The 454,585-nt window shown below is 60.7% G+C and carries 435 protein-coding genes, 6 tRNA genes, 1 other RNA gene and 5 pseudogenes (1 of these 447 cut by a window edge); 213 read left to right on the plus strand and 234 right to left on the minus strand.

Annotation, left to right across the window (positions count from 1 at the left end; genetic code table 11):
* The 4 genes and pseudogenes from FGU65_RS15955 to FGU65_RS00020 form a co-directional block, all read right to left on the minus strand.
* Positions 1-114: pseudogene (locus FGU65_RS15955) on the minus strand (IS5/IS1182 family transposase); the annotation flags it as partial.
* A 57-nt stretch (positions 115-171) separates the two neighbouring features.
* Positions 172-1,202: pseudogene (locus FGU65_RS15835) on the minus strand (IS630 family transposase).
* A 203-nt stretch (positions 1,203-1,405) separates the two neighbouring features.
* On the minus strand, positions 1,406-3,214 hold the full coding sequence (locus FGU65_RS00015; RefSeq protein ID WP_301662353.1) for a B12-binding domain-containing radical SAM protein: 1,809 nt from the start codon (positions 3,212-3,214) through the stop codon (positions 1,406-1,408).
* A gap of 333 nt (positions 3,215-3,547) precedes the next feature.
* Entirely contained in the window at positions 3,548-6,523 is a 2,976-nt protein-coding gene (locus FGU65_RS00020; protein ID WP_301662354.1) for a PAS domain S-box protein, read from the minus strand.
* A gap of 381 nt (positions 6,524-6,904) precedes the next feature.
* On the opposite strand from FGU65_RS00020, the gene FGU65_RS00025 reads away from it, so the two are divergent.
* Positions 6,905-8,656, plus strand: a complete 1,752-nt coding sequence (locus FGU65_RS00025) for a sensor histidine kinase (protein ID WP_301662355.1) — start codon at positions 6,905-6,907, stop codon at positions 8,654-8,656.
* A 61-nt stretch (positions 8,657-8,717) separates the two neighbouring features.
* On the opposite strand, the gene FGU65_RS00030 is transcribed toward FGU65_RS00025, so the two are convergent.
* From FGU65_RS00030 to ppdK, 3 genes are all read right to left on the minus strand, one after another.
* Positions 8,718-10,976, minus strand: coding sequence for a PAS domain S-box protein (locus tag FGU65_RS00030; protein WP_301662356.1), 2,259 nt, complete (start codon positions 10,974-10,976; stop codon positions 8,718-8,720).
* A gap of 220 nt (positions 10,977-11,196) precedes the next feature.
* Positions 11,197-11,814 carry a LysE family translocator gene (locus FGU65_RS00035; RefSeq protein WP_301662357.1) on the minus strand — a complete coding sequence of 206 codons (618 nt, stop codon included), beginning with the start codon at positions 11,812-11,814 and terminating at the stop codon, positions 11,197-11,199.
* Between the two features lie 173 nt (positions 11,815-11,987).
* A complete protein-coding gene (gene ppdK, locus FGU65_RS00040) occupies positions 11,988-14,792 on the minus strand; it encodes a pyruvate, phosphate dikinase (RefSeq protein ID WP_301662358.1) in 2,805 nt (934 codons plus the stop codon).
* A 650-nt stretch (positions 14,793-15,442) separates the two neighbouring features.
* On the opposite strand from ppdK, the gene FGU65_RS00045 reads away from it, so the two are divergent.
* Positions 15,443-17,689, plus strand: coding sequence for an efflux RND transporter permease subunit (locus FGU65_RS00045; protein WP_301662359.1), 2,247 nt, complete (start codon positions 15,443-15,445; stop codon positions 17,687-17,689).
* A 564-nt stretch (positions 17,690-18,253) separates the two neighbouring features.
* On the opposite strand, the gene FGU65_RS00050 is transcribed toward FGU65_RS00045, so the two are convergent.
* The 14 genes from FGU65_RS00050 to FGU65_RS00115 form a co-directional block, all read right to left on the minus strand.
* Positions 18,254-18,817 (minus strand): hypothetical protein, encoded by a 564-nt coding sequence (locus FGU65_RS00050; protein ID WP_301662360.1) that lies wholly within the window; start codon positions 18,815-18,817, stop codon positions 18,254-18,256.
* Between the two features lie 73 nt (positions 18,818-18,890).
* Entirely contained in the window at positions 18,891-21,518 is a 2,628-nt protein-coding gene (locus FGU65_RS00055) for a fasciclin domain-containing protein (RefSeq protein ID WP_301662361.1), read from the minus strand.
* A gap of 245 nt (positions 21,519-21,763) precedes the next feature.
* On the minus strand, positions 21,764-23,104 hold the full coding sequence (locus FGU65_RS00060) for a fasciclin domain-containing protein (protein WP_301662362.1): 1,341 nt from the start codon (positions 23,102-23,104) through the stop codon (positions 21,764-21,766).
* Between the two features lie 281 nt (positions 23,105-23,385).
* Positions 23,386-24,561 (minus strand): fasciclin domain-containing protein, encoded by a 1,176-nt coding sequence (locus FGU65_RS00065; RefSeq protein WP_301662363.1) that lies wholly within the window; start codon positions 24,559-24,561, stop codon positions 23,386-23,388.
* Between the two features lie 342 nt (positions 24,562-24,903).
* A complete protein-coding gene (locus tag FGU65_RS00070) occupies positions 24,904-25,722 on the minus strand; it encodes a fasciclin domain-containing protein (RefSeq protein ID WP_301662364.1) in 819 nt (272 codons plus the stop codon).
* A 672-nt stretch (positions 25,723-26,394) separates the two neighbouring features.
* On the minus strand, positions 26,395-27,519 hold the full coding sequence (locus FGU65_RS00075; RefSeq protein ID WP_301662365.1) for a fasciclin domain-containing protein: 1,125 nt from the start codon (positions 27,517-27,519) through the stop codon (positions 26,395-26,397).
* A 303-nt stretch (positions 27,520-27,822) separates the two neighbouring features.
* Positions 27,823-28,539 carry a fasciclin domain-containing protein gene (locus tag FGU65_RS00080; RefSeq protein ID WP_301662366.1) on the minus strand — a complete coding sequence of 239 codons (717 nt, stop codon included), beginning with the start codon at positions 28,537-28,539 and terminating at the stop codon, positions 27,823-27,825.
* A gap of 174 nt (positions 28,540-28,713) precedes the next feature.
* The gene (locus tag FGU65_RS00085) at positions 28,714-30,144 is read right to left on the minus strand and encodes an aldehyde dehydrogenase family protein (RefSeq protein WP_301662367.1); all 1,431 of its coding nucleotides are present in this window, start codon (positions 30,142-30,144) and stop codon (positions 28,714-28,716) included.
* 57 nt (positions 30,145-30,201) lie between these two features.
* A complete protein-coding gene (locus FGU65_RS00090) occupies positions 30,202-31,269 on the minus strand; it encodes an MFS transporter (protein ID WP_301662368.1) in 1,068 nt (355 codons plus the stop codon).
* Position 31,270: 1 nt separating this feature from the next.
* Positions 31,271-33,163 (minus strand): beta-CASP ribonuclease aCPSF1, encoded by a 1,893-nt coding sequence (locus tag FGU65_RS00095; RefSeq protein ID WP_301662369.1) that lies wholly within the window; start codon positions 33,161-33,163, stop codon positions 31,271-31,273.
* Positions 33,164-33,183: 20 nt separating this feature from the next.
* A complete protein-coding gene (gene psmB, locus FGU65_RS00100) occupies positions 33,184-33,828 on the minus strand; it encodes an archaeal proteasome endopeptidase complex subunit beta (RefSeq protein WP_301662370.1) in 645 nt (214 codons plus the stop codon).
* Positions 33,829-33,976: 148 nt separating this feature from the next.
* A complete protein-coding gene (locus FGU65_RS00105) occupies positions 33,977-34,837 on the minus strand; it encodes a CBS domain-containing protein (protein WP_301662371.1) in 861 nt (286 codons plus the stop codon).
* Positions 34,838-34,848: 11 nt separating this feature from the next.
* A complete protein-coding gene (locus FGU65_RS00110; RefSeq protein ID WP_301662372.1) occupies positions 34,849-35,277 on the minus strand; it encodes a universal stress protein in 429 nt (142 codons plus the stop codon).
* A gap of 36 nt (positions 35,278-35,313) precedes the next feature.
* Positions 35,314-36,369 (minus strand): amidohydrolase family protein, encoded by a 1,056-nt coding sequence (locus FGU65_RS00115; protein ID WP_301662373.1) that lies wholly within the window; start codon positions 36,367-36,369, stop codon positions 35,314-35,316.
* Positions 36,370-36,402: 33 nt separating this feature from the next.
* Here FGU65_RS00115 and FGU65_RS00120 point away from each other — a divergent pair, with 33 nt between their 5' ends.
* A complete protein-coding gene (locus tag FGU65_RS00120; RefSeq protein WP_301662374.1) occupies positions 36,403-36,561 on the plus strand; it encodes a preprotein translocase subunit Sec61beta in 159 nt (52 codons plus the stop codon).
* Here the strand turns inward: FGU65_RS00120 and FGU65_RS00125 are convergent.
* From FGU65_RS00125 to FGU65_RS00140, 4 genes are all read right to left on the minus strand, one after another.
* On the minus strand, positions 36,558-37,310 hold the full coding sequence (locus FGU65_RS00125) for a coenzyme F420-0:L-glutamate ligase (protein ID WP_301662905.1): 753 nt from the start codon (positions 37,308-37,310) through the stop codon (positions 36,558-36,560). The genes FGU65_RS00120 and FGU65_RS00125 overlap by 4 nt on opposite strands.
* Positions 37,311-37,530: 220 nt before the next feature.
* Positions 37,531-38,004: a cupredoxin domain-containing protein gene (locus tag FGU65_RS00130; protein ID WP_301662375.1), complete on the minus strand. Its 474-nt coding sequence runs from the start codon at positions 38,002-38,004 to the stop codon at positions 37,531-37,533.
* A 117-nt stretch (positions 38,005-38,121) separates the two neighbouring features.
* On the minus strand, positions 38,122-39,375 hold the full coding sequence (locus FGU65_RS00135; protein WP_301662376.1) for a glycosyltransferase: 1,254 nt from the start codon (positions 39,373-39,375) through the stop codon (positions 38,122-38,124).
* A gap of 134 nt (positions 39,376-39,509) precedes the next feature.
* Entirely contained in the window at positions 39,510-40,517 is a 1,008-nt protein-coding gene (locus FGU65_RS00140; protein WP_301662377.1) for an MBL fold metallo-hydrolase, read from the minus strand.
* A 294-nt stretch (positions 40,518-40,811) separates the two neighbouring features.
* Here FGU65_RS00140 and FGU65_RS00145 point away from each other — a divergent pair, with 294 nt between their 5' ends.
* From FGU65_RS00145 to FGU65_RS00155, 3 genes are all read left to right on the plus strand, one after another.
* The gene (locus FGU65_RS00145; RefSeq protein ID WP_301662378.1) at positions 40,812-42,356 is read left to right on the plus strand and encodes an FAD-dependent oxidoreductase; all 1,545 of its coding nucleotides are present in this window, start codon (positions 40,812-40,814) and stop codon (positions 42,354-42,356) included.
* A 2-nt stretch (positions 42,357-42,358) separates the two neighbouring features.
* The gene (locus FGU65_RS00150) at positions 42,359-43,900 is read left to right on the plus strand and encodes an FAD-dependent oxidoreductase (RefSeq protein ID WP_301662379.1); all 1,542 of its coding nucleotides are present in this window, start codon (positions 42,359-42,361) and stop codon (positions 43,898-43,900) included.
* A 239-nt stretch (positions 43,901-44,139) separates the two neighbouring features.
* Positions 44,140-44,406, plus strand: a complete 267-nt coding sequence (locus FGU65_RS00155; protein ID WP_301662380.1) for a DUF1922 domain-containing protein — start codon at positions 44,140-44,142, stop codon at positions 44,404-44,406.
* Between the two features lie 149 nt (positions 44,407-44,555).
* On the opposite strand, the gene FGU65_RS00160 is transcribed toward FGU65_RS00155, so the two are convergent.
* The 18 genes from FGU65_RS00160 to ehaB are packed head-to-tail and all read right to left on the minus strand — an operon-like array spanning position 44,556 to position 55,444.
* Positions 44,556-45,326 carry a formylmethanofuran dehydrogenase subunit C gene (locus FGU65_RS00160; protein ID WP_367652330.1) on the minus strand — a complete coding sequence of 257 codons (771 nt, stop codon included), beginning with the start codon at positions 45,324-45,326 and terminating at the stop codon, positions 44,556-44,558.
* Positions 45,323-47,023: a formylmethanofuran dehydrogenase subunit A gene (locus tag FGU65_RS00165; RefSeq protein WP_301662382.1), complete on the minus strand. Its 1,701-nt coding sequence runs from the start codon at positions 47,021-47,023 to the stop codon at positions 45,323-45,325. Before FGU65_RS00165 ends, FGU65_RS00160 begins: the two co-directional genes overlap by 4 nt.
* On the minus strand, positions 47,020-48,309 hold the full coding sequence (locus FGU65_RS00170; RefSeq protein WP_301662383.1) for a formylmethanofuran dehydrogenase subunit B: 1,290 nt from the start codon (positions 48,307-48,309) through the stop codon (positions 47,020-47,022). Before FGU65_RS00170 ends, FGU65_RS00165 begins: the two co-directional genes overlap by 4 nt.
* Positions 48,299-48,688, minus strand: coding sequence for a molybdopterin dinucleotide binding domain-containing protein (locus FGU65_RS00175; RefSeq protein WP_301662384.1), 390 nt, complete (start codon positions 48,686-48,688; stop codon positions 48,299-48,301). The genes FGU65_RS00170 and FGU65_RS00175 overlap by 11 nt, the downstream gene beginning before the upstream one ends.
* On the minus strand, positions 48,685-49,290 hold the full coding sequence (locus tag FGU65_RS00180; protein ID WP_301662385.1) for a 4Fe-4S binding protein: 606 nt from the start codon (positions 49,288-49,290) through the stop codon (positions 48,685-48,687). Before FGU65_RS00180 ends, FGU65_RS00175 begins: the two co-directional genes overlap by 4 nt.
* A 7-nt stretch (positions 49,291-49,297) precedes the next feature.
* Complete coding sequence (locus tag FGU65_RS00185) at positions 49,298-50,389, minus strand: hydrogenase large subunit (RefSeq protein ID WP_301662386.1); 1,092 nt, start codon at positions 50,387-50,389, stop codon at positions 49,298-49,300.
* Complete coding sequence (locus FGU65_RS00190; RefSeq protein WP_301662387.1) at positions 50,386-50,844, minus strand: NADH-quinone oxidoreductase subunit B family protein; 459 nt, start codon at positions 50,842-50,844, stop codon at positions 50,386-50,388. The genes FGU65_RS00185 and FGU65_RS00190 overlap by 4 nt, the downstream gene beginning before the upstream one ends.
* Positions 50,844-51,227: an EhaM family protein gene (locus FGU65_RS00195; RefSeq protein WP_301662388.1), complete on the minus strand. Its 384-nt coding sequence runs from the start codon at positions 51,225-51,227 to the stop codon at positions 50,844-50,846. Before FGU65_RS00195 ends, FGU65_RS00190 begins: the two co-directional genes overlap by 1 nt.
* Positions 51,224-51,466, minus strand: coding sequence for a hypothetical protein (locus FGU65_RS00200; RefSeq protein ID WP_301662389.1), 243 nt, complete (start codon positions 51,464-51,466; stop codon positions 51,224-51,226). The genes FGU65_RS00195 and FGU65_RS00200 overlap by 4 nt, the downstream gene beginning before the upstream one ends.
* Positions 51,463-52,308, minus strand: coding sequence for a respiratory chain complex I subunit 1 family protein (locus FGU65_RS00205; protein WP_301662390.1), 846 nt, complete (start codon positions 52,306-52,308; stop codon positions 51,463-51,465). Before FGU65_RS00205 ends, FGU65_RS00200 begins: the two co-directional genes overlap by 4 nt.
* Before the next feature lies 1 nt (position 52,309).
* The gene (locus tag FGU65_RS00210; protein ID WP_301662391.1) at positions 52,310-52,516 is read right to left on the minus strand and encodes a hypothetical protein; all 207 of its coding nucleotides are present in this window, start codon (positions 52,514-52,516) and stop codon (positions 52,310-52,312) included.
* Between the two features lie 4 nt (positions 52,517-52,520).
* Complete coding sequence (locus FGU65_RS00215) at positions 52,521-53,189, minus strand: proton-conducting transporter membrane subunit (RefSeq protein WP_301662392.1); 669 nt, start codon at positions 53,187-53,189, stop codon at positions 52,521-52,523.
* Positions 53,182-53,784 carry an EhaG family protein gene (locus FGU65_RS00220; protein WP_301662393.1) on the minus strand — a complete coding sequence of 201 codons (603 nt, stop codon included), beginning with the start codon at positions 53,782-53,784 and terminating at the stop codon, positions 53,182-53,184. The genes FGU65_RS00215 and FGU65_RS00220 overlap by 8 nt, the downstream gene beginning before the upstream one ends.
* Positions 53,784-54,248: an EhaF family protein gene (locus FGU65_RS00225; protein WP_301662394.1), complete on the minus strand. Its 465-nt coding sequence runs from the start codon at positions 54,246-54,248 to the stop codon at positions 53,784-53,786. The genes FGU65_RS00220 and FGU65_RS00225 overlap by 1 nt, the downstream gene beginning before the upstream one ends.
* Positions 54,245-54,493, minus strand: a complete 249-nt coding sequence (locus FGU65_RS00230) for an EhaE family protein (RefSeq protein WP_367652331.1) — start codon at positions 54,491-54,493, stop codon at positions 54,245-54,247. Before FGU65_RS00230 ends, FGU65_RS00225 begins: the two co-directional genes overlap by 4 nt.
* A complete protein-coding gene (locus FGU65_RS00235; protein WP_301662395.1) occupies positions 54,490-54,720 on the minus strand; it encodes an EhaD family protein in 231 nt (76 codons plus the stop codon). The genes FGU65_RS00230 and FGU65_RS00235 overlap by 4 nt, the downstream gene beginning before the upstream one ends.
* Positions 54,717-54,962, minus strand: a complete 246-nt coding sequence (locus FGU65_RS00240) for a DUF2109 domain-containing protein (protein WP_301662396.1) — start codon at positions 54,960-54,962, stop codon at positions 54,717-54,719. The genes FGU65_RS00235 and FGU65_RS00240 overlap by 4 nt, the downstream gene beginning before the upstream one ends.
* Positions 54,959-55,444, minus strand: coding sequence for a [NiFe]-hydrogenase-3-type subunit EhaB (gene ehaB, locus FGU65_RS00245; RefSeq protein WP_301662397.1), 486 nt, complete (start codon positions 55,442-55,444; stop codon positions 54,959-54,961). Before ehaB ends, FGU65_RS00240 begins: the two co-directional genes overlap by 4 nt.
* 314 nt (positions 55,445-55,758) lie before the next feature.
* Between ehaB and FGU65_RS00250 the strand changes: the two genes are divergently transcribed.
* The gene (locus FGU65_RS00250) at positions 55,759-56,814 is read left to right on the plus strand and encodes an AI-2E family transporter (protein WP_301662398.1); all 1,056 of its coding nucleotides are present in this window, start codon (positions 55,759-55,761) and stop codon (positions 56,812-56,814) included.
* A gap of 28 nt (positions 56,815-56,842) precedes the next feature.
* A tRNA-Leu gene (locus tag FGU65_RS00255) sits at positions 56,843-56,927 on the plus strand.
* A 323-nt stretch (positions 56,928-57,250) separates the two neighbouring features.
* On the opposite strand, the gene FGU65_RS00260 is transcribed toward FGU65_RS00255, so the two are convergent.
* From FGU65_RS00260 to FGU65_RS00270, 3 genes are read right to left on the minus strand one after another with little or no spacing between them, the layout of a single operon-like run.
* Positions 57,251-57,829: a YeeE/YedE thiosulfate transporter family protein gene (locus FGU65_RS00260; protein WP_301662399.1), complete on the minus strand. Its 579-nt coding sequence runs from the start codon at positions 57,827-57,829 to the stop codon at positions 57,251-57,253.
* A complete protein-coding gene (locus FGU65_RS00265; protein ID WP_301662400.1) occupies positions 57,826-58,329 on the minus strand; it encodes a YeeE/YedE thiosulfate transporter family protein in 504 nt (167 codons plus the stop codon). Before FGU65_RS00265 ends, FGU65_RS00260 begins: the two co-directional genes overlap by 4 nt.
* 13 nt (positions 58,330-58,342) lie before the next feature.
* Positions 58,343-59,707 (minus strand): MBL fold metallo-hydrolase, encoded by a 1,365-nt coding sequence (locus FGU65_RS00270; RefSeq protein WP_301662401.1) that lies wholly within the window; start codon positions 59,705-59,707, stop codon positions 58,343-58,345.
* Positions 59,708-60,115: 408 nt separating this feature from the next.
* On the opposite strand from FGU65_RS00270, the gene FGU65_RS00275 reads away from it, so the two are divergent.
* The 7 genes from FGU65_RS00275 (at position 60,116) to FGU65_RS00305 (ending at position 64,884) form a co-directional block, all read left to right on the plus strand.
* Positions 60,116-60,967, plus strand: coding sequence for an EFR1 family ferrodoxin (locus FGU65_RS00275; RefSeq protein ID WP_367652332.1), 852 nt, complete (start codon positions 60,116-60,118; stop codon positions 60,965-60,967).
* Between the two features lie 651 nt (positions 60,968-61,618).
* A complete protein-coding gene (locus FGU65_RS00280; protein ID WP_437344430.1) occupies positions 61,619-61,789 on the plus strand; it encodes a hypothetical protein in 171 nt (56 codons plus the stop codon).
* A gap of 21 nt (positions 61,790-61,810) precedes the next feature.
* Positions 61,811-62,167, plus strand: a complete 357-nt coding sequence (locus tag FGU65_RS00285; protein ID WP_301662403.1) for a NifB/NifX family molybdenum-iron cluster-binding protein — start codon at positions 61,811-61,813, stop codon at positions 62,165-62,167.
* Positions 62,168-62,451: 284 nt separating this feature from the next.
* Complete coding sequence (locus FGU65_RS00290) at positions 62,452-62,787, plus strand: NifB/NifX family molybdenum-iron cluster-binding protein (RefSeq protein WP_301662404.1); 336 nt, start codon at positions 62,452-62,454, stop codon at positions 62,785-62,787.
* On the plus strand, positions 62,784-63,650 hold the full coding sequence (locus FGU65_RS00295; RefSeq protein ID WP_367652333.1) for a nucleotide-binding protein: 867 nt from the start codon (positions 62,784-62,786) through the stop codon (positions 63,648-63,650). The genes FGU65_RS00290 and FGU65_RS00295 overlap by 4 nt, the downstream gene beginning before the upstream one ends.
* Positions 63,647-64,516 (plus strand): ATP-binding protein, encoded by an 870-nt coding sequence (locus FGU65_RS00300; RefSeq protein WP_301662405.1) that lies wholly within the window; start codon positions 63,647-63,649, stop codon positions 64,514-64,516. The genes FGU65_RS00295 and FGU65_RS00300 overlap by 4 nt, the downstream gene beginning before the upstream one ends.
* Complete coding sequence (locus FGU65_RS00305) at positions 64,516-64,884, plus strand: DUF134 domain-containing protein (RefSeq protein WP_367652334.1); 369 nt, start codon at positions 64,516-64,518, stop codon at positions 64,882-64,884. The genes FGU65_RS00300 and FGU65_RS00305 overlap by 1 nt, the downstream gene beginning before the upstream one ends.
* Before the next feature lie 127 nt (positions 64,885-65,011).
* Here FGU65_RS00305 and eif1A read toward each other — a convergent pair whose 3' ends face one another.
* Entirely contained in the window at positions 65,012-65,329 is a 318-nt protein-coding gene (gene eif1A, locus FGU65_RS00310) for a translation initiation factor eIF-1A (RefSeq protein ID WP_301662910.1), read from the minus strand.
* 533 nt (positions 65,330-65,862) lie between these two features.
* Here eif1A and FGU65_RS00315 point away from each other — a divergent pair.
* The 6 genes from FGU65_RS00315 (at position 65,863) to FGU65_RS00340 (ending at position 69,866) form a co-directional block, all read left to right on the plus strand.
* Positions 65,863-66,123 (plus strand): RNA recognition motif domain-containing protein, encoded by a 261-nt coding sequence (locus tag FGU65_RS00315; protein ID WP_301662407.1) that lies wholly within the window; start codon positions 65,863-65,865, stop codon positions 66,121-66,123.
* A 175-nt stretch (positions 66,124-66,298) separates the two neighbouring features.
* Complete coding sequence (locus FGU65_RS00320; protein ID WP_301662408.1) at positions 66,299-66,811, plus strand: DNA-deoxyinosine glycosylase; 513 nt, start codon at positions 66,299-66,301, stop codon at positions 66,809-66,811.
* Positions 66,812-66,935: 124 nt separating this feature from the next.
* Positions 66,936-67,946: a hypothetical protein gene (locus tag FGU65_RS00325; protein WP_301662409.1), complete on the plus strand. Its 1,011-nt coding sequence runs from the start codon at positions 66,936-66,938 to the stop codon at positions 67,944-67,946.
* Positions 67,946-68,779, plus strand: coding sequence for a mechanosensitive ion channel family protein (locus FGU65_RS00330; RefSeq protein WP_301662410.1), 834 nt, complete (start codon positions 67,946-67,948; stop codon positions 68,777-68,779). The genes FGU65_RS00325 and FGU65_RS00330 overlap by 1 nt, the downstream gene beginning before the upstream one ends.
* 59 nt (positions 68,780-68,838) lie before the next feature.
* Complete coding sequence (locus FGU65_RS00335) at positions 68,839-69,018, plus strand: hypothetical protein (RefSeq protein ID WP_301662411.1); 180 nt, start codon at positions 68,839-68,841, stop codon at positions 69,016-69,018.
* 20 nt (positions 69,019-69,038) lie between these two features.
* Positions 69,039-69,866 (plus strand): ATP cone domain-containing protein, encoded by an 828-nt coding sequence (locus tag FGU65_RS00340; protein ID WP_301662412.1) that lies wholly within the window; start codon positions 69,039-69,041, stop codon positions 69,864-69,866.
* Positions 69,867-69,878: 12 nt separating this feature from the next.
* On the opposite strand, the gene FGU65_RS00345 is transcribed toward FGU65_RS00340, so the two are convergent.
* Both FGU65_RS00345 and FGU65_RS00350 read right to left on the minus strand, forming a co-directional pair.
* Positions 69,879-70,811 carry a metallophosphoesterase gene (locus tag FGU65_RS00345; protein WP_301662413.1) on the minus strand — a complete coding sequence of 311 codons (933 nt, stop codon included), beginning with the start codon at positions 70,809-70,811 and terminating at the stop codon, positions 69,879-69,881.
* Positions 70,812-70,875: 64 nt separating this feature from the next.
* Positions 70,876-71,550, minus strand: a complete 675-nt coding sequence (locus tag FGU65_RS00350) for a DUF2238 domain-containing protein (protein ID WP_301662414.1) — start codon at positions 71,548-71,550, stop codon at positions 70,876-70,878.
* 282 nt (positions 71,551-71,832) lie between these two features.
* On the opposite strand from FGU65_RS00350, the gene FGU65_RS00355 reads away from it, so the two are divergent.
* The gene (locus FGU65_RS00355) at positions 71,833-72,645 is read left to right on the plus strand and encodes a PHP domain-containing protein (RefSeq protein WP_301662415.1); all 813 of its coding nucleotides are present in this window, start codon (positions 71,833-71,835) and stop codon (positions 72,643-72,645) included.
* Between the two features lie 6 nt (positions 72,646-72,651).
* On the opposite strand, the gene FGU65_RS00360 is transcribed toward FGU65_RS00355, so the two are convergent.
* The 10 genes from FGU65_RS00360 to FGU65_RS00405 all read right to left on the minus strand — a co-directional run bounded on the left by FGU65_RS00360 (position 72,652) and on the right by FGU65_RS00405 (position 83,691).
* Positions 72,652-74,040 (minus strand): MFS transporter, encoded by a 1,389-nt coding sequence (locus tag FGU65_RS00360; protein ID WP_301662416.1) that lies wholly within the window; start codon positions 74,038-74,040, stop codon positions 72,652-72,654.
* Between the two features lie 26 nt (positions 74,041-74,066).
* Positions 74,067-75,617: a cryptochrome/photolyase family protein gene (locus tag FGU65_RS00365; protein ID WP_301662417.1), complete on the minus strand. Its 1,551-nt coding sequence runs from the start codon at positions 75,615-75,617 to the stop codon at positions 74,067-74,069.
* 544 nt (positions 75,618-76,161) lie between these two features.
* Positions 76,162-76,836: a uracil-DNA glycosylase family protein gene (locus tag FGU65_RS00370; protein WP_301662418.1), complete on the minus strand. Its 675-nt coding sequence runs from the start codon at positions 76,834-76,836 to the stop codon at positions 76,162-76,164.
* Positions 76,837-76,839: 3 nt separating this feature from the next.
* Entirely contained in the window at positions 76,840-78,366 is a 1,527-nt protein-coding gene (locus FGU65_RS00375) for a DEAD/DEAH box helicase (protein WP_301662419.1), read from the minus strand.
* Positions 78,367-78,610: 244 nt separating this feature from the next.
* The gene (locus FGU65_RS00380) at positions 78,611-79,738 is read right to left on the minus strand and encodes a sugar-specific transcriptional regulator TrmB (protein WP_301662420.1); all 1,128 of its coding nucleotides are present in this window, start codon (positions 79,736-79,738) and stop codon (positions 78,611-78,613) included.
* Complete coding sequence (locus FGU65_RS00385; protein ID WP_301662421.1) at positions 79,722-80,708, minus strand: homoserine dehydrogenase; 987 nt, start codon at positions 80,706-80,708, stop codon at positions 79,722-79,724. Before FGU65_RS00385 ends, FGU65_RS00380 begins: the two co-directional genes overlap by 17 nt.
* A complete protein-coding gene (locus tag FGU65_RS00390) occupies positions 80,708-81,196 on the minus strand; it encodes an amino acid-binding protein (RefSeq protein ID WP_301662422.1) in 489 nt (162 codons plus the stop codon). The genes FGU65_RS00385 and FGU65_RS00390 overlap by 1 nt, the downstream gene beginning before the upstream one ends.
* A 111-nt stretch (positions 81,197-81,307) precedes the next feature.
* Complete coding sequence (locus FGU65_RS00395) at positions 81,308-82,024, minus strand: DUF169 domain-containing protein (protein ID WP_301662423.1); 717 nt, start codon at positions 82,022-82,024, stop codon at positions 81,308-81,310.
* 73 nt (positions 82,025-82,097) lie between these two features.
* Positions 82,098-82,910: an NAD(+)/NADH kinase gene (locus FGU65_RS00400; protein ID WP_301662424.1), complete on the minus strand. Its 813-nt coding sequence runs from the start codon at positions 82,908-82,910 to the stop codon at positions 82,098-82,100.
* A 4-nt stretch (positions 82,911-82,914) separates the two neighbouring features.
* Positions 82,915-83,691 (minus strand): bifunctional fructose-bisphosphatase/inositol-phosphate phosphatase, encoded by a 777-nt coding sequence (locus tag FGU65_RS00405; RefSeq protein ID WP_301662425.1) that lies wholly within the window; start codon positions 83,689-83,691, stop codon positions 82,915-82,917.
* A 90-nt stretch (positions 83,692-83,781) separates the two neighbouring features.
* Between FGU65_RS00405 and FGU65_RS00410 the strand changes: the two genes are divergently transcribed.
* Together FGU65_RS00410 and speB are read left to right on the plus strand one after the other, a co-directional pair.
* Complete coding sequence (locus FGU65_RS00410; RefSeq protein WP_301662426.1) at positions 83,782-84,159, plus strand: translation initiation factor IF-5A; 378 nt, start codon at positions 83,782-83,784, stop codon at positions 84,157-84,159.
* Between the two features lie 26 nt (positions 84,160-84,185).
* Positions 84,186-85,049, plus strand: coding sequence for an agmatinase (gene speB, locus FGU65_RS00415; protein WP_301662427.1), 864 nt, complete (start codon positions 84,186-84,188; stop codon positions 85,047-85,049).
* On the opposite strand, the gene FGU65_RS00420 is transcribed toward speB, so the two are convergent.
* Positions 85,040-85,717 carry a hypothetical protein gene (locus FGU65_RS00420; protein WP_301662428.1) on the minus strand — a complete coding sequence of 226 codons (678 nt, stop codon included), beginning with the start codon at positions 85,715-85,717 and terminating at the stop codon, positions 85,040-85,042. The genes speB and FGU65_RS00420 overlap by 10 nt on opposite strands.
* Before the next feature lie 375 nt (positions 85,718-86,092).
* On the opposite strand from FGU65_RS00420, the gene FGU65_RS00425 reads away from it, so the two are divergent.
* The 16 genes from FGU65_RS00425 (at position 86,093) to FGU65_RS00500 (ending at position 101,949) form a co-directional block, all read left to right on the plus strand.
* Positions 86,093-86,668, plus strand: coding sequence for a flagellin (locus FGU65_RS00425; protein ID WP_301662429.1), 576 nt, complete (start codon positions 86,093-86,095; stop codon positions 86,666-86,668).
* 13 nt (positions 86,669-86,681) lie between these two features.
* Positions 86,682-87,245, plus strand: a complete 564-nt coding sequence (locus FGU65_RS00430) for a flagellin (protein ID WP_301662430.1) — start codon at positions 86,682-86,684, stop codon at positions 87,243-87,245.
* A 625-nt stretch (positions 87,246-87,870) separates the two neighbouring features.
* The gene (locus FGU65_RS00435; RefSeq protein ID WP_301662431.1) at positions 87,871-88,671 is read left to right on the plus strand and encodes a hypothetical protein; all 801 of its coding nucleotides are present in this window, start codon (positions 87,871-87,873) and stop codon (positions 88,669-88,671) included.
* Positions 88,672-88,674: 3 nt separating this feature from the next.
* A complete protein-coding gene (locus tag FGU65_RS00440) occupies positions 88,675-89,175 on the plus strand; it encodes a flagellin (protein ID WP_301662432.1) in 501 nt (166 codons plus the stop codon).
* A 1-nt stretch (position 89,176) separates the two neighbouring features.
* Positions 89,177-89,638: a flagellar protein FlaF gene (locus tag FGU65_RS00445; protein ID WP_301662433.1), complete on the plus strand. Its 462-nt coding sequence runs from the start codon at positions 89,177-89,179 to the stop codon at positions 89,636-89,638.
* Between the two features lie 9 nt (positions 89,639-89,647).
* Positions 89,648-90,388, plus strand: a complete 741-nt coding sequence (gene arlH / locus FGU65_RS00450; RefSeq protein ID WP_301662434.1) for an archaellum protein ArlH — start codon at positions 89,648-89,650, stop codon at positions 90,386-90,388.
* Between the two features lie 6 nt (positions 90,389-90,394).
* Positions 90,395-92,257, plus strand: coding sequence for an archaellum flagellar ATPase motor FlaI (gene flaI / locus FGU65_RS00455; protein ID WP_301662435.1), 1,863 nt, complete (start codon positions 90,395-90,397; stop codon positions 92,255-92,257).
* A 1-nt stretch (position 92,258) separates the two neighbouring features.
* The gene (gene arlJ, locus FGU65_RS00460; RefSeq protein WP_301662436.1) at positions 92,259-93,857 is read left to right on the plus strand and encodes an archaellar assembly protein ArlJ/FlaJ; all 1,599 of its coding nucleotides are present in this window, start codon (positions 92,259-92,261) and stop codon (positions 93,855-93,857) included.
* A gap of 2 nt (positions 93,858-93,859) precedes the next feature.
* Positions 93,860-94,999: a hypothetical protein gene (locus FGU65_RS00465; protein WP_301662437.1), complete on the plus strand. Its 1,140-nt coding sequence runs from the start codon at positions 93,860-93,862 to the stop codon at positions 94,997-94,999.
* 39 nt (positions 95,000-95,038) lie between these two features.
* Positions 95,039-95,848 carry a DUF8579 domain-containing protein gene (locus tag FGU65_RS00470; RefSeq protein ID WP_301662438.1) on the plus strand — a complete coding sequence of 270 codons (810 nt, stop codon included), beginning with the start codon at positions 95,039-95,041 and terminating at the stop codon, positions 95,846-95,848.
* 67 nt (positions 95,849-95,915) lie between these two features.
* On the plus strand, positions 95,916-96,278 hold the full coding sequence (locus FGU65_RS00475; RefSeq protein WP_301662439.1) for a response regulator: 363 nt from the start codon (positions 95,916-95,918) through the stop codon (positions 96,276-96,278).
* A gap of 2 nt (positions 96,279-96,280) precedes the next feature.
* The gene (cheB, locus tag FGU65_RS00480) at positions 96,281-97,303 is read left to right on the plus strand and encodes a chemotaxis-specific protein-glutamate methyltransferase CheB (protein ID WP_301662911.1); all 1,023 of its coding nucleotides are present in this window, start codon (positions 96,281-96,283) and stop codon (positions 97,301-97,303) included.
* A gap of 5 nt (positions 97,304-97,308) precedes the next feature.
* A complete protein-coding gene (locus tag FGU65_RS00485) occupies positions 97,309-99,273 on the plus strand; it encodes a chemotaxis protein CheA (protein ID WP_301662912.1) in 1,965 nt (654 codons plus the stop codon).
* An 11-nt stretch (positions 99,274-99,284) separates the two neighbouring features.
* The gene (locus FGU65_RS00490; protein ID WP_301662440.1) at positions 99,285-99,893 is read left to right on the plus strand and encodes a chemotaxis protein CheC; all 609 of its coding nucleotides are present in this window, start codon (positions 99,285-99,287) and stop codon (positions 99,891-99,893) included.
* Between the two features lie 17 nt (positions 99,894-99,910).
* Positions 99,911-100,402, plus strand: a complete 492-nt coding sequence (locus FGU65_RS00495; protein ID WP_301662441.1) for a chemotaxis protein CheD — start codon at positions 99,911-99,913, stop codon at positions 100,400-100,402.
* Complete coding sequence (locus tag FGU65_RS00500; protein ID WP_301662442.1) at positions 100,387-101,949, plus strand: ligand-binding sensor domain-containing protein; 1,563 nt, start codon at positions 100,387-100,389, stop codon at positions 101,947-101,949. The genes FGU65_RS00495 and FGU65_RS00500 overlap by 16 nt, the downstream gene beginning before the upstream one ends.
* A 71-nt stretch (positions 101,950-102,020) precedes the next feature.
* Here FGU65_RS00500 and FGU65_RS00505 read toward each other — a convergent pair whose 3' ends face one another.
* On the minus strand, positions 102,021-103,793 hold the full coding sequence (locus FGU65_RS00505; RefSeq protein ID WP_301662443.1) for a ribosome biogenesis/translation initiation ATPase RLI: 1,773 nt from the start codon (positions 103,791-103,793) through the stop codon (positions 102,021-102,023).
* A 6-nt stretch (positions 103,794-103,799) separates the two neighbouring features.
* Complete coding sequence (locus FGU65_RS00510) at positions 103,800-104,162, minus strand: EMC6-like membrane protein (protein ID WP_301662444.1); 363 nt, start codon at positions 104,160-104,162, stop codon at positions 103,800-103,802.
* 380 nt (positions 104,163-104,542) lie between these two features.
* On the opposite strand from FGU65_RS00510, the gene rqcH reads away from it, so the two are divergent.
* On the plus strand, positions 104,543-106,429 hold the full coding sequence (gene rqcH, locus FGU65_RS00515) for a ribosome rescue protein RqcH (RefSeq protein WP_301662445.1): 1,887 nt from the start codon (positions 104,543-104,545) through the stop codon (positions 106,427-106,429).
* Positions 106,426-107,451, plus strand: coding sequence for an mRNA surveillance protein pelota (locus FGU65_RS00520; RefSeq protein WP_301662446.1), 1,026 nt, complete (start codon positions 106,426-106,428; stop codon positions 107,449-107,451). Before rqcH ends, FGU65_RS00520 begins: the two co-directional genes overlap by 4 nt.
* A 15-nt stretch (positions 107,452-107,466) precedes the next feature.
* Here the strand turns inward: FGU65_RS00520 and FGU65_RS00525 are convergent, their stop codons facing one another.
* Positions 107,467-108,198, minus strand: a complete 732-nt coding sequence (locus FGU65_RS00525; protein WP_301662447.1) for a peptidylprolyl isomerase — start codon at positions 108,196-108,198, stop codon at positions 107,467-107,469.
* A 346-nt stretch (positions 108,199-108,544) separates the two neighbouring features.
* Between FGU65_RS00525 and FGU65_RS00530 the strand changes: the two genes are divergently transcribed.
* The gene (locus FGU65_RS00530; protein ID WP_301662448.1) at positions 108,545-109,972 is read left to right on the plus strand and encodes an ATP-binding protein; all 1,428 of its coding nucleotides are present in this window, start codon (positions 108,545-108,547) and stop codon (positions 109,970-109,972) included.
* 41 nt (positions 109,973-110,013) lie between these two features.
* The gene (cyaB, locus tag FGU65_RS00535; protein WP_301662449.1) at positions 110,014-110,541 is read left to right on the plus strand and encodes a class IV adenylate cyclase; all 528 of its coding nucleotides are present in this window, start codon (positions 110,014-110,016) and stop codon (positions 110,539-110,541) included.
* Here cyaB and FGU65_RS00540 read toward each other — a convergent pair.
* Together FGU65_RS00540 and FGU65_RS00545 are read right to left on the minus strand one after the other, a co-directional pair.
* The gene (locus FGU65_RS00540; RefSeq protein ID WP_301662450.1) at positions 110,531-111,172 is read right to left on the minus strand and encodes a metallophosphoesterase family protein; all 642 of its coding nucleotides are present in this window, start codon (positions 111,170-111,172) and stop codon (positions 110,531-110,533) included. The two genes, cyaB and FGU65_RS00540, sit on opposite strands and share 11 nt — an antisense overlap.
* A 2-nt stretch (positions 111,173-111,174) precedes the next feature.
* On the minus strand, positions 111,175-112,284 hold the full coding sequence (locus FGU65_RS00545) for a TIGR04013 family B12-binding domain/radical SAM domain-containing protein (RefSeq protein ID WP_301662451.1): 1,110 nt from the start codon (positions 112,282-112,284) through the stop codon (positions 111,175-111,177).
* Between the two features lie 213 nt (positions 112,285-112,497).
* Between FGU65_RS00545 and FGU65_RS00550 the strand changes: the two genes are divergently transcribed.
* The 7 genes from FGU65_RS00550 (at position 112,498) to uvrB (ending at position 121,874) form a co-directional block, all read left to right on the plus strand.
* Positions 112,498-113,235 carry a helix-turn-helix transcriptional regulator gene (locus tag FGU65_RS00550; RefSeq protein WP_301662452.1) on the plus strand — a complete coding sequence of 246 codons (738 nt, stop codon included), beginning with the start codon at positions 112,498-112,500 and terminating at the stop codon, positions 113,233-113,235.
* Positions 113,236-113,899: 664 nt separating this feature from the next.
* Positions 113,900-114,136 (plus strand): ChaB family protein, encoded by a 237-nt coding sequence (locus tag FGU65_RS00555; protein ID WP_301662453.1) that lies wholly within the window; start codon positions 113,900-113,902, stop codon positions 114,134-114,136.
* Positions 114,137-114,392: 256 nt separating this feature from the next.
* Positions 114,393-114,797 carry a PRC-barrel domain-containing protein gene (locus FGU65_RS00560; RefSeq protein WP_301662454.1) on the plus strand — a complete coding sequence of 135 codons (405 nt, stop codon included), beginning with the start codon at positions 114,393-114,395 and terminating at the stop codon, positions 114,795-114,797.
* 195 nt (positions 114,798-114,992) lie between these two features.
* Positions 114,993-115,382 carry a PRC-barrel domain-containing protein gene (locus FGU65_RS00565; RefSeq protein WP_301662455.1) on the plus strand — a complete coding sequence of 130 codons (390 nt, stop codon included), beginning with the start codon at positions 114,993-114,995 and terminating at the stop codon, positions 115,380-115,382.
* Positions 115,383-115,582: 200 nt separating this feature from the next.
* Positions 115,583-118,390, plus strand: coding sequence for an excinuclease ABC subunit UvrA (uvrA, locus tag FGU65_RS00570; protein ID WP_301662456.1), 2,808 nt, complete (start codon positions 115,583-115,585; stop codon positions 118,388-118,390).
* Positions 118,387-119,937, plus strand: coding sequence for an excinuclease ABC subunit UvrC (uvrC, locus tag FGU65_RS00575; protein WP_301662457.1), 1,551 nt, complete (start codon positions 118,387-118,389; stop codon positions 119,935-119,937). Before uvrA ends, uvrC begins: the two co-directional genes overlap by 4 nt.
* Entirely contained in the window at positions 119,934-121,874 is a 1,941-nt protein-coding gene (gene uvrB / locus FGU65_RS00580) for an excinuclease ABC subunit UvrB (RefSeq protein WP_301662458.1), read from the plus strand. Before uvrC ends, uvrB begins: the two co-directional genes overlap by 4 nt.
* Positions 121,875-121,890: 16 nt before the next feature.
* On the opposite strand, the gene FGU65_RS00585 is transcribed toward uvrB, so the two are convergent.
* From FGU65_RS00585 to FGU65_RS00610, 6 genes are all read right to left on the minus strand, one after another.
* Positions 121,891-122,076 carry a PspC domain-containing protein gene (locus FGU65_RS00585; protein WP_301662459.1) on the minus strand — a complete coding sequence of 62 codons (186 nt, stop codon included), beginning with the start codon at positions 122,074-122,076 and terminating at the stop codon, positions 121,891-121,893.
* A gap of 50 nt (positions 122,077-122,126) precedes the next feature.
* A complete protein-coding gene (locus tag FGU65_RS00590; protein ID WP_301662460.1) occupies positions 122,127-123,383 on the minus strand; it encodes a RecQ family ATP-dependent DNA helicase in 1,257 nt (418 codons plus the stop codon).
* Positions 123,384-124,306: 923 nt separating this feature from the next.
* Positions 124,307-125,161 carry an N-formylglutamate amidohydrolase gene (locus FGU65_RS00595; protein WP_301662461.1) on the minus strand — a complete coding sequence of 285 codons (855 nt, stop codon included), beginning with the start codon at positions 125,159-125,161 and terminating at the stop codon, positions 124,307-124,309.
* A gap of 82 nt (positions 125,162-125,243) precedes the next feature.
* The gene (locus tag FGU65_RS00600; protein ID WP_301662462.1) at positions 125,244-125,870 is read right to left on the minus strand and encodes a ferric reductase-like transmembrane domain-containing protein; all 627 of its coding nucleotides are present in this window, start codon (positions 125,868-125,870) and stop codon (positions 125,244-125,246) included.
* Positions 125,871-125,902: 32 nt separating this feature from the next.
* Entirely contained in the window at positions 125,903-126,442 is a 540-nt protein-coding gene (locus FGU65_RS00605) for a DUF6141 family protein (protein WP_301662463.1), read from the minus strand.
* Positions 126,443-126,499: 57 nt separating this feature from the next.
* Positions 126,500-126,994 (minus strand): peroxiredoxin, encoded by a 495-nt coding sequence (locus FGU65_RS00610; RefSeq protein ID WP_301662464.1) that lies wholly within the window; start codon positions 126,992-126,994, stop codon positions 126,500-126,502.
* Between the two features lie 165 nt (positions 126,995-127,159).
* Here FGU65_RS00610 and FGU65_RS00615 point away from each other — a divergent pair, with 165 nt between their 5' ends.
* From FGU65_RS00615 to FGU65_RS00630, 4 genes are all read left to right on the plus strand, one after another.
* Complete coding sequence (locus tag FGU65_RS00615) at positions 127,160-128,479, plus strand: hemolysin family protein (protein WP_301662465.1); 1,320 nt, start codon at positions 127,160-127,162, stop codon at positions 128,477-128,479.
* A gap of 222 nt (positions 128,480-128,701) precedes the next feature.
* Complete coding sequence (locus FGU65_RS00620) at positions 128,702-129,421, plus strand: ABC transporter ATP-binding protein (RefSeq protein WP_301662466.1); 720 nt, start codon at positions 128,702-128,704, stop codon at positions 129,419-129,421.
* The gene (locus tag FGU65_RS00625) at positions 129,418-130,866 is read left to right on the plus strand and encodes a hypothetical protein (protein WP_301662467.1); all 1,449 of its coding nucleotides are present in this window, start codon (positions 129,418-129,420) and stop codon (positions 130,864-130,866) included. The genes FGU65_RS00620 and FGU65_RS00625 overlap by 4 nt, the downstream gene beginning before the upstream one ends.
* A gap of 70 nt (positions 130,867-130,936) precedes the next feature.
* A complete protein-coding gene (locus FGU65_RS00630; protein WP_301662468.1) occupies positions 130,937-131,395 on the plus strand; it encodes a GyrI-like domain-containing protein in 459 nt (152 codons plus the stop codon).
* Between the two features lie 60 nt (positions 131,396-131,455).
* Here the strand turns inward: FGU65_RS00630 and FGU65_RS00635 are convergent, their stop codons facing one another.
* The 4 genes from FGU65_RS00635 to FGU65_RS00650 form a co-directional block, all read right to left on the minus strand.
* Positions 131,456-131,968 carry an FKBP-type peptidyl-prolyl cis-trans isomerase gene (locus tag FGU65_RS00635; protein ID WP_301662469.1) on the minus strand — a complete coding sequence of 171 codons (513 nt, stop codon included), beginning with the start codon at positions 131,966-131,968 and terminating at the stop codon, positions 131,456-131,458.
* 15 nt (positions 131,969-131,983) lie between these two features.
* Positions 131,984-135,199, minus strand: a complete 3,216-nt coding sequence (locus FGU65_RS00640) for a tetratricopeptide repeat protein (protein ID WP_301662470.1) — start codon at positions 135,197-135,199, stop codon at positions 131,984-131,986.
* Positions 135,200-135,492: 293 nt separating this feature from the next.
* Positions 135,493-135,879: a rubredoxin gene (locus FGU65_RS00645; RefSeq protein WP_301662471.1), complete on the minus strand. Its 387-nt coding sequence runs from the start codon at positions 135,877-135,879 to the stop codon at positions 135,493-135,495.
* A gap of 115 nt (positions 135,880-135,994) precedes the next feature.
* The gene (locus FGU65_RS00650; protein WP_301662472.1) at positions 135,995-138,289 is read right to left on the minus strand and encodes a PAS domain S-box protein; all 2,295 of its coding nucleotides are present in this window, start codon (positions 138,287-138,289) and stop codon (positions 135,995-135,997) included.
* Between the two features lie 410 nt (positions 138,290-138,699).
* On the opposite strand from FGU65_RS00650, the gene FGU65_RS15840 reads away from it, so the two are divergent.
* Positions 138,700-139,989, plus strand: a complete 1,290-nt coding sequence (locus FGU65_RS15840) for a GNAT family N-acetyltransferase (RefSeq protein ID WP_367652335.1) — start codon at positions 138,700-138,702, stop codon at positions 139,987-139,989.
* 2 nt (positions 139,990-139,991) lie between these two features.
* Here the strand turns inward: FGU65_RS15840 and FGU65_RS15960 are convergent, their stop codons facing one another.
* Complete coding sequence (locus tag FGU65_RS15960; protein ID WP_301662473.1) at positions 139,992-140,480, minus strand: DnaJ domain-containing protein; 489 nt, start codon at positions 140,478-140,480, stop codon at positions 139,992-139,994.
* Between the two features lie 42 nt (positions 140,481-140,522).
* Complete coding sequence (locus FGU65_RS00670; RefSeq protein WP_301662474.1) at positions 140,523-140,927, minus strand: DUF126 domain-containing protein; 405 nt, start codon at positions 140,925-140,927, stop codon at positions 140,523-140,525.
* A 36-nt stretch (positions 140,928-140,963) separates the two neighbouring features.
* Between FGU65_RS00670 and FGU65_RS00675 the strand changes: the two genes are divergently transcribed.
* Both FGU65_RS00675 and FGU65_RS00680 read left to right on the plus strand, forming a co-directional pair.
* On the plus strand, positions 140,964-142,142 hold the full coding sequence (locus FGU65_RS00675) for a proteasome-activating nucleotidase (RefSeq protein WP_437344426.1): 1,179 nt from the start codon (positions 140,964-140,966) through the stop codon (positions 142,140-142,142).
* A gap of 1 nt (position 142,143) precedes the next feature.
* Positions 142,144-142,596, plus strand: a complete 453-nt coding sequence (locus tag FGU65_RS00680) for a DUF5804 family protein (protein WP_301662476.1) — start codon at positions 142,144-142,146, stop codon at positions 142,594-142,596.
* Between the two features lie 399 nt (positions 142,597-142,995).
* Here the strand turns inward: FGU65_RS00680 and FGU65_RS00685 are convergent, their stop codons facing one another.
* Positions 142,996-144,234: a proteasome-activating nucleotidase gene (locus FGU65_RS00685; protein WP_301662477.1), complete on the minus strand. Its 1,239-nt coding sequence runs from the start codon at positions 144,232-144,234 to the stop codon at positions 142,996-142,998.
* Positions 144,235-144,291: 57 nt separating this feature from the next.
* On the opposite strand from FGU65_RS00685, the gene FGU65_RS00690 reads away from it, so the two are divergent.
* From FGU65_RS00690 to FGU65_RS00730, 9 genes are all read left to right on the plus strand, one after another.
* Positions 144,292-144,789: a multiprotein bridging factor aMBF1 gene (locus FGU65_RS00690; protein ID WP_301662478.1), complete on the plus strand. Its 498-nt coding sequence runs from the start codon at positions 144,292-144,294 to the stop codon at positions 144,787-144,789.
* 379 nt (positions 144,790-145,168) lie between these two features.
* Complete coding sequence (locus FGU65_RS00695) at positions 145,169-145,960, plus strand: 2-amino-3,7-dideoxy-D-threo-hept-6-ulosonate synthase (RefSeq protein WP_301662479.1); 792 nt, start codon at positions 145,169-145,171, stop codon at positions 145,958-145,960.
* Between the two features lie 5 nt (positions 145,961-145,965).
* Positions 145,966-146,751, plus strand: coding sequence for a 2-amino-3,7-dideoxy-D-threo-hept-6-ulosonate synthase (locus FGU65_RS00700; RefSeq protein ID WP_301662480.1), 786 nt, complete (start codon positions 145,966-145,968; stop codon positions 146,749-146,751).
* The gene (locus FGU65_RS00705; RefSeq protein WP_301662481.1) at positions 146,748-147,734 is read left to right on the plus strand and encodes a 3-dehydroquinate synthase II; all 987 of its coding nucleotides are present in this window, start codon (positions 146,748-146,750) and stop codon (positions 147,732-147,734) included. The genes FGU65_RS00700 and FGU65_RS00705 overlap by 4 nt, the downstream gene beginning before the upstream one ends.
* Complete coding sequence (locus tag FGU65_RS00710) at positions 147,724-148,563, plus strand: prephenate dehydrogenase/arogenate dehydrogenase family protein (RefSeq protein ID WP_367652336.1); 840 nt, start codon at positions 147,724-147,726, stop codon at positions 148,561-148,563. The genes FGU65_RS00705 and FGU65_RS00710 overlap by 11 nt, the downstream gene beginning before the upstream one ends.
* Positions 148,560-149,357, plus strand: a complete 798-nt coding sequence (locus FGU65_RS00715) for a prephenate dehydratase (protein ID WP_301662482.1) — start codon at positions 148,560-148,562, stop codon at positions 149,355-149,357. The genes FGU65_RS00710 and FGU65_RS00715 overlap by 4 nt, the downstream gene beginning before the upstream one ends.
* Complete coding sequence (gene aroA / locus FGU65_RS00720) at positions 149,348-150,616, plus strand: 3-phosphoshikimate 1-carboxyvinyltransferase (RefSeq protein WP_301662483.1); 1,269 nt, start codon at positions 149,348-149,350, stop codon at positions 150,614-150,616. The genes FGU65_RS00715 and aroA overlap by 10 nt, the downstream gene beginning before the upstream one ends.
* Entirely contained in the window at positions 150,613-151,965 is a 1,353-nt protein-coding gene (aroE, locus tag FGU65_RS00725) for a shikimate dehydrogenase (RefSeq protein WP_301662484.1), read from the plus strand. The genes aroA and aroE overlap by 4 nt, the downstream gene beginning before the upstream one ends.
* Positions 151,962-152,969 carry a chorismate synthase gene (locus FGU65_RS00730; RefSeq protein ID WP_301662485.1) on the plus strand — a complete coding sequence of 336 codons (1,008 nt, stop codon included), beginning with the start codon at positions 151,962-151,964 and terminating at the stop codon, positions 152,967-152,969. Before aroE ends, FGU65_RS00730 begins: the two co-directional genes overlap by 4 nt.
* A gap of 284 nt (positions 152,970-153,253) precedes the next feature.
* Here FGU65_RS00730 and FGU65_RS00735 read toward each other — a convergent pair whose 3' ends face one another.
* Together FGU65_RS00735 and FGU65_RS00740 are read right to left on the minus strand one after the other, a co-directional pair.
* Positions 153,254-153,883, minus strand: coding sequence for a type I 3-dehydroquinate dehydratase (locus FGU65_RS00735; RefSeq protein ID WP_301662486.1), 630 nt, complete (start codon positions 153,881-153,883; stop codon positions 153,254-153,256).
* 43 nt (positions 153,884-153,926) lie between these two features.
* Positions 153,927-154,739 (minus strand): pyrroline-5-carboxylate reductase family protein, encoded by an 813-nt coding sequence (locus FGU65_RS00740; RefSeq protein ID WP_301662487.1) that lies wholly within the window; start codon positions 154,737-154,739, stop codon positions 153,927-153,929.
* Between the two features lie 120 nt (positions 154,740-154,859).
* Here FGU65_RS00740 and FGU65_RS00745 point away from each other — a divergent pair, with 120 nt between their 5' ends.
* Together FGU65_RS00745 and tpiA are read left to right on the plus strand one after the other, a co-directional pair.
* Positions 154,860-157,424 (plus strand): U32 family peptidase, encoded by a 2,565-nt coding sequence (locus FGU65_RS00745; RefSeq protein ID WP_301662488.1) that lies wholly within the window; start codon positions 154,860-154,862, stop codon positions 157,422-157,424.
* 32 nt (positions 157,425-157,456) lie between these two features.
* A complete protein-coding gene (gene tpiA, locus FGU65_RS00750) occupies positions 157,457-158,125 on the plus strand; it encodes a triose-phosphate isomerase (protein WP_301662489.1) in 669 nt (222 codons plus the stop codon).
* Positions 158,126-158,127: 2 nt separating this feature from the next.
* On the opposite strand, the gene FGU65_RS00755 is transcribed toward tpiA, so the two are convergent.
* The gene (locus FGU65_RS00755) at positions 158,128-158,682 is read right to left on the minus strand and encodes a CBS domain-containing protein (protein WP_301662490.1); all 555 of its coding nucleotides are present in this window, start codon (positions 158,680-158,682) and stop codon (positions 158,128-158,130) included.
* 152 nt (positions 158,683-158,834) lie between these two features.
* On the opposite strand from FGU65_RS00755, the gene FGU65_RS00760 reads away from it, so the two are divergent.
* Complete coding sequence (locus FGU65_RS00760) at positions 158,835-159,098, plus strand: hypothetical protein (protein ID WP_301662491.1); 264 nt, start codon at positions 158,835-158,837, stop codon at positions 159,096-159,098.
* A gap of 55 nt (positions 159,099-159,153) precedes the next feature.
* Here FGU65_RS00760 and FGU65_RS00765 read toward each other — a convergent pair whose 3' ends face one another.
* The 3 genes from FGU65_RS00765 to rnpB form a co-directional block, all read right to left on the minus strand.
* Positions 159,154-159,720, minus strand: a complete 567-nt coding sequence (locus FGU65_RS00765) for a DUF7504 family protein (protein ID WP_301662492.1) — start codon at positions 159,718-159,720, stop codon at positions 159,154-159,156.
* Between the two features lie 6 nt (positions 159,721-159,726).
* Positions 159,727-161,013: a PAS domain-containing protein gene (locus tag FGU65_RS00770; protein ID WP_301662493.1), complete on the minus strand. Its 1,287-nt coding sequence runs from the start codon at positions 161,011-161,013 to the stop codon at positions 159,727-159,729.
* 303 nt (positions 161,014-161,316) lie between these two features.
* An RNA gene (gene rnpB, locus FGU65_RS00775) (RNase P RNA component) lies at positions 161,317-161,639 on the minus strand.
* A 111-nt stretch (positions 161,640-161,750) separates the two neighbouring features.
* On the opposite strand from rnpB, the gene FGU65_RS00780 reads away from it, so the two are divergent.
* The 5 genes from FGU65_RS00780 to FGU65_RS00800 all read left to right on the plus strand — a co-directional run bounded on the left by FGU65_RS00780 (position 161,751) and on the right by FGU65_RS00800 (position 166,964).
* Positions 161,751-162,308 carry a hypothetical protein gene (locus FGU65_RS00780; RefSeq protein ID WP_301662494.1) on the plus strand — a complete coding sequence of 186 codons (558 nt, stop codon included), beginning with the start codon at positions 161,751-161,753 and terminating at the stop codon, positions 162,306-162,308.
* A 61-nt stretch (positions 162,309-162,369) separates the two neighbouring features.
* Positions 162,370-162,927 (plus strand): TIGR00296 family protein, encoded by a 558-nt coding sequence (locus tag FGU65_RS00785; protein ID WP_367652344.1) that lies wholly within the window; start codon positions 162,370-162,372, stop codon positions 162,925-162,927.
* A 9-nt stretch (positions 162,928-162,936) separates the two neighbouring features.
* Positions 162,937-164,388 (plus strand): tRNA guanosine(15) transglycosylase TgtA, encoded by a 1,452-nt coding sequence (gene tgtA, locus FGU65_RS00790; protein ID WP_301662495.1) that lies wholly within the window; start codon positions 162,937-162,939, stop codon positions 164,386-164,388.
* Entirely contained in the window at positions 164,375-166,009 is a 1,635-nt protein-coding gene (gene arcS / locus FGU65_RS00795) for an archaeosine synthase subunit alpha (protein WP_301662496.1), read from the plus strand. Before tgtA ends, arcS begins: the two co-directional genes overlap by 14 nt.
* Positions 166,010-166,274: 265 nt before the next feature.
* Positions 166,275-166,964 (plus strand): DUF5591 domain-containing protein, encoded by a 690-nt coding sequence (locus FGU65_RS00800; RefSeq protein ID WP_301662497.1) that lies wholly within the window; start codon positions 166,275-166,277, stop codon positions 166,962-166,964.
* A 35-nt stretch (positions 166,965-166,999) separates the two neighbouring features.
* Here FGU65_RS00800 and FGU65_RS00805 read toward each other — a convergent pair whose 3' ends face one another.
* The 6 genes from FGU65_RS00805 to FGU65_RS00830 all read right to left on the minus strand — a co-directional run bounded on the left by FGU65_RS00805 (position 167,000) and on the right by FGU65_RS00830 (position 172,078).
* Positions 167,000-167,359, minus strand: coding sequence for a CorA family divalent cation transporter (locus tag FGU65_RS00805; protein WP_301662916.1), 360 nt, complete (start codon positions 167,357-167,359; stop codon positions 167,000-167,002).
* Between the two features lie 346 nt (positions 167,360-167,705).
* Positions 167,706-167,777 (minus strand) — tRNA-Gly (locus tag FGU65_RS00810).
* A gap of 63 nt (positions 167,778-167,840) precedes the next feature.
* Positions 167,841-168,509: a potassium channel family protein gene (locus FGU65_RS00815; protein ID WP_301662498.1), complete on the minus strand. Its 669-nt coding sequence runs from the start codon at positions 168,507-168,509 to the stop codon at positions 167,841-167,843.
* Positions 168,510-168,558: 49 nt separating this feature from the next.
* Positions 168,559-169,293 (minus strand): PrsW family intramembrane metalloprotease, encoded by a 735-nt coding sequence (locus tag FGU65_RS00820; protein ID WP_301662499.1) that lies wholly within the window; start codon positions 169,291-169,293, stop codon positions 168,559-168,561.
* A 44-nt stretch (positions 169,294-169,337) separates the two neighbouring features.
* Entirely contained in the window at positions 169,338-170,831 is a 1,494-nt protein-coding gene (locus FGU65_RS00825; protein ID WP_301662500.1) for a TrkH family potassium uptake protein, read from the minus strand.
* 281 nt (positions 170,832-171,112) lie between these two features.
* Positions 171,113-172,078: a DUF7544 domain-containing protein gene (locus tag FGU65_RS00830; RefSeq protein WP_301662501.1), complete on the minus strand. Its 966-nt coding sequence runs from the start codon at positions 172,076-172,078 to the stop codon at positions 171,113-171,115.
* Between the two features lie 133 nt (positions 172,079-172,211).
* Between FGU65_RS00830 and FGU65_RS00835 the strand changes: the two genes are divergently transcribed.
* From FGU65_RS00835 to FGU65_RS00870, 8 genes are all read left to right on the plus strand, one after another.
* Complete coding sequence (locus tag FGU65_RS00835; protein WP_301662502.1) at positions 172,212-172,844, plus strand: precorrin-2 dehydrogenase/sirohydrochlorin ferrochelatase family protein; 633 nt, start codon at positions 172,212-172,214, stop codon at positions 172,842-172,844.
* Positions 172,841-174,106 (plus strand): glutamyl-tRNA reductase, encoded by a 1,266-nt coding sequence (gene hemA / locus FGU65_RS00840; protein ID WP_301662917.1) that lies wholly within the window; start codon positions 172,841-172,843, stop codon positions 174,104-174,106. Before FGU65_RS00835 ends, hemA begins: the two co-directional genes overlap by 4 nt.
* Positions 174,085-175,068, plus strand: coding sequence for a porphobilinogen synthase (gene hemB / locus FGU65_RS00845; RefSeq protein ID WP_301662503.1), 984 nt, complete (start codon positions 174,085-174,087; stop codon positions 175,066-175,068). The genes hemA and hemB overlap by 22 nt, the downstream gene beginning before the upstream one ends.
* A complete protein-coding gene (hemL, locus tag FGU65_RS00850; protein ID WP_301662504.1) occupies positions 175,055-176,302 on the plus strand; it encodes a glutamate-1-semialdehyde 2,1-aminomutase in 1,248 nt (415 codons plus the stop codon). The genes hemB and hemL overlap by 14 nt, the downstream gene beginning before the upstream one ends.
* Positions 176,287-177,171, plus strand: a complete 885-nt coding sequence (gene hemC / locus FGU65_RS00855) for a hydroxymethylbilane synthase (RefSeq protein ID WP_301662505.1) — start codon at positions 176,287-176,289, stop codon at positions 177,169-177,171. The genes hemL and hemC overlap by 16 nt, the downstream gene beginning before the upstream one ends.
* Positions 177,168-177,905: a uroporphyrinogen-III C-methyltransferase gene (gene cobA, locus FGU65_RS00860; protein WP_301662506.1), complete on the plus strand. Its 738-nt coding sequence runs from the start codon at positions 177,168-177,170 to the stop codon at positions 177,903-177,905. Before hemC ends, cobA begins: the two co-directional genes overlap by 4 nt.
* A gap of 790 nt (positions 177,906-178,695) precedes the next feature.
* A complete protein-coding gene (gene ilvD / locus FGU65_RS00865) occupies positions 178,696-180,339 on the plus strand; it encodes a dihydroxy-acid dehydratase (protein WP_301662507.1) in 1,644 nt (547 codons plus the stop codon).
* Positions 180,340-180,477: 138 nt separating this feature from the next.
* Positions 180,478-181,059, plus strand: coding sequence for a carbonic anhydrase (locus FGU65_RS00870; RefSeq protein WP_301662508.1), 582 nt, complete (start codon positions 180,478-180,480; stop codon positions 181,057-181,059).
* On the opposite strand, the gene FGU65_RS00875 is transcribed toward FGU65_RS00870, so the two are convergent.
* Positions 181,056-181,400, minus strand: a complete 345-nt coding sequence (locus FGU65_RS00875) for a hypothetical protein (protein WP_301662509.1) — start codon at positions 181,398-181,400, stop codon at positions 181,056-181,058. The genes FGU65_RS00870 and FGU65_RS00875 overlap by 4 nt on opposite strands.
* 17 nt (positions 181,401-181,417) lie before the next feature.
* Positions 181,418-182,341, minus strand: a complete 924-nt coding sequence (locus tag FGU65_RS00880) for a flavodoxin family protein (RefSeq protein WP_301662510.1) — start codon at positions 182,339-182,341, stop codon at positions 181,418-181,420.
* A 122-nt stretch (positions 182,342-182,463) separates the two neighbouring features.
* Here FGU65_RS00880 and carA point away from each other — a divergent pair, with 122 nt between their 5' ends.
* Both carA and carB read left to right on the plus strand, forming a co-directional pair.
* Positions 182,464-183,516, plus strand: a complete 1,053-nt coding sequence (gene carA / locus FGU65_RS00885; protein WP_301662511.1) for a glutamine-hydrolyzing carbamoyl-phosphate synthase small subunit — start codon at positions 182,464-182,466, stop codon at positions 183,514-183,516.
* Positions 183,517-186,687 (plus strand): carbamoyl-phosphate synthase large subunit, encoded by a 3,171-nt coding sequence (gene carB, locus FGU65_RS00890; protein ID WP_301662512.1) that lies wholly within the window; start codon positions 183,517-183,519, stop codon positions 186,685-186,687.
* Positions 186,688-186,747: 60 nt separating this feature from the next.
* Here carB and FGU65_RS00895 read toward each other — a convergent pair whose 3' ends face one another.
* The 5 genes from FGU65_RS00895 to FGU65_RS00915 form a co-directional block, all read right to left on the minus strand.
* Positions 186,748-187,293, minus strand: coding sequence for an HdeD family acid-resistance protein (locus FGU65_RS00895; RefSeq protein ID WP_301662513.1), 546 nt, complete (start codon positions 187,291-187,293; stop codon positions 186,748-186,750).
* An 850-nt stretch (positions 187,294-188,143) separates the two neighbouring features.
* Complete coding sequence (locus FGU65_RS00900; protein ID WP_301662514.1) at positions 188,144-188,398, minus strand: hypothetical protein; 255 nt, start codon at positions 188,396-188,398, stop codon at positions 188,144-188,146.
* 654 nt (positions 188,399-189,052) lie between these two features.
* Entirely contained in the window at positions 189,053-189,934 is an 882-nt protein-coding gene (locus FGU65_RS00905; RefSeq protein ID WP_301662515.1) for a glycine betaine ABC transporter substrate-binding protein, read from the minus strand.
* A gap of 212 nt (positions 189,935-190,146) precedes the next feature.
* Positions 190,147-190,992, minus strand: a complete 846-nt coding sequence (locus FGU65_RS00910; RefSeq protein WP_367652337.1) for an ABC transporter permease — start codon at positions 190,990-190,992, stop codon at positions 190,147-190,149.
* Entirely contained in the window at positions 190,976-192,265 is a 1,290-nt protein-coding gene (locus FGU65_RS00915) for a quaternary amine ABC transporter ATP-binding protein (RefSeq protein WP_301662517.1), read from the minus strand. Before FGU65_RS00915 ends, FGU65_RS00910 begins: the two co-directional genes overlap by 17 nt.
* A gap of 511 nt (positions 192,266-192,776) precedes the next feature.
* On the opposite strand from FGU65_RS00915, the gene FGU65_RS00920 reads away from it, so the two are divergent.
* The gene (locus FGU65_RS00920; protein WP_301662518.1) at positions 192,777-193,964 is read left to right on the plus strand and encodes an argininosuccinate synthase; all 1,188 of its coding nucleotides are present in this window, start codon (positions 192,777-192,779) and stop codon (positions 193,962-193,964) included.
* Between the two features lie 13 nt (positions 193,965-193,977).
* Here FGU65_RS00920 and FGU65_RS00925 read toward each other — a convergent pair whose 3' ends face one another.
* Positions 193,978-194,382 (minus strand): pyridoxamine 5'-phosphate oxidase family protein, encoded by a 405-nt coding sequence (locus FGU65_RS00925; RefSeq protein ID WP_301662519.1) that lies wholly within the window; start codon positions 194,380-194,382, stop codon positions 193,978-193,980.
* Positions 194,383-194,597: 215 nt separating this feature from the next.
* On the opposite strand from FGU65_RS00925, the gene FGU65_RS00930 reads away from it, so the two are divergent.
* A complete protein-coding gene (locus FGU65_RS00930) occupies positions 194,598-196,094 on the plus strand; it encodes a methanogenesis marker 14 protein (protein WP_301662520.1) in 1,497 nt (498 codons plus the stop codon).
* An 11-nt stretch (positions 196,095-196,105) separates the two neighbouring features.
* On the plus strand, positions 196,106-196,342 hold the full coding sequence (locus FGU65_RS00935) for a hypothetical protein (RefSeq protein ID WP_301662521.1): 237 nt from the start codon (positions 196,106-196,108) through the stop codon (positions 196,340-196,342).
* Between the two features lie 397 nt (positions 196,343-196,739).
* Here the strand turns inward: FGU65_RS00935 and argF are convergent, their stop codons facing one another.
* The 4 genes from argF to FGU65_RS00955 are packed head-to-tail and all read right to left on the minus strand — an operon-like array spanning position 196,740 to position 199,986.
* Positions 196,740-197,663, minus strand: a complete 924-nt coding sequence (argF, locus tag FGU65_RS00940) for an ornithine carbamoyltransferase (RefSeq protein WP_301662522.1) — start codon at positions 197,661-197,663, stop codon at positions 196,740-196,742.
* Positions 197,660-198,952, minus strand: a complete 1,293-nt coding sequence (purD, locus tag FGU65_RS00945; protein WP_301662523.1) for a phosphoribosylamine--glycine ligase — start codon at positions 198,950-198,952, stop codon at positions 197,660-197,662. The genes argF and purD overlap by 4 nt, the downstream gene beginning before the upstream one ends.
* A gap of 27 nt (positions 198,953-198,979) precedes the next feature.
* Positions 198,980-199,492, minus strand: a complete 513-nt coding sequence (gene pyrE, locus FGU65_RS00950) for an orotate phosphoribosyltransferase (protein ID WP_301662524.1) — start codon at positions 199,490-199,492, stop codon at positions 198,980-198,982.
* A complete protein-coding gene (locus tag FGU65_RS00955) occupies positions 199,486-199,986 on the minus strand; it encodes a CDP-2,3-bis-(O-geranylgeranyl)-sn-glycerol synthase (protein ID WP_301662918.1) in 501 nt (166 codons plus the stop codon). Before FGU65_RS00955 ends, pyrE begins: the two co-directional genes overlap by 7 nt.
* Positions 199,987-200,128: 142 nt before the next feature.
* On the opposite strand from FGU65_RS00955, the gene tes reads away from it, so the two are divergent.
* Positions 200,129-201,592: a tetraether lipid synthase Tes gene (tes, locus tag FGU65_RS00960; RefSeq protein WP_301662919.1), complete on the plus strand. Its 1,464-nt coding sequence runs from the start codon at positions 200,129-200,131 to the stop codon at positions 201,590-201,592.
* 71 nt (positions 201,593-201,663) lie between these two features.
* Here tes and FGU65_RS00965 read toward each other — a convergent pair whose 3' ends face one another.
* The 13 genes from FGU65_RS00965 to FGU65_RS01025 all read right to left on the minus strand — a co-directional run bounded on the left by FGU65_RS00965 (position 201,664) and on the right by FGU65_RS01025 (position 211,540).
* Positions 201,664-202,599, minus strand: a complete 936-nt coding sequence (locus FGU65_RS00965) for an ornithine cyclodeaminase family protein (RefSeq protein ID WP_301662525.1) — start codon at positions 202,597-202,599, stop codon at positions 201,664-201,666.
* 43 nt (positions 202,600-202,642) lie between these two features.
* Positions 202,643-203,341, minus strand: a complete 699-nt coding sequence (locus FGU65_RS00970; protein WP_301662526.1) for a roadblock/LC7 domain-containing protein — start codon at positions 203,339-203,341, stop codon at positions 202,643-202,645.
* Between the two features lie 6 nt (positions 203,342-203,347).
* Positions 203,348-203,695: a roadblock/LC7 domain-containing protein gene (locus tag FGU65_RS00975; protein WP_301662527.1), complete on the minus strand. Its 348-nt coding sequence runs from the start codon at positions 203,693-203,695 to the stop codon at positions 203,348-203,350.
* Positions 203,689-205,074, minus strand: coding sequence for a Ni/Fe hydrogenase subunit alpha (locus FGU65_RS00980; RefSeq protein WP_301662528.1), 1,386 nt, complete (start codon positions 205,072-205,074; stop codon positions 203,689-203,691). The genes FGU65_RS00975 and FGU65_RS00980 overlap by 7 nt, the downstream gene beginning before the upstream one ends.
* A complete protein-coding gene (locus FGU65_RS00985) occupies positions 205,071-205,988 on the minus strand; it encodes an NADH-quinone oxidoreductase subunit B family protein (RefSeq protein ID WP_301662529.1) in 918 nt (305 codons plus the stop codon). The genes FGU65_RS00980 and FGU65_RS00985 overlap by 4 nt, the downstream gene beginning before the upstream one ends.
* A gap of 10 nt (positions 205,989-205,998) precedes the next feature.
* Entirely contained in the window at positions 205,999-206,562 is a 564-nt protein-coding gene (locus tag FGU65_RS00990) for an isoprenoid biosynthesis enzyme family protein (RefSeq protein WP_301662530.1), read from the minus strand.
* Positions 206,562-206,804, minus strand: coding sequence for a 4Fe-4S dicluster domain-containing protein (locus tag FGU65_RS00995; RefSeq protein WP_301662531.1), 243 nt, complete (start codon positions 206,802-206,804; stop codon positions 206,562-206,564). Before FGU65_RS00995 ends, FGU65_RS00990 begins: the two co-directional genes overlap by 1 nt.
* A gap of 1,054 nt (positions 206,805-207,858) precedes the next feature.
* Entirely contained in the window at positions 207,859-208,050 is a 192-nt protein-coding gene (locus tag FGU65_RS01000) for a hypothetical protein (RefSeq protein WP_301662532.1), read from the minus strand.
* On the minus strand, positions 208,047-208,838 hold the full coding sequence (gene minD, locus FGU65_RS01005; RefSeq protein ID WP_301662533.1) for a cell division ATPase MinD: 792 nt from the start codon (positions 208,836-208,838) through the stop codon (positions 208,047-208,049). Before minD ends, FGU65_RS01000 begins: the two co-directional genes overlap by 4 nt.
* A gap of 48 nt (positions 208,839-208,886) precedes the next feature.
* Complete coding sequence (locus tag FGU65_RS01010) at positions 208,887-209,447, minus strand: hypothetical protein (RefSeq protein ID WP_301662534.1); 561 nt, start codon at positions 209,445-209,447, stop codon at positions 208,887-208,889.
* A 16-nt stretch (positions 209,448-209,463) separates the two neighbouring features.
* Positions 209,464-210,069 (minus strand): hypothetical protein, encoded by a 606-nt coding sequence (locus FGU65_RS01015; RefSeq protein ID WP_301662535.1) that lies wholly within the window; start codon positions 210,067-210,069, stop codon positions 209,464-209,466.
* Positions 210,070-210,209: 140 nt separating this feature from the next.
* A complete protein-coding gene (locus FGU65_RS01020; RefSeq protein ID WP_301662536.1) occupies positions 210,210-210,455 on the minus strand; it encodes a hypothetical protein in 246 nt (81 codons plus the stop codon).
* Between the two features lie 626 nt (positions 210,456-211,081).
* A complete protein-coding gene (locus tag FGU65_RS01025; protein ID WP_301662537.1) occupies positions 211,082-211,540 on the minus strand; it encodes a hydrogenase maturation protease in 459 nt (152 codons plus the stop codon).
* 98 nt (positions 211,541-211,638) lie between these two features.
* Here FGU65_RS01025 and FGU65_RS01030 point away from each other — a divergent pair, with 98 nt between their 5' ends.
* Positions 211,639-212,433, plus strand: a complete 795-nt coding sequence (locus tag FGU65_RS01030; RefSeq protein WP_301662538.1) for an ATP-grasp domain-containing protein — start codon at positions 211,639-211,641, stop codon at positions 212,431-212,433.
* Between the two features lie 647 nt (positions 212,434-213,080).
* Here the strand turns inward: FGU65_RS01030 and FGU65_RS01035 are convergent.
* The 9 genes from FGU65_RS01035 to FGU65_RS01075 all read right to left on the minus strand — a co-directional run bounded on the left by FGU65_RS01035 (position 213,081) and on the right by FGU65_RS01075 (position 219,857).
* Positions 213,081-213,365 carry a UPF0058 family protein gene (locus FGU65_RS01035; RefSeq protein WP_301662539.1) on the minus strand — a complete coding sequence of 95 codons (285 nt, stop codon included), beginning with the start codon at positions 213,363-213,365 and terminating at the stop codon, positions 213,081-213,083.
* Between the two features lie 62 nt (positions 213,366-213,427).
* On the minus strand, positions 213,428-214,660 hold the full coding sequence (gene dnaG / locus FGU65_RS01040) for a DNA primase DnaG (RefSeq protein ID WP_301662540.1): 1,233 nt from the start codon (positions 214,658-214,660) through the stop codon (positions 213,428-213,430).
* A 239-nt stretch (positions 214,661-214,899) separates the two neighbouring features.
* The gene (locus FGU65_RS01045) at positions 214,900-215,220 is read right to left on the minus strand and encodes a DUF167 domain-containing protein (RefSeq protein WP_301662541.1); all 321 of its coding nucleotides are present in this window, start codon (positions 215,218-215,220) and stop codon (positions 214,900-214,902) included.
* A gap of 199 nt (positions 215,221-215,419) precedes the next feature.
* Complete coding sequence (gene pyrC, locus FGU65_RS01050; protein ID WP_301662542.1) at positions 215,420-216,691, minus strand: dihydroorotase; 1,272 nt, start codon at positions 216,689-216,691, stop codon at positions 215,420-215,422.
* On the minus strand, positions 216,688-217,602 hold the full coding sequence (locus tag FGU65_RS01055; protein WP_301662543.1) for a DUF2156 domain-containing protein: 915 nt from the start codon (positions 217,600-217,602) through the stop codon (positions 216,688-216,690). Before FGU65_RS01055 ends, pyrC begins: the two co-directional genes overlap by 4 nt.
* Positions 217,603-217,606: 4 nt before the next feature.
* Positions 217,607-218,035, minus strand: coding sequence for a GNAT family N-acetyltransferase (locus tag FGU65_RS01060; RefSeq protein ID WP_301662544.1), 429 nt, complete (start codon positions 218,033-218,035; stop codon positions 217,607-217,609).
* 100 nt (positions 218,036-218,135) lie between these two features.
* A complete protein-coding gene (gene hypE, locus FGU65_RS01065; RefSeq protein WP_301662545.1) occupies positions 218,136-219,131 on the minus strand; it encodes a hydrogenase expression/formation protein HypE in 996 nt (331 codons plus the stop codon).
* Between the two features lie 160 nt (positions 219,132-219,291).
* Positions 219,292-219,630, minus strand: a complete 339-nt coding sequence (locus tag FGU65_RS01070; RefSeq protein ID WP_301662546.1) for a hydrogenase maturation nickel metallochaperone HypA/HybF — start codon at positions 219,628-219,630, stop codon at positions 219,292-219,294.
* Positions 219,630-219,857, minus strand: a complete 228-nt coding sequence (locus FGU65_RS01075; RefSeq protein WP_301662547.1) for a HypC/HybG/HupF family hydrogenase formation chaperone — start codon at positions 219,855-219,857, stop codon at positions 219,630-219,632. Before FGU65_RS01075 ends, FGU65_RS01070 begins: the two co-directional genes overlap by 1 nt.
* A gap of 292 nt (positions 219,858-220,149) precedes the next feature.
* Between FGU65_RS01075 and FGU65_RS01080 the strand changes: the two genes are divergently transcribed.
* The gene (locus FGU65_RS01080) at positions 220,150-221,364 is read left to right on the plus strand and encodes a phosphoglycerate kinase (RefSeq protein ID WP_301662548.1); all 1,215 of its coding nucleotides are present in this window, start codon (positions 220,150-220,152) and stop codon (positions 221,362-221,364) included.
* Between the two features lie 15 nt (positions 221,365-221,379).
* Positions 221,380-222,348 (plus strand): 6-phosphofructokinase, encoded by a 969-nt coding sequence (pfkA, locus tag FGU65_RS01085; protein ID WP_301662549.1) that lies wholly within the window; start codon positions 221,380-221,382, stop codon positions 222,346-222,348.
* A 579-nt stretch (positions 222,349-222,927) separates the two neighbouring features.
* Here pfkA and FGU65_RS01090 read toward each other — a convergent pair.
* Positions 222,928-223,012, minus strand: a tRNA-Ser gene (locus tag FGU65_RS01090).
* 39 nt (positions 223,013-223,051) lie between these two features.
* Positions 223,052-224,173 carry a hypothetical protein gene (locus tag FGU65_RS01095; RefSeq protein WP_301662550.1) on the minus strand — a complete coding sequence of 374 codons (1,122 nt, stop codon included), beginning with the start codon at positions 224,171-224,173 and terminating at the stop codon, positions 223,052-223,054.
* Positions 224,174-224,201: 28 nt separating this feature from the next.
* Here FGU65_RS01095 and FGU65_RS01100 point away from each other — a divergent pair, with 28 nt between their 5' ends.
* Positions 224,202-225,188: an archaeosine biosynthesis radical SAM protein RaSEA gene (locus tag FGU65_RS01100; RefSeq protein ID WP_301662551.1), complete on the plus strand. Its 987-nt coding sequence runs from the start codon at positions 224,202-224,204 to the stop codon at positions 225,186-225,188.
* Here FGU65_RS01100 and FGU65_RS01105 read toward each other — a convergent pair.
* The 3 genes from FGU65_RS01105 to FGU65_RS01115 all read right to left on the minus strand — a co-directional run bounded on the left by FGU65_RS01105 (position 225,178) and on the right by FGU65_RS01115 (position 228,088).
* The gene (locus FGU65_RS01105; RefSeq protein WP_301662552.1) at positions 225,178-226,416 is read right to left on the minus strand and encodes an ornithine cyclodeaminase, nickel-pincer nucleotide-dependent; all 1,239 of its coding nucleotides are present in this window, start codon (positions 226,414-226,416) and stop codon (positions 225,178-225,180) included. The genes FGU65_RS01100 and FGU65_RS01105 overlap by 11 nt on opposite strands.
* A gap of 98 nt (positions 226,417-226,514) precedes the next feature.
* On the minus strand, positions 226,515-227,102 hold the full coding sequence (locus tag FGU65_RS01110) for an NTP transferase domain-containing protein (RefSeq protein WP_301662553.1): 588 nt from the start codon (positions 227,100-227,102) through the stop codon (positions 226,515-226,517).
* Positions 227,090-228,088, minus strand: coding sequence for a pyridoxal phosphate-dependent aminotransferase (locus FGU65_RS01115; RefSeq protein ID WP_301662554.1), 999 nt, complete (start codon positions 228,086-228,088; stop codon positions 227,090-227,092). Before FGU65_RS01115 ends, FGU65_RS01110 begins: the two co-directional genes overlap by 13 nt.
* Before the next feature lie 195 nt (positions 228,089-228,283).
* Between FGU65_RS01115 and FGU65_RS01120 the strand changes: the two genes are divergently transcribed.
* The 4 genes from FGU65_RS01120 (at position 228,284) to FGU65_RS01135 (ending at position 232,136) form a co-directional block, all read left to right on the plus strand.
* Positions 228,284-228,463 (plus strand): ribbon-helix-helix domain-containing protein, encoded by a 180-nt coding sequence (locus FGU65_RS01120; protein WP_301662555.1) that lies wholly within the window; start codon positions 228,284-228,286, stop codon positions 228,461-228,463.
* Between the two features lie 11 nt (positions 228,464-228,474).
* Entirely contained in the window at positions 228,475-229,602 is a 1,128-nt protein-coding gene (ftsZ, locus tag FGU65_RS01125; RefSeq protein ID WP_301662556.1) for a cell division protein FtsZ, read from the plus strand.
* A gap of 339 nt (positions 229,603-229,941) precedes the next feature.
* The gene (locus FGU65_RS01130; protein ID WP_301662557.1) at positions 229,942-230,802 is read left to right on the plus strand and encodes a coiled-coil protein; all 861 of its coding nucleotides are present in this window, start codon (positions 229,942-229,944) and stop codon (positions 230,800-230,802) included.
* Positions 230,803-231,011: 209 nt separating this feature from the next.
* Positions 231,012-232,136: a DUF373 family protein gene (locus tag FGU65_RS01135; RefSeq protein ID WP_301662558.1), complete on the plus strand. Its 1,125-nt coding sequence runs from the start codon at positions 231,012-231,014 to the stop codon at positions 232,134-232,136.
* A 222-nt stretch (positions 232,137-232,358) separates the two neighbouring features.
* Here the strand turns inward: FGU65_RS01135 and FGU65_RS01140 are convergent, their stop codons facing one another.
* The 9 genes from FGU65_RS01140 to FGU65_RS01180 form a co-directional block, all read right to left on the minus strand.
* Positions 232,359-232,811, minus strand: a complete 453-nt coding sequence (locus FGU65_RS01140; RefSeq protein WP_301662559.1) for a hypothetical protein — start codon at positions 232,809-232,811, stop codon at positions 232,359-232,361.
* Between the two features lie 220 nt (positions 232,812-233,031).
* Positions 233,032-233,307, minus strand: coding sequence for a DNA-binding protein Alba (gene albA, locus FGU65_RS01145; RefSeq protein ID WP_301662560.1), 276 nt, complete (start codon positions 233,305-233,307; stop codon positions 233,032-233,034).
* A 15-nt stretch (positions 233,308-233,322) separates the two neighbouring features.
* Positions 233,323-234,339: an aspartate-semialdehyde dehydrogenase gene (asd, locus tag FGU65_RS01150; protein WP_301662561.1), complete on the minus strand. Its 1,017-nt coding sequence runs from the start codon at positions 234,337-234,339 to the stop codon at positions 233,323-233,325.
* Between the two features lie 1,159 nt (positions 234,340-235,498).
* The gene (locus FGU65_RS01155) at positions 235,499-235,672 is read right to left on the minus strand and encodes a ferredoxin family protein (protein ID WP_301662562.1); all 174 of its coding nucleotides are present in this window, start codon (positions 235,670-235,672) and stop codon (positions 235,499-235,501) included.
* Positions 235,673-235,747: 75 nt separating this feature from the next.
* On the minus strand, positions 235,748-236,506 hold the full coding sequence (gene dapB / locus FGU65_RS01160) for a 4-hydroxy-tetrahydrodipicolinate reductase (RefSeq protein ID WP_301662563.1): 759 nt from the start codon (positions 236,504-236,506) through the stop codon (positions 235,748-235,750).
* A complete protein-coding gene (dapA, locus tag FGU65_RS01165) occupies positions 236,499-237,374 on the minus strand; it encodes a 4-hydroxy-tetrahydrodipicolinate synthase (protein ID WP_301662564.1) in 876 nt (291 codons plus the stop codon). Before dapA ends, dapB begins: the two co-directional genes overlap by 8 nt.
* A 10-nt stretch (positions 237,375-237,384) precedes the next feature.
* Positions 237,385-237,573, minus strand: a complete 189-nt coding sequence (locus FGU65_RS01170) for a 30S ribosomal protein S17e (protein WP_301662565.1) — start codon at positions 237,571-237,573, stop codon at positions 237,385-237,387.
* Between the two features lie 11 nt (positions 237,574-237,584).
* Positions 237,585-238,136: a thiamine-phosphate synthase family protein gene (locus tag FGU65_RS01175; protein ID WP_301662566.1), complete on the minus strand. Its 552-nt coding sequence runs from the start codon at positions 238,134-238,136 to the stop codon at positions 237,585-237,587.
* Positions 238,137-238,176: 40 nt separating this feature from the next.
* Positions 238,177-238,725: an HD domain-containing protein gene (locus FGU65_RS01180; protein ID WP_301662567.1), complete on the minus strand. Its 549-nt coding sequence runs from the start codon at positions 238,723-238,725 to the stop codon at positions 238,177-238,179.
* Positions 238,726-238,823: 98 nt separating this feature from the next.
* Here FGU65_RS01180 and FGU65_RS01185 point away from each other — a divergent pair, with 98 nt between their 5' ends.
* Complete coding sequence (locus FGU65_RS01185; RefSeq protein WP_301662568.1) at positions 238,824-239,006, plus strand: hypothetical protein; 183 nt, start codon at positions 238,824-238,826, stop codon at positions 239,004-239,006.
* On the opposite strand, the gene priL is transcribed toward FGU65_RS01185, so the two are convergent.
* Together priL and FGU65_RS01195 are read right to left on the minus strand one after the other, a co-directional pair.
* On the minus strand, positions 239,003-240,013 hold the full coding sequence (priL, locus tag FGU65_RS01190; protein ID WP_301662569.1) for a DNA primase regulatory subunit PriL: 1,011 nt from the start codon (positions 240,011-240,013) through the stop codon (positions 239,003-239,005). The two genes, FGU65_RS01185 and priL, sit on opposite strands and share 4 nt — an antisense overlap.
* The gene (locus tag FGU65_RS01195) at positions 240,013-240,756 is read right to left on the minus strand and encodes a DNA polymerase sliding clamp (protein WP_301662920.1); all 744 of its coding nucleotides are present in this window, start codon (positions 240,754-240,756) and stop codon (positions 240,013-240,015) included. Before FGU65_RS01195 ends, priL begins: the two co-directional genes overlap by 1 nt.
* 213 nt (positions 240,757-240,969) lie before the next feature.
* On the opposite strand from FGU65_RS01195, the gene FGU65_RS01200 reads away from it, so the two are divergent.
* The 4 genes from FGU65_RS01200 (at position 240,970) to FGU65_RS01215 (ending at position 244,214) form a co-directional block, all read left to right on the plus strand.
* Entirely contained in the window at positions 240,970-241,551 is a 582-nt protein-coding gene (locus FGU65_RS01200; RefSeq protein WP_301662570.1) for an RlmE family RNA methyltransferase, read from the plus strand.
* A 4-nt stretch (positions 241,552-241,555) separates the two neighbouring features.
* On the plus strand, positions 241,556-242,434 hold the full coding sequence (moaA, locus tag FGU65_RS01205; protein WP_301662571.1) for a GTP 3',8-cyclase MoaA: 879 nt from the start codon (positions 241,556-241,558) through the stop codon (positions 242,432-242,434).
* Positions 242,435-242,518: 84 nt separating this feature from the next.
* Positions 242,519-243,031: a hypothetical protein gene (locus tag FGU65_RS01210; RefSeq protein ID WP_301662572.1), complete on the plus strand. Its 513-nt coding sequence runs from the start codon at positions 242,519-242,521 to the stop codon at positions 243,029-243,031.
* A 10-nt stretch (positions 243,032-243,041) separates the two neighbouring features.
* Positions 243,042-244,214, plus strand: coding sequence for a M20/M25/M40 family metallo-hydrolase (locus FGU65_RS01215; protein WP_301662573.1), 1,173 nt, complete (start codon positions 243,042-243,044; stop codon positions 244,212-244,214).
* 553 nt (positions 244,215-244,767) lie between these two features.
* Here the strand turns inward: FGU65_RS01215 and FGU65_RS01220 are convergent.
* Both FGU65_RS01220 and FGU65_RS01225 read right to left on the minus strand, forming a co-directional pair.
* Positions 244,768-244,944 carry a hypothetical protein gene (locus tag FGU65_RS01220; RefSeq protein WP_301662574.1) on the minus strand — a complete coding sequence of 59 codons (177 nt, stop codon included), beginning with the start codon at positions 244,942-244,944 and terminating at the stop codon, positions 244,768-244,770.
* A 39-nt stretch (positions 244,945-244,983) separates the two neighbouring features.
* Positions 244,984-246,153 carry a glycosyltransferase family 39 protein gene (locus FGU65_RS01225; protein ID WP_301662575.1) on the minus strand — a complete coding sequence of 390 codons (1,170 nt, stop codon included), beginning with the start codon at positions 246,151-246,153 and terminating at the stop codon, positions 244,984-244,986.
* Between the two features lie 246 nt (positions 246,154-246,399).
* Between FGU65_RS01225 and FGU65_RS01230 the strand changes: the two genes are divergently transcribed.
* Both FGU65_RS01230 and FGU65_RS01235 read left to right on the plus strand, forming a co-directional pair.
* On the plus strand, positions 246,400-247,044 hold the full coding sequence (locus FGU65_RS01230) for a hypothetical protein (protein WP_301662576.1): 645 nt from the start codon (positions 246,400-246,402) through the stop codon (positions 247,042-247,044).
* 192 nt (positions 247,045-247,236) lie between these two features.
* A tRNA-Arg gene (locus FGU65_RS01235) sits at positions 247,237-247,308 on the plus strand.
* Positions 247,309-247,574: 266 nt separating this feature from the next.
* On the opposite strand, the gene FGU65_RS01240 is transcribed toward FGU65_RS01235, so the two are convergent.
* A complete protein-coding gene (locus FGU65_RS01240) occupies positions 247,575-248,876 on the minus strand; it encodes an STAS domain-containing protein (protein WP_301662577.1) in 1,302 nt (433 codons plus the stop codon).
* A 151-nt stretch (positions 248,877-249,027) separates the two neighbouring features.
* On the opposite strand from FGU65_RS01240, the gene FGU65_RS01245 reads away from it, so the two are divergent.
* Complete coding sequence (locus tag FGU65_RS01245; protein ID WP_301662578.1) at positions 249,028-249,258, plus strand: ferredoxin; 231 nt, start codon at positions 249,028-249,030, stop codon at positions 249,256-249,258.
* 670 nt (positions 249,259-249,928) lie between these two features.
* On the opposite strand, the gene FGU65_RS01250 is transcribed toward FGU65_RS01245, so the two are convergent.
* The 4 genes from FGU65_RS01250 to hxlB all read right to left on the minus strand — a co-directional run bounded on the left by FGU65_RS01250 (position 249,929) and on the right by hxlB (position 253,335).
* Positions 249,929-250,462 carry a DUF421 domain-containing protein gene (locus tag FGU65_RS01250; protein WP_301662579.1) on the minus strand — a complete coding sequence of 178 codons (534 nt, stop codon included), beginning with the start codon at positions 250,460-250,462 and terminating at the stop codon, positions 249,929-249,931.
* A 104-nt stretch (positions 250,463-250,566) separates the two neighbouring features.
* On the minus strand, positions 250,567-251,604 hold the full coding sequence (locus tag FGU65_RS01255) for a M42 family metallopeptidase (RefSeq protein WP_301662580.1): 1,038 nt from the start codon (positions 251,602-251,604) through the stop codon (positions 250,567-250,569).
* Positions 251,605-251,612: 8 nt separating this feature from the next.
* Positions 251,613-252,719: a pyridoxal phosphate-dependent aminotransferase gene (locus tag FGU65_RS01260; RefSeq protein WP_301662921.1), complete on the minus strand. Its 1,107-nt coding sequence runs from the start codon at positions 252,717-252,719 to the stop codon at positions 251,613-251,615.
* Positions 252,720-252,735: 16 nt separating this feature from the next.
* Positions 252,736-253,335: a 6-phospho-3-hexuloisomerase gene (gene hxlB, locus FGU65_RS01265; RefSeq protein WP_301662581.1), complete on the minus strand. Its 600-nt coding sequence runs from the start codon at positions 253,333-253,335 to the stop codon at positions 252,736-252,738.
* A gap of 515 nt (positions 253,336-253,850) precedes the next feature.
* Between hxlB and FGU65_RS01270 the strand changes: the two genes are divergently transcribed.
* From FGU65_RS01270 to FGU65_RS01290, 5 genes are all read left to right on the plus strand, one after another.
* Entirely contained in the window at positions 253,851-256,478 is a 2,628-nt protein-coding gene (locus FGU65_RS01270) for an ATP-dependent helicase (RefSeq protein WP_301662582.1), read from the plus strand.
* Positions 256,475-257,191, plus strand: coding sequence for a metallophosphoesterase (locus FGU65_RS01275; RefSeq protein WP_301662583.1), 717 nt, complete (start codon positions 256,475-256,477; stop codon positions 257,189-257,191). Before FGU65_RS01270 ends, FGU65_RS01275 begins: the two co-directional genes overlap by 4 nt.
* Before the next feature lie 558 nt (positions 257,192-257,749).
* Positions 257,750-258,688, plus strand: coding sequence for a hypothetical protein (locus tag FGU65_RS01280; RefSeq protein ID WP_301662584.1), 939 nt, complete (start codon positions 257,750-257,752; stop codon positions 258,686-258,688).
* Between the two features lie 41 nt (positions 258,689-258,729).
* The gene (locus FGU65_RS01285) at positions 258,730-259,701 is read left to right on the plus strand and encodes a hypothetical protein (protein WP_301662585.1); all 972 of its coding nucleotides are present in this window, start codon (positions 258,730-258,732) and stop codon (positions 259,699-259,701) included.
* Positions 259,702-259,840: 139 nt separating this feature from the next.
* Positions 259,841-260,983: a PQQ-dependent sugar dehydrogenase gene (locus FGU65_RS01290; protein ID WP_301662586.1), complete on the plus strand. Its 1,143-nt coding sequence runs from the start codon at positions 259,841-259,843 to the stop codon at positions 260,981-260,983.
* Between the two features lie 9 nt (positions 260,984-260,992).
* On the opposite strand, the gene FGU65_RS01295 is transcribed toward FGU65_RS01290, so the two are convergent.
* From FGU65_RS01295 to FGU65_RS01330, 8 genes are all read right to left on the minus strand, one after another.
* Positions 260,993-261,589 carry a DUF2179 domain-containing protein gene (locus tag FGU65_RS01295; protein WP_301662587.1) on the minus strand — a complete coding sequence of 199 codons (597 nt, stop codon included), beginning with the start codon at positions 261,587-261,589 and terminating at the stop codon, positions 260,993-260,995.
* A gap of 148 nt (positions 261,590-261,737) precedes the next feature.
* Positions 261,738-262,049, minus strand: a complete 312-nt coding sequence (gene encB, locus FGU65_RS01300; protein WP_301662588.1) for an encapsulin nanocompartment ferritin-likeEncB family encapsulin nanocompartment ferritin-like cargo protein cargo protein — start codon at positions 262,047-262,049, stop codon at positions 261,738-261,740.
* 154 nt (positions 262,050-262,203) lie between these two features.
* A complete protein-coding gene (locus FGU65_RS01305; RefSeq protein WP_301662589.1) occupies positions 262,204-262,593 on the minus strand; it encodes a nucleotidyltransferase domain-containing protein in 390 nt (129 codons plus the stop codon).
* On the minus strand, positions 262,563-262,991 hold the full coding sequence (gene hepT / locus FGU65_RS01310) for a type VII toxin-antitoxin system HepT family RNase toxin (protein ID WP_301662590.1): 429 nt from the start codon (positions 262,989-262,991) through the stop codon (positions 262,563-262,565). The genes FGU65_RS01305 and hepT overlap by 31 nt, the downstream gene beginning before the upstream one ends.
* Before the next feature lie 86 nt (positions 262,992-263,077).
* Positions 263,078-263,392, minus strand: a complete 315-nt coding sequence (gene encB / locus FGU65_RS01315) for an encapsulin nanocompartment ferritin-likeEncB family encapsulin nanocompartment ferritin-like cargo protein cargo protein (protein ID WP_301662591.1) — start codon at positions 263,390-263,392, stop codon at positions 263,078-263,080.
* Positions 263,393-263,514: 122 nt separating this feature from the next.
* Positions 263,515-263,739: a type II toxin-antitoxin system HicB family antitoxin gene (locus FGU65_RS01320; RefSeq protein ID WP_301662592.1), complete on the minus strand. Its 225-nt coding sequence runs from the start codon at positions 263,737-263,739 to the stop codon at positions 263,515-263,517.
* A gap of 140 nt (positions 263,740-263,879) precedes the next feature.
* Positions 263,880-264,077: a hypothetical protein gene (locus FGU65_RS01325; protein WP_301662593.1), complete on the minus strand. Its 198-nt coding sequence runs from the start codon at positions 264,075-264,077 to the stop codon at positions 263,880-263,882.
* 56 nt (positions 264,078-264,133) lie between these two features.
* Positions 264,134-264,421 (minus strand): DUF7557 family protein, encoded by a 288-nt coding sequence (locus tag FGU65_RS01330; RefSeq protein WP_367652338.1) that lies wholly within the window; start codon positions 264,419-264,421, stop codon positions 264,134-264,136.
* A 242-nt stretch (positions 264,422-264,663) separates the two neighbouring features.
* On the opposite strand from FGU65_RS01330, the gene FGU65_RS01335 reads away from it, so the two are divergent.
* Complete coding sequence (locus FGU65_RS01335) at positions 264,664-265,014, plus strand: DUF3467 domain-containing protein (RefSeq protein ID WP_301662594.1); 351 nt, start codon at positions 264,664-264,666, stop codon at positions 265,012-265,014.
* Positions 265,015-265,067: 53 nt separating this feature from the next.
* Here the strand turns inward: FGU65_RS01335 and FGU65_RS01340 are convergent, their stop codons facing one another.
* Positions 265,068-265,544 (minus strand): hypothetical protein, encoded by a 477-nt coding sequence (locus tag FGU65_RS01340; protein ID WP_301662595.1) that lies wholly within the window; start codon positions 265,542-265,544, stop codon positions 265,068-265,070.
* A 20-nt stretch (positions 265,545-265,564) separates the two neighbouring features.
* Positions 265,565-265,957, minus strand: a complete 393-nt coding sequence (locus FGU65_RS01345; RefSeq protein WP_301662596.1) for a type IV pilin domain-containing protein — start codon at positions 265,955-265,957, stop codon at positions 265,565-265,567.
* A 276-nt stretch (positions 265,958-266,233) separates the two neighbouring features.
* Between FGU65_RS01345 and FGU65_RS01350 the strand changes: the two genes are divergently transcribed.
* On the plus strand, positions 266,234-266,626 hold the full coding sequence (locus FGU65_RS01350; RefSeq protein WP_301662597.1) for a type IV pilin domain-containing protein: 393 nt from the start codon (positions 266,234-266,236) through the stop codon (positions 266,624-266,626).
* A gap of 200 nt (positions 266,627-266,826) precedes the next feature.
* Positions 266,827-267,237, plus strand: coding sequence for a hypothetical protein (locus tag FGU65_RS01355; RefSeq protein ID WP_301662598.1), 411 nt, complete (start codon positions 266,827-266,829; stop codon positions 267,235-267,237).
* Here the strand turns inward: FGU65_RS01355 and FGU65_RS01360 are convergent.
* From FGU65_RS01360 to thiD, 6 genes are all read right to left on the minus strand, one after another.
* Positions 267,208-269,043, minus strand: coding sequence for a hypothetical protein (locus FGU65_RS01360; RefSeq protein WP_301662599.1), 1,836 nt, complete (start codon positions 269,041-269,043; stop codon positions 267,208-267,210). The genes FGU65_RS01355 and FGU65_RS01360 overlap by 30 nt on opposite strands.
* Positions 269,044-269,155: 112 nt before the next feature.
* Positions 269,156-269,542, minus strand: a complete 387-nt coding sequence (locus FGU65_RS01365; RefSeq protein ID WP_301662600.1) for a type IV pilin domain-containing protein — start codon at positions 269,540-269,542, stop codon at positions 269,156-269,158.
* Between the two features lie 325 nt (positions 269,543-269,867).
* Complete coding sequence (locus FGU65_RS01370) at positions 269,868-270,314, minus strand: hypothetical protein (RefSeq protein WP_301662601.1); 447 nt, start codon at positions 270,312-270,314, stop codon at positions 269,868-269,870.
* A gap of 1 nt (position 270,315) precedes the next feature.
* Positions 270,316-270,594 (minus strand): hypothetical protein, encoded by a 279-nt coding sequence (locus tag FGU65_RS01375; RefSeq protein WP_301662602.1) that lies wholly within the window; start codon positions 270,592-270,594, stop codon positions 270,316-270,318.
* Positions 270,595-270,610: 16 nt separating this feature from the next.
* Positions 270,611-271,051 carry an Lrp/AsnC family transcriptional regulator gene (locus FGU65_RS01380; RefSeq protein WP_301662603.1) on the minus strand — a complete coding sequence of 147 codons (441 nt, stop codon included), beginning with the start codon at positions 271,049-271,051 and terminating at the stop codon, positions 270,611-270,613.
* A 171-nt stretch (positions 271,052-271,222) separates the two neighbouring features.
* Positions 271,223-272,029 carry a bifunctional hydroxymethylpyrimidine kinase/phosphomethylpyrimidine kinase gene (gene thiD, locus FGU65_RS01385; RefSeq protein WP_301662604.1) on the minus strand — a complete coding sequence of 269 codons (807 nt, stop codon included), beginning with the start codon at positions 272,027-272,029 and terminating at the stop codon, positions 271,223-271,225.
* Positions 272,030-272,116: 87 nt separating this feature from the next.
* Between thiD and FGU65_RS01390 the strand changes: the two genes are divergently transcribed.
* On the plus strand, positions 272,117-273,454 hold the full coding sequence (locus tag FGU65_RS01390; RefSeq protein ID WP_301662605.1) for an AIR synthase-related protein: 1,338 nt from the start codon (positions 272,117-272,119) through the stop codon (positions 273,452-273,454).
* Here FGU65_RS01390 and FGU65_RS01395 read toward each other — a convergent pair.
* From FGU65_RS01395 to FGU65_RS01440, 10 genes are read right to left on the minus strand one after another with little or no spacing between them, the layout of a single operon-like run.
* Complete coding sequence (locus tag FGU65_RS01395; RefSeq protein WP_301662606.1) at positions 273,451-274,167, minus strand: class I SAM-dependent methyltransferase; 717 nt, start codon at positions 274,165-274,167, stop codon at positions 273,451-273,453. The two genes, FGU65_RS01390 and FGU65_RS01395, sit on opposite strands and share 4 nt — an antisense overlap.
* Positions 274,142-275,158, minus strand: a complete 1,017-nt coding sequence (locus tag FGU65_RS01400) for a DNA polymerase III delta subunit-related protein (protein ID WP_301662607.1) — start codon at positions 275,156-275,158, stop codon at positions 274,142-274,144. The genes FGU65_RS01395 and FGU65_RS01400 overlap by 26 nt, the downstream gene beginning before the upstream one ends.
* Positions 275,145-275,876, minus strand: coding sequence for a 4-phosphopantoate--beta-alanine ligase (locus FGU65_RS01405; protein WP_301662608.1), 732 nt, complete (start codon positions 275,874-275,876; stop codon positions 275,145-275,147). The genes FGU65_RS01400 and FGU65_RS01405 overlap by 14 nt, the downstream gene beginning before the upstream one ends.
* Positions 275,873-276,736, minus strand: coding sequence for a pantoate kinase (locus FGU65_RS01410; RefSeq protein ID WP_301662609.1), 864 nt, complete (start codon positions 276,734-276,736; stop codon positions 275,873-275,875). Before FGU65_RS01410 ends, FGU65_RS01405 begins: the two co-directional genes overlap by 4 nt.
* Positions 276,718-277,857 carry a bifunctional phosphopantothenoylcysteine decarboxylase/phosphopantothenate--cysteine ligase CoaBC gene (coaBC, locus tag FGU65_RS01415; protein ID WP_301662610.1) on the minus strand — a complete coding sequence of 380 codons (1,140 nt, stop codon included), beginning with the start codon at positions 277,855-277,857 and terminating at the stop codon, positions 276,718-276,720. The genes FGU65_RS01410 and coaBC overlap by 19 nt, the downstream gene beginning before the upstream one ends.
* Complete coding sequence (locus tag FGU65_RS01420) at positions 277,854-278,723, minus strand: class I SAM-dependent methyltransferase (protein ID WP_301662611.1); 870 nt, start codon at positions 278,721-278,723, stop codon at positions 277,854-277,856. The genes coaBC and FGU65_RS01420 overlap by 4 nt, the downstream gene beginning before the upstream one ends.
* 2 nt (positions 278,724-278,725) lie before the next feature.
* On the minus strand, positions 278,726-279,769 hold the full coding sequence (locus tag FGU65_RS01425; protein ID WP_301662612.1) for a 60S ribosomal export protein NMD3: 1,044 nt from the start codon (positions 279,767-279,769) through the stop codon (positions 278,726-278,728).
* Between the two features lie 4 nt (positions 279,770-279,773).
* On the minus strand, positions 279,774-280,067 hold the full coding sequence (locus tag FGU65_RS01430) for a DUF424 domain-containing protein (protein ID WP_301662613.1): 294 nt from the start codon (positions 280,065-280,067) through the stop codon (positions 279,774-279,776).
* Between the two features lie 48 nt (positions 280,068-280,115).
* Complete coding sequence (locus FGU65_RS01435; protein ID WP_301662614.1) at positions 280,116-280,946, minus strand: TatD family hydrolase; 831 nt, start codon at positions 280,944-280,946, stop codon at positions 280,116-280,118.
* Complete coding sequence (locus FGU65_RS01440; RefSeq protein ID WP_301662615.1) at positions 280,918-281,271, minus strand: dihydroneopterin aldolase family protein; 354 nt, start codon at positions 281,269-281,271, stop codon at positions 280,918-280,920. The genes FGU65_RS01435 and FGU65_RS01440 overlap by 29 nt, the downstream gene beginning before the upstream one ends.
* Positions 281,272-281,441: 170 nt before the next feature.
* Between FGU65_RS01440 and FGU65_RS01445 the strand changes: the two genes are divergently transcribed.
* From FGU65_RS01445 to FGU65_RS01460, 4 genes are all read left to right on the plus strand, one after another.
* Positions 281,442-281,741, plus strand: a complete 300-nt coding sequence (locus tag FGU65_RS01445) for a hypothetical protein (RefSeq protein ID WP_301662616.1) — start codon at positions 281,442-281,444, stop codon at positions 281,739-281,741.
* Positions 281,742-282,128: 387 nt separating this feature from the next.
* Positions 282,129-283,745, plus strand: a complete 1,617-nt coding sequence (locus FGU65_RS01450) for a S41 family peptidase (protein WP_301662617.1) — start codon at positions 282,129-282,131, stop codon at positions 283,743-283,745.
* An 87-nt stretch (positions 283,746-283,832) separates the two neighbouring features.
* Complete coding sequence (locus FGU65_RS01455; RefSeq protein WP_301662618.1) at positions 283,833-284,099, plus strand: antitoxin VapB family protein; 267 nt, start codon at positions 283,833-283,835, stop codon at positions 284,097-284,099.
* A 30-nt stretch (positions 284,100-284,129) separates the two neighbouring features.
* Positions 284,130-284,522 (plus strand): type II toxin-antitoxin system VapC family toxin, encoded by a 393-nt coding sequence (locus FGU65_RS01460; protein ID WP_301662619.1) that lies wholly within the window; start codon positions 284,130-284,132, stop codon positions 284,520-284,522.
* Between the two features lie 311 nt (positions 284,523-284,833).
* Here the strand turns inward: FGU65_RS01460 and FGU65_RS01465 are convergent, their stop codons facing one another.
* Entirely contained in the window at positions 284,834-288,013 is a 3,180-nt protein-coding gene (locus tag FGU65_RS01465; RefSeq protein WP_301662620.1) for an LAGLIDADG family homing endonuclease, read from the minus strand.
* A 10-nt stretch (positions 288,014-288,023) separates the two neighbouring features.
* Complete coding sequence (locus FGU65_RS01470; protein WP_301662621.1) at positions 288,024-288,992, minus strand: replication factor C small subunit; 969 nt, start codon at positions 288,990-288,992, stop codon at positions 288,024-288,026.
* Positions 288,993-289,135: 143 nt separating this feature from the next.
* On the opposite strand from FGU65_RS01470, the gene FGU65_RS01475 reads away from it, so the two are divergent.
* From FGU65_RS01475 to FGU65_RS01485, 3 genes are read left to right on the plus strand one after another with little or no spacing between them, the layout of a single operon-like run.
* Complete coding sequence (locus FGU65_RS01475) at positions 289,136-289,840, plus strand: hypothetical protein (protein ID WP_301662622.1); 705 nt, start codon at positions 289,136-289,138, stop codon at positions 289,838-289,840.
* Between the two features lie 10 nt (positions 289,841-289,850).
* Positions 289,851-290,612, plus strand: coding sequence for a metallophosphoesterase (locus FGU65_RS01480; protein ID WP_301662623.1), 762 nt, complete (start codon positions 289,851-289,853; stop codon positions 290,610-290,612).
* Entirely contained in the window at positions 290,560-293,289 is a 2,730-nt protein-coding gene (locus FGU65_RS01485; RefSeq protein WP_301662624.1) for a DEAD/DEAH box helicase, read from the plus strand. Before FGU65_RS01480 ends, FGU65_RS01485 begins: the two co-directional genes overlap by 53 nt.
* Positions 293,290-293,295: 6 nt before the next feature.
* On the opposite strand, the gene FGU65_RS01490 is transcribed toward FGU65_RS01485, so the two are convergent.
* Complete coding sequence (locus FGU65_RS01490) at positions 293,296-293,850, minus strand: TATA-box-binding protein (RefSeq protein ID WP_301662625.1); 555 nt, start codon at positions 293,848-293,850, stop codon at positions 293,296-293,298.
* A 117-nt stretch (positions 293,851-293,967) separates the two neighbouring features.
* Between FGU65_RS01490 and FGU65_RS01495 the strand changes: the two genes are divergently transcribed.
* The 8 genes from FGU65_RS01495 (at position 293,968) to FGU65_RS01530 (ending at position 309,874) form a co-directional block, all read left to right on the plus strand.
* Positions 293,968-295,653 (plus strand): AMP-binding protein, encoded by a 1,686-nt coding sequence (locus FGU65_RS01495; protein ID WP_301662626.1) that lies wholly within the window; start codon positions 293,968-293,970, stop codon positions 295,651-295,653.
* A gap of 116 nt (positions 295,654-295,769) precedes the next feature.
* Positions 295,770-295,854 (plus strand) — tRNA-Leu (locus tag FGU65_RS01500).
* A 955-nt stretch (positions 295,855-296,809) separates the two neighbouring features.
* On the plus strand, positions 296,810-296,956 hold the full coding sequence (locus tag FGU65_RS01505) for a hypothetical protein (RefSeq protein ID WP_301662627.1): 147 nt from the start codon (positions 296,810-296,812) through the stop codon (positions 296,954-296,956).
* On the plus strand, positions 296,946-297,290 hold the full coding sequence (locus FGU65_RS01510) for a hypothetical protein (RefSeq protein ID WP_301662628.1): 345 nt from the start codon (positions 296,946-296,948) through the stop codon (positions 297,288-297,290). Before FGU65_RS01505 ends, FGU65_RS01510 begins: the two co-directional genes overlap by 11 nt.
* Positions 297,287-300,166 carry an MTBMA_p00010-related P-loop-containing protein gene (locus FGU65_RS01515; protein WP_301662629.1) on the plus strand — a complete coding sequence of 960 codons (2,880 nt, stop codon included), beginning with the start codon at positions 297,287-297,289 and terminating at the stop codon, positions 300,164-300,166. The genes FGU65_RS01510 and FGU65_RS01515 overlap by 4 nt, the downstream gene beginning before the upstream one ends.
* A gap of 585 nt (positions 300,167-300,751) precedes the next feature.
* On the plus strand, positions 300,752-303,502 hold the full coding sequence (locus tag FGU65_RS01520) for an ATP-dependent helicase (RefSeq protein ID WP_301662630.1): 2,751 nt from the start codon (positions 300,752-300,754) through the stop codon (positions 303,500-303,502).
* Positions 303,481-306,645 (plus strand): site-specific DNA-methyltransferase, encoded by a 3,165-nt coding sequence (locus FGU65_RS01525; RefSeq protein ID WP_301662631.1) that lies wholly within the window; start codon positions 303,481-303,483, stop codon positions 306,643-306,645. Before FGU65_RS01520 ends, FGU65_RS01525 begins: the two co-directional genes overlap by 22 nt.
* Positions 306,646-306,652: 7 nt before the next feature.
* A complete protein-coding gene (locus tag FGU65_RS01530) occupies positions 306,653-309,874 on the plus strand; it encodes a DEAD/DEAH box helicase family protein (protein WP_301662632.1) in 3,222 nt (1,073 codons plus the stop codon).
* A 9-nt stretch (positions 309,875-309,883) separates the two neighbouring features.
* On the opposite strand, the gene FGU65_RS01535 is transcribed toward FGU65_RS01530, so the two are convergent.
* Positions 309,884-311,011, minus strand: a complete 1,128-nt coding sequence (locus FGU65_RS01535; RefSeq protein WP_301662633.1) for an ORC1-type DNA replication protein — start codon at positions 311,009-311,011, stop codon at positions 309,884-309,886.
* A gap of 182 nt (positions 311,012-311,193) precedes the next feature.
* On the opposite strand from FGU65_RS01535, the gene FGU65_RS01540 reads away from it, so the two are divergent.
* The 4 genes from FGU65_RS01540 (at position 311,194) to FGU65_RS01555 (ending at position 313,625) form a co-directional block, all read left to right on the plus strand.
* Entirely contained in the window at positions 311,194-311,448 is a 255-nt protein-coding gene (locus FGU65_RS01540) for a hypothetical protein (RefSeq protein ID WP_301662634.1), read from the plus strand.
* Positions 311,445-311,861 (plus strand): FxLYD domain-containing protein, encoded by a 417-nt coding sequence (locus FGU65_RS01545; RefSeq protein ID WP_301662635.1) that lies wholly within the window; start codon positions 311,445-311,447, stop codon positions 311,859-311,861. Before FGU65_RS01540 ends, FGU65_RS01545 begins: the two co-directional genes overlap by 4 nt.
* A gap of 226 nt (positions 311,862-312,087) precedes the next feature.
* The gene (locus FGU65_RS01550) at positions 312,088-312,555 is read left to right on the plus strand and encodes a hypothetical protein (RefSeq protein WP_301662636.1); all 468 of its coding nucleotides are present in this window, start codon (positions 312,088-312,090) and stop codon (positions 312,553-312,555) included.
* Positions 312,556-312,584: 29 nt separating this feature from the next.
* Entirely contained in the window at positions 312,585-313,625 is a 1,041-nt protein-coding gene (locus FGU65_RS01555) for a serine/threonine-protein kinase (protein WP_301662637.1), read from the plus strand.
* 158 nt (positions 313,626-313,783) lie between these two features.
* Here FGU65_RS01555 and FGU65_RS01560 read toward each other — a convergent pair whose 3' ends face one another.
* Complete coding sequence (locus tag FGU65_RS01560; protein ID WP_301662638.1) at positions 313,784-314,029, minus strand: hypothetical protein; 246 nt, start codon at positions 314,027-314,029, stop codon at positions 313,784-313,786.
* Positions 314,030-314,142: 113 nt separating this feature from the next.
* Between FGU65_RS01560 and FGU65_RS01565 the strand changes: the two genes are divergently transcribed.
* The 11 genes from FGU65_RS01565 (at position 314,143) to FGU65_RS01615 (ending at position 324,964) form a co-directional block, all read left to right on the plus strand.
* Positions 314,143-314,646 carry a hypothetical protein gene (locus FGU65_RS01565; protein ID WP_301662639.1) on the plus strand — a complete coding sequence of 168 codons (504 nt, stop codon included), beginning with the start codon at positions 314,143-314,145 and terminating at the stop codon, positions 314,644-314,646.
* A gap of 513 nt (positions 314,647-315,159) precedes the next feature.
* Positions 315,160-315,669: a restriction endonuclease subunit S domain-containing protein gene (locus tag FGU65_RS01570; RefSeq protein WP_301662640.1), complete on the plus strand. Its 510-nt coding sequence runs from the start codon at positions 315,160-315,162 to the stop codon at positions 315,667-315,669.
* Positions 315,669-316,946: an N-6 DNA methylase gene (locus FGU65_RS01575; protein WP_301662641.1), complete on the plus strand. Its 1,278-nt coding sequence runs from the start codon at positions 315,669-315,671 to the stop codon at positions 316,944-316,946. Before FGU65_RS01570 ends, FGU65_RS01575 begins: the two co-directional genes overlap by 1 nt.
* Before the next feature lie 180 nt (positions 316,947-317,126).
* Positions 317,127-318,095, plus strand: a complete 969-nt coding sequence (locus tag FGU65_RS01580) for a hypothetical protein (RefSeq protein ID WP_301662642.1) — start codon at positions 317,127-317,129, stop codon at positions 318,093-318,095.
* Between the two features lie 17 nt (positions 318,096-318,112).
* The gene (locus FGU65_RS01585; RefSeq protein ID WP_301662643.1) at positions 318,113-319,042 is read left to right on the plus strand and encodes a hypothetical protein; all 930 of its coding nucleotides are present in this window, start codon (positions 318,113-318,115) and stop codon (positions 319,040-319,042) included.
* Positions 319,039-320,682 (plus strand): hypothetical protein, encoded by a 1,644-nt coding sequence (locus FGU65_RS01590; RefSeq protein ID WP_301662644.1) that lies wholly within the window; start codon positions 319,039-319,041, stop codon positions 320,680-320,682. The genes FGU65_RS01585 and FGU65_RS01590 overlap by 4 nt, the downstream gene beginning before the upstream one ends.
* On the plus strand, positions 320,676-321,392 hold the full coding sequence (locus FGU65_RS01595; protein ID WP_301662645.1) for a hypothetical protein: 717 nt from the start codon (positions 320,676-320,678) through the stop codon (positions 321,390-321,392). Before FGU65_RS01590 ends, FGU65_RS01595 begins: the two co-directional genes overlap by 7 nt.
* 6 nt (positions 321,393-321,398) lie before the next feature.
* Positions 321,399-321,947 (plus strand): CHAT domain-containing protein, encoded by a 549-nt coding sequence (locus FGU65_RS01600; protein WP_301662646.1) that lies wholly within the window; start codon positions 321,399-321,401, stop codon positions 321,945-321,947.
* A gap of 459 nt (positions 321,948-322,406) precedes the next feature.
* On the plus strand, positions 322,407-323,426 hold the full coding sequence (locus FGU65_RS01605) for an exonuclease/endonuclease/phosphatase family protein (protein ID WP_301662647.1): 1,020 nt from the start codon (positions 322,407-322,409) through the stop codon (positions 323,424-323,426).
* 219 nt (positions 323,427-323,645) lie between these two features.
* Positions 323,646-324,185: a hypothetical protein gene (locus tag FGU65_RS01610; RefSeq protein WP_301662648.1), complete on the plus strand. Its 540-nt coding sequence runs from the start codon at positions 323,646-323,648 to the stop codon at positions 324,183-324,185.
* Between the two features lie 50 nt (positions 324,186-324,235).
* Positions 324,236-324,964, plus strand: coding sequence for a hypothetical protein (locus FGU65_RS01615; RefSeq protein ID WP_301662649.1), 729 nt, complete (start codon positions 324,236-324,238; stop codon positions 324,962-324,964).
* Positions 324,965-325,342: 378 nt separating this feature from the next.
* Here the strand turns inward: FGU65_RS01615 and FGU65_RS01620 are convergent, their stop codons facing one another.
* The 5 genes from FGU65_RS01620 to FGU65_RS01640 all read right to left on the minus strand — a co-directional run bounded on the left by FGU65_RS01620 (position 325,343) and on the right by FGU65_RS01640 (position 329,981).
* Positions 325,343-327,844 (minus strand): SMP-30/gluconolactonase/LRE family protein, encoded by a 2,502-nt coding sequence (locus tag FGU65_RS01620; RefSeq protein ID WP_301662650.1) that lies wholly within the window; start codon positions 327,842-327,844, stop codon positions 325,343-325,345.
* A gap of 440 nt (positions 327,845-328,284) precedes the next feature.
* Positions 328,285-329,247, minus strand: a complete 963-nt coding sequence (locus FGU65_RS01625; protein WP_301662651.1) for an ArdC family protein — start codon at positions 329,245-329,247, stop codon at positions 328,285-328,287.
* A 3-nt stretch (positions 329,248-329,250) separates the two neighbouring features.
* Positions 329,251-329,400: a hypothetical protein gene (locus tag FGU65_RS01630; protein ID WP_301662652.1), complete on the minus strand. Its 150-nt coding sequence runs from the start codon at positions 329,398-329,400 to the stop codon at positions 329,251-329,253.
* Positions 329,400-329,717 (minus strand): hypothetical protein, encoded by a 318-nt coding sequence (locus FGU65_RS01635; RefSeq protein WP_301662653.1) that lies wholly within the window; start codon positions 329,715-329,717, stop codon positions 329,400-329,402. The genes FGU65_RS01630 and FGU65_RS01635 overlap by 1 nt, the downstream gene beginning before the upstream one ends.
* Positions 329,718-329,981, minus strand: coding sequence for a hypothetical protein (locus tag FGU65_RS01640; protein WP_301662654.1), 264 nt, complete (start codon positions 329,979-329,981; stop codon positions 329,718-329,720).
* A 134-nt stretch (positions 329,982-330,115) separates the two neighbouring features.
* Between FGU65_RS01640 and FGU65_RS01645 the strand changes: the two genes are divergently transcribed.
* Positions 330,116-330,298: a helix-turn-helix domain-containing protein gene (locus FGU65_RS01645; RefSeq protein ID WP_301662655.1), complete on the plus strand. Its 183-nt coding sequence runs from the start codon at positions 330,116-330,118 to the stop codon at positions 330,296-330,298.
* A gap of 355 nt (positions 330,299-330,653) precedes the next feature.
* Here the strand turns inward: FGU65_RS01645 and FGU65_RS01650 are convergent, their stop codons facing one another.
* The 3 genes from FGU65_RS01650 to FGU65_RS01660 all read right to left on the minus strand — a co-directional run bounded on the left by FGU65_RS01650 (position 330,654) and on the right by FGU65_RS01660 (position 333,635).
* Complete coding sequence (locus tag FGU65_RS01650) at positions 330,654-331,532, minus strand: AAA family ATPase (RefSeq protein WP_301662656.1); 879 nt, start codon at positions 331,530-331,532, stop codon at positions 330,654-330,656.
* Between the two features lie 171 nt (positions 331,533-331,703).
* Positions 331,704-331,985, minus strand: coding sequence for a hypothetical protein (locus FGU65_RS01655; RefSeq protein ID WP_301662657.1), 282 nt, complete (start codon positions 331,983-331,985; stop codon positions 331,704-331,706).
* Between the two features lie 480 nt (positions 331,986-332,465).
* A complete protein-coding gene (locus FGU65_RS01660; RefSeq protein WP_301662658.1) occupies positions 332,466-333,635 on the minus strand; it encodes a tyrosine-type recombinase/integrase in 1,170 nt (389 codons plus the stop codon).
* Between the two features lie 356 nt (positions 333,636-333,991).
* On the opposite strand from FGU65_RS01660, the gene FGU65_RS01665 reads away from it, so the two are divergent.
* The 6 genes from FGU65_RS01665 to FGU65_RS01690 all read left to right on the plus strand — a co-directional run bounded on the left by FGU65_RS01665 (position 333,992) and on the right by FGU65_RS01690 (position 339,167).
* Entirely contained in the window at positions 333,992-334,444 is a 453-nt protein-coding gene (locus tag FGU65_RS01665) for an integrase (RefSeq protein WP_301662659.1), read from the plus strand.
* A 349-nt stretch (positions 334,445-334,793) separates the two neighbouring features.
* Positions 334,794-335,405, plus strand: coding sequence for a hypothetical protein (locus tag FGU65_RS01670; RefSeq protein ID WP_301662660.1), 612 nt, complete (start codon positions 334,794-334,796; stop codon positions 335,403-335,405).
* A gap of 1,062 nt (positions 335,406-336,467) precedes the next feature.
* Complete coding sequence (locus FGU65_RS01675) at positions 336,468-337,013, plus strand: nucleotidyltransferase domain-containing protein (protein ID WP_301662661.1); 546 nt, start codon at positions 336,468-336,470, stop codon at positions 337,011-337,013.
* Positions 337,010-337,429 (plus strand): HEPN domain-containing protein, encoded by a 420-nt coding sequence (locus FGU65_RS01680; RefSeq protein WP_301662662.1) that lies wholly within the window; start codon positions 337,010-337,012, stop codon positions 337,427-337,429. The genes FGU65_RS01675 and FGU65_RS01680 overlap by 4 nt, the downstream gene beginning before the upstream one ends.
* 182 nt (positions 337,430-337,611) lie before the next feature.
* A complete protein-coding gene (locus FGU65_RS01685) occupies positions 337,612-338,658 on the plus strand; it encodes an XRE family transcriptional regulator (RefSeq protein ID WP_301662663.1) in 1,047 nt (348 codons plus the stop codon).
* Positions 338,659-338,663: 5 nt separating this feature from the next.
* On the plus strand, positions 338,664-339,167 hold the full coding sequence (locus FGU65_RS01690) for a PIN domain-containing protein (protein WP_301662664.1): 504 nt from the start codon (positions 338,664-338,666) through the stop codon (positions 339,165-339,167).
* A 532-nt stretch (positions 339,168-339,699) separates the two neighbouring features.
* On the opposite strand, the gene FGU65_RS01695 is transcribed toward FGU65_RS01690, so the two are convergent.
* Positions 339,700-339,879 (minus strand): hypothetical protein, encoded by a 180-nt coding sequence (locus FGU65_RS01695; RefSeq protein WP_301662665.1) that lies wholly within the window; start codon positions 339,877-339,879, stop codon positions 339,700-339,702.
* Positions 339,880-340,221: 342 nt separating this feature from the next.
* Between FGU65_RS01695 and FGU65_RS01700 the strand changes: the two genes are divergently transcribed.
* A complete protein-coding gene (locus FGU65_RS01700) occupies positions 340,222-340,623 on the plus strand; it encodes a type II toxin-antitoxin system death-on-curing family toxin (RefSeq protein WP_301662666.1) in 402 nt (133 codons plus the stop codon).
* On the opposite strand, the gene FGU65_RS01705 is transcribed toward FGU65_RS01700, so the two are convergent.
* The gene (locus tag FGU65_RS01705; RefSeq protein ID WP_301662667.1) at positions 340,624-340,788 is read right to left on the minus strand and encodes a hypothetical protein; all 165 of its coding nucleotides are present in this window, start codon (positions 340,786-340,788) and stop codon (positions 340,624-340,626) included.
* Between the two features lie 525 nt (positions 340,789-341,313).
* Here FGU65_RS01705 and FGU65_RS01710 point away from each other — a divergent pair.
* Entirely contained in the window at positions 341,314-342,345 is a 1,032-nt protein-coding gene (locus tag FGU65_RS01710; protein WP_301662668.1) for a hypothetical protein, read from the plus strand.
* 112 nt (positions 342,346-342,457) lie between these two features.
* A complete protein-coding gene (locus FGU65_RS01715; protein WP_301662669.1) occupies positions 342,458-344,275 on the plus strand; it encodes a PAS domain S-box protein in 1,818 nt (605 codons plus the stop codon).
* 17 nt (positions 344,276-344,292) lie between these two features.
* On the opposite strand, the gene FGU65_RS01720 is transcribed toward FGU65_RS01715, so the two are convergent.
* The 3 genes from FGU65_RS01720 to FGU65_RS01730 all read right to left on the minus strand — a co-directional run bounded on the left by FGU65_RS01720 (position 344,293) and on the right by FGU65_RS01730 (position 351,021).
* Positions 344,293-345,999, minus strand: a complete 1,707-nt coding sequence (locus FGU65_RS01720) for a solute carrier family 23 protein (protein ID WP_301662670.1) — start codon at positions 345,997-345,999, stop codon at positions 344,293-344,295.
* 563 nt (positions 346,000-346,562) lie between these two features.
* A complete protein-coding gene (locus FGU65_RS01725; protein ID WP_301662671.1) occupies positions 346,563-350,498 on the minus strand; it encodes a glycosyl hydrolase in 3,936 nt (1,311 codons plus the stop codon).
* 34 nt (positions 350,499-350,532) lie between these two features.
* A complete protein-coding gene (locus tag FGU65_RS01730; protein ID WP_301662672.1) occupies positions 350,533-351,021 on the minus strand; it encodes a hypothetical protein in 489 nt (162 codons plus the stop codon).
* A 65-nt stretch (positions 351,022-351,086) separates the two neighbouring features.
* Here FGU65_RS01730 and FGU65_RS01735 point away from each other — a divergent pair, with 65 nt between their 5' ends.
* Complete coding sequence (locus FGU65_RS01735) at positions 351,087-351,953, plus strand: CPBP family intramembrane glutamic endopeptidase (RefSeq protein ID WP_301662673.1); 867 nt, start codon at positions 351,087-351,089, stop codon at positions 351,951-351,953.
* Between the two features lie 20 nt (positions 351,954-351,973).
* On the opposite strand, the gene FGU65_RS01740 is transcribed toward FGU65_RS01735, so the two are convergent.
* On the minus strand, positions 351,974-353,677 hold the full coding sequence (locus tag FGU65_RS01740) for a sensor histidine kinase (protein WP_301662674.1): 1,704 nt from the start codon (positions 353,675-353,677) through the stop codon (positions 351,974-351,976).
* Between the two features lie 484 nt (positions 353,678-354,161).
* On the opposite strand from FGU65_RS01740, the gene FGU65_RS01745 reads away from it, so the two are divergent.
* Positions 354,162-355,142: a cation diffusion facilitator family transporter gene (locus FGU65_RS01745; protein WP_301662675.1), complete on the plus strand. Its 981-nt coding sequence runs from the start codon at positions 354,162-354,164 to the stop codon at positions 355,140-355,142.
* Positions 355,126-356,565: a phenylacetate--CoA ligase family protein gene (locus tag FGU65_RS01750; protein ID WP_301662676.1), complete on the plus strand. Its 1,440-nt coding sequence runs from the start codon at positions 355,126-355,128 to the stop codon at positions 356,563-356,565. The genes FGU65_RS01745 and FGU65_RS01750 overlap by 17 nt, the downstream gene beginning before the upstream one ends.
* A gap of 324 nt (positions 356,566-356,889) precedes the next feature.
* On the opposite strand, the gene FGU65_RS01755 is transcribed toward FGU65_RS01750, so the two are convergent.
* Positions 356,890-357,651 (minus strand): hypothetical protein, encoded by a 762-nt coding sequence (locus FGU65_RS01755; protein WP_301662677.1) that lies wholly within the window; start codon positions 357,649-357,651, stop codon positions 356,890-356,892.
* A gap of 124 nt (positions 357,652-357,775) precedes the next feature.
* Between FGU65_RS01755 and FGU65_RS01760 the strand changes: the two genes are divergently transcribed.
* The 19 genes from FGU65_RS01760 (at position 357,776) to FGU65_RS01850 (ending at position 376,136) form a co-directional block, all read left to right on the plus strand.
* A complete protein-coding gene (locus tag FGU65_RS01760; protein WP_301662678.1) occupies positions 357,776-359,389 on the plus strand; it encodes a PAS domain S-box protein in 1,614 nt (537 codons plus the stop codon).
* Positions 359,280-359,936, plus strand: coding sequence for a PAS domain-containing protein (locus tag FGU65_RS01765; protein ID WP_301662679.1), 657 nt, complete (start codon positions 359,280-359,282; stop codon positions 359,934-359,936). Before FGU65_RS01760 ends, FGU65_RS01765 begins: the two co-directional genes overlap by 110 nt.
* A gap of 512 nt (positions 359,937-360,448) precedes the next feature.
* Positions 360,449-361,441 (plus strand): TIGR03557 family F420-dependent LLM class oxidoreductase, encoded by a 993-nt coding sequence (locus tag FGU65_RS01770; RefSeq protein ID WP_301662680.1) that lies wholly within the window; start codon positions 360,449-360,451, stop codon positions 361,439-361,441.
* Positions 361,442-361,491: 50 nt separating this feature from the next.
* Entirely contained in the window at positions 361,492-361,884 is a 393-nt protein-coding gene (locus FGU65_RS01775; RefSeq protein ID WP_301662681.1) for a cupin domain-containing protein, read from the plus strand.
* A gap of 277 nt (positions 361,885-362,161) precedes the next feature.
* Positions 362,162-364,078, plus strand: a complete 1,917-nt coding sequence (locus FGU65_RS01780; RefSeq protein ID WP_301662682.1) for a sensor histidine kinase — start codon at positions 362,162-362,164, stop codon at positions 364,076-364,078.
* Entirely contained in the window at positions 364,075-364,455 is a 381-nt protein-coding gene (locus FGU65_RS01785; protein WP_301662683.1) for a response regulator, read from the plus strand. Before FGU65_RS01780 ends, FGU65_RS01785 begins: the two co-directional genes overlap by 4 nt.
* On the plus strand, positions 364,455-366,011 hold the full coding sequence (locus FGU65_RS01790) for an ATP-binding response regulator (protein WP_301662684.1): 1,557 nt from the start codon (positions 364,455-364,457) through the stop codon (positions 366,009-366,011). Before FGU65_RS01785 ends, FGU65_RS01790 begins: the two co-directional genes overlap by 1 nt.
* A gap of 53 nt (positions 366,012-366,064) precedes the next feature.
* The gene (locus FGU65_RS01795; protein WP_301662685.1) at positions 366,065-366,931 is read left to right on the plus strand and encodes a metallophosphoesterase family protein; all 867 of its coding nucleotides are present in this window, start codon (positions 366,065-366,067) and stop codon (positions 366,929-366,931) included.
* A gap of 385 nt (positions 366,932-367,316) precedes the next feature.
* Positions 367,317-368,456 (plus strand): FIST signal transduction protein, encoded by a 1,140-nt coding sequence (locus tag FGU65_RS01800; RefSeq protein WP_301662686.1) that lies wholly within the window; start codon positions 367,317-367,319, stop codon positions 368,454-368,456.
* A gap of 23 nt (positions 368,457-368,479) precedes the next feature.
* Complete coding sequence (locus FGU65_RS01805; protein WP_301662922.1) at positions 368,480-370,075, plus strand: PAS domain S-box protein; 1,596 nt, start codon at positions 368,480-368,482, stop codon at positions 370,073-370,075.
* A gap of 98 nt (positions 370,076-370,173) precedes the next feature.
* Positions 370,174-370,413 carry a hypothetical protein gene (locus FGU65_RS01810; protein ID WP_301662687.1) on the plus strand — a complete coding sequence of 80 codons (240 nt, stop codon included), beginning with the start codon at positions 370,174-370,176 and terminating at the stop codon, positions 370,411-370,413.
* Positions 370,414-370,432: 19 nt separating this feature from the next.
* On the plus strand, positions 370,433-371,437 hold the full coding sequence (locus FGU65_RS01815; RefSeq protein ID WP_301662688.1) for a GNAT family N-acetyltransferase: 1,005 nt from the start codon (positions 370,433-370,435) through the stop codon (positions 371,435-371,437).
* Positions 371,438-371,498: 61 nt separating this feature from the next.
* Positions 371,499-372,212, plus strand: a complete 714-nt coding sequence (locus FGU65_RS01820; protein ID WP_301662689.1) for a DNA alkylation repair protein — start codon at positions 371,499-371,501, stop codon at positions 372,210-372,212.
* Positions 372,213-372,298: 86 nt separating this feature from the next.
* On the plus strand, positions 372,299-372,586 hold the full coding sequence (locus FGU65_RS01825) for a hypothetical protein (RefSeq protein ID WP_301662690.1): 288 nt from the start codon (positions 372,299-372,301) through the stop codon (positions 372,584-372,586).
* Positions 372,502-372,816, plus strand: coding sequence for a DUF6790 family protein (locus tag FGU65_RS01830; RefSeq protein ID WP_367652346.1), 315 nt, complete (start codon positions 372,502-372,504; stop codon positions 372,814-372,816). Before FGU65_RS01825 ends, FGU65_RS01830 begins: the two co-directional genes overlap by 85 nt.
* 145 nt (positions 372,817-372,961) lie before the next feature.
* On the plus strand, positions 372,962-373,216 hold the full coding sequence (locus FGU65_RS01835; protein ID WP_301662923.1) for a DUF3303 domain-containing protein: 255 nt from the start codon (positions 372,962-372,964) through the stop codon (positions 373,214-373,216).
* A gap of 204 nt (positions 373,217-373,420) precedes the next feature.
* The gene (locus FGU65_RS01840) at positions 373,421-375,106 is read left to right on the plus strand and encodes a PAS domain S-box protein (protein ID WP_301662692.1); all 1,686 of its coding nucleotides are present in this window, start codon (positions 373,421-373,423) and stop codon (positions 375,104-375,106) included.
* A 54-nt stretch (positions 375,107-375,160) separates the two neighbouring features.
* Complete coding sequence (locus FGU65_RS01845; RefSeq protein ID WP_301662693.1) at positions 375,161-375,337, plus strand: hypothetical protein; 177 nt, start codon at positions 375,161-375,163, stop codon at positions 375,335-375,337.
* A gap of 61 nt (positions 375,338-375,398) precedes the next feature.
* On the plus strand, positions 375,399-376,136 hold the full coding sequence (locus tag FGU65_RS01850; RefSeq protein WP_301662694.1) for a formate dehydrogenase accessory sulfurtransferase FdhD: 738 nt from the start codon (positions 375,399-375,401) through the stop codon (positions 376,134-376,136).
* 6 nt (positions 376,137-376,142) lie between these two features.
* Here FGU65_RS01850 and FGU65_RS01855 read toward each other — a convergent pair whose 3' ends face one another.
* The 5 genes from FGU65_RS01855 to FGU65_RS01875 all read right to left on the minus strand — a co-directional run bounded on the left by FGU65_RS01855 (position 376,143) and on the right by FGU65_RS01875 (position 381,658).
* Positions 376,143-378,773 carry an aminotransferase class V-fold PLP-dependent enzyme gene (locus tag FGU65_RS01855; protein WP_301662695.1) on the minus strand — a complete coding sequence of 877 codons (2,631 nt, stop codon included), beginning with the start codon at positions 378,771-378,773 and terminating at the stop codon, positions 376,143-376,145.
* 69 nt (positions 378,774-378,842) lie between these two features.
* Positions 378,843-379,730 carry a hypothetical protein gene (locus FGU65_RS01860; protein WP_301662696.1) on the minus strand — a complete coding sequence of 296 codons (888 nt, stop codon included), beginning with the start codon at positions 379,728-379,730 and terminating at the stop codon, positions 378,843-378,845.
* A gap of 104 nt (positions 379,731-379,834) precedes the next feature.
* Entirely contained in the window at positions 379,835-380,389 is a 555-nt protein-coding gene (locus tag FGU65_RS01865; RefSeq protein ID WP_301662697.1) for a hypothetical protein, read from the minus strand.
* A gap of 83 nt (positions 380,390-380,472) precedes the next feature.
* Positions 380,473-380,991 (minus strand): nitroreductase family protein, encoded by a 519-nt coding sequence (locus FGU65_RS01870; protein WP_301662698.1) that lies wholly within the window; start codon positions 380,989-380,991, stop codon positions 380,473-380,475.
* Positions 380,992-381,082: 91 nt separating this feature from the next.
* Positions 381,083-381,658, minus strand: coding sequence for a flavodoxin family protein (locus tag FGU65_RS01875; protein WP_301662699.1), 576 nt, complete (start codon positions 381,656-381,658; stop codon positions 381,083-381,085).
* Between the two features lie 95 nt (positions 381,659-381,753).
* Here FGU65_RS01875 and FGU65_RS01880 point away from each other — a divergent pair, with 95 nt between their 5' ends.
* The gene (locus tag FGU65_RS01880) at positions 381,754-382,068 is read left to right on the plus strand and encodes a DUF1894 domain-containing protein (RefSeq protein ID WP_301662700.1); all 315 of its coding nucleotides are present in this window, start codon (positions 381,754-381,756) and stop codon (positions 382,066-382,068) included.
* A gap of 16 nt (positions 382,069-382,084) precedes the next feature.
* Here the strand turns inward: FGU65_RS01880 and FGU65_RS01885 are convergent, their stop codons facing one another.
* The 6 genes from FGU65_RS01885 to FGU65_RS01910 all read right to left on the minus strand — a co-directional run bounded on the left by FGU65_RS01885 (position 382,085) and on the right by FGU65_RS01910 (position 389,948).
* A complete protein-coding gene (locus tag FGU65_RS01885) occupies positions 382,085-383,383 on the minus strand; it encodes a hybrid sensor histidine kinase/response regulator (RefSeq protein WP_301662701.1) in 1,299 nt (432 codons plus the stop codon).
* A gap of 31 nt (positions 383,384-383,414) precedes the next feature.
* A complete protein-coding gene (locus FGU65_RS01890; RefSeq protein ID WP_301662702.1) occupies positions 383,415-385,688 on the minus strand; it encodes a hybrid sensor histidine kinase/response regulator in 2,274 nt (757 codons plus the stop codon).
* Positions 385,689-385,700: 12 nt separating this feature from the next.
* Positions 385,701-388,085 (minus strand): methyl-accepting chemotaxis protein, encoded by a 2,385-nt coding sequence (locus tag FGU65_RS01895; protein WP_437344427.1) that lies wholly within the window; start codon positions 388,083-388,085, stop codon positions 385,701-385,703.
* A 140-nt stretch (positions 388,086-388,225) separates the two neighbouring features.
* The gene (locus FGU65_RS01900) at positions 388,226-388,774 is read right to left on the minus strand and encodes a chemotaxis protein CheW (RefSeq protein ID WP_301662704.1); all 549 of its coding nucleotides are present in this window, start codon (positions 388,772-388,774) and stop codon (positions 388,226-388,228) included.
* Positions 388,771-389,235, minus strand: a complete 465-nt coding sequence (locus tag FGU65_RS01905) for a chemotaxis protein CheW (RefSeq protein WP_301662705.1) — start codon at positions 389,233-389,235, stop codon at positions 388,771-388,773. The genes FGU65_RS01900 and FGU65_RS01905 overlap by 4 nt, the downstream gene beginning before the upstream one ends.
* A gap of 71 nt (positions 389,236-389,306) precedes the next feature.
* On the minus strand, positions 389,307-389,948 hold the full coding sequence (locus FGU65_RS01910; protein ID WP_301662706.1) for a bacteriorhodopsin: 642 nt from the start codon (positions 389,946-389,948) through the stop codon (positions 389,307-389,309).
* Between the two features lie 110 nt (positions 389,949-390,058).
* On the opposite strand from FGU65_RS01910, the gene FGU65_RS01915 reads away from it, so the two are divergent.
* Positions 390,059-390,850 carry a flavodoxin family protein gene (locus tag FGU65_RS01915; RefSeq protein ID WP_301662707.1) on the plus strand — a complete coding sequence of 264 codons (792 nt, stop codon included), beginning with the start codon at positions 390,059-390,061 and terminating at the stop codon, positions 390,848-390,850.
* A 4-nt stretch (positions 390,851-390,854) separates the two neighbouring features.
* Here FGU65_RS01915 and FGU65_RS01920 read toward each other — a convergent pair whose 3' ends face one another.
* The 3 genes from FGU65_RS01920 to FGU65_RS01930 form a co-directional block, all read right to left on the minus strand.
* Entirely contained in the window at positions 390,855-391,151 is a 297-nt protein-coding gene (locus tag FGU65_RS01920) for a hypothetical protein (protein WP_301662708.1), read from the minus strand.
* Positions 391,152-391,393: 242 nt separating this feature from the next.
* A complete protein-coding gene (locus FGU65_RS01925) occupies positions 391,394-391,954 on the minus strand; it encodes a hypothetical protein (protein ID WP_301662709.1) in 561 nt (186 codons plus the stop codon).
* 77 nt (positions 391,955-392,031) lie between these two features.
* On the minus strand, positions 392,032-392,328 hold the full coding sequence (locus FGU65_RS01930; RefSeq protein WP_301662710.1) for a hypothetical protein: 297 nt from the start codon (positions 392,326-392,328) through the stop codon (positions 392,032-392,034).
* Between the two features lie 488 nt (positions 392,329-392,816).
* Here FGU65_RS01930 and FGU65_RS01935 point away from each other — a divergent pair, with 488 nt between their 5' ends.
* The 5 genes from FGU65_RS01935 to FGU65_RS01955 all read left to right on the plus strand — a co-directional run bounded on the left by FGU65_RS01935 (position 392,817) and on the right by FGU65_RS01955 (position 398,655).
* Positions 392,817-394,052, plus strand: coding sequence for an IS110 family RNA-guided transposase (locus tag FGU65_RS01935; RefSeq protein WP_301662711.1), 1,236 nt, complete (start codon positions 392,817-392,819; stop codon positions 394,050-394,052).
* A 241-nt stretch (positions 394,053-394,293) separates the two neighbouring features.
* Entirely contained in the window at positions 394,294-395,556 is a 1,263-nt protein-coding gene (locus FGU65_RS01940) for an IS110 family RNA-guided transposase (RefSeq protein WP_301662712.1), read from the plus strand.
* A 920-nt stretch (positions 395,557-396,476) separates the two neighbouring features.
* Positions 396,477-396,740, plus strand: a complete 264-nt coding sequence (locus FGU65_RS01945) for a hypothetical protein (RefSeq protein WP_301662713.1) — start codon at positions 396,477-396,479, stop codon at positions 396,738-396,740.
* A gap of 104 nt (positions 396,741-396,844) precedes the next feature.
* Positions 396,845-397,474 (plus strand): DUF47 domain-containing protein, encoded by a 630-nt coding sequence (locus FGU65_RS01950; RefSeq protein WP_301662924.1) that lies wholly within the window; start codon positions 396,845-396,847, stop codon positions 397,472-397,474.
* 5 nt (positions 397,475-397,479) lie between these two features.
* Entirely contained in the window at positions 397,480-398,655 is a 1,176-nt protein-coding gene (locus FGU65_RS01955) for an inorganic phosphate transporter (RefSeq protein WP_301662714.1), read from the plus strand.
* An 8-nt stretch (positions 398,656-398,663) separates the two neighbouring features.
* Here the strand turns inward: FGU65_RS01955 and nth are convergent, their stop codons facing one another.
* The 3 genes from nth to pyrH all read right to left on the minus strand — a co-directional run bounded on the left by nth (position 398,664) and on the right by pyrH (position 400,169).
* Positions 398,664-399,323 carry an endonuclease III gene (gene nth / locus FGU65_RS01960; RefSeq protein WP_301662715.1) on the minus strand — a complete coding sequence of 220 codons (660 nt, stop codon included), beginning with the start codon at positions 399,321-399,323 and terminating at the stop codon, positions 398,664-398,666.
* A 9-nt stretch (positions 399,324-399,332) separates the two neighbouring features.
* Positions 399,333-399,407, minus strand: a tRNA-Pro gene (locus FGU65_RS01965).
* Between the two features lie 57 nt (positions 399,408-399,464).
* Positions 399,465-400,169: a UMP kinase gene (pyrH, locus tag FGU65_RS01970; RefSeq protein ID WP_301662716.1), complete on the minus strand. Its 705-nt coding sequence runs from the start codon at positions 400,167-400,169 to the stop codon at positions 399,465-399,467.
* A 45-nt stretch (positions 400,170-400,214) separates the two neighbouring features.
* Between pyrH and FGU65_RS01975 the strand changes: the two genes are divergently transcribed.
* The 4 genes from FGU65_RS01975 (at position 400,215) to FGU65_RS01990 (ending at position 403,363) form a co-directional block, all read left to right on the plus strand.
* Complete coding sequence (locus FGU65_RS01975) at positions 400,215-400,361, plus strand: hypothetical protein (RefSeq protein WP_301662717.1); 147 nt, start codon at positions 400,215-400,217, stop codon at positions 400,359-400,361.
* A gap of 60 nt (positions 400,362-400,421) precedes the next feature.
* Positions 400,422-401,435 carry an AmmeMemoRadiSam system radical SAM enzyme gene (gene amrS / locus FGU65_RS01980; protein WP_301662718.1) on the plus strand — a complete coding sequence of 338 codons (1,014 nt, stop codon included), beginning with the start codon at positions 400,422-400,424 and terminating at the stop codon, positions 401,433-401,435.
* Positions 401,416-401,910 carry a Mut7-C RNAse domain-containing protein gene (locus FGU65_RS01985; RefSeq protein ID WP_301662719.1) on the plus strand — a complete coding sequence of 165 codons (495 nt, stop codon included), beginning with the start codon at positions 401,416-401,418 and terminating at the stop codon, positions 401,908-401,910. Before amrS ends, FGU65_RS01985 begins: the two co-directional genes overlap by 20 nt.
* 298 nt (positions 401,911-402,208) lie before the next feature.
* On the plus strand, positions 402,209-403,363 hold the full coding sequence (locus FGU65_RS01990; RefSeq protein ID WP_301662720.1) for a glycosyltransferase family 4 protein: 1,155 nt from the start codon (positions 402,209-402,211) through the stop codon (positions 403,361-403,363).
* Positions 403,364-403,516: 153 nt separating this feature from the next.
* Here the strand turns inward: FGU65_RS01990 and FGU65_RS01995 are convergent, their stop codons facing one another.
* Positions 403,517-404,572 carry a hypothetical protein gene (locus FGU65_RS01995; protein WP_301662721.1) on the minus strand — a complete coding sequence of 352 codons (1,056 nt, stop codon included), beginning with the start codon at positions 404,570-404,572 and terminating at the stop codon, positions 403,517-403,519.
* A gap of 415 nt (positions 404,573-404,987) precedes the next feature.
* Here FGU65_RS01995 and FGU65_RS15965 point away from each other — a divergent pair.
* Both FGU65_RS15965 and FGU65_RS02000 read left to right on the plus strand, forming a co-directional pair.
* A pseudogene (locus FGU65_RS15965) lies at positions 404,988-405,344 on the plus strand (HEAT repeat domain-containing protein); the annotation flags it as partial.
* A 69-nt stretch (positions 405,345-405,413) separates the two neighbouring features.
* A complete protein-coding gene (locus FGU65_RS02000) occupies positions 405,414-408,341 on the plus strand; it encodes a HEAT repeat domain-containing protein (RefSeq protein WP_437344431.1) in 2,928 nt (975 codons plus the stop codon).
* A gap of 9 nt (positions 408,342-408,350) precedes the next feature.
* On the opposite strand, the gene FGU65_RS02005 is transcribed toward FGU65_RS02000, so the two are convergent.
* Both FGU65_RS02005 and FGU65_RS02010 read right to left on the minus strand, forming a co-directional pair.
* Positions 408,351-409,046 carry a flavodoxin family protein gene (locus FGU65_RS02005; protein ID WP_301662723.1) on the minus strand — a complete coding sequence of 232 codons (696 nt, stop codon included), beginning with the start codon at positions 409,044-409,046 and terminating at the stop codon, positions 408,351-408,353.
* 57 nt (positions 409,047-409,103) lie between these two features.
* Positions 409,104-409,547 carry an FxLYD domain-containing protein gene (locus FGU65_RS02010; RefSeq protein ID WP_301662724.1) on the minus strand — a complete coding sequence of 148 codons (444 nt, stop codon included), beginning with the start codon at positions 409,545-409,547 and terminating at the stop codon, positions 409,104-409,106.
* Between the two features lie 204 nt (positions 409,548-409,751).
* Here FGU65_RS02010 and FGU65_RS02015 point away from each other — a divergent pair, with 204 nt between their 5' ends.
* The 3 genes from FGU65_RS02015 (at position 409,752) to FGU65_RS02025 (ending at position 412,155) form a co-directional block, all read left to right on the plus strand.
* Entirely contained in the window at positions 409,752-410,846 is a 1,095-nt protein-coding gene (locus FGU65_RS02015; protein WP_301662725.1) for a PAS domain-containing protein, read from the plus strand.
* 38 nt (positions 410,847-410,884) lie between these two features.
* Positions 410,885-411,382 (plus strand): peptide-methionine (R)-S-oxide reductase MsrB, encoded by a 498-nt coding sequence (gene msrB, locus FGU65_RS02020; protein ID WP_437344428.1) that lies wholly within the window; start codon positions 410,885-410,887, stop codon positions 411,380-411,382.
* 149 nt (positions 411,383-411,531) lie between these two features.
* Positions 411,532-412,155 (plus strand): class I SAM-dependent methyltransferase, encoded by a 624-nt coding sequence (locus FGU65_RS02025; RefSeq protein WP_301662726.1) that lies wholly within the window; start codon positions 411,532-411,534, stop codon positions 412,153-412,155.
* 10 nt (positions 412,156-412,165) lie between these two features.
* Here the strand turns inward: FGU65_RS02025 and FGU65_RS02030 are convergent, their stop codons facing one another.
* From FGU65_RS02030 to FGU65_RS02040, 3 genes are read right to left on the minus strand one after another with little or no spacing between them, the layout of a single operon-like run.
* On the minus strand, positions 412,166-412,432 hold the full coding sequence (locus tag FGU65_RS02030; protein ID WP_301662727.1) for a Rho termination factor N-terminal domain-containing protein: 267 nt from the start codon (positions 412,430-412,432) through the stop codon (positions 412,166-412,168).
* 60 nt (positions 412,433-412,492) lie between these two features.
* A complete protein-coding gene (locus tag FGU65_RS02035; protein WP_301662728.1) occupies positions 412,493-414,196 on the minus strand; it encodes a PAS domain S-box protein in 1,704 nt (567 codons plus the stop codon).
* Positions 414,186-416,579, minus strand: a complete 2,394-nt coding sequence (locus tag FGU65_RS02040) for a PAS domain-containing sensor histidine kinase (protein WP_301662729.1) — start codon at positions 416,577-416,579, stop codon at positions 414,186-414,188. Before FGU65_RS02040 ends, FGU65_RS02035 begins: the two co-directional genes overlap by 11 nt.
* A 347-nt stretch (positions 416,580-416,926) precedes the next feature.
* Between FGU65_RS02040 and FGU65_RS02045 the strand changes: the two genes are divergently transcribed.
* Positions 416,927-417,112 carry a hypothetical protein gene (locus FGU65_RS02045; RefSeq protein WP_301662730.1) on the plus strand — a complete coding sequence of 62 codons (186 nt, stop codon included), beginning with the start codon at positions 416,927-416,929 and terminating at the stop codon, positions 417,110-417,112.
* Between the two features lie 11 nt (positions 417,113-417,123).
* Here the strand turns inward: FGU65_RS02045 and FGU65_RS02050 are convergent, their stop codons facing one another.
* The 4 genes from FGU65_RS02050 to FGU65_RS02065 all read right to left on the minus strand — a co-directional run bounded on the left by FGU65_RS02050 (position 417,124) and on the right by FGU65_RS02065 (position 422,037).
* Positions 417,124-419,286, minus strand: a complete 2,163-nt coding sequence (locus FGU65_RS02050; RefSeq protein WP_301662731.1) for an amino acid permease — start codon at positions 419,284-419,286, stop codon at positions 417,124-417,126.
* A 48-nt stretch (positions 419,287-419,334) separates the two neighbouring features.
* A complete protein-coding gene (locus FGU65_RS02055) occupies positions 419,335-420,021 on the minus strand; it encodes a phosphoribosyltransferase (protein ID WP_301662732.1) in 687 nt (228 codons plus the stop codon).
* Entirely contained in the window at positions 420,018-420,668 is a 651-nt protein-coding gene (locus FGU65_RS02060; RefSeq protein ID WP_301662733.1) for a hypothetical protein, read from the minus strand. Before FGU65_RS02060 ends, FGU65_RS02055 begins: the two co-directional genes overlap by 4 nt.
* Before the next feature lie 151 nt (positions 420,669-420,819).
* Positions 420,820-422,037, minus strand: coding sequence for an FprA family A-type flavoprotein (locus FGU65_RS02065; RefSeq protein WP_301662734.1), 1,218 nt, complete (start codon positions 422,035-422,037; stop codon positions 420,820-420,822).
* Positions 422,038-422,123: 86 nt separating this feature from the next.
* On the opposite strand from FGU65_RS02065, the gene msvR reads away from it, so the two are divergent.
* The gene (gene msvR, locus FGU65_RS02070; RefSeq protein ID WP_301662735.1) at positions 422,124-422,921 is read left to right on the plus strand and encodes a transcriptional factor MsvR; all 798 of its coding nucleotides are present in this window, start codon (positions 422,124-422,126) and stop codon (positions 422,919-422,921) included.
* A 13-nt stretch (positions 422,922-422,934) separates the two neighbouring features.
* Here msvR and FGU65_RS02075 read toward each other — a convergent pair whose 3' ends face one another.
* On the minus strand, positions 422,935-424,926 hold the full coding sequence (locus FGU65_RS02075; protein WP_301662736.1) for a monovalent cation:proton antiporter family protein: 1,992 nt from the start codon (positions 424,924-424,926) through the stop codon (positions 422,935-422,937).
* A 186-nt stretch (positions 424,927-425,112) separates the two neighbouring features.
* Between FGU65_RS02075 and FGU65_RS02080 the strand changes: the two genes are divergently transcribed.
* Genes FGU65_RS02080 through FGU65_RS02090 form a run of 3 tightly spaced genes read left to right on the plus strand, consistent with a single transcriptional unit; the run spans position 425,113 to position 427,686 of the window.
* Positions 425,113-426,756, plus strand: coding sequence for an NAD+ synthase (locus tag FGU65_RS02080; RefSeq protein ID WP_301662737.1), 1,644 nt, complete (start codon positions 425,113-425,115; stop codon positions 426,754-426,756).
* Between the two features lie 43 nt (positions 426,757-426,799).
* A complete protein-coding gene (locus tag FGU65_RS02085; RefSeq protein ID WP_301662738.1) occupies positions 426,800-427,114 on the plus strand; it encodes an SHOCT domain-containing protein in 315 nt (104 codons plus the stop codon).
* Positions 427,111-427,686: a class I SAM-dependent methyltransferase gene (locus FGU65_RS02090; protein WP_301662739.1), complete on the plus strand. Its 576-nt coding sequence runs from the start codon at positions 427,111-427,113 to the stop codon at positions 427,684-427,686. The genes FGU65_RS02085 and FGU65_RS02090 overlap by 4 nt, the downstream gene beginning before the upstream one ends.
* A gap of 14 nt (positions 427,687-427,700) precedes the next feature.
* On the opposite strand, the gene FGU65_RS02095 is transcribed toward FGU65_RS02090, so the two are convergent.
* Together FGU65_RS02095 and FGU65_RS02100 are read right to left on the minus strand one after the other, a co-directional pair.
* On the minus strand, positions 427,701-427,883 hold the full coding sequence (locus FGU65_RS02095; RefSeq protein ID WP_301662740.1) for a hypothetical protein: 183 nt from the start codon (positions 427,881-427,883) through the stop codon (positions 427,701-427,703).
* Between the two features lie 193 nt (positions 427,884-428,076).
* Positions 428,077-428,703, minus strand: coding sequence for a 3-keto-alpha-glucoside-1,2-lyase-like domain-containing protein (locus FGU65_RS02100; RefSeq protein ID WP_301662741.1), 627 nt, complete (start codon positions 428,701-428,703; stop codon positions 428,077-428,079).
* 221 nt (positions 428,704-428,924) lie between these two features.
* Between FGU65_RS02100 and FGU65_RS02105 the strand changes: the two are divergent.
* A pseudogene (locus FGU65_RS02105) lies at positions 428,925-429,107 on the plus strand (DEAD/DEAH box helicase); the annotation flags it as partial.
* 121 nt (positions 429,108-429,228) lie between these two features.
* Here the strand turns inward: FGU65_RS02105 and FGU65_RS02110 are convergent.
* Positions 429,229-429,501 carry a hypothetical protein gene (locus FGU65_RS02110; RefSeq protein ID WP_301662929.1) on the minus strand — a complete coding sequence of 91 codons (273 nt, stop codon included), beginning with the start codon at positions 429,499-429,501 and terminating at the stop codon, positions 429,229-429,231.
* A 33-nt stretch (positions 429,502-429,534) separates the two neighbouring features.
* Between FGU65_RS02110 and FGU65_RS02115 the strand changes: the two genes are divergently transcribed.
* From FGU65_RS02115 to FGU65_RS02125, 3 genes and pseudogenes are all read left to right on the plus strand, one after another.
* The gene (locus FGU65_RS02115; RefSeq protein WP_301662742.1) at positions 429,535-429,873 is read left to right on the plus strand and encodes a RecQ family zinc-binding domain-containing protein; all 339 of its coding nucleotides are present in this window, start codon (positions 429,535-429,537) and stop codon (positions 429,871-429,873) included.
* Between the two features lie 12 nt (positions 429,874-429,885).
* A pseudogene (locus FGU65_RS02120) lies at positions 429,886-430,125 on the plus strand (RQC domain-containing protein); the annotation flags it as partial.
* A 38-nt stretch (positions 430,126-430,163) separates the two neighbouring features.
* Positions 430,164-430,487, plus strand: a complete 324-nt coding sequence (locus FGU65_RS02125; protein WP_301662743.1) for an HRDC domain-containing protein — start codon at positions 430,164-430,166, stop codon at positions 430,485-430,487.
* Between the two features lie 45 nt (positions 430,488-430,532).
* On the opposite strand, the gene FGU65_RS02130 is transcribed toward FGU65_RS02125, so the two are convergent.
* The 4 genes from FGU65_RS02130 to FGU65_RS02145 form a co-directional block, all read right to left on the minus strand.
* Positions 430,533-433,964 carry a PAS domain S-box protein gene (locus FGU65_RS02130; RefSeq protein WP_301662744.1) on the minus strand — a complete coding sequence of 1,144 codons (3,432 nt, stop codon included), beginning with the start codon at positions 433,962-433,964 and terminating at the stop codon, positions 430,533-430,535.
* Positions 433,965-434,101: 137 nt separating this feature from the next.
* A complete protein-coding gene (locus FGU65_RS02135; protein ID WP_301662745.1) occupies positions 434,102-434,842 on the minus strand; it encodes a ZIP family metal transporter in 741 nt (246 codons plus the stop codon).
* A gap of 20 nt (positions 434,843-434,862) precedes the next feature.
* Positions 434,863-437,259 carry a Lon protease family protein gene (locus tag FGU65_RS02140; RefSeq protein WP_301662746.1) on the minus strand — a complete coding sequence of 799 codons (2,397 nt, stop codon included), beginning with the start codon at positions 437,257-437,259 and terminating at the stop codon, positions 434,863-434,865.
* A 105-nt stretch (positions 437,260-437,364) separates the two neighbouring features.
* Positions 437,365-437,736 (minus strand): SpoIIAA family protein, encoded by a 372-nt coding sequence (locus tag FGU65_RS02145; RefSeq protein WP_301662747.1) that lies wholly within the window; start codon positions 437,734-437,736, stop codon positions 437,365-437,367.
* A gap of 76 nt (positions 437,737-437,812) precedes the next feature.
* Between FGU65_RS02145 and FGU65_RS02150 the strand changes: the two genes are divergently transcribed.
* Entirely contained in the window at positions 437,813-439,423 is a 1,611-nt protein-coding gene (locus FGU65_RS02150) for a DNA methyltransferase (RefSeq protein WP_301662748.1), read from the plus strand.
* A gap of 24 nt (positions 439,424-439,447) precedes the next feature.
* Here the strand turns inward: FGU65_RS02150 and FGU65_RS02155 are convergent, their stop codons facing one another.
* From FGU65_RS02155 to FGU65_RS02165, 3 genes are all read right to left on the minus strand, one after another.
* Positions 439,448-440,791 carry a hypothetical protein gene (locus FGU65_RS02155; RefSeq protein WP_301662749.1) on the minus strand — a complete coding sequence of 448 codons (1,344 nt, stop codon included), beginning with the start codon at positions 440,789-440,791 and terminating at the stop codon, positions 439,448-439,450.
* Positions 440,792-441,128: 337 nt separating this feature from the next.
* On the minus strand, positions 441,129-441,476 hold the full coding sequence (locus FGU65_RS02160) for a hypothetical protein (protein ID WP_301662750.1): 348 nt from the start codon (positions 441,474-441,476) through the stop codon (positions 441,129-441,131).
* Between the two features lie 492 nt (positions 441,477-441,968).
* The gene (locus FGU65_RS02165) at positions 441,969-442,244 is read right to left on the minus strand and encodes a hypothetical protein (protein ID WP_301662751.1); all 276 of its coding nucleotides are present in this window, start codon (positions 442,242-442,244) and stop codon (positions 441,969-441,971) included.
* 124 nt (positions 442,245-442,368) lie between these two features.
* On the opposite strand from FGU65_RS02165, the gene FGU65_RS15850 reads away from it, so the two are divergent.
* From FGU65_RS15850 to FGU65_RS15860, 3 genes are read left to right on the plus strand one after another with little or no spacing between them, the layout of a single operon-like run.
* Positions 442,369-443,127 (plus strand): ApeA N-terminal domain 1-containing protein, encoded by a 759-nt coding sequence (locus FGU65_RS15850; RefSeq protein ID WP_367652339.1) that lies wholly within the window; start codon positions 442,369-442,371, stop codon positions 443,125-443,127.
* 60 nt (positions 443,128-443,187) lie between these two features.
* On the plus strand, positions 443,188-443,577 hold the full coding sequence (locus FGU65_RS15855; RefSeq protein WP_367652340.1) for a hypothetical protein: 390 nt from the start codon (positions 443,188-443,190) through the stop codon (positions 443,575-443,577).
* Positions 443,502-443,675 carry a hypothetical protein gene (locus FGU65_RS15860; RefSeq protein ID WP_367652347.1) on the plus strand — a complete coding sequence of 58 codons (174 nt, stop codon included), beginning with the start codon at positions 443,502-443,504 and terminating at the stop codon, positions 443,673-443,675. Before FGU65_RS15855 ends, FGU65_RS15860 begins: the two co-directional genes overlap by 76 nt.
* A gap of 373 nt (positions 443,676-444,048) precedes the next feature.
* On the opposite strand, the gene FGU65_RS02180 is transcribed toward FGU65_RS15860, so the two are convergent.
* Both FGU65_RS02180 and FGU65_RS02185 read right to left on the minus strand, forming a co-directional pair.
* Positions 444,049-444,561 (minus strand): class I SAM-dependent methyltransferase, encoded by a 513-nt coding sequence (locus FGU65_RS02180; RefSeq protein ID WP_301662753.1) that lies wholly within the window; start codon positions 444,559-444,561, stop codon positions 444,049-444,051.
* A 117-nt stretch (positions 444,562-444,678) separates the two neighbouring features.
* Positions 444,679-445,227, minus strand: coding sequence for an Hsp20/alpha crystallin family protein (locus FGU65_RS02185; RefSeq protein WP_301662754.1), 549 nt, complete (start codon positions 445,225-445,227; stop codon positions 444,679-444,681).
* A gap of 169 nt (positions 445,228-445,396) precedes the next feature.
* Here FGU65_RS02185 and FGU65_RS02190 point away from each other — a divergent pair, with 169 nt between their 5' ends.
* From FGU65_RS02190 to FGU65_RS02210, 5 genes are all read left to right on the plus strand, one after another.
* Positions 445,397-446,083: a methyltransferase family protein gene (locus FGU65_RS02190; protein WP_301662755.1), complete on the plus strand. Its 687-nt coding sequence runs from the start codon at positions 445,397-445,399 to the stop codon at positions 446,081-446,083.
* A 108-nt stretch (positions 446,084-446,191) separates the two neighbouring features.
* The gene (locus FGU65_RS02195; protein ID WP_301662756.1) at positions 446,192-446,833 is read left to right on the plus strand and encodes a class I SAM-dependent methyltransferase; all 642 of its coding nucleotides are present in this window, start codon (positions 446,192-446,194) and stop codon (positions 446,831-446,833) included.
* 5 nt (positions 446,834-446,838) lie between these two features.
* Positions 446,839-448,587 carry a radical SAM protein gene (locus tag FGU65_RS02200; RefSeq protein WP_301662757.1) on the plus strand — a complete coding sequence of 583 codons (1,749 nt, stop codon included), beginning with the start codon at positions 446,839-446,841 and terminating at the stop codon, positions 448,585-448,587.
* Positions 448,588-448,916: 329 nt separating this feature from the next.
* Positions 448,917-449,510 (plus strand): HD domain-containing protein, encoded by a 594-nt coding sequence (locus tag FGU65_RS02205; RefSeq protein ID WP_301662758.1) that lies wholly within the window; start codon positions 448,917-448,919, stop codon positions 449,508-449,510.
* 47 nt (positions 449,511-449,557) lie between these two features.
* Entirely contained in the window at positions 449,558-450,364 is an 807-nt protein-coding gene (locus tag FGU65_RS02210) for a potassium channel family protein (protein ID WP_301662759.1), read from the plus strand.
* Positions 450,365-450,371: 7 nt separating this feature from the next.
* On the opposite strand, the gene FGU65_RS02215 is transcribed toward FGU65_RS02210, so the two are convergent.
* Positions 450,372-450,638, minus strand: coding sequence for a hypothetical protein (locus FGU65_RS02215; protein WP_301662760.1), 267 nt, complete (start codon positions 450,636-450,638; stop codon positions 450,372-450,374).
* A gap of 725 nt (positions 450,639-451,363) precedes the next feature.
* Between FGU65_RS02215 and FGU65_RS02220 the strand changes: the two genes are divergently transcribed.
* The 3 genes from FGU65_RS02220 to FGU65_RS02230 all read left to right on the plus strand — a co-directional run.
* Positions 451,364-452,548: a DUF354 domain-containing protein gene (locus FGU65_RS02220; protein WP_301662761.1), complete on the plus strand. Its 1,185-nt coding sequence runs from the start codon at positions 451,364-451,366 to the stop codon at positions 452,546-452,548.
* Between the two features lie 108 nt (positions 452,549-452,656).
* Positions 452,657-453,601 (plus strand): glycosyltransferase family 2 protein, encoded by a 945-nt coding sequence (locus FGU65_RS02225; RefSeq protein WP_301662762.1) that lies wholly within the window; start codon positions 452,657-452,659, stop codon positions 453,599-453,601.
* Between the two features lie 3 nt (positions 453,602-453,604).
* Positions 453,605-454,585, plus strand: partial view of a hypothetical protein gene (locus FGU65_RS02230; protein WP_301662763.1) — the 5' portion only. 954 nt of this gene lie beyond the right edge of the window; 981 of the gene's 1,935 nt are visible here — the first part of the coding sequence; the start codon lies at positions 453,605-453,607; the stop codon falls past the right edge of the window.

Genomic DNA, 454,585 nt, shown 5'->3' on the forward strand with positions numbered 1-454,585 from the left:
CAGCAAGAGAACCAGCAGTTGGTGCTGGGTGTAGGTTTTCTTCGAGTATTTGCAGGAATAGAGCGGAATGTGGGACGCCTTGACGGCAGACAGAGCTGCCTCGGTTAATCTGATATACTGGGACGATAACACTAAGAGTAGCTCCTTGCTTTTGTCTTTGGTCGGATATAGTTACTCGCTCAACAGCTTTGAAGCATACTTCGGACTCAGGAATTTCTTCACCCATTTTTCCCAATAGGTTCGCTTCGCCGCCAGTTTCTCAAATGCTCGTGCAATCGTGGCAGTCATGTGCTCATAGCCCGTAACGAACGTCGCCGAGACCTCCCGCTTGATCGCCCGCCAGACCTGTTCAATGGGATTGAGATCCGGGGAATACGGTGGAATGTGCACAAGACGGATGTTGTTGCCGGCGGCGTACTGCCTGACGAGAACAGCATGATGGGAGCTGAAATTGTCGAGGACGATGATGAGCCGTTTGCCGGGATTCGCTCTTCTGTACGCTCTCAACACCTCCCGGATGTCCTCCTGTTTGGAGCGCTCCCGGAAGGTGATGATGGAGGTGCCGTTGACGGCGAGGACGGCAAAGGTATTTGCCCGGATCTTTTCGGTATTCTTCACGAACGGCGGGTGGTCGAACGACCACATCCGCCGGGTATTGGCCGTGGTTTGCGGAGAACACTCATCCAGGAACCCGATGACCGTATGCTTGCTCATGCGCGGCATTTTTTTTTGAGAATCTTCTCTGCATCTCCGGGCCTGCGGTGATCGCGCGGGTAGGGTTTCCCGTAGTGCATGCCAAACGATTTCAGGATCCGCCTGACCTGATCCTGGCTGTAGTCTATGCCGAAGTGAGACTGGATCAGACGCTGCGCTTCGACAGTCGTCCAGTGATCCTGCTCCTGCAACAACTCCAGCAACTCGGCTTTCTGCTCGTCCGTGAGTTTTGAAGGATGGCCACCGGCATAGCGCGGAACCAGTCCCTCAAAACTGTCGGCGTTCCAGCGCTCCTGCCAGTTGTAGCCCGTCTGGCCGGAGACACCGACAGCGTCAGCTGCTTTGACGACACTCATTCCCTTATACCGCAGCCGGATAAACAGAAGGCGCGGCAGCACTTCAGGCAATCCTTTGTGGTGTTTGATCCGTTTCTTCAAAACAGAAAAGGGAACGTGTTTCACGATCGCGATCTGCTCCTGCCCGGTCATGAAGGCTCAGGTACTTCAAGGTTCAAAAGGGTAGCGCCAAGAACTATAAACAAGGAGCTCCCATTCTCATAACAACTTCGCTGAACTCACCGGGCAAGCCCAAGTACGATTTCTACAAAGCCAATTCTACAGAAATTTCGTTACGCTACCGAACTATAGGCTCTAACGCAGCAGATGAGGGTTGTTTGAAATTCTCTCGATTATTATTTAATTGGGCACGCATTGCTGTCAAATCCAAGTTCTTTCATTTTTTTGGTAAAATGTTGATGTAACAGTTCTCTTGTGACATTAACCCCACATTTGCATGTCTTATTCAAGCTAACAGCGCTATTGCAAAATGGGCAAATTATTCTTGATCCTTGAATGAGTTGATTAAATGAATTATTTCTTTGAGAAAAGGGCTCGTCATTCGAAGAGATGAATTCATGGATGTTTTGAATGTAATAATGAAATATGTCAGAATTATTGAAAAAATATCGAATTCCAACCTGATGTTTTGTGAGCACATCAAGATCAATACTATTCTTGTTAAATTCTCTTATTAACATCTCAAACGCCTCTTGGAAAGCGCAATTGTCTATTCTTGATGTCAAATTATGAAGGTCCCTCATCTTTTCATTGTAGTCCTTGAATTCGTCTATTAGTGCGATGGTAAACTCTGTAATTTCCAAGCCAAATTCTTCTGGATGTAAAGAGATATATGAAGGTGAAACCAATGTAAATGGAGATATTGAAGCTGCTGTGATGAAATTAGAGTTCTCATTAATGAACTTTACTGTTTCTGCAATGTCATCAGCTGTCTCTCCAGGGAAGCCAACCATAAAATATGCATGAATGTCTATGTGATTTGAAGATAATTGGCCAAGAACTTCTGTGATATTCGCAGGATGAATTTTTTTCATTTTCTCTAAAATTTTCCTGCTACCACTTTCAATACCTATACTTAATTTTTCAAAGCCCGCCAAGCCAAGTTTTTTTATTAAGTTTCTAGGTAGTTTGTCAATTTTTGCTCTTCCAGAGATGTGTACAATGACATCATCTTCAATAATTAAATCACACAGATCTTCTAAGATACTTGGATCCCCATTGATTAGAAGGCCTGATACCTCAAATCTGTTAATACCATATTTTGAAATATTCATAAGAATCTCATCAAAAATTTTTTCTGCGGACTTCGTCCTAAAACCTTTAAAATAGTATCTATCCGAACAGAATGCACATTTTCCAATACAACCTCTTGAGAACTCTATTGGGAGGGTTTTTTTCAGTAAGTATGTGTTGGTGTGCTCGATATAATCATCAAAATATGGCGAAGGTAATTCGTCAAGAGTCTTTATTTGCTCGACACGGGAAAAGTAAACGTCTTGGTTTCCATTTCGGTAATAGAAACCTGTTGATTCGGGGGTATGTGTTTTTTTTGATGGAATTTGCTTATCATAAGATAATCGGTTGTTCATCCAATTAACAATACTTTTCTCGCCTTCACCGATAAAAACCGCATCAATGAAATTAAATTTGAAGTAGACGTCCCTCATTAACATTGTTTGAGGGCCTCCAAGGATGATGTCAATGTTAGGCTGCATCTCCTTTAATTTTTTTGCTGTAAAAAGTGATAGCGTTTCATTGAAGTACATGAGTGAAAAGCTAACTACATCAAATGAATCGATCAATATCGAAGCATAATGTGTTGCCAATCTATCAAAAAGATATATTTCAGGGAAAATTTTATCTTTTAATAGCGCTTGTTGCGTAACAACGCTGGAAAATAGATTCCGATGTTTGATTGCAATTTTTAAATCGTTGCACTGAGCTTCAGGACAAATTTCAGTGATATCTTTATTGATTAATACATCAAAATCATAGCATTTTACCTGGAAACCTTCTTTGAGGAGCGAGCCTGCGATCGAAGCAGAGCCAATGGGAGGATGAACCGACTGATTTTCATTGAAAAAAGCATTTCCCAGTGACAAAGGACAATTAATAAGTGCAATATTTTTATCATCATTATTCATTGTCAAAAGCTCTAAAACCATTGTTTTAGTAACAGGACTACACGCTACTTCCCAGTATCAAACCTAGAAGAAGATTTACACTTTGATGATTGGGTATTATTGGAGTTAATGTACTCCAATACAATTGGTGTTTTCAAGGTAATCCTCTTTGCTCATATCAGCACCAACTGTACACTTATTTTTCTCCCTTATATGGTTTACTAAATTTCACTGCTATTGAGATATCTTGAATTAATTAACGGCTTTTTCCAATTCCTCTACAGGAGGTTCCCGGCGGAAGAGCGAGTGTCTTTTGAAAACGCGGTTCTAGGAAGATTAACGAGCAGAAGGTGCTCAGGTGCACTCCGTAGAGGTGCAGTACCGGCCTTTCGGCACGACGATCTCGAACCGCGCGCCGGCACCCTCGACGCCGGCCTCGCGGATGACGCAGTCGTTCAGGTGCAGAATCTCCTGCGCAAGGAAAAGCCCGTAGCCGGTATTCTTTCCAAACCCCCGTCTGAAGATCTTCTCCTTGATCGATGCGGGCACACCCTCCCCGTCGTCCTCAAATGTCAGGAGACCGGTGTCCCCGTCTTGCCGGAACGAAACCCTGATCCTGGTCACACGACTGCCGTGACGGATTGCATTGTCGATGAGACTGAAGAAGACCTTTTCAAGCAGCGGATCCGCGAAGATCCTGAGATCGCCGGTCCCGATCTCCAATGCAATGCCGCTTAATTCCGCCTGTACTGCAGCCCGATGGATCAGGGTCTGAACCGGCTGCCATTCCGGTACTTCCACACCGATATTTCCATAGTCCCGGGTGAAGGATATCTGTGCCTGGATTGTCTTCGAAGCGTGCCGGATACTCTCCAGACTCTGGGAGATGCCGGGATCGCTGCCGTAGCTTTCCTCCAGCAACTCCAGGTATGCCGAGAGAATGGTGATCTGGTTTAAGATGTCGTGCCGGGTGATGCCGGCAAGCAGGTTTAGCTTCCGGTTTGCCTCTGCCAGCATCTCCTGGTACTGCCGCTGCTGCGTTACGTCGCGGACAATGCCGGTCATCCGAAGCGGCTCTCCGCCGGGACCTGTTGCAATCACCTTTCCGACCTGGCTGATCCAGCGTCGTTGCCCCTCTTTGCCGGAGATACGGTGATCCTGCTCGTAGACCGCACCCCTGCCCTCCAGGTGTCGCTGCAGCGCATCGTTGATCGGCGGGAGCGTCGCCGACGGGAGAGTATACCCGCCGTTAGCCGTTCCCCCATCCGTTCCCTCCTCAACGAGGTTTAAGATCTCCATGGCCCGCCGGTTCAGGGCCACGCTTCCCGAAGCGAGATTCCAGTCCCAGACTCCTACGTCCGCTCCCTCGAGAGCAAACTGCAGGCGTTCCTTTGCCTCCCGGAGCTCTGCCTCTGCCTCTTTGAGCGGTGTGATGTCGGAGGCGATGCCGAGTGTACCGATGATCGTGCCCGCCGTATCCCGCAGGGGTGCAATCTGCACGGAAAACGAGGTGTCGGCGAACTCTGTTTCAAATCTGACCATGTCGCCGGAGAGTGCCTGGTGGTGGCAGGCAAGTGCGGTATGAGCGCCCGGGTAATCTCGGTAAAACTCCTGAAGCGGCATTCCGACGACCTGATTGGGCGCAAGGCTGAGTGATGCCAGGGCCGCACCGAGGGATGAGGTGAAGATGAGGTCGGTATCGGTCGTCCAGAGGGTGACCGGCAACTGGTTGAGCAGAAACCGCAGTTTCTCCTCCCGCTCCCGGAGGGTGTCCTCAATCTTCTTCTTCTCCGAGATGTCGAGCGCAATCCCCTGGGTGCCGGTGATCCGCCCTTCGCTGTCCCTGATGGCGGTCACGTTCGTGATCACCGGAAAGACTCTTCCCGTCCCCCGCCGGGCGACGAACCGGCATTCAAAGTTGGTGATGGGTGTTCCGGTCGTCAGCAGGTCATCAAACACCCTGAGCCCTGCCGGGAGGTCGTCCGGGTGAATGTTCGGCATGAACGGCTGATTGAGGATAGCCTCTTCGGTGACCTCGAATGCCGCAAGACCGCTCTGGTTCATGAAGATGATGTTGCCATCAGTGTCCGCCTTGTAGACGATATGCGGCAGGTGGTCGGCGAGCTGGCGGTACTCCCGTTCGTAGCGGCGGATCTCCTCATCTCTCCGCCGCTCTTCGGTGACGTCGCGGAAGACCAGGACGACGCCGATGATCTCTCCTCCACCGTCGCGGACGGGTGCTCCCGAGTCGGCGATCAGCCGTTCGGTGCCGTCCCGGGCGATCAGGGCGGTGTGGTTTGCAAGGCCGATGATCTTCCCGGATTCGAGGACTTTTTCAACCGGGTTTTCGCAGGGTGCACGGGTCTCCTCATTGATGATGACAAAGACCTCCGAAAGCGGCCTTCCTGATGCAGCCTCCTCGCTCCACCCCGTCAGTTCCTCGGCCACGCGGTTGATCAGAACGATGCGCCCGTCGGTGTCGGTGACGATCACGCCGTCGCCGATCGATCTGAGGGTGACTTTGAGGCGCTCCTTCTCGGCGAGAACCTCTTTCTGTGCCTGTTTCCGCCGGGTGACGTTTTCGATGATGCAGACCGACCGGTAGTATTCGCCGTCCTGGTTCCTGATGGCGGAGGAGTTGATGCGGACGTTCCGGGTGCCCCCGCCGTTTCGGATCATTCTGCACTGCAGGTTCCGGACAGAACCCCGGTCGAGTGTGGCCGACAGGGTTTCGCGGGTGCTTGGAAAGGAATCGGTATGGACAAATGCGTCGATAGGCTTGCCGATGATCTCTTTCCGGGTATAGCCGAGGACGTCAGTGATCCGGGAGTTGCACTCAACGATGGTGCCCGACCGGTCAACTGAGAGGATGAGGTCCGGAGCAGTCTCGAAGATTGTCCTGAAGTTCTCTTCGCTGCTCTTCAGTGACCGTTCCGCCCTCCGGCGTTCGACGGCTCTTCGTATTTTGTGAGCGAGTTCGGCGAACTGGGATCCTGGCCTGCCGCCTTTCTGCACGTAGAAATCCGCTCCGGCGTTGAGCGCCTCGATGACCACCTCTTCCCGGCCCCTGCCGGTGAAGATAAGGAATGGCGTATCTATACCGGCAGCGCGAATGCGCCGCAGAAACTCAATCCCGTCGATATCGGGCATCTGATAATCGGAGACGATGGCGTCGAAACGTCCTGTTCGGATATCTTTGAGCGCATCTGTTGCGGAGACCGACGACGTCACCCGTATCTGCTCCCGCTGCTCCAGGTAGATCCGGGTTATATCGAGCAGGCTCTCTTCGTCGTCGACGTGAAGAATATGAATCGGTACCCCGTCTTCCATTGCCCATCCCCGATATGCGTTCCAGTAGGTATCGTTACTGTTCCACACGATAAACGTTCCGGGATATTCGGGGCGGATTTTTGAAAACAATTCCCTTGAAAGTTTTCAATGCCGCTGAAACAACTTCTTTGCAGTTGCAGTGGTTGAGAAAGTTTGATATGTCCGATATATCTGAAACCCCTCCAAACGCCGCTTCCCGGGTATCTTTCGGGAAGCTGTTCTCCGTGCTGGAATCCCGGTTTTGTGAGGGAGTGCCTAGTAGAGAACCATCCTAACCGAAAGGTATTCCTTTTTGATCAGGTACATATGTAAGAACGAATGGTGCCGTCCTCTCCTCCGCCGGGAGCATCAGCAGGAGATGCAGCCGGAGTATCCGCCGCCATGCTGGCCGTTGTGATAGTCGTCGCCCTGCTCGGGATGACACTGTACGAGGCAATGAAGGAGTTTTTTCTTCCCGATATCTCAAAGTGGGAGTCTCACCTTATCACGATTTTCTTTGTGACGGCCATGGCTGCGGTTCTCGGGTATGCCCTGATCAGAAACCAGCGTGCCGTCCACACCCGGCAGCGGGAGATGGCGGATGCCCTGCAGCGCTCACGGGACTTTTACCTGACGATCTTCGACCAGTTACCAAATCCTATCTGGCGGACGGATGCCCTTGGTGCTGTCAACTACGTCAACGATGCCTGGCTTGGCTTCACCGGGCGGATGCGTGCGGAGGAGCTCGGTGACGGGTGGGCGGCAGGAGTACACCCGGAAGACGTCGAGCGCTGCCTGCAGACGTTCCGGGAGAAGTTTGCAGGGCGTTTTCCGTTCAGGATGGAGTATCGGCTGCGCTACCGTGACGGAACGTACCGATGGATTCTCGACCACGGAAAACCCGTCTATGAGATCGACGGCGCCTTCGGCGGATATATCGGCACCTGCTATGATATACACGACGAGAAGACGGCGAAGGAAGAGGTTGAGCGGCATATCAAACAGTTCTTCATCTTAAACCAGATCACCGGCGTGAGCACCTCCGCTCTCACTCTTGAGTCGATGCTTGCGGTAATCCTCGATAAAACACTTGGACTGCTGGAGTTTTCAGGCGGTGCGATCTACCTGCTCTCCGAGGATGCATCTGCTGCAGAACTTCGGACCGCAAAGGGGATCCCGGAAGGGCTCATAAGCAAGACGATTTCGGCACGGCACGAGCCGTCGTCGCGGATATACCTGGATGGGAAAGCGATGTATGCAGAGGACTGGCCGGCGCTCATTGATTACGGCCGATCGCTTGAGGCACTGGAGGTGATGGGCGTCCGGTCGGCTGCTGCGGTGCCCCTGGTGGCGCAGGGAAGGGTGATCGGGGGCCTGTACGTCTTCGATACCGAAGAGCGGGCCTTCACCCCGGAGATCCGGGTCACCCTGGAATCCATCGGCCGGGAGATCGGCGGGGCGATCTGGAAGGGTATCCTGCAGCAGAAACTGGAGGGTGAGATCGCGAAGGCAAACCTCTACCTCGACATCATCACCCACGACATCAACAACGTCAACTCCGTGGCGCTCGGGTATGCTCAGTTGATGATCGAGACCGCGGACGGAGACGACGTCCAGTTTGCACGCCGCGTGGAGCAGAGCATCCAGCAGAGCATCGAGATCATCAACAACGTATCCACGATCCGGAGAATCCATGAGGAGGAGCCGAAGCTCACGCCGGTCCCCCTCGACGGCGTTATCAGAAACGCCGCAGCCCGCTTCCCGGGAGCCTCAATCCTGTATGAATCGTCCGGGATGATGGTGTATGCCGACGCCCTCCTCGGGACGGTCCTGAATAACCTGATCGGGAATGCCGTCAAGTTCGCCGGATCTGAGGTCGAGATCGTCATCAGAGTGGATGACCGTGGCGATGAGGCGTGCGTCTCGGTCGAGGATACCGGCCCGGGCATCCCGGACGCCATGAAGCCCAATATCTTCAACCGTTTCCGGAGGGGCACGAGCAAAAAGAGCGGCAAGGGGCTTGGCCTTTATATATCGCGGATGCTTATTGAGCGCTACGGCGGCAGGATATGGGCAGAAGATCGAGTTGCCGGCCATCCCGAAGCGGGAGCGGCAGTCCGGTTCACTCTGCGGCGTGTAACGGCCGCCGCGTAACCGCTTGCTGTACGCTCTGGGAGCACTCTTCACCCGGTCGGTCACCCTGTGCAGGGCACTGTCACGCCAGTTCGTTTCTGCGGAGGAACTCCCGGATCTTCCTGCTCTCGACCCATCCGGCGTCAAGTTCCCTGATGAGTGCGTTGATCCGCCGGACCTGCTCGCGTAACTTCTCTGCCGTCTCCTGATCCTCCATCAGATCCGCCCGTGCCAGGATCACCTGCAGGGGGTGGCGGACGTGATCGCCGAGGATGGCAAACTGCTCCATGTTCTGCTCGATGCGGTGGATCGCCGAAACCCGCTCGGTGATGTCCTGAACCAGCACCACGTAGCTGTGTGGAATTCTCCCATCCCCGGAGATCATTCTGGTGATCAGGACATCGAAGTGGCGCGTGCCTGACCTTGACGTCCGGTAGAGGTTATGCTCCCTGATTCTGTCGAAGTCGAACTCTGCGATGTAGTGCACCGTCTCGCCCTGCTTCAGTCTGTGGCGTTCCGCCTCCGGGAGGTTCGGGTCGGAAAAAAGGTTGAACCGCTCAAGTTCCTGCTTATCGAGAACACCGAAGATGCGAAGCCCCGCCGGGTTGATGTCGACAAAGTGGCCTTCGGCGTTGTAGGATCCGATGGCTATCGGAGACTCTTCAAAGATGCTCCGGAACCGCTTTTCACTCTCCTGCAACGCCTCTTCTGCCTTTCTTCGGTCGGTGACATCATGGATGATCGAGTGCAGGAGTCTGCGGCCGTGGATGACCACAACCCCGGAGTAGACGTCTACATCCCTCAATTCGCCGTCTGCGAGCCGGTGCCGGAGCACAAAGTGGCGTTTCTGGCCGGTACGAGCCTTCTGCACCTCTGCGAAGGTCTCTTCAGGCGTGAGCGTGTTGATCTCGGTGATCTTCATAGCTGTCAGGACGCCGTGGGGGTATCCGTAGTACCCGCTCGCAGCCGGGTTTGCATCCACGATATCGCCGGTCTCCGGATCGATGATCAACATCGCCGCATGGCTCGTAGTGAAGATCGTCCGGTAGCGCTCCTCGCTCTCCGCCAGTCTCTGTTCGGCGTGAACCCGTTGGGTTATGTCGGTGATATATCCCTCTATGGCGGCGATCTCCCCGTCTGCACCGATGATCCCACGCCCCTGTTCCCAGACCCATTTTTCGTCGCCGGCCCGGGTGGTCAGGCGGTAGATCGTCTGGAAGGGTTTCTGTTCTGCGAGGGCTGCCTGCACCTCCTGCCAGACCTTGTCGCGGTCGTCCGGGTGGATCAGGTCGGCGTATGCGACTCGCCGGTTTTCAACAAGATCTTCGGGTGCGTAGCCGGTGATCGCGACAACGGCATCGCTCAAAAACTCCATCGTCCAGCTGCGATCGTTTCTGCAGCGGTAGGCCATCCCGAGGAGGTTTGAAAGCAGGGTGGAGAGCCGCTGCTCGCTTCTCCTCAGCGCTTCGACTGCCTGCTGCCGGTCGGTGACGTCATGCAGGTGCTCGATGATGAAAGCGATCTTGCCCTGTTCATCGGTTACCGGGCTGCTCCGGCATTCAAGGTGCATTCCGAGTTCGGGGACGTACTTCTCGACCGTCGCCGGTCTTTTGCTCCTGATGGCGATCTCCGTTGCACAGGCGGTGCAGGGTGTGGTTCGGCCGATGAGTTCGTAGCACTTTTTTCCCCGCACTTCGTCCGGGTTTTTGCCGAGCATCTCGTACCCGATTCGGTTATAGCGTATGATAGTGCGGTCGGGGAGCTGGACGCCGACAATATCCCCGAGTGCGTTAAAGATGCCCTCAAGGAGGGTGTTTGCTTCTTCCAGGCGGCGCCGGTCTTCTTCCCTGTGGGTGACGTCCTGCCAGACAACGATGGCGCCGGATCGGCCCTGCCGCCCGGCGATCGGCACGGCAGACGCGATGACGAACAGCGTTCTCCCCTCCCGGTCTGTTGCCGCCAGCCGGATACCCTTGACGATCTCTCCTCCGAGTGCCCGTGATTCAGGCAGTTCATCTGCTTCAACCGGCCGGCCGTCTGCACGCCGCAGAGCAAACTTTTCTGCAACCTCCTGAGCGGTTAGCCCGGTCAGAGATTTCCTTGCGAGGCCGTCGATGACCGCAGGGCTTGTTTCGAGTACCCGGCCGTCGGCACCGTAGACGATCACCCATTCTCCGGTAGCCGCGAAGGCAGCGTTGAACCTCGCCGCTTCGTCTGCAAGGTCGCGGTTCTGCCCTGCCAGTGCATCAATCCCGGCGGCGATCTCATCCAGTAACCGGGGGTCGTGCCGCCTCTTCGCCTCTTCCAGAAGCCCTTTCAGGTGATCGCCTGATGCATGCATGCAATGATACACGTATCTTCAATCCGCCTATTTACCCCTTTCCTTCATCTCCTATCGCGGCAATGGCGGACGGAAAAAAGAGGGATCCGAAAACCCCGGCTATGATCCGGCGCCTCCGTCGGGATGGCAGGGTGCTTGAGCGCGATCGTGCCGTTCCATCCATCGCCTGGTGTTTCTTTGCCTCGCTTCTGCGAGGGACTCTTGAGCGCCGGGACGGGTGTCACGGCAGGAGCGTCGAGAGGTAGTATCCCCCGAATGTCATCAGAAAGATCCCGCAGACCGCGAGCGTCAGGCGGTATCCGTGCTGCCCGAGGAAGAACCGGCCGCGGTGGATGCTTGCCGAGACGAGGGTGAGCCATCCGAGATCTGCCGTCCAGTGGCCGAACAGGAACGCAGCGGCAACCGGCCAACCGCCGCCGAGTGCCCCGATCAGGAGCGCGCTCCCGATCGAGAACCACCAGATCCAGAAGTAGGGATTCGAGACCGATGTCATTACGCCGGCGATGAAGGGGTGCGCTGCGGCGTCATGTCCTGACCCCTCCGGGATCGATGCCGAGCGGCTCTCCCGCACCGTCAGCAGCCCGAAGACCACAAGAGCCGTCCCGCCGACTCCGGCGATGAGACTGGTATAGGTGCCGATCACCGCGGCAAGCCCTGCGCAGATGAGCACCACCATCCCGGCCTCGACGACGATGTGGCCCAGGGTCACCCGCGGCCCTGCACTCCACCCACCCCGGAGAGCCGCGTTGATCGTGGCGATGAGCGTCGGTCCCGGTGCAAGCGCCCCGGTCAGGCCGATGAGAAACCCGAGGACGAACGCCCCCGGAATGTCATACATGCTGCCTCCGCCCGGAGCCTGCCCGGGATGCGTGTTCTCTGCCGATGCCGGATCATGCTCGTTCCCTGTAGTACTGATCCGCTGCAGGATAATGATTTGCCGGCCGGTGGATGGACCGGAGAAGCGGTCACGGGGAGAGGCGTGTCGGAGCCGGCAAAAAAAGATGTGGTGATTTACAGGGCGCCGATGCACTGATACCCGCGATGCGACGGGTATTGGAGCCCTGCCGTCCTGTCCAGAATCGCCGCATGGGCGGCTGCCAGGCGGGCGATTGGTACCCGGTAGCCCGAGCAGGACACATAGGACAGGCCGATCCGGTGGCAGAACCCGATTGAATCCGGATGGCCGCCGTGCTCACCGCAGATGCCCACCTTCATCCCCGGCCTGGCATCCCTGCCCCACATGACAGCGAGTTCCATCAGACGGCCCACACCCTTTACGTCCAGCACCTCGAACGGGTTGTCCTGCAGGATGTGCCGTCTGTTATACATCGGCAGGAACTTGTTCTCGGCATCCTCGCGTGAGAACGAGAAAGTAGCCTGGGTCAGATCGTTGGTGCCGAAGGAGAAGAACTCGGCTTCCTCGGCAAGGTTTTCGGCCCGCAGGCAGGCGCGTACGACTTCCAGCATGGAGCCGAACTTCACGTCCAGCTTCACGTGATGTGCCCTCTCGACATCAGCCCGGATCTCCTCGACGCAGTCTTTCACCTGTTTCAGCTCCTGGGCCGTGCAGACCTGGGGCACCATGATCTCGGGGTGTACTGCAATGCCGGATTTCTGGCATTCTGCCGCGGCTTCCAGGATTGCCCGGATCTGCATGGCATAGATCTCCGGGAAGGTAAGGCCGAGCCTGACTCCCCGGTGGCCCAGCATGGGGTTGACCTCGTGCAGTGCGCGGACCTTTGTGAGCATGGCCTCCTTCTTCTGGATAGCCTCTTCGACCAGCACCGGCTCGGCCGGCATCTGCACCGTCGGATGCACGTCCCTGCTGCGGTACATAAACTCCACCGCATCCGAGAGCACCCGGATGCCGCGCAGGACAGTGCGGAGATGACGCAGTTCGTCCAGTTCATCGATGAGCTGCTGTTCGGCGGGCAGGAATTCATGGATCGGAGGGTCAAGGAGCCGGATGGTCACCTGCCGTGGAGCCATAACCGTGAAGATGCCTTTGAAGTCTTCGCGCTGGATCGGGAGCAGCCTGTTCAGGGCGGCCTGGCGCTCTTCCCGGGTGTCGGCTACGATCATGTCCACGACGATCGGGAGGCGATCGGTATCATTGAACATCCGCTCGGTTCGGCAGAGGCCGATACCCATGGCACCGAACTTCAGCGCCGTTCTCGCATCCTCGGGTGTATCGGCGTTGGCCATCACCTGGAGTCTCGCCGTTTCGTCCGCCCAGGAGAGGAGGACGGTGAGTTCCGGCGAAAACTCCTGCTCGATCATGGGAACCTCTCCCAGGAAGACGTTCCCCGACGTGCCGTCGATGGTGATAAGGTCCCCTTCATGGAATTCGTGGTCGCCCACGATCGCTCTCTTCAGATGGACGTCCACGGAGATCCCTTCGGCACCGGCAACGCAGGGTTTGCCCATACCCCGCGCGACGACGGCCGCGTGCGATGTCTTCCCGCCCCTGCTCGTCAGGATGCCGCGTGAAGCGAAGAACCCGTGAATATCTTCGGGTTTCGTCTCTTCCCTGACCAGGATGACCCGCTCCCCCGTGCGCCCCAGTTTTTCAGCCCGGTCGGCGTCGAAGACAGCAACCCCTACCGCTGCGCCGGGGGATGCAGGAAGTCCCTGTGCCAGGGGTTCTGCCTCCGCTGTGGTATCCAGCTGCGGGAACAGCAGTTGTTCGAGCATATCAGGCTGCACCCGCAGGATTGCGTATTCTCTCTCGATGAGCCCGGACTGTGCCATGTCGACTGATGTTCTGACGAGTGCGGCGGCATTCATCTTGCCGTTCCTGGTCTGCAGACAGTACAGGACCCCTTTCTGAATGGTAAACTCAAAGTCCTGGACTTCCCGGTAATGGTTCTCCAGTCGGTGACGCAGGTCGACGAGCTGGTCGTAGATCTCCGGCATCTCGTCAGCGAGCGCTGCCACCGGCTTGGGCGTCCTGACCCCGGCGACAACATCTTCGCCCTGGGCGTTCACAAGATACTCGCCGAAGAGGGCGTTCTCACCGGTGCCCGGATCGCGGGTGAACGCAACTCCGGTGGCTGAGTCCTCGCCCATGTTGCCGAAGACCATGGCCATCACGTTCACTGCTGTTCCGTCGGCCATATCCGGCGTAATCTTAAACTCCCTCCGGTAGTCCATAGCGCGTTTTCCCATCCAGGAGCCAAAGACCGCTCTGATGGCGATCTCGAGCTGCTCGTAGGGATCGGACGGGAAGGGTCTGCCGGTGCTCTTTTCAACGGCGCTCATGAACCGTTCCGTTATCTCAATGAGATCGTTGCAGGAGAGATCTTCGTCCCGCTCTGCTCCTGCCTTTCTCTTGACAGCCTCGAACTCGGTATCAAAATCCTCTTCCGGCACACCCAGTGCGATTTTACCGAAGAGCTGAATAAAGCGGCGGTACGCGTCGTATCCGAACCGTGCATTTCTGGTCTCGGCAATCAGCCCCTGAAGCGTCTTCGGGTTAAGCCCGAGGTTCAGGATGGTGTCCATCATGCCCGGCATCGAAAGTGCAGAACCGGAGCGGACTGATATGAGGAGCGGCGTCTCCCCTCTGCCGAACTGCCGGCCGGTCTCGGCTTCGAGATCTGCAAGTGCATGATGCACCTGTTCAAGCATTCCTTCCGGAAGCCTGCGCTCCGGGTCGTCCAGGAAGGCTCTGCAGGCTTCGGTGGTGATGACGAAACCGGGCGGTACGCTGATTCCGATCTGTGTCATCTCGCAGAGGTTGGCGCCTTTGCCCCCGAGCAGTTTTTTATTCGTACCATCGCCTTCGGCGAAGGTGTAGACCCATTTCATGCTCATGTTTCCCTTGTGCAGTGGTTATTGCAGTGATTCGGTGACGTCTCTGTATGCTGTTCTTCTCGACCAGTGAAGTTCCACATAACCGTTTATAATCGCCCCCAAATATACTTTTGCTAATATATATTTCGTTAAATATTTGATTTTCGGCGATATTTGTCCGTCTCAGTCCGGATAATTTCATTTTTCCCTCCGATGGAATAGGATACGAACCGGATCTGGTATACCGTATTGAGAGCGTTCCCGGATCGCATCCGGACTTTTTCTGGGTGCCATCCTCCCGGGCGCCGGCCCTGGGTGCGCAGAGCCCGGGCCTTGAACGAGCCGGAAATCTGCTTTTTCCCGGGCAAAAACCGGATCGTGAGTGCCCGGACGCACCCGGGATCCCCTCGTGTCAGGCCGCGCATGGTCAGGCGGAGAGCCCGCCAGCGGATCCCTTCTGCTGCATGGCATCTTCCCAAGACGCAATGCGCATGGAAACGCAATCCGGGCATGAAAATTGTTTCTGGCGGCGGATGGCCGATGCAGTGATAATGCCCGGTGCAGCGGCGTCGGCAGGACCCTGCCTCCGGCGCCGTCGTGATGTTGTCTCGTTCGCAACAAACTCTTTATGGGTGTCAGGAGTGAACTATACAGGCAAGCGGAGGGAGAGCGTGAAGACACCATTTCATCTGATAGCGGATATCATCAACCGGCGGCCCGCGGTGGTCGCCGCAGTGTTCATGCTTGTCTTTATCATCGCGCTGTACGGCATGGGCCTCACGACGATGCAGACGGGAAGCGACACGTACCTCGATAAGGACACCCCACGTGGGGCTCTGCTCGACACCTATATGGATACGTTCAAATCCGATGCGGTGATGTTGCTCATCGAGTCGGATACCGTTCTTGAGCCCGAGACACTCGCGTACCTCGACCGCCTCCAGCAGGACATGCTGCGCGTCCGGCATGTCACCGGGACGTCCAGTATCGTTGATATGGTCAAACAGGCCAATGGAGGTGAACTTCCGCGATCCCAGGCCGAGATCATCAGCGCAAAAGAGCGGGTTCCGGCCGATCTTCTCGAGCGGTACGCACCGTCGAACCTGATGACGGTCGGCATCGTCACGCTTGAGCCGGGCCTGACCGAGGAGGTCAAGACGCAGGTGCTCGATGAGATGGAATCCCGGATCGTGCTCTCCGATATGCCCCCCGGTGTCCAGGTGACGGTCTCCGGCGACGCTGCATTCAACAAGCAGATGAGCGAAGAGATGGGCACCGGCATGGGCGTCCTCATCGGTGCGGCTATGCTGCTCATGGTCCTCGCCGTTGCTCTCCTCTTCGGCCACGTCCGCTACCGGTTCCTGCCGGTCTTCGTGGTTGCATCCGGGTTGATCCTGACGTTCGGGATCATGGGGCTCGCGGGTATTCCCATCAGTATGGTGGTCATCGGCGCCTTCCCGGTGCTCATCGGCATCGGCATCGATTACGCCATCCAGTTCCAGTCGCGCTTCGATGAGGAGATGCAGACATCGACCCTTCCGGAGGCGGTTGTGGCCACCGTGGTCAATTCAGGTCCCGCCATCCTCTACGCCATGATCGCAACGTCGCTCGGCTTCATCGCCATGTGGATCGCGCCGGTGCCGATGGTTGCCGACTTTGGTCTGATCTGCGTTATCGGTGTGGCCTGCTGTTACCTTGCGGCGCTCGTCATTGTGCCCACGTTCGGCACGCTGGTCAAATACCGGCCGAAGGAAAGCACTTCAGCCGTTACGGGCGCGGGCATGGAGGCATACGACCGTCTCCTTGGGAATCTTGCCGGAAGAATCGCAAAAAACCCCATCCCGCTCATTGTCATCTTCGGGCTGGTTGCTGTTGCAGGCGTTCAGCTCGACAGCCGGATTCCCATCAACGCCGACGAAGAGACCTTTGTCCCGTCGGATATGCCCGCGGTGGTCGATCTGCATAAAGTCTCGCGGGTAATGGGCTCGACCGAGAGTATGCCGATATTCGTCCGCGGCTACGGGGTGACGAAGCTCGATACCCTCGAGTGGATGAAAGACTTCCAGGACTACGAGATAACGCACAACGATAAGATCACCTCCGCCACCAGCATCGTCACCTACGTCCTGCAGTACAACAACGGCACGATGCCCGCGACCGACCAGGAGGCTGCGGCGGTGCTGGAGCGTATCCCTGAGGAGACCCGCGACCAGTACCTCAGCGGCAACACCGAGGCCGTCATAGAGTTCGGGCTTGTATCGATGGAGAATGAGGTCGCCCTCTCGCTGGTGGAGCGGGTGAACAGCGATCTGTTATGGATGAGCCCGCCGCCCGGCATCACCGCAGTGCCGACCGGCATGCTGGAGATGTTCACCAACCTGATGAACGATATCGCGGAGAGCAAGATTACGATGACCGTCCTTGGGTTCGGGCTGATCCTGCTCTTCCTGATCGTCGTCTACCGAAAAATTACTGCCATCTCTCCGATCATCCCCATCATCTTCATCGTCGGCTGGAACGGTGCGATCATGTATCTCCTCGGGATCGACTACTCGCCGATGACGGCCACGCTCGGTTCGATGACGATCGGTGTCGCGTCCGAGTACACCATCCTGATCATGGAGCGCTACCAGGAGGAGCGTGGGCGGGGCAGGGAGAAGATCGATGCCATCAGGCAGGCGGTTCAGAAGATCGGAACGGCCATCACTGTCTCCGGTATGACGACGGTCTTCGGGTTCTCCGCACTCCTGCTCTCGTCATTCAATATCATCAAGAACTTCGGTGTCGTAACAGTGATCACGGTCGGTTTCTCACTGATGGGAGCAATCCTTGTCATGCCGGCCGTCCTCTCTCTGATGGGCAGGTTCTCGCAGGGCACATCTGCATCGGCGGCACACGAGGAGCCCGGACCCCTGTAACACATTTTTTGTTTTCATCCCAAGTTTGCCATTTGGTTTCTCGAGGTGCTTCATGCCCCTAAAATGTCCAGGATGGTCAGAATAGGAGGTAGTCCCCCAGGAAACACCTGATACCCTCGTGTCGGTGATTGCTCTTTTGCGGCTCTGCGACATTCGAACATTGCGGACCGTAGCGGCAATCGCGTCGGGGGAGGGGTATCAGGGGAGGAGGCCGGCCCCCTCGCCTGGCCCCACTCCCACGAAGACACCTGCATCGGTCCGCTTTATCCCGGAGGAGTGACCACAAAGGGAACGAGCAGGAGCCCACAGTCGGTCGGACTCTTTGAAATGCCTTTTCAAGAGTATTCCGGGGCACTCCCGAATAGAATTTGGCAGTTGAGTTACATTTGCGAGTGAAATGCACACTTTATTATCAGAATGCGAAGTCTGCCTGAAATGCAAGGTCCAAAATGAGGAAGTTTCGGGAGATATTTTTCCAAATACCTGGAACTGTCAAATTCTATTCCGGCACAATCTGAGAAATTTGAGTAAACTGGCAAACGTAGGTTTCATTTCCCCGGTTCGCTATGGACGTCTCAGCCGGAAGATGATCGCCAGCAGGACTGCGCCGCAGAGACCGATGAGCGCCGTCCATGATTTCTGCGGCGACTTCGTGAGGGCGGAGGGTGAATCGCCGGCTGCATCGATCGTTGTGTTTTCGAAGAGTGCGTACATGCCTGACTGGGTCACTGCCGCTTCAACGCTTCTGTTCGATGCATCAACGCGTACCGGGATCTTCACCCAGCCCGATGTGGTGTTGTACTTCCTGACGGAGAGGTTGTCACCCCCTTCTGCCTTCCAGTCGCCCGCACTGATGATGATCTTCAGGGTTGCCGGCGGATGGAATGTCAGATCTTTGGGCAGAATTCGGTATCCGTACCCCGTGAACGTACCGGCGGTCGACCCGGCGGTCGCGAGAACCTCCGGCTGGCCGACCGGCTCAAGCCGGATCGCCTCACCCGATATGGTTTCATCGTCCGTTGTCAGGACACCGGCAGCCGGTACGGAGACTGTTGCAGTGTCGTCATCGGCGCGGACGAGTATCATCTCCCCGGATGCATCGGCCGTGGCCGTAGCCTGGGCAACCATGATGATGCCAAGGAGAATGCATGCCGACAGGAATGTGCACTTCCGGATACTTCGTATAATTCTCATAAAAAAGTTAGGCTGTGAGAGCACCCAGTGTGCCGGGCTCCTGCATAAAGAGCCAGTACCCCTTCATCGGCATCATCTGCTGCTCTCTACCCTGTGCATTGTTGACGATCACGGTCTCGTAGCTCTGGTTCCGGGCGTCATATCCGAGCAGATAGACCCAGTCCTCTTCCACTGACTGTAACGTCTCATTTACGGTATGCGGCTCGGTGTCCGAGAGGCCAATGCCACTCCAGCCCTGCGTGAGGTTTTTGGACGCCGGAACGTTTACCGGATACGAAGTGAAATTTACGGTGACGTTTGTTGTCTCATTCGAATAGACCCAGTAGGCGTCGAGTACTTCCAGGGTCGTATCGTTGTCGAGCGTCTCCCATCCGCCGGCCTGGGTGAACCGGTAGACCTCTCTGCCTGCCGTGTCTACGTTTTGGAAGACAGCCTCTATCGTGTCGTTCCCGTCGGCAAGTTCTTTCGGAATAGCGATGAAGTTCCATCCCTCGTAGAGCTGGAGTTGCTCCGTCATGTTCATCGTCTGGTTCATCGTTTCATTCATTGTCTGGTTCTGCGTCATATTCCGCGTCTGGTTCTCTGTCACGTTCTCCGCGGTCTGGTTTGCGGTGACGTTGACGGCCGCGGTCACCGGCGGGTCGAGGGGCGTGTGGTCGTTGTTGACGAGCTGAACTGCAAAGGTGTGGTTGCCGGCCGTGACGTTCTCCCACGTATAGGACGTGTTGGTGCTCACGGCATACGAGCCGTTCTCCGGCACCGCAGGGCTGCCCTGCTGTGTCGGGAGCGGCTCGACGTCCATGTAGTAGTGGACGTGGCCTTCACCGGTCACGGCCGATTGTCCCAGGCTGTCGACGAGGCTGAAGTTCGCGACCTCGATCGCGACCGTCACGTTCCCGGCACTCACGCCCGACCCGTTCTCGGGCATCGTAATCGTCACGTTCGGCATCCCGGTCACGTTGCCCATGGTCTCGTTCCCGGTCATGTTCTCCGAGATCCGGCCTCCAGTCACGTTAAATGGCTGAACGACGACCTCTCCCATGACTGTCTCCGGTCTGTCACTGCCGGGGAACTCAAACGCCCCCTTCTTTCCCGCATCGACATGGAGCATCGCGTAGAGCGTCTCCGTCGCGTTTTCAGTCTCGATCTGCACGGTGACGTTCTCGTTTACTCCTCTCGATATCAGGGCCTTCCCGATGATGGGGCCGGGTGTGTCGTTCTGCTCGGCGTGGATCACTACCCAGTTGTCCCGCTTGGCGATGGCCTCAGAGATGACGACGGAACCGTTTTCGATTGGCTGGTCGGTGACGGTTATGTTGGGTGTGATAGTATCCATCGTCTGGTTCTCGGTCATATTCTGCGTCTGGTTCTCGGTCATATTCTGCGTCTGGTTCTCGGTCATATTCTGCGTCTGGTTCTCGGTCATATTCTGCGTCTGGTTCTCGGTCATATTCTGCGTCTGGTTCTCGGTCATATTCTGCGGGATCAGCACCTGGTCGATGACGTGAACGACGCCGTTGCTTGCGTTCAAATCTGCCTGGACGACGGAAGCGTTGTTCACCATCAGGTCGCCGGTGGACTGGTTCCGGCTGATCGTCAGGTTCTGCCCGAGCAGCGTCTGCAGCATGACCGTTGCATTCTGTGTCTGGTTCATCGTCTGGGTCATGTTCTGCTGCTGCGTCATATTCTGCGTCATGTTCGCTGTCTGGTTCCGGGTCATGTTGTTGGTCTGGTTCATCGTCTGGTTCTGTAGCATTTCCATCAGTTGCTGTGAGGTATAGTTCCCCTCCACGACGTGATACTGCAGGACTGCGGTGAGGTTCGCGGTGTCGTTGCCGAGTGCCTCAAAGGCCGCGTCGTTCGGTGCGAAGATGGTATACGGCCCGGCGGCCGAGAGCGTTCCGGTCAGGTTGGTGGTATTGATTGCGTCATAGAGCATCGTCAGGTTCTGTTCCTGCTCGATCAGGTCGACGATGGTCATGTTCCGGGTCACGTTGTCCATGGTCTGGTTCTGAGTCACGTTATCCATCGTCTGGTTCTGGGTCACGTTGTCCATGGTCTGGTTCTGAGTCACGTTGTCCATCGTCTGGTTCTGGGTCACGTTGTCCATGGTCACGTTGTCCATGGTCTGGTTCTGAGTCACGTTATCCATCGTCTGGTTCTGGGTCATGTCGCTGATGGTCGGGAAGACGGTCAGGGTATCCTTTGGCATCATCTGCCCATCGGTCGCAGAACCGTAGACGAAGGTGACGTTATCTCCGTCATTTACCCGTTTTTGGGCAGCACCGGCGGTGAACTGCTCTCCGTTGAGGAGGTACGTCCAGTTCATCATCGTGCCGTTGACGACATCGTTCTCAATCCCGTCAATCGAGGCGATGTGGAGATATCCCCGCTCTGGTGGCAGTGCATGGATGACTGTATAGTTAAAACCGCCTGCTTCGGAGGCTGCCTGGAGTGCACCGAGCACCGATATATTGCTGACAATATACGGCTGTGATGAATTTACCGGTGTTATGGTAAAGTTTCCACTGCTGTTCAGGGTGACATTCTCTTCTCCTAGGGACGCTGCCAGCGTTGCAGCAGGCAATGCCACGAGGAGGAGAAGGCACAGATACAGTACAAAGTGTCGTCTCATCTAGCTCCCCCCTGTGAGGGCTTGGGGGGAGTGTCGAAGAACTATTTATAGATTTTTATAATTGCATCACTATCTATTTTTTGTGAAGGTAATTGTCATGATTGGCGCGTAATTTGGCTTTATTTGGGCAAAACGCTTTAAGCAGGAATTGTGGAATCCGTGTGGTTTCTGCGGCTTTGCTGCCTGAAAATAAGTGGGATGACTCCGCTCCCCTGAAGAGGAGCGATCACCCGCTGCTGCAGAGACTAGACCGTCTGGTTGGCCGTTGCAGTCTCGGTCTGGTTGGCAGTTGTCTGATTCTGCGTCATGTCCTGGGCGGCCTCTGCTGCTCCCGTTGGCTGCAGTGTGACATTTTCAGGGATCAGAACCGTGTCGATGGTGTGAATGACGCCGTTGCTGGCATCGATGTTGGCCATCTCGACAGTGGCGTTCTCGACCATGATATCTCCGTTGCTCACGGTTACGACGATGTCCTCACCAAGGAGCGTCTCCAGGGTGGTCGAACCGGATGCAGTCGTGTTGTTTGTCGCGTTGGCGCCTGCTGCCATACCAATGATCTCGTCTGCCGTATACTCCCCTTCTACGACGTGGTACTGCAGGACGGTAGCAAGTTTCTCGTTGTTGTTGAGCAACTCAGAGAGGTCTTCCGGTGTCAACTGACCGAATGCATCGTTCGTCGGAGCGAAGACGGTGTACGGACCTCCGGTATCGAGTGTCTCGGTCAGGTTGGCGTTGCGGCTGGCCGTTCCCAGCGTGGACAGGTTGTCATCCTCGGCGATAACATTGACAATACTCATCCCGGTCTGATTCGCCTGCCCGGTCACATTTTCAGGCGGCATCAGCACCGCATCAATGACATGGACGACGCCGTTGCTGGCATTGATATCCGCCATGACGATCGTGGCGTTCCCGACCATCAGGTCACCGGTGGACTGGTTCTGGCTGACCGTCAGGTTCTCACCGAGCAGCGTCTGCAGCATGACCGCCGCCTGTTGCTGCGCCGTCACGTTCTCCATGGTCTGGTTGCCGGTGACATTCTCCATCGTCATGTTTGCTGTCTGGTTCGCTGTCTGGTTCTGGGTTACGTTCTGCTCCTGCGTCATGTTCGCGGTCTGGTTCTGCGTCATGTTCGCGGTCTGGTTCATCGTCTGGTTCTGCAGCATCTCCATCAGCTGCTGTGAGGTGTAATTGCCCTCGACGACGTGATACTGCAGGACTGCCGTGAGCCGGTCGGTCTCGTTCATCAGCTGGTCGACGGTCTCGTTGCCGAGTGCCTCGAAGGCCGCGTCGGTCGGCGCAAAGACAGTATACGGCCCGTCCTGGCTGAGCGGTTCGGTCAGGTTGGTGGCATTGACGGCCGCCGCCAGGGTCGTCAGGTTCTCCTGCTGCCCGAGCACGTCTGCAACCGTCATGGCCGCGGTTGCGTTGCCCGCAACGGTCTGATTCTCCGTTGCATTCGTAGGCATTGTGGTTACGTTGCTTGCATTGCTTGCATTGTCCGTCGTGGCGTTCTCTCCGACCATCGGGCCGTCGAATAGTGCAGCCGATACTGTGGCGGATGCCATAAGCAGGAGAAGAATACTCATTCCTGCCAAGAGATATGATTTCATGCTTGTCCCCCCTGTAAAGGTCATCGGGGATTGCCCTGTTAATATATAAATGCTACTATATTTCTGGTGTGGCTGTAAATTCTTGTTTATGGACGCTATGTGTTCCAGAATTCGAGAGGTCGCCAGGTTGATTTTTGGAAGGTTCGGCAACTGCTATAATTCCGGCAGTGACTCATCCGAAGTTTAAAAGAGTGATCCGGGGAAGGTATATCCCCTGCAGGAACCGTTGCTCCATGTTCCGGATGTTTTTCGAGCCTCTACACCGTACGGTTAATGTACGTCAGTGTGGACTGGTTGCCGACGATGACGACGCCAGCTGCCGCTGGCTGCCCATCCTGTGCGGACTGATTGTCGAGAGTCACATTATACGTCGTAAGGTTCTGGAAGATACCCCCTGCCGTCTGGTTGGAGTCCTGCGGCGAGGTATCGTTGACGATGACGAGTGTGGACTGGTTGCCGACGATCACGATGCTCTCATTATCCATTGTCTGGTTCTGGGCTGCAGCACCCCGGATCATGGTCATGCCGGGAGGAAGCAGCACCCGATCGATGGTGTGAATGACGCCGTTGCTGGCATTGGTATCCGGCTGGACGACGGAGGCATTGTTGACCATCAGCATGCCGGTGGACTGGTTGCGACTGATCGTCAGATTCAGCCCGAGCAGTGTCTGCAGTTCTGTTGCATTCTGCGCCTGAGTCATCGCCTGGGTCATATTCTGCTGCGGAGTCATATTCTGGGTCTGGTTCGCTGTCTGGTTCTGGGTTACGTTCTGCTGCTGCGTCATATTCTGTGTCTGATTCGCCGTCTGGTTCTGTGTCTGATTCATCGTCTGGTTCTGTGTCTGATTCATCGTCTGGTTCTGTGTCTGATTCATCGTCTGGTTCATCGTCTGGTTCTGGGTCATGTTCAACAGCTGCTCGGAGGTATAGTTACCCTGAACAGTGTGATACAGCAGAATCTGGCGAAGCACAGTCGTGTTATTGAGGAGCTGATTGATGGTGTCGTTGCCGAGTGCCCCGAAGGCCTCGTCGTTCGGTGCGAAACAGGTGTACGGGCCACCCGTCGAGAGCGTCTCGGTCAGGTTGGTGGCATTGATCGCGGTTGCAAGGATCGTCAGGTTCTGATTCTGGTTGATCACATCGACCAATGTATTATTCTCTGTCTGATTCTGCGTTACATTCTGCTGGGTCATGTTCTGTGTCTGGTTCACCGTCTGGTTTTCGGTTACGTTCGCCGTGGTTGCGTTGGCCGCGGTCTGATTCGCGGCGGCCGTTTCCGTCTGATTGGCGATGGTGAGCTCCTGGCCGACGATTGTTATCGCCTCATTGTCCATAGCGGCATCCTCTTCTCCCATCGGCGCTGCCATGACGATGGCAGGTGCAGCCAGCAGGAACAGAATGCACGTACTCAACAGAAAGACTGATTTGTGCATACAAACCCCTCCTTAGGGGAGTGTGGGGGATGCTTGTTATAGTATAAAAGTGTTATTATATTGCAAATTTTTGGATTTTTATCGACTCTTTTCTGTGTTTGACTGGAAAATTGCCGCCTAAATCTCGGTGTGGATCTGGAAATGCTCTTTGCCGCCGGATACGGCCTTCAGATATGTCTTTTCAGGCAGAATCCCGCGTATGTGGACTGAAGGTATACTCTCCGCAGGAAGTCGCCAAATGGTAGAAGACGTTCAGTGCGGTGTATGCACAAAAAAGTGGAAGCGAACACCGTCCCTGAGTGGACGGTGGATGTCATGAGATCAATCTGGCAGCAGCCCGGATCAGGATACCCGGTTAATCCAGGTCATCACACCCCCGTCCATTGAGAGTGTCGGCCCGTTGTATGATGACTGGTTCTCCGCAGTCATGTTATCCACGGTCTGATTTGCCGTGGTCATGGCACTGAGGGTCATGTTCTCCGGGATCAGCACCGTGTCGATGATGTGAATGATGCCGTTGCTGGCATTGATGTCCGGCTGGACGACGGAGGCGTTGTTGACCATCAGCATGCCGGTGGACTGATTGAGGCTGATCGTCAGATTCTGTCCGAGCAGCGTCTGCAGTTCTGTTGCATTCTGCGCCTGGGTCATCGTCTGGGTCACGTTCTGCTGCGGAGTCATGTTCTCTGTCTGGTTCTGGGTCATGTTGGTGGTCTGATCCGTTGTCTGATTCATCGTCTGGTTCTGGGTCATGTTCAACAGCTGCTCGGAGGTATAGTTACCCTGAACAGTGTGATACAGCAGAATCTGGCGAAGCACAGTTGTGTTATTGAGGAGCTGATCGATGGTGTCGTTGCCGAGTGCCCCGAAGGCCTCGTCGTTCGGTGCGAAACAGGTGTACGGGCCACCCGTCGAGAGCGTCTCGGTCAGGTTGGTGGCATTGATCGCGGTTGCAAGGATCGTCAGGTTCTGATTCTGGTTAATGACGTCGACCAGTGTATTGTTCTCTGTCTGATTCCCGGTCATATTGTCGGGCATCATAGTCACATTACTTTCGTTCCCCATAGTGGCATTCTCTTCCCCCATCGGCGCTGCCATGACGATGGCAGGTACGATCAGCAGGACCAGAATGCACATGCTCAGAAAGACCAATTTGTTCATACAGACCCCTCCATAGAGGCTCATGAGCAATCTACGCCATACTATAAAAATATTATTATATCAAAGGCTTGATGAATGAGATTTCACGATCCTGTCGGCGCTCGGGAAGACTTCACTCAGATGGCCCGGGATCTACCGCGGTCACTGAAGTATACAACCATTGGTTCCGGAAAAGCCGGGGGTAGTGCCCTACGAAACAACTGATATTACCTTTGTTGGGATCGCACCCGGGTGTTCCCGATTGATTGCACCCCGGGGCACGGCTTTCCATTGGGTATCGCCATGACTGCCCCCGCCCCTGGGGGAGGGGGGAGGAGGCCGGAGGTCGGGCGAGGTGGGGGGTGAGGCGTGAGGATCTTTGCGTAAAACAGGGGAGGGGGGAGGCTCCACCCCCATGGCGATAGCCACCACGGTCCACGGCATGGGGAGACGCCCGGGAAAAAGGTCGTCCCCGGGACAAGCCCGGTTCGGCACCAATCCCGTCAGGGAAGAATGACAGCCGGAAGAGAGATTCACCAAAGCCCGATAACGGATATCTTCTCCCCAGGTTATTTTTTGTCATGAACGCCTGTTGGTGGATAGCGGAATTCGGTCGGGTTCTTTGAGATCAAGTATCAGGTATATGCTGGAGCACTACCAAAATTGGGAGGGTAGGCTGCCTTACCCGTCAGGCTAACCGGTTCTGTTAATGATCGTCAGATCCCCGGAATCTTCGGATATGATCGCCGAAGATTGATCTGCTGGTGTTGCACCCGGTTCGGTCAGAACTGCTGCGGTTACATTTTCAGGCGGCATCAGCACCGCATCAATGACATGGACGACGCCGTTGCTGGCATTGATATCCGCCATGACGATCGTGGCGTTCCCGGCCATCAGGTCACCGGTGGACTGGTTCTGGCTGACCGTCAGGTTCTGCCCGAGCAGCGTCTGCAGCATGACCGCCGCCTGCTGCTGCGCCGTCACGTTCTCCATGGTCTGGGTGCCGGTGACATTCTCCATGGTCATGTTTGCTGTCTGGTTCTGGGTCATGTTCGCTGTCTGGTTTGTGGTCTGGTTCCCTGTGGTCACGTTCTGCTCCTGCGTCATGTTCGCGGTCTGGTTCATCGTCTGGTTCTGGGTCATCTCCATCAGCTGCTGTGAGGTGTAATTGCCCTCGACGACGTGATACTGCAGGACTGCCGTGAGCCGGTCGGTCTCGTTCATCAGCTGGTCGACGGTCTCGTTGCCGAGTGCCTCGAAGGCCGCGTCGGTCGGTGCAAAGACGGTATACGGCCCGTCCTGGCTGAGCGGTTCGGTCAGACCGGTCGCATTGACGGCCGCCGCCAGGGTCGTCAGGTTCTCCTGCTGCCCGAGCACGTCTGCAACCGTCATGGCTGCCGCGGTCTCGTTACTCTCATCGACGACAGTAACTGAAATATTCAGGGTGTACGCTGCCTCTGCAAGCGTGTGGTTCGCGGGTCCGTACGAGTAGGTTACGGTGTCTCCGCTGTTTACCCGTTTCTGAGCAGGTCCTGCCTGCATCTCATCTCCGTTCAGCCAGTATGTCCATGAAACCGGAGTGTCGTTCTCCATCCGGTTTTCAATGCCCGCGACTGAGGTGACGAGGAGATACCCCATTTCGGCGGGCATTACATTGGTGACGGTATAATTCGGATCACCGTCCAGGGATGCAGCGTGAAGAGCGCCGAGCGCTGAATGCTGATGAACGATGTACGGCTGCATTGTGTTGGCCGGCACGATGGTATAGTTCTCCGTACTGACCAGCGTGGCGTTCTCATCACCGATGGAAACGGCCATAGCAGAAACAGGAATGGCCAGAAAAAGGATACATCCAAGGTACAGAAGTCTCGTGTGGTTCATTAGGATCCCTCCGACAGGGTTCGAGAGAATCTACAACATTTTATAAAATTGTTCCTATAATTCATCATTTGAACGGGATACCATCTCCCGGGTTCACCCATGCTGCTGCCGCGGAACGGCGATGGATATCTCTGGAGACGAACGCGTCGACCAGACCGCTCATTGCCTTCAAAAACCGGATCTCACGGAAAAAGAGGTTTTTTGGGTTGGAGTCGGACAGGAGTGTGGAATTCCTCTCGTTCAGGCTGTCATTCCGGTCTCATTGCCCGCCGTCTGGTTCTGCGTCATGTTTGTCTGGCCGGTCACGGTCGCGTTCTGTGGGATCAGCACCTGATCGATGATGTGGACGACGCCGTTGCTGGCGTTCAGATCCGCCTGGACGACGGAAGCGTTGTTCACCATCACCTGCCCGTTCTCCTGTGTGATCGTCAGGTTCTCACCGCCCAGGGTCTGCAGTTCCGTTGCGTTCTCGGTCTGGTTGTCGCCTCCGAAGAGCCCGCTGAGGAAGCTGAAGATATCCCCGTCGTCGGTCTGGTTGCCGCCGGTCATGTTCATCAGCTGCTCGGCGGTGTAATTGCCCTCCACGACGTGGTACAGCAGAATCTGCTCGAGCTCTGTCTGGTTGCTGAAGAGCTGGTCGATGGTCTCGTTGCCGAGCGCCTGGAATGCCTCATCAGTCGGAGCAAAGACCGTATACGGCCCTCCGGTCTGAAGCGGTATGGTCAGGTTTGCCGCGTCGAGTGCGGTCGCAAGCATTGTCAGGTTCTGTTCCTCTCCGATCACCTCAGCCACAGTCATGTTGCCGGTCTGATTCTCCGTCATATTCTCGGAGACGATGGTCACGTTGCTTGCATTGTCTGCCGTGGCATTCTCATCACCCATCGGAAGCGCCGTTGCAGCGGCAGTGAGCCCGAAGGCAAAGAGAATGCATACGCATACACAAAGGATTAATCTCATACTACTCCCCCCCTGCAGGCGGGGGATGGATGCTGTGGTATATAATACTAATCGATCTTTACCTGTGGTTCCGGTGCAGCATGACGGCTGGACAAAAACACCCCTTTCGCAGCCGACAGCCGTTATCTCTCTCCGCAGCCGCCGTGCACACGCTTCCCGGAATATGCGAGGCGTTCACGGCCTGATCAGCACCGTCTTCTTCTCCAGGTAGTCTTCGAGAGCCTCATAGCCGTTCTCCCGCCCAAGACCGCTCTCCTTCATGCCGCCGAACGGTACCTCCGGCGGAATACGCAGGTGCTGGTTTACCCAGATGATGCCGGCCTTCAGCCCGGAGCAGGCCTGGTCGACGCAGTCAAGGTTCTTCGTCCATACAGACGCACCGAGCCCGAAACGGCTTTTGTTTGCCAGCGAAAGAGCCTCATCCAGGTCGGTCACGGAGACGGCGGGGAGAACCGGGCCGAAGACCTCCTCGGCAAGGAGCACCGAGTCCTGCGGCACATCAGTTATCAGCGTCGGTTCGTAGAAGTATCCTGCATGAAAATCCTCTCCGTGCGGGACACTGCCTCCTGTACGGATGGTGCCTTCGTTCCCCTCCCGTGCCGCCTCCACAAGATCGACTATCCGCTGCTGCACCGCCCGGTTGTTCATCGGCCCCATGGCCACGCCCTCCGTCATCCCGCTGCCAATCCGCATCGATCGAATGCGCTCCGTCAGGCGGTCGGTGAACTCCTGCGCGATCTTCTCATCGACATAGAGCCGTTTTATCGCCGTGCAGGTCTGCCCGCAGTTATAGAACCGTCCCCGGGCGGCGCCCTCTACCGCCGCAGGAATATCGGCGTCGCTGCAGACGATCATCGGGTCGCTCCCCCCGAGTTCCAGCGTCACCCGCTTCATCGCCGGTGCCGCGTCCTCCATGACCCGGCGCCCGGTAGCAATCTCGCCGGTGAACGAGATCTTTCTGATCGCCGGATGCCGGGCAATCGCCCGCCCGACCGTCTCTCCCGGGCCGGTGACGATGTTCAGGACGCCCGCCGGCAGCCCTGCCTCGCCAAGGATGCCTGCGAGAGCCAGACAGGTGAGCGGAGCGGTGCTGGCGGGCTTCAGAATCATGGTATTCCCGGCAGCCAGCGCCGGCCCTACCTTCCATCCCATAATGAGCGCCGGCATATTCCAGGGGATGATCGCGGCGCAGACGCCGAGTGGAACTCTCGATACCAGGGCATGCCCGTAGCCCGGCAGATTTGCGTACTCGCCGTGGTTCGATGCCGCGATTCCGTGGTAGTACTCCAGAGTGTATGCAAATCCGTTGATCTCGTCGATCGCTTCGCGGAGGGGTTTCCCCTGCTCGGCGGTCAGCAGCGCTCCGAGGCTCCTGTTCTGTCTGCGCACTTCCTGTGCAGCGACAAACAGAATTCTACCGCGTTCCCGTGCCGGGATGGTTGACCAGGCCTCAAACGCCGCGGTGCCTGCCTCGACCGCTCTGTCAATATCCTCCACGCCGCCGAGGGGGACGGTATCGATCACTGTACCGGTTGCGGGATTCCTGACCGCGAAGGTTTGGCCACTGCACGAATCACATCGGTTCCCGTCGATCAGCATCTGCATACAGAAATACTATGTGCGGAGGTACTATATGCCAAAGCCGCCCCGGTGCTGCAGGGGTCACCCGCGGTACCGGCACCGGCACCGGCCGATGGTCAGTGCCGTGCTCGCGACGATGATCGCCAGGACGATGAACGACGCGAGAAAGCTCGTCGTCTCAGCGACCAGCCCGCCGAGAAACGGGAGGAGCGTGAATCCGGCATACGTCGAGGTGTTGAAGAGCCCCACCGCAACACCCTGCCTGACCTGTGTCCGGGCGAGGAACGAGAGTGAAGCGACGATCACGAACCCGGCGGCGGCGCCGATGATGGGAAATGCCCAGGGCGTCACGTAGCAGCCCGCCACGGCAACGGCCATGGCGACGGCGGATATCCGGATCGTCGGGACCGGTTCGACGTGCATCCGCGAGGCGACCAGGATGGTGACGATCGTGGCGATGTTCATCAGTCCGATCTGGATGCTGAGCAGCGCCGCGTTCTCACCGGTGTACTCGGGGTAGAGTGCGGACACCGCCCCGGTGACCCCGATGAGAACGACCGCGGCGAGATAGAGCCAGATGTAGTTTCTCATAACGCCTGAAAGATTGGCGTTCAGTGCAGTGTTGCTGCTCTGTTCGCGAAGAAGAGCGCTCATCAGGATTGGAGCGACGGCGATGCCGGTAAAGAGAAATACCCCGGCGAGCGGGGACGCGGCGAAGCTGTCCAGCCATCCCGTGCCGAGCAGCCCGACAACGAGCCCGAGGTTCAGTGCGGCCATGAAGTAGCCGCTCATCGCCTCATGGTCCTCTGCCGAGTTCGTCCACGCGAGTGCCGCCGAGACAAACAGCCCTGCAGCGATCCCCTCGACCCCGCGGGCGACGACCATCGGCAGCCCTGACGGGAAGAGAATGATGGCGATGCCGCTTGCGACTGTCAGCAGGAGGCCTGCCCTGATCAGCGGCACCCGGCCGATCCGGTCGCTGGCAAGGCCGGCGGGGAGTACCGTAAGAAAAGCCCCGAAAAAGTATGCCGAAAAGATTGCCCCCTGAAGTGCCGCTCCTTCGGCAAAGGCAGGGAGTACGGGGACGATGGCGTTTGAGAGCGCCATCACCGCGAAGACTCCGAGAAGGAGCGACAACCGCTGCAGCATATCAGATCATACGGTAGGTCTCAAGGTTCAGGGGCGAATGCGTTTCGATATGGTGTCGCTTGTAGATCGAACTTGCAAGGTCGATCGTCTTGTTCTCGTCGCCGTGGATCGTGAAGATCTTCTCGGGGCGTGGCTGAAGGTGGGAGATATAGTTCATCAGCTGACGGCGGTCGGAGTGTCCCGAGAACCCGTCGATGGTTGCGATCTCGAGGTTGATGACGATCGTCTCGCGCCATCCGAGCGGGATCTCGCGCCATCCCTTCTGGATGCGCCGGCCGAGCGTTCCGTCTGCCTGGTATCCGACAAAGACGAGAGCGTTCCTCTCGTCGGGCCCGAGCGCCTTGAGGTATTCCATCACCGGGCCGCCGTTCAGCATACCGCTCGTGGTGATGATGACGCAGGGGTCGCCGCTGATAACCTTCTCCCGAAGGTCGGGCGAGTCCACCTGGACGAAGCAGTCCGCAAGGAACGGATTGAGGCCTTCCCGGAAGATCTGGTTGCGCAGATCGTTGTTCAGGTACTCGGGGTAGGTTGTGTGAATCGCCGTTGCCTCGCGGATCATCCCGTCGAGATAGACCTTCACTGCCGGGATCCTCTGCTTCCGGATCCCCTCCTCGAGGGCAAGCATCGTCTCCTGCGAACGCCCGACTGCGAATGCGGGGATGATTACTTTGCCGCCCCGGTTCACCGTGTTGATCACGGTCTCGTAGAGCTTCTCCTCGGCATCCTTGCGCTGCGGCTGTATATCATTCGAGCCGCCGTAGGTGCTCTCCATGAAGAGCGCCTCGAGGCGGGGGAAGGATGAGACCGCCGGGTTGAAGAGACGCGTCTTCTGATAATTGAAGTCGCCGGTGAATGCGATGTTGTAGAGCCCCTCGCCGACATGGAAGTGAGCAACGGCGGATCCGAGGATATGGCCGGCGTTGTGGAAGGTGAGTTTAATGTCGGGGGCGATATCGGTGACGCTTCCGTAGTTTAAGGTGATGGAATGCTCGATATACTTCTTAACGTCGCTTGATGTGTACGGGATCTTATCGCTCTCTTTTCGCACCACATCGATGTAATCGAGCTGCAGCATCGCCGAGAGATCTCTCGTCGGCGGCGTCGCGTACACCGGACCTTCGTATCCGTATTTGAAGAGCAGCGGTACCAGAGCGCAGTGATCGAGGTGGGCGTGCGTGAGCACCACCGCATCGACGCTGGTCAGCGGATAAATCTCGGGGACATAGATATATGGTGTCCCGTTATTGATGCTCCCCGGTTTATCCCCGCAGTCGATAAGCACCTTGCTCTCCGGTGTGGAGATGAGAAATGCCGCTCTTCCAACCTCGCGACAGCACCCGAGCGTGGTCACCCGGAGCCACTGGTCTTTGCTGGTGACTTCACGGTGGATTCGCCTTCCGATTGTCCGCAGGAAGGTTTTTCGGTCGTCTTTCACGGAACGCAAAAATATCCGTATCTGTTTTACCGTCGAGCTCTCGATCGGCGGTGTGCGAACCACCTTCGGTGTCCAGCCTATCTGCTTGGTGATCTCGCGAAGTGTGGCGCCGTTTTTCCCGATGACGACGCCGGGTTTCTCCGCCTCGATCAGCACTTCTCCTGTTTCGGGGTCGAAGAAGAGATCGGTGATGCCTGCATTATCCGGGACAACCGCCCGGATTTCGCCTGCAGCACGCTCTGGATCCTCGAGAATATTCGGGCGCACGACGATGCGCTTGCGTAGGTCACGTGCAAGGATCTTTATCAGATCCGCCTGGTCGGCGAACTGCTTGGGTTCATCGGTATAGATGACGAGCTCAGGGCCTTCGAATTCAACTTCGGAGACCGTGATCCCGCTGGGTATGATCTTGTTGATCTGATCCTTGAGTTCTTTAAGTCTGTCCTCTATTAACATCACTATCGTCCAAAAAAGATTCAGGTGGTCTGACGCGCTACAGACGGTGTCTGCAGCCCGCGTTCGGTTGATTCTTCATATTTGTCTTTCGTTATTACAACTACCATGATGTCTTCTCCGGAGCCGGCATCACGACGCATGGCGGTCTTCACGGCACGCACTGCAAGATCTTTTGCCTCTGCCTCGCTCATGCCGTGTCTGTACTGGTCCTCGAGAATGCCGTATGCAAACGGAGAACCCGACCCTGTGGCTACGATCTCCTCCTCTTTCGTGGCGCCTCCCATGGCGTCGACCGAGTAGACTGCAGGGCCTTTGTCATCAAAGCCGCCGACGAGGAGCTGAACATAGTAGGGATAGTATCTGTTCTGGTTCAGGTAATTCGAAAGCAGTGTTGATACCGCACCGACGGACATGGACTTGCCGCGGCGGATCTCGTACAGGCTGGACTCAACCTGCATGAGGCGGACGAGCTGTTGGGCATCGCCCACCCCGCCTGCAGTTGTCATTCCGATTCCTCTGGCGATCTGGTAAATTTTCTTGGCACGTTTGCTGGCGATGAGATTTCCCATCGTCGCGCGCATCTCTGTTGCCAGAACGACGCCGTCCTCAAAGATGAGACCTACCGTAGTCGTTCCCTTATAAACCATCTCGGAAATATCAGGCATGAAATACCCCCTAAAAACTCTAAAACGCTCTAAATTGGGTAAAAGCGCTTCAGCGTATACAAGGACATTATAAAACTTAAATCTTGTTGTCGACCTGTGTCACAACACACGATGAAAGATTACATTCATTGTATAAGAGTATTGTCCCTTAAAAGTTTTGTTGGCGATCCTGCCCGGGGAGCAGGATCCGTATCAGATCGCGATCAAAGAGCATTGCAACGAGACGCTTGTTGCCGTTGACAACCGGCAGCTGGTCGACCCGTGCCCGCTTCATCTTCAGTGCGCACTCGCTGACCTCGGCATTGAGCGGTACGGCGAGGACGTTTTTGACCATGGCGTTCTTGACCGGTATCGGCAGGAGCTGGATCCGCGATATGCCGTAGCTGATGGTATGCATATCGCGGATGCTCTCCCACGTCCATTCATCGTCATCCGTTCCGTTGGAGAAGTCGCTGACTTCGACGGCGTCTTCAATGCGGGAATGGCGGATAAGGTCGCGTTCCGAGATGATCCCGGTGAGCGTTCCATCTTCTGTGAGGATGGGGATTGCGTCGTACCCTGACACCTCGAGGATCCTCCCGACGAGTGTCAACGGTGTGTCTTCCCAGAGCGCATACGTCTTGCTCACGTAGGCTTCCTTGATCGAATCCCCGATCCGCAGCTGCGCGATCGCGCCGATCAGATCGGCCACGCTGATGATCCCGATCATCTCACCGTTGTCGATTACGGGGAGCCTGCGGATGTTATGCCGCACCATCAGCTGGGCAGCCTCGGAGAGCGGAGCGTCCGGCCTGATGACGACGGGGTTGGGCGTCATCAACAGTCCGAGCTGCGATTCGTCGGCCTTGCGCAGGAGATCCTTTCTGGTGATGATGCCGACGAGCTGCCGGTCTTTTAAAACCGGTACGCCGCTTATCCCTGTCCTTTTCAGGATCCGAAGAACATCGTCTCTGTTGCCCGGGATCTCAACGCAGACGACGTCGGTGATCATATGATCCCGGACAAGCATCTGATCGGATTTTATGCTCTCACCACCATCGTCGTGATACTGCTGTGCCTCACGACATAGTCAGTAACACTGCCGAGAAGCAGGCGATCGACCTCACTCTTCCCGTGCGAGCCGAGGAGAATGAGATCGACGGCGAGTTCCTCTGCAAGGGCGATGATCTCCGAACCGGCATGCCCCTGCCGTATGTGCGTGTTTAAAGAGACCCCTGCCGCTGTAGATTTCTCCTGGCTTTCGTTCAGGAGGTCTTCCCCTTCTTTCTGCAGAAGGCTGTACATAATCTCGAGCGTGTTGTCCATCGGCAGTGACGAAAAGAGACCCGACTCGACGACGTAGAGCGCATGGAGCTCGGCACCCCACACTTTCGCCTCCTCGATGGCTTTTGCAAGAGCCCGTCCCGCCGGTTCCGAACCGTCGACTGCAATCAGTATTTTACGAACCATGAAATCCCCACAAAACGGCCGTTCCGTATTAAATCTCTATCTCATGGTTAAAACATTTTGTTCGACAGCGGCAGGTGATAGTCGCCGAACAACCGTTGCGATGGGATCTCTGGTGAACCGGATATTGGCATCCCTCGCATTGATCACAGTAAAATTGGCAGATTTTCCCTCCTGGAGAAAATACGTCTGGCCGCTCAGCCGGGATCCCGCAACGGCGGCACGCAGGATCTCCTCCGGTGGGACGCGGTAAACACTTGAGATGAATGCCATCTCTCCGAAGATATCCGGGTGAACGAACATGACATTGTCCGTTCCGAGGTATACCCGGCACCCGAGGGCGAGCATTCGCTGCACCGGGGGGTGGGCAGGCCTTTCGGCGACGCCCAGGATCCAGTTTGAGCGGGCGCAGATGGCGATGGGAATGTCGCGGTCAGCGCATTCCCTGAGTTGTTTCTCTGTCGCGTGGGTGCAGTGCACCAGCAGGTCGGGGTCGAAGGCAAGGGCGGCATTGACATCGTGGGGGTCGCGCTCGCCGGCGTGAAAGGCAACGAGTTTGCCTTCCGCGCGTGCCCGGGCGACCTGCCGCTCGGCATCCTTCACGTCGCGGACACTGCTGATCCCGAGGCCGTCGCCTATCTTCTCGCCCCCGTCCCGTCCGAAGATGAGCGGCCGGCACGCGAGCCCTGCTGCAGCCTCCCGGAGAGCTGCGACACCGTCGGAGCCCCCTTCGCGAAAATCGGCAAATCCTGCCGTCCCTGATCGCTGCATCGTCTCGATGCTCGCACGCATCGCCGCCACCAGGCGGTCTCGTGGAGTCTCTGCAAGGATCCGGTGTTTGAGGCCGTTCGGCGGCGTGACGAGCTCGGTGAGGCTGCCGGTGCAGGGGCAGTCCATGGCGACCGTATCGCCGCAGTGTGTATGGGCGTTGAAGAAGGCGGGGATGATCCAGACGTCCGATGCTCCGGCGGCGGGCTCTATCGATCTGATGATGCCCTTCTCCACCGTGATACTGACAGTCTCAGGACGGAGTTCGTCGCCGAGGAGCGCAAGGCCGGTGACGGTGCATGAATGCGACTGCATGGGTCTTACCATTCTTTTTATATCCAGAGGGATAAACACATCTATATGGCAAAAAAGTCAGGCGGGAGATTGGTGTCCTCGGCCGGTCTGGTCAATTATTATGACAGCGAAGACCGGCGCGCGGTTCATATCAGTCCGGTTGCGGTGGTCGTTGCCACGGCAGCCGTCGGCGTCGCAGTCTTTATTCTGAACGCCTTCTTCTAATCTCTTTTTGCAGTCTCCTTCAGCGCGCAGCGGATAATGTCTTCGGCTGCTGCGAAGTAGATGTCGTCATGTCCCTTCCAGCGCCCGCAGTTCCTGAAGATAACGGCCGGGACGCCCTGATGGCTCTCTCCCATAACGAAGTTTGCGAAGGCGGCGATCTCGTCGACCACTGCCTCTTCGGTGATCTCAAGCACGTGCCCGAAGAGATCGGTATCCCCCCGGTAATCGTTGATCGCCGTCATTCCGCTCCACCCGATCGCTATCCCGGTCTGCCCGCGCCGGAACGCCCTGCCGCAGGTGTCGGTGATGATCACGCCAATATCCCTTCCGTTGATCCTGTGGACGCCGTCCCGGATATCGGCCGCCGCCGCCATGGGGTCGGGCGGCAGGTAGATGATCCTGTCGTCCTCGATGTTGCTGTGATCGACGCCTGCGCGGACACCGATGTGGCCGCACGGCACCGCAGAGAGGATGAAGGGGTATTCGAGCAAGATCTCGGTGGAACTGTCCAGAACCGCCTGTACAAACCTCGGATCTTCGCGTGTCCCGGCTGCAATTCGCTCTGCCCGCTCGCCCGGGACGATCTCGTCGAGGCGGCGGGTGTAGCCCTTTGCCTTGGAATACACCGATGAGGCGATGCAGAGAATGTCTCCGTCCTCAAAGGTTGCCCGTTCGCAGATCAGGCGCGGCAGATCGTCTCCCTTCTGTATCAGGGGCAGCCCCCGGACGCCGAGTACCTGGATATCCATGTCTGTCACGATGACAATGTCGAACTGCAATCTTAAAAAAGCCCACGTCTTCCGGAGAGGTATTCCGGCCGCTATTGGGTCGGCTTCTCGTGTTCCCCGGCCTTGCGGTGCGCCCGCGGTCGAATCGCGGCGGCGATCCCGGATGCGGCAATCCCGCGCCGAAACACAGGGAGGATGAGCACTCCCGCGACATGCTTGAAAAAAGAGCCGGAGCCGTTCATCACTGCACGATGAAGTCCCCCGTCATCGTTGTCGGGTGGACGTCGCAGCGGAAGAAATAGGTGCCGGGCCGCTCCGGCGCGGTGAAGGTATAGGTCGTCAGGGCGGGGCCGGTGATGGTATCACCGACGAAGATACTGCTTTGTGCTGCGTCGGTCTCGTACACCGCAAGATTATGCTGAATGCCGGCATCCCGGTTATCGAAGTTTACCGTCACCTCCGCTCCCGCCGGAACGGTGATGGTGTTTTTATCAAAGGCACTATTCTCTGCAATAAGATCCATGCTCACGCCCAGATCCTCGGTCCCGTTCATCGTGGGTGTCTGCACCGGTGTTGTCGCTTCCATCGTCGGTTCCGTGGTCTCCGCAATCGTCGGTGTGCCGTTCCCTTCGGGGGTCGTACACCCCGCCCCGATGAGTGCCGCAGCGAGAAGGGCGGCGAGGAGAAGGGTGTCATACGCATGCAACCGGGTCATGGTCGCACTCACGGCAGGTAGGAGCAATAAGTCTTTTCCCGGATTGTCGCCGCTGATCCTCATCCGTGAAAAAGACCGGGCAGGGTGACCGTCCTGCAGTCACCGGCAGGGCAGTTTTTAGCCCGGGTTCCCGTCGGTCAGAAAGGAGCCGACACCCGAGGCGATCCGAAAGTCTGCCTCGAACGATCCGATCAGGTCGATGTACTCCTCCAGCGACCGCGTCAGGAGGAACTTCTGCCGGACGGTCTCTCTGGCTGCCTGTCCCATCTTTTCACGCAGTTCGGGGTTTTCGAGTATCTCAACGATCCGTTCTGCCGCCTCCTCGGCGGACGAAACTAAAAATCCGTTCACGCCGTCCTGGATCTGGTACCGGATCCCGCCGGTGTTGCCCCCGATAACCGGTGTGCCCTTCCACATTGCCTCCGATACTGTCAGGCCGAACCCCTCGCGGATTGATTTCTGCAGGACGACCGCCGCCCTCCGCTGCAGGGCGTTCACCAGCGCCCCATCCTGACGGCTTAATATAATGATCCGCTCTTCCCGATGGCTGATAAGGGATCGATAAACCTCTGCGCCCTCCGGATCGTCGGTCGCCATGCCCCCGAGAAGGACGAGTGTGCAGTCCACCCTCTTTCTGGCAATCTTATATGCCTTGATGACGCCTTCCGGATCCTTCCAGCGATCGAATCGCGATATCTGCACGACGAGCGGGAGATCGGTGGGAATGCCGTAGTGTTCGAGGCGTTCGTCGACCTCCTTCTCGCTCATCTCCCGGTTTACAATGGAGAGGGGGTCTATCGCCGGCATGAAGAAGACCTGCGGTGTTCTGAGGTTCTGGTGGTAGTCCCTGCAGCTGAAGATCGCGGCATCGTACTTCTCGATGAACGGAACCAGATAGTTCCAGACGTTCCGGTTCGGCGACGAAAGGTCGATGTGGCAGCGCCAGATCCAGGGGCTCTTCTTCCGGTAATGCTGAATCAGCGGCAGGGGCTGCGGGTCGTGAATGATGACGATGTCGTGGTCGAGATGGTTTCTGGCGGCGTTCTCGCAGATTACCTGCTCATAGATCTGCTTTTTGCGCGTCGTCAGGTTTATCTCGTCCCCCTGCAGGGCGTTATGAAACTTCTTTGTCACGCTGAAGAAGTCCGGCGGCCCGTGCACGACCCGCCACCCGGTCTGGATCCCGAGACTGTTCATCAGAAGCGTCAGCGACGAGAGGATCTGCGACACCCCTCCGCCCGAGTACGTCGAGTTCATGTGGATGACGTGAAGGTCATGGATCGCCCGGGCCTTCTCCTCTATCCGCCGGATCGCCTCTGTTCCGGCGAACGGTTCGTAATCTTTGATGGTGATAAGCCTGTTCCAGTCCATTGATTCCTGCCTCCGGGTCTGCTTCCCGCGTTGTATACACTCAGCAGTACTTTTCCCGCGTGGATACACGAAAGGTGTCGGCGATCCTTTTTATGCATACCGGCCGGCGGCACTGCCGCAGCCGATACGGTGTTCTATCCATCTCTCCCCGGTCGAGCGAAACGATCGGCAAATACCTCTTCGCCGAGATGCCCGGCGACGGTTGTGACGTCGGCGCGATCGTAGATGCCTTCCATCCGCTCGCGAAAACGGGTGTCCCGGGTGACGTGATGGTCGAGCAGGACGGTCGCTTCCGGGCACTCGCGGACGATCTGCCGGACGTTTGCGATGCACCGGTCAAGGTTCCTCCTGTTCAGGAGATGCCCGAGGAGGTAGGTCGCCGGACCGTCGAGAAGGATGCAGTCAGGTGATTCAGCGATGATCCATGCGGTATAGTCCTCGAGAATCGGCCCCATAAGGTCGGACGTATAGAGGACCTTCCGGGCTGCATGCTCGACCATTAGTGCCACCACAAACCCTGTCGACGCATACTCGCTACCGTGAAAGAGAGGCGCAGAAAACCGCAGAACGGTATCACCGATGCTGAATCTACGGCAGTCGCAGAAGACCACCTTCTCGTCCGGCGGCAGCACCCACGGCTGCGCTGCCCAGCGCCGGGAATTGCGGCGGTACTGCTCACGCCGCCGTGCGGTGTTCCCGTCGATATGAGTGGGTGTGAACGGCAGCATCTCCAGGGGATCCGGGAACGTATGCTCTGCCGGATGCTCTTCCCTGAAGGCGCCGCCGAACGATGCGGCATGCCATCGCAGAAACTCCCGTGCGCGGTGCCACTGCGAACGGTTGACGTAGGTGTTCGGGGATTTGACGAAGAGGTTTTTCCCGGCATAGATCTCTGCTTCCTGCAGGTAGTGATCGTGGTGGTAGTGCGTTACGGCGACGTGTGTCGCCCTGCCTGCGGCGGCCCGGATAGCCTTCCAGGCGTCCTCGAGCCGCTCCTGCTTCACGGCATCGGGCGCCGGGAACCCCTGCTGCAGGATCGATGCACCCGGATCGATCAGCAGTGCAAGATCCGGTGTCTCCACAAGGGTGCAGAACGATTTTGCCCCGAGGCTGTCCGCCCAGATAGGGGTGACCTGGATCATCGACTCGTCTCTCCTCACCCCGGCGTAAAGTAGGTTTCGGAGCCGTTACGTCAAGTACGCGTGAACCGTTTTTCATGGTACATCCCCGGTACCATGCATGCACGTTACTCCATGCCGGGGCGGCCGGCATGCGCAACCGTTAAGTACCCGACCTGTCCCCAGGGGGAGTACGCCAGGACGGTCACAGCGTAACCCTGCGGTACCAGCTACTGCCGGGCTCGGCCTCGGACGAATCGACTATCAGTGCTTCTCCCCCTGCAGGTGGCCGGCATATGGCATGGAGGAAGCGTGAGAATGACAGATCCTGGAAGAGAAACACCTGAAATTCCCGGCCGGGCCGAATCGCTCTGGATTGCCACCACCCCGGAGACCGACTATCCGCCGCTGCCCGGCGGTCTGGAGGTCGACGTTGCGATCATCGGGGGCGGTATTGCCGGGCTCACGACGGCTCTCCTCCTCAAGGAGGCCGGCCGGTCGGTCGCCGTGATCGAGGCGGGCCGGATCGCCGCCGGCGTGACCGGGCACACGACCGCAAAAGTCACCTCGCTGCACCGTCTCATCTACCGGCATCTCATCGACCGCGTCGGCGAGGAGAAAGCCCGGCTGTACGGAGAGGCAAACCAGGCCGCAATCGAGACGATCGACGCATTTGTCCGGAAGTACGGGATAACATGCGATTTTGCCCGCAGACCTGCGTATACGTTTGCCCGGATGAAACAGTCGCTCGACAGCATACACGGCGAGGTCGATGCGGCGAAACGGCTCGGGCTGCCCGCAACGTTTGTCGACGATCTGCCGCTGCCGATCAACTCCCCGGGTGCCGTCCTGTTTGATAACCAGGCGGAGTTTCACCCGCGCAAGTACCTCCTCGGCCTTGCCGGGCAGATCGACGGTGACGGGAGTTCCATCTTCGAGCAGACCCGGGTGGTTGATGTGAAAGAGGGCAACCCCTGCACGGTCGTCACGGACCGGGGAGAGGTGACGGCGGGCGATGTCGTTCTTGCCACGCATTTTCCGATAATCGACAAGCCAGGTTCGTATTTTGCCAGGATGCGGCAGGAAAGATCCTACATTCTCGGTCTTCGCATTGACGAGCCGTTCCCGGACGGCATGTTCATCAGCGCGGAGGGGGCTGTAGTCTCGCTGCGTTCGCAGCCGACGCAGAGTGGCGATCTCGTTCTCATCGGCGGCGGCAACCATGCCACCGGCGTGGTCGGGCATACCGAGGCACGCTACCGGATGCTCGAAGGCTACGCCCGGACGATCTACACCGTCCGGTCGGTCGAGTATCGCTGGTCGACGCAGGACACCATGCCGGCCGACCGCATTCCCTATATCGGCCTTCTCGCGGAGGGGCACGAGCACCTGTACGTGGCGACGGGGTTTGGCAAGTGGGGGATGACGAACGGTACGGCGGCCGGGATGATCCTCACGGACCTGCTCCTCGGGAGCCCGAGCCCCTGGGGTGAGGTCTTCGATCCCGCGCGGTTTGAAAAGCGGCCACAGCCGAAAGAGGAGATCCGTGAGTGGCTCGGGGCCGCCGGTGGGACGGTCGAGATACCCGGGGATATTCTGGATGCAGCACTTTCACAGCTCGGGAACGGCTCGGGAATTGTACTGCAGCATAACGAGCAGAAAGTAGCGGTCTACCGGGATACGGAGGGCAGAATTCATTCGCTCGATCCTACCTGCATGCATATGGCCTGCCAGGTCTCCTGGAACGACGCCGAGCGTTCCTGGGACTGCCCCTGCCACGGTTCCCGCTACGATGCTCTCGGCAGGGTGATCGAGAGCCCGACGGTGAACGATCTGAAACAGAAGGAAATCAGGAGGATATGACGATGCCTGACCATATGAGCGGGGAGACCATCCCCGGAAAACATGAATCGCTCTGGATGGCGACGACGCCCGAGACAGGGTATCCGCCGCTGCCCGGAGACCTGCAGGTCGATGTTGCGATCATCGGCGGCGGTATTGCCGGGCTCACGACGGCTCTCCTCCTCAAGGAGGCCGGCCGGTCGGTCGCCGTGATCGAGGCCGGCCGGGTCGCCGCCGGGGTGACCGGGCACACGACCGCAAAAGTTACCTCGCTGCACCGGCTCATCTACCGCTACCTCATCGATCACTTCGGGAACGACGGGGCACGGATGTATGCCGATGCCAACCAGGCCGCGATCGAGAAGATTGAGGCTCTTGCACGGCGGCACGGCGTATCCTGCGATTTTTTCCGCAGACCCGCATACACGTTTGCCGAATCGGACGGATCTCGGGAGAAGGTCATGGACGAGGCCGACGCAGCGCGGAGCCTCGGCCTGCCTGCAGCCTTTGTCGACGACGTTCCTCTGCCGACTGAGACCTTCGGCGCCGTCCGGTTCGACGGCCAGGCCGAGTTCCACCCGCGCAAGTACCTGCTCGGTCTCGCTGAACGGATCCATGGAGGCGGGAGTTATATCTTCGAGAGAACCCGTGCGCTCGACGTGAAGGAGGGGGAGCCCTGCAGGGTGGCGACCGAGAACGGGTCGGTGACGGCGGATGATGTCGTCCTCGCAACCCACTACCCGTTCCACGACGGACCGGGGTTCTACTATCTACGGACATACCCCTCGCGTTCGTACGTCCTCGGGGTGCAGATCGACGAAGCGTTCCCGGATGGTATGTTCATCAATGCGGAGAGCCCCACGCATTCTCTCCGCACGCACTCCGGTGAAGGGGGTGAGTTCCTCCTGGTGACCGGCGCCGAGCACCGGACCGGGCAGGGAGGGGATACCCGGGAGCATTATCGGGCGCTCGACGCCTATATCCGGTCGGTCTATACCGTCCGGTCGGTCGCGTACCACTGGTCGACCCAGGACTACATCTCGGTTGACCGGGTACCCTACATCGGCCCGGTCGCCCCAGGACACGATCATCTCTTTGTGGCGACGGGATTTGGGAAATGGGGGATGACGAACGGCACGGCGGCGGGGATGATCCTCGCCGATCTGATCCAGAAGCGATCCAGCCCCTGGGCGGATGTCTTTGCCCCCTCCCGCTTCAAACCCCTGACCTCGGCGAAGGAGTTTGTTGCACACGGTATCGATGTGGCGGAAGGACTGATCGGTGAACGCCTCGCCCGGCCGCTGTCGGACGTCTCCGCCCTCTCTCCCGGCCGGGGAGGGATCGTTGCAATCGACGGGCACAAGACGGCGGTATATCGGGACGCCGCCGGCAGGCTCTACGCGGTCGAGCCGGTCTGCTCACATATGGGGTGCATCGTCTCCTGGAACGAGGCGGAGAAGTCCTGGGACTGCCCCTGCCACGGCTCCCGGTATGACGTCGACGGCAACATCCTCCACGGCCCTGCGACAGAAAGGCTGAAGCAGCGGGATATCAGTGACCGCTGAACAGATACTGGAGATCCTCCCAGTGCCCGGTAGTGCCTTGAGAAACACCTGAAACTCCTCGTGCAGGCGAGAGGTCGGGGCGTCTACGGTCGCTCCCGACCAAGATGGCGCAAGGGCAATCGCGTTTGGGGAAGGGGATGCGGGAGGGGGCTTTTTCTCCTCCGTGCTGACGGCGTAAAGCCCAAAAGCGGCAGAAAACAACAAGATTTTTATTCCTCCAGCCGTACATTGGCATGATCATGTACATCGTGACCCGATGTCCGGGCTGCCAGGCGTTCACATATCTGGACAGCTTTCAGCGCTTCAAACTCTGCCATATCTGCGGTGAGGTGATCGACGGCACCCGGGCTCCCGAATACCTGGAGGTCAGCGATCATCAGGATGCCGAACAGATCATCGGCCAGCTCGAGGCTTTCCTGAAAAAGACCGGCAGGCCTGACCTCTCAAAACAGGAACTCGAACATTTACGGATGCAGTATGCGGAGTGGCTGAGAAACCGGCTGTAATCACCAGAGGCGTCCGCATCCCGGGCAGATGATACTGACCCGTCGTCCGCAGTGGGGACAGGAGAGGCCGGTGCGCTCGTTTGAGATCAGCGGCCTTCCGCATTTCTTGCAGTGGATCGGAGCTTCGAAACCGCACTCGTGCCTGACCATTAATCCTGATATGTGCAGTCCTTCACGATAAGGTTTCCTTTTCCTCGATTGGCAATATCGCCCGTGAATGACAGAAACTCTCGCCCGTCGCGGATCTCTGTCCCCATCTTTCTGAACGTGGGAAGCATGTCGTACGCAATGCCGTAGATCACGCATACCCCGCCGCTCATATTGCCGCACGGCCGCCGGCAGTCTCCCTTGATGATGAGGGTGCCGTCGTGGAGCTCCACACCCGCCATATCGCCTGCATTGCCGTGGATGATGACCGTCCCCCCTGCAAGGTTTTCCGCTGCGAAGTCGCCGGCATTCCCGAAGATCTCGACCGTTCCTCCGGTCATTCCCTTTCTGCCGCCGCGATACCCGGCGGCGCAGTAGTCCGCGGCGTTGCCGCGGCAGATGATGGTGCCGCCCTGCATCTCCCGACCGAGCCATCCGTCCGCATTTCCGCCGATCTCGATAACCCCGCCGCTCATGAAGTTCCCGCAATGCATCCCGATATCACCGTCGATAACGATCCGGCCGGCATCCATATACTCGCCGACTCGTTTCATGCGGGATGTGTCCCCGGACAGAACGATCTCGACATCCTCGGGACGGTCCGCGGCTCCCTCAATGGTGACTGCGAAGACCTCGTCGAGCGGCAGTTCCCTGTTGCCCCGCCAGACCTGGATCTCGGCGCCTTCGAGGAACGACGCGGGGGTGATCGTCTCAGCCTCAATCGGGATCGTCGGTTTCTTCCGCGGCCTGACCGCCAGGGAGACGCGCATCATAGCTCGGCCTCCGTCTCGATGCAGAGGTTCCGCTTCAGGTACTCGTCCTGGACCGGGTAGTTGCTCATCCGGACGGTGTAATAGCGGTCGAACTTCGCGATGAAGTCCGGATCGTTTGCCATATTGTACTCCTCAGAGATCTTCGGTTTCACCCAGATGGTCGTGTTGTTGCCGTCGACCAGGCATTCACCGCGCCGGGAGACGACCCGGCCGCGCTTGATCGTGTACTCGGTTTTGCCGAACGCTTCGATGACCTTGCGGTAGTCGACGGCAGGATCGACCTCATCGGCGCGTACCGGGTAGATCGCAACATCGGCTTCGGCTCCCACGCCCAGATGTCCTTTCCCGATATCGACGATCCCGAGGGCTTTCGCCTGCGCAGCCCGGGTCATCACCGCTATTTCGTACCAGTCCATCTCCCGCTCGATCGCGGGGAGCGGCACCCGGCTCTCCGTATCGGGATGCACCGTCGCAAACTCCTCGTCCCGGTACTTCTTGCTCATCAGAAGCGCGATCACTTCCGGGTAACGGACGAACGGGGCGCCGTTCGGGTTATCCGTGGCCATGATACACTGCCACGGGTCTTTCACGAGGAGGCCGAGCTCGAGGCCTATCGCCCACATCACCGCGTTGACCAGGTTCTTGCGGCGGTAGAGGACCGGGATGATCCCTGACCCCGTCTCGAGCTCAACGTCGTGGTTGCTCCATTTGTCGTGGTGGAGCCGGTAGAGGTTGAACTCCATCGGCCCGTCGGCGGTCATCGTGGTGGTCTTGCCGAACATCACCTGCCCCATATCGATGACGATCTGGGGGCGCATGTTGACGACGTTCGCAACCGGTTCGCTCTTCGAACAGAAGTCGCTCCATCCCGAACCGCCGTAGGAGTGGAACTGGACGTGTGTCGCGTAGAGCGTCTGCCGCTTCTTGTTTAAGTCCGGGATGAGCCCGAGGGTGCCCATCGTGCAGGTGTAATTGCCGGGCTTGCCGAGGTTGTTGCAGTGGAGGTGGACCGAATGGGGCAGGCGGAGCATCTCGTTCGCCTTGACGACCGCCGTGATGATCTCGGACGGGGAGACCTCAAAGTTTGGGACGGGGTTGTGGATGCAGGTCACGTCTTTGCCCCAGCCCCATGCCTCGGTGCCGCCGGGGTTCGTGAGTTTGACGGCGAACCCCTTCACCGCCGTGAGGAACCATCCGATGATGGCGGCGACACGCTTTGTGTCGCCGTCCCTGATCGCTTCCAGGATCGACCAGTTCCCGTCGAAGAGGGCGTTGGCCATCGTGTCCTGCAGGGGGGTGTAGAGGAACTCCTCATGGGTATGCCGCGCCTCAAGCGGCGCCATCGCCCCCTCGAGCAGGGTGGTGTAGCCCATCCTGCTGTAGCGGTAGCTGTTCCCGTAGGTGGTCGGCACGCTGTAGCCGGATGTGGCGTGCATGTACCCGTGCCGCGCCGTTCTCCCGGCCCGCATATCCTCCGGGCTCATGTACCGGCCGAAGTTCACCTTGGTGCCGCAGATATGCGTGTGCGAGTCGATGCCGCCGGGGAGCGTGAGCGCTCCGCGGGCGTCGATGACCTCCGCCCCACCACCGACATCCTCGACGATCCTCCCGTCGCGGATGGCGATGTCCATCGTCTCGCCGTTGACGCCGCTTATCGGATCGATGACGTATGCGTTTTTAATCAGGATCTCGCTCATGGCTGGCGCACCTCCTGGATCCGGGCGTAGACGCTGCCCAGAATCTCTTCGTCGCTCGGATAGGCCGTCTCCAGCACCTTCTTTGTCCGGATCGGGACGCCGTCCATCCGGTATGCCGTTCCGGCTGCGTCGATGCCGGTGATGCCCACCGGGATCTGGACGTCGCAGAAGGCCGTGGTGGCGTTCGCATACGGGTCGATCTGCACGACCGGGATCTCGGCGAGATGTTCGATGCAGGGGCGGGGGAAGTGGGCGGCAGGGTCGCTGGCGACGATCAGGCAGGCATCGCACTCTTTCCGCGCCAGGATGTCGACCGCCGTCGTCTCGCCCGGGTTGTAGAAGGCGATGCCGCGGGAGAAGTCGATGCCGAAGGGGTACCCGGTCATCCAGGTGTTCACCTCGTTCGAGCCGTAGACGTTGTAGTGCCCGCGCATCGCCGAGATGGTGAACTTCGTATGCCGATTGAGTTCGTCCACGAGCTCGATGGCGTTGCGGATGTTCTTGTACTTCCCCGCGGTCATGGTGAGCCCGAGGCCGAAGTAGACCGCACCGAACTTCGCCTTCTTGCAGAGGTCGACGATCCGGAAGAGCTGTTCGCGCTGGACGCCGCCGACGGTGCGGGGAAGATCGTCTCCCTTGCCCCGGACGATGGCGCGCAGGGCAGAGAGCACTGCATAGTCGCACCCGGGTTTGATCTGGACGAACTCGTCGGCGAGGTTCGTTGTCTGGGACTTCCTGACGTCGACGACGATCACCTTCCGGTCGCGGAAGGAGTTCTCCAGGAAGAACCCGTTTGCATACCGGGTATACCGGGAGAGGTGCCGCGGGTGAGCGTCGATGGGGTTGCACCCCCAGTAGATGATGATATCGGCGCGGTTCTTCACCTGGCCGAGCGTGCATCCCGGGTGCCCGACCTCCTGGATGGCCAGGATTGACGGGCCGTGGCAGACCGACGACGTGTTATCGATGACGCCCTTGAGGAGCTCCGCCATATGCACCCCGACGCACTGCGCCTCGCCGTGCGTCCCGCTCCACCCGTAGAGGAGCGGGCGGTCCGCGTCGAGGAGCATATCGACGGTGTAATCGATCGCCTCGTCGTAGCTGATCTCCTTCCACTCCTTCCCGACCCGCCGGATCGGGCTCTTCATCCGGTGATCGCCGAGGAACTTGCTGGTTCCGAGCGTACAGGCATTGTCGGTGGCGACGATCTTGCCGTCTTCCACCGTCACCTCGATATCGTCGCAGAGGCAGCCGCAGAAGGGGCAGACGGTGTCCTTAATGATCATACGGCAGCCCTCCCAGTTCCTCCATCAACTCGTATATTGTCCTGCGGGGCTCATCGGTCGCATCGACCGTCACCTCCGTCGATTTGAAGTCGGGCATGCCCGTCGAGTGTGTCTCGCCGCCGATGATGTGATTTGCATACGGCCCGTAGGGCACGAAGATCGTGCCGGGTTTGATAAGGTCGTCGGCGGCGGCCGTGAGCACGACCCTGCCATACGGGCTTGCGACAAGGACATTCTCCCCTTCGTCGATACCGAGTTCCATCATGTCGAAGAAGTGCATGAAACAGGTGCTGGTCTCGTCCCGGTAGGCGACGGACCGTTTGTTCTCCACGTTCGCGCCCTGGTCGACCGTCCGCCCCGTGTTCATCATGACCTTCATGCGCCTCTCTCCTGGATGCCTTCGACCATCCGGGCGACGCGGATGGCCTTGTTCGGGCAGTTGTTTTCGCAGGTCTTGCACCCGGTGCATTTCTCTTCGTGGATCACGCGCACCCGTCCGCCCTCGATCTTCATGATCACCTCGTCGCTCGAGGCGGTGCCGGTCGAGGCGAGACTCGGGTCGGCCTGCTTGTTGACGGGGCAGGAGACCGCGCAGTTGCCGCAGCGCATGCAGAGCGTATCGTCGACGGTGAGGCGGTACCACGACCGCAGGTCAGTAGCGTCGTTCCGCTTGGCGTCGAGCACCCGGCCGCTCCAGAGGACGTCCTCCGGGCAGGCCTCAACGCAGAGGCCGCACCGGATGCAGTGTCCCCGGTGGATCATCGGTTTCCAGTGATCCGTGTGGCGCAGGACCTCGATCGCCCCAGGTGCCGGGCAGATCATCATGCAATTGTAACACGCCGTACACTCGTTGCCGGTCGGTAGCGGGTAGTCCTTGAAGTAAGGGGGGGTTACCAGCGGAGCGGTCTTTGCAAACAGGAATGTGCGGAGCCACTCCATCCGCAGGAATTCGCGCAGGTACCAGATGATTGACGTGCTCATTCCTCTCTTACCTCTCGTTGCAGGCGATGCAGGGATCGCTGCTGATGAACGTCGACGTCACGTCGGCGACGGACGTCGCATCGGTGATCATATAGTGGGCGCAGGCCTCGATGTTCATGATGGACGGTGTTCTGATGGCGATATCGAGTATCCTGCCGTACTCGTCGGACTTGATGTAGTAGGTCAGTTCACCGCGGGGCGCTTCACCCCGGTAGGTGATCTCGCCTGCACCGCAGAAGCCGCCGCCGCGGATACTGTCGCCTTCCCCGAGCCGGTCAACACACTTCCGGATGAGATCGATGCTCTGAAAGACCTCCTGAAAGCGGATCATAATCCTGGCGAAGTTGTCGCCTTCCGTCCTGCTGATCGGGGTAAACCCGAGTTTCTGGTAGGTCGGGTGGCAGAGCCGGAGGTCGGACTCCGGCAGGCCGCTCGCTCGCGCCGTCGGGCCGACGGCATGCGCCTCTATCGCCCGCTCGCGGCTCATGATACCGATCCCCTTGCTCCGCAAAGCGATCAGCGGCCCGGTCTCGAACATCCTCACGTAGCGATGCATATCTGCTTCCACCTTTACGAGGTCCGCGAGGAGCGCGGCCTTGTCAGCCTCCGTGAGATCGAAGCGCACACCGCCCGGGATCATGTAGGCGGTGTTGATCCTCGAGCCCGTGATCCGCTCGAGGTTGTCGAGGACGGTCTCGCGGACGTTTAAGAGGTACATGCCGAGGGTCTCGTGTTCGATCGTGTAGCAGTATGAGAAGTTTGCGAGGATGTGGCTCGCCACCCGGTCGAGTTCGTTAACGATTACCCGCAGGTATGCGGCTCGCGGCGGCACCGCGATCCCGCTGATCCCCTCCATCGCCTCGATGAAGACCATGTTGTGGACGACCGAACAGATGCCGCAGACCCTTTCAGCCAGGAACATCACCTCCTGCCAGGGGCGTCCCCGCATGATCCGCTCGATCCCTTTCTTCATGTACCCGAGTTCCACCTCGGTCCGGAGCACGCGCTCGCCGCTCGTCTCACACTTGAGGCGGACCGGCTCCTTCCAGCAGGGGTGCACGGGACCGAGGGGGATGGATACGTCGACGTTCTTCTTCATTTCTGCTTCTTCTCCTCGTAGTCGTTGAACAACGTCGGCGCAAGCGCGAGTATGGCGTTTAAGATCTCCGTCGGCCGGGGCGGGCATCCCGGTACCTGGGCCGCAATGGGGATGTACTTGGCGACCGGCGGTTCGATGTAGGAGTGCCACCGGTTAAAGACGCAGCCCGAGATGGGGCAGTTGCCGATGGCAATGGCTACCTTGGGTTCGGGGATCTTCTCCCAGATGTCCTGAAGTTTGTCCACCCACTGGGGCGTCATGGACCCGATGACCAGCAGGACGTCTGCTTCACGCGGGTTGTTGTGCACGTAGATCCCGTACTGCTCGATGTCGTAGCGGGGTGCGAGGCATGCAAGCACCTCGATGTCGCACCCGTTGCAGGAACCGACATCGACGTACGCGACGTGGATCGATCGTGAGCGTACGGTGTTTTTGATCTTCTGGAGGATGCTCATTATCGGATCACCTCCCGTATTCTGGCTAATCCTTCGTCGATTGCTGAATTTTCCTGTGTGCCGGATGCGATATGCGTCCGGACGTCCTCATAGATACTCTGCATCGCCTCGGGCGCGACCAGGGGAATGAAATCGGTGAAGAGCTCGCATCCGAGTTTCCGGGCGACGGGATCGTCCGTATCGGCATGCAGGAGCCCCATCTCGTAGCGGGCCTCGAGGTTCTCGAGGAGCGACATATCGAACGTCCGGATCAGGATCATCCGCATCTTCTGCTCGCCGATACCGAGCCTGCGGGCGATCTGCCTGACCACCATATCGTGCCGGGTGCTGGTCAGGATGTTGTACTTCATCTGCCGGAGGTCCTTTTCGTACAGGTACTTCATGCGAGGCCGCCTCCCAGTGCGTAGACCACAAAACCGAGAACACTTGCCCAGAGCAGAGCCATCTCGGCGTTCTTGAGAGCAAGGGTCTCGCGCTGCCAGGTGATGACTGCAGCGGCAGCGAGCACGGCGATGCCGATACCCGCCTGCACCAGGACACTTGCGTTGCCGGCCGCCTGAGCCAGCATGACTGCTATATAAAATACGGCCCCGAGCGTGATAAGCGTGCGTATCAGATTCATGCAAGAATCACCCCGAGAACGATGATATAGACCGCAATGGCTCCCGTCACCAGGCTCTGCACCGTGACGGTGTCATACGGGGAGAGCATGGGCGAGACCGCGCAGATGAACGAGAGCGAGACCAGGATGAGCAGCATCAGGAGCAGCGCCGCCAGCAGCGGCAGCTGCCCGATGAAAATCAGCACAAAGGCGTAGAGGAGGACATAGGTCTTGATGGCGTAGCCGACCTCGAGCCCTGCACGCCAGATGCCGAAGTGCTCGGTCATGTTCCCGCTGACGATCTCCTTGGCCTCGATGATCGCAAAGGGGCTGTAGTGGAGTTTTGAGAGGATCACCAGGTACATCGCAATTGCCGCCGGGAAGGCGGCGATGAGCAGGGGGCCGTGCACCTGCTGGTACGCGATGATGTCGGAGAGCATCAGCGAGTGCGTGAAGAAGTAGATCAGGCCGACCGTTGCGAAGAGCGGCAGCTCGGATGCTGCGGAGATGACCGACCGGATCGCGCCGAACTTGCCGTAGGGAGAGCCCGACGAGAGGCCGAGCCCGTGCTCCACGATCTTGTGGAGGAGGTAGATGCCGAAGAGCAGCAGGATGCTCCCGCCCGAGAGCAGGATGAAGAGGGCTGCACTCCAGATGCCGATGGCGACCAGAACCACCGCAACAAAGAGCGTCTGGCTCGCGGTCTTCGGTATCCAGGTCTCTTTGAACGAGAACTTCAGGGTGTGCAAAATCTCCTGCCAGATCGGCGGCCCCGGGCGTCCCTGGACGCGGGCGATGACCTTCCGGTGTATGCCGTGGAAGAGCAGGCCGATGAACAGTGCAAAGATCAGGTATTCAATCATATCAGTATCCTATGAACGGGATGTCCGCAACTCCTTCCGACGCGCTCCACCACAGTGCCAGAGCGATGACGAATACCGGGAAGGCGAGGACGATCAGGATCTCGGCGAGCCAGACCGCAAGGTAGCCTATCGCCGCGAAAATCGCCGCGGCGACGCAGACGATGCCTGAGACCGTCGCAATTGTCAGCGCACTCTGTTTTCGTTTCATTGCATCACATCGATATGACGATCTCCACCACCCGCAGGAAGACGAGCAGTGAGCTGACGTGCACCATCAGGATGAAGGGCGCTCCCTGGGCACGGGTGATCTCCGCCTTTGCTATGTAGAACGGTGCCATCCCTTCGCCCATCACCCCGAGCACCAGGAAGATCTTCGCGATCAGCGGCACCGCGACGGCGGCGGTGTAGAGCTCCCAGAGGCTCAGGGTGCCGGTCGTCGCCAGCACGATCGCCGCTCCCCCGAAGAGCGGCACCGTGGCGAGCATGGCGACGATCCCATACTGGAAGGCAGCGTTCAGGACGTGCTTGTTCTTGTATGCCGCCACGATGCCGATGTTGGTGATCCCCACCATCGAGACGAAGAGGGTGAAGTTGAAGACGTCACCGCTCACGACGGCGCCGAGGGTGGCGAGCCCGCAGGCTATCGCCATGAACCGCTGGAACCGGAGGAGGCCGGGGTCGATCTCTTTTGTGTAGTAGGCGTCGCCGCCGAAGGCGATATCGACCATCTTCTCCGGCCTGCTGACGATGGCGAGTGCGGTGAAGATGAGGGCGAAGGCGAAGAGCGCGGCGGTGTAGACGCTGAAGTAGTTGACGATATCGCCGAACTCCAGGACGAAGAGTTCGCTGCCCCCGATGTTCGTCACCGGCAGGTTAAACATGCTCTCCCCCCCGCATCGTTCCGATAAGCGACATCTTTGCCATCACCTTGACGAGGATCGCCCCGCCGGCGATCATCACCGCAAAGAACCAGTACGCCGGCAGGAGCATGAAGATAAAGAACGCTCCGATCCAGAAGACCCAGGCATACCCGCTCACCGTCTCGATGATCGCGAACTGCTCGTTCTGTCCCCGGCACAGGAAATAGAAGATCGCCCCGACTGCGGCTACTGCCCCGCCGGTGAACCCGGAGAGGATGATGCCGTAGGCGACCAGGATCAGCGCCATGATGCCGGGGGCGCTCTCCATCACCTCAATCCGGAAGGGCGGCGCGGTCGGTGGTGTCCGGAGGTCCTCTTTGGCGAGGTAGACCTCCGAGACCGCCAGCAGTTCCGAGATCCCGACCACGAGCCCGGGGAGGATCAGCGCCTCGGCAAGGTCGGTAGCGACGAGAGCGATCAGGGCGAGTGCCAGGATCTCGGCAAGGTCGGTGAGCAGGATCCGGTGCAGGTCGTCCCGCTCCCGCATAAGGGCGTAGAAGCCGATCAGCACCCCGGCAAAGACGACGAGCAGTCCGAGGACGTAGACCTGATCCATCACTCCTCCCTCCGAAAGAGATATGCGGCGATGGCGAAGGCGACAAAGAGAATACTCGTCTCAACGACCGTGTCAAGTCCCCTCGTGTTGTAGAGGATCTCGTCGGTGATCCCGCCCGGGTGCGAGACGATCGTCGTGCCGAGGTGCATCGTCGAGTCTGCGAGGAACGCGGAGAACGGCGTTAAGTATGCCGTGACGTAGCCGAGGTACGGTGAGTTCTCCGGGTACTGCGCCGCGACGTCGGTCGTGCCGAACGGCTCGCCGCCGCGGTCGTACGGGTGGAGGCTGCTGCTCGGATCGAGGGTCTTCGGGTAGAGCTGGTCATCGTCGTAGCCGATGAACGGCAGCGTGACGATGCCGATGATGACGCCCCCCACGACCAGCAGTGCATAGAGGGCCGAGAGGTTCTCGTAATCGGAGAGCACCCGGGAGATCCGGCTGATGACAAGACCCGGCCGTGTCATACCGATCCCCTCCGCTCAATGACCCGCACGAGGACGAAGGTCGCGATCGCCGTCACGGCGATGAAGGTGAGCAGCGCCAGCGTCTCGTCGAATGAGAGCATGATCAGGAGCAGTCCGAACGCCGGGATCTCGAGGCTGATCAGCCGGCTGACGTACGACCGCGGCCTCGGAAACGCGGTGCCGGTGATCCCGATGAGGAGCACGGCGCAACCGAGGAGGAACTCCGGGCTCATGGCCATGCTCATACCGCATCCCTCATGCAGACGAGCAGAATGATGATCGTCGTGACCGGGATGATCAGCCCGACGGCGATCGCGACGTCGAGGTAGCCCCTGTCCACCAGGAAGGGTATCACGCCTCCCGCGATGATCGCGATGGAGATCAGTTTATTCAGGGAATCCGTCTGCACGACGGCACTCACGGCTCCGATGAGGGCGACCGCCCCGTAGAGGATAGCAAGGAGGTCGTTCATCTGCCGCCGCCTCCGCCTTTTGCATAAGTGCTTGCGATGGCATTCGACTCCAGCGTCGATCCGACGAAGTACGCGGCCGCGGCAACAAGGGAGAGGGGGTGATCGAGCAGCAGCACCAGCGACCCTGCGATGGCGAAGTTCATGACGTTGAGGTAGGGGAGTTTCCTGCCGGTTTTCCGCTCGGCGACTACTCTGACGGCGGCGAAGACGGCGATGATCCCGATGAGCGGGAGGGCGATCATGTCCGCCACCCCCAGAGCCGGGCGAGGAGCGCGCTCGCGTGGACATGCGAGAGTCCCTGGATGGTCAGAATGGCGAGAACCGTCCCTGCAATGAAGTCGGACGCGGCAAAGCCCGCCTGCATGAAGCCGTAGATCACGAAGGTGGCGAGGACTGCCCCGGTCGTCCCGGCGTATCCCGGGTCGTGGCAGATGCGGTTGCCGATGAAGACCAGCACCGCAGCTGCAAGGCCGCCGGGGATGCCGGCGACGAGGAGGCCGCATGCTGCGAGCAGGGTTCCGGCCGAGGCGTCCGGCGAACAGACGATGTTCCCCATCATATAGCCGCCGTGGATGGATCCTCCACCGTCCCGGATATCCCTGGCAATTGCGGATGCTCCACTGACTCCTCCTGTCCGGGGTAGCTGAAAAAGAATGTCGACCGTTACGAACAGGACCCAGCTGATTATCGTCGCTGCCAGGATGTGAATGAGTTCATCCAGCATCAGTACTCCTACTATGGGAAAATACGTGCGGTCTATTCCATAAAGGTTTTCATGGTACCAAGTTCTCCGTTTCGTTCCGGCCGATAGGGTTTTGCACGTTCACCGAATGGAGCCGGCGGATCTCTGGCGTATAGTACTAGGTATATAATTCACAAACCATATTTGTATCCCTCTTTATTTTGTCCGATAGCGGGTTGGAACGTCTTCTGATGTCCCTGAATACACCAACCCCGCATCCGGCGGAAAAGCGTTTTTCCCGGCAGAGATCCGCGTGCGTTATGTAGGTTTCCGACAAAACTCTTCCGGAGAGTGCTATGTCACCCGGTCTGTCGCGCATCGATCCCCTTGTTCTTCTCTTCGTCATCGTCATCGTCGCTGCGGCGGCCGTTGCCTTCTGGCCGCTCCTTGATGTCGTTATTGTGGGCCTCTCCCTGGCCGTGGTGCTCCTGCCCGTGCACCGCGCTCTCTCCCGTCGTCTGCCCGGGGCAGTGGCGGCAGGGCTGGTGGTGGCGGCCGTCGTCCTGATACTCCTCCTGGGATCCGGTTTCATGGCTGCTGTGCTCGCCCAGAACGCCCAGTATCTCGATCACATCCTGCAGACGATCTTCGACTGGGTGTGGGCACCTGCGGCGGAGCAGGCCATCCCACTTCCGATTCCGCCTGAGCAGATCGCCGGATGGGTCGGCGAACATGCCGACACGCTGCAGGCCGGCATCGCCGGATTTGCGGAGGCTGCCCCACTTTTCATCGTCAAGATCTGCGTCTTCTTCCTCACCCTCTACATCGGCCTTCTGAAGGGCGACACGGTCAGGGACAGGCTGGTCGGCCATCTCCCGACGGCACTTAAGCGCGATATCGGCCGGCTCTCGACGGTCACGGTCGACACACTCTATGCCATCTATGTGGTTCACGTGGCGACTGCGGTCATCACGTTCTTTCTCGCGCTGCCGTTTTTCTACTTCCTCGGCTACGGCCATATCCTCTTTTACTCAGTGATGGCGGCAGTTTTTCAACTGGTGCCGATCATCGGCCCGTCTCTTGTCATGCTCTTCCTCGGCGCCTTTGCTCTCTCCCAGGGGGATGCGCGGGGGGCACTGCTGGTAGCGCTGGTCGGGTATCCTATCGTCTGCGCACTGCCCGATATCTACTTCCGCCCGCTGATGATGGGGCGGCGTGCCAGCATTCACCCGGTGATCATGTGGATAGGGTTCTTCGGCGGCCTCGCCGCCATGGGTATTGTCGGATTCATCCTCGGCCCGCTCTTCATGGCGCTCCTGGTCGCCGGGTACGGGATTGCCGTCCGCGAGCTGACGAGGGCCCGGACTCTTCCCGGTGAGCGGGATCCGGTGTCCAATCTGACAAAATTATAAATTTCCCGCCCATCCACTCTATAGGTGCGCGAGGGTTGCCGAGCCAGGTCAAAGGCGCAGGGCTTAGGACCCTGTCACGAAGGTGTTCGAGCGTTCGAATCGCTCCCCTCGCATGCAGCTACAACGATACTCCGTTTTACGATTACATCCAGAGGTCAATGGGCGGCGATTCCGCATTCTTTGGCCTGCTCTTTATGTTCGTACTAGTATAGGTGCTTGTGACGTTCGCTGTAGTAATCTCGGTGTAGTATTGCGCCGACTAACTCCGTCATGATATCCCGGACCCTTGGCGGGGTGCGATCTGGTTCGTGGTTCCAACGGCGGTATGACTCGAGTGCGCATTCAGGTTCCACTCCCGCATCTGCAGACCGACGGGAGCCGCCGTCGGAGGTATGAAAAGGAAAAAAGAACCGGGTTTTAAACTACTGTCCGGAGATCAGAGACCCAGGTACTCGATCCCGGAGAGGATGGCGACGATCAGAATGACCATCGGAACAATCACCGCCCGGGGATGGACGCCGAAAAGTTCGGGTATCGTCGTGTCGGGAATTTTTCCCCGTTGCAGAACCGATGCATCCAGACGGGGGTAGAGTTCGGCAAAGATCGCGGCACCTATGAGAATTCCGACCACCCCTCCGAAGAGAGCGTCGAGCGCTCCCGATCCGACTGCACCGGCGACCGTTCCGGGGCAATATCCGAGGACAGCAAACCCGCACCCGAAGATGATTCCTCCGAGCACCGTGGTGCCTATCGATCCCGGCTTGATGCTGAGGCTGGCAAGACCAAGGTGTATCAGCAGATAGACGCCCACCATGCCGACAGCCACCGCAGAGAGCATCACCTTTACCACGGTGAAATCATAGAGGAGGAGTTGCCCGATGATGACGTCGTACCTGGTGACGCCCCCGAGCTGGAGGAAGACCCCGAACGCAACACCCATCACCAGCCCCAGAAGCCGTTGCAAGGACTGATTCCGGCGAAGGCGCTGCAGAGCGCCGCCGTCACGCTCTCTCATGGGGCGATCACCCCGTAGAGCAGAAAGGCGACGATGATTCCGCTTACAAAGAAGACGACGACAGCGATCCAACTTGCTATCGCCAGTTGCAGTGTCCCGGAGATCCCGTGCCCGCTTGTACAGCCTCCCGCCCATCGGGCACCAAGGCCCATCAGAACGCCCCCGACAAGCGCGACTGCGAGCCGGAGAAGGCTGCTCGATCCGAATGCTGCCTCAAATGTCGAGGGGACCCAGATGAGAGCGAACTCACCCTGCATGATCGCTGTGATGAAGGCTCCGATGACAATGCCCAGAACAAGCATCCATTCCCAATCGATCTGCGGGACGAATTTCCTGTAGTAGGACTTTTCAAGCACCGCATCGCCGCGGATAGCCCGTTCTATCATCCCGCTCGTTCGGGCATAGGCCGTCGAACAGCCGAGAGGTCTGCCCGAGAGGAGGAAGGTAAACCAGCTGAGAATGCCTATCCCCAGGCCGGCGAGGTAGGGAGTCCAGTCCATGCGACCACCCCCTTCAGACATATCCTGCCGCATAATGCCCGGTAATCCCGCCAGCCGCATTATATACCCTGGTAAATCCCTTCTGTTTGAGGATGCTGCATGCCAGGCTCGACCGGTGCCCTGTTCTGCACATCACGATGACGGGTTGGTCGGGGTCGAGGTCGGTGAACCGCGTTCTCAGGTCGGGAGCAGGGATATTGATAGCCCCCTCGACATGTCCCTCCATATACTCCGCCGGGGACCGTACATCAACGACCTGTACCGCTTCCTGTTCGAGCATCGCGCGGGTCTGTACGGGCGAGATCAGGGGGATGTAATCGGTGGCGCATCCGGCCATGACCCAGGCATGGGTCCCTCCCTCGAGGTAGCCGACGGTCCGGTCAAGTCCGACCCGGCGGAGCATGGTGACTGCGTCGCGGCACTGTGCGGGATTGTCGGCAACGAGCAGAATGTCTCTGTCGGGTGGGAGCGTCCATCCTGCAAACGTGGAGAAGTTGCTGGCGATATCGATGTGGTAGCTCCCGGGAATGTGCTGCCCTCCGAACGCCGTGTAATCGCCGACGGTGAGCACGATGGTGTCGTCCTGTTCCGCCCGGACCCTGAACTCTTCCGGGGCCATGGGACGGATCTCCGGGAGCGTCCTGGTGAGTGGCGGACCCTGGCGGTTGATCTCGCTGCACCGGCTGAAATGATCGGGTGCCGGGGGCATATCCTCGGTGAGGGATCGGATGAACTCTTCTCTGTCGGCGATAGTCAGAGCCTGGTTGTACTTCCGCTCGTAGCCGAGGGTGGAGAACCGCATCGCGCCCATCGCCCTGCCGCAGAGGGAACCCGCACCGTGGGAGGGGAACACCATGCAGGAGTCGGGCAGGCTGAGGATCTTCTCGTGCAGGTTCTCATGCAGGATGCCTGCAAGGTCGCGTGCCCTTCCGGGGAAGAGATCCGGCCGTCCCACATCACCGACAAACAGCGTGTCTCCGGGGAATATAGCAACCGGATCATCCCCCCGGGAGCGATCCGTGACCACGTAGGTCACGCCGTCCGGTGTATGCCCGGGGGTATCCCGGACCTCAAAGAGGATATCCTCGATCTCGAATCGGGTGCCATCCGCAACCGGGATGTGCTCGAACTCGCAGTTGCCTGATGCCGGTGCGTATATCCCTGCCCCGGTGATATCGGCGAGATCCATATGTCCTGAGACGAAGTCGGCGTGGAGATGCGTCTCCAGGACATGCGTGATCTCGAGACCGAGATCCTTGGCGGCATCGAGGTACCTGCCGACATCGCGTGCCGGATCGACGATTGCGCACGTTTTGCTAGCTCCGATGAGATAGGAGCTGTGCGCGATCCCAGGAATGAATAACTGTTGGATGAACATGCTGAACCACCAAATCTTCTACGAGCAGAGGATTACCCGAGGACCAGATAAATGCATCCTGAAACACCGATGAAGAAAAGTACCGTCAGAAGAATCGCTGCCCTCAGGGAATCCGTGATCCGGCAGCCTCCGGCGCCATCAGGAAGGCGTTCACCCGGTGGTTCGGGAAAAGAAACGAATTGGAGGCACAGAAGGCCACAAGGAGGTCAGGGCCTTCGAAGAAGAGAAATCGCAGATCTCTCTTCCTGGTGTGCTTCAAGCCTCTTTTTCGATAGTTCGTCGTTTATGAATCATGCATCTCTCTTTGGAATCCGCTGCGACGGCTTTGAGCATGACGGGATGTTCTCCTGCTCCCGTTTGCCGGTTCCCTGCAGAAAGTCTATACCTCTCCACGCAAATACGATTCTTATGGACGACCTTCCCGGCTGCGATGCCGGCAGCGGGTGCCGCATGAAGACCGCCATCTACTACTTCACCGGAACCGGCAACTCACTTGCAGCAGCACAACGGATCGCGGCAGATCTCGGGGACGCGGTTCTCATCCCTATCGCATCGCTGCAGAGCACCTCGGGTGAGATCACTCCGCAGGCAGACCGGGTCGGAATCGTCTGCCCGGTCTACGACTGCGGGGTGCCGGTCATGGTTGCAGAATTTGCAGCGAGGCTCGACCTGTCACGGGCAGCGTACACGTTCGCGATCGTCACGATGGGCGGCATGGGTGTTTCGGCCCTCCACCAGCTGAACGGGATCTTCCGGGAACGCCAGGGCAGAGGACTCGATGCCGGGTTTGCGGTCAGGATGCCCGGAAATTTCCCGCCGCTCTACCGGCCGCCTGCCGGCAAAAAGTGCGATAGAACCCTTGCGGCAGCAGATGAACGGCTCGGAGCGATCGCAGAGGCGATCGGCTGCGGCCGTGCCGTCCCGCCGCGGTTTGCCCCGTTCTCTACGCTGGCGAAGGCCATATCCTACGGATCGTTTGCAAAGAGCGTTCACGAGGCGGACAAGGACTTTTCGGTATCGGATGCCTGCACCGGATGCGGCACCTGCGCCAGGGTCTGTCCGGCGGGCAACATCACACTCGAACGCGGTCGCCCGGCATGGAACCACCGCTGCGAGCTCTGCTGCGCCTGTCTCCATTTTTGCCCGGTCGAGGCGATCCAGCTCCACGTGATGCGGGGCACAGAAGGACGCGGGCGGTACCGGCATCCGGACCTGACGGTCGCGGATATGCGGGTGCAGCGGGAGGGCGGCACCTTCTGAGGGCGGTTGCATGCGGGGTTTTGATCGCGGCAAACGAACCGGAATGCCGGGCGGCACCCGCGCCAGAGGATCCGGGAAGCAGTGATGACGATCTCATTCGTCCCCGTACTCCGGCACCTGCGCCGACTGCTCCTGCCGAATCGTCACCGGAGGCGCGTCGCAGGGGATCGTAACCCGCGGTCTGATTCCCTTTGTCCGGCTCTTTTTTTGACGTCCACGGTCTGGCAGGGCAGCATGAAACATTTCGGGTGCATCCTCTGCGGGCCATTTGCGTGGACACCTGCCCGAGGGGTGCCGTCGGGTACGCGTCGGCGGGGAAATGACGTGAGGGTAACTATCAGGCGCTTGACAACCCGCACCGGTGACAGCCACGTTGCGGCCTCGGAGGAGCCCGGGCTCCATGCAGAGGGCGTGCGCCAGATTCTGTGAAGTTCCCTGTGTACGAGCATCTTACCGGGTCGATGAACAATTCCGCGGTGTGCAAGCGCCCGGTTGCGCACGTGAAAGGCTCTATCCAGCCGCTGAACCACCCAAACCTTTATGCTATTATGCGCATACGTGTACTATATCTCATACAGATGAGGTGAATGAAGTATGCCAGGTTTTGATGGTACCGGACCCGCTGGACAGGGTCCGATGACAGGACGGCGCATGGGACGGTGCGTCCCGGCGCAGGTACAGACCGGAAGCGAACAGGGTTCTGGCGCACAGGCCGCTCCCCAGGCCGCCCAGGGCCCGGTGTACGGCCTCGGCAGAGGCGGACAGCCACGGGGCTGCGGCAGAGGTTTCGGCGGCGGGCGACGGCGAAGGTGCTTCTGGTAAATTGCAGACGGTGATCAGTCAATGAAGATTGCAATTGCCAAAGAGGGTACCCGGGTCTCCGAGCACTTCGGACACTGCGAAGGGTACGCGATATACCGGATCGAGAACTCGACCCTTGTCAGGGAGGACGACCTTGCAAGCCCCGGCCACGAGCCCGGACGGCTCCCGGCGTTTCTGCACGAGCACGGGGTCGACCTCGTGATTGCGGGCGGAATGGGGCCTCGCGCCGTCGAGATCTTTACCCGGAACGGCATTGAGGTCATCCTTGGTGTCAGCGGCGCCGTTGACAGCGCTGCAGAGGAATACGCCGCAGGAAGTCTCGCAGCGGGTGAAAGCTCGTGCCATCACGGGCATGAGAGCTGCGACGGAACGCATTAAACGAAGGTATGCGGCCATGCCGGGAACCTTGCGCTGCCTCGATCCGATGCTCGCCCGGTTTCTGTGTGGATGGCGCAGACTGCACGTATCCCCAAGACTCGGGTCCGGCCCCGGCCCCGGAATGCTCGCGGTCGAACCGATGGATCGATTATCAGTGTCTTTGGACACATCCGACGGGTGTTCCCGGAGGCATCTGATCAATACTATTATTACCACGCACCGTCGAATCAGACGGTTATTACGCTCATACGTGTACAAAAAACGAACGAGGAGTTGAATTCAGTATGAAGATCTGTGTTACAGCACGTGCCTCCGGAATCGAGGCACCGGTAGAAGAGCGATTTGGAAGAGCACCCTACTTTGTCTTCGTCGATACGGAGACCGGTGAGGCGCAGAGTATAGCGAACGGTTTTGCCGATGCAGCAGGCGGGGTCGGGCCTCGCGCCATGCAGGTTGTCGTCGATGGCGGAGCAGAGGTTCTGATCACCGGGCAGATGGGCGGGAATGCCGCGAGAGCGCTGCAGGCATCCGGCATCAAGGCCTATACCTACCGTGGCGCCGGCCGTGTGGCGGACGCAGTAGAAGAGTATTCCGCCGGGAACCTCCAGCCGCTGCTGTGAGTGATGCAGCGATGAAGATCGTCGTTGCCAGTGGGAAAGGGGGCACCGGGAAAAGCACGGTGACCGCGAACCTTGCGTACTCGCTTTCGCTGACACGGGATGTGGCGGTCGTCGACTGCGACGTGGAGGAACCAAACCTCCATCTCTTCTTTCCGTCGGCGTCGACGGATCTGCCGGTTACCGCCACCATCCCCGAGGTTGACCGGAGTCGCTGCACGTTCTGCGGTGAATGCGGAAAGTTCTGCCGTTACGGCGCGATCAGCGTGCTCAGCGATGCAGTTCTGATCTTCCCCGAACTCTGTCACTCCTGTGGCGGATGTGCGGCTGTCTGCCCGCAGGGCGCCATACGGGAAGTCCGGCGCCCTATTGGTATGATCCGGTGTTCCCGTCCGCTGCCTGCACTGACGCTCATCAGCGGGTTTTTGCAGGAAGGTGAGGTGCAGGCGCCTCAGGTGATCCATATGGCCAAGATGCTGGCAGATGGCCACCCGCTCATCCTGTACGACTCGTCGCCGGGGATCGCCTGCCCGGTCATCGAAACAATGGATGGGTCCGACGTCTGTATTCTCGTCACCGAGTCAACCCCGTTCGGCCTGCACGATCTTCGCCTGGCCACGGAGGTGGCGGAGAGGCTCAATCTCCCGTCGGGTGTTGTGATCAACCGGAGTGACGGGAGGGACGAGGCCATCACGGAATTCTGCCACGAGCACGGACTGCCGGTTCTCATGACGATCCCCTTCGACCGGGAGATCGCCGCCGTCCAGAACACCGGCGGCCTGATCAGCCGCGATCTGCCGGGCTGGAACGAGCGTTTCATCGACCTCTTTGCGAAGGTCTCGGAACTTGCCGGGGTGAGGGCATGATCCGGCTTGCCGTGATCAGCGGCAAAGGCGGCACCGGGAAGACGATGGTGACGGCCGCTCTGGCAGACGTCAGCCCGGCAGCGCAGGTGCTTGCCGACTGCGATGTGGATGCATCCAATCTCGAACTGCTCTTTGAACCCAGGCGGATAAGCACGGAGCCCTTTATGGGGCTGGAGGTGGCCGGGATTGATCCTGACAGATGCCGTGACTGCGGCATCTGCGCAGACCGGTGCAGGTTCGGCGCGATTGTCCGTCGGGATGATGCCTGGCAGGTCGATGCCATACACTGCGAGGGGTGCGGCGTCTGTGCGTATGTCTGCCCGATGGGGGCAATCACCATGGGACCCCGTGTGTGTGGTGAGATCTACACCTCGGAGACGGACCGCGGGTGCCTGGCGCATGCCCGGTTGAATCCGGGGGCAGGCAACTCCGGTCTGCTCGTACACGAGGTGAAAAAACGCGCGAACAGCATGGCAGACGGGTGCACGCTCCAGCTCATCGACGGCCCTCCGGGGATCGGCTGTCCGCTGATCTCGACGGTCAGTGGAATGGATGCGGTGCTCATCGTCACCGAACCGAGTGTCTCCGCACTGCACGACCTCGGGCGGCTGGTGACGGTCTGCCGCCGGTTCGACGTCGACATCTTCGTCGCGATCAACCGGTTCGATCTCGCGGAGAAGGTCACGGAGGAGATTCAGACGTACTGCGAGAAGGAAAACCTGACGGTTGTCGGCATGATCCCGTTCGATCCACAGGTGGTTGAGGCCGTCAGGCATAACCGGCCGGTGACCCGCACGGACTCTCCTGCGGCAGTGGCTGTGAGAGATCTCTGGGAGACCCTCTCGCGGGAACTGGGTATGGAATGATGCCTCCGGAAGGAACGGGATATTGCCGCAGGCAGCGCGGGAGACCGCGGGTACAGCGGACGATAGAGGGTGGGAGCACATACCGGTGCTACGCTCCCCTCTGCCGCACGAACGGGCAGGAGCACGAGGTGGTACTCCTCCTCCCTGAAGAGGTCGAGGTGCTCAGGCTCGTCGACCTCGAGGGTCTTGAGCAGGAGGCGGCGGCTACCATGCTCGGCGTTTCCCGCAAAACAGCCTGGCGTGACCTGCACGAAGCGCGGCGCAAGGTCGCCGATGCTCTGGTGAACGGGAAAACCATCGGGATTGCCGGATGCGCCCGCCAGAAGCGCGGTGCCTGTCCGCATGAGATCGAGACCGAGGACGTCTGACCCGATCGGTCACGGTTGCAGGCAGGTGGTGTTCCCTCAGGCCTGTTGCCACTTTTTCTCTGCAGAATTTAGCGTGCATGCGTTTCTGCATGGACGGCGGTAATCGTATTCTGCACGCAAAAAAAAGTTATTTGCTTAAGTAGTTGTTCTTCTGAAGCCACTCTACCTGCGGCTTAATGTACCGGTAGATGATATCGCATTTCTCGTCCTGGAAATCCCACGGAACGACGATGAGGAGGTCACCCTCGCGTATCCAGAGCCTCTTTTTGATTTTTCCTTTAATCCGTCCGATTCGCGTGACACCGTCCTCACACTTGACGCGGATATGGTTTGCTCCAAGCATCAGGTCTGCCCGGGCGAAGATCTCTCTCTCCCGTTTTTTCGGTAATCTCACTCGGACGATCTCGGTATTTGCATTGTTTGTGTGACCTCTCTTTACAGCCAGTTCATCAACTCCGTTTTAAATACCATAATCATTCTGTCTGTTTGTCTCCGTTGCACGGGTATATCAATGGGCCGAGGCATTAATAAATTAACTGTCGCTCTCCCGTGCCGGACGGCAGCTGATCGCGCCTGAATTCTGCAGCCGGGGCGACGGTGGATGTGACGCCCGATCGCCGTACACTGCCTCCCCCGGGATCTCCCTCTTTTGGCACCCCGGCGCGGGAAGCGAACGGGAATGCAGGTCCGGTCGTCTTTGCCTACTGTCGCTCTTCTCCGGGACATTTCTGCGGTGTTCCCGGCGTTCAGCGTGGATTCACGTGCGGCGTGCCCCTGGAGAGCAGCGCGCGACAGGTGTCTGCCGGAAGGGTGGTGCGCTGAAAACCTGCAAATCTGTCCTGAAAACTCATTTAGAGAGGTCTCCTGGCGCATCGGCACGTCCGGCGGATCGAGCGCTCTTGCAGGAGGAGAACCAAAACCTTTTCACTGAATATACCGTATGCATTGGGCGGAATTACGTTCCAGAGGAGATCCGTAATGGAAACCAATAAACTGTACGTTGGAAATCTAACCTATTCAGTCAATGAAGAACAGCTACGCGAGCTCTTTTCGCAGTATGGCGACGTCAAAGATGTCCGTGTTATCGAGCGCAAAGGCTTCGGATTCGTTGAAATGGGCAGCCCCGAAGAGGCTGAGAAAGCAAAAGAAGCGCTGAACGAGACGGTCTACGAAGGACGCACGCTCCGGATAGACGAAGCCCGTCCGCAGCAGCCGCGAAGGGAGTTTCGCAGATTTTAAGGTAGCAACCCGATACCGACAATACGTATCCGCCGGAGCAGCAGACCTCCATCGATGAGTATGGAGAAACCTCCGGTGAGGGATCCGTTTCGGAAGGAGCGCGGTTGCCGGAAAGGCACGGCCGGCTCCGAAATCGAACGGTTCAAGGATGCAGGGGCGTTCGTAAGCGGGAGCTATGGCTGACGCACCTGAAAGACAATCCGGGCTGCCGGCGGAGATTGGAGATTCACCAACTATTCTGATTCTCGGGAGCTTCCCGAGCGTTCAGGCTCTTCGCGAGGGCCAGTATTATCGGCACCGCCAGAACCAGTTCTGGCGTATCATGCATGATCTCGCCGGCATACCTCTTGATCTTCCCTACCACGAGAGGATCGCCCTGCTCCAGGAGCAGGGGATTGCTCTCTGGAATATCATTCACTCCTGTGTCCGTGAGGGAAGTATGGATCACCGGATCTCCCGGCCGAAGCTTGCAGACCTCCCGGGACTGCTGGAGCGCCATCCAACAATCAGACATATCGCGCTCAACGGAAGGAAGGCGGACGACCTGCTGAAGAGGGGATTTCCTGAAATTGTCGAGCGATACGATCTTCGCCGGTTGCCGTCGACGAGCCCCGCGTACGCGCAGATGCACTACGACGAAAAACTTGCGGCATGGAGCGTGGTTCGGGACTGGATCGCCGAGAGGTGACCTGCCCTGCTGCCTGCTACCCGATCAGTCCGTGCGCGATGAAGGGTGTGATCACCGATCCGCGGAATATATTTAGAACGCCGTTTCGGAACGGCTAAATGGAAAGCCCCGACCATAGTTCAGTATGGCGGAGGAGGGCGGAGCAGACGCTCCATCTGCGGTGCTGTTCAGGGCGGAGATTGCCAGGGTTCACGAGGCGGTCAGTGCATACACCGGTGAGAGCCCCTCCCACATCGCGGTGATTGCAGAACCTTTTGCAGGACAGCAGGTGATGATGGAGCAGATCACCCGCTATTACCCGCACAGGGTTACGCATCTGCCGTTCTATTCGGTCGCCCGGAACACCGACTTTCTCGATACGATGCGCAGGACCGAGGAGATCGTCCTCATGGAGCGGTGCCACTTTCTGGCGCTCCGGCGCGTCGGCGGGTTTGCTATGCTCGATGCGTTCCTGGATTTCCTCTCGATGTCTGAGAAGCTCTTCATTACGGGCTGGAACGCCTTTACGTGGTCATACCTGAATGCCGTGGTAGGGATCGAGAAGAACTTCCCCATCGTCATCCGGCTGCCCCGGATCGATGACGAAACTCTGAAGGCAATGATCCTCTCACGCTACGACCACCCGATCCGGTTCGTGGACGATACGCCGGTGCAGGAGAAGAAGCGCGTCTCGATACAGCAGCGCCTCGTCAGCGTACCGTTCCTGGATGCTCCGGTTCAGATCCCCTGGATTGCTGTCGATACAGAGAATACAGGCTCTGGTCGGGGCGATGCCGGCGATGCGGTCTTCAACCGGATCAACAATCTGGCGCAGGGGAACTACGGTGTCGCGCTCCGGATCTGGGAGCGGAGCATCGAGGAGAACACCGTTCTCATGAGCCGGATCCCCGCCCTTCCCTGCACTGTATCGCTCACCATCGACGAGGCGTTCCTGTTGACGATCATTCTTTCGATGGAGTCTATCAGCAGCGCGGATCTTGAGGCGATCGCGCACCCGGAGATCGACCTTGCGCTGGTGCTCTACCGCCTCCGGATTCAGGGCCTCGTCGAGGAGGAACGGGGATACTATCAGGTTAAACCGGAGGCGCTGCACTGCGTCAGCGCGTACTTAAAGAAGATCAGGATGGTGTGGTAATGATCGAGTTCGTCCCATCCGAGATCACCGACCTGCCCCTACGGGATATCGACCTTGGGACGGTGTTCTTCATCCTCTATGTTCTGGTCATCGCCTATCTCCTCGTGAAGGCGGTTGCCTACATCCTCAAAAGGATTGCCGAACGCCCCGGACAGCGGCGCATGGTCTTCACGATGCTGATCCCGCTCACCAGGCTGATCATCTACGTATCAGCGCTCTATCTCATCCTGCAGGCCATCTTCAACCCGACCGTCTCCGAGATTGTGGCACTCGCAGTGATCTTCGGCGCAGCCGTCGGGTTCGGGCTGAAGGATATCTTTGCCGACATCCTCGGCGGGATCGTCATCTCGTTCGAGCGGCCGTACCAGATCGGCGATAAGATCTCAGCCAAAGGGCATTACGGTGAAGTGGTGGACATCGGCCTTCGGGCGACCCGGATCCTCACACCCGACGACACCCTCGTCTCCATCCCGAACGTTGCCGTCTTCTCTGAAGCAACCGCGAGCAGCAATGCGGGAAAGACCGAGATGATGGTTGTCGTCGACCTCTTCATCGATCACGGAAACGACCCGGAGCTTGCCATGGCGATTCTCAAGGATGCGGTGGTCACCTCAAAGTACGTGTATGTATCGCCCACCTGCCCGTTCACCATTCTTCTGGAGGATTTCCCCTTCTACAAGCGTGTCAGGGCAAAGGCATACGTCAACGATCTCCGGTATGAGTTCGAGTTCCGGTCCGAGGTGACGCGGCGGACGTGGCGGGAGTTCCGGCAGCAGGGGATCGCTCCGCCCCGCCTCTCCGCCATCCCGCCGGATGAGCAGGCGTCGGACTGACCCGGCCGGCTCTGTGAGTCCCGCAACACTCAATACCTCTCTTTGACCACTTCTTCTGCATGGTTGAGTATGCACCCGGCATCACGGGCACCGTACATTTTTCCCGGCAGGAGCGGGCATATTACGTCGAACTCTTCGACGCCGAAGGCATTTCTCTTGGAAAGACCGGGCTGTACCCTTCGGAGGCAGGAGCGCGGGAGGCCGGGCGGCGGCTGGCGGCAAAGCATGCTGCCGGATGATGCCGGGAGATCGGACACGGATGAAATACGTCACCAAAATGAACGGCACGCTCCAGCCCTTCGAGAAGAAGAAGGTGGAGCGGACACTCCGGAACCTGGGGATCGCACCGGACGATGCGGAGCAGATCGCCGCTGAGGTCGAAGGAGAGGTCTATGACGGCATGAAGACCTCTACGCTGCTGCGGATGATCCGGGCGCGGGCACGGGCGTACCGCCCCGCCGTCGCCTATCGGACAAACCTCCGCAGGGCACTGGCGCTCCTCCGCCCCAAACCCGACTTTGAGGTGTACATCCAGGCGCTGCTCCGCGATCATGGATACGAGGTGGAGCCTGCCCGCATTCTCCCGGGACGATGCGGCGAGCATGAGGTGGATGCGATAGCCCGGAAGGACGGCACCGTGTACTTCATCGAGGTGAAGCACCACTTCAACCACCACCGGATGACCGGACTTGACGAAGGGCGGATCGCCCGGGCGATCATCGAGGACGTTCAGGAGGGGCACCGCTGCGGCAAAAACTCTTTCACCATCGACACGGCGATGATCGTCTGCAATACGAAGCTCTCCGGGCATGCAAAACGGTATGCGACATGCTGGGGGATCGAACACATCGGCTGGGACCATCCCGCCGACCGGAACCTCAGGACGATGATCGAGGAGACGGGGTCGTACCCGGTCACTATCCTCACCGGGGTGACGCCGGCGGTCCGGAGGCAGCTTGCGGCAGCGGGATTTTTCACGGTCCGGCAGCTGCTCGCCGCAGATCCGGAAGGGCTCGTCAGGAGCGCCGGGCTCACCCTGCGTCAGGCTGCACTGCTCGCCGAGCGGGCTGAGGCCGTCCTCACCTGAACGGCGGGCGCCTCACCCGACCGTCACCGTTGCGGCATCGTCGGCGAGCAGGCGGCGCTGTTCCTGCGTCGGGTTGATCAGCACTATCTCGGGCGGGCTGTTAAAGCGGAGATCGATACCGGCAAGGGTTGAACCGCCGATACCGCGGGTGATGTAGGTCGGCGGCGCCCCGTCGTTCAGGATGAGGCCTCTGACCTCGATGATCTGGTGCTCAGCGAGCTGCTGGACAACCGGGAACATAAACTGGCCGCCGTGCGTGTGGCCGGCGAGGATGAGGTCGGCATCCCAGTCTGCCCTGCAGTCGGGGACGTGGATGAGGTACAGGGTGAAGGCGTCGGTCTCGGGAACCGCCGGCGGATCAGCCATCCCTGCCCAGGCGTCGTCCACGCCGACGAGCAGCATCTCGGTGCCGTCGACGTCCAGGGTTACATACTCGTTGCGCAGCACCTGCACTCCGTTCGCTTCGAGTGTCCGGGTGAGTGCGTCGGCAAACGCCGGATCCGTCTCGTCGTCCAGCAGAGAGCCGACATCATAGTCCGCTGCGGTGAGCGTCAGGCCGCGTGCCGCCATCGTCTTCCGGATGCCGCCGATGGCGTCGACGCCCGCCCGGTAGTCGTGGTTGCCGAGCACGGCATAGGCCGGGGCATCGATACCGGCCCATATCTCCTGTATGGCAAAATTGGTCTCATCACCGTTTGCAAAATCTCCGCCTATCAGGACGAGGGAGGGTTTCAGGAGATTGATCCGGTCGATCACTCCCCTGGTATACTCGAGATTGCCTTCCTGCAGATGGGGGTCGGCGATGAAGACCATGCCCTCCGGGCAGCCCTCGATGGTGAGGACAGTAACCTCGACATCACGTGCTTCCCAGGTCATGTAGCCGAATGCGGAGGAGAGGATGACGAGTGCAAATGCTCCAAGATAGGGGATATTTTGTCTGCTCAACTTCACTCCTTTTGTATTGGCTTTCATATATATTTATATTACAGGTTGGCGCACTCTCTGGTTTTTAGTTCTTCTCTGCATGGAAGGGTGCCTCGGACCCATCGGCCGGCAGCAGGGTGTCCCGCTCCTCCGGGGCAGGGTGCAGAAATCTTTCGGCTACGGCCTCCTTCGGCACCCGGCGCAGGTAGGCGTCGCCGAGCACGGCGACAACGAGGGCTCCGATGCCGTCCACCATGAGGTCCACCATGGTATCGCTGTTTCCCTGCTGCAATGTCATGCCGAAGATCTGGTCGGCGGCGAACTCGTAGATCTCCCACACCGCTCCCATGGAGATCGTGAAGAAAACGGCAAAGAGCACGATCGCCCCCCGCGGAAGACGCATCCGATAGATCTGATCGGCGAAAATGGCGATGGCAAACCCGATGATCGTGAGCGTGACGGAGGATACGAGGTGGGCGATCTTGTCGTAGCAGGGTGCATAGAGCAGATAGAGTTCTCCGACGTGACCGGCGACGTGCAGATAGATGGAGAGCGCTATGAGCAGCGTCAGCTGCCAGGGGAGGCGCATGCCCAGATTTCTGTTCAGGATGGAGGGGATGAGCGTCAGGGAGAATGCAGCGAGCGAGGCGAGGGTCAGGAAGAGATCCCCGAGGCTCACGCTGATCCCGACGTTGAGGAGGATCAGGGACTGCACAAAGTATGCGATGTACATGCCCGGAGATGCAGCTCGATGCAGCACGGTACCGGATGTATATGCCCTGCATGGGATAAGGATGGCGGCTGCCTGGGGGATATGGGGCGCATGATCGTTGCCGGTGCAGGATCGGAAGATCCCCGGCATGCCGGGACTGCACCTGCCGGGGTGTCCTGTTGCAGCTCCGGTTCCCGCGCGGCGGTTCGGCGGCGGGTACAGGGCATCCTCTCGAACTCTATAGGGTTGCCGCAAACGATCGTATTTATTGGGGTATAACTATACTAATATAGAGTGACCCCAAAGCCTGCTATAGGTTCGGATGAGTGGATGACGTACTGCGCGCGTACCGATCCCGGGCTCTGCAGCGAGGAAGTGTACACGCGGGAAACGCCGTATCCTGATGGAATGCTGCTGGACATGCACGTCCATTCCTGCCACTCGATTGATTCGATGACGGATATCGGTGCGATCGTTCGGACCTGGCAAAAGAGGCGCATCCTCTCCCTGGTCTGCGACCACGACAGCATCGAAGGGTCGCGCAGGGTATACGGTGAGATCCGGCGGTACGAGCCGGATATCCCGTTGCTGCTCGCAGAGGAGATCACCACAGAGGAAGGCGAGATAATCGGGGCGTTCCTCACCGAGGAGATCCCTCCCGGTCTGAGCGCTGCCGAGACACTGGACCGTATCCAAGACCAGGGCGCCGTTTCGATCGTTCCCCATCCGTTCTGCACCTTCCGTTCCACTGCCATCCGGCGCGAGGTGCTCCAGGAATGTATCGGCCGGATAGATGTCGTTGAGGGCTATAACGCACGGAGTCCCGTGCCCGAGGAGAACGAGATGGCGCAGGCATATGCCCGGGGGTGCAGCAAACCGGTCTCGGTCGGGTCGGATGCCCACATCCCGGTCGAGCTCGGCAGGACGTATGCCCGGCTGCCGCCGTTCGAAGGACCGAAAGATTTTGTCCGGGCGGTCTCCGCGGCAGAGATCGTCTTTCAAAAGACGCATCCGGCTGTTCACTCTGTTTCGAGAATGGTGAAGAGCGCGAAACGGGCGGTCGGCGATGAGCAGTCCTCGATCCGTCCCCGGCGCCGCGCCGCACTCCCGGAGTGGCCGGGTATCGTGAAGACTCTCCTGTAATGGTCTTCATTCCGTACGCCGGGAAGCGGCCGCACGCCCCGCGAGCACCGTGACGACCAGAGCGATGACGGCGAGAACCAGAAAGATCAGAAATATCTGCCGCATGCTCGCAACGAGTAGAGATGCACTCTCGGCTGCAATCGCTGCTCCCCCGAAATACAATGAAAAGACGATGATGGTGACGGCCATGCTGATGGTCATGCCGAGGAGACGCATCGTTTCGATGAGTCCGGACGATGCGGCGTACATCTCCGGAGCGGTTGTGCCGATGGCGGCGCTGTAGATGGGGGGCTGATAGAATGCAAGGCCCGCCGAAAGCAGGGCAAGGGCTGCGAAGACAACCACGAGGGATGTCGTGGCTGAAAGGCCGGTTAACGGGAACAGAGCGGTCGCGGAGATCACAACGCCGCCGGCCGCGACTGCGTGGGGGCGTGTCCGGTCGGCGAGTTTTCCTGAAGATCTGACCAGGACTGCCGTAATCAGTGTGGAGACGAGGAGAACAAGGCCGACCGTATCCGGAGAAAACCCCCTGATATACTGCAGGTACAGGCTGAAGAGGTAGATGCCGGCGAAGGTGGCGATGCTGTAGATCAGCATCGATGCCGCCGAGCGGGCGAAGGCTCTGTTCCGCGCCATGAACCGGAGGTCGAGGATCGGACTTTCACTCCGGAGCTCCCAGACGACGAAGACGATGAGGAAGATGCCGCCGAGGAGGAGCGCGAGGACGCCCGGCGTAGCCGGGAGGCTTGAAAAGCCGACCATGACCAGGAGCAGCATGACGACGTTCAGCATGATGCCGGGAACGTCCAGATGTCTTCCGCTGGAGAGCGCACACTCGCCGGTCAGCCTCGTGCGGATGAGCCAGATGACGAGGAGTTCTACCGGGACGGTGGCGAGAAAGATCGCCCGCCAGGAGACGTACGCGGTGAGAATCCCGCCGAGAAGAAACCCGAGGGCGAACCCGGTATAACTCGCGGCGATATTCGTGCCGAGAGCCGTGCCGCGTTCGCCTTCGGGAAGCACGAGGCTGAGCAGGGCGAACGACGTGCCGAAGATCATCGCCGCCCCGATGCCGGTGAGAAAGCGCGCTCCGATCAGGACCTGGGCAGAGGGGGCGAATGCCGCGAGCAGTGCGGAGACGGCGTAGACGTACATGCCCGTGGTGAAGACCTTTTTTACGCCGTAGATGTCGGCGATCCTGCCGAAGGGCACGAGGAACATCGCTGCGGCGAGGAAGAAAGCCGTCGGAACCCAGCTTAAGGTGGCCGGATCGATGGCGAAGTCGATGCCGACCGTCGGGACGGCGACGAAGAGCCCGGCAACCATGAACGGCGCCAGCGACGATCCCAGTGCTGCGGTGAGGAGGGCGCTACGCCTGCCGGCAGGAGAGGTCATCGGATACGTGAGCGGCGTTTCTCCTATTAATAGTCTCTGTGTCCTCGTTTCGGCATCGGTACGAGGCTATCTGCAGCAACACGGCCGGTGCCTGCTCTGCCGTTTTCATGGAGCCGGGAGAGATATGCATCCGCAACCCCGGCATGCGCATCCCGCGTCTCCTTCTCCATCCGGTTCAGCGTCCCGAGAAGGACACGCATGCGGGGGTTGGCCGCGATCTGCTCCTGGTGTGTCTCGATGAACTTCCAGAAGAGCCCGTCCCAGATCTCTTCCCATTCTCCGCCGGGATAATTGCTCATTCTCCTGATATAGTGCGAGCCGCTGATGTAGGGTTTTGTGGCCATCAGTCCGCCGTCCGCGTACTGCGACATGCCGTACACGTTCGGTACCATGGCCCAGTCGTATGCATCGATGAAAACCTCCATAAACCACCGGTAGGCCTCATCCGGATGGATTCCGGCGAGAAGCATGAAGTTGCCGAGTACCATCAGTCGTTCGATGTGGTGTGCGTACGCCGATTTCAGCACACGCTGCACGACCCTGTCGACGGGCACGACTCCTGTTGAGGCTGTGTAGAGTGAACGCGGCACCGGGTGGGGCTGACCGAATACATTGGACGATCGCTGCCGGTCGCCCTCTCTGATGTAGACCGCCCGGATAAATTCCCGCCACCCGATGATCTGCCTGATAAAGCCCTCAAGAGAGTTTATCGGAACAGGGTGCTCCCGGGCATACGCCAGTGTCCGGTCGACCACCTGCCGGGGGGTCAGCAGACCGGTGTTGAGAAGCGGGGAGAGAACTGAGTGGAAGAGCACCGGTTCATCTGCACGCATCGCGTCCTCATAATCACCGAAGAGAGCAAGCCGGTCTCCGAGGAAGTCTGCCAGCCAGCGTTCCGCGTCTCTATGGGTGACGGGGAACCAGAATTCGTCCAGGTCTCCGGGGTTGCCCGGGTAGCGCTCTTCAATGACCGATCGTGCGTCCCTGACGTAGCGGGTCTCGGGAATGCGGGGCAGCGGAGGAACCGGTACTTCGTCCGGGAGGGGCTTTCGGTTTGCAGGATCAAAGCTCCATCTGCCGCCGATCGGCTTGCCGTCCTCGATAAGAATGCCGAACCGTCTGCGCTGTTCCCGGTAGAATGCCGTGAGCGAGTACCTGTCTGACTGGCCGAAGAACGTGTCGATGAAATCCCTGTCGGTCAGAAAACCCGGGCTGTCCCGGATGGTAAGGTCGATGCCCCGTCTCCGAAGCGCTCCTGTAAGCCGTTCTTCAAGGGTTCTGTCACAGGGGTCGGCGATGGTGATCGTGTTGGCTGAGCGGGCAGCGAGAGCATGAATGAGGTCGGTCTGTGTTTGTCCGTGCTGGTTCCGGATGAAATGAATCGTATGTCCCTGCTCTTCCAGATACTCCCGGTAGGCCTGCATCGATGCACTGTGCAGAAGCAGTTTCTTTTTGTGATACCGGAAGTCCGAGAAGAATCGGTCGTCCTCTACCAGATAGACGTTCGCCTCCTCCGTGAGTGCCGGATGTTCCCGAAAGAGCTGGTGTGGGAATACTATCGCTGCCTGATCCTTCATGGTTTACACCCCGTGCGCCTGGTTGCCGGGTATGGGAGAAGCGGTGCAATGAAGGTTACGGGACGAACGGATGCGTGCCCGGAATCGGCAGTTGACGCTGCGCTGCAGGGCGGTCTCCGCGACGGACGGCAGATTTCAGGGGTGCATTGTCTTCGGCCTCGCGTATGCTGTTATTGCAGCCGGAAATCCCTTAATAGCCCTCTCTGTGGGTTTCCTGGCGCTGCTCTCGACAGTCCTGGACCGCTACACCGCCGTTCGCTACGATTGCCTGATGAGAGGGGGCATGCCTGCGGGTAGGTGCATGCCCGGAGAAGCGGGTGGTATGTGATCTCCTTCTTCGCCACGACCCTGCCAGGGTACTCTGCCCGGAATACCTGGGAGGAAACAAAACGGCGCTGCATATGGGGTTTATCGAGGGTTTCTGAAGATCGAAAGCAGCTCGTCGCCGATCGTGCGTTCGAGGATCCGGCGCTCGATGCGCTGGTGCGGGAATGCATTGCAGAACCGAGCAGCACCTCCCCGGTTGTTCAAGGAAATGGCTGCTCTACGGAGGGCAGGCGAGCCGGCTAATCATGGCAAAAGCCTCTCTGATTGCCTGCCGGTCGTTCCGGACGCTCGGGTAGGGCGAGACGATCACGCACCGTCCGTCGGCCCGGATCGGGTGCCTTCGCTGGTGCAGCACGGCTTCGGTGATGGTTCTGCAGTCTGCAAGCGCCGCTGCATACGGTTCCAGCGATCTGAGCGCCTGCAGGGCGGTCGCGCCGAGGATGCAGATGGTCTCCGGGTCGAGCGCCTCTATCTCCGGTTTGAGGATCGTCCGGGCACTTTCTGCTATCAGCGATACGGGAATATGGGGGTGGGCATCCTTGTTGAGGATACACTTGACGGCATCCGTCAGAAAGAAGCCCTGATCCCTGAACGCCTCCAGGCACTCCTTTTTTGTTGCTCCTGCTATCCCGAGGCAGCGAAAGATCTCACGGCTGATCCCGGCGATCGGCGTCTGCTCCGGGTTGTAAAAATAGCGGTATCCGGCTGGCCGGTCGACGTTCCGCCACGGGGGCGCCTCGGCGATGAAGAGAACCCGGATCCCGTCCTGCGGTAGCCAACGGCCGTAGGCGTCGTAGCGGGCAAACGGGATCGGGTCAGGGCGGATCCGCTCTCCGGCATATGCCCGACAGACCTCCCGCACCGCCTCCGCATCAGGGATGCCCGGCTGCATCGCCTATTGCGGTCTGCCCTGCGCCGGCGTAATCTCGATCTCGTTGCCCCGTATCGTCCGCCCCTGCATCACCGCGATGACATGCTGGGCGTATTCTTCGGGCACCTCGACGAAGGAGTAGGCATCGTGAATGCGGATTGCCCCGATGGCCTTCCCGGGGACGTCGGTCTCCCCCGCGATCGCACCGACGATGTCTCCCGGGCCTACCTGCTGGTTTCTCCCGACATTGATGTGCAGCCGCACCATCCCGGGCTCCCCTCCGGTATCCGCACCGCGCAGTTCGCGAACGGCGGGAGCCTCGGTCCTTGGTTCGAGCTCGAACTTCAGGAGCGCTGCAGCGATCTCAAGGGAAGTGTACTCCTCTTCCATCGCCTGCTCGACGATCCGGATGTACTTCTCGATGCCCCCTTCCTGGATGGCGGTCTTCACCTTATCGAGGAAGACCCGCGTCTTCGTTGCTTCGACGTCGGTCAGCGTCGGCACCGGGATCCGGGTGATCCGGATCTTCGCAAACTTCTGGATCTCGCGCAGTTTGTAGATCTCCTTCGGGGCGACGAAGGTGATCGCCATCCCGGCTCTGCCGGCCCGTGCCGTCCTGCCGATGCGGTGGACGTAGTACTCGGTATCCTGCGGGACGTCGTAATTAAAGACCAGGTCGACGTTCTCGACGTCGATGCCGCGTGCCGCGACGTCGGTTGCCACGAGGATATCTATCGCGCCGCCCCGGAACTTTGCCATCACGCGGTCTCGCTGCACCTGTTTCATGTCGCCGTGGAGACCCTCTGCGGAGTATCCCCTGGTCTGCAGGTGCTGGATAAGGTCGTCCACCTTCCGCTTGGTGTTGCAGAAGATGAGCGCGAGGTCGGGGTTATGGATGTCAAGGAACCGGGAGAGCACCTCCAGTTTGTCGCGCTCCCGCACCTCGATGTAGGTCTGTTCGATCTGCGGCACCGTCAGCTCGCGGTGGGTGACCCGGATGAACTCAGGGCTGGTCTGGAACCGCTGTGAGATCTCCAGGATCGGTTTCGGCATCGTCGCCGAGAAGAGCACTGTCTGGCGGTCAGCCGGCGTCTCATCGAGGATGGTCTCGATATCTTCCCGAAAGCCCATGTCGAGCATCTGATCCGCCTCATCAAGGACGGTCATCTTCACGTGATCGAGCGAGAGCGTGCCCCGCTCGATGTGGTCGATCATCCGCCCCGGCGTCCCGATGACGACCTGGACACCCTGCCTGAGCATCTTCAGCTGCCGCTCGATAGGCTGGCCGCCGTAGACGGGAAGGACCGTGATGCCCCTTTTGTACCTCAGGAGCCGTGAGAATTCCTCCGCCACCTGGATGGCGAGTTCCCGCGTCGGGCAGAGCACGATGGCCTGGATGGTCCGGGCGGCGGGGTCTATTCTCTCGAGGAGCGGTATTCCGAACGCTGCGGTCTTGCCCGTTCCTGTCTGTGCCTGGCCGGTAACGTCTTTTCCGGCGGATATCGGAGGGATGGCGACCGTCTGTATGGGAGTCGGTTCTTCGAATCCCATCTCTTCTATAGCCTGTATAACTTCTGGGGAGAGATTAAAATCCTGAAACTGCATAGTGATTCCATGCCTTTCTGTATGGAAAGTGGTATTCTGATTGCGTGCATTTCGTGCGATGCGCCCCGGTATCGGAAGAAAATGCTGCACATTCGCGAGCGATCACGCCGGGTCGTTCACATAACTGAAGGTGCTAATGGGGTCTGATATATAATAAAATATATCGGTGATACCGGTATTTGGGACTTCCTCACACCTCCCACTCGATCTCGCCGCAGACATCCTTTCTTGGGTCGAGGAGAACCGCGTGAGGAAGGCCGGCCAGCGAAACGGCGCCGAGTGCGCCGATAACGCCTCGCCCGCCGATGAGCGTGACGCCATGGGCGTCGGCCACGGCTTTTGCGGTCATCGGGTCTATCACCGACTCGCGCACGTCCCTTCCGTACCGGCGCATCTCTCTCGGGATGATAAATCCCTCCTTGATCGCAAGCCCCCATTCCGGTGAGGCACTCTCGCCCGCGACGAACCGGGACGCCGCTTCGGCAATTCTGCCGCCGATCGCCGGTTCTATCGCGAGCTCGATGTAACTGCATGAGTTTCCCGCCGTCCGCTCCCGGATCTGCGGGTTCAGCATGGCCACCCGGTGGCCGATGGGCAGCACCCCCTTCATGCTGCTCATATGCTGGAGGAGTGCGAGTGCCAGGGCGAACGTCGCCCCCTCCTCCCGGGTATCCGTGTCGTCGATGCCGATGATCACGTAGGTGAGCGCCCGGGTGACGACATCCCCTTCGACGACCGCTCCGCTGCGATGCACGGTCACGCCGCAGACCCCGTCGGCGAGGGACATCATGTCGGTCAGCGAATACGCAGGCCCGCCGATGCATTCGATATGCTGGACGATATGGTCGCCTTCGCGCCGGATCCCCGCGATCCCGACCGCAGGTGCAGGGTCGAGCCCGATCGCAACATCATACCTGCCGAGGCGCGCCCGTTCGCGCAGGAGCGTCCCGTCCCGGTATACCCGGTCGAGGGACCCGCCTGCCCGCGAGTGATGGAAGGCGCAGAAGGCCGCGCACCCGCCGCTCATGCACTCGTGGTATATCTCGACGGCGTCGCCGTCGATGGTCGTGAAGATGCGGCGGCAGGCGCTGGAGGGCATGGTGCTGCTTGCCAGGTACTGCGCTGCGTGCCTGCCGCGCTTCTCCTCGCGCAGGATCACGCACCCCTCCTCTACGAGGCGGTTGATCCAGTCCTGGGCGGTGCTCCGCGGGACGGCGATCCCGTCTGCGATATCCGTCACCGTAAAGTAACCCTGTTCGAGCGTCAGTTGACGCATCAGCCGTAAGTACTGTTTCCGCCGTTCAAGAACCCTGGACATGCCTGCTCTGGATGGCGATCAGATCGCCGATGACGGCGCTGGCAGTCTCCGTCGAGCCTGCCCCCTTGCCGATGAGGGTAATCTCTCCTGCCATATCCGTCTCGACGGTGACTGCGTTGAGCGTTCCTTCCACCACGAGAGGATGGGTCTTTGGGATGATCCGCGGGGAGACCCGCAGGATCTTCTCGGAGGGCGCGATCTCGCCGATGAGGCGTATCGTGCTCTCCTGCTCCTCGGCAAGACGCAGCGCGTCGGGGGTGAGCTGGTCGATGCCGGTGACCTCGACGTCGTCGAGCACCGCCTTCTGCCCGAAGACGGTGTTTGCGAGGATGACCAGTTTGATCGCCGCATCGATCCCTTTGACGTCGTAGGTCGGATCCGCCTCAGCATACCCGAGTTCGCGCGCCTCGAGCAGCGCCTGCTCGTATGTCAGCCCCTCCTCGGACATCCTGGTCAGGATGAAGTTGCAGGTGCCGTTCAGGACACCGTACAGCCGCTGCATCGTGTTGCCGGCGAGCCCCTCCTGCATGGCGTGGACGAGCGGGATGGCGCCGCAGACGGTCGCCTCGTAGCGGAGCGCGACCTGCTGCCTGGCCGCTGCGTCCTGCAGTTCTGCATAGGCGAGTGCAATCGGCCCCTTGTTCGACGTGACGACGTGCTTGCCCCGCTCGATCGCGGTTCTGATATGGGTGAGCGCGGGCTCGCCGGTCACGGCGTCCGTCGGGGTCACCTCGACCAGGCAGTCGTAGTCGGCATGGATCGCGATGTCGGGGGCTGCAACGCCGCTCTCTCCGCAGAGCCCGGTCTCCTCTTTCCGGGCAAGCGCGGCCTCGATATCGATCCCTTCCGGCCGGATGAGCCCGCTCCTGGAATCAGCAAGGGCGGTGACGACGATGCCGAGATCCTTCTCTGCAAGTGCTCGTGCGATGCCGCGGCCGACGGAACCGAAACCGAGAATGGCGATCCGCATCAGACCGCCTCCAGCGGTTCGATCATGAGGATCTGCTTCTGGCCTGCAACGCTGCGGAGGATATCGAGCGCCCGGTGCATATCCGCAAGGTCGACGGAGCGGACGGTGATCCGTGCGGAGGAGGGTTCGTTGATTGCGGGCATCACGAGCGAGATCTCCGTGACCTCGGCAAACCCGGTCTGATCGATGCGATCGACGGTGTCTGAGAGATCCGTGTGCATCAGATGCCCTATCAGGATCAGGGAGCGCTGATGGAGAAGCCGCTGCTCCCCGATGCGAACGACGCTGACACCCTGCTCCTTCAGCAGCCCGAGGAGGGTCTCCAGCCTTCCCTCCGGCAGTTCCAGGACGATCTGGACGTCGAGGGTCTCCGCCGTCGAGAGGGTATCACGCTGGTGAATCACCGCAATGATATTCCCGCCCACCGCTGATATCGGCTTGAGGGCAGCCACCAGCTGACCGGGCGTATCCTTCATCTCGAGTTTCATGGATACACGCAAAAAAATCCACCTGTCACAATCGTTGACCCGCCGTGATGATAAGCCTTTTACAATAGAATGCGTGCATCGCGGAGGCGGGAGAAAAATGTGATGCCCGGTTCAGCGCACGGAACCGGGTGCGCCGGTCACGATGCTGACCGCCTCGGCGAATGCGGGGAGCATCTCTCCCGGGATGCCCATGACCATCTCGTCGTCCGCGATGCCTGAGAACTTCCGTGACCCGTCGCAGCCGAGCGAGTAGTTGGCAAGCCCGGTCAGGTAGGGCTGCGCCGTCGCGTCCGCACAGACGGACTGGATGCCGGACATCGACGAGACGATGCGGCCGCCCATTTTGTAGAGCGCGGTCTGCGCAAGTTTCAGCATGGCACGCGGGGGCGCGACGATGAGCACCGCGTGGGGGTCGAACGGCGTCTTCTCGAGGGGCGCGTACACCGTTGCGTAGGTGGCGGTGTCGGGGACGTGCGGGATGGCGTTGATCGTCCGCATGCAGGCGGCCCAGCTCTCGAACTTGCCGAGTTTGTAGTAGAACTCTCCGCTCTTGAGGCTCGGCGTGAGCTCCTTCAGGCCGAGCGCCCAGGCACCGCCCATACAGGTGTGCTTGTCGGCGGTCGCGTAGAAGATGGCCCCGTCTTTTCTGGCCATGCTGACCATCTGGCAGTGGCGGACGGTATCCTCGATCGGTTGTACGCCTTCCGGTATCCCCTCGGGGCCCTTGGCCAGTTTCACCGCCACCGGCGATCCGGTGAGGTCAAGGCCGGTCTTGAGCGTTTCAGCAATTGCAGCGTAGGGAAGCTGCATCCGCATCTGATCTTCCATTGCTCGGTATGCCTCCTTTGTCAAACAGTCCTTCTGCCGCACGATAAAACTACTCTCCGTGACAACCCGCCTCTCAAAGGCGGCGGAGTTTCTGTTCGACCCTCTCAAAGAACGGTTTTCCGATCCTGACAAAGCATGCCGGCACGTCGGCCATCCTGACCGATATAACGGTGTTTTTGTCGAGTTCGTAGGTGCTCTGGCCGTCGACCACGAGATGGGCGGGCTTCTCGGTCTCGAGCTGGATGTCGAGGGTGCGGTCGCTGCTGATCAGGTGCGGCCGGGAGGAGAGCATGTACGGGGCGAGCGGTATGACGAGGAACCCATTGATGCGGGGGTCGATGATCGGGCCGCCGGCGCTCATGGCGTAGGCGGTCGAACCGGTCGGCGTGCTGATCAGGATGCCGTCTGCGCGGAACCGCTCTGCGGTCTTTCCGTCGACGGCGACGGAGAAGCGGAGCATCTTTGCAGGCCGTTCGGTGACGATGACCGCTTCGTTAAGCGCGGTGCCGAGCTCCTCCCCCTGCATGGAGAGCGTGATCCGCATCCGGCGCTCGACGGGAAATCCGTCCGTCAGCGTTGCGAAGAACGCCTCGGCCTCCTCGGGTTCGAGGCTGGCGAGGAACCCCACCTCGCCCCAGTTGATGCCGAGGATGGGGATCTGCCGGCGCATCCGGTGGACGGTGAGCAGCACCGACCCGTCGCCCCCGACAACGACCGCCAGGTCGGCGTCGAACTCTTCGAACGGCACTCCTCTCTCCCCAAGAAGCCTTCCCGTCCCTGCCTCGAAGAGGACGGTGTGGCCGAGCTCCTTCAGGTGCTGCGCGAGGGATGCGGTGAAGGCGAGTGCCTCGTCGTCATCGATCCGCGATATGAGTACAATCCGCATCGGTCTACCTCAGATACTCGATGACCTTGTTGTGGATCACGCTGTTGGTGGCGACGAGGCAGTACCCGGTGGTGACGTCCTCGCCGAATCGGAGAGATCCTCCCTCAAGGCCGGTCGCTCTCCCGCCGGCCTCTTCGCAGACGACGATCCCTGCGGCGGCGTCGGTGACCCGCAGCGTCCCCCGGAAATCGATGAACCCGTCGATCCGGCCTGCTCCGACGTAGCAGAGTTCGAGTGCGGAGGCGCCGAAGAGCCGCCACCTGCGGAGCTTGCGGCCGAGGTGCAGCACCGGCGCCGGATCGAAGCGCCGCCCGTAGACGCTCATGGCGCTCTCCTCCAGCAGGCACGTCCGTGAAACCCGGATCGGCTCTCCGTCGAGGAAGGCGCCCATGCCCCGCACTGCGGAGAAGGTCTCGCCGGTAGCGAGGTTCCGGACGTATCCCTTCTGCAGGATGCCATCATGAGCGTACGCAATGGAGAGCGCGTAGAAGGGGATCCCGATGACGGCGTTGTAGGTGCCGTCGATGGGGTCGAGATAGATCGTGCCTGCCTCCCCGTCCATCCCGACAACCCCGGCTTCTTCGCTGACCAGCGTCCTGCAGAGCGGATCTTCTCTGAGATACGCGATAACGGCGTCCTCGGCGACCTGATCTATCCTCTTTGTCGGTGTCCCGTCCGCGCCCATCTTCACCGCATCGCCGCCCGCAGGTACGCCTGTCAAATCCGCTACGGCATCAGTGACGCTCTCTGCTATCTCCTCGCACGCCCGAATGAACTCCATGAAATCACGCGATACAACTATTTTCTTACGGTGTATTTATGTAATGCAATCAAGATAAATTAATAACGCGATTATTACGAGTGTGACTCTATGAAGGAACAGACCGAAGTTGGAAAACTGAAAGAGGGCCGCTACGTGGTCGTCGAGGATGAGCCCTGTAAGATTCTCTCTATCTCCACCTCAAAGCCCGGGAAGCACGGCGCAGCCAAGTCCCGTATCGACTGCATGGGTATCTTCGACGGCGTGAAGCGCTCCATCGTCCAGCCGGTATCGGCAAAGACCTACGTGCCGATCGTCGAGCGGAAGACCGCCCAGGTCATCTCGATCGCAGGCAACACCGTCCAGTTCATGGATGTCAAGGACTTTGAGATGTTCGAGATGAACGTCTCCGACGACCGGCTTGCAGGACTCGAGGCTGGCAAGGAAGTCCCGTACATTGCATCGATGAACAAGAAGAAGCTGGAATAAGTACTCGCGCAGCTGATGGATACGGCATGCATCAGCTGACCCACCATCATTTTGCAGACGCCGAGACAGCCTACGAGGACGCGCAGTACGTCATCTTCGGCGTGCCGTACGACGGGACGACCTCGTTCCGCCCCGGGACGCGCTTCGGGCCGCGTGCCATCCGCGAGCTCTCCTACAATTTTGAGTCCTACGACCCCGCGACCGGGGTCGACCTGGCAGAGGTTCCCTTTGCCGATATCGGCGACATCGAACCCGCCCGGCTGCCCGAGCTGGTCGTCGGCCAGGTCCGGGAGGTGGTAGCCGACATCGTCCGCGACGGCAAGGTGCCGGTCATGCTCGGCGGCGAGCACACGGTGACGGTCGGCGCCGTCGAGGCGCTCGCGCCGGACTGCTACGTCGTCTGCGACGCCCACCTCGACCTCCGCGACGAACTCTACCAGACCCGCTACAGCCACGGCTGCGTCACGCGGCGGATCTACGATGCCGGTGTCCGGGAGGTCGTCATCATCGGGGCGCGGAGCGGGTGTGCCGAGCAGTACGCCTTCGCGGACCGGGTGACGGTCTACACGGCCGATGACATCCGGGAGCGGGGCATCGCCGCCGTTCTCGACGAGGTCTCCCGTGCGGTCGCCGGAAGGCGGGTGTATCTCTCGATCGATGCCGACGCCATCGACTGCTGCGCAACGCCGGGTGTCGGGACGCCGGAGCCGTTCGGGCTGACGCCGTACGATATCAGGGATGTGGTGCGGGCGTTCGCTCCGCATGCAGTAGGATTTGATTATGTCGAGGTCTGCCCGATCGACGCCGGCCAGACCGCGGCGGTGGCGGCGCAGCTCGTCCGCGAGTTCATCGCCCGCCGCTGGCGGCATGACCGGCCCGGTCAGACGTAACTCGTCGGCACCTGGACCAGGATGTCGTACGAGGTTATGCACTGCGTGTTGATGACGAGGTAGTAGTTGCGGTAGCCCTCGTAGAACTTGCAGTTCCACTGCTCCTTCCGGTAGGCGGTGCTGTTCGTAGAGTCGTAGTTCGCAAAGTCCTGCCGGTTCAGGTTGATGACCTTGACGAACCGGTTCGGGTCGTCCGCGTCCATGACCTGGAGGTTGAACAGCGGCGACTCCTCGTTCATCGGGACGATATTCGCGTAGTCGAGCCGCCAGTAGGGGGTGGGGATGTGGAAGATGCTCGACGTGCCCGACCATTGCCCGGCGATGGAGGCATAGGTCGTCCAGGTGGTGTTGGGCATGTTCCCGGACGGCGGGGGGGTCATGCCGGGCATCTTCTGCGTGAGATCGACGTGGTAGGTCGACGGGTCGACGAATGAGAGGCTCTGCGCGACGCCGTTCCAGGTCGGCGTGGGGGTGGGGGCGACCGTCGTCGCCGACGCGGTGATCCGCCCCTCCCATGGCGGTGTCACCGGCACGGCCACGGTCGGCTCCGGCTCTGGCGTGCCGAAGAGGTTGAGCGGCTCACCGGTCGCTATCGGTTTGACGACCAGCGCCATGACCGCGATGATGCCGATGGCGAGGAAGACATAGACCAGATCCTGTTTCTCCATTCCCACGTTCCCCCGGGTACCCAGCTCTTTGATCTGGTATCATAAATACCTTGTATATACTCTTTCTGATACCGAACATGCCGCTTCCGAACGGTTTTGGACATTCTGCCGCTCCACGGCGCGGTGCGGGAGCGAACCCGGGGAGTGTGCCCGGGAGGTCTGCGCAGACGATGACCCTGCCCCGCACCGCACGCCATTCCCGTACGGTATGCCGCTCAACAGATTTGTATGAACTCCCTTTTATGAAAAAAACTTGAGTGTGCACCGCATCTCTGTTAGAAACCTATATATGTATGTTTGTGTATATACTCCAATTAAACCGAAATGGTCCGAATGAAGACTTCATTCGGCCTCCGGAACAGGAGGTAACGTGTAATGAGTAAAATCGTTCGAAATGAGGATGCATTCACCGGCCTCGAGGCGGCAATCGTACTGATTGCGTTCGTCGTCGTCGCGGCGGTGTTCTCGTATGTGGTGCTGGGCGCCGGGTTCTTCACGACCCAGAAGAGCCAGGAGGTCGTCCACACTGGTGTTGCGCAGGCGAGTTCTTCGATGGAGATATCGGGGCCTGTTGTTATCGGCGCAGATAATGCGAATCAGGTACAGAATATAACATTCTATCTCCAGCTGGCAGCTGGTGGAACCTCGGTTGATATGTCTAAGGTTACGTACACCGTTGCGACGAATGAGACTATCGAGACATTCACTAATTCCACCGTATGGTATACGTGGTATATCTCAGGTCAGGAAAATTCAGCTCCCGACGACTGGCTCCTCGATGAGTTCGAATTTGTCAGAGTGACGCTGGGAGAGAATACGACCAATGTGCCTACGATTCGTACAAATCAGGAATTTGATGTTGAGATCAGGCCGGATTCAGGAGCTTCGTATCCACTTGAGAGGAATGCCCCGCCCTATCTGTCGAGCGGCAAGTACTATGAGGTATACTAAGCAGGTGATTTGAATGTGGAAGATTAAAAGTGAAGATGCATTCACCGGGCTTGAGGCGGCGATCGTGCTGATCGCGTTCGTCGTCGTGGCGGCGGTGTTCTCGTATGTGGTGCTGGGCGCCGGGTTCTTCACCACGCAGAAGAGTCAGGAAGTTGTTCACACGGGTGTGCAACAGGCAAGTTCCAGTCTGGAGATCATCGGCAGTGTGTACGGCCTCGCAGCAGATTCATCTGACCTTGACTATGCAAGGTTTACTATTGGAAACACTGCAGGCGGTACTGCTCTCGATGTCACCCAGATGCTTATAACGTATATTGATAATGAAACCCACCAGGTCATGACATACACGGCTGATGGTGCTGAGATCTCCGGAAACCAATGGAATGTGACTGCAAGGTATAATCATGATACGGACTATCTGCTTGAACCAGGTGAGCAGTTTGTCATCATGGTTGCACTTGGTAGCCCCGTTCCCAATCAGCCGTTCTCCCTGAATTTGCAACCGGCAGTGGGAGCAGTTTATCCCATCGAAAGGATTGTCCCGCCTGCAATTGAGGATGTTAACATTCTCAACTAATTATTTTCACTTTTTATCCTCATCCGCTTCAGATCATCGTTGGGATCAGGGAGTAATGCGTTAATTGATGAACGGACTCGTGTTATGCCCCGAGATGGAATGTTGAAGCTGGGTTAGTGAGAGAGTTCAAGATTCTTGTTTTGTTCTCTTAAGTTGCCATCTCTTGCTTCTGGTCGTTGCGGCATGCTGAAGGGATGGATGAGATACAGCACTGCGGGGCAGCCTTACTCCATGCACAGGGATTTGTGTGCTGCTGCATATGAGATAGTTCTTGTAAACGAAGCGGGATGGAGTGTAGTGACCACCATTTCTGCGTTAACGAGCTAAACTGCACAGAATTTACGAATCTATCTGATCGACTTGGAATGAAGGATTGGTTTTTCCCTCCCCCTCTGTGTTATCCTGCTAGAAATCAGAGAGATTCGTCGTGAAGAATGATTGCTCGGCCATCCTGATCATTTGCCACATCGCATCCTCCACCGCCTCATACAAGAAAGCATGATCACTCACTTGCACCCCCCCAAAACTCCTCCTCCAAAACCCCCCTTTTACCCAAAATCCCCGCACACCCCAATATCGCGCCTGCAAAGTTTTATTTACCATGTTGTTGATATAATCTTCTCATATGGGGGTAGATCAGGCACAGATAGATAAAATCCTCAGCGGAGCATCCACTGAGGACCCTGAGGTCCGGCTCGACAACCTCGAGAAGGAGCTGGACTTCATGAAGACCTCAATAAAGCGCCTGCTCATCGATATCAGGGAACGGATGAACGAGCTCGACAACCCGTTTTCGAACGCCGGACTGAGTGGATTTCCGGCCGCTCCGCTGCCGCGGGGCGGCGGCGACCTCGAGATGGACGATGCGTGGAAGGAGGAGGCGCCCGCTGCCGGCAGGCACGAGGCGGACGAGCCGCTGCTGCTTGCTGAAGAGTCCGTGACCGCGGGCATGCCCTTTTCGGAGCCGTTCAGGCTTCCTGTCGCGGGCGACGGGATCAATCCCGCACCCGAAGCGCAGAAGGCAGAGGAGAAACCCCAGGAGAAGCTCAAGCTCCAGAAGGTGCACCAGCTCTTTGAGTGGGCGCACAAGAGCTGCAGGAAATTCGGCCACGAGCGGTTCGAGATGATGATCGACGCCTACCGGACGATGGGCTACGTCGCGGACGACTCCTGCGACCAGATCAAAGAGATCACCCGGATGATACCCCCCTCCCGCGGCGACCTCGAGGAGATCGGTCCGAACGAGTTTGTCTCCGAGCTCTACGTCTTAAACAGGATCCTCGATCCTACCGACTCCTCCCTCGACCGTGAGATGATCGAGGTGCTGATGCTGCAGCGGCAGGTGTCCGGTGAGGCGAAAGGGAAGATAACGTCCAAGGATAAACATACCGGTGATGAATGGCTCGAGATGCTGGACAGGATATGATGAATGTCGAGCGAAACCTTCACCACCGCAATGTTCCTGATGGCCGCGATCATCTCGGCCGGCGTCCTCATTAACGCCATCTTCCCGGTCATCTACACCCTCTCCGACACCATCGCATCCTCGACGCATCAGGCCGACGAACGGCTCCGGGTCGACGTGAAGATCGTGACGACCTATGCGAGCGCCGGCTCGCAGCAGGCCGATATCTGGATCAAGAACGTCGGGACGCAGCGGATTGCGGAGGCCGATCTCGAAGACAGCGACGTCTTCCTCGGGGCGGCCGGGACCTTCGATCGGCTCTCCTATGCCGCCGTTGTGGCGGAAGGGAAGTGGACGTACGAGATCGAGGACAGCAATGCGAATGGCTACTGGGATGCCGGCGAGACCCTGCACATCACCGGGCAGACGAGCGATCTCCCCGATACCTCCGGGGACGTTGCCTACTTCCAGTTCGTCCTGATGACGGGGCTCTCGCGGTCGACCGAATTTACGATGAGTGGGTGATATGAGCGTCGGGTCACTCGTTGCATCGGGGATCGGCATCCTCATGCTGATCATCACGGCCTACATCCTGGTCGGAGGCACGCTCGGAACGGCGGAGCTCGTCGTCATGGCTCAGGGAGACCTTGCGGTCCAGCAGGAGATACGGATGCGGACGAACATCGATATCAGTGCCACATCACTGGATGAGGTGGGAAAAGCGCTCTACGTCGAGGTCGCGAACAGCGGGAACGAACCGATCGTGAATTTTGAGCATATGGACGTCTACCTCGTCACCACCGGCTCTCCTGTCTACTGCTCCTACGGGACCGACTGGAGCGTCGTTGGCATCAGCCCGGACAGCATCCACCCGGGCCAGCTCGATCCCGGCGAGGTTCTGAACCTCTCCGTGACCTATGCCGCCGACGCCCCGACCTGGGTGCAGGTCACGACCGGCAACGGCGTCTACGACTCGGCATACATCTAGGTGAATGAGATGCTCGCACGCGACAGTGAAGGACAGCAACCCGCCGGCGTTGACCGGACGATCCTCTCGACCGGGAATACGGAGCTTGACAAGAAGATCGCAGACGGGCTGCCGCTCCAGTCGCTCTCGCTGATCGAGGGTGAGAACGATACCGGCAAGAGCGTGCTCACCCAGCAGATCGTCTGGGGCGCATTGAAGCAGGGGTTCAACGTCGACCTCTTCTCGACCGAGAATACCAGCAAAAGTTTCCTCTCGCAGATGGAGTCGATGAGCCTCGATATCTCCGAGTACTTCGCCTGGGGCTACCTGCGGGTCTTTCCGATGCACGTCGTCGGCTTTGAGTGGACGCCTGAGAAGATGCAGGGGACGCTCGAGCGGATGATCAGTTTCATCGAGCGGAGCCGCGCCGAGGTGATCGTCATCGACTCCCTGACGCTCTTCACCGAGTACGCCCCGCAGGACACGGTGCTCACCTTCTTCACGAACTGCAAAAACCTCGTCGACCACGGCAAGACCATCCTGATCACCCTCCACACCTACGCCTTCGTCGAGGACGCACTCGTCCGGATCCGGTCGATCTGCGACGCGCACCTCTTCATGAAAAAAGCGCTCGTGGGCGGGAAGTACGTGATGATGCTCGAGGTCGTCAAGGTCCGGGGAGCGCGCAAGACGACCGGCAACATCGTCAGCTTCGAGGTGCACCCCGGCTACGGCATCAAGATCATCCCGGTATCGGTCGCAAAGGTGTAAGACGCCATGACCTCCTCCTCTCTCACGGCATCGGTGACGCTCCCCTTCGAGCCGGAGTTCATCGACGAAGGCAACGACTGCTACAACAACGTCGAGTCGTGCGCCCTGTACCGGATGCTCCCGGCGAATGCGCGGGAGTACGTGAAGGGGAGCCCGCACCTCCTCGAGTATCTCCACATTCTTCCGGTCAACACCGTCGGCATCCCGCTCTTCCTCTCGGAGCTGAAACGCGACCTGAAGTCGATGGAGAACCCGAACGTCATCTACCCGGTCAACGAGTCGACCTTCGTCCATATCTTCCCGGACCCGAACGACGTGCGGAACTGGCATATTCCGATCGAACCCTCGTTCCTGCACAGCGTCAGGGACAGCCTTCCCCTGGTGGAGGCGCGGATCATCGAGATGATCGACGCGCTCGAGGAGGAGCCGGTCACCGAGAAGGCGCGGATTGAAGTGCTGAAAAACTTCATCGGCCAGGTCGTCTACGTCAAGCAGCCCGACGAGGTGATCGACGAGTCCCGCCTCGCGGGAGGGAAGCCGAAAGACCTGAAAGAGCGGATACAGCAGTTCCTGATGTCGGATATCGGGTCGGGCGGAAAGGTGTCGAAGCAGCAGGCCGCGTTGCCGCAGATGGCCGACGGACGCTTCATCCTCTCCCAGCAGGAGTACCGGGCGCTCGAGTACCTCATGATCCGCGACAAGATCGAGCTTGGAACCCTCAAGCCCTTCCTGAACGATCAGTATATCGAGGATATCACCTGCAACGGCGTCGGCCCGATCTTCATCGAGCATAAGATCTTCAAGGGATTAAAGTCGGTTATCGGGTTCCAGGACTCAGAGGAGCTCGACAGGTTCGTCATCAAGCTTGGGGAACGGATGAAAAAGCCGCTCACCTACCGGAATCCGGTCATCGACGCGACCCTCCCGGACGGGTCGCGTATCAACATCGTCTACGGCACCGAGATCAGCAAGCACGGCAGCAACTTCACGATCCGAAAAGTGAACGAGGTTCCCTTAAGCATCCTGCAGGTGATCGAGAGCGGCGCCTGTGACTATATGATGGCGGGATACCTCTGGATCTGCCTCGAGTACGGGATGTCGATGTTCGTGAGCGGAGAGACCGCGAGCGGCAAGACCACATCGCTCAACGCCCTGACGACCTTCCTGTCGCCCGAGAACAAGATCGTCACCATCGAGGATACGCCCGAACTGACCGTTCCCCACAAGAACTGGACGCGCGAGGTTGCAAAAGGAAAAGGGAAGGGAGAGGGCGAGGGATCGGAGGTCACCATGTTCGATCTTCTGAAAGCCGCCCTACGTCAGCGCCCGAACCAGATCCTCGTCGGTGAGATCCGTGGTATCGAGGGGAGCGTCGCCTTCTCTGCCATGCAGACCGGCCACCCGGTTATGAGCACCTTCCACGCGTCGTCGGTGGAGAAGCTGATCCAGCGTCTCTGCGGAGACCCGATCCTTATTCCGAAGACCTACGTGGACAGCCTGAACCTGGTGATCATCCAGAGCGCGGTAAAACTCCCGGGCGGCGGGACGGTGCGCCGAATGCTGAGCATCAACGAGCTTGTCGGGTACGATCCGGAGACTGAAGGTTTTTCGTTCCTTGCTGCATTTGTCTGGGACCCGATAACGGACTCGTTCACGTTCACCGGAAAGGGCAGCAGTTATCTCCTGGAGAACAAGATCGCCACGACGCTCGGCATCCCGGAGCATAAACGCGCCGAGATCTACAACGAGGTCGAGAAACGGGCAAAGATCCTTGAACGGCTGCATAAAGCGGGGTATACCCAGTTCTGGGATCTCTACCACATGACCACGAAGATCAAAAAACAGGGACTGCTCACGATCGAGGTCTGAGATGTTCGAGAACGTCACCGACCGGCTCCGCGAGGCGAACAGCGGCCAGATACCGTTCGATGACCAGATCCGGTCGCTGCGCGCCCTGCAGGACCGGCTCCTCGAGAACAAGAAGATGGGTCAGGACCTCCTCTTCATGTACACCTACATGGCGGCGATCACCACGGCGGCGGTCACCCGGCCGGAGATATTCGCCTATACCGCCGAACGGTTCGAGTACGTCCCGAGCCGCTACATCGCCCGGGTGCAGCGGCTGGTCAGTGGCTGGAGTTACAGTTACGCCGAGGCTCTCCGGGTTATTGCTGAAAAGTGCAGGAACGTGACGCTCCAGAGCATGCTGAACCGGTACGCAAACTCCATCGATTCGGGTGTGCCGGACGAGGATTTCATCGTCACCGAACTCTCCACCGTCCGGGAGATCTACAGAAACACCTTCGAGCAGGGCGTCGAGCTCCTGAAGAAGTGGGGTGATGCATACCTTGCGATGCTCCTTTCGGGGACGCTCGTTGCGATCATCATCATGATCTCGGTTGCGATCTACGCTCCCGACGGGATAGAGTCGGCGCTGAGTACGTCGTATGCGATCATCATCGCCATCTCCGGCTTCGGCCTCGCCATTATGTACCGGGCGGTTCCCGACGATGCGAAGACGCACGGCCTCGCGGATATCTGTTCGCGGGAGCAGGGGATGATACGCAGGATGGAGCGGACGGTTCTGCCCCTCACTGCGGCGATATGCCTGATCCTGCTCATCATCGGGGTGAACGCGGGGATCATCTTCCTCCTCGTGGGGCTGCTCCTGATGCCGCTCGGCATCATCGGCTACATCGACGACGCCAACGTCGTCAGCAGGGATGAGGACTTCTCCACCTTCATCCGGAGTCTCGGGTCGGTCATGGGCGGGAAAGGCATCACGACCGGCGATGCACTCCGCGAGATCGACAAGAAATCTCTGGAACACCTGGAGCCGTTCATCAACTCCGTCTCCTCCAAGCTCAACCTCGGCCTCGACGAGGCGGGCAGCTGGAAGAAGTTCATCGGTGAGTGCGGGAGCAACCTCATCTACAAGTACATGAACATCTTCCGCGACGCCGTCGCACTGGGCGGATCGCCCGACCGGATCGGCAAGATCGTCGGCTCCTCGATGCTGGAACAGGTCCTGCTGCGGCGAAAACGCGATATGCTGGTGAAAGGGTTCGTGGTGCTGCTGGTCCCGATGCACGGTGCCATGGCCGGGATCTTCATCTTCCTCTTCGAGATCCTGCTCACGATGTCCAAAGCGGTGCAGGCGGTGCTGGACACGTTCAATGAGGCGACATCGGCGATAAGCGGCGGCTCATCATCGATCGGCGGCAGTATGGCGGGCGCGATGAACTTCTTCACCGACTTTCCCGAAGCGGAGATGTCGGCGTATGTGGTGACGATCCTCATCCTGCTGACCCTCAGCAACACCCTTGCCGGGAAGATCGTCGCCGGTGGAGACCGGTACATGTACTACTTCTTCGGCAGTCTGCTCTGTACCATTACAGGAATTATTTACGTTATCGCCCCAATTATGGTTGGGATATTCTTCAACATACCCAGTTTCGCAGGTGTCTGATTATGCAGGAGAAGCTCCGTCGCCCAATCCTCTTTCTGGTTACCGTTACTGCAGGTTCTGCGCTGATCTTCATCGATATCCCGCCGGTGTACGTCATCGGTGGCACCGTCGTCGTCGGTGTGTGCGTGCTGATTGGGACGGGTGCGCTGCCGCTTGCCGAGATCCGCCCCTCGCAGATACGTGCCTCGCTGAAGGCCTGGATGGACCGCAGGCGGCGGTCGCCCCGGAAAGCCGCCAGAAAGCCCTCCCGTTTCTCCGCGAAGCTCCCCACTCTTCCGGATGTGCGAAGCATGCTTGCGGCATTCTTTGCATCCGTCCGGAGCACCGTCGCGAAGGGCCGTGCCCCCGAGCACGTGAAGAAGGCGGAGATGAGCAAAATAGACGCTATGCTCGATCAGACGCTCGCCGACTCCGTTCCGGAAGAGGGTGGGTCGGGCTCTCGGGGTTCCGGTGGGGCTGCCGGCGATCCCTTAAGCGCCCTCGACGACCTCGATACCGAATCGTTCGACGATCTCGACGTCGACGGCGAGGTCTCGCGGATTGCATCGAAGTTCGCCACAGAAGAGGTGTCGGCCCTCTCGGAGGAAGAGGAGCTGGCTGTTGCGGATATCCTGAAGGCGCACCAGGATGACCTTGACGATCTCGACCTTCCTGCCGGCCTGGATCTCGGGGACGAAGCAGCAGGCGGCGAAGGTCCGGGTGCGGCGGTCAGACCCACCCTTCAGGCTCCTCCCGCGGAGACGCTCCCGGAGGATATTATGGGGGGGCTCGATGCCGGTGCAGACCTCTTAAGCGATGATCTCAGTGCTCTCGATGACCTCGATCTCGACGCCATCGAGATCGAGGGCGATGGGGACGAAGCCTCCGGCTCTTCTGCTCCTTTTGCCGCACCCGAAGACCTCGAAGAGGCGGAGGAGGAAGAGGACGAAGAGGAACCGGAGGAAGAACTCGACATGGTCACCTTCGCCTCGGGCGGCCTTGCCGACGACGATCTCATGGCGGAACTGAAGGCTGATACGAAGAAGCGCAAAGTCGTTGAGGACGTCAGCCTGCTCCGCAACCTGAAGGGGACGAAGTACAGTGCACAGGAGCTCGCCGATGAGATGGAAGAACTCTTGCGGGCGATGAAACCAAAACAGTGATGATGCAGTGAAGGCGAATCTGATCCGGGGGGTCGAGCCGTGGCAAAGGAAGTTCCAATAAAGATAGAGCACAACGGGGCATGGGTTCAGACAAAGATGGGCATTGCAGAGGACCGGATAGTCATCGGCGATCCGGTTGCGCGCGATATCCCGTACAAATCGGTCGTCGATCTTGAGCAGAAGAAGAACCAGGTCATCATAACCGCCGGGAGCAGCCCTGAAGAGGTCTACCGTATTGCATCGGTCGAGAAGGTTCTGCAGGTGCTCAAGAAGTTCATCATCATGTCCTGCAACGCCTACCGGCTGAATGCATACTTCATGTCGCCGGCGATACGCGGCGGTGTCCTCGTCAAGGATGCGCAGTGGGAGAAGGGGGCGATTGCCGTGGTGAAGACCGGGATATGGTTCGTCAGCCAGACCAATCAGGTCTGTATTCCCCTCGATGAGGTGGCCAGCATCGACCTCACCTCACGTGAGATCCAGGAGAAAGATCTGAACGTCGTCAAGATCGACCATCTCATCGACAACGAAGTCGTGACGAGTTTCGTCCTCTGCCCGCTGACGACGCTGCAGGTCCTCTACAATTTCCTGAAAGAGGCAACCCAGGACTCGGAGCCTGCCGAAGCGCTCGATCCCGTAACCTCGCAGGTGGCGATGCTGGTCTACAGCGGGATGGACTCGCATGCCATCGAGAATATGCTCCAGATCTCGCAGAAGGAGCTGGACGCCATTTATGAAAAGCTGCTTGCAATGGGCGTTGCAGAGGTTCTCTGCATCCGCAAAGAGATTCAGCTGACGGCGAAAGGGGTGAGGTACATCTCTGATTCCGTAAAATCTTCAACAAACTGATTTTGAAATAATTATCTAACAAGAACTTCTATATAGCGCATATTACAAATAATGAATACGGTGAGCAATGGGAAGGATTCTGATTGTCGATGATACAATGTTCATGAGAACCCTTTTAAAGAATATTCTGTTCTCAGGCGGCCACGATATCGTCGGGGAGGCTGGCGACGGCGCAGAAGCCATCGCAAAATACCAGGAGCTTAAGCCGGATCTCGTGACGATGGACGTCGTGATGCCGAAGGTCAACGGTATCGAGGCACTGAAAGCGATAAAGGGTGCCGATCCATCGGCAAGGGTGATTATGTGTACAGCAGTCGGCCAGGAGCAGATGGTGAAGCTCGCGATAAAGAGCGGTGCGAAGGGATATATCGTCAAGCCGTTCCAGGCTCCGAAAGTCCTTGAAGAAGTGAAGAGCGTTCTCAGTACATGAGCATGATTCGGGTTCTGGTCGTCGACGACTCACTCTTCATCAGGACGCTGGTGAAGGATATGCTCAAGGACGACCCGGGTATCGAGGTTGTCGGAACCGCCGTCAACGGCATCAATGCGCTCGAGAAGATCCGCGAGCTCGCTCCTGACGTCGTTACGCTCGACATCGAGATGCCGCGCATGAACGGGCTCGAGGTGCTCGGTGCGCTCAGGGAGATGCGCCGGAGACCGAAGGTCATCATGTTATCAACGCTGACCTCCCGGAACGCCGATATGACGCATCAGGCTCTGCGGCTTGGCGCCGACGATTTCATGCTCAAACCGCGGGATATCAATCAGGTCCGCGGTGTCGAGCGGGAGCTCGTCGAGAAGATCAAGAGCCTTGTTGCCGTGCCGGTCTTCTCTGGCCCGGCGAGAGTCTCGGAGACCGATGCGGAGGCGGTTCTGCTTATCGGGTCGTCGGCGGGAGGGCCGCATATGCTCGATCAGGTGCTCTCCGGGCTCCGGGCCGAGATCCCTGCGGCGGTTATTGTCACGCAGCATATGCCCGAAGGGTTCACCGCGCCCCTGGCGGAGCGTCTCAACCGGGTATCGCCGCTCTCCGTGAAGGAGACGGTGAACGGGGAGACGCTGAAGAATGGTACTGCCGTCATCTCAAAGGCGGGCTACCATACCATCGTGACGAGCCTGCTTGGGAGGGGCGGGAAGAACCACGGCCGCATCGTCCATTCCCGGGCTGCACCGGTGCATGCCGTACGGCCTGCAGTCGACAAGACATTCGTCTCTGCCGCCAATGTCTTCGGCCCCTGTATCGTCTCCGTCCTGCTCAGCGGGATGGGGCACGACGGCGGAGAAGGGATGCTTGCGATCAAAAAAGCCGGGGGAGCGACGATGGTCTGCGCCGAGGAGGACTGTCTCGTCTACGGCATGGCTCGTTCGGCGCTTGCCCGTGACTGCGTCGATGCCGTCGTCCCGCTGAAGGATCTGGCTCGTGAGATTACGAAGAGACTACAAGAGGTTGTGTGAAGAACATGCTCGATGAGGAGATCTACCGGAAACTGTTTGTGGAGGAGTCGCGCGAGAACCACGAGACCATCGTCAATAGCCTCCTCGCCCTTGAACACGGTGAAGATGCGGCGGCAATCGACGAGATCTTTCGGTCGGCGCATACGCTGAAGGGCATGTCGGCATCCATGGGTTTCGACGATATGGAGCGGCTCTGCCATTCGATGGAGGATGTCTTCCAGCTCGTCAGGAACGGACAGCGTACAGTGACGCCCGCCCTCACCGATCTCCTCCTCCGGTGCACGGACGTGATCGAGGTGATGCTCGACGAGATCGAGGGCGGCGGCGATCCCTCATCCGAGACAGCGGAGATCCTCATCAAAAGCCTGAAGGCTTTCAGTGATAAAGGCACGGACGAAGCAGCCTTTGATGCGTTGCCTGACGGCGGCGGCGCGGATGCGGAGCCTGCCATGATACCGGTGGCTATGGAGGATCCCGATGCCGATGCGTCTCCTGTGTATACGCTCCGCATCACCCTCGATCCTGCGTGCGGGATGAAAGATGTGCGGGCACTGGTCATTCTGCAGAACCTGGAAGAACTCGGGAGTATTCGTGCGACGACGCCGTCGCGCGACCTGATCGAAGACGGCATGTTCGGCGAATCCTTCTCTCTCCGGATTGCGAGCGATGCCGGCGAAGAGGCGCTAAAGACGGTTGCTTCCGGCGCTGATGTCACCGCTGTTGAAGTCTCTTTGTATGAACAGGAGGCGGCCGCCGCCGATGCCGATCCCCGGCCAGATCTCGAATTTGAGGATATTCAGGCGCCGCAGAAGCCCGGAAAGAGCGAGAAGGCACGGGAGATCAAGAATATCCGGGTGGATATCCATCGCCTCGACCAGATGATGAACCTCGTCGAGGATCTCGTCATCAACCGGGGTCGTCTTGAGCAGATTGCGCGCAAACACGGCATCAAGGAGTTTGACGAGGCTCTCAGCATGGTCGGCAGGTCGGTCTCGGACCTCCAGAACCTGATGATGGGTATCAGGATGATCCCGCTCGAGCGGATCTTCAACCGGCTTCCCCGGGTCGTCCGCGATGTCGCGAATTATGACGGGAAAGAGGTTGAATTCATCGTTGACGGAGGCGATACGGAACTTGACCGGAGCATGATGGACGGGCTGAACGATCCGCTCCTGCATATCATCCGCAACGCCGTCAATCACGGCATCGAACCCCCGGATGTCCGTGAAGCAAACGGGAAACCGCGCAAGGGTCTCCTGAAACTGGTCGCCCGGCGCGATAAGGACAATGTCATCATCGAGATCGAGGACGACGGCAGCGGGATCGATCCCGAGAAGCTCCGGCACTCCGCCGTCGAGAAAGGGCTCATGACCGCCGAGGCGGCGCGGACTGCACAGAAGGAGGAGCTTATCGGCCTGCTCTTCCAGCCCGGCTTCTCCACGGCCGAGAAGATCACCGATATCAGCGGGCGGGGTGTCGGGCTCGATGTCGTGAAACGGGCAATTGAATCGCTCAAAGGGACGATCCGGGTCGACTCCACGCTTGGGAAGGGCACGACGTTCGAGCTCGTGCTCCCGCCGACCATGGCGATCGTCGATGTCATGATGGTGCACATCAACGATCGGCGGTGTGCGATACCCGTCAGCAATGTCGTGGAGGTCGCCACCGGTCGCCAGGACGCGATCCACCATATCGGCTCGACGGAGACCATCCTGCTCCGGGACAGTCTTCTGCCGATGCACCGGCTCGAGGATATGTTCGGGGCATCGTCAAAGGGCAGCGATACGCTGGTGGTTTTGCAGAATGACGGGAAAAAGTGCTGTATTGTTGTTGATTCCGTCGAAGGGCAGCAGGAAGTGGTTGTGAAACCCTTGAGCCGCCTGGTGGGAAGCTGCCGCGGGATCAGCGGTGTTACCATCCCCGGTGATGGGGATGTGGTGCCGGTTCTCGATGTGAATACAATGGTGTAGGTGAATCTTCAATGGAACTTGATATCTATCAGACGGATGCTCTGAACGAGCTTGGAAATATCGGCGCCGCCCACGCTGCAACGACACTCTCGCAGATGCTGATGAGCCCGGTCGAGATGACCGTCCCGCAGGTGAAGGTCGTCGATATTGCGGACGTCTACCAGTACATCGGCGATGAAATATCTGCCCTGGTAGTCTTTCAGATCCAGGGTGATCTGGCCGACGGCGGCTACCTCGTCGTCAGCATGCCGAAAGGAGCGGTCATCCAGCTGACAAACCAGATGCTCGGAACGACCGATCTCGACCGTGACCTGACCGAGATGGACCAGAGCGCCGTCATCGAGATCGGCAACATCATGATATCGGCGTTTCTGGATGCGACCGCCGAACTGCTCGGAATAATCATGCTCCCGTCGCCGCCGGCACTCGCCGTCGATATGGCGCATGCCGCGTTTGAGTCGATCATCGCACAGATGGCTGCCGACGTCAACGAGGTCGTGATCTTCAGCACGGAGCTGAAGACCGATGCCCCCCCTGTGTACGGAAGCATTTTCCTGCTCCCGAACCCTGCATTACTCACCGAGATACTCAGGCTTCTTGAAGAGCTTATCGCAACGTAACGCCGGTTTTGAAGCTCATGGACAGACGCTTTTCTGTTGAGGGAAACGCGGTGATCATCGGTATCGGTGATTACCGCGTCGGGTCGTTCCCCATGGCGACGGTCGGACTCGGTTCGTGCGTCGCACTGATCCTGTACGACGCGCGGCGGTCGATCGGCGGGCTCGCACATGTCATGCTTCCGGCGAGCCGCGGGGAGACCGATCGGCCGGGGAAGTTTGCAGATACCGCTCTTGCCGTGGTGCTGCGCGAAATGGAGGATCTCGGCTGCGTGAAGACGTCCATCGTTGCAAAACTCGTCGGCGGAGCGAGCATGTTTGAGTATTCGGCTGCGAACCTGAATATCGGCGAGAGGAATGTCGAGGAGATCCGCGCGCTTCTGCAGTCGCGCCGGATCCGGATCGAAGCCGAGGAGACGGGCGGCAAGGTCGGACGATCGGTGATGTATCGCCCCGGCGACGGGGGTCGGATCACCGTCAAAAGGGCTGATGGCAGATGTGTCGACCTCTGACTCCTCTGTTTCTTCTTCTTTTGTGCGTTCCTGCGGTTGCCGGCGCTCCTCTCCTCTTCATTCCCCAGTCCGATCAGCTGATCGTCTCCGAGAATGTCAAGGATATGGTCAACGGGCATCACGGTGAGGTTATCTTTGCCACGGACGCCGGCGTTGCGATCTACGATTCTGCCGGGGAATGGCATTCGGCGCGGATGAACCGGAACAGCAGCGTGGGTCTCCTGAGCGATATGGTGACCGCCGTCGAGTACGATCACTCCGGCAGACTCTGGATTGGGTTTCCCGATGGCCTGCAGGTCTATGACGGTGTTCTGTTTCAAACGATTCAGGACCAGCAACTCCTAAAGAACCTCTGTATCAACGACATCATCTGCCGGGGCGATGAGGTCTGGGTTGCGACAGGGCATTCCGGACTTCACCGCTACGCGAACGATACCTGGACGTGGTTCAAGCCCTACGCTGAGACGGAGCTCGGGTGCCGCGAGATCCTGAGCATGGCGGTCGACCCGGCCAGCGACTCGCTCGTGGTCGTTTCCCGGGGGGAAGGGGTCTGGGTGTTCCGGAACCGGTCGGAGGCGGCAAAGTTTGAGGAGGTGGCCGATGCGGGCGGAGCACGCCTCCTGATGCAGCAGGTGCGCCCCGACCCCTTCGGCGGTGTGCTCCTTGCGAACGAGACGGCCGTCTGGCGATATACGGCCTCCGAAGGGCTTGAAACGGTTCTCACCGTCGACGATCTCGGAGAGCGGCAGAACCGGATCAACGACGTTGTTGCAGACGCTCACGGGCTGCTGTACGTCGCGACCGATCGGGGCATCTTCGGCTGGGGCAGGGACGGCATCGAGCTGCACCTGACGGCAGGGGACGGTATCGGGTCGGATATTGTGAAGGCAGTCTTCCTCGACTCGGCGGGGAGGTGCTGGTTCGTCGTCCCCGGAGCAGTCGGGTACCTTCCACCCGCCCGGGAGACGCAGCCGATCGGTATCGCGGCCCCGCCCGAAGGTGCGGCACCGGCGGCCGGGCAGGGCCGCGTCCCGGTGCCTGCCGTTACGGCTGCGGCGGTGACCGGAGCCGCGCGCGAGGTGGTGGCTTCCGCTCCTGTGCAGGAGGCGGCCGGTCTTCCCGCCGGTGCAGCAGAACCCTGCCTGCCAGTTCTCCAGGGTCTCGAAGCGCTTGCGGGCGAGGCTGTCGGGGACTCGGTGACGACGCTGCAGCGGTCGATCAATGCCCTCTGCATCCGGCTGCTCGGAACGCCCCTCCTCCCGGAGGTGCCCGAGGAGGCCTCCCCGGTGGTGGAGATGGCCCGGAACGGCACGGCCAATCAGACGCCGGGATATATCGAGGGGATCGGTGACTCTGTCCGGGGGATCTTCTCCGCAGACACCAACGAAACCGGGCAACTCAACGGTTCGGGGGTGCACAATCTCATCGACCGCTACGCCCCGACGGGCATGGGCGTCAGCAAGGACGACCTTCACGGCCTGATCAACCGGAGCCAGGACGATCTCCGCGCTCTCAATCGGAGCAGCGGTGCCACGCCGCCGTTCTGACGGCGGAGGTTCCCCGCCCGTTTTCTTTTGTAAAAGTGATTGCTCTCCGGCTCCGGAGAGCCGGTATCGGTTCAGCTCTTCGAGATATCGGCGTAGTAGTAATCGCCGGCGGCGACCTGCTCCCGGTCGAGGTAGGAGCCGGGTTTGTTGATCCGCGGCCTGCCGCTCTTGTCCCGGCGGAAGGTGATGCCGAGCTGGTGGAGGAACGTGTTCATGCCGTCGGCCATCGAGAACGGCCCCGCAGCCTCACCGTGGATGCCGGGTTCGCCGTCGAAGACCAAAATCCGGTCACTGATCATGTCGATCAGGTAGATGTCGTGGTCGATGACGAGGGTGCTCGAGTTGCGGCCCTCCGCGTGTTTGCGGATCAACCGTGCGATCTTCACCCGCTGCTCGACGTCGAGGTGGGCGCTGGGCTCGTCCAGGATGTAGAGGTCGGCGTCGCGGGAGAGGCAGAGCGCAATGGCAAGCCGCTGCAGCTCGCCGCCGGAGAGGGAACTTGCCGTCGACTGGAGGATCGGTTTGAGGCTGAGCGGCTCGATGATCTCGTGCTGGTAGTAGGAGGTATCGAACCTCGTCGTGCACTGCCGCAGGAGCATCTCGACCGTTGCTTCCGTGTCCCCCTTGATGTACTGCGGCTTGTACGAGATCCTGACCTGCTGATCCATCGCTCCGGTATCCGGCTCCAGGACCCCGGCCAGAAGCTGCGCGAACGTACTCTTGCCGATACCGTTCGCACCGACGAGGCCGAGCACCTCGCCGCACCGGATCTCTCCCCCGCCGATATGCAGGGAGAAGGTATCGTACCGCTTGGTCATCTCCGGGAACTTTAGCAGCAGTTCCCGGGTGACGTCGCTCTCGTGCGCCCGCTGGTCGAAGGTCACCGCGTATTCGCGGAACCTGACGTTCTCCTCCGGGAGGTATCCTTCGAGGTACTGGTTGATCCCGACCCGCACGCCCTTCGGGTAGGTGATGATGCCGTACACCGACGGCTGGCCGTAGGCGATGTGCACGGTATCGGCCAGCATATCCAGGATGGCGAGGTCGTGTTCGACGATGATCACGGGGCGCTTTTCGGCGAGCTCCCGGATCAGGTTCGCCGCTGCCATCCGCTGATAGATGTCCAGGAACGGCGTGATCTCGTCGAAGAAGTAGAAGTCCGCTTCCCGCGCCAGGCAGGCGGCCAGCGCCACCCGCTGTAGTTCACCGCCCGAGAGGGCGGTGATCGGCCGGTCGAGGATCGGCCGGAGCGATAATCGGTCGATGTAGGAGTCCAGTGCGCCGCGTTCATCGGTGGTGGCGAGAAGCTGGCTGACGGTGCCGGAGAAGACCTTCGGGATGTGGTCGATATACTGCGGTTTGAGCGCTACCTTGACGTTCTTCTGTGAAACCGTCTGGAGGTAGTCGAAGAGCTCCGAGCCGGCGTACTGCTTCAGCACATCCTTCCACCCGACCGCACCGTCGGGCTCGCCGAGGTTCGGCACCAGATGGCCGGAGAGGATCTTCACCGCGGTACTCTTTCCGATACCGTTCGCTCCGAGGATGCCCGTCACCTTTCCTTCAATGGGGATGGGGAGGCCGTAGAGAATGAACCCGTTCGTCCCGTAGCGATGGGTGGGCTGATCCAGTTTCTCCGGGAGATTGACGATATCGATTGCCTCAAAGGGGCACTTTCTGACACAGATGCCGCAGCCGACGCAGAGCTCTTCGGAGATGACGGCCTTGTTATCTTCACCTATCAGAACAGTCTCATCACCGGTCCTGACACGGGGGCAGTACAGGATGCACTCCGTTCCGCATTTGACCGGGTGACAGCGATCTCTATGGACAACTGCAATGCGCATGGCTCTTCACAGCACGGATGATGTCAGCAGGAACGTCCACGTCATAAACCAGAGAGTGAACGTCATGAAACCCTGGTAAAACCAGTCTTTCCCCCGCAGTTCCATATAATCTACTCTGGTCAGCATAAAGATGTGTTTCTGAAAAACAATGCCTGCAAGCAGAAGGATCACCCCGATGATGGCGGTGGGCTGGAGGCCGGTTGCCATATCGACGTCGCCGGAGAGGTAAAAGGACAGGCCTCCGGCGATAATGCCCATGAAACAGGCAACAACGGTACGTTTGATGCGGTTCTGATGCTCGGCCTGTTTTTCTGCGCGGGTTTTCCCCGCTTTCTTCTCGGTCTTTGCCTCTATTGCCTCATCGCTCATTGTGACACCAGTGGAAGATGATTCCTGCAGCAGGATGCATGATATATGAGAACCGGCCCGCCCGGTGCCGATGCTCCCTCCGGCAGGTTTGAAAGTTTCATCCGCGGACGGACAATATCACTATAGAATAGGGGTCTCTCCGGTTATAAAGGTGAGTCACCTGCAGGATTTTGTTCCGCACCCGCCCGGCTCCGGCAACACGTTTCCGGGAGCAGAATCAACAGGGGCAGCTTCCACGCTCTCCTGCGGTGCCGAAAGCTGCTCTGGGAAAGAAGAGGGGCCTTGGGAGAGGCGTCACCCCCGGTTTTTCACCTGCACCCGCATGCACCTGCCGGGTCAAACGCTTTTTTAGGAACCGGGTCGTACAGTATTCGGAACCAATGGCAACACTTCAGGGAATGAGCGGGGTGGATCTCCGGGCAGTCGCTATGGAGCTCAACGCCCGAACACCGCTCTGGATCGGAAAGATCTATCAGTTCGACGAGAAGACGATCGGCATCAGGCTGAACGGTGAAGACCGCACGAAATATCAGTTCCTGGTGGAGGTGGGGAGGCGTGCTCATTTGACGGCCGCATTCCCGATTCCGCCGAAAAACCCCCCGAGTTTTGCCATGCTGCTGCGCAAGCATCTTGCGGGCGGTCGGGTTCTCGGGTTCGAACAGCTCGGGATGGAACGGACGATAGCCATCGATATCGGGAAGAAGGATACGACATACCACCTGGTCTTCGAGCTCTTCGACGAAGGGAACGCGGTGCTCTGCGACGAGACGTGGACGATCGTAAAGCCGCTCTGGCACCACCGGTTCAAGACCCGTGAGGTCGTCCCCGGCGCACACTATGCCTTCTCCGGAACGGACTGCTCCTCAATGGGGGTCGACGAGTTCCGATCGGTGCTCGTAGGGTCGGACCGCGATATCGTCCGGACGCTTGCCGTCGCCTGCATGCTCGGCGGCCGGTACGCCGAGGAGGTCTGCAGGCAGGCCGGCATCGACCGGGCGCTCCCGGCGGCGGAGGCGGATCCCGCGGCGGTGCACGCCGCCCTGGGCAACCTTCTCGGTGCGGCCGCCGATGCGCCGGAGCCGGTGATAACCTCCTCGGGGTGCTGGCCGATTGCTCTCGGAGACGAGCCGGTCGTCGAACGGTTCACGACCTACAGCGAAGCGCTCGATGCATTCTATCCGCAGACCAGAAAAGAAGAGGCGAAGGCGGAGAAACCGCGGCTCTCGCAGGAGGAGATCATCCGCAGACGGCAGCAGGAGGCTATCGTCGGCTTCGAGAAGAAGATCGAACGGTACGAGCGGATCGTCGAGCGTCTCTACGAGAATTATACCCTGGTTGCCGACGTCATCGGCACGCTCGATCAGGCCAGCAGGCAGCACTCGTGGCAGGAGATCGAGACGATCCTGCGGTCGAGCGGCCATCCTGCGGCCCGGGCGGTCCGTGCGGTGCATCCGGCGGATGCGGCGGTCGATCTCGACCTCGGCGAGCCGGTCAAAATCTTCGTGCACGAGACGGTGGAACAGAACGTCGGCCGCTACTACGACCTGATCAAGAAGTTCAAGAAGAAGAAGGCGGGTGCGATCGCCGCGATGGAGCGGCAGATCGTACGGAAACCCTCCCGGAAAATACAGATAACCGTTCAGAAGAAACGGTGGTTCCACCGGTTCCGCTGGTTCTCCACCTCCGACGGCGTGCTGGTTATCGGCGGCAGGGATGCATCCCAGAACGAGGAACTCGTCAAGCGCTACATGGAGGGTGGGGATACCTTCGTCCACGCCGACGTCCACGGCGGCAGCGTCGTCATCGTCAAAGGGCCGACCGCAGATATGGATGAGGTCGCCCGGTTCGCCGCCTCCTACTCAAACGCCTGGAAAGCAGGCCACTTTGCGGCGACGGTCTATGCTGCACGCCCCGATCAGGTGAGCAAGACCGCGGAGTCGGGTGAGTTCGTCGCACGCGGTGCTTTTGTCGTCCGCGGCGAACGCACCTACTACCGGAGCGTCCCGCTCGGTATCGCCATCGGCCTCCAGCTGGCGCCGGAGGCGGCCGTCATCGGCGGACCGCCTTCCGCCGTCACCGGGCGGGCGAAGGTCTCGGTCATGCTGCAGCCGGGCACGTTTGAGCCGAACGATACGGCAAAAAAGGTCGTACGCGCACTCCGGCAGCAGCTGGGCGAGGATGAGTGGAAAAGCCTGAAGAATATCCTGAATTCCGAAGCGGTGGCGGCATTCGTGCCTCCCGGCGGGTCGGATATCGTCGAATCATGAAAGCGGAGTATCTTGAGATCAAGCGTTCTTATGGCGAGATACGGCTCTTCCCGGAGACGCTCGACGACATCTGGCATCTTCGGCACCTGATCGGCCCCGGCGACCTCGTCTTTGCCACGACCTTCCGGAGCGTCGAGTCGGCGAGCGACAAGCTCCGCCCCGAGAAGGCGGAGAAAAAGCCGGTCAGACTCGGCATCCGGGTAGAGAAGGTGGAGTTTCACCATCATGCAAACCGGCTGCGGATCACCGGGGTCATCGAGAGCGGCGTCGACCTCGGTTCCCACCATACCCTGAACTGCGAGCCCGGGTACGAGATCTCGGTCATCAAGCACTGGCGGCCGGTCGACCTCGAGCGGGTTGAGCGGGCGGTTGCGGCCTCGGTCTACGGGGTCGTGCACATCGTGAGTGTTGAGGAGGGAGAGGTGGAGATCTTCCGGCTCCGGCAGTTCGGCCCCGAGCATGTGACGACGATAACCCTCGGGCGCAGCAAGGGGGCCGATCAGGAGAGCCGTTCGACACTTTTTGAGAGGACGCTCGAGTACATCGGGGACGTGACCGGGCCGCTGGTTGTTGCAGGTCCCGGTTTTGTGAAGGATGACTTCGCACGGTTCGTCCGCGCCCAGGCGCCTGATCTCGCCGAGCGGATGGCGGTGATCGAGACCCGGCGGGTCGGGCGGGGCGCGGTCCAGGAAGTGGTGGGGCTCGGCGTCCTCGAACGGCTCACCGGCGACCTCCACCTGGCCCGGGAAGTTCGGTTGATGGACGAGGTGCTGACGCGTATCGCGACAAACGACGCGGTGTCGTATGGTGTCGGTGAGGTCGAGCGGGCGATCGACTACGGTGCCGTCGAGACGATCCTCGCCGTCGATGCGCTGCTCCGGGACGAGCGGGTGCAGTCCGTCATCGAGCGGGCGGAGTTTCTCAACGCAGCGGTCGTCGTGATGAGCACGGAGTTCGAACCGGGACAGCGCCTCGAGGCACTCGGCGGTCTTGCGGCGCTCCTGCGCTATCGGATCGAGTAAAAATAGATTGAGGAATTATTCCTCTGGCTCTTCGCTTTCTGTTTCTTCCGGTGCTTCTTCCACAGCCGCCGGCGCCGCCGGCTTCTCCGGCCGCTTGAAGACCTCTTTCATCACGATCTCGTTGACATCCTCCATCCACTCGAAGATCTCGCGGATGAGCGTGCCTCTCCAGACCATCCAGCGGCGGTCGTAGGCGATGGCGGGCGGGAGGAGGAACTCGGCCGTGCCGTCGGCGATGGTGAACTCGATGTCGTCTCTTCCCGTATAGAGCTTGATCAGGCCGCGGATCTGCTCTTCAGGAGCCTCGACCTTCTCCTCGATCGTGTAGTGGTAGGTGAGCGTCTTTCCTGCGAGCGGGTGGTTGAAGTCGACGACCGCCCTCTTGCCGATGACGTTGACGACGACACCCTCGCGGTTCTCGACCTCGATCCGCATGCCGACCTTCGGTTTCTCACGGAACTGCGATGTCGGGAAGGAGCGGACGGCAGACTCATCGTGCTCGCCGAACGCCTTCTCCGGCGGCACCTCGGCATCGCCTTCGTCCCCGACCTCTTTGCCGATCAGGGCCTCTTCAAGCCCGACGATCACGTGGTGGCTGCCGACCCGGATGGTCACCGGCCCGTACTCGGCCTGCGGGTTGTGGATCCCCTCTTCTTTTGCAACCTCGTCTGAGGTGGTATCGAAGACATTGTCCCCGAAACGTCCGGTGTACTTGAGTTTGATAAAATCTCCTTCTTGAATAGCCATTGTATTCACCTGAATCCGGATACCCTCTCGAAGGTTTCGGCGAACGCAGAATCCCCCGGGTATCACGCAGTTTCAATTGTTCCATTTCATTTGTTTCGAATGGTATTTATAGGTGATTCTCCCCGGGGCCGGATGCTGATGGAAAAGCGTCCGTTTGCCCGAATGGTGAACATATGCAAGACATCCCGGAAGAGCGCCTGCCGGGATTGTGCGGAGCGGGACACGGGATGCCGCCGCCGGCACCGGCGGGACGGATCCCGGCAATGCACTACATTGAAGTAGGCGCAGGATCACGGTGGGCAGAAAACCTGGAGGGGATGCAGGTATGGAGCCGGTGGTTTTGGAGGTGCAGAGGAGCCGATATGCACCGTGCCCGCCGGAGAAATTCGCCGGGCGCACGACGGAGCGAAGACGGATCCGGGAGATACTCTCCGGGCCGCCGGACGCAGGCCGGGCGCTGGTGGTATCGGGTGCGGCCGGCGCGGGGAAGACCTCGCTGCTGCACTGGATTGTCCACGAGGCCGGGAGGGATAGGGCAGTTCTCGGCTGGTTCTCTCCGACGGAAGGGCTGATCTTCTCGGCCTGGCGGGAGGTCCTGGCCGGGATGCGGGGATCCGGGTTCCGGAGCGCGGAATCGGAACCTGCCCTGAAGGCTCTTGCCGATCACCTCGACCGCTACACCGCGCCGGTTCACCCGGTCGGCATGCTTGCCCGGGTCGGCGAGGAGGTGATCGGCGTCTTTGCCGACATCGGCGCCGCAGGGTTCGATGAGGTCGTATCAGCATCTCTCGCTGCGTTTGAACGTGTCGGCGACGCAGCACGGCAGAGCGGCGGAAGACTGGTGCTTCTCCTGGACGACCTGCAGTGTGCATCGGAGCCGGACTTCCGGCTGGCGCTCGAGCTCATGCGGCATCTTCCCGCGGGTATCGTCATAGTGGTGGCCTGGGAGGGCGGCGACGGCGACGACGGGCGATACCGGGCACTGCAGTCTGCGGGCGGAGAGGCGATGCCGCTCTCCACGCTGGACGGCTCCGGTGTCCGGGAGGTTGCCCGGCGGCGGTTCGACATCGTGATTGCGGAAGAGACCGCGGAGATGCTTGCCCGCGAACTGTGCACCCCGTTTGGCCTTATCGCTCTCTTCAGCCTCCTCCTGATACGGAAGCGGGCGCCGGACCGGGAGTCCGTCGCCGCCCTTCTCCCTGAGATCGCAGACCCGGCGGCACGGGTGTACATCGAGGCGGAACCGGTCTGGCAGCAGCGGGCACGCACCCTGAGTATCCTGAACCCGCCCGTCCCGGGCGTTATAGCGGCATGCATACTGGAGACCGAACGGCTCAGCCTGCAGCGGATTTCTGCAGAGCTTGAGCAGAGTCCCTTCTTCCGGCGGGCAGGCGCGAACACGTACGACTTCGCGCACCCGCTGCTCCGGGAATGCTGCAGAGCGATGGTGTCGGAGAGGGAGCAGACCGACCTGCACGCCGATGCGGTGCGATGCTTCGAGCGGTTCGCTGACCGGCTCTCTGACCGGCAGCATGCCCTCGTATCGCTCGCAGTTCACCTCATCGGTGCGGGGGAGTATGCCAAGGCATTCGCCCTCTGCCTTGAGCTCGGGCGGCGCTACTGCGAGATCGGGGCGTACGCCGCCGCCCGGAGGCTGACCGATCAGGCGACTCTGGCCGCAGAGAAGGAAGGCGATACCGGTTCACTGGCTGCGGCACACGAGCAGCAGGAGAGTATCCGGCGTGCCCGCAGCGGGGCCGGGGAGATGTGGTGATTTATAAATGCAGGGCAAACATCTACAGACGTGATCGAAGTATGCTGGAAGTTGAACTGAAATATCCCGTACCCGACCTCGCGCCCATCCGCAGGCAGCTCTCTGCATGGAACGCACGCCCGTGCGGCAGACAGCACGAGCGGGACGTCTACTACAACGCACCGCACCGCGACTTTGCAGAGACCGATGAGGCTCTCAGGGTCCGGTACACCGGCGGAGACTGTTTTGTGACCTATAAGGGTCCGAAGATCGAGCTCAAGGGCACCAAGGCCCGTGAGGAGTACAATCTGCAGGTCGAGTCCGGTGCCGCATGCGAGGAGATCTTCGGGCGCCTCGGCTTTCAGCCGACTGCGGAGGTGAACAAACTCCGTGAGATCTTCGAGCTCGACGATGCCACGGTCACCCTCGACGAGGTGGACGGGCTCGGCACGTTCATCGAGATTGAGGTGCTTGCGGAAGAGAATGAAGAAGACGCTGCCGACCGGGTCACTGCACTGGCAAAAGAGCTTGGTGTAGAGGGTATGCCGCTCTACACATCGTATCTGGAGCTGATCCTCTCTAAACAGTGATCAGCTCGATGCGGATATCTTTGGGTTCCGCTCCGAAGTGGATCAGTGCGCCGTAGCCCTCTGAGGCGGGACCCGGGTTGACGATCTTGACGCCGTCGACCTCGGTAACTCCCCGTGCCTCGTGGATGTGCGCACAGCAGACGAGATCGAAGCGCTTCATATGTTTTCGAATACTCTGGCTCCCGACAGGTTTGTCCCCGACGTTGTCCAGGGTCTCATAGGGCGGAGCGTGGGCAAGCAGCACATTGTGGACGTTCGGTTCCATGACGCCGACGATACGTGTCAGCAGAGCATCGATCTCTTCTTCGCTCAGTTCGAATGGTGTGCCGAATGGTGTCGCGTTTGAGCCGCCAAGACCTGCGAGTGTGACCTTTCCGAGCGCCATCCACGAGTTGTGGAGATTAACGGCATCGGAACGTTCGATTACGTCGATGATCTCACGGGGATCGCAGTTTCCGGGAACCGCAAGGCACGGCACGTCAATGTTTGAGAGTACCGATTCGACAGGTTCGAGCGGGCCGAAATTGGTGATGTCGCCCGCAATAATGACTGCATCGTAGTCATAACCCTGGAAATTCTGCAATTTTCCATATTGACCATGCAGATCTGCTAGGAGTAGCACATCCATCATGGTTATAGATGTGAACTGCGGCTAAAAAACCTTATCTCATGTTCCATCCACGAACCCGTAATTTTCCCTTTTAAGGCGAGTTGGCCGAGGATCTTTTGCGTTTCGGGGAGGAGGGGGTGGGGGCGGGCATCGGCGAGCGGCGTGCCCGGCAGCGGGATGAAGCAGTGGACGTGCGCCTTCCCGACCCGTGTTGCCGCACGGACAAGATCGACCGTCGCCTGTTCGTCTTCCTCGGATTCGCCGGGCAGACCCACGATAAAATCAACCACCGGGGTAAACCCGTGCTCTCTGCAGAGGTCGAGGGCGCTATGGACGTCGGCTACCGTATGCCCGCGCCGGATCTCTCTGAGGATCCGGTCGCTTCCCGACTGGGCGCCGAAGTGCAGACGGGTGTTGGCGCAGTAGCGGCCGACCAGCTCGAGCGACGTGTCGGTGACGAACTCGGGGCGCACTTCTCCCGGGAACGTGCCGAAGTAGATGCGGTTCTTGAGTCGTGAGAGCAGTTTTTCTACCTTGTCGAACCGGGGATGGATGCCGTCCGAACCGTAGGCGAATGCATTCGGGGTGACGAAGCGAACGTCGCGGAAGCGTGAGGTTGCCGCCGCGATCTCGTCGATGGAGCGGTGGCGCATGCACCTGCCGAAGAGCCGGGGCGTCTGGCAGTACCCGCACCCGAACGGGCATCCCCTGCTGATCTCGGTGTATCCCTTCACCCGGGTGAAGGGCGGGTGCGCATCGAGGAGGACGGTGTGGTCGGCGGGGGTGTAGCCTGCCCTGGTGGCCACACCGGGTGGGACTTCCGTGCCCTTCTCGAGCGACGCGAGCAGCCGCGGGAGGGTATACTCCCCCTCGCCGACGATCACGTAGTCGGCGTACTCCGCGACCTCACGGTAGCAGGCGGATGCATGCGGGCCGCCGACGACGGTGATGCAGTCCGCATCCGCTATCTCCTCCCGGTAGAACCGTTCGGAGATGGAAGTGAGGCTGTAGCAGGTGATATCGCCGGTCGGTTCGTTCACCGCATCGAGCAGGTATCCCGCCTGCTCACAGGCCGCGTAGAGAGCCGCGTATGAGTTGTTCGCTGCAGGGATATGGCGCCAGTGTACATGCATGGATCCGATACGCCTTCGTGCATACCTCCGTACGTACCACATACGGTGTGCAGAGCCAAAAGATCTGGCATGCCGGGGCGGCACCTCCGCCGGGGCATTCGTCACGATGCGCAGGTTTCCGGCAGAAAGAAGGCCTCGGATCATCTTGATGGCGAAGGTTAATGGACAAGCTCTCCAAATAGTAAACGACGGACAATGAATACTTCTGAGGCCATGAAACTTTTTTCGAGCAGGCGGAAGATCGAAATACTGGATGCACTCTTCAACGGGGATTCGATAGACAGCATCAAGAAACAGATGCCCGCGTCGACCTACTCTGTTACGATGCACAGTCTGGCATCTGCCGGGTATGTCGAGGAGATCCGGGGCGATGCTGTCCTCACTGACCGCGGTCGTGCCTGCCGGATCCTTTTTGCGCAGCTCAACGAGAGCCTGGATACGCTGCTTCGGCTTCATGACGCCTTCCCGGAGCACTCGATTCGTTTTCCCGATCCGTTTTATGCCCGGCTCCATGAACTGCAGGGTTTCCGGGTGATAACGGCAGAGCCCAAAAACGTCCTGAAACCCCAGAAGGTCTTCTTCGACTATCTCGGGCGATCGAAGCACGTCATGGGGATAACACCGTTTCTCTTTCCCGATTATATCGATTTCTTCAGCCGGATGGCGGAGCAGTCAACCCGCATCGCGCTCGTGGTGACACCGGGAGTCTACGAGGGCATCTCATCGTCCGAGGCTATCGGGCGGGAGAACGTCGCGATTTACGTTGCGGATGACGTCCCTCCCATCGCCGCTGCCGTAACGGATCAGTTCGTCTCCATCGGTTTCTTCTACCGGTCGGGAAGCTACGATTTTACCCGGGATCTTATCGCGACATCCCCGGAGGCAAAGAGGTTCGGGCATGACCTTATCGGGCATTACATGGGCAGGTCTCGGAAGGTGACACCGCCCTGATTGAAGACCGCCCCCTGGCAGCCTGCCGGGTTCCCGAAGGGCGGATGGGTAGTGCCCTACGAAACAACTGATACTCCCTTTGTTGCGATCGCATCCCCGATCGATTGCACCCCGGGGCACGGCTTTCCATTGGGTATCGGCATGACTGCCCCCCGCCCCTGGGGGAGGGGGAGGAGTCCGGGTGGGGTGGGGTTGACGATGTCTGTGGATCTTCGCGGGAGACAGGGGAGGGGAAAACCCCTCCCCGTCGGCCCCACCCCGGGGGCGCTTAGCCGCCACGGTTCACGGCATGCGGGCATGCGTGAGAAAAAAGGCCGAACTTCGGGAACCGGCCAGGTCCGGCACCAATCCCGTCAGGGAAGAATGACAGCCGGAAGAGAGCTTCACCAGAGCCCGATACTGGAAATCTTCTCCCCATGTTCTTTTTTGTCATGAACGCGGGTTGGCGGGTAGCGTAATTCGGCCGGATTCTCTGAGATCACGTGTCAGGTATATGCTGGAGCACTACCGGCCGGGTTGCCCGTAAACGTCATCCTGAAAGAGGGATCTGCAGGTTCTGCATCAGATCCTCCGACCGATGGAGTGGTACACCCGGGATCCGCACCTGAAACCTTTTATAATGCGCTGAGAATACCTGCCACTGTCTGACCGAAGGTGAAACACCATGCCGTATGAGAAGAACAGCGAACTGCCGAAACTGGTGCAGGAGGAACTTCCGGAGCATGCGCAGGACATTTACCGGGAGGCCTTCAACAGCGCATGGGAGCAGTATGCCGATCCAGGCGAACGAAGGGATCCGAGTGAATCGCGTGAGGAAGTCTCCCACAAAGTCGCCTGGGCTGCCGTCAAACAGAAGTACGGGAAGGATCCCAGGACCGGTGAGTGGAAGAAGGAAGCGTAGGGAGAACCAGATCTTTGCCGGGTCCCGGGTGCGTTCCCACGCCGGGGTGGCTCCCCGTGACGTGATGGTCTCCCCAGGGCCGGCGCTGCCGCCCCGCGAAGGAGGATAGCAGAATGGAGAGGTATTCCTGGGCGTGGCTGCCACAGGGACGGTCTTTGCGGCTGTATATGGATACTATTATATACTATATACTATAATTTCCGCCCCTTGTGTGAGGCGGAAACGCTTCACCTGACCTAGATGGAGTGAGATGAGTATGAGGGGAGCTGCAACCGAAACCCGGGAAGAAGCGGTGCCTGAATGGAAGGTTCTTTCGGCAAGCACCATAAAGAGCGATAACGTCAGAAACCCGCAGGGTGAAGACCTCGGCAAGATCGAGGAGTTGATGATCGACATTGAGGAGGGGCGGATCGCCTATGCTGTCCTGTCGTTCGGCGGGTTCCTCGGGCTTGGCGACAAGTACTTCGCCATCCCGTGGGAGGCGCTTCGCATCGCCCCGCACGAGCACAGGTTCATCCTCGACGTCCCGAAAGAGCGTCTCGAGAATGCACCCGGATTCGACAAGGACAACTGGCCTTCGGCGGCGAACCGCGAGTGGCTGACCGGCGTCTACTCCCACTACGGTTACGAGCCGTACTGGGAGCGGCGCCGCGAGCGGTAATCTCCGTTCTTCGCGGCACCACCGAAGCAGAGAATGCCACTCTGCACCCCATTTTTGACGCCTGCCCTGAGACTTTGCACACCGGTGAGATGAGCTCGCCATCGGGCAGAAGATACATTTAAATGTGTCCGGATGCTGTAACTCTCGTTCGTAGGCAGGACTGCATGCGCTGTCCTGCATTCAGGTGGTATTGATATGACGGCAATGAGCATGGAAACGGCGGTGCATCCGCAGGTCATCACATCACGATCGATCACCGGGAAAACGGTGAAAAGCCCTGATCAGCAGGCTCTCGGCACCGTGCATAATCTGATCCTCGATATGAAGAGCGGGCGGGTGGCATTTCTGGTCATCTCAACAGGGGGGATCCTTGGGATCGGCGAGAAGTTCATTCCGGTGCCTTGGGAATCGTACTCCGGGATGCCTGATGAAGACTCTGTCACGGTAAATGTTACCCGGGAGACGCTTGAGAGCGCCCCGAATTACGACCGTGATTCCTGGGAAGGAATACACGATCTTGGGTGGCTGGCACGGGTGTACCAGTACTACGGATTCCGGCCGTACTGGGAGCCTGCGACGATCTAAAATCCCGTCCCGACGCATGGCCTCTGGACGGGCAGGCGGTTCTTCACCGCATCTCCCCTGCCGCTGATCCGGGGATGCGGTGAAGAACCGTAGTTCTCGTTGAATTCTCTGTATTATGTCCCCATTTTTCCGATACAAAACACTTTCGCGCCCCGTCAATACCACTATTATCTTCCGGCGACAACAGTACTGATAGCAGAATGAAGAGTATTGTCATCAAAGGTGCACGGGAGCACAACCTCAAGAATATCACCCTCGAGCTCCCGCGGGACACCCTGATCGTCGTCACCGGCGTCTCGGGGAGCGGGAAGTCGACGCTGGCATTCGATACCATATACGCCGAGGGGCAGCGCCGCTACGTCGAGTCGCTCTCTGCGTACGCCCGTCAGTTCCTCGGTCTGATGAACAAGCCCGATGTCGACAGCATCGACGGGCTCTCTCCCGCAATCTCCATCGAGCAGAAGACCACGTCAAAAAACCCCCGGAGCACCGTCGGGACGGTCACCGAGATATACGACTACCTCCGGCTGCTCTTCGCCCGTATCGGGACGCCCTTCTGCCCGGTTCATCATATCCCCATCGAGGCGCAGTCGCCCGAGAAGATCGCCGACCGGATCGCCGCGGAGATGCACGGCATGGTCACGATCCTCGCCCCGATCATCCGACAGAAGAAGGGTACCTACCAGCAGGTCTTCAAAGACCTCCAGAAAGAGGGCTATATGCGTGTCCGGGTGAACGGCGAGATCCACCGCACCGACGATGAGATCACGCTCGAGCGTTACCGGAAGCACGACATCGAGATCGTCATCGACCGCCTGACGGTCGACGACCGCAGCCGCCTCGTCGAGGCCTGCGAAAGCGCCCTGAAAAAGTCGGAGGGGCTCATCATCGCCGTCGACGAGGAGGGGCGCGAGGGAGTCTACTCGTCGCTGATGGCCTGCCCGGTCTGCGGGATCGCGTTTGAGGAGCTGCAGCCCCGGATGTTCTCCTTCAACAGCCCGTTCGGCGCCTGCGAGGAGTGCAACGGCCTCGGGATAAGGATGGAGTTCGACCCGGACCTCATCATCCCGGATACGGAGAAGTGCATCGCCGACGGTGCGGTCGCGCTCTACCGCAACTTCCTCGACGGCTACCGGGGTCAGTACCTCGGCGCCGTGGCGAAGCACTTCGGGTTCGACGTCTTCACGCCGATCAAAGACCTCACCGAGCGGCAGTACAACGCCCTGATGTTCGGTTCGCACGAGCGGATCCGCTTCTCCATGGAGATGAAGAACGGGGATGCACGCTGGTCGCACGCCGGGACGTGGGAGGGGCTCGCCCCGCAGGCGCAGCGGCTCTACCACCAGACGCAGTCCGAGTACCGGCGCAGGGACCTCGAGCGGTTCATGCGGATCACGCCCTGCCCGGCCTGCGGCGGCAAAAGGCTGAAGGAGAAGGTGCTCGCCGTCAGGATCGACGGACACTCCATCGTCGACGTCACCGACCTCTCCATCACCCGGGCAGCGGAGTTCTTCCGGACCCTGACCCTCACCGAGAGCCAGCACGAGATCGCAAAGCAGGTCTTAAAGGAGATCGTCGACCGCCTCGCCTTCCTCGAGACGGTCGGCGTCGGCTATCTCACCCTCTCCCGGAGCGCCGGGACGCTCTCGGGCGGAGAGGCGCAGCGGATCCGGCTCGCCACGCAGATCGGCTCGAACCTGACCGGCGTCCTCTATGTCCTCGACGAGCCCTCGATCGGGCTTCACCAGCGGGACAACCACAAGCTGCTGGAGACCCTCCGCCGCCTCCGCGACCTCGGCAACACCCTCGTCGTGGTGGAGCACGACGAGGATACTATCCGGAGCGCCGACTACGTCGTCGATATGGGCCCCGGCGCCGGGCTGCACGGCGGGGAGATCGTCGCCGCGGGAACGCCGGATGCAATCGCGGCCGATCCCGCATCGCTCACCGGCCGCTACCTCGCCGGCGACCTCCGGATCGCGGTGCCCCCCTCGCGCCGGGAGAGCGAGCGGCTCATCCGCCTCCGCGGCTGCCGGGAGAACAACCTCAAGGACATCGACGTCGACATCCCGATCGGGGTGCTGACCGTCGTCACCGGCGTCTCCGGGAGCGGGAAGTCGACGCTCATCTACGAGACGCTCTACCGCGCCCTGATGCAGAGCCTCCACGGCTCCCGGGAGAGCCCGGGCGACTTCGACGAGCTCGTCGCCGATGAGGAGCTTGACAAGGTGATCGTCATCGACCAGAGCCCCATCGGGCGGACGCCGCGGTCGAACCCGGCCACCTATACCAAGGTCTTCGACGAGATCCGGAAGATCTTCGCCGCGACGAAGGAGGCGCAGGTACGGGGCTACAAACCCGGCAGGTTCTCCTTCAACGTCAAGGGTGGGCGGTGCGAGGCCTGCCAGGGTGAAGGGCTGATCAAGATCGAGATGAACTTCCTCCCCGACGTCTACATCGAGTGCGAGGAGTGCAAGGGCACCCGCTACAACCGGGAGACGCTCGAGGTGAAGTACCGCGGCAGGTCGATCGCCGATGTCCTCGCGATGAGCGTCGAGGAGGCGATGGACCTCTTCGAAAACATCCCCGCGATCCGGAACAAACTGGAGACGCTCTCCCGGGTCGGCCTCGGCTACATCAAGCTCGGGCAGAGTTCGACGACGCTCTCAGGTGGCGAGGCGCAGCGGATCAAACTGACCCGGGAGCTCTCGAAGCGTGCCACCGGCAGGACGATCTACCTCCTCGACGAGCCGACCACCGGGCTACACTTCCACGATGTGAAGAATCTGATCGCCGTTCTCGACGACCTCGTCGCCCGGGGGAACACTATGGTGGTGATCGAGCACAACCTCGACGTCATCAAGTCGGCAGACTACATCATCGATCTCGGCCCCGAGGGCGGCGAGCGCGGCGGCGAGATCGTCGCGGCCGGGACGCCTGAAGAGGTGGCCGCGGTTCGCGCGAGCTACACCGGAGAATATCTGAAAAAGATGCTTGCGGGGCAATGATAGATCTTTCGCGCATTCCGACCGATCCCGGCTGCTACCTCTTCTCCGATGAGGTGGGAGCGGTCATCTACATCGGCAAGGCGAAGAACCTGAAAAAACGGGTGTCGAGTTACTTCCAGAAGCGCGACCTCGACGCCAAGACCCGCAGGATGGTGAGCGCAGCGGCCGACGTCGACTTCATCGTCACCGATACGGAGGTCGAGGCGCTGCTGCTCGAGAACACCCTCATCAAGAAGCACCGGCCGAAGTTCAACATCGACCTGAAGGACTCGAAGAGCTACGCCTATATCGGCGTCTCGCACGAGCCGTTTCCCCGGATCTTCATCAGCAGGAGCCCGGAGGGGAACGGCTCGTTCTACGGCCCCTTCGTCTCGGCGCGGGAGCGCGACGAGGTGCTGCGGCTCCTGAAGGCCACCTTCCGGCTGCGCTCGTGCCGCCGTCTCCCGAAACGTGCCTGCCTCCGGGCGCATATCGGCTCGTGCAGCGCTCCCTGCATCGGGAATATCGGCGAGGAGGAGTACGCAGAGCGCGTCCGCCGTGCCGAGGCCGTCCTGAAGGGCGACATCGTCTGGCTCATCCAGCACCTCCGGGTCGAGATGGCGGAGCACGCCGCCCGGGAGGAGTACGAACAGGCGCTGGAGCTCCGTAACCAGATCGAGGCGCTTGAGCGGCTGACCGAGCGGCAGCATGTCCTGCGGCAGAAGCAGTATGACGAGGATGTGATAAACTTCATCGAGAGCGACGATACCGTCTCCCTGATGCTCTTCAACGTCTACAAGGGAACGCTCGCGGAGAAGCACGAGTTTACCTTCGAGTACGGCGACGGGTTCCTCGAGGAGTTCCTGACCCGCTACTACGCCGAGCACGAACCGCCGAAGGAGATCATCCTCCCGGAATCGGTAAACGATGCGGTCGCCGCATACCTTTCGCACGTCCGGGGGAGCCGCGTGCGCCTGACCGTCCCGCAGCGGGGTGCGAAGAGGAAGCTCCTCGATCTCGTGCGAAAGAACGTCGAGATCGGGTTCTTCGGTGATAGGATCAAGCTTGAGGCGCTTCAGGGCCTCCTCGACCTTCCCGACCTCCCGGCCGTCGTCGAGTGCTTCGACATCTCCCACCTCGCCGGAACGGCGATGGTCGGATCCATGGTGCAGTTCCGGGGCGGCCGCCCCGACAAGCGGAATTACCGGAAATTCCGGATCCGGACGGTGGAGGGGGTCGACGACTTTGCGGCGATGGCCGAGGTGGTGCACAGGCGCTACGGGCGCCTGAAGGCTGAGGGTGCTCCGCTCCCCGACCTGATCATCGTCGACGGCGGGAAGGGGCAGCTCTCCGCCGCGGTTGCGGAACTCGAGGATCTCGGTCTTGCGATTCCCATCATCGGGATCGCCAAGCGCGAAGAGGAGATCTACGTCCCGGGCGTCTCCGATCCCCTCCCTCTCGACCGGCGGGAGAAGGCGTCGCTCTACATCCAGGAGATCCGGGACGAGGCGCACCGGTTTGCGATTGCCTACCACAAAACACTCCGTAAAAAGGCGCTGATATCATGACCGCATTCAACCTGAAAGCCGATTTTACCCCGACAGGCTCGCAGCCCGAGGCCATCGGGAAACTGGCCCGGGGACTTGAGGACGCCGAGCAGTTCCAGACGCTCCTCGGCGTCACCGGTTCCGGGAAGACCTTCACGATTGCCAACGTCATCAATGAAGTGCAGCGGCCGACTCTGGTCATCGCGCACAACAAGACGCTCGCCGCCCAGCTCTACAACGAGTTCCGGGATTTTTTCCCTGAGAACCGCGTGGAGTACTTCGTCTCCTACTACGACTACTACCAGCCCGAGTCCTACATCCCCCAGCGGGATATGTACATCGAGAAAGACGCCCAGATCAACCCGAAGATCGAGCAGATGCGGCTTGCGGCCACCGCCTCGCTCCTCTCCCGGCGGGACGTCATCGTCGTCGCGTCGGTCTCCTGCATCTACGGTCTCGGCAACCCCGAGCACTTCTACAACATGGGATTCGAGGTCACGGTGCGCGGCCGGCTGCGGCGGGACGACCTTCTCCGGCGGCTCGTGGATATCCAGTTCGAGAGGAACGACATCGAGCTCGCGCCCGGGCGGTTCCGGGTGAAGGGCGACACCGTGGACATCGTCCCCGGCTACTTCAACAACATCATCAGGATCGAGCTCTTCGGCGACGAGGTCGATAGGATCAGCGAGGTCGACCGGGTTACCGGCCAGCGGCTCGAGACGATGGACTATTTCTACGTCTACCCGGCCAGGCACTTCGTCGTCCCGGAGCACGAGAAGATGCGGGCGATCGCATCGATCCGGCAGGAGCTTGAGGAGCACCTTCCCCGCCTCGGGATGCTGGAGGCGCACCGCCTGGAGCAGCGGACGCTGTACGACATGGAGATGCTCGAGGAGACCGGCAGCTGCAAGGGGATCGAGAACTATTCGCGCCACTTCGACGGCCGGGCGCCGGGCGAGAAGCCCTACTGCCTGCTCGACTACTTCCCGGAGGACTTTCTGATGGTGATCGACGAGAGCCACCAGACGCTGCCGCAGCTCCGCGCCATGTACCACGGCGACTACTCGCGGAAAAAAGCGCTCGTCGAGTACGGGTTCCGCCTCCCCTCGGCCTTCGACAACCGGCCGCTGAAGTTCGAGGAGTTCGAGCGGTATATGCAGAGCACCATCTTCGTCTCGGCGACGCCGGGCGACTACGAACTCGGCCGCTCGACGGTGGCGGAGCAGATCATCAGGCCGACGGGCCTTGTCGATCCGGCCGTGGAGGTGCGGCCGATCGAGGGGCAGGTGCAGGACGTCATCAGCGAGATCCGCGTGACGATCGAGCGGGGCGACCGGATCCTCCTCACGACGCTGACGAAGAGGCTCGCGGAGGAGCTGAGCGAGTACCTGGCGGCACAGGGAATCAGGACCCGCTACCTCCACTCCGAGATCGACACCCTTGAGAGGACCGAGATCATCCGCCAGCTCCGCCTCGGGAAGTACGATGTGCTGGTCGGGATCAATCTTCTCCGGGAAGGACTCGACATCCCGGAGGTCGGGTTCATCGGTATCCTGGACGCCGACAAGGAAGGGTTCCTCCGCGACGCACGGAGCCTGATCCAGATCATCGGGAGAGCCGCCCGGAACGTAAACTCCCGGGTCGTCCTCTACGCCGATGTGATGACCGACTCGATCCGGCGGGCGATGGCCGAGACCAACCGGCGGCGTGCGATCCAGCTCGCCTACAACCGGAAGCACAATATCACGCCGCAGACGGTCCGAAAACCGATCCGCGAGAAGGTTGTGGAGATTACGGACGTCAAGCACGTCCCGAAGCGTGAGATCCCGAACCTGCTCATCGAGCTCGAGGCGGAGATGCGCGATGCGGCGGAAAGGCTCGACTTCGAGCGGGCAATCGCGCTGCGCGACACCATCAAAAAGCTGCGGGAGAGCGCGGCGCCGAGTCTCCCGCAGTGATCGGGAGGAGACCGCCCTACTCCTCCGGAAGAATGAGCCAGAGCAGGATGTAGGCGATGATACCGGGGAGGAATCCCGTAAAGACGGTGACGATGACCCAGATGATCCGCAGGAGGTTTGCATCGATGTTGAAGTACTCCCCGATCCCGCCGATGACACCGGCAACCATCCGGTCGTTTTGAGAGCGTGTCAGCTTTGCCATATGCACCCTTTCTGCGGCCCGGGGATATCAACCCTTCCCCGCAGGGTGGGTTATCCGGTGGAGCGGGAGGGTGCGGTTGCGGGGTGTTCAGCGCCTCTGCGGCTCCGTCTCCCCCTGCAGGTGTCACAGGTGCCGCACCGCTCGTCTGCAGCCTTCTCCCCAAAATATGCGAGGAGACGGGCACGCCGGCAGGCCGTCGTCGTGCAGTAGTCGACGAGTTCGTCGAGTTTTTTCAGCGCAATCTCACGTTGCAGTCCGCCTGCGTACTCGGTGGTGATCAGCCTCCGCACCCGCCGCACCTCTTCCTCGGCGTAGAAGAGCATGCAGTCGCTCTTTTTGCCGTCCCTCCCTGCCCGGCCTGTCTCCTGGTAGTAGGCTTCGAGGTTCTTCGGGATGTCGTAGTGGATGACGAACCGCACATCCGCTTTGTCGATCCCCATCCCGAATGCGGTGGTTGCACAGATGATCACTGCCTCGTCAGCGCAGAACTGTTCCTGCGTCTCGGACCGCCGCTTCGCCCCGAGTCCGGCATGGTAGGGGAGTGCGGAGAACCCGTCGTCCCGGAGCTTCCCGGCGAGCGTTGCGGACCGCTCCCTGGTCGCGCAGTAGATGATCCCACAGTCCGTGGGATGGCGCTTCAGGTATCGCGTGACCTGCCGGTAGGCGTTGCTTTCCTTCCGCTGCACCGTGTAGCGGAGGTTTCTGCGGTTGAAGCTCCCGACGTAGACCTGCGGGTCACGAAGATCGAGCTGCCGGATGATATCCTCCCGGACGTCCGGAGTCGCGGTCGCCGTCAGGGCAGCCACCGGAACGTCCGGGAACTGCTCTTTGATCCGGCGCAGGCCACGGTACTCCGGCCTGAACTGGTGTCCCCACATCGAGATGCAGTGCGCCTCGTCGACGGCTATGAGTGAGATGGGAACGCTGGCGGCGGCGTCGAGGAACTCTTTGCTTACGGCGCGTTCCGGGGAGAGGTAGAGGAGCGATATCTGGCCATCGGCGAGGTCGGCGGTGATCTGCCTGACCTTCGGGAACGGAAGCGAGCTGTTCAGGGCTTCCGCGGCGATCCCTCTGCTCTGCAGTTCATCCACCTGATCCTTCATGAGCGAGATGAGCGGGGAGACGACCAGTGTGGTGCCCTCGCCGAGGAGGGCGGGCAGCTGGTAGCAGAGCGACTTGCCCCCTCCGGTCGCGAGGACTGCCAGGACGTCCCGCCCACTGAGAAGGTCACGTATGATCTCCTCCTGGTAGGGCTGGAACGCACGGTGTCCGAAGTAACGCTCGAGGATCAGGTGGACAGAATCCATCGCTATTTATATAGGTGCCCATAGGTGATAGTCTCTTCTGCCCTGAAAACACGGTGATTTCAGGGGTTTATTCGGCGAAGAAACCCTGTTTTCAAGACTTCGCTCCCCTGCCCCTGAGCGGGTTTGAGATGGCCATTTCAGGGTGATTGACAGGGTTTCGTCACCCGGTTGACAGATTTGTCATACTGTAGATGATGGTCGATACACCAGACCGAGATGGCAATCGCATTGTGGGAGGGGTACCAGGGGAGGAGGCCGGTCCCCATACGCGCTACCGTAGCCTCTGGGTGCACTGCATTCCTGTTGCTATCGGCGGGGTCCAGGCAATTGATGAGGCCGAATCTATTGCTCCGGATGGCCGCAATCCGGGGTATTCGGGGGCACGGCTTTCCCCTGGGTATCGCCATGACTGCCCCTGCCCCTTGAGGGGCGGGGGAGGAGGCCGGAGGCCGGGTGGGGTGGGGTTGATGATGTCTGTGGATCTTCGCGGGAGACAGGGGAGGGGAAAAGCCATGCCCGGCACCAGCCCGGTCAGGGGAAGAACGCGGTATACGCTTGAATCCCGAGGTTATCCCAATACTCTCTGGCAGGAGGGGGAGACCCCCTCCCGCACCCTCCCCCCGCGCGATACCCCTGGAAATGTCGTGCTTCTAGGTTCTGCCTCTGATGCACCTCACGTACTGATACATCGAGAGGAGTGCGTCGATCCGGATCGATTATTCCATCCACGAATCCTTTTGGGATGTGCTCCCCGTATCGAAGGGTAGCGCTCATGGGGCCGGCCTCCTCCCTTGTCCCCACCCCCACGAAGACACTCACCACGGTCCGGTGTTTCCGGACGTGTTATCGCGGGTCCGGGATCCGGAGCGGTGGTTTCTCGATACAAGCAACAGGCATGTGCCGGCCTTGCGCCTGTTCCGCGTTCAGCCACCCCCGCGGCCATGGGCTGCATCCTGTACACCCGTCCCCGCCTCCTCCGGCAGGCTCTGCCAGAACTGCTCGAGCGCCGAGAAGATACGCTTTCGGAGCCCCCGGATCACTGCTTCATCGGGCTGCACCGTTGCGAGGTCGCTCGATGCATCGTCCTCGTAAAGTCTGCGGTTCATCTCGATCTGCACCCAGGGGATGCGCCGGTGCCGGTAGTGCGCCTGTGATATGAACCCGCCGCGGAACGGTTTGTTGAGCGCGATCTCGCCTTCGCCGCCGAATGCATCGCGGAATGCGTCGGCGAGCGCTGCCAGCAACTCCGGCGGGCAGGTCACGGTGCCGTGCCGTGTCGGCCGCCCCTTCTCATCTCCGCCGTTGCTGAGACAGAAGAGCGGCCGCGGGCCGGGAGGCTCCGTCGAGAGGGGCGGCGGGTAGGGGAGCATGCTGTGGCAGTCGAACGCCAGGCGGACACCCCCGGCGTCGAGCGCTGCGTCCAGCGACTGGTGGTATGGGTAGTAGTAGCGCTTGAGGAGTGTCAGGATCAGGTTTCTGTCGGGGTAGAGTCCCTCCCGGTAGACCGGCACCCCTTCCGACGTCACCCTTTTGACGATGCCGTCCGGGTTCATGAACGGTGCATAGTACGGCGCCCGGTTCATGTCGACGATCACCCGGGCGATATCCGTTGCGATGCAGGCTGCGACCCGACCCTCAAAGCCGTAGATGCGCCGGGTAAGGGGGTCGCCGGTATACAGGATGTCTCTCCTGGTGATCGCAACGCGGTCCTGCACTTCCGGGGGTATCACCTCCCCGCTGTGGGGGATGGAGAGCAGAAAGGGGTACTGCAACGTCATGGCGACTCCGGATCCGTTGTGACGAGAATGACACCGGCACCTGAAAATATCACCGGTGCGGACGAGGAAGGGGGATCCTCGATCAGGTGCCTGACCCGGCCGTCGCCTGCCGCTTCTTCTGCGATCGCATCCTCTGCAGGCGCCGCACGATGAAGACCACGATCACGGCGGCAAAGAGGCCGTTAAAGACGACGAATATCCCCGGATTTGCAAAGTCGGTACCGCTCAGATTTCCATGGACGATGGCAAGGAAGAGTGCCGCATACATCAGGCCATGTACCCATCGCCAGTACTGCCGAATCGTCTGCCGGAGCAGCACCCCGGCAACGGCGATGTAGAGGAGGTAGAGAGCCGGCCTCCCGGCAAGCGTCCAGAATGCCGTCCAGGAATCGAAGACCGGGATGAAGACGGCCGGGTTTGCGGTCTGGAGCGCAAGAGCCACGGGATGGAGCGTCGGGAAGAGGATCCCAAAAGCTGCAAACGTATGGTGCACGGCGAGAAAGGGTCGTCCAAAGACCCTTCGGATGTCGCGGAGGAACGCCGTCAGGATGGTCGCGATGCCCAGCGCGAGAAATCCCCAGAGGGCAGAGAGCCGGACAAACAGGCTGAAGGGATCGGGTGAAGGATTCGTAAGCACCACCGCGGTGACGCCGGCATAGAGTGCCAGAATGAGGACGGAGAGAACCCATCCCATGCGGGTCAGAGGCATACCTCCGGAAGGTGGTTGTGAGGAAATAATGGTTATGCCCGGCCACCGGAGCTCCGGGAGCGCGCCTCCCCGATCGCCCGGGCGAGTTCCTCGGGCCGCTGCGACCCGAAGAGGACCCGTTTCCCGCTCTTCAGCAGAATCTCCACGCCGCGGGTGCCGCTGACGTTGTACGCTTTGCGCCCCCGCCCACCGTAGCGGATCCCCCAGCCGCCGAATTCGAGGAGTGGCCGGTACTCTTTCGCCTCGATCGTCGCCACCTCGTCACACTCAATCCGGCGGAAGGAGAGATGCAGGGGCAGAAAACGGTAGTACAGGCCGCTTCCGCGCACCTCCACCGTGAGGGAGAGCAGGGCGAAGAAGAGCGGAAACCCAACGCCGAATATCACCCAGATGAGAAAGAGCACGCTGTCCGGAGCAGGATTGTTGCCGACCGGGATGCCCAGAACGACCTGGTATACGATGCTGAAGAGCGAGAAGGCTGCAAGAGCAATGAGAAAGAGCCAGAGGAGCGGCTGGCGGAAGCGCTGCACCTCGCGGAAGCGGATCTCGTTGTTGTCTGTATCCTGCGGCATAGGCATGGTTTCTGATCCGGGGACGCTTACTCCTTTCGTCCTGACCGCTCATCCCGGCTATATCTTCGGGACGTTGATCTCCTCCACCCGGCTCTCCTCCTCTTCACGCAGGAGCGCGATCACCTCCTGCAGGTCCGGGACGCCGCCCGGTTCTGAGCGCTTTGCATAGATGATATGCTGGAACTCGTCAACGACGACCGTCGCACGTTCTGCGACGCCCCGTTCGCTGTCGAAGACGCCGTAGTCCTGGGCGACACCCCCGTGCGGCCAGAAATCGGCAAGCAGGGTTGTCATCTCGAGATCGATCGCCTTTGCCCATGCCCTCTTGCAGGGGACGGAGTCCACGCTGATGCCGATTGCGATGGCGCCGAGTGCGTCGAATTCCTGCCAGTTCTCCTCAAGCGCCCGCATCTGGCGCGTACAGGTCTCTGTCCATGCAAGCGGATGAAACGAGAGGACAACTCTTCTTCCCCGGTACCCGGAGAGGGTAAAGATCTCCCCGTGCTGATCCTTCAGTGAAAAATCGGGCGCCGGCTCACCAGTGTCTATCATGCTACGTGCACCTCACGTATCCCACGCCAGCACCTCATATAATACCTTTGCAGAGCCGGTCGCGGGCAGCACAGCATACAAAGAAACACTATATACGGTAAAGGACAACCGTCCCTGTAACCGCCGTGGCCAGGGCGTGAATCCCTGCCGGAGGAGATCCGTACCATGCCGATCATCACCAACAGCATCATTATTCTCCTGCTGATCCTTGCCAACGGCATCTTTTCGATGGCCGAGTTCGCCATCATATCGTCCCGCAGTCTGCGGCTGCAGCGGCAGGCGGAGGCTGGGGATGCCGGAGCAGCGGCTGCGCTCGAGATCATAGAAGACCCGACGCCGTTCCTCTCCACCGTTCAGGTCGGCATCACCGTCATCGGGATCCTCGCCGGCGCCTTCGGCGGGGCGACGATAGCAGGCGAGCTCGCCGCAGTCCTGGCAGCCTATCCGGCGATCGCTCCCTACAGCGATACGATTGCCATCGGCATCGTGGTCATCGGCATCACTTACGTAACCCTCGTCATCGGCGAACTCGTGCCCAAGCGGGCGGCGCTGGCGAACGCCGAGAGGATCGCATCGCTCGTCTCCCGGCCGATGCGCCTTCTCTCGATCATCACCTCTCCGATAGTCCGGTTCCTCAGCATCTCGACCGAGGCGGTGCTGTTTCTGATCGGTGTCCGCAAACCGGTCGAACCGCAGGTGACCGAAGAGGATATCAGGGTCATGATCGAGCAGGGTACGCGGGCCGGCGTCTTCGAGCCGGCCGAGCAGGACATGGTCGAGCGGGTCTTCCGGCTTGCTGACCGGCGGGTCAGTGCGCTGCTCACGCCGCGCCCTGAAGTAACGGCCCTCGACATTACCGATCCAGAGGAGGAAAACTGGCGGATCATGATCGAGAGCGGCCACTCAAGTTTCCCTGTCTATCGTGAAGATCTCGACGACATCCTCGGGATCGTCTCGGTTCAGGATGTCTGGGCACGCATGGCCTCGGGCGCGAAACCTGATCTCAAAGCGGTGCTCGGGCAGCCGCTCTTCGTGCCCGAGAGTATTCCGGCGCTGAAGGTGCTTGAGCAGTTCAAGCAGTCGGGGACGCAGTTTGCGCTCGTCACCGATGAGTACGGGAGTATCCAGGGCGTGATAACACTTCACGACATTCTGGAGGCGATCGTCGGCGACATCCCCTCCGCAGAGCAGCCGGTTGAGCAGGAGGCGGTGCAGCGTGCCGACGGCTCGTGGCTCCTCGACGGAATGCTCCCGATCGATGAGTTCCGCGACATCTTCGGTGTCGGGCTGCTGCCCGGTGAAGGGCGGGGCTACTACCAGACCGTCGGCGGTTTCGTCATGACGTATCTTGAGCGCACCCCGGTCTCCGGCGATGTATTCGAGTGGAACCATCTCCGGTTTGAGGTGATGGATATGGACGGTTTCCGGGTCGACAAGGTGCTTGTCCGGCCGCTCCCGGAACCGGGTGAACCGGGGGAGGAGTGAGCAGGAAGGCCGGGAGTTCTGAGGCCGCCCGGAGGGGGACGGGACTTCACTGTCCACGGGACGCTCCTCTTCTGCCCCGCTGCCGTCTGTGAAGCGATTCTCACGGGAACGTGTCCCGACATCAATATCCACTGGATGCTCAATATATTGTTTTCGCTTGGTATTACGGGAATATGGCTAACTATTTATTATTTAACGGCTAAAAGTGGCTTGATTAGTCGTATGGCGGCGATCAGTACCAATGATCTGACAAAGAAGTATGGAGCCGTTGAGGCGCTCTCCGGTCTCTGCATCGAGGTCGCCGAAGGCGAGTCGTTCTGCCTGCTCGGGCCGAACGGCGCGGGCAAGTCGACGACGATCAGCATACTGACCGGCTCTATCGCGCCTACGTCGGGAACTGCGGAGGTGATGGGCATCGATGTGGCGAGCGACCCCATCGGCGTGAAAAAGGCGGTGGGCATCGTCCCGGAGACGGAGTATCCGCCGAGTTTCCTGACGGTCAGGGAGTACCTGGAGCTCGTCTGCAGCATCCGGAATGTGCCCGATCCGGATTCCCGGATCGAGCACTGGATTGAGTTCTTCGATCTCGGGTCGAAAAGGGATGTGCTCTGCAAGGATCTCAGCAAGGGCATGAAGAAGAAGGTGATCGTATCTGCTGCACTGGTACATGAGCCGAAGGTGCTCTTCCTCGACGAGCCTTTTCTTGACCTGGATCCGCTCGTGCAGCGCGCCATGAAGGACTACCTCCGCTCCTACGTGCGCGAAGGCGGGACGGTATTCCTCTCCACCCATATCCTCGAGATCGCCGAGAAACTCTGCGACCGGGCCGGCATCCTGTACGACGGCAGACTGATCGCATGCGGGAAGCTCTCGGAGCTCAAGGCGTCCCAGGAGAGCCTGGAAGATGTCTTCATGCGGCTGGTGCACGAGGAATCCCGATGAGCGCCCGTCTCTTCCGGCTGCTCCTCAAAGAGGAATACCGGGCTCAGTCGTCCATGTTCAGAAGCTCGCTGCTCATGTACCCGGTTTTCATATTTGTCCTGGCAGGGCTCATGGGTCTGATGCTGATGCCTCTGCGCATGTCGCTCTCCACCTACGAGCTCGTTACGCTGGCACAGGCCTCGGTGCTCGGCTCCGGCATGCTGGTCGGGGGCATGGCGCTGTTTCAGGAGGCGATACTGGAGCGCCGCATGCCGGGCGTGCGGCTGCTGCTCAACATTCCGGCCACGCTGCCGATATCCAACAAACGCGTCTTTGCTTTTTTCTATTTCAAGGATGTCCTCTACTACATCTGCATGAACGTGCTGCCCGTCGTCTTCGGCCTGTACGCCTCCACCCTCGTCACCGGCCTGCACGTCGATCTGCCGCTGGCGGCGCTGACGTTCGTCCTGTCGTTTCTTCTCGGCGTATCAATAAGTTTCGCCCTCTCCACGGTTGTCGTGCGGAGCAAAACCCTGTTTGCTCTGATAGTACTCGCCATGATCGGGCTTCTGGTCGCGGCGACGTTCGGGCAGGCGAGCGTGCTCGCCGGCATCGGCCGGTTCATCCCGACCGTCGGGGCATATGCCGGCGGGTCGGCGACCGATATCGTGCTGGCGCTGACAGTCTTTATCGTTCTCTCCGCGGTATCGCTCTGCTGCATCCGGGAAACGCCGCGCCCGACCGAGAAGCGGTATACCAGCAACTTTAACGGCGTGCAGGAGAGGTTCCGGGCGGTCGGGCGCTACTCCGCGCTGGCTGCCAAAGAATGGATCGATCTTTCGCGGAGCGGAGGCCTCGGATCCGTGCTCTTCTCCTTCGTGTTTCCCCTCCTGTTTCTCTGGGGCCTGCTCTGGATGCTCTCAAGCGCGCTGGTCTTCATGAGCGACGGCGAAGCGATCAGCCTGCCGTTTACCACGGTCTTCTACGCCATCATCATCGGGTTCTTCGCATCCCTGGTCTACGGGTGGCTGAACAATATCGACAACAATGCAAACTACCGGCTGCTGCCCGTCACCATGACCGACGTGATCAAGGCGAAGCTCATCCTCTTCGTCGTCCTCAATACCGCCGTCTCCGTGGTCTATCTCGCCCTGATCGCTCTTTCCAGAGGTGAACTTGCGCTGCTGCCGGTCAGCCTCTTCATCATGTTCATGGTCTCCGGGTACACGGGCGTGCTGACAGCCTACATGACCGGCATCTTCACAAACAGCCTGATGTTCGATTACCGGGTGATGACCGTCTACGCGCTGGGCGTGGCGCCGGTTCTCATTGTGCTCATCGTTTTATCGTTCTCTCCCGGGATGCTGCCTGCCGAGCTCGGCCTTGCCGCCGGGCTGGGCATTGCAGCATACCTGCTCCTCGGCAGGATCGATAGGAAGTGGGGGCGGGTCGAGTTTCGGGCATGACCGGCTCCTCCACAGCGGGAAACCAGCACCCTTTATCTGGCGCAGAGCACTACCGCCGGAGTGAAGCGCTATGGACGAGATCACCATCATCGACGTGCCGGAGCAGACGGTGCTCGGGGTTCGGAAGACCGGGCACTACCGGATGATCGCCGAGTTTCTGCCTGTAATTGCCGTTTCCGCAATGGAGCGGGCCATCCCTCTCCTCGGCCCGCCCGTCTTCGTCATGCATGAAGTCAGACCGGAGGACGCGATGAAAGCGGATGCGGCAGGAACGGCGGATGTGGAAGTTGCCTTTCCGGTGCCGGAAGGCACCATGCCGGGCTCCGCAATGCAGGTCTGCACGCTTCCCGGCGGCAGGATGGCCAGAACCTTCCACCGGGGGGCCTACGATGCGTGCGAACCCACGTATCTGCGGCTGTATGCGTGGCTGGAAGAAAAGGGACTTGTCATTACGGGGCCGATGCGGGAGGTGGAGCACAACGACCCGCGAGAGGTTCCTCCTGAGGAGATCCTGATTCCGGTAGGATAACCTGCGCTCCTGCGGGACAGGCGGCGCGGTGCAGGCCGCAAAAAAAGGTGCCTGAAGAGATCAGGCGATCTCGACGAGCTCGATGGTGAACGTCAGATCTTTCCCCGCCAGCGGGTGGTTGGCATCGACGGTGATAGTCGAGTCGGTGACGTTGACCACCGGGACGTTCATCGCTTGACCGCTGGAGGTCGTGATCGTCACCTTCTGGCCGACCTCGACGGTGCCGTTGACCTGTTCGCGGTCGAAGTCGATGAGCAGGTCATCGCGGTACGCGCCATACGCCTGGTCCGCCGGGATGGTGACGGTCTTTGATTCTCCGACGGCCATGCCGGGAACCGCCTGGTCAAAGCCCGCGATCATCTCCCCGGCACCGACGGTGAACTGCAGCGGCTCTCTCCCTTCCGAGGTATCGAAGACCGTGCCGTCCGCAAGCGTGCCGGTGTAGTGCACCTGCACCAGATCTCCGGCCTCTGCCGTCGCCGTCTCACCGGTGCCCGTGCAGCCGCTGACCGATACGAATGCTATCATCAGGCATGCAAGCAGCCCGATAGATGTGAGTGTATTTCTGTGCATCTTTTCATCTCCGTCTCATGCCTGATCATCCAGCCTGGTTCCTTCGTTGAGCGCGACCGCCCGGGAGAAGCAGTCGGCGGCGTCGCGGTATCGTCCGAGGCGGTCAAAGACCCTGCCCTTCCGGTACCACGCCTGCGCGTGGTCCGGGTTTGCCGCGATCACCCGGTCGAAGCAGGCCAGCGCCGCCTCGTTCTCGCCGAGATGGGAGAGTGCGATCCCCTTGTTGAAGACGATGTTGGCGTCGTCGGTGCCGAGGACTGCGGCGCGGTCGAACGCCGCAACCGCATCGGCGTATCTCCCGAGTGTATCAAGGAGCATGCCCTGTGCGTTCCAGACGACGGCGTTCTGCGGGTCGATCTCAAGCGCCGTTTCGTAACTCTTCAGGGCGTCGTCGAACCTCCCGTTCTTCTCCAACACCATCCCGCGCATAAAGAGAGCAGCCGCGTTCTCGGGCTGGAGGACGATGATCTTGTCGATCGGCTTGATTGCGTCGGCGTATCGGCCGAGGCGGATAAGCGCGGTGCTCTTGGCATAGAGCGTGTCGATGTTCGTTGGTTCCTCTTCGAGGATGGCGGTGTACTCGGCAAGCGCCTCCTGGTACTTGCCCGCCTTCTCGCGTGCATCTGCAAGGGCGCGGCGTGTCGCGAGGTCCCCGGGATCGGCGGTGAGCACTTTCTCATAGCAGGCCTCGGCATCCGCGTATCGACCCAGCCAGACAGAGATCTCACCCCGCTGCTGCCATGCTGCCCGGTCACCGGCGTTCAGCTCGATGATGCTGTCCGAGCATTCGAGTGCGTCGTCGCAGCGCCCCATATGCACCAGCGCGCTCGCCAGAACGTGCCAGGCCTCCAGATTTTTATCGTCCTCCTGCAGCACCTGGGCATAGGACTTGATCGCGTCGGAGTACTTCCCGACCTTCTCCAGCACCTTCCCGAGCGCCATCCGTGCGTTCAGGTCGCCCGGAGCCTGTTCCAGGTACTGTTCAAATCCGGCGGCAGCTTCCTCATGTTTTCCAAGGTGTTCGAGCGACGACGCCCTGGTCTTCCGTGCGGCCGCGTTCGCGGGGTCGGCAGCCAGTACACGGTCGCAGCACGCGACCGCACGCTGGTACATGCCCAGGTGGAAGAGAGCATTTGAGAGCGCGAACTGTGCGCCGACATCGTCCGGCTTCTCCTGTACGATCCGTTCGAACGACTCTGCGGCACGGGCGTAGTCGCCCAGGTGCAGCATCGATTGTCCGCGGTGCAGCCAGGCGAAGAGGTTGCCGGGTTCTGTTTCGGTAACCTTCTCAAAGCATTCGGCAGCTTCATCGAACCGGCCGAGCGTGGTGAGCACCATGCCCGTGTTCAGGAGGAACCCCGAGTCTGCCGGGGCAGCCTCGAGGAGCCGGCGGTAACAGTCGAGCGCACGTTCGAATTTGCCCTGTTCCTCACATATCCTGGCCTTCCGGAGAAGCATTCCCGTATCGTCGTCATCGACCTGCAACACCCGCTCGATGCAGGTGAGTGCGTCGCCGTACCGACCGAGGCGTTCGAGGGCGGAGGCCTGCTCCTGCAGGCTGCCGAGGTCGTCGGGGCTCCTCTCCAGCACTTCTTCGAAGCACTGAAGGGCTTCAGCATAGCGTCCCAGCAGGAGGAGAGCCTTGCCCTTGCTCTTCAGAACTGCACCGTCGCCCGGATTGATCCGCAGCAGCGCATCGAAGGTCTCGATGGCATCGCGGTACCGGGAGCGGTGCATCAGTGCCGACCCGCGCTCCTGCAGTGCGATGACGTTCTCGGCGTCCTCCTGCAGGACGAGGTCGAGGCAGCCGAGCGCCTCGTCGTACCGGCCGAGGTTCATCAATGCATCGGCCTGCATGGCACGGGCGACTGCGTTCTGCGGCTCCGCATCAAGGACTGCTGCGAAGGCTTCGTCCGCCGCGTCGTACCGCCCCAGATGGAGGAGGGCTATGCCGCTGTCGAGCTGTGCACGGGTGTTCTCCGGTTCGGCATCGAGGACACGGGCAAAACTCTCCTGCGCCTCGTCGTACCGGCCGAGGTTGAGGAGCGCAACGCCGCGGTGGTAGAGCATGGTCGTGTTCCTGATATCGAACCGGGACGGTTTTGACCGGGGGGCGGCCGACTCGTCGCGCTCAAAGAGGCTCAGGTCGCCGCCGTTGCCGATCCAGCGCATGCTGCTGTCCGTCTTCTCCGCCACCCTGTCGAACGACTCTACCGCCTCTGCGTACTCTCCGAGCTGGAAGAGGGAGATGCCCCGGTTGTACCAGACGTGGTGCAGGTTCTGGTCGTGCTTGAGCACCTGATCAAAGGCCTTCACCGCACGGTCGTACTGGCCGAGGGTATCGTAGACGAGCCCCATCGTGTAGCGGACAAGCACCTGATCCGGGTCGAGCAGGGCAACTTTATCAAAACAGGCGGCGGCCTCCTTGTAGTCTCCTGCCCTGAGGAGATCGACGCCGCGCTGGTACCAGGCCGGCACGTCTTCAGGATCGACGGTATGTATCTTCTCGTAACACTGAGCTGCATCCCGGAACCGGCCCGCACCCTCCAGTGATCGTGCCTTCAGAAACAGGGCGTGCAGATTCCCGGAATTCTCCTTCAGCACCGCATCGCAGCAGGCAACTGCATCGTCGTACGCACCGAGGCGCTCAAGAGCGGCTCCTCTGCGGAGGACGGAATCGGTGTCGTCCGGGTTCGCCCGGACGAGCCGGTCGTATGCGGCTGCTGCTTCTCTGTAATCCCCTGCCTGCTCAAGCAGCAGTGCGAGGCGACGGCGGGCTCCGGTATCATCCGGATCAGCGTCGAGCGCCTTCTCAAATGCTTCGGCCGCTTCTCTGCGCCGGCCGAGCCGTTCGAGCAGATCCCCCCGCAGGTACCATGCCGCCGTATCTGAGGGTTCGCGCTCGACCACGCGGCCGATGGCATCAGCAGCCTCTGCATAGTTGCCGACCCTGCTCTGGACGTGCGCAAGTGTCCGGAGCGCCCCTGTGTCCTCCGGGTTCTTCTCAATTGCATTTTCGAGGCACTTTGCAGCATCTTCGTATCGACCAAGGCAGGAGAGCGCCCATCCGAGAGAGTGCCATACGGCAGCGTTCTCGGGATCGAGTTTGAGGGCTTTCTCATAGCTTTTTGCTGCTTCAGAATAGTTGCCGGCCTCGAGCTGGGTGTTTCCTTTATGGATCCATGGGTTCGGGTTCTTTCCCTGCCCCAGAATGTTTCCGAAGATATCCATATGCTCTGCTAACCCCTGACCGTTTGCTAGTACTTGGGTACACCTGCATCCTTAATACCTCTGTGGATTGTCTGACAGCGCGGCCGGGAGAGTACGGACGCATGCGATCTTCTCCGGGCGGCGGGTCTGAATGAAGAGGCGATCGGAGTGCTTCCGCCCTTCAGCGGTATGCAATATATCCGGCATCGCCGGGCGGCACGGAGGTGTTTTCAGCAGCACAAATCCGGCGCGGTTGTGGGCTCCGGCAGAGAATAGAACGGCCGGGGAGGGGAATGATTCCTCTCCGGGCCGGTTCAGAGATCGAGGATCGGTTCGAACTGCGCTTTGCGAACCGGTCCGTAGAACTCGGTGATCCGCGGGTCTATGCCGCAGACCGGGCAGCTGTAGTCCTCGGGCAGGTCTTCGAAGGCTGTACCCGCAGGGATTCCGCGCTTGGGCTCTCCCCGTTTCTGGTCATAGACGTAGCCGCAGACCTTGCAGACGTATCGGGTCGGTTCCCAGGGTACAAAGCCCCACTTTCCGACAGGCCCTTTCCCTGTCGCGCCGCAGACCGGGCAGACGTAATCGTCGGGCAGGTCTTCGAAGGCTGTGCCCTCCGGAATACCGCGGTGCGGTTCGCCCCGCAGGGGCGAATAGATATAGTTGCAGACTCTGCAGCGATACCGCTTCACTTTCTCCATTGTATATCCCTCGGAGTGGATGCGTGACCCTTGCCTTCCTGCCTGATAATGGTTGCCCCTGCCGGCATGGAACGGGGAAGACTTCATTGCGAAGGGGGTGGTTGCTCTCCGGTGTTTACGGAGATCCGGCGTGGTCGCGTTCTGCCGGAGAGGTCGCCTTTCCGGGGCTGTGCATCCCGGCGTGCCGGTACGAACCGTTCGGAACGTACATCTCAAACCGTGCCCCTGCACCGGGCGTGCCGGTCTCTTTGATGAAGAGATCCGTTATGGAGAGGATCTCGCGTGCCAGGAACAGGCCATATCCTGTGTTATTCCCAAAACCCCGTTTGAAAATGCTGTCTTTTTTGTCCGCAGGCAGGCCGTTCCCGTCGTCCTCGCAGATGATCGTCAGGCCGTCGTCGTCGATCCGGGTGTACACCCGGATCCTGCTGACCTGATCCCCGTGCCTGAGAGCGTTATCGAGGAGGTTATAGAATACCTTTTCAAGGAGCGGATCGGCAAATATCTCGAGGTCATCAAGCCTGATGGAGACCTGCACCCGGCCTGCATCGAGCGATGCCAGCGCACACTCGAAGGTCTCCTGAAGATTCTGCCAGGTCGGGAACTGAACGCCGATATCCTGGTAATCGGTCGTGAAGGCGATCTGCCGGTGTATGGTCTTTGCAGCCCCTTCCATCTTCGTGATATAGTCAAGCAGGAGCGGATCGGTGGAATGCTCCCGGGAAATATCCAGATAGCCGAGCAGGATGGTGAGCTGGTTGTGAACGTCATGCCTTGTGACACTGTTTAAGAGGTTGAGCTTCCGGTTGATCTGCCGGAGCACCTCTTCCGCTCTCTTTCTCTCGGTGATGTCGATCACCGTCGAGACCACTGCGTCGACCTGGCCGTCCTGCCCGTAGATCGGGTTCAGCTCGTAGACCTGCTCCGTATCGCCGGTGATGGCCGGGACGGTATACTCTCCCTGGAGGTGGCATCCGGTTGCAAAGACGGTCCGGAGTTGCCGTTCGATCGGCTCCATGATCTCGGGCGGCATTCCGAGGTCATGCCACGTCTTTCCGATCATATCGTCGGGTTTCAGGCCGCGCTCTTCGGCACCCTTCGAGCAGGCGTAGAGATATCGCAGGTCTCGGTCGTAGACGTAAAACTGGACCGGTGTCACGTCGAAGATCGTGTCGAGAAGGCGTTTCCGCGTCTCTATCTCTGCGATCAACTCTTCCCTCTCTTTTTCGGCACGCTTCATCTCGGTGATGTCCCGGATTGACTCGATAGCGCCGATGACGGCGCCGTCGCCGTCGTACAGGGGCGTTGCCTTGCCCCAGAGGATCCGGCCATCCAGTTCCGGCAATGGCTCGGCCGATTCGGCTACCAGCAACCCCGCTTCCTGCCGGATCATCCGGTATCTTCCGAGCCCGTCCTGATCCGGCAGGAGCACGAGATCGATCAGCATGGGACGCCGTTCTCCGTAGAACGGGAGCGCATATGCATACTCTCCTCTTCCGACGATCTCTGCGGCCGCAACGCCGGTCATCTCCTCGATGGCTTTGTTCCAGGATATGACCCGCGAGCCGGTGTCGATAGCGAAGGTGGCCTCCGGCAGGTGGTCGATGATGGTAGAGAGACGCCGCTCCGACTGTATGAGCGCTTCTTCGGCAGTCTTTCGTTTTGTTACGTCCCGTCCGACCGACTGGTACTCGATCAGGCGTCCGGCGGCGTCGAAGATCGCCCGGTCGTTCCAGTGCTGCCACCGAACCGAGCCATCCGGCATAACGATCCGGTGTTCGATAGAGGAGACGGGATTGTCCGGCGTCAGAGAGGCGAAGTAGTCGCGGAGGTGGTCACGTTCCTCAGCCGGAACCTCCGGGGCGAACCGGTGCCCCACTATCTCGTCGCACCGCTTCCCGAAGTATCTGCAGTAGGCTTCGTTGACGAAGAGGATGACCCCGTCGGGGCGGAACCGGGTGATGAGTTCCGTCTGGCTCTCGACGACGGCGCGGTAGCGCTCTTCGCTTGCCTTGAGCGCCGCCTCCGTCCACCCGCGCCGGGACGCCTTGTGGATCATCTGTTGCAGTTCGGCGAAGATCGAACGGGGATCGCCCCCTTTCTCGAGGTAAAAGTCTGCACCGCTGTTGAGCGCTTCGATCGCAACGTTCTCTCTGCCTTTGCCGGTGAAGATGATAAATGGTGTCGTGTCGTCCTGTGACCGGAGCGCCTGCAGAAACGCGATGCCGCTCATCTCCGGCATGTCGTAATCGGATACGATGACATCGAAGTGCTGTCCCTGCAGACGTTCGAGTGCCTCCCGTGCAGAGGATGCGCACACGATTGCGTACTTTCCCCCTCGCTCGAGGAATAGACGGGTAACGTCGAGCAGGGGGGGCTCGTCGTCTACAAGAAGCACTGATATCTGCATGGTCACTCCGGGCGTCTCTTCCGGGCAGAAGAGTTCCTGATCCCTTCTCTCTGCTCAGACGGCAGTGCCTGTCCGGGTATTCTACCAACCGCATGCAGGAAAATAGCAACCGGAATTTTCATCGTACGCTACTCTTTATAGTGTCGGTTTTGAGTTATTAAGTAGTTATTGCTTATCTCGGAAACAAAGGGAAATTTTCCCTTTTTATTGCAATTACCGGTCAAATCCGCACGATGCCGAGCAGCCCTCTCCGGCTTGGGCGGGGAGGCTTCCTCCCCGTGAGACCCTTCCCGTCGGCAGGCCCGGAGGGAACGAGTATCGCCGTTGCTGCCGACCCATATGCGGATCAGCGGATGGGTATGTATTAATCGGAGGTTGCCCCATCAAAAGATACGCATAAGGAGATCGTGATGTTTGAGAGGGTACTGGTTCCGACTGATTTCTCTGATTACTCCCGGAGGACGGTGGAATGCATCGGGCAGATCCCCGGTGTACGGGAGGTGATCCTGTTGCATGTCGTCGATGAGGATCGTGCGATGACCCGGACGTGGATCTCCGGACATCTCTTTGAAGAGCCGCTGGAATACATCGATCGGGAACTGCAGCGCCAGAGAGAGTACGTCAGCGGTCTCGGCCTGACGGCGATCCCGGTCATTGATGTCGTAAAAGATGGGGATGTCGCCGAGGCAATCATCTCACGCGCTACAGACGAGCAGATCCCTCTGATCGTCTGTGGAGCCAGAGGTAAGGGGATCATCCAGGGGTACTTCCTTGGCAGCGTCTCTTCACGCGTCCTCACCCGGAGCAGGGCGGATATTCTGATCACCCGCTACTGGAATGGCGGTATGGAAGCATGCCGGACGAACATCTTTTCGCGAGTGCTCTGCCCGGTCGATTTCTCCAGACCGTCCCGGATGGTACTGGACTTTGTCAAAGGAATCGACCGTGCATCGGAGATTATCCTGGTTCATGTCATCAGGAGTGCGGAGACACGGGAGGAGCTGGTGTCTGCCATCGAGAATTCAGAGGCGCGGCTCCGGGAAATGGCGCTCGGGCTGGAGCGTGACGACCGTGCGGTAAAGATACTTGTCCGGTTTGGAAATCCCGCTCAGGAGATCACCGACTGCGCCGAGGAAGAAGACGTCTCTCTCATTCTTCTGGCCCGGTATGGGGAGCAGGACTACTTCCGGAACATTCCGCTCGGAAGTACGGCCGCCGAAGTGGCGAAGCGTGCCCGTCGGCCGGTCTTCGTCAAGTATCCGATCATCTCGCTGACGGTGCAGGCCAGGGAACTGGATGCGGCGGAGTTTTCGAAGGCCGAGAAGCTCTGGGAGCAGTATCACCAGCAGAAAGCAGACCCGGAGATGGACAGGATATTCGGGGTGTTTCTGGACGGCAACCTCGTCAACGTTGCGCGATGCCGGCGGCACCCCGACGGTATGGAGGTCGACGGTGTCTTCACACCCGAAGAGTTCCGGGGGCGCGGGTATGCCAGGCGAGCGGTTGCGGCGCTGGTTGCGGCCTGCGGGGATGCGGTGCTCTACATGCATGCGACGCGTGAACTCGTCTCGTTCTACGGCATATTCGGCTTTGGTCCCATCAGGGAGGATGAACTGCCGCCCAGCATCCGGGAGCGCTACGTCTTTGCCCTCGGCAACATGGAGGGCTCAAACGTCTGCCCGATGAGGAGGGAGCCCTGAAACTATTTTTTTCGTGCTCCATTGCCCCGGGTGAGGGGTGCGAGGAGCGCTTTGAGCAGAAGAACGAATATCATGAAGAACGCTCCGACGAGGAGCATCACCAGCGCAGCGACAGCTATGAGAGTGCCTCCACCACCTGTCCCTGTCCGCGAAAACCCCTTTCCGGGTTTATAATAGTAGGTGTATTGCCGTGACGTTGTCTGCTGGTATCCAGGGGACTCCCCGTCTCCGGTGTACGCGGTCCGGGCCTGTCCGGTTGCAAGGAGCATGTCGTACTCTGCCCGCTTTGCCGGGTCGGAGAGGGTTTCGTACGCCTCCTGTATCTTCAGGAATTTTTCGGCGGCATCTGGTTCGGAGCTCGTATCCGGGTGATACCGTTTCACGAGTCTGCGGTAGGCAGACCGGATCTCCCGCTCGTCAGCCCCGTGTGTCACCCCGAGCACGGCGTAGTAGTCTTCCACAACCATCTGGCGTCTGCCTCTTTCGGGCATCAATCTTCCGGTCGCCTCTCCGCTCTCCAGCTCCCGGGGCGGTTATTCTGTATCGCCGCAGATGAGCTCGCCGGAATCGCCTTCCACGGTCACTTCGGTGCCGTCCTGCAGGTCGGCGAGATCGAGCGGCAGCCGGTCGATCATTGGTATCCCGGCGATGATTGCCCCGACGGCGATGATGGGTTCCGCCTCGACGTTGATGATGGCTGCCGGGGCGGTGCCGTTCTGCTGCAGCGCGTAGATGATGTACGATCCTACCGTGGAGCCTTTCCCGTAGGGGAACGCCAGTACCCGCCCGGCGACCGTCTTTCCCTCGAGCGGGTGCCCTTTCTCAACCACGATGCCGGTATCCGGGTTCACGCCGGAGAGGAACGATATCGGTGCGGGACTGACGAGGAGCTCTCCTCTGCCTGACCCCTTCGCTATGCTTCTTCCCTTCAAGATCATACGACCACACTAATAAGAGGTTAGAGAGCCAACTATATGAGTACCATGGACGAAACCATTGGCAGCAACCCTGGCAGTGAGCACGATATGCTCGCTCTCCAGATCCAGGATCTCAAGGCGCAGATCCTGGATCTGAAACTCAAGAGCGAGCTGGCGGAGAAGGAGCTCGCCCAGCTTCGCAAAGAAAACAGCCAGCTGAAGCGTGTGCCTCTGTTTGTTGCCGTTGTGGTCGATGTACTGGAAAAAGGTGAAGTATATCTCCGGCAGCAGGGCAACAATCAGGAATACGTCACGGCGGTGAACGAAAAACTGCACCGCACACTCAAACCGGGCATGAAGGTTGCAGTCAACAACACCCTCTCCATCGTCAAGATCATCGGGAACATCTTTGACTCCCGCATCCGGGTGATGGAGCTTGAAGAGCAGCCGGACGTTACGTTCGAGAACGTCGGCGGCCTTGGGGAAGAGATCGAGGAGGTTCGCGAGGCGGTCGAGTATCCGCTGACGAAACCTGAGATCTACGAGCGGATCGGTGTCGAGCCCCCGAAGGGCATCCTCCTTCACGGTCCGCCGGGCACCGGCAAGACGCTGATCGCGAAAGCGGTCGCCCACAACTCAAACGCTCGCTTCATCAGGATGTCGGGCAGCGAGCTCGTGCACAAATACATCGGTGAAGGAGCACAGCTCGTCCGCGAGCTCTTCATCCTGGCACGGGAACGGGCTCCCTCCATCGTCTTCATCGACGAGATCGATGCCATCGGCAGCATGCGGACGCACGACGGCACGAGCGGCAGTGCCGAGGTGCAGCGGACGCTGATGCAGCTCCTGGCCGAGATGGATGGGTTCGGCAATCGCGGCAACGTGCGGATTATGGCTGCGACCAACCGGATCGACATGCTGGATCCGGCGCTGCTGCGGCCGGGACGGTTCGACCGGATCATCAGTGTGCCGCTTCCGGACGAGGGGTCACGGCGTGAGATCCTGAAGATCCACACGGCAAAACTGACCTTAAGCGACGTCGACCTCGAGGCGATCGTCGGCCTGACCGGTGGCGCAACCGGTGCCGAGCTGCAGGCCATCGCCCGCGAAGCCGGTATGATGGCGGTTCGCCGCGATGCGGAGGCAGTGGAGCAGTCCGACTTCCTTGCTGCGATCAAGAAAGTGCGGCGCGAGGAGCGGCAGACATTCACCCCGGATACCCGGATGTATCTCTGATATGGATGTGCTGTTGATCCAGGCGGAGGGGGTCGATCTCTACACGACTCTTGTAAAATCAGAGACGAGCCGGGGAATACTCCGGTTCTACCACCCCACCCGCCTGGACTACGGTGTGCTTATCAGGACTGCGTCCCTCGGAAGCAGCCTCTCTCTTATTTCCGAGATCCGATGGTATATCCGCCGGTACGTCGAGGAGGTGCTCTTTTTGATGCCAGAAGGGACATACTGTTCGCTCGATCTGGTGCAGCAGGTGTACAAGCGGAACATCCGGCTCCGGGCGCCGTGGCAGCACCGCAGCCTCTACGCCATCAGGGACGGTCGCCTCGTCCAGTCGCTGCCGATTGCGCCGGGCAAAGAACGGAGCGATTATGCCGAACTCCTCGAGGGCATGGACGACGTGCTCGAGGTCTGGTGTACCGACCCCGAGGCTGAAGACCGAGCGACTCTTTGATCCCGGCATTCCTGGGGTTTTTCGTGTAGGGAACTTGGCTTCTGCTCTTTGCCCTATTCTCGACCGACATTCTGTGCAAGATCTCTACGATTCCGGAAAACCCGGCCGTGGGGAGAATCGCCATGGGGGTGAGGCCAGAGGAGGGGGCCGGCCCCCCTCCCCTGAAACCCCTCCCCCGGTGCGATAGCCCACGAAGGACACTGCTCCGGGGTTTGTATGCCGTGTTGCTTCTCTGGAATCTGTTCTCCGAAATTCCGAAGCATGGAATGTACCTTCTGGGGAATGCACCCGGATATGGTTGCCGTCTCGGCCAGCCGCCCCTTCGGGAAACCTCGGGCAAAAAATCTCTCAGTCGTCTCTCTGAGCGGAAATTTAAAAGAAAAAAGATAGTTTCGTATCTCAGGCAAACATCGCACCGAACGAGGTGTGGATGTGGTGTTTGTCGAAGTCCAGCGAGAGCTTGTCGATCGCTTTGAGGAAGTCCTCCTTCGTCACCGTATCGTGTTCGCTCCGGATTGCAAACATTCCTGCCTCCATACAGATTGCCCGGAGATCCGCACCGTTCTTCCCCTCGGTCAGGCGCGCCACCTCGGAAAGATCGACGTTCTCGTCGAGGGTCATGGTTTTGGTATGGATCTTCATGATCGAGAGCCTGCCATGGAAGTCGGGGAGCGGGATCTCGATCATCCGGTCGAACCGGCCCGGCCGGAGGAGGGCGCGGTCAAGGATGTCAATCCGGTTGGTGGCGCCGATGATCTTGACGTCGCCCCGGTTCTCGAAGCCGTCCATCTCGGCCAGGAGTTGCATCAGCGTCCGCTGCACCTCGCGATCACCCGAGGTTGTCGAATCGTTCCGGTGCGCTCCGATGGCGTCGATCTCGTCAATGAAGATGATCGACGGCGCCTTCTGTTTGGCGAGGTCGAAGAGCTCGCGAACGAGCCGTGCGCCCTCACCGATATACTTCTGCACCAGTTCGGAGCCGACGACCCGGAGGAAGTAGGCGTTCGTCTTGTTTGCGACTGCGCGTGCAAGCAGCGTCTTGCCGGTGCCGGGCGGGCCGTAGAGAAGGACGCCCTTCGGCGGCGCGATCCCGATCCTGTCGAAGAGCTCGGGGCGCGTCAGCGGGAGTTCGACCGCTTCCTGGATCTCCACGATCTGCTGGTCGAGACCGCCGATATTCTCGTAGGTCTCGTCCGGAGACTCCACCAGTTCCATGCCGTAGACCTGCGAGTCGTAACTCGTGGGAAGGACGTCGACGATGGCAAGGGACTGCTGGTTTAAGGTGCACCGTACGCCCGGCTTGAGGAGATCCGGGTCAATGAGCTGGGATGTCCGGACAAGGAACCGCGGGCCTGCGCTGCTCCGCACAATCACCCGGTTACTATCCACGACGTCCGTAACCGTGCCGATGACGAGAGGCGGGCTCCGGAGCTGCTCGATCTCGCTCTTGAGTTTCCGGAGTTCCCTCTCGTACCGGATCTTCTGGGTCTCGATATAGCGTTTCTCCGATTCCATCTGTCGGAACTGTTCGCGCAGCTCCAGGTTTCGATTTTCGAGGTTGGTTATCCGTTCAAGCAGATACTGGTAGAGATCTTCACCGGTATCCTTGTCTGGTGCTTGCCGAGCTATATCTCCCATAGGTCTCCTCGATTAATTATATAGGGTAAAATGGATATAAAGTTCTTTGCGAGAATCATGCAATGTGAATTATGCGGCGCTCCTATCCATGGACCGTCAAAGACGGTGCAGATCGAAGGTGCAGAACTCTGTGTATGCGTCAGATGTGCAAAATACGGAACCGAAGTCCAGCAGTCACGGCGCGGGGGAGCCCCTGTGTATCGAGCAGGAAAGCCAGTTGCTTCTACGCCGCAGCCCCGGAGAAGACCGCGGGATGTCTTCGACCTGATTGAGGGCGAGATAGTCGACGATTACAGCACCCGCATCAGAACAGCCCGGGAAATGAAGGGCTGGTCGACGCAGGATCTTGCGCACGAGATAAAAGAGCGTGAGGTTCTGATCAAGAAGATCGAGAAGGGCGATCTCATTCCGGAGGATGCCGTCCGGAAGAAGATCGAGCGGGCGCTTGAGATCAAACTTGTAGATTCTTCGGTCGACGAGGCCGAATCCCGTAGTAGCGGCAGGGTGACGACGACCATCGGCGACGTCATTTCCTTTAAAAAGATCCGCAAGTAACCGATACCGAGAGCGGTACGAGCGGATACGGGCAGGGGCGTCGCCCTGATCCGGTCGGGAGACGCGGCCGCGTCTCCCGTCGCCGATCCTCCGGCTGCGGGGCTCAGGTTTTTATATCAGAACCGCCTACGATACTAGCGATGCGTGGTGAATGTTTTTTCGCCGGTGAGGGCTTTTATCTCAACGAGTGACCTCTCCGTCCACCGTGCAGGTGTTATCGACCTATTTCTCACAATGACCTTCTCCGTTACCGGAGGGGCATTGCAGTACGCGTTTTTCCCCTATTTTAGCTTTAGCGCTTTTCGCGCTTATTATCCCTGGCGCTGATGCGTTCCGGAAAAATCGGAACTTTCGGCGGCCTTTGGGAGGAGTTGTGCTTATGAGAGGAAAAGAAATTCGTATGGAACGTATCATGGATCGGAATACCGGAAAGACCATCATCGTACCGATGGATCATGGTGCTACCCAGGGTCCGATCCCGGGACTGATTGACACAGGAAGGACTATCGACCGCGTGGCGGAGGGTGGGGCGAATGCGGTGATCGGGCATATCGGGCTTGCCCTGCATGGCCATCGCGGACACGGGAGGGATGTCGGGCTCATCCTGCACCTCTCGGCAAGCACCGCGATCGGCCCGGACCCGAACGACAAGGTGCTGGTGAACACCGTCGCCAATGCCCTGAAGATGGGTGCCGACGGTGTCTCGGTGCATATCAATGTCGGTGCGGATTCGGAGGCCCGGATGCTCGAAGACCTTGGCCGCATCGCCGTTGAGTGCATTGAATGGGGGATGCCGCTCCTCGCGATGATGTACCCGCGCGGCAGGAAGGTCGCAAGCGAAAACGGGCTTGAGGACGTCAAGCTCGCCGCCCGGGTAGCCGCGGAGCTCGGCGCCGACATCGTGAAGACTGTCTACACCGGTGACCCGGACTCGTTCCGCGAAGTGACGCAGGGGTGTCCGGTGCCGGTGGTCGTCGCCGGAGGGTCGAAGACCGACGATCTGGCCATCCTGGAACTGATTCAGGGGGCGATGGAAGGGGGTGCGGCAGGCATCTCCATCGGGAGGAACGCATTCCAGCACCCGAGGCCTGCAGACCTGATGCGTGCCGCCGCGCTGATCGTACACGGAGGGCGGTCCGCTGCAGAGGCGATCGAGACGATACGGGAGTGAGAGAGATGATTGGAAAAGAGATACGTCTGGAACGGATTATGGATCGAAACACGGGGAGATCCGTGATAATCCCCATGGATCACGGGTTCACCCTCGGCCAGATCGAGGGGCTGCGGGATATGACCCGGATCGTCTCCGATGTCAGTGAGGCGGGTGCGAACGCCATCGTCCTGCATAAAGGGATGGTGAAGGGCGGCCACCGGAAACACGGCAGGGATATCGGGCTCGTCGTCCACCTCTCGGCGAGCACGTCCTTAAACCCCGACCCGAACGACAAGGTGCTGGTCTGCACCGTCGAGGAGGCTGTCGCCCTCGGTGCGGATGCCGTCTCGATCCACATCAACCTCGGGGCGCCGCATGAATCCAGCATGATCGAGTCGGCGGGGATGGTGGTGAAAGAGTGCAACCGGTGGGGAATGCCGCTGCTGATCATGATCTACCCCCGCGGCGAGGGGATCGATCCGACCTCCCCGCAGGCGATCGGGCACTGCGTCCGGGTCGCCGAGGAGCTCGGCGCAGATATCATCAAGACAAACTACACCGGCGACCCCGAGTCGTTCCGGCAGATCACGGATGCCTGTTCGGTTCCTGTCATGGTCGCAGGGGGCGAGAAGGGAGGAGACGTTGAGACGCTCTCCACCATCCGGGAGGCGATCGGCGCAGGGGCTGCCGGTGTCTGCATGGGGAGAAACGCCTTCCAGCGGGAGAACGTGCGGCAGTTCGTCCGGGCGATCTGCCGGGTGGTGCACGACGGCGCCGACCCGGAGCGGGTGCTGGAGATGGAGTCATGAAGCGGTTCTGGGTAGATCTCCGGCCTTGGGAGAGCGATCTCGCGACGACGGCAATCGAGAGCGGAGCGGACGCTCTGGTGGTCGAGGATGCCGGGCGGGTGCGCGAACTTGCACGGGTAACGACGATCGCGCCCGACGGCGATCTTATGCCCGGCGAAGACGTCTTTGAGGTGACGATCACCGATAAAGAGAGTGAGGACGAAGCGGTCCGCCTTGCCGGCAGGGGCTTTGTGATCGTCCGGACGCAGGACTGGACGGTGATCCCGCTCGAGAACCTGGTCGCGCAGTCGGACCGGATCATCGCCGCCGTGAGAAACAGGGAGGAGGCGGCGGTGGCGCTGACCGTCCTTGAGCGGGGCGTCGCCGGAGTCCTGCTGACGACCGATGATCCGGCAGTCATCCGGGACGTGGCGTCCCTGGTATCCACCGGTCGCGGGAACGTTGCTCTCGTTCCCTTCACAGTCACCGGTATCCGGCCGGTGGGGATGGGTGACCGCGTCTGCGTCGATACCTGCTCCCTCCTTGCGGACGGACAGGGGATGCTCGTCGGCAACACCTCCTCGGCATTCCTGCTCGTGCACCCGGAGACGCTGGAGAACCCGTACGTGGCGCCGCGCCCGTTCCGGGTCAATGCCGGTGCAGTCCATGCCTACATCATGCTCCCGGATGGGAAGACGGCATACCTCGCAGACCTGAAGGTCGGCGATCGCGTCATGGTCGCGGAGAGCGCAGGCAAGGCGACCGACGCAATCGTCGGCAGAGTGAAGATAGAGCGCCGCCCGCTCCTCCTTGTGGAGGCCGAGACCGGAGAAGGCCGCGCAACGCTCGTCCTGCAGAATGCCGAGACGATCCGGCTCGTCGGCGAGGGCGGCGAGGCAGTATCGGTCGTCGATCTCCGAGAGGGCGACCGCATCCTCGGGTGCACCGCCGAAGGCGGCCGGCACTTCGGTATGCCTGTGCAGGAGACTATTCGTGAGAAGTAAACCCATGCAGGTCGGCATCATCGGCGGCACCGGGAAGATGGGCAGGTTCTTTGCAGACGTCTTCTCGTCCGCCGGATGGGACGTCAGCGTCTCGGGGCGGAAGACGGCCCTCACGAATCGCGACGTCGCGGAGCAGGCAGATGTCGTGATGGTCTCGGTTCCCATCAGGGAGACGGTCCGGGTCATCGCGGAGATCGCGGCGCACCTCTCGGAGCGGCAGATCCTCTGCGATCTCACCTCGCTGAAGGCAGAGCCCGTCCGCGCGATGCTCACGTCGCCTGCCCGCGTCATCGGGCTGCACCCGATGTTCGGGCCGGGGGCTGAGTCGCTCCGCGGCCAGACGATCATCGTCACCCCGGCCCGGTGCGAGCCTGAGGATCTCACCCTCCTGCTCGACGTCTTCGAGCGGCAGGGAGCCTCAATCACCATCACCACCCCCGAAGAGCACGACCGGATGATGGCGGTCATCCAGGGGCTGACCCACGTCTCCACCCTTGCCGCGGCGGAGACGATCCGGAGGGAAGAGGTGGACGTCGCAGAGTCGCTCACCTTTACGAGCCCGATCTACCGCATCCAGATGGGGCTGATCGGACGGCTGCTTGCCCAGGACCCCGATCTCTACGGCGATATGCTCCGGATGAACCCGGCCGTTCCCGGCGTGCTCGCCGCATTCGAGGACGCCGTCCGCGATCTGCGCTCCGTGGTGGAGAGCGATGACCCTGCCCGGTTCCGCGAGTATTTCGCAAGAAACGCCCGGCACTACGAGACCTACGGCAGCGACGCCACCCGCGAGACCGATGACCTGATACGCTGCGTGGTGAGCAGATGACTCTCGTAACCCTCGGGCCTGCGGGCACGTTCAGCCATGAACTCGCAATGCGCCTCTACGGCGACGACTGCACGCTCCTCCCCACCATCGGGAGGATCATCGAGACGGTTGCACGCGGTGGGACGGACGGCCTCGTGCCGCTGGAGAACAGCGAGGCAGGCGGCGTCGGCCCGACCCTCCAGGGGCTCCGTGACGAGGCGGTCTTCATCACCGAAGAGATCTATATGCCTATCCGCCACCACTTTGCGGCACGGGGCGATCCATCGGCGATCACGACTGTCTTTGCGCACCCGCAGACGCACGAGCAGTGCAGCGATTTCCTCGACCGGCTCGGCGCCGACGTCGTGCATACCAGCAGCAACGCAGCGAGCGCCCGTGCGCTGCTGGAACACGACGATGCGGGCGCCGTCGTCTCTCTGAGCGCGGCGGAGATATACCAGATCCCGGTCGTCAGGCAGGATGTGCAGAACAGCAGCCGGAACGTCACCCGGTTCGTCCGGATAGCGTCGGCACCGCGGGACGGTGCCGGGTGCACCAAGTGCAGCATCCTCATCGATCCTTCGGCCGACCGTGTGGGGCTCCTCTACGATCTGCTCGGCGTCTTTGCGGCCCGGTCCGTGAACCTGACCCGGATCGAGTCGCGGCCGTCCCGGCGCGGTATCGGAACGTACGTCTTCTTCATCGATTTTGCGGTCACATCGGGCTGCGGCGATGTGCTCGCCGAGCTGCACGGCATGACTGCGGTGAAGGAGCTCGGGTGTTACACCTGCCGGGAGGTGCCGGAATGGAGGTGACCCTCTCGCGCCGCCCGGCGGTGGATCTTCGCTTCTCCGCGCCGCCCTCCAAGAGCTATACGCACCGTGCACTGATCGCCGCCGCACTTGCCGCCGGGGAGAGCCGGGTCACCCGCCCGCTCGACGCCGACGACACCCGGCTGACCGCTGGCGCCCTGCAGCGCCTCGGCGTCCCGGTAGACTGGCGCGACGGCGGGATCGCCGTTACGGGGTGCGGCGGCCGCCTGCCGCCCGGCGATCCGGTGACCCTCGATCTCGGCAACTCCGGGACGAGCCTGCGGCTGCTCACCTCGGTCGCCCTCCTCTCTCCGCGGCCGGTGGTGCTCACCGGGAATGCGCGGATGCTGGAGCGGCCGCTTGAGCCGCTTGCGGAGGCTCTATGCGCCCTCGGCGGCAGGGTGACCTCCCTCGGCAGGGTCGGCTATCCGCCGATCCGGGTGGAGGGCAGGCTGCAGGGCGGGGCGGCCGTCGTCGACGGGAGCATGAGCAGCCAGTTCATCTCGTCGATCCTGATGGCCGCTCCGTTTGCAGAGGAGGATGTCGAGCTCTCCATCCCCGACGTCCCGGCGTCCCGCTCGTACCTCGATGTAACGGCGGACGTGATGCAGGCCTTCGGCGTCTGGATCGAGCGGGATGGGTATACCCGGTTCCGGGTGCGAAGCGGCAGCACCTACCTGGGGCGGGAGTATGCGGTTGAGGGTGACTACTCCTCGGCATCCTACTTCTTCGCCGTCGCCGCCGTCTGCGGCGGCAGGGTCACGGTCGATACCCTCAACCCGGCGTCTGCGCAGGGAGATCGGCGGTTTCTCGAAGCGCTCAGTCGGATGGGGTGCCGGGTGACCGCCGGAGATGGGAGCGTAACGGTCGAGCGGAGCGGCGACCTACGTGGGATTACGATCGATATGTCCACCGCACCCGATACGGTGCAGACGCTGGCTGCCGTTGCGGCAGTGGCGGCCTCTCCGACGACGATCACCGGGATCGGTCACCTGAAGTACAAGGAGAGCGACCGCGTCGGCGTCACGGCGGAGACGCTGCGCCGGATGGGAGCGGGCGTTACGGTCGGCAGTGACCGGATGACGATCGAGCCCGCCCCTCTCCGCGGCGTGACTGTCGACCCGCAGGACGACCACCGGACCGCGATGGCCTTTGCCGTCCTCGGGCTCGGCTTCGGCGGCGTGACGATCACTGATCCGGCCTGCGTGAGCAAGTCGTTCCCGGGATTCTGGGATGCCCTCCGGGAGGCTGGTCTGTTGTGAAGGTCGTGCTGACCGGGTTTCGGGGCACCGGGAAGACCACCGTCGGGCGCCGTCTTGCCGAGCACCTCCACCTCCCCCTCATCGATACGGATGCCTGCATCGAGGAGCAGGCCGGGATGCCCATCCCGGAGATCTTCCGTTCCCGCGGCGAGGCCGGGTTCCGGCTGCTCGAACGGGAGGTCATTGCATCGCTCCGGAACGAAGATTGCGTGATCGCCACCGGCGGCGGAGCGGTCTGCGACCCCGCGAACGTCGAAGATCTCAGGTACAACGCGACGATCGTCCTGCTGACGGCAGACCCGGGTGTCATTGAGGAGCGGATCCGGGGAAGCGATCGGCCCGCCCTCACGGATCTTCCGGCTGCGGGCGAGATACGCCACCTGCTCCAGGTGCGCCGCCAGGCCTACCGGAGCAGTGCCGACGTCTGCATCGAGACCGGGAACGCCGCATCTCCGGAGATCGCCGCCTGGATTGCCCGCACCCTCGCGGAAGGCACGGTGAGTGCCGGGAACCGCAGGGAGGCGGCGCTGCTCGCGCGGGAGATGGGGATCGGCGACGCGGTCGCCGGCGACCCTGCGACCCGGCTCTGTGGAATTGCCGGGAACCCCTGCGCGCACAGTAAGAGCCCGGGGCTCTACAAACGCCTCTTTGAGAGGTTCGGGATGAACTACCGCTATACCCGGTTCGAGTGGCACGATATCGGGACGATCGTCAGGCTTGCACGGCTGCTGGACGTCCGCGGCATGAGCGTCACCATTCCCTTCAAGGTCGATATCGTCCCGTATCTCGACGAGGTATCGGAAGATGCCGCCGCCATCGGCGCGGTCAACACGGTCGTGCAGTGCGGCGGGGTGATGCAGGGGTTCAACACCGACTGGCTGGGTATCAGGATTCCTCTCCGGCACCGCGCCGGCGGGCGGGCGGTGGTGCTCGGCGCCGGCGGGGCTGCCGCCGCTGCCGTCTACGCCCTCCAGTCCCTGGATATGGAGGTGACCGTCCTGAACCGGACGCCGGAGAAGGCGCGCACTCTCGCAAGCCGCTACGGTTGCGCCGCAGGCGGTCTCGACGCCTTCGAAGGGCGCGACGTCGACGTCGTCGTCAACACGACGCCGGTCGGGATGGAGGGCGATGCCCGGAGTCTGCTTACCGTAGAGCAACTTGAAATGGGAATGACGGTCTATGATTGTGTATACACGCCGCCAGAGACGCCGCTCCTCCGTGAGGCTGTCCGGGCAGGGTGCGAGACGATCGCCGGCACCGAGATGTTCGTGCACCAGGCGGTCGAACAGTTCCGGCTGATCACCGGCATCGCCGTGGAGCCGGCGCTGGTCCGGGAGATGATGGAGTGAACACCTACGGAAGAAACTTCAGGGTCACGACCTTCGGGGAGAGCCACGGGAAGGCACTCGGGGCGGTCATCGACGGGTGCCCGCCCGGAATCGCCCTTGCGGAGGCGGATATCCAGCCCTACCTCGACCGCAGGCGGCCGGGAACGAGCGATCTTGTCTCCGCCCGCAGCGAGGCCGACCGGGTGGAGATCCTCTCCGGAACGTTCGAGGGGGTGACGACCGGGACACCCCTCGCCCTCATCGTCTACAACAGCAATCAGCGGTCCGGCGACTACGATGCGCTCCGCGATCTCTTCCGCCCCGGGCACGCGGATTATACCTACCACGCGAAGTACGGCATCCGCGACCACCGCGGCGGCGGGCGCAGTTCCGGCCGGGAGACACTCTCCCGCGTTGCCGCTGGAGCCGTGGCGGTGAACATTCTTGGATGCTGCGGTATCCGCGTTGCAGGATCGATCCGTGAGATTCACGGAAAGACCGGGCACGCCGAGATGGAGGCGGAGATACGGAGCGCCCGCGACCGGGGAGATTCGGTCGGCGGGATCGTTGAGGTGATTGTCACCGGGTGCCCGCCGGGGCTTGGCGATCCGGTATTCGGGAAGCTCGACGCGGCAATCGCCGCAGCCCTGATGGGCATCGGTGCGGTGAAGGGCGTCGAGATCGGCGACGGTTTTGCCGCGGCACGGGCATCCGGGAGCGAGAACAACGACCCGCTGACGCCGGAAGGCTTCGCCAGCAACCACGCGGGCGGCATCCTCGGCGGGATCAGCACCGGGCAGGAGATCGTTGCCAGGATCGCCGTCAAACCCACGCCGTCGATAAATCTTCCGCAACGGACGGTCGACGCCGCAGGGGCGGAGCGGGAGATCCGGATCGGCGGGCGGCACGACCCCTGCATCGTGCCGAGGATCGTGCCGGTTGCCGAGTGCATGACGGCGCTCGCCGTCCTCGACGCCTTCCTCGAGCGGGAGAAGTATCGGGGCTTTCTGGAAAAAGAGGAATGAGGGTCCGGCGCTTGTGTGGAAAAAGTGGATGGAGGGAGGATGATATGCGGGTGTTCTCCTCCCCATGCTTTTTATCCACAGCGATGCAGAGAACATGCGTCGGACCGTGAGGGGAATCTTCACGGGGGTGGAGCCAGCCCCTTCCCCTGATACCCCTCCTCCAATGCGATTGCCGTCACGGTCTGATTTTCGAAGCGATTTCAGTGCTTGTTACCAGAAAGCGGCTCTTCTGTAAAGAAATGCCGGATCGGTATCAGTAGGCCTTATTCGGCACCGGCTTGCAATTACCGGAGCATCTCCAGGAGCTGCTTGAGCTCCTCCACGTGGTACTGGCCCCGTGCGGTCGGCGTGCCGACGTGGCAGTAGGCGAGCTCCGAACCGAAGAGCGGGAGGAGGGCGCGGGCGCATCGGAACTGCTCCCCTACAATACTCACGCAGATCGGCTTTGGCGCTTCGCTGGTGTATGCCAGGAGGTCGAGGAGTTCCGCCTGCGACCGGAGCCCTACCGCAATCTTCGGGATATCCCCGAACAAACGGAGTTCGAGAGCGATCTGCTCGAGTTCAAACCGGGTCGGCATATCCGGGCGGTGGAGCGACGCGATGATCTGCACGCCGTGGGACATGATCTTCGGTGCGTGCTCGCGGTACCGGGTCTCGATGTCCACCAGGTCGACGTGCCGCACCAGGGGCTCGATGATCGCGAACCAGTCGTCGGACGTCCCCTCAAACCGTCCTCCTTCGTCACGGCTCCGCAGGGTGGCGATCAGCGGGAGGACGGTCCGTGCCCGTATCAGTTCGACGGTGCCCGCGAGGTCGCCCTCCATCATATCAAGGCGAAGTTCGATGAAGTTCGCCTTCGCCGAGACTGCCATGTCGAGCATATCGGGTTCCTGAATGGAGGCGACGATCTTCATGGTTCTCGGGAAGGTATACGGTCAGGATGCATAATAAGTCTGTTCATCCACCAAAAGACAGCAGTGCAGCGTTCCGGGCGAGCATCCGCTCGAACATGGCATCGAGAACCGGTGGAAGGTCGGTCTGCAGGGCTGCAACCCCTGCCTCGGTGATCCCTCCCGGAGTGGCAACCCGGCGGATCAGGTCTTCAAGACTTGTTCCGGTCGCCTCGAGGTACGCCGCGGTCCCGATCAGCGTCTCCCGGACCAGCCGGCCGGCGTCTTCCCGGGTAAGATCGCTTCCGCGGACGGCGGCGTGGAGCAGTTCTTCAGAGATTGCCGCGATCAATGCCGGGCCGCAGCCGGATATGACGGTTGCTGCCGCTAGGTTCTCCTCGCCGACCCTGACAACGGATCCTATCGCAGAAAAGAGCCGCTCCACCCGTTCTGCCTCCGTCGTGCGCGTCCTGCTCTCATGCGCGATCAGGGTCGTGCCCCTGCCGACTTCCGAGAGGATGCTCGGCATCGCGCGGGTGACGGGGCCGGGATATGCATCCTCCAGGGTTTTGAGGTCAGGCGCTGCGGCGATGGAGACGAGGTGCTCGTCGCCGCGGAGAGCCGGGATGATCTCGTCAAGGACGCGTTGCACGTCGGGCGGCCTGACGCAGAGAACGACGAGATCGCAGCGCCGGGCAAGGCCGGCGTTGTCGGCGGCGAGGGTTATGCCCGGATAGCGGGTTCTGAGCGCCTCGGCGGCGGTGAGGCTCCGGGAAGTGACGACGAGCTCTTCCTGCTCAAGGGCGCCGGACGCGAGAAACCCCTCCGCCAGCATGCTCCCCATATGTCCGTAGCCGATGATGCCTGTCTGCCGGTTCATGGATGTACTGGAGCGGCTCTCCCGATGAACCCCTGCTTTTGCTCTCGTGCCGGGCACAATCATATAGTCCCCTCCGGCTCCACATATCTGGTACTCACGAGAGGCTGGGAACGAACAGAGATGTCCGGAGAACAGATACGAAGAGAGGGTGCGCTCCCCGAACTGCTTGCCCCTGCGGGTTCGCCCGACGCGCTCGCCGCAGCGGTGGCTGCAGGCGCCGACGCCGTCTACCTGAGCGGGACGCGGTTCGGGGCACGCCGGTACGCCGCAAACTTCCCCGAGGACGGTCTCGCGGAGGCGATCGCGTACGCGCACCTCCGGGGGGTGCGTGTCTACGTCACGGTCAACACGCTGATCCGGGATGCCGAGCTCGCCGACGTGGCCGCATACCTCGTCCGGCTCTACGAGGTGGGAGCCGATGCGGTGCTGGTGCAGGACAGCGGCGTGGCTGCCCTCGCCCGGCAGATCGTCCCGGATCTGCCGGTTCACGCCTCCACCCAGATGACGGTCCACAACCGCGAGGGGGTCGTATGGGCGGCTGAGCACGGCTTTTCCCGCGTCGTCCTGGCCCGGGAGATGCCGCTCTCCGATATCGAAGCCATCGCCCGGGATGCCCGAACCCACCGGGTCGGCCTTGAGGTCTTCGTCCACGGCGCCCTTTGCTACTGCTACTCGGGCCAGTGCCTTCTCTCATCGGTCATCGGCGGGCGGAGCGGGAACCGGGGGATCTGTGCTCAGCCGTGCAGAAAACCCTACGATCTCCTCGTCGGGGGAAAAGACGATTACGGCAGGCCGGTCGACCTTCGGCAGGTCCCCCTCGCGGACGCCTACCTCCTCTCCACCCGCGACCTTGCGGTCTACCCGAATCTCGATGCGGTCGTGGCGGCTCCGGTCGCGTCGCTCAAGATAGAGGGCAGGATGCGGTCGCCCGAATATGTCGCGACGGTGGTGGATATCTACCGGCGGGCGCTCGACGGCATCGCCGCCGGCGGGTGGCGGCCAGGTGAGGAAGACCGACAGAACCTTGCGCTGGCATTTACCCGGGGGTTCACGGCGGGGTATCTCCTCGGTGATCGGGACGTGATGGGGCGCGATCTCCCCGGCAACCGCGGCATCTTCGTCGGGACGGTGACGGCGTTCAATCCCCGCAGGAAGGAAGTGACCGTGCGGCTTGCAGGAACCCTTGTGCCCGCTCCGGGCGACGGGCTCGCCGTATGTCTGGTCCGCTCCGGCAGTGAGGAGGGGATGGTGGTGCGGACGTCGCCGGTGGTGCAGGGTGACCGGATGATCCTCGCCGTTCCCTTCTCCATCGAATCGGGATCGCGGATCTCCCTGACCAGACGGGCGGCGCTGGAGGAACACGCCCGGCAGATTGCAGCCCGTGAGCCTCCGGCTATCCCCCTGGATGTGAGTGTCTCCTTTGAGGATGCAGCGCCCGTGCTTGCGGGGAGCATACGCGCTCCGGACGGGCGGGAGCTCCGGTTCCGGATGCGAGGTCCTGCCCTGGAGCCCGCCCGGAGCCGTCCGCTTACCGCAGAGCAGCTCGAAGCCCAGTTCACAAAGACCGGTGGGACACGGTTTGTGATCCCGCACCTGCGGCTCGACTACCCGGGCGGGCTCTTCGCCCCGCTCAGCGAGCTGAACCGCCTGCGGCGGGAGTTTCTCGACCGGGCGGCGGCGACGCTCGCAGCATCCTTCCGCCCCGGTCAGGAGTCTTCCCGCCGCGCTGCAGAGCGGCTCGGAGCGATCCTCCCAGAGCTCGCGGCCGCTCCGGCGCGGCCGCAGCGCCGCCAGAAGCCGACCCTCTCGGTCTACACCGCAACGCTCGACGAGGTGCGGGGTGCGGTGAGCGGCGGCGCCCGGACGGTTTTCTTTGAACCTGCCGCTCACCCCGGTGATGCGTCGGCGCTGCTCATCGAGGCCGCCGGTATCTGCCGGAACAGCGGGGCACAGCTCGTCTGGAAGTGGCCGTCGATCACCGACCGGCGGTTCCTGGATGCGGCCGCGCCCCTTCTCCCGTCCCTTGCGGCGGCGGGCATTGCCGGGGTGATGGTGAGCGGCGTCGGGGCGGCGGTGGCCGCCACCGGAGCAGGTGCTGCCCTGCCGCTCTACGGCGCGGCGGGCCTGAACGTCTGGAACCACCGTACGGTCGCCGCCCTCGCGCCCCTCTTTGCCCACCTGACACTCTCGCCGGAGCTCTCCGGTGGCGACCTCGCCGGTCTCGTTGCCCGCTCGCAAAGCCTGCCGTCCTGCCCGCGCCTCGAGATCATCGTGGAGGGGAACCTCGAGGCGCTGGTGACCGAGGATCGCCTGCTCGCCCTTGCGTCCGGGACGGATGAGACCTTCCGGGGACTTCGGGACAGCAGACGCCGCGTCTTCCCTATACGGGCTGACGCCGCAGGAAGGACATATCTTGCAAACGCGGTCGAGACATCGCTGATCGATCATGTCCCCGACCTTCTTGCGGCCGGATACGACTCGCTCGCCATCGACGCCCGCGGTCGCACCGGCCGCTACGCGCAGGAGATGGCCGGGATCTACCGCTCTGCCATTGAGGCGGGATCTGTGACCCGCAGGATGAAGGAGGAGGTGAAACGGCGATCGTGCGGAGGGATCACAGCCGGCCACTTCCTCCGTGGCGTGCAGGAAGCGGAGAGTTCCTCTCCGGAAGAGATCGTTTATTAAAACGTGCGCCCTATCAGTCAAAAGTGATCGATATGGTGTCACCTCTGATTCTGATCAATCTGAAGACCTACCAGGAAGGCATCGGCGGCAGCGCCCACCGGATCGCCACCGCTGCAGAGAATGTCGCAAAAGAGAGCGGCGTGACCATCGGCGTCGCGCCGTCATTTATGGATCTTCGTCCCCTGAGCACGCACTTCTCGATTCCGGTCTACGCGCAGCACATCGACGGGATAACCCCGGGCGCCCATACCGGCTACATCCTCCCTGAGGCGGTGAAGCTCGCCGGGGCGCACGGGACGCTGATCAACCACTCCGAGCGGAGACTCACCCTCGCCGACATCGAAGCCGCCGTCGCGGCTGCAAAACGCCTGCAGCTCGAGACGGTCGTCTGCACAAACAACGTCGCCACCAGTGCTGCGGCGGCGGCGCTCGCCCCCGATTACGTGGCCATCGAACCGCCCGAACTGATCGGCAGCGGCGTCTCGGTCTCAAAGGCTGACCCGGAGATCATCAGGCGGTCGGTGGAGGCCGTGCGGGGCGTCCGTGATGACGTACAGGTTCTGACCGGCGCCGGGATCCAGTCCGGCGACTGCGTAAAGATCGCGCTCGACCTCGGAACGCAGGGCGTCCTGCTGGCATCCAGCGTCGTCAAGGCGGACGATCCTGCGGCGGTCCTCCGCGAACTGGTCTCTCTCCTGTAGGATCAGACGATCAGCGATATCAGGTCGTGCTTGGTGATGACACCCTGCACCTTTCCTTTATCGAGCACGATCACCGCGTGATTCTGCTGCAGGATATGCACGACCGTCTCCACCGGCATGGAGTGGGGCACGGTCGGAAACCCGGGTTCCATGAAGTCCCTGACGTCATGTGCGTGCGTCTTCTGCAGCCCGCCGCTCTCCATGGCGTTGATGATGGCGGACTCGGAGATGCACCCGACCGGCACGCCGCTTTCGATAACCGGCAACTGAGAGATGCTGTTCTTTCCCATAATCTCCACCGCGCGGCTGATCGGGTCGCTCGGGGAGACACAGAGGACAGGGGTATGCATGATGTCCGCCGCTGTGAGCGTGGAGTTCTCTGCGGATTTGAGAACATCCACGATCTTGATGAGGGTGCTTGTCCTCGGATCGACGCTCCCCGCCTCGATGCGGGCAACCATCGACTGGCTGATCCCTGCCAGTCGTGCAACGTCTGCCTGCTTCAGTCCGAGCTGCATCCGTTTCGCTTTGAGTTCTGCCGGTGTGGGAATGTCCATTCTATTATCAATAGTAATCTCAGTATCTAAAGGTTATGTATCTATATGCATATCAGGCCACCCTGATGCGTGATGCGGCAGCCGGCGGCACAGCGTGACCACTGGCATTCTCTGCGCAGTATATTTATATGGCCGGGGAGGAATGAGCATCTATGGCCGTGAATACGGAAGAGCAGCAGAAGGTTCTGCAGCAGGTGCACGACATACTCTCCGCCTACGGGTCGGTTTCGGCCGTCAGGGGCGAGCTCGCCACCCGGGGTTTCGTCGTCAAGGCCGAGCACGGCGACGTCGTCTCGATGGAAAACGCCGATGCTGAGATCTTCGTGCTGATCCGGGCGGGCGAGGCCGGGCAGGTCGCCGGCAGCCACGTGACGACGTTCGATGAGATCGAACTGAAGCCGCAGGGAAAGAGTTGATGATCTGCCGCCGGGTGTCCGGCACCCGGCCGCTGTAGGTGCTCCGTTCCGGCGATCACGCCTGCACGTCGTCGCCGATTGTGAGCACCTCGTCAGTGAACGACGTCAGGTGTGAGAACAGGACCGGATCGAGGCCGGTTTCCACCGCAAGGATAATTCCCCTGACCTCCATAAGGCGGAGTTTGCTCGTGAGGAAATGAATGAATTTGATGAGGCTGTCGGATGATGCATGAATCAGCATTGCATTGATCGAATCGATGAATATCAGGACGTCTTCTCCGGAATATTTCTTCAGCATCTCCGTTATGGCGATGCCGAGATCGGTAAAATTCCCCGGGTGGCTGATAAATCTGGTATTTCCCGGAACATCCGGGACAGAACCCACCGCATACTTCGTGATGCAGTCGATGAATGCGACCCGTGAAATGTCGACATCCCGCTTCGCAAAGAGATCGGTGAGGTACCGGGACGGCATATTTGCGCCGACGTAGATGATGGTGATGCCCTGCCCGGTAACCTCCCGGACAAGGGCGATGTTATTCTCTTTTATTCTGGTTGCGGAAGAGAGTGCCAGGACAATCCTCTTCTCCCCGTCGTCGAGCCGTATCTGATTGACCGACATTCCTCTTCACCTGGACAGGAACGCCCTGAATGCCTCGGGAATCTCTTTTCGTTCCTGTGCGACGGCACGATCGAGGTCGCGGAGGTTGTCGACGATCCGGTCGGCATGTATGATCTGAACCTTGATCGCCGTCTCGATGACATCGCGAGCGGTTTCGTCGTCATGGATCTGCTGGAGGATATCTGCGAGGTTGTCGCGGATCAGTTCGACCGGCTGCTTCAGGCGGAGTGCCGCTTCTGTCACGTAGGCAAGGAGAGCCTGTTCCGCCTCTTTTCGATTGCGGATGTCGATGACGTTCTCGACGAGGTACGGGTGCCCGTCAACCGTCATCCGTGCGACGGTCTTGATGACCGGGATCTCTTCGCCCTGCAACGTAACGACAACCCGTTCTGCGTGATCCACGCTCTGTCCAAGGTCGCTGATGGGGCACGACCCTTTCTGTGCAGGACAGATGAACCGGTGGCAGATATGGCCGATGATCTGATCCCCGGGAGCGCCGATCAGATCCGCAGCGGCCGGATTTACGTATTCTATCGTGTGATCCTCCTCATCGATGACGGCGACGCCTGCCTGGAGACTGTCCAGGATTGTCTGGAGGCGTGTCTCGGAAGCCTTAAGGGCGGCATCTGCCTGTTTTCTCTCTGAGATGTCCGAAAGCGCGATGATGTAGCCTCCCGTGGTCGGTGCCGCCGCAACGGTCATCATCGCGTCGAAGACGCTGCCGTCCTTTCGAGCAGCCCGCATCTCGAAGGAAGATGGTGCACTGCTCCCGTGGGAGTCCAGACCCGCAAGCATGGTGCCGACCCGTTCCCGCTCTTCGGGCGCCACGAAATTCTCCCAACCAATGGTTCCGGCGGTCTCGTCCTCGGAGTATCCCGTCACATTTGCGAGCTCGCTGTTGATGCGAGCGACGGTGCCGTCGCGCCCGACGAGCATCGTGGCAGTGCCGGTAGACTCAAAGAGTGCACGATACTCTTTCATGTCGTTCTTGAGGTGTCCTGCCAGGTATGCAACGACCGCTGCGATGCCGACGAATACTGCGGCACGGATGGCGGCAGCGGCAAGCGCTGCAACGTCGGCGTTGCCGAGGAGCAGGACGAGCGCACAATACGCGATTGCCAGCACGAGGGCAAAGACCACACCCTGACGGGGGTACCAATAGGCAGCAAGCACTATCGGAAGATAGTACAGGTGGGGGAAGACATTCGTGATTCCTGCCTGCAGGGAAACTACCGTAGCGGCGATGGCAACGGCAGCGGTGATCAGGAGGATGTACGGGTAGATCGATGTCAATGCACCCGTTTGTTGATTGTGACCGGATGACATCATGAGATATCGGGATGAAGGTGTATTTAGCGTTTGCTCATCCTTCCCTTAAATCTCCGAAATTTTCCGGTGTTTCTCACGGAGAATCTGTGTCTGCTGAAGTCCATCGGGCGTCCTGTGCTTCCCGGCAAGGGAGTGCGTGATGATCACAATGCCCCGAGATCCTGATCGTCAGCAGCAGTCAGCGTGGCATGAGAATAGGTTGTCTTCTGCTTCTGGTTACGGAATAAACAGTGTAGAAGAAACGATCGGTGATGCAGAAGATACAAGGAGTGGGAGGAGTAAGCCTCCTTCTGTTCGTGGCGGCATTCAGCTCAGCGCCATACCTGGGCGGATACCAGAGAATCCATATGCCCTGTTTTGGCTTGCACCCGCAGGGATTCACCGTTTCATCGCATCCCATCGCTACGTTCAACGAGTTAGGTATCGCCCCGTGGGGCTCGGTCGTTTCATAACTGACGATGGGCCGTGTCGTTTCTGTGTCATTGCCGTGACTCTCGCCACCCGCACTTGCATGCGGCTGCGTCTCCGGTCGGTGGGAGGACTTTCCTCAGCAGCATCGTTGTGCCACCGTCGGCCGCCCTCTCCCTCTCCCCCAGTATATTGGACGTGTGGCTACATATGCTTGACGGAGGCGGGGGGGTTACCTCAGGTAAGCGAAAGGTATATAAACTATTATTTAAGTCTTACGTTCCGATCCAATCATGGCCATCCGAGCAGGACCCGATGCCGCAGCAGAGCTCGAGATCGCCCTCGTCCTTGGAGCGTTCATAGCCGTTACATCCCTCTTCTCATTCCTCTCGCTCGGTACGGGGGCAGCCTCCCTTGCGGGAGCAGGCGATGCCGGCTACCCGGTCGTCGCCGCGGGCAGTCCGTGCCTGGAGGCTGTCTGGGATATTCGCTCTGCCGGCGGCCAGAACGCCGACACCCTCACGCTGACCGTCGCCCCGACCGAACCGGGAATGCCGGTCGATATGGCACGTGCGACGGTGACCGTCATGACGCCCTGCGACCTCGAGACGCTCACCTACTCGGCTGCCGCCGCACCGGAGCCGGGAGCGTGGACGGTCGCCGCGCAGGAGAACGGCAACGGCGATGCCGTCCTCGAGGCAGGCGAGATATTCACGCTACAGATCCGTCTCCCCTCTCCGCTGCCCGACGGTGCGGATGTGCGGGTCATTATCCGCCCGGAGAGCGCCGGCCCGACGGTTCTCACCCGTACGATCCGGACGGTCGATGGCAACGCCCCCGTCCCGGCATGAAAGCGGCGGTGTGGTTCCAAAAGCATATGAACACGCAGCCGTATACGACCTTTTGATAGCTATGTTGATCGATGAGGAGGGGCGGATCGCCCTGCAGACCGCCCGCAGGGCTATTGAACACGCCGTTAACGGCGAAACGTACGCACCGGATAATCTCCCTGGCATCTTCGACGAAAAGCGGGGCGTCTTTGTCACTATTAAAAAGCGCGGTGACCTCCGCGGGTGTATCGGGTTACCGTACCCGGTCAAATCGCTCGGAGAGGCGCTTGTCGAGGCTGCGGTCTCGGCGGCCCTTCAGGACCCGCGGTTCCCGCCGGTCTCCGGGCGGGAGATCCCGGATATCGACCTTGAAGTGACGGTGCTCACGGCGCCCGAGCCGCTCGCATGCCCGCCGGTGGACCGACCCGAGCACGTTGTAATCGGGAAGCACGGCCTGATCGTCAGCGGCCTCGGGACCAGCGGCCTTCTGCTCCCGCAGGTTCCGGTCGAATACAACTGGGAGACCCGGGAGTTTCTCGATTACACCTGCAAGAAAGCGGGACTGATGGCAGGGTGCTGGAAGCGGAGCGATGTCAACGTACTTACATTCGAGGGGCAAATATTTGAGGAAGAGGCGTGAAGAAAACGAATGACAATAACCTTTGAAGTAATCCACAAAGATATCGGCGGCCGCGTAGGCAAGGTCAAAGTCGGATCGAAGACCGTCCGGACGCCGGCGCTCCTCCCGGTGGTGAACCCCCACCTGCCCCTGATCACCCCCCGCGAGATGCAGGAGATGGGCGTCGAGGCGCTGATCACCAACGCGTACATCTTCAACCGGAGCACTGAGTTTCGCGACAAAGCCCTTGCCGAAGGCCTCCATGCGGTGCTCGACTTCGACGGCGTGATCATGACCGACTCCGGGTCGTTCCAGCTCTCGGTCTACGGCGAGGTCGAGGTCAGCAACGAAGAGACGCTCGCATTCCAGCAGGCCATCGGGAGCGAGATTATCGTTCCGCTCGACATCCCGACGCCGCCGGGCACGGACCGGGAGACGGCACGGCAGGAGCTCGCCGTCACCCTGGAGCGGATGCGGGAAGGGCAGGCGCTCTTCCCGGACGCCAACCTCGCCGGCCCGGTGCAGGGGGGCATCTACACCGACCTCCGTCGGGAGGCCGCTGCAGCGGTGCAGGACCTCGGGTTCACCTTCTGCCCGATCGGCGCGGTCGTTCCCCTGATGGAGTCGTATCGCTACAAAGAGCTCGTGCAGGTCGTCCTTGCTGCAAAGAGCGGCCTCTCTCCCGGAACGTGCGTCCACCTCTTCGGCGCCGGGCACCCGGCGATGCTCGCACTCGCCGTCGCGATGGGCTGCGACTTCTTCGACTCCGCGGCCTACGCCCTCTTTGCCCGCGAGGGACGCTACATCACGACGCACGGCACCCTGAAGGTGGACGAACTGGCGGAGCTCCCCTGCGCCTGCCGGGTCTGCCGCAGCCATACTGCCGAAGAACTGAAGAGATCCCCGGAGCGCGAGCGGCTGCTCGCCCTTCACAATCTCCACGTCACCCTCGCCGAGATCGCCCGGATCCGGCAGGCGGTGCAGGACGGCACTCTCTGGGAGCTCGTCGACGAGCGATGCAGGAGCCACCCCCGGCTCCTCGCCGGTTACCGTGAACTCCTGCGGCACGCAGAAGAACTCGAACCCGCCGACCGGGTCTCCAAACGGCGGTTCTTCTACCGGGGCAGCGAGAGCTGCCGCCGCACCGAGGTGCTCCGCTATCACCAGACGATCCCGCGGATCAGTCTCGGCGGGCGGGTGCTCATCTCCTTCGACGGCAAGGAGGTGCCCGGGTTCGATACGGTGCTCGGGTTCAAACCTCCCTTCGGCCCCTACCCGACCGGGCTCGCCGAGACCTTCCCGGTCGGGCAGAGTGAGATCCCGGACTGGGACGAGGCTATGGTCCGGTCGGGGTGTGCCGGGATACGAAGCCTGATGGCAGGCCACCCGGAGAGCTGGTTCGCGGTCCGGTGCGGCCCGGCATGGGCGCCGGTCGTTGCCGAGGAAGTGCCGGGAGCGGAGGTGCAGCGTGAGCAGGTATGAGGGCCGGAAGCGCGACGGCCTTGCGCGGATTGGCATCTTCGAGCACGAGGGCGTGACCCTCACCCTCCCGGCGGCGGTTGATGCGGACGGCCTCTTCCCGAACCTGCAGCGCCGGGCGCTTTCGAACGTGCCCCTCGACGCCGGCCCGGCGTTCGCTGCCCGCTACCACGAGCCCGGCAGCGATCAGCCGGCCAGCGTTCATCCTGCCGCCCCGGCTGCGGCGGCGTCGGGCGACTGCGTGATGGCGGCAGGATGGCACACGGCGCTTGCAAACCCCAGGAAGTACGTGGAGTGGCTCGTCGCCCTGAAGGAGCGGGTCGTCCCCGACACCGCCTGGTACGCACCGGCGGCGGCGCTCCCCCGGGCGGCCGCCCTGCTGGTCTACACCGGGTTCGATCTCTTCGACTACCGTGCAGTTGACCTTGCGACCGCCCGGGGCGTCTTCTGCACGCCCGAAGGGGAGTTTCCGGCATCGATGATGGAGTCGGGCGTCTGCGGCTGTGCGGGGTGCCGGGACGGCGACCTCAAACGCCACAACCGACAGGCACTTGAGCGCGAGATCGCCCTCGTCGCCCGGTTCGTTGAGGCCGGGCAGCTCCGCGAGCTCGTCGAGTCCCGGTGCAGGCTGGATGCCGCGCAGGTCGGGATCCTCCGGTTCCTGGACCGGCAGTATGCCTTTCTGGAGCGCCGCCTCCCGATCGCCCGCGACGTCACCCTGCGGGCGAACTCGGCGGAGTCGCAGAACCGGGCGGAGGTTCGGCGGTATGCCGAGCGCGTCATCGACCGGTTCGCCCCGACGCGGACCGACGTTCTGGTCCTCCTCCCCTGCTCGGCAAGGAAGCCCTACTCCCTCTCCCAGAGCCACCGGCGCTTTGCGGCCGCGGTTGCAAGCCGCGGCCACGAGGTGATCGTCACCTCGCCCCTCGGCGTCGTGCCGCGGGAACTCGAGCGGGTCTACCCCGCCGGCCACTACGACGTGCCGGTGACCGGCTACTGGGACCGGGAGGAGTGTGCATTCATCGCCGATATCCTCGTCCGCTATCTCGCAAAGAACGCTTACGGCCGCGTCATCGCGCACCTGGAGGGCGGGGCGCTCACGGTTGCGGAGATGGCGGCCGAAGCCCTCTCGCTCGACCTCGAGGTCACCTGCAGCGGCCACCCGACGAGCGGTGCGTCCCTCCGGGCGCTCGACGAGGCGCTCCGCGGTGAGAGGAAGATGCAGGCCGACATGGTGCGCGGCACCCTCGCCTGGCAGTTCGGCACCGATGTCGATATGAAAGGCCTGCGGGTGCGGAGCAAAGGCCCCCGGGTCTCGGTGCTCAGAGGCAAGCAGCAGGTCTTCAGCATCGACCCCGGTACCGGGCTCTTCCGGCCGACCTTCGAGGGATGGCAGCTGATTCCTGACCGCTACCGGGTGACGATCGACGACTTCGTGCCGCAGGGCGACGTCCTCGCCCCGGGCGTCGTCGCCGCCGACCCGGCGATCCGCGAGGGCGACGAGGTGCTGGTGCAGGGCGAGCGTGCACTGGCAACGGGCAAAGCGATGATGGGCGCCGACGAGATGGTTCAGGCAAAGCGCGGCGTCGCCGTCAAGGTGCGGAAAGTCCGAACACTCGAGTGAGGGTGGCGGCGACCTCTCCCTCCGCCGTTTTTCCGGGTGACGACCTGCACGAAACCCCGCTTCCGGCAGAACATTCCCGGAGCCTGTGCGAATATCCGCGCCCCGCCTGGTATACGCCGGTTCCTGCTGACCTGCAGCTCTGGTATATACCTGTATCTCCGTTCCGCAAAGGAGCCGGGTGGCAAAATATGGGATTTCCGCCAAAAAGCGGAATGCTTTTTCATCATCCGCCGCCGATCTTCTCAGGCAGATGAGCAGATCAGGCATGGATCGAAGGTCGGCCGTGCGGGTCACCGGAGTGGTTACCGACCGGCACGGCAACGAGATCGAGATATTCGATCCGCCTTTCTACCGTGCAGAGTTCGAGGCCGCATACCGCTATATCATCGACGAATACCGGGTAGAGGCGAGAGATGTCGGGATATTTATCCCCTGCGCCGTCAGGAAACCCTACAGCCAGAGCCCGAGCCACAAACTCTTCCGAAGGATCATCGACGAGGTTCTCTCGCCGGAGGAGTATCATATCGTTATATTCGGGACGTGCGGGACGGTCCCTGCGGAGCTCGAACTGATGTACCCGTTCCGCCACTACCACTACATGCTCGGCAGGGTCGCCGACGAGAGAGTCCGGCGGGACTTTCACCGGATCGAGGTCTACCGGCTCTGCGGCTACCTCGAAAAGACCCGGTTTACCTATAAACAGCGGCTTGCCTACTGTATCGGCCCGTTCAGAAAGGCGATGGCCGAGGCCTCGGCGGCGACCGGCATACCCGTCGATCTGCTGCCGTCCGACCCGATGATTGGGCGGATGTACGATATCGACTGTCCGTTCCCCGAAGGAAGCCTCTCGATGCAGGCGTATATCGATGAGTTCCGGGCAGGAATCGCGCGGCTTGCACGGACACGACCGAAGCCTGCAGTCCGGGTGGAAGAGGCGTCTCGGGTGACAGTGTAATTCTTCCCCGTTCCCGTGCTTATGGCGAGAACGTCTCATCTCCTCCACCGGGCGTGATGTATCACCTCGGCCGTCCGGAGGAGAACGAACGTGGCCAGCGCCGTAACGACCATCAGGCCGATGAGAATCCAGAAGGTGTAGGGCAGACCTTTCAAGGGGTGCTCGACGTTCGTCCCCCAGGCGCCGCCGATGATCGCCGGGATGGTGAGTGCAATGGTGATCTCGATCAGCACCTTCACGAGCTGGTTTAGGTTCAGGGAAACGATGGAGGGGACTCCCTCCGGCATCGTCCGGTGAACCTCGGTGGTGAAGAGGGCATGCGCGACGAGGTATCTCCGACCGCTCCAGGAAGCCGGTGATTGCGGTTCGGAATCTGGGTGTGCATCCCGCGCCAGACCCGCCTCGGCAGGCGAGAGGCGAGCGGCCCTGCATTCCCAGCGACCCGGAGCACCGTCCGGAGCGAATCGACGTTCGTTGCGACGAGGAGCAGATGGCCGAGCCCGAGATACGCAGTATTCATGGCGGCATCCCTTCCGGTCGGCGGTATAAAAACGTGTTCTCCGGCTCCGGGTTGCCCGGCATGGGGGCGGCTATGCGCCGCGAGGGTGAGATGAGCGCCGTCTCTCCGACCAGCAGCTCCCGGGCTTGAACGCTGCAAAGGGACATGTGCAGAGCGTCTGCGAGGGTAGACGGTACCGGGAAACGAGGTTTCAGAAGAGGGAGGTGACGAATATTTTCGAATGCGCCGACCGGGACTCGAACCCGGGTTTAGGCGTTGGCAACGCCTAGTGATAACCACTACACTATCGGCGCACACGTCGTGTGCCTTACAACATGGCATTCGGTAGATAATAAGCGTATCGAAATAGACCCGGGTCAGATGATAATATTCTCGGCGGTCTCGCAGAGGCGCGAACAGATCTCTTTGACGAACGCGCTCCTGGTGACGATGATCAACTCATCGTCCTCCTTTAGGACCGGGTTATCCTCCGAGAGCAGGAACCGGTCGTCGCGGTAGACGCCGACGACCGCGCTTGCATCGGGGAGTTTGAGATCCGACGTATGAATGCCCTTGATTCGCTTTTCAACGATGATGCTGATGAAACGGACGTCGCCGCGGAGAAGCGTGGAGAGCTCGGTGGTGTCGACGCCCCGGAGTGCATCCGCGATGATGACCGACCCGATCTGCGGCGGGTTGATGACGTGGTGGAACCCGAGTTTCTTTGCAACCGCCAGGAACTGTTCGTCGTCTGTCCGGAGAACGATCTCGGGGACGCTTGACTTGCGCGCGATCAGGCCGATGATGATATTGTCCTGATCGTGATCGGTGCAGGCCACGACTGCGTCGGCGTCATCGATCTCCGCCTTGTCGAGGACGTCCGGCCGGGTTCCCTCGGCGTTGATCACCGTGCAGTCGAGCGTCTCCGCAAGTTCCCGCGCGCGCCCCGGGTTGCGGTCGATCAGGACGACTTCATTCCGCTCCCGGATCAGCCGCTGCGCCAGGTGCTGTCCGAGCGGGCTTGCGCCAACGATGATGACTCTCATGCAGATCCGTCCCTCAGATGTTCATAGAACAGGGATGTTGCTCATATACCTATCGCCGCCCCTGCCGAAGCGCTCTGCCGATGTTGCGGTTGACCAGGATCCACATGCCGGGCACCAGCACCAGGACGAAGATCAGCATAGCGACGGCAAAGACCTCTGCTGAGATGAGCAGGAAGTTGAAGACCCCGTGGAGCACCATTGCGAGGACGAGGCCGCGGACGACGATCCCCTGCCGCTGCTCGGGCGGCGAGAACTTCGCCCTGCCGAGGGCGTAGCCCCAGATGCTGGCGAAGAGCGCGTGTGCCGGCACCGAGAAGAGTGCGCGGATGATGACGGTGCCGAGCGCCGCTGCCGGCGAGAGGGCGTAGGCGGAGAAGATGTAGATGACATTCTCCAGCGAGGCGAACCCGAGCGCTGCAGCAGTCGCATAGACGATGCCGTCCATCGGTTCGTTGAACTCCCTGTCCCGGTACACGAACCGTCTGACCACGAAGTACTTGCCGTACTCCTCGACGATCGGCGCGACGATCGCGGCCAGGAAGAGGGGCGATGCGACCAGGACGGCTATGAGCCCCTCGATGAAGGCGACCGGGAACGTGACGGCAATGCCGAGGAGAAACATCCGGAGGATAAGATATGCCGGTTCCGGCTCATACCGATCCCGCTGGTAGAAGTACCAGACCCAGAAGATGCCGGGCCCGAGCGCCAGCGTAAACAGCACCAGGAGATCGAGTTCGAGCTGCACCATATACCTGCACCGCGATACTGCTACCAGGTTCGTCATTGGAGAAGAGGTTTTCCCGCCGGAACCGCTTTCACGGGCACAGCTCACCTGACAATCCTCACCGGTTCCGTGGATGCCTGCCCGGATGACTCCACCGTCGTGGTCGTGCGGCCCGGGCGCTTCCACCAGGTCTTGGGCATGAAGAGGATGAAGAACGGAACGATCTCGATCCTGCCGAGCAGCATGTCGAGGATCAGGATGATCTTCAGCGTCTCCGGCATCGCGGCGCCGGTGATCCCGGTGGAGAGGCCCACGGTCCCGAGTGCACTTGAGACCTCAAAGACGGCATCGCTCATGGGGACTCCGTGGAGCATGACGACGAAGGCCGAGACCACGACCACACCGAAGTAGAGCAGCACGAAGGTGATGAGGTAGTGGATGCGTGTCTCGTCGATGATATGCCCCCCGATCTTCAGGGGGGTGACGGCCTCGCTGGGCAGGAAAAATCTGGCGAAGACGAGCTCGATCAGCCGGAACAGCACGACGATGCGGACGATCTTGATGCCGCCTGCGGTCGAACCGAGCCCGCCGCCGATCCACATCAGCAGCGTCAGCACGGCCTTCGCCGTGTCGGGCAGGCCGCCGATATCGACGGTCGAGAACCCGGCGGTCGTCAGCGCGGAGACCGCCTGAAAGGCCGATGCGGATACGACGGCCGCCGGCGACCCGGCCGGATGGGTGAGGATCAGGGCGACGGTGCCGGCCGCAAGAATGAGGACGAAGTAGCGCAGCTGGATACTCGCCAGGATGATGCGGGGATTTCTGAAGAGCCGTGGGTAGAGGGCAAAGTTGACTGCCCCCAGGATGCATGCAACCGCCACGGCGGCCGGAACGGCTGATCCGGCGAATACGGCGATGCTCTCCGGGCGGGTCGAAAAGCCGCCCGTCGAGACCGTGGTGAGCGCCTGGCAGACTGCGTCGAAGAGCGGCATGCCGGCGGCGAGCAGGAGCGTGAATGCAAGGAGGGTTATCCCGACGTAGACCGAGCCCAGGATTCTGGCGGTTCCGGCGACGTTTGGCCGGAGGCGGGTGTCCCCGACGTTTGCATCGAAGAGCCGGAACGCACTTGTCCCCGGCCGCACGAGGATCAGAAGCGCCAGGACGACGATCCCGATCCCTCCGGCCCACTGCGCCCATGAGCGGGTGAAGAGAAAGAGGCTGCTGACACCCGCCGGAGCGACCGACAGGCCGGTTGTCGTCAGCCCGGAGACGCTCTCAAAGATCGCATCGAGCGGGGCAAAACCGTTGGTGATCGCGAGCGGGACCGCGTTGATGAGCGAGGAGAGCGGAAAGACGAGTGCTGCGACCACGATCGCCTCCTTCGGCCGGAGTTCCGACTCGGGCAGGAGGCGGACGATGACGGCGCCGGCACCGAACGTCACTGCGGCGCTTGCCGTGTAGATCGCCGCTGCAGAGAGATCGCCAAGGATAACCGCAGCCAGGACGGGGACGGTCATGACACCGGCGATCATCAGCAGGAGATAGCCGGTATACTTCAGAACCGCCCGGGGGCTTACCGGAGAGACCAGTTCGTACATCCGCTCCGTGCGATACTGGTGCGCCTGGTTAATCAAAGGTTGCCCTTGCTCTGCTGCATCCGGCCGAGATGCCGCCGAAAGTCTGTGTTCTGCCGGAACGGTGATTGTGGTGCCTGGATAGCAAAACTCACTGCTGTTTGGCCTGTGAAATTCTGGCGGTTGTGGAATAGGTGGAGCGCTCCCCTCAATCGCGACGAACCCGGCCGGGACTGCATTGCGGGTGGTCTCCCGGGCGAGGTTTTCACGTGCCTGTTTCCTGAGAGGAAGCGCAGAGAAAAAGGTTACTCAGCCGCCGGAGGCGACGGCGGCCTGACAAGGTCGTATGCCGGCGCCAGCCGTCCGAGCACGAGCAGGGAATAGTGCCGGAAGAAGGCGACGAATGGCACCTGGATGAGCAGGGAGACCGGGATGTAGATGATGAGGAAGAGAGCCGTAAGGGCGATGATCGCCGGGAGGTTTGCCGCGATCCAGTCGGGCTCCGGGATGCCGGTGCTGTAGAGTGCAAGCGCTGCCAGGACGAACGGAATGGCGATGATGACCAGGGCAATCAGGAGCAGGATGAAGAGGATGATCGCAGCGACGATGTTCAGGATGACCCTGACGACGACGTAGGCGACCGTCTGCCACGCCTGCGATGCCATGGCCGGCCAGAGGCGTCTCCACCCGGCAAGGACGCCGCAGTCGTCACGGATCATGATCGGGACGACGAAGTCGATCGTGAGGCCGAGGATGAGCGCGAAGACGAGGATGACCGGCAGGAGCAGGAGGATTGCCCCGATTATCGCGAGGAAATTCGGCACGCCGAAGGCTGCACCTCCAAAACCGGCGAGGAACACCGCCGCCAGGATGAGGATCAGCAGCAGGACCAGAGCGGCCTGGAAGAGAAAAAGCCGTGCCCCTTTGCCGAGCCGTTCGCGGAAGAACCTTGCGAGCGTGAACTCTCCGGTCGTCAGGCAGTCGACGAAGACGAACTGGACGGTCGCGCTGATGAACCCGAAGACGAGCGCCAGGACGATGATGAGGGCGACGGCGCCGACGACAAGAGGCAGCATATCCGGCGAGATGCCCGGCATGCCCTGCGGTGCGGGAGTGCTGTAATTGAAGTTTGGGGAGCTGAAGCCTCCCCCGACAAAGAATGCGATCACGGCAAGCCGGAGCCAGACCCCCCATCTGACCGGCCAGAGTAGATCTTTCGTCCGCTTCAGCGTCTCATCCAGTGTATCGAACGCAAATATGTCTTCCGCCATGGAAATCAGCAGGAGATTCATTTTATTCAGTACACTTAAGGATTCTGGTACGTTTCCCGCGACGGGCGGTTCACCTTCGCCGGAGGGCAGAATCCAACACCTTAATGTGGACGTTTCAACAGATGTACACAGAATGATCCCGCTCATGCTCGATCTCGCAGGCCGGACGGTGCTGATCTTCGGGGGGGGGGATGTCGGGGTTCGAAAGGCTGCATTCTTTCAGCATGAAGCTAAGGTCACGGTGATCAGCCGTTCTTTCTCCCCGGCATTCGACGGCCTTACGATACGGCGGTGCCGGATGGAGATAGCAGACCTCAGGGAAGATGAGCTCGTGCGGATGCTGACGGGTGCGTTTCTCGTTGTGACGGCGACCTCCGACCCGGCTCTCAACGACCGGATCGGCAGCCTCTGCAGGGAGAGAGGAGTTCTCTGGAACAATGCAGCAGGTGAACAGGGCGACGTGCTGGTGCCCTCCATCGTCGCGGGAAAGCACTATCTGCTTGCCGTCACCACCTTCGGCATGAGCCCCGCAGTGCCGCGATACCTGCGGCTGCGCCTGGAGAGAGAATATGCGGAACTGGACGGGATGATCGCGTTGCAGAGGGATCTCCGCGCGATGCTGAAGGATGCCGAGCCGGTGCAGGACCGGCGATCGGCGACACTCTGGTCGGTTCTCTGCGACGAGGATATCTGGGCGGCGCTTGCATCCGACTACAATCGAGCATTGCACCTTGCAGAGGAGAGATACCTGGCGTGCCCGAGATGACCTTTGCGCCGCTCGCCCTGGCCGGGCTGAGCCACCACACCGCCGATATCCCTGCGCTTGAGCGGTTCCGCTTTCCGGACGAAGAGGTGTTCCTGCAGCGGGCCAGGGAGCACTTCAAGGGCGTCCTGCTTCTCCAGACCTGCAACCGCGTGGAGGTTCTCGTGCAGGGCGATGGACGGATGCTCGCCGAATTCCTGCACGAACAGGGAAAATCCGGTTTCTTCGTGCTTGAAGGGGCGGCGGTTCCCCGGCATCTCCTGGGACTGGCGGCCGGCGTCGACTCCCTGATCGTGGGCGAAGACCAGATCCTCGGGCAGCTCAAACGGGCGCTCGCTCTCTCGCAGAGCACCGGCACCTGCTGCAATCTGATCGAGCTCTGCGTCACCAAAGCCGTGCACGTCGGTGTCCGGGTGCGCCGCCTGACCGATATCAACCGGGGCGCGGTCTCCATCGGGTCGGCGGCGGTGGGGCTCGCCGAGCAGCTGCTCGGGACACTGAAAGACCGGCATATTCTGGTCGTCGGCACGGGGGAGATGGGGATGCTGGTGGCGCAGGCACTCGCCGCCAAGGATCTCACCGCCATCTACGTGACCAACCGGACACCCGAACGGGCTGAGATCCTCGCAGGCAAGATCGGCGGAAAAGCGGTCAAGTTCGACGATCTCTACCGGTATATCGCCCTTTCGGACGTCGTGATCTCCTGCACCGCCGCCCCGCACCCGGTCATTCACGCTCCCGAGATCGGAAAGGTGATGGAGGAGCGGCTCTGGCCGCTCGACGTCAGTCCGCGCCACCTGATCCTCATCGACATCGCCCAGCCGCGCGATATCGAGGAGGAGATCCGGTCGATCGAGGGTGTCCACCTCTTCACCATCGACGACCTCCGGCAGGTCAGCGATGCGACTCTCTCCTCCCGGAAGGCGGAGGTCGACCGCGCCCACGCAATCATCGCTGAAGAGTTCGACCAGTTCGTCATGCAGATGAAGCGGTCTGCGGCCGACGAGACACTCGGCCTCCTCTACACCTGGGCTGAGGCGATCCGGACACGGGAACGTGACCGTGCGCTGCACCGCCTCGGGACGGCCGACCCGCGTATGGCATCGGTGGTGGATGACCTGACACGGTCGATGACGAAGAAACTCCTCTCCGATATGACCGTCGCCATCCGGGCGAGTGCCGAGTGCGGCGATCTGACAACTGCAGAAGCCCTTGTACGGGCGATAACCCAGGGTGAACCGTTATGTTTCCGAACCGACGAATGAGACGCCTGCGACGAAGGAATATTCAGCCTCTCCTTCGGGAGACCCGCATAGCAAAAGCGGATCTGATCGCGCCGATCTTTGTGGACGAATCGATCGACGAGCCCGTTCCCATCGGGTCGATGCCGGGGCAGTACCGCCACCCGGTCGGCGGCCTTGCCGCGCACGTGCAGAAGCTCAGGGACGCAGGACTCCGTGCGGTGATCCTCTTCGGGATTCCGGCGCAGAAAGACGATGCCGCGAGTGAGGCGTATGCAGCCGGAGGCGTCGTCCAGCGTGCGGTCAGGGCGATCCGGGAGGCGGTGCCGGAGATGGTTGTCTGCACCGATCTCTGCGCCTGCGAGTACACCGAGCACGGCCACTGCGGCATCATCGGCGAGACGTGCGACGGCACCGATCTTTTAAACGACCCTTCGCTCGACCTGATGGCGCGGATCGCCGTCAGCCAGGCAGAGAGCGGTGCAGATATCGTCGCACCGTCCTGCATGCTCGACGGGATGGTGCAGGCGATCCGGACGGCTCTCGATGCGGCAGGCTATGCGGATGTCCTGATCATGTCCTACTCCACCAAATTTGCCAGCGCCCTCTATGGGCCTTTCCGTGACGCCGCGGACTCCGGGTACAGTTTCGGCGATAGGAGCACCTACCAGATGAGCCCCGCCAACGCCCGCGAGGCGTTCCGCGAGTCGGAGATCGATGCGGCCGAGGGGGCGGACATCCTGATGGTCAAGCCTGCAGGGCTGTACCTGGACGTGCTCGCTGCGCTCCGGCCGCTCGGGCTCCCGGTCGCCGCCTACCAGGTGAGCGGCGAGTACGCGCAGATCAAGGCCGCGGCACAGCGCGGCTGGCTTGACGAACATGCCGTGGTGATGGAGAGCCTGACCTGCATCAAACGGGCGGGGGCGGATCTGATCATTACGTATTTTGCAGAAGATGCTGCGAGGTGGCTTGATGAAGAGCAGTGATTTTTACAAACGAGCAGAAATGCTGATGCCGGGCGGCGTCAGCAGTCCGGTCCGTGCGATTAAACCCTATCCGTTCTACACGGTCGGCGCTGCCGGCGCAAAACTCGTCACGGCGGACGAACGGGAACTGATCGACTGCTGTCTCGGGTTCGGGCCGCTGATCCTCGGACACGCCCACCCGGGCGTTCGCGAGGCGATTGAGAAGCAGCTTGCGTCCGGGTGGCTCTACGGTACGCCGACACCCCTTGAGCTTGACCTTGCCGAGCTGATCATCAGCGATCATCCGGGACTCGAGATGATCCGGTTCGTCTCATCCGGCTCCGAGGCGACGATGGCCGCCATCCGGCTCGCCCGGGGATTTTCCGGGAAGAGCGATATTGTGAAGGTCGAGGGGGGTTTTCACGGAGCGCACGATGCTGTCCTGGTGAAGGCCGGGTCGGGTGCCACGACGCTCGGGGTACCGAACTCCGCCGGCGTGCTCCCCGACCTCGTCAGCCATACCCGGCAGGTGCCGTTCAACGACCCTGAAGCGCTCGAGGCGATGCTTGCAAAAAATGACGATATCGCGGCATTCATCCTCGAACCGGTGATGGGAAATATCGGGCTCATCCTGCCGGATGACGGCTACCTTGCGGCGGTCCGGGAGATCACGGCGGCGCACGACGTCCTCCTCATCTTCGACGAGGTGATCACCGGATACCGGGTCGGCGTCGGAGGAGCGCAGGTCGCCTACGGCGTGAGCCCCGATCTCTCGACCTTCGGCAAGATCATCGGCGGCGGCCTGCCGATAGGCGCCTTCGGCGGGCGGCGCGATATCATGGAGATGGTTGCGCCGTCGGGCCCGGTCTACCAGGCCGGCACCTTCAGCGGCAACCCGGCGAGCCTTGCCGCAGGGCTTGCCACCATCCGGTACCTCCACATGCACCGTGACCTGTACGGGGCGATGGAGGACGCCGCCCGGGCGATAGACGAGGCTGTATCCGGGCGCGGCAGCGGAACATTCGTGCGGCTGGGCTCGATGTTCAAGTACTTCTTCAGGGAAGCCCCGCCCCGGAACTACCTGGAGGTGCAGGAGTGCGATACTGCTGCGTTCGGGAGGTTCTGGGCGGGCATGCTCAGTGAAGGCATCTTCCTCCCCCCCTCGCAGTTTGAGACGAATTTCCTCTCCACGGCGCATGCCGGCCGGGAGATCGAAGAGATTACGGCGGCGTACAGAAAATGTCTATCAGAATAGGTACCCGGGGCAGCGCCCTGGCGCTGGCGCAGACGGAACGGGTCTGCAGGATGCTCGCCGAGCGGGACATCGCCGTTGAGACGTTTGTCATCACGACGGAGGGGGATACGACGACCGGCGTTCCCCTCCACGAGATCGGCGGGCAGGGTGTCTTTGTCAGGGCACTCGACGATGCGATCCTCCGGGGCGAGATCGACATCGCGGTTCACAGCATGAAAGACATCCCCGCCGCCAGGCCTCCCGGGCTCGCCCTCGGAGCCGTGCTGGAGCGTGATTCCCCGGCGGACTTCCTTGCATACCTCGGGCAGATAGAGGACGTCCGCACCGTCGGGTCGTCGAGCACCCGGCGGTGTGCGCAGATCCTGCGGTTCGACCCGTCGGTGGAGGTCAAGCCGCTCCGCGGCAACGTCGACACACGGATCCGGAAGATGCGGGAGCGGCAGTACGACGCTATCATCCTCGCGGAGGCCGGACTCGAGCGGCTCGGGTATACCCTTCCCGGCGACCGGCTTCCCGTCGATACCTTTGTCCCGTCCCCGAACCAGGGGGCGATCGCCGTCGTCTGCCGGGAAGACCCATCGCTTGTGGAGATGCTTACGTTCCTCGATCACGCGCCCACCCGGTTCGACGTCGAGGCTGAGCGGGCAGTCATGGAAGAGGTTGGCGGCGGGTGTTTCACGCCCCAGGGAATCTACTGCCGGGACGGCAGCCTGATCGGTGAGGTGCTCGCGCTGGACGGCAGCCGCTGGGAGCGCGTGGAGCAGCACGTGGAGACACTTGAGGAGGCGCGGGAGTGCGGCAGGGATCTTCGGGCGCTTGCGGAGCACCTGATCCGGGAGGCGCGCGAGGCGCTGGGGTTGTCGTCATGACGGGTAAGGCATATCTTGTCGGTTCGGGTCCCGGGGCTCCGGGGCTGCTGACGCTGCGGGCACGCGAGGTGATCGATGCGGCGGACGTGGTGCTCTTCGACCAGCTGCCGGGGGAGGAGATCCTCGCATCGCTCCCCGCCGGCGCAGAGCTGATCGACTGCGGGAAGTACGGCAGCAGCCATACGCTGGAGCAGCGCGAGATCGAGGATCTCATGGTCGCACGGGTGAAGGAGGGTAAGACGGTCGTCCGCCTGAAGGGCGGCGATCCCTTCCTCTTCGGGCGCGGTGGGGAGGAGGTTGAAGTCCTGCGGGAGCACGGCATCCCGGTCGAGGTGGTCCCCGGGATCACGAGCGCCATCGCCGTCCCGGAGTGTGTGGGTATCCCGGTCACCCACCGGCGCTACGCCTCGCAGGTGACGTTCATCACCGGGCACGAAGACCCGACCAAGCCGGAGTCGGCCCTCGACTGGGAGGTGCTCGCCCGACTGAAGGGGACGCTGGTCATCCTGATGGGGGTGAAGAACCTCCCCATGATCGCGCCTGCACTCATCGCGAACGGAAAAGACCCGGCAACACCCGTCGCGATCATCGAGCGCGGGATGCGGCCCGACCAGCGCGTCACCACAGGGACGCTCGCCACGATCGTCGATCGTGCCCGCGCCGCCGGTGTCCGTCCGCCGGCCGTCATCGTCATCGGCGGCGTCGTCGAGCTCTACGAAGGGTTTGCGGAGTAGGCGGCAGGATCTCTTTTTTGTTGGTTTTGTTCTCTTCTGTCTCACCTTTCTCCGACAGGAGAGGGCTTGAGCGCCCTTTTGCCCCCTTCTCCTCGTGCGATAGTCGGGCAACTGGCAGTGTTCGCGGCATCGCGTTCGCTCTACGGTGTGCTGGATCTTGGGGAGTATCTCCTTTGGGGTAGGGCCAGGAGAGGCGTCTCCCCCAAGCGCTAACCTTCGATACGGGTATTCAAGCGTATATCACGTTCTTCCCCTTAGGAGGCTTGTCTCCGGGACGACCTTTTTCCCGGGCGTCTCCCCATGCCGTGGACTCTGGCGGCTATCGCCGTTGGGGTGGGGCTGACGGGGAGGGGTTTCCCCCTCCCCTGTCTTACGCAAAGATCCGTACACCTCACCCCCCACCTCAGCCGGCCTCCGGCCTCCGGCCTCCTCCCCCGCCCCTGGGGGCGGGGGCAGTCATGGCGATACCCAGGGGAAAGCCGTGCCTCCGAATACCCGGATTGTGGCCATCCGGAGCAATGGATGGAACCTCATCAATTCCCTGAACCCCGCCGATAGCAACAGGGATTTCGGTGCACCCATAGGATACGTTAGCGCGTATTGGGAGACCCCCTCCCCCGATGCGATAGCCAACCCGACCCCCTGCATTGGGCGAGCTCGCTCCCGCCGCATCGTCGGCTCCCCCTCCCCACCCCCACTACAGACGCATTATCCTGGCGCCGCCGATCTGGTGCAGCGAGATATTATACAGGCGCACGTCCCACGTATCCTCCAACGGATATGATGGCATATGCGGAGTGAGACTGTCCGGAAGGGCTACCAGAGGGCTCCGAACCGGTCGCTGCTGCGATCGCTCGGGGTGACGGACCGTGAGATGAACCTCCCGTTCATCGGTGTGGCGAACGCCTGGAACACGATCGTCCCCGGGCACATTCACCTCAGGTCGATCGCCGGGAAGGTGAACGAAGGGATTGCGGCAGCAGGCGGCGTGCCGTTCGAGTTCGGCACCATCGGTATCTGTGACGGCATTGCGATGGGGCATGAGGGGATGCGCTACTCGCTCCCGTCGCGGGAGAACATTGCGGACTCCATCGAACTGATGGTCGAAGCGCACCGGTTCGACGGTCTCGTCTGCGTCGGCACCTGCGACAAGATTGTTCCCGGCATGCTGATGGCCGCCGCCCGGTGCAACATCCCGGCGGTCGTCGTCACCGGCGGCCCCATGCTCCCGGGATACCTGGGCGGCCGCGAGCTCTCGCTCATCGACGTCTTCGAAGGCGTCGGCAAGGTCGCCGCAGGCGCCATGAGTGAAGAAGAACTCTGCGACCTCGAGTGCGCAGCGATGCCGGGGTGCGGGAGCTGCCAGGGTCTCTACACGGCGAACACCATGGCCTGCATGACAGAGGCGGTTGGAATGAGTCTCCCCGGGTGCGCCGCCATCCCTGCCGTGGATGCGGCGAAGCTCCGGATCGCGCGCGAGAGCGGTGAGCGGGTCGTGGAACTCGTCAGGGAGAACGTCCTGCCGCGGGATATCATCACCCTCGCGAGCCTGAAGAACGCCATCCGCGTGGATATGGCGCTCGGCGGGTCGACGAACACCGTCCTCCACCTGATGGCGGTCGCCCGCGAGGCGGAGGTGCCCCTCGATCTTGCGACCTTCAACGCCATCGGCGAGCAGACGCCGCACATCTGCCACATGCAGCCGGCAGGACCGCACTCGATGCTGGCGCTCCACCGGGCGGGCGGCATCCCCGCGGTCTTTAAAGAGCTTGCAGCGTACGTCGACGACTGCCCGACCGTCGCAGGGAAATCCGTCGCCGTCATCGCCCGGGAAGCAAAGAAGGCTGGCGACGATGTCTTAAAGGCCGTCGAAGCGCCGGTCAGTCCCGCCGGCGGCCTGAAGATCGTCTCGGGCTCGCTCGCCCCGGACGGCGCCGTCGTCAAGTGCGCGGCGGTGCCGGAGTCGATCTGGCGGCACCGCGGCCCGGCACGGGTCTACGACGGCGAGCAGGCGGCGATGACCGCGATCCTCGCTCGGGAGATCAACGAAGGTGACGTCGTGGTGATCCGCTACGAGGGGCCGCGAGGCGCTCCCGGGATGCCGGAGATGCTCTCGCCGACCTCGGCGCTGATGGGGCTTGGGTATACCCGGGTGGTGCTGGTAACCGACGGCCGGTTCTCGGGCGGCACCCGCGGACCCTGTATCGGGCACGTCGCTCCCGAGGCGGAAGTCGGCGGACCGATCGCGCTGGTCCGCGAGGGCGACCCGATCGAGGTCGACCTCTACGAAAAGCGGCTCGATCTCCTCGTCGATCCGGAAACCCTTGAAGAAAGGCGGCGTTCCTGGGTGCCGAGATCCCGCAGCCTCACCGGCGTGCTGGGCCGCTACGCCCGGACGGTCGAGCAGGCGAATCTCGGCGCAGTTCAGCGGTAACTCCGCCATCTCTCATAAATTTCTGTTTTTTCCATGCCCTGGCGATGCCGCAGGGTTTATGTAGCCGCTCTCGAAAAGGGAACTGATAGGCACGCCTGATACGAAGTGTCTGTTCTACCATTGATAAGGAGAATCCTGATGATCGATAGATTTCTCGAAGGCAACAAGAAGTTCCTTGCAGAGGACTTCAGTAAGGATCCCGATCACTACGGCAGCCTGGTCTCCAGTCAGAGCCCGACCGTCCTCTGGATCGGGTGCTCGGACTCACGTGTCAACCCCGAGCGGATCACCGGAGCAAAGGCCGGCGAGATCTTCGTCCAGCGCAACATCGGCAACATCGTCCCGGTGCACGACTGGAACTTTGCCACGGTTCTTGAGTACGCCGTCAATCACCTGAAGGTCGACGACATCGTCGTCTGCGGCCACTCCGACTGCGGCGCCATGAAGGCACTGGATAAAGAGAGCAGCGATGCATACATCCCGCTCTGGCTCAACAACGCCGTCGAGGCGAAAAACCGGGTGGATGCGCGAATACAGGCGCCGGTGACGGAGGAGGAGAAACTGGAGCGCAAGCGGCAGATCGAGCTCGAGAATATCGCGGTGCAGCTTGAGCATCTCCGCACCTACCCGCCGGTCCGGCAGGCAGAGAGCGAAGGCAGGGTCACCGTCCACGGGCTGTACTTCGACCTCGCCACCGGCGAACTCGAAAAGGTGTATTAAGCCTCTTCCAGGGCATAATCAATCTCTTCTTTTATCAGGGGATACGAGATCCTCCCGATCGAGGTGAGCCGCCCGTTCACCAGGATCATCGGGATGGGCGGTTGCCGCTCCTCGAGGAGCTGCCGGACATGATCCGGCATCGCTTCGTCGATGACGGTCAGCTGCACCGCGACCCGGTCGCCGTACTCCTTCTCGATTTCGTAGCGCAGTGCCGAGACCGCGTCCAGCATGCGGTTCGACGGATAACAGACCTCAAGCCCGCAACTGCGGGTCTCATCGCAGGGAAACGGGCCGCACTCGGACTCGGAGAGTCCGACGATCTCAATGGTTACGTCAGCCATACTCATTTCATCCTATTTCACCCTATATGAGCCTTCGTCTCACCGGAAACCTTCAGCAGCGACGCAACGGCCGCCCGCACCCGGTCTTCGAGCCCCTCGATCGCCCTGACGTCCTGCCGGGTATCCATCCGGTCGACCGTGATCTCCTCTGCAGGATGGATGCCGATGTTCCGCATGAACGCGCCCGTGACCGATCTGACACATTCGAACGGCTCGGGGCCCGGGCGTCCTGCGACGGCGATCAGAAGGCCTTTTGCGGCGATGGGGGTCGATAGAAGCGTCCGGCGGGCGTGGAGCGCCTGACCCCGGTCGATGACGGCCTTGAGGGCCGCCGGAACGGTGTTCGTATAGACCGGCGTCGCGATGATGAGGAGGGACGCCTCCTCAATGGCCTTGATAATGGCCGGCATATCATCCTCGACCGGGCAGACGCCCTGGTTGTAGCAGGCGTAGCATCCCGAGCAGGGCCGGATATCCATCTCGTGGACCGGGAAGATATGCACCGAGCGCCGTTGCCGTGACGCTTCGTCGGCGCACCATCCGGCAAGGGTTGCAGAGTTCCCGAACTGCCGCGGGCTGCCCTGGAGGATGACGACGTCGTAGGCCGCGCCGGGGAGTGCCCGGCGGACAGGCGGCAGCGCTTTCGTGTAGTGCTCCGGGCGCGCCTTGATATCGTAGATGAGCCGTCCGAAGACGATGTTGGCCACCTCGTCGGTGGAGAAGAGCGTATGCGGCGGCTGTTCGTACGAGTTGATCACGTAGTGGTAGACGGATTGCCCGGCGTAGTGGATCTCCACGGTGTAGCGCCGCATGCCGGGATATACGCCGCCGAGGTCTTCAGTCAGAAGATCGATGACGAATGTCCCGATCGGTGTCTCAACCGTCCGGCTCTCTGCCGGCTTGCTGCTCCCCTCCATGCATCGCAGTGCGCGGTCATCCATATGAACCTGCCGCACGTCTTCATCCGGCAGAACCATCGACCGGAAGGCGGACGGGATGCGGGGGTGCGCCGATCCGTCACTACCGTTAATAAGGTTCCAAAGACCAACTAATATGGTAATTCATGAAGGCGGTTCTGGGTCTTGAAGACGGCACTTTTGTAATTGGGAATGGTTTTGGTGTTGAAGGGAGTTGTTCGGGAGAACTCGTCTTCACCACACAGATGGGCGGATATATGGAGTCCCTGACGGATCCGAGTTACGCCGGCCAGATCCTGATGTTTACTTTTCCGACAATCGGAAACTATGGCGTAGATGCACAAAATTTTGAGAGCCAGCAGGTCCGCGCTCTCGGCTGCGTCGTGCGCGAGGCCTGTGAGAAGCCCTCGGTGCAGCCCCCGCTCGCCCGTTTCTTTGAGGAGAACGGGCGGATGGGCATCTCCGGCGTGGACACCCGGATGCTGACGATCAAGACGCGGATGAACGGGACGCTGCGGGCGTCGCTCATCGTCGGCGACGACAATCCGGAAGAAGCGATCGAGCGTGCACGGGCGGTGCCGGAGATATCGGATATCGACCTGATCGGCAGCGTCTCCTGCCCTGAGCCCTACCGGATCGCGGGCACGGGGAAACGGATCGCGGTCATCGATCTCGGGATCAAACGCCACATCCTTGTCAGCCTCGCTGCGCGCGGGGCGGATCTCTGCATCTTCCCCCACGATGCCACGGCCGACCAGGTGATGGCGTGCAAGCCCGCCGCGCTCTTCATCAGCAACGGCCCCGGAGACCCCCGGAGGGCGGTGCATGTCATCCGGCTCATCCGCGACCTCGCCGGTGAACTGCCTGTCATCGGCATCTGCATGGGCATCCAGGTGACGGCGCTCGCGCTCGGTGCGGAGACCTACAAGATGAAGTTCGGGCACCGCGGCACGAACCAGCCCGTCCGTTACAAGGACGGAAGCATCTATATCACCACGCAGAACCACGGGTTTGCGGTCGACGCGGATACTCTTCCCGAGGGGTGCGCAGTCTCCTATACCAACGTCAACGACGGCACGACCGAGGGGTTCGAGAACCGGGACCTTGACATCACCTGTGTTCAGTTCCATCCCGAGGCGCACGGCGGCCCGCTGGATACGGAGCTGCATTTCTTTGACAAAGTCTACCGGGGGATCTAAATGCCGAAGAAGTCTCATATCAAATCGGTCCTTCTCATCGGCTCGGGGCCGATCCAGATCGGCCAGGCGGCGGAGTTCGATTTTTCGGGCTCCCAGGCCTGCCGGGCGCTCCAGGAGGAGGGTGTGAAGGTTATCCTGGTGAACTCGAACCCGGCGACGATCCAGACCGACCCGGATATGGCCGACGTCATCTACGTCGAGCCGATCAAGGCCGAGATCATCGCCGGGATCATCGAAAAAGAGAAGCCAGACGGGATCCTCTCCGGCATGGGCGGACAGACCGGCCTGAATATGACGGCCGAACTCGCGGAGATGGGTGCGCTCGAGGGTGTCGAGATCCTCGGGACACCCCTTGAGGCGATCTACCGCGGCGAGGACCGCGAACAGTTCCGCGACCTGATGAACGCCATCGGTGAGCCCGTTCCGAAGAGCATGATCGTTGAGAGCATCGACGAGATCGATACGGCGCTTGCCGAGGTGGGGCTGCCCGCCATCATCCGGCCGGCCTACACCCTCGGCGGATCCGGCGGCGGCGTCGCCCACACGCCTGAGGAGATGCGGCAGATCCTCGAGCTCGGTCTCTCCCGGTCGCGGATTCACCAGGTCCTCGTCGAGGAGAGCGTTGCCGGGTGGAAGGAGATCGAGTTCGAGGTCATGCGCGACTCCGCCGATACCTGCATCATCGTCTGCGGTATGGAGAACGTGGACCCGATGGGTATCCATACCGGTGAATCCGTCGTGGTTGCACCGATCCTCACCCTGCGCGACGACGAGTTCCAGATGATGCGCAGCGCCGCCATCAAGATCATCCGGGCGCTCGACGTGCAGGGAGGGTGCAACATCCAGTTCGCGTACCGGGACGGCGATTACCGGGTCATCGAGGTGAACCCCCGTGTCTCGCGGTCGTCCGCCCTCGCATCCAAGGCGACCGGCTACCCCATCGCCCGGGTCGCGGCCAAGATTGCTATCGGCCTGCGGCTCGACGAGATCACGAACACCGTTACGGGCGTCACCCCGGCGTCTTTCGAGCCCGCGATCGACTACGTCGTGGTGAAGGTGCCGCGCTGGCCGTTCGACAAGTTTAAATCGGCCGACCGGACGCTCACGACCGCGATGAAGAGCACCGGCGAGGTCATGTCCATCGGCCGGACGATCGAGGAAGGCTTTAAGAAGGCGCTCCGGTCGCTCGACGCCGACGGGAAAAGGCACACCAGCCAGAGCGAGATCCGGATGATCCTCACGCAGCCGACCGATGAACGGTTCGCCTGCCTCTTCGACGCTTTCCGGGAGGGTTTCTCCCTTGAGGAGATCGCCAGGATGACCGCCATCACCCCGTTCTTCCTCGAAAAGATCCAGAACATCGTTCTGATGGAGCAGAACCTGCGCGACTCCTTCGAGCCCGGGATGGTTCGTGAGGCGAAACGCTACGGGTTTACGAACGAGGAGATCGCCGAGTTCTCGGGCAGGGATCCGGTTGAGATCGCTGCGGCCGCGGGATCGCCTACCTACAAGATGGTGGACACCTGTGCCGCGGAGTTCCCGGCGACGACGCCCTACTTCTACTCCACCTGGGATGAGGGCTGCGAGATCACGAAGAACGGGACGAAGAAGGTGCTGATACTGGGTTCGGGCCCCATCCGGATCGGTCAGGGGATCGAGTTCGACTACTGCACCGTTCATGCAGTGATGGCGCTCCGTGAGGAGGAGGGGGTCGAGGTGCATATCGTCAACAACAACCCGGAGACGGTCTCGACCGACTCCGACACCTCCGACCGCCTCTTCTTCGAACCGATGCAGCTTGAGGACATCATTAACATCCTCAAGAAGGATGACTACTACGGCGTGATGGTGCAGTTCGGCGGCCAGAACTCGGTGAACCTTGTGATGCCGATTGCCGAGGAGATCGAGCGGCTCGACCTGGCGGTGCGGGTCCTCGGCACCAGCCCCGACGCCATGGATGTCGCGGAGGACCGCGACCGGTTCAGCCAGCTCTTAACGAAGCTCGCGATCCCGAGCCCGCCGAACAGCTCGGCGTACTCGGAAGAAGAAGCACGCGATATGGCCGCGAAGATCGGCTACCCGGTGCTTGTCCGACCGAGTTACGTCCTCGGCGGGCGGGCTATGGAGCTCGTCCACGACGAGGCGGAGCTTGAGACCTACATCAAGGAGGCGGTCCGGGTGAGCAGGAAACACCCGGTGCTGATCGACTCGTTCCTCCAGAATGCCGTGGAGATCGACGTCGACGCTGTCTGCGACGGCACCGACGTCCTCATCGGCGGGATCATGGAGCATATCGAGGAGGCGGGCGTCCACTCCGGGGACTCTGCCTGCGTCATCCCGCCCCAGTCGCTCTCCGATTCGGTCATCCGGCAGGTGCGCGACCATACCCGCAGGCTCGCCCTCGGCCTCGGTGTCGTCGGGCTGATCAACATCCAGTATGCGGTCAAGGATGACGTGGTCTACGTGCTGGAGGCGAATCCGAGGGCGAGCCGGACGGTGCCGTTCGTCTCCAAGGCGACCGGGATCCCGCTTGCCAAAGTGGCGGCGAAGGTGATGATCGGCAAAAAGCTCGCCGAGATCGGCATCACCGAACGCGAGATCAACCATGTGGCGGTCAAGGAGGTGCTGCTCCCCTTCAACAAGCTTCCCGGTGTTGATACGGTGCTTGGCCCGGAGATGAAGAGTACCGGCGAGGTCATGGGGATCGACTACGACTTCGGGCGGGCGTACTACAAGGCCTGCACGGCCGCCGACAACACGCTCCCGGTCAGGGGCAACGTCTTCATCTCGGTGACCGACGAGCAGAAAGAAGAAGTGATGCCGATAGCGCAGAGGCTCACCGCGATGGGTCTCTCCCTCTACGGCACCAGTGGGACGGTTGAGTTCCTCGGCCAGTGCGGCATTGAGGCGAACCTGGTGCGCAAAGTGCAGGAAGGCTCCCCGAACGTCATCGACCTGATGCGCAACGGCAGCATCAGCCTCATCATCAACACCCCTGCCGACAAGGCATCGCGCCAGGACCATCTCCAGATCATGCGGATGGCCGTCGATTACGGCATCCCCTACATCACCACCCTGCAGGCGGCCCGTGCCGCCGCGATGGCGATCGACGCGATCAAGCGCCAGGAAATAACCATCGAGCCCCTGGGCCACTACCTCAAAGCGCAGTGAACCGTGCCGGAGGGAAGCTTTTCCCCCCTCCACATACCGGCACTGGTCTTTTTTCAGACTCTATGCCGTTGCCGATGCTGCCCCTCCGCTTCCGGAGGTAAACCCGTAGATGATCCCGAGGATGCCGAAGATCACTGCATAGATGCCGAGCACCCAGATGATCGTGACTGCGCCGAGGAGCGGGTAGAAGAGCAGAACGGCGCCGAAGATCACCGACACGATGCCGAGGAGCACGAGAAGCAGCCGTGTTCCCATGCCCGCCGGGGCGAACGCGGCGATGAAGTCGCCGATGCCGGTGACGATTGCCCAAAGCGCGATGATGATGACGATAAGGGCTGTAAACTGTGCCGGGAAGACCAGCGTGAAGATCCCGATGAGTATCCCGATGATGCTGAGCAGTATGATCGGCCATCTGGATCCGCCGGCCAGTTCCGGTGCGGCGGCTCCTGCGACGAGTGCAAACGCCGATACGATGATGGCAAAGAAGCCGAAGAAGTAAACGAGAAACTCGAGAACGACTGCCGGCCATATGATGGCGGCGATCCCGAAGAGGAGCGCGATGAGTCCTCTCAGGACATAGTACCATTTCATACTGTTTCCGTTCATGGTTACCCTCCAGTACAGGGCAGCATACAGCGCTTGCACTATTTATATATGAGGGGAGCCTTCGCCGGCAGGGAGGCGGCGGGATGCGGGGTGAAACTGAGCCGACCCGGATGCGCCGGACCGTAGGGGCAATCTCCATGGGGAGGGGGCAGGGGAGGAGGCCGGCCCCATGAGCGCTACCCGTAGCTCAGGGGATTTGCGCGTATACCGCGTTCTTCCCCTGACGAGGCTGGTGCCGGACCGGGCTTGTCCCGGGCGTCTCCCCGTGCCGTGGATCGTGGCGGCTAATCGCCCCCGGGGTGGGGCTGACGGGGAGAGGTTTTCCCCTCCCCTGTCTCCTGCGAAGATCCCCAGACAGCATCAACCCCGCCCCACCCGGCCGCCGGCCTCCTCCCCCGCCCCTTAAGGGGCGGGGGTAGTCATGGCGATACCCAATGGAAAGCCGTGCCCCCGAATACCCCGGATTGCGGCCATCCGGAGCAAGAGATGGAACCTCATCACGTGCCTGGATCCCGCCGATAGCACCAGGAATTTCGGTGCACCCAGAGGGTACGGTAGCGTATATGGCGGCCGCCCCCCTTCCCTGGGATCCCTCGCCCTGCACGACCTCCTTCACGGTCCGGTGTATCTGACCTCCCGTGCCATTCATACCTCTGAAGCGTATGCCCGCTCCGAACTGCTCCTGATCGCGGTCGGACCTGCGTCTTCTTAAGCCTCTGTTCGTGCAGTGAGCCTCCGCAGGGTTCCGGACGGAGGTGGGGCGTCATCCCCGTAGTGCGGCGGCCGCCGGCGATGAAAACGGATCCGGCGCGGTCTTCTCACGGGGAGAGGCGTTCGGGAAATATCCCGTTCAGTTCGCATCCAGAAAAAGTGAGGCATACCTCTCTGCAAGCAGGGAATCGAGCGTGGGTTTGTCGTCGTCCAGCCACGCATAGAATCCCGACATATAGGGTGCGGGCGTCCGCTTACCCTGAAACACCAGGTCGCCGGCGGCGTCGCGGACGACTTTCAGGTAATCCTCCTTTCCTTTCGGTTTGAAATAGATGACGGGCGTGTATGCCGGAATATCAAACGCGATCACCACTCTGCTGAACCGTCGGGTCACGTCGTCGGCATACAGGACGGTGTCTTTTATCCTGATCTTCCTGTCGTAGCACCGCTTCGACGCCGGACTCCTCCAGTGTGCCCAGCATAATCTTCTTTGAAAGCGGGTTTATAGCCGATGCGATTGCGTCTATCCCATCTTCTTTGTAGGAGAGCATGACACTGATGACTGTATTCCTGTTGCCGTCGTGGATCTCTTTGTAGTCGAAGGGATCTCTGGGGCGAATATTGGTAAGATCAATCAGTTTCGGATGAGGGGCAGGTGTTTCTGGACGCTTTCGCAGCGACCCCTCGTAGGAGGGCTTCTGTGAGGGTCGAAATTCGGAAGGATTTGCTCCGGATTGCTGATATATAAGCGTTGCTTGACCGGTGCTGTTTTGCACAAATCCTCCCGGGATCTCCGGGTGCTAGTACTCGCGTGCACTCGTTCATTGACACCCGCAATCGGACGGCAATGCTGATTGATCTCAGCCGGCCTCCTCCAGACTATACCACCCATATTCTGCCGCAGGTTTACAGTGAGATTGTCCGGGTGCTCCTTTACCGATGCGATTGCCGTCACGGTCTCCTGTACGTTTGCCGCGTCACCGCAGACCGGGCACGGGGTGAAGGACTGCCGAGACCCTCGTGTGTTCCGGCAAAGCCGAAAAAAAGGTTATTCTGTGCCGATCCAGGCGTTCACCTGGTCGGGGTGGGCGTTGACCCACTCTTCAGCGGCATCCTCTTCGGACGCACCATTCTCGATCGAGAGCATCACCGACTCCATGTCGGCGGCCGTCCAGCTGAACCGGGTCAGGATATCGTAGACACCGGGCTGATCTTCCTGCAGTCCCTGGCGTGCGAGGGTTGCGATGTACTCTTCACCGCCGTAGACCCCCTTCGGGTCATCGAGGTACTTCAGATCCCAGCGGGCGAACTTCCAGTGCGGCGTCCATCCGGTCACAACGATCCACTTCTCGTCCTGGACGGCGGAGCGGAGTTCTGCAGCCATGCCGGCGCTGCTGCTCGATACGAGCTCGTAGTTGAGGCCGTACTCGGTGATCGCCTCTTCGGTGTTCTGCATGATCCCCGCACCGGGCTCGATGCCGGTGATCTTGCCATTGAATTTGTCCTTGACGCTGTTCAGTTCATCGATGGAGTCGATCGTCACGTAGGTCGGGACGACGAGACCGATCTTGGCGCCTTCGAGGTTCTTGCGGACGAAGACGATATCGTCACCGTACGTCTCCCAGTAGTTCGCCTGCGTGGCGGGGAGCCATGCGGAGACCGTACAGTCGACGTCACCTTTCGCAACCGCCTGGTAGAGCGGTCCTGCATCGACGGCGACTATCTCGACATCGTATCCGGCCTTCTCAAAGACCTGCTTGAGCACATTGGTGCTGGCAATCTCCGAATCCCAGGTTACGTAGCCGATACTGACTGCGCCCTTGGGTTCGTTCTCTGTCGTCGCCTGCTGACCGGTGCAGCCTGCAGCCAGAATGCTCAGGACGAGCAGGCACCCGGCCAGCGCAACGAGATTTCCTTTTTTGAAAAACATACATTCACCTCGTAGTTTGTTAGCCCGCCCCAGATCCGTCTGGTCGCCGGGGCAGGGCGAATCGCGTGCAGAACCGCCTGCACGATGAAAAAGGATGCTCCGGCATGCTGCCGGGGATATGGAATAAACCTTTCTCTTGACCGTTCTGCACGGGACGTCAAAAAGGTCAGAATTGACCTGATTCTACATTAGGTCCTGACCTTATAAAGGGGTTATGGGGAGGTTTTATTGGGGAGAATATTCTGGGTGACCCGGTCGAGGATGATCGCGATGATGACAATGGCAAGACCCGCCTCGAATCCGCCCCCGATATCCACGCGCTGGATCCCTTTCAGCACCTCCAGCCCGAGACCCGCCGCACCGATCATCGAGGCGATGACCGTCATCGAAAGGGCGAGCATGATGCACTGGTTGACGCCCGCCATGATCGTCGGGAGGGCGACGGGGAGCTGCACTTTGATGAGTTTCTGCCAGGGAGTCGTGCCGAATGCATCCGCAACCTCGATAAGATCGGTCGGGATCTGCCGGATCCCGAGGTTCGTAAGCCGCATGGCGGGCGGCATTGCAAAGACCACGGTGGCGATGATCCCCGGCACATTCCCGAGGCCGAAGAAGATAACGGCCGGAATCAGGTAGACGAAGGAGGGCATCGTCTGCATGAAATCGAGCCCCACCCGGAGCACGGCGTTGAGATGGTCATTGGTTGCCGCGAGGATCCCGAGTGGGATGGCGATGGCGAGCGCCAGCAGGGTCGCGGAGATCACAAGAGCAAACGTGAGCATCGCGAGATTCCAGAGCGCGAGATCCCAGATCAGCAAAAGCCCGATCGCCGTGAGGACGGCGATCTTACTGTCCCGGCGGGTCAGGAAGTAGACCGCGATCGCGGCAAGGACGATGAAGATCGGTGCCGGGATGAGGAGCAGAAGGTCCTGGAACCCGTCGACCAGGAACTTGAGCCCTGCGCTGACGCCGTCCAGCAGCCAGCCGAAATAATCTTCTAGCCAGTCGACCAGCGCCTCCACGGCATCGCCGAGAGGAAGTTTAGGCAGCGTCTGCATCTGCATCCACCTCCTTCTCCGTCAGGACGGTCTGCTGCACCGAAGCCTCCGGTGCGGCAGACCACCCTCCTTCAATCTCCTTGCGTGCCAGGGCGGCGAGCACCGAACCCCGGACAATGATGCCCCGGATCTTTCCGAAGACGTCGACGACGCCGATCGGATATTTGCTGTCGGCGATCACCGGGATGATCTCTGCGACGGGTGTATCGCAGGTGACGGTGGGAACGTCGGTTATCAGGACATCTTCCAGCATTTTCCCGGTCTTGAGTGCGTCGACGACGTCGTCGATCAGTGCGAGCCCCCGGATCTGCCGCTGCCGGTTGACGACGAAGATGCTGGCGATGTCGTGCTCCTCCATAAGGTGCAGGGCGACTCGCGGCCCGGCGGTGCTCGGTGCCACCGGTTCCGGGCGTTTCATGACGTCGCTCGCCGTCAGCACCTTGGCCATATCCACGTCTGCGACGAACTTCTCGACGTATGCATTGCTCGGGTTTGTCAGGATATCCTCGGACGTACCGATCTGGACGATCTCACCGTCTTTCATCAGGGCAATCCGGTCGCCGAGTTTCAACGCTTCGTCGAGGTCGTGCGTGACGAAGATGATGGTCTTGCTCAGCCGCTCCTGCAGTTCGATGAGCTCGTCCTGCATGTCCCGCCGGATAAGCGGATCGAGTGCAGAGAATGCCTCGTCCATCAGGAGAATGTCCGGGTCGCTCGCGAGCGCGCGTGCGAGTCCGACGCGCTGTTTCATACCGCCCGAGAGCTGGTCAGGCATGCTCTCTTCGTAGCCGGCGAGCCCGACAAGGGCGAGGGCTTCCCGTGCTTTCTTGTGCCGCTCTTCCTCGGGCATGCCCTGCACCTCAAGCCCGAATCCGACGTTTTCGAGGATGCTCCGGTGGGGGAGCAGGGCGAAGTTCTGGAAGATCATGCCGATCTTCCGCCGCCGCGTCTCTCGCAGTTCTTCCGGCGACATGGCTACGATGTTGCTGCCCTCGATGAGGACCATGCCGGCAGTCGGTTCAATGAGCCGGTTGAGACACCGCAGCAGGGTCGATTTTCCGCATCCCGATAGCCCCATCAGGACGAATATCTCACCCGGATAGACCGAGAAAGAGACGTCCTTCAGGGCGAGGATGTGGTCGGTCTTCTCTTTGATATCCTGTTTTGAGCAGCCTGACTGCAGAAGCTGTAAGGCCTTCTCGGATTTCGGACCAAAGATCTTCACCAGGTTCTCGACCTGCACCGTTGGTCTCTCTTCTGTCAAATTTTCCATAAGATCCTCTCAAAAAAATTGGATATCATATGTAAGTGTATACAACACCAACAGATATGGTTTCTATTCATGCCTCTTTATAATTTTTGGTTTCCGAATTCTGGCATTTATGGGCGGATTTTTTAAAAAATGGATTTTTTGCAGGGGTATTCCAATTCATTGTCCAGTCTGTCCCTGAATCTCTGTATTTGCCGATATTTCGGCATTAGGCCTGATATGCGAGGTATTCTGGATGTTTTAGCAGCGGCAGGGTGACGCAGAGTCCCTTGGCCGCCCGAGAGGAGTTCTGCGCGTGATGCAGCGGTGTGCGGCTGCAGTGGATCTGCTCTCGTTTTGCATCCGGCCGGGCTCAGTTGGCCGCTCTCCCGCCGGTTTTCCGGAAGAATTATCGATGGTGCAGGATACGCACTGATTCGCGATACCATTCATTTATTGGGAGAAAGATCCTACTACTGTGGACTGTATCGTTCTGCTACAGATATACATCCAGCGCGACGTGGGAGTTTGGAAAATGGAAAAGGGTAAAGTCGTCCTTGCTTTTTCGGGAGGTCTCGACACCTCCATCTGTGTCCCCCTGCTGCGGGAGCACTACGGTTTCGATGAAGTCGTCACCGTCGCCGTCGATGTCGGCCAGCCCGAAGAGGATATTCAGCGAGCGACCACGAAAGGTCGGCTGCTCGCGGATCAGCACTACACGATCGATGTCAAGGAGAGGTTCGTCGATGAATACATCTTCCCCTCGATCAAGGCGAATGGTTCATACGAGGGCTACCCGATGGGTACAGCCCTTGCCCGGCCACTGATCGCCGAAGAGATCGTCAGGATTGCAGGAGAGGAGGGTGCCCGGTGCATCGCACACGGGTGCACCGGAAAAGGGAACGACCAGCTGCGGTTCGATTTCATCTTCAGGGCGGCAGGCTACGAGATCATCGCACCGATGCGGGAGATGAACCTGACCCGCGAGTGGGAGATCCGGTATGCGGAGGAGCACAACATCCCGGTGACCGTGGTCAAGGAGAAACCCTACAGCATCGATGAAAACTGCTGGAGCCGGAGTATCGAAGGTGGAAAACTGGAAAACCCATCCTTCCACCCGCCCGATGACATCTACGCCTGGACGGTCTCGCCGAAGGATGCTCCCGATACGATGGAGGAGGTCTCGATCGAGTTTGAGAAGGGTGTCCCCGTAGCCCTCGACGGCGAGAGGCTCACCGGACTTGCCCTGATCAAGCGGCTGAACCTGATCGCAGGGAGGAACGGTGTCGGCAGGAACGACATGATCGAGGACCGGATCCTTGGTATCAAGGCACGCGAGATCTACGAGCACCCGGCGGCAACGGTGCTCCTTGCGGCGCACGGCGATCTTGAACGCCTCGTCCTGACCCGCAGCGAGCTGGCGTTCAAGCGGATCGTCGACGACCGCTGGTCCGAGCTTGGATACATGGGTCTCGTCCACGAGCCGCTCTTCCATGCCCTGAACGCTTTTGTCGATACGACGCAGGAGCGTGTCACCGGGACGGTCGACGTCGGTCTCTACAAAGGCAGTGTCCGGGTGCTGGGACGCAGTTCCGCATCGATGCTGTACTCCGACGATCTCGTCTCCTTTGATACCGTCTCGATCGACCAGAACCATTCTGTCGGGTTCTCGACCTACTTCGGTCTCCAGGCCCGGCTCTGCAAAAATCTGAAAAACAGGTGAAGAAACCGGGTGCTTACAGCACCTGCTTTCCTGCTTCTTTTCCGGGCGTGCACTCGTACACGTCGGTGATCGACATAACGATGAGCGATTTTGCCGGATAGGCGTCGCTTTTTGCCTTCATCTGGCTGCGGAACTTCTCATACGCCTCGCCCGACGTCTGAATCTCTGCAGTCCCCTTGGCCTGAAAACACCGTTTGGTGTCGGGATCCCAGAAGTAGAGCGCCATCTTCGGGTTTTCTTTCAGATTTTCGAGCGTCTTGACCATGTAGTTATCCATGATCCAGACCGTCTCGTCGTCGGCGAGCTGTACCGATGCCATCGGAGCAACGTTCGGGACACCGTCCTTCGACGCCGTTGCCATCGGGAATACCTTTGTCTTCGCAAAGACTGCCTTCATATCGTCGTTTAATGCAACCATACGTATACCACCTTCGATATGACCGGAGCGGCTCTCCCGGAGCCCGCCCTGTCATCCACGTAGTGGTTACTCGTTCACGGTATATATAATTCCGCTGGTCGGCTCATCCCGTCACGCTCCTATTTTACAGGTGAAAGATAGAAAGAATGCCGCAAAAAAACGCTTCTCTTTCAGCGATGGAAAAATATAAAGGTACGGACAGAGAAACGACTACTATGTGTGCCCGCTTTTTGGAGCGCTTTTTCAAACCCAAACCGCATATCGTAGAAAGCCCGTCTCCACCGTCTGTTTCCCATGGGGCGGGCATGACGTTCCCTGAGTACAAGGTAAAGCCGTATTTCATTGTAGCCTCCGTTGAGATGGGAAACACGACGACGAAATGCATCCTTACCGGGACGAACCTCGAGACCGGCCGGACATATATCATCAACAAGACGGTGACGATGAGCCGCGACGTCAGGCCACCGAAGCCCGGGGAGGAGGTCTTCGGCAGAACGCTGGACGGCACCGAACTGACCCGCGAGTCGGTGACCGAGCTCGTCCGCGACACCCTTATCCGCTGCCATAAGGAGGCAAACCTCTCCATCAAGGACGACCTCGACTTCGTGGTGCGGAGCACGGGTGTCGTAGCGGCGATGGACTCGCCGGACCAGGTCGGCGATTTTGTCATCGCGCTTGCCAACGGGTGTCTCGAAGCGGGGGTGCCGCCCCGGAAGATGACGCCCCCGATGTCGATCGAGAACCTCCCGAAGAAACTGCAGGAGCACAGCTACGCCGACCGGGTCGTCTTTGTTGGTGCGGTTGCGGGCGTCATTCCCCCGGTGGGCTGTACGGGTGTGGAGATGGTGGCAAACGAGATGGAGGGCGAACTCGCCATGGCTGGCATCAAAGAGGGAGCAAAGTGGACGCCGGTCGATTTCCGGAACCCGTGCCTCTCGATCGACTTCGGCACCACCCTCGACGGGCGGATCACGAGCGATGTCGCCCCGGACGAGCCCAATCCCTTTGCAAAGACCATCGGAAACTTCTGCGGCCTTGCAGGAGCGATCCCCGATGCGATAGTCCGGGGGACCGGGCTCGTCAAGGACAGGACCGGGACGGCGCTCGACCTCTTCGGTGACCGGAGCATCAAAGGGAGTTTTTCAGGCGGGAAGAACGCCCTCGTCCAGAGATACGCCGACCGTATCCACGAACACATCGATATCCGGATCGTTCCTCCCGATCGTGATCGGTTCGGGCGGGTTCCAGTCTGTGCGGCGGCAGCCATGGAGTCGGGCGTGGCGCTCATCGGTTGTGACTGTGGCGTCAACGGCAGCGAAATGAGTACACTTAAAGAGATCGGCCACGAAATCTATGAGAGCCATGGTATCGGCGTCCTTACGCAGGTCGTCGATCACGTCTGCGCCCGGATGGCGCTTCGCCTCATCGATGTGACCGTCGAGCAGGGGATGGTTCCGCCAAACTCATCGATCGGGTTCACCGGTCGGGCTGCAATATCAGGCCGGAAACCGGAATATATCCTGGACGGGGTTGCCGAGAGAAACCTCTACGAAAACCCGGTCGACCACCTTGTCTTCGTCGACGACGGCCTTGCCCGGGGCGCGGCGCTCATGGGACGCTGTATGAACTCAATCGGAAAACCGAAAGATCCGCTTGGAGGGGTTCGCGGAGGCCGCTGCATCATGGCCAGGCGGATCAAGATAGGAAAGTAACGGTGATACGGATGGCAGAAGAAGAGCTCTTTGATCTGATCGTTCCGCCGGGTGTGCCCCGGTTGATACTCATGGATATCGTGAAACAGTTTGATGTCGAGGTCGTGAGACGCCCGCAGAAACTGCACTTTGCAAACATGGATGGAGACGCCCGTGAGCTGCTGGCGTTCCGCGGCAAAAGGGAAGTCGTCGAGAGCGTGCAGGACTACCTCTACGCACAGCTCCGTGACTACGTGAAGGAAGAATAACATCCGGCCGGTTGTTCCTCCGGGATGCATCAACTTTTTTCTGAACACTGCCACGGATTTTTCGATACTTCTGCAAAGAGCCGGGTAATCGGATCGTGACAGACGTACGCTCCAGAGGTATGAATGGCATGGGAGGTCAGATACACCGGACCGTGGAGGATGTCGTACCGGGGAGGGGGCTGACCCCCTCCCCTGCCCCACCCCCATGGAGATTGCCCCTGCGGTCCGGCGCATCCGGTTCGTTCAGGTACCCTATTTCTTTCGGGGGTGTATCTCCACGGTCTAGCCATATCTCGATCTCCTGATAGAACCCCGAGTCGAACCGCCGGAGGCCATCCCCGTCACGACGTCGCGCCGCTTCCCCAGCAGCCAAAAAAGATATTGAAACCGTATCGCCCTATTCTCTGCCGCCGGTACCGATCAGGTCGACCAGCAGTGCTTTCTGGGCGTGGAGGCGGTTTTCAGCCTGGTCCCAGACGATGCTCTGCGGGCTCTCGATGGCCTCGTCGGTGATCTCCTCGCCCCGGTGAGCGGGCAGGCAGTGCATGACGACGGCATCCGGCGACGCGCGCTGTATAAGCTCTGTGGTTATGGTGTACCCGGCGAACGCCCGGAGCCGGGCGGCACGCTCGGCCTCGTCGCCCATCGAAACCCAGATGTCGGTGTAGAGGATGTCGGCGTCCGCTACGGCCGCAGCCGGGTCGTGGCCGATGCTGATCTTCGCCCCGGCACTTCGCGCCTGCTCCACGACAGCGTCTTTCGGTTGATACCCGCGTGGGCTTGCCACCGCGATCTCCATACCGGTCAGCGCGGAGGAGAGCAGGAGCGAGTTGCAGACGTTGTTTCCGTCGCCGATCCAGGCAAGCCGCAGCCCTTCGAGCGAACCGAACCGCTCTCTGATGGTCAGGATGTCGGCGAGGACCTGGCAGGGGTGCAGCTTATCGGAGAGGCCGTTGATAACCGGAACGGCCGTGTAGCGTGCGAACTCCTCGATGACTTCATGATGGTACGCCCGGATCATCACGGCGTCGACGTAGCGTGCGAGGACCCTCGCGGTATCCCGGATCTCCTCGCCGCGCCCGAGCTGCATGTCATGGGGGTTGAGAAAGAGCGCGTGCCCGCCGAGATCGGTCATCCCCACCTCAAAGGAGAGCCGTGTCCGGGTGGACGCCTTCTCGAAGATCATGGCGAGGCTTCTGCCCTGCAGGAGAGCGTGCTCCGCTCCCTCTTTCTTGAGAGCCTTCAGGCGCTCTGCCTCGCCGATGAGCCGGTTCAGGTCGTCCGCGGTCAGATCGGCGATCGAGAGAAAGTCTTTCTTCATAGGATCTCCTGCATGTGCCTGCACCGCCGGTCGAGGACCTCCTGTGTCCCGATATCCTTTCTGTGGAAGGCGCGGCCGTCTACGGCACAAGCCGCACCCTCCGCGACACGCTCCGCCTCTGCAAGCGTATCGGCGATGCCGACGAAGGCCAGCGTCCGGGAGGTCAGGGTGCGGAGCGTGCCCTCCCGCTCCTCCACGTTTGCATAGTAGGTGAGAGCGCTCCCGGTATCGCCGATGGAGAGGGGCTGGCCGGATACCGGTGCGTCCGGGTAGCCCTCCGGGACGAGGTATTTGCAGACCGTCGCCTTCTTCGCGAACGTTGCGTCCGATGCTGCGAGGTTCCCCTCCACGATCCGGCAGAGCAGCTCCGGAAAGTCCGACTCGAGGAGCGAGAGGACGTTCATCGCCTCGGGGTCGCCGAAGCGCGCGTTGAACTCGATGACTTTCGGGCCTTCCCGCGTGTTCATGAACTGCCCGTACAGGATTCCCCGGTAAGGAGCGGCGTGCGCCTTCATCGCGGCGACGGCATCCTTCATGATCTGCAGTGCTTTATCGTAATCTGCCGCCGTTACGAAGGGAAGCCGGTGGTCGGGCATCGAGTAGGATCCCATGCCTCCGGTGTTCGGGCCCATATCCCCTTCATAGGCGCGCTTGTGGTCCTGGACGAGCGGCATCGGCGCCAGGTGGGTGCCGTCGACGAACGCCTGGAGCGTGAACTCCTCGCCGATAAGCCGTTCTTCCAGAACGACGTCTCCTCCGAGCTGGTTCACGTACTCGACGGCTCCCGCCCTGTCCACGTGTTCGCCCATGATCCGAACGCCCTTCCCCCCGGTCAGCCCGATGGGTTTGATGGCAAGGTCGCCGTCGTGCGACTCGATGAAATCGCATGCCGCCGCAGCGTCGTGGAATATCCGGTACTGCGGACACCCGGCAATCCCGTGCTCCTCCATCATCCGCCTGCAGAACGACTTGTCGGTCTCAAGCCGTGCCGCTATCCTGTTCGGGCCTACGCAGGGTATCCCGGCCTCCTCGAGCGCATCTGCGATCCCTGCCTCGAGCGGAGCCTCAGGGCCGATGATCGCAGTATCGGCTCCGCATTCTGCGGCGAACTCTCTGATGCGCTGAACGTTGGTCTCTTTTTCTATCAGCACCCGCTCGGAGAGCCGGGCGATCCCGGGGTTCCTCCGTGCCATCGCAGAAAAAATCTGTACGTCGCTGTTGCAGGAGAGTGCTCTGGCGATAGCATGCTCTCTGCCACCACCACCTACAACAAGAATTTTCATATCCATCTATTTGGTCTCCCTGCCGTTTAATGGTTATTCGTCCAGAACCTCGCTGATCCGCACCAGCGCGGAGAGCGTCACCCCATGGGATGCGAACGTTTCAAAGGCGCCTGCTTCGCGGTCTACGACGGTCACCACGGTATCGATACGGGCACCGGCAGAGCGGAGCGTCTCCACACCATAGAGGGCACTCCCGCCGGATGTCGTCACATCCTCGACGAGCAGCACCGTTTTGTCCCTGACATTGCCGATAATGGCGCCCGATTTTCCATGCTCCTTCTCCTCTTTCCGGATTACCGCAAAAGGCTTGCCGCTTGCAAGCGACACCGCTACGGCGACCGGGACGGCTCCTACCGCGACGCCGGCAACGACCTCAAACTCCTGGGTCTCTGCAATTGCCTTCCCAATCGCTCCGAGAATTACCGGATTGGTCGTCGCAGTCTTGATATCGACGTAGTATCTGCTCCGTGCACCCGAGGCCAGTACGAAGTCTCCGAACTCTATTGCTCCCGAATCGATCAGCATTTGTGCGATAGCGTTTACCATGGTACGTCCTTCACTCCTGTGAGATATCCGATAATGTTTGCCGCCCGGTGAAGCAGTGGTGTCAGAATGAGAATCCAGATCGCTATAGGCACTGTTATGGTGTTAAAAAACCATTCCGGGTTCCCGATCAGAACGAGGAGGAATGCCCCGATCACCAGGTCATACTGGTCCGCGACAGGCCACTTCTCTCCCCGCTCCTTCCCGAGCCGGCGTTTGAGGAAACTCTTGGCGAGGTCTCCGAGCAGTGCTCCGGCGGCGAGGAGGCTCACCGAGAGGAGTGTCTGCTCCGGAAGAAACGTCCAACCCATAGCACTTCGCAGACTTATCTCGGCGACCCCTGCAAGGATGCCTATCAGTACACCGGCGAAGAACCCACGGTACGTCTTGCCGTTGCCAAAGATTCTCCGACCGTCGGAGAAGTTCCTGCCAAGGTCGATGGGCCTTCCGCCGCCGAAGAGTGCGGCCGCAGAGTTCGGCACGTATGCCGGTATCATTATCCATATCGCCGCCAAGAGAGAAACCACAATGTAAGCGATATCCATACTTCCGGTCGCCAATACTCTAGTATAAAGAGTAAATATAAAGATTAAGGTATCGAAATATGAGATACAGATGGACTACGGCACAGGTGATACGATGATTCTCAAGACGACAAAGAGCCTCTGTCCGGTATGTCGTGCAGTTCTGGATGCAGACGTAGTGGAGGAGGACGGAAAGGTCTGGCTGGTGCGGACGTGCCCTGAGCATGGCCTGTATCGGGGTCTGTACTGGTCGGACTCAGAAATGTACAAGCGATTCGAAGAGTACGAGGTTATCGGGAATGGTGTGGCAAACCCCCAGAAGACCGCAGCTCCGGAGGAATGCCCCCACGCCTGTGGGCTCTGCAACAACCACCGTTCGACCACCCTGCTCGCCAATATCGATCTGACCAACCGCTGTAACCTCAACTGTGATTTTTGTTTTGCAAACGCCCGTGCATGCGGTTTCGTCTATGAACCGTCGTTTGAGCAGATCGTCGATATGCTGCGCCTGCTGCGTGACGAGAAGCCTGTGCCGGCACCTGCAGTCCAGTTTTCGGGTGGAGAGCCCACGATGCGCGACGACCTTCCGGAGATCATCCGCACGGCGAAGGGTCTCGGGTTCCAGCAGGTGCAGATCGCGACAAACGGATTGGTGCTCGCAAAGGACGCTGGTTACGTGCAGGAACTCAAAGATGCCGGCCTGAGCACGGTCTACCTCCACTTCGACGGCGTCTCGCGGGCAACCAACCCGCTGCTCCCGCACAGCGAGAAAGCGCTCCAGAACTGTGCAGAGGTCGGTCTTGGGGTTGTGCTGGTGCCGACGGTCATTCGCGGAAGGAACGATCACGAGCTCGGGGAGATCATCCGGTATGCCGCCGAGCATATCGACGTCGTCAGGGGCGTTAACTTCCAGCCGGTGGCGTTCACCGGGGCCGCGAGCGACGACGACGTCGCAAATGAGCGTATCACCATCCCGGACCTTGCCGACTGCATCGATGAGCAGACGGGGGGCATCATCAAAAAGGACTTCTTCTACCCTGTCCCCTGTGTCGTTCCCGTCTCCGAACTCGTGGAAGCCTACACGGGCAAGCCGCAGCTCGTCTTCACGGCGCACCAGCACTGCGGCGCCGCAACCTATGTCTTTGTCACCGACGAGGGCATGATCCCGGTGAACAAGATGCTCGACGTCGATACGTTCTTCTCATCCATCAAGAAGATGGAGGCGAAGCTCCGGAAGGGCGGTTCGATCAATAAGTACGTCACGCTGGTCGAGGGAGTTCGCGACCTGCACGTCTCCGTGAAGAAAGGGGAGAGCGGCAACACGACGGAATTCTGGAAACTGATCGCAAAGGCGCTCGTCAAGCACAACTTCGAGGCCCTGCGAGAATTCCACTGGAACGCCCTCTTCATCGGCACGATGCACTTTATGGACAGTTTCAATTACGATACCCAGCGCGTGCAGCGCTGCTGCATCCACTATGCAACCCCCGACGGGCGCCTCATCCCCTTCTGCAGCTACAACAGCGGCCCGGTCTTCCGGGAGCAGGTCTGGAAGGCGTTTGCAAAAGACGCAGAGTAGGAGGTTCCGGTTCCCGTCTGTTTTTTGCCCGGACAAACCGGGCACTCCCGGCATCCGTCATCCGGCAGCTTTCAGGGAAACGGCAGGTCGATGCCGTCGGCATGCCGCATGGCAACGGCTGCGATGGCCAGGTCCTGGACGGCAATTCCCGTCGAGTCGAAGATGGTGACCGCCCCGGACGAAGAGCGCCGTTTCATTCCGATCACCACCTCGCCGAGCGTTCCGGCGATCTCGCCGGGGGTGTAGTGCCCTTCCCTGAGAGGGACATTGATCTCTCCCGAATGCACTGCCTGCTCTGAATCGTCCACGTACACCTCAGCCCGGCGGAGGAGGGCAGGGTCGAGTTCCTGTTTACCGGGGGCATCCGCGCCGATGGCATTGATGTGCGTCCCGTCGGCTATCCATGCCGCATCGACGACCGGCACGGTGGACGGCGTGGTGGTCACCAGGACGTCGCAGTCGCATGCCTGCCTGATGGGCACGCTGCGGGCGCTGTAGTCGGGGTACCTTGCTGCAAATGCCTCCGCATGCTTCTCTTTCCGCGTCCAGACCTTCAGTTCCTCGATCGCCAGCTCGGCGGCGATCGCCTCGACCTGTGCTTCGGCCTGTCTGCCGGTGCCGACGAGGCCGAGCGTCACCCGCCGTTTCGGCGAAAGATACTTTGCCGCGACGGCTCCGGCCGCACCGGTGCGCATGGCGGTGAGTTCCGTGGCATTGATGATCGCCTGCGGAAGGCCGGTTGCAGGATCGAGAAGAACGGTGAGCGCCATCACCGTCGGCAGACCCCCGGATCGATTCAGCGGGTGCACATTGACGACCTTCACCCCGGCGATGCCGAGTGCCGGCAGATAGGCGGGCATCGTCCGGAAATCCCCGGTATCGAAGGTTACGTAGATCTTCGGCGGCATCTGCACGTTGCCTCTGCCGTGTTCGGCAAACGCCATCTCGATCGCACGGTTCACATCGGGTATGGAGATCCGCCGCCACGGCCCGGCATAGTATCGCATACGAGTACTCATGCAGCGGAAGAAGAAAAATGAGTCTGGTTCGCTACGGCCTTACGAGATCTTCCTGGATGCGCCGTATCGCCAACCGGATGAGCCCGAGATGAGCATCCGGCTCTGTCAGGACACAGATGAAGAGTTCACCGTAGGGAGCGGTGATCAGTTTTCCTTCCGGGGATTCGAGGATGATCTGCGTGAGGTCACCCATCGCCATGTCGCTGACGATTCTGATGCCGGCACGGAGCAGGTCCTCGGCGACGGCGGCGATCTGCTCGACATCGGCGTTTCCGAATGACTGGAGCGCAAACCCCTCATGAAAGACCGAAACCGCAACGACGCCGGGCTGTTTTCCGATCTGCTCCAGCCGCTCCGCGCTCATCATCATCTCGATGTCCACCGGCTCCGGTTCAGGTTCCGGCTCCTCCACTGTCTCCCTGGCAACGGCGCAGCCGGCATCACAGCAGTAGTCCCATGCCTCGTCGAGCTCATCGGGCGTATATACCGCCATTTCACATTCGATCGTCGGCAGGCTCCGGATGCGTTCTATGGCCTCATCGCCCTGCTGGATCGAGATCCCGTCGTCATCTTCAAACCTGGCAGCAATCGGGTGCCCCGTCTCGACGACGAGGAACCCGGCGCCTTCAGGGTCGGTGATCCAAAGCCTCCCGGTAAATCCGGGGGTGATGCTCATGAGATTCTCGAGCGGCCCCTGCATCTTTCCAAGCAGTCTCCCATCAGGCAGCATCAGACTTCACAGAGCAGCGGTTATCCGGTCGCGGTTCTTTTTCAGTTCGTACCTGATCCTGCCGACGTTGACGTTTGCGTTCGCGACGATGGCGATCAGCTCGTCCTCGGAGAGCGGTGATAACAGGATGGGGCCGTTCTCGAGCTCGACGAGCATCTGGCTCATCTCCCCTTTCCCGAGCTCGATGCTCATTGCCTCCGACGTACCCATGCCGGTCGACGCCATCGCTCCGAGCGCCTCGATGTCGAGATCGCCGGCGGTCACACTCTCGATGACGAAGCCGTCCCGGCCTGCAACAACGGCGGCCGTCACTCCGTCAAGCTTCAGGAATTCTCCAAGAATCTGTTTTAACATTGGTATCTCCTCGTTTGGGATTGTTCAACCTCGATCCTGATAGGCATCCGGCCTATGGCGTGGGTGGCGCACGAGATGCAGGGGTCGTAGGCACGGATCACCATCTCGATCCGGTTTGCGGCGCTCTCGGTCACGGCACCGTTTTCTACGACACGCCGGGCCATATCCTCGACGCCCCGATCCATCGCGTAGTTGTTCTGGCAGGTCGCCACGATCAGGTTGCAGTGCTCGATCATGCCGTTCTCATCCACGGAATAATCATGGACCAGCGTGCCGCGGGGTGCCTCGATGATCCCGACGCCGCGCCGGTTCTTGACAGCCTGCACCGGTGTCCTGACATCCTCGCCGGTAATGCCGCCGTCCGAGAGGAATGAGACTGCCTTTTCGCAGCAGGCCATGAACTCGATGTACCGGGCGATGTTGTAGGCGAGGGTGGTCTGGGTATGCCTGCCGAAGGCCCCGCGGTACTCGGCGAGCGCCGCATCGGCATGCTCGCTTCCCATCTTCTCGATGATGTTGAGCCGGGCCAGCGGCCCGACCCGGTAGTAGTCGCCGGAGGTAAACCGGGCAAACTTCAGGTACGACCACGGTTCGGAGTACTCGTCGATATAGTCTGTGTACTCAGGACCCGCAAACGACCCGAGCCGGCTTCCGTCACGTCCGATCATCTCCACGGCGCCGTTGTAGGTCGAGAAGACGCCGCCGTCGCTCATGCCCATGAACGCGGTATCGACGGAGCCGTAACGCTGGTCGACATCGTCCAGCAGCCCGCGCGCGATCTCCCAGCCTTCCCGTGCTATGCCGAGCGACTCCTCCGCCATGGCAAGGAGTTCGGTCCGCCTGCTCTCGGAGAGCGGCATCGACATGCCGCCGGGAAGAGCATTCCCGGGGTGGATGGGCTTGCCGCCGATCGCTTCGCTGAGCCTCTGGCCGAATTTCCTGACCGCGATCGCCTTCTTCGCAATATCAGGCGACCGCTTTGCAAGCCCGAGCACGTTGCGCTCTTCTGCCGGCGCCTCGTGGCCGATGAGGAAATCGGGAGCCGCGAGCATGAAAAAGTGGAGCGCGTGCGAGTGGATGAACTGCCCGAGGTTGAGCAGTTCCCGCAGGTTTCTGCCGGTCGCGGGGGGCTCGACACTGAAGATCTGATCCGTCGCCTTCGCCGCGGCGAGGTGATGGGCTGACGGGCAGATCCCGCAGATCCGGGGGGTGATGCGCGGCGCCTCCTCGACGGCGGCGCCGATGAGGAATTTTTCAAATCCTCGCAGTTCGACGACCTGGAAGTGGGCGGATTCGACCTCTCCGGCATCGTTGAGGTAGATCTTAACCCCTGCATGCCCCTCGATCCTGGTGACCGGGCTGATGGTGATCTCTTTCATCCGCTCCTCTCCTTGACAAGGTCCCGTATCTTCGAGTTCTCTTTGTCCTCCATGATCAGGCTCCCGATGGTGAATGCATACATCGTGTGGGCGACGTCGTAGAACTCCTTCTCGACCTCTTTCTGCGGTTTGTCCGTCAGGTCGGAGATGCGCCGCAGCATCATGTTGTAGATGTCGCGGCAGGGTTCACGGAGAACGTCGAGGGACGGGCCGTTGCACCCGGTGCACGGCACGTTGTTCTTCGGGCATGCCGCCCCGCATCTCCCGAAGGTCACGCTTCCGAGACAGAGATATCCCTGCCCGAGCAGACAGTGCTCCCGGTCAGGTATGCCCTCGTGGCGCCTTTTGAGCGACCAGTTCTCAACAGGCCCCATCTTCCGGTCGCACTCCGCGCAGACGGACTTCCTGGAGAGAGCGAGGGTGTCGCCGGCGATGATCGCCGGGATGATCTGCCGCAAAAAAGCCTCTTTTGGCGGGCAGCCGGTGATGTAGTAGTCGATCTTCGTTATATCGCCGACCGCGAACGCCCGGTACAGGAACGGCGGCACGTCGTTGGGTATGACGCCGTCGTCATCTGCCGTCGCGGTTTCACGGTAGACGTAATTGAAGAGCTCGTCGTTGCTGCTGAGCATCGAAAGTCCCGAAACCCCGCCGTAACAGGCGCATGTCCCGAAAGCCACGACCTTCTTCGCCCGTTTCCGGAGCAGTTTCAGGCGTTCGTGGTTCTCTTCGTTTCTGATGGCGCCGGTCACGAATGCGATATCAATGCCCTCGGGCGGTTCCTTGACGTCCATAATCACCGGTGAGTAGACGATATCCGCCTGCGCTACGAGGTCGAGGAGCATCTCGTGGAGGTCGAGGACTGCTATCGTGCATCCCGAGCATCCTGCCAGTTCTTCGATTGCTATCTTCACGGAATGCACCTCATTTCAGGATGAGCTTTTTGAGACAGGCGTTCGGCCCGGTATGGACGATCTCAAGTTTCGCCCTGCGGCCGGTGATCTCTTCGATGGCTCCTACGACATATCCGAAGAGCGTCTGGCAGAGCGGGCCGCCCTGCTCCTGTCCGTTTCGCCGCAGCGTCTGGCGCACGATACAGTCGTGGAAGACGAGATAGATGAACGTCTGCCCGTCTTCCTCAATGATGAAGTTCTCTTTGTCTTCGGGCTTCCAGACCTCGAAGGTATACTGCCCCCGCAGGAGGTCTGAGAGCTCGTGCAGCGCTTCTTCCACATCATCGCGTTTCTGGAAGTATTTGGCGATCTCGTGGCCGAACTTTTTCCCCGCCCGATAGGTGACCGCATTTGCCCCCCGGCCTGCGATCTCCTCGAGGGACCGGATGATCAGTCCGTTGAGTTTCATCACGCCATGGAGCGTCTCTTCCATCTCGCTTGGGCGCGGCGTGCATTCGAGGGGAATGTCTTCGGAGCGATAGACGATGTCGGTGTGAAAACTCTCGTGCAATTCGTCGATATAGGATGCCGTCATCATATCACCCTGTTCAGCATTTCACAGACCCGCATGTCGATGTAATGCCTCCGTGCCGGGTATATGCCCCGGTGCTCAAGTGCCTGAGCCGGGCAGATCTCGTGACAGGAGAGGCATCCCATGCAGTTCTTCGGTTTGACGGGGACACTTACCCCGTCCCGGAGTTCATAGACATCCATGGGACAATCCTTGACACAGAGACCGCATCCGACACACGCGTCGGTATCTACACGTATATCCATCCTTGTAGCCTCATGATCGATTCAATCACTTTGATATAATCAAGCCACGACATATAAATATGATGGTTTCTGTCTGGCTGTCTTCAATCATTTTCTCATAATATCTCCGTTTTTATGTCGGGTTTGAAGGTGCGGGCTATCCAATGCACGGCACGGATCCGTTCGTGGGTGGTGTCCTGAGAAGCACCTGGTGACTCCTCGTGCGGGTTGCAGGCAGGTCGCGGTGCCACTTTGCCGCCCTCCCGGGTTTGGGGGGGCGCAGTGGCAATCACATGCAGGGGAGGGGGATGCCCCATATACGCTACCGTAGCCTCTGGGTGCACCGAAATTCCTGGTGCTATCGGCGGGATCCAGGCACGTGATGAGATCCCATCTCTTGCTCCGGATGACCGCAGTCCGGGGTATTCGGGGGCACGGCTTTCCCCTGGGTATCGCCATGACTGCCCCCGCCCCGTGAGGGGCGGGGGAGGAGGCCGGAGGCCGGGTGGGGCGGGGTTGATGAGGTCTGTGGATCTTCGCGGGAGACAGGGGAGGGGAAAACCCCTCCCCGTCGGCCTCACCCCGGGGGCGCTTAGCCGCCACGGTCCGCGGCATGGGGAGACGCCCGGGAAAACGGTCGTCCCCGGCACCAGCCCGGTCAGGGGAAAAACGCGGTATACGCTTGAATCCCCGTATCGAAGGGTAGCGCTAATGGGGGCACACACCTCCCCCGGTCCATCCCGACGAAGACACACCTCATGATCCGGTATTTGCACAGTAGATTCGGGCAGCGGAGGGAGGCGGAGCCGTCCCTGAACAGAGCAGGGTATCACGATTCATCGCCCAGGTCTGTGGCCGATATGGCTACAGCAATGGTTTTCGGTAATGAATACAGGATTGATCGCGGCAGGATACGTTCGGTTAGATTTCCCAAAAGAAATTTTTTAATCCAATCCTGGAGCACTATCGCACTCTTCGGAGCAGATCTCCGAGATGTTCTCCCGACGTCGGCACCGGGCAGAAAGTAAAAAAAAGACGTTCATGCCGCTTCCCCGGCAGGAGCGGTTCACCTGGCTCATCTGAAATTGATGTTTTTAGTGGCAGAGATGAGCATCTCCAGATCCTGATTTGAGAACTCCAGATTCTGTCCGAGCTGGTCAAGTTCATCCTGCTGCTGTTTGATGCGCCGGTACATGACGTACATCATGAAGAGCTGAAAAAGAACGACGAGGGCGAAGAAGACGAGCAGTAAGCGCTCAAGAGTCATCGTTTCCCTCTGAAGAGTGCTCTGGCCAGCCGGTCGACGAATCCCTCCCGTGCGGGTGTATCCGGTTCCTCCGCGGGACTCTCAATGCCGGCGAGATTCGCAGAGATGCGTCGGAACGCCCGGGATGCAGTGGAAGAGGGATATTTGACGACGATCGGAAGACGGCCCGCAGATGCGCGCCGGACGTTCGGGTCTTCGGGAATGATGCCGATGATCCGAACGCCGAGCAGTTTCTCCATCTGCGCCCGGCTCATCTCGCCGTTGCTTGTGGTCACCCGGTTCAGGATTGCTCCTTCGACGCGCCCTCCCACCGTCTCGGTCAGGATCTTTGTCTTCAGTGCATCAACGATGGAGGAGATCTCCGGATTGACCACCAGAATAACCCCGTCTGCGACGGTCAGCGGAATGACACCGTCTCTGCTGATGCCTGCCGGTGCATCGATAAGCAGTACGTCGAAGTCATTGACGATATCGTTCATGACGTCCCGCAGGCGGTCCGGGTTGGAGTTCTGGAATCCCTGCAGCGAAAGGCCGCTTGGAACCACTTTTACACCGAGCGGCCCGTCATAGATGGCATCTTTGACTGCCGCTCTCCCCCCGAGGACTTCGTGAAGCGTTACCGGAAGGTTCTCAAGCCCCAGAATGAGCCCGAGGTTGGCCATCCCGACATCTGCATCCAGAATACAGGTCTTTTTACCGTACTGCGCAAGCATCGGGCCGAGGTTTGCCGTAACCGTTGTCTTCCCTGTCCCCCCTTTCCCGGATGCAATCGTATATACCTGAACCATTCAACCACACATTCCCTGTCGTGTATCTTTTGGTCTTGCCGACATCAATTACACCCATCTCTGGAGGGCATCACCAACATCGTTCTTCAGCAGTTCCAGGGCGTCTCCGGGGATCTGCCGCATCGTTCGAGCGACACCGATCACCGTCTCTCCTTTGTGGGGGACGCCGATAAGCGTGACTTCCTTCTCATCGGGCGTCTTCCCCTGAAGGTAGAGATAACTGAATTCCGCCGCCTCCTCCTGCGGGTCCGGGCGGGTCGACCCGATGACGAGGCCGTCCGACGAGGCGAGTGTGAAAGATGTGAGACTATACTTCTCGCCGATGGCCGAGAGGTGAGCCTGCATGCTCTCCGCACCGGCCAGATCGATCTCGGATCGCACCGTGCTCTGTGACTCGGCAGGAACCGGATCTGCATAGCCCAGGTGTTGCTCAAGGGAAGACTTCACCTGCGGCTGAAGGGTGACCCTCTGGTGGAGATCCACGATCATCGCAAGATCCGTGCGGAGGTTCACGATCCAGTACAGGCATCCGGCAACGGCGATCACCAGAATGACTGCCGTTATCGCTACAAAGGTCAGAAGGAACAGAGTGTATCCTGTTGGGTCCATAGACGGGTATCAACTCCTACGCATCGCTGTCCTGAATAAGGTGCTCCAGATCGATTCTCCGGAGCAGATCCTTACAATCCGTCCTGAACGAACCGTTGAGGGTTTCGAGATCCATGGCCTCGATCATCTGGACAAGGGCGTCGAGCTCTTCATGCTGCCCCTGGTCGGCCGCGACCGGTCGACCGGTACTCCCCTGCGACGTGCGCTCTGTTGGCGCAGTGGGAGGTGCTGGCTGCGTGCGACGCTCCGGGCGTGCGGGGGGTCTCTCTGTCGCTCTGACCCTGCCGCCTCTCGTCCCTTTCTCTCCTCGCACGGCAGCCCCTATCTCGAAACTCCGGTTGAACTCCCGCGTCAGTTTGATCTGTTCGGATGTAAGGATATTCAGTTCTGCAGTCGCCTCGCGGTCCCACTTTTCCTTTGCGTCGTCCAGTGCATGCTGTCCTTGTTTTGCACCGCACCCGGCGAGCAGCACCTGCCCCCTATCGTATACTAGAATGGTGCTCTCACCTCCGAGTGCTATGGTGCAGTACCCCGTAAACTGCGTCTTCTGCAGTTCGTCCGTCAGTGAACGGATGGTGACTGACTTATAAATGCGGTGGAACTTTCCGCGCGGCAGCTGCATACAAACACTTCACGCCACTGTTATTTAACATACCGCGTATTTATATTTTTGTCGTTATTGGTATCTCTCCAGAAGTGGATGTCGGCAATATTCTGTAACTACAGGAACGCAAAAAAGTATCCGGGTGCTGACGGGTTTTATCACTTCGTCTCACCGTGCACACCTCCGGATGCTTTTCTGGTCTCCTCGTCGACTGTCGGACAGCCCGTGACGTCGACCGCCACCACCCTGGCCGGTGTCCCGCGTTCGCGTACGATGCAGAACACGTCCGGAAGGCTGCTCTTCTGCAGCCCGAGCGTGTCGCGGCACGCCTGAAAGGGCTCGCCGAATACGCGGACGTCCCTGTGATGCACGGCGTGCCGGCACTTCGTGAGGCGACCGAGCATGCCCCGGGCGCGGTGCAGACTGCTCTCCCGTTCGTGCCCTGGTCTGCTGCACCCCGGTTGCCCCTTTCCCGCTCTGGCGATCTGCAGCCATCCTGCTGCTGCTCTTTCGGTCCAGGTGCCAGTACCTAAACCAATTCAAAAAAAACTGGCGATCTGCAGCCATCCCGCTGCTGCTCTTTCGGTCTTTTAGAACCTCACAGGCCCGATTGAATTCCTGCGCCAGTTCGATCTGTTCGGGTGTAAAGATATTCAGTTCTGCGGCTGCTCCGGCCGCCCCCTGTCCCTGCACGGTATCCAGTGCAGCATCTCCTCTCTCTATGCCGCACTCGGCGAGCAGCACCTGCCCCCTATCGTATACCAGAATGGTGCTCTCACCTCCGAGTGCTATGGTGCAGTACCCTGTAAACTGCGTCTTCTGCAGTTCGTCCGTCAGTGAACGGATGGTAACTGATTTATACATGCGGTGGAACTTTCCGCGCGGCAGCTGCATACAAACACTTCACGCAGCTGGTATGTAACACGCCCCACGTTCATAGTTCTATCGCTCGTGGGACCGCCCCAGAAACGTCTCCCCGATATCGGGTGACGATGTGGATACGCCGAGACATCAGGGAAAGGATACAGCGTTACTCCTTCATCTCCCGAAGTACGCATGCATATGCTGCCCGTACTCCCTCTTCCACCGCGGGATCGAGCCTGTCTGAGTATTCCTCCACCGAACCGACCTCGATACCGACCGTCACCACCTCGGTCGGTATCCCGAGTTCGCGTGCGACTGCGATGACGTCTCCAAGGTCGATCTCATGCAGCGCGAGCGTGCCGCCGCGTGCCGGAGGGTTCCCCCGAAAGATGCGGACGTCGCCGATGCGGTTGCCGATCCCGACCATTGCATCCACAACGACGACCTTTGTACATTCCTCCATGAGCGGTATCAGCCCGAGCCCCCCGACGCCGGCGTCTACCGCATCAATATCAGGGTTGTTCTCATGCAGGAGGTTCAGCACTGCGATTCCTGCCCCGTCGTTTCCCATAAACGGGTTTCCGCAGGCGATGACGCGCTTATGGGGGTCAGTAGCGGTGTTCATCTTCACCACCGGTTTTATTGTGCCGGGTAGAAAAAGGTACGTACGAACCGCCCGGGAAGCGTCAGCACTCCTGCAGCGGAGAGGCGAACGTGAGAACCATGATCTACATTGTACCGAAACCGACCGATACGCCCGATGACAACTCCACCGGGCAGGTAATCCATGAGCTTGAGAAGGCCGGGGCAGCATATCGGATACTCGACCTCGACGACGTCGACCCCTTGAAGAGCGGGCTTGCGCACGAGGTCATCTGGGCGTGCGGCATCAGACAGAACGGCCACCATTTCGAGACGCTGAACGTTTTGTCGCTGGAGAACCGCGTCGTCAATACGCCGGAGAGCATCGTCACCTGCGCCTGCAAGGTGATGACGTCGGCGCTGCTGATCCGCCACGGCGTCCCGACGCCCACCACCCTGTTTACCTCTTCGCCGGACCGTGCGCATGCGTTCATCGGGGAATATGGAAAGGCTGTATATAAGCCCCTGTACGGATTTGACGGAAACGGCATCCGGCTTGTCACCGACGGAGGTGACCTTGGGGAGCCGCCGTGGTACCTGCAGGAGTACGTCTGGAACGACCGTGATTTCCGGGTGTTTGTCATCGACGGGGAGGCCGTCGGCGCGATAGAGCGCGTCTCCGACAGCCTGACGCACAACATCCACCAGGGAGGGATCGGAAGGCCGGTCGAGATTGATGAAGAGATGCGCTCCGTCACCGAGGCTGCCGCCACCGCCATTGGGATCGACTACTGCGGCGTGGATCTGCTCCGTGACGGTGACGGATATACCGTTCTTGAGGTGAACGGGACGCCGAACTGGCACTGCATGGCGGCACCGATACCCCGGCTGCTTGCCGCATTCCTGATGGAGAAGGAACGGGAGATGCGGGCCTGAGGGGCGTGCCCCATATACGCTACCGTACCCTCTGGGTGCACTGAATTCCTGTTGCTATCGGCGGGGTTCAGGCAATTGATGAGGCCGAATCTATTGCTCCGGGTGACCGCAATCCGGAGTATTCGGGGGCACGGCTTTCCCCTGGGTATCACCATGACTGCCCCCGTCCCTTGAGGGGCGGGGTTGATGATATCTATGGATCTTCGCGGGAGACAGGGGAGGGGAAAACCCCTCCCCGTCGGCCCCACCCCAGGGGGCGATAGCCGCCACAGTCCACGGCATGGGGAGACGCCCGGGACAAGCCCGGTCCGGCACCAGCCTCATCAGGGGAAGAACGCGGTATACGCTTGAATCCCTTTGTCGAAGGGTAGCGCTAATGGGGGCCGGCCCCTCCCCCGGTGCGATCGCCGCTACGCTCCCGGATGTTTCCTGGAACATTGCCGATTGCCGCCACGTGTCGTCGGGATTTGGGGGGAGGCGGACGTCGGGCGGATCCGGTGCCTTTGCATGCGGTCTTCTCCGGCTTCCGGGGTTCGGGACGAGCGCAGCGCCCGGGGTGCCGGGAAGGAGCTCTCCTGAAAAACGTTACAGAGATCCGTCGGCGAAGAGGGTTGTTGGGTGAGCGTTTGAAAAAGATATTCTAATATTTATTGAAGATATTCGATCTCTTTGAGCGTTTTTTCCGCAAGTTCCCGCATGCGCGCCGAGATTCTTCCTGATGACGAAAACTCCACGTCTTTCATTGCGTTTGCAAGCTCTGTTCCGAGGACGAATATGGCATATTTATGCTCCATCTTGCTCTTATGAACCTGCGTCGGGTCGATCTTCAAAGAGTAATACTGTGAGAATTTTAGTTCAGGGTTCATCATTTCAAAAAAGTCTTTAATTTCCGTAAGAATCCCATGTAACGTTATAAGCTCTTCCTTGTGCATATTCCGTCCCTGAAATAAAAATTGTAAATATAAACATATATAAATTTGCACTAGCCAATCAGTCACCCTATCTTTATAAGCCTGAGAGAGAGCGGGCGCTTGATGATGCCTTTGAAGTCTCGTGCAGCGACGTATTCCAGGTTTTTACTGCCGAGCAGATCGAGCATCCTCTGATCGACCACCCGGTCGATGACAAGCCCTTCGATGTTTCCATTCAGGTCCTCAAGCACGCTCTCCACGTCCGCCGCATTCGATTCCTTCATGACGGTAAAATCGGGGGTGAGGAAGCGTGCACGCTTTCTGTCCCTGACGTCCGCGATATGGTCTCCGAGTGTCGGTGTCGTCTTTGGCGCTTCTTTTCCCCGTGCCTGCTGCGGGGCGGGGTTCGCAGGAGGAGCCTCCTCCTCGACCGGGACCCGGATCTCGGTGACGATCGTCTTTGCCGGCACCGCCGGTTCCGACCCTTCCCGCTCGATCGCCTCGACGGTGAGCTCGGCCGGCACTTTGTTCCGGAGCGCCTTGACGATCTCTTTGCGGCTCAGCCCTTCGACGCTTTTGCCCCGCGGGCAGTATGCCACAAAGTCGATGTCGGCGATCTGCAAGAGTTCGCGCAAGATCAACTCGCCGCCGCGGTCGCCGTCGAGGAACGCCGTCGCGGTCTTGCGGGAGCAGAGATCGATGATGATATCCGGGACGTTCGTCCCCTCCACGGCGACTGCATTCTTGATGCCGTAACGGAGGAGGTTGATGACGTCCGCCCGTCCTTCGACGACGATGATCGCATCGGAGTCGATGACGTTCGGGCCTGCCGGCACCTTCTCGTTGCCGAGCAGCTCGAGTTTCTCGATCCTGATGACCTCCCGCACCTCGTCGAGCAGGTCGTTGCTGTTGATCTCGCCTTCGTCGAAATTTTCGAGGAGCAGCTCTTTTGCCCGGTTGACGATGTTGCGGCGTTTCGTCACCCGGATATCCTCGATTCTGTCGACGGCTACGCGGGCTGCGCAGGGGCCGACGCGGTCGATGGTCTCAAGGGACGACGCGAGAAGCGCCGTCTCTGCGCGGTCGAGCGAGGAGGTGATGAGGATCTCGCCCTTCGTCTCACCCCGTTTTGTGGTTATCTGGACATCTATCCTTCCGACACGCCCCGTCCGCTGAAGATCCCGCAGGTCGAGGTCTTCGCCGAGTAAACCTTCGGTCTGGCCGAATATGGCACCGACCACATCAGGTTTATCGACCACCCCCTCTGTCTGCAGGATAAGGTGAATAAGATACTTGGTAGTTTCCGGTGAATACATGTGAGCACCCCCGCCATGCGGGAACGTAATTGCCATATGTCATGCAAAGATTCATATGCCTGAGCATAGGTCAAGCTATATATCTATAATGAAATTACTTAAAGTCAGTGGCCTCCCCATCAAACGGACTGGGGGCGTTACATGACAAAAATACCGGAGATCCTGCAGTATTTTTAAATACTTGCTGAAATATATTGGTGTTGCTTATACTGCGCCGCGCAGCATATCTCTTCGGGTTCTCAGGTGCCGAGAAGCGGTTTGAGAACGGCGAGCACATCAGCGCGCGCCTTCCCGATGATTTGAATGCTCTTCTGGGACGATGTGGCTCCCGAGGCTATTGCTACGGACGATTGCGGGATGCCGATTGTATCGGCTACCACTCTGACGATCTCTTTATTCGCTCTTCCGCCGACGGCGGGTGCCGCAATCTGGCAGCGGATACTTCGCCGCCACTCGTTATAGCCTGCAGGGAAAACAGTCTTTTTTGCACCTGCGGAGACGTCGAGTGCGATACGTACGCCCGTATCCGTTTCGGTTACTGCGTCTGCAAAGGAAGTCATACGACCATCTGAGATGTTTCAGAAGTGTCGCCCGACACTAACAAGCGTGGATCACCGGTGGCTGGTGCCGTACCTCACCCGCTTTTACCCATATGCCGGGCGTGCCTGTCGCGCACCTGGGTTGTCCCGTGGTTCATGTCCAGGCATCTCGCCAGATGATCACCCGGGGACCTATAAAGTGCGCTATATCGGCTATGTACTATAGGTCTTCTGAGGTATTATATCCAGCCCCCGGATGCCAGCGGGGGAGGGCGGCGGCAACTGCGCCGTCATGGTATGCGCGCACCCCCTGCACGATGACTTCGGCCGGGAAGACGGCATCGTATCCTGCGTACGGCGACCACCCGCACCGCGAATGGAGCTGATCCGGGTCGACCTTCGCTATTGATTCCGGATACAGGGCGTAGTCGGCACGGTCCCCGGGCGCAAAACCTGCGCGCGGGATGCCGAGCAGGTCGGCGGGTTTCCAGGAAGTCTTTTCGATCACTGATGGCAGGGGGATACGCCGCTTGCGCGCCTCCGCCACGAGCAGCGGAACCATCGTCTCGACGCCCGGGATGCCCGAGGGTGCGGCGGCAATCCCGCGGCTCTTCTCTCCATGCGTATGCGGGGCGTGATCGGAGGCGATGACATCGATCTTCTCCCAGCGCGACCAGAGGCGTTTTCTCTCGCGCTCGCTCCGAAGCGGTGGGTTCACCTTCCCGGCGGCATCGTCGGGGTCGAAGGCTTCCCGGGAGAGGAAGAGGTGGTGCGGCGTCACCTCCACAGACCCTCTGGCTGCGTCCACGGCGTCGGCGGTGCTGAGGTGGCAGAAGTGGAGGCGGAGACCCGGCGGCGCCAGTCTGCCGACGGCTGTGACCGCCAGGACCTCGCCGGCCGCCGGACGCGCCCTGTCGTGGCCGGTGAGCGTTGCCAGCGGCCGGTCGCCCGCGACCTCCTCGGCATGAACCGTGGCAAGCCCGCCGAGCTGCCGTATCCGCTCAAACAGAGGTGCGAGGATCTCCGGCGGGAGCGCTTCACCGTAGCTTGAGGGGGCGGCGAAGGTCTCGCCGAATGCCAGCGCCCCTGCGCGCCACATCCCCGCAAGATCGGCATCGCCGGTGACGCCGGCGTTCACCGCAAACCCGCAGACGGCCTGCCTGTGTGCCTCTTCCACCCGCGAGCGCAGGCGCTCTGCGGTGGTGATCGGAGGGATGGTGTTCGGCTGGTCGACGACGACCGTCACCCCGCCGGCGACGGCGCTTGCTGTTCCTGTCGCAAAATTCTCTTTGTATGCCTGCTCGCCGCCCCGCATGTGGACGTGCATGTCGACGGCGGCCGGCAGGCAGAGCAGACGGCTGCAGTCGACGGTCTCGGCCGCCCGGAGCGGAGCGCCGACGTGCCTGACGACGCCCCTATCGACGGAGACGTCTGCGACCCGTCCGTCCGGGAGGGTCACGTTTTTGAGGAGAAGGTCTACCGGTTCTGTCATCCGAGAATCGCCTGTATATCCTCTTTTCGCGCATAATGCACTTCAACCATGTGGTGGGGCTTGTAGCGCATCTTCGCCTCCCGCAGTCCGGGCACGCCCATGTCGCACTCGCGGTCGAGGCAGAGGTACCGGTCGGTGAGGGCGGCTGCGGTCTCGGCGTTGATCGCCCGGTAGATGCCGCGGTAGGCTTCGGGAAGCGCTTTTTCAAAGTGCACGACCGCCGTTCTCTCGTTCAGGTGCCCAACAACCGATATCGCGCCGATGCTCTCACCGACCCTGATGATCGTCCCGCAGAGGTGCAGGTCGAAGAAATGCTCCATCGCAAAGAGGACAGCTTCTCTTTCGTACGAGAGTATCGGCACCGAATCGCAGTCCTTCCACTCACACCAGACGATAAGGAACTCAAGCACCTCATCGATATTCTCCCGCGTGATCGGCTCGACCCTGTAGGAGAACGCTCTCCTGAATTTGTTGAGGTTCCTGCGGATGTTGAGGTACTCCCCGCCGGGGAGCAGGGCGAGGTCGTCCGTTTTATAGATATAGTCGAAGAAGTCCCGGTCCGGGTGCAGGGGGAGCGCGGGGTAGACCTCCCGGATCCACGCGGTTGAATCCGGGTCAAGCGTCAGCAGCGGTCTTTCGCCGCCGGTGCGTGCGGCAAGCTCCACGACCGCCTCGATGAGGTCGCGGTTCTTCGGGCCTATCGGTGCGCGGTACGTCGTCTCGCCGCCGATGGTGCTCGAGATCATGATCGCATCCCCGGCGACGGCGTAGCGGTAGTCTGCGTAGTGGTTCCAGCAGACCATATTCGCGAAGGTATTGTCGCTATGCACCTGGGGGTAGCGTGCGTAGTGTTCGCAGAATATATCCCGATCTTCCAGAGTTACCGGCTTGAAGTCTTTCTCCGACAGCATTCTCTCACCGCTCACCATAGTAGCGCATGGGGACATATCCCTCGAGTCTTCCGAAACCCAGCGGCAGATAGAACTCGTCCGTCCCGGGTTCGGCGATCAGGCCGATCCAGCCGAGACCTGCAGCAGTACATTCGTTCAGCAGCGTTGATACCACCTTCGATCCGATCCCCCTGCCCCGGTATTCGGGCAGGACAACGAGATCCTGGATGTAGCCGTCCGAGACGCCGTCGGATATGATCCTGCCCATCCCGACGGCCCGATCGGTTGCAGGGTCGATGGCGACGGCAAATGCGAAGCTCCCCCGGATGAGCGCGGCCAGAGCCGCCGGGTCCCACTCCTCGCTCCACCACCCGCCGGCACGGTAGAGATCGGCTATCGTCTCTTCATCCCATGCGGTCACGATTCGTATCTCGATATCCGTCTGCTGCTCCATGGGTTCTCCATCTCCGGTCTCTGATCCCTTCCGTATGCCATAAAACAGGTAGTGGTCGCCGTGCACCGTGTGCTGATAAAAAAGGGTGCTGAGGACTTCTTTAGCAGACCCGGGGAACCGGGTCGCCGACCGGCGGTTCGATGAACCTCTCTCCGCCGATGGCCGTCCGCATGACGACGCTCTTGCCCTCGACGACCGTCCCGATGATCGCCGCGTCCCTGCCGTAGGGGTGCGACCGGAGCGCCGCAAGCACGGCCTCGGCGTCGCCCGGTGCCACGCCCATGAGCACCTTCCCTTCGTTCGCCACCTCGAGGGGATCGATGCCGAGCATCCCGGCAGCGCTCCGGACGTTCTTTCTGATCGGCAGATGCTCCTCCTCGATGACGATGCCCGTGCCGCTCTTGTGCGCCATCTCGTTGATGGCGTTGGCGAACCCGCCCCGGGTCGGATCCTTCATCGCATGGATATCTCCCGCTGCCAGCGCGTCTTCGATGAGCGTCCAGAGCGGGGATACGTCCGAGCGGATCTGGCCGCCGAAGTCGAACCCCTCGCGGTGCGCCATGATGGCGATCCCGTGGTCGCCGAGCGTGCCGCTGGTGATGATGGTGTCGCCGACGATGAGGCCGTTGTCGCGCACGACCGTCTCGGCGACGCCGATCCCTGCGGTGTTGATGACGATGCCGTCGAGCGCGCTGCGCTCCAGCACCTTCGTATCTCCGGTGACGAGATTTGCACCGCACTCGCCGAGCGCCTCGTCCATCGAGGCTACAATCCGCTCAAGGTCGGCGACGTCGAATCCTTCCGGGATGATCATGCCGCAGGAGAGCGCGATCGGTCTGCCGCCCATCACCGCGAGATCGTTGACCGTCCCGCAGACGGCAATCCTGCCGATGTCGCCCCCCGGGAAGAATATCGGAGAGACGACGTGGCTGTCGGTGGTGAATACAATGTTCTGGCCGTTCAGCGGAATTACCGCTCCGTCGTCCAGCGATTCAAGGCCGATTCCGCCGGCGTTGTTGTGCTTCAGGTTCGTGATGGTCGCAAGAAGTTCGCCCATCACCTCGCCGCCGGCACCATGCATGAGGTTTACTTTCATGTCACATTCACTTCTCAGAGAGAGCTGTATCGATGGTTTTGGGATGTGCCGTCCCGGGTCTTCTCTCGCGACGGTCGGTTCGGCTGATGCGAATTGTTTGGCCGATAATCAGATAAGATACACGCTTTGTACGTCGGAGGCTTCTGCGGTGCCCGCACCGTCAGTCTGCGACCTCTATCTCGATGTTGGTGACTACGACTTCCCTGCCGTCGACGATCTCAGGCAGCTTTCCACACTCCGGGCAGACGAACCGTTCGTTCCCCTCGTAGCCGCAGGGGCACCTGCTCCTGGTCTCGACATCGCGGCAGTCGAGCCGCGCGCCGGTAAAGAGCGGGTCCTCCTCGATGATAACGTCGAAGAGGAACTTCACCTGCTCGGGGTTGACCATCGCCATCGCGCCGAAATCGACGTGGACACAGGTCACCTGCGCTGCCTGGTTCTCAAGAGCTGCACGCCGGGCGGTCGAGTAGATGTCGTAGGCGATGCTGTACTCGTGCATTACTCCTCCATCATCGCCGCATAAACCTGACGGAAGATCTCGCGGGTCTCAAGCCCCTCCTCCCGGGAGAGTTTCTGGATGGCGAACCCGACGTGGACAAGCACGAACTCCCCGACCTTGACATCCACCAGGTCGAGCCGGACCTCCTGCTGCAGGTCGCCGAAGTCCACAACGCCGATATTTTCCTCTTTTATTTCCAGCACTTCAGCGGGCATTGCGATGCACATAGCAGTTCCTCATAAGTACTTTGGATGATGCGGACAAAAAAGGTTGGCACTCCTGCAGAAGGTGCAGCCTGCAGGCAAATCCTGCATTTTTTTCCGGACACTCCGGTGTCCGGTACGGTGCCGGGAATACTCGGCCGCTGCACCGGGCGGAACAATACCATTATATGATGCACCCGCACTGCATCGGTTGTTCTGCAGCGGGAGTGCGGGATGCCCCCGGGCATGGTCGGGAGAAGATAGGTCTGCTGCGGCGTCTGCACCCCGCTGCCCGCGAACGATGCCGGAAGTGGTGATGATGCGAAGGAAAACGGTTCGGGATATTGATGTGAGCGGCAGGCGGGTACTGGTCAGGACCGATTATAACGTACCGATGGATGATCACGGCGTCATCTCCGACGATATGCGGATACGGGTGACGCTGCCCACGATACGCTATCTGCAGGAGAGAGGAGCGCGGATCATCATCTGCTCCCACCTCGACCGGCCCGGCGGGAAGGTGGTGGAGAGCCTCCGGCTTGCTCCGGTGGCCCGGCGGCTGTCGGAGCTGCTCGGCGAGCCGGTCATGCCTCTCCGGGAGGTTGTCGGAAGCGGGGTGGAGAGCGCGGTTTCGGAGATGCAGCAGGGGGATGTCGTCATGCTGGAGAATCTCCGGTTCAATCCCGGGGAGAAGGCGAAGGATCCGCAGTTCGCAGAGGATCTTGCGCGTCTTGCGGATATCTACGTCAACGACGCATTCGGTGTCTCGCACCGGGCTGCGGCATCGCTTGTGGGCGTCCCGCAGCACCTGCCGGCGGTGGCGGGGCTGCTGCTGCAGAAGGAGCTTGATGCCTTCGCCGACGTTCTGGAACAGCCGGAACGGCCGTTTGCAGCGGTGATAGGCGGTGCCAAGGTGAGCGACAAGCTGGGCGTTCTGGAGAACGTCCTCACCCGGGTGGATCACCTGCTTATCGGGGGAGGGATGGCGTCGACGTTCATCCGGAGCGAGGGGTACGGCACCGGAGCTTCACGCGTCGAAGCGGAGCAGCTGGACGCGGTCCGGCAGATCGAGAAGAAGGCGCAGGCGCAGGGCGTCGATCTCCATCTCCCGAGCGACGTCGTGGTGGCCGATTCGTTGAAGGCGGACGCGCAGGTCCGCACCGTGCCGGCGGCCGAGATCCCCGACGGCTCCATGATCGTCGATATCGGCCCCGCCACCATCGATGATTTTGCGCGGACGCTCTCGCGGTGCCGCACCGTCGTCTGGAACGGGCCGATGGGGGTCTTCGAGAACCCCGGATCCGCTGAGGGGACGCGCAGAATCGCCGCCGCGATCGCATCCATCAATGGAACGACGGTTATCGGTGGCGGTTCGACCGCTGAAGCGGTAGAAAAGTTCGGGTTTACAGACCGGATGTCGCATATATCGACCGGAGGCGGCGCCGCACTTGCACTGCTGGCGGGAGAGCGCCTGCCCGGCGTGGAGGCGCTCCCGGTGCGGGAAGCGGAGACGATCGGGACGGCGGCCTGATCTCTGGGAGAGATGATGAAGCGGATCGGGGTCCTGACGAGCGGCGGCGACGCGCCGGGCATGAACGCCTGTATCCGTGCGGTGGTGCGCACCGCACTCGCAAATGAGCTGGAGGTCGTCGGGATTCGCCGGGGGTATGCCGGGCTCATCCGGGGAGAGACGGTGCCGCTTGACCGGAGGGCTATCCGGAACACCATCCACATCGGCGGCACGATCCTCGAGACCTCCCGCAGCCCGGAGTTCCGGACGCCGGAAGGTCGGACCCGCGCTGCAGCGAGTATCGAGGAGGCGGGTCTCGACGGGGTGGTGCTGATCGGGGGCGACGGGACGTTCCAGGGCGGCAGCCTTCTTGCGGAGGAGTGGGGGATACCGGTGGTCGGTGTGCCGGCGAGCATCGACAACGACGTCTACGGGACCGATTACTGTATCGGATTCGACACGGCGGCGAACTGCGCCCTCAATGCGATCGACCGGATCCGGGACACGGCACGTTCCCACGATCGCCTCTTCTTTGTCGAGGTGATGGGCCGGGAGAGCGGGTTCCTTGCCCTGGAGAGCGGCATTGCCGGCGGCGCCGAAGAGCTGATCATCCCGGAAGAATCTTTCTCGCCTGCTGACGTGAGTGCCCGCCTTCGGGAGGGGTTCCGTCGGTTCGGCAAGAAGAGCGCCATTGTGGTGGTGGCTGAGGGGGAGATGCCCGGGAGGAGCTTTGAGATCGCCCATGAGATCCGGGAGCACCTCGGCTACGAGTCCCGTGTCGTCGTTCTCGGGCACCTCCAGCGGGGAGGGCCTCCCACGGTCCGCGACCGCGTTCTCGGTAGCATGCTCGGTGTGGCGGCCGTCACGGCACTCCTTGATGGCCGGAACGGGTGTATGGCGGGAGAGGTGAAGGGGGAGATCGCCTATACCCCACTCGGGGAGACGGGGCGGGTGAAATCGCTCGATCCAGACCTGATGCGGATATTTCCGCTCCTTTCGGAGTAGGGGTGCGGGTGCTCCAAAGTATTATCAGGTCTTATGTCGACGATGCTGCCCTTGCGGTTCCGGGTCGTCGGGGAACCGGGAGTCGAGCGTATGAATGGTACGAAAATTGTCATTGCAGGACTGGTGCTGGTCGGCATCGCCGCCGCAGCCTGCGCCGTGATGAAGGTCAGGCGTGCAGGGTGCCCGTACTGCTCCTGATAGAGGCGGGGGAGGGTGGAACCGTCCCCTACTGCGATTACAACAAACCCGAATTGCCGCTATTTTTTGATGGTATCCGGGATTTCCGGGGCCGGATACCGGCGCTGCAATTCATTGAACCATATCGTCCTGATTGCCGAGAAACGGGAAATTCGTCGGGTTACAACGGCGATATGAGCCGGGGTAATCCCCGGGAGGGCGTCTACCATACCTCGCGGTGAGATCGGCTGTCTACGGGTTTTCGGTGATGGTCGAAATTCCGGCGGATCCGGATCTAATTCGGGGTATTTAAGCGGTACTTGATCGCAATGGCTGCCGATCGATCCTGCGGCGCCGTTTTATTGACGGATAGAGCAGTATACAACATTCAGAAAAATCGAGCGCCGGGAGGGAGATTTGAACTCCCGAGGTGCCGAGCACCAGAGGCTTTCAAGGCCCCCGCCTTTCCGGACTAGACTATCCCGGCTCGCCGTATACTGTTTGCGCTCCGGCTAAAAATAGGTATTCACCTCTGCCTGACAAAGAGCAGGACGAGGAGTGCAAAAACGCCGAGGATCGCCGGCAGGGGCGTCGCCTGCGGTGTCGTGGCCGGTGCGCCGCCGAAGGCCGCCGGCACCGTCTGGCTTGTCTGGACGGTATCGGCGTTCTCGACGGTGAGCCGGACGGTGCCGCTATCGGTGTAGCTCATCGGGTAGACTTTGACGTAGACCGTTCCGCCTCTCGCGGTGAAGGTTGCCTTCTCTCCCTCGACCATGCCTTTCTCATTCACTTTATGAATCGTCGCGTCCTCGTCGGCATACTCGATGACCCAGTCGATGCCGGGAGAGGTCTCGACCGTCACCGTGCCGGTCTTCGTATCGACGGCGAAGTACGCAGGCGCGTCCCGTGAGGCGCTGGCGGTCGCGGTGATGGCGGTGGACGAAGGCGTCGTGGTGGGGGCGGCGGTCGTGGTGGGCGCCGCCGGCCCGCCGGTCACCAGGAATTCGGCCGCCGTGATGAATCCTGCAGCGTCTGCAAAGCGGACCTGGTACGTCCCGCCCTCCCGGATCGGCACCGTGAGCGCAAAAGCTCCTGCCTCTGTGGTCTGGATGTAGGTCGGGCCGAAGACGTTCTCACCGTCGTGACGCACCTCGACCTGGACGCCTGCGTTCCCGACTCCCGGGAGGCTGCCGGCAATATCCAGTGTCCCGTCGTAGGCCTGGGTCGCTGGCGACGTGACGGTGATCTCGTCTGCCCGGTTGACGATGGTGACCCAGCGAAGCGTGGTCGAACTGCCGCCGAAGGTAGTCTTTGTCGGATCGACGATCTCGACGGTGTACTGACCGCCGCGGAGCCCCGCCGTCCCGAAGATTGCGGTAAACGTACCGTCCTGCTGGACGACGACGGTTCGTCGGGCTATCTCCTGCTTCGTCCCTGTTGCATAGTAGAGGACGATCTCGGTCGAAAAGCCCGGGTTCAGGGTCGGTTTCGAGAGTCCTTCGACGTTGGCGGTGCCGGTGACCACGAGCGGTTCGCCCGCCTCCACGCGATCGGGTACACTGATCGCAACGTATGCTGCGGATGCGGAGCTCACGATCAGCAACATGCTGATAAGGGTTGTGAGTGAAAGCCATGCGATCCTTTTCATAATCATAGAATGAACGGATATGGTGTTAATGATATCCAAAAACGTTGAGAAACCTCTGGCGTGCTGGCGCGGAAAGGATCTTTTTGAAGGGCAGGTTCTCGAAACGCTGACCGTTATCTTCAGGACTGCCGGGTGCTCCTGGAACCGGTGCACAATGTGCGGCTACCGGCACGAGCGCTACCCGCCGCTTTCGGAGGAAGAGCTCACCGGCCGGCTTCTCGCGCAGCTGGCCTGGGTGAAAGAGTCATACGCCGATGACGACTACCGGATGGTGAAGATCTTTACGTCGGGAAGTTTCTTCGATCCGGCCGAGGTTCCGCCCGCAGTCCTGGACGCTGCCGCGGCGGCGTTCCGGGGGAAGGTGGTCGTCGCGGAGAGCCGGCCGGAGTTTGTGCAGGACGAGGTGCTGCGGCAGTTCGCGGACGGGCTCGACGACGGCACCTGGACAACACCCCTTTTTGTAGCGATGGGGCTTGAGACGACGGACGACGCCATCCGCGAAAAGAGCATCGACAAGGGGTTTTCCTACGCCGATTTCCTGCAGGCGGCAGCGGCGGCACGCAGCGCCGGAGCGGGCGTTAAGGCATACCTGATGATGAAGCCCCCGTTCCTGACCGAAGCGGAGGCGCGGGACGATATGATCCGCTCCATCGCAACGGTCGCCCCCGTCGCCGACCTGATCTCCATGAACCTCTGCACCGTCCAGAGCAGGACCGAGGTCGAGCGGCTCTGGAAGCAGCATGCCTACCGGCCGCCGTATCTCTGGAGCGTCCTGGATGTATTGATCCAATCGCCGGTCCATATCCTCTGCGACCCGGTCGGCGGCGGACAGATCCGCGGGCCGCACAACTGCGGTGCCTGCGACGGCCCGATTGTAAAAGGGATCGCCGAATTCTCCCTCACCGCCGATAAAGAGCTCCTCCGCGTGCTTGCGGAGACGGAGTGTCCCTGCAGGCAGGAGTGGGAGTTCGTGCTTGAGCAGGAGCAGCCGTTCTGCATGCCGCTTACGCGGTAGCCTCTCCACTCTGCTCTTCGAGCTGCTTTGCCAGCAGTGCCAGGAACGCTCCCGCATCGCTGACGACACCGATCGCCTGCGTCGTGCCGCGGTCCATCAACTTCGTCACCGATGCCGGGTTGATGTCCACGCAAACGGTCTTGACGTACGAGGGGAGGCAGTTGCCGACGGCGACGGAGTGGAGAAGCGTTCCGATCATCAGCACCATGTCGACGTCCCGGATCTCTTCGCGCATGGCGTCCTGGGCCTCTATGACGTCGGTGATAACGTCCGGCAGGGGGCCGTCGTCCCGGATGGAGCCTGCAAGCACGAACGGTATGTTGTTCTGCACGCATTCGTACATGATGCCGCCGGTGACGATCCCCTGCTCGACCGCTTTCTGGATCGAACCGGCGCGCATGATCTCGCTGATCGCGTAGATGTGGTGCTTGTGCCCGCCCGTCACCAGTGTGCCGCTCCTGAGATCCATGCCGAGCGACGTGCCGAAGAGGTTGTACTCGATGTCGTGCGTGGCAAGGGCGTTTCCTGCAAACAGAACGTCGATGTAGCCCTCGCGGATCATCGACGCAAGCGCCTCCGTCGCACCGGTGTGGACGATCGCCGGGCCGCCGACGATGGCGATCCTGCCGCCCTTTCGCTTCATCGCCAGGATCTCACGGGCGAGTTTGCCGATGATCGTCTCGCTCGGCCGTTCGGAGGAGACCTTGCCGTGCATGAACTCGAAGGTGCTGATCTTTCTCGGCCGTTCCGGATAGATGACGCGGACGCCGTTCTCCCCGATGACGATGGCATCGCCCGCCCTGAGCTTTGAGAGGGGTGTGCAGACGGCGCGCATCGCCTCCTCTTCAACGACGATCAGACAGTCCATCTCGATCCCCTCGACCGGCAGCCACGCGTCCCGGTACTTGACGAAGGTCGTGTGGTTGGTGGTCGAGTAGAACCCTTTCGGCACGATCCTGTCACCCTCTGCCGGTTTGAGGGTTACATCGCTGATCTCGGGCGACCGCGCTCCGAGGCGGTGCAGCTCGGAGAGGATCAGATCGAGCTGCCGGTCGTCGGGTGCGGTGACTCTGAGCCGCGCGTAGCTCGGGTCCTTCTTGTTCTTCCCGACATCGAAGATCAGGATCTCAAAGTCCCCGCCCATATCCATTATTTTGTCGAATACGAGGGTCATAACTCCCGAATCGATGATATGACCCTCAAGTTCGATCTCCCGGCAGAGTTCCATACAGACATGTCGGATATACTTCGATATGACTGTTTCTCTCTAATAATCGGGAAAGCAGGGAAATTATCCGTGTATGGGCGTGCCCGGGAAGAAACTTCTCAGCAGAGGAACGACTGCACCCGTGCAAGTTCGTCACGGGTGTTGATATTGAAGGCGAGCCGGCGATCGCAAAGGAGGATCTGCACCTCGTCCTGCGGCTCGCCGAGCGCCCCCGCGTCGACGATGTTGATGCCTACGGGACAGGCGGCCACGCCCTCAACCGTTTCGATGTACTCCGTCCTGCACCCGTGCTCGCGGCAGAGGTCGCGGGGCACCCAGACGGAGCAGGCCGGCATCATTGATGCGCGGTAGCGCTCCTCGATCGCGCGAACGATCTCAGTCGTCAGGCAGGGAAGATCGGCGACGCAGGTGAAGGCCGGGCCGGTAAGGTCGAGGGCAGCGGCTGCCTCCTGGAGATCTTCGATATACCCGGCGCCGCCGGCCTCGTAAAGGTCGATGCCGCGCGCACGGCACCAGTTCCTGGTATAGGGCGTCCGCGGCGATGCGATGACAGCCGTCTCGTGACCTGCGGCCGCAAACGCATCGAGGACGTAGGCGATCATCGGCTTTCCGCAGATGGTAACAAGCGGTTTTTCACCCATTCCGAGGCGGGAGCCGACGCCCCCTGCCATGATCAGGGCAAGCATGCCTCGAGCGCCTCGATGAGCTCCCTGTTCTCTTCACGGGTGCGGACCGCGATCCTGATATGTTCCGGAAGTCCGAACGACGAGCAGTCCCTGACGAGGATATTGCGGGAGAGGAGCCGCTCTGTCATCTCGTTCGCCGTGGTCGGGAGCGCGATCAGAATATAGTTGGCGGCGGGTGTGCCATATGCAAGGCTCAGCCGGTCGAGCTCGCCACAGAGCCGGGAACGCTCCCGGGCGATGGCCGTACGCGATTCTTCGAGATCGCCGTAGCGGGCGAATGCCTCGATGGCGTAGGCCTCCGCAAACGCGTTGACCGTCCAGGGCATTCTGGCGACTTCTATCCGCTCGATGAGATCGGGGTCCCCAAACCCGTACCCGAACCGGATCCCGGGGACGGCGAAGCTCTTGGTGAGGGAACGCAGGACAAAGAGGTTCTCGTGCCGGAGATCGACGAGGCTCTGCCCCGGGTCAGAGAGCTCGATGAACGCCTCGTCCAGAAAGAGATGGGTGCCGGATGCGGCGGCATCCTCGAGCAGCCGGACGACCTCCTCGCGCCTGCGGAGCGTTCCGGTCGGGTTGTTCGGGTTGCAGCAGAACCGCACTACCGCTGCGGACGGGTCGGCGGCCTTCTCTGCTCCCGCAAGCCGCGCAGCAAGGTCGTACTCCCCGAATGTCGGGTTCTCGACGAAGAAACGGTCGCCCGTATCCAGGACGACCGCAGCAAACGTCCGGATCAGTTCGACGGACCCGTTTCCTACGGCGATCTCGGAGATGTCTCTTCCAAACGTCCTGCCGATGACCGTCTTTAGTCGCTCGTAGCGATCGTCCGGATAGTCCCCGAGGACTGCAGGATCGGGTTTCCAGTCGACGTCGGGAGGGTACGGGTTGAGATTCGCGCTGAAATCGAGCAGCTCTCCCCTTCCTTTGAACGTATGCCACAGGACGGTACCGCCGTGCACCGCCTTCTTCGGAAATTGTGATTTCATAAATCCGGCTCTTTGCAGGTAAATTGTGGATTGCTATGCATAAAACCGTTTTGAGATGCTGCGGATTAATTTAAGAAGGTTTTTATACTATCGGGATGTTATTTGGGATTGTCTGATGTTGTCAGATATAAAGATGACCATAGTCTGACAGAAAGCAGACAATTGTCTGCTTTATGCAAGACATGAGAGATTGAGATGATGGACCGAATCACGATCCGACTGCCCAGGCAACAGGTTGAGATGCTCGAGAAGCTGGTAGAGGCCGGGGAGTTTCCTACCGTTTCAGAGGCCGTACGGTATGCCGTCCGGGAGCTTGTCGAGAAGCATGGCAACCGTGTCCTCCGCGAGATCGACCAGGTTTCATTCGAAGTTTAGGGGGTTTATCCATGCAGACAATCATTAATGAGGCTTTGAAACACGCAGAACGCGAGAAGTTTATGAGAAACACCATGGACGACGACGGCGACGACATGATCGGTCAGCCGCGTATCGTCATCGTCGGGTGCGGCGGCGCCGGGAACAACACGATCAACCGCCTGTATCATATGCAGGTCAACGGCGCCGAGACGATTGCTATCAACACGGACAAGCAGCACCTGGACATGATCCAGGCGGACAAGCGCGTCCTTGTGGGAAAATCGCTCACCAAAGGTCTCGGTGCCGGCGGCTTCCCCGATGTCGGAAGGCGTGCAGCCGAGATGGCGCGCCCGACGCTCGAGAGCCTGCTTGCCGACGCCGACCTGGTCTTCATCACCGCGGGCATGGGCGGCGGCACCGGTACCGGCACCGCCCCGGTCGTAGCACAGATCGCCAAGGAGCAGGGAGCCATCGTCGTCGGGATGGTCAGCTATCCGTTCCAGGTCGAGAAGGCGCGGCTCCTGCGCGCCGAGGAGGGTATGGAGGCTCTTGCCGCGTCCGCCGACTCGGTTATTGTTCTCGACAACAACCGGCTCATCAAATACGTGCCGAACCTCCCGCTCGGCCAGGCCTTCTCGGTCATGGATCAGCTCATCGCCGAGACCGTCAAGGGTATCAGCGAGACGATCACCGAACCGTCGCTCATCAATATCGACTACGCAGACGTGCGTGCCATCATGAGCAAGGGCGGCGTCGCAGTGATGCTCGTCGGCGAGAGCAAACAGCAGAACAAGGCGGAGAGCGTCGTGCACGAGTGCCTGAACCACCCGCTCCTCGACATCGATTACCGTGGAGCGACCGGCAGCCTCATCCATATCACCGGCGGCAACGACCTGACGCTGCAGGACGCCGAGGAGATCGCAAGTTCCCTCACCTACGAGCTTGACCCGCATGCCGATGTCATCTGGGGGGCACGGGTCAACAGCGAGTACGAGGGCAGAGTCCGGGTCATGGCCATCATGACCGGTGTCAAGAGTGCGCAGATCCTCGGGCAGCAGCGCACGTTCGAAACCGCGGCAACGAGGCACAGCACGTCCTCCTCACGCCGCGCATCGTCGATGGACGCCCCAAGCGGCCATCTCATCGACTTCCTCTAACCCACCTCTCTTCTTTTTCCTTCCGTGAACCGAATGTACGCCCGGCGAAATACTTAATAGGGCAGATGACATTTGAATAATAGAACGTTCCTGTAAAATCCCGCCATACGGGGGGTTACGGGCGTCGGCCGGCGCAAAATCTAACACGCCGGGTCCGCCGCCCGAGGTACCGGGGGTTGAACATCATGAGCAGACAGATGAACATCGGCCGTGGACACGACTGTCCGGCGAACCGTCTTTTGTTATGTTGTTGTAGCACTGTGAGAGCCTCCGGTATCGAAGAAACCCCGGCGTGGCGGGCATGCCAGACAGGTACCGAATGTTGAGGATTGGTAGTGGATGTTGAACGATCTAGTTGATAAGAGAAAGAAATTTCTTGCAGAGTCTGAACAGCACAAAACCCGTAGAAACGAGCTGAACGCGCTCGCAAGCAAATATGCCCGTGAGCGGAACGTGCTCAACAACCAGACTCGCGAGTTCGTCGAGGAGGCGCAGAAGCACAAGGAGCTCCGGGACAAGAACAACGAAGAAGTCCAGGCGTTAAAAGAGCAGCGCAACGAGCACAATGAGAAGGCGAACGAACTCTTCGAAGAGATCGAAGCCTTCAAGAAAGAGCACGGCAGCCTGAAGAACCGGGGTATCAAGGAGCTCCAGAAGCAGATCGAGCACCTCGAGTTCAAGCAGCAGACGGAGGTCTACAGCACCGACAAAGAGCGGGAACTGATCGAGAAGATCAAGCACCTGAAGGCCGGCGTGAAAGAGCAGGAGGCCGAGCTTGAGCAGAACAAAGAGATGCGCACGAAGCTTGCCGATGCCCGTGAGTTCCGCAGGCTCGCCTCGGAGATCCACAAGGAAGTCACCGAGAAGGCCGAACTTGCACAGCAGCACCACGACCTGATGGTCGAGTCGTATCGCAAGGCCGACAAGTCCCGGGAGTCCGCCGACCAGTTCCACCAGCAGTTCGTCGAGGCGCAGGAGTCTGCCGACGAGGAGCACAAGCTCTTCATCGCCTGCCAGAAGGAGCTGCGCGACTACGACAAGGTGATCTCGGGTCTCCGCCAGAAGACCAAGAAGACGAAGGTCACCAAGGAGCAGAAGGCGGTACGGAAGGAAGCCGAGCGGATCTTCCAGCAGTTCCGCGGCGGCGAGAAGCTGACGACCGACGATCTGCTTCTCCTCCAGCGTGCAAAACTCATCTAATCATACCTTTTTTGGATTTGCGGTTTTTAAAAGCCTGCACTGCGCGGGTGATCGTCTGCTCGCAGCCGCCTCTTGCGCCGATACGTGAAGGAAGATTCCCCTCACCGATGCTGCGCCTCATCGCTCACCTCCGGAGGATGCAGTCGCGGCGGCCCGGTTTTCCCGACACTTGAAAATCATTTAATAGATTTGCAGCGATCTTTATTGAGATGTCACGAGACCGGACGCTCATCCTCTGCGTTGATCGCGATGATGATATCGGGTATAAGGCCGGGATAGCAGGTCCGGTCGTCGGGAGGGAGGCGTGCCTCAAAGCAGCGAACGCGCTCGCTCTTGCCGACGCCGAAGACTCCGACATAAACGCGATATTCGAGACTATCAGGCTCTACGACGATCTCTATGGCCGGGGCGAGGAGGTTGTCGTTGCGGTCATCAGCGGCAACCACCTCAATATGCTTGAGGGCGACCGGCGGATTGCGACCGATCTCGATACGATCCTTGCGGCCACCGGTGCCACTTCCAGCGTCCTGGTCACGGACGGTGCCGAAGACGAATACGTTCTCCCCATTATCCAGTCCCGGGTTCCGGTGAGCAGCATCCGTCGGGTCGTGGTGAACCAGATGCCGAACCTGGAGGGGACCTACTATATTCTTAAACGGCTGCTCGACGATCCCAAGATTGCACGGATCGTCCTGGTGCCGCTCGGCCTTGCCATGCTCCTCTACGCGGCCGCCTACCTGCTCGGGTATCCCGAGTTCGCCGTCATCGTCGTGGTCGGCGTTATCGGCACCTATCTCCTCTTCAAGGGGTTTGGTTTCGACGAGATCTTCCACTACTTCGTGACGTCGCTGCAGGCATCCCTTCGAGGAGGGAGGTTTACGTTCGTCTCCTATATTGCAGCGATATTGATGGTGATCGTGGGTATCATCATGGGGTTGACGAGCCTTCTGACCCTGTACAAGACGTCGGGGATCTTCTTCTATGTCCTGACGTTCATCTACGGTGCAATCATCTGGTTCACTGCAGCGGGCCTGGTTGCCTCGCTCGGGAAGATCGTCGACATCCTCCTGAACGAACGTGAGAGCATCCGAAGGGTCGTGGCACTGCCGTTCTTTGTTCTGGCGCTCGGTGCCATCGCATACGGTGCAAGCATCTATACGCTCTCCATCAGCGAGATCCCGCAGTTCCCTATCACCGAGGATGTGGGCATCCGCTACATCGTCTTTGCAACGATAGGCGGACTGTTTCTGGCCTTCTTCGGGGTCTATCTCCAGTCGCTTCTCGGCAGGTGGGCCGGAGAGCACGGCGCCAGACATCTTGAGAACGACGCATAACGCTCCCGGTCATGTGCACGTGCCGGGGTGCACTCTTTCTCCCGGATTCTATGAATCCGGCAGGCGTTTTTCGGGTCGTGCTCCGGGACACACAGGGTGACAGCGTACCGTAGGGCACTGCGGTTCCCGGGACCGGGGAAGTGGCTCGTGGAGATACACGACTTATCAACCAGCCTCTGCAATGAACGAAAAAGAGAAAGCGTCAACCGGAACGGCCATGGGTCAGGTGGCGGCGAAGTATCCGATACCGCCCGGCACTTCCCGCACATGTGTAAAGCGCCTGGTCTCCTGCGGTGTGGTGACGGTGAGATCCGGTATCTGCACCGTGAACGTATGCTTCGGGAACCAGTAGGTGCCACCGCCGTAGTCGTCCGATGCATTGCTCACGATAACGACGGCACGGTTGAGGTCGAGCCGCTGAACCCGGGCATTCTCAAAGTCCAGCACTTCAAGTACCTTCCGCCTGAGATCCGATTTGCCGAGCAGCATAACAAGCAGGCTGATCCCATCGTCTATGGTGTAGTCGACGGTGACGACGGCGTGCTCCTCTGCAAGGTTGATAGAGACGTTTTCTATGGAGATGTAACTGTATCGCGCCGAATCATCGTTTGCAAAGGCTGGAGCAGCCAGTACGGCGAGGAGCATCAGTACGATGACAGGTGCCGCCCATCTCATGCTTCAGTACGTTTGAGAGCAGCCGATAAATCCTTTATGGTATCCCTGAAGAAATGGTGTGGGATCTACCGTCGGCGGTGGGGGGATGTCGACAGAATAGGGGTGAAAGAGGCCGTAGCGTGGGTTGCCGTTCGGTGAATGTGTTCCCGGGCCTATACTCTTCTCGGAGCCCGGGATCGTCGCTGAAGTGCAGAATATAGGATGACGTGTCCCGACCTGCTCACCGTGCCTGAATGAGTACAATCTCGATGCTCGATACGTTGGTCTTGCCGGTATCGGTATCGATCATCTCGGTGGATGTGAAGATCTCCTTCTTACTGACGTTCTCGAGAAACCGGTTCAGGGCGATCTCGGCCGTATCGACCGCCCGCGAGATTGCCTTGCCGCGTGCTTTGATTGCAACCTCGCCCGCTCCGTTGTTGAACTGGGTTACCACCGCGAGCACGTAGTTCATGACAGGTTTGTTCCCTACGAATACTGTGTTGTCTTTAATCATCGTTGACCCACCTCTTTAGAGATACTTTTTCGAATAGATCAGCTCGGCATTGAGCACGGAAGCACCGGCAGCCCCACGGATGGTGTTGTGACCGAGTGCAATGAATCGCAGTCCCTCCCGTATTCTCCCAACCGAGACCGTCATGCCTCTTCCCCTGTTGCGGTCAAGGCGCGGCTGCGGACGATCGGGCTGGTCGAAGATCTCAACTGGCTTTGCCGGTTGTAAGGGAAGATTGCTGAACGGGGATTTAAAGTTTGCGTAAGCTTTTTTCACTTCGGATACCGGGGCCCCCACATCCATCCACACTGCAAGCGTGTGGCCATCGATAACCGGAACGCGGTGGCAGCTTGCACTCACGCCGAATGGAGCGTCTTCGATCTCCGAACCGGTGAACCTCCCCATGATCTTGCGGGTCTCGGTCTCCATCTTCTCCTCTTCAGAGCCGATGTAGGGAATAACATTATCGTAGATATCCATTGCGGATACCCCCGAGAACCCTCCGCCCGAGATCGCCTGCATGGTCGCGACACGCACATCAGTGAATGCAAACGAGCGCAGCGGTGCAAGCGCCATAACGAGTACGATGGTGGAGCAGTTCGGGTTTGTGACGATGAAGCCGTCCCTCCCCCGATCCCGCTGCAGATCGATGAGGCCGAGATGGTCGGGATTGACCTCCGGCACGACCAGCGGGACGTCCGGGTCCATGCGGTGTGAGCGGGCGTTGCTGCAGACGGCGACGCCGGCCTCTGCGATGCCGGCCTCGAGCGGCGTCGCAATCTCGGCAGGAAGCGCCGAGAATACCAGATCGCAGTCCTTCACGCTCTCGACGGTCGTCGGAGTGACGACGGTCTCGCCGATAGAATCCGGGAACGGCGCATCAAGGCGCCAGTTCACGATACTGCCGTATTTTTTTCCTGCACTCCGTTCGGAAGCGGTGAGCGTATGGAGATTGAACCATGGATGATCAGCCAGAAGCTGAACGAAGCGCTGTCCCACCGCTCCAGTGGCACCAAGCACCCCTACGTTTATCATAGGCAAGAGTATCTGTAGTGTTGGTGTTATTAAATAATGTGATTTCTATCCCGTACGGCGGGAAGACCCGGTTCCACAAGCGTTAGGCTGAAAGGGCTCCCTCTCTCAATCCCAAATGGCTTTAAGCCTCTGCAGCGCCACGAGATTGGTTGGGAGGGTATTCATACCTGAGATGCATACTGCTCGAAACCCGAAGGTGAGTTGGCCGTCCCGGTTCCCAGGGGACTATCTCACGGGATGTCGATTCTCAAGCCCCTCAGTGCGGCGAACGCTCTGACGATGCCGTCATATGATTTTTTCCGCTGCATGGCGTCCGGATCTGCTCCGGCACTCGCACCCGGCCCTGGCTGTTTTCAGCGGATACTTCCGTTTTGTCTCTCAAGCAGGTGGCTAATAGGATGTGTGTCTCGATGAGCCGTTTCCCCGACCCCGGGAACCGTGGTGGCACCAGCGTTGGGGGAAGGGTGAGGGGGGAGACCCGCCCTCCCCTCGCCCCACCCGCCGTGAGGATGTCGCCGCGGTACGCCGCCAGATTGCGGCACCCGGGAGGTTGGGCGTGGAGACATCGTGTCGCGTTCAGGTAGTGCCCTACGAAACAACTGATACTCCCTTTGTTGCGATCGCGTCCGGGTGTTCCCGATTGATTGCAACCCGGGGGCACGGCTTTCCATTGGGTATCGCCATGACTGCCCCGCCCCCATGGCGATAGCCACCACGGTTCACGGCATGTGGGCATGCGTGAGAAAAAAGGCCGAACTTCGGGAACCGGCCAGGTCCGGCACTAATCCCGTCAGGGAAGAATGACAGCCGGAATAGGGCTTCACCAGAGCCCGATACTGGAAATCTTCTCCCTATGGTTTTTTTTCATGAACGCGGGTTGGTGGATAGCGTAATTTCGGTCGGATTCTCTGAGATCAAGCATCAGGTATATGCTGGAGCACTACCCGCGTTCAGGTGTTTCCCGGAGCACCGCCATTTTTCACGAGTACGATCTTCACGTTCCTCGGAAAATGGAAAGGTGCACCCCGGAGCATCGCTCGGGTGTGCATCCTCAACGAAGATCAGCAGTCGTTGCAAGTATGCTACGGTTGTGCTGCAGAGGCGTTTCACGAGAAGAAGAATGAAGCAGGATGCCGTCCCGCGCTATGCGGGCGGCGATTTACTCCATAGAGATTGCTTCGGCGGGACACTCATCGACACAGGATTCGCAGTCCACACAGAGATCGACGTCGACCTTTGCTTTGCCGTCTTCCATGGTGATAGCCTCGGCAGGGCAGATGTCGACACAGGTTTCACAGCCGGTACACTTTTCAAGGTCAATCTTTACTGTCAATGTATTTCCTCTGACTGTACATGTGCAGCAAAACATGTAAAATAATTTTTGGTTCCGGCTTTCATTCCGGCGGATTCATATGCCGAGAACGTCTTTCATCGAGTAGATCCCTGGGTCCCGGCCCGCCACCCAGCCGGCCGCCCTGACTGCGCCCTGGGCAAAGACCGCCCGGTCGTAGGCGCGGTGCGAGAGTTCGACACATTCGAAGTTCCCGGCAAAGAGCACGGAATGGTCGCCGACAATATCGCCGCCCCGGATCACGTGGACGCCGATCTCATCTTTGCGCTCGCCCATTCCCTCCCTGCCGTAGGCCTTCTCCCGTTTTCCGACCTCCTGGTCGAGAATCTCGAGGATCGTCTTTGCCGTGCCGCTCGGGGCGTCTTTCTTATAGCGGTGGTGCGCCTCCGTCACCTCGATATCGTAGTCGCCGAGCAGCCGGGCTGCCTCCCTGACGATCTGCCAGAAGATGTTGACGCCGATACTGAAGTTGGTCGAGATGACCGCAGGGACGGTGCCGGCGATCGCATCCTCGATCTCCGCACGCTGCTCGGGCGTAAACCCGGTCGTGCCGACGACGAGCGCAACATTGTTCCGGGCTGCCGCTTTGATGTTCTCCACCGCAGCGTGGGCGATGGTGAAGTCGATGAGGACGTCGGGGCGTGTCTCCTGCAGGAATGCATCGATCCGATCCGATGTCACGACTTCGGCACCGAAGAGCGATCCGTCTTTGATATCGATGCCGCCGACGAGGTGCATGTCGGGCGATTCGTCGACGATCCTTCCGATCGTCGTCCCCATCCGGCCGAGGGCTCCGGCGATGGCAATCTTAGTCATACTGCCCGAGCACCTCCCGCAGCTGCTGTGTCTTCGCCGCGTCGAGGTCGTCGAGCGGCAGCCGCACCGGCCCGGCCGCCATACCGCGGAGCCCGACCGCTTTCTTCACCGGAATCGGGTTGGTGTCGATGAACATGGCGCGGAAGAGCGGCGAGAGTTCGTAGTGCACCTCCTGCGACCGTTCGAGGTCGCCTGCCATAAAGAACTCGTGGAGGTGCACCATACGCTGCGGTTCGACGTTCGCCGCAACCGAGATGACGCCGTCTCCGCCGAGCGCCAGGATGGGAAGGGTCATTGCGTCGTCTCCCGAGAGCACGACGAACTCTTCGTCGCGGGTCTCCTCGATGATCTGGGAGACCTGGACGATGTCTCCGCTCGCCTCTTTGATCCCGGCGATGCCGGGGTGCTCTGCGAGCTCGGCGACCAGGTCCGGCTGCAGGTTCTGCCCCGTTCGACCCGGTACATTGTAGAGGATCACCGGGATGTCGAGGTCGGCGAGCCTGGTGAAGTGTTTGATGAGACCCGAGTGGTTCGGCTTGTTGTAGTAGGGGCTGATGACGAGGACGCCGTCCGCCCCGGCGTCTTTTGCGGAACGGGTCAGCCTGAAAGCCTCTTCGGTGTTGTTCGAGCCGGTGCCGGCGAGCACAGGAACCTTGCCGTTCACGACGTCGACGGTCTCGCTGATGACGCGTTCGTGCTCCTCAAAACTGAGTGTGGCCGACTCACCGGTCGAACCGCACGGGACGATGCCGTGAATGCCGTTCTGCAGGAGAAAAGTGATGTTAGACCGTAATCCTTCAATATCGAGATCCAGCGCATCGCTCCTCGTGAAAGGGGTAATGATTGCTGGAAGAACTCCCTCAAACATGATATGACGTTTACCGTCTTCTTCTATTTATCTTTCTTGAGATATATCCGGCGACCCGGTTGCGGACACGTTTGCTGTCGATCACGGCAACTTCCATGACTGCGTGCTTGTTTTCGTCGAAGTTGTTGCTAAACTGGCTGCCGTGTTTTGCAATCAGTTCTTCTCCAAGATTTTTGATATATGACGGTTTAATGCCCATGGTGACCTTTCCTATAATTGTGCATATGTTATGCGCGTTGACAGTTTAAGAATATTATGTGCGACGATTCCGGGATCTTCGCCGAGTATCCGGATCATGGGTTCTTTTCCGACAGCGCCGCGATCGTAGATAACATCCGGCATGCCGTCCCTGCAGCACGACGCCACGCCCCAGTCCATCGTCTGGACGCCGGGCGGCTCCGATGCGCGGTCAAAGGAACAGACCTCGAACATCATGGTGTCAAATTCGGGGAGCAGCGCCTCCGAGAACCGGATATTCGCCGCGCTCCGGATCGCGGGGTCGAACTTCATGGCAGTCATCACGATCCGGGCGACATGGTCGCTGGCGCCGAAGGCGACAGTGCCGACCGGATGCACCTGATCGCCGAGTTTCACGATCCTCCCCTGAACCGCCGCGACGTCGTCTCTGCTCCGCGGATCCGGGAGTGCATAGGCGATGTTCATGCCGACCTCCGGGATGAGGCGGACGTCCATCGACTGGGCGAGCATCCCGACGGCCTGCTCCAGGCTGCGCATGACCTGTGCGCGTTCATCCGAGATCATAGCACATACCCTTCGCAGATGAACGGGATAAGGATACCGCCTATGCGAGGCCGACCCGGTCGCGATCTTCGGCAAGCCCCTCGATCGCCAGGCGGTAGAGTGTCTCGAGATCCATCAGGGGCTCGACGGCGCGTATCCGGTCGCGTTCGCATCCGGCGGCGAACGCTTTCTCCCTAAACTTCTTCCGGACGGTCTTTGGGGTGACGTCGTCGATCCTGCCGCCCTTCACCAGTGCACAGGCAAGCACCAGTCCCGAGACGCTGTCCGACGCCTGAAGGGCGATCTCGACCGGTGCGGTGTAATCTCCAAAGAGCATGTGGTTGTGCCGCATGACGACCCGTGCCTGGTCTTCGGGAAGACCGCTTTCGGTCAGGATACGGTATCCCTCACGCCCGTGCCGGGTCATATCGCCCTCCGTGACCTCGTAGTCGATATCGTGCAGAAGGCCGATGACCTCCCAGGTGCCGGCATCTTCGCCGAGGTGCTCTGCAATCTTCCGCATCACTGCCGCTGTGGCATAGCTGTGGATCAGGAGCGACCCGGTCGTTACGTACTCGTGGAGGAGCCTCTCCGCTCCGGCTCTGTCCATAGGTTCGGGTTTTGGCTGCAGGATCATAAAGATGGCGGTAGATGCGCTCCCGACGAATGCATAAAGGATATACCCGCTCCGGGCAAACATTCCTTATCATGCAGAACCGAATCATCGAGGTCTTGGTCGCGGTTGCAACCCTTGCGCTCTACATTGCGCTGATCGTGCTCCTGCCCATGGTCATGGCCGAAGCTCAGGGCCTCGCGTATCTCGTCGCTCTCGTGATCTTTATCGTCACGCTCAGCGCAGCAGGCTACCAGCTCGATAAAAGAGTTGCCTAAGCCTGCTTTGGCTTCCCGATCTTCTTCTTTTTCCGCCGATAGTACGAGAGCGGATGGTTGACCTGCTCGCAGATTGCATCGCGATTGAGGCAGAGGCCGAACGTCCGCATCGTTGCGCACGACGGCGGCGTATACGCCGTTCCGCTGCTTCCTGAGATGTGCTCCACCTGATACATCGTCTTTTCCGGGTCGAAGTCAGGGGCGCGTGCGAAGACCTCGCCGATCTGGAAGGTGTTCATCCCGATGGTGTGGAGAAATGCGGTGATGGCGAACCGTCCCATATGCGTCAGGTTCGTTCCGGCGGTGACTGCCCCGATAAGCCCGCCGATGCAGGGGGGGAATGCCTCTTCCTCGACCGCTCCGAACTGCTCCAGCATCTGCTGCTGGTATGCAGCGCCGATCTCGTCAATGATCGGGGCAAAGCGTTCGCAGAGCGTTGACGGCACCCGTAGCGGGAGATTCCGGAGAAGCACCACCCGGATCCGTTCACGGAGCAACTCGTCGTACTCGGCCGCCTCAAGCCTGACGAGGCCGCTCTGGATGTCGCGGTTAATGAGGCGCCACCGGGCATCGCGCAGCTGGGTGATCAGTTCGATGTACTCGGGCACCGGCAGCGAACTCTTCGCAAGATCGAGACCGACGAACTGCGCGACGTATCGCTTCTTCTCCGCCTCTTCACTCTCCAGAAAATGCGATACAGCGATCGCTTCATACCGGGTGAGCCGTTCGGGGAGCAGACGGTCTCCTGCGCAGGAGACCAGGATCCGGGCGAGGGCGTAGCTCGCGATCTCGATCTCGGGGGGGAGCCGGTGCGCGTCCTCCTCCCGAAACTCCCACTTCGGGTCGATGGCGTCGAGGATGCGCTCTTTTGCCCGCTGAAGCGCTTCATCTCCCCGGGGTCCTGAGAGGAACCGGTCGAGTGAGTCAAAGTGTTTCCTGACGAGCTGCTCCGATTCTTTTAAAAAAGGATATTTTGCAAGGTCTTTGTAGTCAAACGCGATGACCATCAATCAGCCTCGATCCGGGGAGCAAGTAGATACTCGACCCTGCCGTTGCCGTCAGCGATATCGAATGCGAACTTCACCGGGTGATCGACGCCCAGGTTGACCTCGACCTCGTCGGCCTTTGCCATGACTTTGCCCATGTCCTTGAGGTAGTCGAGCGAGAAGAGGGAGCGTGCGCCGACCGGGTTCAAGGCGACGAGTTCGTCCTCGCCGAGAGCGAGCTTGATATGATCGGTGTCCCCTTCCGCCTCCATATAGAAGGTCATGGCATCGGGATCGATGCCGAGGGCTATCTTGTCCGATATGACTGCCGCCGCCTTGATGGCGTTGTTCAGCGCGCTCCCGGAGATGACCGCCTTTCCGGGCAGTTCTATCGTCGGGGGGCTTGGATCCTTTCTGATGGTGCTGGCGTCAAGGAGGGTGATCGAATACTTGTAGCCCTTGAACGCAAGTTCCAACTTCCGCTCCTCGTCGAGGAGGTTCAGTGTCAGTGCATCGCCTCTGCCCATCATCCCCAGAATATTCTTCATCTTGGCGATGTCAAGGCCGAGTTCACCTGCCGTTGCCGAATACGCGTCAAAGGCCGTGCTCTTCAGTTCCAGCGAGACCATCGCCACGTTTGCGGTGTCGACGGCTCGCGTTACGAGCATATCCTCCTCTGTATGGAGCCGGCACTCGGTAACAAGAGCCGCAATTGCATCAATGGACTCCCTGAATATCTCCGCATCAATCGTTGCCTTTAGCATCATGACCCCTTATAAAACTCAATTATAACCTATATAATCATACTTTTACTAATAGTGTTTTGCGATTTTTCCCTTCTCCCACTCCAATCGGTTTGTTGCCTGAATGCTATACCTTGATGTTGCAGGAAAGTACATTAGATCACTGATCTTTTCATGATCCATCGGTGCGCCGTCTCCCCAATGTCGGCCACCCACAGAAGGAGTATTTACAGAATGGGTTCTCAGTGGGCGAGAGACAAGGTCTATACACGCGCCATGAAGGCCGGGTACCGGTCACGCGCCGCATACAAACTCCTGGAAGTCCAGGAGAGGAACGAGATCATCAGACCCGACGACAACGTGGTCGACCTGGGCGCCGCACCCGGGAGCTGGCTTCAGGTGCTGCGCGAACTGACCGACGGCAAGATTGTCGGTGTCGACGTAAACCCTATCGCACCGATCGAGGGTGTTACCACCATCGTCGGGGACTTCACGGAGAGCGAGGTTCAGGAACGGATCTGCGCTGATCTCGAGGTCGTGAACGTCGTTGTATCGGATGCGTCTCCGAAACTCTCGGGGCAGAAGAGCTATGACCAGGCACGAGCCGTCGCGCTCGGGGAGGAGGCTCTCGCGTTCGCCTGCAACGTCCTCAAACCCGGGGGCAACCTCGTCATCAAATCGTTTCAGGGCGAACTCTTCGCCGACCTGATGAACGAGATCAAAGAGCATTTCCGGTCGGTCAGGGGATACCGGACGAAGGCATCGCGGAAAGGCAGTGCCGAGACGTACATCATTGCAAAAAATTTCATAGGATGAGAGGATGGTATTACAAGACGCATACGGCCGGACCGTGACGAATCTCCGCATCAGCCTGACGCAGCGATGCAACCTTGCGTGCATCTACTGCCACGCCGAAGGGGAGGTCGATCCGAAGGAGCAGATGAGCGTAGAGGAGATCGCCGAGATCATGCAGGTCGGCAAGAAGTTCGGTATCAGGAGCATCAAGCTCACCGGCGGCGAGCCGTTGCTCCGCCCCGACATCCTTGATATCATCCGTGCCGTGCCCCCGGGCATCGAGGTCTCCATGACGACCAACGGGACGCTGCTTGCAGAGAAGGCGCAGGCTCTCAAGGCAGCGGGTTTATCGAGGGTCAACGTCAGTCTCGACACGCTGAAGCGCGAACGCTACCAGGAGATCACCGGCAAGGATCAGCTGGACCGGGTGCTTGCCGGCATCCGGGCCGCGATCGATGCCGGGCTGACGCCGGTGAAGCTCAACATGGTGCTCCTCAAGGGGATCAACGACGACGAGCTCGACGACTTCATGGCGTTCGTCCGCGGAAACCGAGATCTGATCCTGCAGGTGATCGAGCTGATGGACTTTGGGAACTGCACCTCCCACAGCGACGTCGACGGCGTCGAGCGCGACCTGGATACCCGGGCGACGCAGATCGTGACGCGGCGGATGCACCACCGCAAGAAATACTGCCTCGACAACGCCGAAGTGGAGGTCGTGCGGCCGCTCCACAACACCGAGTTCTGCGCCTTCTGCAACCGGCTTCGCCTCACCTCCGACGGCAAGCTCAAGCCCTGCCTTCTGCGGAGCGATAACCTGGTCGATATCCGGGGGAAGCACGGAGACGAACTCGAGGCGGCCTTCCAGAAAGCCGTCGAGATCCGGGAACCGTTCTTCCGGTAGGCCGCGTCTCCCCCCTGGGGGCCTCCAGATCATCCTTTTTCCTCCAAAGCAACATTTTATATCTCTCTCCCCAATAAGATGGGTATGCTGGAAGAGAACGAGTATACTCATGTCATGAAGAAGCTGTATCACAAGTCGCTGATCCTTGAGGACCCCTCCGACTTCCATCCCGTGCTGAATTTTTACTTCGTCGATGCAATTGCACACCTCGATTTTACCCTGGGGATGCTCGCGTACAACTACATGTCCCCGAAAAATATCATGAGTATGGAATATCTCCGCTGGCGCCTCGACCAGGAGAGCGAGGGGGACCGGCCCTACTTCCCCGGGTTCATCAACTGGCTGAAGCAGGAGCGCAACGAGATCTTTGAGTCGCTTCCGCTCCTCTGGAGCGGCATCTATGACAGCGACGACCCGGCATGCTACCGGAGCTTCCGTATCGTGCTGAACCCCGACGATAAACGGCCGATCCCGGCGGAATATTTCGGGCTGTTCGCCGATCAGCTCTTCGACCGGCCGTTTCTGCAGCAGATCTACCGGGGTTCGCCGCTCGCGAAGCTCTTCGATGAATATGTGAGAAGCCAGAAGTCGGCGTGAGGGGATATCCATGGATGTCGCCCATCTCTGTTCGTCCCTTGTGCAGATCCAGAGTGAGAACCCGCCGGGAAGCACCGCCGAGGTAGTCGAGTACATCAAGGGTTTTCTTGATTCGCTCGGCGTTCGGAGCGTGGTCGACAGCCACCCCGGCGGCAGGGCGAACCTCGTTACGACAGCGCCCGGCGCCCGGCTCCTCCTCTGCGGCCATCTCGATGTGGTGCCCGCCATCGCCGACGGCTGGACGCACCATCCGTACAGCGGCGATGTTGCGGACGGCTACGTCTGGGGACGCGGTGCCACCGATATGAAAGGTGGCTGTGCTGCGCTCCTCGCGGCGTACCAGAAGCTCGTCAACGCCGGCGAAGAGGCGGCCGTCCAGTTTGCCTTTGTCTGCGACGAGGAGACCGGCGGAGAGTACGGCATCCAGTCCCTGCTCGCACAGGATCTGCTCGTGCCTCGCGACTGCCTGATCGCGGAACCGACCCCGCCGCTCTGCCCCACCATCGGCCAGAAGGGGCTCTGCCGGCTGGAGATCGACTTCACCGGTGAACCGGGGCATAGCTCGCTCTACCCGGTGGTCGGCAGGAGCGCCGTCATGGAGGCTTTCGACCTTCTTGAGTACATGAAGGAGCTGCACCAGCAGCGGTACGTTGCCGGGGAAGCGATGCAGGATCTCGTGGAGCGGTCGTCGCAGGCGCTCGAGGAGGTCTTCGGGATGCAGGGGCTCCGGGACGTCCTGACCCGGATCATGTACAACCCCGGGCGGATCGAGGGCGGGGAGAAAGCAAATATTGTTGCCGAGCGGTGCAGGATGGAGCTCGATATCCGTGTCCCCTGGGGCTGCTCGGCCGGGACGCTCCTTGCTGCGATAACCGCCCGTGCAGAGCATGCAGCGGTCCGCGAGATCAATCTCGCGGACCCGACGCTGACGCCGGCCGACACGGTGCTCGTCGGGACACTCTGTTCAGCGATTGAAGCGGTCTACGCCGCTCCGGCGGCGCCGATCCTTCAGTGGGCGGCGACGGATGCCCGGTACCTGAGGGCGGCAGGTTTCGATGTTGCCGAGTACGGGCCCGGCGAGATCACCCTGCTCCACGCTGTGGACGAGCGGGTCGGCGTGGCGGACCTCGAGAACGCCGCCCGGGTCTACCAACGCGTCATGGCCGCTTACTCCGGCGTGTGAGGGGCGTGCTCCCCCATCCCCACCGCCGTGAAGATCTCCCCCCTTTCGATCGTCGATAGGCGGGATCGGATGTGGTCGGGAACGGGAAGAGAGATCCTGCATGAACCCTGGCTCTTGCCGGCCTTTACAGCGTCTTCCAGGTGTGCTGCCGGCTCATGAGGTAGTTCCCGGTGAACGCGGCGAAATATTCCTGCCGGATTTGTGACACGGCAGTAAATGCCCGTGATATCGGTGAGGCCGTAAAGGAAGGGGGCGCTGATGAAAAACCCGGAGAGCCCGACCAGCCCGAAGGAGACAATCTTTGTCCATTCGCTCCAGAATGCGCCGTCCCGGTGCCGGAGTGCCTGAAGGTTGATATCGGTAAACTTACGGAGGCATGCGCCAATCCTGGGGGTTTAAATTTGCTTTCCCGCTATTTCCGGTCGCTGAAGGTGGACGGGTTCCCTGTGGCGGCGTATCGTCGACCGCCTCGATGGCGGCTGTGTTCTCCTCTTCGTTGCAGGTGGAATGGTGACGATGAGAGGAGAATCGGTATTTATCGGTGTATTCTGCATTACCCCGATTTGAAAGCGTACGTTTCCATATGCAGCCTTGTGAAGGCGATGTTCTGCTGGATCCGTGCGAGGGTGTCACCTTTAGGGTTTGCAGCCATGATGTCGCCGGTGAAGGCGGCGAGCGTGCGCGTATCGGGATGCGGTTCCCGGATCGGTGCAAGGCCGTCCGCTGTCATCCCTTCGCGGCCATCGGAATGCTCGCGCCAGTCGTTCTTCTAGAATCCCGGATAGTAGGAGGCGTAGAACGGAATGTTGATGAGCGCGATGACTGCGATGAAGGCGTAGATGGTTTTCTTCGTACCAAGCGCGCCGACGAGTGCCTGGTTTGATGCGGCAATGCCGACGAACCAGAACGGCAGCAGGCAGATGAGATGGTGCGGCATCATCGGCATGCTCCCTGCGAGAAGGGCACTGACGATCAGCGGGAGAACGATCATGCCGGCGATGAGGGCCGCTCCCTTTCTGGTCTCTCGCCAGATGAACCAGAGTCCGACGGCGAAGAGGATCAGGAAGAAGGCCAGGACGAGCTCGCTGTACCATGAAACCTTCAGGAGCGTCTGGGAGATGACGGGAAGACTCTGCATCCCGTAGGTCGTGGCTGCTGCCGTCCGCACGACGAAGGGCTCGGCGGTGACGGCGATGGCGAAGGCCAGAGCTCCGATAGCCGGGTTCCGGAGCGTCATCGGGTTCTGCCGCACCGCCTGTATCTTCGACGCCGCGGCGAAGAGCAGGAGGAGGCCTATTGGGAAGAAAGCATAGAAGTGCGTCCAGAAGGCGAGAGAGCCCAGGATGCCAAAGATGACCCACGACCCGAGGTCGTCGGTCCGCAGCGCCTTTATGTAAAAGGGCAGGGAGAGCGCAAAGAAGAAGAGCATCGGTGCGTACGCCCATGCCTCCTGTGCGTAGAAGATATGGAATGGGGAGAAGGTCATGAGTGCTGCCGCGATGATGCCGGTGTTCTTGTCCCGGAACGTCGCCCCGACAAAGTACATGATCGGTATCGTCAGGACCCCGAGGAGTGCCGGGATGAAGCGGAGCACAAACTCGCTCTCGCCGAAGAGCAGCATGACGTTCTCCATCCCGGAGAAGAGCGGTGGGGCGAATTCACCTCCAGCCATAGAAGCCCAGATGCCTGCGAGGCTCTGCCCGGCAAAGTGCAGTGTCTGTCCCTCGCCTGGCCAGAGCGGGTTGTAACCGGGGTGGTAGCACCGCAGCAGCAGACCGACTGCGGTGAGGACGGTGAGCAGCCTCATGTAGACGCATCCCCTGAGGAGTGCAACGATCCGCTCAGGGAGTGTGTTCGCAGCGGCGATTGTCTCGGTTTCACAGAGCGTGCTCGCCGGCGCGACTGTGCTTTCTGCCTGTTTTCCCTGCTTCGTGTCCATTCAGAATCATACCCCCTTGTGTACAGACGTAGATAATGATTGCTGGTCGTTTCGATCCCGTCCGGAGCCGCTGAGTCGCTTGCTGCCTGGCCGCGGGAACGATCCGTTCCCACCTGCCGTTCACGGCGAACGAGATCCTCTCCGACGGTGATTGATTGTGAATTCCTTATTTATACACATGCATTTTCCATTCCTCCCCTATTTCAGGATAAAAGAATAAATACTGGGTTGGATAACTCCTATTCCATGAAGCGGGTGTATGGCGCGATATTTATGGCGGCGGTTCTGACCCTTGCTCTCGCCTCGGCGGGATGTGCCGAGCTGCCGCCTGAAGAGACTCCCTTCTGGTCAGGCGGAGGGTCGTCGGGAGATGGCGGGCAGGAGGGGCCGTCAGCATCGCCCACCCCGACCTATGTGACACCCGCAACACCCTATCCGACCGAAAGGGCAATCGCCGAGGTCGCACAACCGACCTATCGCACCCCTCCCGAATCGGAGCGGCTCAACAACGAGTACCTCGAGATATACAATAAAACGGCGCGCTACGACTACACGAAGGAAGCGTTCGTCTACAACCTGACCGCCCCGCCGCTGCTCGTCGCGTTCACGGTAGACCCGGACACCATCACCCGGACAAAGACCGTTACCAGCCAGTACGGGTCGCAGAAGACCCAGACCGTAAAATTCACCAACATCGACAGCAATGTCTGGTTCGAGATCACGATCCGGGATCAGGGCACCGGGGCTGTCGTTGCGCAGGACGGGTTTGCCCGGCTGTACAGCAGCGAGACCCAGAAGGAGATGGTCGTCCGGACGGCAGGCGTCTACCTGGTTGAGATCACCGGGAACAAGGTGCACGTCGACCTGCTAATGCGCGCGAAGTCCCTGTAAGATTCCCGCCCGTAATCGCCATCTTTTTGTGCTCGTGCCTTCGGAAATCCGGCGGGAATGGGGGATCTAGCGATCTGTGGCCGTCATTTTTCGTGAGAGCGGTGTTTTTCGGGATGCAGAACCCTCCCCGCGCTGTGCAATCCTTTTTATCTCTGAAAGATCTACCTTATTAGGTAGGGTACAGCCCCAGAAGTCCCGGTAGGGTAGAGGATATCCTAGAAGCCTGCGGAGCTTTTGACCCGGGTTCAAATCCCGGCCGGGGCGTCTTGTTTTTGTGTATTTCTTTGATTGCAGCATCTGCTTTGTACGCGCCTTCTTTGAGGCGCCTGCAGCACCCTGCTCTATCAGGCTGGTGTCGTCAGCGTCGCCATGACCATTGGACGAAGATCGCGACTGTCGGGTCTGCGAGAGGAGCGGCCCCTCGAAGAAAAATCGAATGCAGCGGGGGGTAGCTCCCGCCTGCCGGAGCGTGTGTGATGGTCTCAGCGGCAACCCGTTCCCGAAAGGTCTTCGCCTTCCGGCGTTGCCCCTCAGGCCTCCCGGACGATCTCCGCGATGTACGCTACCCCGAGTTTCGCTTTGCGCACCCGGGTGCTGTCCAGGAGGTGGCGCATATCCAGGAACTCCCCGTCGGTCACGATCCGCCGGATCTGGCGTTCGAGGTCGAGCGACCCGTCCCAGGGGATCCCCCGGAAGATAACGGCGTGGTTGTGCAGATACTGATCGGCAGATCCGCGGTTGGCAGGATGGTGGTACGAAAGCGCACCGATCGCCCCGGGATCGTAGGCGGAGAGATCGCCTGCAAGGTTTACGCCGATGCCGAAGCCGACCATCGTATCGCCGCGGTACTTCGGCTCCTCGTCGACGGCAATCCAATCCTGAATATGCTGTGGGTCCATGATGGATCTTTCGTTCGCCGGGGCGGCGTCGCGGAGGGGAGCGCGCTTGATCCCCGAACTGCAGATCCCGGCGGTCACCGCCCAGATGGCGACGGCGACCACCCCGGCGTGGTCGCGCCTCCGCTCCGCCGCCAGCGAAAAGATCAGCCGGTAGAGGTCTGCGAGGGTGATCCCTTCGTCGCTCTCGGTCTCTATGGTGATGGTCTCGGCAAACGGCCCGTCGAGGGTTACGTTGAACCCCGAATAGATCCTGACGTCCCCCGTATCCTGCATCGCGTTCAGAAAATCCGGCGTGTCGTGACCGTCCGTCGGCAGCCAGACCATCGAGCCGTGGAGTGTGATCATCTCGCCGAGCAGGGTCATCGCATCCGCCGCATTCTCCCCGAGCGCTCCGAGGCCGAGGGAGTATCCCGTGTCGGAGAAGCGCAGGGCATGGATCGCCGCTTCATCGATCCTGGCGAAGAGGACGTCCTGAATACTGCCGGTCACCCGGAGCCTGCCCGGATCGCGTGAGGTGGTCTCGATCGAGTAGCGCACCCCGTCCCGCACCCGTGACGGATTCTCGATCTCATGGAGCACAGAGAGACTGTCGCCGGAGGCGGAGCAGGCGTCGACCGCCGCATCGAGCGTCGGATACGAGAGGATAACGGTATGCACCCCCGCCATCTCCAGCACTTTTCGCGGGTAGTCGCCGACGCGGGCAAGAACAACGGTCCCGCCGCGCTCCTTCAGCCGCTTCTTCAGCGCGATGAAGATGCGGATCCCGGCACTGCTGAGATAGGTCATCCTCTCGCAGTCGATCGCGATCGACCGGTCGTCGTCCTGCAGGGCTCCGGCGATGGCCTCTTCGAGGCGGCCCGCCCCGTAGCCGTCGAGTCTTCCGGCAACCCCGGCGATCAGCACCCCGTTTCTTCTCTCGGTATGAATATCCATTGCTGGTACGGTATCGGGGCGGCGTCAGTTAAGCGTTGTCAAAGAGCACCCGCAAGCGCTCTTTCCGCCTCGCCGAGGTCTTGCGAATGCGCTACGTTTAACATGGATGAGCGTCCTTGACGAGACAAACCGCCGATTCGCGGAGGAATGCATGATGGTGAAAGTGACAATCGACCGGGAAGAATGTATCAGCTGCGAGGCCTGCTGGCTGCTCTGTCCGGAGTTCTTCGAACAGAATCCCGAGGACGAGAAGAGTCAGGTCGTCGAGGAATTCCGGACCGGCGGTGACCCGGCGGAGGGTGATGCTCCTGAGGGAAGCGAGGCGTGTGTCCGGGAGGCTGCCGATGAGTGCCCGGTGACGGTGATCTTTGTCGAGGACTGACGGTGCCCGGTAATGGACACGGTCATGGCCGACAAAAATCTATATACTATAGAGTCTCTGGGGTGCTTGCCTGAGGGAGGGATCGCACCTGAAGGTGCATCGCCATGGTAGGGTGAATGCATAAGCCGAGCCGGTACAAGGCTTATGTGTGACAAAAACACCCTGCCACAGTCCGAAATGCACCCAGGGTATGTATTTCTCCCTCGGGCACCCCGTTCTTCTTCGGTTCCAACCTATTTTGACCGGCGATGTTGACGGACCCTGGGAGCATGCCGCATCGACCTTTGGTCGTGCACTGTATACGTTCTTCTCCACGGCCCGCCGTCCCGGAAGATATTCTCGTGCGAGCCTTCCAAAGCCGCACTCTTCACCGTTCGTTTGCCGTAATCGACGACGAGCGCGGCCGTTACACACCCGATTGTCATTGCTGCGGCAGTGGTAAAAGAATCATTATATACTATAGAGTCTCTGGAGTGCTTGCCTGAGGGAAGGATCATACCTGAAGGTGCATCGCCGCGATGGGGTGAATGCATAAACCGAGCCGGTACAAGGTTTATGCATGACAAAGACACCCCACCGCAGTCCGAAATGCACCCAGGGTATGCATTCAACCCTCGGGCACCGCTCTTCTTACGCCTCTCCTTTCATGACCGCAGGGTGTCGGTTTTCCTTATGGCCGTGGCCCCTTGACGTTCGAGAGCGATGTCACCTCTCCGTCCCCGCCCTGCGAGATGACGGAGAGGTTGCCGTTCGTCTCGAGAACGACTGCGTGCACGCTTTCCCGGCTGCCCGCCCCCTGGGCGCGGAGCGCCTGCTCGATCTCCGCCTCGGTGATCCGCTCGTCCTTCATGGCGTCCCGGAGCAGCGTGCCGTCGTAGTAGAGGAGGCGCGGTTCTGACTTGGCCATTCTCTCGACGAGGTTTATCCTGACCGAGAACCAGGTGACGACATACTGCAGGCCGACGAGGATGAGGAGTGCGAAGATCCCCTCGAGCAGCGATACGGTCGTGGACGTGATGACCGATGCGAGGGTCGACCCGAGGGCGACGGTGACGATGAAGTCGAAGGCGTTCATCGCGGCGAGCGTCCGTTTGCCCGAGACGCGAAGGATGATCACGAGTGCAAGATAGGCGAAGATGCCGACGATGATGAGTCTGGCATAATCAAGCAGATTTCCGATGACAACGTCCTCGATCCAGGTCATATACGTCCCCCCCACCCGGCGGATCCGGGCACTCGGCGGGGTTGCCTTCCCCCGTCCTGGTATATATGGCCTGCGCCCGGACGGATCTCCGGGACAAAAAAAAGTTACAGGTCAGGTCTGGTCTTCAGCGCCGCGACGAGCAGCCTGATACCTGCCTCGACGTCGGCGATGTCGATGACCTCGACGGGGGAGTGGATGTAGCGTGCGGCGATGGAGAGCGGGATGCTCGGGATACCGCCCCGCTCGAGGTGGATGATGGTGGCGTCGGTGTTCCCACCGGTCCCGACCTCGATCTGCACCGGAATATCGTTCTTCTCGCCGGTCTCCCGCAGCCACGCGGTCATCCGGGGGTCGGCCATCAGGCCGCGTCCGCCGGCGCTGACGATGACGAGCACCGGCCCGGCGCCCATCTCGATGCTCGCGTCCTTCTTCTCGATCCCGGGGTGGTCGCCCGGGATGGTGACGTCGGTTGCGATGGCGCAGTCGGGGTCGAGTGAGTACGCGCTGACCTTTGCGCCCTTCAGCCCGATCTCCTCCTGGACGGTGAAGACGCCGTAGATGGTGTGGGGGGACTGTGCCTGCTGGAGCGCCCGGATCAGCATGGCGACGCCCACCCGGTTGTCGAGCGCTTTCCCGGTCACCCGGGTGCCGGCGAGGTCGGCGAACTCGCGGTCGATGGTGACGGGCGTGCCGATATCAATCCCGAGAGCCGCCACCGCATCGCCGCTCGACGCCCCGACGTCGATGAACATATCCTCGATCTTGACCTCCTTCTTGCGCTCCTCCTCTTTCATCACGTGCGGGGGCTTCGCACCGAGGACGCCGAGAACAGGGCCGTTCCTGCCGTGCAGGACGACGCGCTGGGTGTAGAGGACGGGCACGAACCATCCGCCGATCGGGATGACCCTGATAAATCCTCTCTCATCGATGTACTGCACCATCAGGCCGATCTCGTCCATGTGCGCGGCGATCATGACCGAGAAGTCCCCGCCGCGCTTCACCGCGATCAGGTTGCCCGCGAGGTCTTCCCGCAGCTCGTCGACGTGGCCGTCGAGCTCCTCTCTGATGATAGCCCTGATTGCCCCTTCGCTGCTCGACAGCCCGTGGGCGTCCGAGAGCCTCTTGAGTAGTTCCTTTACCATTTCCAAGTTCACTCCAGTATCGTTTTCAGCCTCTCGACAGCCCGCCGGAGGTTCTCCTGCGACGTTGCGTAGCTGAAGCGGGCATGTTCGGGCATATTCGTGCCGAAGGCCTCTCCCGGCACGATGATCACTCCCTTCTCGATCGCCTGCCGTATAAGCGTTCGCCCCATCGGGACGAACATGTAGAATGCACCCTCCGGCCGCGGGAAGTCGAGCCCGATCTCCGTCAGGCCGTCGTAGAGGAGGTCACGGCGTGCCCGGTACTCGTCCCGCATCATCCGGACGGCTCCCTGGTCGCCGGTGTATGCGGCGAGTGCGGCGTACTGGGAGATGGAGGTCGCGCAGGCCTGGCAGTACTGGTGCACCTTCATGCACTGCTCGACGTACTCTTCCGGCGCTGCCAGGAACCCGACGCGCCACCCGGTCATGGCGTAGGTCTTGCTGGCGGCGTTGATGGTGATGACGTCTTCGCCGTAGCGGGCTGCGCTACAGTGCTCTTTTTCGTACACGAAGTGCTCGTAGACCTCGTCGCTCACCACGGTCACGCCGCGGTCGTTTGCGTATTCGACCAGCGCCCGGATTGCGTCGGGACTCTCGACAGCACCGGTCGGGTTTGCCGGCGAGTTGAGGATGAAGAGCCGGGCGCCGTCCATCTGCTCTTTCGCCTTCTCGATATCGATATGCAGCGCCGCATCGAGCGCGACACCCTCCGACCGGCCGCCGGCGACCGTTGCCAGCGCCTGGTAGGAGACGAACCCGGGGTCGGCGAAGAGGACGCGGTCGCCGTCGTCGACGAGGGCCTGCATGACGAGGTGGATCGCCTCGCTCCCGCCGGCCGTCACGATGAGCTCGTCCGGGGTGTACGTGAGGCTGTTCTCGCGGGAGAGTTTCTCGCAGATCGCGCTCCGCAGTCCCGGTATCCCCGCGTTCGGGGTGTAACCGGTCTTTCCCTCCCGGATCGCCCGGATCGCTGCCTCTTTGATGTGGGCGGGCGTGTCGAAGTCGGGCTGGCCGATGCCGAGGTTGATGGCGTCCGCCCCGCCCGCATCGAAGAGTTTCCGGATCCCGGATGCCCCTATCCGGGTGACCCGCCGGGCATATCTCCGCTCGTTCATCTTTGGCCTTCCTGCCTCACTCGATGTTGGCATGCCTGCACCGGAGTTCTTCCACGTCGCACTGCCGGATCTCCATGAGCCGGGAGATGATTGCGTCGGCAAAGACCATCGCGGTCGTCTCGAAGATCGTCCCGAGCGGTGCGAAGGATTTGTGCTCGCCCATCATCTGCCGGATCTCGAACTCAGCCGACTCGTCGGCGACCTTGTCGCGCTGGCTCTCGATGATGACGACGCAGTCTGCCATGCGGCCGATCCGGGAGTCGCGTTTCGAGGTGATCAGGCAGACCTTGCCGCCGATGTCCTTGACCGTCTCGGAGATGTCCGCGACGGTCTTCGTCTCGCCCGAGCCCGAGAACGCGATGATGATGTCTCCTTCCTGCATCGCCGGGGTGACGGTCTCCCCGACGACGAACGACTGCAGGCCAAGGTGCATGAGCCGCATGGCAAACGCCTTTGCCACGAGGCCGGAGCGCCCCGCGCCGATGGTGTAGACGCGGTCTGCGCTCTGTATCTCGGTGATCAGCGTGTCTATCTCCTCATCGGACATGACATCGGAGATGGTTCTGATTCTCGTTGCCATCAATCGCATCATGTCCTTTACCGGGTGATCTGTCATCGTACTTCCTGGTAAACATTTCACCAGATCATACATTAGAATTTCCTGTTCTTCGCGGAAATTCAGCCGCATGGGCGTGCATGGGAGAGAATCGTGCGCGGTGCCGCGAGTGGCGTTGTATGGGTGAATATATGTCTGTAGTCTGTCCGGTTGCCTCTCGCCGTTCCGCCTTCTGCAGGAGCAGGGCGGTGGAACAAATACGGTCGAAATATTGCTCATATGCTCTCAAACTCCTGTTTATTTTCGGGAAAATGTTCGCGCGGCATCCGGCGGATGCCTGCTGCGGCGAAAAGGTTATGCAATAGTATTTCTCAAATTATAGGTATTAGAGCGCAGCGCTATACGGTAGTTTTGCGGGGCAATCCTGAAAATAAAAGAAATGCTTGGTATATTCCCTGGCTTCTGAAGCATTGTTTGTTAATTCCCCGTCCTCTTTCCGGCAGCCCGTCGCCCGCCCGGACCCGGTGGGCAGACGCACGACAGCGAGATCGTTTCAGTAACAGGCAGTGAATTCCATGGACAGCACTACAGCAGCGGCAGGCGACGAGGCGATCCTCGACCTTCTGGACGAGAATGTCAGAGAATGGTGTATACGAACCTTCGGCGGGCGCGATGCGCTCTTCACCCCGCCGCAGCGGATGGCGGTCCCGCTCATCCACGACGGACAGAACGTCCTGGTATGCTCGCCGACGGGTTCGGGGAAGACGCTCTCTGCGTTCCTCGCGATCATCGACGAGCTCGTGGCGCTCTCGCGGACCGAAGGCCTCGACGACAGCGTCTACTGCCTCTACGTCTCCCCCCTAAAGTCGCTCGCGAACGACATCCAGAAGAATCTCGCCGTGCCCCTCCGCGAGATCCGCGCCGTCATGGAAGAGCGCGGCGTTTCGTGCGGCGAGATCCGGCACGCCATCCGCCACGGCGACGTCTCACGCGCCGATAAGGCGAAGATGCGCCGCAAGCCCCCGCACATCCTCAACGTCACGCCCGAGACCCTCGGCATCCTCTTAAACTCCCCGCGGTTTTGCGAGAAGCTCAAGACCGTCCGCTGGGTCGTCGTCGACGAGATCCACTCGCTCGCGGGCTCAAAACGGGGCGTGCACCTCTCGGTCAGCCTGGAGCGGCTCGAAGCGCTGATCGGAAAACCCGAGGGCGGGTTCGTCAGGATCGGCTGCTCCGCGACGATCGAGCCGCTCGACGAGATCGCCCGGTTCCTCGTCGGCGCCGGGAGAGACGTCTCGATCGTCGACACACGGTTCGCCCGCGAGTTCGACCTGCAGCTCGTCTGCCCGGTCCCGGACCTGATCGAGGCCTCGCCCGAGGAGGTGAACCTCCGGCTCTACGATATCGTCCACCGGATGGTGCAGGAGCATAAGAATACCCTCATCTTCACCAACACCCGGAACGGCGCCGAGCGGGTGCTGCACAACCTCCGCGTCCGCTACCCGGGCTGCTACACCGAGGAGAACTCGGGCTGCCACCACGGCTCGATGGGGAAGGAGGGGAGGCTTGCGATCGAGGAGAAACTCAAGTCCGGCGATCTCCGGGTGGCGACCTCCTCGACCTCGCTCGAACTCGGGGTGGATATGCCCCACATCGACCTCGTGCTGCAGATCGGCTCACCGAAGTCGGTCGCGGCGCTCCTCCAGCGGATCGGCCGTGCCGGCCACCGCCTCGGCGAGGTGGTGAAGGGCAGGATCCTCGTCCTCGACCGCGACGAGCTCGTGGAGTGCGCGGTGATGCTCCGCGAGGGGCGGGACGGGTTTGTGGACCGGATCCACATCCCGGAGAACTGCCTCGACGTCCTCGCGCAGCACGTCTTCGGGATGGCGCTCGAGGGGCGGTGCAGCCTCGATGCCGTCCGCGCCGTGGTCCGCCGGTCCCACTGCTACCGCGACCTTGCCGAGGAAGACCTGATGAGCGTCGTCCGCTACCTCGCCGGAGACTACGCGGGGCTTGAGGAGCGGCACATCTACGCGAAGATCTGGCACGATCCGGAGACCGGGATGATCGGCAAGCGCGGCCGGAATGCCCGGATGATCTATTTCCTCAATTCCGGGACTATTCCCGACGAGTTCTCCTGCGACGTCCTGACCCGCGACCAGCAGTGGGTCGGGACGCTCGACGAGAAGTACCTGGAGCGGATGAACAAGGGGGACGTCTTCGTCCTCGGCGGGCAGCGCTACGCCTTCGCCTACCGGCGCGGCGGGAAACTCTACGTCGACCCGACGACCGCCCGGCCGACGATCCCGAGCTGGTTCTCGGAAAAGCTCCCCCTCTCCTTCGACCTCGGACTCCACGTCCTCTCGTTCAAGGAGATGATGATCCGGCGGATGCAGGACTCCGAACCCGAGGCCCTCGTCGCCCACCTCCTGGCGGAGTATCCGATCGACGAGAACTCCGCCCGGAGTATCTGCGAGATCTTCGCCCAGCAGGTGCAGTACCTGGGGGAGGATGCGATCCCGACGACGGAGCGGATCGTCGTCGAGGAGCAGGCCGACCTGACGAACCGCCGCCGCCTCTACTACGTGATGGCCAACTACGGGCTGCGGTTCAACGACGGGTTCTCGCGGATCGTCGCCTACCTCATCTCGCAGGAGGTGACCACCAACGTCTCGGTCGGGATCAGCGATACCGGCTTTGCCGTCTCGCTCCCGCTGGAGAAAGAGGCCGACATTCCCGGGATCGTCGCCCGGCTCCACCCGGGGGGATGCGAGGCGATCCTGGAGACGGCGATCGACAACACCCAGCTCCTCAAGCGGATCTTCCGGATCAACGCCTCGCGCTCGTACATGATCCTGCGGAATTACCGCGGCAGGCGCAGGAGCGCCCGGCGGCAGCAGGTGAGCGCGGACATGCTCATCTCGTTTGCCCAGAGCCTCGAGGACTTCGCGGTGATGAAAGAGACCTACCGCGAGGTGATCGAGGACAAGTTCGAGGTGGCGAATATCAGGGCGATCGTGGAGGGCGTCCGGTCGGGCGCGATCGCGGTGGCGCCGACGCAGGCGCTCTCCCCAAGCCCCATGGCCTTCGGGATCGCCACGCTCGGGATCAGCGATGCCGTCTACGTCAAAGACAAGCTCTCGATGCTCCGGGAGTTCCAGCGCCGGGTGATCTCCTCGATTGCAGGAGATGTTCCGGCGTGAACCTGCAGGCCGAGGCCGACCTGACCGGGCGGTTCGATTTCTACAAGAACGCACTCTACATCCGCAAAGAGCGCCTCTGCGTCGTCTCCGACATCCACATCGGCCTTGAGGAGGCGCTCTACGCGGACGGGCTGCACTTCCCGCTCCACGAGGGCGAGACCCTGCTCGACCGGTTTGCATCCATCCTGGACCGTTTCTCGCCGCGGACGGTCGTCCTCGACGGTGACATCTTTCACTCCTTCGACCGGATCGCCCGCAGCGTGCAGCGGAAGTTCTCGGCGATCGTGCAGGCGCTCTCCGCCGAGTGCGAGGTGGTCTATGTCCGCGGTTCGCACGACACCATGCTCCCGTCGGTGATGGGCGGGAGCGTCGAGCGCTACGATGCCGGCGGGTTTACGATGATCCACGGCGACAAGGCGGTCACCGATCACGGCTTCCTGGTGATGGGGCACGACCATCCGGTGCTCGAGATCGAGATGGAGCGGTTCCCCTGCTTCCTCTACGGCAGGGGCGTCGCGGGCGGGCAGGACCTTCTCATGATGCCCGCCTTCAACCCGCTCTCGCCCGGGGTGATCATCAACTACGCGAAGGGCCGCGACTTCCTCTCGCCGCTCCTCCGGCGGGTCGACACCGGCCGGCTCCAGCCGGTGGTGGAGGTCGACGGCGAGGCGGTGGTCTTCCCGGCCCTCGCGGAGATGCGCCGGCTGATGTGAGGGCGGCAAGCCCCTCACCGGGAGGAGAACTCAATGCCGGTCAAGCAACGCTTATATATTAGGAATCCGGCCCCGTTCTGCCGAAATTTCGACCCTCACAGAAGCCCTCAGACGGACGATCTCGGGGCGAGCCATAGTAAACATCGACCGGAAAATTACTCCGGCTCATATCGCCGATATGCCCTTGCGATCCTGTCGTTTTACGCCAATCGGAGCGATATTTTCCGGCGAATTTTTTGAGCGTGGCTTGGCCGCCGGAACTGTCGGTAAAACCGGGAAACGGACGTTGATTTGGCTTTCGTTTTGGGTGGGATGGGGGTGAGTACCCCTCGCCCGCAGGCGGTCGGATCCGTATACCCCGACGTGAGCCGCCCTTTCGGTGAGTGCCAATATCGCCATTCTGCGCCAGATTCTGGGGAAATGGCTGTTATAATACACGTATTCCCAAATCAATCGGTCAGACGAACGGCCGACCGTGGCAATGTATTTATACCGTGAAGATCTTCTTCCCCTCGTAGGGTCGGGGGTTTGACGTCTGCCGGGCAGGAGGGAGAAGCGATGAGGAAAAATGTGTTCTTAGCGGTATTTGCGGTCATTGTGCTGGGAATCATCGTCGCAGGCGTCGGGCTGCCCTATCTGCACCAGGCAGCGCCGGGAACAGACGCCATCGGCATCCCTTCGACTCCGAATATCATCGGTTCATCCGGGCCGTACGTCCTTGCCGCGCCGTTTCCGGACGTGAACGACTCCTACCCGGTCTACCGGACGGTTCTCCCCGACACCAGCACCGAGGAGAAACGACGCATCGGCGATCTGTTTGGGGTATCGGAAGGCGTGGAAAAGCCTGAAAGAACCGATGGTAGGTTATATTATTACACGAACTCCGGGGCGTTCCAGTATATCATCCCGGCAAAGGCGTACCCCTATGCTACCGACAGGCAGCCAGACCTCCCGTCCGATGAAGAGGCTCGTGCGATTGCGACGACCTACCTGAAGGAGCGAGGCCTTTTTCCCGCCGACGTATACTTTGAGTATGTGAAAATCGGATCTTCATGTGAAAACAGAAGCCCGACCTCTGTCACGGTATATAACCTTACCAAACATGTGCATTTCATAAAGAAAATTCAAGATCTTCGTGTGCATACCGCAGGTATTACAGTATCGATCGGAGAAAATGGCGAGGTGGTAGCTGTCTCGAATTCCCTCAGGGAGTTCGATCCGAAACCGGTCCGCGATGTGAAGATCATAACCCCGGAACAGGCATACCAGCGACTCTCTGCGGGGGACGTCATGATCCAACCGCTTCAAGAGGACTACGATAAAATCGTAGTGACCAACATCTCGCTCGGTTACTGGATGGAGACACAAACCGAGCCCCAAGAATATATTGTGCCGGTGTACGTCTTTTCATGCAACGCAATGTGGGACGGCAAATCGGAAGAAGTCTTCCGATACGTACCGGCAGTCGATCCGACAGAGATGGAGGGCCTCACCTGAATCATTTTTTATCGCAGCCATGACGTTCGCCGCTTGAGTGGATGTCCGAGTGCCATGATGATTACGAGGGAAGAGCGATGAGGAAAAATGTGTTCTTAGCGGTATTCGCGGTCATAGTGCTGGGTATCGTCGTCGCAGGCGTCGGGCTGCCCTATCTGCACCCGGCAGCGCCGGGAGCAGACACCATCGGCATCCTTTCGATTCCGAATATCGTCGGATCGTCCGGACCGTACGTCCTTGCCGCGCCGTTCCCGGACGTGAACGAGTCCTACCCGGTCTACCGGACCGTTCTCCCCGGCAATGGCACCGGGGAAAAACGGCGCCTCGACAATCTGTTCGGGGTATCGGGAGACGCGAAAACGCCCGAACCTTCCGCTGGAAGCGTGTACTATTACGTGAACTCCGGAGCGTTTCAGTACATTATCCCGGAAAAGGCGTACCCCTACACCACTCACCAGCAACCGGACATTCCGTCCGACGAAGAGACCCGTGCGATTGCGACGGCCTATCTGAAGGAGCGAGGTCTCCTTTCCGATGGCGTATACTTTGAGGATGTGAGTGTCGGATCTTCATGTGGAAGCATAGGCCCGACCGTCACGGAATATATTCTTACCAAACATGTGCATTTCATAAAGAAAATTCAAGGCCTTCGTGTCTATAACGCAGGTATTACGGTATCGATCGGCGAAAACGGCGAGGTGGTAGCAGTCTCGAATTCCCTCAGGAAGTTCGATCCGAAACCGGTCCGCGATGTGAAGATCATAATGCCGGAGCAGGCATGCCAGCGGCTGTGCTCGGGGAACCTGACGAAAGATCCACTCCCATGGGAGTACGATAAAATCATGGTAACCGACATCTCGCTCGGGTACTGGATGGAGATACAAACAGAACCGCAGGAATATATCGCGCCGGTGTATGCGTTTTCGTGCACTGCCACCTGGAACGGCAAATCGGCAGAAGTCGTCCGATACGTACCGGCGGTCGATCCGGCAGAGATGGAGGGCCTCACCTGATCCTTCCTCTCCGCTTTTTCTGCAGACCGCATCCGAAAGAGCCTTACCCATTGGGCGGTCGTAGAGACGGCACCACCCCCTCCACGATCCCCGCCGCTCATTTTATATCCCTTCACCCCGATACCGGCGTTTGATAGCCATGCGGCACAGGACTCTCGTCATTCTGCTGACGGCGGTGGTTTTCGTCGTCCTGGCGGTCTTCGTCGTCACCTCCCTGCCGACCGGGACGGCCGGCGGCGATCTGCCCCTCGACACCATCAGCCTCCCGCCCGGCTTTGCCATCGACGTCTACGCAGCGAACGTCACCGGCGCCCGCTCGATGACGCTCTCGCCGGAGGGGACGCTCTACGTCGGCAGCCGGGGAGCGGGCGCCGTCTACGCCATCCCGGACCGCGACCGGGACGGGCAGGGCGACGAAGTGATCGTCGTTGCGGACGGCCTTGACTCCCCGAACGGCGTCGCATTCCGGAACGGCTCGCTCTACGTCGCCGAGATCGACCGCGTCATCCGTTACGACGAGATCGAGGCGAACCTCGATAGCCCACCCGAGCCGGTCGTGGTGAACGACGACTTCCCGGACGACCCTACCCACGGCTGGAAGTTCATCGCGTTTGGCCCCGACGGAAAACTCTACGTCCCGGTCGGGATGCCCTGCAACGTCTGCAATCCCGACGACGAGCGGTTCGGCACGATCATGCGGATGAACCCGGACGGCTCGGACCTCGAGATCTTCGCCCGCGGCATCCGCAACACCGTGGGCTTTGACTGGAACCCTGAGACCGGCGTCCTCTGGTTCACCGACAACGGCGCCGACTGGATGGGCGAGAACATCCCGCCGGACGAGCTCAACCGGGCGCCTGTGCCCGGGATGCACTTCGGCTTCCCCTACTGCCACGCCGGCACCATCCCGGACGCCGAGTTCGGGGCGGGCAACCCCTGCAGCGACTACACGGCGCCGGTCCAGAACCTCGGGCCGCACGTCGCGGCGCTCGGGATGCGGTTTTACACCGGGCAGCAGTTTCCGGAGGAGTATCAGAACCAGATCTTCATCGCCGAACACGGGTCATGGAACCGCGCCGTCCCGATCGGCTACCGGGTGACCCTGGTGCGGCTCGATGAGAACAATACGCCGATCGGCTACGAGGTCTTTGCCGATGGCTGGCTGCAGGGCCGGGAAGCCTGGGGGCGCCCGGTCGACGTGCAGGTGATGCCGGACGGCGCGCTGCTTGTCTCCGACGATAGCGCGAACGCGATCTACCGGATCTCCTCCGCCGGGCAGTGACGTGGGGCCTCACTTCCCCTTCCGTACACCCTTTCCGAGGAAGAACGGCGCCGGGCGCGGTGCTACGACCGGAAATGTCCCCTCATAGGCATTTCGGACGTCTTCGATGGAGTAGAACGCCTTCGGGTTGTACTGGTGGACGGCATCCACGACGGCCGGGATGTTCTTGCGCTTGATGACGGTGAAGATGATCTTGCCTGGCCCGATCTTTCCCTGGGCGTCGATGACGGTCACCCCGTATCCCGATCCCCGGAGATGGCTGATGAGGTTGGTCGCGTCCCGCTGGGTGATGATCCGCACCAGGGTGAGCCCCATGGCGAGCCGTTCCTCAATGACCATGCCGATGTAGTTGCCGGCCGCAAAACCCCCCGCATATGCGAAGTAGTTGACCGGGTTCGTCACGTCCTGGAAGATCTGCCCGATCGCGACGATCCAGATGAAGACCTCGATGAATCCCAGCACCGGCGCGATCAGTTTCATGCCCCGCGAGATGAAGATGATCCGCATCGTGCCGACGGTGACGTCGCAGATCCGGGCGAAGAATATGGCTACCGGGAGAATTATGAGCGAGAGAAGCTCGGGATCGGTTGCCGGGATCGGGATCATTGCTGATCAGGATTACTCTCCCGGTGATTTAATTTTATCTGTGGGGTAAATATATTTCTCAGGATCAATAATTCATTTCCGGGCTTTTCCGGCTTTTTTCCGGATCCACGCCGGCACTGCTCTCCCCGGAGCGGCAAAAAATGGGTGCTTATGACCGGGAGGCCAGCTTCTCGATCTCTTCCTCGACCTCGGCCACGCCCTCCTGGTAGTACTCACCCTCCTTCGGGTCGAGCTCCATGAGGAGGCGGTAGAACTCGCCGGCGTGGACCTTCTCTTCGTTCGCGATGTCGATGAGGACCTCTTTTGCGAGCGGGTCGTCGGTGGCGTCCGCAAGCTGCATGTAGAGCTGGATCGCCTCGAACTCCGCAGCCATGTTGTAGCGGATGGCGCGGACGAGTTCGTCCTTCGTCAGCTTGCGGTCGAGATTGTTTCCTGCAAAGGGATTTGCGAATTCGGGCATGTTTCTGTTCCTCCTGTCGGGTCTGCAGCCGCATCAGCGGCTACAATGAGTGGTGTTTGTCAAAAGAGGATATAAGGGAGACGGTATTGCTCTACGGAGCCGCGGCAGGGGTCGGTTCGGGTGCGCCTGCGGCGGGGCGGTCATGTGCCTGCCCCTACCGGCCGGCCCGCGTGAGGAGGTCGTCGAGAGAGGCCGGCTGCTGCCGGCGTTTCATGTCCTGCCAGACCCTGCGCTGTTTGTGGAGCCAGAAGTCGAGACCTTCCGGGTCCTCTGCGTAGACGACGTGGTGGTGCTCGAGGATCCGGCCCCGTAAGTACCAGGGGATCTCGTCATAGACGACGATGTCGTACTGCGGCTCCGCGTTCAGGATGCTGGTGTAGACGGCGGTTCGGTCCGCATTGTCGTGCAGGATGAGGCAGAGGTCGGTATCAGACGTGCTATCCGCATAGCCGCACACCCTTGACCCGTAGAGCAGGATGCCGCGGACCGATCCCAGGACGCCACGGAATTGGTTTATGATTTCGTCTTCTGCTCTTTCAGCCATGTCGTTATCTCCTGTGCGAACGTCCGCAGCACGGGGAGCAGCCGGTGCATGGCGGTGTAAGCGATTGTATCGTCGACTCCGTCGTACTCGTGGACGAGCCGGTTTCGAAGTCCGTTTGCGGTCTTTGCGTCCCGGCCGGTCTCCGGCGTGAGAATCCCGAGCCTGACGAGTTCGTCGATGGTGCTGTAGTCGTCCTGTGCCGACGCATGCATGCTGCGCCGCGCCAGGGCACCGATGTCCATCATGATCTCGACTGCTTCCTGCAGCTCCTTGTAGAGAGCCTTTCGGAGAATTCGGTCGTGCAGCATCTCGTCGGAGATATGCTGCTCGATGAATTCGCTGCGGTCGATGAGCATCTCTATCTTCTGGACGATGCGCTCCTCGGGTCCGGGCATCATTGGTTGAGGTATTCGCTGTCCCGACTATTCAAACCGATCGCCCGGCATGCCGGCGCAGGGTCTGCCGTGAAAAAACAGGCGGCGGGTTACTTCCCGCCCTTTTTGACTTCTTCGATCATCTCTTCGACTTCTTTGTGGCCGTGGTCGTAGTAGTCCATCTCCTCCGGCGCAAGTTCGCGGAGCAGGCGCAGGAACTCGCCGGCGTGCTCTTTCTCTTCGTTCGCCACGTCGACCATCACCTTTCTGACGAGTGCGTTGTCCGTGGACTCGGCGATCTGCATGTAGAGCTGGATCGCCTCGTACTCGGCGGCGACAGAGAAGCGGATCGCACGCAGGATCTCGCCGTGGGTCAGCTTGCGGCCGAGGTTGTTCCCGGCAAAGGGGTTGGCAAATTCGGGCATGGTTGGTTTCCTCCTGAAACGATCGAACCGGAATGGCCGGTCCGTATCGGTGCGGTTCAGGACGGCGGGAGGCAAAAAGTATTCGGTGGCGGGGATCGGCGGGGCTGTGAAGAAGAGGAGGATCAGCGCCCTTCGTCGGATCGGCGGGTTTCACTATCTGTGACCCGTATTTCAATGCACCCGCTGCCGGTGCAGCCCTGCAGATCCAGGTAGGCCTCTATCGCCTCTCTGGTGCGGGAAGAGAGCTCATCCAGACTCTTTGCCTGGGTATGGCATCCCGGGAGCGACGGAATGGTCGCGACGAAGTAGCCGTCTTCGTCCTTCTCGACAAAAACGTTGTATTTCATTTCTTCCAGAGCCTCTTCACAGATATATTCCTGCGGCTATCCTATCAATCTTCCCGAAGCGTGGTATGCTGGAGATGCCCTTCCACACTCAGAGGGCCGGGATGACGGGTTGCAGAGCGGCACGATGCCGCCATCCCCCTTTACAAATGGCTCCACGCCGCATCCTCCTCGGGCGTCAGCCAGTCCTTCCCCAGCGCAGACTCGCTGGCTATGGCGGCCTTGCGGGTGTCCCTGCGGTGCCGGGTTTTGAGGAACCGGATGAAGTCGAGAACCTCCTCGCATGCCTGTTCGGGCAGACCGTTCAGTTCGGTAGTTATCTGCTCTTTTACCTGACTCATGCCGTCTCTCCCATACGTGCGTTACCGTGACTACAAATCCCTGCGGTGGATAGCCCTCATTGGTTCTCGTGAAAAATAATGGTATCGCCGGCTGTTGCACCCAAGGCTATGGCAGGTCGCCGGTTCCAATTCCCGGAAACCCTTTTGAACGGCCGGCATTGGCCGGCATGCATGTCGGCGATGCTCTCCTCGATCCTCTGCAGTGTCTCCTCGCTCAAGGGCTCCGGATCGTATGCAGCGTCCAGGAGACGGCCGACCACGTCGTCGTAGCTCTCCTGCGGGTGCACCTTCTCGGCATCCGGGCGGGCTTTTGTCTCCCGGCGGAGCCGGATCGTCGTTGCCATGGATCTCTCTGCGAGGCCGTGGAACATGACCTTTTCTCCTGGCCTACGCCGTCATCGACGGCCGGGACGGCACGGAGTGCATGGACGCGGCGATCTGGGACTACTGTACCGCCCGTCTGCGGGAGGAGGCGGAACCCCTGTCCGTTGCGACGGCCGATACCGACGCCTGGGTTGTCGGCGAAGCCTCGTCGGACCCTGATGCGGAGCAGACGTACAGAACTTTCGGAGCGGGGGTGTGACGGTTGGCAGAGGAGAAGCGAGAGCGGAAGGGGCCGGGTGCGATCGACCTTCGGGAGCGGTACCGGTTCGAGCCGGAAGAACTGCAGCCCGATATCACGCAGACCGCCTACTCGAACCTTGCGTACGTCCAGGTGACGCACCGCGACGTCTTTATCGACTTTCTGGAGATGCCCGGCCTGCGCCGGGACGACCGGGTGTTCGTGAAGGGCACGCGCATCTCTATGTCGCACGCTGCCGCACAGCGGCTTGCCGAAGCTCTGGCCGGGATTCTCGAAAAAGTGCATACGGAGGACGGCATGGAGCAGTACGTTCCGAAGGGTGCGAGGCGGAAACCCGGGGACGATTCGGCCTGACACTGTGCCGAAGACCTGCCTCTCGTGCTGCACGTCCGGCACGGATGGCGCCCTTACGCGCCGGATGGCGCCCTTACGCGCCCGGCCGGTGGGCGGGCGCCATGCTTCATCGATGAGGAGTGTGGAGGCCACGGATCGAAGACCGCGAACGTTCCCCGGCTCCTGATGCGATCCATGTCCCGGGTTAACCGTTGGTTCTTTTCGGTCTCGACACGTTCGCCCTGCAGAACATCGAACGACTGGTCGGGGTGCTGCACTGCGATGGCTTTTTCTGACGGCTCTTCTGGCACCGGGACGAACCCGGGCGTCGTCATTTTGGGAGCATGTGTGCTGAAGGTGTATCTATGCTCGGTCATGATGCTGCAGGGTGCGATACGTTCTGCGCTGAAGATGCAGGGAGCACCCTGAGAGCAGCCGGCCGCCGTTCCGGTGCGAAGGACGCTACCACCCCCGGCCCTGCACTCCGGGCGTGACGCTGGCAGCACTTTCAGCCGGGTTTTCAGCATCTGCTGCCCGTTGTCGTCAACCATCACTTATGCCGGCCGATAGATCAGATCGTTCTGTCGAGGAGCACCTGCTCGGTCCCGTCGTAGAACCTCCCGACGACGACGACCCGGTCGGGGCCGGCGGTTCCATAGGTGTTGACGGCGGTGGAGCCGGGTTCGGTACCGAGGGTGACGTTGTGGTGAACCCCGGGCGTCGTCCCGCCGACCCAGCACGTAATCTCCTGGATCTCGTCGAACCCGGCGCCGCCGTGGTTCGTGAAGGTGATGTCTGTCCCCGACCGCTCGGCGGTGACGGCCGTCGCCCCGAACCCCGGTATCCACGCAAGCCCGAAGATGAGCGAGGCGATGATCGCCGCGATGATGACGGTGATGGCGACCATGAGCACGGTGCTGATGACTTCGGAGACGGCGGTGTCGTGCATACCTGATCTGGTCATGACCTTTCCTGATACAGACATTTTCTCGAACCGTTATATAGGAGCTGGATTCTTTCCCGTGCTACGATTGGGTTTTTCAGGTGAGAGGCCATCGCCGGGTGGTGTGTGCCCGTCCACGACCGATGGCTTGGAAGTGCCGCCCGGAAACGATTGTTATTTTTATTCAGGCTCCTGGAAAATATGTTTAACGTTTGAAATTTTACATATACGGTTCATTTCATCGCCGTTTGCAATGTGCCGGCTATTTATGCGAGAACCGGTAATGCTTCATTAGATATGGCCTCTATACGAGCCCCGGAGGATGCTGTCTCGCCGGTCATCGGGGTGATCCTGATGGTCGCCATCACCATGATCCTTGCCACAGTCGTCGCCGCGACCACATTCTACATCGGCACGGACCTCGAAGATGCGAGGCATGTCGTCGTGACGGCGGAGCGGATGGGAACCGATGTTGTCTTCACCAACCACGGCGGGTCGGATATCGATGCGACGACGCTGATCACCTGTTACGTCGGCGATCCGTCGCTCGGTCAGTCGGTGAACCTCGATACCGCGGTCGGTTCGTCGGCGATCAATCCGCACGGTCAGCCGAATACGCAGGAGCGAGTTATGGTCGTGGTGTCGTTCGTCGATGGGAGGAGTCAGGTCGTGCTGGATGTGCAGATGTGATGTCTTTTTCTAATCAAGGATCAGAAGTAGTTATGATCACTGTATAAATACTTCGCTGAAGGGGCTTTGCAATGGTATCGTGTATCCGTTCTTTTTTGTTACTTGTCTTCTCTCTGTTTGCGCCGATTAATTTCTACCTTATTGGAGATTCGAGCGGTTTTGGGATCCAGAGTTTCTTCTTTCGCTACCAGAAGACCTACATGGGCGACAACTTCATCACGATTGTCCGGGATGCGGAGTATGTTATCGGTGGGATTGTTACCGGGAAGACAGCAATAGCATATAGCATCTGGGTTATCGGAGCTCTCATTATAGTTACTTCACTCATCCTTCTGTTTTCCGATCAGGAAGATGAACACTCTCATCTGGCACGGATGTCTGGTTTTTTCATTATGGGTTCAGGAGCACTTTTCCTGTTCTCGTGCATTGTGCAGTACGGGCTTCTCTTTTATGGTTCTTCAGGGCTTTCAATTCCTTTCGGTGTCCCACTGGTAATTTTTATTGGGTATCTGTTCTATGCGGATTTTCCGGGTACCGCGCAAAATGGTGTGAATAGAATTAATTCCGAGAGTGTGATCCTGTCAACCAGAACCATAGAGGAAGAAACATAGCCCTTCATAAAGATGATTGGTGAATGGAATCCAGAATTCATATTCATAAAATCGGCGGCAACCGAAATAAATCACCATATCGATCTGCCAGATCAACGGGAGAAGAAGCAGTATGGCAAGCGGGATCGAAAGCCAGCTAACCGGTATTCTTCTTCGATACGCCAGAATAGCCGTTATGATAACTGCTGATGCGGCCATAATTACAAGTTTTGTGAAGTAGCTGGTATCGATATCCAGCATTCTCTCGATGGGTTGCAGGATGACCGGCAGGAGGAGCACGGGCAGGAGTACCGGGAAGAGGCATAGCATACTCTTCAGCGTACGGCGGGCGAATGATTCTGCTGTGAGTATTGGTTTGAGCATAAGAAGGCCGAAGAACGACCCAGGAATATACAGCGGGGAGAGGTATCGCATATCGGGGACAATTCCGTGACTGTGATTTAATCCGCTGAATCTGTAGGTGAATACCAGAAGCGTGCAGAGGATCAGAATTGTTGTGAATATGATGATGTTCCTCTCCGATGGTGAGAATGCTGTAGTCCTTGTTGCCAAGAGATAGGCTGCCAGCACGATGCCGAGCAAGATGAGCGGATCTGCTCCGAGCAGTCCCATGCTACCTGACGCGGGATCGAAAAAGATCCCTGCCGCGTTCTGCAGGAAGGCGGTTATGGAATGGATTGCATCCGTCGGGAGCGCTCCAGGAACATAACTGTGCATTACGGTGTCCAGCATGGCATCGCTCACCTGTCCGGCACCGCCAGTTTCGATTACGTTCTCGCTGTCGAGAGAGAATTTCAGAAAGTACACCGGAACCAGGGGTTGGCCAGTTGTGATAATATTATTCACAAAAAACGGCAGAGCGCCCACTGCTGTAAAGAGCGGTGAGAGCAGATATGCGGCTGACTGTGACTGCTTCCTTTCCGTCTGTGTGGTGAAGTAGTTATATCCTGTCCAGATGAGGAGCGCTGCCGTTGTGGCAAGGCCTACGTCGGGTCTCGCCCACACCACAAGGCCGGACATGAGAAATGCAGCATACAGGTATGTGTCCTTTCCGTTCTTTATGTGGCGAACCATGAGCAGCACAAGGAGTGCAACGAGCGTTCCGACCAGCATATGATCTTTTCCCGCTCCAGCCCAGACAATCCAGGAAGAGCAGCAGATGGTGGCGGCGGTGCAGAGAAGTACAGCGGAAGTTCGCTCAAAAATATCCTTATATGTTGTAAATGTGATCACAGCGAATGAGGCAAATAACAGATGGTTCGTGAAGATGACGGCCGCCGTCTCGAGTGGAGCAGTGCCCGGCAGCCAGCGCTCGGGATTAAAGAGGAAAAGGTTGTAGAAGAACAGGGCGAAGATCAGAATCATTGCGAAGATCTTCAAGATCCTGAAATGTCGGAGCTTCTCGTTTGACGAGTACTGAATATACAGGCGCTGCATTCCATTGATGACGAATATTCCGAGACATGTCCAGAGTGCTATGACTGCATACCCGAAGAAGTCGCCCCACAGCGAGATCCCGACAAGTGATGGCAGTGCGGTAATCGGGAGCATGAGCGAATACATGAGCACATTGTTTCGTACTTCAAAATAGGTGAATGGAGTTCTGTTATAGAAGGCACCGTATTTCCCTTCACTAAATGTTACCTGATGGCCTTCGGCGAGCTGATGGAGCTGGTTGACCGTGATCCATGAATCGTTAATCAGCAGGTTGGGAGCTGATATTGTAATTATTCCAAAAAGGCTCGCCGCAAATAAGAAGATGTAGATATAGTTTTCGTTCAGAAGATGGGATATGGATTGCCACATTTCACGATATAATTTTGAATGAGGCTCTAGAGGCATGTTCGCTCCAAATTTGCTGGTTTAAAGGATTAGTGAATTTGGCGTCTTATCTTTAAAAAGAGAGGAGTTTGGTTACTTATACGTAGGTGTCGAGAATTACCTGTTGGCTCCCGTCAGAGAATGTTGCCGTTACAACAACATGATCTTTATCGGTTGTACCGCCTGCAAGTGTCCATGAAGTCCCTACTGAAGGAACACTCGTTGTACTTTCTGTAGCGGTTGTGCCAGCAGATATTCTAAGGCCTGTTAGATCATCCGAATCGGGCCCACCCTGATATGTAACGATGATGTTTGTAGAACCCTGTTGTTTCGCCGTAGCAGCAACACTCTTTGTTGTTTCAACATTCCCAGCCATCCCGAACACAAACGCCGCGATGACCGCGGCGAGGATCACCGTGATGGCGACCATTAAGATCACACCGATAACCGGTGAGACTGCATCTTCATTCTCTCTGAAGTTCATGGTTTAATCACCTTCTGTGTCTTCCGCCCGGCATCGGGCGTTCTCTTGACAATAACGACTGATTTTCGAAAATATATATTTATTGCGCTACGGTTTTTGTCGGAAAGATTTTATACCGATCTTCCGGCACTCATGAAATATCCTTTTATTCTATTAAAACATGCCGAATAAATTTGCTGACGCTCCGTTGAGATAATGGGAAAAGGGTTGTTTTAACGAATGAAAGGGGGTTCGCGAAACAATGTTCGTTGAACCCGCCTGCGGCCGCCCCTGCGGGCGTGCCGCCCCGCTGCAGTCCCGCCCCGCGGGCACGCGCTCTACCGCCCTACCCGGGCAGGGAAAAATCGATGGTAAACCCGCCCTCGCTCTCCCGGAAGGATGCGTCGGGGGCGATTGCGCCGACGTAGCCCTTCAGGTAGGGGATGGCGATCCGTTCGTCTGCAAAGGCGTCCGCAAGGGCCGTGGTGTTCGCCGTGATCACCGTCAGCCGCGTGCCGTCGTCCAGGTCCTCGAGCTCCGATGCGATCCCCCACATCAGGAGGATCCCCTCCATCAGGGTCGCAGGCTCCATCCGCTCGCTCGCGTGGTCCCGCAGCGCCGCACCGTCCTCGGCGCCGAGGTCGTGGGCGAGCGATGCGATGTCGCGCGAGAGTTCCATCGTCCCCCGGTCGAGAAGCCGCCGGAGGATCGGGGTCGCGACCGTGTGGCGCCGAATGGAGCGGGCGAGCTTGATCAGCTGCCAGTCCTTTGCAAACGAAACTCCTGTCCGCATCTCACCCTCTCAGTACGCCGTAGGCCATCACGCCGAGGCCGATGATCACCACCAGCCGCGAAAAGACCGTCGCCCAGAGGACGACGAACGCGTCCGGCGTGAATATGCTCACGAGATCGGCGAACGCAATACCGACGATCAGCGTGAACAGCCCGTAGATGAAGTAGAGCAGGGTCTGCTGCCTGACGATCCGGTAGGCGTTGTAGATGATGCCGATCAGCAGCCCGCCCAGCAGAAACGAGACGACCGCGAGCATCTGTTGAATCTGTTCGATCTCCATACCTGTATCTTGCCCCCTAACCGTTCTGAACCTGTTCCTTGACCTTCCGGACGGCGATGATCGTCTGGATGTCCCGGACGCCTGCAAGCCCCGAGAGCGGGATGAGCACCTCGCGCTTCAGTTCGGTGATGCTCTGCACCCGCACCTTGACGAAGAAGTCTCCCGGCTCCAGCACCTCATAAAGCTCGAGGACGCTCGGCAGCTCCATCATGAAGGCTTCGACGTCTGTCTTCTTCTCAGGCGTCACCCGGACGTTCAGAAAAGCGATGAGCGTGTGCTCGAAGCACTTCTGATTGATGACGATCGTAAACCGCTCGATGATCCCGGCGTTCTTCAGTTTCTCGATCCGCTTAAAGACCGTTGATGGTGCGATGCCGAGCTGGGAGCCGAGCTCTGCCATGGACATCCGCCCGTCCCGCTGCAGTTCCCGGAGTATCGCACCGTCAATATCATCCATTTGACATATAGTTGCAAAAACATCGATATAACCATTTCGTTTTTCTATAGAAGGTAAATCAAACACTTATCCGGTTTTTAGAATTAAATGTCGGACGTTTGAGCCGTACCCTGCGTTGGTGCAGTATTGCTCCCGGGTGCAAGATCGTGTAGATCTCCCGAAGCGCCCCTCTCATCCCGTATCGGGATACAAGAGGGTGCCGCCGGGGTTGACGATCCTCGATCCCCCCGGCGCACCCGCGGCCGACGCGATCGCCGCCTCCACAAACGCCCGCGCAGCGGCCGCCGCCTCCCGGACGCCAAGGCCGCGGGCACGATATGCCGCCAGCGCCGCGGCGAAGCAGCAGCCGGAGCCGTGCACCGAATAGGGGTACATCCGCCCCGAGAACTGCCGGACGCCGGCCGCGTCCACCAGGACGTCGACCGCCCGCTCGCCCGCAAGGTGGCCGCCCTTCACTACGACGGCGCCGGCGCCGAGGTCCCGTATCCTCCGGCCCGCCTCCGCCATATCCTCGGGCGACGCGATCCGCATCCCTGCCAGCACCTCCGCCTCCGGGATGTTCGGCGTGACGATCTCGGCGCGGGGGATCAGCAGCCCGACGAGGTCGGCGACGGCGTCCCCGGCGAGGAGGCGGTGGCCCGAGGTCGAGACCATCACCGGGTCGACGACCACCGGCACCCCGGCGGGTAAACTCTCAGCAACCGTCCGGATGATCGCGGCGGTGCCGAGCATCCCGGTCTTGAAGGCGCCGATCGCAAAATCGTCCCGGACGGCGGCAAGCTGTGCGGCGACCGCCTCCGCCGGCAGCGTCCAGCTCCCCCGCACCTCCCGGGTGTTCTGGGCGGTGACGGCGGTGATCACCGTCAGCCCAAAGACTCCGATCGCCGTGAACGTCTTGAGGTCCGCCTGGATGCCCGCCCCGCCGCCCGAGTCCGACCCGGCGATACTGCAGGCCGCGATCATCTGCGATCCGCTCATGCTTCATGCGTTGGCGCTCCCCGGCAAGAACCTTTCCGCCCGGCCGGACGGCGCTTTTATCATGCTCCCGCACCGACCTCTTAATCAATGGACGTAGAAGAATTTGGCCGCCGGCACCTTGCCGCCGGCACCCCCGACGACGAGATCGTGCGGCTGATGCAGGGCGAGATCCTGGACGTGAAGTGCTGCCGCGTATCCGCGTCGTATGCTGAGTCGTTCGCCCGCGCCGTTCTCGCCGAGGTGAAGAACTCCACTGGCCTCTCCGGCGACCTCTACGAATTCGAACCCTCGGGATCGACGATGGGCGAGTTCGGCGTCGGCTCCCGCGGCTCCGGCGACTTCTTCGCGCACAGGGAGCTCGCCCGGATCATCGGCAGCACCGATGCGGCCGTCGGCGTCGACGAGATGGACGACGCCGGCGCCGTCCGGGCAGGGGGCACCTATATCATCACCACCGTCGACGGGATGCACTCCCGCCTCTCCGACTTCCCGTTCCTCGCGGGCTTTCACGTCACCCGGGCGACCCTCCGGGACGTCTACGTCATGGGAGCGCGGCCGATCGCCCTCCTCTCCGATATCCACGTCGCCGACGACGGCGATGTGGCGAAGATCTTCGACTACACCGCAGGCGTCAGCGCCGTCGGCGAGGCGATGGGCGTCCCGCTCGTCACCGGCTCGACGCTCCGGATCGGCGGCGACATGGTGCTCGGGAACCGGCTGACCGGCTGCGTCGGCGCGGTCGGGGTCACCGACCACCTCACCGCCCGGAAACAGATCCGGCCCGGCGACGTCCTCCTCATGACCGAGGGCGCGGGCGGGGGCACCATCGCCACCGCCGCCATCTACTCCGGGTTCCCCGAGGTCGTCGAAGAGACGATCAACCTCCACTTCCTCAAGGCCGCCGAGGCGCTGATCGCGGCCGATATCCTTCCCGCAATCCACGCCATGACCGACGTCACCAACGGCGGGCTGCGCGGCGACGCCTACGAGATGGCCGAGACCGCGGGCTGCCGGATCGTCGTCGTCGAGGACGATCTGCGCACCCTCGTCCAGCCGCAGGTGCTCGCAATGCTCGATGCTCTCGAGATAGACTACCTGGGCGTCTCGCTCGACGCCCTGCTCGTCGTCGCGCCCCGCGAGGCTGCGCCGGCGATCGTCCGGGTGGTCGAGGCGGCGGGCGTGCGGATGCGCGAGATCGGCTACGTGGAGGAGGGAACGCCCGAGTCGGTCCTCTCCATCGGCGGCGAGATCCACGACTTCACGCCCCGGTTCCGTGAGTCGGCCTATACCCCGGTGAAGAAGGTCGTGGATGAGGAGAAGCGTGATTTCGAGGAGATGAAAACCGGGGTCGAGCGGGCGGCGACTGCGGCGCTCGCAAAGAAAGAGCGGATCCTCGAGCGGCTCCGGAAGGAGTACTCCTCCTAACGCTCCGGCTTTTTTGCAGAAGCGCAGAGATTATAGGCCAGGTACGGGATCTTCTCCTCGACGAACGGCTCCACCAGCCTTGCAGCCTTGAATACCGGGCCGCGGAGCGCGAGGTGGGCGAACGAGCAGCGTTTCGTGGAGATGTCGACGAACCCGGCGCTCTCTAACAGATCGCAGATCTCCGCCTCGTTATAGTAATGCTCGTCGAAGTCGCCGACGCCGACCTTCTTTAAGCCCACCTTCTCCCCGACCTGGTAGATGAACGGGACGGCGCTCGTGAAGACATTGTGCCCGAGCGTGCAGAGGGCGAGCGACCCGCCGGGGCGCAGGATCCGGTAGACCTCGTCCAGCATAGCCGCGGGGCGGGGGACGTAACTGAAGGCGAGGAGGCTTGCGGCCGCGTCGAACGTCCCGTCGCAGAACGGCAGCACGTCGGCGGTGCCGACGACGAACTCGCTCTGCCGGTAGCGCTCCTTCCCTTTCGCGACCATCTTCGGGCTGATATCAAGGCCGATCGCCCTGCCCCCGTCGGCGACGTACTGGCGGATAAAGAGGCCGGTCCCGCACCCGAGGTCGAGGAGGAACCCGCCCTTCGGGAGCCGGGAGGCTATCTGCTCCCGGATGTGCGCGTGGTAGTAGCGCCCCTGGTCGCGGTCGTAGCGGTCGTCGTAGATCTCGGCGACGTCGTCATAGTGCTGCTGAACTTTCTTCACCGAATCCCCTCCTGATAATGTCTGCGAGCAGTGCGTCTATCTGCACGAACTCATTTGCGGCGTGGCCGAGCCGGTGGTCCGCCCGGGCGAGCTCGATCGCGATCCCGGGGTGGTTGTACTCCCGTTTTGCCGCCGCCCGCAGCTCCCGGACGACCTCGCGCCCGGAGAGGCCGTAGTCGATCATCATTGATTCGGCGATCCTCCGGGCGGTGTCGTAGTCCCCCTTTCGCAGCGCCGCGAAGGCGGAGCCGGTCACGGTCTCGATCTCGGAACCGGAGATCTCGGCAAGATCGATCTCCCGGCCCGACTCCGCCGCGACCTGCAGATACAGGATGGCTTTGCGGAGGTCGCCCTGCGCCGCGTGGGCGATCAGGTCGCGGTCGTCGGGCTGCACCCGGTCGCCTGCGCCTTCCTGCGCGAGGATCTTCTCCAGGCAGGAGCGGATGATATCGGTCTCGATCGGGAGGTAGGAGAGCGGCAGGCACCGGGAGGCGATCGCCGGGATGATCGCCGAGGGGTTGGTGGTGACGAAGACGAACCGGCAGGTGGTGCTGTAGCGCTCCATGATCCGGCGGAGCGCCTGCTGCGCCTCGAAGGTGAGCGCCTGCGCGTCCTCAAAGACCATCAGTTTGAACTCGGCGTTCAGCGGACGCATCGAAACATACCACCGGATGATCTGCTTGATGTTGGTGATCAGGCTCTGGTCTTTCCGGAAGATATGCGCGAACCGCTCGTCCGCCTCGAGATAGGTCTTGCCCATGCTGAAGAGCTCCGCGGCGTTGAAGATGCTGGTGTTCTCCCGCCAGTCCTCGCCGTAGAGAACGTTCGCAAAACACTCGACGCTCGCGCTCTTGCCGGTGCCGTGCGGCCCGCAGAGCAGCAGGTGCGGGACCGACCCGGAGCGGGCGAAGGAGACGAGGTGGCGGATCACCTGCTCCTGGCCGACGATATCACTGCAGTCCTTCGGCCGGTATTTTTCAATCCAGAGCATGCTCGAGCCTCTTCTGTATCTCAGTTATTGCCGCCCGGAGAAGATAGGTATTGTCCAGCGAGCCGATGAGGTCTGCGGCGGCAGCGGAATCGAGGCCGGCGCAGGCGGTGGTGATGTTCGGGAGCGCACGGGTCAGTTCGTCGACGATGGTGAGCGTCGCCGTCCGCGCCGTCCGGGAGAGCGGGTTTATATCGATGGTGATCACCTGCTTGCCCATCGCCCGGAGCGCCGCGCAGCGGTCGCCGTCCTCGAGCGGCACGAGCACCACGTCGGCGCTGCCGATGCCGTCCGGGAGGCAGAGCGCCCGGTCGTGCGAGAGCGGGACGAGCCGCTCCGCCCGGCCGGCCAGCACGTTGACCCCGTGCTCCTCGAGAAGCGCGGTGATCCGGTGGATACGCGTCTCGGTCCGGTGGAAGAGGTTCACCTCGACGAGGGCGCCGGACGCCTTCTGCAGGTCCGCGATCTCTCCTGCGGCGAGAGCGGCGGTGTTCCCGTTCACCGAGATGACCGGGCAGTGTGCGGTGGTGAGGAGAGCCGCGGCGGTCCGGGCAGCGAGGAGCGCGCTCTCGGTCGTCCGCTCGCCGATCAGGTAGTCGAACGCCTCGCCCCGGCCGTGGGCGGTCAGGCCTTCCAGGGCGACGATCCCTTCCCGGGCGGCATCGGCAAGCCGTTCCCGGGCTGCCAGGGAGCGGTAGCGCGGGTGGTCTTCCGGTATCATCTTCCTTCCTCCAGGAGGCGGACGCCGCGTTCGGCGCACCGCAGGCGGTAGATCTCGCCGAAGGGCGCGAGGGCCTCGTCCGCCCCGTCGCCGCAGGCGAAGACACCGTTGCCGAGCATGGTCATGCTCGCCGGAACTCCCTGCCGGTCGCAGGCGTCGAGGACCGCCCGGACGTCGGGCGAGACGAGCCCGCTCTTCTCCGCGAACCGGCGCGAGAGCCTGCAGAACTCCTCAAGCGATCCCGGACAGCCCTCCGGGAATGCGGCCGCGATCGCCTGCATCCTCTCCGGCGAGGCGAGGACCGACGCCGTGGAGAGCGGGCGGAGCGTCACCGCGGCGATCCCGGCCTCCGGGTCGATGAGCCGGACGATCTCGGCGTGGATCCCTGGCCCCTTCCGGCAGACGATCCCCCCGCCCCGGCAGGCGGCGACGTCGCCGAGGCCGGTCCGGTGGACGACCTCAGCCTCGTGGGCGAGCGCCGCCACCTCGTCGGCGGAGAGGGCGAGGTCGCAGGCGCTGTTCACCGCCGTGGTTGCAGCGAGGAGCGCCGCTGCGCTCATCCCGAACCCGGCGCCGATGGGAAGCCGGCACGCGGTGGTGATCGCCGCCGTCACCCCGAGCCTTTCGAGGACGTACTCGATCGGGGGCGAGCCGGTCATCGTCTCGATGACGGCGCCGGACCGGTCTCTTCGGAGTACCGTTACCCGGGTGGCATCCGCACACGCCGCCTCGGCGCGGACGCCCTCGTGGACGACGATTCCGGCGCCGATGCTCCCGGTTGCCGCGTATGTCTCCCCCTCGATCCGCCGGAAATAGCCGGAGATGTGCCCCGGGCAGAAGGCTACCGCAGTCGCGCCCATATGGCCGCCGCCACCTCCTCTTTGCTCCCTGTGACCGGTTCCCGGCCGTCCTTCGTCACCAGGACGAACGAGCCCTCCGCCGCGCCCATCGCCGGCGGCGTGTTGGCGACGACCATCGCCGCCCCCTTCCCGAGCATGGCCGCTGCCTGCTCCTCGGCGTCCCATCCGAGTTTGAAGGCGACCGTGACCGGCCGGCAGGCTCTGATCACCGCGTCGAGGAGCTTCGGGAGCGGATTGAGCCGGATATTTTGCGCCTCGCCGCTCGGGATCTTCCCCTCCCGGCGCTCGGGCGCGTAGTCGGAGATCGCCGCCGCGCTGATGTAGATGTCGACTCCCTCCTCGTGGCACTGCCGGAGCACCGCCTCGCGCATCTCCGCGGCGGTCGATACCGGGATGTTCCGGACGGCCGGAGCAGAGCCGCTGTGCACCACCGTCACCTCCGCCCCCAGGCGATAGGCCTCGCGGGCGAGGGCACGCCCCATCATCCCGGTCGACCGGGTGGTGAGCACCCGGACGTCGTCGACCGGCTCGGCGCAGGCGCCGCTCGTGATCAGCACCTTCCGGCCCGCGAGCGGTTTTCCTGACAGCGCCCGCTCGGCGGCGAGGACGATCCGGTCGGTCTCGGCGATCTTCGCCTTCCCCTCCTCGATCCGCGGGTCGACGATATCGATCCCCCAGTTCTTCAGCCGCTCCAGATTCCCGGCGACCGCCGGGTGGCGGTACATGCTCTCGTGCATCGCCGGCACCAGGACCACCGGCATTCCGCGGCCGAGCGCCGTGGTCGCGAAGGTGGTAACGGCCGTGTCGTCGATCCCGCAGGCGATCTTGCCGATGGTGTTCGCGGTGCAGGGCGCGATCAGCAGCAGGTCGGCCTCGCCGCCCTCGCCGCAGTAGACGACGTGCTCCACAAGGCCGGTGCAGCGCGTGATCGCGGGGCGGCCGGTGGCGTAGGTGAGCGCCTCCGGGCTGATGATTCCGGCGGCGGCCTCGCTCAGCACCGCCTGCACGACGGCGCCCCGGCGGCGCAGGGCGTGGGCGCATTTCACCGTCTCAACGGCCGCGATGCTCCCGGTCACCGCGAGTATGATTGTCTTTCCCTCAAGGGTCTGCGGTATCGTCACGAGATCGTCACATCCTGCACCATGTGCCAGGCGCGGGGCGCGTACTTCTTCACCCGGTGGACGGTTATCGTCCCGGCACGTCCCGCGTCCTGCAGGTGCCGCCGGATCTCGGTCTCGGCCGGCCCGATGCTGTGGACGTGCAGGACGCTTCCCCTGCGCACGTGGGCGAGCGCCGCCGGGAGAAAACCCGGGGCGTCGAAGTGCCCCATGATCACCCGGTCGTAGTACCCGGCGAGGAGGTTGCGGCAGTCGCCGTGCTCCGCCCGCACGCGGCCTTCCACATGGTTTTCTATACTATTGCGCTCCAGATATTCAAATGCTGCCCGGTTCAGTTCCATCGCATGCACCTCCGCGCCGCTGCATGCCGCCGGGACGGTGAAGTAGCCGATCCCGGCGAACATGTCTGCGACCCGCTCACCGGGGCGTACCAGGGCGGCCATCCGGACCTTCTCGGTGCGGTTGCCCTGCGCAAACATCACGACTGCGGGGTTGAGGTGAAAGGTGTAGCCCTGCTCGCGGTGGACGGTCTCGCCGACGGTGCCGGAGAGCACCTCGATCTTTGGGATCCTCTTTTCGCCCGCGAGCCCCGCCACCCGGATGACCCCGCGGGGCCGGCAGTGGGCGATAATCGCGGCGAGTTCGGCCTCGGTCGGCGCCGGGCCGTGGAGGACGGCGATCTCGCCGATCAGGTGGTAGCCCCGGCCGGTATAGAGCGCCCGCTCCGGGAGATCGCCATCCGCCGGATACCCCTCCCGCACCGGCACCCAGGCGACGCCATCCCGGACGTAGGGCCGGCGCGAGCGGTCGACCCAGTCGGCGTCCCGAAGCCCTGCCAGTGCCTCCTGCGGAACCTTTCGCGCTCTCATGCTCACCCGACGATGACCAGCTGCTCGGTCTCCTCGTCGCGGAGGACCCGGAGCGGCGCCCCCTCCGCCGGGAAGAGCCAGGGGACGACGTTGACCTCCCGGGTGTCGTAGGTCTTCGGGTCGAGGAGGCCGATCAGGTTCCCCTGGGTGAAGGCGACGAGCGCCTCCTCCGCCTCCCGCACGTTCCCGATCTTCCGGTCGATCTCGGCCTCCTGCAGTGTCCGCCCCACTCCGGCCGCAAGGTCGAAGACCGACAGGTGCGGCGAATCGACGTTCCGGATCTCGTAGTAACGGTTTTTGCTGGCGACGACGTCGCCTTTCTGGTAGTAGGGGAGGCGGATCGAGTAGGTGACCCGGTAGAGCGCCTTTCCGTCCTTCTCGCCGACCAGCTTCGGGTGGGTGGTATATTTTCCGCCGAGGGCTCCGGTGATCATCTGGGAGATCACCTGGCCGATGTGCTGCGACCCGACGACGATATCGATCCCGTCCCGGGTCTCGTCGATGCTGGAGACGAACGAGAGCCGCTCGCCGCCCTCCTGGAGGTTCTCCTCGGCCTGGTAGGCGATGCTCGCCGCAACCTCCCGCTCGTAGGCGTTCGGCTTCCTGCCCGTCGCCCGGATCTGCACGATCCCCTCGTAGTAGCCGCCGCTGATCCGGCTGCACCGGTCGCACTGCTCCCGCTGCCAGACGATCTCCACCCGGCAGAGGGCGTTGACCGGCAGGGTGTAGAGGGTCGCGTCGATCTCGACCGTCGCGTAGGTCCGGTTCGGGGTCGGGTCTTCGGAACCGACGGTGATATGAACCCCTTTGACGTCCTCGTGGAGGCGGACTGCCGAGACCGCAAGCTCGGAGATGATCTCGCTCCGCTCGGCGTGGACGTCCGACCAGGTCCTGCCCCGTTTCTGGGCATCGCAGGTCGGGCAGTAGACGGCGGTGACCCTCGGTTCGCAGAGGATCCACTCGGTCTCGGCCACCCGGCACCGCGGGCAGAGCCCCTCCTCGGTCGGCTCCCCGCATCGGGGGCAGATTGTCTTCTGGATGTCCATGCTGTTAGATCCTGAATATCTGGGCATGGGGAACGTCGCCGATCATGATGCAGTTCTCCGCACTGACCAGCCCCATGTCGATGGCGATTGCTACGACACGCTTCCCCATAAGATTGACGTTCGCTGCTCCCTTGAGAGCGCTCCGGACTTCCTCCTCGGTGGCGGTCTCTCTGCCGTAGAACCCTTCGGTGATGCAGATCTCCACGTCGCCGCGGCGCAGGGTCGTGTTCAGCAGTTCACGGTCGCAGACTGCCACCACATCTCCGGCATTCGGGGTGTGGTGCACTTTTAAATACATCGCAGATCCGTTTGGCGGGATGGGTGAAAAAGGTGAGCAGGCCGTCGATCAGGGCAGGTCGATCGTGACCCCGTATGTCCGTGCCGGGGTCTCGGCATGGATCCGCCAGGCGTCCTCCTCGCCGATCAGCCCCTCCTCCAGGTAACGGCGGGTGAACCGCGGCACCGACTTCGGGCCGACGACGGCGCCGGGCCTGCTGTTTTCGTCCATGTAGTCGCTCTCCATGGTGAACCGGCGCCCGGCGCGGGCGAGGTCCGGGATGCCCTCGTGCTTCGCGATGAGGGAGGGCATCAGCGGGGTGTCGGGGGTGGCAAAGTGCTTCACGACCCGTTCTATCGGTATCCCGGCCTTCTGCGCCATCGCGACGACGTCGGTGCAGGGGCCGCTCTCGGCGTGGAGCTGGACGGCGCAGCCGAGTTCGGCGCCGAGGGAGAGGGCGTGGGCGAGGACGCCGTTCGAGGCCTCCCAGACGTCGGGCGCCACTTCGTAGTGCGGCCTGCCGCTCTTGAGGCCGACCGCCCGGCCGTCCCGGACGTATTCGGCGGCGACGTCGAGGCCGGCCCGCATCACGGCGGCGGCCCCCGCGATCCCGAGCCGGTCGGTCATCCGGGTGAGCTCGGCCGGGTGGACGCCGAGCACCGGGAAGACGACGAGCCCGGTCTCCCGCACGAGCTCAGCAGTCCTGAGTGTCGCTGCGAAGACCTCGCGGTAGTCCTCGCCCGAGGAGGGTTCGACGCCGTGCGACCAGGAAGGCTTGGTGACCAGGAAGATGTGGGTGCCGCCGGAGCGGCGGAAGTCCTTCGCTGCCTCGACCCCCCGGCCGTTCACCGGGTCGATGTGGATGTGATCGTCAGTGATCGGGATTGCCGGCAGTTTCATGGATCTCGGTTATCTGCATCATGGGATAGTCGTCTTCGAGCCGGAGAGTCGCCTTGCAGGAGGCCGTGCCGACCTCGGTCCGGATCGCCACGTCGAACATCTTTCCGGCGAGCTCGGAGTAGCCGAACCGGTTCGAGACCATCATCTCGCGATTCAGCCGGACGGTGATCTCCTGCACGAACGGCTGGAGGCCGACGGCTCCCTCGATGGCGGTCTCGACGGTGCCGGCGGTCTCCCGTGCGATCGGCGTCCCCACGAACTGATGGTAGAGCGCCCCGAGTTTGATTCCTGCTTCGAAAGCCGCCTTTTCGCGGTCGGTGATCATGGATACAGGTACGCACTTTCCAGGTAAATACGATTTCCGGTGGTTCCGGAGCGATCTATCTTCTCTTTGCCCATCGGCGCGAAACCAAAACCGTTTATGGGATTTTGGTGCATCCCCATATATGTTCCTGGTGCTGTTCTTTTTTATCGTCAGCATTCCGCTCGCGGCGGTTGCGACGGCGCTGTATCTCCTGGTGCGGCGCATCCGCCCGACCGTTCTGCAGGTGCTCGTCCCCGCAGCCCTTCATCTCGGCCGTGTTTGTCTTCACGATACTGTTCGCCATGGGCGCCGGCGCAGGGCAGTTTGCATCGGGGATGGCATACGTACCCCCTCCGTTGCTCCTGCAGGAGACGGTCGATTCCCTGCTGACAGGACTGCGGGACATGGCGCTCGCGCTTCTGCTGTCTGTCGCCTTCTTTCTCCTCGACGTGGCGCTTCGGCCCGAGCAGGGGGACGGTTACGGGGAATGAACCGGTTCTCGGCCTTGCCGGGCCGGCCAGGCGGCTTTTCGCGATTGCTGTCGCGATGTGCCAGATGATACCTCGCAATGATCGACGGCCCGCCCTCCTTGCACGGGCGAGTGCCGTATGCCGCCGATTGATTACATTATGCAATCATGTGATTACAATACATCATCAACCCGGCAGTACTGGTTTGCCGTGTTTCCACCGTGCGAAAAAGTATCCGGAACGGTTTTCCTGTTGCAGGCGTGCCAGGCCGCTGCCGCCCTCCCGGAGCGTGCGTTCCCGCATCGGGGCGCCGAAAGAAACCGGAAAGGCCAAGTGCCGCCTTGAATAATCGATCTTTCAGGAGTGTTATTCATGCACCGCGGACCTTTGAGCGGAGTGAGTACCGGAATGCTCGCTCTGTTCCTGCTCTTTCTCCTCGTGCTGCCGGCATCCGCCGGACAGTACACCGATTCGTGCGGGATGGTGTGGACCGATACCTGCATACCGTTCGAGCGGAACAACGAAACGGCTTATAACGAAGAACTGGCAGCCTCCTGGGCATCTATCGCCGCAAACATCACCGAGGAGTGCCCTGACTTCAGCACCATGTCCTGGACCGATGCCTTTGCTGCATCCTCTGCCTACATGGCAGAGCGTTATGCCTTCACGGAGTGGCGCGGCATCGACTGGGAAGAACTCTCTCTGACGTATGCACCGAAGATTGCGGATGCCGAGAAGAGGGACGACTCCGCCGCCTACTACCGGGCGCTGCGCGAGTTTTCCGCCGCCATACCGGACGGGCACGTCATGGTTCTATCCCGCGACGATTTCGGGGCGAAGTATGCCGACGTGGGCGGGGGCTACGGGCTTGCCGTCGGCAGGCTCGACTCAGGGAAGGTCATCGTGACCTACGTCGCGAACGGGAGTGCTGCCGAAAAGGCGGGAGTCCGGTTCGGCGACGAAGTGGTCGCGTGGAACGGCCGGCCGATCGGGGAGGCGATCAATGCGACGCCGATCATCTGGGCTCCGATCAAGCCGTCGACCGAAGAGGGGGCGTTCCTCCAGCGGCAGCGGTTCCTGACCCGGGCGCCCGTGGGCACTGCCGCGACGGTCGGGCTTGCCGGCCGGCCGGGCCCGGTCACCCTGACCGCGGCGGACGACGGCTACGACACCCTGACGCGGACGAGCACCTTCCTCGGCCGGCAGGTGAACGACGTGGGCGCTGCAACGTTACCAGAGCTCAGGGCCATGGTCTCGAACGAGACCGTGACCTACCGGACCCTGCCGGGAGGCTATGCCTACATCGCGGTCTACGAAGAGGCATACGGCGTCTATCAACCCTTCAGGGCGGCGGTGAAGGATGCCATCGCACGGGACGTCCCCGGCATCGTCATCGATCTCAGGTATAACGGGGGCGGAGACGACAACCTGGCATCCGCCTACGGCGGATGGTTTGTGAACAGCACGGTCTTCTATGAATACGGCACCTTCTATGATCCCGGGACCGGCACGTTCCCGATCCTCTGGGAGGCCTGGACGCAGCCCCGGCCCGACCGGTACAGAGGCCCGGTCGCCCTCCTCGTCAGCCCGTACACCCTCAGTTCGGGCGAGGGTCTCCCCATGGTCTTTACACGGTCGGGGACGGGCGCGATCGTCTCGTGGTACGGGACGAACGGAGCGTTCGGGATGGAGGATATCGGACCGAAACTTCCTCTCGGCATTGTCCTTCTCTTCCCTACGGGAGCGTCGCTCGACGAGAACGGCACAGTCCAGGTGGACAGCAATGCATCGCTGATCGGCGGGATAGCCCCGACGGTGCGGGTGCCGATCGACGAGGATACCGTCGCGCGGTCGATGGCCGGCGAGGACGTCCAGCTCTCGTATGCGGTCGCCTGGCTCGAAGAGCAGGCAGCGAGCGGATCTGCGCAGGCCTCCGCCGCCGCCCCGACGCAGAAAGCGGCGTCGGGCTTGTTCCTCCCGCTCGCGGCGGTCGCGATCTTCGCAGTGTATCTCGGCCGGAGGTGAACTCCTTCCTCCCTCCGGCAATCCTTTTTCTGCAGCGCGATCGTCGTGAAGTGATCGAGAGTCGATCTTCCTGCTCCTCAGCGATTCGTGCTACCGGAAGGTCTTCGAGGCAACACACCGCAAAAGGCGATATACACACATACATACACATACACGGGTACGGGGACTCGGACGATCAGCATCAGCGATGACGCATATGAGAGGCTTTCACGGCTGAAAGGCCCTTCGAAGATGAGTTTTTCTGAAGTGATCCTGAAGTACACCCCCCTAAGAAGAAACTCTCGGAGATCCTCAAGGAGATCGGGCCGAATCCCGGACTGGCCGATGCAATCGAAGAAGCCTCACGCGAGATGAGGAAGGCTTCGATGCGCGAGGTAAATTTCAATGCCGACACTTGATACGTCCCTGTTCGTCGACCTGATCCGGCACGACCCGGAGGCGATGCGAACGCTCGAATCAATGGAGCAGGACGGGCTACCCCTTGCAACCATGTCGATTACCATCCTCGAGCTCTACCGCGGAGCGTTCCTCTCGGCATCGGTGCAGGAGAACCTCCGGAAGGTTGAAAGCGTTATCAAGGCGCTGATAGAGCTTGGAATAACCGACGAGACATACCGGATCTTCGGCACGCTCGCCGCCGGGCTTCGGGGGAGTGACAGACCGATTGGGGACTTCGACGAGGTGATCGCCGCAATCACGCTTGCAAATGACGGTGAGATCGCCACACGCGACCGTCACTTTACCCATGTTCCCGGGCTGAAGGTCCGGACGTATTAGGCGGTCCACTTCCGCTTCGGTTCAGCAACGTTTAAATATCAGTAATCCGGGCGAAATCCGCCGGGATTTGGACTCTCACAGAAGCCCGTAGACGGACGATCTCGGGGCGAGCTATTGTAGACATCCCTGGAACATTACTGCCCTCATATGGCCGTTCTGGCCCCGCGATCCTGTCGTTTTTCAGGAATCGGGGTGAAATGCTTCGATTAACTTTAATGCCGGGATCTGCCCTCTGAAACCTTCGGCAAAATAGGAAATGGGCGGTAATTCGGCCTTCCTTCTGGACGAAGAGAGGGTGGGTTCCCCTCGCCTTACCCGATGACCTTCAAAAACCCGTGCCGGGGCTCCAGCACCTCGCCGCCGCGGCGGAGCTGCTCGATGGCGTTCTCGATCTTGTCGCGGGCAAAGCCCTGCTGGATGAGTGTCTCGACAACCTGGTCGGCCTTCGCCTGGCCGCCGCCGTCTTTCGCGAGGTCGCGGATGACCTCCTTGACCGTCCGGATGATATCGCGCTGCGACTTGGAGACGCCGGTCACCAGCTTGTCGATATCGAAGCTGCCGCTCTCGGCGTCGTAGGCGACCTGGCGCAGGCAGGTGTCGACGATCCGCAGCACCCGGTCGGTGTCGGTGGTGTCGACGGTGTTCGCGAGCCGCATCCGCGCACTCGCTTCGGCGAGGCGGACGAGCGCTTCGAGCTGCCGGGCGGTGACCGGGACCGGCTTGTTCCCGCTCGCGAGGTTTCGCAGTTTCATATAGTACTGGATCAGCGCCTCCTTCGCGCCGTCCGAGAGGATGGGAAAGCAGGTCCGCTTTGCATACGCGATGTACTTCCGCAGGAGCGTAGGATCGATGTCCGGGATGACCGGCGCGAGCGCCCGCTGGATGTATGCCTCGTCGACGTCGGGGAGGGGCTCGTACGCGTGCTGCTTAATGAGCTCGCCGACGGCGTGGGTCTTGACGATGTGGTTCGCGATCGCGCCGTCGCGCTGGACCTCGGGCTGGTCGGTCATCACGAAGATCAGGTCGAACCGCGAGAGGAGCGACGGGGGCATGTTGATCTGCTCGGCGATCGGCACGAACTGGTCGAACCGCCCGAGTTTCGGGTTCGCCGCACCGAGGAGGGCGCACCGCGACTTCAGCGTCGCGGTGATCCCGGCTTTTGCGACCGAGATCGAGTTGCCGCACCAGACCGGTATCCCGCTTCTCCTGACGTAGAGCATGTGGTTCGGAACCTCAAGGCAGTAGATCATGCCCCTATAGGGCCGCCGCTCGATATGCCGCTGTCCGTTCGTGTTGATGTTCGGTTCGTTCTGGCCGTCGCGGATGAAGGTCACCTGGTAGGTGTCGTGGCTTGCCGTCGAGGTCCCGCCCCGCGGATTAGACGCGACCGTCCCTGCTTCCCGCATGATGCGGGCGTTTCCGGACCAGCCCTTCTTCAGCAGGAGCTCGGTGACGTCGTCGGCGAGCCTCTTCGAGGAAGTGGTGTACACCGAGACCCCGGTCGTTTTGTGGACGTATCCGTCACCGAGCATGAGCGCGTCGAGCAGCACCCCGATCTGCTTGGGGGGGAGCCGCTTGGCATAGTCGGGGACGTACTTCTCGTGGCATTTGCCGAAGGGCGCGAGGTGCTCTGCAAGCTGCTTTGCGTTGATCGCGAAGTTCTTGCCGTCGTAGGAGAAGCGGAACGGCAGCCGCTCAAGACACTGCCGGATCTTCTCGGCCGACTCGGGGATCGTCTGCGAGAGAACCACGCGGTAGGGAACGGCCGTCTGGTAATGCCGCTGCACCGACCCTTCGGAGAGGAAGTAGCCAAGGAACTCAAGCCAGTCGTCCATCCCGATGTGGATGGGATCGGTGAGCCGGCCTTCGGCATTCTGGTTCGCGAACTTAACGACCGGCGGAATCTCGTAGATCTCCTGCCGCTTCCCCGTCCATACGGCGTTCCTTTTGAACCGCATCCGCTTGTGAACCGGGATCTCGTCCATGCGAATGAACCGGAACCCCTCCCACTCGTCGGCGCGGCGGTTCAGGTTGACGTACATCCGGTGGTTCGGCGTGACCGCAAGGTCGACCTGCCGTGATTTGACGTAGTACAGCTCGCCGTCGTACTCCGAGGCCGTGAAACCCGACGGCGATGCGTACTCGAGCCTGCCGTCCGGGGAGAGCGTCGCGACACGGTCGTCCGCGGTTACGTCCCGGAAGAGCTTCCACCCCCTCTCCGTGAGCACCTCGGTCTCGTCGTCGTAGCACTGTTGTTCCATCGCCTCGTGCAGCGCGCTCCGATCCTCCTTCGCCATCTTGTCCATCTCGTCCACGGCCGCAATACCCATATCCGCGAGGACGAGAGCACCGGCCTCGAGCGTCCAGCGGCCGTCGCCGAACTCGTCCTTGACCGCCGTCGCCGTCAGACCGGCCGAGGTCGAGGACTTGCCGCTCGTGTAGATCCCGCGGGGCGAGAGCTTGACGACGTAGCGGAGGATCTGCGACTTCGCGATACCCGGGTCGCCGACGAGCAGGAGGTGGATATCGCCGCGGAGCCGGGAGCCGTCCGGCATCTCCTTGGCGATCCCGCCGAAGAGCTGCAGCGCGATCGCCTCCTTCACGTCGTCGGTGCCGTAGATCGTCGGGGCGATCGAGCGGGCGATCTTCTTGTAGATCGCACCGTCACGGGCGAGCCCCTTGATGGCGGCCTCATCCTCCTCCGAGATCGAGACCTCCTCGAACTCCTTCTCCGCGACCTCGATCGAGTTGCACTCGAGGTAAATATCGAAGAGGGTGCTTTTCTGCCCGTAGTTCACCCGCTGGATCGAGCGGAGGATGCCGTTGACGACGATCCGGTCGCCGGGCGCGACCATTCCGGTAAGGTCGTCGGTGGCGTCGATATCGAGCGTCTGCGGCTGTTCGCCGCCGCGGAGACCCTCCGGCGACTCCTGGATCCGGAGCTTCTGGGCGTCGACGAAGATGCACCGGTTCAGGACGAGGTCCATCCGGCTTTTGCGCTCGCAGTGCGGGCAGAAGTCAGGCTCCTCGAACCTGCTGTAGTTCTGCGGGATCGGGTCGGTGTTCTTGTTGCAGGACTTGCACCGGAAGACCGCATCCACGAGCCGAGGCCGGACCTCGGTGGTCTTGCGCAGGATCCCCTCGATACTGACAAAGGTGTTGATCTGCTCCGCCCGGATATCGCGGACGTTCACTTTCTGGGGCAGGTTGGTGAACCGGATGCTGATCCCGGTCGGCTCCTGCCCGTTCTTCAGCTTGATCAGCCGGTTCTGGACTATCGCGTCGCGGATGTCCCCGATGACCTTGCCCGGCCGTTTCAGGAGCTCGAACGCCAGGGTGTTGTTGAGGATCGTCCGGTAATCGATGGAGAGCGACCGCTTGTGCGGATATTCCCGCGCAAGTTCGGCGAGCTCCCGCTTGTAGCGCTTCTTGAGAAACTTCGTCCACTCGGTGACGACGTCGGTGACTTCGACCTCTACTTCTTCGGGCACGTCTCCGTCCTCATGTATACTTCTCTGCGGCGAGGACGAACCGTGCGATCATCGCCTCCATCTGTATCTCGCTGCTCGCCCCCTCGCTCAGTCGGAAATCGGTCTCCCCAAGGGCGTCGATGAGCTCGACCTTCAGCCCCCGGTCCATATCGCGCTTGACCAGCGTCCGGTAACACTGCGTGATCAGTTCGTTCGGGGCGATCCCGCGGCCGCGGACGAGATCATCGAGGAGCCGTTCGGCACCCTCAAAGTCGCCGCCGACAGCAAGGTTGAGGAGGTCATTGATCTCCTCGGGCCTGGCCGTCGAGGTGATCTCGTAGATCTTCGCCGCATCGATCGCCGCGCTCAGGATCGCCGCTCCCTGAAGGGCGTTGATGGCTTTTCGCATATCTCCCTGTGCGACGTAGGCGATGGCGTCGAGGGCGTCTTTGGTGACCGTCAGCCCCTCGGCCGCCGCTATCCGCTCGACCTCAAGCGCGATCGCCTCCCGGTCGAGCGGCCGGAACCGGTAGATGGCGCACCGGCTCTGGATCGGGTCGATGATCTTTGAGGAGTAGTTGCAGGAGAGAATGAATCTGCAGGTATGTGCATACGTCTCCATCGTCCGGCGGAGCGCCGCCTGCGCGTCCGTCGTCAGCGCGTCTGCCTCGTCCAGGAAGAGGACCTTGAAGGAGGCGCCGGCGAGCGGGGAAGTGCGGGCGAACTGCTTTATCTGGTTCCGCACGACGTCGATCCCGCGCTCGTCGGATGCGTTCATCTCCCGGAAGTTCATCTGCCACGCATCGCCGAAGAACTCGCGGGCGAGAGCGACCGCCGCCGTGGTCTTCCCGATGCCTGCGCTTCCCGTGAAGAGGAGGTGCGGGAGGCTGCCGCTCTTCACGTACGACTGAAGGCGCACCACGATGTCGGTCTGCCCCACGATATCCGCGAGTTTCCTGGGCCGGTACTTCTCAATCCAGATCGTGTGGTTACCTTCCATTTGTATGAGATATTGGGTCTTGTGAATCGTAAAGCCATCGCCGGAGGGGGAAAGTGTTCCCGGTGATCCCTTTTAGAGGTCCGGCGGCAGATATATACTATCACACGGGTGCGGGATGCCGCACCCCCGGAGGCGTGGAAGGAATGGAACCGGCAGTGCGGGTATTTGCCCGGGAGTTTAACGGATCGCGGTCAACAGCAGACGCCGGCGATGCGCTCGCCGGCAGGGCGGTCGTCACGCCGAGCGGTGCGCACTGCCGCCGGCTCTTCCTCGTCGGCGCCCTGACCGAACGGAAGGGGTCCGGTGACGACGTGATGCACGCGCGGCTCGCCGACCCCACCGGCACCTTCGCCCTGACGGTCGACCGGCGCAGCCCGGATGCCGCCGCCACACTGGAGTACATCGACCCCCCGGCGTTCGTGGCCGCGGTCGGGGAGGCGGTTGCCGCCGGCACCGGCACGCGGATGCGCACATCGATCGCGGTGGAGACGATCACCGTCGTCGACCGCACCGTCCGCGATCTCTGGGTTCTCCGGACCGCCGAAGCGACCCTCGAGCGGCTCGAAGCTGTGGGGGACACCGGCGACCTCGCGGCGATGGTCACGACGGCGCTCGAGAGCGTCCGGCCCGATCTCGACGTGGGGCCGCTCGAGCCCGTGAATGCCGCAGAGATCCTCCGCTCGGCCCTCGAGGAGGGGAACGGCCCGCGCGGCCTCTCCCGCCGCGACGCGATCGCCCGGGGCGTCGCCGCCGGATTGGCTGCCTCGGCGGCCGGGCAGGCGATCGACGACCTCCTCCTCGCCGGGGAGTGCTACTCGCCTTCGGCAGGAATGCTCCGACTGATCTGACATCACGCAAATGCACCTTCACTTCATCGAATCGGGCCCCGCGCTCCTCGTCGAGAACACCCGGCGCGTGCTGGTCGTCGCCGACCTGCACATGGGCATCGAGTCGGGCCTCGCACGCCACGGGGTACACGTCGGAAGCAGGAGCGCTTCCCGGGCAGAAAGGGTGCTCTCCTGCATCGGCGAGACCGACCCGGACATCCTGCTCCTCCTCGGCGACGTGAAGCACAACGTCCCGGTGACGAGCAGGCAGGAGTATGCCGAACTGCCGGGAACGTTTTCACGGCTCCGCAAAGCCGTGCCCCTGCTGGTCGCGCCCGGCAACCACGACGGCGGCATCGATCGGTTCCTGCGGGAGGGCGAGCTGCTGCCCCCTGCCGGGGCGGTCGTCGACGGCGTCGGCTACCTGCATGGGCACACCTACCCCGATCCCGATCTCCTCGGCCGCCTGGTCGTCCTCGGCCACCACCACCCGGTCGTCTCGCTCCGGGACGAAGTCGGGTGCGCCGCCCGGGCGCAGCCGGCCTATCTCTACGCGAGCCTCGACGAGGAGTGCCTGCTCGGGAAGAGGCGGCCGGAGACGAATGAGCCGACGCGGCTCCTCTTCGCCCCGGCCTTCAACGAATTCTGCGGCGGCATCGACGTCCTCCGGATAAAGAACGACGGCCTCGGGCCGCTCTCCCGCTGTATGAACGATACAACCGCTGAGGTGTTTCTGGCAGATGGAACCTATCTCGGAACCCCGACGACTCTCCGACCGGCGGACGGCGATTGATCTCCTCGAGCCGGAGGTCCGCGAGGTCGTCCGGAAACGGGGGTTTGCCAGCCTCTCCGACGCCCAGGAGCAGGCGATCCCCCTCCTCCTCGAGAACCGGAACCTGGTGCTGATCGCCCCGACCGGCACCGGCAAGACCGAGAGTGCGATGCTGCCGGTCTTCAGCCGGCTCCTTGCGACACCCGGCCAGGGGTTCAAGGCGATCTACGTCACGCCGCTGCGCTCCCTCAACCGCGACATCCTCGCCCGGATGGAGTGGTGGTGCGCCGAGCTCGGGCTCTCGGTCGGGGTGCGCCACGGGGACACGCCCCAGAACGAGCGGCGGCGCCAGGCGCTCTCGCCGCCCGACCTCCTCATCACGACGCCGGAGACGCTGCAGGCGCTCTTCATGGGCAGCCGCCTCAAAAAGCACCTCGCAAACGTCCGGTTCGTGATCATCGACGAGGTGCACGAGCTCGCCGGCAGCAAACGCGGGGCGCAGCTCTCGGTCGCTCTCGAACGCCTCGCCGCGCACGCCGGCGACTTCCAGCGGATCGGCCTCTCCGCGACCGTCGGCAACCCGGACGAGATCGGCCGGTTCCTCTGCGGCGCCCGGCCGTTCTCGCTCGTCGAGGTGCCGGTGGCGGCGCACCTGGATATATCGGTCCGTTTCGCGGGCGAGGATTTCTCCGGCCAGACCCGCTCGGTCGAAAAATGCCTCGACCGCCCCGGCTCCACCCTGGTCTTCGTCAACACCCGGGTGACTGCCGAACTCCTCGGCCACGAGCTCTACGCCCGTGGCGACGTCGAGGTGCACCACGGCTCGCTCTCAAAAGACGTCCGCGTCGATGCCGAGGAGCGGTTCCGCCGCGGTGCCGTCCGGACGCTGATCAGCACCTCCTCGATGGAGCTCGGGATCGATATCGGGCATATCGAGCACGTCCTCCAGTTCGGCTCGCCCCGGGAGGTCTCGCGGCTCGTTCAGCGGGTCGGCAGGGCCGGCCACCAGCTCGACACGATCTCGCGCGGCGTCGTCCTCGCGACCGGCTTTGATGACCTCCTCGAGTCGATGGTGATCACCCGGCGGGCGCAGGCGAACGAGTGCGAGAACGTCCTCCCGCCGATGAACGCCGCCGACGTCATGGCGAACCAGGTGGCGGCGATCGCCGTGGAGTATGGGGAGATCGAGATCTCCCGGATCCAGGCGCTGATCGAGCGGTCGGGCTGCTTTTCGGACTCGGAGGGCCTCCTCGAGAAGGTCTCTGCGCAGATGGCGGAGCACCGGCTCATCCGGCGGGACGGCAGCCGGATCATCAGGACGGGGCGGGCGCGGCGCTACCTCACCGAGAACCTCTCGATGATCCACGACGAGCGCAAAGTCGAGGTCTTCGACATCGTCTCCCGCCGGACGGTCGGGACGCTCGACGAGTCGTTCGTCATCGGCTGGGTGCACACCGGCGCGGTCTTCATCACCAAAGGGCAGCTCTGGCGGGTGCTCGATATGGAGGGTGGCAGGATCTCGGTCGAACCGGCGACGAAGGCCAGGGGCGAGATCCCCTCCTGGGAGGGCGAGCAGATCCCGGTGCCCTTCGCGGTGGCGGACGAGGTCGGCCGGCTCCGCCGCACCCGGGAGTTTTCCGGCTATGCTGCGGGGGAGCGGAGCCTCCGCTACGCCGAGAGATTCATCGGCCGGATGGACGCCGGCCGTTTCCCGGTGCCGTCGGACCGGCTCATCACCCTCGAGAACACCGCCGAGGGCGTCGTCGCGAACGTCTGCGGCGGGCACAAGGCGAACGAGGCGCTCGCCCGGGCGCTCTCGATCCTGCTCTCTGCCCGGTTCGGGACGACGGTCGGGATCGAGGTCGGGGCATACCGGATCCTCTTCCGGCTTCCCGCAGGGGTGCGGGCGCTCGAGGTGCAGGAGAGCCTTTCCGGGCTCGACCCGGCCCACATCGAGGGCGTCTTAAAGCTCGCCCTGAAGCGGACGGCGCTCTTTAAGTGGAAACTCGTGCAGGTCGCCAAAAAGTTCGGCGCCATCGACGCCGACGCCGACTACGAGCGGATCAGCATCCACCGGCTCATCGACCTCTTCGACGGGACGGTCATCGCCGAGGAGGCCTACCGCGAGCTCTTCAGCGACTACATGGACGTCCGGGAGGCGGCGGAGATCCTCGCCGCCGTCCAGGACGGGCGGGTCGGGATCGCCGTCGGGGTCATGAGCCCCCTCGGGAGCGAAGGCCTCTCCTCCTCACGGGACACCATCGCTCCCCTGACGGTTGACCAGGCGGTGATCGGCACCCTGATGCGCAGGCTCGAGAAGGAGGAGGTGATCCTCTTCTGCATGCACTGCCGGAAGTGGAAGAGCAGGACGGTGGTCGAGCGGGTGCCGGACCGCCCTGTCTGTCCGGTCTGCAACGCCCGGCTGATCGCGGCCGTAAAGCCCTGGGATGAGCCGATGATCGCGGCCGCAAAGAAGCAGAAGAAGACTGAAGAGGAGCGGGCTGCCGAGGTGCGGATGCTGCGCAGCGCCAATATCGTGCTCTCGAGCGGGAAGAAAGCGGTGATCGCGCTTGCAGGACGCGGGGTCGGGCCCGAGGTCGCATCGCGCATTCTGGCTACGCTATCGGAAGGAGAGGCGTTTTACCGGGAGATTCTCAAAGCCGAGCGAAACTACGTGCGGACGCACCGCTACTGGTGAAAAAGGTTACATGATGCTCTCGAGCCGCTGCTCGAGGAAGTCCAGGCCCCGCTTGATATCTTCCATATTTTTGCCGCCGGTGAGGATGATCTTGCCGGAACTGAAGAGTAGAGCCACGATCTTCGGGTTTTCGATCCGGTAGACGAGCCCCGGAAACTGTTCGGGCTCGTACTCGATGTTCTCGAGGTTCAGGGTGATGACGACCTTGTTCAGATTGATGTATTTCCCCATGTCGTAGGAGCAGACGATATTGGTGATGGCAACCTTCGGCTCGTCGAAGGCGTCGACGCCCGCCTCTTTCAGCGACCCGATGATGATCTTCAGGCCGTCCTGGAGGTCCTGTTTGTTCCGGATGCCGGTGAGGACCACTTTGCCGGATGAGAAGATCAGGGATGCAATCTTCGGGTTTTCAATCCGGTAGACCGCGCCGGGGAACCGCTTGGTATTCAGCTCGCAGTTTTTCACGGTTTCGGAGACTTTCGCGAGGTCTATTGAGTCAGCAATAACGCCGGAGGCCACGATGTTCTCGATTTTCAGTGACTCGTATCCCTTGTCATCCATCGATATGAGTATCGTCTTTTAAACCATAATACTAATGGAAAATCTTTATGGGTACCTGACGGCGCACCCCCGGCTATATACTTAAAAGCCTGGAGACCAAAGGTTATTGATCGAATTATGGGCAAGAATGAGCAGGGTGCCTTCGATTACGACGAGTGGTACGCGAATTATTCCATCGAGGTTCCTGAATACTATAATTTCGGGTTCGACGTCATCGATGCATGGGCGAAGAAAGACAGAAACAAGCTCGCCATGATCTGGACGGACCAGCAGGGCGGCGAGAAGAAGTTTACCTTCTACGACCTGATGCGGCTCTCCAACCAGGCGGCGAATATGTGTCTGAAGTACGGCATCAAGAAGGGCGACCGCGTCATGATCATGCTGCCGCGGGTGCCGGAGTGGTGGATCTTCACGATCGCCCTCATCAAGCTCGGTGCGGTCTACTGCCCGGCCCCGACGATGCTGACGCCGAAGGACTTGAAATACCGGATAAAGGCCGCCGATATCAAGATGATCATCACCTCCGAGGAGCACGCCGGCAAGATCGAGGAGATCCGCGAGGAGTGCCCGTCGCTGACCGTCAGGCTCTCGGTCGACAGCAGGCGCGAGGGCTGGGTCAGCTACCCGGTCGAGCTCGACTACCCGGCGCCGGTCTCCCACAAACTCATCAACCTGCCCGGGATGCACCGGACGAAGGCGACCGACCCACTCGTCATCTTCTTCACCTCCGGGACGACCGGCGAGGCGAAGATGGTGCTCCACGAGCAGAGCTACCCGCTCGGGCACCTGGTCACCGCCGGGATCTGGCACGACCTGAAAGAGAACGACCTGCACTTCACCCTCTCGGACACCGGCTGGGCGAAGAGCGCCTGGGGCAAGTTCTACGGCCAGTGGCTCATCGGCGCCTGCATCTTCGTCTACGATATCCGCGGCCGGTTCAACGCGACCGAGATCCTCCCCCTGATGGAGCGCTACGGGATCACGACCTTCTGCTGCCCGCCGACGATCTACCGGATGCTGATCCTCGCCGACCTCGACAAATTCGATCTCTCGGAGCTGCGCCACAGCGTGAGCGCCGGCGAGCCCCTCAACCCCGAGGTGATCCGGGCCTGGAAGGAAGGCACCGACAACACCATCTACGAGGGCTACGGCCAGACCGAGACGATCCTCTGCATCGGGACGTTCCCGGGGATGGAGCCGAAGTTCGGGTCGATGGGCCGCCCCTCGCCCGGCTGGGTGATTGAGCTCCACGACGAGGACGGCAATCCGGTCGGACAGCATAAGGAGGGGAAGATCGCGATCAAGCTCGACCCGCGACCGGTCGGGCTCTTCCGCGAGTACCTGGACAACGAGGAGGAGAACCGGAAGGTCTTCCAGAACGGCTTCTACTACACCGGTGACAAGGCCTACATGGACGAAGACGGCTACTTCTGGTTCATCGGCCGCGACGACGACGTCATCAAGTCGTCCGGCTACCGGATCGGCCCCTTTGAGGTCGAGAGCGCCATCGTCGAGCACCCGGCCGTCCAGGAGGCTGCGGTCGTCGGCTCCCCCGACGTCATCCGCGGGCTGATCGTCAAGGCGTTCGTCGTCCTAAAGCCGGGCTACAAGCCCTCGGAGTCGCTGATCAAGGAGATCCAGAGCCACGTGAAGCAGACGACGGCGCCCTACAAGTACCCGCGGACGATCGAGTTTACCGATGCGCTCCCGAAGACCATCTCCGGCAAAATCCGGCGGAACGAGCTGCGTGAACTGGAGATGAAGCGTTTCATCGACTCCAACAATAAGGCCGGCTCCCCCTGAGGGACAATCACCTTTATTTTGTTGAAGGTACAACACTTTAAGGCGCGAGGGTTGCCGAGCCAGGTCAAAGGCGATAGGTTCAGGGCCTTTATCGCGAATTACACCATAGATCCCGTGCGAGGGTTGCCGAGCCAGGTCAAAGGCGCTGGGTTCAGGGCCCAGTCTCGTAGGAGTTCACCGGTTCGAATCCGGTCCCTCGCACATTCTCTCTTATGAAATGTTATTCTGGTAGCCTTTGGTAGATCGCATTTTTCGCTGCAGTTGTCGGGGCTCTGGTTTGAGTGCTGTGTAAGGTTACGTACTCGTGGTGCCCCACACGTGGGGCGAGAGTTGCCGACCCGGGCCAAAGGCGCTGGATCTGGGATCCAGGTTCATAGGAGTTCTTCGGTTCGAATCCGGCCTCTCATGTACTGTGCTTGAGATAATCTTGTTCCGCTTCTAGAATTTTTTCCATGACCCATTCTGGAGCTTCGTCTAAGGAATCGATCTCCCGGACGACCTTGTAGAATTCACGCCTCATGCCGTCTAGAACACGGGAGTTGATAATCCGCCCGACCCGCCGGCTCTCCTCCGGAGGTAATCCTCTCATAATCTCATTGCCTCGGTCTGTATCTGTCCACGTATGATTTACCACTATCGTCCGGGTCATGCGAGGGGCGTCCGCATTCGGTTTCGGGTATGCTCATTACCTCCTTGCCATCTTTCTGACATTCCTTCCGCGATCTTCGAGCTAGCACACAGCCGCTAAACCAAATTCACCGAGCGCGGTTCTTCCTTTTATCTCCCCTCATCAATCTCTTTTCCGTGCGGGAACCTGCTGACGGTGAGGCGCCCGAACCAGGGCATCCACCACCCTTCTCAGCACCGATCGCTTTTTGATCCGCCCGCACTGGAGCAGACCATGAGAGAAGCATTCCAGGAAGTACCCAGCCACGTCCCGGACCCGACAGCAAAGGCCCGTCCGGGAGAAACGGATCGCCGACGGCAAAGTCAGACCGATACACCAACACAGCGAGGAAACGAAATGCAAAGCACAGACAGAACAGACGGCAGCCCCCGGAATGAAGCGTGCGCCAACATCGGTTCATGCGGGACTGCCCAGAGATCTTCTGCACCGGAGGGGATAAGACCGACGGCGGTCCGCACCCTCGACCCGGTGCCGATCTACCTGGTCCCGCAGGCGCTCTCGGCTGCGATCCGCCGGCACGGCAGATCGATCGTTGATATCCGGGCGAAGCTGAACGGCCACAACCTCTTCGCGATCACCATCACGCTCCAGGAGGCGGGCGGCAATGAATACTGAGCCCGGGACGATCTCCTACGGCCTCGGCGGGGTGCTCCACATCCTCGTCGACGCCGAGCGTTACCGGATCGAGCCGGAAGACGTGAAGGCCCTGCTCTTCTCCGGCCGGGTGGTGCCGATCACCCAGGACTGCTCGAAGGCCAAGCGGGAGGATTACCTGATCTGCGACGTCGCCATCGCGGGGCACGCCGCGATCAACCGTTCCGGTAAGGCCGTGGCGGTCCACACCCGCGTCGGCTCGTACATCGTCCCGGTGGTCAGCCTGCAGCGGGTGGCGCGGGGCGAGGCCGCGAGCGCCCCGCTCTTCCCGATCATCCCGGGGGAGACGGAATGAAAGACGAGTTCCTCCGGGCGGTGGAACTGATCGCCCCGGAAGGCGTGGTGGAGATCCGTGCACTGGCAGACAGCGCCGTTCACTCCGGCTACTTCGAGGACCGTGCCGAGCTCGCCGGCAGAGTCGAAGTCCTCGACGCCGATCCGTCGGTCAGCGGGATCTACGTCACCCTCAACCCCGTCAACCCGGCGCTCCTCTCCCGCCGGGCGAACCGGATCAAGATGCGTCTTTCCAGGAAGGACGCGACCACGGCCGACGCCGATATTGTGCAACGCCGCTGGCTGCCGATCGACATCGACCCGGTCCGGCCAAGCGGGGTGTCGTCCACCGACGCCGAGCACAAACGCGCTCTCGACACGGCCGGCCTGATCGCCGCCTGGCTCGCGGAGGCGGGGTTCCCGGCGCCGATCATCGCCGACTCGGGCAACGGCGCCCACCTCCTCTACCGGATCAGCCTGCCGAACACCGAGGCGGCGACGGACCTTGTGAAGGGGTGTCTCGCTGTCCTCGACGCCCTCTTCTCCACCGAGCAGGTCACCGTCGACACCGCGAACTTCAACGCCGCCCGGATCTGGAAGCTCTACGGCACGGTCTCCCGGAAGGGCGACAACACGCCCGAGCGGCCGCACCGGCGGGCGCAGCTTCTCTCCGTGCCGGAGGACGTGGGCATCGTTCCGGTGGAACCGCTCCGGCACCTCGCCGGGCTGCTCCCGGGCGAAGAGCCGGCGCCGAAGCGGTCGAACGGCAACGGCTCTGCCATCGACCTCGCCGGCTGGCTCTGCGACAACGGGATCGGTGTCCGGTCGACGCGGCCCTACCGCGGCGGCACGCTCTACGTCCTCGATGACTGCCCGTTCTCCTCGGCGCACAAGGACGGCGCGTTTGCGATCCAGTTCGCGAACGGCGCGATCTTCGCCGGCTGCCATCACCAGAGCTGCGGCGGCGGTGCGCAGCGCTGGCCGGAGCTCCGCGACCGCTACCGGCCCCGGGAGAAGCGGACGCTGGTGCCGAAGAGGAAGGAGGACAAATCCGACCCTCCTCCTGCTCCGCCGGAGGACGAGCACCACCGCCGGGCGATGGAGATCCTCAGCCAGGGCGACCCGCTCGGGTTTCTGCTCGAGACCTTCTACAGGTCCCACGTCGGCGACCGGATCGTCGCGGAATGCCTGATTATGTCGGTCGCTTCGCAGAGTATCGAGAACACGAAGGGCCTGCACGTCGCGATCTCCGGCAACTCCGGCAAGGGCAAGAGCCACGCCTGCTCGACGATGCTCACCCTGATCCCGGAGGCCTACAAGATGACCGGCACTGTCTCCAACAAGGCGCTCTACTATGCCGACGACCTGCGGCCGGGCACGGTGATCCTCTTCGACGACACGACGCTCTCGGACGACCTGCAGGAGGTTCTGAAGTCCGCGACCTCCTCGTTCCACGACCCGATCGAGCACCGGACGCTCACCTCGGACCGGCAGCTCCGGGTCTGCAGCATCCCGGAGCGGTGCGTCTGGTGGCTCGCCAAGGTCGAGAACCCGGGCGACGACCAGGTGATGAACCGGATGCTGACGGTCTGGATCGACGACTCGGCCGAGCAGGACCGGGCGGTGCTCGAGCACCTCAAGCGGGTTGAGGCCGGCGAGCAGCCGGAGGGCGATGGCCCGGACGTCCTGACTGCCCGGGCACTCTGGGCAGCCATCAAGCAGCGCCGGATCTTCGTCCGGATCCCGTTCGCCCGGCGGATCCAGTTCTCCAGCGCCGCGAACCGCCGCAACCCGGCGATGCTCTTCGACCTGATCAAGTGCCACGCGGCGCTGCGGTTCCTGCAGCGGGAGCGGCGCGAGGCCGGTGGCATCACCCAGATCGAGGCGACGCGGCAGGACTTCGAGGCCGCTGCCCGGCTCTACGGCGCGATCAACCAGGAGGGCGGTGGACAGGACTCGAAGATGACTCGCAACGAAGCGGCGGCGCTCGCCACGATCGCCCGGATGGGCTGGGAGACGTTCACGGTCCGGATGCTACAGCAGGCGACCGGATTGTCGTACCACCAGGTCCGGCGGATCCTGCAGGGCTACTCCGCCCGGGGCCTGACCTACTGCGGCCTCCTGGAGAAGTGCCCGGCGATCAGCGTGGTGGACGCGACAGTCATCGACGAGAGCACCGGGACGACCATCCGGCGGCACGAGCACCACTTTCAGTTCGATATCGAGCGTTACCGGGAGTGGGTGGCAGAGCTCGCGGTCTGGCTGGAAGACGAGGATGCGGACCCCGGGGAGGATGACTCCCCGCCGCCTCCGGACGGGTGTTGCAACACCGGTTGCAAACAGGAGTGCAAAGGGGTGTGCAAAGGGGTGTGCAAAGAGATCGAGGAGGAGTGTTCGGGGCATTCCGGCGATGAATCCGGAAATAACGAAGATCTGGTCGAGATCGATCGCGACGATTCGAGGTCGTTTGCAACAATTTCCGGATCGCACGGCACGCCCGATCTAACTCCACCGGAAGAGCAGCCTGATCGCGTGCACGAACCCTCGAAGCTGTGCGTTTTCGGATCTGTTGCAAACGAAAAAATCGAAAATGGCAATGTATCGAGGAATCTAAATTTCCCTGACGTATCAAAGAGTTCGCTCGCGAAAAGTGTTTGCACTCATGTTTGCACACCCCTTTGCAACACCATGTACAACAGTGTTGCAACACCCGTCCGGCCGCTGCCCGGACTGCTCGATCACCGGACGTTCGAGCGAGTGAAGATCGAGCTCGGCCGGTGCGATATCTGCGATACCGGGAAGGTGGCCTACCGCTCCCGCGAGGCGCAGGCGAATATCTGCGAGAGGTGTTATGCCCGGCTCGTGCGGGAGGGGAACGCGAGGGAGGGGGTGCGATGATCTCTGTCGATCCCCTACAGGGGCCGGCGGTGGTGCTCGGGATGGCCGGGGCGGTGCTGGTGGCGTCGCGGTCGCAGGGCATCCGGCGGGCAGGGTTTGGGTGTTGGGTAGTGGGGAACTTACTCTGGGTGCTGTATGCGTCATACCAAGAGAATACTTATCAGCTAAGTCTCTTTGGGTTCTATTGGCTAACAGCAGTTATAGGATTGGTAAACCTGCAAGAAAACCGGAAAGATGAAGGTTAACGTGCTTCGTATTTCAGGAAAATTGCTTTGTGCTTAACATTCTCGGTGGAGCACATGCTTATTCCTATAGCACCTGCTTTCCACACTGCGAAAAGCTTTGAGTACGGGAGAATGTGTCAGTGGGGTGTTACATCTGGTCCGTGTAGACGTGGGACAAATGAGGGGTGTTGGTCTACCTTAACCACTCCTGAATGATGTATAATGAGCATTGCGGATTTGTTTTACAGGTTTTAATGAATTTTCAGCAATTTAGTGCATATAATACGCTTATTCTCATTTTAACCAAATAATATGGACTTATTTCGACAAATTTAAGCCCTCCGGTTAACGATCTGAAAACATGGAACAACCCTGCTCTCCAATTACTCAAAGAATACTCAGCGAACCCAAGCCCCTATCAGATCCCCAGAAACTAGCCGTACTCTGTAAACGCAATCACATTCGGATTATCGCAGGAGCAGGGGCTGGTAAAACGGAGACCCTGACCCGACGGATCGTTTACCTCCTTCTCGAGAAGCAAGTGGAACCTTCTGCTATCGTGGCATTCACGTTCACAGAGAATGCGGCGGAGAGTATGAAAAGCCGCATCTACGAACGGGTAAAACATCTTGGTGGAGAGGAGATTTGCGCACGTTTGGGCGATATGTACGTTGGGACAATCCATGGATACTGCTCTCGGATTCTCGAGGAACATTTTGGATACGGCGATTATGGGGTGCTTGATGAACGCCAGGAAATGGCGTTCATCATGCGTGTAGGTTGGAGCCTGGGTCTCGGCAAAAATGGATTTTATTCGGCTAATTGTGAGGCGTTTCTCAATACTCTCAGTGTGGTCTATGGAGAGATGCTACCTCAAAATAGGTTAGAAAGCCATGCTCCCGATTTTTACAGAATGTTCCGGTCGTATGAGCAGCTACTCGATGAGCACAAGCGGCTCACGTTCGATCGTATGATCAGCATATCCGTGGAGAAACTCGCTGAGAATCCTGAAGTTCTCAATAGCGTCACCCACCTTATCGTCGATGAGTATCAGGACATCAACCGGGCCCAGGAACGTCTTATTCAGCTTATCGGAAATGGCGCATCGATTTTTATCGTCGGTGATCCGAGGCAGACGATTTATCAATGGCGTGGTTCTGATGAGCAGTGTTTTGATGATTTCAAGCATAATTACGCTGACTGTGCCACCATACCAATCACCGAAAACCGCCGGAGTACACGGCAAGTCATCGATCTTGCTAACAGTTTTTCCGATACCTTCCGGGGTGACGAAGAACCCCACATGGATAAGGTCAGGGAGGAGGAAGGTGCCACGTACGGAATCGCATTGGAGAATGATACCGCTGAAGCGGTGTGGATATGCGACCAGATTGAGCGGTATGTCAATGGAGGTATCTGTTCGTTCAAAGATATCGCTCTGTTATTCCGGAGTGTGACGACCTCCGCCCCACCCTTCATTGATGAAATGCGCCGCAGAGGGATTCCCTGCATAGTCGGCGGTAAGGTGGGGTTGTTCCGGAGACCCGAAATTCGATCACTTGGCCAGATCTTTTGCTGGCTCTCTGAAGACGGGTTCTGGCAGGAAAATCGGTGGGACTGGAAAAACCGGATCACTGGTGACGAGATACTCACAGCGGCAATCCGAAATTGGCAAGAGGGTTTCCCGGCTGGGATCGAGAATGCAGAGCTGCTTGAGAGGTCTATTCGTTTATGGAAGGAATCGGTCCTTAAGGGTGGTTACGAAAACTTCACCGAGGCGTACTACCAGCTCCTCACAACTCTCGGCTATCACTTCCTTGATCCGGCGGATCCCGTTCACGCTGCTGTTATGGCAAATGTCGGTAATTTCGGCAACATTCTCACCGATTTTGAGACTGCAAACAGGCTTGGTGGCCGGGGGGCGGATTGGCCACGCGATCTCAAAAATCTCTGTTGGTACATCAACATGTTTGCAAGCTCAAAATACGAGGAACACCCAGGCGATGAGATGGACGTAGTCAATGCGGTGAACGTGTTCACAATTCACCAGAGCAAAGGTCTGGAGTGGCCCCTGGTCTTCATTCCCTCCATGGTCACCCGGCGCTTTCCCTCCTCAATGGTCGGGCGTCAGCGCGATTGGTTCATTCCCAGGAATCTGTTCGATGCCGTGAAGTACGAAGGCGATCTGGAAAGCGAACGTAAACTGCTGTACGTGGCACTTACCCGGGCAAAGGACGTGGTTGTGGTCAGCAGGTTCACCTCGGCCGGGGGGCAAAACCGGGGTAGCAGCGAATTCATGGATGACCTTGATGAGCTTAACCTTCAGGAATGGAATCCGGCGACTTCTTTGCCCCTCTATCCTCTACGGGTCAGCGAGGCTTCGGATGAACTCCGGACATACGCGGCCACAGAGATTGTCGATTATGGGAAATGTCCGCACTTCTACCGACTACGCCATCTCTGGGGGTATCAGCCGGGGTTGAGCAAGTACCTTGGCTACGGATCGACGCTTCACTTCTGCATGCGAACGGCCGCGGAGCTGATGCGTGAGGAAGGGTACTCCGTGCGTAGCGCTGTCTCAACGGCCATCGGCCGTAACTTCTACATGCCCTTTATGCCGCCAAAGCGGATGGAGGAGATCAAACTGAATGCAAGGCGAAACTTGATTCGTTTCGTGCATGCGTGTGAAGAGGATATGCACAGAATCCGGGAGGTGGAGACACGGATTGAATTTCCACTGCAGAACGCGATTGTCGCTGGGAAGGCCGATGTGATTCTGCATGATGGCTATGGGGTTGAGATCAGGGACTACAAAGCGACGGACGCAGCAACGACGACTGAGGAGGTGGCAACCCAAATTCGGTTATACGCACACGGGCTGTCAACATTGGGCGAGACGGTACGCAATGGATCGGTTGGTTTCCTTGAAGAAGCGTTGGTGGAAGCGGTCGATGTGGGGCAGGAGACTGTTGCCGAAACCGTCAGGCGCACTGAAGAGCGTATCAGCGATATAGAAAGCGGCAGGTTTACGCCCTGCCCGGGGCAATTTTGTAAACGTTGTGATTACAGCATTATCTGCAGGTGGAAAGCATGCCACGACGAGAGACACTAGAAGAATATGAACACAAAAAGATGGAGGAGCACAAGAAGAACCTGAAGAAAGTCCTTCGCGAGCTCTTCCAGATTGAGGATGCAGCTGAACTTGACCATGGCATGTACCGGATCATGAAGTTGAGACGGGAGCAGGTCGAGGAGTTTATCAACAACGGATTGATTGAAGAGGTTGATGCGGTCTTCGGCGAGTACACTGCTCAGCAGCGGGAAATGGCAGAGCGGGACAAACAGGCGCTTGAAGAGGAGATCCTGCACAAACTTGGAGATAAAGCACTCGCGAAGGATAGTATTCGGGAGGATCTACTTATTACCCCTATAGCTCAGGAACTCAATGAGCGTTACCTGGCTGTCTGCAATCGCGTACGGGCATGTGCCATGAGCGACCAGCACAAAGGTGAAGTATTCTCCCGCATCGCCGACTTTTTCGGCAGGTACTATGATGACGGGGATTTCATGTCGCTCCGCCGCTACTCGGCCGATGGGAAGTACGCCATCCCCTATAACGGTGAGGAAGTGCTGCTCCACTGGGCAAACAAGGATCAGTACTACATCAAGACGGAGCGGCACCTGAAGAATTATGGATTTGAGGTCGGGGAAAATACTACTGTTCGATTTGAAGTTGTGAAGGCGGAATCAACTAAAAATAATAACAAGACCGAAAAACGGCATTTGGTTCTTGCTCCCGAGACGGAAGCAAACGATGAAAGTGAGGCAATCATCCCCGTAGAATGGAAGGAAAATGCCCGGGAACTCATCATTCGCTTCCAGTTCATCACCCTCGATGATGTAGCCCTAAACGAGTATACGGAATTTATTCCTAGGGGGGCAAAACGCAAAAACCCGAACCGTGACGATGTGATCAAGGGAGTCGCCACCAAGATTCTCGAACAAGTTCCCGGATCCGATCTGAAGGCGAGTCTAAGTCTGGGAAAACCAGGTGATAATAAACCACTGCTTGAAAAGCACATCACCCGCTTTTCCTCGCAGCATACGTCCGACTACTTCATCCACAAGAATCTACACAAGTTCCTTGCACAGGAGCTCGACTTCTACATCAAGAATGAGGTCTTCCGCCTCGATGATCTGACAGCCGATAACGAGCGACAGATGCAGCACTACGTTGCGTGTGCCCGTGTGATGAAGACGATCTGTCTTCGTATCATCGACTTTCTCGCTCAGATGGAGGAGTTCCAGAAGAAACTCTGGGAGAAGAAGAAGTTCGTACTCTCAACGAATTACTGCATGACGCTTGATATGATCGATGAGGAATTCTTCGCGGAGCATTTTGAGGAGATTGTTGTTGGGATGAGAGATAATTGGGAAGAATTGCTCGAGTTCAATTTAGATAGCAGCAGGCAGGCTAGCCTTTCATCGTTTTTAGTAGAAGAACCTAACTTGTTCCAAGAAGCAAATCCCTACTTAATACTCGACACAAAAAATTTTGATGCAGTATTTGTCGAAAAATTGCTCAGCACTTTTGAAAATTTAGAAGAAGATACATCTGGTTTAATTATAAAATCAGAGAACTGGCAAGCATTGAATTTGCTGAAAAACAGATTCGCGGAAAGCATCAATTGCATTTATATCGATCCACCTTACAACACGGTTGAAGGCACGTTTGTCTATAAGAACGATTATAAGAATTCTTCTTGGCTATCTATGATGGCAGACAGATTGCTATTGGCTAGAGATTTGCTACCGAAGTCAGGGACGCTTTCCGTTGCTATCGACGATACTGAAACATCCTACTTGAGGATCATTTCAGACAGCATCTTCGGAGTTGAAAACTACATAGCGACTTTTGCGATTGAGATTAATCCTGCAGGTCAAAATTTGAAGCCAAATGCCCCTGCACTAAGCCACGATTATTGTCATGTTTTTGCGAAAGACATTTCCGAATCTGAATTACTATTAAGAGAATTAACGCCTGAAGAGATCGCACAATATACAGAGACAGACTCTAAAGGACTCTATCTCTGGGATAATCTGCGAAGAAGAGGAGGAAATTCCCGCCCAGCAGACAGACGCAGACAATGGTATCCTTTATACATAAATTTAGCTGATAAACGGGTGAGTACTGAACCTTTTGAGAATTCGACTGAAATTTGGCCAATAGACCCTAAAGGGGAGAATAGAATCTGGAGATTGGAGACTGAAAGCGCAAAACGTGATATCGCAAATGGAGAAATATCAGTAATCGAGAAAGCTGGTCGTGCAGAGATCGTGAAAAAAACTCGGATGCCAGATGGGAAAAAGCCCAAAACACTATGGGCTGACGCAAAATATTCTGCGACTACCTATGGCACAAAATATTTGAATAAATTTTTTAGAGAAAACGAATTTAGCTACCCAAAATCGATATTTTTGGTCCAGGATTTAATTAAACATTGGGCAAATCCTGACGATATAGTGTTGGACTTCTTCGCCGGTTCCGGTACGACGGCTCATGCTGTTCTTAACCTTAACAAGGAAGACGGAGGCGATCGGAAGTACATTCTCGCTGAGATGGGTAACTACTTCGATACTGTAACAAAGCCCCGCATCCAGAAAGTGATGTACTCTGATAGTTGGAAAGATGGCGAACCGGAACCGGATGGCACTGGTCAGAGCCACATGTTCAAGTACATCGAGCTGGAGCAGTACGAGGACACTCTCGACAATATAGTACTTGAGCAGCGGACGCTTGACCAGTTTGACGACTATCTCCTTCACTACATACTCGACGTCGAATCACGTGATAGTTTGTGCCGGGTGAACCTAGACGCCTTCCGCAATCCATTTGAGTACAAACTTCGTATACGCCGGGCTGATGGCAAGGGTCACGAAGACAGGACTGTAGACCTTGTTGACACCTTCAACTATCTCCTTGGATTGCGAGTAAAGCAGCTCGTTCCCTTTGACAACGAGGCAACCAGCACTCACTATCAGGTCGTCCACGGCACTCTCCCCTCCAAACAGTCAGCAACGATTATCTGGAGGAAATGCACCACTGATGAAGTATTCCTTAAAGCTGATAAGGCCTTTATCGAGGAGCATGTCCTTACGGAACTTCCTGCCGACGTGGTGTACGTGAACGGCTACTGCTTCGTTGACGGAGCCCGCCCCATTGAAAAGGAATTCAAGGATCTCATGGGGGCGTGAATGGATCATGGCTCTCCATGAGTGGCTCATCCTCAACGACTACGTGCTCCACCAATTCGGGATAACTAGCAAAGAGAAATACCGGGATGTTCGAGCACTCCTCTCCAGCACTGAGGGCAAGGACTCTGAAGAACGCGAAGCGGAGCAGCGGCAAGACGGGATCAGCTCATTCTGCGATGCCCTCTTGAAGTGGTTAGAACTTGAGCGGATTGGTGGTGAACCCGGATTACTCATTGATCCTGATGATCTTGAAACCTATGACCTGCGGATCAGTGCTCATCTGGCTCACATAAACCAAAGACGCGAAACACCTGTCCGGCTCAAGTACTTCCAGTGGCTCGCGGCCCTCTTCACCGAATACTATCTGCACCGCTTTTTTACTGACCGCGTTGTGCTCCTTAACAGTCTCAACGATCACGTGGAGGTCTTTGTTAATCAAAGCGTATCCGGAACTGCCAGGAGAGAAAGAGCTTATGATCGGTTTGATTTCAGCGTTGATGACCTTCGGAAACTCGCATTCTGGATGGCAACAGGGTCGGGCAAAACATTCCTCATGCACCTCACCTATCTTCAGTTCCTCTATCACAACCGGAATGCTGTCCCGAAATATCAACTCAAGATCGACAACATTTTACTTATCACGCCCGGGGAAGACCTTACCAACCAGCATCTCCACCATCTCAAAGAAAGTTCCATCCCCTGCGAACGTTTCCAAGCTCAGAACCCCGGCGGGCTCTGCGCATTTGAGTCGTCTGATACTATCAAGGTCATTGAGATCCAGAAGATAGTTGAGCAGAAAAAAGGGAGCGGTGCCTCCGTTGATATTGAGAGCTTCGGAAAGAAGAACCTCATCTTTGTCGATGAAGCGCACAAGGGGAGTGGTGGGAATACCTGGAGGGCTAACCGGAATTGGTTGGCAGAGCAAGGATTTGCCTTTGAGTATAGTGCAACCCTTGGCCAAGCCGTCGGTTCTGGAAACGGAAGAAACGGTGCCAATGACCTTCTCGCTGAGTACGGTAAATCTATCCTCTTCGACTATTCGTACCGTCACTTCTACGATGATGGTTATGGGAAAGAGTATCGCCTTCTCAATGTCCGAGATGACGCATACGATGAAGACGTTCGAGATACGCTCTTTCTTGCAAACCTGCTCTCATTCTACCAACAGAAGGCAGTCCACCGTGATTATCCATTCATGGTTCGGGATTACAATCTCGCGGATCCACTCTGGTTATTCGTCGGAAGTCAGGTGAACGTATCCGAGGAAGAATCCGACGTTTTTAAGATCATTTCCTTCCTCAACCGTGTAGTTACCGAACGGGGCTGGGTCATTGAAACGATCCAGCGTTTTCTTGATGGCAACTCGGGCATCAAAACAAAAAACGATCATGATCTCTTTGGGCCGATGTTTCAGGAACGGCGCTTCTCCTATATCCGACAGCAGGGAAAGAACGCAGTTGATCTGTACACGGATATCCTCAAAGAAGTCTTTCACGTCAGGGAAGGCGGCTCAATTGTCCTAACGCCGTTGAAAGGAGCAGCTGGGGAGATATCGGTTTCCTGCGGGGGCAATCCATTCTTTGCTCTAATTTATGTTGGAGATCGCAACAAGTTCCTAGAACTCGTGGAGGAAGCCGAAACCGCCCTCCAAGTAGGTCCCGCCATAGATCACCCCTCGTTATTTGCCTCCATCAACAGTCATGCATCGGCAGTAAATATTCTAATCGGGGCAAAAAAATTCCTCGAAGGTTGGGACTGCTACCGCGTCAGTGCCATGGGTCTCCTCGATATTGGGCAGAGTGAGGGAACTCAGATCATTCAGCTCTTCGGTCGCGGCGTGCGGCTGAAAGGAAAGGACGGATCATTGAAAAGGAGCACCAGCAGTTTCGGGGATCATCCTACCCACCTTCCCATCCTTGAGACGCTAAATCTTTTCGGTGTCAAGGCAGATTATCTCAAGAAATTCGAAGACTATCTTAGACAGGGTGGCATGAATACGGATCTCCGTGTCCCATTTGAGATTCCAATTACCATACAACACGATACTCTTGAACGTGGGCTCAAGGTTCCGTCTATTGAGCGATCCGGATTCAAGCGGCAGATACAATTCGTCCTCGACTCCGCAGCGGTACGCACCATATCTGCTGACCTATCGGTGAAGGTTGACCTCAAGCAGAGCAGTTATTATGAGAACATGTCGCTTGAAGCGGATCAGCGGGAAGAACCGGTGGCTATTCCAGCAGAACTCCTTGATCTGCTCGACTGGAACCGAATCTACTTTGTTCTCCTTGATTACCGAGCCTTGAACGGATGGTCAAACATTGTTTTTGACAAAAAGGAACTGAAAAAGATCATCGAAGATGGAAATTATGCCCTTACTTGCCCGAAGCATATGGTTCGTCCAACAAAGTTTGCCGACATCGAAAAAGTGGAAAACATCGCCATTACCATCTTGAAGAAGACCCTCAAGGCGACCTATGCGGATCGGCAGAGCAAATGGTTCCATGAAAACGCCCGTATGGGGACTTTGACCGAAGGTCATGGCAACTTTGCCTTTGAGAAGTACATTGTTGAGGTTGACGAATCCGCATCTGATATCATCCAACAGGCGAAAGAAATAGATTCAAACATTGACCTGTTCATCGTTTCCAACGGTGGCAGATTCATTGCCAATGCATTTTATGAGCGCCATCTTTTCCAGCCGCTTCTTACAAAAGAGGCTCAAGAGAGCAAATTCTCGATTACTCCACAGGAATTAAACTCCGGTGAAAGGATCTTTGTCGAACGATTAAGGGAGTATGTGGAAAGCCACGAGGCCGAACTCACCGATAAGACAATATATCTCCTCCGTAATCGCCCTAACGATAAAGGCGTCGGCTTTTATAAGACAGCATGGTTCTACCCTGATTTCATTCTTTGGGTGGTCGACAACCAGACAAACTATCAGAGGATTGTTTTCGCCGATCCAAAGGGTATCATCCATCTGAACGGATTTGAAGACGAGAAAGTTCAACTATGCAATGACATTCAGGAAGTCGAAAGACGAATTAAATCCAGAACCGGGATAGATGATTTTTCGCTTGATTCGTTCATAATCTCAAGGACAAAACGGGTAGATGCTGACAAAAAATTTCAGAACCCTGGAAGGAATCGTTACGATGAGCTTCACATCCTCTTCCTCGAGGACGGTATGAGGTTTGTTGAAAAGATGCTTGGGATTGAAGGCTGACTTAGCCTTTCACCCGCACACCTCCCGCACCTTCTCCGGCTCGTACCGGAGCACGATCTCGTTTGTCCGGTCGCTCGACCGCACCCGAATCATGTCGACCAGCCGCAGGGAGTTGAGCTTCTGCAGCCGCTTGAAGAACACCGTGTAGCCTATCTTCGCAGTATCCTTCACCGCCGCATAGATGTTTTTTGAGATCAGCGGCTCGGTCTGCTCCTGCGACAGCTCCGCGATCTGTCGGAACAGCAGCCGCTCGCCCGCCGAGAGCGCCCGGACGGTACAGACGAGATGTACATGCCTAGCCTGCTCGTAGGCGGCCATGATATCCTCCCGGACGACCTCTGTCCGGGCGGCACGCTCCGCATGCATGGCCGCCCGCTTCACCAGGTCGAGCCCCACCCGTACGTCCCCCGACTCCATCGTCTGCTCCACGATGATATCGAACATCTCCGGCGAGAGCACCTTCGGGTAGAGCCCGGCGCGCACCCGTTCGCGGAGGATGCCCCGGATCTCGTCGGCATCGTAGGGCGGGAAGTAGATCATCGTCGGCCGGAAGACAGAGACTACCCAGGGATCGAGATCCGTTACCAGGTCCAGGTCGATATCGCTGATGGTCGCAAAGACGCCGGTCCGCACGCCCGGGTAGTCCTGGTGCAGCCGGAGCAGGGAGTTTAAGACATCGCCCAGCACCCCGTCGTAGTGCAGCAGGTTTGCGTCGTCCAGGCAGACGACCAGGCTGAGCTTCCGCTTCTGCAGGCTATCACCAATCGCGTCCATCACCGACAGGATCGAGAGCCCGGTCCGCGGCGGCGTGTGGCCGAAGAGCGTCGCGTAGACCCGCGAGTAGACCATGTACTTCGTCCGGTCGGTCTGGCAGTTCACGTAGACCGGCAGAACCTTCCCGCGGAACTGCTCGAGTTCGGTGAAGACCCGGAGCACGCTCGTCGTCTTCCCGGTGCCGGGCAGCCCCGTGCAGATGGCGTTCAACGCCCGCCCGCCCCGGAGCGCCGGGCTGATCTGGTAGGCGAGTTCGCTCATCTGTGGTTCGCGGTAGTTGAAGAACTCGGGGACGTAGTCGATCTCAAAGACGTCAACGTCCCGAAAGAGGGTCTGGTCGGAGAGAAGGAACTGCTTTGCCATGCAAGGATCGTCGTGTTCTGGATATATAGTAAAGAACCCCGCGCAGGGTGAAAATGTACATGACGAGGAGACCGGCCCTGCCTGGCTCCGTGACGGCCTGCCGAAAGCCGGCCGAACCGCGACCGGCGGCAGGGACAAAGTTATATGTCCGTGCCTCGAAATTGAAAACGAGGCACGAAAGAATGCATCCGAGAGATCGCGAAGCGCTGCAGTTGCGGAATATCTGGCCGGCGATGGCGGTCATCGCGAGTTTCTGCGGCATATGGGTCGTCTGTGACATTGCGTCGGCGAACAGGTCTCTGATCCCCCCGCTGACGCCGGTCTATTACGGGTTGACCGCTGCAGTCTACGTCTTCTTTGTGCTGTATCTCATCGTGGGGGCGCGAATGCTCCTGAAGTGGCGGCGCGAAGATAGAGAACTCGCCGCCGGAGCATGACGCGCCTCTCCCGCAACCTCGTCCTGCTGCTCCTCGCGGGATGCGCCCTCACCGGGGTCCTCGTCATCTCATACGGGATCCTGCTGGCTGCAGGAACGGCAGACCTGGCGATCTCGTTCGGCCCGGCAGAGTCATACGATTATCTGGGACCCGACGACATCGGCGTTCTCCCGACCCCGGTGTATTCCCGGAACTTTACGATAACGAACGAGGGGGCGGCTCCGGTGGAGAACGTCAAGGTGACGTATACGTTCTCCGACCCGGCAGGCAGCCTGATCATCGACGCGGGTTCCTACCGGATACCAAAACTCGCGCCCGGGGAGGGCAGGACGTTCTGTGCGGAGTACAGCAATGTTCGCGAAAAGGCGTTCGACCTGACGGTGAAATGCCGGTATGTGCGGAAGGTCGTGTAGTTCAGGCGTCGCTTTACCCTTTTCACTGTCCAATACTGAGCATTGCGCTGTGTGACAGCTCTTCCAGCGGCGATCGGATTTGTCATTGAGAAACGGTCGAAGTTCAAAGTGGGCTGCATTTTCGAAAAAGCCGTGTATTTGGCAACCATTGCTAGATGGCGCAGCTGAAAACCCAAAGCTTTTCATTTTCTCGGATATAAGTCTCCTAAAACTGTGGGGACTATGAATGCAGATACTAGGTGTTCGTTCAAGTACTGAAGAGGTTTGGTATGCCATTTTAGAATTTAATGGAGATAAAGCGAGATTTGTTAACGCAGTCGAGGAAAACAGACTCACTTTCCCAGCAAGTGCCAAAAATCCGGAAGAAAAAATTTATTGGTTATATCAGGAACTTGACCGGGTATTAAGTTTATACACTGAAATTGAGAGAATTGCATTAAAAATGGCAGAACATCATCCCGGCGGACAGAAGAATGCCGATCGAGAAATTGCATATTACGACAGCGTAATTTTACTGGTTGCTGCCCAAAGGCGCAAAACAGTCAGCGTTAAGCGATATACATCGATTGGTACAAACAGTTCCCGGGTCAAAACACTCGCGGAAGAAATAACCGGACTTACAGAATATAATTGGGCTGCCAAATTGGCTGATGCAGTCGCAGTTGCTTGGTCTGAGAGAGAGAAAATCACATGATTTGTGGCATATCCTTGGATCCGGGTGATTTGCTCTATAAGTACCGCCTGTGCCAGAGAATTGGTGGGGGGTTTTTTGGTGAGGTGTGGCTGGCGCATGACATCCACATCGATCGTGATGTTGCAGTAAAGATCCAAGTTTTATCAGAGGAAGCTGCGGATGACGTATTGCAAGAAGCTCAAATAGGCAATCACCTTGATCATAGAAATCTTGTGAGAGTCCACTCAGCAGATACAGACATATACGAAGAGAAGGTGTTGCTTCTCATTGCCATGGATTTTTATTCAAACGGGTCTATCATAAACAAACTTAACAAACTGGACTTTATACCGCTTCAAGAAGGTATCCGCTACCTGATTGATGTCCTGAAAGGATTAGAACATCTCCATGTGAACGGTATCTATCATGGTGACATCAAACCCCAAAATATCCTAATTGGTCAAGAGGATGAGGCATCTCTAACAGATTACGGAATCTCATGTTATTCACCTGAATTAGTTCCGGTTCAGTCAAAAGCATTTTACTACCCTCATGCAGCTCCAGAAACACTCAGTGACAAGCAGATCAGCATACAGACAGATATCTATCAAGTTGGAATGACAGCATTTCGATTGCTGAACGGCGAGGCGAAATTGAGAAAAATACTTGAAGACAGTGGACTGGAAGGTTATTGTGACTTAGTTCAACAAGGGAAGGTCATTCAATCCTGCGACTATCTCCCATTCATTCCACGTAATCTAAAAATGATTTTGAGCAAGGCAACTCACGTTGATCCATCACGTCGCTATCAGATGGCACTTGAAATGCGCCGAGCACTAGAGAGGCTAAATTATCTAGGATATTGGACGTGTGATTCCGAAGGAAATCTGGTCGGATATAATGATGGAAAAACATACTTTTTCAGCGTTGAATCGAGAGGAGAAGGACGGTATAATTTTGTTGCAGCCAAAAGAGAAAAGTCGGGTCGAAAAGTCAGAGTGGGGCGATACTCAAAAGCAAATGTAAGTCTGAAGGAAATCGAGGTTCTCAAGCAAAGGTATATGCTTTTCGTTGTTACCGGCAAAAAATGAAAATAATACATTTTTAACTGTTTCAGATTGAGGGCGGCTCGAAAATCTCTAATTGGAGGGCTGTCGCAATTAGTCCATTATATGCTATCCTAGCCCCATTTCCCTCAAAAGGCTGCAGAAGGCTTTGAAAGATTCAGGAACAATCCTTGTGAGATCTGTCACCACCCACCGATCACCCGCACCACCACCGCCACGACCCCGCCGACCAGCCCGCCGGCGCCGGCACTGATCCGCTGCATCCGCTGCTCCTCGCCGATCTTCGTGTGCCGCCAGCCCTCGAGGTCGCGGAGCCGGGTCTCAAAGTCCTCGTGCGTCTTCTCCATCCGCTGCAGCGTCTTGCACATCCACTTCACGTCCCGGTTCGTCTCATAGACAAGCTCCCGGGTCGTCTTCTCCTCTGTCATTTCGGCATTCCTCCATTGAAGAAAGCATAGGGAGTCAAGGTAGATTAATATTACTTGAGGTTATATTTTATGAGTGTCTGTCATCCCGGGACTCGACAGGCAGGAGCAGACCAATGGCAGACTTTGTCGAGACCAACAACACCAAGACGGCGGTCCGGGAGCTCACCGCTCCGATCGCCGACATCAGCACCTTCGACGCACTCATCGCGTCGGTGCTGAACGACAACCCCTTCGGGTGCGTGGACTACGTCGAGGGCGGCGTCACGTATGACGGCGTCAGCCGGAACCGCGAGTCCTACACCGCGAAGGTGATCTACGAGGACATCGCGGCCAAGACCGTCGGCCGGATCTCCGCACGGGCGCCGAGCGTCGCCGCGTTCGGTTCCGCGGCAACCGAGCTGATGGGCAACGCCGCACTCGAGACCGCGATGGGTGGGGACGCCGTCCGCGACGCCGAGGGCGACACCTACTCGTGCCAGCTCAAGTGCCACGACCCGTCCGGGGAGATCTACTACGTCACGTTCTCCCGTGATGCGGTCCGGATCACGAGCTACCAGAGCGACACCATCCGCACCACGGTCGAGACCTGGGCGGACAGTGTGCCGACCCTGGCGTGAGGGAGGGGATACCCCTCTCTTTCCGTCCTGGACGAAGGGCAATTTGGCGTTCTTTTTCGATTTTAATGAAGGTTTCAGAGGCTGGATTTCGGCGTTGAAATTGGCCGCCGTATGTCGCTCCGATTGCCGTAAAAAGGCAGGATCGGAAGGCCAGATTGGCCGTATGAGCGAGGGTAATTTTTGAAGGGTGTTTGGTATGGCCGGCCCTGAGATCGGCTGTCTGTGGGCTTCTGTGAGGGTCGTTTCTTCGCCAGATCCGGCAGGAATTGCTGATATTTAAGGATTGCTTAACCGAAACAGCAGTTGCGAGCATGCACGGTGCTCCCAAACACATCTGCAAGCCGGGATAATTGTAACTTGTATACAAGTATGAAATGCTTTATATACTCCTATGCCAAAGGAGAATGTGGTGAGCCGAGCGTGAAAGAGAGTATGTCGTTTGAGAAGATGTGGCTGGGACGCCCCCGAAAAGGTATTCGGATTCGTCCCAGCGAGAATACTGGCGGAGAGGAGGTGCCGCGGCGCCTGATCCGGATCGGCGACCTGAGCACCGACCCGATCGGCCTGATCACCACGGACGTCCGGGAAGCGGAGCCGGAGAAAACCCGGAGGTCCAGGGATCCGGTCGTCGCCGCCGGCGACCTCGTCATCATCACGGCCGGCTCGACATCCCGGTGCGCCGTCGCCGACGAGCGGGCAGAAGGCTGTGTCATCAGCCAGAATCTCGTGGCGGTGACGCTGCAGCCCGGATACTCGCCCTACTACGTCTGCTGGTACCTCAACTCGCCCTACGGGCAGCAGCAGTTCGCCCAGCGGTCGACCGGCTCCGTGGTGACGCGGTCGATCTCGCTTAAAGGCCTCGAAGAGCTGGAGATAGCGTTGCCGCCGCCGGAGATGCGGGACGAGGTCTATGCACTCTTCCGGAGCTTCTACGAGCACGAGCGCACACTCGCCGAGGAGCGTGATGCCCGGACCCGCGTCCTGAACGAGATCGTCCGGAGATCCGAGGAGGGATCGCTGTAATGGTTCCCGGAATGTCTGAAGAGAGCAGATTCGTCACGAAGGTCCTGCACGACCTGCGGCGGGAGAACTTCTCCGGAGAAGCCGCGGCACGGTGCTGCCTCTCTCTCCTCGCCGTTGTGAAGACGAAAGACTGGAGCCGGGTGAAGCGGGCCTCCCGGGAGGGGGACGCAGAGCAGGTGGCGGACGCGGTGCGGCAGGCTGCCGGGACGGCGGCCGAGGCCGACGTACTCGCCGGACTGAACCCGGAGACTCTCCGGAAACTCGTCTCCGTCTTCGACAAGATCGCGAAGTGGGAGATGCAGGCGATCCGGACGATCGCGGAGCTCTTCGCCGGGCGTGCGGCCGAGGGCTACCAGACCCCGGCGCCCGTCGCAGGGCTCATCGCGGAGATCGCCCGACCGGCGGAGGGGGCGACCCTCTTCGACCCCGCGGCCCGGACGGGTCTTGTCCTGGTCAGGAGCGCACTCCGCGCCGGCGAAGCGTCGGTACGCGTTGTCGGGTGGTCGTTCCCGGACGGTATCGCCGATCCGGAACCCTGGAGGGTCGCGAGGCTTCTCCTCCTGGTGTCCGGGATCCGGGACGCCGAGGTCGGCCCGGCTCCTCTGCTGGACGAATACCACACGGCCGCCGCCCCTCCTGCAGACGTGGTCGTCAGCGATCTTATCCAGGTGCCGGCACGCAACCTCCGCACCGAGTGGGCGCCAAAGGTGCAGGGTCTCCTCGCGAACCTCACGTGGAGCCGTCGCCTTGTGGTGCTCGTGCCGAGCAACTCTCTGGCGAAGGCCGCAGACCTCCGGGAATCTCTCGTGGACTCGGGCGCCCTCGCGGCGGTGATACGCCTGCCGTCCGGCCAGTTCCCGCGACTCCTCCACGACGTCGACCTCCTCGCCCTTCGGAAAGAAGGCGGCCGGGATGCAGACGGAGCGGTGCTCTTCGTCGACATGGCGGCGTACCTCGCGGCGGACGCATCGCGGAGCCTCGATTCCAGGATCTCGCGGATGGTGGGCGACATCGTCGAAGCGTTTCAGAGCGGGAGCGACGCCTGGAAGGATGAGCCGGTCGCCCGGTTCGCCCGCGCCGTCCCCCTCTCCGAGATCCGGGAACGGCAGCGCACCGGCACCGGCTCCGAACTGGAGGTCACCCTGTATGTCCCCCCGGTGGTCGAGCCGGTCGACCTGCAGGCCGAACTTGAACGGCTCCGGGCGATAGGCAGAGAACGGCAGATGATCGAAGCGGATCTGGAACGGAGGATCGAGGCGGTCCTGAGCAGGATCTGAGTCGAACCACGCTCCTGCAAGGACTGACTTTGCAGGCGCTTCGGTGAGGTGACGCGGAGCATGTATTGCATTCGGATACCGGAGGGTGGGTCTCCGCCCGGACTGGAGAGCAGGTCGAACAGAACCGCTGCGGAGGAGCACGCTCCTCTTCGGCGGCATGAGGTTGTAGAAGGTAGAAATATGACAGACAATGCACGAGTTGTTGCAGAATTTCCGTACGAGGCGTTCCGGCGGAGCCTGGGCGCGTTTCTGAAGATCGATACCGATTATTTCGTCTCCGTCAGGCTCGACGCCGGGCTTGAGGAGAAACAGGGCCTGCGACCGCTGGCGATGATCTCGCATCCGGTCGGGGGCGGCCACGAGGTATTCCTGGCGTCCCCCCTCTGCCCGGCGCCTGATGGAAACGAGATCCCCCTGGAGGAAACGGTCTATCACGTCCCTCTCTCCCATATGGGCCGATGCCTCTGCAAGAGCGCAGAAACCGTAAAGGTGTGGATCCGGGGCGGCGAAGCGCCGCAGGTCGGGGTGTCCGTCGACGACGCCGGCCCGGCCTGGGAGTACGCCCACGCCGGGTTCGGGGGATGGGCACCCCACACCGACCCCGGACGCGGGTACGACGATGGATACCTGCGCGACCGCATCGTGACGGAGATCTCCCCTGCGGCGCTGCAGGACTTTCTCAAAGCCGTCTATACGCTCGGGCACACGGAAGAGATCTTTGTCCTGCGCCGCCCTGCCTGGGTACGGGATGGGGGCGGCCGGCCTGCCCGGGCGCTCCTCTTCACCGTCCCGGCGAGCGGGACGAGTTTCCTCGGACTGACGGCACCCTACGCAGGCAATCCGTCGCCGGCGTACGACGTCAACGGTGTCGAGGTGATCCGCGTCCCGTGTGTACTGGCCGTGCTGATTGCGGACTCCAGCCTCCCGTTGCGCATCGGGTTCAGCTCGTCGGAAGGCGTCTACGTCCGGGTCGATCACGACAGGGGAACCTTCCGGGAGTGCCTGCGGTACTTCCGGCGATATCCGTATCGCGACAGCCTGCCTCCGCTCGACAGGGTGGGAGAGGCGATACTTGACTTCATGCTCCAGAAAGAGGAGATTTTCGGCAGGTTCGACGCCGCCGCGGCGCGATACCTGCCGAAAGAGTAGCATTTGAGGTGAACACCATGGAAAACATCGACATCATTACCGAAGGATCCGTCTCCGTACCGAATATTTACCACTACCGCGGCGTCGCCTGCACTGCCGTCGCCGTCCCCTTCCTCGTCCCGGGGGAGGGGGACCGGCGCGAGCGGGTGTACCACCGCTACGAGTGTGCCAGAGGCTTCTGTCACGCCGTCGTCTGTTGGGCGCCGGGATCGGGCGGGCTGCCCTCCCCGCACCTGGAGGCGTTCGACGACGAGGACGCCCTCTTTGCGGCGTACCCCTGCCTCCGCGACCGGGTCCGCGAGATGGCCGCCGGCACCGGCTGGCTGCTCCGGCCCTACCGCGTCGCCCGCGACATCTTCCAGCGCTGGCGGGACGAGGCTCCGGCGGCAGTCGACATCATGCCGATCGAGCTTCCGGAGAAGTGTTGCTTCCTGATCCGGCTGCGCGGCTGGATGAGCAAACCGCTCTACAGCCAGGTGACGCTCCCGGTCGGACTGCTCGAGTTCCGGCAGGGCGAGGCAGGGGCGGCCGCCACGCTGCGGGCCGCCGGCACCGTCAACGGCCTCGCCGCCCTGTACCCGGACATCCGGCCGTATCTGGATCACGGGCTGCAGCACTCCCTCACCGCCCGCCTCGAGCAGAAGCGGATGCTCCTTGCGAACTTCGGCGGTGACCGCCGCCCCGACGAGCCTCTGGTGACCGTGCTCCCGCTGCAGGGCGGCGGCCGCCCATACCTCCTGGTCCGGCGCCGTTTTGTGCGCCCAATCGGGTCCGGCAGGGACTGCTTCACCCTGCTGGCCTGGACGGGCGAGGCCGAGAAAGCGGAGAGCGTCTGCGCCGAGTATGCGACGCTCGGTGACGTCGTCCGGGAGCACCCCGACCTCGAGGCGCCGCTGGTGAACTACTACCAGGACGTCGTGCCGACTGCAGGGGGCGGGGCAGAATGAATCTCGATCCTGCACCCGGCAGAGAGCCCCGCTTCGCCGGCCCCCTCGGCTACGTCCTCCGGTCCGCCTGCTGCGGCGGCACCCGGGTGGATATCATTCCGTTTGTGGCCGACGAGCCGGCGGACGCGATCCAGCCCGTTCTGAACGAGCGGATCTACACCCGGGTCCGGCCGGAAGGAGCCGACCTGCACGCCGTCGTGGGCTGGCGGTGGGACGAATCGGCGGGCGGGATCGCGCCGGACATGACGGTGTACGCTGACCGGGAGGATACACTGTCGGCGCACCCGGCGCTCCGTGAGCGTGCCCGGGCTTTCGAGAGCGCCGAGGTCAGGAAATTTCCCGTGCGCAGCCAGGATGAGCGGAGGTGGAGTATCCACGGTGCAGTCTACGAGCTCCCGCCCTACCACTCAACTCCAGGGCTCTTCCTCACCGGGTTCGGGGAGGAGATGCCGTCCGTGAGGGTCACGCCTCTGGAGATGGGCGGCTGCTCCCTTCTCTTCGAGCGTCACGGATATCGATTTCTTAAGAAAGGAACCTTCCTGCACGCGAGTGCCCGGCACCGCCCATTGCGCCCGGGGCTGCTCGAGATCCGGCCGGAGGGCTCCGGTTTTGCGCTTGTCATGCACCCGGGCAGCGATCCGCGGAACGGGGCGGTCCGGTTCGATGGGTTCCCCCACTTCAGCGAGTGTCTCGGGTACGCACAGGAGGTCGCTGCCGCGGAAAGTACGCGGAGCCGCCCGTGGATCTTGCCGGTGAGGCGCGCTACCGTCGGGAAGACTCCCGGAAAGACCCCGTCCGGCCTGCAGGTCTACACCCTGCAGTACCTCCGGGGTGGGGTGACCGCCGACATCGTCCCCTTCTTCACGGATGGGGATACCCCCGAACGGGTCTACGTGCGGTTCGCCTCCCGGGCCGCCGAGAGCCACGCCGTCGCGGAGTGGGTGCGGGAGGACACCTGGGGGCGGCGGTTCGTCATCACGCCGTTCGATGACCGGGAGTCGCTCTCCGCCGCGTACCCCGTCCTCCGGGAGGCAGTTGAAGCCGCCGGGGCGCAGGAAACCTGGCGGCTGCCGCCGTTCCACCCGATACAGGACGTCTTCCAGCAGTGGCGCTGCAGGAACAGGCCGAGGGTCACGGTCGCGCCTGCGGAGAGGGGCAGTGTCTGTTCCGTCGCGTTTGAGTCGCGGATGCCCTGGGAAGGGAACATGCCCAGGGTCATAGGCGCGGCCGGCACGGACGGCGTGACGTTGATCCTCCCCGGGGAACATCCCGGTCTTGCGGCCGACCTGGAGTATGGCAGGGGTCTCTTCCGAAACGCGGGCACCGTGCAGTGGCAGGATGTGGTTCCCGGAAGCTTCGGCGCAACGCCCAGGCGGTCCAACGGGGGGCTGCAGACGCTCCCCATGCGGGACGAGGACGGTCAGGAGTCGCTCCTCATCCAGCGGGGAGCAGACCAGTCCGCCTTCACCCTCATCACCTGGCCGGAGGGGGAAGAGGCCGGCCCGGAGAACGCTTCCCGAGGGTATCTGGGGGTCGAGGATATCCTCCGTGCACACCCCGAACTCGAAGCATCGCTCATCTGCGCCAACCAGCGGCTCGTCATGGACTGCAGGCACGTCCGGACGGAGGGATCATGGTGAGGCGGCGTTTCCAGGAGGTCCCGCCGTCCGGTGAGGGCGAAGAGCCGGAGGTGTCCTTCACTACCGCCTGGTGCGGGATGGTGGACGAGAGGTTCGTCGTCGACGGCAGCACGGCGGAGGAAGAGGGGGTCCGGGCGCTCTACCCGGAGGTCTGCGCCGCCCTCGACCGGCAGAAGACGCGAATGACGCCGGACGCGGTCTTGGAGGCCGTAGAAGAGATCGTCCGGGGACTGCGCCTCTCCCCGGAGCGCCACGCCCAGGCCATCTACGCGGCGGAGTGGTACGCCGGGCTGGCGTTCCCCGGCTGCCTGGATCCCGGCGGGTTTCCGCGGCCGGGCCGGCGCACCTCCCGGCGGAACCAGATCATCGCGATGTTCCGCGGCGATTACGTGGAGGAGGTGCCGCAGGATCCGGCGTTCTTCGCCGTCTTCCCCTCCCCCGAAGAGGTCGAGTACGCCCTCCGGCTCTCCGTTCCGTCCGCTACAATGCACGATGTCTATGAGACCGTCTCCGAACTCTACAGGACCTTCGGTGCCGCCCCCGACTTCCCGACGCTGGTCGAGCGGCTGCGCCGGAACCCGGAGGTGCTCGGCGCCGGCTACGCTCCGGTCTGGTATGTCTGGAGAATGGTGACCGACCTGCACCTCCTCATCCGGGACAGGATGCAGGAGGTGCGCGACGCCGCCGGAGCGGGGCGGCCGGCGAGGTGATGAGCGATGGCGATGCTGATCCTCGAGTGCTGCACGAAGAAGGCGGACTACAACCGGGGACGCCGGGACGGCTATGTGCTCAACGAGTTCCTCAAGATGACCGACCACCCGGTCGACTACCATGAGATCACGCGGAAGTCCGATCTCCTGAACCTGCTCTCGGGCGGCGGCCCTGAGTACGAGCACGTCTACATCTCCTCGCACGGGGTCGTGGAGCAGAAGGGCGAGGCCTATCTCCAGCTCCTCCGGGCGCGGGTGTTCCCCGAGGAGTTCCCGGAAGGCTGCTTCGCGAGCGCCGAGCTCGTGGGACTCTCGGCCTGTTCGCTCGGGAAGGTCGCGTTCACCGACCGGTTCATGCAGCAGACCGGCGCACGGCTGGTCGTCGGCCCGAAGAAGGAGGTGTACTTCGTTGACAGCGCGATCTTCTTCTTAAACCTCTTCTACCTGGTGCACTCGCAGAACCGGGGGGTGAAGAGCGCCCTTACCCGCACGAGCGATTACCTGAAGGGCACCCGGGGGTTTTCGGGGGGGTTCACGGTGAGAAGCAGAGTGTGATTGGGGTTTCTATCACCAACCCCTTCATCTACAGGACGAAAGCATCGAGCGCTCATACTTCTGCACGGGTACCGAGCATCGTTGCACTTGACTCTGGCGGACACCGTGCCGACCCTGGCGTGAGGGAGGGAATGGCCCTCTCTTTCCGTCCTGAAATATAGGCAATTTAGCGTCCTTTTTCGATTTTCACGAAGGTTTCCGTGACCGGATCCAGGCGTTGGAATTAAACGACGTATTTCGCTCCGATTGCCGAGAAACGGCAGGATAATAAGGCCATATTGGCGATATGAGCAAGGGTAATTTTCGGAGGGTGTTTAGTATGGGTCGCCCCAAGATCGGCCGTCTGAGAGCTTCTGTGAGGGTGCTTTTTCCAGCGGATCCGGCCGGAATTGCTGGTATTTAAGGATTGCTTAACCAAACGCCCTGCATTTTTATCGTTGCACCACATAGTGTGAAACAATGACCAGACTTCCATTCTCCCGAGCGCTGCCCGTCTGTGCAGTGCTCATACTGTTCATCGCCTGCACCGCAGGGTGCACGGTCAACGTCTCGGTACCTGATGTCACGGTGCCGGATATCACGGTGCCCAGCCTCCCCGGCACACCGGAACCAACACCGACGCCGATCATCATCCCGACCCTGGAGGAGACCGCCACCCCGACGCCGACCGTGACCGTAGCCCCGCCGGCGGCGAATGGCACGATCCGGATCGGCGCCTTCAACATCCAGGTCTTCGGCGTCACGAAGGCCGGAAAGCCCGAGGTCATGGACGTGCTCGCCCAAATCATCCGGACCTACGATCTCGTCGCCGTCCAGGAGGTCCGCGACAGTTCCGGCACCGCCCTGCCGGCACTCCTCGAGGCCGTGAACGCCGACGGCTCGAACTACACCTACGTTGCGAGCGAGCGGCTCGGCCGGACGAGCAGCAAGGAGCAGTACGCCTACTTCTACGACCGGAGCACCGTCGAGCTGACGGCGCCCGGCGCGACCTACCCGGAGCCGGAGGGCACCGACCCGTTCCACCGCCAGCCGTTCATCGCTCCGTTCGCGGCGCGTGACGGAACCTTCGATGCGGTCTACATCGTCATCCACACTGACCCCGACGAGGCCACCGAGGAGATCGACGCCCTCGACGCCGTGGTGGAGTACGCCCGCGGGATCTACCCTGCAGAGCAGGACTTCATCGTCCTGGGCGACCTGAACGCCGACGGGTCGTACTTCGATGAGGACGGCGCCACGACGATGAGGGGTGAGGAATACACCTGGCTGATCACCAATGACTTCGACACCACCACGAAGAGCACGGATGTCACCTACGACCGGATCATCATCACCGACGGTGCCGGCACAGACTATGCAGGCGAGGCCGGGGTCTTCCGGTTCGACACGGTCTATGGGCTGAACCAGACAATGACGGAAGATGTCTCAGACCACTACCCGGTATACGCGGTCTTCTGGACGGGACGCGACGGGGATTGAAGAGATACTTTTTTTTTGGGGGGGGTTTCGGGTGTGCAGGATAGCGTTGTGAGGTGGCTAGAGGCAACCCTTGCGTGTAATCAAAAACGGAGCCTGTGCTACCGAATCGCCCTTAAGAACTCTGTCTATTGCCCCAAACATTACCAAATGTGCAACACGCACTATCAAAACCTGTGATCAAATCGACAACTCCATAAGGCAACATAATGATCCTCAAATATGTCGCTGTTAATACTCGAGTGTACTCCAGAGGAGGACAACTACCGAGAGGGATTGATCCTTGAGGAATTTTTGGGCATAACTGATCCAAAACTTACGGAGTTCGTTGAAATTCGAGATGATCAAGACTTGCTCGATGTTTTGGAGGATGAAAGGTATCTGGAAGATTTTGAGATAATCCACCTGAGTGGGCACGGTGTTGTTGAAGATGATATTGGAGCATTTCTGCTCCCCGATGGAGAAGAGATGTATCCCGAAGATTTTCCTGAGTTCTGTTTTGCAGGTAAGACCGTCTCACTATCTGCATGTCAACTTGGCAGGGTTCAGGCGTTCTGCGATCCGCTTGCTGATCAGACGGATGTCAAGAACATAATTGCGCCACAACGTGAGGTTGAATTTATCGATGCGGCAGTATGGTTTGTAAATTTCTACTACTTCTTGCTGATGCATCGGACGCGAGTTACCACGGCTTTCGATAAGACGCAGGATCATCTCGAAGGGAAGGTGCACGGCGCATTTCGACTCTGGCAATATGAGTGAGGTCGTCCATTTTCACAAGGTTTATATAAGCATCTACCCACTTGGCATTCATGGACGATGAGTACGGCGAAGAAAACCTCATAGAGGAGTGGGCTGAGGAAGAAGACGAGGCAGAAGTTCTGGAATTAACCGATGATAGGGGTATATTCAGTCAAACTGGGATATATAATGTCAATATCCAGAATATCCCCTGTCTGCTCTTGAATGTATTTGGTGCGAAAGACACTATATCCACGCCAAGAGTGGACGTGATACCATTCATTTTGCCATACTCTTTACGAGGTTATATGGGAGGGTCATACTGTCCTGAGCAGTTTTGCATTCGGTGCGAGTATCGTGGTCGTGTAAATTACTATCGGCTCGAGTGGTATCATGCTGAAGGACCCTATGGGATAAGGTTCTCCGGGCCATTCGAAATCTGGAGAAGTCATTGCTTAGACATTGACATGTTAAAGGGTGCGAAACTAATGTTTCAGAGAGATATCGAAAATGGATGGGTATCGGATATTTTTGACAGGAAAGATAATTCTGATAGGCAGAAAATTGGCCTTATCCCGATAGTCCTAGACCAGTCAAGTTACATCCTCTTCCAATGGAAATTTAAAGAACACACCCAGCATGCATGTACCCGGTATGTATTTGCAGAGGTCATCCCAGACAACGACAATCGCTGCTATCGGATACCATATAGATTTGGACTGTTCAAAGACATACTGAAGAGCAATCCCAACCTCAAAAAGTATTTTCAGAAGCACCCCGAACTGAAACCCAAACCATAATTGCTTTTCAATCTCGTGTCATCTGGCATTTTGCATTCGGGATCTGGCTGCCGTGAATTCCTGATCTATAATCAGACACTTAAGCAAAGAAAAAAGACCGACAAGCAGCGTTACTTCTGCTAGGCACCCAGCCATGAGCATGCCCGGCGCCAGCCGGTGATGTGAGTGGCGGTCACCAAGCAGCCGTCACGCTGCGAGGCCGCGCCGAGCGGGTGGGGGCGTCCGGTGCCCAGTACACCGGGAAGAACCAGGGCGATGTTCTGCAGCGACCACCGGGAGCAAAGAAGCTCGCCCGGCCTGGAAGCAGGCATCCCCGGGATTAAAAAATTTTGAACCGCGCTCTGACTGATACTATTGAAAATGAAGGATCTTGCCTAATCATCCCATAAGAGCGGCAAGTTCTCCCCCGTCGGTCATGAAGAGCCAATACCCCCTGCCCGGCTCCAGCAGACGGCCGTCGCTGCACAGACCGCTCCCTCCATTGACGATCGCAAGGTTGTACTCCTTGAGGCCGGCGTCCCAGCCGATCGCGTTGATCCATGCTGCCGCTACCGAGGAGAAAGCGTCGCGGGCCGAGACCGGGACAGTGCTTGAAAACCCGACGGCATTCCAACCCTGCGAGAGAGCCTTCGATGGCGGCGCTGTCATACTGCCGCCCGCAAACACCAGGCCGACGGATGTGCTGGCGTTTGCATAGATCCAGTAGCCGTCCAAAGGTTTGATCGCACTGCTGCCGTTCAGAGCGCTCCAGGATCGCGTTGCCGCGTCATACTGGAAGAACGAGTGCCCCGCTGTATCGATATCACCGAAGACCTGCGCTGCGGTGTTGTTCCCGTCGGCTAGTCTTTTCGGGACCGAGATGAAGTTCCAGCCGGGCAGGAGAGCAAGATCGCCCTGGAACGGAGTGGGCGTGGGTGTCGGGGTTACCGCCGGCGATTTGAGCAGGAAGGTCGCGTTCGTGGTTGTACCCGTCCGTACTGACCCAACTTCGAGGTTGTAGGTATCCGGCTGAAGGCGGAACAGGTCCAGCCTGAACTGCCAGGTATTGTTCGGCTTCCCCCACTGAACGAGCATCCCGCCGGAGAGCACGGTTGCATTATCCGGCCCGGTAACGGGATGCACAGTATACTGCAGTTCGTCGTTCGATGGGAGGTTGGTCGTTCCCGAGATTGTGATGGTACCGCTTGCTACCTGGTCGCCGATTGCGTCCACCCGAATCCAGGGAGCCTGCAGTTGAATGGATGCAACAGCGTACTGAGTCTCCGAGATATGGAGAGCATCCCTTGGCGCTGCCGCTGCGTACAGGATGTAGGTGCCTTCGTCCAGCACACCACCAGCTTTAGAGGTGTCCCATTTGTACTCCCAGGAATCGTCAGTCTCGACGCTAGTCTGCGCGAAGGTGGAGCCCTGCTGGTCGATAACAGCCACGGTCACATTATCCAGTCCGGCACCGCTAGTCGGGAGGCTCGGGCCGGTGAGGAAAAGGTAGGTAGTCGTGTTCTCAGTGTTGGTTCCGGAGAGCACGATCTCCTCGCCGGGGAAGTAGGTGCTGCTATTGCAGATATTCTGCGTGACCTGGCCTCGCTCGACTATTACATTAACATCGTCGGTGGTGTTGTCGACTGGGTCAACAACAGTGATTGTGAAGGTCTGGATTCCGGTGGCCGATGTAGTGTTGAGCTGGACATACCGGCGCCCAACTGTGTCGGTTCTAACGATCGCCTGGGTCTCGGTGAAGTTTGCCTTCCCGGTAACCGGAACATTCGCGAAGGTCACCCCAGGCTGACCCGGAGCGATCAGCGGGTATTCAAGATGCGTCAAATTCGCATCTCTGATATAGAGCCAATAATCCCTCTCCGACCTCCCAGAGATGGTGACGACGAAATTATTGCCGTGAACAAGACTGCCCTTGTTGGATCTGATCGATACGGGCGCTGGCGCCGTAGGAATCGGTGTCGGGGTTATCGTTGGTGTCGGGGGTTGAGACTCCCTAAAGACACAAACGCAGTGATTGTTTGCAGATGTTACATAGACAGTGTCCTCAGCACCAATCGCTACGGCCCAGTTAATGTAGATGTTATCAGCAGTGGATCGTGCAATCAGAGTGCCGTTTCTGTCGAACTTCAGAAGTGGCGAATACACTGTTGTTACATAGAATTTGCCATCGGTATCAACCGTGACTCCCATTGGGGAGTAAAACTCTTCCCCTAACACCCATTTGTCAAGGAACATTCCGGCGCTGTCAAACTTCTGGATTCTACCATTGCCATTGTCCACTACATAGACGTTGCCATCGGCATCAGCAGAGATCCCATAGGGATCATTGAACTCTCCATCGTAAGTACCGAGCGATCCCCATGCTGAAAGAAAGCCGCCAGAGCTGTTGAACTTCTGAACCCGGTCATTACCGGCATCAGCCACGTAGACGTTGCCAGCAGTATCCACAGCAAGGTCGTAGACGCTTTTCATCTGCCCCTCATCAGTGCCATACGATCCCCACTTCCCAAGAAATGTGCCATTGCTGTCAAAAATCTGGATGCGGGAGGATTCTGCTACGTAGACCTTGCCATCAGTAGCAACCGCTACCGCGCGCGGTTGTCGAAACTGCCCGTCTCCACTGCCTTCTGTACCCCATGCGGTCACAAAAGTGCCGTCCGACGTAAATTTCTGGATGCGGTCATTTTCGAAATCAGCAACATAGACTTGCCCATCACCGTCAACCGCGATGCCGTGAGGAGAGTTGAACCTTCCTTCATCGGTGCCGAGTGATCCCCATGTGGTAACGAGTTCATAGTCTACGATACCGGACGCGGATGCACTCTGGCAGGCAAGGACTGCAATCAAAACGAGAGCGAGGGCTATACAATATTTTCCTCTCATACCACTCCCTTCCAGACCTCCGGTTTAATTGTCCATCCGGTTGAGACACCGTATGGCGGCGCTATGCATTCCATACGCGATAATCCGGTTGCGCGACCATTAACCTTCCGATACGCAGTCAGATTGATCTACAGTCTCCTTAAAAGCAGAAAGGGATTTTAAGATGGAATTGATTCTGCCAATCGCGCTCGGAAATAATGCGCCTGAGTGAACTGCAGCCATCGGATTTATCATCCGCCCGCCGTTGCTCAAAGAGCCCACCTCCGCCCGCTCCCTCCGGTCGCTCCGCCCTCCTCCCGGGAGGAGGGCAGTCCTGGCGATAGCCCCTTGCCCCCGGGCGTAACAGCTGATACGCCGGGCGGGTGGGCGCAGGTGCGATCCGTCAGCCGCGAGCATGCCCGGCGGAGCCGGTGATGCGAGCGGCGGTCCCGGAGCAGCCGTCACGCTGCGAGGCCTCGCCGAGCGAGTGAGGGCGCCCGAGGCCCAGTACACCGGGAAGAACCAGGGCGATGTTCTGCAGCGACCGCAGGGAGCAAAGAAGCTCGCCCGGCCGCACCGCCCGAAAAAGGAAATTCCTCCTCCCCGCTCCCGGTGAGGAAGTCCGCCGCTTTCTGCGCATCCGCCGCGGCCCGGATCACGTCGGCTGCCGAGCCATCGCGGATGTGTCGGAGCCACCCGGCGATATAGGCCGCCTGGTTCTCGAGCACCGGCAGATCGGTGCCGGTCATCGCGCAGAGGAATGCGGCGCCCATCTCCGCCGTCAGCTCCTCGCGGCTGTACTGCTCGCTGCCGAACCGGATCGGCCCCGTGATCCCGGGCCGGTCGAGCCGGGAGGCGTGCCCGGTCCAGTGGGCGAGCTCGTGGAAGAAGGCCGCGTAGTACGCCTCGGCCGAGACGAACCGGTCGATCCCGGGCATCGCGATCGCGTCGCTCTTCGGGAGGTAAGCCGGCTCGCCCGCGACCATCCGGGGAGCGTTCCGGGCGATGACCTCTTCGCAGGAGGCGATCGGCTGCACCTCGCCGACGTCCTCCACGGCGATCCCGTCGCACTGCGCGAGGTTGAAGACCTTGTAGTAGCGCACCAGCGGCCGCTCCCGCTGCATGATCACCGCGACCTCGTCGCCGTTCTCGCTCACCGTCCGCCGGGTCTCGTCGAACGACCAGAAGACCACGATCCCGGACGCCTTCTCGCCCTTCCGGACGTGGCCGCCGAGGTGTTTGATCTGATTGTAGGTGCCCCACCAGAGATGGCCGGAGAGCAGGATCCGGTTGATCCCGCGGTAGGGCCGGCCGGTGGCCAGGTTCATCGGGGACATGCTCTGCCAGGTCTGCCGCCAGGGTACCGTGCCGGCAGCAAGGGAGGAGATGATCCGGTCCCGGACCACCTCGTAGACGGAGACCATCCGTCACGCCTCCCTGTGCCCGCACTCCGGGCAGATGTAGCCGGTGACCACCGTGTAGGAACACGGCGCACCCCAGTACTCTTCCCACTCGCGGCTCATCCGGCAGCACTCGTCCGGCACCTCAGCGCCGCAGTCGTCGCAGATCACCGACATCAGTACACCCCGCGGCGTGCGTCGTCCTCGGCCGCCCACCGGGCGCAGGCCTCGAGACCGTACTCTGCGACCAGGTCGCGGTACTGCTGCCGGATCGCCTCGGCCTGCCCGAAGAGATGCGCGGCGACGCGCTGATCGAGCGGTGAGCGCCCCGCGCCGATCTCCATCGCCCGCTCCTCGAGGGCGGCCAGGTGGCAGAGGTCGCGGTACGGGATCGCGTCGGTGAAAGAAAGGGGGCGCCCGGAAGGGTTAAGGGGCTGCCCGCCGATCTTCTCTGTGCAGGGGTTCGTGATGGCTGTAGGGGTCTGGCAGGACATTTACGCCACCTCGAACACTGCTGCTTTCTGTATTCTCTGCCCGGCGAGCTCAAGCAGCTGGGTTCTGATTACCGTGTACAGCTGCCCGGCTGTCATGTGCAGGTTCACCGCTTTTCCCGACGTGCTCGGCAGTGCATAGCCGACGGGCTTGCCGTCCGCACCGACGAGCATCGTATTATCGAACGAGAATCTTCCGATCCCGTCGATCTCTACCTGAAGGGCGCCGTCATGCAGCGCGAGCCTTCCTGCTTTGTGAAAGGACATCTCATGTTCCTCCACTCATATATTATACGCAAAAGTATTTATTTGTATCTATCTGTATCTATTTGTATATATTACAACAAATTTGCATACAAATGGATACGAATTTATACGGATGCCGCACCATACTATACTCTATGGCCATGCCGGTTGATGATGACGAACTGACCTTCTACACCACGGAAGAGGTGGCCGAGATCCTCCGCACCACGCCTCGAAACATTACCGCCTGGATCCGTGAAGGAAAACTGCACGCCGTGAAGGTGGGCAAGTTCTACCGGATCAGTGAGAAGGATCTGAAAGAATTTCTGAGAAAATAACGCCGAAAGGGTTGTGAGCCGCGCAGACGGGCGAGCTTCTTTGCTCCCTGCGGTCGCTGCAGAACATCGCCCTGCTCATTTTTGGTGTCCGGGCCCGCGGGCGCCCTCACTCGCTCGGCACGGCCTCGCAGCGTGGCGGCTGTTTTGTGACCGCCGCTCGCATCTCCGGCTCCGCCGGGCATGCTCGCGGCTGATGGATCGTGCCTGCGCCCTACCCACCCGGTGCATCGGCTGCAATCCCGGGACAAGGGGCTATCGCCATGACTGCCCTCCTCCCGGGAGGAGGGCGGAGCGACCGGAGGGAGCGGGCGGAGGTGGGATTCGTAGGAGAGCGAAAAAGAGATGCTTTTTCGGTTCACGCCGGCGCACGGATCACCCGCAGCCGGGGATCAATCACCGAACTCTCGCACGCCGTGCAAACATCCTCTGCGGTCACTCTTCTCCGGCCGTCCTGCTCTGCAAGCGTCGCCGCTCTCTGCAGCAGGTCGAGACCCACACGAATGTCGCCGTGTTCTCTCACCCGCTCCACGACCATCTCGAGCACCTTGACCGGGACTGCGCGGGGAGCGAGCCCCTGCCGCACCCGATCCCGGAGGATTCCGCGGATCTCTTTGACGTAGAGCGGCGGGAAGAAGATCTCGGTTGGGTGGAAGACCGAGAAGACAGAGCGATCCACGTCGGCGGCGAGATGGTACCTGAGATCGTTGACGATAGCGACCACGCCGATTTTGGTGCCGGGATAGCTCTCGTACATGCGCAGCAGCGTTGCCAGGGCAAGGTTGACCTCGCTCCTGCTGCCGATGCAGGCGATGTCGTCGAGGCAGACGACGAGCACGGCCTTGCGCTCCCGCATCATCTCGGCCACGGCGCGGGTAACGTCCCACTCCTCCATATCGTCTGCCGGCGGCCGGCCGGCCAGTCTCGCAAAGACCCGCGAGTGGATGGCATACAGCGTGCGGTCGATGCGGCAGTCGACGTAGACCGGGATGAAGCGATCGGTCATCTCTTCGATCTCGGCGAAGAGCGCCCGTACGCACGCGGTCTTTCCGGTTCCCGGCGGACCGCTGCAGATGACGTGACTCGGGGTTGCGCCGACCATGCCTGAGCGCAGGTTGAAAGCGAGCTGATCCATCATGGCCATGCGGCTGGGTGCCGGTTCGGGTACGTAGTCGGCGGCGAAGACGCTTCGATCCTGGAAGAGTGTCGGGGTCGTGGATGGTCGATTGGGCTCCATGCACTGACCGTCGGTCTCAGGGTTTATACATCCTGAGCGGATGCGGGGCGAAAGTGTGTGGCAGAAGGGCGGGAGAGGTTTTCTCACTGTTTGGGCAGCCGCGCTCGCGGTCAACCGTGGTGGTGCAGCAGGCTACAGAAGAAGTCCGAAACGGTGAAACCTCATCTTTTGTCATGTTGTGGGAGGGGCTGCTCGCGGCGAGGACTTTTCCCAGAGTCGCTCTGTTTCTCCGTCGACCACGGCTGGCGTCCGTACACCGGGGTGCTTTCCCGGTCCTGTCTCATTGGTGTCGCGGCTCCCGGCGTGGCTTCCTTTGGCCTTCCGGTCGCCCTTCCGCATTGCTTTCAGCGCCATGATGGTCGCCCGCTCAAGCGGCGAAAAGCACGGGAGAAGATCGTCCGGGGTGTCGATGAGATAAGACACCTTCTCCTCGAATGACAAGGCCTCCGTCACGATAGCACTCCCTGTGCTACATCGTTGAGATGGCTACGACTGTCGGCGTCTCTTCGGCTGTCGGGTGGTGGGTTTTGTTCTGGTACTTCCGGCGTCATTGGCACGTCTCCCGGAAGGGGAAACGTGGAGTGCGTGGCCAACTCCAGGGCGCTACACTTTCGCGCCGCTCCCTCGCAAGGGTTTATGGCACGCCAGCGTCAACAATCACCTGGAGTTTGCAATGCTCACTCCACTACGGGTGCGGTGGCCGCTCCAGGTTGGCGTCTGATCGGCCTCCCGCTATCCCTTCCTGTGAAACTCGTTTTTCGGTTTTGATTGCTATTCGCACACGCTATACGCTAGCATGAACATCGACGCCGGCATGTATAAAGCACAGCCGCGCTTGGTGAATTTGCGGCAGTCAGTTCCCGTTATTTCCCAGGCGACGCTGATGCGGAACGCGGCGTTTTTGCAATAAAGTCATCCAAAAAAGGAGTTGTATCAGTCTTTCCCCTGCAATGACACTTCTAGCATTGCTTCTTCGAATATCTGGTGGAAGTTCGGCTTCTTCATCATCACTGCAAGCACTTCCGGGATATATTGACTCTTCTCATCCACTTCCACTGCCAACTTTGGATCCAGGATCAGCGAACACGACTTACAGCGCCTTGAGCCGGCGGCGTTCAGCTCCTTGCACCGGGGACACTTGATCGCCTGCATTGCGGTTGGCCGTTTCTCCTCTTCCTCTACAATGACCCCTTCCGCCTTGAGGATTTTCTTCTCCACATCGGCGCCGGAGAGGTGGACGTACACCTCTGGCATGTTCGAGGACTTGCTCCAGCCGGCGACGATCCGGAGCTCCATCTCTGAGAGTCCCTCCCGGGCCAGGTCGGTGAGCCGGGCATGACGGATGGCGTGTGGGTTGGTCGGCTTCTGTATCCCTGCCTGCTTCCCGAGCCGGGAGAGGAGATTGTTCACGGTCCGGCCTGCGAGCCGCCGGGGCTTTCCTCCGGTAAACGATCGCGAGGTGACGAAGAGCGGCGCCTGGGCATCAGTGCCGAAGGGATGCTGATCGAGCCATGTCTGCAGGTCGGGAACGGATGAGATGAGCCGAAGTTTCCGCTTCCCGGTCTTGTCTTCGACAATGCACACCCCGCCGTAGCGGTCGAAGGAGATGTGCCCCACATTGAGATCGAGGACTCCGGTGATCCGTGCCCCCGAATCCCACAGCAGCGCAATGAGCGCCCGGTCTCGCTGCCGTTCGGCACATGCGATCAATGCCTGGATGTCTTCCCGGGTGAGAAGCTGCTCTACCGGCAGATCGCGTTTCTTCCGAGACTTCTTGATGTTCTTCAGAAGTTCTTTCGCACGGTCTGTTCCGATGAGCCACTTGTAGAAGACCCGGAACTCGATCACGTCGCCGTCGATGGTCGCCGACGACAGTCTATCCATGCGATCCAGGAAGTAGTCCTCGATTGCCTCTGCAGGCACTTCGTCGGCCTTCACACCTGCCCACTTTAGGAATGGTGCGAGTCGTCTCACCTTGTTGGTGATGGTTGTCGGGGCTACCCTCCGGAGTTCGCAGTGACGTACGTATTTCTTCAGGATCTCGGTGTTCTCGGGTGGGTCGAGCACCGGGATCGTCGATGAGTCGAACCGGGGCTTCTGCATACTGATTGATAGGACCGAGAGACGATAAAGTTACTGAAACCTATTGCCATAATATGGGAATTGATTCAGGGCCTATTCTCGTAGGAGTTCGCCGGTTCGAATCCGGTCCCTCGCATGTTTCGTTTTTGGGAAATAATCAGTTGTAATTCCGATTTTAAATTTTGAAAGCTGCCCTTCTCTGATTATTAACATACAAGCCTATCTTCTGGTAGAGTTGGTTAAAGTCCCGTTCTGTTTTATTAGATCCCGGATAGGGGGTCCCTACGCTTTGGAGGATAAACATTTCGAAAAGTTCCCTCGGTTACAGTATCCTAACTGATTTTACATCACTCACTCTTGGGAATCCATCTTATTCTGTGCATCTCCTAGGAATCTATTCACTATCTGTCAACGAGTTCCACCCGCACGCGATCCGTCACGCCCGGCTTACCAGCTTGACCCGGAGCAATGGTAAGAAAAGGGAACTCTCAGAGAAGGAGCTCCGGCTCGTGGCCGGCTGGGAGAGGAACAGCGCGATGCCGGAGGTCTACGTCCACCTCTCGGGTGCGGATGTCGAGCGGAAGCTCCTGGAGAACGCCGGGTTCATCGACGACAGCCCTGACCCCGCAGATGCCGCTCTCGAGCCCCGGCAGTGCCCGCGATGCAAGAACCTGAACGCCCACGATGCCCTCTACTGCGCGGCGTGTTCGATGGCTCTGGACGAAAGAGCGGCGATGAAGGTGGATGAGTCGACGGAGGAGGCGAAAAAGAGTGAAGAGTATCTGCAGATGCTCACGCAGATCAGGAAGGATCTTGGGTTGGTGCGGTAACCTAGATTCTCCTTTTTCTCATGCTAGGGTGACCCTTACCAGAAGCATATGGCATACGATCATCCTTACGGATTTGGTACCCTTGTTTGGGGAAAGAGAGGGTAATCGGACATAATTTCATGAGATGGTTGCCGCTCTGAATCCAGATTTCTACACTCGCTATTCTGCCAAAAATCAGTTCAAGATAGGCAGAAGTTGAGGTTTCCGCTCCTCACTCACGTAGTCACACGACCCAGTTAAGCGCTGAGGGTGAGGCGAGACCTGAACAGGGGTTGCGAAACCTTTAGGTTGTATACTTTCGTATATACTGGCGTTTACTACAAGTATATATTTGAAGTAGGTGACACGTATGGATGGCAAGATCTTCGCGACCTGGTTTATTGAATTGTATCCTGATCTGATGAGCCTACGAGCACACGATGGTAGGAGTCTCCCAAAGAGGCGCCCGGGCTTAATCAACCGCACAGAAGTGCGGGGTTTTTTGACTGAAGATCGTTGTGGTCTTGTCATTGCTCCACATAATGACCCTGTCACAGGATATTATGTGACAGATGTTGGAGGCTTGTTAGGAGTGGCCTCGCTCGATGAAAAGTCGGCAGACGAGGTTTATGAGGGATATGGAGATTACATGGCTCTTCTCTACATTAGCTCCGAGTCAAGTGACCCTGAAATTGTCGGAGTGTTCCATCCCCGCAGCTGGAAAGAAGAGTATCCGAGCACATCTACAACCCCTGCAAGCTTCAGGTTGCCCGCACCGCTCTTTGAAGAGTACAAGGAGGTATGCAATTTCTATAATGAATCACAGACTGCTGCAGTTGTCCAAACTATGTGGAACAAGGTAGTCGAACGGCGATTCGATCATCTTTCATGTGTCCGAGATGTCGTGCTTGGGAACGGCGAAAAACGGGAACTGGATCCCACCGTCCAATATCTACGCACTGATGCAGAAGGTGAACGCTGATGTTTCAGGATCTTAGTGAAAGAGTGGAGACTGAAGTCTCCCTTTGCAATTTAACTCAACATTACATTCGCCTCTATCGTCCAGACGGTACAGCACTGGAACTGCCTCCAAGCGGGAAAGTGGCGAGAGTGGCTTTTGCCCCGGAGATCCTCGGGGAGATTGAGGGAGTTCCGGTTCTGCACACAACTTATGGACAAGTGCTCAACCTTCCAGCTCCAAAGGAAGGGGTCATGTATATCACATCATGGCCGGTAGCAGAAGTAACTAAAAGAGCGGATGTTGTATCTCCGGACACATCTCCACGATCTGCTGTTCGCGACGAGCAAGGAAGACTCTTAGGAGTGAAAGCCTTGCGATCATATGCCCCTGTGGACAACGCCCAGCCACTGCGCATGGCCTTATTCCATGAGCCGAAAAGCGCGTGCGTGCAATGCTAGTGCTCTTTGTCACCTTAAATTCACAAATCCCGCTACCCTTCGCAATCTCGCTGATCTTCGCCTCTTCTCGTCTGTGGTCTTTGGCGTTCCATTTCACGGCACCAGAATCTTCAAAATAAAATGACAAGATCCACTAGTGACTTCAACAAAATATTCACATGTTTTCTCTTCGGTAAGCACGCCCAAGCCATTGTGCTAGATCCTGACTTGTTGGGTGGGCTGCGCCGCAATTACTCACTTTCACTAAACGCTGTTCTTGCTTATAACTCCCCTCGTCCATCTCTTTTGTATGCGGGGGACCTGCACAGGGCTGAAAGACCAAAACCAGGATGTTCCACTTCTTTCAGTATCATCCATCATGATCAACCAGACCGGAACTGGTGATGTCGGGGATCCCCTGAATAGCTGCGGAACTTCGGTGATTTTCCGAAAATTCGCAGTATGAACTGTGAGGTGAAAACAGAGCACGACCGCATCCTGTGTCCTCGTGTCGGCAGTAAAATCGTCATAGGCATAGGTCATCTTGGATGAAATCCTTCAAGATGCGGTCGATGGTCTTGGAAATCCTACCTTTGGCTCCACCCCACAACCGTTTAATACACTGAACGATCATTCAATATATTATATGATCGAGGAGTTCAGGAAGTTCGTCGGGTTCCGGGTCCTCGCCTGGTTTCTCACCCACCCTGCGGGTGAGATCCACGTCAACCAGCTCGCCCGGGAGGCCGGGGTCAGTCCGGGAAGCGTCACGTCGTATGCCGATACCTTCGAGCGTGACGGGCTGCTCACCGTCACCCACCTCGGCACAGCACGGCTCCTCTCCCTCAACAATGACTCCTTTGTCGCCCGGGAGTTGAAGCGAGCTTGCATGGTTCTGCTCCTCGCGGAGGCCGGAATCGAGGATGTCGCGCCTGAAAGCATCGCGGTTGCTATCTACGGGAGCACGTCGGCGGGAACCTTCGATGAGCGGAGCGACATCGATATCCTGGTCATCGGCGATCCGGGCCAGGTCGACCAGAGCCGGGTGCAGATACTGGAGCAGGAGACCGGCCGCGAGGTGCAGGTGACGGCCGTCCCCTACTACCGGTGGGAGCAGATGAAAGAGACGGGCGATCCGTTCGTCGCCAGCGTTCTGAAAAATCACGTGCTCGTCCGGGGAGCTCCGTTATGAGGTGGAAGGAGTGCGTCGACAGAGGGCTTATCCGCTCTGCTCCCGGGGCGGAGGAGCGGGTCCCCGGGTCGCTCGATTCTGCGGCACGGTTCCTGCGGGCAGCGGAGAAGAACGTGGCCATCGAAGAGTATGAGATGGCTCACCTCGCCGCGTACAACAGTGCATTCCATAGCGTCCGGGCATTTCTGTATGCCGCAGGCTACGTCGAACGGAGTCATGCCTGCCTTGTTACCGCTGTGCGGCATATTGCAGGCGATGACCCCGACGTTGCGGATCTGCTGAGCGCCTTCGACAAACTGCGGATTGCGAGACACAACGTCCAGTACAGCGGCTCGCTTGTCTGCGAAGAGGAGGCAGCGTTCTGCATCCGGCTGGCCGGCCGCGCTCTCGGCCTCGCCCGACGGCGGTTTGGGTAAGACCTCGGCCGGCCGGCCGGGAGAACCCAGGCGATGAGAACCGATATCGCTCGCTCCGGCCTCTCCGCCCCGTGCGACCGAGCCGAAGATGCCGATCCGGCTAGCGTGAAACGTGATCATGTGCGTCCGGCACCCTGCAGTTTACATGCCAGCAAAAAGTATATGTTTTGTAAACCAAGGGTGTGGTAGAGGCGAGAGAGATGAGTGTCGGAGAGCGGATCAAATCCGCCCGGATCGGTGCAGGACTCAGTCAGCGGGCACTGGCCGACCGCATGGGGATGAGCGCGATGGCGATCGCGAAGTATGAAAAAGGGACGATCGTCCCGAAGTCCGGCGTGCTCATCCGGCTCGCCGAGGCGCTCGGTGTGCAGGTAGACTACTTCTTCCGCTCCACGTCGGTCGCCCTGTCGCTCCCCCAGTATCGCTGCCGGAAGGAACTCAAGAAGAAGGAGGAGAGCAGGATCCACCGGCAGGTGCAGGACTGGCTCGAGCGTTACCTCGAGATCGAGCTGATCGTCGGCGAAGAAAAACCGCTCGATCTCCCGCCGCCGGAGCGCTGCCGGGTGGCAAGCCTCGACGATATCGAAACCGTGGCGCAGATGGTGCGGGAAGAGTGGAATCTTGGGCTCGACCCGATCGAGAACGTCATGGACGTGCTCGAGCAGCACGGGGTCAAGGTCGGTGTCATCGAGGCGACGGACGCACTCGACGCCCTGACACTCTACTACAACGACACAACCCCCGTCATCGCGGTGAACAACGATATGCCCGGAGACCGTCAGCGGTTCAACCTCGCCCACGAGCTCGGCCACCTCATGCTCCGGATCGAAGGCGATATCGACGAAGAAAAGGCCGCCAACCGGTTCGCCGGCGCTTTCCTCGTGCCGAAGGAGATGGCGGTGCGCGAGCTTGGGGAGAAGCGCCGCACCATCACCCCGCAGGAGTTCTACCTCCTCAAGCACAAGTATGGGATGAGCATGAGCGCCTGGCTCCACCGGGCGGCGGATCTTGGTATTGTCACGAAACCCACCGCCGATCGTCTCTGGCGGTACTTCAATGCACGGGGATGGCGCCGGGAAGAACCGTTCGATCAGGTGCAGCCGGAACGGCCGACACATATGGAGATGCTCATCCTCCGGGCGCTCGGTGAAGAGGCGATTGATGAAGCACGAGCCCGGGAGCTCTTTGGGGGAGAGCTGCCCGCCGGGGCGGCGAGGAGCGCCGGCTAGGGGGCATGCGAGTGACAGGGCCCGGCATTGAGCGTTCCATCGACGCAAACTACATCTTCGACCTTGAGACTGCAGGCATTCTGCACTATCCTCTCCACCTCGGCTATTCTTTCCGGGTCACCGACCTCATCGCCCACGAGATTAAGACCATCCCGCACACCCGCTTGCGGCTATCCGGTGTACAGATCGTCGAACTGGAACCGGAGCAGGTTCTGGCGCTCTACGACCTTCGCCAGCTGCATATCAGGCTCTCGTACATGGATCTCTCGGCATTCGTCCTGGCGCGGGACAGCGGAGCGGTGTTGATCACCGGCGACGGACTTTTGCGTTCCCTGGCAAAAGCGCATGGTGTCGAATGCCACGGCACGCTCTGGATACTCGATGCGCTCGTCGATGCCGGTATTCTGAATCCACGTGATACAGCAGACGCTCTGAGAACGATGCGCAGGAACAACCGGTGGCTGCCGAAACAGGAGTGCGATCGGCGGTTGAAGATCTGGGATCCGTGAACATCTCACGACCGCGTCGGTGGCATGGCCGCGATCCGGCTCTTCATCCGCTCTGCCGGACTGTCCGGCGGGAGCGGATCGCCGTGCCGCAACGGGAAGGGCAGCGAACGGTTGCAGCATTGCAGCTGGTTTGCAGCAGATTTCAAGCACCTGCTGCAAAGATGGGAATGGCCGAGTCGGGGAGAAGAAGGAAATTGAGCTGTAGAATACAGAGATCATATACGTACATGTACAAATGTACAGCAGAATGCAGGAGCACACAGTATGGCGGTGTGTGTATCCGGTGATGCCGGCCGTGCCTGTGATCCGGCGATTGCTGCATCTCAGCCGCTTCGGGAGCCCGTAGCGCGGCTGATGGTCAAACCGGACGGTTCTCTCTCTCGGAATAGTTGCAGCAGATGCTGCAACTCTGCTGCAACCGTGCTGCACTACTGTACAGACAGCGGGAAAGAGCTCTCGAAGCGGCATCACATCCGGCCGTATCTGCGGTGCGCTTTTTCGATCGGCAGAATGTGAACCCGGAACGCCACGGCTATACCTCCCCGAACCGGTTACGGGTCAGTACCGCTTCGGTATCGCGTTCGAGCTGCTGCTTCTTTGCCCGTTCTACCAGGTCTGCAAGGAATTCGTCGAATGTTCTCTCCGGACCTTTGAGTTCCGCGATCTCGTTGTACGTCTCCTGCGATACGGGTATGAACTCCGGAACAGTCATTGACGTGTGATCTCTGCCTGGTCGGAGATATGGTTTCTTCTCCCGCCGGAACTTCGGGGAACCTCCTTGAGAAAGAGCGGACTTGCTATCCATGTGCGCATTTGTCGTGATGTGCAGCGTGTGGCGGTAAAGAGAGGGATCGGCAAGGCTTTTCAAACGAGAGACGCAAACACTCATCATCGGTTCGTTCCGGTTTTGGATGCCGGAGATTCATGGTTTCAGAGCAGCAGGCGTGAGGAGGGAAGACGAACCATTGATGACGAAGACAATCTCGTTGTGGAGAGGATCGATTGACCTCCCGCATCGCGGACCATGATCCTATCTGACGAGCAGATCGGTCGCTTGAGCCCTTTCGCACGCCACGTCATCCATATACAGGAAGAAATTATTTCAAAAAGCAACCTGGAAGAGGATCGGGGTTCTGCCAGGAATGTTCGTGATCCCGGCGTCTTCGGTTCGATAGATTTCTTCCTTGAGTATGAAGCGCGGTTTGAAACATTCGGTGATGCAGTCTACCGCGCCGCGTGGATACTCCATGCACTCGCTACCCGGCATCCTTTCCAGAACGGCAACAAACGAACTGCTTTTACCGTTGCCGATACCCTTCTTCGGGTCGAGTGCGGTTGTAAGATCGGATCGCTGCAGCGGGAGAAGGCCGCCTTCATAATTGCTGTTGCCTCGTATCTGCACGACGTTGCGGATGTGGAATCGTGGATCCGGGAAAATCTTGAAGAAACAGAATAGTTACTGTTTTGCCATTATTTCGAGAGCAAGCCTGTTCTCCGCTATAGAGTCGGCAATTGCCTTCTTCTCGTCCGGAGTAAGTTCTTCGCCCAGAAGCGCCCTCTTTCGGTTCTGCATGGATGGGACCGAAGATGGGTATTTTTCGACTTTATCACAGGGAACCAACAGTGCATCTCCCCTTTTCCTGCTTCGACCTTTATTTTATGCTGTACCAGCGATGAGATGAAGCATACATACAGCGATGTTCTGCACATCAGAAGTATCGTCGGTTGTTGTAGACTCTTTTGTCGACGTAGAGTACGTAAGCATGCGATATGAAACTATCGTGAGAATACAACGTTTTTGAGATCCATCCGGTGATCGTTTGAAAAAGCGTGAGATGCGGGCGGATCCCGGCACTGAAATTCCGGGGGCAATATCGCCCGGATTGGCGAAAAAGGGCAGAACTGCAGGCTTATAGCGGCGGCATGCGGCAGGGTAATTCTCGCAGGATGTCTGGTATGGGCGGAGCCGGGATCGATCGAGCGAGATTTTCCCCGGGTCCGAAACGCATCCGGGACGGTGTCACTGCGGGATCACGAAACCCGGAGGCACGCCGCCCCGGCCTCTCGCACGGATCCATTTCAGAAGATTAATCCCGCCGCCGACCGTTCTTTTCGTTTGGAAGAGTGCCGTATGACCGGGGCGGGTATGACCTATCGTCAGGCTGCAGCCTGGCTTGCACTGATTGTAGTCGGGATCTTCTTTCTCTTTGCCATAGCAATGGAATTTCTGGAAACGTCGCTCGTTCTGTTCGCCGTTCTCCTGCTCTACCTGACCTACAGCGGGTACCTCCTGCCGGCGATCGATCGCAGGAGAGAGGATCCCCGGATTCTGGAGGCGCAGCCTGCCGGAACGGAAACCGACAGATCGCGTTCTCTCATGCAGCTCCCTCCAATCCCGCGGGTGCTCGCATTCATCGCGATAACGACCCTCTCTTTTCTCATCCTGCACCTCGGCGTTCTCCTGGTGCACGAGTTCTCGCACAGTCTCCTCGCCTATCTCCTCGGGGTGAAACAGGATCCCTGGAACATCATCTACGGAAACTGGATTGGATCGCACTGGGATGAGAACGTCGACTATGCGGCGCTCTTTGCCGCGGGCGAGGGGCCGACCGCGGCGGCAATCGCATTCGCCGGGCCGTTCGCGAACATAGCGCTCTTCTTCGTGACCGTCGGGCTCATGGCGGCCGGACGCGTAAAGAGCCACCGGTGGGCATACCACTGCGTCTTCTGGACGTGCGTCATCACGTTCGTGATGGTCTTCGAGTACGTCTTCACCCGCTCCTTCCTGCAGCACGACGACTTCGGCAACATCAACCACGGTCTGGGGATCTCGCCGTGGCCGATCTTTCTTGCTGGAACCATCCTCGGGATCTTCGGGCTGTACTACATCCTTGCGTACAAGGCGCCGGAATACTGCGCTATTGTAACCCCCCACGACCGCCCGCTGCAGTACGTGGTCGTCTCGGCCGTCTCCTTCGTCATCTTCCTCTACTATATCGGCCTGCGGATCACGGCGTACCCGGCGGTCCCTGAGTGGTGGTGCGGTACCGTTGGTATCGCGGCACTCTTCGTCGTGCCGTTCATCGCAAGTCCTGCCCGGCGATGGATGCAGACGAGCATGCAGCGATCTGCCCGGGACGGGCGCTCTCCTCCCCATCCCGGACCCTCCCGGGGGTGAGAACTCCGACCGTTCCCGCCACCTTTCGTGCACGCCACCGGTGCAAAATCATTCCGGCGATTATTATAAAATAGTGTCAATACAAAGAACGTACCTAAGGGAGCGTTCTGCCATGGCACCACTGACGGAAAACGTCCGGATACTCATCATCGGAGTCCTGCTCGGAGTATCGGCCTTCCTGACCTATTACTTCCATGTAGTCCTGTCGTTAGGCGTTGTCTTCTCCCACTTCTTCTACATCCCCATCATCCTCGCCGCGGTCTGGTGGGGGAGAAAGGGCATCATCGTGGCTCTGTTCCTCGGCGGGCTGGTCGTCGCAAGCCACGTACTTCTCCGGACCGATCCCGGGACGTTCAACGACTACGGGCGTGCAGTGATGCTTGTCGTGGTCGCATTCGTCATCGCCTGGCTCTCCGAGCGGCTGAAGCGGCAGCAGAAGGATACCGAGAAGGAGCGTGACCGGGCACAGGGCTACCTGGATGTGGCTGCCGTCCTGCTCGTCGTCATCAACGCGGATCAGACCATCGGCCTGGTCAACCGCCGCGGCTGCGAGCTCCTGGGGTACCGGGAGGACGAACTCATCGGGAAGGACTGGTTCGACGTCGCCGTCCCCGAAAGGCACCGTGAGAAAGCCAGACAGGCGTTTGCACAGTTGATAGCCGGAAAAGGCGCGGTGCCCGATACGGACGAGTACGTTATCGTGACGCGGAGCGGGGATGAGCGCACGCTCCTCTGGAAGAGGGCTGTTCTGCGAGACGGCGATGGCCGCATTGTCGGGACCCTCGGATCGGGGAAGGATATCACCGACCGGATTCAGGCGGAGGAGGCGCTCCGGAACAGCGAGACCCAGCTCCGGACGATCATCGAGAACCTGAACGAAGGGCTGGTCGTTGCCGACCTCAACGCCAATCTGCTCCACTGGAACCATGCTGCCCAGGAGATGTACGATCTTCCGGGTCTTGGCAGAGCTCTGCAGAATCAGAACGATTTCGCCATGATCTTCGAGCTCTCGACCACGGACGGCACCGTCCTCCCGGTGGAGGAATGGCCGCTCTCCCGCATCCTGCGGGGGGAGCAGGTTCGGGATATGGAGGTGCTGACCCGGCGGATCGGAACCGACTGGGAGCGGATATTCAACTACGACGGCACCCTCGTCCGCGACGCCACCGGCGACCCGTTCATGGCGGTGGTCACGTTCACCGATATCACCGAGCGCAAACAGACGGAGGCAGCTATTCTGGCGGCTAACGAGGAGGCAAACCTGTACCTGGACATCATGGTGCACGACATCAACAACGCAAATTCCGTGGCGCTCGGCTACAGCGACCTTCTCAGCGGAGAACTGAAAGGACCAAGCCGGACGATGGCGCAGAAGATCCGGTCGGCGGTTCAGCGGAGCATCCAGATTATCCAGAACGTCTCCACGATCCGGCGTCTCCGCACACCGAGCCGCGCACTCAGGCCCGTCGATCTTGATGCGGTGATCCGGTTTGAGATCTCCCAGCACCCGGAGACGACCATCCGGTATTGTGGAACACCGGTCACGGTCAGGGCAGACGACCTCCTCCCCGAGATCTTCACAAACCTCATCGGCAACAGCATCAAGTTCGGTGAACCCGCTGTCGAGATCATCATCCGCGTCGAGGAGCAGGGCGGTACCGTGCTGGTTTCGATCGAGGATACGGGCCCCGGGATCCCCGATGCGGTGAAGCCCACCCTGTTTTCCCGGTTCCAGAAGGGCAAGAGCAAGCAGAGCGGCAAGGGTCTCGGTCTCTACATCGTCCGGATGCTCGTCGAGCGCTACGGGGGCAGCATCCGGGTGGAGGACCGGGTCCCCGGAAAACCGGAGGAAGGGGCTGCGTTCCGGTTCACGCTGCAGAAGGCGCCGGCAGGTGATCGGCGGCGGGATGCCGCTGAGATTGCGCACTAGGTGGAAGGACGCGTCTCTCAGTGCTCGAAGTGCAGCCGTACCCGGCACTCTCCGCCACGCTCGTCCGTCCGCACCCCATCGGCGTACTGCCGGATCAGGAGGGCAGGAAGGCGGGAGACGTCGCCGCCGTCGGCGAGCAGGTCGACCGGCAGCCTCCCGGGCTCAAGATCGAGCGGCCGGCCCTCGTACCGCGCATCGATGTCGAGCGCCTCCTCGGTAAACTTCACGTCCACCTGCACCTGGCCGTCCGCGGCACCGGTGATGGTGACGAGCTCCATCAGTTCGTTCACCGCGGATTCCGCCTTGTGGATAATCTCGGGGCGGGCACCCCAGGCGCCGCCGAAACGCTCGAAGAAGGTGAAGATTGCGTCGGGGAACGATGTCCCGGGTTCGAGGCTCAGTGACTGCCGCTCTGCGATCCCGATCCGGAAGACGAGGTTGGCGACGAGCACCGTCACGGTCGCGACCGAGAGAGCGGAGGCGAAGACGGGCTGGACGAGTGGGTGCATCCCCTCGGAAAAGCCCGGGATCATCCCTGCGGCGAGGCCGAAGGTGAACGAGAGCCCGATGACGAAGGTTCTGCGGGCGTCCAGCATCCTCGATGTGATGATCCGAAGCCCCGTCACGATGATGAAGGTGATGGCGTAAATGACGACCGATCCCATCACCGGCGCCGGCATGATGACGAACGCTGCCGCGAGTTTCGGGACGAAGACGAGGACGAGGAGGATCGCCGCGACGACGTAGGCAATTGCCCTGCTTGTTGCTCCGGTGCCGATGGAGAGCCCGACGTTGCTTGAGGAGGTCACCTGCCCCATACCGCCGAAGAGCCCCGCGACGACTGCGGAGAGGCCGTCGGCAAGGATGCCGCCGCTGATGTTCGTCATATCGGGCCGCTTCCAGTCGGTGTCGTTGACCTTCTGGCAGGTCGTCAGGTCGCCGATGGCCTTGAAGGTGGTAGAGAGAACGACGATGATGAACGGAATGAGGAGCGCCGCATCAAGCGACCACCCGGGGTGGCGGATTGTCGGGAACGCAAAGAGCGGCGCCTCGATGAACTGGGCGATCGCATCTGCCCCGAGAACGCCGGTCAGCGCGGCGGCGATGTAGCCGACCACCATCCCGACGAGCACCGAGTAGAGCCGGAGCCCGCCCCTGCCCCAGACGCTGGCGGCGATCATGGTGCCGAGGGTGGCCGCGGCGACGAGGAGCTCCGCAGGCTCGCTGACGGGATCGCCGGAGCCGGTGCCGATGAAGTTCTGGATGGCGATCGGGATGATCGCGATTCCCATCATGGTGACGACCACCCCGGTGACCTCGGTGGGGAAGAGAAACCGGAGGCGGTGCAGGAATCGCGAGAAGAAGGCTTCGACAGCCCCTGCGGCTGCCGTCATGCCGAAGAGCAGGGAGAGGCCGCCGGTCTGCACCGCGAGGAGCGATGCAGCGAAGTATGACGGCCCGCAGGCCGCCGGGCAGAGGTAGCCCGATCCGATCCCGCGCCGGTTCATCACCTGCAGCACCGTTCCGATGCAGCCCGCCAGCATCGACATGGTGACGATGAACGTCGTATCTTCGGCGCTGCCCCCGACCGCCCGGAGAATGACGACCGGGAAGACGAGTGCGCTCGTGACGATGAAGATATGCTGGAGGCCGAGGAGAATGAGGGGGACGGTCGGCGGAGTCTCGTCGACGCCGTAGATCAGGTCGGGCGGTTTTGTCGGCATGGCTCCTCCTGGCTTCTGGATGGGTGGCGGTGGTCCCGAACCGGCATGCTGTCGTTTCAGGTGAACCGATGAGACGTCTCCGTTGCTGAATTATGTATACGCCAAAGGGAAAACGCTTTTGAAAAAGATCGGCTCTCATGAGGGTTTGGAAAGCGGAGAGGGCCGGTCGAAGGGCGGTGGGAGAGACCCTCCCTCTTTGAGGAAGGCTCTCTTTGCAGGAGACGAGGAACGAGGTGCGAGGCAGAAAAAGCGCCCCATCCTGTCGGATTTCTCCCTCAATCCATGCCACAGCCTCCACTGGGGCGATGCATCCGTCGTCGGCCGCCCTGCGTGCGGTCTTTTGTCCATCAGGAGAAACTCCGGGTCGCGCCATTCGTCCGTGATTACAGGGCTTCCCCGTGCTGCTCTCTGTGCCGGCATTGCAGCATCTCTGGCCTGGAACCCGGATACACGAAGTGTCATCCGGGTTCTCTAAAAGCAGAGGGTGGAGCTCGTTCTCCCGCCGCCTTTCTTTTACATCCTGCTCTGCTGCGGGGTGCTGAAAAAAGAATAGGGGATCCGGGTTACGGTTTTTTCGCGGTTTCCCGATACCACAGAGCGGCTCCAGCAGCGGCAATCACGAGTATCGCACCGACGGCCGCGAACATCGGGATCTCGGTGACCGGCTCTGCCGGCAGGGGGGCGGGCGTCGTCTGCGCCGGCGACGGCGTGATGGTCGCCGGTGCGGTGTCGGGTGCAGTGGTTGCGGTCGGCATGCCGAGGGTTGCTCCCTCCTCTATCGCGACCGCGTACCAGGAGAAACCCGGGGAGACGGCGGCGAACGTGTAGTCACCCGTGCCCTCGTCCGCATACGTGGTCGGCAGGGCTTCCCAGGCGGTGCCGTTGTAGCGCAGGAGCACAACGTCGCCGGGGCCGGAGCCCTGCTCTGCAAGCCAGACCTTCGAGACCGTAAACGTGTAGACGACCTGATCGATCGCCGCTGCGTCCGCCCAGTACGGGGTTATCTCCTGGAACTCGTACACCGTCTGTGTGGGGGAAGGAACGGACGAAGGCAGTGAGCCCGACGGCGTGACGGTGACCAGCAGCCGCTGGACGTCGCTCCCGACCGTAACGGTCAGGGAGTTCATCGCCCCGGCGTCGACGGCGATCGTCGCGCTCTGGCCTGCCTGCAGCGAGGATGCCGATCCCGCGCTGCTGCCCGTGCCCGAGCCGCCGCCGCCTCCGGACGAGCCGGCCTGTGGAGCGGTCACGACGATGTGATCGGTCGCCGTCTCGGTGTCGTGCGCCCCGGAAGCATGCCGGACGATCAGCGTCACCGTATAGGTGCCGGGCTCGGTATAGACGTGCACCGGGTGCTGGTGCGCAGAGTCGGCGACGCCGTCCGTGTTCATATCCCACTCCCACCCGACGATCCCGTCTCCGGTGCTCACGTCCGTGAACTGCACGGTGAGCGGCGCCGTCCCCGAACGAGCCGAAGCCAGGAACGCTGCGTCGACCGGTCTCTGGACCGCGTGCTTCAGCGTCCTGTTCCCGGCGTCGGCGTAGCTGATATGCGCATGCCCGTGTTCGTCGATGGCAAGCGACGTCCACTTGCCCACATTGCCAGTGTCCACCGTCGTCGAGTACCAGGCAGCGCCGTCCTTCCAGGCGTACTTCAGGCTCCGGTTCGTCGCATCGTAGTAGCTGATGCCGGGCGCGTGGTCGGACCCGGGCATCGGGTTGAAGGCCAGCGAGCAGTACCTGCCGACATCGCCTGCCGCATCAACGACTTCGGTTGTCCAGGACGAACCGTTGATCGCGTACATCAGGTGTTTCGCGCCCGCATCGTAGTAGGCGATCGTCGGGTGCCCATCTGCGTCGACGCCCATCGACGTCCACGCGACGTTCGCGGTCGCCACGGTCTCGTTCACCCATTTCTCCGGAGCGCCCCAGGTGGGCATCCAGGCGTGTTTGAGGGCCTTTGCAGTGGAATACGACACGTGCGGTTGCTGATCGGAGGTCTGGGCGAGTGAGACGTAGTTTCCGCCGATCCTGGAGGCCGGGGGCTCGACATCGACGACCGGCCAGTCGCCCGCAGTGCCGGGAGGAGCCCAGCTGAACCGGGGTATCTGCAAGGGCACGCTCTGGAAGGCGACGCAGGGGCCGTGGCTGCTGCTCATCACGAGCGAGGGGTATGCCGATCCGACCGGAGTGATCTGTGTATTGGTCCAGTTCTCTCCCTGCCGGGTCGCAGCGTTGAGTGACGTCCCCGCGGCGTTGCCGTAGGCGATGTGCGGGGTGCCGTTGCCGTCGAGCGCGAGCGCGATCCCGCCGTCCGAGCCGAATACCGGCTCGCTCTGCCACGTACCGTTGGTCCACGCATACCTGGCCGTTCTGTTCGTCTGGTCGTAGTAACCGATATGGGCGGACCCGTCTGCGTCCAGGGTGAGAGAGGAGTGCGACCCGACGCCTGCCATCGGGTCAATTGTCGCCGTCACGAACGGGGCGGAGAGCGTTCCCGGCTGTTTCACCGAGATGATCTCCGAAACCGAGCTTGACGCCCCGGCTCTGTTTGCAACCGTCAGGGTCACGTTGTAGACGCCGGGGGCGTCGAAGGTGTACTCAGTGTTCTGGTCGGTGGAGAAGGGTGCCGCCCCGTCTATCGACCACGCCCACCCGGTCAGGGCTCCCGCCGACGTGTCGGTGAACCCTGCCGGAAGCGGTGCATTGCCCTGCGTGACGTTGGCGGTGAACCCTGCCGCAAGCGGCCCGGGCATCCCGGTGGGGTATGTCCTCAGCGTGTGAGCGGGAACGCCCTTCAGCACCGTGCCGTCGCTGAACGCGACGTCCAGGGGAGCATCGGTCGGATTATAGGCCGCGTAGGTCCGCTCGCCGTTCTTCACGAAAGTCATGAAGTAGGGGGTGTTCGTCGCGTAGACCTCGAGCGGGTCGGGAGTGCCGTGGACCTGGAGGTAGCGGATGAACTGGTAGGTCGTGGCTCCCGAGTTCCCGCCGTGCGTCATCATCACGCAGGGTATGATCCCGTACTCGTTCACCGTCCAGTCGGGTGCCACGTCGAAGTAAGCCGCGAGTGCCGCGTCGGGCTCCGCCATCGCGTACCAGCAGGCGAGTTCGCTGTAGTACGCCAGCTGGCCGTACCACTGGTTGGCGGTCTCATTATTCCCGAACCGCTCTTTGCCGTCGGGGTTGATGGGATCGAGGTTGTACTGTTTCAGGTAGGCCTCGTACTGCTGCTGGTAGGTGCGGATGGCCGCAGGGTCCATGGCGTGGTAGAAGGATGCGGGCGTGATCGGTGCGACCGTGATGTAGCTGATATCGGTGGGGTGCGGCCCGAAGAACGTGGACTGCTTGACCTGGGCGTCGTAGACCTGGGCGGTATACTGCGTGCTCACCCAGCGGGGGTCGTATCCCGGCCCCTCGACGGCGTCGAAGAGCCGCTGGTAGGTGCCGAAGTGGTCCCGCCAGTACGCCCAGTTCGCGTAGATCGCGACGGTGTAGTGCTCGATGCCGATCTGCGTCATCTCCGGCTGGTTCGAGGCGGTGCCCCAGAGGATTGCGCCGGCCCAGAAGTTGATCTCTTCGGAGATCGATTCGTCGTTGTTGTCGGTGAGAAAGTCGGGCGAGACAAGTCCGCCGGCGGCGCAGTGCCCGGTGTAGGCGTCCCAGTAGCGCATCTCAGGGAAGGCGTAGGTATTCTGGATCTCCGTTGTATAGGCCACGTCGAAGACGATCTGGTTGATCGCCTCTTTGTACTCGTTCATCCAGGTCTCGTTCTCCATCGCGAGCAGGGCTGCCGCGTTGACGATGTAGCCGTAGGTGTAGTGGTGATCGTTCAGCCGGGTCACGGTGCCGTAGCCGTCGTACGGCTTGACCGGGGTGTCCGACGGGAAGTAGGTGTTGACCGGGCTTGCGGGGTAGATCAGAAGGGTGCCGATCGATGCGTTGTAGAGAGCATAGTACGGGGCCACGCCGGTGCTTGTGTCGGCCTGGGTGTTCGTCGGGTTCTCCCGGAAGAAGAGTCTGATGCCCCCGGACTTCGTCGAGGAGGCAACACTCCCGGCCAGCGTTGCGTTTCCGGCGCCTTCGGCGGCGAGCGCGAACCGGGCATTGCGGCCGAGTATCTTTGCGCCCGTGTAGGTGTCGGTGCCTCTGCCGTCGTCGAAAGCGGTATACGCGGGTTTTTGGTGCTCGTATGCGGTCTTGAAGACGTCGATCCACCGGGTCAGGTTGTCGACGCCTGTCGCATCGTGGGTGTCCAGCGGCGGCATGAAAGGCAGGATTCCCGGGTAGTGGTACCTGCAGGTGAACGAGGGCTGGCGGAGGTACTGTACGCTTCCCTTGACGGTCTCAAAGGCCATGCCGCTGCCCGTGCCGTTCTCGACCCATGCCGGCGTCCCCTCGAGCACCGATCCCAGTCCGAAGAAGTCGCCGTAGTGGATGGGGAGAAGTCCCTGCACCGGCACCGGTTTGCCGAGCCCGAGCGCGTCGACGAACTCCATTGTATAGGTGGCGGTGACGGACGAGGCGCCGGCGTCATACCGGTAGGCGACCGCGGTCGCGGACGGGTAGCAGAACGCCGCTTCCGCAAGAACGGCGAGGGTTGTTTCGTCCGTGAATCCGGTATCCGGAACCGTGGCGAGGACGAAGAAGTTCTCCTCCGCCGGGGCGGTGAAGGTGAGGTTGAGCTCGGTAGTGTTGCCGGTCTCCCCCCGGCTGCAGGTCGCCTGGCCTGCGGGGAAGAAGAGGATGTAGGTCTGGTTCGTGCTCCGGGTATGCCGTCCCGCGGGTGTAGATGACGATCACGTCGACGGCATGGGCGAGGGCGAACGCACGCAGCGTCGCGTAATCGGGAGCGCATCCGATACAGGCGTCGAGCGAGACGAGGGGGACGAGCAGGGTATCGAGGCCGGCGTTCACGACGGCGAGCGGTGTCGCGGGATCGAGATTCTCCGCACCCAGGCCGAGGGCGGCGGCGGTCCTGCGAAGGCCCGCGCCTGCCGCCCGGGAACTCTCCAGATCCATTAAATAATCTCCCCGCACACCATTCGGGGAAAACGCCCTCCAAAGGGTTTTCTGGCGGCAAGAGTATGGCGAAACTGCGTTCGGTCCAATTCCCGTTCGATGCACTCCGCGAGGTCGCCCTCTGGCTGATTGCCGTGGTCATTCTCCTCAAGATCGTCTTCTCGGTCATGATCAACCTGGTTATCTTTGCAGGAGGTTACCTCAATCCGGTCTACACCGTCACCGGCGGCCTCGTCCAGTCCACCCTCATCGTCAACCTCGCAGAGTTCCTGATCATTGTCGGGATCATCCTCACCGTCAGCGGGTTGCGGGCAGGCGACCTCGGCCTCCGGCGTGAATCCATCCCCGGCGCCGTCGTGACGGTAACAGGATGCTGGGTGCTCGTGCAGGTAGCCGGAGCCCTCTGGAGTCTGGACCGGTACGGCACCCTCGTGCTCGCCGATCTCTGGCAGCAGGCGGCGGTCGCCGCGATTCTCGGAGCGTTTCTCGCACAGGTCTTCGGAAACGCGCTCTTTGAAGAGACGCTGTACCGCGGCTTTCTCCTCCCGCAGTTCTTCATCAAACTCCGCGCTGCATGGCTCGGCCGCCACCCGGAGGTCCGGCTCGCTGCGGCGCTGCTGATCAGCCAGTCGATCTTCGCGCTCCTGCACATCCCGAACCGGATCTACCAGGGGATCCCGCCCTCGGCATGGATCCCCGGCCTCGTCACCCTGCTCGGAATGGGGGTGCTCTACGCCTTCGTCTACCTGCGCACCCAGAATCTCTTCATCGCTGTCGGGCTGCACGCCCTGGTCAACATGCCGGTGGCGCTCTTTCTGCCGCAGTCGCTTGGCCGGAACCTCTTCATCCTGCTGGCGCTGCTGATCGCCGTCTTCTGGCCGGTGCTGACGGGAGGGCTCGCCGGGATCTGCGGCGTGGATCGCCGATCCTGAAAACAGATTCCGGTGTGCAGTTACGATCTCTCTATCTCGCCGTTCGGCGTCCGAAAGAGCCCCGGCGGCACGGTGATCGCGAACCGCGCCCCCTCGCCGGGTGTCCCGCACTCCCGGATCGACAGCCCCGTGATGGCGAGGATCTCGCGTGAGAGGAAGAGGCCGAGCCCGGAGTTCTTCCCGACACCCCGCCGGAAGATCGCCTCCTTTTCGCCGTCCGGAATGCCGACGCCGTCGTCCTCGTAGGCGATGATAAGGCTCCCGGTATCGAAGCTGTAGGAGAGGCTGACGGCGGTGACCTCCCCGCCGTACCTGCAGGAGTTCTCGACCAGGTTGTAGAGCACCTTTTCGAACATCCCGTCGGCATAGATCAGGGTGCCCGGCGCCGGGAGACGGAGTGTCCGCTTCCCGAGAAGGCTTTGTAACGAGGGGTCGCTCATGACCGCGACGGGGTCGATCCAATCCGGTTCCTGCAGCCCGAGGTTCTGGTACTGGCCGGTGAACCGGATCAGGTGGGTGATCCGCTCGCCGCTCTCGACGATCGCCCGGATCATCCGCTCTTCCCCGGCATCATGCGGCCGTTCAAGCAGCATATCGCCGTAGGCGGTGACGACCATCGCCTGGTTGAGGATGTCGTGGCGTGTGATGCCGGTGAGCAGGTTCAGCTTCTCGTGCGCCGTCTTCAGGGCGGCCTCGGCTTTGCGGAGGGGCGTGATGTCGTAGAGAAGCCCGATCGCCCGGGCATCTGCCCGCTCTTTTCCCGGGATCACCCGGACGTGCGCCCTGAGGTGCTGCAGGCTCCCGTCGTCGCGCCGCACCGAAAGTTCGGTCGTCAGATCGCCGCCGTCCCGCTGATACCGCCCGGCCGTCTCCTGCAGCCGGGAAAACTCCCCGCTCCCGGCAAGGCGCTGCAGGATATCCTCGAGTTCCGGGCCGGCACCGACGAGACGGTCGAGGGAGGCGTCGCGGGCGATCACCCCTGTCGCCAGATCCATATCCCAGATCCCGGCATCTCCCGAGGAGACCGCGAGGGCATACCGGTCGGCGAGGTCTTCGGCTGCCCGTTTTGCGGCGACAAGTTCGGTCGACATTCTCTGGAAGTGCAGGAGGAGGAAGAGGAACGTCGCGGAGAAGGTCGTCACGAGGACGAAGAGGCGCCCGATGCTCTGCAGGGGCGTGTCGTTGATGAGCGCAAAAGCAACCGGATCGATGATCCCCGAGATGAGGCGCAGGACGATCAGGAGGATGAGCAGGGCGTAGATGCACGCCAGCAGGCGGGCGAGGGTTCTCTGCTCCGGAGCGGTGAGGAGGACGGTGATGCTCTGCGAGACGATCAGGATGAAGGCACCGGAGAAGAGGAGGTTGATCGGGAGGAGGCTTTCCGTCATCGCGAGCAGCAGGGCAACGGCGGCGAGGGCCGGGAGGCCGGCAAGGTAGATCTCGCGCGAAAGGCGGCTTTTGCGGAAGAATTGAGTGAGCCCGTCGAGGAGGAGGAGCACGGCGAGCAGGATGCAGAAGCCATTGACGATCATGACGTCCCGCTCCGGCAGGACACCGTCGAGGAAGAGAGCGGCAGCCTGCCCGGCGACCATGGTCAGGAGGCTGAGGAACGATGCGGAGAACCCGGGGTACGTGCTCTGCGTCTTCCAGTACGCGACGAGCGGTATCGCGAGGAAGACCTCAACGACGATGGTGCAGAGGATCACCGTATCCGTATCAATCATGCGTCTTTTTCACCGACAGGAGAGGTTGCGGCCGGATTCGGCAGACAGGAAGATCATGTACGATGGAGAGTGCCGGTGGACGTGCGGATGCCCTTCTTTGGTGGGAGACGATCGGCAAAGTTCTCCCGTACCCGTATGTCTCCGTATAGGGTTCGAATTTTCTGCATGTATGCCTTTTTGTTTGGGCGTGTGACGGCACGCCGCCAACGTGTCCCGGGAAAATCTTCCTGGATATCCACGGAATCGGGACGAAAACAGATTATCAGAACAGGTAACTTTATTTGGTATGCTTTGCGACTCCTTGTATTGTGAGAAGGCGCGGGGAGACTGCCGTCCAGCATCGTCCGGGAAGATCCCGTTTCACTGCGGCATTGAATACGAATCGGTGCGCGGTGCACCGTCTTTGCACTCCTCATACAGGCACTCCGCACAGTTACTGGTGTCAGCGATGAGCCCGGGAGATGCATATGCTGCGCCGGAGGAGATGAAGAGAACCCGGAGGAGCGGGACGCGGGCAGACGGCCCGGTGGCATGGGACGAGAGGATCCGGTGCGTCTCCCGAGCACTGGTCGTTTCCATGCTCATCGGCACGCTCCTGGGCGGTGTCGAGGTCGGTCTCTTTGCCGTCACCGGCAACCGCGCGCTGCTGACGGACGGGTTTGTCAATATTATCAGCCTGATTCCCGGAACGCTCTCCCTGATAAGTGTCCGCCTCGGCCAGCGGCAGGCCGACTGGAAGATGCACTACGGCTACCGCCGGATCGAGACCCTGATGGTCCTCTTCTTTGCGCTGGCCGTCTGCGGGTTTGCGCTCAACCAGATCGTGGATACGCTCCTCTGCCCGCCGGAGAATCTCGTCCCCGAATACGGCATTTTTATTGCCGGATACGCCGTCGCCGCGATCGCCATAGAGATACTCCTCTCCCGGCACCTCTGGCGCGTGGGAAAGGAGACGAACAGCCGTCTCCTGCTCCTCGATGCCGTGCTGATCCGCGGGGATATCGCCATATCCGCGATAATCCTCGCAGGGGGCGTGCTGCTCATCGTCTTCCCGTCGATGGCGCTTCTCCAGACAGCCGTCACCCTCGTCGTGGTGCTGATTATCTTTGCCTACGGGGCGAAAGAGGGCGTCATCGCCGCACGGGAGCTGATCGACGCGAACCCTTCATTCCAGGCGAATGCACTCATCGAGCGGATCGTCGAGGAGAATCCGCCCGTCTTCTTCATCGCAGAGCAGCGGATCCGGAGCTTCGGGGGCGCTCTTTCGGTCGAGCTGACCCTCGAGGTGGACCCGGGTGCGACCGTGCAGGAGGCGTATGCCCTCTCGCAGGAGATCGAAAGCCGCATCCGGTCGGAGATCGAGAACGTCATCGATATCCGGATACGGGCGCATCCGTCCGGCGCGTTTGTTGAGGCGGAACTCGGGAACAATGGAACGGAGCGGTGCCATGACACGGGAACGTGATCCGCGGCGATGGCTCCGGAAGTTTCGCGACCTTGCGGCTGCTTCCCTGATGCTCTTCGAACAGAAGCGGATGCTCCGCCTCCCAAAAGATCGGATCCGCGAGATCCAGGAGAGAAGATTCCTTGCGATGGTCGAGTACGCCTACCGGAATGTTCCCCTCTACCGGAAGCGATGGGATGCCGCAGGCATCTCGCCTGCGGATATCAGGACGCTTGAGGATATCGAAAAACTTCCAATCATCACCAAAGCGGATATCCGGAACGGCTTTCCCGCTGAGACAGTATCCCGGAAGGTGAACCTCGCCGACTGCCTGCTCCTCCGGACCTCGGGGTCTGCCGGAGAGCCGTGCACCATCGCCTGGGACAGAGATTTTGCCATCCGGTTTTTCACACTGACATCCCCCTATCTTACAGGCCATTACTGGGGAATCAAACTGAAAACCGCCACGTATGTGGTGGTCATCGGCAGGGGCGACACCCTGCCGCCGGTGTCGCTCGACGGCCCGGACGAACCACTTGCAGGGGGTGTGCTCGTGAAGGGAGATATCTCATTCATCGACGCCCTCGAACCTCCCGGTCGGATCATCGAGTTTATCAACGAGACCCGGTCTGATTTCGTCGTCGGCTATCCCGGCATCATGGCGATGGTGGCGCATCACGCAAAGAAACATGCCATACCCGTCCATTCTCCGAAGGTCGTCGGCCTGACGGCGGAGAAGGCATCCCGGCAGTCGCGGGCGCTCATTGAGGAGGTCTTCCGCGCCCCGACGACCATGTGCTATGCAACGACGGAGACCGGCGTCATCGGTGCCACGCAGCTGTCCGAAGACGGGTATATGCTTCTCAACTGGGACATCGTGCTTGAACTGCTCGACGACGACGGCAGGCCGGTGAGCCCGGGGGAGACCGGTTCCGTCGTCGTCACGACCCTGAATAATCGTGCCATGCCATTGATCCGGTATGCCGGCCTCGCGGATCTCGCTTCGTTCAGAACGCAGGGGTGTGCGCATGGTACGTATCTTGAGCAGATCGACGGGAGACGGATCGAAGCGCTGGCACGGAGCGACGGAGAACGAATCAATCCGTACCTTGTCGATGCACTCCTCGCAGATGTGCGAGGGATCGTCCAGTATCAGGTCATCCAGTATACGCTGCACGATCTTGAGATCGTCTTCGTTCCCGACCGGAGCTGTCCGGATCTTCTTCCCGACTGGGAGCCGGTCATCCGGCAGCTCGGCGGTCTTCTCGGGTCGCAGACCCGGTTCCGCATCACGCCCGCGGAGGCAATTCCTCGAAAAGAGGGATGCCACAAGACACCGCTCGTCGTCACTCGTGTACGTGACGCCCCGGTGGAGAGCGCAGAGCCGCCCGGCTCGCCGCTCGGGCACAGTGTGAGCACGCGTCACGCCTCTTTCGGGGCGTGAGTGACGTGACCCGGAGGATTCATCCGTGAGATCCGGAATCGCTGTTCTTCGGAAGGCCGAATTGCATCGCCTGCAGGGTATGCCCGATTGCCGGCATGACCTTCCTCTATGGAGAGGATCCTGGCGGTATCCTTTCTGCCTTATACGTAATGGCTTGCACGGTATACTTTGAGCCTTTCTCTTTTTTCCGCCACGGGTTTCAGGAAGTGACGGGCACCAGCGGGTCAAGACGGACATCTCCGTTCCCGTGTACCGATGCGATTCACCATGCCGGAAAAGGTTTCCTGTGCCTGTCGGTGCCGGCCTCTCAGTTTCAAAAAAGAGTTATTCTCCCTTCTCCGGGATCTCCGGCCCCGGTCCGAGCGGGGGCAGGGTAGGAGCGGGGAGGATGGAGACCGTCCAGTTGCTGGGATTGTCCCGGGCAAGGACGCTTAGGATATACTCGCCCGACTGGGGGATCGTGACGATCCGGAACGTTTCGGGAGAGAACTCGGGAAATCTTGGCTCGACATAGGTGTTGTTCGCATCCATGACGTAACTGCCGTTCGCGTACAGGAGTTCGTACAGGGGCGAGGATACGCCGGTCTCATTCCTCTCGAATATATACTGCCCTTCTTCCAGGTAGAACGCCGGAGGCACTTCGGTGCCGTCGCCGGAGAGGTTCAGCGGCGCTCTCAGGACGGCATCCGGTTCGAATCGCGAGACGCTCGCGGTCCATGCGCCGGTTCCGGAGACGTTCAGCAGATAATCTTCCTTCTGGGGAACCGGAAGCACGAGCGAACCGTTAAAAGGCCCTGTCGTGGAAAAGTCATACCCTGCACCGTATACGTTCGAGGCATCCGTAAAACCAATATCCATCTTCTGCGCCCCGTCGGTGTGGAACGACAGGAGAAGGACGCCCGCATCGAGAGAGAGCGCTAAATTGGGGCTGGAGTCGGAGAGGCGTGCAAGGGCGGCGTCGGCGGGCTGGCCGGCAGCCGTCGGCGTGGGTGTCGGTTCCGTCGGAGAGACTGCGGACTGCTGGGTACAGCCGCACGTGAGGATTACGGCTGCGATAAGGAGCAGTATGAAGAATGCGTATTTCATAGGGTAATTTTTGCCGTACGAGGGCAATAGACTTTCTGTTTTGAAAAACGGAGCGTGACGGTCGGATGTCGCAGCGCATGGGGTGCCATCTCCTTTAAAGGTCGGTACCGCATATCACTGAGATATGAGTGGAAAGGAAGACCGGTATACCCGGATCCGGGAATTCCTTCAGGACCGGTATCCCGAGGCGGTTTCGATCTCCACAATCTCGCGCAGCCTGAAGATGAACCGCGGCTCCGTGGCGAAGTACCTCGAAGTCCTCCAGTCGCACGGCCACGTGGTCATGAAGCCCTTCGGCAAGGCGAAACTCTATGCTTCGGCGCAAAACGTCCCGTTCGATGATCTCTTCGACTATCTCTCCGATGCTATCGTCATCCTCGACGCGGACCTCCATATCCTCATGGTGAACAGAAGTTTCATCGAAACCTTCAACATCCGTTCCGAGCGAAACATCCTCGGCAGCGAACTCTCCCGCATCCATCTGGCGCTCTTCGACAACCCGACGATCTGGGACAATATCGACCGGATATTGAACTCGCAGACCTTCATCAACGAGATGCTGCTGATCGAGCGCGGGACCGAACGAATATTTCTCACGGAATTCATCTCCACGGTCATACCTTCCATCTCGTTCACCGGAAAACCGGGAATCATGATAACGCTCCGCGACATCACCCTGTGGAAGAAGACCGAAGAGGCGTTAAAGAGCAGCGAGCGCAAGATCCGCACGCTCTTCGAAGAAGTTCCGAGCGGCATATGCCTCTTCCAGGAAGACGGAACCATCCTGAATGCAAACCGGGCCGCACTCGAGATCCTCGGGCTCGCGAGGTTCACCGACCTTGCGGACTTCAAGCTCTACGACATCATGTGTTCCCGGGAGATCGTCCAGGGCCTGATAAAAAAAGGGAAGATCGCCGAACTGACGCTGTCGTGCAACTTCGACCGGCTGAAATCGGAGGCCCTTACGGCGACCAAAAAGTCCGGCGTCGCGTACTTCCAGGTCGTGTTTGCACCGGTCACCGATACAGTGGGAACAGCGCCTCGTGAGTTTTTTATTCTGTTTCTCGATATCACGGCAAAGAAGATTGCCGAGAAACGGTTCAAAGAGCGATACCAGGGGATCATGAGCAACCTCCCCGGGATAATTTACCAGTTCTATGCCCGCGATTCCGGCGAATGGGGGGTTTATTACGTCAATGAACGTTCGCAGGAGATCTACGGGGTGACGACCGAACCGCTGGAGACCTGGTTTGCGAGGTACGGCGAATGCATCGCTCCGGAAGACCGGGATCGCTGGTTCGACTCGATCAACGACGTGATACGAAGAGTTGCGCCGTGGGAGTTCGAGGGGCGGTTCATCAAGCCGACCGGGGGGGAGATGTACATTCGGGGAGTTTCGCAGCCGGTGCGCCTGAAGGACGAGACCGTCTGGAACGGGATATTTCTCGACATCACCGACCGGAAGAAAGCGGAGGAGGCACTGCGCGTGAGCGAAGAACGACTCCGGGGCATTACCAGTAACCTTCCCGGGATCGTCTACCAGTTCTATGCCCGCGACTCCGGCAAATGGGGTATGTATTATGTCGACGATCGCTCCACCGAAGTCTACGGTCTCCCCCCCCGACCCCATGGATACCTGGATACAGCGCTACGGTTCCTGCATCGCTCCGGAGGACCGGGAACGCTGGTTCGACTCGATCAACGACGTGATACGAAGAGTTGCGCCGTGGGAGTTTGAGGGGCGGTTCATCAAACCGACCGGAGAGGAGATGTTCATCAGAGTGCTCTCGCAGCCCGTCCGGCTCCGGAACGAGACGGTCTGGAACGGGATTATCCTCGACATCACCGACCGGAAGAGAGCGGAAGAAGCGCTTCGCAGAACCGAACAGAAGGAGATCCGGTATCACTCGTTCTTCGAGAACGCCTGCAACGGCGTATTGATCTACGAACCGGTCGGGCAGGGAGAGGATTACATCATCAAGGACGTCAACCGGGTGACCGCCGCCCTCCTGCGCATGGACAAGGAAGACCTCGTCGGAAAGAGACTCTTCGAAGAATTTCCCGATCTGCCAAGCCCGTACATACCCGATCTCCTCTATCGCGTTCTGACCACCGAAAACCCCGAGTTCGTTACTCCGCTCAAATACCGGAACCGTGAGGACTTTCCCTGGATCTCCCATTACGTCTTCAAACTTCCTTCCGGGGAGATCGCGTCGTTCATGATCGATGTCACCGAAGCAGTGACCGAGGACGCAAACTCCGGAACAATGGGCGGCGCGGACTGACTGCGATACGGATCTCGCGTGTCATCCGTCAAGGACCCCTCTCTTTTTCGCGCTCATGCCTCTTCACCACGCGTATCAGCCGTGAGCGTGGTATTCAATGGCGAGCAATAAGCGATCTCGATGATCTTTTCGTAAGGGACGGAGCCTGGCGTAAATTCTCTCGTAGAGATGGCTACAAGGAGTATTGCCATAATCACTGGGCCCGGCGGTTTTCACGTAATGACGAGCAATAAAAAGCAGGTTTATTTCTCCCTGATGAAATCTCAGTATGTGGATGAAAGTCCACACCACCGGAAACGAGCGAAACAGCATGGGCGAGGCAGCCGGTATCCACAATAACGTACCCAGAACGTACGTTGAGGTCAACAACTTTCGACAGTATCGCCTCGGATGTGTGGAACCCGGCCGAACACACCGATCAATGTGTACCCGGAACAATAGTTCAATATTTTGGTCGCAAGATCTGTCATATGCCCGTGCATACCCCTCTTTTCCGGCACGAGGTAATGAAAATGGAGACGAAAGTAGGATATTTCGCGTCTCTGGAGCAGTACAAGCCCAGAGAAGCACTGGAACAGACCATTCGGGCAGAAAACGTCGGATTTGACTCGGTCTGGGCCGACGACCATTTCCACCCGTGGTATCACACCAACGCGCAGTCTGCACAGGCCTGGGCGTGGATGGGAGCGGCACTTGAGGCAACCAAGAAGGTCTTTATCTCCACCTGCATCACCTGCCCGGTCCTGCGATACAATCCCGCGATTGTCGCGCAGACATTTGCAACACTCCGTCAGATGTATCCGGGAAGAGTCGGCGTTGCCGTCGGCGCCGGTGAGGCCATGAACGAGGTCCCGGTTACCGGTGAGTGGCCGAGCGTACCTGAGCGGCAGGACATGACGGTGGAAGCCATCGGCGTGATGCGTCAGCTCTGGGGAAGCCAGGAGCCGGTCACCTTTAAGGGGAAGTATTTCACCCTCGACAAGGCGTTTCTGTACACCAAACCCGAAGATGAGGTCCCCCTCTACTTCAGCGGAATGGGCCCGAAGGGTGCACGGCTTGCAGGAAAATACGGCGACCACCTCATGACCGTGGCTGCGGATCCCTCAGTGCTGAAGAACGTCACCATCCCGAACTTCGTAAAGGGCGCGGCCGACTCCGGAAAAGACCCCGCCAAGATGGAGCGTGCGATGCTGATCTGGTACTCCGTCGATCCCGACTACGACAGAGCCATCGAGGGGCTGCGGTTCTGGGCCGGCTGCCTTGTTCCCGCCATGTTCAAGTACAAGGTCTACGACTCAAAGGAGGTCGAAGCCCATGCAAACATCGTCGGCCACGACCTGATCAAGGAAAACTACATGGTCGCAACCGATGCGGACGAACTGATCAAGGAGATCGAGAGATTCAAAGCCGCCGGAATCACTCACTTCTGCCTCGGAAATTCGAGTCCCGACGTGAACCGGGGCATCGATGTCTTCAAGGATGTCATCCCCGCAGTGAAAGAATAAGATGAATCCATCTTACTCTTTTTACCTGCCCGTGGGACTGGAGAATTATTATGGAACAGAAGAACGTCCTGGATGCCTTTGACAAGGGAGCCGTGTTTCTTCCCGATCGTGAGATCGAAAGCGCGAAAGAGCCCTGGTACCAGCATCCCGAGTGGAAAGGGGTCTTTCTCAAGGATCTGGTGACCGGGAAAGAGACCGGCGGTGCGTTCAGCTACCACCTCGTCCGTGTGTGGAAGAACTGCGAGGTTATGGACCACGACCACGAAACCCAGTGGGAGTGGAATTGTATCCTGGGTGGAAAGGGTGTCTTTCTGCTCGAGGACAAGGAAGTTTCCCTTGTTCCCGGCCAGACATTCGTCACCCCGCCCGGTGTCCATCACACGGTGAGTGCGCACCACGAGGATCTTTTGTTGCTGGCAGTGTTCGTACCGGCGCTCGTATGAGTCGCCGCACCGAAAGTTTGTCGCCGCAACACTCAGGCGGGAGGGGCGCTTCCCCTCTTCCGCCTCTTCTCCCCATATGGGCCTGGCCGTACCGGGTGATTGGCAGACCCGGTCACGGCTGGCGGATGCCCCGTCTGTTTTTCCCGATCGCCGGGGACTGATTGAACGGCGTGGCTATCCGGGGATACGCGTCCGCCAATTTACCGGGATCGTATCCCGCTGCGCCCGGATGAAAAACAAAATCTTATCTCTGCCTGGAAGAATACCTCCCGTAACGATGAATCTCCGGTCGCGGGTTCTGCTCCTGTACCTCTGCATCGCGCTGCTTGTGCTGGTTCTCATCGGCGGTGTGCTTCCATCGACGCTGCACGAGCAGAACCTCGACACCGTCTCTGCAGATGCCATCAGCCAGCTCCGGCACATCGACTTTGCCCTCGCAAGTTTCATCGATGAGGCCCGGCACGACGTCCTCGAACTTTCGCTCAATACCGAAGTGCGCACGCCGGACGATGCCGGGTTTACGAACTTCCTGAACGCTTCCGAGGAGGATTTCCGGTACGCCGTCGGCGAGCAGGAGCAGGAGATCATCGATATCCTGAGAGGATACCAGACCTCGCACCCCTACGTCAGCTCGGTCTACATGGGGCGGGAGAACGGAGCCTTCGTCAGATCCTATCCGCGGGCTCGGCCTACGGCCTACGACCCCCGGGAACGCCCCTGGTATATCCTCGCGAAGGAGCACCCGGGGCAGGTCTCCGTGACGTCTCCCTACCCGGCCGTCACGACGGACGATGTGAATATTGGGATCGTTACTCCGCTTCAGGACCGGAACGGAACCGTGTACGGCGTTGTCGGCGCCGACATCACGCTCGTGAACCTGACCCGCTACATAGCGGCGGTCGGCAGCGTGGGCGACGGGGAGATGATCCTCACCGACCCGGGCGGCACGATTCTTGCCGCCCGGGACTCCTCCCGCCTCTTCGGTAGCATCAGTGACATCCTCGGGGATCAGACACAGGCGTTTCTCACCTCAAACGAGGGGGTGCTGGTCGTCAACGGCACCTACCTGATGTACTGCACGTCCCCGGATCTTGGATGGAAGATCGGCGCCTTTGTCCCGTTCAGCACCATCCAGCAGGAGATCAACGACTCCATCGCACGCATCCTCCTCTTTGTCCTGCTTGCCCTCGTCCTGCTCAGTGGGATCACCATCGTCGCCCTCGACCGGACGGTCATCGCGCCCCTCTCCCGCCTGACGGACGTGAGCCGGAAGATCACTGAGACCGGAGACCTCGACCAGACCTTTGAGACGGAAGGCTCCGGGGAGGTCGGGGTTCTCTCCCGGTCGTTTGAGGCGATGGTCGCGAAGATCCGTGCTGAAGAGCAGGCAAAAGAACGGGCGCTTGCCGAACTCAAAGACCACCGCGACCACCTGGAGGAGATCGTCGCCGAGCGCACCCGGGAACTTGCAGAGGCAAAAGAGGCGGCTGAATCCGCTGACCGGCTCAAGTCGGTATTTCTGGCCACGATGTCGCACGAACTGCGGACGCCGCTCAACTCCATCATCGGCTTTTCGGGAATTCTCCTCCAGGAACTGGCAGGCCCGCTGAACGAGGAGCAGAAGAAACAGCTGGGCATGGTCTCGGGCAGCGCCGAGCACCTGCTTGCCCTGATCAACGATGTCCTCGACATATCGAAGATCGAGGCCGGGCAGCTGCAGCTTGCCGACGAGCCGTTCGACCTTGCGGCATCGATCGAGAAAGTGGTCCGGACCGTACGGCCGCTTGCAGAGACGAAGGGCCTGACGCTCGAGACCGGGATCGCACCGGAGGTGGGCATGATGCGAGGCGATTCGCGGCGCGTGGAGCAGGTGCTCCTGAATCTGCTCAGCAATGCCGTCAAGTTCACCGAGCGGGGAGGAGTCCGGGTCGTCTGCACGCTGGAGGGAGACCGTGCCCGCATCCGGGTCATCGATACGGGCATCGGGATCCGGCAGGAGGATCTTCCGAAGCTGTTCAGGCCGTTCACCCAGCTGGAGACCGGCCTGACCCGGCAGTACGAGGGCACGGGGCTCGGGCTCTCGATAGCAAAGAAACTTGTGGAGATGATGGGTGGGACGCTGCGCGTGGAGAGCGAATACGGCAGGGGCAGCACCTTCAGTGTTGCCCTGCCGGTGCGGGAGGAGAGCGTATGAAACCGAAAATACTGTACATTGAAGACAACGACCAGAACTTTTACCTGGTGAGCTTCATCCTGAGCGCAAAAGGCTACGAGGTGATCCGGGCGCGGGACGGCAGGGAAGGGATTGACCTGGCTGTTTCGCACAAACCCGACCTGATCCTGCTCGACATCCAGCTGCCGGTCATGGACGGGTACGCGACGGCACGCGAACTGAAGAAGAACCCCGGGCCTGCTGGCGTGCCGATCGTCGCCCTGACCTCTTACGCCATGGTCGGCGACCGCGAAAAAGCGCTTGCCGCGGGATGCACCGGGTATATTGAAAAACCGATAAACCCGAAGACCTTCGCCGCACAGATCGAGGAGCACCTTGCTGCCGGGGGACGTGGGTGATGGCGAAGATCCTGATCGCCGACGACATTCTGCAGAACCGCTACCTGCTGGAGTCGATCCTGAAGGGCTACGGTTTCGAGGTGACCGCAGCACGGAACGGGGCAGAGGCGCTGGACGCCGCACGCGCCGATCCGCCGGCTCTCATCGTCACCGATATCCTGATGCCGGTCATGGACGGCTTTGAGCTCTGCCGCCGGTGGAAGGCCGACGACCGGCTGAAATCCGTCCCGTTCATCTTCTATACCGCAACCTACACCGACCCGAAGGACGAAGCGTTCGCAAAGAGCCTCGGGGCCGAGCGGTTCATCGTCAAGCCCCAGAAGCCCGAGGACCTGGCGCGGGCGGTGCGCGAGGTCCTCGAAGAGAACCGAAACCGTTCGCCGCCGGCGGCAGGAGAGCCTGCCGGGGACGAGACGGCGATCCTCCGGCAGTACAACGAGGTGCTGTTTCGCAAACTCGAGAGGAAGGTGATGCAGCTCGAGGCGGACGTCGCCGAGCGCGAGCGAGCCGAGGCGGCACTGGCGGAGCAGGAGGCGTTCCTGAGCACCATCGTGGAGAATATCCCTATTGTGCTCTTGGTCAAGGATGCCGAAGACCTGCGGCTGGTGCGGATCAACAGAGCGGGCGAGGCCCTGCTCGGCTGCCCCCGCGAAGAGATCTACGGAAAGACCGATCGCGATCTCTTTTTGCAGGATGAGGCGGACCGTATCATCGAAACGGATCGGCAGGCCCTGGCTGCAGGGCGGATTGTGGAGATCCCGCGGGAGACGATCCGGACGGAGAGCGGCGAGCGGATCCTCCACACCCGGAAGATCTCGCTCTGCGATACCGCTGGGGCGCCGAAGTACGTGCTCGCGATCTCTGAGGATATCACCGAACGGGTCGCGGTTGAGGAGGCGTTGAGCCGGGCGACACGGAAGCTAAGCCTCCTCAACGGTATTACGTTCGACGAGATCCAGAGTGCGGTCTTCTCGCTCGCCGGGTATCTCGAACTGGAGACGGAGCTCGGGACGACCGGGCAGCGGGAGGAGTGTCGGCAGAAGCAGGCCGCCATGGTGCAGGCGCTCCGGGAGTCGCTTGCCTTTGCCAAAAATTACCAGGATCTCGGGCTCCGGCCCCCGGCCTGGCAGAATGTGATGCATGCGTTCCTCTACGCGATATCCCATCTCGACATGCTTGACGTTTCCCGCGATCTCAGGGTCGACGGGCTCGAGATCTATGCCGACCCGCTCCTTGAGAAGGTCTTCTCCGTGCTGGTGGAGAACGTCGTCCTGCACGCCGCAGGGGCAACGCGGATCGATCTCTGGTATCGTGAGACCGAAGGCGGGCTTACGCTCATCTTCGAGGACGACGGTGCTGGCATACCCGGGCACCTGAAAGAGATGATATTTGAGAAGAGGTGCGAGGAGAAGCCAGGGATGGGCCTTCTCCTTGCCCGCGAGATCCTCTCGATCACTGACATAGCGATCCGGGAGGCCGGGACGCCCGGCGAGGGGGCGCGGTTCGAGATGCTGGTTCCGAAGGGTGCATACCGCTTCGCGGATGGCGGGGACTAGGCGGTCTCCCCGACCGCGAGGCCTATCACCTCCTGGAGCACTACCTTCCGGCCATGATGAGGATATTGTGCCTGAGCGATCTTGCGTGGGGCGCGAAGGAGCGGGGCAACTCCGGCACCGGGCGGGTTACCGGCGCCTCGTTTCTCGGTCTGGCCGAAAATATCGGTCCCGATGTCGTTATCTTCGCTGGCGATTCCGCCTACGACCGCTGCTCGCGGTCGACGCCGGACGAGACGGATCTCTTTGTCAATCTCCTCGACCGTCTCGTATCGGCGGGAATCCACTGCGTTGTCGTCGAGGGGAACAACGACGACTCTCGCGGCACGTATGGACGCGTCCGGGACGCGGCGGAGGCGAGCCCGTATCTCCACGAAATATCGGCGAAGACAGAGACCGTCCGCGGCATCCGCTTCCTCGGCGTCCCGACGGGAGCCGAACGGCGGATGGCCGGATCGGTCCGCGAACCGGTCGACGTTGTGGTGGCGCACGCACCGACCGCGAACCGGACGTGGCTCTTCGACCTTCCGGCAGCGTGCATCGTCACCGGCCACTACGGGATGCTGGTCGATGAGATCGCCGGCAAGGTCTATATCGCCCTCGACTGCTCGCCCTCCTCCTATGCGGTGGTCGACTGGAAGCAGGGGTGGCGGCGGATCGAGTACGTCGCCGGGGCGTGCCGTATCGAGATGAACCGAGAGGGGGGTGGGTCGAGCGTATCCGGCACCGGCTGCGATATTGCCGGGTTCCGGCGGCTGAAGCGGGGGGAAGGGTCGCTCCCGTACCACGAGGAGATCGCGGCGCTCCGGCGGGCAAAAAGCGAGGCTGCGACGCTCGGGCGGCGGGAAGTCTTCGAGCGCCTGCTTGCGATGGGGATTGCAAAGACGCATATCGAGCGGTACCTCGGGCGGCGTGCAGGGTAGCACACCGGACGGTGGATGTTATGCTGTTTTTTCCGTTTCCCGCCTGCGTATGGAGCATTCCTGGAGAAACGGGAAAACCGATACTACCCCGACACGGCAGAACCCGTGGAAGCAGGTGGAGGATGCGGCAGCCGATCTGCTGCCCGAATCAGAGACCTGCACAGCATGTTTGGATATGATTGAGGTGCTCTGTAAAAAACCCGCTCTGCACCGGGTGTAACAGATTCCTGCATGGTGAGATGGCGATCAGCCTGCTATCCTGCCGGTTTGCCGATAGCGGAGGTCTGCTCCTGCATATACTGCCCGGATGGCTGTATGTGTATGGAATGAAAGGACAAACCTTTTTAGCGGTACTGTTCAAAAGACATTGCTTAAAGGATCCCGTATGCCCCGGTGTACCTGTTTTACGGCATACTCGCCCGACGAGATTGTGGAAAAGATCGGTACTACTCTTGAGTTTCGCCCGACACTCGGGATCGTCTTCAGCTCGGTAGCGCTCGGCATTCCGGAGGTTTCCTCTGCCATATCGTCGCTGGATATCCCTGTACTTGGCTGTTCGACTGCAGGGGAGATACTCCCGGTTTCAGGAGAATCCCCGATCCAGGAGCTCTCCGCCGCGTGCTACTTTGCGGATCCGGATCCTTCGTGCTTCTCTGTTGCTCTCTTTGAGAGGAGCCGCGAGTCGGCTGCCGAGTTAGGGCAGCGGATTGGAGAGTGGGGAAGGGCTACCTTCGAGAAACCCGCGTTCATTATTGCGATAGCCGGCCTGAAGAATGACGGAGAGGCTGTCATCAGAGGAATCGAGGCAGTATGCCCATCCAAAACCCCTATATTCGGCGGTATTGCAGGCGACGACGGCGAATTTACGGAGACATATGTCTTCTCCGGCGAAAGCTGTTCTACGAACGGGGCTGCCGTCATCGTATTTGATCAGGCAAGGGTGCGCGTCGACGGTACTGCTTCCAGCGGCTGGGTCGGTGTCGGCACGGAGATGGTGGTGACCTCATCGGAGGGGAACGTCGTCTACACCATCGATGATCGTCCCGCCGCTCAGCTCTTCAAAGATTACCTGAATGTGGACGACGAAGCGCTCCTGCAGGTCGGGGTGACGTTCCCCCTTCTCCTCAAGAGGCCGGACGGCACTGAGGTTCTTCGCACATTCCTTTCTGTTGATCTTCCAGAAGGATCTCTTATTTATGCAGGTTCTGTCCCGCAGGGGTCAAAAGTGCGGTTTTCCAGCTCGTTCGGATACGAGATTATCGAGAGATCGATCCAGGATTTAAAGGACTTTCACGCGGAGCGTCAGACAGCCAGTCTTGTTCTGCTCTTCTCCTGCCTGGCACGATACCATGCTGCAGGGTCGATGGTGGTCGACGAGGTAGAGGCCGCATCCGCTCTCTGGAACGCCCCGTTGATCGGTCTTTTCACGTACGGAGAGATCGGATACAACAGGATGTGCACATGCGACCTCTATAACGAGACCCTCTGCATTGCCCTGATCGACTTCCTGCAGGACGAGAGATGAGGCAACTTGAGCTGCTCTGGGAGATGGTCCAGCCCCTCCTTGACAGGCTTTCTGCCGAAGAGCGGGAGAAGGTGATCGCAGGATTCGGCAGGGTCAACGACGGCGTAGCCCGCCTTGAGGCAAAATACGACCGTTCGATACGGGACCGCGCTGCCGTACATGCCCTTCTGAAAAAGACGTCGGACGATCTCATCAAGCGGTACCAGACGCTCTTTGAATACTCGGGTACGGCCATGGTCGTCATCGAAGACAACGGCACAATATCCCTTGCCAATTCATTCTGTGAGAAGATCTTCGGTTATTCACGCGAAGACTTGGAGGACCGGAAGAGTTTTTTTGATCTGATCGAGGGGGGATGCAGGGAGGAACTGCTCGGATACCATCGGCGGAGGAGGCAGGGTGATCCGATTGTACCAACGTACTACGAAGCAAAGGTTATCAGAAAGGATGGGAACGTGCTCGACGCCGTTATCAATGTGGTGCTCTTCCCTGGCACAAAACAGAGCATCGCCTCGATCATGGATATCACCGGACGCAAACAGATGGAGGAGTCACTGCACAAGAAAAATACTGAATTGAAATCGTTCATAAACAATATTCCGGATATGGCCTGGCTGATGGACGCCAATTCCACGTTTATTGCAGTTAACAGGGCATTCGGCACTGCAGTGGGAATGGATCCGGAGCACCTGGTGCACAAGCCCTGTGAGATCTGTCTTGAGGCTGAGACGGCAAAACGGTTTAAAAAAGACGATCAGGAGGTAATGGCGAGCAGAACCCAGACTGTTGTCGAGGAAAATTTCATTGATGCAAAAAAGGGCCAGACTACCATTGAGATAATCCGGTCGCCTATTCTGGACGGCTCCGGAGACGTTATCGGGACGGTCGGCATTGCGCGTGACGTTACCCAGCGCAAAAAGGCAGAAGAAGCGATCAGACTGGCAAACAAACAGCTCAACCTCCTATCGAGCATCACCCGGCACGACGTCCTCAACCAGCTCATGGTCATTCGGGGGTACCTTGAAATCTCGAAGGGGCACGCAACCGACGAGAAAATGCTCGGCTTCATTGAAAAAGAGGAAAAAGTCACTGAGATCATCCGCCAACAGATCAATTTCACCAGGGACTACCAGGAGATCGGCATCCGGTCGCCTCAATGGCAGGACATTGAAACGATCATCCTGCGGGCGGCAGGGAGCCTTTCCATGGGGTCGGTCAGGTTATCGGTAGGTGTTGCAAACATAGAGATCTTTGCCGACCCGCTCCTCGAGAAGGTCATTTACAACCTGGTGGAAAACGCACTGAAGCACGGGGAGAACCTTACACGGATTGGATTTTCTGCGTGCGTTGCAGACGAGCGCCTGATGCTCGTCTGCGAAGACGACGGAACCGGCGTTCCAAAGCTCGAGAAAGAAAACATCTTTGAACGCAAGTTCTTCAAGCATACCGGCTTTGGATTATTCCTCGGTCGAGAGGTTCTGGCAATCACCGGCATCTCGATCCGGGAGACCGGTGAGCCCGGTAAAGGAGCCCGGTTTGAGATGCTGGTGCCGAAGGGCGCATACCGGTTCGCAGAGGGTGCGGAAGAACCGGCATTGCGATGGGGAACATCTCTCTGATCGGTATGGTTTCTGTAGCACCATGATGAAGTGTATCGCAGGTGAATATATGCGAGATCCGGCTAATCTGGTACCTGACTTTCATCGAAGTAGCCATATTGACCTACACGCAGAGCGGCAAAGCCTGCCATTGCCCGTCGAGGCGGCGCTCGTTCTCATCGGCGGCAGATGGAGATCGTTCGTCTTCCGGCATCCGGAAGGTGCTGGGGGCGCTGCTGCAGGTCGGGTACGCCATCACCGGTTTTGGCAAAATCCTGCTCCCGATCGCGGAGGCGCTCTGCGCCTGGGGTGCACAGCATCGCGGGATCGAGGGTGCGGTCGGGAAGGGGCGGTTATGACCGCGCCACGGAGATACGAATGCCGGCGATCGAGTATCAAACCACGGACATAACCGGGATCGAAGTGATCCGCCCGCTCTGGAACCGGATCTGCGAGCACCACCGCATCCGTGCCCGGACGTTCCGCTCCTTCTTCGAACGTACGACCTTCGACGACCGGAAGGCCTACTTTGCCCGATGTGCAGAGGCGGGAGATCTGCGGGTCGACCTGGCCTCTGATCCGGCGGCGGGCCGGTGCGTCGGCTACTGCGTAACCTCGCTCTCGGCGGAGCGCATCGGCGAGATCGAGTCTCTCTACGTCGATGTGGCCTACCGCTCGCAGGGTATCGGCACGACGCTCGTCCGCCGGGCGCTCATGTGGCTGGAGGAGAACGGCTCGGTCGAAAACCGGGTGTCGGTCGCCGACGGGAACGAGGAGGCTTTCGCGTTCTACCGGAGGTTCGGTTTCTCCCCCCGCCGGACGGTGTTTGAGCAGGTGCGGGAGGGCGCACCCCCGCGTCCGGCCGGAGACGCAAGATCCCACGGCGTGGTCTGCAGTATACGGGAGTTCTGCGCCGCCGACCGGGACGCGGTGCGCCGGATCTACCGGGAGGGGATTGCCGACGGCAACGCGACGTTCGAGTCCGAGGCACCGTCGTGGGAGCGCTGGGATGCGGGGCATCTCCGGTCCTGCCGCCTCGTCGCCGTCGGCGATGGAGAGATCCTGGGCTGGGCGGCGCTCAGCCCGTACTCCGGGCGCCCGGTCTACGCCGGTGTGGCTGAAGTCAGCGTGTATGTGGGAAAAGACGCCCGGGGCTCGGGGGTCGGGAGCGCGCTTCTGGCCGCGCTCATCGCCGCATCGGAGCGGGAGGGCTTCTGGACGCTGCAGGCAGGCATCTTCCCGGAGAATGCACCCAGCCTTGCCCTCCATATCAAGCACGGTTTCTGCGTCGTCGGCCGCCGCGAACGCCTGGGCAGGATGCAGGACGGCACCTGGCGGGACGTGCTGCTGCTGGAGCGCAGGAGCTGCAGGACAGGCAGATGACACCCCCGGCTGACCCGCTTTGCCGCATCGCTTATCTCTCCTTGTTCCGTATATCTGAATAATGGATCCGGTCGTCGAACAGATACGGCGGGAATTTGCGGCGCAGGCCGACCCCGAGCTTCGGGAACGGTCGCAGCGGTTCTTCAAGGAGGAGGTCCGCTGCTACGGGATGAAGACGGCGACTGTCACCGCGATAGCAAAGAGGTACTGGAAGGAAGTCAAAGGCCGTGACAAAGAGGAGATCTTCCGGCTCTGCGAGGACCTCTACGGGTCGGGGATGATGGAGGAGGCGTTCGTCGTATCCACGTGGGCTCCGCAGCTCGCCGATCGCTACGAACCCGGGGACATCGCCGTCTTCCGGCACTGGATCGACACCTACATCTCGAGCTGGGCCGCCTGCGACGGGTTCTGCAACCATACCGTCGGGGACTTTATCGTCCGCTACCCGGAGCAGATTGCGGAGTTGCAGCGCTGGGCGCAGTCGCCGAACCGCTGGATGCGCCGGGCGGCGGCGGTTTCGCTGATCGTGCCGGCGAAGCGGGGGATGTTCCTTGCCGAGGCTCTTCTGATCGCTGACCTGCTCCTGGCCGACGCCGACGACATGGTGCAGAAAGGCTACGGGTGGCTCTTAAAAGAGGCGAGCAGGAAGCACCGGGACGAGGTCTTCGCGTACGTGATGCAGAAGAAGCGGGATATGCCACGGACGGCGCTGCGCTACGCCATCGAGCTGATGTCGAAAGAGATGCGGGCGGAGGCGATGAAGAAGGACTGGTGAGCGGCTCCGTCGTCCCGCTGTCCGCGACGGTATCCGGAGCTCGGGCGATCGCATGTATTCATGATCCCGGAGGGCAATTCTCCACCATGGATGTCATTGCGGCTCTCTGCCTGTTCCTCTTACCGATTGTCGCCGCAGCAATCGTGTTCATCCATATTCGCTGGAAGAAGATCGCCGGTTGGCAGGCGATCGGCACCGTGCTGATGTGGCAGCTCGCCGTCGGGCTGGGGCTCGGTCTCATCCGGGGAGGAATCGGGCACCTCCTGAGCCTGACCGGGTTGCTGCGTCGATCGGCTGGGCGGCAGGAAGTCCGTTCCAGCGCGAGGTCGGGATGTGGAACCTCGGCCTCGGTATCGTCGCCGTCCTCTGCCTGAAGTCCTGCAGCAAAGGGTTCTTCGCCGCGACCATCATCGGGACCGGGGTGTTCTTCGTCGGCGCCGGCCTCGGCCATCTCTATGAGCTCGTTGTGCACGGGAATACGGCGGCCAACAACGCCGGAGCCGGAATGTACCTGGATATCTTCTACCCGTTCGTGCTTGCAGCCCTGCTCGTCCTGTACCACATCCGAAGAAAGGAAGCAGGGGCTACAGGCGCGGCCGTATGAGACCGCGTAGGGTGATCGGTCTACCTGATTGCTCCGGATCTCTTTTCCGGGCAGCTGTGGCGTGTGCTGCCGTGAGCACGCCCGGGAACCGGGCATGGGCAAGGTATATATCCCATGCGGCAGGGAAAGGGGCGAGGTGAGAAGAATGCTGTTTGTCCTGTGGTACCAGTTCGAGCCTGAGCATACGCACCGGGTCCTGGAACTCTGGAAACACTTCCAGTTTCCGTCGGACGTAAAGGTGCACCATCGGTTTGTCCTGATCGGGAGGCACATGTCGGTAGCGGTCTTCGAGGCCGACGACGAGAAGTCCATCATGCGGATCACCGCACCGTTCAGCTCCTACGGCGTGGCGCACGTCGCACCCGCCATGTCGATCGAGGAAGCCGTCAAGATGGTATGATGCACGGGGGCGGAGAAAAGCCCACTCATTTTTCGAAGGTGAACGGCGGGAGCCGGAGGGTTCGGGGCGTCGTCAATGAAGGGTGAATAAATTTTCTTCATTTCAGCATAAAGGGGATATATATTGCTGATTCTTTAAAAGAAGGTTCAAGAATCGATACAAAAAAGCAAATCGTTTATATAATGGTGTTCCCAGAAGTGATCAGTGGTTCCCTGGTACGAACTCCTGACCCTGCTCTTCTTCATCGCCGCCGCTGCCGTGGCGCTCCTTGGGGCATTCGTACTCGGAAGAGATCCCGGCAGCCGCCTGCACCAGGTCTTCTTCCTTTCCTCGATCACCGGGTCGCTCTGGGCGTTCAGCGAGTTTATGCGGCTTGCACTGGAGAGTCCGGCCACTGCCGCAGGCTGGGCCGCGATGGGAGCTGTCTGGCCTGTTGATACCGCCCTTGCCCTCCACTTCATCCTCCTGTTTACCAGGAATCCGTATCTTCGCGGGCTTCGGGCTCCCTGGACGCTTGCTGCCCTTTACATGCCCGCCGTGGCGTTTACGTTTGCAGCATACTTCATGGGCACCGGGTACACCGATATACCTGCTGTCATTCTCCTGGCCTACGTCTGGACGCTCGTCTGTGCCACGCTTGCCTGGCTTCTCTGCATCCGGTATATGCTGCGGATTCCCGACGGGGCCGAGCGCCGGCAGGCCAGGCTGATCGCCATCGGCATTACCGTCCCGCTGCTCTCTGGCTTCTCTTATCTCGCATCAGACGTGGCGTCGTTCTTTGTATACTTCGAGCTTCCTGCGGTCACCGCGCTCTGGTATACGATCTTCGTCGGGTACGCCATCTGGAAGTACGGGCTCTTCGTCATCACCCCGGAGACGACGGCGGATACCATCGTCTCCACGATGAACGACGGTTTGATGCTCCTCGACGATGAGAACCGCATCGTCGAGACGAACGCCGCACTGACGGCGATGCTCGGGTGCGGCCGCGACGGGTCGGCCGGTGCTCTGGCAGGCACGCTCTTTGCCGACCCCGCAGAGGCCGCGAAGATACTCTCAGCCGTCCGGACGGACGGATCGGTTTCGGACTGCGAGACCGCTCTTGCGCAGCGGGACGGCCGGGTGATCCCGGTCAGCCTCTCCGGTGCAGGCATCCGCAGCGACGATGGAGCGTTTGCCGGCGCCGTGGTGATCCTCCGGGACATTGCAGAACGGAAGATGCACGAGAACGCTCTCCGGGAATCGAACAGAAAACTCGCTCTCCTCTCGAGCATCACCCGGCACGATCTCTTAAACCAGGTCATGGTCATCCGCGGCTACCTCTCCTTTGCGTCGGAGGATGCCCGGGATCCCGTTCTTCTCGACCGCCTCGCAAAATGCGACGCTGCGGCCGTGACCATTCAGCAGCAGGTCGAGTTCACCCGCGACTACCAGGACCTCGGCCAGCAGTCGCCGGTCTGGCAGAACATCTGCGCCGTCGTGGAGAGGGAGGCTGCTTCGTTTCGGAACTACCCGGTGACGATCCGCGCCGATACCGGTGGTGCACAGGTCTATGCCGATCCCCTCTTCTCCCGGGTCGTCTATAACCTCATCGACAACGCGCTCCGCCACGGCGGGGACGTGACCGCGATCACCTTCTCTGTCAGGCACGATAACGGCAGCACGTTCCTCTGCTGCGAGGACAACGGACTGGGGGTGCTGCCGGAGGAGAAAGACGGGCTCTTCCGGTGGGGCGTCGGCAGAAACACCGGTCACGGCCTCTTCCTCGCGCGCGAGATCCTCGCCATCACCGGAATGACAATCCAGGAAACCGGCTCGCCCGGCGAGGGGGCACGGTTCGACATGCGGGTTCCGGACGGCAACATCCGGCATGAAGGGGAAGACACCTGAAGGTTCCGGGAAGATATATCCGGGCATCCGTCCTCTCCCTGTGGGTGATGATGTGTGAAGGCATGGGACGCAGCGATCCTCGGAACGGCGATCATCTGGGCGGGAACGATTGTTGCCGCGGCGCTCCTGCTTGCCGGGACGGACTGTTTCGGTCCGCTCATCCCGATCCTCGGCGGCGGGGCGGCAGGGAACCTCATCGTTCTTGCAGGAGCGAGGAGCGCAGGAGAGTAAGCCCGCGGCCGCCGACCCTGGAGGCGACATATCCCAAGAGTTACTGGAGCGTGCAGTGAGAATGGCAGCAGAAAAGATCCCCTGTATCCGTATCGACGGTGCATCGCGTGAAGAATCGGGAGATGAAGCCGTCGAAGAGATGCCGGTGGCGTTCTTCGTCAACGGCCGGCATGCAGCGACGGTGCTGACGAGCCCGCATTACCTCGAAGAGTTTGCCACCGGCTACCTCTACACCGAGCAGATCATCAGAAGTCCTGGCGAGATCGAGTCGATCCGGGTCGAGAAGAACCGGATCAGCGTCCTGACGAAGGACCCGTTCAGGATCACCGGGCGGAAAAAGACCGTCCTCTCCGGCTGCGGGGGCGCCGTCTCCTATATCGATACGGAGAAACTCGAAAAGATCCGATCCGACTTCACCGTGACCCCCGCAGCCCTTACTGCCGCAGCATCAGGCCCCGCGGCGGGCGGGGATCTTGAGACGGTCTCCCTCGCCGGCACCGAGGGCGTGATTGCCTCGTTCGAGGACATCGACCGGCATACCGCTCTCGACCGGGTCATCGGCTACGGCCTGCGTGCGGGGATAGACTTTTCCGCGACCTTCGCCGTCACGACCGGAACCGTAACCTCTGAGATGGTGCGAAAATGCCTCGTCGCCGGGATTCCGATCCTCGCATCGACGGGCGGCGCGAGCGGCCTTGCGATCGAAATCGCGGAAGCGACGGGGCTCTGTCTCATCGGGCGTATCAGCGAAACCGGGTTGGTGGTCTACACGCACGACGAGCGGGTGGCGGAGCCCTGAAGACTGTCAGGCGCCCCGGGCAATCTCACCGACGGCGGCGATGAGAAGATCGATCTCCTGCTCGGTGGTGTAGAGCGCGATGCTCGCCCGCACCGCGCCATCGGGAAGCCCGAGGTATTCCAGGAGCGGCTGGCAGCAGTGGTACCCTGACCGCACCAGGATGTCTGCTTCCTCATCGAGGTGCTGGGCGATCTCGTGCGGGTGGAAGCCCTCGACGGTGAAGGAGACGACGCCGATGCGGGATGCCGGATCGGCGGGCGCGTAGACCCGGACACCGTCGATCGCGGAGAGCCCCCCGATGAGCCGCGTCGTCAGGCGCTCTTCGTGCCTGCGGATCTTCTCCATACCGATCTTCGAGAGGTAGTCTGCCGCAACCCCGAGCCCGATCCCGCCGGAAATATTCGGCGTCCCTGCTTCGTAGCGGCCGTAACCTTCCGCCGGGACGTAGCCGTCCTCCGTGACGGCCTCGACCATCCCGCCGCCGAGCATAAGCGGCTCGAGGTTCGGTTCGCGCATCCAGAGGACGCCGGTGCCGGTCGGCCCGAGCATCTTCTGTCCTGAGAAGCAGAGGAAGTCGCATCCGATCCGGGAGACGTCGACCGGCATATGCGGGACGGACTGCGCGGCATCAACGAGCAGCAGAACCCCGCGATCCCGGCAGATCCGGCCGATCTCCTTGATCGGGGCGACGACGCCGATGGCGTTCGAGGCGTGGGTGACGGTGACGAGCCGGGTCGTATCGGTGACGGCGTCTTCGAGCGCGGCGAGATCGAGTGAGTAGTCCTCGTTGATGCCGACGACGTCGAGCGCCACGCCCTGCCGGGCGAGCGCCCGCCATGGCAGCAGGTTCGAGTGGTGCTCGAGAACCGTGGTGATCACCCGGTCGCCCGGCTTCCAGCAGAGCCCCTGCGCGACCATGTTGATCGCCTCGGTCGTATTCTTCGTAAAGACCGTCGTCCCGTCTTCTCCGCCGATGAACCGCGCAACCTTCTCGTGGGCGTGCCAGTAGCGCTGCGTGGCGATCCGGGTGAACCGGTGCACGCCCCGGCCGACGTTGGCCCGGTAGCGGTGCTCGAACTCAACCTGCGCTGCTACGACCGGCTCGGGCGCAAAGCTCATCGCCGCCGAGTCGAGGTAGACGACGTCTCCGAGGATCGGGAAGTCCTTCCTGACGGCGTCGACGGAGAACTCCCCGGTATCGGTCGGGACTGCCGGTGCGGCGGGTTCGGGCTTCGCCGGCGCCTCCCGCCGCTCTTCTTCCGGCAGGGGACGCAGGGTGTAGTCGTCGTTGACGGCGATACCCTTCTCCCTGCAGACCTCGCGCATCTTCGGCGGCAGCGCCCGCCACCGCCAGAGCCCCCAGGTGCAGTAGGCCTCGGGCATCCCGGTCTTCGCCGCCCATCTCTCGAGGAAAGCGTCCCAGCGCCGGGTGAGGTCGGGGTGCATCACCCGGAGAGCCTCGTACTCGCTCTCGAGCATTGCCGGGCAGAGGAAGCACCCGATCCGCTCGAGCCCCTTCTCGTAGAGGGGGTTGATCGGAACCTTCCGCCACCAGAGGTAGAGGAAGACTTCGAGTGCCCGCCAGCTCCGGATCGGGGAGACGTTCAGCTGCAGGGGGTTCGCCGGGTTCTGGCTCGTTTCATCGAGGTCGGCGCGGTTCCAGGACTCGTACCACCGGTTCCCCTGCATCGTGACCGAGGGGCCGATCTCGGCGAGGTAGATCTTGAGCGGGTGGAGCTTTAAGAGTTTGCAGCACCAGCGGTGGTCCTTTCCGGGAGGGCCGACCTTCTCGACCGCCTGGAAGAAGTCTCCGGCTTTCCGGACGATCTCGACGCCCTGCGATTCGATGTACTCGAGCGTCTCGGGAAGTTCGATCCCGGTGTCGATGAAGAACGCTTTCGTAACACCGGCTTTCCGGGCGAGGTGGAGGACGGCGGCGCTGTCCTTGCCGCCGGAGAAGGATACGTTCGCGTTCGGCCGGTCGTGCATGTGCTGGCGGATGGTGCGGACGGCGGCCCGCTCGAGGTTTTTGAGGTGATAGCGGTTCCGCTCGACGGCAAGGCTCCAGTCCGGGTCTCTGAAGGTCTCCGGGGTCACCGGCGAGAGTTCCTTCACCTTGATATGCCCCTCCCGAACAATGCCGGTGCCGACTTTGCCCCGGTAGGTCACGATCACCGTCCCGTCGGGCGCCGGGGTTTGCAGGGGAAACCGTTTGCCGCCGATCCGCACCTTTCCCCTGCCGGCATCGAGGTGCTCCTCGAGGGCGACGATGCCGCGTGTTGCGTGCGGCAGAATTGAGAGGAGCGCCTCGGGCGCGATGTCGAGAGAGAATCTCCGCTCGACCGGGTCGAACGTGAGCCAGCCGAAGCGGTTCCCGTTCAGGATCACGAGGTCGGCGCGATCGGTGCCCCCGGTCTTGTTCAGGAGCACGATCTTCGGCAGGGGGACTACGCCGAACCGCTCGCGGACGAGCCGCGTGATGAGGTCCATGTCCGCTTTCAGTGCCGGGCGGAGATCGTAGGGTTGCAGGAGCGGGATCTGCCTTCCGTCAGCCCCGCAGCCGCACCGGCGGCCGATGAGGGGGACGTTGCAGGTATCGCACCAGTAGAGAACTTTTTTTACGGCCGGTTCACGCATCTCATAGATGAGGTACGCTGTATCAGACAATAAGAAGACCGGTGATTCAGGGAGGGAGCGGCTGCTCCGTCACATCCTCGCCTCCATCCTTCGTCGGAGGATCAGCCCCTCCAGGACCAGCGAGAACCCGAAGAGCAGGGCGATTGCGCTCACGACGTACACCAGCAGTTCCTCGACTGCATCCGGGGCTACGAGGATGAAGTGGGCGAAGATGAGCGAGGTGACGCCGATGCCGAGGCGTTTGTAGAACCCCTCCGGGACGGCGAGGCGGCCGTGGATGGTGCGCTTCAGCGACACGATGGCGCTTGCAAGCGCCCACAGCGCCAGAAGCAGGACGAAACTGGAGGCGACCCACTCAAGTTCGAGCGAGAACGAGATGAGTCCGACGATGAGGATACAGAGTCCGAGGAGCACTCTCCCGCCGGACACGACTCTGAGCGGCTGAAAGTGCAGCCCTCTCCCGATGACGACGAGAGCAAGCCCGAGAAGGCTCATACGGACGGCGAAGATGACGATCTCCTCGAATGATGAGAGCGGGTCGACGCCGATCAGCACCCCGATCAGCATCATGCAGAACCCTGCGAGGACCAGGACCTGCCAGGCCGCCGTCTGCGCCCGAACGCGTGAGGAAGTCTCCCCGCGAAGGGCGCTCTTCATATCCGTAATGACCGCAAGGAACGTGCCGCTGATCATAAAGACAAGCGGGGCGTCGTCGACCAGGTGGAGCACGGGGTGGCTTTTCGGGTCGTAGCGGTCGAGGTGCACCCGCCACTCGGCCGCTGTCTCGTGGACGTGGTACTGGCCTTTCCGGTAACTGGCGATCGTTCCCGGCGTCGGGAGATTGAGGGCGGACTTTGTCCAGCCGTCGTCCAGCAGCTCGGTCACCGAATCCTTCGCTACAGCCACTTCCCAGACGCCCTGGTGCAGCGGTTCGAGATAGTCGTCAAGCCGGGTCACCGTCTGCTTCTCCTCCCTCCGGAATGCTGTTTACATGGTGCGGGGGCTATCCGGATAGCCCTTTCGAAATCCGACCGCTCCTGGGCGGCCGGTAGCGCGGATCTCTATGCGGATACCTGCCAGAAGAGCCGGGCGATCTCCCTCCCCAGGTTTCGCATCGTCTCGATTCCCCCGGTGCCTTTCCTGACGACTGCTCCGTTCCGAAGATCGCTGGATTCGGTGCCTCTCCTCTCCGCATAAACCGCCACATGCCGTTCAGTGCCGGAGATCGGATCTAGCGCGGTGAGGATCAGTTCTCCTCCGGGCAGTTCCGCTGAGGGTATCGCGCCGCTGAAGTGCCGGACTGGATCATCGGATTGTACGTCTGTGTCTGGCAGAATACGGTATGTTCCGATGATTGTCTTCTCTGGGGCGCTGTAGAGCGATACCTGGATAGCCTCCGGAGGCAGATACGGGCTTTGTGTCCTGCTCCACAGGACGGACACCTCCAGAGATTCGCCGGGAAGCAGCGTATCGTTTGCTACGGACAGGGTGAGCTCCGGGTTGAGTGGAGGAGTGGATCCCGATACAATATGCGGAACGGCCGGAAGTATGAGGAGGAGTGCCACCGTGAGGAGAAGGGAAGGACTGTGACCTCGCCACCTTCCGATCGGCGCCATGAAGGGGGATTGTCTCTATCAATAGTAAACCTTTTCTGCTCTCCTGCTCCGACGGTGCTCCGGCGCAGAACCGGGTGCGCTCCTTACCACCGCTCGTATCGCACCAGATCGGAGAGGTCCTTCCTCACCTTTTCCCCGGGCTGGTCTGCCGGATACCCGAGCGGCGTGAAGACGACCGGTTCGGCGTCCTTTGGGATGCCCAGTACCTCACGCGCCGCGCCGGCATCGAATGCCGCAACCCAGTGGGTGCCGAGTCCGAGGCTTGCAGCAGCAAGGGTCATGTGGTCGACGGCAATGGCCACGTCAACATCGCTGTAGTTCTTCCCGTCCGACCGTCTCCATGCCCGGGCGGGAACGGTGCAGGCGCAGATGAGTATGGGCGCCTCCCAGAAGAACTCCTTTCCGTAGATCCGCCGGATCTCCTCCTCCCTCCCGGCGGTGCGGATCACGATGAACCGGAAGGGCTGCCGGTTTGCCGCGGTCGGCGCGAGGCGAGCCGCTTCCAGCACCTGCCGGAGTGCATCCTCTTCGACTGCATCCGGCCGGAACGACCGGACACTGTAGCGTCTCTTGATAAGGTCGAGGACATCCGTCGATTCCATGCAATCCTCATTGGTGCACGATGTATTGAGAGTATCGCGTCGGCAGGCGTGCAGGTCTCTCCCCGGCAACCGGAAGAGGTGCGCGATACCGTCAGGCACGGATCTTCCGGAGGAGCCAGGCCATATTCCGGCCGAGGTTCTGCATCGTCCTGATCCCCTCGGCGTCCTCTTCGACGTCGCCGGGCTCAAGGCCGATCCCGATGTTCCAGTAGGAGGAGCCCACGGTGAACATGTTGCTGATCCCGAAGAAGTGGTTGATTGAGTCGAAGGCGTGGACTGCTCCGGCGCGCCGGACAGCGACGACGGCAGCCCCGACCTTCCGGGTATAGAGCCCGCCGTTCGCGATCCCGACGTAGCCCGCCCGGTCGATGAGCGCCTTCGTCTCGGGCGAGAGATCAGCGAAGTAGGTCGGCGAGCCGATGATGATCCCGTCCGCGGCGATCATCTTCTCGATGCAGTCGTTGACGAAATCATTCCCGATGATGCAGCGGTTGTCCAGGTTTTCGAAGCATTTCTGGCAGGCGGTACAGCCGTGCACTGTTCTGCCCCCGATATGGACGAGTTCGGTCTCGATCCCCTCCTCTTCGAGGACGGCGAGGGCGCATCGGATCAGCTGTTCGGTGTTTCCTCCTGCTCGCGGACTGCCGTTGAATGCGACGACATACATGCTCGAAGTATCGGCAATCGGGATGGTATAGTTACCTGTGCCGATTCACATGCAATCCGTAAAGTATACAAACTCGTTCGTATATATGCGAACATATGCCCTCGCGATGCGTCAACAACCTCGGTGGCCGGGTCATCCTGAAGGATGCAACCGTCGACGAGGTGAACAGGTATGTTGCGATGAACTCAAAGGAGCAGTACATCCTCGTTCCGGACTTCGTCTTCCGGGACATCCGGGTGCTGCTCAAAAGCCCGATGCTGCTCGGGCTGAAGATCCGCAGGCAGAAAGTCCTTCTCCCTTTCACAAAGCCGTGCCCCGGCTACGGCACCGTCCTCTACGAGATCAATGCGACCGAGGACGATTTTGCGTACCTGCGTGCAAACCTGGCACGACCGGTGGAGGGCGAGTAAGGAGGGACACCCCTTCTCACGCTTCCCGCTCTGCGGCGATGCGGATCACCTCTGCCGGGCAGGCGATCTCGAATCGGGCGCCTCCGTCGGGAGAGCCGGTTTCGCGGATTGTTATCCCGGTGATGGCGAGAACCTCCCGCGCAAGGAAGAGCCCGAGCCCGGTGTTCTTTCCGGATCCATACGCGAAGATCTTCTCCTTCTCGCCCTCCGGGACGCCGACGCCGTTGTCCTCGCAGACGATGCGGCCGACGCCTCCCGTCTCTTCGAGGCTGAACCGGATGGCGGTGATCGTCTCCCCGTAGCGAACCGCGTTCTCGATGAGATTGACGAAGACCTTCTCGATGAGCGGGTCGGCGTAGATCTCGACTCCTGCAGGGACGGCGTTCTCAAGAGCGACCGTCCCAAGCGGCGTATACATCCGGGAACGCTCTACGACGTCCCGTATCTCGTGCCAGACAGGTGATGCCACGCCGATCTTCTGGTACTCCGCCGCAAACCGGATGGTGCGCGTCATCCGGTCGACGGCATCCTGTGCATTCGATACAAACTTCCAGGAGGTTTCAGGGTCAGAGTCCCGGGAGCCCGCGGCGAGCTCGAGGTATCCGTTCATCGCCATGAGTAGATTGAGAAGATCGTGCCGGGTGATGCTCGCCATCAGCTGGAGTTTTTTGTTCGCCTCAGAGAGCGCCTTCTCCACGCGCCTCCGCTCAGCGTTTTCCTGCGAAAGATCGTCGTTCGCGCGCTCAAGATCGGCAACTGCCCGCTGCAGCTCCCGGTTCACTGCATTGAGCCGCTCCTGCGCCTCCTGCAGCTCGACATTCTTCCCGACGGCGATCTCGTAGGTGGAGAGGAGGGTGTTGAGAATCTGCCGCCTGCCGGCGGACAGGGTATACATTCGGCCTGCAAAAAAGACCTCCATGCCCGGGTCGGTGCCGTCGGATCCTGCTCTGTCTGCCGTTCCGAGGATGCTCTCGAGCCGGGAGCGCACGAGGTCCGCCTCGCAGGGTTTGATGATGAAACTGTCTGCCCCCGCTTCAAGCCCTCGCATCACATCGGCAGGATCGGAGAGATGGGTGACCAGAATGACGGGAATGTCGCTGGTTGCTGTATCCTGCTTGATCCTGCGGCAGAGATCGTAGCCGTCCATCTCCGGCATGACGATGTCGGTCAGGATGACGGCCGGTCGATCGGCTGCAACCGCCTCCAGAGCAGCACGCCCGTCCGGTGCCATGCCGACCCGGTAGCCTTCCTTCTCGAGAATGTGGCGGAGATACTCGGCCTGGGTGCGGCTGTCTTCCACGACCAGTATCTTCATGCCCGGTGTCACGTTTTGCTCCTCCATATCATCAGTGTCTGCCACGCATCAGGCTGTCTATGATGTCCAGGAGATCCGGCTGCTTGAAGCCGGCCTTGACGATATATGCATCCGCCCCGATGGCAATGCCGTGGTCGCGGTCTTCCGGAAGATCGAGCGAGGTGACCAGCACCACCGGGAGCCGTGCAAGCCGGGGATTCGCCCGGATCTTCTCGGTGAGCGTAAACCCGTCCATCACGGGCATATCCACGTCAGAGATGACGATATCAAACTCATGCTTCTTAAGGATTGCGAATCCTTCCATGCCGTCGGCGGCCGTCTCAACATAATATCCCGCCCGTTCAAGGAGATTTTGAAGAAGAGACCGAGATGTTACCGAATCTTCGACGACAAGAACCGACCGGCGGACCTTCCCGGTAGGCCCGGCCGGCAGGGGCGACCGTTCGGCCGCAAGCGCCTCCTGAACGAGTTCGAGGGGGTCGAGAACCAGTGCCACGTTCCCGTTGCCCAGTATCACCGCGCCCTCGATAAGCCTCACGCACCGGAGCTGGCTGCCCAGCGGCCTGACGACGATCTCCTGGACGCGTATCACCTCGTCGACCATACACGCGATCCGGCCGGCACCGTGGGAGAGAATGACGACGGGAATCTGCTCGTGCCGATCGGAGAGGGGCGATGCACCGGCCGCTCCCAGGGCTTCATGCAGTCGAATCGCTTCTATCACTTCGCCCTGGAACCGGATCGCCGGCCGCCTGTCCTGCTGCAGGATGGCCTCCCGCCGCACCCGCGACACCTGCCGTACCGACTGCATGGGAACGACGTAGATCTGCCTCCCGGAGCGGACGACAACCCCGCGCAGGGTTGCAAGGTTCACCGGCACCGCCAGGGTGAACGTCGTCCCCTCACCGACGGTCGATACAACACCGACCGTTCCGCCCAGGCGGGTGACGCTCTCCTCGACGATCGACAGGCCAAGCCCTCTCCCCGAGATCTCGGTTACGAACGGGCTTGTGGAGAGCCCTGACCGGAAGATGAGCCGCATCGCCGCATCTTCGGTCAGTTCCCCCGCTTCATCGGCACCGATAAGGCCTTTTCCAACGGCTGCACGCCTGACCACCCTGCCGTCGATACCTCTGCCGTCGTCTGCGACCTCGATCCGGACGCTGCTTCCGGTAAGGGGGGATATCCATATCCGGATGGTGCCGGCCGGCGGCTTTCCGTGCTGTACCCGGGTTTCCGGGCGCTCGATCCCGTGGTCGATGCTGTTGCGGATCAGGTGGCGGAGCGGGTCCGCTACGGCCTCGAGGATACGGCGGTCGACCTCGACCTCGCCCCCTTCGACGATAAACTCCACTGCTTTTCCGGAAGTGCGGGAAAACTCCCTGACAAACCCGGAGAATGGCGTGAGTATGCTTGCGATCGGCACCAGGACGGCATCGTGGATCAGGTCGGAGATCTCCGACGTGCTCGCCTCGAGCGCAGACCGGTCGAGCTCGGTTCCGCGCATATGCGACCCGAGGTCGTGCTGCAGGAGGCGGACGAACTCCCGGTTATACTCCAGAAATTCCATTGTCCGCTCGAGCGGGAGGACGAAGGCTGGTGGGAGGGCCGCCCCCGTTGTTTCGGACGTGGCTTCGCGCAGCTGGCGGAGGTCATGACCGACCTGGGCGTAGTTCCACTGCCAGAGAGAGAACCGGGTGAACATATCCTCGAGTTCGAGCATCCGCTGCGTGAGGAAAAGCCGGGTCGTGAGGAGGGCGTCCGCCCCGGCGATCAGCCGGTCGAGTTTATGGGCGGCTATCCTGACCGTTCCCCGTTCTTTCGGCTCCGGAGCCGTATCTTTTTGTCCCGGATGAGCCATCTGCCCGGGCGACGGTCCTGCTGCCGCACCGACGGATTTTCCCCCGTCGAGGAGGAGGCGGGATTCGCGGAGCATGGCGATCACCTCCGTCGTCGGCACCGACGGGTCGTCCGCCCATGCAAGAAGCATCCTCACGACCGTTACCGCCTGGTGGAGGCGATCGTAGGTCTCCGCATCGGGCGGTGTCCCGCCCTGCTTCATGAGCGCAAAGATGTTCTCAATGTTCTGGCAGACGGACTCGATAGTCCGGAGATTGACCGCGCGGGCAGCCCCCTTCAGGCTGTGGGTCTTGCGGTATACCGACTCGATCAGCGGCAGCCCGGCCGACGCCCCCGCCCGCTCGAGCTCGACGAGGCCTTCGGTGATCGCATCGAGGTATTCCTCCGCCTCTTCACGGAAGGTCTCAAGGAGCCTTCTCTCGAATTCTTCGTCGGATCCGGTCATTACACCCGCACATCAGACATTGTACTGCTGGGAGATCTTCTGTAAGCGGACGCCGAGTTCGTGCAGATCCTCTGCCGTGTTCTCTGCTTTTTTGGCAATTTCAAGGTTATTCTGGGCGGCATCGCGGATGTTCTCCATCGCAAGCGAGATCTGGTCGACCCCGGCGACCTGCTCCTGGGTCGAGGCCGCAATCTCGACCGCTTCGTGGGAGGAGTCGGCGATCGACCGGGTGAGCACCTCGATCGCCTCCCGGGCATCGCTGGTCAGGCTGACGGCGTTCGCCATAGACCGCGCGCCCTCCTCGGTCGAGGTCATCGTCGAGGAGACGCCCCGCTGGATGTCGGTGAGGATGACCCTGATGTTTGCGGTGGCCTTCTTCGACTGCTCGGCGAGGTTATGGATCTCGTTTGCGACGACGGCGAAACCCCTGCCGTACTCGCCGGCCTTCGCCGCCTCGATGGAGGCGTTCACCGCAAGCAGATTGGACTGTTCGGAGATGTCCGTCACCGTGGCGATGATCTCCCCGACCGCCTGGCTCTGCTCGGAGAGCTTGATGACGTTCATCCTGATAGTGTCCATCTGCCGCTGGATCTGGGTGATGCCGTTCATCAATTCCCGGATCGACTTCTGGCCGTCCTTCGAGACATCGAGTGCGGTCATCGCCTTTTCAGAGACCTCCTTTGTCTTCTGGTTCACGACATCGGTCTTTTGCCTGACGCCCTCGACCGCCTCAGAGGTCTCGTTCACGGTCGTTGCGGTCTGTGAACTGGCCTCGGAGAGCTGGGCGGTGACCTCGAGGATCTCGCTCGATGCCGACGAGAGGACAGAAATTCCCTCGTACAGCTCTTCGGTGATCAGTTTCATCAGCCGCGAGAGTTCGATGCCGACGGTGTTGAGTGCGTCGCGGTAGGCCACAAACTCACCGGCGACCGGGATCGTCTCGTCGAACCGTGCGGTGAAGTCGCCGGAGGCGTAGTACTTGGCAAGCCGCATCGCCTCGTTCACCGGTTCGGTGATCGTCTCGAGCGTCTTGTTGAACCCGGCGATGATCATCCTGTATCCGCCGTGGAACGCATTTTCGTCCCCGCGCACCGAGAGGTCACCGGCACGGGTGGCGTTGGTGAGTTTGATCGTCTCTTTGTGGAGGTGGTCGAGCGACTGGACCATCATCTTCAGTGCCGGCCGGATCTCGTCGCGCTCGTCGGTGACCGGGAACTCCTGGACGTATTCGCCCGCCGCTATCTTTCTGATGTTCCCGACGACGTTGGTCTGAAGGTCCTCGGCGAACTCGTCCATCGTTGCCGCCATGATCCCGATCTCGTCCTGCCGGTTGATGTTGAGCCGGGTCGAGAGATGGCCGTTCCGGAGATCTTTGAGCATCACCACGACCCGCTGGAGGGGGTCGGAGATCGAGCGGCCGAAGAGGACGGCGATAAGCGCGCCGATCGCGATAAACGCCGCGACCACGATCAGTATGGTGTCCCTGATGGTGTCGATGGGGCCGGCAAAGTCGGAGAGCTCTGCACGCGAGACGATGTACCAGTCGAGCGGCTCGTAGTAGGTGTAGGCATCGATGATATCGGTTTCGTCCACCCGGTGCGGGATGGTGCCGACTTTGTCTGCAAACATCTCCTGGATGTAGCCTTCCCCTGCCCAGTTCTCGCCTTCACTTGACGGATGGATGAGCACCTCGCCTGCGCTGTCGACGACGTACATATAGCCGTGCTGGCCGATCACCGCGTCCCGGATGCTCTCCTTCACGACGTCCAGAGTCTCCTGCTCCTCCGTGCCGACGTAAAGGACACCGATCGTCCTTCCGCCGGCATCTTTTATCGGTTCGTATGCAGTGACGTATTTTGTCCCGAAGAGGTCCCGCGTCCCGTAGTACGTCTCGCCCTGGTTGACAACCACGTCGTAGACGTTGTACTTCAGCTCCGTTCCGGCAGCCCTGGTGCCGTCGCTTCCGATGACGTTGGTTGAGATACGGACGGCGTGGTTGCCGTCATAGACCTGGAAGATCGTCGCCGTGCCGCCGACGAGGTCCTGGACCTGATCGACGATCTCGAAGTTTTCGTTGACCACGTACCGCTTTCCGTCCGCGTCCACCAGCGTGAGGTTTCCGTCGATGATCACGGGCGTACCCCGTGCGTAGAAGTTCTGCCGCAGGACATTGAGATCGCTGTTCACCTTGTTGAGGGTGAGCTTGTAGACATCGTTGGTCCACCCCTTCACGTCGTGCACCTGCGTCTCGAGCAATGTCTCGATCTGATCGTTGATGACACCGCTCGCACTGGTGTATGCCACCAGCCCGAGCAGGAGCGTCGGGATGATCGCCAGGAAGAGGCTGATGACAAGGATCTTTGTCCCGACTTTCATATTGGAGAAGAATTCGAACATGGTCTGATCCGTCCCATCCGGTCGGCGCGTGCGTTGATAGTAGTCTGATTATCTTCTCGCGGTAAAAAAGGATCCTTTTTTTCTGGGCGTTTTGAGTGGCGCTCCATTAAATTCTGGGGATATTCCGGCAGATTTCCCGATCACTGTCGGGAATCGTCGATTACCATCCGCGGATCTGCGAGGATTGCTGCGGCGTCGAGGACGGTGAGCTGCCCGTCCGCAACACCCATGATGTACCGTTCATCGATGAGGTCTTCTCCGGGCTCCGCCGGGGCGAGGTCGTCCGTCGGCACCGTTCCGATGTCGGTGATGTAGTCGGCGAGGATGCCGAAGGTGATCCTCCCGTCGGTCAGCACAATGACCCGGTTCAGGTCGGTCAGCCCCTTCTGTGGAATGGCAAAGAGGATCCGCAGGTCGACGAGCGAGACGATTTCACCCCTGACCGCACAGATCCCGGCGATGTACTCCGGCGTCCCGGGAACCGGTGTGATCTCCCGGATGATGAAGACCTCCCTGATGTACTTCATCTCAAGAGCGTATCTTCGGTGGGCAAGCCGGAAGATGAGGATATCCGCGAGCACGGCCTCGCGCGGTTCTTCCTCCGGCAGGGCGAGTTTCGCCGCCCGCTCCGCCAGCACGGCCATGACCCGCTCGGCGTCCTCCCCATCGCCGCCGGAAGGAACCGTCACCTGCCGCCCTCCGCTGCCCCGGAACTCCGGCGGACGGCAGCCCGGAGAGTCTCTGCATCTGCCTCTGCGAGGAACGCGCCGATATCGCTGATGATGACCGTCCCGCCCTCGGTCACCGCCGCACCGGGGACGGCGATCTGCTCCTGTCCGTTCCCGAGCCCGACGTTTCCCCGGACGCCGGAGGTCTCGTCCACCCAGAGGGCGGCACGCCCCCGGCCGTGCCGGACGACGATCAGGGCATCGGTGAGCCGCGGGGGGCGCTCCGCAGACCCGAAGCGTGCCCGGAGCGAATAGACCGGAACGGGACTGCCGTGAACGTCGATGGCTCCGACCTCGCCCCCATGGCAGTCCCATCCCGGGATGAACTGCACCATTCTGACGACGGCCTGGGTTGCGGCAAGCGGGATTGCGCACTCGATCCCCTCGACGAAGAAGAACAGGAAATGCTCGCGATGAACCATCGGATAGTGGAAGATTGGCAGGAACTTCCTAAATAGGTTGTGGAGTGTGGCCGCCCGGGCGCGGGATCCCGCTACCGGCGAGGAAGAACTCGCACCGTGATCCAGAGGCCGAAGACGATCTTGGTGATGACGTCGAGGATGCCGTAGAGCACCGCCCCGACGGGGGTGGTAATGATCCCAAATCCGGTCGGCGCCAGGATCCAGACGACCGGAAAGAGCGTCCAGAATATCAGGATGAACCACATGACCGGCCTCATGCCCGGCTCCGTCCTCCCCGTCCCGGCGAAGAGGGTGTAGAGGAGGCCTGCATATGCTGCGCTGCTGAAGGCAAAGAACCACCACCGCTCCGGTCCGGTGAGGAAGCTTGCCAGGAAGCCGCAGAACATGACGAGCCCGGTGAAGAGCGCGACCTCGAGTTTGGTCAGTATGGGCTTGCCGGCGAGATAGGCCACGTCGAGCGTCAGGATGCTGCAGCTTGCGATGTAATAAAGCCACCGTGTCCAGTATATCGGCTGCCCGTCCGCCGCGACGGACGTCCCGAGGGCGAGCGCCATCGTGACGTACGAGATCGTCGTGATAAAGCAGACGAAGATATCGGAGCCGTATAAGACCTCGTACCCGGGCCTGCGCACGTTGAGCACCACAAAGAGCAGGGTGGCAAGCCCGAAGATCACCGCCCCGGCCCAGAAGACCAGCATCTCTTCACCAGCCATGACCATTCACCGCATGCATCATGCCTGCCCGGCCAGATAAGGATAGCGGCTACCGGTGCCGCCCGCATCTGACCGGCTGATTGATACGGTCCGGGCACCATACGGCACCTATGAAGGTGCTGGTCGTCATGGGCAGCCCGCGGAAAGGCAACACTTACCGGGCGGCGGAACGAATCCGGGAGGCGATGCAGTCGTCCGCATCGCCGGTCGTGTTCGAGTACCTGATGCTGAAGGATGCCGATCTTGCACAGTGCCTGGGCTGTTTTCTCTGCTTTGAGAAGGGCGAGGAGCGCTGCCCCCACAGGGACGACGCGGCGGCCATCGAAGCGAAGATGCACGAGGCCGACGGCGTGATCTTTGCATCTCCGGTCTACGGGATGAACGTTTCGGGGCTGATGAAGGTCTTCATCGACCGGCTCAGCTACATCTTCCACCGCCCCCGCTTCTTCGACAAGCATGCGCTCCTCCTCGTGACCACCGGCGCGCTCGGGGAGAAGGACGTCCTCGACTATCTCAATCTTGTCGCCGGCATATGGGGTTTCTCCGTCGCCGCCCGTGTCGGGATTGTCACGTCGCCGGTCATCGCCGCGCGGCAGGCGCGGAAGAACGAACAGAAACTTGAAAAGGCCGCACAAGCATTCGCGGGCGCCCTTGCCCGCAAAGCGCGGCCGTCGCCCGGGCTGCGGGACGTCATCGTCTTCCACGGCCAGCGGGGAACGTTTGCCGAGCTCCGGGAGCACGCGCCGGTTGATTATGCCTACTGGAAGGATATGGGCTGGCTCGAACCAGGAAGGCGCTACTTCGTCGATGTACCGATCAACCCGGTCTACGACGTGATCGGCCGCGTTGTGGAGTGGCAGGCCCGGCGGCAGGTCAGGCGGAGCCTTGCGGAGGCGGGGTGACCGGTCAGAACACTGCCCTGCAGACGTCGGTGCGGTCGCTCTCCGGTGAATACTCGTTCTCCTGCTTCGGTGAAAGGCCCTCTGCCCTGAGCGTCATGTCCAGGTATTCGATCCGGACTGGCGTGACGCGGATACCATAGAGTGTCTCCGGGATACTGCGGGCATCCAGTCCTTTTCGCCGCCGGCACGCCTCCACGCCCTCGCGAAATATCGCCGACCCGTGCCTGCCTATCTCGCCGATCCCGGTCACCTGCATCCCATTGATCTTCTCCCAGCCGATGAACCGGGTGTGAATCGCCACCGAGACCGCCGGGTTCCGGCTGATCTTCTCGACCGTTCTCCCTCCCTCGGTCAGGATGTAGAGCGTCGTTCCCGCCGGAAAGAATTCGGGCTGCAGATGCCCGCGGGATGTTCATCGAACAGGTGGCAATGACGCACATCCCCTGTGTTGCCAGAAAGTCGACGATCCGCTTCTTCGAGGTCGGCAGGGGAGAGTGTCTGCGGTGTCATAGCAGGGGCATCAACGCCCGGATGGGTGCAGAGTCAGCCTTCCCGGCTACGGTGTCTCCGGGCTATCATGAGCAGTTCGTGGAAGAACCGGTCGCGGATCTGCTCCAGGCGGAGGGCTTCGCTGATACCGACGGGGCAGGTGTCCTGCAGCCTGCACCGTGCCGGCTCCACCTGCAGGACGTAGGTATTGATGCGCTGCTCCCAGAACCATCCGGCGCTCCCATGCTGGATGTACGGCGGATCGATGGCGGCGACGCTCCGGAGATCGCGCTGCAGTGCACGACCGGCCTCGCTCTTCCGGATACAGACCGCCAGATACGCGATACGGTATAGAACGTCGCTGAGCGTGTCTGCATAATCTGCCAGCGGCTCGAGATTGTGCAGCTCCGGCTGCCGTTCGTGCACGAAATGACCGTAGCAGCTCTGCAGGGTAAAGCAGTGGGGGACGAGCGAGAACTCCCAAAGGAGCCCGATCAACGGCGGGTCGATCGATCCGTCGCCCATTGCGGCGCGGAGCCCCGCTTGCGCAATCTGCCGCTCGGTGTCGTACGCCGGGTCGTCGGTGAGCGGCCTGGCCTCCTCGAAGGTCTCCATAGTATATGAAAGAAACGCCGTATCCGGTAAAAAACCTGTTTAGCGCAGCAGGCCTGGAGTTCCGCAAAAAAAGAGGATCAGGATTCTACGTCCAGATCGACCTCGATGCCGCCCGAGGCGGCGAAGACGAGGTTGTAGATGAACGCCGCGATTGCGCCTCCGATGAATCCGCCGATCGCCCAGACGATCACCGAGACGATGATGCCGAGGATGCCCGCCCCGATAGCAACGAGGATGCTGGCGTCAATTGCCGGCGCTGCTCCAATCACGGCCAGAATTCCGGCGATCAGCCCGTACAGGGCGCTCAGAATGGCAAAGAACCAAGCGACCGACCACACACCGAGATGTTTTACCTTTACTCTCTCTTTCGTCATCTGCATCACCTTATGGACACTCGCAAAACATATGTCCGGTATTATAAAGCTATCTGAATATTTGTGAGGGTCGCGTGCCGCGTCAGATCTGGTGCGGTGGTCTTCCGTTCCATCGTGGCATGGTCGTGTGCGTCTACGGTCGCTCCCGGTTCAAGAAACTGCAGGGGCGATCGCGGGTACTGCTCCAGCATATACCTGATACTTGATCTCAGAGAATCCGACCGAAATTACGGTATCCACCAACCCGCGTTCATGACAAAAAACGCCTATGAGGCCGCGTTCGGCCACAGGCTCAACCGATGAAAATACTCATCTCGTTATAGCCCAAGCCGAGGGCGTGGGCAGAGGAGGTTGAGGGTATTTTAGGACCTGGATCCTGTCCAAAAAACTAACGCATTTTGCCATTGAAGGCCATACTGTGTCACGAACACGGATGTGAAATTGACCTTCGAGGCAATCCCTCTGTCCACATCCCTGTGTGATGACGTATGAGAGAAAAAGCCTGTGGATTAGATCTCCACAAGAAGTTTATCGTCGCCGCTGTTGTCGATCAGGACGGTACAGTGGCAGAACAGCGATTCAGCCGGACGCAGACCGATTTGCTTCTGCTGAAGGACTGGGTCAGTTACCACGGCTGTGAGGTTGTAGCCTGTGAATCCACCAGCGATTACTGGGTACAGGTCTACGACCTGTTTGCAGGGCAGATCCCGGTAATCGTCGGAAATGCCCGGGATATCAAGGCACTCTCGCACAAGAAGACGGACAGGATCGATGCCGTCTGGATCGCCAAGTTGGCACTGCACGACCTCATTCCCGCCTCCCGGGTTCCCGACCGGGAGCAACGAGATCTTCGCGCGCTGATCCGGTTACGGAAGTTTCTGGTTGAGAAACGAACCGATCTCAAGAACCAGGTGCACCATATCCTCGACTCCTGCCTGTTCCAGCTCGCAAAGGTCTTCAGCGATATCTTCGGCGCAAGCGGAATGGTTGTCCTGACCGGCATCACCGAAGGGAAACCTGTCGAGGAGATCCTTGCCTCTCTTCCGAAACGAACCCAAAAGCGGGGTGAAGAGATCCGCCGTGTTCTGGAGACAACCCTGTCAGAAACCGCGATCGTCCGGCTGCAAACCTGTCTCGCTCTCATCAAAGAGATGGACAGCCAGATCGCGATCATCATGCAGCTGGTGCACCAGTGTGTCACCGGAAAGAAGCGGCTTATCCGGATCCTGACCTCAATGCCCGGGATCGGGTACCTCGCCGCGGTGACTCTGATCGCCGAGATCGGGGACTTCACCGACTTCTCATCCGGGGACAAACTCGCCAGCTGGGCGGGACTCGTCCCGACCGTGCATCAGTCGGCCGATCATCTCCGGATGGGATCGATCACCAAACGGGGCTCCCGGACGCTTCGGTGGATCTGTGTCGAGATCGCTCACGCGGCAGTTCGAACCCGGTCGTCACGGTTTTACGCGTTCTTCACCAGGAAGGTCGGGCAACTCGGGTTCGGTAAGGCGATTGTTGCTGTGGCGCGCAAGATCCTCACGATCCTCTGGCATCTGGTGGTGAACGACGAGGAATACGAAGAGCAGGAGGGGAACCGGAAACGGGAGATCCGGATACCAAAAGCGAAACAACCGAAGTTTCTGACACTGAACGAGATGCTCAAAGTGCTTGCCGAGGCGAACATCTTCCTCAAACAATCAGATCCGCATGGAGGTGGGTGACACCCTCCGTCGTATTTTCATGTGAACGGCGATGTGCCGGCCGGTCGGCACAAGCATACCAATGTAAATAGGGCAGGCACCCACCGCCATCACGGGGAGGAAAGGCCGGGAATTTTCTGGGACTCCGATCCCGATCTGTGAACATGGCCCATCTCTCAACCGGAGGCATACGTGCGTCCCCGAACGCGGCTAGGAAAGTGCCTCCGAGGTTGACAGTTCCTCCCCACATGGAGGTCGAACGATGAGGTCGAACGACAAAGTAGTCTGTGGCGTTGACGTTCACAAAAAGTTTCTTGTCGCTGCCCTGATCACCGCCGACGGAGACAGCATCTTCGGACGCTTCACCAACAGCCAGTCCGGACTGCTGGAACTGCTCCAATGGCTGCTGCAGTATGGCTGCCAGCTCGTTGCCGCTGAATCGACCGGCGTCTACTGGTATCCCCTGTTCCTTGCGCTAGAGGATCACATGGAGGTCATAATTGCCAACCCGCGCCAGATCAAGGCAATCCCGGGCAGGAAGACCGACCGGAACGACGCCCAGTGGATCGCGGAGCTTGCCCGGAACGGTCTGATCAAACCGTCCCGGATCTTTCGGCGGGATGACCGGGAACTGCGCAAACTCACCCGGGCACGGCACAAACTCATTCAGGAGAGAACCGATCATGTCAACCGCGTTCACCAGATCCTCGAAGCGGTGGGGATCCATCTGGCATCGGTGGTCTCCGATATCTTCGGCAAAGCAGGGCAGTTTATCCTGCGCAGCCTCCTCGATGGAGTCGCGATCGAGGAGATCGTGGAACGCATCCCTGTTGCCCGGATCAAAAAGAAGAAGGAAGCTCTCCTTGATGCACTGCACACCCATCTCGGCCCGGTCGACCGAGTTCTGCTTGAACAGCATCTGGAGATCATTCAGGTGATCGATGCAAAGGTGGCGGAGATCGACACCGAAGTGATCGCCGGGTTCGTCGATCGGCGAGATGACCTTGAGATCCTCATCTCGATCCCGGGGATCGGGGTCACCTCCGCGGTCACCATCCTTGCCGAGATCGGGAACTACCGTGACTTCCCCTCTGCAGAAAAACTCGCAGCCTGGTGCGGGATTGTTCCTTCTGTTTACCAGTCTGCCGACACTCTCAGGACAGGGACGATCACGAAGCAGGGTTCCCGGCAGCTGCGGTGGATCCTGGTGGAAGTTGCACACGCGGCAGCACGAACCAAGCACTCCGCATTGCACCGCTACTTTATGCGGTTGAAGCGGCGGATCGGCTACCTCAAAGCAATTGTCGCCCTTGCCCATAAAATTCTCCGCCTGCTCTGGCATCTTTTGATGAACCGGGAATTCTACGAGGAGTCGCATCGTCCGGAAAAGGTGAAGGGGGATCTCCTTGAGGACAAAAACCTGCACCGGCGGGAGCGCAGTGCGATTGCCCTCCTGACTCGACTGAATTACGTGATCACAAAGCCCCGGAACGACATTGAGTTTAAAGGAGTGCAGGGAGGCTAATCCCTGCCCTATTTACATAGGAAATAACCTGGGGAGAAGATATCCGTTATCGGGCTCTGGTGAAGCCCTATTCCGGCTGTCATGCTTCCCGGACGAGATTGGTGCCTGACCTGGCCGGTTCCCGAAGTTTTCTCACGCATGCCCACATGCCGTGGACCGTGGCGGCTATCGCCATGGGGGTGGGGCTGACGGGGAGGTGTTTTCCCCTCCCCTGTCTCCCGCGAAGATCCACAGACATCGTCAACCCCACCCCACCCGGCCTCCGGCCTCCTCCCCCTCCCCCGCCCCCAGGGGCGGGGGCAGTCATGGCGATACCCAATGGGAAGCCGTGCTCCCGAATACTCCGGATTGCGGTCATCCGGAGCAAGAGATGGGACCTCATCAATTGCCTGGACCCCCCCCGATAGCACCAGGAATTTCGGTGCGCCCATAGGACACGGTAGCGTGTATGGGGGCTTCCTCCCTCCCCTGTCTTACGCAAAGATCCGCATACTTCACCCGCCCCCAGGGGCGGGGGCAGTCATGGCGCTACCCAATGGAAAGCCGTGCCCCGGGGTGCAATCAATCGGGAACTCCCGGACGCGATCGCAACAACGGGAGTATCAGTTGTTTCGTAGGGCGCTACCCGATCGCGTCGGGGGATACCTCCTCCCCTGAACCACCCATGAAGATGTCCCGCACGCATTCTCAAAAGCAGTACCGCAAATATGGTCGGACTTTTCCGAAAGACAGTGTCAGTCCTCGTCCGAGCACTCCCCTGCTCCCTCTGCATATTTTTCACCAATTCATGGAGGCATCTCCTGAAAGCATCGGGTCTGCATTATTTGCATCGTATATCTCCAAAGCAATGAAAATTCTCCCGGGAGGAAAGGGATATATGTCAGGTAATTTAATTATCGCCTGCTGCCAACATTCAGTCAATGAAAGGGAATTCTCTGATGTATGCGCTGCAATTTGTAACGGGGGCGATGATCATTCAAATGCTGATTCTTGCCGTTCCTGCACAATTCGCAGCGCTTCCCCTGCCCGGCATTGCCCCGGGCATTCTGGGAAACCCGTTGAACGTCCAGAGCCTCACGGCGGTTCAGGCTCTCCTTTTTCTGATCTTCGACATCGCCGGGGGACTCGGGTTCATTGCTCTCGTCAATAAAAATGGGGGCGATCTCTTTCAGAGCGGGGTGTAGCCCCTCTTCCGCTCCCTCTCCCGTGAGGGGGGCGATACCGCAGGGTTTCCGGAGAAAAAACGATCCCTATTTGCGATAGCAGACACAACACTCTGGTGATTATCGTGGGAATCAAGGAATGGGTTGTACCGCAGGATCGGATCTTTTTTGACCTCCTGGACCGGCAGGCGGAGACGGTGACACAGGCGGCGGCTCTCCTGGTCGATATCGTCGAGAACTACACGGACGTCAAAGAGAAGGTTCGGCGGATGAAGGATATCGAGCACGCCGGTGACGAGATCACGCACGAGATCTACGAACACCTGAACCGGACGTTCATCACGCCGCTTGAGCCTGAGGAGATATCCCGCCTTGCCTCGGCGCTGGACGACATCCTGGACTACATAGACGGCACCGCCCAGCAGATGTACATGTACAGCATCCCCGAGACGGACGAGGCGATGGTTGAGCTTGCAAAACTGATCCAGCTCAGCGCCGTCGAGGTCGAAGGAGCCGTCAAGGGCATCAGGACGATCAAGGATCCGAAAGGGATTGAGGAGCGGTGTATTGAGGTGAACCGTCTCGAGAACATCGCGGACGGGGTACTCGGGCGCGCCATCCGCGACCTCTTCACGACGAAGGACGCGATCACCATCATCAAGCTCAAGGACGTCTACGAGAATCTCGAGGTCGCCACCGACAAGTGCGAGGATGCGGCCAACACCCTGAGCGACATCGCTATCAGGCATTCCTGATACCTATGGAGATTGTTATCCTCGTAGGAGTAGCGCTTGCACTGCTCTTCAACTTCGCCAACGGGCTCAACGATGCCGCGAACTCCATCGCCACCATCATCGCCACCAAGGCGCTCACGCCGATTCAGGCGGTGGTGCTGGCGGGTGTCTTCAACCTCGTCGGCCCCCTGCTCTTCACGACGGCTATCGCAAAGACAATCGGAAAGGGCATTGTTGACCCGACGTTCCTCACCCCGCCGCTCATCCTGGTTGGGCTTATCGGCGCGGTTCTCTGGGTGCTCATCACCTCGTACTTCGGCATCCCGGTCTCGAGCAGCCATGCGCTCATCGGCGGTCTCCTCGGCGCAGGGATAGCCGGTGCCGGGGTATCGGCGATCCTCTGGCCAACCGCAGAGGCCGTCGAGCTCGTTGCCGTTTACGGCCTTGCCGGTGCAGCGCTCGGGGCGGTCGTTCTCGCGGCCCTTGCGCTCCGCCACGGGGAGAAGGTTGGCACATACGTCGGCCTCGGTATCCTGATCGGGCTGACGCTGACGTTTCCGCTCCTCATCGCCACCGGTGTCCTGGAGATCAGCGGGATTCTGGCCGTCCTCATCTTCATCGTCGTCTCGCCGATGCTCGGCCTGATATCGGCGTTCGTCTTCTCCCTCGTCGTCGTCCGCACTGTCCGGAATCACCCGCCCCGGCGGCTCGGCGGTATCTTCCGCAACCTCCAGATCTTTTCGGGCTCGTTTCAGGCGATCGGCCACGGGAGCAACGACGCCCAGAATGCCATGGGGATCATCACGGCGCTGCTCCTGGCCGGCGGGCTGCTCACCGAGTTTACCGTGCCGCTCTGGGTCATTCTCGCCTCGTCCCTCGCTATCTCGCTCGGAACGCTCCTCGGCGGGTGGCGCGTCATCGATAAGATGGCGAAGAAGATCACCAAAATCCGGCCCTACCAGGGGTTCTGCGCCTCGACGTCCGCCGGTGCCGTCCTCTCGCTGATGACCAGCTTCGGCGTGCCGGTCTCGACGACGCACGCCACGACCGGTGCGATAATGGGTGTCGGTGCGAGCCGCGGCTACTCTGCAGTGAAATGGGGCATCGTCCGCGAGATCGTCGCGGCATGGATCCTGACGATTCCGGCGGCGGCGATCGTCGCCGGGCTCTGTTTCCTGGTCTACCAGGCGATCTGGCTATAAGCCGGATTTCAGGACTCTTTTCCTTTTACTTCTTCCCGGTAGTAGCGGCAGAGGTCGCACAGAAAACACTCCTCGTGCTTCGGGTTTCGCGCCGTGCAGATCGCCCGGCCGTGCCGGATGAGGAGATAGTTCATCTCCCCCCAGGTCTTTTCCGGAAGCAGCGCCATCAGGTCGCGCTCGATGATATCCGGGTTTTTGCTGTCGGTCATGCCGAGGCGGTGGGAGACGCGCCTGACGTGCGTATCGACGGCGATCCCGACATTGATCCCGAATGCGTGCGAGAGGACGATGTTCGCGGTCTTCCTCCCGACGCCGGGCAGCGACCGGAGTTCCTCCATCGTCCGGGGAACCTCACCGCCGAATTCCCGGACGATCCTCTGCGCGGTCGCGACGATGTAGCGGGACTTGGCGTGGTGGAACCCGAGGGTGCGGATGATCTGCTCCACATCCTCGGGCGCCGCCTCTGCGAGCGCTTCGGGCGTCGGATAGCGGGAGAAGAGCGGTTCACGGATGGCGATGACGGAGGCGTCGGTCGTCTGCGCCGAGAGGATCGTCAGGATGAGGGACTCAAAAGGGTTATCAAAGGGGATGAAATTCGTCCTGCCACCCTCTATCGGGTACTGCGCAAGAAGGCGGCGGTGGATTGTGCGAGCCGTATCCGCATCCATGGTTCCAGATGGGGTAGGGCAGATTCGAACTGCCGTCAAAGCGTCCCAAACGCTCTAGGATGGACCAGGCTACCCTACTACCCCTGTGCTCATATATGTTGAACTGGCCGGCAAAAATAGTTGCCGCCTGGAGAGAGTCACTCAGACCGGCAGCGGGCAGGCCTCGCCGGTCCCGACCAGCGTCCCCATATACTGTCCTTCGAGAACCGCCCGGGAGAGGTTCTCGGGGTCGCGGCCGTCCAGCACCAGCAGCGGAACGCCGCTCCGCTCGACGACCTTTCCGGCGACGATATCGAGGACGGTATTCGCGCCGGCGTCGAGGCGGCTTTGGGTGATGATATCGAGGAGTCCTGCGGGCGTCAGCCGCTCATGCCGGACGGCGCCTGCGTCCTTCTTCGGGTCGGCGCTATAAATGCCGTCGACCGACGTGGCGTTGATAAGGAGGTCAGCGCTGACACCCTCAGCGAGCACCGCGGAGACGGCATCGGTCGTCTGGGCAGGGGTGACGCCGCCCATGACGACGATCCTGCCAGCCCCGGAAAACTCCTTCGCCTGTGTGTAGTCTTCGGCCACGCGGGGATACGCGGCCGCCCCGAGACCTGCGATCAGGAGACGGGCGTTCAGGCGGGTCACCAGAATCCCAAGCTCGTCGGAGGTCGTTTCATCGACGCCGAGCTGCCGCGCCGCACCGATATACCGGCGCGCCTCGCCACCGCCACCGACAACCACAAAAACACGGCATTTTTCAGCGATTTTTTTGAGAACAGCAACGTATCGTTCTATATTGTGCGATTCAAGCGTCGGCACCAGAACCGAGCCGCCGAGTGAGATGACGATAGTCTTCATTCTACCATATACTTTTCCTGCAGATCACTCATATACCTGTTGAAGATGCTGCACTGTCCGATCTGCAAAAGCACAGAAGTCTACACGATCGTCGGAGGCTATGCCGGAAACATCTACGTCTGCAAGCGCTGCGGCTACCGCGGGGCGCTGATCGTCGAGTGCGACGACGAAGAGCAGCGGGACGACCGGTAACCTCCGGCCGCATCCTACCCCTTATATACCCGGGGCTCCCTCTTCCCCATAGGTGATCCCATGCACGAAGCGCGACTCTACCAGAAGCTCGAGGACGAGAAGGTGCACTGCTCACTCTGCCCGCACGGGTGCACCATCCGTGAGGGGAGGGCGGGTGTCTGCGGCGTCCGGATCAACCGGGGGGGGACGCTGTATGCCGCAACCTATGGGAAGGTCAGTGCCGAGGCGGTCGATCCGATCGAGAAGAAGCCGCTCTTCCACTTCCTTCCGGGCACGCTGTGCTACTCGCTCGGCACCATCGGGTGCAACTTTCACTGCAGCCACTGCCAGAACTGGCATATCTCCCAGGCAACGCTCGAGCAGCAGATGCTCAGCGAGATCAGCCCGGAGGAGGGGGTGGAACGGGCGGTCCGCTCGGGGTCACAGAGCATCGCATGGACCTACAACGAGCCCACCATCTGGCACGAGTATCCGCTCGCCATGGGGACGCTCGCCCGGCAGCGGGGGCTCGGCACGGTCTACGTCACGAACGGCTACATCACCGAGGGGGGGCTGCGGGAACTCGCCGGCATGCTCAGCGCCTTCCGCGTCGATATCAAGACCTTTTCGGACGAGTTTTACAAAAAGGTCTGCGGAGGGAAGCTTGAGCCGGTCCTCAACGCCACCGCGATCGCTCACGAACTCGGGATGCACATCGAGACGGTCACGCTCGTCATCCCGGGGCTGAACGATTCGATCGAGGAGATGGACTCGCTGATACGCTGGGTGCTCGATAGCCTCGGACCCGATACGCCGATGCACTTCACCCGGTTCCACCCCGATTACAAAATGCAGGATAGGGGGCCGACGAGCGTCGCGGTGCTCGAGAAGATCTACAACCACGCAAAGGAGCTCGGGCTGCACTACCCGTACCTCGGCAACGTCTTCAATCATCCCTACGAGAACACCTACTGTCCGTCCTGCGGAGCGCTCGCCATCGAGCGGTCAGGCTACTCGACCGTGCTGCGCGGGCTCGATGATCACAAATGCACTGCCTGCGGTGAGTATATCGCGTATGTCTCAGAGATCCGGTGAAGATGCAGGTGATGTCCGTTTCCTCGCGGACAGGATGCTCGGGACGCTCACCCGCTACCTTCGGTTCATGGGCTACGACACGATGAGCGCCAACGCCCTCTCCCGCGGCAACACCCGGGAAGATACCGTCCTCCTTGAGATTGCCCGGGAGAGCGGCCGCATCCTCCTCACCCGCGACCGTGAACTCGCCCGGCGTGGGGGTGATGCGGCGCTCTTCATCCGGTCGGAGGAGGTCATCGAGCAGGTCCGGCAGCTCGTGGAGACGGGATATGTCGTCCCGGAGATCCGGATGAGCCGCTGCTCCCTCTGCAACACCCGCCTGCGCCCCGCCACGCAGAAGGAGATCCGCGAGACGCCCTACGCCCCGCGGGAATCTCCCGGGACAGACTTCTTCTGGTGCACCGGCTGCCGGAAACTCTACTGGATGGGCTCGCACGGGAGGCATATGATCCGCAGGCTGCAGGAGATCGGGTAAGGCCGATCCCGCGACTGCCTCTCCCGAAAAACGGGCATCAGCGCCATTTACCATCGATCCCGGAAACCATTATCTACTTTTGCGGTATAGGGGGAGCACCGACTGCCCGGATCTGCACCGGTAAAACGGGCAAATTTCGCCAGAATGGGTAAAATCGGGTGCTAAAAACGCCGGTGTAGAGGGCCGGTACATTTCCTGGATTGTTTTCCGGCAGGGGAGCCGCCATCCGGGCACCGGCTGCCGGAGGGCCGGGGATGTGAGAACCGGCGCCGGATTGAAAAATACAGAGGGGGACCATATGGAAAGTCTGAAGATTGCTTTTTTCTGCTGGGAATCGCTCTATTCCGAGAGAGTTGGAGGGCTTGCCAACGCGGCGACGCACCTCGCAGAAACGCTCGCCCGGGATCATGAAATACACTTTTTCACCCGCGGCACGCGGCCGAGCGAAGAGATAGGCGGGGTGCACTACCACTACTGCAACCCCTGGGGGAACGACATCATCCACTACTGCGCAAATATGAGCCACGGCATGGTCGACCGGTTCCGCGAACTGGACACCCCGTCGTTCGACGTGCTGCACTTCCACGACTGGCACGTCGTCGAGGCGATGCACCTTCTGCAGGAGCGGGATACCGTCTTCACCTATCACTCGACCGAGTACGGCCGAAGCGGCAACACTTTCGGCAACGGCTGGGCGTACCGGGAGATATCGGCCAAGGAGTGGTACGGCGGACTGATCGCACGGCGGGTTACGGCGGTCTCGGCCACGCTCAGGAGCGAGGCGATGCACCTCTACAACGTCCCCGAATGGAAGATCGACGTTGTCCCGAACGGCGTGGTCCCGCAGGAGTACAGAGCGATCGTGAACCCGGACGAGGTGAAGACGGCCTACGGCATCGACCCCGGGACGCCGCTCATCCTCTTCGTCGGGAGACTCGCCTGGCAGAAAGGGCCCGACATCCTCGTCGACGCCGTGCCGACACTTCTGGAGCACCAGCAGGACGGGCAGATCGTCTTCGTCGGCGACGGGCATATGCGGCCGGCGCTGGAGGCGCGGTCGTCCGCGCTGCCGGTCCGGTTTCTCGGGCACGCATCCGACGCCGATCACCTGCAGCTCCTGAATGCCGCAGACGTCGTGGTCATCCCGAGCAGGAACGAGCCCTTCGGGCTTGTGCTCCTCGAAGCCTGGAGCGCCGAGCGGTGCGTGGTCGCCTCCGACGTCGGCGGCCTTGCCGAGAACATCGAGCACGGCACCGATGGCGTCAAAGCCTCCCCGCAGCCCGAGAGCATCGCAGAAGGGCTCATCTCGGTGGCGGGGAGCCCGGACCGGATCGCAGCCCTCGGACGCGAGGGGCGCCGGAAGGTCGACCGGCATTTCCGGTGGGAGACGATCGGCGCCACGCTGACGGAGACCTACAAAAAGACCGGAGAAAAACTGGCTCCCCCCTGCTGAGCGGGCGGGCATCCTCTCTTTTATCCCGCTCCTTTGCGATGCTCTCCACGTTCCGGTGCCTCCTGCTCTGTGCGGCACTCCATGGCCGTCCACTGAAAAATACCTCCTTGCCGGATGGAAAGAGGGAAAAGCCCCGGGAAGCAGGTGATACGCTCACCCGCCCGCCAGCACCGCAGCGAGGTGCTCCATCAGCCGGTAGGGGTCGGCGGAGACGACCGGTGTTCCCGCATAGAACTCCATGCCGCCGATGTCGGACGTCCGTACGGTGATGTCGCCCCGGTTGACGAGCCTGACGCAGTAGTAATCCTCTTCTTCGAGCTGCGGCATGTATGCGGCCATATTGAAACTCAGAATGCCCATCCGCTGGTAGCAGAGCAGCACCCGGGAGAGCGCCGGAGCGAGGTCGTGCGGGGTCCGGCCGAGCACCAGCACCTCCTGCTCCTTTTTCGGGGTGAGGTGTGCCATCACCCGTGCGGTGCCGAACGTCTCGCCGAGCCCGAGCTCGGTGTGGACAGTGAAGAGGTCGTCGTAGTACTCGCTGCCGTAGGTCTTCCGATACTCCTCCCGCACCCGCGCCATCCATCCCGGTGAACGGTAGGGCTGGTGCGTGAGCAGCACCTGGGCGTGATTGTGGATGACGCTTGCTCCCGCCCGCCAGAGGACGTTCCAGATGAGGAATGGGTATACCGCCCGGGGGTATTCGCGGTTTGCCTCCTGGCACCAGCGGATTGCGACGTTGAAGAGGTCGAGGACGGCTGCCTCGTCCGTGACGAAGAGGTCCTGTGCTTTCGAGATGATCAGCCCGTGCAGGTAGTCGTACTTGGCGATGTTGCTCGCCGTGATCCAGTACTCACCGTCGATCCTGCCGAAGGTATCCGCCGGCGTCTCCCGCAGTGGGTCTGCAAACGGCCCCTCCGGCGGTGTTTTGAGCAGGTCTGCCGCGTCTTCGGTGCGGGGTGTCATGATCGGCCGTTTTGCCCGGAGGGAGTTGTAGAGGGTGCTCTCGCCGGTCAGGGTGTTGGTCACGCGGACGACCTGCTGCGTCTCGATCCGTCCGTACTTCTCGTGCACCCAGTTTTGCATCTCGTCGGGAATGACCAGGTGCCCGGTCTCGCTGTACCAGGAATAGAACCTGGCAAAGAGTTCGGCCATCCCGGGAGGAAGCGTGTCCACGATCTCCGGCAGCCGGGTAATAGCAAGCGCCACCATGGGTCAGCGTATACCGATCTTCTCTGCGATAAAGATTCGCCTCTCCTGTGAGGTCCGACCCGGAAGAGATGGCCGGGAGGTGTCCGTGTGGAGGAGAAATGCAACATTTATTGGCTTGCAGGAGAAACTACCACGTAATTGTGCGGGAATTTTCCCCGCGCCGCCGCACGGATCCGCCAGGTCCGGCGGGGAGCAGCCGCGACGTGCATACACCATGGCAATCTTTGACAGGTTCAGACCGAACATCGGGCGACTGAAGGAAGACGGCGATCTCGAGGGCCTTGTGCGGGCGCTGGCGCACGATAGCCCTGATATCCGGCGAGAGGCCGCTGCAGCCCTCTGTGGGGCGGGAGCGGCCGCAGTTCCCCTGCTGGTGAAGGCGCTGAACCAGGCAGGTCCGGAAGCCCGCGGGAAGATGGCGGAAGGGCTGGCTTCGGTGGACGCATCGTCGCTGCCGCTCATTCTTTCGCTGCTCATCCAGACCACCGACGATGCCCGGTACGCCGTTGCGGACGCCGTTGCCGGCAATGGGGATACGGCTTTTGAGGCTTTTGTTCCGGCGCTCCGTCATGAACGGCCGGTCATCCGGCTGGGTGCGGCTATCGCGCTTGCCGGAATGGGAAAGCGTGCCGTTCCGCCACTTCGGGAACTCCTGGGCGATCCCGACCGCCTCGTCCGGCGGGAGGCTGCACGGTCGCTGTCGCGACTGAAATGGAAGCCCGGTGAGCCCGATGAAGCGGCGGAGTTCTATTTTCTCACCGACGACTGGAAAGAACTCGTCAGACTCAAAAATGCAGCGTTTCCCGTTCTCAGCCGCGGCCTTGCCGAGAAGGAGGCGCGGGTGCGGCGCGAGTCGGCACGGGCGCTCGGGAGGCTCGGGTCGTCCCGGGCGGTTCCCGGGCTCGTCAAGGCGCTCGGCGACCCCGATACCACGGTGCGGGTTGCAGCGGTCGAGGCGCTCGGCGAGCTCCGGGACGTGCGGGCACAGCCTCCCCTCTTGCGTATCCTGGACACCGACTGCCACCAGGTGCGGATGGAGACTGCATGGGCGCTCGACAGGCTCGGGTGGCGGCCGGATACCGTGCTGCAACGGATACAGTACCTGATCGCCAAAGAGCAGTGGACGGCACTCGCCGGTATGGGGCGGGCCGCGGTCGAGCCGCTGATCCTGGCGCTGCGGGAGGATCACTCCGGTGTCCGGGCGGGTGCGACCGAGGCGCTCAGAAAGATCGGCGTGCCGGGCCTTGAGGGACTCAGCCGGGCGTGCCGGAGCAAAGATCCGGTTCAGAAGAAAGCGGCGGCACGGGCGCTGCTGGTGATCAAACGGCTGAACGAGGACGAGGCACGGGCACGGCCGGTCATGGAGACGTCCGACGTCTACGAGCGCGAGATAAAGGAAGGGCTGGCGATACAGCAGCGGTTCGAGAAGCGGTACGGGAAACCGACGTATCAGGCAAAGAAAAACGAGCCCGCGAAACCGAAAAAGGAGGCGCCGCCTCCCCCGACGCCCGGGGCCGCCGAGCAGCAGGCTCCGGCCGCTCCCGCCCCGCCGAAACAGGAGGACCTTGCAGATCTGATCCGACAGAACCGCAGGGCCATGGAACGCTGGGCGCAGACAAAGGGCGAGCTCCGGGAACCGGTTGCGGATGCGAAGCCGGCGATCTCCCTCGACCAGCTGATACCGCCGGAGTTCGATGAGGAGCTATTTGCAGGGGCGGAGGCAGATGAAGAGGCGGTAGAGGTTTTGGTCGATGACGCAAAACCGCAGCTGACGACCTTCGACATTCCTGAGAAAGAGCCGGCGGAAGAGGAGGTGCTGCTGCAGGATCTGGAGCCGGAGATCGAACCCGAGTCGTCCTCAGCGCTGGAACGCTCCATCAACGCGCTGCGGGATCCGGATGAGACGATCCGGGCAGCCGCGGTCGAGGCGCTCAGGGCGATGGGCGAGGCGGCCGTCGATCCCCTCATCGGGGCGCTTTCGGACAAAGCCTACGTCGTGCGGATCGCTGCGGCCGAGGCGCTCGGCGACATGGGCTACCAGAGAGCCGTCCCGCCGCTGATCGCCGTGCTCCGGGACACGGACCAGGACGTCAGGATCGCTGCAGCGGCGGCGCTCGGCAGGCTCGCGGACCCGCGTGCAATCCGGCCGCTGATCGCCCTCTTCGACGACCCCTACTACGGCGTCCGGAACGCGGCCGCTGACGCCCTGGCGGCGATCGGCGAGGATGCGTTCGATGCACTCGTTGCGGTGCTCGGCGACCGGCCGGTCGTCGTCCGGATAACTGCGGCACGGGCGCTCGGAGAGATGAAGGATCGCCGGGCTGTCCCGCCGCTGGTCGACCTCCTCAGCGATCCCGCAGCCGAGGTGCGGTGGGCTGCAGCCCAGGCTGTGGGCGGCCTTGGAGAGGCGGCCATCGCCCCCCTCTCGCTGGTGCTGAAGAACGGGTCGAAGAACGAACGGCTTGCGGCCATTGATGCACTCTGGAAGATCACGGACGACCGGGCGACGGAGGCTCTCATGGGCGGCCTGCACGACGAAGATGCGGACGTGCGGGCAAAGGCCTCGGAGGCGCTGAAGAAACGTCAGGTCCTCGATGTCTGGCGCAGGGCGTTCGGCGAGCAGATGGAGGAAGAGACTGCGGCGCCGAAGAAAAAGAAGAAAAAGAAGAAGACGATCCACCAGGATGACCGGAAGGCGTTCGAAGAGCACGGACAGCAGGAGATCTCCCGTCTCATCGATGCGCTGCGGGAGAAGACCTGGACGTCGCAGCTCGGGGCGGCGACCCGTCTGATCATGATGGGCCGTCCCGCCGTCGAAGGCCTGATCCGGGCGCTCAAAGATGAAGACTCCGAGATCCAGATGGCCGCGGCAAGCGTCCTCGGTGAGATGCGGGACGTCGCGGTCGACCCGCTTATGGACGCGCTGCACGACGACGACCGTTACGTCAGAATGGTCGCGGCCCGGAACCTCGGCAAGATCGGAAACGACCGCTCCATCGAGGTGCTTGTCGGGGCACTGCACAGCGAGCGGGACGCTGAGGTCCGGGCGGTTGTGGCGGAGGCGCTCGGGTATATGGGCAAGAAGCAGGCGATCGAACCGCTCGTGCTCGCGCTCCGCGACCGTGACGAGGCCGTGCAGATGGCTGCCGCACGCTCCCTCGGCTACATCGGCGACCGCCGTGCGATCCGGCCGCTGATCCAGGCCTTGAACGACGTCGACGACCGCGTGCGCCGGGTGGCTCTTGAGGCTTTGCGCGACCCGGACGGCCTCGTGCAGAACCACCTCATGGAAGCGCTCATGCACGGCGATGCGGAGCTGAAGATGGGGGTCGCAGAGGCGCTGGACAGCCTCGGCTGGACGCCCTCGTCCGAGGCGGAGCAGGTCTATTACGCCATCGCGCGGGAGCGCTGGGCCGAGGTCGAGCAGATCGGCCCGGCCGCCGTCGAGACGCTGGGCGCCGAACTTGAGAACCCGTCGACCGATGTCCGGATGAGCGCCGTCAAGACGATCGCCCGGATCGGGGGAGCCGCCGCGGCGGCCCCGCTCGTGCGGGCGCTCGCGGACGATCATATTGCCGTGCGGCGGCGTGCCGAACAGGCTCTCGTCGGGATGGGCGCAAGCGTCCGGGAATCCCTGCAGGAGGCGCTCGACGATGCTGAATCCGGGCACGCCGCAGCGCTCAGGCGGATTCTCGAGAAGATCGGCGCGGAAACGGACGAAAAGAGCGATGAAACGGTGGAGGAGAGGGGAGGCGCGGAGAACGAGTGAGGCAGGAGGCTACTCTGTTCTCCCCTCTTCGAGCCGTTCGGGAACGGTGCCGATCGACTGCCAGTGCTCGTACTCGTGGTGCCAGCGGTCTTTGTTGGCCATGACGAGACGGCGCATCCGCTCGGCCATGGCCTCGTGCAGCTCCTCCTGTTCGGGGTAGGTGGTGCGGTCACGGATCGCCCGGACGAGTTTTCTTCCGAGCTCGTAGGCATGCCGCTCTGCAGGGACGATCGCCTCCGGATCGGGCCCGAGGACGACGCCGACCTTGCCGACGGTGTTTGCTCCTATGATCTGCAGAGTGCTGTTTAAGTAATCGGCGACCTCGTCCGCCCCGGAGCCGCCGGCGGTCGAGACGGCGCACCCGTACTTCCCGGTGAAGATCTGGCAGTGGATGGCGTCCGCCATCCGGTCGAGGAGCGTCTTGAGCTGGCCCGTCACCGCATTGATGTAGTTGGGCGACCCGAGGACGATGCCGTCGCTTGCGAGCATCTTCCGGTAAAGACCGGTGAAATCGTCTTTCCTGATGCACTCCCCCCGCTCGTAGCAGACCGTACACCCGTTGCAGTACTCGATCTGCAGGCTGCAGACGTCTACCTCTTCAACCTCCGCTCCCTCGCTGCGGGCACCGTCGAGCACGGCCTTCACCAGCCGCAGCGTCTGGCTCCGCGAGCCGCGCGGACTTCCGTTGATCCCGAGTATCTTCATGGTTGTCACCCTTCTTTGGTCATTCCCATACTGTTTCCTCTCCCGGTGCTGCCGGTATCAGGAAATGTCGTAGGTGGTCTCGATCTCCAGGTGGTAGGAGCGGTCGCACTCACCGTTCAGATCCTTGGTGAACCGTTTCTTCTCTCCCGGCCCGAGCCTGGGCAGAAACTCGGTCTCGGTCGACCGGATGATAGTGCTCTCGTCGTCCACCAGCAGGAACCTGGCGACCACGTTCCGTCCGGCGGCGTCGCCGGTGTTGGCCACCGTCACCGTTGCCGTGTAGTAACAGGTGCCGTCGGCACGGTACGCCTGCTGCAGACCGTCGATCGACGCTGCAAGCACCGGATGGGGGCCTGACGGTGCAAGGGTCACCGGAGCGGATGCTTCTGCTTTCGCCACCGTCTCTCCTCCGCCGGTATCCGCAGGCGCCGCCGTGCACCCGGCACCGGAGGCCAGGCAGATCAGGGCAAGGACGAGTAATACGCTTGGGTATATCTTCATCTGCAATCACCGTTCCGGCCGGGGAGCAGCTGTCTTCGGATGCCGATGCTGTGCCCACGGTCTGGAGTATGCAGTCTTCGGAATGCTGGAATATAACCGATCCGGTTCTGCCCCATTTTGCCGAAAGATCTCCCGGAGAGGAACGATCTCCGGCAGAGATTTCGCAAAATATTAATTTGTATTCATGGAAGTGTACTTCCTACTATGCTGAACGACAACCCGGCTCCTGGCGCTTCCGCCGCCCCTCTCGCAGGGCAGGGCATTGACCAGAACCCGAATCCCGGCATGCTGCTCTTCCTTCTCTTCACCATCTACCAGGTGCTGAATGAATTTGAGGACGGGATCGTTCTTATCGACCGGGAGAACCGGGTTCGGTGGGTGAACGCGGCCATGCGCCAGTTCTTCGACTTAAGTGACTGCGACGTTGCCGGGATGCCTGCCGGCGTGTTTGCGCGGACGTTCATCGCACCACTGGTCGAAGATGCGGACGGCGCTGCAACGATCATCGCCGCGCCCCGGCAGGAGGAGAGAACTGTCCGCGATCTCCCGCTGCACCTCTGCAAACCCGGCGGCGAGGAGCACTGGCTTGAATATACGAGCCGCCCGGTGAACCTCTACCCGATGCGCCACAACAGGCTTGAGATCTACCGGAAGATCACCCGGTGGAAACTGGCGGAGCACCGCCTCTCCGAGAGTGAAGAGCGGTTTCGGACGCTCTTTAACAAGGGGAACGACGCCGTCCTCGTCTTCGAACTCTCACCGGAGTACGTGCCGACGCGGTTTGTCGAGGTGAACGAGGTTGCCTGCAGGCGGCTCGGCTATACGCGGAGCGAACTGCTAGCCCTCTCGCCCCTGGACATCGTACCGCCCGAGAAGCTCGGAGAGGTGTCGGCGATCCTGAAACGGTTCCGGTTAAACGACCGGGTCCTCTTTGAGACGGAGCATGTCACCAAAGATGGACGCAGGATCCCGGTCGAGATTAATTCGCTCCACTTTCCCCTGCAGGGGCGGACGACCGTCCTGTCGATCTCCCGCGATGTCTCGGAGCGGCGGCGGGTCGAGGAGATCCGGAGGATGTCCTTCAAACAGATCGAACGGAACATCGAACAGTTCGCCAGCCTCGGCGACCTCGTCCGCCAGCCGCTCCAGGTGATCGTCGGCCTCACCGCCCTGGACGACTCGCCTGTGTCGGAAGAGATACTCCGGCAGGCAGCCGTCATCGACGGTCTCGTCGACCGGCTCGACCAAGGATGGGTCGAGTCGGAGAAGGTCCGCCGGTTTCTGCGGCGGCATTGCTAAGCCGCCCGAGAGGGAATGGTTTATATATCTTTGAATCGGTGCTCGAGGATACGGAGACGATACCGATGGAGCGCGGAGAAGCAGCGGGAAAGGCAGAACTCGTCCGCATCTACACTGTCAGGACGGGCAGCGTGGAGAGCGTCGAGAAGGTGCGAAAAACCGACGAGGAGTGGAAAGACCTCTTAACGCCGCAGCAGTTCCATGTCGCCCGGCAGGGAGGGACGGAGGCGGCGTTCACCGGCAAATACTGGAACTGCAAGGAGCGCGGGATCTACCAGTGCGTCTGCTGCGGGACGGACCTCTTCTCATCGGAGACGAAGTTTGAGTCCGGGACCGGGTGGCCGAGTTTCTGGGCGCCGGTCTCGGAGCTGAACGTCAGCACCCGGGTCGACCGGAGTCTCTTCATGACACGTATCGAAGCCCTCTGCAGCCGTTGCGATGCACACCTCGGCCACATCTTCGAGGACGGCCCGCCGCCGACCTACCGGCGCTACTGCATGAACTCGGCGTCGCTGCAGTTCCTCCCTGAAAAATAACCCTCCGGGCGGTTCCGGGTACGCTCCTCGCCGGTACCGGCGCTGCGGCACTCTACGGCCTGCCGCGGCCGTGATACCGTTCAGACGAAGGGTGCTCTGACCCTGCGCTGCCGAACTGTTATCCGCACCCGCGCCCCATACGGAAGGGAGTGACGATCGATCCCTGGGATCAGGACTACCGCCGCCGCGGCAGGCGCTGGGGCGGGGTGACGGAGCAGCTCCCCGACCTGCCGGCGGGTGTCGCGGTGCTGGAGATCGGGTGCGGCGACGGCAAGACGCTCGCGGCCGCTGCTGACCGGCCGTGGGTGACGACCGCGCTCGACATCGCACCGAGCGCCGTAGGGATGAGCCGCACGCGGTTCCCGGCGCTCGGTGCGAGGATGCTCGTCGCCGATGCCCGCACCCTCCCCTTCCGTGACTGCTGTTTCGACGCCGTCCTTCTCGTCCACATCGCAGGGCATCTCCTCGCTGCCGACCGGTTTCGGCTGGCCGCCGAGGTCTCCCGGGTTCTGCGGCCGGGCGGACTCCTCTTCTTCCGCGGATTCTCCGTGGAGGATATGCGGGCGGGAAAAGGGCACGCAGTCGAGGAGCGTACGTATCAGCGGGGAGACGGCATCGTCAACCACTACTTCACCGAAGAAGAGGCCGGCGACCTCTTCTGCACGTTCCGCCCCGTCGCGGTGCGGACGCACCGGTGGCGGATGCGGATCCGGGGATGCGATCACCCGCGGGCCGAGATCGAGGCGGTCTTTGAAAAACAGGGCGGGCGGTGATCGCCGCACATCATCGTGCCCGCAGCGCCTCGATGAGCTCGTCTTTGGTCATCCGGGACCTGCCGTCGATCCCGAGGTTCTGTGCCCGTTCGTAGAGTTCCCGCTTCGTCCACGACTCATATCTGCGGGCATCCTGTGCCTTCTTGATATTCTCTTTGCGTGCCCGCTGCTGTGCCGGCGTCGGTTTTTCGAGGCCCGGCAGGGTCATCTCCCGCCGTTTCTCGTGTGCCATCCGGATGTTCTCTTTTGCGGCTTCGATCTGCTTCCGCGTCGCCATATCGACCCTCTGCTTAACCGGAGAACATATAATAGTATTCCCGCGGTGAGCGGCCGGTTTTTAGTCGTAGCGCTTGAGGAATTCGCGCACCTTCCGCGACTCGATCCAGCCCTGATCGAGCTCGTTGATGATGCTGTTGATCCGCTCCACCTGCTCCACGATCATCCCGCCCCATGCGTCTTCGACGAGATCGGCGACGCCGAGGAGCACCTGCAGCGGCTGGCGGACGTGGTCGCCGACGACGGCGAACTGCTCGATATTCCGGCTGATACGGTCGTAAGCCTGCTTCTTCTCCTGTTCCATCCTCACCCGGTCGGTGATGTCCCTGCCGACGCCCTGGATGCCCGTGACGGAGCCGTCGCTGGTGATCGGGGAGGCGTTCACCTCCACGTATGCCGTCGACCCGTCGCGCCGGGTCAGTTCGAAGATGAGCCCCTCAACGTCCCGGCCTGCACGCAGCCGCTCGGCCGCAGCAGCATACCGGTCGTGGTGCTGCGGGGTGATGTAGTCCCGCCCCGCCATGCCGATCGCCGCGGAGGGTTCGTAGCCGAGCACCCTCCGGACGGCCGGTGAGACGTAGGTGATCGTCCCGGCCGCATCGAGGGTGAAGATAATATCGAAACTGCGCTGCGCAATCTCCCGGAACATCCTCTCTCGCTCTTTCAGGGTGTTCTCTGCCCGGTGCTGCGCCGTCATGTCGTCGAAGACGGCGACGAGCTCGCCGGAGGGGAGGCGATAGATGTAGTTGTCCCGCCATCGGACGAGGCGGTCGTCCCGGTAGAGCTGCACGGGAAGCACCTCTGCTTCGCCGGTCTCCCAGACGCGCCGCAGGGCATCGGTGATGCCGAAGGACTCCGCACCCGGATACACCTCAGTGAGTGTCTTTCCGAGAACCTCCGCCCGTGGGATGCCGTCCATCCGTTCGGCCGCGAGATTGAAATCCTTAAAGACAAAGGTTTGTCCGCCCTCCCGTGCCTCGTAGACGGCGGCCCCGCTCTTCATGCTGTTGAAGAGCTCCCGGTAGCGATACTCATCCCCGGGCGGTCTTGAGCCTTCTCCCGCCGGGCTGATCCCGGTGCCGGAGACGGCGATGATCCGGCCGCCTGAGACCGGGGCAAAGGTGAGGGCATAGACGCACGCCTCCGTCGCAAGGTCGATCCGTTCGGCCGCTCCGCTTCCCAGGACGGCACGCAGCATCGGGATCCACGACTCCGGGAGCCGGTCCCCGACGAGGACGTTCCAGTGCGCAAGCAGCGGGGCGGCGGCACCGTTTGCTGAGAGAATCTCACCATCCTCCGCGAGGTGCATCACCGGGCCGACCGCCGGTTCGGGTTCGGTGACGGCCTGGAATCGGAGCATCCGGGAGCCCCTGAACCGTTCATCCTCCATTTTCCGGCTTGAAACGGATAGCCACTCGTCGGGGAAGCCGTTCCGGCAGACCCTGAACCTGCAGCACGGCACCTCGCTGCCGCCGGCGAGCGCCGGGACGATCCGCGCCCCGAAGCCTTTGTCCGGCACCAGGGGGAGGACGAAGCGGTGCATGAAAGCGGCAAGATCGAGGTCTCTGGCAGACCCCGGAGCTATGCCGAAAAAGGCCTCGCAGGCTGCGTTTGCCCAGGCAATCCGGCCGTCGCGTGCCACGATGAGGATCCCGTCCTCGAGTTCGTCGAGGATCCAAAATGCCGCCGCCGTCTGCCCGAGCACGGGCGCACCCGGTGCATGCATCGGGGACGGCATTGCCCGCCCTGCTCCCTCAAAGTTCACGTTCATCCTCCGCGGCTTCGTCCGCTTCGCTGTAGCGCGGCCGGTCGAGATCCGCCTCGACGATGCGGAGAGTGAACCTGAATGCGGCGCCGAGATCCGGCCGTCCCTCTACCCGGTTCTCCACCCAGATCCGGCCGCCGTACCGCTCGACCAGCATCCTGGCGATGTAGAGGCCGAGCCCTTTTCCGCTGCCCTGGTTCTTTTCACGGTCAAAACGGTAGAAGATCGCCTCTTTTGCGTCGTCAGCCACGCCTGGCCCGGTATCCTCCACCGAGACGACCACCTCGTCGTCGCACTCCTCCAGCCGCATGACGATCTCCGCGTCCGGGCCAGCGAACCGGATGCTGTTGTCGACGAGCCGCTCGAAGACCTCGAAGAGGAACTCATCCGCCCATACTTCTTGCGGACGGCCGCCGGAGGCGACGGTCACGCCCGGGCGGTTCAGGAGCAGATTTTTGACGACGGGATCGAGAGAGACCGGTTCGAGGGCGACGGACTCCTGACGGATCTTTCTGATGGCGGAGACATGCCGGATGATGTCGGTCCCCTTCATGATACTGCCGCGCACCTTCTCTGCGTACTCTGCCGCCTGCCCGTCGAGCATCTCGACCAGGAGGTCCGAGTAGAGGCTGGCGACGTTCTCGGCGTTCCGGATGTCGTGGATCATGATGTCGAGGTAGAGGTTTGCTTCGCGGTTCGCCGTCTCAAGGCGTTTGTGGAGAATGCTGCGGAGTACCCCGGCGCCTATCTCTTTGCCGATCGCCTCCAGAAGATTCTTCTCTCCCGGAGAGAAGGCCGATTTTTCCGCATCGCCGATGAAGAGCGCGCCGACGACGATCGACTCGGCGATGAGCGGGATACATGCAAGCGTGGAGACCCCATACTCCTGCAGGATTCCTGCTTCGATCATCCCGAGATCCTCCCGCTGCTCGAGGTAGCGCGCCTGTCCCCCGATGAAGACGAAGTTGTACGGCCAGTGATGGACGTTGATGGAGCGCTGCCGGGCATGCAGCGATGCAGGAGTGCCGTGGCGGCACCGGGGAAGTGCCCGGGTGCGTTCGGCGTCCAGGGCGTAGGTGATCCCGACGCCGCAGCTGAGGAGATCGAGCGTCTTTTCAAGCGACGTCTCTAAAAGTTCGTCGAACGAAAGGGAGGATGCGGATGCGCTGATGATCTGATTGAGCATGGCAAGATGGCTGTTCTGCTTCTGAACCTCCGCTTCCGCTCGTTTTTTTCCGGTGATGTTGGTGTTGGTCTCAAGGATGGAGACGGGCGTGCCGTCATCGGCGCGCTGCAGCGCCCACCGGCTTGCGACAACCAGCCGCGACCCGTCACGCCGCGCCTGGACGAGCTCGCCCTCCCAGCGTCCGGTTCGGAGGAGATCTGCCCTGATGGCGTCGAGCGGCCGAGGCGATCTCGTCTGCAGGAGATCATGGATCTTCTGCCCAAGCACCTCGTCACGCCGCCAGCCGTACTCTTCTTCGGCGCCCCGGTTCCAGAAGAGAATACGGTCGTCCATATCGCAGACGGTCACGGTGTCGTTGGTGAGATCGATGAGCGCCGCCTGCCTGCCGAGCGTCTCTTCGATCCGCATCCGGTCGAGCAGCCGTCCCAGCATGCCGGCGACCACCTGCAGAAGCAGGAAATCCTCTTTGCAGAACGGATCGGTCGGTTCTGCACCTCCGGTGTCCGTATAGGCGACCTCGACGGCACCGGCCCGGTCGCCGTGCACGGTGATCTCGGCCTCCGCTTTCCGGGGTGTTTCGGGGAGCGGCGATCCGTACACCGCCTCCCCGATGACGATCCTGGCGTGCGTCTCACCGTGCGGGGCGAAGCAGCCCGGGAGCAGGCCGGCCGTCATCCTGAATATCTCCTCGGACGGGAGTGTCCCGATATCCAGCAGCCGGGAGATCTCGGCGAGGATATGGAACCTCGCTTCGCGCCCGGCCGCAGCGGAGGTGTCAGAGAGACCCGGATGCTCCTCCGTCGCTTCTTCAGGGATCTTTCGGAAGCGAACGACGATCAGGTCGGGGTAGAGCGGTACTCCCGTCTGCTGACCCGAACAGACAAATCGGCAGAGATCACCCGACGCGGTCTGGATCCGGCACTCGGAGAGGAGACTCGTCCGTCGGGCGTTCAGGAGGCTCTCCAGCTGGTGCCTGCAGGTGCGGTCCTGCAGCCTGGGCAGCAGATATTTGCCGACGGCCTGCACGGCGTTCCTGTCGATATCGGCGCTGCAGGGCATCCGGAAGATCTCCTGCAGCAGTCTGTCGGCCCAGATGGTGTTTCTGGTTCTGTCGATGACCAGAACCCCGGTATCCGGCTCGCCCGGGACGGAGAATGTTTCGATCGGATCGAAAACGTATGACTCTGTCGTATTCACGGTAATGGAATGCCCCCTGTATTTTATCGGTGGAGAAATATTATGGGTAATAAAATAATATTGCATCCAATAAGAGAATTATGGTCGTCCGGCGCGCAGACCCTTTCCCGGATGCACCAGGCGGTCACGGGATGGTTCACGCGCATGTGCGGGATTTTCAGGATTTCGTTCGCCGAAATACGCAGGACGGCGATGTTCGATCCCGACCGGCGGCAGAGCAGTATTCCGGCGAAACGGCCGGTTTTTGGTGAAACCTGCCTGCGCACCCCTCCGGTGACTGCCTCTTCCCCGCAGCAGGAGCGAATGAGAGCAGGTTCTTATATCCGCGGACGCAAATGCTTCCATCAATGACGACCTGTTCGCGCCATCCCGAGAATAAAGCATCGCTGCAGTGCAGACTCTGCAGCGACGCCTGTTGTGACGAATGCACGATGCGGCTGGGGCTCTGCTCCCGCTGCTGGTACAAAGCGCTGGTCGTTGTCGTCGTCGTGATGGTGATCGTCTCCTACACGGCATGGTACGCCCTGCTCTGAGACGAGCGGGATCATACCAGTGCGCTCTCGCGTGTCGAGTCACGGCAGAAGAGGCAGGTGGACCGGGTCTTCTCCACGATCGTGCGGATCGCTGCAAAGTCGGGATCGAGGGTGAGGCTGAAGATATTCAGATCGGCCTGCGGCTCGCTGCCGAGGGCTGCGTCGAACCGGTCGTTCATCACCAGGAGGTCGGTGTGCGGGAGGCGTGCCTGCTCGAGGAGCGTCTCGAGGCTCTCGCGTACGGCAGGGGCGCGCTCCGGGTCTTCGACCGCTGCAATGACGGTGACGGCCGCATCCCAGTTGATGACGAGCTTGTAGGCGATCAGGATGGCGAGATCGCAGTTCGGCAGCTTCTTTCCGAGCGTCCACGCCATGCAGGCCTCCGGGATCCAGAGGTTGATCTGCCTGCGGCGCCCGAGCCCTGCCTTTGGGTGGGCGGCGTAGAGGACGCCCGCCATCCGGCTCTCGGCGGCTCTCCGGATGATCGTCACGGTCTCCTCTTCCCGCTCCGCCGAGTCCGGCATCCGGAGGAAGACGATGTTTGGGGGGAATATCGTTCTTTTGAGCGCCTGCATGCTGGTCGTCACCCCGACGGCAAATGTTGCAGCCCGGACGATCGTCCAGCTCGTAAAGATGCCGTCCTGCCGGAAATCCTCTGCAAGGTACGGGATGCGGACTGCAAGGTCCCGGTCTTCGCCGCCGGTATGCACGCCGAGGATACTGACCGAACCGCTCGGGTAGGTTATATCGCGGGCGAACGCCGATACGCCCCGAAACTCCGTCGGGTTGTCGACCGGGACAAGCAGGTTCGGCCTCCATGCCCGTTCCTGTGATGAGGGAAGCGTCTGTGCCTTCTTTGCCGCCCACTCTGCCAGCGCCACGAAGAGGCTGCTCCTGACGTCGCCGTACGGGGGCGTCTCCTTCAGGTGACGCTGTATCAGGACGGCATAGAAGGCTCCGACCAGGACGACCGCAAAGAGGCTGAAGAGCGGGTTGATGACGAACATGGCAAAGAGGCAGCCGGCGGCTCCGGCGAGCGGAACCGCACGCGGGATGGTGAGGCGCGGGCGGAAGCTCACCAGGCCGAGGCTCTGCTCCACCAGGATGACGATGTTGATCATGGCGTAGGTGATCAGGAAGAACATCGTGATCAGCGGTGCGATCGCGTTGAGATCGCGGAGCAGGAGCGCCGCGACCACGATCAGGGCGGTCACCAGGAGAGCGTTTCGCGGAACCCCGGCGGCCGAGCGGCGGGTGATCCAGGCGCTCCCGGGAAGGATGTCGTGCTCGCCCATGGCGTGGAGGACGCGGGACGCCCCGACGAGAGAGTTCAGAGCCGAGGAGAAGGTCGCGGCGAGGAGCCCGGCCAGGACGAGCAGGCCGAATGCCGAGGTCCGGATCAGGATGGTGAAGTCGGATGCGAGGTCTTCGGGGCTCGCGGAACCGGCAAGCCACCCGGCAAGGGCCAGGTAGACGGCGAGGCTGACGGCGATCGCCGCAAGCGTGCCGAAAGGAATGCTCTGCCGCGGATTTTTGAGTTCTCCCGACATATTCGCGCCTGCCATGATCCCGGTCGCCGCCGGGAAGAAGACCGCAAAGACCACCCAGAACGAGAGAGGCGGCGTCGGCCTGGTGAACGCAAGTTCCGGCACCGCCGGCAGTCCGGCGGCGGCGATAGAGAGGAGCGAGGCGATGATGACGGCGAGGACGCCGTACTGGACGCGGAACGCGATCTCGGTGCTGATGAAGACGATGATGAAGAGGACGGCAAAGACGGTAAAATCGACGACGAGCGCCGATACCTCCGGGAAGAGGTACCGCAGCCCCTCCCGGAACCCGAAGATGTACAGCGCCATCGAGAGCGCGAGCGAAAGGTAGAGCGGCACCCCGATGCTGCCGCCGATCTCAAGCCCGAGCGACCGGGTGATGATGGCATACGCGCCCCCTGCACCGATCCGGACGTTGCTGACGATCGACGAGATCGAGAGCGCCGTGGCGGTCGTGATCCCAAAAGCGATGAGGATGATCGACCAGGCGCCGAGCAGGCCGACGTTCCCGACGACCCAGCCGAGGCGCAGGTACATGATGACCCCGAGGATCGTCAGGAGTGTGGGCACCAGCACGCCTTTGACCGTCCCGAACGTCGGGATCTCTGCTTCAGCCCGCTCTGTCATCTCCGGCGCCATAGAAATACCTGTCCGCTTCGAAAGAAGGCATGTCCCTCATCGGTGAAATGAGCTCTGGTTTTCCGTCGTTTCCCTCCGGCGATAGTGCGATCCCTCCTCGACCGCCCTCCCGAGCGTCAGCAGGTCGGCCAGCGCCGCCATGATCTCTTCCTCATCGGCGGCTATCGCATACCGGCGGGAGAGCTCTGTCCGGATCTCCGCAAGGCTTTTGGCCTGCTCTGTGAGCACCTTCCCGGTGAAGCCCACCAGGTCTTCATGCATCGCCCAGGGATAGATCACCCACCGCCAGTCGGTGATATACTCGACGTAATAATCCGGGCTGAATGAAGAGGTGCCCTTGTGCTGGAGCACTCCCGTCCGAACCTCCCGCGGTCCAAACCCCTCGACGTACCCGGCCGCGAGCCGGAGGGTCAGGCCGGTGTCGGTGACGTCGTCGACGATCAGGACGTCGAGGTCGCGGACATTCGCCGCGAGCGGGTAGCGGATCGATGCCTCCTTCCCCTTCGAGGCCGCGATCCCCCAGTGCTCTATCTTGATGCCGGTCAGGTCATTCAGGAGGAGACTGTCGCAGACGATGCGGGCCGGGACGTAGCCGCCGCGTCCGATGGCGATCACCATCTCAGGCCGATAGCCCGCGTCCCGGACCGTCGCCGCAAGGGCGCGGGAGAGACGGACGGCACGGTCCCAGGAGACGAGGTCGCAGGTGAAGGTTTCCGGGATCATCGTGGATGGGATGGGAGGGGCAGCATATAAATGGGTAGGGAGGGGCGTCTCTCTGGCGCAGCCGGATGCGGGCATGACGTGTAGATATCCCCGGGCTGCATCCCACCTGCGGCAGATCGTTTGTAGGTTGCATGCGGGGGGATCACAGAGTCTTTACGCGGTGTGCGGTTCTCCTGCCCGAGTGCATACCACTCTGCAAGCCCCGCAGCGTCGGGCTTGTAGAGGAGCTCGTAGCCGTCGCTTATTGGTTCGATGCCCGCCTTCGCCGAGGCTCTCCGTGATGATCTGTATCGCGCCGCCCCCTCCTCCGTGAGATCCGAAGGGCAGGTCCGATCTTCTTTGCCCAGAGCCGTCCCGGCCGGATGCCGTGGAGGGAGCTGAAAGGCATCCGCGACGGTTGGATACACCTCGTCCTGGATCGCGGGCGAGCACGGTTCTGGAGTCCGGGACATCGGTGACGGCGTTGCTGCAGTGGTTGCCTCGAATTTGCCGCCCCGGAGGATGCAGACCTTCACGGCCACGCCCCCGTCGAAACCGTCTGCGCCGTAAGGTCGGCCCGGGTGGTGCAGCGTGTCGGAGACGATGGTGGCTTTGTCGTTCGAGACGCCGGTGCACCAATCCACGCAGGCGTTGAGCAGGCCGCCCACGTACGAGCGCCGGATGACCTCGTGGCCCGGAGCGATCGTGCCGATCGGGATGCCGGGATATCCTAAGAGTCGTCCCGGATAACGGCGCCGGGGTCCGGTCCTGCCCGGAGAGTAGAAAAATCGTTCCCTAAAAACGGATAAAAAAGAAGAATTAGTTCCGGATCCGGTCGGCCATCGCTCTTCCGGCCTCGAATGCACGGTCGAGCTCGCTGCCGTCGGGGACGTAGAGGACTTCCTGCGTGTCGACAACCGTGAAGCCGGCGGCGGTAAGTTCGTCGGCAACGACCTTCGCGCCGCCGCCTCTGCCGCCCATCGACCCGAACGAGAGGGCAAAACGCTCTCCCGTCCGTTTGAACTGCAGCCCTTTGAGGTAGTACATGAGATCCCCGACGCTCGGATAGGGCATGTCATTGATGGTCGGGACGCCGACCATGACCGCCTTTGCGTCGAGGATGTGCTTGGCGATCTCGGAACGCTCGTCTTCGTGCAGGTTGAAGAGCTTTGCGTCGCACCCGCCTGCGATGACTCCTTCCGCGAGGCTGTGGGCGAGCATCCTGGTCGAACCGTGCATGGTGTCGTAGATGATCGTCACCTTGTTCTTCCTGCCGGCGCCGGAGGCCCAGTTCACGTATGCCCCGATGACCTTTCCGGGATCCGTCCAGATCTGGCCGTGCGAGGGGCAGATCATCTTCACCTTCTCGAGAAGGCCAAGATCGGTCAGTTCCTCCGCCTTCTTCAGGAATCGCGGGGTCAGGGGCACGATCAGGTTGGCATAGAACTTCTGCGTGGCATCCATCAGGACGTGCTCGGGGATCTCCGCATCCAGCCGTTGCGGGTAGCAGAGGTGCTGACCGAATGCATCGTTCGGGAAGAGAATGCCCTTCTCGGCATAGAGCGTGAACATCGAGTCCGGCCAGTGGAGGAGCGGCGCGTCAACGAAGGCAAGCGTCTTGCCCCCGAGATCGAGTGTATCGCCGGTCTTGACGTGGTGGAAGGTCGCGCCCTCAAGGGCCGGGAAGTGCCGGAGGAGGCCGTTGTGGGCAATCTCCGTACAATAGATCGGAGCGTTTGGGAATTTTTTGTGGATCTCGACAAGGGCGCCTGAGTGATCCTTCTCGATATGGTTCTGGACGATGACGTCGATCTCTTCCTTCTTTCCTTCCTTCGCACACGCATCGGCAATGCGTGCCCACATCTGGGCGGAGTGGCCGGGGTACACGTTGTCGATGAGCACGGTCTTCTCACCGAAGAGGAGGTAGCAGTTGTAGGACGTTCCGTCAAGGGTGTAGCCGTGGTAGGTTCGCAGGTCCCAGTCGAGCGACCCGACCCAGTACACACCATCTGCAATTTTATAGGATTCCGCTTTCATGGCAACCACATCGTTCGGTATTAAACGAACATTCTATTTGTTACGAACATACTATATATGAACATTGCGAAATACTCCTGGGAGAGATGAGAAAAACCGCAAACCCCCGGAAAAAACCGGCACCGGCAGGACCGTCCCCGATCGAACTATTCTCGACGTCCTCGGGCGTCCGGGCAGTCCAGTCGCCGCCTCACACCGAGATTTTGAATTTGCTTCGTTCACGGGAACTTCCCTTCGACGAGATCGTCCGGCTCTCGGGCAAGGCGAAGTCCACGGTCTCGGTCCACCTCAAAACGATGGAGGAGGAAGGGATTGTCGGATCGAAAGGCGATCCCGGGGATTCGCGCAGAAAGATATTCTTCATCCGTTCACCCTGCGTGGGGAACCTCTCGCAGGGACTTGCCCTGCAGGACGAGGATGCCGGAGAGCCGGTAGCCGGCGGCGACCCCTTCGCGTTTTACCGCTACATGTTCCGCACCATCCGCGTCTCGCTTCTTTCGGAAGGGATTAACATTGATCCGGTCCTGCAGAACGCCGGGTATCGTGTCGGGCAGCACCTCTACCCGGATATCGCGGACGCTGACATTGCCGGACTCCTTGTAAACCTGCAGAAATTCTGGACCGAAAGCAATCTCGGGACTATCGAGGTTGAGAGCCTCTCGCCTCTCGTCATCAGGGTCTACGACTGTTTTGAGTGCGGAGACCTGCCCGAACTCGGCCGGCCCGCCTGTGCTTTCGATGCAGGGATCCTTCGGGCGGTATTCTCCCGGCACTTTGCGGCGGACTGCTCTGTCGAGGAGACTACATGCTATGCGATGGGCAGCGATCACTGCCGCTTTCTGATCGCCCCGAAAGAATCAGAGCAGGCGGTGACTGAAAAATAGCGTTCCTTCCCCGTCAGGCCGGGGATGACGGGCGGAAGAGGGGGAGGATCGCCTCCATGCTGCAACCGGAGGCGAGCATGACGAGCAGATCCCCCTCGCCGATGGGGACGTCGCCGCCGGGAACGGCGACGGTGTCGCTCTCCCTCCGGATGGCGAGGACGGTCACCCCGTAGCTCCTCCGCAGGTCGAGGTCGGCAAGGGTCTTACCGGCAGCCCCTGAACCGGGGGCGACCCGGACGGTCTGGATGGCAAGGTCGGGGGCGCAGAGCCTGAGATCTTCGAGCGACCGCTCGAAATCAGACGGGCGGCGGAGCATCTGGTATCCGCTGCTCCGGAGCTCCGCGATGAGCCGCTCGATCTCGTCGTGCGGGATGAAGTACTTGCCGAGCACCCGGGTGAATATCTCGATGGAGGACTCGTATTCTTCGCTGATCACCTCGTCGGCGCCGAGATCGATCAGCGGCGAGACCTCTGCCATATACCGCGTCCTGGCGATGACGTAGATAGAGGGATTGAGCGCCCGCGCCGCCCGGATCACCCTGCCGATCGATGAACGATCCGAGATGACGACGACCAGGACACGTGCATTCTCGATATCGGCGTGCTCCAGCACCTCGCGGCGGGTGGCGTCGCCGTAGAGGATATCCACCTTCCGCCCCCGCTCCGCCTTCACCGTTGAGGGGTTGCTCTCGATGACGGTGTAGCGGATCCCGGCGACCTTCGCCGCCCGGGCGACGCTCCTGCCGGTCAGCCCGAAGCCCACGACGATCAGGTGATCGGAACGCCGCTCCCTTTCTGCGGCGGCCTCGACGCCCCGGGTGCGCAGCGCTGCGGGAGCCCGCTCGTGCAGAATGTCGGCAACCCGGGGTGCAGCGCCGATCAGGAAGGGGGTCGCGGTCATGGTAATGATCGCCGACGCCAGGAAGACCTGGTACATGTGGCCCTCGATGACGCCGAGGGAAAGCCCGGTCTCGGCAAGGATGAACGAGAACTCTCCGATCTGGCTGAGCGCCAGGCCGACCGCGACGACCGCCCGCAGGGGAAGGCCGAGGACGACTGCCGAGAGCGAGCAGGCCAGCGCCTTGATGATGAAGATCGCCGCGACGACCAGCAGGATCTCCAGGGGGTGCGCGAGGAGCTGCACGGTATTGAGGAGCATCCCGATGGAGACGAAGAAGAGCCCGGTCAGGACGTCGCGGAAGGGCAGGATGCTGCTGAGCGCCTCGATGTTGTACTCCGATTCGCCGATGATGAGGCCGGCAAAGAACGCACCGAGCGCGAGTGAGAGCCCGGCGCTCGCGGTCAGCCACGCGATTGAGAATACGGTCGCCGCGACGGCGAAGAGGAAGAGTTCCCTGCTCGCCCTGCGGGCTGCGTGGAAGAGGACGCGCGGGACGAACCAGCGGCCGCCGACGAAGATCACGGCGAGGATGAGCATGTCGTAGACCGCCATGCTCACCAGCGTCCCCGTATCGGCCGAGGCTGCTGCCCCCCCAGCCAGGAACGGGGTTACGAGCATCATCGGGATGATGATGAGGTCCTGAAAGATCAGGATCCCGAGCACCGCTCTTCCCGGGAGGCTCTCGATCTCGCCCCGCTCCTGGAAGACCTTCATGACAATGGCGGTACTCGAGAGCGAGACGAGGAACCCGAGGAAGACGGATTCTCCCCATGGGAGGCCGAGTACGAGCGAGGAGGCAGCGACGACGACGATGGTGACCGCGACCTGGAGGGCTCCGCCGACCAGAACCGTCCGCCGGGCCTCGAGGAGTTTTTCAAAGGAGAACTCAAGTCCGATGGTGAAGAGCAGGAGGATGATGCCGCCTTCGGCCAGTATCTGCACCAGTTCGATATCCCGGATCAGCCCGAGGCCGAAGGGCCCCGCGACCATGCCGATCAGCAGGAACCCGACGATGCTCGGGATATTGAACCGCTGGCAGAGGAGCAGCACCGTGACCGAGACGATGAGAATGGCGGTGACGAGGGTGAGAATATCGAATACCATGGGTTGTTATGCTCCGGGAGTCGGGCTCATCCGGTCCGGCCGGCCGGAAAGCTGTCATTTCGCGTATGATATCGGCGTGGTTTCTATATAGACGTATCACCCTGCGCCGCTCCGCGGGCGCGGCAGGATGCAAAGGCATATGCGGTTTTATCGACAGAACAGTACGGGAGACGCGGGGCTACCTCGATGAGACTTGCACTCCTCCAGCTGAATACGACCGTGGCCGACCTCGACGGCAACGCAGCAAAGATCGCCGCCGCCGTCCGGAGCGCTGCCGTCAACGCTCCCGATCTCATCGTCACCCCTGAGCTCGCCCTCGCCGGCTATCCTCCCCGCGATCTGCTTCTGATGAACCTGTTCGTCGGCCGGTGTCGCGAGGTGCTCGACGGCCTTGCCCGGGATCTCGCGGGGGCTCCGCCGGTCCTGGTCGGCTTTCCGGAGCGAAACCCCGAATCCGCCGGCCGACCGCTCTACAACGCCGCCGCCCTTCTCCACGGCGGCCGTGTGGTGCAGACCTTTCGAAAGACGCTGCTTCCGACCTACGACGTCTTCGACGAAGACCGCTACTTCGAGCCCGCCGCGGGGGACGCGCAGGTTCTCCACCTCGGCGGGCATAGCATCGGGATCTCGATCTGCGAGGATATCTGGAACGACCGCGACTTCTGGAGCAGGCGGCGCTACCGGATCGATCCTATCGCCGAGCTTGTCAGGGCCGGGGCGGAGGTGATCGTCAACATCTCGGCCTCGCCCTTTACGGCCGGCAAACAGGCGCTCCGGGAGCGGATGCTCGGGGAGATGGCGCGGAAGTACGGTGCCCCGCTCGCCTACGTCAACCAGGTCGGGGGGAACGACGATCTGGTCTTCGCCGGCAGGAGTTCGGTCTTCGACGCGGCCGGGACGCTGATCGCCCGGGGAGCGGGGTTCACCGAAGATCTGGTCTGTGTCGACCTCGACCGCCCGGGGAGCGCGAGCGTCGCGGCCGACGACTTTATCCCTGAGTCCGAGATCTGGCGGGCGCTGGTGCTCGGCACCCGCGACTACGTCCGGAAGACCGGTTTCTCCTCGGTCCTGCTCGGCCTCTCGGGCGGTATCGACTCGGCGGTGGTGGCCGCGGTCGCCGCCGAAGCGGTGGGAGCGGAACGTGTCCTCGGCGTCCTGATGCCCTCGCCCTACTCGAGCGCCGGGAGCGTCAATGATGCGCAGATCCTCGCCGGAAACCTCGGGATCCGCACCATCGTCCTTCCGATCCGGGGAGCCATGGACGCTTTCGACGATATCCTGCAGGAGGTCTTCGCCGGCCTCTCCCCTGACATCACCGAGGAGAATATGCAGGCACGCATCCGGGCGGTCATCCTGATGGCGCTCTCCAACAAGCTTGGCTCCCTGCTCCTCTCGACCGGGAACAAGTCCGAACTCTCGGTCGGCTACTCGACCATCTACGGCGATATGGCGGGAGGGCTTGCGGTGATCGCCGACGTGCCGAAGGGGATGGTCTACCGGCTCGCCCGGTGGCTGAACCGGAATGGTGTGGTTATCCCGGAGGAGATCATCACAAAACCGCCGTCTGCGGAGCTCCGGCCGGACCAGACCGACCAGGACACCCTCCCGCCCTACGAGGTCCTCGACGCCATACTCTACCGCCACATCGACCTTCACGAGTCTGCCGCCGAGATCGTCGCGGCCGGGTTTCCGGCAGGGGAGGTCGAGCGGGTGCTCCGGATGGTCCGGAACGCCGAGTTCAAGCGGAAGCAGGCGCCGCCTGGGCTCAAGGTGACTGACCGTGCGTTCGGGACCGGATGGGGGATGCCGATCGCCCGGGGCGAGTGGTGACGTTGGGGGAAACTGTTTTGTCCCGCCTGCACCCCCAGAGCGTATGCCTGACCCTGCCGTTCCCGAAGCCGTCTGGCTCTTCATCGCCCTGGGCTCTCTGCTCCTCCTGCTCCTCGGGCTGCTCGTCTGGAAGGACGCGGAGAAGCGGGGGATGCGCGGGTTCTACTGGTTCGTCCCGGTCGCCCTGCCGATGGTCGGCTTTCTCTTCCTCTTTCTCTACCTCGTCGTCCGGCAGACCGATCGCCGCGGCGGGGCGGAATCGGAGGAGGAGGCACGTTGCATGATCGAGCGCTGGCATGCCGAGGGCGAGATATCGGACGAGGAGTACCGGGCGATGCAGGAGGAGCTCGAGCGGTGAAGGGCATCGTCGACCGCTTTCACCGGTATGCGGACGATTACGACCGCTGGTTCGACGACCACCCGGAGGCCTACCGGCAGGAGCTCGCCCTCGTCGCCGCCGGCACCGGAACCTTCCGCCGCGGGGTCGAGATCGGCGTCGGGACAGGCCGGTTCGCCGCTCCGCTCGGGCTTTGCTGCGGTATCGAGCCGGCTGCAGGAATGGCGCGGCTCGCCCGGGAGCGCGGTATCGCGGTGATTCTGGGTTCTGCCGAATCTCTCCCGCTCTGCGACGGGGCGTTCGACCTCGCCCTGATGGTCACGGTGATCTGCTACCTCCCTAATCCGGCGCAGGCGCTCGCCGAGGCGCACCGCATCCTCGCGCCCGGCGGCCGCCTCGTGCTGGCGTTCATCGAGCGGGACGGCGCCATTGCGAAAAAGTATCTCTGCGACGGTGAAAAGTCGCGGTTCCTCTCCCACGCCCGGTTCTTCTCCCGGGGCGAGGTCGAGGCGCTGATTGCCGGGGCAGGACTTTCGTCCACGCGGTTTACGAACGCCGCAAACGGGTTCGCCGTCACCGTCTGCACGCGGTAGCGGCCTGGATGGGTTCACTCCTTTTTGCGGTAGATGTTCAGCCCGATCTTGATCTCCTCGTGTTCGGGGACCGAGATGTTCCCTTCGGTCGATGCAATGGTGATCGATTTTCCGCTCTTCGAGACTCCGAATTCCTTCGCCAGGTCGACTCTGATCGTCAGGACGGTTCCGTCGACCGACATCTCGATATTCTTCATACCCACTGCAGGGATTTCATCCGGGATATGCCCATCGATCCCGCGCCGGCGTGAAGGGGAGACGCTTCCCGGTCGTCGCTGCCGCACGGTCGGAGGACATAGCCGCCGGGCTGGTGACATATGCACAGAAAAGAGCCCGAAAGAGAGGGGCAGTGAGGTGGGTCGGCGGCTCACTGTCCCGTGAAGAATGAGATCAGGCTGGTTCTACAATGACGAGATTATCGAAAGCTGTCGTTGTGAAACTGCCAGAGAGCGATTCGGTTCCCAGTGCTATCTTGCCTGTGCTGAAGCTCGAATCCTGAACCGTTTCCAGGCGCCAGTCATTGACGAAGAGGGTCATCTCATCACCGATGCTTTCGATCCTGACGGTATTGGTGGCATCGCGGCCCTGAACGATGTACTCGGACTCTGTCGGTTCAACGAGGGACTCGACCTCTCCACTCTCAATTTTCCGTATCTGGTACCACCCGTCGGCGCTGATTGAAAAGACATAGAACCCCTGTTCCTGGACACGCGTGAATATGTGGTACCAGTTGTCAGCATTCCCTTCAACTAGTTCTATCTCGACTGCAAGAATGAAATCGCTGAACTCCTTGTTCAGGATGGTATAGGTGAAGTTTTCATCTGTATAATCCATCAACTGAAGCGCCCCGCCTTCATACGCTATCTCGCCGTACGCCGGGTCGACATTCTCCGGATTCATCCAGGGATCCTTCCACTCGTCCATGTCGTCTTCAAAGAGCACATCCTGGGCGGCCGCGCTCGAAACAATGACCGTGGCAAACACGATCAGGCCAATCAGAAATGCAGTAGTCTTCATACGCTCCCACGCCCGGGACGATATATTCCATTGGTTATATATCTTCCTTAAAATAAATCAGACAGCTCTCCGGAGGCACTTTGACCGTTCCGTGAATCTCATTGCAGATAAACAAGAATGTGTTTATCTGTCTCATCCGCGAAAATATGACAAATACTATTGGTATGCCAATGACATGCCGGCCGCGCAATAGCCCAACCAGCCCCGGATCCTGTGACTCAATGACTTCAAAATACGACATTCTTGAGCGCTACTTCGGCTACACGACGTTCCGGCCGCTGCAGAAGGAGATCATCGATGCCGTCCTCGCAGGAAGAGACGTCTTTGCGGTCCTCGCGACCGGGGGTGGAAGATCGCTCTGCTACCAGCTCCCGGCCCTCCTCCTCGGCGGCCTTGCGGTCGTCGTCTCGCCGCTCATCTCGCTGATGAAGGACCAGGTCGATGCCCTTGCGGCGAACGGCATCCCCGCCGCGACGTTCAACAGCCCGATGACCTACGCAGAACGCGTCGCCACCGAACGGGCAGTCACGAGCGGTGCTGCCGCAGTTTCTCTCCCTCCTCTCCCGGGCAGACCTCCGGCTCATCGCCGTCGACGAGGCGCATTGCATCTCGGTGTGAGGCCACAACTTCCGGCCCGAGTACCGCAGGCTCCGGCCGCTCCGGCAGCAGTTCCCGCGCGTTCCCGTCATTGCCCTTACGGCGACCGCCATCCCGACCGTCCAGGACGACATCGTCCGGCAGGTCGGCCTCAAAAGCCCCGCCGGGTTCTTCGGGAGCTTCAACCGGGAAAACCTCCACTACCGCGTCCTCCCGAAGACGAACGTCTTCCGGGTGCTGCTGAAGTACCTTGCAGAGCACCGCGACGCGTCCGGGATCGTCTGCTGCCTCTCGCAGAAGTCGACGGAGGAACTCGCCGAAAAACTGCAGGCAAAGGGCTCCCGGGCAGGGAGGGACGGTGAGGCGGCCGACTGCATCCTCTTCTCCTCCCGGGGAGACTGCCGGACGATCAGGTACCTCATCGAGCGGGAGAACACGGACGCCGGACAGAAGGAGATCGCCTACCGCAAGATAGGCCGTATGCTCGACTACTGCGAGACGACCGGATGCCGCAGGAAGTTCCTGCTCCGCTACTTCGGCGAGGTCTATCCCGGGGAGCGGTGCGGCGGCTGAGAGACGCCAGCGATGAGCTTCGACGGCATCGGGGCGGCGCGGACGATCCTCTCCTGCGTCCGGCAGACCGGCGAGCGGTTCGGGGCATCCTACATCGCCGACGTGATCTGCGGCTCGAAGAGCGCACGCATCCGCGAGAACGGTCACGACGCCATTCCGGCGTACGGTTCCGGGACCGGCTACACCCGCGACCAGTGGCTCCGGTTCCTGCAGGAGATGGTGCGGACGGGCGTCGTCACCTCCACCGGTGGCCGGTATCCCGGCCTCACCCTGAACGAAACGAGTGAGGGGTGCTCCGCGGCGAGCACCCGGTACCGCTGGCAAAGCCGAAGGAGGAGGGGCTCGTCCCGGCCGAAGGCGCGGAGGCGTACGATGCCGAGCTCTTCTTCAGGCTCCGCCAGCTCAGAAAGATGCTCGCCGACCTCGAGCATGTCCCGCCGTTCATCGTCTTCCAGGACCTGAGCCTCCGGGAGATGGCGGCACGCTGCCCCCGCACGGATGCGGAGCTCCTGAAAGTTTACGGCGTCTCCGAAAGGAAATTTGCGCGCTACGGGCAGAAGTTCATCCGGACGATCGAGAAGCACTGCGCCGGACAGGAGACCTGCCGAGAATAAGGCACGGCTGTGCTGTGTATCGCCGCATGGCAACGTTGATATTTCTCACACGAGTTCATGCCGGCGGAGGAACTCCCGGATCTCCCGTGATTCGATCCATCCCTGGTCGAGCTGTTTGACGATCTCGTTGATCCGCCTGACCTGACTGCGGATGATCTCTATCTCCTTCCTTCCGTTGCTTTCCAGGTCGACAATGCCGAGGATCACCTGGAGGGGCTGGCGGACATGATCTCCCAGGATAGCAAACTGTTCGATGTTCTGCTCGATCTGCGCGTATGCCTTCTGCCGCAGGTTCTCTTCGTGCACCCGGTCGGTGATATCCGAGATCAGCGTGATATATCCGTCCGGGCGGCTCTCGCCGGCCCGGCGTATTCCGGTGACGAGAACGTCCAGGTACCGCCGCCCGGACTGCGATGTCCGGTAGAGGCCGCGGGCTGTGACCAGATCGAAGTCGAACTCTGCCGTATAGTGCACCGCCTCCCCCTGCTTCAGCCTGGAGCGTTCTTCTTCGGGAATGTTCGGGTCGGCAAAGAGGTTGGCTCCCTTGACGTCGCCTTTGTCCGGAACCCCGAAGATCCGCAGCGCGGCAGGGTTGATGTCGATCAGGCGTCCGTCGGCATTGTAGTAGCCGATGCCGATTGGAGACTCCTCGAAGATACTCCGAAAGCGCACTTCGCTCTCCTGCAGCGCCGCTTCCATCGCCTTCCGCCCGGTGATGTCCTCCACGACGCTGATGGCGCTCAGAGGTGTCCCTTCCGGACTCCTGAGATAGGTGACGGTTTTTCGCCCCCAGATGATCCGGCCGTCCCGGGTGATGTAGCGCTTCTCCAGTTTCTCGCGCCCTCCTCCTCCCTCCGCCATCCTCTCGTAGAGTGCGAGGGTCGCCGGCAGATCCTCCGGGTACGTAATCTCGCGGATGTTCATGCCGGCGAGCTCGTCTTCACGGTATCCCAGCATCTGCTGGAAGGCCGGGTTGCTCCTGAGGATCACGCCGTCCTGGCTGACGAGCAGGATGCCGACCCCCGACTCTTCAAAGATGCGCCGGAACCGCTCCTCGCTCTCGCGGAGTTCCTGCTCCACCTGCTTCTGCTCCGTAATGTCGTAGATCGCACCCTGCACGTGAATCGGGGTTCCGGCACCATCGGTGACGTTCTGGATCATCTCCCGGATCCAGCGGACGTCTCCGTCCTTTCTGACGATCCGATACTCCCGCTCGGTCGCATAGCCGGGGACGCTGCGCAGTTTCTCTGAGGTCTCGGCGAGGCTTGGGGAGTCGTCGGGGTGGATCATCCGGTACCAGCGCCCGGGATCGCTGAAGAGCTCCTCCTCCGTATAACCGGTGATGGCCTCCGCCGCTCCGTAGCAGAAGACGGGGGAAAAGTCCAGGTTTGCCCGGAACGCAATCCCCTGGAAGTTCTGCAGAAAGAGACGATAACGTTCCTCGCTCTCCCGGAGCGCTTCTTCCATCGCTTTCCGTTCGGTGATGTCCCGTGCAGCCGCAAAGACGCCGGCAACGTTCCCCTCTCCGTCGCGGTAGACGGTGGCGTTATAGAGCACCGGCATCGTATGCCCGTCGCGGTGCCGGATCTCCAGCGGGTAGTCCCGCACCTGCCCTTCCGCAAAGACCCTCCGGTAGCCTGCCCGCGCCTCTGCGGGATCGGTGAAATAATCGGAGAAGTCGGTTCCGATCAGTTCGTCGCGGGCGTAGCCGGTCGCCTGCTCGCTGGCGGTATTGACGTCGGTGATCCTGCCGTCGGGACCGATGGCGACGAGCGGGTCGGGGTTGGCCTCGATGAGGCTCCGGTTGTAGGCGCCTGCGGCCCGGAGCGCCTCTTCCGCCTGTTTCTGCTCGGTGATGTCCTGCGCGAACTCAATGAGGCCGACCAGTTCCCCCTCTTCGTCGAGCACCGGATACCCCCGGAGGAAGAAGACTCTCCCGTCGGGTGTCGTGATCTCCGTTTCATGGGGCGTTTTTGTCTCCCGGGCAAGGACTACCGGGCATCCTTCGCAGACTTCTCTGCGGTTGTGCCAGATCTCGTAGCAGAGGTGCCCGACCACGTCTTCGGGCTCCCTGCCGATGACTGCAACAGCGGCGCGGTTGACCCACAGCACCCGGAGATCCGTGTCGTAGTAGGCGAACATCTCTGCCGTTGAGTTCAGGATCAGTGCCTTGTCCCGTTCCGCCTTTTGGAGCGCCTCTTCCGCCTGCTTCCGCTCGGTGATGTCCCGGGCGTTCACCACGATTCCCCGGATCTGCGGGTCGTCGAGGAGGTTTGTGATCATCGCCTCGATGACATGCGTGCCGCGCGGCCCGCTGAAGCTGACCTCAAGCGGCATGCTGCCGCCCGGCCTTTGCATCAGAGCCGACAGAACCTCCCGCGCCCGCGGCACCTCCTCAGGCTGCATCATCGCAAACGCACTTTTTCCGATAAGCGTCTCCGGCGGGAAACCGTCGATCCGTTCGATGGGCGGGCTCGCGAACCGGATCGTCATCCGGTCGTCCAGTACGAGGATGAAGTCGGAGCTCTTCTCGATGAGGGCTCGGAACGTCTCTTCGCCTCGGCGCAGCGTCTCCTCGGCCCGGTTGCGCTGCAGAGCGATCGCTGCCAGGTTCTTGAAGGTGTCGACGGCCTCGAAGGGAACCGGTGTCCCCTCCCGGCGGGTGAGGATGACGGCGGTGCCGAAGATCTCTTCCTGCCAGGTGAACGGGACGCAGTACATCGCCCCGAGCCCACTGAACTCCTCGATCCTCCGGCAGACACCCGTCGGGATCTGCCACAGCGCCGCCGCCTCAAGCCCGCCTTCGATCTCCTCGATCTCGCCGCGAGCCATGATCTCTCTGATATTTTCGGGGAGGTTGAGCGTGATCCCGGTCAGGTTCCGGCCGAGGAGTGCGGCAATCTCCGGCAGGCAATCGTCCATGCCGAAGAAGGCGCGAGGCGTCAGCGTCCCGGCCGGGATGTCGGCTTCGCTCACGATGACGATCGCCTCGGGCACGATCTCGTGGAGATACCTGCCGATGACGGCGAAGACGTCCGCGTCCGTCGGCAGAGCGGCAAGGGCGGTTGCGGCTCCGGAGAGGAACGCGATTTCGTCAGAGCACCGGCCATGCTCTCGTTCCGATCGTTTCTGTTCGGTGATCTCCCTGAACTGGAGTATCCAGGCACCTTTCAGGGTGCCGTTCTCGACCCGGCGGCTCGTGTATGCATACCATGCCTCGCCCGCCGGTTCGGTGATCCGGCACGCTATTCCATGCTCTTCGGTGCGGTTCCTGATCGCGGAGGTGATTGCGGCGGTGCACGGTTCATCCGCCTGCGGCAGCACCCGTTCGGCGACGAACCGGAGCGCATCGCGTCCTCTGGCGTCTGCGGCGGCAATGCCTGCGAGGCGTTCCATGGCCGGGTTGATCCAGAGCACCTCCATCTCCGGCGTTGCGATGCATGTCGCCTCCTCTGCGCCCTGCAGGAGAGCGAACATCTCAGTCCGTATTTCCGCGCTTACTTCACCTGCGTGCATCTCTCTGTTGTCGCCCCGTTGGTACAGTGACGATCGATCGTCTACGATCCTCACGTATACCCTTTTGGGAGAGTAGAACAGGGCACCACTATATAAATTCATGGCAGAGCGGCATGCCGTTCATCCGCGTTCACTCCCGGCCGGGAGCGCGGCGCATCCACAGGATAGAACCGACGGGAGATGTCGTGCAGGAGGACACCCGTGCAGATTCCCTGTCTGGCCGAACGATCCCGTCGCGATCTGCGAAACCCTTCTGCGCGGTTGCAGACTCTGCCAGGAGCCGGTTTTCCTGTGGAGGTGGGGAAGAGATCGGCGATCGCGATGAAACCGGCGGCTGCGAGTGCCGTGATAGAGGGGCAAACTCCGCGGCGCCCGCAAGGAAGAAGTAGCCGAAAGCCGCTCCTGCAAGCGTCCCGAGACTGGAGAGGGTGTCGTAGACGAACGCCTGCATCGCCGTGCAGCCGCTGCTTTAAGAGATGGCAAAGTTCCCCCTCCTGCAAAACCTCGTGGGCGATGACCCCGAATGATATGGCGATGCCCGGCGGAGTGGACGTCTCGTACGCGTCGTCCTCCTCATGGCCGTGCCGCCGGATCATCAGGTTCTCCCGGGTAAAGAAGAGGAGAACTCCTGCACGAACGGTGGCGAGAGCAGCATCGGCCGGCAGTTCCTCCAGCGTCTCGGGAATGAGCGCAAGAAATGCGGCCCCGAGGAGCGTCCCGGCGGCGTAACCGACCCGGACGGGAACCGGCACCAGGCGGTTTTCACCCGGGAAGAGGAGACGGATCCCTGATAGGATGACCGCCCCGGTGCTCGGGATGAGGCTGAGCGCAAACGACATGTCCGCCCTCTGCCGCGCACCTACCTCGCAAGCGCCTGATACTCCCGCAGCCGCTCCGCCATCTCGGAGAGCCGCCGGTTCACCAGATAGTTCACCGTCCCCTCGTCGTACGTCCCGCCCGGCCGTCGCTCCCCGGCAGGGATGCCGGTGAGGATCTCGATCCCCTCGTCGATCGTCCTGACCGGGTAGATCCGGAACATCCCCTCCTTCGCAGCCTCCACGACCTCTTCTTTCAGCATCAGGTTCTGGACGTTGCTCGCCGGTATCATCGCGCCCTGGTCGCCGGTGAGACCCTTCGCCTTGCAGACCTCAAAGAAGCCTTCCAGTTTCTCGTTGACCCCGCCGATGGCCTGGACGTTCCCGTCCTGGTCGACCGAGCCGGTGACGGCGAGAGACTGGGTCAGGGGCAGCCCGGAGAGGGCAGAGAGCAGGGCGTAGAGCTCGGTGCTCGAGGCGGAGTCGCCTTCCACCCCCTCGTAACTCTGCTCGAAGACGAGCCGTGCCGAGAGGCTCAGCGGCTTGTCCGGGGCGTACCTGGCGTTGAGGTAGCCGTAAAGGATCATGACGCCCTTGGTATGGATCGGCCCGCCGAGCGCCGCCTCGCGTTCGATATCCACGATACCCTCCCGGCCGACGCCGATGCTCGCGGTGACACGGGACGGACGGCCGAAAGCGAAATCCCCGGTGCTTACAACCGAAAGGCCGTTCACCTGGCCGACCCTGCTCCCCTCGGTCTCGATGATGAAGATGCCCCGCCGCATATACTCCTCGATCTTCTTCTGGATGAGATTTGAGCGGTAGATCTTCTCCTCGATCGCTTTTTTGACGTGGACTCTGGTTATCGTCTCCGTACCCTCCGCGCCGGCATAGAAGTTCGCCTCCCGGATGAGATCCGCCACCGAGGAGAACCGCGTGGAGAGTTTCTGCTGGTCTTCGGCAAGCCGCGAGCCGTATTCGATGACCTTCGCGAGGGCTTCACCGTCAAGGTGCAGGAGTTTGTCGTCTCTGACCAGGCCGCAGACGAACTCCGCGTACTTCCGGGCATTCTCGTCGGTTCTGTCCATAACGACGTCGAAATCCGCCTTCACCTTGACAAGCTCCCGGAAGTCCGGGTCAAGGGTGTGCAGGACCTGATAGATCTGCGGCGTCCCGATCAGCGCCACCTTGACGTCGAGCGGGATGGGCTCCGGTTTGACGGTCTTTGCGGTGATGAATCCCATCCGTTCACCGGGCTCCTCGATCCGGATCTCCCCGGTCTTGAGTGCCGTCTTCAGCCCGTCCCAGGAGAGGGGTGCCCGCAGGAGATCGTCGGCCATGAGGATGAGGTAGCCGCCGTTGGCCTTGTGCATCGAGCCCGGCCGGATCATGGTGAAATCGGTTGTCAACGCGCCGAACTGAACCTCCCGCTCCACCTTCCCGAAGAGGTTCTGGTAGGAGGGGTTCTGCTCGAAGACCACCGGCGCCCCTTCTCCTCCGTCGTTCTCCACGAATGCGTTCACCTCATACCGCCGGAACGGGACCTCCCGCATCAGAGCCTGCAGCTGGGGCGGGAGCTGCTGCTGCGCCTGCTGGCCGCCGACGAAGAGCTGGATGTTGTCCAGCATATCCTTCTCCACCGCATCGATGAATGCAGCGATCTCGTCTATCCCGCCGTACCGTTCCTTGAGGTCTTCAACGAGGGGCTCGATTGCGTAGAGCGCGACTTCGCGGTTCAGGTTCTCCACCGCCTCGCCGCCCTCCTGCTCGACATTCCGGATCTCCCGCAGAACGTCACGGGCTTCGGCGTCGAGCTCCTCTTTCTTCTGGCGGATCTCCTCTTTCGTCTCGGGCGGGAGGGCGGCGAACTCCTCCTCGGAGACCGGCTGGCCGTTCATCATCGGGACGGTCAGGACGCCGGTCGGGGTCGGCCGCATGACAAAACCTTTGTCCTGGGCGCTTTTGTTGATCCGGGTGATGAGTTTGTTCCGCTTCTCCTGCAGCGACCCGAGGGTCTCCTCTCTCCGGGAGGCATACTCTTCGCTCTGAAAGGCCCGGGGAAGGATCTGCTGTGCATTGTTGATGAAGTCCGCCATATCCTTCCGAAACCGGCCGCCCGTTCCCGGCGGCATGCGGATCGCGTTCGGTTCGTAGGGGTTCGCAAAGCTGTTGACGTAGATCCAGTCGCTGGCCTGCGGCTTTTCCCGCCGAAGGCCGTCGATGAAACTCCTGACGGCTTTCAGCCGCCCGGTTCCCTGGAACCCTGCGGCGTAGACGTTGAAACCCTTCTCCGGGATCTCAAGGCCGAACGCGAGCGCCCGGAGCGCCCGGTCCTGGCCGATGATCTCTTCAAGCGGTCGCATCTCTTCGGTGCTGACGCACTCCAGATCGTCGGGACTGAATGCGTTCCGGTATTGTTCAAGCGGCAACGGTTCGGGCATATGAAATCACCATCCTCCAGTGAGGTGCATGGGCTCGATACCCCCTGGGCATATATAAAATGCTCCCTTTCCGGGGACGATCGGCCCTGCTCCGCACGCCGCTGTCTAGTCCGGTTTCTGCACCCAGTCCCAGGCTTCACTGAGCCGCTCTTCCCGGAAGAACTTCAGATCCATATCGGTGATACCTGCAAAGGCCTTCATCATCCAGGTCATCGCCGTGTCCCACGATTCGTCGCTGACGACGGCCATCCGCTCGAAGTTTCGCATTTTCGGGAAGTTCTTCAGATCCTCCCAGGCACCCCCGGCAGTCCATCCTTCGAACTGCTCGACCTGGAGCAGCAGGCGGATCTCCTCGTGCCGCTCGATCGCCGCATCGAGTGCCGGCAGCAGGACTTCGGTGTAATCTGCCTCGGTGAGCCTGCCCCGGAGCAGAAACCCGATGATGTTTCCTTCCTGTTTTGTTACCTCTACTGGCATAAGCCTCCCTTCTGAGGGAGGGAAGAAAAACATACCGGAATTATTAAACTCTGCCGGGTGCCGAATACTCTTTTTGATGCACCCGCCCGTGCCAGGCCGCCCGGTTACCCCTGAAGCAGCAGCAGCCTGGGCGTCTGCGTACACGGGAAAGACGGTTACCCCCTCGAAGATCAGGTACCTGATCCAGTACGGCAGGCTGCGCAGACACTCGGACGGCGACGCAGGCGGCACCCTGGTCGATCTCGCCGAGCTTGCATCGTACTACCGGGAGCAGCGGGAGCACCGGACCGCGTGGCAGGAGCAGCTCGGGGATGACCTGAACTGGGATCTATCCTTCGATCAGTGCAGCGAGACCGAGACGACGAAACACGTCCACCGCCTGCACCCCTACAAGGGCAAGTTCATCCCGCAGCTCGTGGAGTACTTCCTCGACGATCACACCGATGCGTTCAAGACCGGCGTCTTCTTCCGCAGGGGTGATATCGTCCTCGACCCCTTCATGGGGAGCGGGACGACCCTGGTGCAGGCGGCGGAGATGGGGTTGCATGCCGTCGGCATCGATATCTCCGCGTTCAACTGTATGATCGTCCGGGCGAAGTTCACAAACGGCGACCTCATCCGGATTGGCAGTTCTCTCCGGGCGGCACGTGCCGGAACAGAGGCCTTCTCCCGCAGGAACTTCGACGATGCCTGCGATCGGGAGCTGAAAAAAAGCCTCGCCGCATTCAATGCCGTCCACTTCCCGCCCACTCTGTTCAGGCGGAGAATCCACGGAAAGCCTGAGGAGGAGCAGGCCTACGGCGAGGAGAGGCTGGCACTCTTCCTCTGCGAGAATGCATCCGTCGCTGCGAAAGACGAAACGCGGGACGATGTCCGTCTCATCGATGAGGACGGGGTGGCGGGATTCCTCTCCGAGTGGTTCAGCCCACGGATCCGGCAGGAGATGGCCTGCTATCTCCGGCTGATTGATGGCGTGCCGGACGAGGATGCCCGGACACTGATGCGGATTATCTTAAGCCGCACCGCCCGCTCCTGCCGGGCGACGACCCACTACGACCTCGCGACTTTGAAAGAGCGGCAGGTCGGCCCCTACTACTGTTACAAGCACAAGAAGCTCTGCACGCCGATAGGGAGCATCTGTAAGCACCTCCGGAAGAACACCCTTGATACGATAGCCCGCCTCGAGGCCTTCGCCGCGCTGCGGCAGGATGTGCAGGTCGCGGTCCTGCACGGCGATGCGCGGACGATCGATATCCCTGAGGCGGTCCGTGCCGAGGATCCTGCCTTCGCCGACCGTATCGCGACGAGGCAGATCGACGGTGTCTTCACCTCGCCGCCCTACGTCGGCCATATCGATTACCACGAGCAGCACGCCTACGCCTACGAGCTCTTCGGCATCCCCCGCCGGGACGCAGAGGAGATCGGCTCGCTCTCGTCGGGCACCGGCAGAGCGGCGCGGCGGCAGTACGTGGCAGGAGTCGCCCGGGTGCTTGCAAATGTCGCTCAGTTCGTCCGGGACGACGGGAACTTCTTCATCGTCGCGAACGACAAGTTCGATCTCTATCCGGCGATCGCCCGGGAGAGCGGGCTTGCCATCGCCGACAGGTACAAGCGCCCCGTGCTCAACCGCACCGCGCGTGACCGCCGGCCGTATGCCGAGTTCATCTTCCGGATGGTGAAGCGGTAGAGACTCTTTTCAAAAAAAGTGGGGTTATTGCCAGGAGCCCACGCAGACGGAGCCGTTCATCGTCAGTATGGCCTGCTGTCCGTCGGTCGGGTCGTCGATTGCGATCACGTAGTACTGAACCGGCGGGTCGATCGCGAAGGTGTACTCCAGGCTGTAGGGCAGGTCGCAGCCGCAGACGAAGAACGTCGGGTTCACGGTCGTCTCGTTGGTGTAGTAGTCGTCGTCAAGGATCAGCGTGAAGACGAGGTTGCCGTTCTCGCGTGAGACGGTAACGTCACCGAACGTCATGGTGTCGTTGGCGACCTCGATCGTGACGGTGTCATTCTCAGCGAACGTGACGTTCTCTGACGTGATGTTGGCCAGCGTCAGGCATTCGAAGGTTGGATTGTCTTCAAGCGCTGCTATCGCCGGCGGACAGGTCGATGTCGGTGCACCGGGCTCGACGGGCGGGCAGGTCGGCGTCGGCGTGACGGTTGTCACGGTCGGCGTCGATGTGGGCGTCGGGGTCCGGGTCGGCGTGAACTCTTTAAGGAAATCGGTAATCTCGGGCAGCGCCGGCGTGGTTGTCGGGGTCGTTGTCGGTATCGTTGTGGTCGGGGTCGTTGTCGGTATCGTTGTGGTTGGAGTCGTCGTCGGGATTGTCGTTGTCGGCGTGGTTGTCGGGATCGTTGTGGTTGGGGTTGTTGTCGGTATCGTCGTGGTCGGGGTTGTTGTCGGTATCGTCGTGGTCGGGGTTGTTGTCGGTATCGTCGTGGTCGGGGTTGTTGTCGGTATCGTCGTGGTCGGAGTTGTCGTCGGGATTGTTGTGGTTGGAGTCGTTGTCGGGATTGTTGTGGTTGGAGTCGTCGTCGGTATCGTCGTGGTCGGGGTCGTCGTCGGGATCGTTGTCGTCGGCGTGGTTGTCGGCGGTGTTACGTCTATATTGCCGCAGAATTCAACGTTACTGATGGCATACGGCTCCCCGGTGTTGGGGTTGATCGGTGCCACGAGGCCGGAATCGGAGTTTGCATTGACGTAGTTGTAGGGGTTCGCTACTCCTCCCCCATTCACCACGATTGTGCCGGTGTAGGTCACCCCTGCAGGGAGGCTCCAGCTCAATGTCCTTGCCTCCAGTACACCGTCCTCCTCTTCGTACTGGATGACCACCGTCATATCATACGTCATCCCGGTTTCGTCGTCTTCGATTGGGATTGTCGTAATATACTGCAGGTCGTCATTCAGTTGCTCGAGAGAGATGTCATCCACTTCATCGATCTTAAAGTCCGCCTCCTGTCCGCTGCAGTTGGGATTGTCCACGATATCTATCGCCAGAGCCCCTCCCACGAGCAGACCGGAGAGCAACAGTACAAGCAGAAGTATTCGTTTCATGATGCATCACCTGATACCCTCCCGGAGACTGTTTCAGGTTCCCGGGATGAAATGTGCCGGGAGAGGAGGGCACTGGACGGCTCCTCCGCTCCCCGGCACACAGCGATAGGGTCCGGCGTCTGAAGCATTTCGTCGGACATAAACTCTTCGGCGCGCCATTGCGGTTGTAATGGTTATTGCGCTGCGTTTTCCGGCGATTTCGCCGGCGCCGTGCACCGGCGGCAAAACGGTATTTCACAGAACTCCAGCCGCCGTCCCTGACGTTGGGAAAAAAAAGGATTTAGCGATGAAATCGCCAAAAATGGTACCGGGGGTGCCGGATCCGGCGATCTTTCTCTTACTCGGAGGTGGCGCTCATCACGACCGGCAGCCAGTGATAATCACGGTAGATGTCCCGCGTCGGGTTCTCGGCCACGGGATAGGGCAGCACGACCCCTCTCTCGGTGTATGCCGAAAGGGCATCCGCCGAGTAGCGCATGCCGATCTTCCCCTCGAAGAGGAGTTCCCGGATCGCGTCGATGAACGGAGCCGAGATCTCGCTCCAGAGGACGATCTTCGAACGCGGGGACGAAAACATCGTGTACTCGCCCTCGAAAACCTCTCCGAACGTCTCATGCAGTTCGACGAACGAAACCTCTCCCGTCGATTCAATAAATGCAAAAATTTCCTGTTTTAACGACTCCATGAAATGCCACCAAATGAAATATTTTCTGGTACGTTCATGCATGCGTACTCATACAACAAATAAAAATATTGTCGTTCAAATTGTTGGGTCATAGGGGTTCTGAATTTCACGATTTACCCTAAATATCGTCAAAATATGTTTATTTTCAAATTTTATGAGGCGGCATCTATTGGTGAGAATTCGTTATAAAAACGGTTCCCATGCGGTGCTGTTTTTCGGCGTCATCCGCTCTCCTGCCTGGAGATCGCCTGCCGGAGCGTGGTGTATCGCCCGGCAGGGTGAAGAGGCTTTCCGGAGCTTTTTTTGGCATTCAGTAATTCTTCGTGCCCGAGTCCTTCAGATATGCCGGGCAAAAAAAGAACTCCCATGTCTATCGGCCGTGAGCCCGGGAAGATTGTCACCTGCGAAACCGCCAGATGCAGATCGGGCTTTCCTGGTTCTGGCGTCAGCTGCTGCCCGGGTTCGTGCACGGCAAAAAGAGTGTTCTTTGCCTCACGTGAGCCCGGCGTCGTAGACCCGGCGTGCCGCCCGGCGAACGAGCCCATCCCACTCCCGATCGAGCGCGGCGCGGCCCCACGCAAACCCCCCTTCCCGCAGGAGGTCCTTCACGTACAGCCCGAGCGAGAGGTAGCGCACCGTCGTCCATACCGGGCTGCTCTGGGCTTCGTGGAAGATGAAGAGCAGGTGCTCGTCCGGCATCGCTGCTATCAGATACTGGACTGCCATCTCCCGCTCATCAGCGTCGATCGTCTCCTGCACTCTCATCATACCGTCTCCGCAAGGACACCCGTTCGACCTCCTGCCAGAAAAGGGAGTCGAAATGCATCTCATGCCGCAGATACGAAGACTTATCGAGACACAGTGCGAAAACCCACGCGGGAGAAGGACGGGAATGACCGAACCTGTTCGCATACACGGAAAGTGGTGGTGCCCCGCATCCCCGGAGAGGACGATCGACGATGTCCTCTTTCTCGACGCGGAGCGGTCTGCAGTACTGGAACTGCACGGCTCGTTTCACGCCCCTTCGTCCGTCGATGCCATCTCCCGGATGCTCGACGATGCGGAGATCGTCATCCTGGCGGTCAACGGAATCGGGCTTGACGGGAAGGCCTACACCCTGGCCGGCTGCCGGCTCGAGGACGAGGGGATCAATATCACCAACCCAAAGCTCGCTTCGCAGACCTACACTCCCCGTTCGGTCTACGAGGGCTGCCACGTATCCGCGCCGGAGGAGATCGCCTTCCGGGAGGTCGTCTTCCGGATCGCGGGCCTCGAAGAGTGGCTGGATACCTGCGGTCTTGACGTCAGCCGGACGGGAACCGGCGCCGATTACCTTGTCACGTACTCGAACCCGGAGACGCAGCGGTTCACCCTCGTGGACGGCACCGTCTGCACCGTCCGATCGCGGCCGACGTTCTCCCTGCACGGGCGGTTCCGGATGGGGATCGGTCAGGAGTCGGAGACCGCGGTGGACTTCGGGAGAGCGCTCCCGATCGATGAGGTTCTGGCGTTTCTGCAGACGGTGCAGGGCTTCTTCACCTTCGCCCTCGGCCGCCCGACCTTTTTTACCCGGATCGTCGGCCGGGGCGATACGTGCATCGCGACCGTCCACATCTTCCGTTCCCGGCTGACCGAGCCGGTCGGGCCGTAGAGGTTCTCCTCGCAGGACGCCCTCTTCACCTATCCGGCGGTTGCAGAACGTATCACGTCGGTGCTCTCGGGCTGGTTCGCCTTCGCGGAGCGGTATCCAACGGTGCTGCAGAACTACTTCGCCACCGTGACCAATGCAGACCGGTATCCCGAGCACGGGTTCCTCAGCCTCTGCCAGTGCATGGAGATCTATCACCGGCAGGCGCCGCAGTTCTGCGACGCCGTCACCGACCCGGAGGTGCATGCCGAACGGATTGCCGTTGTGACCGAGGCTCTCAAGGCTGACGGAAGGCTGAACAGCGACACCCGGCGGACGTTGGTGCGGCTCCTGAAAAATTTGGCAACCGGCCGAACCTGGAGACCCGGGTACAGGAGATTGTCACGTTTTGCGGCAGCGACATATCCCTGCTCGCGGACGATCCTGCCCGGTTCGCAAAGGCCGTCTTCGTGAACCGGAACAACCTGACGCACCACGACCCAAGCCCCGCGAGGAGTACGCGTCCCGGCAGGGCCTTGCCGCCCTCTCGCTGCAGCTGCAGGCAGTCGTAAGCATCGTCATCTGCCGCGAGATCGGGGTCGACGACGCTATCGTAGCGGCGTATGTCCATGCCGTTGCCGACGATCTCCGGGAGCGGGCGTAAGGTCACGCCGACGGTCTGACCGCCTCGACCTCGAGACGCACCATGGGGACGCGAATGCGGCCGTCGGGCGACGGACATCGCCGGACGTAGCGGTCCGCAAGGCCGGCAACGAACGCCGGCCGCGCCTCTTCGGGCAGCCGCTCCAGGTACAGGTGCCAGGTGGTCCGGATCCACCCGGCAAGGCCGCTCTCCTCTTCAAGGACTATGTCTTTTGGGATCAGTTCGACCCGGAGGGGCGTGAGCCCTGCCTCACGGAGCCGTATCTCCTCTTCTTCAGGGCCTTAAAAGGCGTAGCCGTTTGAAAAACCTGCGAAATATTCTCGCCAGGGCCCCTCCGTCACCATCTCGTCCGCGAGCGCGAGGATCGGCGCGGCGTTCCCTCTCCCGCCCATCTGGAGCAGCGCTCTCCCGCCGGGCCGGAGTGCACGCCCGATGCCTGCAAAAACCCTGCCGTGGTCGGTGACCCAGTGCAGGGCGGCATTGGAGAAGACCACGTCGAACTTCCGCTCAAACGGCAGGTCGAGCATGTCGCCTTCGACGAACCGGAGGTTTTGGTACTCCTCCGGGGGCAGGCGCTGCCGGGCGAAGGAGATCATGTCGCGGGATACGTCCATGCCGAGCACCGAGCCGCGGGGCAGCAGGGCCGCGATCTCCGCCGTCACCTTCCCCTCGCCGCACCCGAGATCGAGCACTCGCTCGTCGCCTGCAAGCCGGAGCTTTGCGAGTAGCTCCCGGGCCCACGCCTGCTGAGCGGAAGAGTGCCGATGATAGTCCTCAGGATTCCATATGTGCACGATAGCGTTTCCTCCATCTATCTCTGTCCGACCGGAGCCCATGGTCCCGTTTTCCCGGGTACCGGTGGGGGGTGGAGGGCTAGTAAAGCCATCCGTGCCGGAGGCGCCTCCCGGCGCCTACGCTTCGCCGAGTTTCCGTTTTCCTTCCTCGTACTCCTCCTCTTTCTGCCTCCGCAGCGCAGCCGCCGTATCGGCCTCTTCCGAACTCGCAGAGCCGGCCTCTTCACCGACCGGGATCTCAATCCCCTGTTCTTCGGGTGTCTTCTGCAGCCGCACCGTCAGCACACCGTCCCGGAAGGCGGCCGTCGCCCCCTTCTCCGAGACGTCTGCAGGGAGGTTCACGGTTCGCGTCATCTCGCCGGTAACCCTCTCCCTGACGACGTAGCCTTTCTCTGCTTCCTCCGCCGTTCCTTTGCGACGGGCGGTTATCCGCAGCGTTTTATGGCCGAGGAGCCGCACCGCGACGTCCTCCCTCTTCACCCCCGGGAGATCGGCGACGACCATGACCGTGTCGTCAAGCTCCCTGACGTCGACCGGAACCGCTGTCATTATCTGCTGTCCGGCTTTTTCCGCTCCCGCCATCATCTCCTGGAGCCGCCTCTGCATCTCGGATACCGTTGCATCGATATCCTTCCGAAGACCGGCTGACGATTCTTTCTCTCCCATACTCCTGCACCACCTGGTGTGGAGAGTCCAGAATGCCCGCCGTCACATAAAGGTTCCCGTGCCCGGGGACGGTTCTCCGGCATCGGGAGGGGCGGCGCCAACCCGGTTCCTACGGCCTGCGATACCCGGGCGATCTGTTTTTAACCGGTGCCGACATGGTTGGGCATCTATGGGAGGCGGGACTACCTTCCGGGTGCAGAGAGCCATCCTGGTCAGGTTCGCTACAGGGATTGTCGTCATCGCCCTGCTGCTCTTCGTTCCCGCCGGCTCGATCGCTTACTGGGAGGGGTGGCTGTATATGGCCGTTCTCTTCGTCCCCACGGTGTTTGTCGTTCTGCACTTCCTGAAGCACGACCCAAAGTTCCTTGAGCGGCGCATGAAGATGCGGGAGTGGGAGAGCGAGCAGCAGGCGATCGTAATCCTTTCGGCGGTCATCTTCTTCGTTGGCTTTCTCATTCCCGGCCTCGATCACCGCTTCGGCTGGTCGGACGTGCCGGTCGCCGCCGTTCTGGTGGCTGACGGGGTGGTTCTCTCCGGCTACGCCATCGCCTTCCTGGCCATGCGGGAGAACACCTACGCAGGCGCGGTGGTGGAGGTTGAGGCAGGGCAGGAAGTGATCGATACTAGTCCCTACGCGGTCGTTCGCCACCCTATGTATCCCGGAGCGGTTCTGGTGTTCCTCGCGCCGCCGCTCGCCATCGGATGGTTCTGGGCGCTTGTTACGTGTCTCCCCCTGCCCGCACTCCTCGTCCGGCGGATCAGGGGTGAGGAGGAGACTCTGGTTCGGGATCTGCGGCGTATCGGCGGAAAACACGCTACCGGCTTATCCCCCATCTGTGGTGAACGATCTGTGTAAATGTAATGTAGTTTCCGTATGCCTGAAAGGTAAATGTTTTTACTTTCCGGGGCAAAAATGCTCACGAGTTCGGCGGATCTGGGGGGGGACGCCTCAAAACGTGATACCATGACAGACACAGCACAGGACCAGTTCACCGGCAGGGGTGCCGGAAAGATGGATACTATCGCAAAAGGACCGTTCGCGCCGATATACCCGGTCATCGCCCGGCAGATCCTGGAGACCTGCGGGATCGTCCGGGGCACCTGCATCGACCTCGGGTGCGGGCCCGGCCACCTCGCCCTGGCGCTGGCGGCCGAGAGCGATCTCTCCATCGACGCTTTCGACGCCTCGCCCGACATGCTCGCGATTGCAGAGCAGAATATCCTGGATGCCGGGCTCTCTGCCCGTGTGCGTCCGATCCCGGGCGACGTCCACGACCTGCCCTATCCCGACGGCTCCGTCGACCTGATCGTGAGCCGCGGTTCGCTCTTCTTCTGGGAGGACCGGGAGCGGGCGTTCGCCGAGATCTATCGGGTGCTCCGTCCCGGCGGAAGGACGTTTGTCGGCGGGGGTTTCGGCACTGCTGCCCTGAAGGCGGCGATCACCGAGAAGATGCGGACGATCGATCCCGAATGGGAAGCGAAAGCGGCAGAACGGATGAGCCGGCAGAACACCGATGCCATCCGCCGGGAACTGGAAACAGCAGGAATACCCGACTGCGAGGTCATCCATGACGAGGCCGGGTTCTGGATCGTCATGCGGAAGTGACCCGGATGCGCTGCACAATCTGTGAAGTCGGGTGCGATATCCCGCCGGGAGCGACCGGCAGGTGCCGGATGTACACAAACGACGGCACCGGGATCGTTGAGAGGTTCCCGGATGCCTTCCTGGCCGCCTTCCCCGTCGCCGTCGAGACGCTGCCGGTGCTGCACTTCTCCCCCGGCAGCACGTTCCTGCAGGTCTGCACCGTCGGGTGCAACCTCACCTGCGGCGGGTGTGTCTCGGAGGTGCTCGTCGGAAACGCCGAATCGCTGGCAGCGTCCAAGATCGCCCTGAAGACCGACGACCTCCTCCGCATGGCCGCCGGGCATGCCTGCACCGGGATCGCTTTCGCGCTGAACGACCCGATCGCCTCCTTCCCGACCTTCTGCACCCTCGCAGAGCGGGCGAAGGAGCAGGGTCTGCTCGTCGGCTGCTCCACGAACGGCTACATGACCGCCTCGTCTGCAGAGCGGCTCGCCGGGAGGATAGACTTCGCCAACATCGGGCTCAAGGGCGCCTCCGACGCATCGTACTGCGCCTGCGGTGCGACAAGCGCCGCACCGGTCTTCCGCACGATCCGCACGCTCCATGAGGGCGGAGTGCACGTCGAGGTCTCGATCGTCTTCCGGAAGAGTGGCGAAGCCGAAGTGCTCGAGGCGGCACGGATGCTCGCTGCGATCTCGCCCGAGATCCCGCTGCAGGTGATGCGGTTCGTCCCCTTCGGCGACGCGGGGCTCGGAGAGGAGCCGACGATCTACGCAAGCGAGGATCTCTGCGATCGCCTCCGCGGGATTCTTCCCTGGACGTATCTCTTCAACTCACCGGGCACGGCCTACCTCACGACCGTCTGCCCTGCCTGCGGGACGCCCTGCATCGAGCGGGAGTTCTTTGGCCCGATGGGCTCTCACCTCTCGGGAACGGCGCAGACGGTCTGTGCGTGCGGCGCCGCCCTGCCGGTCAGGGGCAGTGTCAGTACCGAGGTCTTCGCCGAACCCGGGATGATGGGCGGCTACCGGGTCACCCGGGGTCTCGAGATGGTCTGGGCGATCCTATCCTGCCTCGGGGTGCGCGACCAGGCAGCGCTCGCCCGAATCTGGGGGGAGGTGCTCCGGAGCGGGATGCTCGGCAAAGAGCTCCACGAGCGGATGAACAACGTCGACGCCTACCTCGACCTCGTCATGGACTTTGCGCACCGGACGGACCGGGTGGAGGCGGGGCAGGATCTCTGCACCTACATCCGGGAACGGCTTGCCGTCATCCGGGAAGGGGTGGCGGACGCACCGCGCCCCCGCGTCTACTATGCCATGGGTCACCCGCTCTTCGCCCTCAACCCGGGGCGGTTTGAGGGCAAGCTTGTCGAGGCCGCCGGCGGCACGTACGTCAACAGAGCCATCGGCAGGGAGGGAAAGCCGGGCGTCACCATCGGACGGGAGGAGTTCCTGGCGTTCAGCCCCGAGTACCTCGTCACCTCGGGCTTCCTCACCTCCACGGTGGAGGACACCCTCCGCTACTGCAGCGAACACGACCTCGCCGTGCCGGCGGTCAGGAACGGGCAGGTCTACGCGATGCATCCCTCGTGGGACTTCGGGAGCCCCCGGTGGATCCTCGGCCTGATGACGATCGCAAACATCCTCCATCCTGACCGCTTCTCCTTCGATATCGAGGAGGAGGCAGACGCCTTCTATCGCCGGTTCTACGGGGTGCCGTACCGGGCTGCCGCCGCAAACCGGTCGTTTGCTCACCCGGGAACGGAGCGGTGATACGGCTCCGGGAACGTCACGGGCGACTATGCGGGAGGCACCATCTACGTTGCGGCGCTCGACGCTCCGGGTAGGGTTCCGGCGTCCGTCTCGGAGCAGTACTCGGGCACGACCGAGTACAGCTTCATCGCGTATCCGGATGCGGGTGCGTTCGCCGTGGCAACGGAGGACCTCGAAGAGGGGATTCTGGACGCACCGTTCGCGAACTTCACGCACTTCACCTTCGACGAGGTGTTTCGGTGGCCTTCCCCGGCGTGACCGGGAGAGATCCACACCTTTTTGCAGCCGAATTCCCAACCGTTTTCTCCCCTGAAACCAGATACTTTCTCATGGACGAACCGCTGGAGGAGATCCGGGACTATGTCAGGACGGTCTTCCGCGATGCAGGGGCGCACGGGCTCGACCATGTGCAACGGGTCACCCTTCTTTGCGAGGCGCTCGGCGCCCGCGAAGGCGCGGATATGAGCATCCTCATCCCGGCCGCCCTCTTCCACGACATCGCACGGCCGCGTGAAGAGGAGACGGGCGTTCCCCACGAAGAGGAGGGAGCACGGATGGCGGAGTCCTTCCTCCGGTCGATCGGCTACCCGGATGACCGCATCGCCGGGATCGCCCACGCCATCCGGGCGCACCGCTACAGCACCGGCATCGCCCCGGAAACGCTGGAAGCACAGATCCTCTCGGATGCAGACAAACTGGATGCGATGGGCGCCGTCGGCATCGCCCGCACGTTCATGCAGGCAGGGGAGCGGGGAGGAGGCATCGCGGACGCGACCGGCCACTTCCACGAAAAGCTGCTGCAGCTCTCCGGCCGCATGTACACCGAGAGCGCCCGGGTTCTTGCACAGCGCAGGCACGCGTTCCTCGCGGCGTTTCTCGAGGCCCTCGACGACGAGACGGACGGCACCGTCACGCTGCCCTGAGAGGGTGTTCCGGCACATATATACCCCCGGGAGCGGTGTACACCATAATGGTCTCCGCAACCTCCCGGATAACGATCTCCTTCGCTCTGCTCGCCCTGATCGTCATCGGCGGCGTTCTCGGAGTGATGGCGACCGAAGGTCTCTCGCTCCCCGACGCCGCCTACTTCGTCATCGTCACCATCGCAACGGTCGGCTACGGGGACATCGTGCCGCAGACCGGCGCCGGCCGCCTGGTGGCCGCCCTGCTCATCATCGCCGGGGTGGGAACGTTCGTCTCCGTCTTCGCAACCGTCGTCGAGAGTTTCGTCTCCCGAAACGAGCGCCGGGCGCGCCGCCGGAAGATCACTATGATCGTGGGCGCCTTCTACAGCGAGGCCGGCACCGAGATCCTCAGGGCTTTTGCCCGTCTCGACCCGGAGGTCGACGCGATCCAGGAGAACCTGGACGTCCGGGGCGACGATTTTGTCCGGGTCCGGCAGTGTTTCGAGGAGCACCGCTACGGTATCGACGGCAATGTGGCGGACCTTGCAGGGCTGCAGATCCTCCTTGAAGGGAAGAAGGAGTATCTCCTGCGGCTCATGGAGAACCCGGCCATCTTCGAGCACGACGCCTTCACCGATCTTCTGTACGCGGTCTTCCACCTGCGGGAGGAACTCATGCTCCGCGACAATCTTGCCGCACTCCCCGACGCCGACCGTGCCCATCTGGCCAGCGACATCTCCCGGGCTTACCGGCACCTGGCACTCGAGTGGCTCGGCTACCTGCAGCACCTGCGCACTGCCTATCCGTACATCTTCTCACTGGCAGTGCGGAGAAATCCGTTCGACGATCTGGCGTCTGCGACGATCCGGTGACCGGCGATTACACTCCCCGCTCGATTGCCATCCCCTGCTCGCGGAGTGTCTGCTCGATCCCGTCGAGGAGTTCGGCGTCGCCGAGGGCGTGGTCGAGCATCGGGAATTTGCCCACCAGCGGGATCGCCTTGAAGAGCGCCACCGGCTGCTTCCCACCGGCCTCGCCGGTATCCCCGGGAGCGACCTGTAGCGCCGTCCCGTCGCTGTAGACCGCGACGTTCCCGTAGCCCTGGGCATCCCACAGTTTCCTGATGATATCACGCGTCGTTACCATAGCATCTTCACCGTATATGCGTTCTTTGCCCCGCTCTTCCATAAAGCCTCGCCTGTCCGGCGGCAGGTCTACAATCCCTGAAACATTGTTTTCCATCTTCATGTATGAGGAGGGTGTCCGCGGCTTATGTCTTCACAAAGGCGTGCCGCACCCTGCTGCCCCGTCAACGAATGTCGAAGAGAGGTGTGCGTGATTCATCCGGGCGTCTCGCAGCTGCACGGTGGCAGTCTGCCTCTGCCATTCTGCTGTTTTTGAGCGCTTTTACATGCTTTCACATCATTTCTGACCGTCTTGGGATTGTCGATTCTCCGGGATGAGCACTGCCTCGAGAGCACGCCCCACGCCTGCTGTCATGCTGGCATCAGGTAATTTTGCGTGATACTGTATATGAATCACTTTTATAAAATTAAGGCGGATAAAAAACACGCCAATCGGCAACGGCCCTCTCTCACACCCCTGATCACCCTGATCGTGAGGGAAACCTTTATTATATATGAGTCGATCTCTGTTGCGTCCATAAGTATGTCCATAACTATAACGTGGACGGCCGGGGTGTCAGCGTTCCTTCAGGCCAGGAGCGGATAGGGGCATACTGCACCCGGAGGCAGCGTCGAGACCGGCATTCCTGCAGGATCTCTCCATCATGGCGAAAAGCAGCCTCTTCAGGGTACCATGTGGTACAAAACTCTCCCGTGAGAGGAGTCACGGGATCATATGGGGGGAACATGAAAAATCAAAGTTTGCTGCCGAAAAAGACGTCTATCGACAGCAATTATCCATCAGGACCCGGCTGTCTGGAGTATGGACAGCCCGTTGGCGGTTTCCCCGCCAGATCACTTCCGCAACCGTATTCTGAAGAATTCGTCATTCACCCGGCACCCGGTAAACGGCGGATATGGATCGACCTTATCAATCCCTCCGATGTGCTGTTTTTCAATGCGTTGATGCATGACCTCACCGACTTCCAGATAGCCGTGACCTACCGGGAACGTGCAGAGACCGTTCATCTGGGGCATTCATTCGGGATTGAAGGGACGATAATCGGAAGAGATGGGGTACGGCCGGTGAGTAAGATCCTTCTCATGGCGGTTCGGACCGCGCAATTACTCACATCCGCGAACCGTTTCGACGTGTCGATGTCCTTTGAGAACGGAATGAGCACACTCATCTCGAAAGTGCGGGGGAAGACCTCGTTTCAGTTCTGCGACAACGATCTCAAGTTCATCCAGAAGACATCCCTGTACCAGGATCTCGAGACGAAGATCAAACTGTCTGCGGACTATCTGGTCATCCCGCGTGCGTGCTCTGATACCTTCGGCAGGTACGTGGACGACGAGAAGATCGTAGTATATGATGGCTACAAGGAGGACATATACCTCGCAGACTACACCCCGGACGCTCGCTTTCGGGAAAAAGTGCCATACGAACGGTTTGTCGTTGTACGGCCAGAAGCCCTTGACGCCTTCTATGTGAAAGAGAAGCGAAGCATCGTTCCGGCGATTATCAAAGGCCTGGTGCGCGAAGGAATGAACATCGTTTATCTCCCGCGAAACGGGAGTGACCGCCGGCATGTAAACGGCTCCTCGCAGGTATTCATCCCTGACGCCTCGCTCCACGGCCTTGACCTCTGCCACTATGCGGATGCCGTGCTGACCGGATCGGGGACGATGGCCCGTGAAGCGGCATGCATGGGAAAAAAATCGGTATCGTTCTTCCCGAGCGAGCACCTTCTCTCGGTCGATCGGCAGCTCGTCGACGACAGACGCGTCCTCCACTCGCGAGACCCCGAAGAGATCGTGACGCATGTTCTGGATTCCGGGAGACCGCAGCAGCGGGTGGACCGGGATGCGTCACGGCTTGTGAAGCAGTCGATCCTGAACCAGATGGAGTCGATCCTTGCCGGAGAGTGAAGAGATGATCGCAGACAAGCCGGTCTCCGGAATCGGCATGCGGGCAGTGCCGGAACACTCGCCTCTGGGTGCGGAACATCTCGTCCCGGGGCTCGCTGGAGGAGGGCAATGACCTATATCCTCATCACACCGGTAAAGAATGAAGCTGCAGTACTGAAACAGGCTTTTGCCTGTATCCTCGGCCAGACGGTTCTGCCTGCGATCTGGGTACTCGTCGACGGCGGGAGCAGCGACGGCACGCTCGAGCAAATCCGGGAGCTGCAGGAGCGCCACGCCTGGATATACCTGAAGCAGCAGGAGGCCTTCTCGGCGCGTCAGGGGCACCTGAACTTCGCATTCGGCGTGTGGGAGGGATACGAGTATGCACGGCAGATCGCCCGTGAGCGGGGCATCGAGTACGACTACGTCGGCAAGACCGATGCAGACGTCCTGCTGCCGGGAGACTTCTTCGCATCGCTCATCCGAAGGCTGGAGGAGGATGCCGGGATCGGTGTCGCAAGCGGGGCGTCGTATACGCTCAGGCCTGGCGCTCCCCTTCCCTCTCCCGATGCGATCGGCGAAGCCCGGTTTGATCGCGACTACTTCCTGCCCTACGAGATGCCCGACAAACGGGTATACCGCAGAACAGCCCTCGAGCAGATCGGCGGATTCCCGGTGACGACCTTCGCTCCCGATAGTGTCGCCCTCGCAAAGCTTCTGACCAGTGGATGGCGTGTCGTGTCCTTCGGGGATGTCGGGATCTACAACCTGCGAAAGGACACATCCATCGAGAAAGACCGCTGGAAATCTTCGCTCCTCCTGGGGTATGAGAGTTACTACCTTGGCTGCCATCCGCTCTACGTGCTCATCAGCGGGATGTACCACCTGACGTCACCCTCGCAGTACAATGGCTTCGGGCTGATGATTGGCTATGCATCGGCCATCGTGCACCGGGAAGAGAAGATCGACGATCGCGGCGTGCGGCGGTACTACCGGATCACCCGGTTCGCAAAACTGAACCGTGTCGTTGCAACAGAGGTGCGACGGACGCTATCCCGTTTTCTCGGGAGCTGATGAATGGGTATCGCATACACGACTGTTGCCATCGACAAAATCGTCGTTCTGCTGGTATTCCTCACCGGCTGCCTGATCTGTGCGGTATCGGTGCAGCATCACCTGCAGCAGGAGTACATCGGCGTGACCCTCATCGGCGCGAGCCTTGTTTATCAGGCATTTCGCAGCCGGTTGCTCCGTTCCGGTTTTCCTTCAGAGATCTGCCGCTCGAAATCTCGTATGTTCGTCGCCTGCGGCATCGTGTTTGCTCTTCTGTTTACCCTCTCCCTGCTCGTTCTGCGGCTTGAAGCCTACCACCGGCCCGCAGCCTTTTTCCTGCTGGTATCAGGCATGGCGGCACTCGTGGCGCTGCAGATTATGGGTGCCCGGACCGGGTTGGGTACGCTCCTGATACTGCTTGAAATCTTCGGTCTTTCTGCCCTCATCCGTTCGAGCCTCTATTATCTCTTCCCTGCTCTGCACGGTGTCGATCCCCTGTACCACTTCGGCCTCGTCACAGAGATCCTGCAGAACGGTTCTTTTCCCGCTGCCGGCTACGAAGCATACGCGGACTTCCCGCTTACGCATTACCTGCTTGCCGTTCTGGAGAGCGTTGCTCTCATGGGACTGAAGAACGCCTTCTTCGTGCTGGGCGTCCTGATGATCGTTAGCACACTCTTTGTCTTTCTCATCACCAGAGACCTCTTTCACGTAAAAGCAGGACTGCTGGCCGTCCTGCTGCTCAATATGTCGAGCTGGCACATCCTGTGGAGCGTCGACATCACCCCGATGTCGCTCGGGACAATCCTTTTCCTGGTGCTCCTCTTCCTGGTCTTCAGCAGAACGCTCTCCTCGGGCGGACAGTTCTCTCTGGTATCGATTCTCATCTTCTTCATTGCAGCAGTGGTTGTCTGCGTACACGTCATCCCGACGATCGTTCTTTTCGTGGCATCCGTCTCGATCCTTGCCGGGGCACTGGCGCAGAGATTCAGCATCAGGAACCTG

The organism is Methanoculleus frigidifontis, from assembly GCF_030464345.1.
GTDB lineage: Archaea > Halobacteriota > Methanomicrobia > Methanomicrobiales > Methanoculleaceae > Methanoculleus_A > Methanoculleus_A frigidifontis.

What these genes read in the sequence shown, in the direction of transcription:
- FGU65_RS00015 (WP_301662353.1), bottom strand. Translation starts at nt 3,214, where the DNA reads ATGAATAATGATGATAAAAATATTGCACTTATTAATTGTCCTTTGTCA.
- FGU65_RS00020 (WP_301662354.1), bottom strand. Translation starts at nt 6,523, where the DNA reads ATGGAAGACGGGGTACCGATTCATATTCTTCACGTCGACGACGAAGAG.
- FGU65_RS00025 (WP_301662355.1), top strand. Translation starts at nt 6,905, where the DNA reads ATGCTGGCCGTTGTGATAGTCGTCGCCCTGCTCGGGATGACACTGTAC.
- FGU65_RS00030 (WP_301662356.1), bottom strand. Translation starts at nt 10,976, where the DNA reads ATGCATGCATCAGGCGATCACCTGAAAGGGCTTCTGGAAGAGGCGAAG.
- FGU65_RS00035 (WP_301662357.1), bottom strand. Translation starts at nt 11,814, where the DNA reads ATGTATGACATTCCGGGGGCGTTCGTCCTCGGGTTTCTCATCGGCCTG.
- ppdK (WP_301662358.1), bottom strand. Translation starts at nt 14,792, where the DNA reads ATGAGCATGAAATGGGTCTACACCTTCGCCGAAGGCGATGGTACGAAT.
- FGU65_RS00050 (WP_301662360.1), bottom strand. Translation starts at nt 18,817, where the DNA reads ATGGTTGCCCAGGCTACGGCCACGGCCGATGCATCCGGGGAGATGATA.
- FGU65_RS00055 (WP_301662361.1), bottom strand. Translation starts at nt 21,518, where the DNA reads ATGAGACGACACTTTGTACTGTATCTGTGCCTTCTCCTCCTCGTGGCA.
- FGU65_RS00060 (WP_301662362.1), bottom strand. Translation starts at nt 23,104, where the DNA reads ATGAGTATTCTTCTCCTGCTTATGGCATCCGCCACAGTATCGGCTGCA.
- FGU65_RS00065 (WP_301662363.1), bottom strand. Translation starts at nt 24,561, where the DNA reads ATGCACAAATCAGTCTTTCTGTTGAGTACGTGCATTCTGTTCCTGCTG.
- FGU65_RS00070 (WP_301662364.1), bottom strand. Translation starts at nt 25,722, where the DNA reads ATGAACAAATTGGTCTTTCTGAGCATGTGCATTCTGGTCCTGCTGATC.
- FGU65_RS00075 (WP_301662365.1), bottom strand. Translation starts at nt 27,519, where the DNA reads ATGGCCGTTTCCATCGGTGATGAGAACGCCACGCTGGTCAGTACGGAG.
- FGU65_RS00080 (WP_301662366.1), bottom strand. Translation starts at nt 28,539, where the DNA reads ATGAGATTAATCCTTTGTGTATGCGTATGCATTCTCTTTGCCTTCGGG.
- FGU65_RS00085 (WP_301662367.1), bottom strand. Translation starts at nt 30,144, where the DNA reads ATGCAGATGCTGATCGACGGGAACCGATGTGATTCGTGCAGTGGCCAA.
- FGU65_RS00090 (WP_301662368.1), bottom strand. Translation starts at nt 31,269, where the DNA reads ATGCTGCAGCGGTTGTCGCTCCTTCTCGGAGTCTTCGCGGTGATGGCG.
- FGU65_RS00095 (WP_301662369.1), bottom strand. Translation starts at nt 33,163, where the DNA reads ATGTTAATAGAGGACAGACTTAAAGAACTCAAGGATCAGATCAACAAG.
- psmB (WP_301662370.1), bottom strand. Translation starts at nt 33,828, where the DNA reads ATGCCTGATATTTCCGAGATGGTTTATAAGGGAACGACTACGGTAGGT.
- FGU65_RS00105 (WP_301662371.1), bottom strand. Translation starts at nt 34,837, where the DNA reads ATGCTTGTCCGGGATCATATGATCACCGACGTCGTCTGCGTTGAGATC.
- FGU65_RS00110 (WP_301662372.1), bottom strand. Translation starts at nt 35,277, where the DNA reads ATGGTTCGTAAAATACTGATTGCAGTCGACGGTTCGGAACCGGCGGGA.
- FGU65_RS00115 (WP_301662373.1), bottom strand. Translation starts at nt 36,369, where the DNA reads ATGGTAAGACCCATGCAGTCGCATTCATGCACCGTCACCGGCCTTGCG.
- FGU65_RS00120 (WP_301662374.1), top strand. Translation starts at nt 36,403, where the DNA reads ATGGCAAAAAAGTCAGGCGGGAGATTGGTGTCCTCGGCCGGTCTGGTC.
- FGU65_RS00125 (WP_301662905.1), bottom strand. Translation starts at nt 37,310, where the DNA reads ATGGATATCCAGGTACTCGGCGTCCGGGGGCTGCCCCTGATACAGAAG.
- FGU65_RS00130 (WP_301662375.1), bottom strand. Translation starts at nt 38,004, where the DNA reads ATGACCCGGTTGCATGCGTATGACACCCTTCTCCTCGCCGCCCTTCTC.
- FGU65_RS00135 (WP_301662376.1), bottom strand. Translation starts at nt 39,375, where the DNA reads ATGGACTGGAACAGGCTTATCACCATCAAAGATTACGAACCGTTCGCC.
- FGU65_RS00140 (WP_301662377.1), bottom strand. Translation starts at nt 40,517, where the DNA reads ATGATCCAGGTCACCCCTATCTGGGCGGACAGCCTCGGGGCAAAATCG.
- FGU65_RS00145 (WP_301662378.1), top strand. Translation starts at nt 40,812, where the DNA reads ATGACAGATCCTGGAAGAGAAACACCTGAAATTCCCGGCCGGGCCGAA.
- FGU65_RS00150 (WP_301662379.1), top strand. Translation starts at nt 42,359, where the DNA reads ATGCCTGACCATATGAGCGGGGAGACCATCCCCGGAAAACATGAATCG.
- FGU65_RS00155 (WP_301662380.1), top strand. Translation starts at nt 44,140, where the DNA reads ATGTACATCGTGACCCGATGTCCGGGCTGCCAGGCGTTCACATATCTG.
- FGU65_RS00160 (WP_367652330.1), bottom strand. Translation starts at nt 45,326, where the DNA reads ATGATGCGCGTCTCCCTGGCGGTCAGGCCGCGGAAGAAACCGACGATC.
- FGU65_RS00165 (WP_301662382.1), bottom strand. Translation starts at nt 47,023, where the DNA reads ATGAGCGAGATCCTGATTAAAAACGCATACGTCATCGATCCGATAAGC.
- FGU65_RS00170 (WP_301662383.1), bottom strand. Translation starts at nt 48,309, where the DNA reads ATGATCATTAAGGACACCGTCTGCCCCTTCTGCGGCTGCCTCTGCGAC.
- FGU65_RS00175 (WP_301662384.1), bottom strand. Translation starts at nt 48,688, where the DNA reads ATGAAGGTCATGATGAACACGGGGCGGACGGTCGACCAGGGCGCGAAC.
- FGU65_RS00180 (WP_301662385.1), bottom strand. Translation starts at nt 49,290, where the DNA reads ATGAGCACGTCAATCATCTGGTACCTGCGCGAATTCCTGCGGATGGAG.
- FGU65_RS00185 (WP_301662386.1), bottom strand. Translation starts at nt 50,389, where the DNA reads ATGAAGAAGAACGTCGACGTATCCATCCCCCTCGGTCCCGTGCACCCC.
- FGU65_RS00190 (WP_301662387.1), bottom strand. Translation starts at nt 50,844, where the DNA reads ATGAGCATCCTCCAGAAGATCAAAAACACCGTACGCTCACGATCGATC.
- FGU65_RS00195 (WP_301662388.1), bottom strand. Translation starts at nt 51,227, where the DNA reads ATGAAGTACCTGTACGAAAAGGACCTCCGGCAGATGAAGTACAACATC.
- FGU65_RS00200 (WP_301662389.1), bottom strand. Translation starts at nt 51,466, where the DNA reads ATGAATCTGATACGCACGCTTATCACGCTCGGGGCCGTATTTTATATA.
- FGU65_RS00205 (WP_301662390.1), bottom strand. Translation starts at nt 52,308, where the DNA reads ATGATTGAATACCTGATCTTTGCACTGTTCATCGGCCTGCTCTTCCAC.
- FGU65_RS00210 (WP_301662391.1), bottom strand. Translation starts at nt 52,516, where the DNA reads ATGAAACGAAAACAGAGTGCGCTGACAATTGCGACGGTCTCAGGCATC.
- FGU65_RS00215 (WP_301662392.1), bottom strand. Translation starts at nt 53,189, where the DNA reads ATGTTTAACCTGCCGGTGACGAACATCGGGGGCAGCGAACTCTTCGTC.
- FGU65_RS00220 (WP_301662393.1), bottom strand. Translation starts at nt 53,784, where the DNA reads ATGGATCAGGTCTACGTCCTCGGACTGCTCGTCGTCTTTGCCGGGGTG.
- FGU65_RS00225 (WP_301662394.1), bottom strand. Translation starts at nt 54,248, where the DNA reads ATGACACGGCCGGGTCTTGTCATCAGCCGGATCTCCCGGGTGCTCTCC.
- FGU65_RS00230 (WP_367652331.1), bottom strand. Translation starts at nt 54,493, where the DNA reads ATGAGCATGGCCATGAGCCCGGAGTTCCTCCTCGGTTGCGCCGTGCTC.
- FGU65_RS00235 (WP_301662395.1), bottom strand. Translation starts at nt 54,720, where the DNA reads ATGAACGACCTCCTTGCTATCCTCTACGGGGCGGTCGCCCTCATCGGA.
- FGU65_RS00240 (WP_301662396.1), bottom strand. Translation starts at nt 54,962, where the DNA reads ATGATCGCCCTCCCGCTCATCGGGATCATCGCCGTCTTCGCCGCCGTC.
- ehaB (WP_301662397.1), bottom strand. Translation starts at nt 55,444, where the DNA reads ATGCTGGATGAACTCATTCACATCCTGGCAGCGACGATAATCAGCTGG.
- FGU65_RS00250 (WP_301662398.1), top strand. Translation starts at nt 55,759, where the DNA reads ATGTCACCCGGTCTGTCGCGCATCGATCCCCTTGTTCTTCTCTTCGTC.
- FGU65_RS00260 (WP_301662399.1), bottom strand. Translation starts at nt 57,829, where the DNA reads ATGAGAGAGCGTGACGGCGGCGCTCTGCAGCGCCTTCGCCGGAATCAG.
- FGU65_RS00265 (WP_301662400.1), bottom strand. Translation starts at nt 58,329, where the DNA reads ATGGACTGGACTCCCTACCTCGCCGGCCTGGGGATAGGCATTCTCAGC.
- FGU65_RS00270 (WP_301662401.1), bottom strand. Translation starts at nt 59,707, where the DNA reads ATGTTCATCCAACAGTTATTCATTCCTGGGATCGCGCACAGCTCCTAT.
- FGU65_RS00275 (WP_367652332.1), top strand. Translation starts at nt 60,116, where the DNA reads ATGGACGACCTTCCCGGCTGCGATGCCGGCAGCGGGTGCCGCATGAAG.
- FGU65_RS00280 (WP_437344430.1), top strand. Translation starts at nt 61,619, where the DNA reads ATGGGACGGTGCGTCCCGGCGCAGGTACAGACCGGAAGCGAACAGGGT.
- FGU65_RS00285 (WP_301662403.1), top strand. Translation starts at nt 61,811, where the DNA reads ATGAAGATTGCAATTGCCAAAGAGGGTACCCGGGTCTCCGAGCACTTC.
- FGU65_RS00290 (WP_301662404.1), top strand. Translation starts at nt 62,452, where the DNA reads ATGAAGATCTGTGTTACAGCACGTGCCTCCGGAATCGAGGCACCGGTA.
- FGU65_RS00300 (WP_301662405.1), top strand. Translation starts at nt 63,647, where the DNA reads ATGATCCGGCTTGCCGTGATCAGCGGCAAAGGCGGCACCGGGAAGACG.
- FGU65_RS00305 (WP_367652334.1), top strand. Translation starts at nt 64,516, where the DNA reads ATGCCTCCGGAAGGAACGGGATATTGCCGCAGGCAGCGCGGGAGACCG.
- FGU65_RS00315 (WP_301662407.1), top strand. Translation starts at nt 65,863, where the DNA reads ATGGAAACCAATAAACTGTACGTTGGAAATCTAACCTATTCAGTCAAT.
- FGU65_RS00320 (WP_301662408.1), top strand. Translation starts at nt 66,299, where the DNA reads ATGGCTGACGCACCTGAAAGACAATCCGGGCTGCCGGCGGAGATTGGA.
- FGU65_RS00325 (WP_301662409.1), top strand. Translation starts at nt 66,936, where the DNA reads ATGGCGGAGGAGGGCGGAGCAGACGCTCCATCTGCGGTGCTGTTCAGG.
- FGU65_RS00330 (WP_301662410.1), top strand. Translation starts at nt 67,946, where the DNA reads ATGATCGAGTTCGTCCCATCCGAGATCACCGACCTGCCCCTACGGGAT.
- FGU65_RS00335 (WP_301662411.1), top strand. Translation starts at nt 68,839, where the DNA reads ATGGTTGAGTATGCACCCGGCATCACGGGCACCGTACATTTTTCCCGG.
- FGU65_RS00340 (WP_301662412.1), top strand. Translation starts at nt 69,039, where the DNA reads ATGAAATACGTCACCAAAATGAACGGCACGCTCCAGCCCTTCGAGAAG.
- FGU65_RS00355 (WP_301662415.1), top strand. Translation starts at nt 71,833, where the DNA reads ATGACGTACTGCGCGCGTACCGATCCCGGGCTCTGCAGCGAGGAAGTG.
- FGU65_RS00360 (WP_301662416.1), bottom strand. Translation starts at nt 74,040, where the DNA reads ATGACCTCTCCTGCCGGCAGGCGTAGCGCCCTCCTCACCGCAGCACTG.
- FGU65_RS00365 (WP_301662417.1), bottom strand. Translation starts at nt 75,617, where the DNA reads ATGAAGGATCAGGCAGCGATAGTATTCCCACACCAGCTCTTTCGGGAA.
- FGU65_RS00370 (WP_301662418.1), bottom strand. Translation starts at nt 76,836, where the DNA reads ATGCAGCCGGGCATCCCTGATGCGGAGGCGGTGCGGGAGGTCTGTCGG.
- FGU65_RS00375 (WP_301662419.1), bottom strand. Translation starts at nt 78,366, where the DNA reads ATGGGATTCGAAGAACCGACTCCCATACAGACGGTCGCCATCCCTCCG.
- FGU65_RS00380 (WP_301662420.1), bottom strand. Translation starts at nt 79,738, where the DNA reads ATGTCCAGGGTTCTTGAACGGCGGAAACAGTACTTACGGCTGATGCGT.
- FGU65_RS00385 (WP_301662421.1), bottom strand. Translation starts at nt 80,708, where the DNA reads ATGCGGATCGCCATTCTCGGTTTCGGTTCCGTCGGCCGCGGCATCGCA.
- FGU65_RS00390 (WP_301662422.1), bottom strand. Translation starts at nt 81,196, where the DNA reads ATGAAACTCGAGATGAAGGATACGCCCGGTCAGCTGGTGGCTGCCCTC.
- FGU65_RS00395 (WP_301662423.1), bottom strand. Translation starts at nt 82,024, where the DNA reads ATGGAAGATCAGATGCGGATGCAGCTTCCCTACGCTGCAATTGCTGAA.
- FGU65_RS00400 (WP_301662424.1), bottom strand. Translation starts at nt 82,910, where the DNA reads ATGCGGATTGTACTCATATCGCGGATCGATGACGACGAGGCACTCGCC.
- FGU65_RS00405 (WP_301662425.1), bottom strand. Translation starts at nt 83,691, where the DNA reads ATGGAGTTCATTCGGGCGTGCGAGGAGATAGCAGAGAGCGTCACTGAT.
- FGU65_RS00410 (WP_301662426.1), top strand. Translation starts at nt 83,782, where the DNA reads ATGAAGGAACAGACCGAAGTTGGAAAACTGAAAGAGGGCCGCTACGTG.
- speB (WP_301662427.1), top strand. Translation starts at nt 84,186, where the DNA reads ATGCATCAGCTGACCCACCATCATTTTGCAGACGCCGAGACAGCCTAC.
- FGU65_RS00420 (WP_301662428.1), bottom strand. Translation starts at nt 85,717, where the DNA reads ATGGAGAAACAGGATCTGGTCTATGTCTTCCTCGCCATCGGCATCATC.
- FGU65_RS00425 (WP_301662429.1), top strand. Translation starts at nt 86,093, where the DNA reads ATGAGTAAAATCGTTCGAAATGAGGATGCATTCACCGGCCTCGAGGCG.
- FGU65_RS00430 (WP_301662430.1), top strand. Translation starts at nt 86,682, where the DNA reads ATGTGGAAGATTAAAAGTGAAGATGCATTCACCGGGCTTGAGGCGGCG.
- FGU65_RS00435 (WP_301662431.1), top strand. Translation starts at nt 87,871, where the DNA reads ATGGGGGTAGATCAGGCACAGATAGATAAAATCCTCAGCGGAGCATCC.
- FGU65_RS00440 (WP_301662432.1), top strand. Translation starts at nt 88,675, where the DNA reads ATGTCGAGCGAAACCTTCACCACCGCAATGTTCCTGATGGCCGCGATC.
- FGU65_RS00445 (WP_301662433.1), top strand. Translation starts at nt 89,177, where the DNA reads ATGAGCGTCGGGTCACTCGTTGCATCGGGGATCGGCATCCTCATGCTG.
- arlH (WP_301662434.1), top strand. Translation starts at nt 89,648, where the DNA reads ATGCTCGCACGCGACAGTGAAGGACAGCAACCCGCCGGCGTTGACCGG.
- flaI (WP_301662435.1), top strand. Translation starts at nt 90,395, where the DNA reads ATGACCTCCTCCTCTCTCACGGCATCGGTGACGCTCCCCTTCGAGCCG.
- arlJ (WP_301662436.1), top strand. Translation starts at nt 92,259, where the DNA reads ATGTTCGAGAACGTCACCGACCGGCTCCGCGAGGCGAACAGCGGCCAG.
- FGU65_RS00465 (WP_301662437.1), top strand. Translation starts at nt 93,860, where the DNA reads ATGCAGGAGAAGCTCCGTCGCCCAATCCTCTTTCTGGTTACCGTTACT.
- FGU65_RS00475 (WP_301662439.1), top strand. Translation starts at nt 95,916, where the DNA reads ATGGGAAGGATTCTGATTGTCGATGATACAATGTTCATGAGAACCCTT.
- cheB (WP_301662911.1), top strand. Translation starts at nt 96,281, where the DNA reads ATGATTCGGGTTCTGGTCGTCGACGACTCACTCTTCATCAGGACGCTG.
- FGU65_RS00485 (WP_301662912.1), top strand. Translation starts at nt 97,309, where the DNA reads ATGCTCGATGAGGAGATCTACCGGAAACTGTTTGTGGAGGAGTCGCGC.
- FGU65_RS00490 (WP_301662440.1), top strand. Translation starts at nt 99,285, where the DNA reads ATGGAACTTGATATCTATCAGACGGATGCTCTGAACGAGCTTGGAAAT.
- FGU65_RS00495 (WP_301662441.1), top strand. Translation starts at nt 99,911, where the DNA reads ATGGACAGACGCTTTTCTGTTGAGGGAAACGCGGTGATCATCGGTATC.
- FGU65_RS00500 (WP_301662442.1), top strand. Translation starts at nt 100,387, where the DNA reads ATGTGTCGACCTCTGACTCCTCTGTTTCTTCTTCTTTTGTGCGTTCCT.
- FGU65_RS00505 (WP_301662443.1), bottom strand. Translation starts at nt 103,793, where the DNA reads ATGCGCATTGCAGTTGTCCATAGAGATCGCTGTCACCCGGTCAAATGC.
- FGU65_RS00510 (WP_301662444.1), bottom strand. Translation starts at nt 104,162, where the DNA reads ATGAGCGATGAGGCAATAGAGGCAAAGACCGAGAAGAAAGCGGGGAAA.
- rqcH (WP_301662445.1), top strand. Translation starts at nt 104,543, where the DNA reads ATGGCAACACTTCAGGGAATGAGCGGGGTGGATCTCCGGGCAGTCGCT.
- FGU65_RS00520 (WP_301662446.1), top strand. Translation starts at nt 106,426, where the DNA reads ATGAAAGCGGAGTATCTTGAGATCAAGCGTTCTTATGGCGAGATACGG.
- FGU65_RS00525 (WP_301662447.1), bottom strand. Translation starts at nt 108,198, where the DNA reads ATGGCTATTCAAGAAGGAGATTTTATCAAACTCAAGTACACCGGACGT.
- cyaB (WP_301662449.1), top strand. Translation starts at nt 110,014, where the DNA reads ATGCTGGAAGTTGAACTGAAATATCCCGTACCCGACCTCGCGCCCATC.
- FGU65_RS00540 (WP_301662450.1), bottom strand. Translation starts at nt 111,172, where the DNA reads ATGATGGATGTGCTACTCCTAGCAGATCTGCATGGTCAATATGGAAAA.
- FGU65_RS00545 (WP_301662451.1), bottom strand. Translation starts at nt 112,284, where the DNA reads ATGCATGTACACTGGCGCCATATCCCTGCAGCGAACAACTCATACGCG.
- FGU65_RS00550 (WP_301662452.1), top strand. Translation starts at nt 112,498, where the DNA reads ATGAAACTTTTTTCGAGCAGGCGGAAGATCGAAATACTGGATGCACTC.
- FGU65_RS00555 (WP_301662453.1), top strand. Translation starts at nt 113,900, where the DNA reads ATGCCGTATGAGAAGAACAGCGAACTGCCGAAACTGGTGCAGGAGGAA.
- FGU65_RS00560 (WP_301662454.1), top strand. Translation starts at nt 114,393, where the DNA reads ATGAGGGGAGCTGCAACCGAAACCCGGGAAGAAGCGGTGCCTGAATGG.
- FGU65_RS00565 (WP_301662455.1), top strand. Translation starts at nt 114,993, where the DNA reads ATGACGGCAATGAGCATGGAAACGGCGGTGCATCCGCAGGTCATCACA.
- uvrA (WP_301662456.1), top strand. Translation starts at nt 115,583, where the DNA reads ATGAAGAGTATTGTCATCAAAGGTGCACGGGAGCACAACCTCAAGAAT.
- uvrC (WP_301662457.1), top strand. Translation starts at nt 118,387, where the DNA reads ATGATAGATCTTTCGCGCATTCCGACCGATCCCGGCTGCTACCTCTTC.
- uvrB (WP_301662458.1), top strand. Translation starts at nt 119,934, where the DNA reads ATGACCGCATTCAACCTGAAAGCCGATTTTACCCCGACAGGCTCGCAG.
- FGU65_RS00585 (WP_301662459.1), bottom strand. Translation starts at nt 122,076, where the DNA reads ATGGCAAAGCTGACACGCTCTCAAAACGACCGGATGGTTGCCGGTGTC.
- FGU65_RS00590 (WP_301662460.1), bottom strand. Translation starts at nt 123,383, where the DNA reads ATGGATTCTGTCCACCTGATCCTCGAGCGTTACTTCGGACACCGTGCG.
- FGU65_RS00595 (WP_301662461.1), bottom strand. Translation starts at nt 125,161, where the DNA reads ATGACGTTGCAGTACCCCTTTCTGCTCTCCATCCCCCACAGCGGGGAG.
- FGU65_RS00600 (WP_301662462.1), bottom strand. Translation starts at nt 125,870, where the DNA reads ATGCCTCTGACCCGCATGGGATGGGTTCTCTCCGTCCTCATTCTGGCA.
- FGU65_RS00605 (WP_301662463.1), bottom strand. Translation starts at nt 126,442, where the DNA reads ATGCCGCAGGATACAGACAACAACGAGATCCGCTTCCGCGAGGTGCAG.
- FGU65_RS00610 (WP_301662464.1), bottom strand. Translation starts at nt 126,994, where the DNA reads ATGATAGACACTGGTGAGCCGGCGCCCGATTTTTCACTGAAGGATCAG.
- FGU65_RS00615 (WP_301662465.1), top strand. Translation starts at nt 127,160, where the DNA reads ATGCCGATCATCACCAACAGCATCATTATTCTCCTGCTGATCCTTGCC.
- FGU65_RS00620 (WP_301662466.1), top strand. Translation starts at nt 128,702, where the DNA reads ATGGCGGCGATCAGTACCAATGATCTGACAAAGAAGTATGGAGCCGTT.
- FGU65_RS00625 (WP_301662467.1), top strand. Translation starts at nt 129,418, where the DNA reads ATGAGCGCCCGTCTCTTCCGGCTGCTCCTCAAAGAGGAATACCGGGCT.
- FGU65_RS00630 (WP_301662468.1), top strand. Translation starts at nt 130,937, where the DNA reads ATGGACGAGATCACCATCATCGACGTGCCGGAGCAGACGGTGCTCGGG.
- FGU65_RS00635 (WP_301662469.1), bottom strand. Translation starts at nt 131,968, where the DNA reads ATGCACAGAAATACACTCACATCTATCGGGCTGCTTGCATGCCTGATG.
- FGU65_RS00640 (WP_301662470.1), bottom strand. Translation starts at nt 135,199, where the DNA reads ATGGATATCTTCGGAAACATTCTGGGGCAGGGAAAGAACCCGAACCCA.
- FGU65_RS00645 (WP_301662471.1), bottom strand. Translation starts at nt 135,879, where the DNA reads ATGGAGAAAGTGAAGCGGTATCGCTGCAGAGTCTGCAACTATATCTAT.
- FGU65_RS00650 (WP_301662472.1), bottom strand. Translation starts at nt 138,289, where the DNA reads ATGCAGATATCAGTGCTTCTTGTAGACGACGAGCCCCCCCTGCTCGAC.
- FGU65_RS15840 (WP_367652335.1), top strand. Translation starts at nt 138,700, where the DNA reads ATGTTTGAGAGGGTACTGGTTCCGACTGATTTCTCTGATTACTCCCGG.
- FGU65_RS15960 (WP_301662473.1), bottom strand. Translation starts at nt 140,480, where the DNA reads ATGCCCGAAAGAGGCAGACGCCAGATGGTTGTGGAAGACTACTACGCC.
- FGU65_RS00670 (WP_301662474.1), bottom strand. Translation starts at nt 140,927, where the DNA reads ATGATCTTGAAGGGAAGAAGCATAGCGAAGGGGTCAGGCAGAGGAGAG.
- FGU65_RS00675 (WP_437344426.1), top strand. Translation starts at nt 140,964, where the DNA reads ATGAGTACCATGGACGAAACCATTGGCAGCAACCCTGGCAGTGAGCAC.
- FGU65_RS00680 (WP_301662476.1), top strand. Translation starts at nt 142,144, where the DNA reads ATGGATGTGCTGTTGATCCAGGCGGAGGGGGTCGATCTCTACACGACT.
- FGU65_RS00685 (WP_301662477.1), bottom strand. Translation starts at nt 144,234, where the DNA reads ATGGGAGATATAGCTCGGCAAGCACCAGACAAGGATACCGGTGAAGAT.
- FGU65_RS00690 (WP_301662478.1), top strand. Translation starts at nt 144,292, where the DNA reads ATGCAATGTGAATTATGCGGCGCTCCTATCCATGGACCGTCAAAGACG.
- FGU65_RS00695 (WP_301662479.1), top strand. Translation starts at nt 145,169, where the DNA reads ATGAGAGGAAAAGAAATTCGTATGGAACGTATCATGGATCGGAATACC.
- FGU65_RS00700 (WP_301662480.1), top strand. Translation starts at nt 145,966, where the DNA reads ATGATTGGAAAAGAGATACGTCTGGAACGGATTATGGATCGAAACACG.
- FGU65_RS00705 (WP_301662481.1), top strand. Translation starts at nt 146,748, where the DNA reads ATGAAGCGGTTCTGGGTAGATCTCCGGCCTTGGGAGAGCGATCTCGCG.
- FGU65_RS00715 (WP_301662482.1), top strand. Translation starts at nt 148,560, where the DNA reads ATGACTCTCGTAACCCTCGGGCCTGCGGGCACGTTCAGCCATGAACTC.
- aroA (WP_301662483.1), top strand. Translation starts at nt 149,348, where the DNA reads ATGGAGGTGACCCTCTCGCGCCGCCCGGCGGTGGATCTTCGCTTCTCC.
- FGU65_RS00735 (WP_301662486.1), bottom strand. Translation starts at nt 153,883, where the DNA reads ATGAAGATCGTCGCCTCCATTCAGGAACCCGATATGCTCGACATGGCA.
- FGU65_RS00740 (WP_301662487.1), bottom strand. Translation starts at nt 154,739, where the DNA reads ATGAACCGGCAGACAGGCATCATCGGCTACGGACATATGGGGAGCATG.
- FGU65_RS00745 (WP_301662488.1), top strand. Translation starts at nt 154,860, where the DNA reads ATGTCCGGAGAACAGATACGAAGAGAGGGTGCGCTCCCCGAACTGCTT.
- tpiA (WP_301662489.1), top strand. Translation starts at nt 157,457, where the DNA reads ATGGTGTCACCTCTGATTCTGATCAATCTGAAGACCTACCAGGAAGGC.
- FGU65_RS00755 (WP_301662490.1), bottom strand. Translation starts at nt 158,682, where the DNA reads ATGGACATTCCCACACCGGCAGAACTCAAAGCGAAACGGATGCAGCTC.
- FGU65_RS00760 (WP_301662491.1), top strand. Translation starts at nt 158,835, where the DNA reads ATGGCCGTGAATACGGAAGAGCAGCAGAAGGTTCTGCAGCAGGTGCAC.
- FGU65_RS00765 (WP_301662492.1), bottom strand. Translation starts at nt 159,720, where the DNA reads ATGTCGGTCAATCAGATACGGCTCGACGACGGGGAGAAGAGGATTGTC.
- FGU65_RS00780 (WP_301662494.1), top strand. Translation starts at nt 161,751, where the DNA reads ATGGCCATCCGAGCAGGACCCGATGCCGCAGCAGAGCTCGAGATCGCC.
- FGU65_RS00785 (WP_367652344.1), top strand. Translation starts at nt 162,370, where the DNA reads ATGTTGATCGATGAGGAGGGGCGGATCGCCCTGCAGACCGCCCGCAGG.
- tgtA (WP_301662495.1), top strand. Translation starts at nt 162,937, where the DNA reads ATGACAATAACCTTTGAAGTAATCCACAAAGATATCGGCGGCCGCGTA.
- FGU65_RS00800 (WP_301662497.1), top strand. Translation starts at nt 166,275, where the DNA reads ATGGATCGAAGGTCGGCCGTGCGGGTCACCGGAGTGGTTACCGACCGG.
- FGU65_RS00815 (WP_301662498.1), bottom strand. Translation starts at nt 168,509, where the DNA reads ATGAGAGTCATCATCGTTGGCGCAAGCCCGCTCGGACAGCACCTGGCG.
- FGU65_RS00820 (WP_301662499.1), bottom strand. Translation starts at nt 169,293, where the DNA reads ATGACGAACCTGGTAGCAGTATCGCGGTGCAGGTATATGGTGCAGCTC.
- FGU65_RS00825 (WP_301662500.1), bottom strand. Translation starts at nt 170,831, where the DNA reads ATGTACGAACTGGTCTCTCCGGTAAGCCCCCGGGCGGTTCTGAAGTAT.
- FGU65_RS00830 (WP_301662501.1), bottom strand. Translation starts at nt 172,078, where the DNA reads ATGGCGGAAGACATATTTGCGTTCGATACACTGGATGAGACGCTGAAG.
- FGU65_RS00835 (WP_301662502.1), top strand. Translation starts at nt 172,212, where the DNA reads ATGATCCCGCTCATGCTCGATCTCGCAGGCCGGACGGTGCTGATCTTC.
- hemA (WP_301662917.1), top strand. Translation starts at nt 172,841, where the DNA reads ATGACCTTTGCGCCGCTCGCCCTGGCCGGGCTGAGCCACCACACCGCC.
- hemB (WP_301662503.1), top strand. Translation starts at nt 174,085, where the DNA reads ATGTTTCCGAACCGACGAATGAGACGCCTGCGACGAAGGAATATTCAG.
- hemL (WP_301662504.1), top strand. Translation starts at nt 175,055, where the DNA reads ATGAAGAGCAGTGATTTTTACAAACGAGCAGAAATGCTGATGCCGGGC.
- hemC (WP_301662505.1), top strand. Translation starts at nt 176,287, where the DNA reads ATGTCTATCAGAATAGGTACCCGGGGCAGCGCCCTGGCGCTGGCGCAG.
- cobA (WP_301662506.1), top strand. Translation starts at nt 177,168, where the DNA reads ATGACGGGTAAGGCATATCTTGTCGGTTCGGGTCCCGGGGCTCCGGGG.
- ilvD (WP_301662507.1), top strand. Translation starts at nt 178,696, where the DNA reads ATGCGGAGTGAGACTGTCCGGAAGGGCTACCAGAGGGCTCCGAACCGG.
- FGU65_RS00870 (WP_301662508.1), top strand. Translation starts at nt 180,478, where the DNA reads ATGATCGATAGATTTCTCGAAGGCAACAAGAAGTTCCTTGCAGAGGAC.
- FGU65_RS00875 (WP_301662509.1), bottom strand. Translation starts at nt 181,400, where the DNA reads ATGGCTGACGTAACCATTGAGATCGTCGGACTCTCCGAGTCCGAGTGC.
- FGU65_RS00880 (WP_301662510.1), bottom strand. Translation starts at nt 182,341, where the DNA reads ATGGATGACCGCGCACTGCGATGCATGGAGGGGAGCAGCAAGCCGGCA.
- carA (WP_301662511.1), top strand. Translation starts at nt 182,464, where the DNA reads ATGAAGGCGGTTCTGGGTCTTGAAGACGGCACTTTTGTAATTGGGAAT.
- carB (WP_301662512.1), top strand. Translation starts at nt 183,517, where the DNA reads ATGCCGAAGAAGTCTCATATCAAATCGGTCCTTCTCATCGGCTCGGGG.
- FGU65_RS00895 (WP_301662513.1), bottom strand. Translation starts at nt 187,293, where the DNA reads ATGAACGGAAACAGTATGAAATGGTACTATGTCCTGAGAGGACTCATC.
- FGU65_RS00905 (WP_301662515.1), bottom strand. Translation starts at nt 189,934, where the DNA reads ATGTTTTTCAAAAAAGGAAATCTCGTTGCGCTGGCCGGGTGCCTGCTC.
- FGU65_RS00910 (WP_367652337.1), bottom strand. Translation starts at nt 190,992, where the DNA reads ATGCAGACGCTGCCTAAACTTCCTCTCGGCGATGCCGTGGAGGCGCTG.
- FGU65_RS00915 (WP_301662517.1), bottom strand. Translation starts at nt 192,265, where the DNA reads ATGGAAAATTTGACAGAAGAGAGACCAACGGTGCAGGTCGAGAACCTG.
- FGU65_RS00920 (WP_301662518.1), top strand. Translation starts at nt 192,777, where the DNA reads ATGGAAAAGGGTAAAGTCGTCCTTGCTTTTTCGGGAGGTCTCGACACC.
- FGU65_RS00925 (WP_301662519.1), bottom strand. Translation starts at nt 194,382, where the DNA reads ATGGTTGCATTAAACGACGATATGAAGGCAGTCTTTGCGAAGACAAAG.
- FGU65_RS00930 (WP_301662520.1), top strand. Translation starts at nt 194,598, where the DNA reads ATGTGTGCCCGCTTTTTGGAGCGCTTTTTCAAACCCAAACCGCATATC.
- FGU65_RS00935 (WP_301662521.1), top strand. Translation starts at nt 196,106, where the DNA reads ATGGCAGAAGAAGAGCTCTTTGATCTGATCGTTCCGCCGGGTGTGCCC.
- argF (WP_301662522.1), bottom strand. Translation starts at nt 197,663, where the DNA reads ATGAAGAAAGACTTTCTCTCGATCGCCGATCTGACCGCGGACGACCTG.
- purD (WP_301662523.1), bottom strand. Translation starts at nt 198,952, where the DNA reads ATGGATATGAAAATTCTTGTTGTAGGTGGTGGTGGCAGAGAGCATGCT.
- pyrE (WP_301662524.1), bottom strand. Translation starts at nt 199,492, where the DNA reads ATGGTAAACGCTATCGCACAAATGCTGATCGATTCGGGAGCAATAGAG.
- FGU65_RS00955 (WP_301662918.1), bottom strand. Translation starts at nt 199,986, where the DNA reads ATGATACCGGCATACGTGCCGAACTCTGCGGCCGCACTCTTCGGCGGC.
- tes (WP_301662919.1), top strand. Translation starts at nt 200,129, where the DNA reads ATGATTCTCAAGACGACAAAGAGCCTCTGTCCGGTATGTCGTGCAGTT.
- FGU65_RS00965 (WP_301662525.1), bottom strand. Translation starts at nt 202,599, where the DNA reads ATGCGATACTATGCCGGGCCGTGGCGGCGGATCTCCATACCCGATGTG.
- FGU65_RS00970 (WP_301662526.1), bottom strand. Translation starts at nt 203,341, where the DNA reads ATGCTGCCTGATGGGAGACTGCTTGGAAAGATGCAGGGGCCGCTCGAG.
- FGU65_RS00975 (WP_301662527.1), bottom strand. Translation starts at nt 203,695, where the DNA reads ATGTTAAAACAGATTCTTGGAGAATTCCTGAAGCTTGACGGAGTGACG.
- FGU65_RS00980 (WP_301662528.1), bottom strand. Translation starts at nt 205,074, where the DNA reads ATGAAAGAGATCACCATCAGCCCGGTCACCAGGATCGAGGGGCATGCA.
- FGU65_RS00990 (WP_301662530.1), bottom strand. Translation starts at nt 206,562, where the DNA reads ATGACGGCATCCTATATCGACGAATTGCACGAGAGTTTTCACACCGAC.
- FGU65_RS00995 (WP_301662531.1), bottom strand. Translation starts at nt 206,804, where the DNA reads ATGGATATACGTGTAGATACCGACGCGTGTGTCGGATGCGGTCTCTGT.
- FGU65_RS01000 (WP_301662532.1), bottom strand. Translation starts at nt 208,050, where the DNA reads ATGACTCTTGAGCGCTTACTGCTCGTCTTCTTCGCCCTCGTCGTTCTT.
- minD (WP_301662533.1), bottom strand. Translation starts at nt 208,838, where the DNA reads ATGGTTCAGGTATATACGATTGCATCCGGGAAAGGGGGGACAGGGAAG.
- FGU65_RS01010 (WP_301662534.1), bottom strand. Translation starts at nt 209,447, where the DNA reads ATGGACCCAACAGGATACACTCTGTTCCTTCTGACCTTTGTAGCGATA.
- FGU65_RS01015 (WP_301662535.1), bottom strand. Translation starts at nt 210,069, where the DNA reads ATGCAGCTGCCGCGCGGAAAGTTCCACCGCATTTATAAGTCAGTCACC.
- FGU65_RS01020 (WP_301662536.1), bottom strand. Translation starts at nt 210,455, where the DNA reads ATGCTCGGTCGCCTCACGAAGTGCCGGCACGCCGTGCATCACAGGGAC.
- FGU65_RS01025 (WP_301662537.1), bottom strand. Translation starts at nt 211,540, where the DNA reads ATGAACACCGCTACTGACCCCCATAAGCGCGTCATCGCCTGCGGAAAC.
- FGU65_RS01030 (WP_301662538.1), top strand. Translation starts at nt 211,639, where the DNA reads ATGATCTACATTGTACCGAAACCGACCGATACGCCCGATGACAACTCC.
- FGU65_RS01035 (WP_301662539.1), bottom strand. Translation starts at nt 213,365, where the DNA reads ATGCACAAGGAAGAGCTTATAACGTTACATGGGATTCTTACGGAAATT.
- dnaG (WP_301662540.1), bottom strand. Translation starts at nt 214,660, where the DNA reads ATGTATTCACCGGAAACTACCAAGTATCTTATTCACCTTATCCTGCAG.
- FGU65_RS01045 (WP_301662541.1), bottom strand. Translation starts at nt 215,220, where the DNA reads ATGACTTCCTTTGCAGACGCAGTAACCGAAACGGATACGGGCGTACGT.
- pyrC (WP_301662542.1), bottom strand. Translation starts at nt 216,691, where the DNA reads ATGACAGAACCGGTAGACCTTCTCCTCAAAAACGTGACCCTCCCGGAC.
- FGU65_RS01055 (WP_301662543.1), bottom strand. Translation starts at nt 217,602, where the DNA reads ATGCTGTCGGAGAAAGACTTCAAGCCGGTAACTCTGGAAGATCGGGAT.
- FGU65_RS01060 (WP_301662544.1), bottom strand. Translation starts at nt 218,035, where the DNA reads ATGGAGCAGCAGACGGATATCGAGATACGAATCGTGACCGCATGGGAT.
- hypE (WP_301662545.1), bottom strand. Translation starts at nt 219,131, where the DNA reads ATGAAAGTAAACCTCATGCATGGTGCCGGCGGCGAGGTGATGGGCGAA.
- FGU65_RS01070 (WP_301662546.1), bottom strand. Translation starts at nt 219,630, where the DNA reads ATGCACGAGTACAGCATCGCCTACGACATCTACTCGACCGCCCGGCGT.
- FGU65_RS01075 (WP_301662547.1), bottom strand. Translation starts at nt 219,857, where the DNA reads ATGTGCATCGCAATGCCCGCTGAAGTGCTGGAAATAAAAGAGGAAAAT.
- FGU65_RS01080 (WP_301662548.1), top strand. Translation starts at nt 220,150, where the DNA reads ATGATGCGAAGGAAAACGGTTCGGGATATTGATGTGAGCGGCAGGCGG.
- pfkA (WP_301662549.1), top strand. Translation starts at nt 221,380, where the DNA reads ATGAAGCGGATCGGGGTCCTGACGAGCGGCGGCGACGCGCCGGGCATG.
- FGU65_RS01095 (WP_301662550.1), bottom strand. Translation starts at nt 224,173, where the DNA reads ATGAAAAGGATCGCATGGCTTTCACTCACAACCCTTATCAGCATGTTG.
- FGU65_RS01100 (WP_301662551.1), top strand. Translation starts at nt 224,202, where the DNA reads ATGATATCCAAAAACGTTGAGAAACCTCTGGCGTGCTGGCGCGGAAAG.
- FGU65_RS01105 (WP_301662552.1), bottom strand. Translation starts at nt 226,416, where the DNA reads ATGGAACTCTGCCGGGAGATCGAACTTGAGGGTCATATCATCGATTCG.
- FGU65_RS01110 (WP_301662553.1), bottom strand. Translation starts at nt 227,102, where the DNA reads ATGCTTGCCCTGATCATGGCAGGGGGCGTCGGCTCCCGCCTCGGAATG.
- FGU65_RS01115 (WP_301662554.1), bottom strand. Translation starts at nt 228,088, where the DNA reads ATGAAATCACAATTTCCGAAGAAGGCGGTGCACGGCGGTACCGTCCTG.
- FGU65_RS01120 (WP_301662555.1), top strand. Translation starts at nt 228,284, where the DNA reads ATGATGGACCGAATCACGATCCGACTGCCCAGGCAACAGGTTGAGATG.
- ftsZ (WP_301662556.1), top strand. Translation starts at nt 228,475, where the DNA reads ATGCAGACAATCATTAATGAGGCTTTGAAACACGCAGAACGCGAGAAG.
- FGU65_RS01130 (WP_301662557.1), top strand. Translation starts at nt 229,942, where the DNA reads ATGTTGAACGATCTAGTTGATAAGAGAAAGAAATTTCTTGCAGAGTCT.
- FGU65_RS01135 (WP_301662558.1), top strand. Translation starts at nt 231,012, where the DNA reads ATGTCACGAGACCGGACGCTCATCCTCTGCGTTGATCGCGATGATGAT.
- FGU65_RS01140 (WP_301662559.1), bottom strand. Translation starts at nt 232,811, where the DNA reads ATGAGATGGGCGGCACCTGTCATCGTACTGATGCTCCTCGCCGTACTG.
- albA (WP_301662560.1), bottom strand. Translation starts at nt 233,307, where the DNA reads ATGATTAAAGACAACACAGTATTCGTAGGGAACAAACCTGTCATGAAC.
- asd (WP_301662561.1), bottom strand. Translation starts at nt 234,339, where the DNA reads ATGATAAACGTAGGGGTGCTTGGTGCCACTGGAGCGGTGGGACAGCGC.
- dapB (WP_301662563.1), bottom strand. Translation starts at nt 236,506, where the DNA reads ATGACTAAGATTGCCATCGCCGGAGCCCTCGGCCGGATGGGGACGACG.
- dapA (WP_301662564.1), bottom strand. Translation starts at nt 237,374, where the DNA reads ATGTTTGAGGGAGTTCTTCCAGCAATCATTACCCCTTTCACGAGGAGC.
- FGU65_RS01170 (WP_301662565.1), bottom strand. Translation starts at nt 237,573, where the DNA reads ATGGGCATTAAACCGTCATATATCAAAAATCTTGGAGAAGAACTGATT.
- FGU65_RS01175 (WP_301662566.1), bottom strand. Translation starts at nt 238,136, where the DNA reads ATGATCTCGGATGAACGCGCACAGGTCATGCGCAGCCTGGAGCAGGCC.
- FGU65_RS01180 (WP_301662567.1), bottom strand. Translation starts at nt 238,725, where the DNA reads ATGGACAGAGCCGGAGCGGAGAGGCTCCTCCACGAGTACGTAACGACC.
- FGU65_RS01185 (WP_301662568.1), top strand. Translation starts at nt 238,824, where the DNA reads ATGCAGAACCGAATCATCGAGGTCTTGGTCGCGGTTGCAACCCTTGCG.
- priL (WP_301662569.1), bottom strand. Translation starts at nt 240,013, where the DNA reads ATGGTCATCGCGTTTGACTACAAAGACCTTGCAAAATATCCTTTTTTA.
- FGU65_RS01195 (WP_301662920.1), bottom strand. Translation starts at nt 240,756, where the DNA reads ATGCTAAAGGCAACGATTGATGCGGAGATATTCAGGGAGTCCATTGAT.
- FGU65_RS01200 (WP_301662570.1), top strand. Translation starts at nt 240,970, where the DNA reads ATGGGTTCTCAGTGGGCGAGAGACAAGGTCTATACACGCGCCATGAAG.
- moaA (WP_301662571.1), top strand. Translation starts at nt 241,556, where the DNA reads ATGGTATTACAAGACGCATACGGCCGGACCGTGACGAATCTCCGCATC.
- FGU65_RS01210 (WP_301662572.1), top strand. Translation starts at nt 242,519, where the DNA reads ATGCTGGAAGAGAACGAGTATACTCATGTCATGAAGAAGCTGTATCAC.
- FGU65_RS01215 (WP_301662573.1), top strand. Translation starts at nt 243,042, where the DNA reads ATGGATGTCGCCCATCTCTGTTCGTCCCTTGTGCAGATCCAGAGTGAG.
- FGU65_RS01220 (WP_301662574.1), bottom strand. Translation starts at nt 244,944, where the DNA reads ATGACAGCGGACGGCCTTGCACCGATCCGGGAACCGCATCCCGATACG.
- FGU65_RS01225 (WP_301662575.1), bottom strand. Translation starts at nt 246,153, where the DNA reads ATGGACACGAAGCAGGGAAAACAGGCAGAAAGCACAGTCGCGCCGGCG.
- FGU65_RS01230 (WP_301662576.1), top strand. Translation starts at nt 246,400, where the DNA reads ATGAAGCGGGTGTATGGCGCGATATTTATGGCGGCGGTTCTGACCCTT.
- FGU65_RS01240 (WP_301662577.1), bottom strand. Translation starts at nt 248,876, where the DNA reads ATGGATATTCATACCGAGAGAAGAAACGGGGTGCTGATCGCCGGGGTT.
- FGU65_RS01245 (WP_301662578.1), top strand. Translation starts at nt 249,028, where the DNA reads ATGATGGTGAAAGTGACAATCGACCGGGAAGAATGTATCAGCTGCGAG.
- FGU65_RS01250 (WP_301662579.1), bottom strand. Translation starts at nt 250,462, where the DNA reads ATGACCTGGATCGAGGACGTTGTCATCGGAAATCTGCTTGATTATGCC.
- FGU65_RS01255 (WP_301662580.1), bottom strand. Translation starts at nt 251,604, where the DNA reads ATGGTAAAGGAACTACTCAAGAGGCTCTCGGACGCCCACGGGCTGTCG.
- FGU65_RS01260 (WP_301662921.1), bottom strand. Translation starts at nt 252,719, where the DNA reads ATGAACGAGCGGAGATATGCCCGGCGGGTCACCCGGATAGGGGCATCC.
- hxlB (WP_301662581.1), bottom strand. Translation starts at nt 253,335, where the DNA reads ATGACAGATCACCCGGTAAAGGACATGATGCGATTGATGGCAACGAGA.
- FGU65_RS01270 (WP_301662582.1), top strand. Translation starts at nt 253,851, where the DNA reads ATGGACAGCACTACAGCAGCGGCAGGCGACGAGGCGATCCTCGACCTT.
- FGU65_RS01280 (WP_301662584.1), top strand. Translation starts at nt 257,750, where the DNA reads ATGAGGAAAAATGTGTTCTTAGCGGTATTTGCGGTCATTGTGCTGGGA.
- FGU65_RS01285 (WP_301662585.1), top strand. Translation starts at nt 258,730, where the DNA reads ATGTCCGAGTGCCATGATGATTACGAGGGAAGAGCGATGAGGAAAAAT.
- FGU65_RS01290 (WP_301662586.1), top strand. Translation starts at nt 259,841, where the DNA reads ATGCGGCACAGGACTCTCGTCATTCTGCTGACGGCGGTGGTTTTCGTC.
- FGU65_RS01295 (WP_301662587.1), bottom strand. Translation starts at nt 261,589, where the DNA reads ATGATCCCGATCCCGGCAACCGATCCCGAGCTTCTCTCGCTCATAATT.
- encB (WP_301662588.1), bottom strand. Translation starts at nt 262,049, where the DNA reads ATGCCCGAATTCGCAAATCCCTTTGCAGGAAACAATCTCGACCGCAAG.
- FGU65_RS01305 (WP_301662589.1), bottom strand. Translation starts at nt 262,593, where the DNA reads ATGGCTGAAAGAGCAGAAGACGAAATCATAAACCAATTCCGTGGCGTC.
- hepT (WP_301662590.1), bottom strand. Translation starts at nt 262,991, where the DNA reads ATGATGCCCGGACCCGAGGAGCGCATCGTCCAGAAGATAGAGATGCTC.
- encB (WP_301662591.1), bottom strand. Translation starts at nt 263,392, where the DNA reads ATGCCCGAATTTGCCAACCCCTTTGCCGGGAACAACCTCGGCCGCAAG.
- FGU65_RS01320 (WP_301662592.1), bottom strand. Translation starts at nt 263,739, where the DNA reads ATGAAATACAACGTTTTTGTCGAGAAGGACGAAGACGGCTACTTCGTC.
- FGU65_RS01325 (WP_301662593.1), bottom strand. Translation starts at nt 264,077, where the DNA reads ATGAGTCAGGTAAAAGAGCAGATAACTACCGAACTGAACGGTCTGCCC.
- FGU65_RS01330 (WP_367652338.1), bottom strand. Translation starts at nt 264,421, where the DNA reads ATGGCAACGACGATCCGGCTCCGCCGGGAGACAAAAGCCCGCCCGGAT.
- FGU65_RS01340 (WP_301662595.1), bottom strand. Translation starts at nt 265,544, where the DNA reads ATGGTTGACGACAACGGGCAGCAGATGCTGAAAACCCGGCTGAAAGTG.
- FGU65_RS01345 (WP_301662596.1), bottom strand. Translation starts at nt 265,957, where the DNA reads ATGACCAGATCAGGTATGCACGACACCGCCGTCTCCGAAGTCATCAGC.
- FGU65_RS01350 (WP_301662597.1), top strand. Translation starts at nt 266,234, where the DNA reads ATGGCCTCTATACGAGCCCCGGAGGATGCTGTCTCGCCGGTCATCGGG.
- FGU65_RS01355 (WP_301662598.1), top strand. Translation starts at nt 266,827, where the DNA reads ATGGGCGACAACTTCATCACGATTGTCCGGGATGCGGAGTATGTTATC.
- FGU65_RS01360 (WP_301662599.1), bottom strand. Translation starts at nt 269,043, where the DNA reads ATGTGGCAATCCATATCCCATCTTCTGAACGAAAACTATATCTACATC.
- FGU65_RS01365 (WP_301662600.1), bottom strand. Translation starts at nt 269,542, where the DNA reads ATGAACTTCAGAGAGAATGAAGATGCAGTCTCACCGGTTATCGGTGTG.
- FGU65_RS01370 (WP_301662601.1), bottom strand. Translation starts at nt 270,314, where the DNA reads ATGCGGACAGGAGTTTCGTTTGCAAAGGACTGGCAGCTGATCAAGCTC.
- FGU65_RS01375 (WP_301662602.1), bottom strand. Translation starts at nt 270,594, where the DNA reads ATGGAGATCGAACAGATTCAACAGATGCTCGCGGTCGTCTCGTTTCTG.
- FGU65_RS01380 (WP_301662603.1), bottom strand. Translation starts at nt 271,051, where the DNA reads ATGGATGATATTGACGGTGCGATACTCCGGGAACTGCAGCGGGACGGG.
- thiD (WP_301662604.1), bottom strand. Translation starts at nt 272,029, where the DNA reads ATGAGCGGATCGCAGATGATCGCGGCCTGCAGTATCGCCGGGTCGGAC.
- FGU65_RS01390 (WP_301662605.1), top strand. Translation starts at nt 272,117, where the DNA reads ATGGACGTAGAAGAATTTGGCCGCCGGCACCTTGCCGCCGGCACCCCC.
- FGU65_RS01400 (WP_301662607.1), bottom strand. Translation starts at nt 275,158, where the DNA reads ATGCTCTGGATTGAAAAATACCGGCCGAAGGACTGCAGTGATATCGTC.
- FGU65_RS01405 (WP_301662608.1), bottom strand. Translation starts at nt 275,876, where the DNA reads ATGATACCGGAAGACCACCCGCGCTACCGCTCCCTGGCAGCCCGGGAA.
- FGU65_RS01410 (WP_301662609.1), bottom strand. Translation starts at nt 276,736, where the DNA reads ATGGGCGCGACTGCGGTAGCCTTCTGCCCGGGGCACATCTCCGGCTAT.
- FGU65_RS01420 (WP_301662611.1), bottom strand. Translation starts at nt 278,723, where the DNA reads ATGAGAGCGCGAAAGGTTCCGCAGGAGGCACTGGCAGGGCTTCGGGAC.
- FGU65_RS01425 (WP_301662612.1), bottom strand. Translation starts at nt 279,769, where the DNA reads ATGGACATCCAGAAGACAATCTGCCCCCGATGCGGGGAGCCGACCGAG.
- FGU65_RS01430 (WP_301662613.1), bottom strand. Translation starts at nt 280,067, where the DNA reads ATGTATTTAAAAGTGCACCACACCCCGAATGCCGGAGATGTGGTGGCA.
- FGU65_RS01435 (WP_301662614.1), bottom strand. Translation starts at nt 280,946, where the DNA reads ATGAAACTGCCGGCAATCCCGATCACTGACGATCACATCCACATCGAC.
- FGU65_RS01440 (WP_301662615.1), bottom strand. Translation starts at nt 281,271, where the DNA reads ATGATCACCGACCGCGAAAAGGCGGCTTTCGAAGCAGGAATCAAACTC.
- FGU65_RS01450 (WP_301662617.1), top strand. Translation starts at nt 282,129, where the DNA reads ATGCTCGCTCTGTTCCTGCTCTTTCTCCTCGTGCTGCCGGCATCCGCC.
- FGU65_RS01460 (WP_301662619.1), top strand. Translation starts at nt 284,130, where the DNA reads ATGCCGACACTTGATACGTCCCTGTTCGTCGACCTGATCCGGCACGAC.
- FGU65_RS01470 (WP_301662621.1), bottom strand. Translation starts at nt 288,992, where the DNA reads ATGGAAGGTAACCACACGATCTGGATTGAGAAGTACCGGCCCAGGAAA.
- FGU65_RS01475 (WP_301662622.1), top strand. Translation starts at nt 289,136, where the DNA reads ATGGAACCGGCAGTGCGGGTATTTGCCCGGGAGTTTAACGGATCGCGG.
- FGU65_RS01480 (WP_301662623.1), top strand. Translation starts at nt 289,851, where the DNA reads ATGCACCTTCACTTCATCGAATCGGGCCCCGCGCTCCTCGTCGAGAAC.
- FGU65_RS01485 (WP_301662624.1), top strand. Translation starts at nt 290,560, where the DNA reads ATGGAACCTATCTCGGAACCCCGACGACTCTCCGACCGGCGGACGGCG.
- FGU65_RS01490 (WP_301662625.1), bottom strand. Translation starts at nt 293,850, where the DNA reads ATGGATGACAAGGGATACGAGTCACTGAAAATCGAGAACATCGTGGCC.
- FGU65_RS01495 (WP_301662626.1), top strand. Translation starts at nt 293,968, where the DNA reads ATGGGCAAGAATGAGCAGGGTGCCTTCGATTACGACGAGTGGTACGCG.
- FGU65_RS01510 (WP_301662628.1), top strand. Translation starts at nt 296,946, where the DNA reads ATGAATACTGAGCCCGGGACGATCTCCTACGGCCTCGGCGGGGTGCTC.
- FGU65_RS01515 (WP_301662629.1), top strand. Translation starts at nt 297,287, where the DNA reads ATGAAAGACGAGTTCCTCCGGGCGGTGGAACTGATCGCCCCGGAAGGC.
- FGU65_RS01520 (WP_301662630.1), top strand. Translation starts at nt 300,752, where the DNA reads ATGGAACAACCCTGCTCTCCAATTACTCAAAGAATACTCAGCGAACCC.
- FGU65_RS01525 (WP_301662631.1), top strand. Translation starts at nt 303,481, where the DNA reads ATGCCACGACGAGAGACACTAGAAGAATATGAACACAAAAAGATGGAG.
- FGU65_RS01530 (WP_301662632.1), top strand. Translation starts at nt 306,653, where the DNA reads ATGGCTCTCCATGAGTGGCTCATCCTCAACGACTACGTGCTCCACCAA.
- FGU65_RS01535 (WP_301662633.1), bottom strand. Translation starts at nt 311,011, where the DNA reads ATGGCAAAGCAGTTCCTTCTCTCCGACCAGACCCTCTTTCGGGACGTT.
- FGU65_RS01540 (WP_301662634.1), top strand. Translation starts at nt 311,194, where the DNA reads ATGCATCCGAGAGATCGCGAAGCGCTGCAGTTGCGGAATATCTGGCCG.
- FGU65_RS01545 (WP_301662635.1), top strand. Translation starts at nt 311,445, where the DNA reads ATGACGCGCCTCTCCCGCAACCTCGTCCTGCTGCTCCTCGCGGGATGC.
- FGU65_RS01550 (WP_301662636.1), top strand. Translation starts at nt 312,088, where the DNA reads ATGCAGATACTAGGTGTTCGTTCAAGTACTGAAGAGGTTTGGTATGCC.
- FGU65_RS01560 (WP_301662638.1), bottom strand. Translation starts at nt 314,029, where the DNA reads ATGACAGAGGAGAAGACGACCCGGGAGCTTGTCTATGAGACGAACCGG.
- FGU65_RS01565 (WP_301662639.1), top strand. Translation starts at nt 314,143, where the DNA reads ATGGCAGACTTTGTCGAGACCAACAACACCAAGACGGCGGTCCGGGAG.
- FGU65_RS01575 (WP_301662641.1), top strand. Translation starts at nt 315,669, where the DNA reads ATGGTTCCCGGAATGTCTGAAGAGAGCAGATTCGTCACGAAGGTCCTG.
- FGU65_RS01580 (WP_301662642.1), top strand. Translation starts at nt 317,127, where the DNA reads ATGACAGACAATGCACGAGTTGTTGCAGAATTTCCGTACGAGGCGTTC.
- FGU65_RS01585 (WP_301662643.1), top strand. Translation starts at nt 318,113, where the DNA reads ATGGAAAACATCGACATCATTACCGAAGGATCCGTCTCCGTACCGAAT.
- FGU65_RS01590 (WP_301662644.1), top strand. Translation starts at nt 319,039, where the DNA reads ATGAATCTCGATCCTGCACCCGGCAGAGAGCCCCGCTTCGCCGGCCCC.
- FGU65_RS01595 (WP_301662645.1), top strand. Translation starts at nt 320,676, where the DNA reads ATGGTGAGGCGGCGTTTCCAGGAGGTCCCGCCGTCCGGTGAGGGCGAA.
- FGU65_RS01600 (WP_301662646.1), top strand. Translation starts at nt 321,399, where the DNA reads ATGGCGATGCTGATCCTCGAGTGCTGCACGAAGAAGGCGGACTACAAC.
- FGU65_RS01605 (WP_301662647.1), top strand. Translation starts at nt 322,407, where the DNA reads ATGACCAGACTTCCATTCTCCCGAGCGCTGCCCGTCTGTGCAGTGCTC.
- FGU65_RS01610 (WP_301662648.1), top strand. Translation starts at nt 323,646, where the DNA reads ATGTCGCTGTTAATACTCGAGTGTACTCCAGAGGAGGACAACTACCGA.
- FGU65_RS01615 (WP_301662649.1), top strand. Translation starts at nt 324,236, where the DNA reads ATGGACGATGAGTACGGCGAAGAAAACCTCATAGAGGAGTGGGCTGAG.
- FGU65_RS01620 (WP_301662650.1), bottom strand. Translation starts at nt 327,844, where the DNA reads ATGAGAGGAAAATATTGTATAGCCCTCGCTCTCGTTTTGATTGCAGTC.
- FGU65_RS01625 (WP_301662651.1), bottom strand. Translation starts at nt 329,247, where the DNA reads ATGGTCTCCGTCTACGAGGTGGTCCGGGACCGGATCATCTCCTCCCTT.
- FGU65_RS01630 (WP_301662652.1), bottom strand. Translation starts at nt 329,400, where the DNA reads ATGTCGGTGATCTGCGACGACTGCGGCGCTGAGGTGCCGGACGAGTGC.
- FGU65_RS01635 (WP_301662653.1), bottom strand. Translation starts at nt 329,717, where the DNA reads ATGTCCTGCCAGACCCCTACAGCCATCACGAACCCCTGCACAGAGAAG.
- FGU65_RS01640 (WP_301662654.1), bottom strand. Translation starts at nt 329,981, where the DNA reads ATGTCCTTTCACAAAGCAGGAAGGCTCGCGCTGCATGACGGCGCCCTT.
- FGU65_RS01645 (WP_301662655.1), top strand. Translation starts at nt 330,116, where the DNA reads ATGGCCATGCCGGTTGATGATGACGAACTGACCTTCTACACCACGGAA.
- FGU65_RS01650 (WP_301662656.1), bottom strand. Translation starts at nt 331,532, where the DNA reads ATGGAGCCCAATCGACCATCCACGACCCCGACACTCTTCCAGGATCGA.
- FGU65_RS01660 (WP_301662658.1), bottom strand. Translation starts at nt 333,635, where the DNA reads ATGCAGAAGCCCCGGTTCGACTCATCGACGATCCCGGTGCTCGACCCA.
- FGU65_RS01670 (WP_301662660.1), top strand. Translation starts at nt 334,794, where the DNA reads ATGGATGGCAAGATCTTCGCGACCTGGTTTATTGAATTGTATCCTGAT.
- FGU65_RS01675 (WP_301662661.1), top strand. Translation starts at nt 336,468, where the DNA reads ATGATCGAGGAGTTCAGGAAGTTCGTCGGGTTCCGGGTCCTCGCCTGG.
- FGU65_RS01680 (WP_301662662.1), top strand. Translation starts at nt 337,010, where the DNA reads ATGAGGTGGAAGGAGTGCGTCGACAGAGGGCTTATCCGCTCTGCTCCC.
- FGU65_RS01690 (WP_301662664.1), top strand. Translation starts at nt 338,664, where the DNA reads ATGCGAGTGACAGGGCCCGGCATTGAGCGTTCCATCGACGCAAACTAC.
- FGU65_RS01695 (WP_301662665.1), bottom strand. Translation starts at nt 339,879, where the DNA reads ATGACTGTTCCGGAGTTCATACCCGTATCGCAGGAGACGTACAACGAG.
- FGU65_RS01710 (WP_301662668.1), top strand. Translation starts at nt 341,314, where the DNA reads ATGACCTATCGTCAGGCTGCAGCCTGGCTTGCACTGATTGTAGTCGGG.
- FGU65_RS01715 (WP_301662669.1), top strand. Translation starts at nt 342,458, where the DNA reads ATGGCACCACTGACGGAAAACGTCCGGATACTCATCATCGGAGTCCTG.
- FGU65_RS01720 (WP_301662670.1), bottom strand. Translation starts at nt 345,999, where the DNA reads ATGCCGACAAAACCGCCCGACCTGATCTACGGCGTCGACGAGACTCCG.
- FGU65_RS01725 (WP_301662671.1), bottom strand. Translation starts at nt 350,498, where the DNA reads ATGGAGTTCGTCGACGCGCTCGGGCTCGGCAAACCGGTGCCGGTGCAG.
- FGU65_RS01730 (WP_301662672.1), bottom strand. Translation starts at nt 351,021, where the DNA reads ATGGATCTGGAGAGTTCCCGGGCGGCAGGCGCGGGCCTTCGCAGGACC.
- FGU65_RS01735 (WP_301662673.1), top strand. Translation starts at nt 351,087, where the DNA reads ATGGCGAAACTGCGTTCGGTCCAATTCCCGTTCGATGCACTCCGCGAG.
- FGU65_RS01740 (WP_301662674.1), bottom strand. Translation starts at nt 353,677, where the DNA reads ATGATTGATACGGATACGGTGATCCTCTGCACCATCGTCGTTGAGGTC.
- FGU65_RS01745 (WP_301662675.1), top strand. Translation starts at nt 354,162, where the DNA reads ATGAAGAGAACCCGGAGGAGCGGGACGCGGGCAGACGGCCCGGTGGCA.
- FGU65_RS01750 (WP_301662676.1), top strand. Translation starts at nt 355,126, where the DNA reads ATGACACGGGAACGTGATCCGCGGCGATGGCTCCGGAAGTTTCGCGAC.
- FGU65_RS01755 (WP_301662677.1), bottom strand. Translation starts at nt 357,651, where the DNA reads ATGAAATACGCATTCTTCATACTGCTCCTTATCGCAGCCGTAATCCTC.
- FGU65_RS01760 (WP_301662678.1), top strand. Translation starts at nt 357,776, where the DNA reads ATGAGTGGAAAGGAAGACCGGTATACCCGGATCCGGGAATTCCTTCAG.
- FGU65_RS01765 (WP_301662679.1), top strand. Translation starts at nt 359,280, where the DNA reads ATGGATACCTGGATACAGCGCTACGGTTCCTGCATCGCTCCGGAGGAC.
- FGU65_RS01770 (WP_301662680.1), top strand. Translation starts at nt 360,449, where the DNA reads ATGGAGACGAAAGTAGGATATTTCGCGTCTCTGGAGCAGTACAAGCCC.
- FGU65_RS01775 (WP_301662681.1), top strand. Translation starts at nt 361,492, where the DNA reads ATGGAACAGAAGAACGTCCTGGATGCCTTTGACAAGGGAGCCGTGTTT.
- FGU65_RS01780 (WP_301662682.1), top strand. Translation starts at nt 362,162, where the DNA reads ATGAATCTCCGGTCGCGGGTTCTGCTCCTGTACCTCTGCATCGCGCTG.
- FGU65_RS01785 (WP_301662683.1), top strand. Translation starts at nt 364,075, where the DNA reads ATGAAACCGAAAATACTGTACATTGAAGACAACGACCAGAACTTTTAC.
- FGU65_RS01790 (WP_301662684.1), top strand. Translation starts at nt 364,455, where the DNA reads ATGGCGAAGATCCTGATCGCCGACGACATTCTGCAGAACCGCTACCTG.
- FGU65_RS01795 (WP_301662685.1), top strand. Translation starts at nt 366,065, where the DNA reads ATGATGAGGATATTGTGCCTGAGCGATCTTGCGTGGGGCGCGAAGGAG.
- FGU65_RS01800 (WP_301662686.1), top strand. Translation starts at nt 367,317, where the DNA reads ATGCCCCGGTGTACCTGTTTTACGGCATACTCGCCCGACGAGATTGTG.
- FGU65_RS01805 (WP_301662922.1), top strand. Translation starts at nt 368,480, where the DNA reads ATGGTCCAGCCCCTCCTTGACAGGCTTTCTGCCGAAGAGCGGGAGAAG.
- FGU65_RS01815 (WP_301662688.1), top strand. Translation starts at nt 370,433, where the DNA reads ATGCCGGCGATCGAGTATCAAACCACGGACATAACCGGGATCGAAGTG.
- FGU65_RS01820 (WP_301662689.1), top strand. Translation starts at nt 371,499, where the DNA reads ATGGATCCGGTCGTCGAACAGATACGGCGGGAATTTGCGGCGCAGGCC.
- FGU65_RS01825 (WP_301662690.1), top strand. Translation starts at nt 372,299, where the DNA reads ATGGATGTCATTGCGGCTCTCTGCCTGTTCCTCTTACCGATTGTCGCC.
- FGU65_RS01835 (WP_301662923.1), top strand. Translation starts at nt 372,962, where the DNA reads ATGCTGTTTGTCCTGTGGTACCAGTTCGAGCCTGAGCATACGCACCGG.
- FGU65_RS01850 (WP_301662694.1), top strand. Translation starts at nt 375,399, where the DNA reads ATGGCAGCAGAAAAGATCCCCTGTATCCGTATCGACGGTGCATCGCGT.
- FGU65_RS01855 (WP_301662695.1), bottom strand. Translation starts at nt 378,773, where the DNA reads ATGCGTGAACCGGCCGTAAAAAAAGTTCTCTACTGGTGCGATACCTGC.
- FGU65_RS01865 (WP_301662697.1), bottom strand. Translation starts at nt 380,389, where the DNA reads ATGGCGCCGATCGGAAGGTGGCGAGGTCACAGTCCTTCCCTTCTCCTC.
- FGU65_RS01870 (WP_301662698.1), bottom strand. Translation starts at nt 380,991, where the DNA reads ATGGAATCGACGGATGTCCTCGACCTTATCAAGAGACGCTACAGTGTC.
- FGU65_RS01875 (WP_301662699.1), bottom strand. Translation starts at nt 381,658, where the DNA reads ATGTATGTCGTCGCATTCAACGGCAGTCCGCGAGCAGGAGGAAACACC.
- FGU65_RS01880 (WP_301662700.1), top strand. Translation starts at nt 381,754, where the DNA reads ATGCCCTCGCGATGCGTCAACAACCTCGGTGGCCGGGTCATCCTGAAG.
- FGU65_RS01885 (WP_301662701.1), bottom strand. Translation starts at nt 383,383, where the DNA reads ATGAAGATACTGGTCGTGGAAGACAGCCGCACCCAGGCCGAGTATCTC.
- FGU65_RS01890 (WP_301662702.1), bottom strand. Translation starts at nt 385,688, where the DNA reads ATGACCGGATCCGACGAAGAATTCGAGAGAAGGCTCCTTGAGACCTTC.
- FGU65_RS01895 (WP_437344427.1), bottom strand. Translation starts at nt 388,085, where the DNA reads ATGTTCGAATTCTTCTCCAATATGAAAGTCGGGACAAAGATCCTTGTC.
- FGU65_RS01905 (WP_301662705.1), bottom strand. Translation starts at nt 389,235, where the DNA reads ATGGTTCATCGCGAGCATTTCCTGTTCTTCTTCGTCGAGGGGATCGAG.
- FGU65_RS01910 (WP_301662706.1), bottom strand. Translation starts at nt 389,948, where the DNA reads ATGGCTGGTGAAGAGATGCTGGTCTTCTGGGCCGGGGCGGTGATCTTC.
- FGU65_RS01915 (WP_301662707.1), top strand. Translation starts at nt 390,059, where the DNA reads ATGAAGGTGCTGGTCGTCATGGGCAGCCCGCGGAAAGGCAACACTTAC.
- FGU65_RS01925 (WP_301662709.1), bottom strand. Translation starts at nt 391,954, where the DNA reads ATGGAGACCTTCGAGGAGGCCAGGCCGCTCACCGACGACCCGGCGTAC.
- FGU65_RS01930 (WP_301662710.1), bottom strand. Translation starts at nt 392,328, where the DNA reads ATGACGAAAGAGAGAGTAAAGGTAAAACATCTCGGTGTGTGGTCGGTC.
- FGU65_RS01935 (WP_301662711.1), top strand. Translation starts at nt 392,817, where the DNA reads ATGAGAGAAAAAGCCTGTGGATTAGATCTCCACAAGAAGTTTATCGTC.
- FGU65_RS01940 (WP_301662712.1), top strand. Translation starts at nt 394,294, where the DNA reads ATGAGGTCGAACGACAAAGTAGTCTGTGGCGTTGACGTTCACAAAAAG.
- FGU65_RS01945 (WP_301662713.1), top strand. Translation starts at nt 396,477, where the DNA reads ATGAAAGGGAATTCTCTGATGTATGCGCTGCAATTTGTAACGGGGGCG.
- FGU65_RS01955 (WP_301662714.1), top strand. Translation starts at nt 397,480, where the DNA reads ATGGAGATTGTTATCCTCGTAGGAGTAGCGCTTGCACTGCTCTTCAAC.
- nth (WP_301662715.1), bottom strand. Translation starts at nt 399,323, where the DNA reads ATGGATGCGGATACGGCTCGCACAATCCACCGCCGCCTTCTTGCGCAG.
- pyrH (WP_301662716.1), bottom strand. Translation starts at nt 400,169, where the DNA reads ATGAAGACTATCGTCATCTCACTCGGCGGCTCGGTTCTGGTGCCGACG.
- FGU65_RS01975 (WP_301662717.1), top strand. Translation starts at nt 400,215, where the DNA reads ATGCTGCACTGTCCGATCTGCAAAAGCACAGAAGTCTACACGATCGTC.
- amrS (WP_301662718.1), top strand. Translation starts at nt 400,422, where the DNA reads ATGCACGAAGCGCGACTCTACCAGAAGCTCGAGGACGAGAAGGTGCAC.
- FGU65_RS01985 (WP_301662719.1), top strand. Translation starts at nt 401,416, where the DNA reads ATGTCTCAGAGATCCGGTGAAGATGCAGGTGATGTCCGTTTCCTCGCG.
- FGU65_RS01990 (WP_301662720.1), top strand. Translation starts at nt 402,209, where the DNA reads ATGGAAAGTCTGAAGATTGCTTTTTTCTGCTGGGAATCGCTCTATTCC.
- FGU65_RS01995 (WP_301662721.1), bottom strand. Translation starts at nt 404,572, where the DNA reads ATGGTGGCGCTTGCTATTACCCGGCTGCCGGAGATCGTGGACACGCTT.
- FGU65_RS02005 (WP_301662723.1), bottom strand. Translation starts at nt 409,046, where the DNA reads ATGAAGATACTCGGGATCAACGGAAGTCCGCGCGGCTCGCGGAGCCAG.
- FGU65_RS02010 (WP_301662724.1), bottom strand. Translation starts at nt 409,547, where the DNA reads ATGAAGATATACCCAAGCGTATTACTCGTCCTTGCCCTGATCTGCCTG.
- FGU65_RS02015 (WP_301662725.1), top strand. Translation starts at nt 409,752, where the DNA reads ATGCTGAACGACAACCCGGCTCCTGGCGCTTCCGCCGCCCCTCTCGCA.
- FGU65_RS02030 (WP_301662727.1), bottom strand. Translation starts at nt 412,432, where the DNA reads ATGGCGACGCGGAAGCAGATCGAAGCCGCAAAAGAGAACATCCGGATG.
- FGU65_RS02045 (WP_301662730.1), top strand. Translation starts at nt 416,927, where the DNA reads ATGACGACCTGTTCGCGCCATCCCGAGAATAAAGCATCGCTGCAGTGC.
- FGU65_RS02050 (WP_301662731.1), bottom strand. Translation starts at nt 419,286, where the DNA reads ATGACAGAGCGGGCTGAAGCAGAGATCCCGACGTTCGGGACGGTCAAA.
- FGU65_RS02055 (WP_301662732.1), bottom strand. Translation starts at nt 420,021, where the DNA reads ATGATCCCGGAAACCTTCACCTGCGACCTCGTCTCCTGGGACCGTGCC.
- FGU65_RS02065 (WP_301662734.1), bottom strand. Translation starts at nt 422,037, where the DNA reads ATGAAAGCGGAATCCTATAAAATTGCAGATGGTGTGTACTGGGTCGGG.
- msvR (WP_301662735.1), top strand. Translation starts at nt 422,124, where the DNA reads ATGAGAAAAACCGCAAACCCCCGGAAAAAACCGGCACCGGCAGGACCG.
- FGU65_RS02075 (WP_301662736.1), bottom strand. Translation starts at nt 424,926, where the DNA reads ATGGTATTCGATATTCTCACCCTCGTCACCGCCATTCTCATCGTCTCG.
- FGU65_RS02080 (WP_301662737.1), top strand. Translation starts at nt 425,113, where the DNA reads ATGAGACTTGCACTCCTCCAGCTGAATACGACCGTGGCCGACCTCGAC.
- FGU65_RS02085 (WP_301662738.1), top strand. Translation starts at nt 426,800, where the DNA reads ATGCCTGACCCTGCCGTTCCCGAAGCCGTCTGGCTCTTCATCGCCCTG.
- FGU65_RS02095 (WP_301662740.1), bottom strand. Translation starts at nt 427,883, where the DNA reads ATGAAGAATATCGAGATGTCGGTCGACGGAACCGTCCTGACGATCAGA.
- FGU65_RS02100 (WP_301662741.1), bottom strand. Translation starts at nt 428,703, where the DNA reads ATGAAGACTACTGCATTTCTGATTGGCCTGATCGTGTTTGCCACGGTC.
- FGU65_RS02130 (WP_301662744.1), bottom strand. Translation starts at nt 433,964, where the DNA reads ATGTTCGCTCTCCTGCAGGGCGCAGAGGAGGCGACATGCATCGCAACG.
- FGU65_RS02135 (WP_301662745.1), bottom strand. Translation starts at nt 434,842, where the DNA reads ATGTCGTTTGCGCTCAGCCTCATCCCGAGCACCGGGGCGGTCATCCTA.
- FGU65_RS02140 (WP_301662746.1), bottom strand. Translation starts at nt 437,259, where the DNA reads ATGCCCGAACCGTTGCCGCTTGAACAATACCGGAACGCATTCAGTCCC.
- FGU65_RS02145 (WP_301662747.1), bottom strand. Translation starts at nt 437,736, where the DNA reads ATGCCAGTAGAGGTAACAAAACAGGAAGGAAACATCATCGGGTTTCTG.
- FGU65_RS02150 (WP_301662748.1), top strand. Translation starts at nt 437,813, where the DNA reads ATGCACCCGCCCGTGCCAGGCCGCCCGGTTACCCCTGAAGCAGCAGCA.
- FGU65_RS02155 (WP_301662749.1), bottom strand. Translation starts at nt 440,791, where the DNA reads ATGAAACGAATACTTCTGCTTGTACTGTTGCTCTCCGGTCTGCTCGTG.
- FGU65_RS02160 (WP_301662750.1), bottom strand. Translation starts at nt 441,476, where the DNA reads ATGGAGTCGTTAAAACAGGAAATTTTTGCATTTATTGAATCGACGGGA.
- FGU65_RS02165 (WP_301662751.1), bottom strand. Translation starts at nt 442,244, where the DNA reads ATGATGAGAGTGCAGGAGACGATCGACGCTGATGAGCGGGAGATGGCA.
- FGU65_RS15850 (WP_367652339.1), top strand. Translation starts at nt 442,369, where the DNA reads ATGACCGAACCTGTTCGCATACACGGAAAGTGGTGGTGCCCCGCATCC.
- FGU65_RS02185 (WP_301662754.1), bottom strand. Translation starts at nt 445,227, where the DNA reads ATGGGAGAGAAAGAATCGTCAGCCGGTCTTCGGAAGGATATCGATGCA.
- FGU65_RS02190 (WP_301662755.1), top strand. Translation starts at nt 445,397, where the DNA reads ATGGGAGGCGGGACTACCTTCCGGGTGCAGAGAGCCATCCTGGTCAGG.
- FGU65_RS02195 (WP_301662756.1), top strand. Translation starts at nt 446,192, where the DNA reads ATGACAGACACAGCACAGGACCAGTTCACCGGCAGGGGTGCCGGAAAG.
- FGU65_RS02200 (WP_301662757.1), top strand. Translation starts at nt 446,839, where the DNA reads ATGCGCTGCACAATCTGTGAAGTCGGGTGCGATATCCCGCCGGGAGCG.
- FGU65_RS02205 (WP_301662758.1), top strand. Translation starts at nt 448,917, where the DNA reads ATGGACGAACCGCTGGAGGAGATCCGGGACTATGTCAGGACGGTCTTC.
- FGU65_RS02210 (WP_301662759.1), top strand. Translation starts at nt 449,558, where the DNA reads ATGGTCTCCGCAACCTCCCGGATAACGATCTCCTTCGCTCTGCTCGCC.
- FGU65_RS02215 (WP_301662760.1), bottom strand. Translation starts at nt 450,638, where the DNA reads ATGGTAACGACGCGTGATATCATCAGGAAACTGTGGGATGCCCAGGGC.
- FGU65_RS02220 (WP_301662761.1), top strand. Translation starts at nt 451,364, where the DNA reads ATGAAAAATCAAAGTTTGCTGCCGAAAAAGACGTCTATCGACAGCAAT.
- FGU65_RS02225 (WP_301662762.1), top strand. Translation starts at nt 452,657, where the DNA reads ATGACCTATATCCTCATCACACCGGTAAAGAATGAAGCTGCAGTACTG.